Origin of the sequence: Erysipelothrix tonsillarum DSM 14972 (assembly GCF_000373785.1) — a bacterium.
GTDB classification, from domain to species: Bacteria; Bacillota_I; Bacilli_A; order Erysipelotrichales; family Erysipelotrichaceae; genus Erysipelothrix; species Erysipelothrix tonsillarum.
Genome location: NZ_KB892377.1, coordinates 1 through 461,373, shown reverse-complemented (window position 1 = coordinate 461,373; position 461,373 = coordinate 1). Strand labels below are relative to the sequence as shown.

Below are 461,373 nucleotides of genomic sequence, written 5' to 3'. Positions count from 1 at the left end.
CGCCATCTTGACCTTTTGTAATTTCAAATACTTGTAAAGGTCCTAGGATACCTGGATGAATTGTAAATTTATCGTGGTCTACTTGGGTAAACACTGTATCTAAGTGCATGAATGCACGGCTATTAGGAATATCAATTGCAAGAATTGTTTCGATTTCTGTTCCTTCAACATTGAAGATATTGCGTGCAATGTCTTCAATTGCTTGAGCTTGTGTACGTTGTGAGATTCCTATTGCTAATGTTTTAGCATTGATGTTAAGGATATCTCCACCTTCAATATGGAAGTCTGCTGTACGATCATAGTAGTAAGGAACATTTCCTTTATATTCTGGATGATATTTGAAGATGTAATCGGCATAAATTGTTTCGCGATTACGTGTAACAGAATACATACGGTTCAAACTTATACCCTTTCCAATTGATGCAAAAGGATCTCGTGTAAAGTAAAGGTTTGGTAGTGGGTCCAAAATTAAGTCTTGAACTTCACCAGCCATTTCTACTAATGATTTTTTACCTGAATGATCTAGTTCGTGTGTACGAACACCTTCCATGGTTTTTAAGACAAGTTCTTTTTCATCTTTGATTGAATCTAAGAAGTTAAACACCATGTCGTGTTCACGTTGTGTTTTGATTCCGCCTTCTTCAATAAATTGATTTAAGAATTGTTTACGAAGATCAGCATCTTTAATAACTTCTGCCATCAAATCTTCTAGGTAAACAACTTCTATATCGTTATCACGAAGTGCTTGAGCAAATTTATCATGCTCGTCTTGTGCATCCTTAAGGTAAGGAATGTCATCGAATAGAAGACGTTCTAGTGTGTCGGGAGTAAGGTTTAAGAGCTCCCTACCAGGTCTATGTAATAAAACTTTTCTAAGCGTTCCAATTTCGCTTGTAACTCTAATTCCGCTCATTACGTTTCCTCTTTTCTTTTTTTTCTAGGTTTTGAAAGTGAACTGATCAGGAACACTTTCGTAACCGAACATAGAGAGCCAATCCCATGGGTTGTGCGACCTTCTATGTTTACATCTATATTGTAAGCGCTTCAATTACACTATGTAGGACAATTAACCGCTTTCAAATTGTATTCTTAGCATTTGGGGGATTATAGGGTGTTTTTTACGGTAATTATCTAATTTAAGATTAAAACCCACTATTTAGTGGGTTTTAATCGCATATATTTCCAGTATTATGAAAGATTCAAAAGACTCAATTATCGCTATATCCATTTTTTTATAAATCAATGCGAATGGAACTCCCTGCTTGTACCTGATACAAGTGATAATGGCCCCCACATGAAGCGACAATCATTTTGGAAATCGTTTCTAAGCATTTTTTGCGGGAAACAACATCCGTATCTGCATGTCCTTGAATGATAAGTAAAAATTGAGTTGTCCCGGGTTGAATCTTATAAGCTTCCGCATCACGAGCATCAAGCAGCGCTAAAATATTTTGAGTATCTTGTAAAACGTAATCCACTTCAAGAACACGTTTCGTACCACCACCAATGGGATAAAAAACAGCACCTTCTTGAGCAAAACCAAATTCAAGCGGTCCATGAATGCGATCTAAGTCATGGGCTCCAATGGAATAATGTGAGGTCAATGCAAACGTATTATAAATATTCACAACGGTATTCACATCAGGTAATGCACGACGACGTTGAACATTTCTCATGAGTGCAAGTGCTGTCGGTGGAAATTTTTGTAAACTTCGCCCTACCGATTGAACACATGTTCGATAACCCTCTAAAATGCCTGATGAATACACCTTGAGATCGACATCCATAATCGATTGGACCGCATTATTTTGTATCACTACCATCTCAGGAGTCATTGGCTTTGTAACATCCACATCCTTTAAAACAGCAAACACAATCGTTTGAATACCTAAATTCTGATAACGTTCATCAACGATGATTTCCATAATGGGCTCCTTGTTCTAAGTTAAGCAACTTTGTTTTTAAAGCAAGACCACTTCGATACCCTGTTAATTTTCCATTTTTCCCAATAATTCGATGACAGGGAACACAGATCATAATAGGATTTTGACCAACAGCGCGTGCTACAGCTCGGGTTTTTCGGGTTTCAAACAGAGCATCAGATAAGCCTTCATAACTTAAGGTTTGTCCGTAAGGAATATCTAATAGGCCTTGCCATACTGTAACCTGAAACGGTGTTCCATGAAGTCGATATGGAAAGTTAAAACTTCGACGTTTTCCATAAAAATACGCTTTCAACTGTGCTACGACTTCTCCGCAGGCTTGGTTATCAATAATAAGATGATCTACTTTAAATTTATGTTTAAAAAATTCTAAATCATCTGCAGTACTTAGAAAGATAACCACTCCATCATCTTCAACGATTAAATATGTTTCATTTTCAAATTCAAAGTATCTTCCTATCATGAGCTTCTCCTTTTAAGGTTGTTATCAATTCATCCTTTACAATAGTTTTGCATCCCTACTTCACAATAAGTGTACATGGAATTAAATATTATTTCAAAAAAAAAACAGACCTAGATCTGTTTTTCGATATGTGTAAGGGTCCCATTTTCAAGTTCCCAAACTTCATCCGCAATTTGAATCGTTGATTTACGATGAGAAACAATTAAAATTGTTTTATCTTTTTTATGTTCAACCAAGGATTTTAGAATGATTGCTTCATTGAGACTATCCAAGTTACTGGTCGGTTCATCAAGCAGTATAAAATCACCATCATGAAGAAACACACGTGCGAGACCAATACGCTGACGTTCACCCGATGAGAGGTTATCGCCAAGCTCATCCATCATCGTGTCGTAGCCATTTGGCAAAGACATAATAAAATCATGAATTGATGCTTGCTTTGAAGCTGCTACAATGGCTGCATCTGTTGCATTTGGCTTCACCAGCGCAATGTTATTACGAATGGTATCTTTAAAAATATCTGTATCTTGACTCATAAGACTTTCCATATTTCTTAAACATGAGGTCTTGATAGTTTCAATCTTCGTATCACTGATTAGGACATTGCCTTCATTGACATCCCAAAAGCGCATTAAAAGTTTTAATAGCGTTGATTTTCCAGCACCGCTCTCACCTGTAATCGCAATAATTTTATGTTTCGGTATCGTCAACGATAAGTGCTCCAACACCGGTTCTTCCTGATATTTAAACGATACATCTTCAAATGAAGCACCTTCAAACGATACGGTTTCGCCTTCGATTACTTCCTGTACTTGTGGTGCTTCGTCTAATAAATCGAGGATTCTTTGTCCGCTAGCAAGCGTATGATATAAATCACCACTAAGATTTGACAGTGCAATAACCGGACCGAAAGAACTCATCTGTAAGGTAAAAATCAACAGTAACGTATTCAAATCAAGATTTCTTCCGAAGTACAAAATGGCAACTCCAGAAACAATAACGATAAGATCTACAATCACACGTGTTATGCCTTGGTATGAGCTGAGTTTTTTCTGTTTATCATTAATATCATGAGTACGCTGTTTGAGTAAGTCCATCGTTCGTTGCGCATTTTGATACTGTTCAAGTTCTTCAATCCCACGAATGGAATCTAAAACCCGACTGTTTAAGTCACCCAAATCATTTCGCATTTCAAGCCCTTTATGATTTCCTAAGCGGCTTGCAATCAATGGTATTACGAATCCGACAAGAAGCAATGCAATCAGCGGTATCAAGGCTATTACGCCTCCTTTTACAGCAATTGTAGATACTACAATTATCGATACAATCACGGCTATTAGAATTGGTGAGATGGTATGAGCATAAAATACCTCTAACAACTCGACATCGTTGGTTATCATTGCAACCAAGTTACCACGGTCCTTAGTTTCTAACTTCGCGGGTGCTAAAGTTCTAAGTTTCGCAAAAACTTGATGACGTATATGTGCAAGCAACTTAAAAGCGATAAAGTGATTGAGCGCCTGTTCGCCATAACGAAAGACTCCTCGAAGCAAACCACACAGTACAAGTAGAACTAAAAAGATGATAAAACTGTGTTCTTGAATCATCGCAACTACGATGCGAGCACTTAAATAAGGAATTCCAATCGCTGCGAAATGACCAGCCACGCCAAGTATGACCGCAAAAACCATAGGAATTAACAGAGGTTTAATAAAGCCAATTAAATTAATCATAATACTGATTCCACTACGTTTTTTCATGACTTTACCTCCTCTAAAAACGAAAGATTCTCGAGCGACTCTTGCGATTTCACTAAACTTTGGTAGACACCATCCGATTTTAGTAGTGACTTATGGTTTCCGGTTTGAACGATGTGTCCCGCATCGAGCACATAAATTCGATCACATTCGAAGCAATTTGCCAATCGATGAGAAATCATGATGATACCTTTCCCACATTCGCGCAAGCCTTGAATGGTTTCAAGAATTATCGATTCACTTTCAACATCAATGTTTGAAGTCACTTCATCAAAAATATAGAATGGGGTGTCATGTACCAATGCGCGCGCAAGCGCAAGGCGTTGTTTTTGGCCACCAGATAAATTAGAACCGCGTTCTTTAATATCATGGTCTAAATCAAGTGAGAGATTAACCTTCTTTAAAGCATCATAAAGGACTGTATCATGATACGGTGAGCCCATCATGAGGTTTTCGCGTACAGACCCTTTAAAAATCATACTGTCATGACTCACATAAGTCACTTGCTTATACAGTTGACTGCAATTAATTTCTTGACCACCAAAATATAGGGTTCCATCTTGTGGGATAAGACGTCCCATCAATAATGATACCAAAGTACTTTTCCCAGATCCGCTTTCTCCTACAATACCAATAAATTCACCGCGTTCTGCCCTGAAATCTACATTGATTAAGACAGGTTCTTTATCATACGCAAAAGTAACATTCTCAGCATTATATCCTTGATCAGTGAAAGAATCCGATAAGATTTTCTTACACTTGGCTTCGACATCTAATAATTTAAACATTTTTTCACTAGCTGCCATTCCGTTCATAGCAATATGAAAGTAAGAACCCAATTGCCGCATTGGAATAAAGAAATCAGAGGAAAGTAAAATGAACAACAGTACCCCTGTTAGCGTAAGAGCACCAGAATTAAAACTATACAGAGATACCACTAATGCAATCATCGCCCCGCCATAAGCTACTAAATCCATAACAGATATTGAATTGAGTTGCATAATAAGCACGCGCATCGTTACCTTACGAAAAGATTCTGCATCTGCATCCATCATATCTTGACGCGTCCCATCTGCATCAAATACTTTAAGCGTCGTAAGCCCTTGAAGGTTCTCAAGAAAATGGTCACCGAGACTCGTATATTGCGACCAATATTTACTTAAAAGTTTCTTTGCGAATTTTTGGACCACAATGATTGAAATTGGAATCAGTGGCACACATATAAATAGGATTAATGCAACTTTAAAAGAATAAGGAACTAAAAAAACAAAAAGAGTTAAGGGCGCTAACATACTATAAATAAACTGGGGTGTGTACAAAGCAAAATAATTTTCGAGTTGTTCCACACCTTCTGTCGAAACTTGAGTTATTTCACTGCTCGATAAAACATGTTGATAATCTGACCCCAACTCAAACAGTTTTCCAAAGATAAGAGAGCGCATTTTTAACTTCACGCAAGCACTGGTTTTTTGAGTGGCTAGATTCGCTTGATACTGCGCTCCCGCTTTAATAGCTAGGCAGATCCAAAAATAAAAAGGTATGTTGAAGGTTGCGTGGGTTGTGATTTCAACGAAAGCATCCACAAGAAGCTTGATCAAAAACATATTCGCAATAAGTGTTACCCACTTATAAAATACAGTTTCAAGAATCGGTTTGTGCGCTTCCTCAACAGTTTTTATTAATTGTACATTAATCATGTTCTAAAACCTCCGCATATTCAAATTCCGGTTCATTGGCGATTTTAAAAATAAAATAATAATATTTAAAAAGCACTAATGCGCCAATCACCATTCGTGCATATACATTTTTTGAAAAGTAAAACGCAAATGCCATCATGATAGATGCCACCGTTAAAATCTTACGTTTGCTACTACGCTTCATCGTATGTTTCGTTACAAAGTCATTCAGATGCTTTTGATATAAAGCCGTGTGTGTCAACCAATGGTGGAAACGTTTTGAACTTTTCGCTGCACATACCGAAGCACACAATAAAAAGGGGGTTGTTGGGAGTAGCGGTAAAAATACACCTAATGCACCCAATCCTAAAAAGAGTATTGCCAAAATCATGATTATCCATCGTTTCATATGCCACCTCGTCTTGAAATTATAAGCGATAAACAGCACTTTAATCGTGTGAAATTTAACTTATAATATTTTTTTTCACTCTTAACAGATATTTTGGTATTTTCATTTGTCCGCTTGTGCAAAACCCCTTCAATTTAATAAGTGTTTTGTTGCGTCATAAATTTCATAAATCACCACTTTTATCTCGAGAATACCCGTGATATAATGGCCAAGTAAAAAATTGAGGAGTCATTATGGAATCATGGATTATTAATCAAAAAACACAAGGTAAACGAATCGATCATTTTTTAAATGATCACCTTGATCTATCACGCAGTAAAATTACCATCATGATTAAAGATGGCTTAGTTTTGTGTAACAACAAAGCCATTAAACCGCATTACAAAGTTAAATTAAACGATTGCATTACCGCATCACCTTATCAAATTAAACCGCTTGATATCCCCCCCATTCCGATGGATTTAGATATCATATATGAAGATCAGTGGCTCATCGTCATTAATAAACCACGTGGACTTGTGGTACATCCTGCTAAAGGTGTCAAATCCTACACCTTATTGCATGGTTTGGTTGATTACTTAAACAAAAATTCGAACCACTATGTTCGTCCAGGCCTCGTACATCGAATTGATCGCAATACTTCAGGTTTGCTCGTCATTGCAAAAGAGGATAAAACCCACCAGTTTTTAGCAGACCAGCTCCTTGATAAAACCATGAATCGCACCTACTACGCACTCGTTCATAATACCTTGAATACCTCACCGCTTACCGTAGATGCTCCAATTGGCCCCGATAAAAAGGATTCAAAACGTATGACTGTCGGACAAGATAAAAGTAAACCGGCTCGCACCCATTTTGAAGTTCTCGAAATTTATGATAAAGGAAGTTTGGTTCAATGTTCTCTAGAAACCGGAAGAACACATCAAATTCGTGTTCACGCACAACACATAGGAATTCCCTTACATGGTGATCCGCAATACGGTCATCCAGATGATACAGATCAAAGTGGTCAGTACTTATGTGCAACAAAACTTGAGTTTATTCATCCGCAATCACTGAAATTGATGCAATTTGAAATTCCCTTACCTGATTATTTCGTACAAAAAATTAAAGTTCTAAAGAAAAAATGATAAGTATGGTGATCTGGCAAACCAAAGCAGACGTTAAATAAAAAATAAAAACCTTATCCGAACCAAAATGGATGAGGTTTTATTTTTTAAAAACTATGAGCAGATCATTTATAAATCTCTGTATCGAGTACTTTGCCACGTTTATGCACGTTGCTTAATATTGAGATAAGTATAACGTTATGTTTCTATTTATCTTGTCTCTATATTTTCTTTTGCCTTCATTCACTCCAAATAAAATTCCTGTAAATAAGAAAATGAAGATAGGATGATATTTATCTGTTCTACCCTTGAAAGACCACTATTTTCGGGGTAATTTGATGAATACATAAAAAAAGCAAACATGTTTGTCACGTTTGCTTTTAATTTACGATATCTATTGATTTAAGATTCTAGTCGACTCATTAATTTAAAGATAACACTCGATACCAGAACACCCACTCCCGTCCATAAATACCATTTAAACGGATTATTTTTAATAGGAATATCGACGCCAACTTTATTTTGAATCGCCGTCATTATAAACGGTGAAGCCAAAAATCCCAAGAGCATGATAAGGGAACAAAATACCGCAATATGACCATAAACCCTTGTCCAATGCCACCCTGGATTTAAGACAAGCACCAAGATCAATGCAATCCCTAACAAGACGGACATACCGATAATAATTTTTTGACTGTTTTGGGTAAACCAATCTACAGCACCTAGTATCTTCGTTTGGCGGGGGGACAATTCTTCCTGAACCCGCGTTATGATTGTTTCATAGGTGCTTTGAATATCGGTATTATTCAATGTTTCCTCAACAACAGCACTGACGGTTTCCGATGTTACTTGTCCATCGCTGAGCGTTTCAATTTCAGACCCATAAGATTCGATATATGTTTGAACATCGGCTTTTAAAGCAGCTTCATCAATACTGCTACCGCCTGTAACAATATCGTTAAGCGCGCTTGTAGCTAATGATTCGGTAATATCTTGAAATTGGGGATCCTGAACAACTTTTTCTTGTAAAGCATCAAACTGAGCTTGTTTTTCTACTGGAACAACCTCCCTAATGGGATCCAGGTAATGTTCGATTTGTGTTTCCACCTCAACAAACGTCGGTGGAAAGAGCGTTCCAATATTACGGACTTGTGATTGTGTCATAAGTCCACCCACAAGTACAACGGACGTACAGACGATGAATAAACCTAATAGGACATTGATAAATTTTTTCATAAGCCACCTCTTAATTCATTATACATCAATTCTACAGTTTCGAAAGCAATCTTTGATTATGCAACACGGTACGACGTTTAGCTTCGATAAACCCTTGTTCATCCAAATCCTGTTTATGAACTTCCTCAATCGCGTCACATCGGTTCCTAAGTTCATGAATGAGTAAATCACCAATATAGCGTGGCGAAAGTTCATAGCCCGTCAAAATATCTAAAGACTCCATTTTGGTCGGATCAACATGCACAACATTGCCACGACATTGCGCATAAAAGTCTCGAACAAGTTCCCCACGGATTTGTTGATTACCGCAAACGCTAAGATAGCAGACCATCGAAACCCGCTTCCCAGAACGTCGTTGCGCCGTACCACAAAACTTCTTACCGTCAATACTCATATCCGTGTCCCCTGGACAGTATGCGCCATCAATTTTAAAGATGTCGATATGGGATGCGATTGGGCGTAACGCCGCTCGAATAAAATCACCATAATACTCATAGTTATCATCCATTGTTGCATCAGAATTAAAAATCAAGGACATATTGAGAACTCCTTCATCCGCTACAATTGATCGACCGCCCGAATTGCGAATCGTAACGTCATGTCCTTGATTTTGATAAAATTGTACCCCTTTTTCAAAATCATCCATCCGAACATCATCCACTCCCATATTAATGCCATGGTGTTGAAAAAGATGCAGAATCATTTCCTCATCTCCAACATTTTGAAGTGAATAAGCGTCAATGGCCGTTGACTCCAATGCATCCTCTATTTGCCCAATTTCATCAATAATAATCCCTCTCATAGTAGCCCTTCTTTCTTCTTCAATTTTAGATTCACCACCTCCACAAGTCAACAGTCATGACCTATCTCCTTAACATGTTATAATATGTAAAAGGAGTGATTACATGGAACAACATCATCTTAATGTTTTACAACAACTTTATCAGTTATATCAAACACGATGTGATCGAAATGATTGTTCACGTACCGTATCTAATTTCAACAGTTCCATTATTGATGACATCGCCGAAATCCTCTCAGTATCTCCAAAAGAAGTTTTAGAAAGCCTTCAATACCTTGAATCATTAGGCTATACAAAAATTTGGATGATAGGTGGGTTTGAGCTCACGAAACAGGGTATTCGTGCAGGTGAACGTTTCTTCCAATAATAAAAACCTCATTCTTAGAATGAGGTTTTTTTATACTTAAGTTTCTTATTTACGGTTGTGTTTCCGCTGTTTTATTATGTCTATGATAACCGCCCCCATACCAATAAGGAGCACACCATATCGTTGTGCATGGGGTGTCATTCCTGTAACTGGTAATAATCCTTTTTGATCCGTTTCAGTAGTTTTAGATTCCGTGTTAGGAGTCTCTTTGATCCCGGATTCCGGCTTTGGTTTTATTTCAGGTTCCGGTGTTGGTTGGATTTCTGGTCCAGGTTCCGGCTTTGGTTCGATTTCTGGTCCCGGTTCGGGTGTTGGTTCAATTTCTGGTCCCGGTTCGGGCGTTGGTTCAGGTTCAGGTAACAACGGAGTTAGTTTATTTTTCATATTAAGATGAATCCATTCCGGTTCACCTGCCACCGCGTCCACGATTTCAAACGGCACCGGTGTTGCATCAAGTTCATATCCGTCTGGAGCTTCTAATTCTTTAAGATAATACTTGCCTGGTTGTAGTTGATCGTAACAGGCGATTCCAGAGGCATCTGTTACAAGATTATCAATGACGAGTGTATCATCAGACTGGTAAACGCCAAATTTTGCACCCGCCAAAGGCTTCGCGTCAGCATCCGTTTTAAGAATTTCGACACGTCCTTTATAGTTCACAAGTTCGTAATAAAAGGTACCCGTTTGATTTTGATTTGCATCTTCTTCAATTGTGACAACGTGTTCTGTAGTATCCAGAATGAGTCCTTCTAAAGTTTGAGTCTCTTTTAAAGTATAAGTACCCAATGGCAAGGACTCGTAAATAATTACGCCACTTTCGTTCGTTTGAGCACTTAAGATGTTTCCATCATGATCGATGAGCTCAAACGTGACTCCAGCAAGCGGTTTATTGTTTTGATCAAGCTTTAGAATTTCCAGATGGCGACCGCGATTGATCGCATGGACATCATAAACACCTTGGTTCTCATTGCTTACTTGAATGGTAATGCCTGTTTTTAGTTCATTGGCAATGGAAAATCCTTTTGGTGCCTTGGTTTCAATCAGTTTGAATTCTAAATAAGGTAATCGAGCAAACTCAAGATGACCTTGTGCGTCCGTAGTTCCTTTACGCCATTCCACGTTATTCTTGTCAACAAGGATAAATTCGGCACCTTCTAAAAGGTTACCGTCCGGATCTGTTTTCTTTATCTGTATTGAGCCGGTTTCGCCAGTACCGCTTCCCCACAATCCGCCCAATTCGATACTATGATTTTCCTCGTTATCATGCTCTGACTCAATGATATTATCACCTATCAATTGGATTGTATTCGTTGCATCTTCACTACCTTGCGTACTTGGACTCGCTATACTTTCATAATCCAGGTAGATTGCTTCTGTTAGTGGTGCCTTGAATTTAATTTCAAAGGTTTCTTGAGCCCCTTCATGACTGAACGTGAGCTCATAGGCATCATCCTCAAACACAGGACCCTTCTCAAACGTAACTTTCCCTTTAGGATCTTCGGTTATTCTCGCTTTATAAAGTTTGAAACTATCACGATCGAGAACTTGATTTGTTGAGGGCTTATCAATGATTTTCGCATTGTATATTGTTGATTGTGATTGATTCAGAAGAACATCCCATTTCAAGACAATACCTTCGCGCACCCCATTTTTACTTACCAAATGCCCTCCATGAGGTATTTTAACAGTATCTTCTAAAATAAAACTATCATCTTCATTTCTAAAAACTGCACGATTGATGTATGATTCTAAAATAATATCTCCATCAATACTGGTTTTATATTCCACAATATAACGAACATTTTCAGTGCTGTTTTTAAACTTAATGTTGAGATAGTCCTTATCCAAATCCGGACGCCAACTAATAAACGCATCATCTTTTTGTTTATCGGTCATCGGTTCACCGGGAACTGGATCTCCCTTATTGTCTAAAGTATAACTAGAAATGATCATTGATTCCGGTACATACTTTTGACCTTCTAAGATGACATCATAAAAGGATGCATCACGAAGTTCATGTTTCGCATAGTTTAAAACGACACGCCATGTGATTTCTTTCGTTAAGGGGTCATAAGTCCCTTTTTTACTTCCACTGTTATTCACTTCGGGGCGCACCACTTGGATTGCCTCCCCTTCAGTGTGGAAATCTTTACCATTTTCCTTCCAATCAATGGTAGCTTTATTTTTATAAAAATCTTGTCCCTTAGATTGTCCGCCAAACTTTGCATCCTTGCTTGTGGGATGGAATTCGGTCTGATAGATAATCTTCACGTTTTTATTCTGGCTATCCGATAATCGAATCGTAAACGTATCATCTCCTTCTGTATAGTCTAAGAAATAGTCTTTATCTAGTGTGAGCAATTGCCCCGCATTATTAATCAGTTTTAAAGATTCTTTCAAAAACCGCATTTGGTCTGGAATCTTATCATGAATTACGACATCGGTAATATCATGTGATTCTTTATTGACTTGGATGGTCCAGCCAATGCGCTTATTTTCATAGTCAACACCAATCGAGAATTTATCAAGATACTCTTGACGAATTGAAAAATAGCTTTGCGCAGTATCGTCACCATACTTTACTGTATTATTTAAAATTAAATCGTGGTCAATAATAATCCCTTCTTTTATCTTGGTTTTATACGTTAAAGTTAACTCTTGATCGACAGTGCCTACAATGGTTATATCCAATTTCTCACCCATGGGATCTTTATTCGATGTTACCGTAACATTTTGACCTGTAGAAGTCAGCATGGATCCTTCAACGTATTCATGCTCTGGAGACAACACATCCAGCAGCTTAGGATCCGTTAATGTTACCTTTGCTCGATTAAAGGTGACGCGCCATTCAATAATGTGATCACTAGGATTATATCCACCCACTGCTTTATCAACCATCTTTGGATAAAACGTCGTCAATTTGGACTCACTATCGTCCTTATCGCCATCAAAATCGACTTCAACTTTATTATGTACCGGTATATTACTACCAGATTGAGGTTTATAATTTCCTTCAAATTGTGTAACGAGAACAATGCGAAGTGCTTGATCCAAATTTTTCATTGTTATTTCAACAGCGCCGGAAGGATTCGTAATAACAAGTTCGAGATCATTCCATTCCTGTGACATGGGTTCAATTTCAGAACCCACTTTGGTAACCTTACCAAGATAATCCGTTTCCAATTTGAATATTTTCGCACCCACGTATTCCATGTGATCAGGAAGTGTATCCTTAACACTGACAACGTTACGTAATTTTTGTTGTTTATTCAAATCAAGATTCCACGTTGCCTGTTTTCCAAACACCGCATTGATTTCACCCGACTTGTCAATCAATTTTTCATACTCGGAATCTAAGATTACAGTTAACTCCGTATCCTCTGAATCCGGAAACGTTAGAATATTGGAACCCAATCCATTTAAAGCATCCTTATTAATTTGAGCTGAGAATCCAAATTCTCCTTTAACTTCCGAAGCAGTAAAACTTTTTGTAAAGACAATGCGACCGATATAATTACCCTTGGCCCCTTTTAGTGTTTCGTAATAGCCAACCGTCTCGGTTACAATTTGACCGTCATCCATTTTAATATCCATTTGAAAGTCAACAACACCGAGACTCGCACTGGGCACTATCACCTCAATGGGTAATTTAAATTCAAAATAATCACCCACCTTAAGTTGTGCTGCAGTTTCATTGGAAATACTCCAATCTATTTGCGCTTGAAAACCTTCTAACTCTACGCCTTGAACAGTGTTTTCTGGAATTAAAGGCATATCGCGGTCTTTTTTGAAACTATATTTGCTTTTAATTTTTTCAGCATCCAATTTTGAATTGTGTTGGCCTTGCAACAGTGATGGCGGTTCATCCGTATCCTTTTCCGAAGTTGTCAAGACTTCCTCGTGTTTGCCATCTTCCATAATGGATTCGTTTGAATCTTGATGCGAACTCGCATCTTCCGTTTCATTACTCCTCTCATTAAGAAAAACCGCTTTTGAAGTATCATGTTCATCGGGCTTCGATGTTTGATCTTCTTGAATGATAGATGGTTCGGAATGTACTGCATTTTCAGCTTCCTGTGCATCTATTTTGATAGAACCTATAAATAAAGAACATACTAACGCTAAAACCATTAGCACTCTATTTTTCTTCATTCATCAACCCTCCTAAGCCCATTATTGTATGCACAGTGTTTTATGTCAAATTTTTCACATATTTGTCATTGTATAAAAAAAAGAAGCCTAAGCTTCTTAATTAAATGTATCTTCGAAAATTTTATGAAGTAATTCATCATTATTAAACTCAAACTGATCGACCAATCCTGCATCTAAATGTGTTAAGAAACGACTGTTTCCACTCGTATCGATGGCTACAATGGCTTCACCATCCTCTGAACCAGCATAAGCCCGTTCAACATTGCGGAATCCGCGTGATGTTGCTTCCTGCATAATAGCATTCGCCAGGTATTCTCGTTTTTGAATATAATCTTCCACTTCATGATTTGCGACAATGTATGCATCTACTTGTGTGGCATCGTCAACCAATCCCTGCGTATCATCATCCATAAATATAATCGGAATTATAAATACAGAGATACGCTCTTGTGGTACAAACATATGTTTGGTTAATGGAACACGCTTTCCTTTATAAAGGACTTCGGTATAATCTGCCAAAGCTTCGCGATCAAGCGAATAGTCAATAAACGGTTCTTCAACACCATCAATATGATAGCGCTCAATTGTAATTTCGGGAATTGACTCTACAAAAGCGATGGCATTTGCTTCCTGTTCAAACACCCCAATTGTATGTTGACGTTCGTATTGCATAATTTTAACTAAAAACATATTTATGACTCCTTTGCACGTTCCAGTGCTTCAAATGATGTTGTCAAAGCCTTGACATCGATATTGCGACCGATGATGACAAAATGACTTTCTAAAGAAATCGGTTGAGGACCGTAATCAATCATAAAGGTACTTGCTACCCCTTGAACAATAATTGTCTCATCAAGCCCTTCAACCCGTAAAATCCCTTTATACCGTAATAGATCATGACCCATTGTATCCACTAGAGCCACCAACCATTCTTTAAATTCTGAGAATGCCAGAGGTTGCTTCGCATGCAGCGTCAAGGTGTCCATATGGGAGTGACGATGATGATGCGTCGTTTGGTTTTCTTGATGCGTTACAGAATCCGTTAAAGATTCATACCCTGTATGCGTTGCATCAAACCGATCCTCATTTAAAAGATAAATATATGAAGTCTCTGGCTTTAAGATTGAGACAGGTGCCAGTGGATTGATTGCTTTAAGTTTTCCCAATAAGCCATAGGGAACCTGATCTGTTTTTGTAATAAAAATACGATCTGCAAAAGCAACTTGCTCAAGCGTTTCCCGATAATGTTCAAGTGCATGATCCGCATTCACTGCATCCACCAAAGTAATGATACTGTTTAGATAAAAATATTTTTGAACCGCCTCTGATTTAAGAATGGTTTGAATCAAAGGATTTACCTCAGCAAGTCCACTCGTCTCAATAATGATAGACTTGAGTGTCATATTTTGATCGATAAACTGACGTCGTAAATTCATAATTGCAAGTTCCAATTCCCGATCATCAACACAACAAAGACATGCGCTATTGATTTCAAAAATATTATTTTGATTATATTGGATAAATGCTTTATCAAGATTAACCGAACCAACCTCGTTAATAATCAGACCGAGTGTATCTTCTTGCGTTTCTTTAAGAATTCGATTGATAAATGTTGTTTTCCCAGCACCTAAAAAACCAGAAATAATTGTAATAGGTATCATAAACAACCTCCTTATTCTATAATTATGAGCGAGCCGTGCGGTCCTTGCAAGCAAAAGCACTAAAAAAAAATCATTTCTTAAGCGAAAAGATTTACAAAAACGTGTCAAATCATAGAAGAAACCGCTACCAAAGACGAAGTCATTCATTCTTGGTACCTTTGTTTGACAAAACCGGTTTACTTAATTAGAATGGTTAGTGTTATCATCCTTATTTTATGGATGAATTACTGGAGGAAAGAATAAATATATGAAAAATAAAACAATCTTAAGAACCTACTTTAGTTTCTTCTTAAGCGGTATCTTTATTTTAAGCATTGGTGCGATTATGCCGGATTTGATAACAAATTTGAATTTATCGTATAGTGATGCTGGAACACTGTTATCGATGTTTGCTTTAGGAAATTTGCTTGCAAACTTTATCAGTCCCTTTGTTTCAGAGCGTTTTGGAAATAAGATTGCAATTGGAATCTTAGCGGCATTAGTGCCTTTAAGTTTCTTATCCATCGTAATCTTTGCCGACTCGATACGCAAAATCTTATGGCTTGGATTTATCCTTATGGGAATTGGTCGAGGATCGGTAAGTATTTTGAGTAACGCTATCGTTAATGATCTCAGCGATAATAAATCACGTGATATGAATATGCTTCATACTGTATTTGCAATTGGTGCTGGGCTTGCTTCCTTTATTATTGTTGGTTTAAAAAATATCGGTTTTGATTTTAATCAGCTAATCTTATTTTTAACCGCTGTTACTACAATATCTTGGTTAAATTATATGACAATGGATCTTGATTTACACGGTCAACAAGATACACCGATTGAAGCTTCAACCAAAAAACTGGATTTTGCTTTCTTTGCAGTAGCATTTGTATTATTCTTCTATTTAGGACTTGAGAGTACCATCAATGGTTGGTTTATGACCTACTTGAAGAGTATGAATATACTATCCGATACGTTTGCAGCAAGTCTTGTTTCTCTTACTTGGATTATGATTATGATTGGTCGTTTAATTACTGCGGTCATTTCACAAAAAGTTAAAGGTACTAAACTTGTACTGATTTATACAATTGGTGCTGCCTTATCCTTCTTTGGTCTGGTATCAACAATGAATCCTACAATTATTACCATATCCATTCTTGCACTTGGATTGTGTCTTGCAGGTATCTATCCAACAAGTATTGCGAATACATCGCAATATGTTATTGGAAATCAAAAACGCCTTGCACTACTTCTTACATGTGCTGCAATTGGTGGTATTATAACCCCTCAAATCATTGGAACCATTGCTGATCGTACAAGTATGGTCTTCGCAATCAATGTTTTAGGTATAAATGCAATCGCAATGGTCGTGCTTGCCTTTATTTCAGATCGTAAGCTATAGTAATTTAATTAAATATGATAAACAAAAAAAGTAGACACAATAATCATGTCTACTTTTTTCTACGCAAATAGCCTCTAAAATATTTTATTTCTTTGTTAAGCCTCGAACCATCGTCTCGATATTATAACGGTAAGTTTCGATAAAACTATTATGAGGTTTAAGCGTGTCTGAATAGAGTTGCCCACCTACATCAGTCTGAAATCCCAACTGTTCAACACCCTCACGCAACGCAGTCATTGTCTTCTCTGGAATTGACGCTTCCATAAAAACAGCAGGAATTTGATATTCCGCAATAAATTCCGCCAAAGATTTAATATCTGAAATCCCCGCTTCAGTTTGCGTAGAGATTCCTTGGATGGCTTTAACTTCAATATCAAAAGTGCGACCCAAATACGCGAATGCATCATGAGCCGTAACCAAGACACGTTGTTCTTTTGGAATCGTTTCAATTTGTGTGTGAAGATCCTCCTCAAGTTTTTCCAGTGCTAATGCATAAGCCTGTTGATTTTTCTCATATAACGATGCAAAATCAGGATCTTTGTAACTCAACTGGTTTGCTATATGTTCGGATACATCACGCCAAATGTCCAAGTCAAACCATATATGAGGATCAATCCCGCCTTGTTGTTCATCCATAATCAATTGATTCGGCTCAATTCCGTCCTCTGCCTTAATGACCGTTTTATCTCGCATTTTTACCAATACGTCTTCAAGTTTTGCTTCTAAATGAACTCCATTATACACAATAATATCAGCATTCGCCAAACTTCGAATATCACTCGGCTTTGGTATGTAAAGATGCGGATCAACCCCCTCCTGAATCATCCCGGTAACATGGAGCCGTTCACCGCCAATCAATTGAACCATGTCCCGTAACATCGTCGTGGTGACGACTACTTCAAGCTCTCCCTCTTGTTTATAAATATCCGGGGATCCACAACCATTTAAAAACATTAAAAACACAAGCCCTACTAATAATTTCCGCATAAATACTCCATTCGTAATTTTCTCTTATTTTACGATGTTTTTTTAATGAAATCTTCTCTAAATTTATCTTCTTTCTTGTCGCATTGTACTCAGCAGTAAAAATCACCTCCTAGTCGTGCTCTTTTGTGAATGATTTCATTTTCTGCACAAAAAAAGAACATCAGCGATGTTCTACTCAATATTAAGGACGGGTTCTTCTAAGTGTTGATGCGTTGCGATTTTACTACCCATTAATACAATTCCAACATAAATCATGAAATACCCACACGTATAGATGATACTTGGAACACCTGATAAGAAACCCAGTGCAAGCGGTGGTGCAGATACATATCCATAATTAGTATGAATTAAATGATTAACAAAACTCACAACTATAAAATAAACGCCTACCATCTTAATTACATCCGTAGTACCATTTTCTTGAATCGTAAAATGATAACGAAATTTCATATAAAGCGGTACTAGAATCATCAAACAATGTCCGGTAAAGAACTGGATGAACATTGCATTCGGAAATCCGAATCCACTTGTATCTGCCATAATAAGAGCCGTCACTGCAGCTGGAATTCCTAGCAAAGCGAGAACTTCGTAAATACGTTCTTGCTTCGTTATAAGCAACAGCATTGTAGCCAACTGTAATAAGCGACAAGGATATAGTGGCAATGCATCATTAACATTAAATTGGTGATTCATTCCATACCAACTGTAAAGTAAAATTTGTTGGATTCCATACAGCCCAAGAAATACCCAACGCAGGTATGCGTATTCCCCAGCTGCAATTTCATCACGTTTTTTTACTAAAATTCCAATACATCCCCCCACAAGAACGAGCATTAAAATATGCACGCGAGAATACAGGACAAAAGGGGTTTGCGTAAAATAAATTGCCTCAATTAGTCTATTCATAAAAACTCCATTTTTCTATTAAATTTTTCAACGTAGCACTTATTATACCTTATTTTACAACAAAAACACACGTTATTTACCTTTAAAAGGAAAAGAACTCATATTTATGAGTTCTTTGTCATTATTTTCGTTTCTTATCGCTCTTTTTAAGACCCACTAAGCACATCATAGCACCCAAGATGATAAGTGCCGTAACATTACGTGTACTTACCCCGGCCGCAGGTAATGGTGTCTCTGCGGTTGGAGTGGTTGTAGGTTCTTCATGAGTAATCGTTTCATTTGGTACATTATTTGTTGGTTCTAAATCCGTGGGAACATCAGGTTTCCCTGGCGTTCCTGGTTCTACAGTTGGATTGACAACAACTACATCTACTTTAAACTCTTTAATATAGGGATTTGAACGCATCATCGATCGAGCCCGACTCAATTGCGTTAAACGAACCGTTACCCCATAGGTTCCCGTCGTATTCGGGTCCACAATATCCATGAAATTTGTTTGAATTTCATACGGAATATTATCTGGATTTTGAATATTGAGTGCTTGAATAAAGTCTGCCTCTGTAACAACTTCCGATAAATCTACTTGTAGTGATGAATTCATAACAATAGTATCGAGAGGTCCTTTAACCGATTGATCGCGGTATTCCAAACTGAAAATCGCTTCACGTAAGTTCTTAATCACATGATTGATGACAGCAATTGATGAAGTTTCATCGTTATAGGTAGCTGTTGCAAATGCAAGCTGTTTATCAAAATGATCTAAACTTTCTTCTGTATAAAGGATACGATCAATGCTGTGCGCAATTTCAATGAGTGCCTGTAAGTCTTTTCGACCTTGCCCGACATTTACTTCAAGTGCAACAAGATCATTTATTTTTGAAGTCAAAGATTCAACGAAATTCATCAAAGCATCAGCATCATGATTTAAGTCAGCAACTGCTTTTTGTGCTTTAATAATCTCCGATTGCATTGCTTTCACACCCTTACCTTCATAACGTTCGATTTCAATATTTTTGGCCTGGTCTATCGCTTTTATGAGAGTATTTCGAGCATCCTTGATTTTGGCATCAAAACTCACAGTGTAAGTCTTCGTCTTAATACCATCCTCCGCTTTTACTATAAAATTAATTCCATTCTCGGTAGGCACTTGTGTGACACTTGCATTATTCGATACTTCAAGTTTAATTTGTGGAATATCATTAGACTTGAGTTCATGGATGTAATCCGTTGTGGATTCAAAGGCAGTAACTGCCTTTCCAGCAATTTGGAGTGAAACGTCAAAATCATCATTTGCTTTCGCAATGCGATCATAGATTTCGAGTTCCGTAATACCAAGTCCTTTTTTATGTTTTTGTTTTGTCATATTAATACGAATCGCATACGTTTCAACACCATCAAAGGTTAGCTCATTCATGGTTTCATACGCTAACGAACTCGCTTTTAGATTTGTAACTTCAACCCAATTGTTTGGCTCATTAAGAACAGAATCCTCACGACTAATATGACCAAATTTCGTTGGCAGTTCCGGTTTAATGCCAGCTTTTAATACTTCTACCTTATAAGATTCCGGATATCCAGTGCCATCATCTTCAAAGAATCCGAGGACAAGATTATCTACGAATCGCGTCGACATGGTTCCGGCATCGGCGAAGATAATACCGACCCAATCGGATTCACGGCTTTGAGTTTGCCAATTGGTCCAACGATTTGCCGGCGTATTCGTATAAGAGATGACGGCGTCATTAATAGCGTTTATGCGGTCATTCGATCCAGAGCCATCATTCGTAAACGATGCAATCGCTGCAGGCAACTCCGAACCTGTCCACATTTTCGCGATATTATCGCCTTTTTGATATTCTCCACTTACACGTACGGTTAAGGTTGTTACTGCATTCGCTGTTTCAACCATACCTTTTAGCGTATACGTTCCCGGTGTTTTTAAATGTTCAGCATCAAAGGATTCCCATTCGATATTAAATTCGTCAATACGTCCCGTATTATGATAGGCTTTAGCTTTTAAAGGGAGTGTAAAGGACTTATCTTGAGGTGTTACAAGACTAAATTGTTCGACCCCCAGATAACCTTCAACAATAACCTTCGCAATGGCTTCTATTTCTGTACCTTGAACTTTTCCTTTGACTTCGAATGTACCATATTGATCAAGGAGTGCTTGATCAAATGCTTTCCACGTTACAGGAACTTCGCGATCAAACAATGTCTCATATTGAGCAGTAACCGTCTTTGGTAATTCAATTTCATGACTTCGATTGGTACGTATCACAATCGGTTTGAATGCTTTAATGGGTTCGACTTTTTCATTTTCTTTAACAATAAGTGTTACCGTATTGCTTTCATAAATAGCACCTCCATAGGATGCTTTCGCTTTGATTGTATACGTTCCTGCTTCATGTAAGTAAATATTCCCTGATTGAATCTTGATTCCATCTTTTACAGACCCTTGGATATCATAGGTTACATCGACCAATGAAGGCGCAATTAATGTACCATCCTCTAAAAAGCTTTGTGTTGTCACCTTGATTGTCTCTTGGGTACTTCCCTCTAAGCGATCCAACGTTAAACGCGTCTCATCAAAAACGGGTTCAGCAACAACATAAGTAACATGGTAGTCGATGCTATCGAGCCCATCTTCTGACGTTACCCGTACACGTCCTTGATAATTGTTGTCAAGGGAAGGTTGCACGACGTTCACGAAAGAACGTGCACCGGGAACACCTTTTAATATTGGTAAAGTTTTACCAAAAAGGTACCGTCACGACATAAGCTTTTTGATCACCTTTAAATTGTTCTAAGTCAACATCATCTAATTTAATGGCATCTAAAGTTGCCGTTTGGTTTGCCTCTGTCTTAAAGGTATCTCCGATTACTTTTAATTCCGATAGTCCCATTGGTCTTGGCGTATTACCATTCATCTGTGCCTCCATTGTCAAACGAATGAATTTCGCTTCATGGGCATCAAAGGTAATCGGTACTTCCGTTTTCACATCACTTTGAGCCACTTTAAATTGATGCGTCTTACTTTGGTTTGATACTGGCGTAAAGTTAATACCATCCATACTGGTCTCAATCATCAATGATTCTGGTAACTTGGTCGCATTATCAGTAAAGAAGTGGACTCCAATTCGATGCATGCGCTCTACTTTCTCAAATTCAAGCATTACCCATTCCTGTTTTTTATCACCATTATTATTAACCCAGTTTGTCCAACGATTTCCAAAATCAATCACACCATCATTAATCCGTTCAATGCGATCTCCGCCAGTCATGTAAGAACTGGTTGCTTTTGGATACGTGTCTTGCGGACGACGGATTGCAATATTCTCTTGAACCGCAACTCTGTCCAAGACGGTGATGTGTGCATAGATTTCATAATCTTGACCACTCGCATGTACTCGTCCATGGAGATCGATCACGCCCGCTTTGGCAACCATCGCCTCAGTAATCGGTTCCCAAGTCACCGGTAGGTTCACTTCAGCTCCATTTGAATAGAAAGCACTTATCGTTGCTGGTAATTCAGGAATGATATTTATTGGAGTTGCGAGAATCGGCTCAATCAAATCTGTAATCATTCGAACCATAATCATGGCTTGAACGGTTTTTTCGGATCCTTGAACATGCCCTTTCACAGCAAACTTCCCGGGCTGCGCTAAAAGTGCCGCATCAATCGCTTCCCATTGAACTTCCGTCGGTCTCATGGAACCATCAGAATAAATTGCATTGACCGTAACGGGTAATTGCGGTTGAACATGAGTTTCTGTAAAGACCGAAACATCATCAAAACCTAAAATCGTCGGGTCATCAGGTGCTGTATCAATTGCGTACACCTCTGTTCGACCCTCTGATAAGTTTTCAGCTTTAGCATGCAATTTAAAAGATCCTGGTAGACCATCAGATTTCACAATAACTAAGGCTTTACCATTAAATGCCTTTCGTTGCCATGATCCATCATGTTGGGCTTTATACCGTTCATTACTTGCTGGATCACCATTATCAACACCCACGATTTCACCATTACCTTCTAGGGTGAAGGTGATATTATTTTGAGCATCTGGGTTCATCACTCCATTTTCATCCACAATATTTGCATGAATGTAAGCGAGATGATCTCGTCCATTACGAATAACACGTTGTTCTGGCACTAATGCAACTGCTGCAGACCCATTTGAGGTCTGTACTACATCTTCTGCAATCACATTACCGGCATCGTCCTTTGCCACCGCTTTCAAAGTTCCTGGTTTAAAAGCGAGACGCCATTCTAAATAAAGCTCTTTAGCGTTGGCTCCTTCTTGATAAGGACGTCCATAAGCAGTTGTTTTCTTCACAAACGCTTTTTCGCCTAAGGATTGATCATCCAAAAATAATTCGACTTTGGAGGCATTGGAGAAAATTCGAACAGGAATTTTTCCATCACGTGTTCTCATATTATAATCTAACAATGCTTCTTTTTCCCAATTCCAATGCGGTAGAATATGAACCATTGGATCTGTTTCGACATCCTTCCATTGACTCTGGTAAAGATAGAAATCATTTTTAGGGAATCCAGCCGTATCGATAATCCCAAAATACGAAGATTTGGGTGGTGTTTGATTTTGATTGTGCCATGGTGTTGGCTCTCCAATATAATCAAATCCAGTCCATATAAATTGTCCTGCATAACCTTTTTCATCTCGATCTGGAATCCATGAATTGGTTGCAGTCTTACCCCAACTTACATGATCGTTCCCATAATCAGACTGTTGGTATTTCCGCTGTGAACTATTGTCATGGGGTCTTAGTTCATCGGGAAAGGCATAGACACCACGACTTCGCGTAGCCGATGAGGTTTCCGATCCATAAATTAACCAGTCAGGATGATTAGCGCGGATTTTTTTATATGAATCTTCAGCATAGTTGATTCCTACTGCATCAACTTCCGCACTCACACGTTCATGCCCACCTGTTGGCGCCCAACGATACACATCTTGTCCCATCGTCGTATACCGTGTCTTATCGACTTCTTTTGTCCAACGATTGAGATTACGAATCGTTTGGACTGCTTTCGCATCGCCACTGTTTGATTCACCAATTTCATTACCAAGAGACCACATAATCACAGCTGGTGAGTTTTTTCCACGAGCAACCATACGTTTTAAATCGTACTCTGCCCATGTTTGTCCTTTAAGGGCTTCAGGATGTGTAGCCTCTTTTTCAAAAAAACGACCGTAATCAAAAGGTTTTTTACCACCATACCAAGTATCGAAAGCCTCATCAATAATCATCAATCCTAAATCTTCAGCAATTGCCAATAATTTATCATCCGCAGGATTATGAGTTATACGGACCGAATTTACACCCATATCCTTTAAGATTTCCATTTGACGGCGCATCGCATCATAGTTTGCGACGGAACCCAACGCCCCTTGATCATGGTGCATTGAAACACCGTAGAACTTAACATCCTTACCATTTAATGAAAAGCCACCATTCGGTGTCCAATTCATAAAGCGATATCCAAATCGTTCTAGGGTTTCATCAACGATTTGATTATTTTTATAAACTTGTGTTTTTAAACGGTAAGTTACGGGCGTATCCAAATCCCATAACGTAGGATTTGATACCATAACGTGAGTTTCAAATGTTTCTTCTAAACCTGGTTGTACCGTAACCACATCCGAAACGCTACTTCCCATGGAAGTACCATCTACAGTTAAGACTTCTGTTTTAACTTTAAGTGTTTCGGCTACATTTGATTTATTCAAAACCGTTGTTTTAACCTGAGTTGTAACTTCACCACCAACTTCTTTATCGACCGTTGGCGTCAAGATCGTGGTCCCATATTCTTTCACCGATACATTATCCGTAAAGGTTAAAGAAACATCACGATAAATTCCACTCCCTGAATACCAACGACTGCTGGGTTGTTTGTTTACTACTTTAACTGCAATCGTATTGATTCCTTCTTGATTTAAGAAAGGAGTAATATCATATGAAAATGGAGTATACCCATTTGGATAATTTCCTACCACTTTACCATTAACATAGACTGTTGAGTCCATATAGACACCTGCAAAATTAATTCTTACATTTTTGTCTAAACGCTTATCAAATCTAAATGATTTACGATACCACCCAACACCACCGTTTAATAAACCACCCTCATTTTGTGCCGGTGAATTATGATCAAAATCAAAAAAGATTGACCAATCATGAGGTAACGAAAGAGCTTGCCAGTCGGCATCATCATAATCTACTTCTGATGGCGCACCTTGTCCTGAAACATTTAACTTAAACTTCCAATCATCATTAAAATCGATATTACGAGCATCTGTTTTAGTCACAACAGGTTCCACTACAGCAGCATGGATTGGCGTCTTTTCAACAAATATACTTGAACAAGTCACAGCTACCACCACCCCCATAATTTTAACTGCTTTTCTAAATGACGAATTCATACACTTCCTCCTATTTAGTAAAAACAAGTAAATATTGAATATCTTTGTTCGATATCTCTACCAAAGATATTTCTTGTGCATTTCATATTGTTAGCGCTTACGTGACCATTATTGCGTTTGCTCGCACGGTTGTCAAGTGTAAACGTTAACATTTTTTGAGTAAAATATTGGTAAAGTTTACTTAATATAGTTTCGATTATCCTACACCAACCGGGTCTCTACGTTATTTTTAGAATGTTATACCTCATTATGAGTGGTGTAGTCGTACATTTACGGCCAAACCTTTTCTCTTAAAAACATGGTATAATTAAGAAAAATTGGAGGCTATATGAAAAAAACACATTCACTTATTGTACTCATGCTCGTAGGACTTGCCTTACTTGTGGGTTGTTCACAAAAAAAAGAGGATCCTAAGCCTGATCCCTCATCCCAAACACCCGCAGATACGCAGTCCTTTTCAAAAGAATCAAATCCGATTGTTTCCATCGAAATGGAAAACGGAGATCTGATTCAAATCGAACTTTACCCCGATATTGCGCCAAACACGGTAAATAATTTTATTAAACTGATTAATGAATCATTTTATGATGGGCTTATTTTTCATCGCGTAATCCCTGGATTCATGATTCAAGGTGGTGATCCAAATGGCACCGGAACGGGTGGACCCGGTTATAGTATTAAAGGTGAATTTTCACAGAACAAGTTTGATAATCCTTTAAAACATACGCGTGGTGTGATTTCGATGGCCCGCAGTAAAGGACCGGATACCGCAGGTTCCCAATTCTTTATTGTGACTGAAGATGCACCACACCTCGACGGCAGTTATGCCGGCTTTGGTAAAGTTGTTGAAGGAATGGATGCCGTCGATCGTATTGTAAATGTTGAGCGTAATCAAGATGATCGCCCTATCGATGGACAAGAACAAGTAATCAAACATATTACAGTTGATACAAAAGGGCAAACTTATACCAATCCAACCCAAAACTAAAAAAAAGAATCTAAAGATTCTTTTTTTTATAACGCCAACTCAATTCGGTTTATCACTCAAATCTGTTCTCATGCGGGATATCGCTTCATTATCCGTTATAAATTAATCACATTCAGATAGAAAAGGTCAGCTAATAAAAACCGATGATCTTACCTGTTTTTGCCATTTTCAATTTAAAATTCGAGTTAAAAAAAAGAGGTATTTACCTCTTTTTAATTTTCTTTTTTATAGGATTTCGCAACAATCACGATACCAACTACAGCTACCACAAAGGCACCATAGAGCATCACATTTGATGATGAGACACCAGTCTTCGGCAAGGTTTCACTACCTTGTTTTTTATCAACCGTTACGGAGTTATTATCACCGTTAACGTTGGGTTCATCAACCTTTGGTTCATCGACTTTAGGTTCATCAACCTTTGGTTCATCGACTTTAGGTTCATCAACCTTTGGTTCATCGACTTTAGGTTCATCAACCTTTGGTTCGTCAACTTTAGGTTCATTCCCTTTAAGTTTTTGATCAACAGCTTTTAATTGTTTAAATGCCGCATCCGCAACGTTAATCGTATGCGTTTGGTAGTCAACACCACCCGAACGTGTGAGCAGTTGCAATTCTAATGCAAGTTGATCTTTAATTAATTGATCTTCCAATTCAATCCATTGATTTTGAATTTCTTGGCGTTTTACATCATCCCCAAACACTTGGTGCGCAATTGAATTTGCAGTCCAATACCACGAGTTCTCATCAAATTCAGTACTATTTACTTTATAAGATTCATGAGTATCCGTAATATTGCCCATGTATGGAATATATGGAGAAACCAGTGGCGATCCTACTGCCAACCACATCACAGCGCCTGCATCTGCAGGTAAATTATCTTTAATTTGAAAGATATGAGCTTCCATGGTATTAATATTACCAATTGGATACTTGCTGCGACCTAAATCTGATTCACTTATAATATTTCCTTTACCATCAAGTTCAATTTCATCCGATGGAAGATATTCTGTTCCCTCGAGACGATTTCGTTGGAAACGCATAACATCTTTAAGTCCTACTTTACCATCCATGGATTGTAAGAGTTCAAATGTATCATCGTCATAAGCTACCGAACTGTTAGGATTAATTGCTTTAATACCGGACCATGCGCGTGAACGATTGCTTTCACGCATTTGGATTGGATTATACGAATTCGCAATATGAAATTTTCCGTCTTGCTCTTGATAACGTCCAGCATCGATCGCAGTCTTTTTAAGATTCGTTGACTGAATCACATCACCAGGATCCATATCTTCAATAACCCCAAGATAAAATGCATTTGGGAACACTCCAAATTTATCATCCGGGAATTTGATTGCTGCATACTGGTGTCCCGAAAGAATTTCCATATACCATACTTCATCTTGATCTGCCAAGACAATAATATTTCCTTCGCCCGAACCCTTTTCATCCACGACTTTCGCAATCATCTCAACACCTTCACGTGCAGTTTTGATACGCGGTAAAATTAAACTGGTAATCGCAGCTTCCGTAATACCATCTGCTACGTAAGGATCGACCGTTTTATATGCCGAATCATAGTTCGCTGAAACGGTAGCCGTCATGACAACCCCATTTTCATTAATTCCAGCGGCATCAAACATCCCTTCATCCGGTGTAACATCCGGAATCGCAGTGTATTTGTAATTGAATTCGCTTTGAGGGTATGTAAATCCATTGGATGGATCTACAAATGGAATGGTATTATCAATCATTCGATCCCCTATATTCTTAACAACAAATGTCTTATTATGGTTTAATTCAAGGTCCTCAGTACGACCGATAATCACTGAACCATCTTCAGTCAAATCTTTCCCTACAATAATTCCAGTACATGCAAAGGTACTCGTAATGGTTAAGCTTATACCAACAACAGTCATCAAACCTGTTAATGCCATTTTTTTAATTTTATTCATCAAATATTCCTCCATTCTGAAAAAATGTACACTAAATCGATTTCTAAACGTGCTCTAAGCCTCCTCCTTTATCTCTATAAAAATATTATCACAAAAGATCAGTTTAAAAAGGAACTCGCGAAAACTGGGCAATCATGTAACATATTTTATTCATTTTTAATTAATTAAAAAAAACGATATACCTTGAAGTATATCGTTTTTTCGATTAAGATTCTACAAAAATATTATCTTCTGATTGGACTTCTGGCGTAAGTGTATGGTACATTACTGTATCGAATTGATTCAGTTCATGCGCAACACATACAGCACTCACTCCATCATCAACAACATTTATTGCGGTGACCAGCATTTCTACGGGACGATTAATAGCAAGAATAAAGCTATAAGCTGCGAGCGCATACTGATTTGTGTAACCCATTCCCGTTAAGATTGTAAAGAGAAGAATCGCGCCAGATCCCGGTGCCGCCGGCGTACTAATGGAACCAATGATTGTGAGAAGAATAATTGAAACTAATTCAACGATGCCAACATGATACCCCGCTACGGAAGCGACAAAGAGTGTTGCGATAATTTGCATAACGGCGGTTCCCGTCATATTGATTGTAGATGCGAGGGGCACAATAAAGGACGCGACCCCTTCGTCCACGCCCAGTTCATTCATAACCGTTTCCTGCGTTAAGGGAAGTGTTGCAGCTGAAGATGAGGTTGAAAAGCCAAATACAGCAACTTTATACATCTTCTTAATAAACGGTAGCGGTGATAAACCTGTCTTGACAGTGATAAAAATGGGGAAGACCACAAACCCAAGAATCAATAAGGTGATCGAAGTCAAAACCATGTAAACTAATGCGGGTTGCAAATAATCTGTGCCATAGGAAGCCAACGTTCTTACTAGAAGACAGAAAATTGCGACCGGTCCAAACTTCATGATGACAACATCTAATAATTTCATTGACAGCAAATAGACTTCATCAATCAACTTGGGTAGAGCTTGAAGTTGCTGACCCAATTGCTGGGACATAACGCCTACAATCAGTGCAAGAACCACCACTGCGATGATATTTGAATTACTGCTTAATGTTCCGAGTGCATTATTATTAAAAGCATTTAAAATCATGGCCAGCGGATTAGTTTGATTAACAACGCCTTCCGTAATATCAATAGCACCTAAATTTGCAATTTGGAAGACACCCATTTTATAGGCCGTGAACCCCGCTACACTGGCTAATACTATCGCTAAACCCAATAACTGCATAAAACTCACAAAGCCTTTTCGAGCAAGTTTGTTCAAAACGCGTGTTTCCTGAATTTGTTGGATTGAGCGTACAATTGATGTAAAGATCAGTGGTACCAGTACAAGTTGCAACAAGCGCATAAAAATTTGCCCAATAATAAAGAAAATTCCAATAGCTGAACTGTTTGTCTCCTGCAAGATATCCGCAAACAGTAAATCATTTATCTGTTTCCACACCGTGGTATATCCATTCCCTACTAGCGTTTCTCTCAGAAAGATAAAACCAAGCCCAACGCTTAAACCTAAAATCAACGTCCAAATAATTCTCCGTGTGAAGTTATTCTTCTTCATATTTCCCTCCTATATTTGGTTCTATACGATAAGTTTTCGCAAAAAAAAACTTATTCTGAATCAAATAAGTCCGAAAAGAATATAAATATATACTAAAAAAATATATTTCTACTCCTTATAAACATCTCGTGCTTACTTAAAGGATTCGTATGTAGTTTATCAAAGATTATTCAAAAATTCAATCTCTATATTGTATAAGATTGTGTAATATAAGCGTTAACGCCCAATTTTATATGATTTTGTTTAAAAATCCAGACATATTATCAAGAAAGAAAATGTTCTACGTATCTACTTAATCAATTAATTTTACAAACTACCTCAAGCAATTTCTCCTTTGAAAAATACATTCCAAAAGGACTAGCAACCCATTTGTTCTCAACATCATTTTCAAGATGAATAACTGCGATGATTGTTGCTGTAAAAGGTTCTACTGGTTCAAAAACACCCAGAAGGTTTACATCTTATTCCATTCCATCTCCAGCGAAAACACCATCCGCATATCCATAATTTTACGAGTAAATGATGTCATTAAACTTTGGATGATGACTCACCTAAGGTCTATCAATACGTATTTCAACGGTCTTCTCAATTATATTCCCAAACACAAAGAATTATCTTTCTTCAAAATAAGAACGCGTACTCTCATTAATAATGGTTCATCAAAAATTCTTTTAGATGAGGATCGCGAACACATATAAAATAAGGTTTCATAAGCGTTTGTATACGACGTGCTTGTTTTGCCTCTAATTGACTTTCAGGATGGTATATTCTGAAACCCATTTTTCCGGGTTTTGACTCTGTTTTTAAAATTCCAAGTTGTTCGCACACACTTTGATTAAGCACAAAAAAACCTGGAGCTTTATCATGGGGCACGAAAATCAGGAGCCCATGTTCTAAATCGGTTGCACTGTAGGGTATGTTTACAGCCTCTGAACTATCTTTATGCCATAACGTCACAAAAAAGCCCTGTTTTTTAGGCGTGATTTTGGCTTGCCGATATGTTAGTTGTAATTGCTTATCCAACACAAGATCCATCCCAGAATATGCACGATTAAAACTATCGTTTTTGACAATTTGAACCGTACATCCTTGTGCTGTCAAATATTTGATTCCTTGTTCCATTATAAATCCCCTTCAAATCAAAAGAAGCCCGAAGACTTCTTAATTTTGCATTTCGTATTCAACAATATCTTTTGCGATATCAGTTTTAGTAACGGGCTCATCATTATTAATAATCATGATTTTTTTACCATTCAATGCTTCTTCGCCGTATTTATCTTTAAGATAATTCATTGCTTCGCGTTCTTTCACTTTATCTTGAATAACGTCTTTTTCGATAATTTTTTTAACAACTAAACCAACACCCATAACGGCTGCAGCTCCGACTGCTACTTTGAATAATTTTTTCATAATATAACCCTCCTTATTAATAACATTATAACATGCACCCACTTTAATAGCATTAATTATCATAATACTCTCACAAAGCTAGTCGAGTAAATGTTGAGCAATATATTCCGCTACTCCATTCTCATCATTTGTTAAAGTAATGACATCGGCAACAATTTTTAATGAATTTCGTGCATTTTCCATCGCAACTCCAATTCCGGCCGATTGAATCATAGTTAGATCATTATCACTGTCTCCAAAACATAGCACTTCACTCGGTGCAATACCACGTCGACTTGCATATTCCAAAATCGCTGCACCCTTATTAATCCGCTTCGGCATAATTTCAGCCCAACCCGGTGCAACCATCAGTAAATCATGATCGCCGTCCATTTCTTGTGCGATGCGTTCTTTAATCAACTCGGTGTAATCAGCATTTTGAATATAAACAATTTTAAGAATTGAATCATTTCGATCAAACCGATCGCAAATATCCGTCAAACGGTCAATTCGTGAAATCTTCGCCCCATCACTAAAGAAACGCAAACGATCCTCATCTTCTCCAAACACGAAATCTTTTTCTGATTTTTCATCCATTTGAAAATAAATTGTATCTTCATAACAGTAAAGAATCCCCATAAAGTATTTCATTCCTAGCTCTTCCATGCGTTCACAGGCTTCATAACTCATTGGTGCTTGCAGCGCATGATACTTCCGGCTCGGATGCTCTACACGCATTCCATTTAAGGATACGATTGGAATTGCCTGTGGATCTAAATGTAATTCTTCCGCAATTGCAACAGCACTCTCGTAATTTCTACCTGTTGCGAGCATAAATTCATATCCTTGTGCTCGAGCCTGATGAATTACTTCGCGTGTACGGTCGGAAATTACGTGTTCCGAATTCAGTAAGGTACCATCAATATCACTTGCAATTAATTTAATCATATGTTCTCCTTTATGTTTTTATTGTTCAAGTCTTTTCATAATATCTGCCAATATTGAAAACATGGGTTCATCAAAGGGACTGTGTCCACTTTCTTCAGCAATACAGAATTGAACATTCCCAAGATTTTCAGCCAATTCAAATGCAGCACTTGGTCGGCAATCAACATCATAACGACCATGCACAATTTGTGTAGGAATGTTTTGAATGCGTTCAATATGATTAAGAATATAATTATCATCTTCCCAAAACATATTATTCGCAAAAAAATGACACTCAAGCGTCGCAAGACTAATATCAAAATCCGTTACAAAAGCATCCTTAAGATGCTTATTCGGAATAATATGAACCAATGAACCTTCCCAATCTGCCCAAGCTTTAGCGGCTTCTCGTTTTAAACCTTCATCTGCTCCGGTGAATATTCGATAATAAGCTTTAACCAGATCATCTCTTTCTTCGTTGGGAATCACAGCCTTAAAAGACTCGTGCTCTTCGGGGTAAAAATAGGATGCTCCTTCTTGGTAGAGCCAATCAATATCGCATTGTCTTCCTAAGAAAATCCCTCGCAAAACCAATTGGGATACACGTTGTGGATGCTTGATCGCATAAAGCAATGCTAAGGTCGACCCATAGCTTCCGCCGAACACCGTCCATGTATCAATTTGATAATGCTTACGGATAAGTTCTATGTCTGAAACTCCATCAGCGGGGGTATTGTTTACAAGCGTTGCGAAGGGCTGTGACTGCCCACAGCCTCTTTGGTCAAATGCAATCACAAACCATTTTGATAAATCAAAAAACGCAAAAGATTTCTCAGAGATACAACCTCCTGGTCCTCCATGAAGAAAGATAACAGCAGGATTATTCGCATCACCACGTGTGTAAACTGCCAAAGACTGTCCGTCCTCGGTCATTAATCGATGTGTAATTTCCATTTCAAACCTCATTTTCTTTTTTACTATTATATCATGATTTTAGAATTGTCCATAAAACTTAATTCAAACGCATAAATCGCTATTATTAGTATGATATAAAATTGAAAAGGGGTCTACGTATGAATGAATTACAACGTGACGATTATAATATATTAGTTTGGGTTAAAGAATTTTGCGATCGAGAGAATATTAATTATTTTCTCTATGCCGGAACATTGCTCGGTGCAATTCGCCATCAAGGGTTTATTCCTTGGGATGATGATGTAGATATCGCTATGGAACGAGAAGCATTTGAGCGTTTTGATTCATTAATGGCTCAAGAATTAAAAGACCAAAAGCCTTACCGTTATCAAAGCCGGATTCTTGACAAATATTTAGCCTTCGAATTTTCAAAGGTTCGATCTAACGCTTTAAAGATAAAAGAAACTGTATCCAAAACTCAAAAAGGATACGAAGGATCATGGGTTGACATTTTTCCTCTAGACCGCGTTCCAAATGATGAAACATTACGACGTGCTCAGTTTGAAAAAGTAAATCGCTACACGCGCCTACTTCGAGTCTTTTTGCTTGTACAAGAGACCGATTCAGATAAAGGACTAAAACTCGTATTGAAAAAAAACAATGAAATTTCTTAATGAAAAGTTATACCGTATCAATATTTTTAACACATACTCTTTAAAAAACGTTATAAAGCAATGACACAATATAATCATACGGATACAAAGTTTATTGGTGATTTGTGTTACTTATATTTTGAAAATTATGATCAATTCAATACATCACTTGTTGAGCGAGACTTAATTCGAAATCCTATTGAAGCAAAGTTTCAAGACCATAGTTTTAAAATACCAACAGATTCTGATGCCGTTTTGACGCGTTCATTTGGAGATTATATGCAACTTCCAAGTGAAGAAGATCGTAAAAAACACCGCATTGAACACTGCGATTAATAAATTACACTAAAAAGAGTACCCATCATTTCAATCATTTGAAATTGAGGGTACTCTTTTTTCTATTTAATAATTAATCTGCAAAGTTATCGAAATACCCTTGAACAAATACAATCGGTGTTCCTTTATCGCCAGAACCACTTGTTAGATCACAGAGTGAACCAATGAGATCGACCAAGCGGCGTGGTGTAGTACCTTGCGCTGCCATATTACCAACAAGATTATCGTCCTTGTCTTTAATATGTGTTTCAATTGCTTTTTTCAGTGCTTCCCCTTGCAAATCTTTAAAGTCATTATCTGCAAGATATTTAAGTTTTAATTCATTGGGTGTACCAACAAGACCTTTAGTATAAGCGGGAGAAACTGTAGGATCCGCTAATTCCCAAATTTTACCAATGGGATCTTTAAACGCACCATCACCGTAGACCATCACTTCAACATGTTTTGATGTTGCTTCTAGAATTCGATTTTGAATATCTTCAACAAGATCAGTGCATTCACGTGGGAATAGTTTTACAGAATCTTCGGTCGATTTATTAGAACCAAGTAAACCATAACGCTCATTATAACCACTGCCATCCACACTTTCGGTTAGAATATCATCAAGACCACAAACAATGTTAGCACCACTTTCACGCAATATACGCTTTGTGCGAGGGTTGGTGTGAATATCACAAGCCAAAACCTTATCGGTATAATCTAAGATTGTGCGTGGATTGTTTGAGAACACAATTTCTACCTCTGCACCTGCTTCTTGGATAATACTTGCATAATAAGCGACATAATCGATTCCTGTAAATGGATGCTTATTTTCACCAAACAAACTGCGATATTGCTCAAGGTTTAGAACATCACTATACGGATTAATACCTGATGCATCGAGTTGATCCAAACTAACAAGTTCATTTCCCACCTCATCTGACGGGTAACTTAACATAAGGACAACCTTGTCAACACCTTTAGCGATACCACGTAAACAAATTGAAAAGCGGTTTCTTGACAGAATCGGGAAAATAACACCTACCGTTCCGCCACCCATTTTTTTATTCACATCTTTCGCAATAGCGTCCACGGAAACATAGTTTCCTTGTGCACGAGCTACAATAGACTCCGTTAGCGCAATAATATCACGATCTCGAATATCAAAATTTTCACTCTTTCCAGCTTCCAATATACTTTCTGTAACGATTTGAGCTAAATCATCACCTTCACGAATGATCGGACAACGAACACCTCTTGAAACAGTACCAATTTTTCTTTCCATATATAACATCCTTTTTTTTATAAAACACTGAAAGCCTCGTATAGAAGCAATCCATAAATGATTCTACCACATTTCATTGAAAATTTAAATAAAAAACTTAAAAAATGAGTATCCCTTTAACATCTGTTTATGCTATGATAACACTAAAACAATTTAAGAGGTGAAATGATGAAGTCGCTCCGCTATATACATTATCGAAAAAAAACACGACAGAAAAAATCCCGAAATGCAGGTGAACAATTCGAACTCAAAGTTTTTGAAAACTTATCTAAGCAAGCGAAATCTTATGTCTATCATAGTACCTATATACCGATTCACCGCAATAATGGTATTACGGAAATCGACATTATTGTCGTCAATCAGTACAGAATTCTATGTTTTGAGGTCAAATATTCAAAGGAACCCCTTATTGGTTTAGAACATGATAAACTGTGGTTCAAACAAGGTACACAGAAATCCATACGAAATCCGTTTATTCAAAATAGTCATCACGTTCGTGCCTTAAGTGATTATTTAAAAGTTTCGGATAAGCATATTATAAATTGTGTCGTTGTAAATAACACTCAACAGTCCTTACCTAATCTTTACACACTCGACACTGTATCTCTGGCTACATCGAACTCACGCACAAAAATATTTACACGTAAAGAACTCAGAAAAATTAACCGTGCCTTGCTTCGTTGTCACCGTTTTAAAATGATTAAAGCATATCGACACAAACGGTATCGTACTCAAATGAAAAAAAAGCATAAAGCTGTGTCTTAAGACACAGCTTTATGCTTTGAGTGAACCATCATGATTCAACTCATACCATGTATTATTTATCTTTTGCCATCCTGTTGCCATCACACCGTTAGATTTTAAATAATACCATTTATGATTGATAAATTTCCAACCGGTTACCATGGCTCCAGAGGATTCCATATAATACCATTTATTGTCAATCTTTTGCCATCCTACAACCATCGATCCCGATGATTTAAAATAGTACCATTGGTTCTTAATCTGCTTCCAACCCGTTGTCATCGCACCCGATGAGTCCAAATAATACCATTTAGCTTGATCTTTAAGCCACCCAGTCAACATCTTTCCGTCAGAATTATGGAAATACCATTTCCCTTTAACTTGATGCCATCCGGTCACCATTTCACAATTGTCGTTAAAGTAATACCATATGTTATTAATTTTTGACCATCGCCCTTGAATGGCACCTTCTTGTGTAAAATAGAACCACTTATTTTGATGTTTAAACCATCCTGTAATCATTCCTTTTGAACTATCAAAGTAATAAGTGCTTTGCCCAATTTTCGAGAGACCTCTTTGGGGTAATCCTTCCTCATTAAAGAATAAACGCTTTCCATCTAGTTGCACCCATTTATTCTTCATGAGTTGACCATCTCTACCGCGATACTGTGATTGCCCTTCTTGACCTTGCCAGCCTATACGGATCATTTCACGTTTTAATACAGGTTTCGCAGGATTCTTAATTTTCTTTTTGGTTTCCTTAATCTGCTCAGGTTTTTTCTCGTTTCGTGGCTGTTTTTGTCCTTCCATTTTTTTGAAATCATTCACAATACGAGTTATCATCAGTTCATTCCGATCTGCCATTGCATCAGTTAATGATTGAATAAACTGCACTTTGTCATTTTGGTGAATCCCTTTACTCTTTTGAATTTGTTCAATACTTGTTTGAAAGATTCTATTGAGCGACTCATTTCGTTGATTAAGTGCTATTGCTCTTTTTTTAATTTCATCAAGATCATTAAATGAAGCAATTTCACGTATCCTGTTTGCATACTCTTTTTTCTCTTGTTCATTTAAATGTTTGAGTGTTTCATTGATTTCATGAATTAGAACTTCTTGTTTTTGTCTAACCTTTATCGCATAATCTTCTGCTTCAATAGTATTCATAAGCATTTTAATCTGTTTTATTTTTGCTTCACCTTCTAGTGACTTGATTTGCTTTAAATAAGCATTCCGCTTACTTTTTGATAACGTTTCGATTCCATTTAAAAACACTTCAAATTGTTGATCTTGCTGTTGATCAGCTGAAACTTCTACAGGTTTCGATGGTTTTTCCTCAACCGCTGAATCAATTGGACTCTCTAAATTTTCTTGCCAGGGTTTTCCCCCTTTTTTTACCTGCTGCGCTTGAATTGTATTAAAATACGGTGTTACTTCTCCCGAAAGATCTTTTCCTTCAAGCCAGATTCGCATAAGTTCGTCTTCATAATACATTCTTGAGTCTCTATCAATGCGATCAAATGCTCGAATCGCATCAATATATGCGCTTACTTTTTCTGCATCTTGATACAGTTTGCGATCTAATTCGTCTGCTTCTTTTTTTATTTGATTCAAATCTTCATCATGTACTGTAATTCTGAATTCTTCAACGAAGCTTCTTTTTTGCTCTTCCGTCAACATATTTTTAGTATCAATAAACTCTTCAAAATCTTCTATTTTTCGTGCTCTTTTCTTTCGTGCAACACTTTCTTCTACAATCTTCTTAATCTGTTGAATCTTTGCTTTGCGTTGATGCTCAGGTGTGCGTTCAATTTGCTTGATATATTTTTCAACAGTTTTTAGATGTCGATGCATATCTACCCTTGGATCTTCGATATCTTCCAATGAAATCAAGTAAGCTTTCAATTGAATCAAAGTTCGATCTTTTAAGAGGTTTCCCTCCGCTTCATCAGCATAAATTGACCGAGATGAATTCCAAATACCAAGAAATAAAATTGTCGTAAAGACTAATATCTTTGCGAGTTTTGTATTCATGATAACTCTCCTTTTCACTAAATCGAACCTAGAATAATTCAGTTTCATTAAAATGTAAAGTAAATATCGTAAATACACCTAACAGTAGTTGGGTCTCTTCATTATGACTATTAAATAGAAGATTTAAAAACATTTTGTATGTTTTCTTAGTTTAAGAAGAGCGCTTACTGGGAGAGAAAATAAAAAGAATACGGTGGTATAAATCGAATTTTTTAATAAGAACAATCATCTTACATAATCAAAAAAAATCAAAATTGGAAAATCACCTTTTCTTATGTGCTATGGTTTCATAATTAACTGAAGTACATAATAAACACCGAGGTAAAGAGAGCATGATAGTTCATGTTTCATTCAACAAACCTTTGGTATAATGATTATAAAAGAAGGAGGGTCTTATGAAACTAAATATCGACTGTGTTCGCGATTTACTTTTAAATTTATCTCAAACTGAAACATCATCCACCTGCGAGGATTTACTGCTCGTAAGCGCAATTCAAAAATATCACAACTCTGAATGTCTGTATCATCTTCAAAAAATGCACCAAGCACATATCGTTACCTTGTCTCAGCCTTTTGATTCCAAAGCCGTAATTGCCTTAACCAATCAAGGTATTGCACTTGCAGAAGCTGTGCGAAATAGAGCACTCTTTGATGAATTTAAAAATGAAATTGAAAAAAAGTATCCCATTTATACTGTTGAAATTTTCGCATATGGCCTTTACGCTTATCGCTCAACACGATATGGATTTTAAAAAGACATGTATCAAATGATACATGTCTTTTTAATGATTTAGATAGGTATATATGTTGAGTAAGATCATTGTTAAAAGCGCTGGGAATACCCAGGCTAACCCCTGCGCATTCAACGGCAACACACTCAACAAGGATATTTTCGTCAAAACATACGTATCCAAAACTGTCAGCAAAGAAATAATAGCGGTAACCGCAATCGTAATTTGATATACATATCGTTTAAGATTGCAAAAAAGTTCTAAAAAACTTAAAACAATTAATACAATCGCGACGGGATAAATAGCTTCCAACAGCGGTACGGAGATTTGTAAAATTTTACTGAGACCGAGATTTGAAGTTACAAAACTCCATAATGATATCACTAAAACCCATGTTTTATATGAGTAAGAACCCTGCATAGCAAAATACTGACTACATGATGTAATCAAACCTACTGAGGTCGTCAAACATGCCAAGCTGAAAATCACCGCTAAAAGAATTAAACCCGTCGGACCAAAAATATGTGTGATAATTTTTGCTAACGTTTGCGCACCATTTTCTGAAACACCGTATAGATTACCACTTAAAGCACCGAGATAAGCAAGACAACCATACACGATCATCAATAGAATCCCGGCGATTAAACCCGTCCAAATCGTATTTTTAACAATCGCAGCATCCTCTTTTATGCCGAGTTCTTTAATAATTAATGAAATAACAAGTCCAAAGTTTAAAGCTGCAATGGTATCCATTGTAAGGTAACCATCGAGAAAACCTTGTGTTAATGGCATCGACTGATAAACATCGACTGCGTTACCAAAACCCTCAAAAGGCTTCAAAAAGCTTCCTACAAAAACAATGAAGATTAGAAGCAATAAGAGCGGTGTCAGTATTTTTCCCATTCGATCTACTAATTTGGTTGGGTTTTTTGAGAGCGTATAAGCTGCCAGAAAAAACAAACTCGTAAAGAGGAGCAAACCAATCTTATGATAAGCCTGAAATGACCTTAAGAAAGGTGCAACGGCCATTTCAAAGGGCAAACTCCCCGCCCTTGGTATTCCAAGTAATGGACCAATTGACAGATAGATTAAAAATGTAAAGATTAAAGCAAACTTGGGATGAGCTTTCGAAGCTAAGGGGTATAATCCCTTAGCTTGAGAAATGGAAATTACCGCAAGAATTGGAAAACAAACTGCCGTAATGTAAAAACCTAATAAGGAAGTTACAAAGCGAGTACCTGAAGCTTCACCTAAAAATGGTGGAAAAATTAAATTACCTGCTCCAAAAAAGAGCGAAAAAAGGGTCAATGAGACTAATAGTATGTGTTTTTTTGATAAATGATTCATTATTACCTCCTGTTAAATACTAATATCACCTTCAATATCTGATTCCATACTGCCTCCTTCACTTCGACAAAAAAACCTCATCCACAAGGGACGAGGTTATCGCGTTACCACCCAAAATTCCATACAATGTATGGCTCTCAAACGTACATTATAATACGTGTTTCTTTTAACGGTGAAAACCCGGTACCACTTACTTTATTCAGTGATACATCTAAGTGATGATTTTCAGCTACACTTTAACGATTGACTCTCAGCATATATATCAATTCTCTGTGCGTTAAATGATGTAACTTACTCGTTCACTATTGTCGATTTATTTTTACTATAATAATCAATCTGTCACTTAATGTCAATATAAACAGGATTCAAAATTTAATTATTACCTTTTTTTCGTGATTCAAACAGAAAGATTAGGCTTAAACCAATCATGACGGTAATAAACCCTCGTATTTCTTCTGCTCTACCGGTAGTTGGTAAAGTATCTGATGTTTCCGATAAAGGCTTGTTAGTACTCTGTTGCTCGTTTGACCCATCAGGCTTGGGTTTAACAGTTCCATGAGTGTTTTGATCCTCTGGTTTTTCTGTTGGTTTTTCTGTTGGCTTCTCTGTTGGTTTTTCCGTTGGTTTTTCCGTTGGTTTTTCGCCCGTTCCCTGTTGGTCAGGATTGGCAATTTTGAGGCTCTGAGTTTGTGATTGACCATCATGAGCTTGTACATCGAAGACTAACGTTTTTGAAGTCATTGCTAAGGTTTGACGCAATGAAGATTTCACATCTACATTCATCTCAATTGAATCGAGCGTTTGCGTTGGATCGCTGGCACTCACTTTCATAACGCCTGTTTTTTGATTATATTCTATAATATATGAACCGGGTTGGAAATCAATACCCTCAATAGGCATTGTTGGCAAGTTCATATCGAGTCGACCTTCTTTAAATACGTTGACGGCAACTACCGCTTGATCACGATCATAAGCCGCATGCATAGTTTCATCATTTTGTAATAGAGTAATGGGATTATCCTGACTCAATTTTTCGGTGTCTTTCTCATTATATTGAGGTAAAATCATCACAGCATAGGTTTCACCCATAACACTTGCACCATGATTTTGACGGATTGAAATATACTCATTTTCATAAGCAATATCATTTCCGAATAGTGTATTAATATCTTGATAAGTTCCATTTCTGTTTTCATACTCAAATGTAATTGGAGCATTCTCTAAAAATACATATCCAATGTTATCTTTATATTGTTTCGATTCATAATGAGCCCAATCATTCAAACTCATATCATTGTGTTCCATCTTTTCCGTCATGAGTCTGCCATTTATTTTGAATTGATCACCTTTACTTGAATCAATGATGCGATTTTCAAAAATTGTTTCGATTGAATCAGGTGAAGTTCCATTTATGTTGCTACCCATTAGTACAATTTTATCATTTAGAATCAAGTAAGATTTCTGAGCCGTTAAATCTTGTTGGTTAAAGTTTGATTTATCTAATTTCATAACCGCGGTACCGTTGGCACCTTGTTCCACACCACCCACAAAATTTTGTGGAGATAGTAAACGTTCACCACTGCTTAAAGCAAGTTCTCGCGTATCTAAAGTAACCCCTGGGAGTCGATACGGATTCACAGTTGGCCAATAACTTACACCAAACTGACGATCATCATGGGTGTACAAGTAATACATGCCATCCCCGGTATACCATCCTTTACCATTTTCACCACTAAAGGACTCAAAGTTTGCTATACGATTTGAATACATACTTAAACCCATCGTATAGTTTTCATGATGCACCGCAACGCGATCCATCGCGGAGAAAATGGAAACTTTTCGGTCAAGTTCAACGGGGTCTTTTTGTGCATCCAATGCACGAGTAATTTGTTCTATATGCTTCATATCACGAATATAGTCTAGTGGGTTTATGGCATTCTTTATTTGTGGATACCAAAGTGCAGTTACACTCTCAACTTTATCTTTAAACAATGAAGGAGCAACTTCACTTACAAACAATAGATTTCCAAGCATACTGAAGCCACCACCATAAGCACTGGACGTTTTCATTAGTTCTGGTGCTCGAGACATACCACGTCCTTGAACCATTGCCATTAATTGCCCTTCATGAAGCATACTGATAAAACCACGCTCTAGAACAGGAAATAAGGTTTCATAAGCAGAGGGATCCAATCGCCATGGGCTCGGTTGTAGAAGTGTTAAAAGACTTGAAACACCTTCAAGATAAACAGAACCATAACCACCGGTATAAGGGATTGTTTTATGCTGAACCATTGATCCATCCGCATAAATTCCATCTTCAGATGATGCAAGTTCAAATAGAGGCAACAAATCCACTTGTAAGCGTTCAAGCTTAGCAACGTCTTCACTTAATAGGGCTGTTCCCAACAAACTCATGGCTAAGTCTGTACGGTTAGCACCGGTCGCGATATCCCCTTTTTTACTCATTTGGTCGACTGCATTGGGAACATAATGTTCCACCACCGTCACAAATTCGAGAAGACGTTCATTCGGTAAAAAGTCCGCGAGTAAGATAAGACTATCCGTAATTGCTTTGGCACTCCCAATTTGATAATCCCACCAGTTCCCCTCGAATACCATTTGATCGCCATTGTAACTGAAAACCTTATAGAGTTGATCCATTCCATCAACGATTTCATCATATACATCTTTGCGTTGATATAGGGATGATTCAGGCATTTGATAAGCAAGAATCACGGCTTTAAGATTACGGAATTGCTTTGTCATATTTGAGGATTTCGTAGCACTGGTATTCTCCCAAAGTGCTTCACGATATTCGTTAGATTTTTTCATGTTTTGATATAAAGATTCTCCCTCACGAATGAGCTTAGCTTTATATTCATCTTTTAAAGGACTTGAAATAGCATCGTCCCCAAGATATCGCTTTTGCCATGCTTGAATCATCGCTTGCATATCCGCATTCTTTCGCGTTGCTTCAACATCAACACGCATGGTTTTGAGTGTCGTGTTTCCAAATAGGATTGTTATTGTCGCACTCCCCATGTTATGAGGTACAAGCAATCCTTCGTCATTGATTGTAAGTACGGTATCATCAGATGAAACAAATGTTAAATCTTTATAATTTGCATGACGTGGTGTCATTTCAAAATCGAGATATTGCATTTGATTTTCATCTAATTTCAGATGATCTGTCTTGGTAGTAATCGCTTGAATCGGTAATGACGTTTCAGGAATTACCGTAACGGTCATCTCATCGTAGATACTTGGATCAAACGCAGATGCAACGCGAATTTTTGCCAATCCCGGTTTTAATCCTACAATTGACCCTTGTTCCACCTGAACCACATCTTCATCACTCGATGACCAATCTAATGTTTTTGCATTAACACTCGTCGGTTCGGTAACCACTGGCAAGAGAATGCGTTGTTGATGGGCAAGGTCGATTGTAGATGTCTGTAGATGAATTGCCGTCGCACTGATTGGTTTTTCATAAATCATCACATCATCGAGGAAGTATGACCCTTTTGTATTTGTCATTCTCATGACGGGTAAGATTTGGGTTGTTTGATCATCAGTTGTGAATGTCGTTTTAAAACGAACCCACTCATCTGATGCTTCAAGCATGTCGGTATGGATGGCACGTGTGAATTTATTGGCAGTATATCCATCAATTTGCACATTAATCCGTGCGTTTTTTTGATTTAAAGTCTCAAGATTTTCTGACTTAAACCATCCCTCAAATACATAATCAGTGTTTGGTTTTACGTCATATCGTTTTTGGGGTTTAAAAAAACTTAACGCGCTTTGCGCATTGCTGGTTAGATTAATTTTTACTGCATAAGAGCCCTCTTTAACATCCGACTTTACCATCTCTGCACTGTAGTGTGAAGCTTCGACATTCGAATTTTTATACCGTTCAAAAACCCAAGCTTCAGGTTTTAAATCGGAATCCCAAAAACCGACATCCTGATGCCAATTTGCGGAATTCGTGTTGCCTTTATTCGGAGCTTTTACCAGTTTCTCAAAACTGCTATTTTCTAAAATGTTCTCTGCGAAAAGATTGGTATCTTTGGGTTTTTGAACATTTACATTCACATTTTTAGTCAATCCACTTTGGGGATCTTGAATCGTAATAATACTTTTTCCTTCTTGAAGTGCGATTACCTTTCCCATTTGATCTACTTTTGCAACGGCCTCATTTTCAGAGGACCATACGAGTCGATCAAGAGGATAATCCCATGGTTCAACAACAGGGTTGATAATCTGTTCATTTCCAGGAGCAAGAGTCATTTCATCTTGGACAACATCCAACTGCGTCAGTTGAAGATCGGCAGCAATAACTTTTTCTTTCAACGAAAGATTTTTAATTGCATACGATCCTTTTATGTATGAAAATTTAAATACTGGAAGTAATTCCGTCGCCGCATCCAATTGGAATTCATACTCGAAATCAGTCCAAGTCGCAGCTTCTTGTAATTCATACTCAATCGCAGGTTTAATTACCTTTCCTTGATCATATTGATCAAGACTTAAACTGATGGAAGCAGGCTTACCATTAGCCACAATCTTGAAATCTGTTTGATAAGTTCCTTTTAATACATACGTCGTCTTAGGTTTCACCTTAATCCGTGTCTCTGGTTTTAAAAACGACATTGGCGTCTTGTATTGACTGTCTGAAGATAACGTAACCGTACCTTGATTTAACACGGCATGATATTGATCACGAGGTAATTGGGATTTTTGGTAACGTTCAAAAATCCATCCTTTCGGTTTGATATCGTTTTCCCAAAATCCGATATCTTGGTGTGCATCAAGATTTGTAGCATCTAAAGGCACAACATTTTCTGTCGCCGTAAAATCAGCATTAACAAAGTACTCATCTGCTGCAGTAGTTTGCGCAGCATCTAAAGCTTCTATACGTTGTTGTGTGGGAAACAACGTAACGGTTAAAAGCAAAGTGAGTAAAAACATAACTAGTTTTCTCATACATGTAACCTCTTTCTTTTCCAACGTGATTATAAGGTAAACCGGTTTTGTTGTCAATTAATATTTAACAGAAACACACTAAAAAAGCAGATCATTTACGATCTGCTTGAACTTATTTTCAGAAATGTTCGAAAGCCACGCGCTGCATAGTAAGAATCTGCACCATTATGATAAATGAATACCGTTCCATATCGGTAATCACCAAACAGTGCACCCCCTTGATTCCGTATCGATAATGGGGTCTTCAGCCATGACGATGTTTTTTGGTCAACGGCATCGTTAGATTGTAAAATACGGTAAAGGTCTTCATCCAACAAAGCCACACCTGCTTCGTGCGCTGTTTTAACCGCGCTACCGCTCGGTTTGTTCTTCTTACGTTGTTCTAACGCTTCTTGGTCATAACACAGGCTGCGGCGTCCTGTAGGGCTTTCTGGAGCTGCATCCATAAACAGCCACGTCTTATCGTCAAGTGTAAATAAATCGGGTTCACCACCGGTTTCTTCCATCCATAACAATGAATCGTAGAAACTCTTATTTTGATCTAAGATATTCTGAACGGTGTTCCATGACACATTAGGGTGACGGTGTTCATTCATTTCAAAACGTTCTTGTAATTGTATAATTAATTCCTCATATTTCATGATTTCACATCCTTTTAAAACATCACTCGTTAAAACTTAACGGCGTGCATCTTGATAGTACATAAGTACTGACTTACGCGTAATAATTCCCATAAACTTATTACGATCATCAACTACGGGGACAAAGTTTTGATCTAAAATACGTTCTAACACATAATTTAAATCAACATCAATAGTAACTGGAGGATTCCATGAAAGACGCATGATGTCTTTGAGAAGTACATCTTCACCATCCTTCATATCTGTAATGTGTTCATCCAACAGATACCATAGAAAGTCACCTTCATTAATCGTGCCATAAAATTGACCATCTTCGGTAATTACCGGCATGGCGGTATAACCGTGAAAACGCATTTTTTCGAGTGCTTGACGCACTGTCGCGGTATTTGTTATATAACCAATCATCCCTTTTGGTTTTAATAAAAACGCAATACTTGTAAAAGGGGCTTCTTTTAAATTTTTTATATTATTTTGAGTTGTCATAGTCCCATCCTTTAACACCCCTATTTTACCATACCCCATTCAAACGCTCTTCAAATCACATAACATTACACATTCCGTTTTAAAACAGCATCCATCCAAAGTGGTGCATACGCCGATGTACACCCCTTCGCAACGGTCATCTCTTTGTATACACCATGCTTCGTGCCGATCGCATAAGCTTGTTTGGTAAAGACCTCATATCCAAATCCAATCTCACATAAAGCGCGATTCATCATCCATTGTGTTAAGGGTTGCGCACTTGATAAATTCGCATCGATAACCTCTAAGATTGCTTGAAGTTCATCATTTGTCCCTTGTTTATGTTTGATTTGGTCAACATAAAACGTCCAAAGTGCACGGCCAAAATGATCCTCTGGTTTTGAAGCTAAGCACTGCATCAATTTATCCTTTTCTGGCATTAAAACAAGACACTTGAAAATGAGGTCTTCTTGTAGTGTCATCACTACGATACCATCGAGCATACTCATGGTCATATTGACATCCATTTTTTGTGGATCAAAAAGCATTACCGCAAGCAATTGGTAATCGACGATCTGAGTTGCCCACAGTTCAAGTGCAAGAGCATGATTGCGCCCAATTTCACGCGCAAGTTTACGTAAAATTCCTAACGGTACTCCTACCGCATCAGAATCAGAACCTTGTTTCATCAGCGTTTTTCGCCGAGACGCATTATGATGCGCTGCTAGGTTTGTTACAACGTTATCACGAGTCCATTCCATCATCTATCACCCCAAACACCATTATAACGATTAACCTCTCAAAAATCGCGGATAACGACCCCATCATTAAGGCGTTCCCACGAACACACTTTACTAAAAAAATATATTTAATACCAAAAGAGGCTCTGTACATTAAATATTATAAAATCACGGGTATTAGAGATAAAAAAAAGAAAACCGTAAGCAAATCACAATATGTGATCCCTTACGGTTTTTCATCAATTATAAATAGCGTGATAGGATACGTTATCCAAAGAATGTGAGTAATAATCCTGCCGCAACAGCAGAACCAATCACACCGGCAACGTTTGGACCCATTGCATGCATTAGAAGGAAGTTTGAAGGATCCGCTTTTTGACCTTCAACTTGCACAACGCGTGCAGCCATTGGAACAGCAGATACACCTGCTGCACCAATCATTGGGTTAATTTTATTTTTAATAAAGAGATTCATGATCTTGGCAACAATAACTCCGGATGCTGTACCTACAGCAAACGCAACAAGTCCAAGTGCAATAATCCCTAAGGTTTGTGTATTAAGGAAGGTTTCAGCATTCGCTGTAGCACCAACGGTCATCCCTAAGAAAATCGTGATTGTATACATCAGAGGATTTTTCGCAGTTTCGACTAAGTTCGGTACTACACCGACTTCTTTGATTAAGTTTCCAAACATAAGCATCCCTACAAGTGGAGCAGCGCTTGGAACAATTAATGACACTAAAATTGTAACAACGATGGGGAAAAGAATTTTCTCTTTTTTAGAAACTTCTCGAAGTTGAACCATTTTAATTTCACGTTCTTCTTTCGTTGTTAACGCGCGGATAATTGGCGGTTGTATGACGGGTACAAGCGCCATGTAAGAATAAGCAGCAACAGCAATTGGACCTAATAAATGAGGAGCAAGTTGGCTCGTAAGGTAAAGTGCTGTTGGTCCATCAGCACCTCCAATAATCCCAATACTTGATGCTTCCATAACGTTAAATCCAAGTGCAATCGCACCCAAAAACGCAAAGAAGATACCAAATTGAGCCGCAGCTCCTAATATAAGACTTTTAGGATTTGAGAGCAAAGGACCGAAATCCGTTGCCGCACCAACCCCCATAAAAATAAGTGGTGGAAACAAACCAAGGTGAACCCCTTGATAAAGTAAATTTAAAACTCCACCTTCTTCCATTACACCCGATAATGGCAAGTTCGCAAGCAACATACCAAATGCAATTGGAATTAATAAATAAGGCTCATACCCTTTTTTTATTGCAAGATACAAAAGTGTACAAGCAATTAAAATCATAATGAATTGCCCCAAGGTCATGGCAGCAAATCCCGTTTGATTTAAGAAGTCAAATAATATGTTTAACATATCTTAACCTCGAAAGGTCAACAAGTCTTGACCATTATCAACTACTTGTTTTTCTGTAACAAGTACTTGATCAATCACACCATCTTGGTCTGCAACAATTTCATTTTCCAGTTTCATTGCTTCAATAACCATCACTGCTTGACCTTTTGAAACTGTCTGACCTGGTTTTACAAGAACACTTAATACGGATCCTTGAATCGGCGCTTTTAAAGCAGCACCAGAACCATTGTTTGATACGGGTTTTGCTTGTGATGGTGTGGGTTCAAAATCGCCTACTTTTTCAATTTCAACCTCATATACTTTACCATCCACAGATACTTTATATTTTTCCATTCATATCTCCCTTCTATCTAACTCTCTTAATTGATTTAATACGAATATTTTGACCTTCATTGCTTTGTGCTAAACAACTTACTACAAGTTTCGCTACCAGTCTTTCTTCTTCATCATTGTCAACGATGCTTTCTGACGGTTCAACACGTGCTTCAGGTGTTTCAAATTTATTTAATACTTTTGTAAAAATTTGAAGAACACATGCTAAGAGAAGCAGAATGACAAATACAACAAGCATTGAAAATAAACTAACGGTCAACCCATCAAAAAATGTAAATGTTGTGTTCATTATTGTACTCCTGCATCAAACATCTTGAATTCAATATATTCAGGACGTTCTGATTCTTTTTCTTCTTCTAAAATAGCGTGTTGTGGGAAGAGAATGTAAGACAACACCTCTTCTTCAAGTGCCTCACGACCTATTTTTTCTTCAAGTTCGCGTTTTTGATCTTCATAAACACTTGGCATTGCCTCTACAGGCTGTTTTTCAATACGTTTTTCATCTTTTAAGATTAAATCAATAACCTCTTGATTTACTGCTCCAGGGAAGGTGCCATAAAGACCCATTGCATAATCTTTAATTTCCTTTGGAACCATTTTATATCGTGACCCGGTTAAAACATTTAATACGGCCTGTGTGCCGACCATTTGTGATAGTGGTGTCACTAAAGGAGGATATCCTAAATCTTTTCGAACATTTGGAATTTCTCTTAGAACTTCTTCATAACGATCTGAAGCCCCTTGGTCCTTTAATTGACTCATTAAATTACTGAGCATACCACCCGGTACTTGATAGGTTAATATATTCGGGTTAATAATCAACGCTTTGGTTGGATACTGTCCACTTGCAATATATTTCGTAGCAAGTTGATTCGCTTCTTCGTATGCGCCTTGTAAGGCTTGATGTGTAATGGTTGTTTCGCGATCGCAAACATGTGCTGTTTCCAACAATGTTTCAAGCGCGATATGGGATGTTCCATTTGAAAATGGAGAAATACAGCCATCGACAATATCGACACCTGCACGCATTGCTTGTTCAAAGACAAGGTTTGAAAGACCTGTAGTCGCATGTGAATGAAGGTTAATAGGAACATCGAGTTCATCTTTTAGACGTTTTACGAGTTCATAAGCAACATCCGGTAATAAAATACCTGCCATGTCCTTAATGCAAATTGAATCCGCACCTGCATCAACAAGTTGTTTCGAGTACGTTACATAATAATCAATATTATGAACAGGACTAACAGTATACGAAATTGCCCCCTGGCAATGACCGCCATGTTTTTTAATAAAATGAATTGCATTTTTAACATTTTCGATATCGTTTAAGGCATCAAAAACACGAATAATATCGATACCATTTTCGATACTAAGACGAATAAAACGTTCTAACGTATCATTATCATAGTGACGATAGCCAACAATATTTTGACCTCTTAATAACATTGAAAATGGTGTGTTCGGTGCAACCTTCTTCATATCTCTTAAATTCTGCCATGGGCTTCGCTTAAAAAAACGTAGCGCTCCATCAAAGGTAGCACCGCCCCATACTTCAATCGCATTAAGACCAACTTGATCCATTTCAGCAAGAATTTTAAGAATATCTTCATGTTCCATTCGGGTTGCCAGTAACGACTGATTTCCATCACGCACCGTTACATCATTAATTTTAATTGTTTGCATAGATCTCCTTTCTGAACTATAGCATTACGGAATGAAAGAGAGACTTTGAAGCCTCTCTCATTCCTTCATACATTACATAAATATTGAGAATAATATGGATCCAATTATTAGAACAATTGCACCACCAAGTCGTGATGATAATTGCGCATAGGCCATAAGCCCCATACGGTCTCCAGCACCCAGCACTGCAAGGTCACCAGAACCACCACGGTTTGCCATACATAGTCCAGCTGTAATCGCTGCATCAATTGGGTAGAACCCTACAAACCAACCAACGATTGCGGAACCAAGTGTAGCTCCTACAACAATTGCAAGTGCAAGAATTACGTTGCTGAATGATAATGCAGCAGCAAGTTCACCAAGGTCTAAATCAACTCCAACTCCAACCATGATAATAAGAACAAGGTATTTAGAGAAGAATGTTTGTAATCGTTTCGCACCTTCACGAATATTTTTAGGTACAACACCTGTAGCAGCTAAGATAACTACAAAGATGATCATGTATGCAAGGTTATGAATTTTAACACCAAAGATACTTGGTAAGATTAATTTACTCATTAAGAATCCAAATCCAAAACATGCAAGTCCAAGAACAAGTCCAGCAGCAACATCTTGAAGTGTTGGATCATATTTTTCATCTTCTTTAACGAGTTCTTCAGATTCATTACGTAAGATTGTGCTCTTATTTCCAGTTAAGTTTGGACGTAATTCACCAAGACGGTCAAGTAATGATGCCATCATGATTGCAAAGATATTTGCAACTGTAAGAATGATGATTGCGAATTGGTAGTAGTTTTCACTAGGAAGACCTGTAACATCCGCATACATTTGTGATAGTGGAACCGCTCCACCACCATTACCGCCACCCATAACAGGTAGTACATAGTTTAAGATAATATCTTGAGGTGCTTTTCCGAAGAAGAGACCCACAAGTGAAGCAAGCAAGAATGCTCCTAATAATCCACCTAGAATTGCAGGAATGTATCCTACAAAACTTTTTAGTAGAACCTTACGATCAAGGGATAAAACACTCCCTGTAATCAATACAATAATAAAGAGATTAAGGAAGTTTACTTTTTCAGTAAAGTTTCCAATTGACTCAACATAAATTTCAGGAAGAATGTTGAAATATACAAGTGCTGATGTTCCTAAGAACGCAAGCACAATTCCTCCCCCAACATATTTATTCCAAATTGGAATACGATTTCCAATTTCATAAAGTGGAATACCGATTGTAAACATAATTAATAGTGTTGCAGGCATATCGGTTCCAAAGGTTTCTGTAAAGATTCCAAGTATTCCGACTGCAAGGATTGCTAGCATGATTGGCCATTGAATCCCGTAAAACTTAAGTTGTTTTTTCTCTGACATAATGTCCCCCTAGATATTTTTAACTTGACGTATCACGTCAATAAGTGTTCCATCACGATACTCAACAAGTGCTACGACCTTATCTTCAAACTGAATGTCAGCTGGTTCCCCTACAATGTCGTAAGCCATATCGCGTAATTCTTCAATCGTTACTAATGGTAAATCTGTCTTCTTCAATGCTTCAAGAATATCCGTACGTGCTGGGTTAACCGCAACACCATAATCTGTAACAAGAATATCAACACTTTCTCCAGGTGTTGTTACGGATGTAACTGAGGTTCTAACTGTTGCTAATCGACCACGTACTAGTGGTGAAACAATAATACAGCACTTAGCGCCTGCAGAAGTATCAACATGTCCACCAGGTGCACCTTGAATGGTTCCATCGGAACCAACTACAACGTTAACATTAAAATCAACGTCAATTTCGAGTGCTCCAAGGATTACATAGTCTAATTTATTTACATATGCCCCTTTATTTAATGGATTTGCATACTCGGAAGTTGATATTTCAAAATGATTTGGTGTTTCATGTACCGATTCAACACTTGCAAGATCAAAGTCTTGTGTATCTGCGATTGCATGAATGTAACCTTCTTTAAGCATATCAACCATCGGTTTAACAATACCACCTAAGGCAAAACTCATTTTGATGTCTTGATCGGCCATTGGTTTTTTCAAGAATTGTGTTACTGCTAAACTCGCACCACCAGCTCCAGTTTGGAAGGAGAAGCCATCTTTAAACCAAGGGGTATTCACAACACATTTTGCAGCATATTCCGCGATCATGAGTTCTCGTGGATCTTTGGTCATACGAACTGCATTTCCTGCAATTTTCGATGAATCTCCAACTTTATCTACTTCAACAACATAATCGACATCAATGCCCTTAATTGAATAAGGATTGTTTGGATAAGGTACAAGGGTATCTGTAATAACTACAACTTTATCTGCATAACGTGCATCAACATCTGAATAACTTAATACACCACAGTCAGCCTTACCACCTTTACCCGAGGCATTTCCATACACATCACTTGTTGGTGCACCAATAAAGGCAACATCAACTTTAACTTGTCCTGTTTCAATTGCACGAACACGTCCACCGTGTGAACGGATCATTGCAGGGTTTTTAAGTTTTCCATTTGAAATAGCATCACCAATTTCATCACGAACACCTGAAGATGAAATTGTTGTAATTGTACCATCTTCAATTAAAGGTACAATTGAAGCTTGTGCTTTACCTAATGATGAAGCACATAGGTATAAATCTTTGATACCCATTTCTTTAATAACTTCAAAAACCATTGAAGCAATGTAATCACCATTTCTAAAGTGGTGATGGAATGAAATACACATACCATCTTTAAGACCCACTTTTTCTACTGCTTCGCGAATCGAATTGAGTACTTTTGAATCGTGTGGGTTTACTTGAGCTTTAATTGTTGGTGCAGCCTTTGTATACTCATAATTATCACGATAGTATTGTCCTTGGAACGCTTCAACACCGTTTACAAGAAATTCATCAGGAATTATACGATTTACTTTGTTTTTCATACTAAATCCCCCTTATATACGCCTGCTGCTTGTGCGAGTTCAAGGGTGCGTTTAGCACCTTCAACATGGGCAACGTCAACCATTTGTCCATCAACAATAAGAACTCCAATACCTTTTGCAGCACTTTCCTTAACACCTTCAACAATATGTAAAGCGTGTTCGATTTCTTTTTGTGTTGGTGTAAAGACTTTATGAATTGTTTCAATTTGTCTTGGTGAGATAATTGACTTCCCATCAAATCCCATATCTTTAACCAATCGTGTTTCTTTTTCAAGACTTTCGAAATCATTAAGGTCCGTATGTACGGTATCAAATGCCATAATTCCTGCAGCACGTGCTGCAATCACAAGCATTGAACGAGCCATGAATAACTCTTCTCCCGTTTTTGTACGTGTTGCACGCATGGTTCGTGTAAAGTCTCCAGCACTTAAAGCAACACCCATCATACGTGGACTTGCCGTACAGATATCGTATGCATTGATTACGCCAAGTGGTGATTCAATGGCTGCCATTAACATTGTTGAGCCCACTTCACGACCAAATTCTTTTTCAGCTTCAGCCATAAGGCGTTCAACGTCATAAATTTCTTCTTTTGTTTCTGTCATCGGTAAACGAATACCTTCACATCCACCTGCAATTGCGGCGCGAATGTCTTCATGGTAGTACGTTGTCGTTGCCGGGTTAATTCTTACCCAACGCTCTACTCCATGATAATCTACGGATTTCAACGTGTGATACAGTTGAACTCGTGCTGAATCTTTTTCACTTTCCGAAACTGCATCTTCTAAGTCAAGGATGACACAGTCAGGCTTGTAAACATATACATCTTTCACAAGCGATGCACGTTGTGCATTCAGAAACATCATTGTACGTCTAATTCTGTTTTTCATAATTTAGACCCCCAAGGTAGGTTTGTTACTGTATCGCTTGCACGAAGAACAGCAGTTTGTACACGGGCTTTGATTGTACAATCTAATGCCCCTTGATCTTGAACAACGATTTTCGCATCTTTGACTTCCAATGTATCTAAGACTTCATGAACCGTTTCAAGAATTTGAGCGCCATATTGTTTTATGACACTACTGTTTAATTCTACAGAGACTCCATCTGTAGAAGGTTCCACCATAACCTGTACATCACTTGATTCTAATGTACCTGCTATTGCGCTGTGTTTGATTTCCATTTCTTCTCCTTCCCCCTATATCACAAACATCACATTCGTAATATAAGTTCCTGTACTTAATTAATACCATATGGCAAACGCTTACATCAAGGGTTGGGGTCCTTAAAGAACATCCAAAAAACACTTATGAAACAAATCTTTGGTATGCTATTATTGAAATAACAAGAAAAGGAGATCTTTATGATTAAAAAACTGTACATCAAATCAAACGCTTCCGTCAAAGAAAAATGGCTCAACTTACTCATGAAAGAAGGCATTCGTGAAGAAACAACACTTGACGAAACTTATGGTTACTATAATGAAGACGATGAACTGATTGCGACTGCATCACGATACCAAAATGTGATTAAATGTGTCGCCGTTGATTCAACGTACCAAGGGGGATCACTCTTCAATGAAATCATATCTCATGTGATGAACCAGAATGTCCAGTCTGGATTCTTCAAACACTATGTCTATACAAAGCCTGGATGTAAAAAAGGCTTTGAATACTTAGGCTTTCATGAAATTGAATCCGTCGACAACGCCCTTGTATTTATGGAAAAAGCGATTACCGGTTTTGATGCTTTCATTCAAAAATTGGCAGAATATAAACACGACGACAATAATATAGGTGCTATCGTAATGAACGCGAATCCGTTTACCCTCGGTCACCAATTTTTAGTTGAGAAAGCATCCAAAGAGAGCCAATACGTCTATGTGTTTGTTCTTAGCGAAGAAATGAGTGCTTTTAAAGCAGACCAACGCCTCAAACTTGTCCAACAAGGTACAGCACATTTAAACAATGTGATCGTCTTACCAACAGAAAATTATATGGTTTCTAATGCAACCTTCCCTTCTTACTTTTTAAAGGAAGATGATGATGTAACGCGAATCCAAGCCCGCCTGGATGCACGTGTCTTTGCAAACCACATAGCACCTGCTCTCGGTATTACAAAGCGCTACGTAGGCTCAGAACCCTTCTCCAATGCTACAAACATTTATAACGAATCCTTACTTGAAGAATTCAAGGGTAAACTAACACTAGAAATCGTAGATCGTATCGGTAATGAAGAAAGCATCATTTCCGCAACCAAAGTGCGCTCATTAATTTGCGATAATCAACTTGAAGCCGTTAAAGCATTCGTTCCTCAAACAACCTATGCATTTCTAGTCTCTGAAGAAGGCGCGCAAGTCATTGCAGCGCTGAAGGAAGCTTAATATGACAAATGAAGTAAGTTTGGAAGCCATGTTGAATGCTCGAGAACAGCGTGCATCCGTCATCAATCAACTCCAACAGGACTTCCCACACCAAACAATCATCAGTTTTAAATTAAATATTCCTGGTCCCATTAAAAACACACCGGATTATCAGTGGGCATTCCGGCAAGGAATGAATTGTCTCACCGGAATTGCTGAATGTTACCTCGAAGAAATAACAAACTTAACCGGACCAGAAGCCTATTTAATCTCAAACCAGGATGCTGAAACCGTAAAAAAACAGATGGTCCTCATCGAAGATGAGCATCCGCTTGGAAGGCTTTTTGATTTGGATGTCGTATCCGTAAACCGACAGGATTTAGGACTTTCGCCGCGAAAATGTTTACTTTGCGATCAAGATGCCCATGCTTGCAGTCGTAGTCGCAACCATACGCTTGAGACCGTTCTTGAAACCATTAATCAAATCATAACCGCAGCATATCAATCGGAATAAACATTAAAAGAACACCCTATTGTAAACTCTTTCTAAAATAAAGTTTACAATAGGGTGTTTTTATGATAATCTTCATTCGCAAAGGAGAATCCTATGAAAGACAATTCTGTTCTTGAATTATTAATTGAACACAGCGAAAGTTTTTTAAGCGGCGAAGTTATTGGTGCGTCCTTACATATGACACGTGCCAACGTCTGGAAAGAAGTTGATAAACTGAGAAAGCAAGGCTACCACATTGAATCAGTTCGTAATCGTGGCTATCGTTTAGTCAGTCTTCACAACAATCTTTCCGCTGCTGCCATTACGCAATATCTCAATCCAGACTTACTGCAATCTGTAACGGTTCTTGATGCAGTTAACTCCACCAACACTTATGCGAAAGAGGCCCTTGATGATTCATTTAACGATGCATTCCTTATCGTAAGTGACCACCAAACCCAAGGGCGTGGTCGGCGCGGTCGAACCTTTTATTCACCTGCCAGAAACGGAATCTACATGAGCCTTGCTTTTGTTCCAAATCTCTCCGTAGAAGATACACAAATGGTTACGATTATTGCTGCAATTGCCGTAAAAAGAGCACTATTCGATTTATATCATATCGATGTTGATATAAAGTGGCTTAATGACATTTATATCAATGGAAAAAAACTCGCTGGAATCTTGACTGAAGGCGAAATCATTCTTGAATCAAATTCATATCGCTATTTAATTTTAGGTATCGGCCTTAATGTCTACCAAGATTATAATCTTCCTGAGTCGCTTGCATCGATTTATACATCACTCGATCAACATCTCCAAACGGACATTGATCGCAATAAACTCGTTGCATACATTACCGAATCATTCTTCGACCTTTACCATCATTTTCCATCAAATCGCACGCAAATCATCAACGAATATCGTAAATCATGTTTTGTAATTCATCAATTTATTCATATAAATCAAGATTTCTCCAAACGTTATTATGTTACCGACATTGACGAACGCGGACAATTAATTGTAATCGACGATGAACAAAAACAACATACCCTTAACTCAGGAGAAATAAGTATTCAAGGAGCTCAAAAATAATGAACGTTAAAGATTTAGCCCTATCATCCATGTTTTCAGTTTTTATTATTATCGGTTCGATGATTAAAATTCCAATACCAATAGTACCATTCACCCTACAAGTTCTAGCCATTTGTTTAAGTGCACTTTTATTAACACGGAAACAAGCTGTCATGGCAGTGCTCATCTATATTCTAATGGGACTGATTGGTCTTCCCGTCTTTGCAGGCGGCATGTCCGGACCCCAAATTTTCATGTCACCTACATTTGGGTTTATTCTTGGTTTTATCCCTATGGTCTATATCATCAATACCTTATTTCATGTGTTACCATCGAATAAACGTTTCTTAGCATTTATTGCCGGAGAACTAATACTCTATACCTTTGCGTTACCCATTCTTTATTTTAATTTAAAAACCTATCACCAAATCACACTTCCCATTTCCAAACTCTTCATTTCTTATTGTTTTATGTTCGTCCCTACCGATGCGCTATCAATGTTTTTAAGCAATCTCATTGCATCGCGTATGCCGCAACAAAGATCATAGAAAAAGGATGCTTAATCAGCATCCTTTAAACATTCATCACGATACATTTTCATAAATAAACTCAATGCAAGCAAATCCGCAGAGCCTCCAGGACTTAGATTACGTTCTATAAATGCTTCATTCATGAGTTTAAGGTGATCATCCAAATTCTGAATCGGAGCCGATGCAAGTTTTTTTCCAAACGCCAGCCCCTCAATCCCACCACGTTTTACCATGTTGGTATCATTATTTGACTGAATTAATGCTAACAAAGCATGCTTACTCGCAAGATCTTGGTTATCATAAGCATCTAACACCGGTAATGAGACTTCAAATACATGGGGAATTCCTTGTTCAACTTCGCCACGAATACCTGTAAAACCATAATCACGGTACATACGTTCTCCATGGGTATGAAATGAAGTGAGAGATGTTAATTCACGGTCAACAAGACCTTTAGTCATTCTTTGAATTCCTTGACGTAAAGTGTCAAGATTTGGATATTCCATATACGCAATAGCTGCAATCACTACACCGTAGAGAAAATTCGCACCCTTGTGCGTATTCACATTCCCGGTTGCAGCAAACATTTTATGTTCATTTTCAACTCCGACTGATCGAATTACATCAAAGAGTTCCTCATAGGAACCGCAATGGTTTTTACCAGCTTCAAAGTAGGCATCAAACCCCGGCATCAGTGCAAAGCTACTGTCTATAAACATATTATAATTCATATCACGGTGGGAACCGGAATCAATCGGGTCAACCAATCCAGGCTTTGGGTAAAGACTCACTTCCAATATCAGTGATTTGAGGGCGAGCAAGAGGACATCATTTTTTCTCATATGCTAACTGACGATCCATTTCTAAGAGAATAAAATCTCTCGATTCTAATAGGTGTTCCGTGATTACCATCTGCACCTGCTCAACATCATTGTTTTTCAAACATCTAAAAATTAAACGGTGTTCGTGCAATGCTTTAGAGCGACGACTGTCTGCTTTTAAAGAAATATCTCGGAACCGAATAATATAATCGCGCAATCGATTTTGAATCGTTTCTAGGCGTGGCATTTCCGCAAAACGATAGATCATCGTATTGAATTCTTTCGACATTTCAATAACTTTCTCAACATCGCCAACTGCTTGAGCCGCTTCCGTTTCCGTTAAAAGTGCTTCCATCTTTGCTTCACGTTCCGGAGTCATAAGACGCATTGCATTGGTCGTTGCCAATATATCCAAGGCTGTGCGAATTTGGTAAATCTCGTAGACATCTTCGTGTGTAAATGTCGTCACAACAATACCGTAATTGGGTACATATTGGACAATTTCTTCATTTTGAATACGATGTAAAGCTTCTCGAATCGGCGTGCGACTGACATTAAGCGCTTGTGCATAATGTTTTTCATTAATGCGCTCCCCCATTGGAATTACACCATGGATAATCGCAGATCGTAACCCTTCGTAAATTATTTGGTTTAGGGGTAGATTTTGATTTAAATCAATCATACTAATTACATCATCCATATAATCTCTCATGTATTACCTCCTTATATTAATTAAGCCTATTTAAGTCCATTATATGAAGAAAGCATGCAAATGTATACATCCTAAACACTTAAAAAACACTATGATATTTTTGTGATATTTGTTGTGCTTATGACCCTAACTTCGCATCTGCTTTTATTATATCGTATTTTCGCTTCCAAGATGGGAAAATAAACACACACATCAATACTGGTCCCTGTCGAGTTGACAGTAAATAAAAAAATAGATTTATAATCATTAGAACTTAAGTATCCGAGATTTTTTTGAATACGTTCGGTGTTTTACTGCTGAACGTATTTTAAAATTTTCTTTATATGTACGTTGATTATCTTTAGACATAAAAAATACCTCCAAAGTTTTTGACTAAATTTTAACACGTAGGTGTTTTTTATTTAGTGTCAGCTTTAAAGGTACTCTAATCTCAGTGTGTTTTTTATTGAATACGCATTCTTTAAATCTTAAACCTTACGTTTAATGAATAATCCCGAGAATACTAACAGAGCACCGAGCATTGTTGAATAATTTCCAATTCCCGTTGCTGGCAGGATTGATGCATCGAATTCTAATTGTTCTGGTTCTTTGGCTTCCTTTTTAAGCAACTTTTCTTCATGATTCGGTGTATTAACATAATCTAAATTCACAATCATTCCTTCTGAAAGTGCTTTGTGTAAACTACCCTCACTCATAAATGAGTACGTTGCTGATTTACCCTCGTTATTTGCAATCGTTAGATCATAACTGAACATTTCATCTAATAGAGCACGATATTCCGGTGAGTCATAAGCATACTCCTTACTTTCATAGAATTTTACAAGAAACTCAGCTTGTTCATCGCTCATGTGTTTTAAATATTTTTCTTTAATTACAAATGACCCTTCGGCGTATTCTTTCTCTTCAAAAACCATAAACTCTAAATTAACATTCGTAGTTGGACGTCCCATATACGTTCTTTCATCGTTCACGAATTTAGTATCTTCAACTTCAATACCGTTAATATACGTTTTTAGTGATGTGATATATACATCTGTTGTAGTATAAAGATGAATCATTGATACATAGTTTTCGGATCCGATCCAGCCATATCCACCGATGCGTTTTAAAAAGTATTCACCTTCTTTTAAGACCAAATCAGGATAGGGATTTGAATCCATCATTTCTATTTGATGATCAGATTCTAGGAATTCTTTTGCAGTATCAACTTTTAAGTAACCGTAGAAAAACGCACTATCGTGAAAATAAAAATCGTACGAAACTTTACTCATCACAAATGCTTCAATCTTATCCGAAATTTTCTGGAGTTTTTGACGTTCTATACTACAAAGATCTGTATCCTCGACTGCCGGTTTATCAAAATCACAGGATTCATCAATGGCTTCGATTTCGGGTTCGAGTTCTAATATGAGTGCTTCAAACGCTTCTCGATCTTCATCTGTGAAATTTTCAAGTATATCCTTTTCACTTTCAATCTTAAATTGGTATGTCTTTGTTGATTCATCATAGGTTACAGGAACATCAACACCATGATCACCAACATATAATGTAAGAAAGACCTCCATTTCCGGATCTGATGGTTCTAGCGTAAAGTCGGCTTGCCATTCCCCTTCAATCTCGGACCCTTCCCCACTCGGTTTTAAAGTAAGAATATTTTCAGTTGCAGAGATACTTTGTACGGGTGCTAGACCGAGGAATAAAACAGATAATAAAAAAGCATATCTAACTTTTTTCATAGACGCCTCCTTGTATCTATACAAATAGCGTATCATTAAACTGTTTTCTTTCAATATAGTTCATCACTTCTTCATCATCGACTTTGCGCTATCATTAATTCAGTAATGAAAAAGGTTAAAAACACACAAATTGTACTTACAACTTTGTCGTCAAAAAAATAAAAAAGACCAATCCTATTTATGAAACAGCATAAATAGGATTGGTTTCAATTATATAATTCTATCTCCATCTTTAAAATTGCTTTCGTTTTAAAATAATTCCCGATAGGATTAAGAAAACTCCCTCCACAAATACAGAATTCGCATGCCCTGTTTTCGGCAGAATTGAAGCGTCATAATCAAGTTGTTCTGGTTCCTTAGGTACAAGTATTTTTTCATTATGTTTTGGATTATTTACATGATCAAAGTTAACAACAAGTCCTGCAGTCATCGCATCGGTAATTGCACTCGGATCCATAAAAGTATAGACTACTTTTTTACCTTCTTGATTTACAAGAGTCATATCAAAACTGAACATCGAATTTAAAATGCGTAATCGCTCATCAAAATCACGGACAGTATAGTTTGCACTGTTATAAGATTCAAGACCATTAATTTGTTCCTCACTCATTAATTTTCGGTATTGATCTTTAATGATATAGGTTTCTTCACTTAGTGATTCGGGAGTATATATAGAGAATGATGAATGTAATTCTGTTATCGGATGAGCATAGGAATATGATTCAACCTTCTCAAATTCTTGTGTTACTACAGGAATACCATTAAGGTATGTAACTAACGATTGGATGTAAACATCGTGTGTAGGATAAACCATAAGGCGCATTGCATAATTATCGGACCCGATGAGGTCATGGTAACCCACTGTATGAATTAGATACTCATCTTCTTTTAATTTGAAATTAGAGAACTGATTATCTTCAATAACCTCGAAAAAATGCTCTGATTGATTATAAAACTCTTGAGGATTACCAAAATCTAAGTAACCGTATTCAAAATCTGCATTTCGATACGTTAATGTATAACCTATATTTTCTCTAATATAGTTATTCTTAGCTTTTTTTTGAGTTTCAAAATCACTGCGCAATTTACGACAGGTCTCATTATCATTCTCTGAAGTCCCATTCACATCACAGGATGATTCGAAACGACTAAGAGCGAGCTCATAGGCTTTTTGAAGTTCATCATTTTCTTCTTTGAATTCTGGTCCAAATAAAGGAACAACATCCTTTTCTAAATCAATTTCAATAGTATGCGTGTGGTCTGACTCTGAATATGTACTTCCTACCTCTGTCGGAAGTAAGCCGTAATCAATACTAAATGTTAAAACTAGATCCGGATCATACGGTTCAATTTTAAAACGTGCTCTCCAAAAACCGTCGACCTCCGTACCGCTCCCATCTATAAGTACAACCTTCCGAGAATCTATAGCATTAATCCTTTGTACAGGAACACTGCTTAGAAATAGAACTGTCATCAAGAGGCTTGTCATTATTTTTTTCATGGTCTCTCTCCTTGTATATTGATATCATACCATATTACTCGGGCAAAACATGAACATTTCGAAATTTTTTGTAATCGTTTACATCGATTTGACCCTAAAACAAAAATGAATATTAATTTTCTTAGAATTTTGTCTCCCCTATACTTTTTAATGTCTCACATTACCTTATTTGTTTAATTCCTATTCTTCATATAAAATGAGTTAAACCCCAAAAAAGACACATGATCAGGATCATGTGTCTTTTTTTTAATAAATTCTATTATTTAAACTAATTAACTCGGTTTACAGAAGTACCAGTTTCAAGAATTTCTAAAACGGATGTAAGCGCAAATTCCATAATATTACGCACCGATACATTGGTATAATGAGCAATATGAGGCGTAAATAAAATCTTGTCATGATTTACCACTTCCACAAAGAGTGCGTCATCAATTTCTTGCCCTGTAAAGTCTTTAGGGATAAATAAACTTTCGTTTTCATAAGTATCCAAGGCAGCTCCAGCAAGTTGTCCTTTATCGAGTGCTTCAATAAGTGCTCTCGTATCCACTATGGAACCACGGGCCGCATTAATGAGATAAGCAGTTGATTTAAATTTACGGAACATTTCCGCATCAAATTGATGGTAATTATCTTTGGTTGCTGGTACATGAAGACTCACAACATCAGACATCGAAACAAGTTCCTCTATAGAATCAACATAGGTTACATACTGTTTCGCTTCATCATTTTGGAAAACATCAAATGCAACCACATTTGCACCAAATGCATGGAATAAAGCTGCCGATTTACGACCGATATGACCCGTTCCGACAATACCTACGGTCATTTCTTTTAGAAGACCGGCACGAATTTGGGGTTGCCAACGAAAGTCCTGTTGTCGTGTTTTTTCTTCAATAACCCGGAACTTACGAATCATACTTAATGCTGCGGTAACAGCATACTCAGCAATTGATTCAGGTGAGTAACTGGGTACATTGGTCACGATGAGATCATTTTCGGTAGCAAGTTCCAAATCATAATAATCAAAGCCAGCACTACGCTGTGCAATTTGTTTGATGCCATAACCTTTAAGAATTGAATACATTTCCGGTTCAAGTTTTGTATTTTGACTTGTAGATAAGCCATCAAATCCTTCAACCTTATGGATATTATCCATAGTAATTTGACCTTCAGCTATAGTAATTTCAACATTATGGCGTTTTGCCCAATCAAATGTTAGTTCGCGTTCTTCTTCACGCACGTTAAAGACGATAAATTTATACATAGACATGCTCCTTTTCGATTTAAACGCTATTTTTCCGAATTAAACGATTTGTAGATCCCAAATGGAACTATTACGTATTGTACCACTAAAATCACGATGCACACAATTGATGTTGTTGTTATAGAATGATAAACATTCATCAGTGCTTTACGCCACTTCGGTCACAATCGTAATCAGTGAGAATGCAAGTGGTCTTATAAAGGCGTTTGGTCTCAACATTTTCAAGTACTCAAAGACCCAAGCGGATGTTGTCTCTTTATTATCAACTATTTGTAATCGTAAAGATTAAAAAAGACCCCTAATAAGGGTCTTTAAATGAATTCATTGATAATTGAGAGGAAAATATCACCATAGAGTTCCAGTTTCTTATTTCCTACGCCTTTAACATCGAGAAATTGGGTTGGATTTCGCGGCATTAAACTACACATATCGATAAGCGTAACATCCGAAAAAATAACGAAAGGTGGTACCCCTCGTTTATCCGCCAAGTCCTTCCGAACTTTCTTCAAGGCTAATAATAACTCAGAGTCAACATTATGAACTTTTTGATGTTTTTTGATGTTTGAATCTTCTTCGGGTAATTTAACACTGATTTTACTGCGGTTGATTAAAAAAGCTTTCCCCTTTTGTGTAATTCTAAGTATATTGTATGCGTCAACCACGCGTTCCACATACTCGATCTCAATCAATGCTTGAATCAACATCTCAATATTCGCTTTGGAATGATCTTTCATAATACCATAGGTACTCAGGTTATCCAGACCAAGTTCTAGAACACGTTTATTTTGTGCGCCACGAAGCACATCGGTCACCAAACCAGAACCATAACGTTCATGCATTCTTAAGATACATGACATTATTTTTTGGGCCTCCACGGTAATATCAACGGTTTTATAATGATGCTGGCAATTATAACATTGAGTACATTGAACCGAGGTCGTTTCACCAAAATACTTCATCAGCGTGTAGCGAAGGCACTGTGTAGTCTTACAATACGAAACCATATGCGACAAGCGATAATGAGCTTGCTTCTTAATCAAAGCATATCGCTCGGGATCTTCAACTTGTTGTTCATCCATCTGTTCGATAAAGAATTGATTAGTTCGAATATCTTTACCATTGTACAGTAAAATACATTCTGCCAAACTCCCATCACGTCCTGCACGCCCCGCTTCTTGGTAATATGCTTCCAGTTCTTTGGGCATATTATGATGAATAACAAACCTTACATTTGATTTATCAATACCCATTCCGAAAGCATTCGTTGCCACCATAACTTGAATGTCTTCTTGAATAAATGCATCCTGATTTTGAATTCGTTCAGCGGTGTTCATGCCACCGTGGTATGCTGCTGCTTTAATTCCTTGATCCATTAGTAGACGTGTAACCTGTTCTACTTCATTACGCGTTTGACAATAAATAATACCCGAAGCATCTGTTTTACGGCAATAGTCTAAAATAAAAGACTTCTTTTCACTGTCTTTCGCATCAAGGGTTTGGAAAAAAAGATTGGGTCGATCAAAAGATTTAATCGATACTTCTGGATCTTTTAATTCGAGATTTTTAATGATTGCTTCACGTACACGACCCGTAGCTGTCGCCGTGAACGCCGTCACAACAGGACGCGGATTTAGGGTACGGATAAATTTGGGTATATCCAAATATTGGGGTCTGAAATCATTCCCCCATTGCGATACACAATGGGCTTCATCTACAGATACTTGCGCAATGCTTACATTTTGAGTGAGTTGTAGAAATCGTTGTGTTAATAATTGCTCGGGAGCAACATAAATCAATTTATAGGTTTCATTCAAAGCGCGATCATAAACTTTGCTTTTCTGTCCATCATTTAAAGAACTGTTAATATATGCCGCCGGGATGCCCATCATATTAAGGGAATTCACTTGGTCTTTCATCAGCGAAATCAAAGGCGACACCACAATTGTAATACCTTCCATAATCACAGCGGGAACCTGATAACAAAGCGACTTGCCACCACCAGTTGGCATTAAAGCCATAACATCTTTTTGGGCAAGGATTGCATCAACAACTGCTTCTTGGCCATCACGAAAAACATCAAAGCCAAAATATTCTCGAAGTACTTGATATTTATCCATGCAATCCTCCTCTTTATGTCAATCTATTGACGGATCAAACTAAAACATCACCATGGACTGCTTCAAATGCATCCAGTACACTACGCGCATCATCCGTGCTCTTTGTTTCCATCAATGCTGCCCGTAAATCATTTGCCCCTTTAAACTCGCGAATATAAATTTTAAAGAAACGATGCAGTGGCTTTGATAATCCAGGCTCTTGAGCAGAATATAGATCGTATTGATCTAAATGATAGCGAAATAAATCTAACAATGCTTTCGGTGTATGCTCCTGTGGTTCTTTTTCAAACGCAAAGGGATTATGAAAAATACCACGTCCAATCATTACGCCGTCCACACCGTAGGTATCCGCAAGGTGTTTCCCCATCTGATAATCCATAATGTCACCATTAATCGTAATTAGAGTTTCTGGTGCAATTTCATCACGCATTTTCATTATTTCTGGAATCAATTCCCAGTGCGCATCCACTTTACTCATTTCTGTTTTTGTTCGTAAGTGAATGGATAAATTGGCGATATCTTGGCGTAAAACATGTGCCAACCAGGTTTTATATTCTTGCACATCACGATGTCCAAGACGCGTCTTTACACTCACTGGAAGCCCCCCAGCTTTGGCGGATTGGATGATTTCGGCGGCCACATCGGGACGTAAAATCAAGCCTGATCCTCTACCATGCTTAAATACATTGGGAGCCGGACATCCCATATTAATGTCAATACCACTAAATCCCATCTCCGCTAAGCCAATACTCATGTCACGGAAGTAGTCAGGGTTATCACCCCAAATATGGGCAACCACGGGTTGTTCATCTTCGGTAAAAAGAAGACGACCACGTAGACTCTCACGTCCTTGTGCATGGAAGTAGCTTTCACTATTTGTAAATTCCGTAAAATATACATCAGGACGTGCCGCTTTCGCGACAACATGACGGAATACGACATCCGTCACATCTTCCATTGGTGCTAAAACAAAAAAGGGTTTGGGTAATTGTTGCCAGAAATTTTCACTCATAAAACATCCTCACTTTAAGATTTTTTCAGGTCTTGTTGGAGACCTTAACCGAGAGATATTGTCCCATTATTTCATCTTTTTTTCAACCTTAATCATCCAGTTCATGATGAACTAAAAAAAGAGGCAGGTATCTGCCTCAAATCATCGTATTACAGATCACGATACGTGATACAGTCAATATTTGGGTTTTGTTTCAATTCTTGTGTAAAATTGCTATGAATCATAAAAAATGCAAGATGAGCCCGATTCTCTGTTAATTTCGAACCTGAATACACTTCATGATCCAGATAACCCGGATGACACATCACTTCAACCGTTTCCCAAGCTTGAATATCATCTAACAGATTATTGAGATAAACCTCAAGATGTTCTTCGCTATCGATACCGACACTGTCAAAGAAGGGTTCAAAACGTTTAACTCCGCTAACATCTTCCGGTAATTTAAAATTATTGCGTACAGGTAGGTGATACTCCCGCGCAAGTTTGACGATAATCGCTTGTAGCGGCTCCAGTGTATGCACATGATGATGTGAATCCAAATGAGTTGGCTTAATGCCTGCACGCATAACCTTTTCTATTTGTGCCTTCCACTCACGATAGATTTCATTTGTATCATAAGGTTTTTCCTTTTCAAAATAACAAAGTGGTTTGAAGTAGCCCTGTTCATCTACAAGGGTTTGGTGTCCTTTGAGAAGTGCTGGACCGCACGTAAGTGTTAAATGCACCCCAATTCCAAGTCTGGGTAACACTTTTGCTAATGAGACGGCATGGTCAAATCCAGGCATATTCGCCATGATGGTTGTAGAGGTTAAGATCCCTAATTCATGGCAATCCGCAATTGCGTAATTGATACCACGGCTATAACCAAAATCATCGGCATTAAAAATAACTTTTCCCATTTTATTGTTCTCCTTTTTGATAATGTTTTCGTACAAATGGATAATAAAGCATCACCACAACCATATAGATCGTAATCTCCCAAAAGACACTCATAAAATCGCCTCCGGTTGCGAGATAGCTCTTTAATCCGGGCGGTACAAACCAAGGTACAGCGAGTAAAAAAGGTTTGATGTATCCGGCTTTTGTCAAGAAGAAAGCAAGTGTAGATGCTACCAGGGGTGCAAAAAGAAAAGGTATTTTCAATTCCGAATTTGAAACGATTGGTATACCAAACATCAAAGGTTCGTTGATGTTAAAGATTGCAGGTACAACTGCTGATTTTAAAACATCATCTTCTTTAATGCGACCCATAGCCCATGCATTGAGTATGATTGCTCCTGTTAAACCGGACCCACTTGCGCCCATAAATGTCGTGTAAAAAGATGTATTAATAATGCTTTCAAATGAAATCATATTTAAACTCTGTCCAATATTAAATGATGTCAGAATTATAAGGATTGGTTCAAAAAACGGTGCAAGCATAGCATCACCATGCAAGCCTTCATACCAAATTCGTTGCATGAGTAACATGATAACAAGGTAAAGCCAAATCGAATGTGAAAACACCTTCATACTCGCAAGAAATCCATTTGACACGGTTATAGTGAATGATCTCATATAGGGTTGTAGCAATGTGACTAAAGCAAATGTCACCACAAGACTGAATAAAGATAAAAGTAATTTCCCATATGCTACGGTGATTGCTTTAGGTATCTTTTTAACGATACCCAACTTGCCTTTATTCAATAAAACAGAACACCCCTTAATAATCACAAGACTTAACAACGGAATACCTAAAGCAATAACAAAAAAATTTATTTCGAAGATGTTTTGGAGGCTATCTGCAAAAACGCCTCCAAATAACACCAGCGAAACACCACACATCGCTTCAACCGCAATTTCATATTGTCGTGACAATTCATAAGATAACAACAATACAATTGCGCAGTTAGCCAGACGATAGATTCCCACAAGCATTCGCATTAATAAAATTGAAGCATTCCCATTAGGTAAGATGCTACTCATCAAGATTGCAAAACTGATGAGTATGAGACCCATCAAGAATTTACTTAAACTTTGATGGATACTCTTAATGATTTTATGTTCATGAATCCTACTTAGGGCTTCCAAAGGCATCACTTCAGTTCAGGCCAATATTCTTTATTGGCTTCTATCAGTGCATCAAGCACTTCTTTAGCCACTAGCATCGACGGAACTGTTTGATTAAGTGTGAATGCTTGTAATGCTTTGAGATAAGACTTTTCAAAAAACGCATCAACCCATAATTTTTCGGATGCGACTTGCGCTTCCATTAATCCTTTATGAAAATCAGAAATTGGTTCTCGCAATGCAATTGGTTCTACACCTCGTGCACTCACATAAGCCGGCACTTCCACAACAGCATCTTCACGTAAATTTGAAATCGCACCGCGGTTGGGAACGATAAGATTAAAACGTTTATTTAAATCCTGATGTAAAGAAATCGCAATGTCGATAATATATTGTCCATGAATTTCATTTTCCATTGTATAAGTCTTCAAGTCTTCTTGGGCATTAGAAACAATCGCTTCATAAAATTGTTGCATATATTGATCCCGATGGTCCATGACATGATTGGCACGTGTATAGTTTTTATTTGCCTTTGCAACTTTTTCATCCCCCATTAAGTAGTACTCTAAATAATTATTGGGAATGCTATCAGGGAAATATTGAATCATGCGACCTAAATTAACATATGTTTCTTTCCAACTATCATCCCCTTCATTGAGCCAAACACCTTCTTGTTGGGCACGTTCAATGATTTCAGGCAGAACATCACGATCTAAGTTTTTATCGTAAATTTTTGTAAACCAGCCAAAATGATTCAAACCGTAGTAATCCGGAATCCATCCATCATGATCATATTCATAAATATCTGCAAGCGTCTTACTGATGCTGATGGCCATATCACAAGCATTAATAATCTTAGCTTGCGGAAATTGGCGTCGTACAGCTTCTGAAATAATTGTTTCGGGGTTTGTATAGTTTAAAATCCAAGCATTGGGTGCATATTTTACGCATAATGATACAAGTTCAAGAAACTGGCTCATGGAGCGCATGCCATAGGCAAAGCCACCTACCCCACACGTTTCTTGTCCCACAAGATTAAACTCAAGCGGTATTTTTTCATCCAACTCACGCATTTTTAGTCCACCAGCACGAATTTGAGCAAAGATATAGTCGACTCCCGTAAATGCAATAGCAGGATCGACCGTTTCTATAATTTTGATTGGACGTTTTAAATTACGAAGTAAATACTCTACAATCACGAAGGTCCGATGATTCTTTTCTTCTGATATATCATAAAGGCGTATTTCTTCAACTGGGAACATTTCATACTGAGCTAGCAAACTTTGAATGATTCCAGGCGTGTAGGTGCTTCCAGCACCTGCAATACAAATTTTAATGGGTTCTGTTTTCATATTAACCTCTTTCTATATGTAAGCGTTTCCTTGACCTTTTTCAGCTTCCTAATTATACTTAGAGAAGACAAAGGTTCTAAGGGGGATTTTATGAAACAATTGCATTATGAGCTACACTATTTTGATAACCCAAATTATCCGATAATATTTCATTTTAACTCATTGATTCGTAACGAATCGGAAATATTACCCCATTGGCATGCGAATATTGAACTCCTCTACATTGTTTCAGGAAAAGCAATTGTTTATATCGACGATCAAACCATCATTGCGAAACGTGGTGAGATTGTCATTATTAATTCAAATTCAATTCATAGCATCGAAAGTCAGACGGATGAAGTGATTTATTTTTGTTTAATTATGGATTCTAATTTTTGTCGAAGTTTAAATTTTGATACAATTAATTGTCGTTTTCATAACTTGACCAGTGATCCAGAGATGCGAAATATTTTTCAAATTATCGCTAATGAATGTGACCAAGCAAAACCTTATTACCAAAAAGCCGTTCGTGCCTTATGCAACACAATGCTTATACTTCTTTACCGAAATCAATTGATTGAAGCAACTCCAGGAGCTTCATTAAAAACAGAACGTATGGCAATTATTAAACAGTCAATTGAGTACATCCACCATCATTTCAATCGTGATTTAAGCCTTGATGAAATCAGTCAGGAAGTCGGAATCAGTAAATATTATTTTTGTCGAATCTTTAAGGACATTACCGGCATTACAGTTAATAATTATATTTTCCAAGTGCGCTGTAATCATGCCCATCAATTGTTGTCCGAAAGTGACCTAAGTATCGCAGAATGCAGCGAGGTATGTGGTTTTAACTCAACGGCATACTTCACGAAATGTTTTAAGTCTGTTTTTGGCTTTCCGCCATCTCAGATTCGAAAAAAACATCAAGATACCGAGAAAAAATCACGCGCTAGTGAGAGCAACCAACGTAGTGTCTTTATTGCTACAAACGGTCAGAAAGAGCCAACTGCGCTTTAAATTCTGACTGAACAGCTGCCATTTCATCTGGATTAAGGAGCGTACGAAGCCCGGCGAGTGCTAACACACTTCCAGCTTTGACGATGCCTTGATGTGCATATGATGACCGGCCTTGATCATGCCATTCTCGTGCATGCATTGGAAATCCGATTGGTTCACATGCAATAAAAATTTGGGCTGTTGGAACCGTCCAACTTACATCACCCACATCTGTTGAGACAAACCCTGTTTGATTGAAAACTGGGTTTTTTATAGTTTGGTCATAATGCTTATTTGTAGATAAAATTGGGCCCAAATCCAATATTGCCTGATGAAGTTGTTTCGATAAAATATGGTTTGCATTATACGATTTGCATCGACCATCGGATTTTATCAAAACATTTGTTTCCGTCATTTGTGCTGCTCCATAAGCAATTTTTTTTACACGTTCAACCACGGCATCAACATCATGCAACGATTTCGCTCGAATAAAATAATATAGGGATGCCTTATCTGGAACTACATTCGCAGAGGGTCCACCTGCATTTAAATACGCATAATGAATGCGCACATCATCTGAAACATGTTCGCGCAAGTAGTTCACACCAATATTCATAAGTTCTGCTGCATCCAATGCCGATCGCCCTTGCTCTGGTGCGCCAGCTGCATGGCTGGCAATCCCTTGAAAATCAAATTGCACTTGTTGTACCGCAAGGGTTTTATCAGCCCAGACTTGGGTGAATGTATTGGGATGCCAGGTTAAGCAAATTGCAAGGTCATCAAACACACCTTGTTCATTCATAATTCCCTTACCATATCCACTCTCCTCGGCAGGACAACCGTAAACGCGCACTTGATACTTTAATTCAAGCTCTTCCATCATTGCCTTACAAATTAAAGCTGCCAAACATGAACCACTTCCAAGAAGGTTATGACCACATCCATGATTTGCTTCACCTAATGCATCATACTCTGCAAGAAAACCGATAATAGGGCCTTCACTGCCAAAATGAGCCATAAACGCATGGTCCAACGTTGCTAGCGGGCGCGTAATGTTAAATCCTTCATCGTTAAGCAATGCTGTCATTGCATCAGCAGAATGTGGTGTTTCAAAACGCACTTCTGAAAACTGCCATATGGCATCACTCAAAGCTAAAATGCTTTTTGAATAATGGGCGGCTAAAGATTCAATACGTTTCTCCATTATAACGGTTCCTCCTTAAAAATTTGTTTCAGTATGGATTGGGTTTTGATGCGTTGGATATTTTGATTTTTAATATCATACGTTCCCGTATATAACGCATCCATCATATTTTGATAAGCTCCTTGCTTGGGGTCAATGTCGATGGACTCAAGCAACATACTCTTAGCAAAATTTTGTCGAAAAATCATATTATCATGACGTTTTATTTCGAACTCAGATCCCATTATATTCACTGTACCTAAATCAAACTCAATCCAAATTTCAATTGGCATTTGACGATAGCAGTATACTGAACCATACATACTTATTTGAATACGATTTTTGTATTCAAACCAACACTCCACCATGTCCACTTCCGATGCTCGTCGCTGTTTAAATGTTCCATCATATTTGGTGATCTCATCCTCTACAAGAGATAGCAGCAGATCTAAAACCTGACTGCCTTCTCTATATAATTGTTCAGTTGTTTCCGATCCGACCACCACTCGAATATGCTTTACGCTCCCCAGTGTTTTTTCACAAACCAATTGATACATCTTTTGATACGTGTTTCGGTAAAAATCCGGATTTACAAATGCAATAGGATTATTGTATTTCTGACTTAATTTGAGTGCTTCTTCATAAAGATAGGATTGGTTGTAGGTTGGTGCTTCAATTACGATATGTATACCAAATGAACTAAAGTACTCAATCATTACAAATTGTTCTTGTTCTGGAACACAGAGATGAATGCAGTCGATGCGCTGTTTAGCAATCATCGCTTGATAATTTGTATAGGTTTTGCCACCATAGAGTGTTTGAGCCCGTAATAACCGCTTAGGATTGTGGTCACATAAAGCAACAATATCGACATGATCAATTCGTTCCAAGGCTTGAATGTGGTGCAAAAACTGACGACCACATCCAACAATACCAACCTTATAACGTTTCATCCTTTACTCCTACGATTGCGGTTGATTACATCAAGGTTTCTAAGGGTTTGTTCCATATCATCCCAGCTAAGTGGAGCTTTACCAGTGCTGATAAACGCTGTAACAGCTTCAAGTAAACCCTCATAAAGAGATTGATCTAAAACACAGTCATTAATTTTAAACGGCGGATTCCCTACCTTAATCCCTTCCAACAAAACTTTATGATTCCCCACAGAACCCTGTATCGTTTCTTTAGTTTCACTATCGAGCATCGTATCGATCATTAAGTCCCCTGTAAAAAGCGATCCTAATATCTCAACAAGGTGAATGCCATACCAGTGATAATCCGGGATTCCGCTTTGAAATGTTAAGGGTCCTGAAATAATAAGTTGTTGCGCTTTCGGTAGGTCATGCTTTTTGATGTCATGAATATACCGTAATGCTGATGCCGAAAAAACGGGAACATTGTGAGCTTGAGCACATTTTTTTAGGGCAATAAAATCATCGAAGGAATAAGTAATGGGTTTATCGATAAATACCGGTATACCCAAGCAACAGTGATTTTCAAAAAGCGTACGGTGCGTCGCAGCATCTCCAGTTAGAAGTAAAATTGCATCCACCGCTTCTAAAAAAGCAGGATTCGTGTAAATAGGAATACCAAGTTTGTGAATCGCATCCAAAGTCCCGTCGCGTCTGTTATTGAAAAAATCGAGCTGACCTAGTTGATCGTCATATACACCTACGACCTCAAAATCACGATTTTTTTGAAAACTTGAAGCAAAGGCCGATACGTGTGTCGTATCGGCACCGATGATACCTATCTTAATCATTTTTTGCATCATGACGCCATTGAGCCAAATGCTCTTGAACAAATGCATCATCATTTAACTCTGGATATCTACGATATACTGTATCAATATATGCACCTTGATCTGCGCTCATACATTCATGATCCATCAAACACCAATTCCCTTTCATGAGACCTTGTCGTGTTAAGACCTCGTTTATCCCTGCAATACATCCCTTAAAATTATTGCGGACATCAAAGAAAGCACCATTTGTATCTGTTATATGGGTTCCACGCTCTAATAATTCTTGAGCACTTCCTTCCCCACGACGGTATCGACAAATATCTTCGAATAGCAGGACTGCTTTGTGGGTCCAAACAGACCAATGACCCAGTAAGCCTCCCACAATCGCTTTTTGACGGTTCTCGCCATTAACATTCATTGAAAACGTGGTAAGTAAATCTGCCACAATGTTATCATCATTCCCTGTGTAAATTGCGATATCCTGCCAGCGTGATGACATCATTACCGCTTGTGCCACATCCAAGCTCTGGTAACGATTGAAAGGTGCGATTTTAACCGCAACGACATTTTCGATTTCCATAAATGCCTTCCAAAATTCAAACGAAAGAATGCGACCACCGGCTGATGGTTGGAGATAAAATCCAAACACCGGCATTATTTCCGCAACTTCACGCGTGCGCTCAAGCAGTTCAGCTTCGCTGTATTCTGGGAGATGCCCCATACTGAGTAATGCCAGATCATATCCATATTGTTTCGCTAAGCGTGCTTCCGAACATGCTTGTTTTGTTGGTCCCGCTAATCCTGCTATTTTTAGGAAAGGACGACTTAACTGAGCGCGCGCTACTTCTTCTGCTGCCATTTTTAAAACCGTCTCATAAAGATTAAACTGAGGTTCTCGAATTTCAAATTGAGTCGTATGAACCCCTACCGCAATGCCACCCACACCTGCTTCTAAATAATAGCGCGTTAAAGCGCGTTGACTGACCTCGTCCAATGATTTATCTTCATTAAGAGCGAGCGGATGCGCAGGGATTACCGTCCCTTGATTTAACAGTTTGCGTTGTTCTGCATTCATCAGTATTTACCTTCTCTTTCTTGGAAATGGGTTGGTTTATCAATTAGTGTTCCGTCTTCCATAACCCACGTTGCCACGATATCAATCATTTCACGTGCAGTTGTATTTGGATAACCAAAAAGTTCGTGAGATTTTGAAGCATTATTTAACAGGGCTGTTGGTGCCTCTTCACCGATAAATTCAACCTCTTTTTTCATAATAGAGGCGAAACGCTCTGCAATCCAACGAATCGATAGCGTTTCTGGACCTGTAATATTTAAAATATTGGCAGGTACCGTTGTATGAAGTAATGAACGAATGGCCATTTCACTGGCATCAGGTTGCCAAATAACATTTACAGAACCCATCGTGACATCAATAGGCCGCTCTTCATAAACCGCTTTGGCAAGTTCTACAAGTACTCCGTAACGAACATCAATCGCATAGTTTAGACGATAAATGACTGTAGGGGTCTTATGTGTTTCTGCAAAATATTCAAAGATACGTTCTCGGCCTAAACATGACTGTGCATATTCCCCTACTGCATCAGGCGCCATTTCTTCTGATGGTGCAGCATGACGTACATCCACTAAGGGATATACACATCCGGTTGAGAATGCTACGATTTTTGAATTTTTATAAATTTCTGCAATACGGCCGGGTAGATAACTGTTGAGTGCCCAAGTATACGCTTCATTCCCTGTGCTACCAAACTTATAGCCAACCATATAAATGACATTTTCCACTTGGGGTAAATTCTTAAGTGCTGCTTCATCCATAAAGTCGGCAACCAAAGTTGTGATTCCCAGATCTTCAAGTGCTTGACGTGACTTTTGACCTCCAGAGAACCGTGCAACACCATACACTCGCTTCTTAATCCCTGCTTTCGTGAGTGCATCCATAAGCAAAGCGGACAAGTTGTATCCGATTTTACCGCTGACACCTAAAATGATAATATCTCCTTCAATGCGTTTAACATCTTGGATTAAGGCATCCGATGCGGTATTCATTTTCTTTTCAATTTTCTGTAATGTTTTATTCATATAATCCCCCTCATAATGCTTTGGGTGCGTAAGTAAAGCAATGTGTTAAATACTTCGCACCGCGCTTTGATAATGTTTCATATACTTTTGGAAACATCTGAATATCCGTTGGTTCATCATAATATTGATTCACAACAATGCGCTTATTTTCCAATAAACGAATAAACTCTGCTACGTTTCTGCCTTCAGTCCATCGTACAAAACCATACGGATAATCAACAGCATCCCGTTCATAAGATGTTTGGTATCGTCCAGGTCCGCCTGCTCGAGAGATGCGCACATCAATTTCTTTAATAAACATCTTTTCTCGTGAATAATTCGGTTGAATATCGCCTACAATAACGGACTTGCCCTTATCTTTTAACCAATCAAGACTTTTGTCGGTAAGATAACTTGCTCCTGAACCGGCACACAAGAACACGGCATCAGCGCCTTTTCCACCACTTAAAAGATCCAAGTCTTTTTCCAATTCCGTCTCATCGGAATACGTCTTAAGTCCCGAAACGCTTGCAAGTAAGTCTGCGCGCGCTGACGAACGGTTTAAGGCAAGTACAACCATTCCTGCTTGATGCGCAATTTGCGCAATTAATTGGCCGTAAATCCCCAGTCCAACTACAATACAAATTTCTCCAAACTGCAGTTCTCCTTGACGTAACCCATGGATGGCAATCGCGCCCAATCCGGCTAATGAAGCATCCGTCATCTCTACAGAATCCGGCACTTTTGAAACTAATGTTTTCGGGACACTTAAGTAACTGCGATGCCCTACATAAGGGGCACCGTAAACAGCAACACGATCCCCAATACTGAAAGATTCAACTCCAGCCCCCACTGCCTCAACCACACCGGAAGCAGAGTAGCCCAAACGAACCACATCTGCTTGAGATGATGCACTCATCGACATTTCAGTTCCTGGACTCACCGCTGAATAACTTACTTTAATTAACACATCATGATCTGATACTTCAGGTATTGCAGCTTCATAAATATCTACAATCCCGTGTTTTGCTCCTAAAAATTTCATTTTCATCATTTGATACCTGTAAAGGCAATTCCTTTCGTAAAGTATTTTTGGAAGAACAAGAATATAATAAATGTTGGAATAAAGGACAAGAACGCACCTGCCATCTCAATTCCAAAATGACCTTCTTTTGTAAGCAAGGATGCCAGTCCAACTGTAATTGGATACATGTCACTGCTTGTGGTAAAGATTAGCGGTGTAAGAAAATCATTCCAAGATGAGATAAATGCGAACGTTCCCACCGTTGCAATGACGGGTTTAGAAAGAGGCAACATAATCGTGAAGAAGATTTTTAAATCACTTGCTCCATCAATTTGTGCGGATTCTTCTAAAGATTTTGGAACTTGTGCCATAAATTGTTTAACTAAGAACACACCCATAATCGACCAAATTGCCGGTACAATCAGAGCTGTTCGCTTATTTACCCAACCAAAATTACTAAACATAATATAACGCGGGATAATTAAGACTTGTGTCGGTACCATCACAACTGCCATCATTGCCCAAAATAGTATATCTTTACCAAAGAAATCTTTACGGGCGAAGATATAACCGAGAATAGCTGCGAAAAACATTTGCAGTACGGTAGGAATTACCGAAACAATAATGGAATTCAGCATCCATCTTAAAATTGGTGAATATTTAAAAATATGTTGGAAATTCTTAAGCGTCAAGTCATGTGTTTTGAGCCAAGTAAAAGGATTTCCTACAGGTATTTTTGCATCTATAAACGCACCCGTCATCATAATTAGGAATGGAATGATGAACGCCAAACCAAATAATGCGAGGATAACGTTACGAATTATTTTTATTTTACGATCTTTCATAAGTGCCTCCTAATTATAATCAACTTGTTTACCAAGATAACGTTTTTGAATCATTGATACCACAAAGATAAAGAAGAATAAGACGTATGCAAGTACACTTGCATAACCGAAGTCATATGCCGTAAATCCTTGTTGGTACATATAGTATACGATTGTGTTTGTAGCATAGTTTGGTCCACCCTTGGTCAACAAGAATGCTGAGTCAAAGATTTGAAAAGAGCCAATTGTTGTGGTAATAGCGACATACAAATGAATCGGTAATAAAAGCGGTATCGTAATTTTAAAGAAGGTTCTAAAACGACCGGAACCATCAATTTTCGCTGCTTCATAGACATCATCTGGAATCCCTTGTAACCCTGCATAATAATAAATCATCGTATTTCCAACTACTTTAAAAACTGATAACCCTGCTAATACGATAAGTGCTTGTTTTGAACTTGATAGAAACAATTGTTCTTTAATACCAAAAAGTGCTAGGAACTGGTTGATAAAACCTTCACTGTTCCCTCTGAACATCCATGCCCAAATTCCGGAGATAACCACAAACGAGGTAACAACAGGAAGAAAGAAAACCCCCTTAAAAAATGTTGCCCAGCGACGTTTTAACGAATGGATTAAAACGGCAAAGAAGAGGCCTAATGCCATGGTGGGTAAAATATAGTACAACGAGAATTTTAAAGTATTCCAAATAGACTTCCATGCATTTGGATCTTTAAAAAATCGTTTCCAATTTGCGAGTGCGATAAACTCTGGTTTTCCAATAATTGGATAATCCATAAATGTAATTGCAAAACTAAAAAGTATTGGCCACACGTAGAACACCGTAAAGTGTAATAAAACCGGTACGAGAAATAGATAAACGAGCGAGTGCTTCTTAAAATGATGAAGCACTCGTTCCGTTCGTGTCGGTTTGTGTGGTTTAACTTGGGATGGTTGGTGTTTTTCTTCCATCTTAAACCCTCACATTCTAAATTATTTTAAGTATGTTTGAATAACATCTGCTGCCTCTTGTGCAGCTTCTTCAGGCGTTAATGAACCTTCAAGCATCGCTTGTACTTTTGCTTGAACATCTGGCATGAAGACACGTGCTTGAGCGTTAATGACGCCAGGACGCGCAATCTTCGTAAATTCAGCCATTTTTTTCATTGCTTCATTGTCATCAAAGATTCCCAACGCAGATTCACGTGGAGGAATAAATCCTGTAACTTCATTGAAAGGCTTCATATTGTCTACATTTGTCATTACTTGTAAGAATTCAACCGCTTTTTCTTTATTTTTTGAACCTGATGAGACTATAAACGCCCCCGTAGTTCCAAAAGTTGTCTCAACTTCTTCTTTAAGTGGTGATCCAATGACGAAATCAAGTTTGTTCTCTTCAGCAGCACCAATCATATTATTAGCAGCCCATGCAGCCATCACTTTGCCTTCTAGGAAGAGACCCGCAGAGTCTTCAATGGTAACCGAGTCTTTTGAAATAAACCCATTTTGATACCATTCATTAATTTGAGTAAATGCTTTAATAGATTTTTCATTATTGATGAAGATTTCATTTTGATCATTAACAATATCCCCACCCGCTTGCCAAATTAAAGGATAAAGCGATGAATTAAGCGTATTTCCACCATCATAAGTTCGTGCATAGTAACCTTTATCTACAGCCTTTTGTCCGAGTTCATTAAATTCTTCCCATGTTTTCGGTAGATTATTGATGTCGCCACCAATCTCTTCTAAAATTGCTTTGTTATAGAAAAGTGATTGCGATTCGCGAAGAATTGGTAATCCAAAGAGTTTCTCCTTATAGGTTACTGCATCAATTGATGTTTCACTGAAATCTTTCAGTTCTTCTGTTTTTACAAAATCGTTTATATCAGCAATTAAACCCTTATCTGCAAATTGTGTTAATTGATCCGGAATGAGATAAAAAATATCAGGACCTTCATTTGCTGCGAGAGTCGTCGTCAGTTTTTGTTCGCGGTTCGCCCATGGAATCTCTTCAAATATGATTTCAGCTTCTGGATTTGTTTTTTTGAATTCTTCCGTCATTCCAGCATAAACTGCTTCAATCTCATCTTTTTTCTCAGGACCTACAAAAGGGTGTACCCAAACCGTAATTTTTGCAGCTTCAGCAGGTGTTTCTTTTTTACTACCACATCCCGCTAATACCAATAATGACATTAATACCACTATCGAACGTTTTACATTCTTATTCATCGTTTTTCCTCCTACGATATTTTTTGTGATTTTAAAACATCAACATTTTAAGTTGCCCGTAACAATGTCACCTCCCCATAGACTCATCAATACAGAGCATCTTCCAAGACAATGATCTTGCATTATCCATTTTTCTTTCAAGACCTGCTTTCATCAATATCTTGCGCAATAAAACATAATTTCAGTTTAAACGCTCATAACGTGATTAACTTTCATCATAATTTATATGGTATCTTCTGTATTTTTAATAGGTTTTTAAATAATATACAGAGAACTTGGCATTATATTGTGATTTCCATCTTGAATACGCTTTCATTATAGCCTTGTTTCCTTCTTTACAAAATTACCGAACTTGCCAATAATCATAAAAATATTGCGATAACTCATTAAACTCATCTAAAAAAGGAGGTTTCCCTCCTAGAATTAATCTCTTTTTTTGAATAATATGGATCCTGCAAACAAGAGCATTACGCTTAAAGGAACCACAGAGTATTTTTGAACCCCTGTTGATGGAAGATTTTGATTCAATACTTTGTGCTTATCAAATACAGTTTCCTCACTTTCCATTGGTTTCTGAACACCACCTTGGACGGGTACTTCCTGACTTGGTTCAGTAACTGGTGGTTTTGTTGGGCTTTCAGTTGGATACTCTATAGGTTTTTCAGTTGGTTGTTCCGTCGGATTATCAACCGGAGTTTCAATTGGTTTTTCACCCTCATCGGGTTCAACAGGCTTTAATGTATCCACTGCCATTTTTATAGAAGCTACGGCTGCATCCACATCTTCTTGTGAAATTCGTTCCTGAAACGCTTCTTGTGAAATTCCAATTTTCATAGCATCCTGCTCGCTTTGGATTTGTTCGATCATGAGTTTTACGCTCTCGATTTCATCAACTAAAGCCTTGAGGTCAAGATTTGTCCGTGTTTTACTTTGATTTGCTACAAATCTTTCCGCTTTATCAAGATAGTGCATTAATGCTTTGGTTTTCAAGATAACCACTTCCTGCTCTTCAAAACCTTCAATTGCATCATAGAAGGCACCCTCTGTTTGAAAATAATTCGATGAACCAAAATGCAGTTGTGCATAAGCTGCTTCCTTTGGTGCTCGATAACCGACACTTACTTCTTGCCACAAACCATATCCATTGCGAATATGCTTTAAACTTACTCCCTCTACATCATTCATAACACTGTTTCCATCTTGATCAAAGAAACGAATGAAAACTGTATTTTGACCATCCAGTAAAAATAATTGCGTATTAAAACGATAGTTAAGATCTGGTTGAACGGGTATAGGATTTGATTTAACAAATACCGTTTCTTTATCGCTTCGATCAAATAATTTTAAGCTCTTATTGCCTTCAAATGCTTTTTCATCCGTAATCTCAAAACCAACATTCTCGGTAATTGCATCGAACAAAGATGACCAGCCCGAAATGCTTTTTAAATCAACTTCTTTATCTGTCAGCCCTTCCACAGCTTTCTGTTTCACAGCTTCTTCCTCAAAATTATGATTTTCTATTGGAAGTATCACTTGTGCCACCATCGTTTCATCAACCACATCAAACGGGTCCACATCAATAATTTTTACAGTTTCAATCGCGGTTGGGCTATTTTGGAGAAAATAGATGGCTTCATTCCCGTCTCCATCATGACTTAGTGTCATAAAATCAACTTCTTTCGGTGTTAGGATCCGCGTGTGTTCCCATGTGCTAGGATCAACTACCGTAAGACGACCACCAAGGTCGGTATACACAAACCCATCTTCACCAAACTCAATGTGCACAGGACGCCACATGCCGCGATTACTGATATCAGGATAAATATTTAGATATTTTGTAAACATCAGTGTTTCCGGGTCCATAGTAAACAGAATCCCATCTACAGCCCCCCATAGTTGTCCATCTTGATCAAAGGTCAAACCACTAATCATCGGAGTTTTTGAAATCTCACTAAAAGGTAGTGTTATTTCTTGAATCTTTTCTTGTTTTTCGATATCCCATACAAAAATAACAGGTTTTTCAGCTTGTTGAGTTGGATCTGCATCCAGCCCACCCTTTGTCGTGGTTGACCCAAAAATAAGATTCCCATACTTAGCGAGGCCGACGATACTTTGATTGTTCACCACATTTGGATAAACATTTTTCTCTTGTGTTTTTTGGTTGTAAAGAGCCAAGACACCACCTAAAACTTTGTAATCTGGAATCGTTCCAATCATTAGTAAATCATACTCGTACTTCATGATATAAGGCCGGTCTTGTTGATATTCATCTTTTAAATTAAACAATGTTTCCTGTTTCAAAGACTGAGTATCCATTGCTTGAATGACTGCGCCACCATACAGACCAAAATACATCGTGTGTTCCTCACCAGCAGCCATGCCTTCTGCTTGCATTTGGCGGTACTCACGTTTGGTTCCCTCTTTTAAGTTTACTTGTAATCCTTTAGGTCCACCTGGGTATGATGATACATAAAGATTTCCTTCCGAATCTTTGCCAAGATTATGCAATAAAAGTGGTGTTCCTTTTAAAACATTTTCAGTACGATGTGAGTTTCCTGTTTCAAGATTAAAATGAGCCATGGTACCAATACGTTCTAAGGATACAAACTCATTGCCCTTACCAAAATCCCAAACCGCACCACCACGATGACCTAAAAATGAATTACCAACTTGGCGATGTTCCAAGGTTTCAATATCAATCTCATGTAATTTACGCTCATAGGTAATGTACGTTTTTGTACCGTTAAAAGCTAATTGGTCCCAACTAAATACCCCATAATCATCCGAACCACCGTCATGGTTTTTCGCTAATTTTTTATCTGACCATTTTTGCTCCTTAAGATTATAAAATAATAAAGCATTTTCACCATCATTATCAAAACGTGCAAACAGATAGTCACCCGCAACATCTAAATTATATATATGCTTAATGTCATTTTTATCGCTTTTTTTATCAATAATATCATATGCATTAGCAGTGATATCTATAGTATCACCTGTATCTGGATCCATTTTAATGAGTCGTGCATCAATTCCTGTCCCTAGATACAAACTTCCATCATGGTATGCAATTGAACGCACATATCCCATATTTTTACCCGGTGCAGCTAAGCCTAAGTGAATGAATTCTTCTTTAGACACATCATATTTAACAACAGCCGCTTCATGTTCTTTATGGGTCCCAATATAAACATTACCGTGTTCATCTGTAGTAATAGACCAAAATTGATGACCTGGTAAAGGTGTTCCTAAATATTCTAAATTTTCTGATTCTGGAACATAACGGTAAAGTTGACCATCATTTTTAGGTCCTAAAGCCCCTAAATAGATAATTCCATTCGAATCAACTGTGTGAGCCCAAACTTGACTCACCCCTTCTACGTGTTTACTGAATATGACTTCATCCTGCTCAACATCTAAGGCATTAAAATAGCCACCATTCGTCATAGTATACGCCATTAAACGTCCCTTGTGCTCCGAAAATACCGCACTAATAACTACGGCTGTTGTGTCGATTTGTGAATCAACACTGGTTGGTTCAAGATAACCACGACCATTTAAAACAGCTTGTGGTTTTTCCTCTGCTTGAATTGAACGCACACCCAGTGCTGACGATCCAAGAACCAATGTTAAGATTACCAATAATGTTCTATTTATTTTTTGTTTCATATTAGCTCCTTTTTGCTTCCTTCCCGATATCGTTATTAAATTTTATTGCCTTCTCCTTTCTTTCATATTATCCAAAGTATATGTTGTAAGCACTTACAATAAAAGACATAATCTTGTAACTTAATATAATTTTATTGCGATTATGATAATATTTTTCACATAAAACGATATATAATGTCGAGTTTCAAGAATACCTCTCATCAGTTAGGCTTGTCCCATTTACGAACACAACCCACACAAAAAATCATTCAATCACGCAAGAAGGATTTTGATTATTCATTCATTCTTAAGTTTTAAATACAAAAAAACACTTCATATTGAAGTGTTAAATATTATTTAAAGCATCGCGCCACTTTGATCAAATTGATACCATATCCCCTTAATTTTCCGCCACCCGCGAATCATCATACCTGAGTCATCCATATAGTACCATTTCTGATTGTGCTTCTTCCATCCCGTAATCATTGTGCCCGAACCATCGAGATAGTACCATTTTTGTTGGATATTTTTCCAACCTGTGGCCATCACTCCGGATTTATCGAGGTAATACCATTTATTACTAATTTTCTTCCACCCGGTAGCCATCGCTCCCGAACCATCAAGATAATACCATTTATGATTTATTTTTTTCCAACCTGTGGCCATAACGCCTGTTTCTTCAAGGTAATACCACTTGGTGTTGACTCGCTTCCAACCTGTTACCATTGCACCTGAACCGTCAAGATAATACCATTTATGGTTTATTTTCTTCCATCCGGTTGCCATCGCACCGGATTCATCGAGATAATACCATTTTCCGGATATTTTTTTCCAACCTGTAACAAGGCGGCCAGCCTGGTCCGTATAGTACCACGTCTTTCCATACCGATGCCATTGTTGAGAGACACCTTTTTCAGTACTGTAATACTTTTGATTACCGACTGTAAACAAACCCACATTTGGAATCCCGCTTTGATTAAAATAATACGTATTGCCTTGTACTTGTTTCCACTGACTACGAACAAAGTTTCCTGTCTCATCAACATATTTAGATTTTCCTACAGCACCAAGCCAAGCATTCCGTTTAGTACTTTTTTCCGGACTTTGAACATTCGGTTGCTTAGGTTTTATTTTTACTGATGCAACCGCATTTTCAATCCGATTCAAACGATTCATCGCTACAAAAGATAACCCACTTACATCCCCTTGCGGCCATGTTTTAAAAATATCTTCCGCTAGGTATCTTTGAATTTCTTTATGATCCGGATATTGTTTGCCTATTTTCAAGGCAACACGTGCGGAGTATTCTAAAACTATAAAATCATGAGCAGGAATCAGGTACCGTTTCGTATAGTCATTAACCGCTTCAAGTGATTTTAATGCTTTTATTTCTTCTACCACAGCTGCTTTCGATTTCCGTATTTTACCAAATTCTGACCAATATATACTATATTTATTATAGAAAGCTGTTTTTGGTAAAGGTTCTAATGTGTGGTCGATGCTATCGAGCATTTCATACAACTTATCTACCTTAGTCATTGCAACACCTTTTGCACTTTCTAAAAGTGTACTCGGTGCTTTCAGTCGTGCAGCTTCGTTTGCTTTTACAGCATCGTTGAATGCCTGCCTTAACATTAATTCGTTTTTTTCGTAAAATGCATTTTCCATTCGATCATCATAATAATTTTTATCTGAAATCGTTAAAAATTCAAAGGCAAACAATTGATCATGAAAATCTCGATAAATATCCACCATTTTCGCATTCTCTTGATCCAGAGCTATCAATTCTTCCCGGATCAAGGGAAGTTCATCAAGACTTGCCGACTTAATGCGTTCTGCATAGCTTGCCTTCACGTCTGTAGGCACATGGAAAAATTTTAAATCTACTTCCTCTAATAATATCTCGACGGCTTGATCCCGCTTTTCTTTTTGTCTACGAGCCTCAAAATGCTTTTTATACTCAGTAATTTTTGCTGCTTGTTCTTCAACAGGTAACCGTTTAATAAGTTCGATATATCTATTGGCACGTTCATCTGTCATATTATCAAAACTGAATAAATATGCCTTAAACAATATTAATGCACGCTCTGCATCATATCCCAATGTATTATCATGATTAGATACCTCTACATTATCGGCTTCCGCAGCAATTTGCATCGGTTTTGTCATCACCACTCCAAATCCGATGCACAATGTGAGCACCCATTTCAATCGTTTTACTGATCTTGATCTGTTTATTTCCATCAAATCCATCCCCTTCGACTTTCGTCTATTTATGATACAAAATGAACTCTAATGATAGATTCATGTTGCTTAATTAAAATAAAAGATTTTGATAAAATTGTAAAGATTTTTTTTCTTATCGTCGCCGCAATTAAGAAACCTTAAGATTTAAAGACTCTAAATGAATTAATTACCAGACATTTTACCACCACTCAACGATTTCAACCTTTATCATAAAGTTTTTAATGTAAACGTTATCAATATTGTCAGTATTCGCTTGACAGAAGAACTATTCTATTGTATTTTTGTAATGTAAATGAATGTTCACATGTTACTATTCAATTAGGCAGGGTGATTACAAAAAGACTCTTTTTGTGATTATCCTGTTTTTTTGTAAGACGATTGCGCTAACATCGGAACATACACATTAAGGAGGAAATAATGAAACACTTAAAGACATTCTGTTTAATCTTAGTTTTGAGTTTTGGTTTACTCTTATCATGTGGTCGAAATATGGTCTATGCTGACGAGGCAGCATCAACACCACTGAGCATCGTTTCCATTGATGCAGGTCGAAAATATTTCTCAGAAACACAACTCATTGAAATCATTGAGCGCGCATACCAAAATGGATATACTGGTGTTCAAGTGCTCTTAGGTAATGACGGTCTACGCTTTGTTCTTGATGATATGACGATGACCGTCGAGGGTACACGCTATGAAAGTGATGATGTAAAAAATGCAATTACAGAAGGTAATAAACATTATTATGATGATCCAAACGGTAATGTTTTAACCGAAAGTGCTATGAACCGTATTCTTACTTACGCACAAAAACGTAATATTGATATCATTCCAGTCATCAATAGTCCCGGTCATATGGATGCGATTCTCGTTGCGATGGAACATCTTGGTCTGTCAGATGTACGCTATCAAAACAATGGCAAAATTTCAGAACGAACGGTTAACATCGAAAATAAACAGGCAATTGCCTTTGTCCAAGAGCTAACCAAGAAGTATGCGCAATACTTTGGTAATTATGGGGCTTCTTCAATGTTTAACTTTGGTGCTGATGAGTATGCAAACGATGTATTCACAACACCTGGTTGGGGTGAATTACAAAACAAGGGTCTCTATGGAGACTTCATCAATTATACAAATACGCTTGCACAAATCATTAAAGATGCAGGTATGAAACCCATGAGCTTTAATGATGGAATTTATTATAATCATAAGGATGCTTTTGGTACCTTTGATAAAGACATCGTTATTTCCTATTGGACATCAGGCTGGTGGGGTTTCAATGTCGCTAAGCCTGATTATTTCGCTAATAAAGGACATGATTTACTTAACACAAATGACGCATGGTATTGGGTTTTAGGTCATATCGATAAAGATGCTTATAACTACCACAATGCATTGAAGAATATCAAAAATAATCCATTTGATCAACTTGCTGGTGGAAGCTTCATTCCCTCAATCGGTAGCATGCAAGCTATTTGGGCTGATGATCCCCAACAAGACCATGGTATGGATAAAATCTTAAACCTTATGGATACATTCTCCAAGACACATCCCAATATCCTCATCAAACCGGCTAATTATGAAGCCTTAGAGCAAACATTACAAGCAATTCCATCTGACCTTGGCATCTATAATGATGAATCAGTGAAGCGTTTAGAAAAAGCAAAATCAAACATCCAAAGGGGTCTTCGTATCGTTGATCAAGACCAAGTCGATACGATGACGCAAGAGCTTCAAACTTCGATCAAATTGCTTACATATAAAAAAGCAGACTATTCAAAATTGAATAGTTTAAAAGCAAAGATCAAGCTTTTAGATTCAAATGCTTACCAGAATTTTGATGACATTGAAAAAATATTGGGTCTTATCCATGAAGATTTAAACATCACACAACAAGCAGAACTTGATCACAGTGTAAATGAACTCGAGAAAGCGATTGAAGCACTTCTTCTTAAAGACATTGCGCCATCACCACGTATTCTCTCGCCTTTAAAACCGACCGCTAAATCTGAATCATCAACCCTACCTAACACTAAAACGGTTGATCGTACTTCACCAACTTTAGTGCAATCTCCATCAACTCCGGCGTTAGGACAGGAAGTCAACAAAGAATTCAAGGCAGAGGTATTACCTCAAACAGGCGTTGCGCATTCGTGGTCTACTCTATCAATAAGTTGTCTTTTGACTTTTGGTGGAATGCTCCTATTAAAAAAAGTAAAATAAACAAAGAATCCAAAAAAAAAACACTGATGAGCACATCAGTGTTTTTTTTTACTTCTTTGTCAATAAAGACATCGAATATTGCTTCTTATTTATTTTTATAAACCATTTTAAAATAGAACAATCCATCACATCAATTCCGATTGATGTATATGTATGTTAATTATAAACGCGAAATTATAGCTTTTCGCCATTTGAAGCAACAACGTTTTTATACCACGCGTAGCTATCTTTAAGCGAACGTTTTCCAGTTCCTTTACCATAATTGTCTAAATCAACATGAATGAATCCGTAACGTTTACTCATCTCTGAAGACGAGCAGCTAACAATATCAATTGGACCCCATGGATAATAACCACGAACATCTACACCATCTTTAAGTGCTTCTTTAATGGCATTGACATGTTCACGTAAATAGTCGATACGATAATCATCATGAATTGAACCATCCGCTTCAACGGTATCAAAAGCTCCAAATCCGTTTTCTGTAATATAGATTGGTTTTTGATAACGATCCCAGTATTGATTTAAAGCAGTGCGTAATCCAAGAGGATCAATTGCCCATCCCCAATCACTGGCTTTTAAATTTGGATTAGGCATGGTTCCTTTACCACTCACCCATCCTTCTGAATCGATAATTTGAGTATAGTAATAGGAGAATGACATAAAGTCAGAAGTGTGTTTTAAATCTTCAATATCACTTTCAGGAATATCAATATTGAGTCCATTATCGGCATAGAATCGATACACATATCCAGGAATTTTCCCACGTAAGAGAACATCAGAGTAATAATATTCCATTTGATTGTGTTTCATCGCTGCAAACACGTCTTCAGGTTTGCAAGATGCTGGTGCAGCAATCCAATCACAAAGCATCATACCAATTTGGAAATCAGGATTAATATCATGACCTACCTTAGTAGCACGAGCACTCGCAACAAGTTCGTTATGTACACCTTGATACTTAGCTTCCAGTAAATTTTCTACTTTATCTTCAGCAATTCCTAAGTGATTAAACGATTCGTGACCGATCAAGTTAATTTGATTTACAACAATCCAGTATTTAACTTTACCGTTAAAGCGTTTAAAACAGGTTTCGCAATACTTAACGAAGAAATCAATCACTTCTCGATCGTACCACCCTTTATAATTTAGGGTTAAATTAATCGGCATTTCATAATGAGATAAGGTAACCATTGGCTCCATCCCATGACGCAACATTTCATCAAATAGATCATCATAGAATTGGAGACCTTCTTCATTTGGTTCTGCATCATCTCCGTTTGGGAAAATACGGGACCAGTTAATAGAAGTACGGAATGTGTTAATACCAAGTCCGGCAAGAAGCTCGAGGTCTTCTTTGTATGTATGATAGAAATTAATGGCATTACGTTTTGGATAAATACCTACTTCATCAACCATGGCCTGTTTGACATAATCCGTAGTGACCTCTTTATTACTCTTTTTTGCAAGCGCTACATCATCACGGAATTCATTAATATCTGCGATGCACCAGCCTTTTCCGCCTTCATTCCATGCACCTTCAGCTTGGTTGGCAGCAATGGCGCCGCCCCACATAAAGTCTTTTGGAAATCCTTGTTGATTCATCTTATCGTTCCTCCAATTTTGAGATACGTCCATCCATGGCACGCATAATTGCAATCAAACGCTTCGTAATATTTAATTCGCTGTATATGGTCATTAAAGTATCTTGAGCGTGTGTAAACAACAGCGAATGCTCTTGTTTAATGCCTCGGGTTTCATCTTGAATGGCATTTGTTTGTGCTGTATGAGCAATCCTGATCTTATCAAATGCTTCTTTCATTTTTGCATCCGCATCATCAAAGTCAAAATGTTCAAGTGCTTTTAATGCTTCTGTGGATTTCATACGAGCATCACCCGCATTGAGAATGATTTCCATCGAAACAGCAACTAATTTATCGTCTTCCATCATAACCTCCTCTTAAGCTTCTTCAGCTTCAATTGCTACTTGTTGTTTTTCATATACTTTAAAGAATGGTAACCAGATTAATGTTGCGACAACTACGACACCAACAAGTAGAATTAGTGCAGGAATTGATCGTGTAATTAACCAAGTTGAAATTGGGAATGGGCAGTACCACATTTCAAACATAACATTAGGAATTGGTGCGAATGGAATTACTTTTGTGAAAATCCATACAATAATTGGTAAAATAATTCCTTGTAACCACATTGGAATCATTAAGATTGGGTTCCATGCAATCGCTCCAAACACAATCGGTTCATTGATGTTGAAGATGGCAGGTGCCATACATGCTTTTCCAAGTGCACTTAATTTTTTCGATTTTGAACGCATACACATAATTACAAGTGGTAAGGTACATCCAATACCCCCTACCCATAGGTATGTTGAGTAAACTGTAGAATTTGTTACAAGATTTGTTGCAGTTCCAGCAATATTAGCGTTGATTGCATCTAAGAATACTGGTGTTAATACTGGGGTAAGTACCCAAGATGAGATACCCAATGAGTATAAGAAACAGAAGATAAACATTGTTAATGGGAATCCAATTGGTGATTCTACAAGTCCAGCAAGTGGTTTAAAGATTGCAAGAACCAAGTTATAGAGATCAAAACCAATGATATCTACGAGAACCCAACCCAAGACAACAATAATCGCGATTGGTAACATTGAATCAAACCAAGAACGTACAAAGTCTGGAATTACAGAATCTTCTTTAAAGAATGAGAATTTTCCAAAGAGTGAAAAGACAAATGCTGAGAACATTCCTGCGACAATCGCAATAAACATTCCACCTGCACCCAATGACTCATGACCGAATCCTGGTGCACCAGCTTCAACAACTTGTGGTGTAATAATAATTAAGAAGAGTACTAATCCAGCAAGTCCCGCATTAATACGGTGCTTACGAAGACGTTTCTTTTCCATGATGTTAAAAGGAACCAAGAATGCTACAAATAAGGAGACCATCCCCATTGTCCATCCAAAAGGAACCCAGAAGTTAGGCCAATTCGGTACAACATCGCCTAAAATTGTAAGCATACAGAATACAGATCCTAAGAAAATAAATGGTAATGTTTGCATAATTCCGTCTTTAATTCCAACTATCCAAACATTGTGATTAATTTTATTCATCTTAGGGGCAAAAGATTCTTCTAACCATTTAATTAATTTTTCCATAACCTTCTCCTTTTTTGATAATTATTTATTAAGTTCTTCCATGAGGTGATCAATTGCTTTACCACCATCTAAGGTCGAGTAGTAATCTGGTTTCATTAAGATTACCTTTACGGGTGCATCACCAATATAGTCATCTACTTCATCCAGAATATATGCAAGATGGGGACCGACCATCAGCACATCGATCTCATCAATATAATTCTCAATTTCTGACTCGCTACGAGCGGTAACACTTGCATTAAGTCCTTTACTATCTGCAGCTTTACGAATGTTTGCTGCCATAAATCCACTGCTTGCGCCTGATCCGCAAACAAGTAATATTCTAAGTTTGTCCATATCCAAACTCCTTTCCTGTGACTCTATTATCTCGTTTTTTTGTATCATCATCGTTATGTTTTAGCACAAGGGCGGTGCAATTCATTAAATAGGCGGTATATTCTAGTTGGTATAATTAATATAGAAAAGAGGCGATTGTATGCTTGATTCAAAACATCTTGAACTTTTAAGTTTTATGAGTAATCATCTTACCCCCTTGACATCCAAACAACTTTCAAATCAACTTAACAAATCCGTTCGAACCATAAAAAGTTATGTAAAAGTGATTAATGATGCTTATCCACATTTAATTACAGCATCAACTGAGGGCTATTTACTCGACCGTACCTGTTATACCGAGATGTTGAAGGAAATGGATGATTTTTTGCCTACAACACCGGAAGAACGTATCGTTTATATGATTCAACTTCTTGTTAAAGAAGATCGTGGATTAAACATTTTAGATATTGCCTACGACCTTCATGTCAGCGAGTCTACCATTCGGGCTGACCTCGTACAGTTAAAGAAACGTTTAGGAAAATTCGACCTCGAAATGCAGATTGAAAATCAAAGAGTGTTTATTCATGGTCTTGAAAAGAATAAACGCCGTTTGTTAACCTCAATTTTGTATCATGAATCCAATCGAAATTTCTTAAATATTGAATCGATGCAACATAGTTTTAAGGACTATGATTTGATAAAAATTAAAGAAATCGTGGAAGAAACCTTAAATCAAAATCATTATTTCATAAATGATTATGCCTTGATGAATTTAATTCTACATATTGTAGTGTCCATTAATCGAATCCAACACAATAATATTTATGCTCATGACACTGACAATTATCCTGAAATTAATGCAACAGAACTTACCATCGCTACCGCGATAGCATCACGAATTAATAAACTTTATCAGATTCATTACAGTGACAGTGAAATTTACGAACTTGCCTTACTTATCCTTAGTTCCGGCACGAATATCAATTATGATACCGTCAACGAGCTCAATATTTCAAATTATATTACAACAGAAGTCTTAAGCTTGGTCGATGATTTAATCCGCAGTATTAATCGTTATTACTACGTAGATATCAGCGAAAATCAGTTTTTTGTTCGCTTTGCATTACACATCAATAACCTCTTAAAACGACTTGCAGTTGGGCGTGCGAATAAAAACCCCGTTACAATTAATATCAAACATAATTGTCCCTTGATTTATGACTGTGCAGTAAGCGTTTCTCATGAAATCAGTCGTCGTTACGGTGTCGCAATCAATGATGATGAAATTGCCTATATCGCCTTTCACATTGGGGGCGCATTGGAGACCCAAAAAAGTCTAGGTAATAAGATAAATTGTGTTTTGGTTCTACCACAGTATTACGATATGGATCAAAATCTTTACAATCACATCATTACCACGTTTAATGATTCTTTAATTGTGAAAAACGTCGTTACAGATGAAGCTCGCATCGATGTAAGTGATATTGATTTAATTATTTCAACACAAAACATACATAAACAGATGCCAATCCCTGTGCTTGTCATCAGCCCTTTCAAAAATGAGCGGGATACAAATCGAATTTACGATACCATTCATGATCTTAAAGATTCTAAAAACAAAAATAAATTTAGAGAAACCATTCAAACAATGCTCAGTCCGGAACTATTCTTAGTTGAAGATCGAAATATGACTCAAATTGAAGCTTTGGATCAACTCATCCAAACCGGTGTTGATCACAACTGTTTTAAACCATCATTCAAAGACGAAATTCTTGCACGTGAACACATGTCTTCGACGGGTTATGGTCGTATAGCCATTCCGCATTCAATGCAAATGAATGCCGACAAGACCGCAATGACTGTGTTAATAAACAAGAAACCAATTTCTTGGGTTAATACAGATGTTGACCTTGTTATTATGCTTTCGATTGCTAAAGATGATCGAAAAATCTTTGCAGATATTTTTGACCCGTTGTCCATGATGCTTACAGAAAACGCAGTCATCGACCAGCTTGTTCAAGCGAATGATGTCGAAACATTTATCAATATCCTTACCGCAAATTTTTTATAACAAATATGAATTCATCGCGCATGTCTTATAGCTTAAGCTTATTACTTCAAGCACGATTACGCTTTTGATTGTGATATATAAAAAAAGAAGTCTGTAAAATACAAACTTCTTTTTCATTTAGGTAAATCTTTTCGTATTAATGAGTCATCATAATGATGTATGTTTTTTACGAATTTGAGTAATCATTCTTAGAACAACACCCATGATTATGAGTGGAATGCCGACTCGAACTACTGGCGTATCAAATATTCCGGTATTCGGTAATTGTGTTTCTTTTACCTTCGACGTAGACCCTTTCGTTTTGGTATCATCACCTTTAGAATCTGATTGTTTAGGGGTATCGCTCTTAGGTTCATCCGGTTTCGGTTCTCCCGGTTTCGGTTCTCCTGGTTTTGGTTCTCCCGGTTTCGGTTCAATATTCTTTGTTGAATAAACAATATTTATGTCATGATTTTTTAAAACGATTAATTCCTCTGCCTTTTGATATGGGCCGTCAATAATATAATTTATCGCAGGCTCATTTAACATTTCATCAGTCAAATATTTCTCGGGATCGATCACAAGCTTTGTTCCAGCTTTTTGATTAAATACATCCGTCTTTAATAATTTCTCCCCTTCAAAGTAGGAAATTTTTGTTTCATACGAATTCAACCGATAAAAAACATTGAAGATCATCTCATCATCACTGACAATAAAGGGTTCGTGCTTTACGGTTTGAAAATGATTGAATAATGTACCGAAGTATTGGTGATTTAAGTACATTGATTCCTTCGCATCGATGAGCGCATTGTGATATGCAATACCTTCGTTTGAGACCAATGACTCATTTGTTTCTTCATTGATATAATAGATATGATATTTAAGTAAATCTTTTGTATAAACTACTACTATTTTTTGATTATCTTCTGTAATTTTAATAATATCCGAATCCGAATCATTAATGTGAGCATCGTATTGAAGTGCTTTATTATCAAAACGTGCATCATCTTTAAATGCTGTCTGATCCACTTTCAAATCTGAATTCATGAGCGCAACTTCATTTAAAGTACCGAGGTAATTTTTGTCTGATAAAGAATCGATATAGTAATCAATCGAAATATCACTCGTTTTATCAGTAAATAATACAGTTATAAGTGTTTCTGGCTTTTCAAGTAAAACCGTATTTTCAACGGTTTCAATATTATCAATGTATACGATATATAGACAATCATTTTCGCACTCTTGTTGAATAATATTTTGATGTGATTCAATAGAATCTTTTATATTGTAAGTATCACCATAAACAAATGCATTTTTTTCATTATAGAATGTATCGTCATTGAGACTGTCTTTAACCATTCTGAGTGAAACTGAAGCGGTATTAGGTATAAATACAACTTGAATCGTATGATTGTTTTTAACAAGTTGAATATTTGTGACATCATCAACTTCAATGCCATCACAATATACCTTCATATGATGCCATGTTCTATAATTTGTGATGGTGCTTTCAATCATATCTCCTGTGCTGGAAATAATATCATCAATATTGATTGTATCGCCTTGGCTGGCACCAAATGCTCCCTCTGAATAAAATGATGGTTCATTAATGTCATTTTGATGATATGACACACTGTATTGGATGGATCTTTTTTTATAAATGACATCAACGTGGCTTTGATTTTCTTTTAAATCGAAACGAACATCTTCTTCAAAAGCAATTCCGTCAATGGTTGCATAGTAGAAATTTGCATCATCATTTAAATCGTGATCCGTTTTTAAGAGGTTTGGTTCGAGCGCTAATTGATTATCAGTCACCTCATACATTTTACTACCAATTAAATCATTTAAATCGTCTTTAAAGTAACGCACTTCAACCTTACGTGACAAGGGTGGTACCGTTTCATAGAATAGTTTTACAACATTCGCATGCGGATTTGCATCCAGTTTTAAAATTGTATTATCCCGATTTAAATCACCACCGTAGTCCACACCTGTTAGTACGTAATCACGATCTTGTTCAGTAATGGTTTCCAAATGTGGAATGGTTATTTCATTTTCTCCATCGATTTCAAATCCAACGACCCCCACTTCGGAATCAGAAGTTTTTACACCATCGAAATAGAGCTCTACTTGATATGAAACAACACTAATTGATGGTTGTTTAAAAGCAATCGTAGCTTTATGATCATCTGAATTTGTATAGTTCATCGTTGTACTTTGAGCATGAGAACTTGTTTCAAAAATAAAGTCTAACTCATCTATCAGAGAGTTCAAATCAACATTTGTTTGATACACAAGTTTATATTCAATTTCTGGTTTGAGGTTTCCTTTGATACTCCAATGTACTGTTTTCGTTATCTCATCATAGTGAGCATCAATTATATCGTCTTTGGTAATTTCTTCACCATCAATATATTTTTTAATTGATTCCGGTTTGACTTCCAGAGCATTATCCTTACCACCTAAAATATTTCGATGCATTACATCTTCAACCTTTGCATCTACAACACGCGCTTTATCTACGATAGCACCGGCGATATCATTAAATATTTCATTTAAGTTATCTACAGCACTATGATAACTATTGGGTTCGTTTGAAGCGATAGCTTTCAATATTTCTTGACCATCACTACTTGAGGCCAAATCATACGCTATTGAAAAGATATGAATGTTCTCATCTTTTTTGGCAGTATAAGCTGCAGAAATCGCAGGTCGAGCATTATCGATTATTTTTTTAAAAGAATTAGAGACAAGTACATTATAACGTGCAAAAATTTTCAACATTACATCGGAACCACTACCAACAACCTTAGTTGATTTACTTGTTAAGAAGTAATTTTGTTCAAACTTTGTTGGTTTATCATAAGAGTAATCATAGAAATCGGTAACGATTTTTCCGCCGTCAACTTGATTGTGATAAGTTGGTAAGCCATCAGACAAAACAACCATATATTTATCATCAGCTGTAGACTGTGATAACATATCGGTCGCAGATAAGATTCCCGCATGTATATTGGTTCCTCCACTTGCTTTCATTTTATCGATTCCATTTTTAAGTTTAGTCTCATTATTAGTGAGAGGAACATATCCCCCCAAAGCATCTTTGTCATAACGATCAAAAGGAATAATTCCCACATTAACTGTTAAATTATTATCAAAACCATTTTGGCTTAATAATGAATCAACGAGTTCTTTCGAACCCTCTTTCATCATATCAATTTTACTTTGACCATTATGTAGTTTTTCTTTCATACTGTTTGATACATCCAAAACTAATACAACATCTACGGATTTAGGTGTTGGCAACATAATATTCTTGGGTGACTTGATTAATAGTGTTACTTCAAGCTCTCCTGTGTTCTTATTGAGCCACTTTGTGGACTTTTTAACCGTTATATCTTGATCTGATATTTGGTGTTCTTCACCTTGATCAGCACTTAGATTTATAGGAACTAAAAATAATCCACATGCTATAATTAAAAATATCTTAAAAAGTTTTTTTTTCATATATGGTCTCCTTTTATACCGCTCTAGATGTATTATACAAGTGGCTTAGAAGGCTATATTTAACTTCGTAAGAACTGGTTTAATTAATGTAATAATATGCAAATCTATTTATACTATCATCATTTATAATTAACATAGATGCATCAAAGGAGGCTTTTATGAATCGAATCGCAATCTNTGATGATGAAATACACTTTGCATCATCATTAAAACTCATGATTTTGAACTATTGTACCGAAAATTATATTGATACTGTCATTGATACATTTGAAAACCCTCAAGATTTAATCAACTTAATTTCAAAAGATCCAAACATGTATACACTCATATTTATGGATATTTTAATGGATCCCGTTGATGGCCTTGAGGCAACACGTCAGTTAAGAAATTTTAATTGCAATACTGACTTAGTTTTTATCACCGCATCGCCGGACTTTGCGATTGATGGTTACAGTGTTAATGCTTGTGCCTATATTTTAAAACCACTCGTTAATAAACAAGTGGTTCAAATTCTCAAGAAACATTTTCTTACAAATGAACATTTTCTTGTGATGGGATCAAGTCATAAATCATTTTATCGAATCGATATCAACACTATTGAATATGTAGAGAGTGCATTGCGCATCGTGCATATTCACTGCGATCATAATTTAGTTAAATCTTTTTACAGTAAATTATCAGGACTCCATTCCAAATTACCTCAAGATATTTTTGTACATTGCCATAAAAGTTTCCTCGTAAATCTTAATAAAATTATGAGTATCGAAGAAACAACGATTATCTTAAAAAGTGGTGCGCAAATTCCTTGTAGCAGACGCAATAAAAAAGAAGTGATACGACGATTTTTGGATATTAATGCGTAGCGTGTTTTAAAGCAATACGAACTCTAAACTCTGTGTCAGTATGCTCAACCAACATGAGACCATCATAGTGCTCTACAATTTCTTTGACTACCTTCAATCCATGACCGTGGGCTTTAAGGTCTTCTTTAGTTGTATGATATTTTTGATTCAAATACACAATCGGTTGTTGGTAATTATTTTTAAAATTGATATACAAGTAGGTTAAATCCGAATGAATGTGTAGCGTTATCAGACGATTATCAATACATGAGATGCTCGCTTCAAGTGCATTATTAAGTAAGTTTAAAAATAAGATGCCAATATCATGATCACGAATATTAAAATACATAATTGGACCAATATCTAAGTCAAGTTCGGTGTTTTGTTTCATACATGCTTCTTTCGAAAATTGAATCAAAGAATTCAGCAGTGGAACATCACAATAACGTTCCTTACTTATTGTAGATTCGATGTGTATTGTATCTTGGATCGTTGTTTTAATAGTTTCGTACTCACCTGCATCCGCAAGGTGCTTTAAATCATTTATAAATGAAAGATAAGATGACTGTGTATCTGTACAATCCTTAAATTGATTCCGAGAAGTTGAATAGATTTCGCTTAGATATTGGTTTTGAATTTTATCAATTTGTCGTTCCAAATCCGGTTGATGTATGCTTCGTTCGACGCCTTTTTTAGAAACCGAACTAAAGTAAATACAAAGCACAGTATGAAGCAAAATATCAATACGAAAATGTTTGGCCGGACTCATCCAACCTACCATTGCAAATCCAGCCGCAATGCCAAGTAATATATATACGCCGGTAAAAAGATAACGAGGCAATACGGATTTATGGATCGGTTTTTTTATACTAACAAGCACAACGAGGAATAATAAGAGCAGTGTGAGGATATTTTCATAAACTAATAGAAATCTACTCTTAGTAAATGTTTTTAATCCAAACAAAATTAACCCTATAAGTAAAATCTGCTTTTGATTCGAAAGTTTTTTCGATCCAAGTTGGATCATAATTATAAACGAAAACAAAGGAAGCATTGAAAAAGATAAGTCATTCACCGTAGACATTTGATTAGGTGTCATTACAAATTCGAAAAACGGCTTTGACGATAACAACGCAATGCTGATTAAAAGCCGGTAAATACCTACAATCAAGATTTTTGGATAAATACGATCTTGGCCAAAATGAATCATGTCATAGATTAGTACCAAGATACTAAAAACAAAGAAAAATAATGCAGGTAGTATCTGAATAAAAGCCTGCGATACAGCTTCCTTCAATGGACTAATCCCTATTGATGGTATCTCATCTACATTTAATTGTGTACTTGAGTGAATCGTAATAACTTCATTTTGATTAACAGTTCCACCAATAAAAACATGATCAGTCAGATGATTAAAGCGGTGATTAATCGTGTATGAACGATCTCCGATTTCGATTATGTAATCTGCCTGAGTATTTTTAATCTTTAGATTTAAAACTGAGTTTTCAAAATTTTTATTGATATAGGTCGTTGTCGTGTAAGGGTCGTGTGTTACCGACGCTACGTTTGAAAGTTCTAATGCATAAGGGTTGGAAATATTTCCAACCAAATAGAGGATAAAAACAAGAATAGTAAGCAGTTTTTCGATTTTAAATGTAGAATGCTTCATGTTTTTTCTCCTTAAACAATAATTATGTTTATTTTATAGATAATCCGGGGGTGGTTAAAATTAAAAGCGGTAAAAAAACAGCTCTATTTGGTTTGTTTCTAATTATAAATATCTTTTGTGTTGGAAGTTTCCTTTTAAGCGCGTCGTTAATTTCAAAGATTCCTTCAGGTACTTATACTTCGTTGAATGTTACCCCTATTGAGAACTCAAATTTTATCACTACGCTTCCACAATCTAAGCGTATTTCATATCTATCCCTTTTGTCAAGAAACCAAACATTAAAAATCTATCTCGATGATGCGTTAATTTTTACAAATGAAAATACAGATGATCCAAATGGAATTGCTCTTTATACAATAAAAGTTCCGAATCATGATGATGGGGCCCGTTTAACGCTCAATATTGATTCATCCGATCCTCATTTTAAAAATCGTATCGAACCCCTCTATTATGGTGAGAGTGCATCACTTGCCGCACTTCGTATCATTCAATCCATTCCCGATATTATGCTTACACTTTTCGTTTTGACGCTTGGATTAAGCATGTTCTATCATTCCACAAAAGAAGATTTGGAATTAAATGAAAGGAATTCACTTCAGTTTGCCAGTCTTTACGGGTTATCGTGGTCTATTTATTTTCTAAGTGCAACCCCAATTATTGTGGGCTTTTTTGCACCAAAAATACTCTCCTTTATGAATTATGGTTTGTATATTTTTCTCACTTATCCCTTGCTTCAGGTACTTAAAAATCAGTTATCCCATCTACAAAGGTATGCGTGTCTACTAATAAAAATGTACATACCTTTCATGTTAATTGCCTTTGGATTCATTATATTTATTCCGAAATCACTTTATGTATTTTATTACATTGCCTTATGTTATCAATACATATCCTTGATTATCGCGGTCATACTATTTTTGATTGAAAGTATCCAGGGGGTCCGAAAATCAAGAACTTGGCTTATGGTTTCATTAACACTCACCCTTGCAATTTTTATCAGCGATGCACTATTCATTTCAAATGACCTTACTACAAATTATTTTATTATCAGTTTTGTCATCGCATATCTGATTGCGATATATTTCATCCACACAGTTTATACGTCTAAACAGATTTCACTGGCATATTCCGAAATTAAAACACTGCAATCATTTAATATTAGTTTTACCAACGATATCTACCAGTACTTAAACGAACACATGCATACACTCTACAAATCAAATCACGAAATTAAAAATCATCTGATTACTATGAATCTTCTGTTAGAGAATAACGATACGAACGGTTTTATTCATTACCTTCAAACTTTTTCGATTCCTGAAGTCGAGTTAGGCACTCAATACACAAACATACTTACCGATATTATTTATAATCTTCTCGAACAACATAAAATGCACATTGATTTAACCTACAATCTTACAACAAATCAGACCTACGATTTTAGTATCTTACAAATCGTCCACTTTTATTTAAGTTTTTTTAGAGATATCCATAAATCTTACAAACGATCATCCTTCCACTACCATTTTTTAATCACTAGCAACACAGTAACCATTTTGATAACGTACACAAAACGCGGTGAGGTTAAAAAAATCAATAGCGGAATTGAACATATGCGTTTTAAATTTAATAAAATTTTCTCAAATACTTTTGCACTCAACATTCAAACAGAACCTTACCAAATATCATTTAAGGTTCACCGTTTAAACACTCTTAAATGAGAGCAGCGAATTACATTAACTTCGTTTTAATCTTTCTCCATCAATCATCTGCGTTTACCTGACTTTTTCTTTTTAGAAATAGTTAAAGCAATAATACTCATAAGGATTGCAATCATTAGAAAAATATAAAAAAAGCCAACGAGATAAAACGGTTCTTGTAAGAATCCTTCCGCATCTACATAGGATCCTATTTTCTGATATGCATAGAGGGATGTGAGCGATGCGATAAATGCTACGATTGCTGCACCACGTAACATTGAAACAATTCGTTCTTGTTTCCATCGGCGTCCGATTTTTTCAATTCGATCGATATCCTCGTGTTCTTTCTGCTTAGTTTCTGCTTCAAATTTTTCTAAACTCATCGAAATTTGATGACATGTTTCACACGTCATCATATGTTCCTCGACATACTTGCGACTCGCACTACTACACTGTTTCGTTGCATAGAGGGGGAGCAAGTCTTTAACAATTTCGCACTCTTTTTTCATTCTAAATCCTCCTTTACTTTTTTCTTTCCGCGATGATATGTTACACGAACCCAACCTTCGCTACGTTGGAAGTGAGCTGCAATTTCTTTAAACGTACGCTCATTAAGTATCCTCAGGGTTAAAACGGTACGATAAGGCTCGCGTAAATTTAAAATTGCTGTTTTCACTTGGTCGACTTCTTCATTTCGATTTACGGTTTCGGGAATATTATCCGAAGCGGGAACTAAATTAAAATCAATGGAATCAACCTTATGCTTACCTGCACGAATTGTATTGTAATACGTATTTTTTGCGATCTGGCACATCCATGTATAGAGTGAAGAACGTCCATCAAACGTGTTTATCTTCTGAATCACCTTGAAAAACGTCTCCTGTGTAAGTTCTTCGGCAAGGTCCCAATTACCGTGGGTCAAAACAAGAAGATAACGCAAGATATCATTAAAATATTCTCGATAAATGCTTTCAATATCGTGTTGCATCGCGAAATCCCTACTTCCTATCAGTTTCCTTTAATTCGATTATCCCTTCACCTATTAGACACCCCAATCGCGGTTTTGTTACATTTATTATACCTTATTTCAAAAATATGCATTTTGTCTATGTCTAAACAAAAAGTCAGCATTAAACATCATGCTGACTTTTGCCAATAATAACACTTTTTTTAATAAATACCTTTAATAGGAGGCATTGCTGCTCCTTTACGATATACAATGCGCAACATACGAGGAATATTGAGTTGTTCAATCCGTCCTAGTACGTTCATGTTAATTGTATTTTCTTGACCGGCTTTAATTTTATTTGCAAATTGTGGGTCGGCTATTGCGGCAACACCCATACTGAGCAAGTCACCGTAGTTGGAAGCATCTAACGCAGCTTCTGCACTGTTAATGTTTCCTGATACCATGAAAGCCGTACGCTTACGAATCACTTCATAGATTAGTTGGTTAATCGGTTTTGTTTGATTTCCTGCACGTGCTTTTAACTTGTATGCTCCATCAACAAAGTCTGCACCGCCAAATGTGGATGTATGAAGATAATCTAGATTCATATCTGCAAGAACATCAACTAGTTTTAGTGTGTCGTCAATGGTGTATCCAATGTTATCACCGTGAACTTCTTCAGGTGATAAACGATAACCTATAATAAAATCGGGACGATTTGAAGCTGCACGTACACGTTGCACTTCTTTAACAACTTCGATAGCAAAATTCATTCGTTTTTCCAAACTTCCACCCCAATAATCGGTGCGAACATTGGAGTAAGCAGAAAAGAATTGTTGAATGAGATAATGGTTAGCGCCATGAATTTCGACACCATCAAAGCCGGCGTCAATGAGACGTTCTGTTGCGTGTCCAAAATCTTTAACTACTTCCCATACTTCTGCTTCAGTTAATTCTGTAACCGGGTAAGCAAGAAATGGAAAATCGATTTTGCTTGGTGCATAAGCTTTACCTGTTGCAGCAAATCCAACACTACCTTCACGACCTGGATGTTGAATTTGAACAATCGCTTTATTTCCATTTGATTTCATCACCTTAGCAAGTGCTTTAAAATCTTCGATTTGTGCATCCGATTCAATCGACATTTGACCCGGACCACATTTAATATTTGGTGAAATTGTGGCTGCACCAGTAATAAGCAAACTACCGACTTCACTTCGTGTTTGCCAGTAACGCAACTCTTCTGCGGAAGGTGTACCATCTTTATAAGATGCAAACACCAACATCGGTGCCATTGCAAATCGATTATTAACTACAACACCATTATTTAAGGTTAGTGGTGTAAATAAATTACGGTATTTTTCGTTCATCATATTCTCCTTACTCTGTAAAGTAGTCGCCTGAAGCGCGAATTGTCATATCAGAAATTGAAATTCCCCATGGTTGATTAATCACATAGACAATATTGTCAGCGATGTAGGATGGGTCTAAGAGGTTGTATAAAATATTATCTGGATCAGCATAGCGTGGATCCGTTTCTTTTAATTTTCCTACTTCAGAATTCGCATCAAATTTATTGGCGAGAAGACCTTGTGTAGCAGTAAAATTAACAACAGAATTCATGAGGGCTGTTTGACAGAATGTCGGACGAATTGTGGTCATCTTAATTTTACCTTTAGTTTCATTACGTAACGCATCCGTCATAAAACCAACAGCATTCTTAGTCATACCATAAGGTGTGCCCCCTTCGACTGGAGCATTTCCGTAGATTGATGATAAATTAATGATTTGACCACGACCTTGGGCAATCATTTGATCATATACTGCCGTAATTCCGTATAGGATTCCTTTAATGTTTAAGTCAATACACTTTTCCCAATCTGGCATCGCTTTTTTATGATCTTCAAGCCAAGCTAGTGGCATAATCCCCGCATTGTTTACAAGGACATCAATACTACCAAACGTTTCAACGGCATAGGCAACCATTGCTTTCATAGCATCGTTGCTTGATGCATCCACAACCATCGTTTTTAAATTATCCGATTGGATGTTTTCTGCCATGTCGTTTAATCCTTTTTCATTAATATCGGTTGCAAGTACACGACCACCGAGTTCAATCAATTTTTCAACTGTTAATCGACCAAATCCACCAGCAGCACCCGTAATTACAACTACTTTATTATCGACATAATTTGTCATATTTATCCTCCAATTATATCTTATTCGTATCAGAAACATTGAGCAAATTAACAAAACCGAACTAGTTCTGTTTTTATCTTAACACACGCACTTTGTGAATACAATAGCAAAGTTTGAGTTTTTTTAAGATAGAAAAAACACTGACTTTGCGCTATAATATAGAAAATGGAAGAGGTATTTATGGATAAATTCAGTCAAAAATCTCGGCTCGCAAAAGCAACAATTCGTCATGAAGCATTAAAATTATTTAAAGCAAAGGGATACAATGCGACGACAATTAAAGATATCTGTAAAGCTTCCGGTTATTCTGTCGGAGCTTTTTATCATCATTATGAATCCAAAGCCAGTATCATTGACTCTACATATCGAGATTTTGATGCCCGGCTTGAAGAAGCTTTTGATGATTTCGCCTTCGAATCGATGCGTGATGGCATTAATGCTTTGATGGAACATCAAACTCAAGCCATCTTAGAAGCGGGACTTGAAATAACCTCCATTCAATTTCGAGAACAAGTATCACATGGTGAAAAATTCATTGTTGATGAACAACGTTATCAAATTCAAAAGTTAAAACGTTTTATCGAGGCTGGCATGGAATCAAAGGAATTCCGAAGTGATCTCGATCCTTTAGCATATGCATATACCTTGATGCGTATCTCAATTGGTGATGTTTATGTATGGTGTTTATCCAATGGAAGCTTTGATTTACTTAAAACTGTGGAAATGGATATTAAACATATTATTGATGACATGACCTATTAAAAAACGTCTTATCAAGTCAATATGACTTTCAGAAGACGTTTTTTTTATCGTTATTTATACCAAACAGGTGGTGAATCAAAAAATAAAATCAAACTTTTATAAAGGAACTCACTTTAGTACATCCCTGCTCTAATACGTTGCTGATATTTTCGTTGAAATTGCTCAAAAACATCATAACGTTCCGTAACAAGGATGATGTCATTACCATACTGAATATTTTCTGCATAACACATTTGATGATCAAAAATAAGAGCATCACGATCAATCGCATCATATTGGCGATGCTCAATACAGTTTTCGTATTTTAAAACGGTCTCAAAATGATTGACAATATATCCTTCACTTAAAACAATGCTCGTATAAACAATCGATTCTAACGCACTGGGTGAAAAAGATAAGTTCCAATCAGACGGGATATAACACCCTTCCACGATAAGGTTTTGCTTGTTTTCAAGTGCTGTCATTATTATAGAGCGAACTATCGGCCATAAATAGGCAGTCAAGGCTGCATCATCTTCCGGCGTTAAGTCCGTATTCCCACTTCTAATCAATCCCATCTTAAGATGATCAATCGACAGGTATGGAATATGATAAATTTCTAAAAGCTTTTGCGCTAAGCGTGTTTTCCCCGAATGAGTCGAACCTCCTATAAGAATAATCATCGTACTGGCTCGATTCTTGTAATTGTTTTAATCATAATCAAACATGGATTGGCTTTATCCCAAAGTTCAGGAAAGACTTCCATTTTTTGAAATCCAATTCGTTTGTAAAAGGCGATTGTTTGATCATACTCACTATAATGACCTTCATCTACGGTCTTTACTTGCATAAAATCATAATAATTTTGTGCATATTTTTCAAACTCTTTAAACAATTTCAAACCAACCCCCTTGCGATGCCATGCCTTTTTTACGCCCATACAGTGTATTTCACAGACGTGCTCACCAGTTTGTTGTAAAGTTATGAACCCGATAGGTGATCGCCCTAACTCTGCTACAAAAAGCACCTGATTACGTGCAGCATCAATATAGTTTTTTGTGCTTTCAGGAAGTCCAAACCATTCCGGTAAATCCAAAAGAACTTCTGCAGCAATTTCCGAGCGCTCATCCGCATTATCAACTCTACGGATCAAGATTGAATCCATTCGCGTACCCATCCTCTCTTCTAAAAAATTAACAGTGAAAGTAACAGTGCTAAAAAAATGAGAAAATTCAAAGCCATTATAGCTAATGGCAATTTGTAATGGTGAATATCAACTTTGTTTTGAGTAACTTGAGTATAGAAATTCATACTCCACGTTATCGTTGAGATAATACCGGGTAAGACAAAGAACCCCCCGATTACCGCAATTGCCGTCACATTTTCATTTTTTGATGATGTCATGATAAATAAAATAAGTGCATAGATGGGGATGATGAGTCCCGCTAACACACCCGTCCAATATCGTGATGTTTTTTTCATTCGTTCAACTCCTTCATGGTCTTTAAATCTTCTCATTCATGCTTTTAAATTCAAAGTGAATACCGCTTTGATACATACCACACTGTGTATCTTTACAACACTGCATCACGATGCGTTCAAGTTATTTACATACTAAGAATATTTTTACTATAACATAATGCGATGACCGGGTGCGTGATAAACGTGTATAAATTTTGCCAGTGTTTTTGCCTCTTGCACTAAGTCCCCTTAAATCCTAATCTAAAATTGCGATGTGTCTGATAACATCCCAAGCTATAGCCGTATGATTAATATAGAGATATTGGTCATCCGCATAGCCTTCAAACTTTCCGACCACTGGATCCATAAGGTTCTGATTTTCATCACGAAGATTGACTTGAACCAGGATGGAGCGTGACTTAACAAAAGCCAATTGAAGCACATCGTCCATCGCTTCACGTGTCATGAGAGGTAATTCAATATTTTCTTTGGTCGCATTTAAATGACCTTCCGTAATCGTTTTCGTGAGCTCAGATAAAGCAAAAGCAGTACCCCACTTTAATCCAAAAGGTCGGTCATAATAGTCATTGTAGTTTTCGAATGTTTTCTTTGTTCTTTTTCGTGTCATCTTCGACTCCTTCATTACCAATGCCTTCCATTCCTCCGGCATGGCCTCCTACTAATTCACTTCGGGCAATAGCTCGTCCACCTTCTGTTAAACTGCTTGCATATACAAGTTTCGTAAATCCGTATTTGCTTCGCACAACATCAACAGCTTCATCCAATTTACGTTCTTTATCTTTAACCTGGATAGGTTCAAAAAGGTTTAATTGGTCTTGGATGGGATACTCCAACTTTGTGCAATTAACCCCAATATTACGTACACTCTGAGATTTATAATGCGTTTCAAAAATAGACAACAGAACTTCCGCAATTCGCGAGCTGTTGTTTGTCGCTTCTATTTTTATGTATTGGCTAAATCCAGTCTTTCCATTCTCATCAACATAACTGAGTGAGTACCCGACCCACAATCCAATACACTTCGTAAACTTGTTTTCTTTTCTTAAACGTGTGGCAACTTGGTCCGCCATTTCTCGAATAACAACCTTTATTTCCTGTTTATTGGTATAGTCACGATTTAAGACTTGAGAATTACCCAACGACTTTGATTTCGGGGTATATGCTTCCCCTAAAAAGGTCCGATCAATCCCCCATGCGTGGGCATAAAGTTGTGTACCGATAACACCTAATTCTTTTTTTAACTTGTCATAGTCTGCATGAGCCAAATCCCGAATGGTTGTGATTTTTAACCGTTGAAGACGCAGCGCAGTTCGTTGACCAATTCCCCAAAAATCGGTGATTTCGGGAATTGCCCATAATTTGGTCGTAACATCTTCATAGCGCCATTCCGCTTTCATATCACGGGTGTGTTTCGCCTCATTATCAAGAGCTAATTTCGCAAGTAAGGGATTATCGCCAATACCTACGGTTGTATAAATACCCGTTTCTTGATAAACATGGATTTGAATCTTTTTCGCGAGTTCATAAGGCGTGTCACATTGGAAGTATGATAAAGAATCTGTGACATCTAAAAAAGTTTCATCAACGGAATAGGTCGCCACATTTTTATCATCAACATAGCAACGGAAAATATCATTAATTTGTCGATGCACCTGCATATATAAATGCATTCGCGGTGGTGCTATGACCAAATCAGACGGATATGGAAACGGCAGGTCCCGAGCGCGACTGACGTTGCTGATGCCAAATGCTTTTTTAGCCGCGGGACTGGATGCAAGAATCAGACCACTCCCACGTTCACGCACACTGTCACTGGGATAACTCATCACGACAAGTTTTGTTTTTAGGGGGTTTAATCCGCGAGAAACAGCTTCACAAGATGCATAGAAACTTTTACAGTCGATGCACAAAATATCCCGAGAAGGTTCTTTATCGTAGTCGAAAATTACATTTGTTGGCATATCATCACCTCTTAAAGAGATTATATCGTAAATAGACGACACTTTACGTCCACTACTTTATTTAATGTCCTCTCGCTAGTGTTCCTTTCTATAATCAAACTCCAATTAAAACTGCGTACAAAAAAAACCACGATACATTCATCGTGGTTTTCTACAACAATCTGTTTCTATTCTGAAACAAAATCTTCACGTGCAGGATTAAAGAAATCAATCAACAACCCTTCTTCAAGACATACGCAACCATGAATGATGCCATCTTCCTTTAAAAGCGTATCACCAGGATGAACAATACGTGTCTCTTCACCAATCGTAAATTCAAATTTACCAGAAGCAATATAAGTTATTTGTGTATGAGGGTGTGAATGAAGGGCTCCTACTGCACCTTTTTCAAAATAATTTTCGACACACATGAGATCATCCGAATATGCAAGAACTTTACGTTCAACCCTTGCTGATGCTTTTGTTTTTTCAATTTCTTGATTGATTACCCACTTTTGATGACGTTTACTTTGACTCATCTTTTGCTCCTTTATGTAGCACTTTTCACTACTTCTACTATCTTTAATGCTAACAAGACGACTCCATTATGTCAACAATACTTTACTTATAACATCATCAAATCTGATTGGAAAATGGTTTGATGATGTTAAATTATCACAGACTTTGATGAAAGACATTACATGATGACAATGGAACCTTTACAAACAAATACAAAATCTAAGGATAGCCAACTTATTGACACTAAAGTTCACTGAAAGTAAGAAAGCCCTTCACTAATAAGTTGGATATTTTGATACTTCCATCATAAAACAAAAAGCATGAAAATCACACTCTGATTTTCATGCTCGGATTTGTTCCCTTTCGAGACAATTACATTTCCAATAACGACTTTCTCAAACAAAGTTGGATGAAGTCGCTATCATCAAACAATCGTTATATACCCTTTGACATCCGTTCGATTTATGGTTTCTGAATCACCATTAAATAGCGATGTTCATTAGATAATACATACCCCTTAACATCCAATTCCTTTTGTAATTCAAGCAAACCCTCAAACGATCTTTCAACATTGAAATTTTCAAACTCCCACTCAATAATATGAGCATAATAAGCAACCGCACCAACGTCATAAAATTTAATCCATGCATCTTTCTCATCGGCTTCAAGAACATTAAAGCCCAACGATTGTGCCATCTCACATTGGTACGCTAAGGCATAGGTCAGGTTCACCGATTCATATGCACAGCCTAGACGTTTGGCTAATACACGACTGTTACGGTATCCTACTTGTTGAGTAATAAATATACCTCCAGATTTGAGAACCCGCTTCACTTCGTCCAAGCGAAAACTTTCTTGACGGTTGATAATAATATCAAAACTTTCATCATCAAATGGCAAAACATCATCCGCCGCCACAAATTCAACGCGGATTCCGAGCGGTTTAAGTTTTCGTTTACACAATTCATAATTAACAGGGTAGCCTTCCGTAACAGCCGTAAGCTTTGGTGCATGCATAAACTGTAAGAGCACATTGCCATCACCTGTCCCCATATCAAGTAATCGATCAGTTTGCTTTAAATGTGCGTTAACAATTGCCTCATAATTCCATGGTAAGGGTTCCATTTCCCAACGACCGTCAAGATAAGAAAAATCCCATCCCTCAATCGTCTTTGACGCTTCTTGTTTCCAAATATGTTTTAATGTTTCTTCTTTCATATGCTTATCCTTTCGTAATATTATCTTTGTTACGATACGATACATACGACCTTTTCTCGATACGTTGTCGCGCTTTATCGTATCGAGTTTTTAATTCGTTTCACAGGATATCCTCCATTACATTAAATTATATCACACCTTGTTAGAAATCTAATAAACGTTTAATGTACTCCGGATCTTCCATAATACGTCGATACAGTTGGATAAATGGGACATCCTCGTATTCAACAAGGGATGCTGTGTTTTCCGTTAACTGTACAATTTGTGCATCTGGGAATGCCAGCAAAATAGGACTGTGTGTCGCGATAATGAATTGTGAATTATGGCATTTAACTAATTCATTTATTTTAACCATTAGTGACATTTGTGATTCAGGACTCAACCCCGATTCGGGTTCATCAAGAATATAAAAACCGTTATCATTAATCCGTTCCATAAAAATAGTGAGAAACGATTCTCCATGGGAATACTCATTTAAAGATACTCCTCCGTAATTGGCCAAGGTTTCTTTTCCCATCTCTGATAATTTCGACGTTAAATTATACATACTTTCTGAACGTAAAAAATATCCATCTTTTGGTTTGGAAACTCCATTTCTTACCAATGTAATGTATTCATACAACTGTGAATGTGTGGATGTCGTTTCAAAACGTACGTGAAGGGAACCTCCTTCCGGATTGAACCCATATGCCACAGCAAGCGCTTCAATCAGTGTTGATTTGCCCACACCATTTCCACCGACAATAAACGTAATCGGAGCTGTCAGTTCAATATTTTGAAAATCCAGAACGCCCTTGAGATTGAACGGATACTCATGATGGGGCATATCATTAAAACGAATTCTGCGCAAATAGTTCATCTTAAACACCTCTTTGCGTTAATTATAACAAAATCATGAAAGATAATAAATCGTTACTCACGTTATGTCCCCTCACACCACCCTACGTATTGTTTGAGATACAACTTGTCATACCCATTGCATAAAAAAAGGATTTCTTTGCGAAATCCTTTCAGTCCTCAATAATTTCTTGCACACGCCCCACTTGCCCATCAACAAGCATTACTTTAATACCATGGGGATGATTCTGAGAGTTGGTGAGAATCCGATCCACATAGCCTTCTGTTAGTGTTCCTGTTCGTTGGTCTTTTTTCAAAACAACGTTAACATGGGCACCAATTGTTATATCTTTACGATTTTTTCCGTTCATTTGTATCTCGCTTTCAATAATGTTATCGTAATTATAACACATAGCTTATACGTAAAGAAAAAAGATCATTCACTTTGTTTATTCCACTCATGTTTTTAAGGACTCAGTAATTACAGTGAATGAAATTATTAAGATCGTTTCACTAATACTTGGTACACGGAAGGTTGGGAGCAGAATTACTTGAAAATGCTTAAACCTTTAACGGCTTTTAAGGTCACACACACGTCTTCATCTGTTTTTCATCTCTTAACGATGTATATAACCGCTATGCAAGACTTAAAACTGATATACTTTATTTACGGAGGAACCTATGAAAAAAACATATACTTTGAATAATGATTTAGAAATTCCTGTTATTGGTTTTGGCACATGGCAAACACCCGATGGTGATATTGCTGAACAATCCGTGCTCGATGCACTCGAAGCTGGATACCGCCATATTGACACCGCTGCCATATATGGTAACGAAGAAAGCGTTGGTCGTGCAATTATTAAAAGTGGCATTCCACGTGAAGAGCTCTTTATCACCACAAAACTTTGGAATGACGCTCACTCTTATGAGGGAGCTCTAGAAGCTTTGGATACGTCCTTGAAAAAACTTCAATTAGATTATGTTGATCTATACCTTATTCACTGGCCAAATCCACTGCCTCTACGTGACAAATGGGAACAAGCAAATGCGGCTGCGTGGTCCGCAATGGAAGAGGCCTATCGTGCTGGTAAAGTAAAAAGTATTGGTGTATCCAATTTCCACCCACATCACCTTGACGCGCTTTTAAAAACCGCTGTGATTAAGCCAAGTGTGAATCAAATTTACTTAAGCCCAAGCGACATGCAGGAAGAGCTTGTGGCATATAACAAACAACACGGTATTTTAACTGAGGCATACAGCCCGCTTGGTACTGGTAGTATCTTTGAAGTTAAAGAACTGCAAGAAATCGCTCAAAAATACAACCGTACTGTTGCGCAGGTAGTTCTACGCTGGTCGATTCAACACGGCTTCTTACCGCTTCCAAAATCAGTAACTACAAGCAGAATTATTGAAAACCTTCAAGTATTTGATTTTGAGTTGGATCAAGAAACAATGACTTTTATCGATTCGTTGAAAGGAACGGCGAAAGTTGCACTGGATCCGGATACAATTGATTTCTAAAGAAAAAAACTGAGTCTAAAAACTCAGTTTTTCTATGGTTTACTCACTTATAGATTTAACAACAATGTGTAAAAAATCTTTTACTATTGAAGTGCCACACCGGGCTTAGTGCCTACTCCAACCAATGAATATGCCTTTATTATCTTTGATTATGTTTATATTGAACTTCATGTTTCAATCAAATCAACAGATATTTATAATTGGGTGGGTTGCAAATTTTTGAGTCAGAATCATTTTGCCTTAACATTGTACTTTAATAATCAAATTCTTGGCTTCAATTAATTCCATAAGTGTTACTGAACACGAGTGAGCACATTTAAATCGACAACATGGTCAGCAAGCGCAATCAAATCGGGATCATGAGTGACTACAACTAATGTTTTTCCTAATGTTTGGAGCTCTTTGAGGAGTGAAAAAATTATATGTTTATTATAGTCGTCTAAACTTCCGGTGGGTTCATCGGCTAATATGATTTCACACGGTTTAAGTAAGAGCCGTGCGATGGCGATACGCTGTTGTTCACCACCAGAACATTGATAAACCATTTTATTTTCAAAACCTTCAAGACCTACTTTTTGTAGAGCATCACGTACCCTTTCCTTTTTGTTTTTTACCTTAACAGAATCTAAGGCAATATTAAGATTATACAAAACTGATTTTTCTGGAACCAGTGCAAAATTTTGAAATAGGTACCCAATATGGTTACGCAATATTTGAGTCGCCTGTAAGGAAAATGGCTTTACGTTTTGATAATCTAAAATCTTTATATTGCCACAATCTGGAATATCCAAGAGCCCTATCATATTCAATAATGTACTTTTCCCTGATCCCGAAGCGCCTGAAATAACCGTAAAACTATTTTGAGGAATAACAAGTGAATAATCTTTAAAAATGACACGGTCTCCAAATGATTTGGTGATGTTATTGAGTTGTATCATCATTACGAATCTCCTTTCAGCATGGCTAACATGCGATTTCGTTCAAAGCGCTTTAGATAGTATAAAGTATAAAGGCATTCCGCAATAAGCAGCACACTAAAGCATAACGCTAACAAAGACACATTGATCATCGGAATAAACTCAGTGACCGCTTGGGCACGCTTAATGACAATCAAACTAAACGGGAGCAGTAACGTTAATAGGTTTATTGCTATAATGAGTCCATAACGTTTAAACCACCGTGTACCGTGGATATATGTGATTGCAAGCCACGATCCCTTGTGACTGATAAACACTTCCAAAAGCAATGTCATAAAAATAGTTGAGAGTAAAAGCGTTGCAGCAAGTATTGCGACAAAACGATTACGATACTGCTTTAAAAATACTGTATCAGTTTCAAAAACATCTTCAAGATTAACTGTTTCAGGCTTAATCATATTCTCCGCAATGGCATCAACAAACCCATCAAATTGAGTTTTTTCATCCTTAGATGCGAAGATTGAACCGGTTGTAATAGACTCAATGTCCATTGTATCCGGCTTAACGATTACGAGAATTGGTTCGTTAATGCGAACATTCTTACTGGTACCATTAAAAGATGGAAGAACAATCGTGGGGGTTTGTTTGACGCTGATTATTTCTGCATCAACCATCGGAACATCATGGCGTGATTCCGGTACGAGGAGTGTATTTTCCTTCAAGTTGGCAATATCAAGAACATGTTCATCTACAACAACTGTTTCATGTTTAAGTGCATGTCGATTGGTAACAATATAATCATAACTGTCATGTCGATTCATGATATGATCACTGCTTATATAACTGAGCCCGTATTTTTCAACTAATTCAAATACCGCTGCATCATTTTTAGTTCGTTCGACTGAACTTGTGTTATATCCATAGTTAATTGAACTTACCATGCTGCCGGTTTTTAAGATTTCATTCTGTACGAGCGCATGATGATAGTTGCTAATATTTTTATAATCCACAAAAGCATCCATTAAAGGAACCATAAGGACCATTATTGCAATTACTTTAAAACATGGAACGAGAATTCCAATAAAAATGTTTTTTGTGTTTTTTTTCAATCTTGTCACATTAAGTGTTTGCATCTGAAAAATAAAAATTATTACAGATAATAACATCATCAAGCCTAAAAAACATCCGGAAATCTTGGTAAGATTACCTAAAAAGCGAAGTGTCACCTTATTATAAAAGCCAATTGAAATGACGCATAGAATCACAAATACCCCAACAAAGAGTGCTGCGTTGATAAAAATGGTTTTGAGATAGAGACGCTTAAATATTATAAATGGGTTGTTGCCATGAAGGCTTCGAATCAAAACTTCCCGTTCTCGAGCAACATTGATTCCCAATAAGATGGTAAACAAGGAAAAAAAAGAAATGATTAATAAGGGGTTTGGAAACTCCAAGGGATTTGTAAACAACGTCAAATTCATATATTGATCCAGCACACTTGTCGAACCATCTTCACCGATTATCATGCCACAGAAATACTGTGGTTCGGCTACATCACAACTGTAATGTTCCTTTAAATAATCGTTTACTAACGTCTCTTTAAAAGACTCAACCCTTTCGGGTGGAATAAAGAAAATGAGTCCCACAATTTGATCTGATGGGAATGATTCTCCCTTTAACAACGCGATTGGATAATAATTCACTTCTGAATTGAAAGAATCACTTTTCGGAATACCTTCATGCCGGTCAAACTGTACCACATAAGCGTATGCGTCTTTATTTTTAATACTATTGGAAATATAACGTACTTCATTTTCCGCTTTAAAATTTAGATCACTAAGATCTCGTGTTATAGCCAGGTGTGCAAGTGCTTCTGGTTTTTCGGTCGATACGTAATAGTTTACGGATTGATTTGAATCGGTTACTGCAACACCATCATACGGAATGCCTTGGAATAAAGAAAATATAAAGTCTACAAATTCAGCTTGAGTTCCATTAAACGATTCCGAACTCAGACTCATTTTCACCACATGCATCGTATTTTCTAGTTGTTCCTGCTTAAACAAGGTCCATTGACTACTTTTGTATCCCTGATTAAATTGTGTAAAAGATATTGTAAAGAATAGAAATGCTGTAATTACAGTGAAAACAGCCCCCATTTTTTTCATTCAAATCCCCCCTTTTAAGCTTTGATAAACTTTATTATACTGATGATACTATTTGATAAATCATACGCGATTACACCTATTGAAACAATTGTAATTTCGCAATGTGACAATATAGTACTACTTTTTAATCTTTCAAAGAAACTGAACGCGATTAAAGCAAGATTTTGAAACTCTTATGTGTTCAATCTTTGAGTATATAAAAAGACACGCTGATGCGACTGATATTAGTTCAGTTCCATAAGTGTGTCTTTTTATGGTTGCTTTGAGTTCTTTCTTTTCTTTTATGCAATATCCATGATTACATTTTTTTCATATATTGTTAAGATTGTATCTGTGATACTTTCGATGTGATGATATTCATGACTCGTAAAAATAATATTTCGATGTTCATTAATATACATGTTTATTAAATTTATTAGAACCTTTGTTGATTCTTTATCGAGCGCATTAAAAGGCTCATCTAATATTATCAAGTCTGGTTGTTCCATAAACGCCTGAATGATGCGTAACTTTTGTTTCATCCCTAACGAATATGTTCTATATAACTTATGAATATTGCTATCCATCTCAAAGGCGTGGATTAATTCATTGAGATAATTTTTATCAGTAATTTTACGAATATTCATCAAGTACTCAAGATTCTCCATACCTGTGTAATTCTTGATGAAATGTGAATCATTGATTAAAACTCCAACACTACTTGGGAAATCACGATGAACACCTAAGGTTTCACCGTACACTTCAATTGTTCCTGAGTTAGGTTTCGTATAGCCACAAATCATCTTCATGAGAACACTTTTCCCTGATCCATTCTCGCCGACCAAACCAACTTTTTTTCCGGTTGGTATTTCCAATGATATATTTTCAAAGACTTGTACGTTCTTAAATCGTTTCGATACATTTGTTATCTTAATCATAATACTCTCCAATCTTTTTCGAATAACTCCAGTATAAAATTAGGGTCATAACAATTAAACATACATAGATTGAGATATACCGTAAATTTATGTCATATGTGTCAGGCATCACAATCCAATGATACCTGCCGATGAATATATCCGTTATTAACAAAATAAATAAAGTAAATAATTTATAAATGGATTTGGATCCATTTTTTGTCGTTATGTTTATAAAATTATAGAACAGTTTTAATAATACCATCAATAGCGATATCTTAATGCCCTGTAACAAAAGCTCAAATAGAACATTAGGGGACAAATTGAAACGAACTTGTTGAGTATTTGAAATAATTACTAAAATTGCTCCGTAACCCATACTAATGATGAGGGAGTTTTTTAAATATTTCGAAAACAGATAGAGCCAATAATGGCTCACATTTTTAAAACGAGACATCATGAACATATGAATTGAGGTATCCTGTTCACTGGTGATATCCGTATATAGAAACACGTAATATACAATCAAGTAAAATAATCCAATGATCATTAAATCTTTAAAGTAAATTTCCATCTTACTAAAAGCGGCTGAGTTCATAAGGTAAACCTTATACTCATAATATATTTGTGTTTCCAAGGTTTTAACAATCTGCTGGTTAATCAATTGTATAAAAGCAAAGATCAGTAATGGGGGGAACACAATGCTTGGTAAAATTTGTTTTAGTTTACTAAACTTCATAATGACGACAACTTACACAATATAGTACTACCGATATGATAATCGGAACAAGCAGTGCAGATAAGTACATAATTGTATTCGGAAAACTATATGCTCCCGAGACAATCAATGCCGATGGATCTAACAAATATCTGAAAACAGAATCATAAGGAACAAATAATGCGCTTGAAATTGAAAATGCGATAAAATAAATCGTAAATGACATTGAAACCATTGGCAAATTGCGGAGATAAGGTGTTATAAATCCATATGCAACGCCGTAGATAAATGGGACGATAAAGAATACAAAGATTCCCCATAATAGGTGATATAACCTACAGTGATTTAAAAAGAAATCTTTCGGAAGCCACTCAATAAATAGTTTAACTGGAACCCCAAATTGTATGTCATCTGCAGTCACTTTGCTACCCACGAGTGAGGCAAATATATAGAAGATTAAATATCCCGCAAAAATTGATATTGATACTTTAACTGATTCTTCAAAAATTTTTCGACGCATGAACTTAGAATATCGGTCAAATCGATAACACTCAAAAGAGAACTCATTATTTTTCTTTAAATAAATGTTAATCCCAACGACACTGATAAAAAGCGGAAGCAATATTTGAAATAAATTCGTGCCCCAAATCATCATACCTATGTAGGACCCTACACTATTATGGAAAAATCGCCACCAATTATTCTCACCTCCAAAGTCCACCGCATCATTCCCTGTAAACTTAAAGCCGTTTTGGTACCCTTCCCAAAGTGTTGAAAAAGTGCCATATTCGCTTTCAAGTGAGATAAAAAATACAGATGAAGAGATCAACGCGATAAGAAAGTAATCACTATTTTTTCTTAAGAATTTCGGTAACATTATTTTCATTCTATCTAAAAACACCACTTCTAAGGTCTCCAGGAACCTGATACACGAGTTGCTTTAAAATCCCAAATATGTTGGCGTCGTGCACGCAAATCGTATTGAACCCCTTTAAGAGTATCTGTTCCTGTGATAGTAAAACATCCATAATCAGAATTCGCAAAAAACACCTCTCTTTTAAGAGCATCCGTTTTCGCTTCATGTATTGAGAAGTACATGTTAATTCCTTTAATAGAAGAAGCATCCCATTCAATACCACTTTGGCTATTTGTTTCTTTATCAACGACACTAGATACTTTCGCTCTATTTTTGTTCACTTTCCCATTAAAACCATAATAATAACAATTATAGTCTGTTGGTTCAGCGGGTTCATTTGCCTGAACCGATAAATCTACAATGTTTCCTAACAACATCGTAAAAATCAAAAAAACCGATACACAAAATGTTTTTCTCATAATCACCCTCCATTCTTTTGTGTACACAAAAAATATATCACAAAATAATCTAATTTTTTACTCCGCTATTTCGTATCAACTACACGTTTTTTTTTAGGAAATAATAGATTTATTGCATAATTTGAATTCGGATAGCAGTATCTTATGATAGGAATGGAAATAAAATATTAATATGATTAAAGCTTGATAATCCTTAGATTATATAAATCATCCCCTGACATTTTAGAAAACTGACATAAAAAAAGTGTGAAAACATCACACTAAGTATACGTTATACATTACTTATCATTTATTTTGCTGAAGATGATTTGGGAAAATCCATATTTGAATCCAGCACCTGATGCGACATTGATGGACTGCATATGCGTGAACTGCGTTCCATATGTAATCATAAAATTGGGAAACCGATTCATCGCTTCCGTTGTAATCGCTTTGACCAACCGTTGAGCATAACCTTGATGTTGGTACTCCGGTAAAATGTTGATGCCGATTTCTAATGCATTCTGACCATTGTGATTGATTCCTGCCATCCCTGCGATAATACCGTCAATCTTAAGAGCTGCGCCCAGAATATCAGGATCTTGTTCTTCAAAACAGAAACATTCAGAAAATGATGGATTGTCCTTGAATTGAAGTATTTCATCGCGATCATAAAACTGAATGGCATCATCGTAATAGGACATAAAAGGATCAATTGGAACATAAAAAGGAGCATAATTTGTAATCGTATAACCAAATTGGTGAAGTAACTGTTCGAGGGCTTTCATATTACTCACTTCACCAAACCACTGAGCATTACATCCGTGGTATTTAGTTTCAAGCATTTTTGTAAGTTCTGGATTTTCAGTACGACATAGCAGATAACCATCTTTCACAATAATGGTGCCATTACCTCTTGACCAATACCGCATAGCATCTGTGGAATCAGAAGTCACAAAATAGTGTTTATTCAAAGATTCTAATCTCTGATTCATGTCGATTTCTAACTGTTTAATTAATAGACTTTTTCGCATAGAAACTTCTCCTTTTTAGGCTATAGAGACTTGTAATATTTCTTAAATTTTTGAAATAGGAAATACAAGTATTAAGATAACATGATTATATCACAGCCATTTAAATTCACAAAAAAGGCCTAAATAAACTTTAATTTTTTGAATTACTACAGTGTTTTTGAATATAAAAACACTACGTTTTTGAATATAAAAACACTACGCAGAATAATAGAATCACTTTCAGCCATATCTTAATTACGCAACCCTTCCAACTTCTATATATAAAAACATCCCTTATAAAGCTAAATAACAGTCACTAGGTATAACTCACGATTCCTTTTTTCAATCTTGCCCTCACAAATTAATGCATTAATTGCCCTACTCATGGTTTCAGGTGTGATTCCTAACGAACTTGCGAGATCTTTCTTAGATAGCGGAAGTCTAATGCTTCCTTCTTGATTTGCATAGTGTTGAAGCGCTTTTAAAACACGATCTTTTGCTGGCACTAAGCTCTCAGCAATCACAAGATCATCTCGGCTAGCAATACGCTGTATCAAAGAGTCCATCATGGACAACATCATCGTTTCATCACGTGTCATAAGTACTCGAAATGCATCCAAATCAATTGTGCAAATCGCACTTTCTTCTAATGCAACGATATCATACTGACTTTCCTTGGATCGTAATAACGATGCTTCCCCAAAATAATCACCGGGATAAAGGATACTCAAGATGCGCTCTTTGCCATCTTCATTGAGCTTACGCAGCTTTATCGAACCACGGTGAATAACACCCAATGTTTTGATGACATCACCTTCAAGATAAATTGCTTCATCCACGTGATAATGTTTGGGTTCAATGAGATCGGATATCGCCTTTAAACGCGATTCACTGAGATCTTTGAATACTTGTACTTTTAATAAACAACGGTTGTATGAATCCATTTTATCCTCGCAATCTCATTGCATTCGCAATGACAACTAAAACCGATAATTCATGAATCATCATGCCAAGCGACATGGTGACATGTGCAGAGAGTACACCTGAAAATAAGAAAGCAACAGTTAAAAGGGCAACTAAAATATTTTGATACATAATCTGTCGAACTTTCCGCGCCAAACGAAACATCTTAGGGAGTTGATTTAAATCACGTTGTGCTAAGATCATATCAGCACATTCCATAGCGACACGATTTTCAGATCCGCCCATTGATACGCCTAAATCGGCTGCAATTAAAGAGGGCGAATCGTTCATTCCGTCCCCCACCATCATAATATTTGGGTGCTCCTTAATGATTGCGAGTTTTTCTTTCGGTAACAATCGGCTATGTACGTGTTCAATATGTACCTTCTCTGCAATACGCTGAGCACTTTGAGCATGATCGCCCGTTAACATCATAATTTTATAGTCGTTTAATTGACTGAGGGCTTCAGGGGCTTCAGGTCGCAGTGTATCTTCTAAAACAACAATACCATAGAGTTCCTTTTCTGTCCCAACATATACTGCACTTGATGGAACAGAAGGAACCGAATAAGGAAATAAACGCTCTTGACCAACTAAATAATGGACTCCCTCGATATTGCCTGTAACACCCATTCCATCAATGACTTTAAAGCAAGATACATCTTTTATAGGTTGCGTGTTCACATCTAAAATAGCTGCAGCCATAACATGTTCCGAATAATACTCTAAGGAAGCCGCAATCTGTAAAACGGTTTGCGGCGAGCGCGTAACCGATTCAACGTGAACAACCGTTAATGCATTCAATGTCAACGTTCCAGTCTTATCGAATGCAATGGTATCAATACGATTAAGCTTATCAAAGACATCGATACCCTTGATAAGTACATGATTTTTTAATGCATTACTTAAAGCGACCGATGATGCAATAGGAATTGCAATCACCAATGCACCTGGACATGAAACAACTAACAGCGAGAGTGCCATGCGCATATTATGCGTTAGGACATAAGTAACACATGCGATCCCAATGACCATGGGGGTATAGTATTGGGAAAAACGATCAATAAAATTCTGTACCGCTGATTTTTGATTTTGAGCATTCTCAACTAAGTCAAGAATTTGCCCATAAACCGTATCTTCACTGACACGCTCGACTATTATCAGTAAATACCCTTCTTTGAGTATTGAGCCCATATATACCTGGCTGTCAATCATTTTTTGTTGCGGAATCGATTCACCCGTAATGGAAGCCTCATCAACACTCGCAATACCTTCATAAACACGACCGTCGACTGGAATTACATTCCCAGCAACAACTTTGATGCGCATGCCTTGAGTGACATCACCCATTTCATATGCATAACCATCTGCACCGATAACCGTAGTCGGCATCGAATCAATAAGTGTATTCACTTGTAATTGTGTTTTATAGAGTGCGCGCGATTCAAGGTGCTTTCCAAAAACATATAAAAATGTGACCGATGCGGCTTCCCACGGTTCTCCAATCAACAACGACCCGAACGCTGCAAGAGTAACCAGTAAATCAATGCCAACAATACGGTAACGCAAATTTAAAATACTTTGAAGCGAAAAGTAGGAAGCATAAAAGATTCCTACTAAACCAAAAATAATTTGTGATACGACAGTGTCTTGATTTATAATCCGTAATACAAGTGCAAGACCAAATGGGATCCACTTTTTATCGAAGCGCAAACCCTAACTCCTCTATACGCTTTTTAATACTATTTGCATCTACTTTCGCTTCGTCATATGAAACACGCACTGTCGATGTGTTAAACCCAACATCAACTCGATTAACACCCTTCAACTGACTAACACCCTTCTCAATTTTTGTGACACATGACGGACACGTGAGTGTCTCTAGTCGTATTTTCTTTTCCATAGTCTTTCAACCTCCATAATGAAAGTATAACGGTTTGAAAAAGTGCATTCCTTGACCTAGATCAAGTGTGAAGATAATGGAGTTTATTTGAAACAAATTATTGTTTCGAAAAATAATATAGAGCGTTTCTTAATGTATTCCATTCTTCATTACTTCCCAAAACGTTTATGGTATAATTGTTTTAAAGAACAAGCCTACTTTTTCTTAAAAATCTGACTCAATATAATAATTCAAGTCCTTCATATAAAGGCTTTCTTACGGGTTACGTAAAAAGTATCGCAAACACTGTTAACTAGCGAATGAATGAAACATGAATAGACACGTCAAAGCACGTTTCAGTAATATCAACGTTCTAAGTCGATTTAATTGTGCTTAGAATCTGATATTCATACTATCCAAGAGCCTTGTAAACGCCTCATAATGCAATATTAACTTTTCCTTAAAAATCAAGTTTTTATAATAAATCGTAATGACCGCATAGGATTTCGTTTTTAGTAATTTTCTTATGAATGAAGCTGCATCGCATCTTCATTTTGTATTTGTTCCAGTCATTTATATAATTGCGAAACTTGTTAATCATTAAAAGTTCGAGTTGTGCTATGTGTGTTTAATATAATAGGTGAAAAACTTAAATAAGTGATCAAAAGCAATTTATAAGAGTGTACTATTTCTATTAAAAGGAGGACAGTATGAAAATAATAAATAAAATATTAGTACTATTTCTTTGTCTTTTTGTTACAAGTACTCCAATCTTCGCAGAAAGTTTAAAAGAAACAATTCCAGATGACGTATCAATGACTGAAGATGACATACAAAAAGCAGAAGAAGGTATTGATAGTTTCTCATCATTCTTTTTGAAAGATAATCCATCTGATCAAACTAACAGCGGTGCAATGCAGGTAAAACAATTATCTGGAGAAATTATTAAACTTCATCATACAAAAACTGATGTGATTTATGACCTAGTTATGGGTGAAAATTTGTATGAAAACATTGTCTCTGAATACTACGAGGCATTAACTGAAAGCAATCAACTCGTCATACTTGAAATGATTGAAGGTGAAATGCAAGTCGGTTCTATTTCGGAGTTATCAAACTCTGAGAGGGGTTTTATTTTGTCAGTTGATGTTGAATCCGTTAAAACTTATGCTGAAACGAAAAATATTGATTTTTCTAATATAACATACTATAAATCAGGCCTATTCCAAATTTCTATTGTTGAATTTATGGGAAGAGATGAATATATGGTTTTCTACGATGAAGAAATTATTGGTGAGATCCCTGTTAATGTGGGTGTTATTTATTCGAAAGAAACATTGCAGGAAATTTTTAAACCTTTGATTGAAGAAAATATTAGTTATTTTACAGAAGCTCCAGAAAATGCTGAAATCGAATATGGAGGCATTAGTTATTTCAAGGGAAGTAGTAATAATCAAATAGAGAATTCCAATGCAAGAAAGCTCTCTACTTTTACAATTATTTTAATTTCTTTTGCTGCTACATCAATGATATATGGTATTTATTTAAGTTTTAAAAAACACTATAGAAAATAAAAATATTGTAAGACACATACCAATGATCAGAGTAAGCTGTAACGTGTTATTTCAACTATTTTCTAATTGCCACCTTTGGTGGCTTTTTTATAGTAGTATTCTTCTAAAACATCTGTTAACTTATGAATGATGCAAAACAAAGCATTAGAAACCAACCGGAAGAACAATTAGCGGACAAGTCATCTATTTAATCACCACGACCAAACGAAATCACCTGAATAAGTAATAAAGTGGTTTATTAAGTACAACGCATAATTCTATACGTTGGTTGCGAGATAGTAAAATTAGGTAGCATAGAGCCCACCTAGCTTCATATTGTAAATTCCCAATTTTAAAATCCATCGGCAGTAATATGTTTATCCGTTCATTGCTTTTATTTATTGATAAATTCAACACATTGATTAAGTTCATTATCTTCCTTGTGAACAACGCAGTGTTCTTGAAAACACAAATGGTATTCTTTGATGTAAATCACTATGTCTAAATCGTGTATTTCAATCATTTTGGTATTATTTTTTTTCCTTAGGTTCACTCGAATTTAGTACAATTTTTTCTTGATGTCAGGAACTAAATCAATATTCGTAGGAATAAAAAAATCAAAAAAGAGACTCATATAAATGAGTCTCTTTAAATATCACTGTGTATTAAACCTTTTCCCTTTTTTGTCTTATAATGATCATAGCATAGACCAATATCGCAAAAACAATAATATATAGAGATTTTTCTAAACATATTGCAACGATTTCTTTTAATGTATATTGCATAATTCTATCATCAACCGTGAAGTAGTAATCATTAAGTTGAAGATAGCTAGCAACACAAGTTATTACTATCGTTGTTAAAACACCTCCAAAAAAACCAAGTGTCCACTTTCTGTTATTTTTTATTGTTTTCAAATCCGACACCTCCATAAAAATAATAGTCCTTGTTATAACTGCTTAACAACTTACCTCTTAGGTATCCAGTATACTGGTGATTCATCTAAAATTTTTGTGACACAATAATGATTTTAAAAATGCTTGATTAATACTTTCTTTTGTAATGGAACCAAAACTTCTGAACCTTTATCAATTACTACGTAAATTTCATCATCTTATTCTATATTAATTTTTCTATGACTTTTTATGTACTATTTTTTCCATCACTATAACAATCATCCAGAGCCTAAAATCTCTAACTTATGAGATCCTCTTTACTCATCTTCTCTTAATCAAATTATAATCTAAATCAATATATTTGTAACCCCTTACTCATCGATAGAGTGTTCTAACATAAACGATATTCAAAAAAACACGCCTCAATTAAGACAGCGGTAATTTTTTGTGTATTTCTTTATTGCTAATATACTAATTTCTACAGGAAAAGAACTCCCGGTTCAGATAGAATGAAGGATCTCAATTTATGCATATTGGTGGATAATCCATCCCACACAACCATCAGAATTGATTATTCTACTAAAATAGACCTCAAATTGATTCATAATAATATGTTTTCAATCGTTTTATCTTTATTGATTCTGCGGTTCTAAACGCACTACATGATCTGCTATATCAATTAAATCCGGATCGTGCGTAACAACGACAACCGTCTTACCCAAATCTTGAAGTTTCTTTAAAAGATAAAAAATAATATGTTTATTCTCTTCATCAAGACTCCCTGTTGGCTCATCAGCAAGAATAATATCGCAAGGTTTTAGTAAAAGTCTTGCAACCGCAATCCGTTGCTGTTCACCTCCAGAACATTGATAAACTTTTTGTTTTCGTATTTCAGACAAACCAACCATTTTCAAAGCATCGGTAATCGCTGTATCCTTATTTTTGCTTCGAACTGAATCCAATGCGATATTTAGATTATATTCTACGGACTTTTCGGGGATAAGGGCAAAGTTTTGAAAGAGATAGCCGATATTATTGCGCAGAAGTTTTGTTGCTTTCGAAGAAAATGGTTTTATATTTTTGTGGCCTAAGATCGTAACCTCACCATAATCAGGTGTATCCAATAATCCGATGATATTTAAGAGTGTACTCTTACCCGATCCTGACGTTCCTGCAATCACAGTGAAACTGTTTTTCGGTATTATTAATGAATAGTTATTAAGTATTATCCGGTCGCCATACTTTTTTGTAATGTTATTTATTTGAATAGCCATTATATGTCCCCCTTTAATGTTGCTAACAAATGCTTTTGTTCAAATCTTCGTATTGAGAAATAGGTGATGATTATATCTACCACAAGCAGTATTGCGAAGAATCCTGTTAGAAGACCTATATTAATCATGGGTACAAATTCCGTAACTTTGCTTGCACTGCTTAGAAGGATAAAAACAAAAGGAATAAAGAGCGCAATTATTAATGTACCAATTATTTCTTTATATCGACTAAACCAAGATTGTCCGTGGATATATCGTATTGCGAGCAGACTCCCTTTTCTACTAAATGCTGATTCTAATACCAATGTTGTAAAACTAATCGATAATAAGAGAATATTTCCAAATAAGGCAATAAATCCGTTACGGTACCCATCCAAGTCATTCTCGATTTGGGAAAGTAAATCTGCCCGTAATATGGTGATCGGTTCAATAATTTCTTGAGCGACATCTGCAGAGAACTGCTCTAAGTTAAGATTTGTAGCTTCCGTAGAAATGATCGACATATAATTAATCGATGATAAAACTTGTTCTGAAGGATCTACGACTACATAAATAGGTGCATTTATTATTACATTTTGTTGATTCTCCATATTGTAAGGAGCAAAAATTGTTGGTGTGGATACTACATGGATAATATTAACATCATCATCAAAATCGGGTATAAAACTTGAGGATTCCGGTATTAAAATGCTGTTTACAGATATGTTTTTAACATTGAGTTTTTCACCATTAGTCGTATATATTGGCTCTCGACTCAGTGCATTACGATTTGTAATTAAATAAGAATACGTTTCCCCATACGCCATAATATGTTCTGAGCTTATGAAGTCTAAATCATACTCCTCTACTTTTTTAAACAGGAAATCATTATTCGCATCTTGTTGTTCAATTGAAGCCTGAAAACCATAATGGATATTATTCACGACAGTACCTTTAACCAGATCATCTTGTTGGTTTAATTCTTTTACATAGTCCTTAGTATTACTGTATGAGTAGTAAGTGGACACCAATGGCACGAGGACAATAATTATCGAGGTTATTTTGAAAATGGGAATAAGAACATCAATAAAACGATTTTCTGATACACTTTTTAACTTATGAACACTCATATTCAACTTTTGAAAAATATAGAATAAAAATGTCGTTAAAGAAATAATTGCGATGAAATATAGCAGCATTTTAAATAGATTATATAAATATTGATATGATATCCGATTGAAAAAACCAATCCTGAATACACTTAATATTGCAAGGGTTAGTGCAAAGACACCAATCATCGATAAGACCATATTTAAAAATATCCGTTTGAAAATAATATAATTATAATTCCCATGCATTTGCCGAATGTTTATCTCACGTTCACGAGCAACACTGATACTAATGAGTACTGTAAATAGTGAGAAGAAAGTTAAGATAAGAATTGAATTAGGATATTCAAAAGGATTTTGATTGATCGGGTAACGCATCATCCCATCAATCTTGAATGTCGTTTTACTATCTAATTGCAACAACGCGCCACAGATTCTCTGAGTTTCTTTAGAATACGGTGGACACGAAAATTCCGCTCCGAAATAATCATTCAAGAGTGAGTCTTTAAAATGATCCACCTCATTTACAGGAACAAAAAAAGATAAAATTAAAATTTTATTCGCTTGGTTCTTTGAATGATTTGAATCTGATAACTGTGCGATGGGATAATAATTGACTTGCATATTAAAATCATTACTATTGGGAATGCTTTCTGTTCGGTCAAATTGAAGCACATAAGCAGAAGCATCCGCTTGGTTGATGCTATTCGAAATAAAACGAGATTCTGTTGGTGCTCTAAAATCAAAATTTGTTACATCCTTGGAAAGGGCTAGATGTTTCAAAGCATCTGGATTTGATGTTGATAAATACATATTATATGATTTATTGCTATCATTTCTAACATAGCCGTCATAAGGTGTATTTTGAAATAGTTCGACAACTGACTTTTCAAATCCCTCGATACTTCCATTAAAGGATTCTGCGCTTAAGTTAAAGGTTATAACCTGTAGGTCACCATCGAGTACTGCTTCTTTAAACAATGTTGATTGACTTACTTTATAGCCAAGATTAAATTGCTCAAAGGACACTACAAAAAGAAGAAATGCGGTCAAAGCGGTAAAAACAAGCGCCATTTTTTTCATGGACTTCCCCCATAAGATATATGTGAATAAGAAACACACTGTCTGTTTATCTATATAATATCGTGTAATGATATGTTTTTCAATTATGCATTCATATTGAGTTACTATAAATTGTTATTTGATAGATAGGTTGTATATTTTTTTAAAATTTTAGATTGCGATTTTTCATCTTAAATCATATATCCCCGTTAAAAATTCTCAATTGGATTACATACTCTAATTCGTTTTTTTTCGAATTAATCGAAATAATTCTAGATTAGAAAGATAATTACACAATTATCCTAAGTTAAAGGACGTTTATCTATATTGTTTAAATTATCAGTATTTCCATAAAATCGCGCATTTTTAACTATTAGGATTTTTTTACTTGAAACCTAAATATATCTGTGATAGGATATGTCCACATAAAAGACTGCCGGGTCTAAATCTATTCTCGCATGCAAGGCCAAAGTAAATGCTTACTTTGGCCTTTTTTTGTCTTTTTAAGGAGGTTTTATGGAATATTTAGAGTTATCAAACAAAAAGATTATTACGCGATATGCAATACCTCAGATGATAGGATTAATATTTAATTCTATATATTTTATAATCGATGGGATTTTTATTGGAAAAAAATTAGGACCAGATTCACTAGCTGCAGCTGGTATTGCGATACCCGTCGTTGAAATTATGATTGCGTTAGCAATGATGATTTCAGTTGGAGCGGGAGTGATGGTCTCAGCTGCTATCGGTTACAAAGATTATAAAAAAGCAAATACATTATTTAACCAAGCCAATTTAATCACCGCTATCTTATCAATTGCGATTGTTATTCTTGGAAATATATTCATAAATCAACTGGCACAAATATTAGGTGCGACAAACTTAATTTTTGAAGATACAAAATTATACTTGAGATATTTCATAACCGCATCCCCTTTTCTTTTGTTTAGTTTTACGTTGAGCACATTTGCAAGAAATGATAATGCTCCTAAATTAGCAATGTGGGCTTTGATTATTGGATCAATTTCCAATATCATTTTAGATTGGTTTTTTATGTATCCTTTAAATATGGGATTATCTGGAGCGGCGCTGGCTACTGCTCTAGGTCCTATCTTTAGTGTTTTAATTTTACTGCCGCATTTCATTTTTAAAAAAGGATTACTAAGTTTCAAATTAACTAAGGTTTACTTCAAGGATATGTTTGCTATTTTTTCAAAAGGGTTATCTGCTTTTATTACAAATTTTTCAATTGGTTTCGTTACCCTACTATACAATATGACAATTAATCACCACCATTTAGGTGAAATAACTTTATCTTCATATGTCATTATTGGTTATATTTCCCTGATTGCGCTCACATCTTTTCTAGGAATATCCCAGGGAATTCAACCAGCTATTAGCTTCTATTCAGGATGCAATGAACACAATCGCCTAAAATCTTTGAGTAGATCAGGAATTATATTTAACCTAACTTTAGGCTTTATTTACACTGTATTTATATTTTTATTTGCACCATTTATCATAAACATATTCACCAACGAAAGTAGTTTAGTCTTTTTAACATCTAGTCTATCAACGAAATATTTTTTAAACCTTCCATTTGCTGCGGTGAATATCGCTATTACCACACTGCTTCAAGCATTGGACTACCAAAAAGAATCTACAATTATTTCGCTAATGCGTTCTACCTTACCTTTAATTCTTTTTTAAATTATACTGCCCAATATATTCGGTACAGATGCCATCTGGTTTGCACTTACTTGTGCAGAAATAATTACCACACTCTATGGATTCTATAAGTGGAAATCAATTGAATTATATTCATAAATTATATTCAGACAAGAAAGGAACTTAATATGAAAAAAAACATAAAAAAAATATTTTCAGTATCTACACTAATTATTGTTATGATTGGAACCAGTAATATCGTATTTGCTGATGAAATTATACATACTTCTCTTAACTCAGAGGATATAATTGAGCCTGTAATTGATATTAGTACTTCTAAAATTAAGGAACAAGATTCAATCCCTTTTCCCAATGCGACGATTACTGCATCAAAGAATAGTCTTAAAAGTAATGACACAGTCGAATATTCGTTAAAAAATTTCGAAATTAATTCCAATACTTATGGAGAGAATGTAAGTATCGAAGTTTTGACTGAAAGATACGATTCGTCAACAGAAATACAAAGTCTCCAGATTCCGAAAATAGTATTTACAATTGATGGAAAAAAATTTGGAGCTCATTATCAAATTTGGTCAAAATATGGACGTTATCAAGACATTGAGGAACAGATTCCATTAGATAGCGAATTTGATTCGTTTACTGTGTCTAGAAAAGATTTATTAATGATGTTAAACGGTGATTGTAATTTAAACCAATGGCCTTGGACCTATAATATTCTTGTGCGGCCAGTTGATGAAAATGGTAATATTTTATATTCTGAAAATTTTGATATGGTCGAGTCATTCGGAGACTTTAGATTTAATTACAAAACTAATGTTATTGGAAAAAATTTTAATGATCGTGGTTATCCTTTATTTCAACTTCAACTTCTTGCAACTAAAATGGAAGGACAAACTCCTATTTTTCCATCAATATCAACATCTTTAGTTCCTAACTACACACCTAGGTTCATGTCTTCCAAACTAGAAGTTTCTTCATCTACCATGGCCGAACTTACAGATGGGGACTTAGTTGATCTTAGTTTTTCAGTACACAACAATGGCCCTTTTTCTAATACCTCAATGATTGTTTTTTATGATAACGATAATTTTGAACCCTTAGAATCAGATTGGATTAAAAAAAATGATGGTTACTATTTATCACTTACTGAAATTGATAATCCTAAAAAATATAAGATATTAACAAGCGATGAAACACTTACTTTTACAAAATCTTTCAGATTTCACAATAACAATGATTCAAATTTCTTGCAATTTAGTATCTTTACAAAGAATGGATTAGAAAATTTAGAATTATCAAATCCAGTTCAATTTAGTATTAAGAAAAAAACAAAAAAACTTAATTTACATTCGAACCTAGAAGATATTGAAAATATTAGTTTGGATATTGAAGAAAACACTATTTATACTCTGCCAATTTTAAAACACAAAAATTATTATTTCGAAGGTTGGTATAGTGATGAACAACTAAAAAATAAAGTCAGTCTCGACTTATTAATCGATAAGGATATAAATTTATACGCTCGTTGGTCAATTATAGAAGATTCCATAGACGATACTGGAACTATTATCAATCCTAATAGTCCACAAAATGAACAATCAAATAAGCCAACTGAGCCAGAATACACAGGTGACTCAGTAAACCTTGGCAACTCTACCAACCTTCTAGACGCAGAAAAGGACAAAAAAGAAGCAAGTGTACTATCATTAACCACCAAAAATAATAAAAGTAGAGAAATACTACCTAAAACAGGAATAGGGAAAAAAAATATGAAATTCTATCTTTTGTTTATATTCTATGGGCACTTGGCACTATATTAATTTTAATTGCAAACAAAAAAATTAAATGCCTACTAACTAGATTTAGAGAAGAGAATATAAACGAGTAAATAAGTTGTTAATAGTCCAAAAAAACACATACTATATTGGAGTAGTAAAATAAAAGTAGAAAAGTCTTTTTCCTAAATTCAAATCTCAACCGCACCACCCAAGGGGCGGTTGTTTTTTTATAATAAAAGGAGCCCTCCCGACTATGAACCGCACCCCGAATCTTGGAGAAAGATGAGGAGGAGCGGTTTTTTTTATGGCTAAGCTAACATGAAAACAAAAAATTGAAATATATGAAAAACGAAAGTTAGGACAACCAGTATGTTCATGAGTAAATGAGTATGGTATTAATAAATCGAGTATTAAATATTTGGTAAGACTTATTGATCAACATGGACTCAATGTTCTAAGACGAAACAAAAGTCGCGTTTATTCTCATGAGTTTAAGTTAGAAGTAATAAATCGCATTTTAATGGATAGAGAAAGTACCATAGCTGTCGCCATCGAACTTGGATTAAGTTCTGATGGAATGATTTACAATTGGATTAAAAATTATAAAGAAAACGGATATAATGTCATAGAACGGAAACAAGGGAAACCATCTATGACAAAACCAAATAAACCATTAACAGTTGATGATGAACTAAAAGCATTGAAGAAAAAAAACAAGTATTTGGAAGCAGAGAATGAATATTTAAAAAAATTGAATGCCGTAGTGAAACAAAGGGTGGAGCGCGAAAAGAAGAAAAAACCAGAGTAGTCTCCTTACTACGACAAAAATATCCCTTAGAGATCCTTTAAAAAATATCTGGACTCGCTCGATCAACTTAGTACTTCTACGTTTCAAAAATTGATTTTGATACTAAAAACGACGAACTTATGCGAGAGATTATAGAAATCTATTATGATCACAAAGGTCGATATGGTTATCGTAGAATTACTTTAGAACTAAATAATCGAGGAATTCGTGTAAATCATAAGAAAGTCTTGAGACTTATGAATAAAATGGGATTACATTCAATCATACGGAAGAAACGTAAGTACTCTTCATATAAAGGGACAGTGGGAACCATTATTGAGAATCGAGTTCAAAGGAACTTTGAAGCCGATAAACCCAATCAAAAATGGTTTACGGATATCACTGAGTTTAATGTGCAAGGGAAGAAAATCTATCTTTCACCAATACTTGATGCATATGGTAGATACATTGTATCTTACAACATATCTACAAGTCCTAATTTGGATCAAACTAGAGACATGCTTCACAAACCATTTTCTTATAACGATACGTAAGGAACAATTATTCATTCAGATAGGGGCTGGCAATACCAGCATCAATTTTATGTGAAAGAATTAGAAGCACATTCGATGATTAGAAGTATGTCACGCAAGGGAAATAGTATTGATAACGGACTCATGGAGGGCTTTTTTGGGCTACTAAAATCATAAATGTATTATGACCAAGAACATAAGTATAAAAAGCTAGAAGAATTAATTGATGCAATTTATGAATATATTGACTATTATAATAATAAGAGAATTAAGACCAAACTAAAAGGACTAACTCCTGTTCAATACAGGAATCAATCCTTAAATTTATAAGATAATTAGATTATCCAAGATTTGGGGTTCAGTTCATTTATTTGGAGCTTTTTTTTACATTTCCAGATGTATCATAATAATATGCACTGACAATTGTTGCTGTCGCAATATTTGAATTCTTACCTGTTATAGAACCAGTAAATAATGAGTCACCATTTACTTCGTAACCATAACCACTTGCTGATGCACTATCAGCTGCATGAACCGTACTTGTGCCATAAAGCAAAAATTGATAAAAGTAATGCAAAACACGTGATTTTCTTAGCATATATCCCCCCTATTATGCTGTCTATTGTAGCACTATCTTCTGAATCATATCATACACAAAATACGTTGCAAACGCTTTCTTTAGGCGTCCTTAATCACAACAAAAATGTGGTATTTCTTCAACAAAATAATCGAACCGTCTTTGAAAAATAATGTAAAAATTCACGTTGTTAATCATAGATTATAAAGAACGACTATTTTAAAAACGGTATTTACCTTAAGCATAAGAAAAAAATGAAATTGTTGCATGGATTAGCAATAAATGTTTAATTATTTTCAATAGCTAACCGGGGGACGAGATTATTCGGAATAATGAGATGTTCCCTCGATTTCGGACTAATTGTGACGCACTCAAAGTCTATAGATAACTTATTAACTCCTTGTTTAAAGCAGCACTTATATCGAAAAAAAATCTGAAACAATTAAACCTATCGTGGATCGATGTTCAAGAATGATCAGGATTATTAAGGGGAATACCGATATGATATTACACATCAATTTTAATTCGAAAATTTATAGAAGAAAATAAAATCATCATGAAATCAAAAGCAGTCGAGACCAGATTAAAATTTAAAACCTTAAAAATTATTGCAAAGCGATTGGGGTAAGCTCTATAATTGTGACCCCGACTGTTCTTTTTAACGTGGAACCAATGAACGCGCGAATGCAATCGTGCGAAGGTTTATACCGATAGAAAATCGATCTATGATATAGCGAAACAATATCTTGATGATATTTGTTTCATAATTAAGTCAATGCCACGAAAAATATTTGACTTCAAAACGGCGTATGAGATAGACTTTAATAAAAGTAAAAGTGGTGCAGTTGAGATTTGACAAAAGAGAAATTTGCATTTCAATGTAAATTTCATAACGCTCCAATAAACTATGGTACCGTCAAAGAAATAATTTACGGACTAAAATTTTTCGACTCACACGTTGGCATAATTGTAACAAACAATAGTTTTAGAAGACCTGCAAGAGAACTTGCAGATTCAAATAACATTGTACTTTGGAACGCCGATGATTTAGTAAGACTAATTAACTCTATAAATTACTAATAGTTATCGCTAACAAAAAGATAATTAAACAAACTACCTTTTAACGATCTCATGAATAGTGAAAGGATGATTTTAGTATGCCTGTTTATAAAGATCAAACATGAAATACCTGGTATTTTGATATCAGCTACCGAGACCATCTGGCAAAAGTAAAAAGCATATAACGACCCAGATTTGACAGTAAACAAAAAGCAATAAATGCAGAACGAAATTTCTTAAAAGAAATGAAAAAAGACGATTTACCGAAATCGAGAATCTCTCCTAAAGAAATAGTAATAGAAATGATTGAATTATCAAAATACGATGTTAAAGAACAAACATATAAAGCAAATCTTTACAGAGCAAACCAATTTATCCCTGATACTGCTATTACATCCATTACACTAAGAAAAGCATTAGCTTGGAGAAATTCATTGGCAGAGATTAAAACGCCTATTCGCCATAAAAAAGACGGTTCAGCCATAGGTGGTAAACCGTATTCAGTTAAATATAAAAAAATGAAATAATTGCATTTTGTACAGATGCTCGACGAGGTCAGTTAAAAGAACTTACTTCAAAGGATTATGATGCTAAAGGAATTTCAATTATTAAATCTGTCACAGAAAAAATCTGATCATACTAAAATCGAAAAAAACTAAAACTGCAACTTCAGTCCGATATGTTGAATGGGATATCTTTACTGTCACACAAATAAATAATTGCATGTATATTGTTTGTAAACAGTTGTCACAAAGTTACTACAAAAGAACAAATGGCCTAGATTACATTGAGAATTTTGATAATGCTTAAAGGCATTATCAAAAAAAATATGCTCCATATGATTTGGAGTAAAAATGAAATCCATATGTAACTCAAAATACAGCGATCACTACCAAAATTATTAAAGCTCGCAACGATATAATTCGCCCTTGACTCTATATAGATAAGGCTAAAAACATATAAAATGCTTAGTCCCAGATACATATATATAATTGGCTCAGATTTAATTGTCAGCATGATCCTTGAGAGAAGTAATATTGCAATCATAAGCCATCTTGCAATCCTGATGTGAGGCATTATCACAAAAATTGCGCTCGTTATCTTTGTGGATGCATCAATTCCGTGTGCTATCTCGTGTATTCCCTTAATCAAATTGTGTCCAATAAGTTTTCGGTTATTAATACATATCTTGTTTTTAGCAAATGTGTATGAAAATGTTTTACTATTCGTTTTTATAATATAATTTGGAAGAAGATACCTATCATCTAAAATACTAATGATTCTATCAATATCATCCTCTAAATTATTTTTTAAGTCTATTTTTTTTTGAAATAATTTAGAAACTATTTCTAGTATGATTATCATGGTGATAAGCACTATCATCATTCTATACATGGTCATATTAGCCATCCTCTGAAATAAACACTGAAAAGTAGAAAAAAATAATTAATGAGGGTAACGTAATTATAGAGTCAGCATCTATAATACTCCCAATTTTTATGTAATAGTATATTAAAAACATTGCACATGCAAATAATTCAAGTAAATTTTGAAATGAATACTCCATCTCAAACATTTTCAAATACCTCAATGGTTTAAACTTATATCCATACAGGCCTTTTGCAACAACAATTATTGAAATTCCTAAAAATATATAGTATTTCATATCAACCTCACTAAATTGATACAAATAAATATATAAGGTTGTATAAAACACAGTTATCATGTTATAACAACTTAACTGAAAAAAAACTATAGATAATTGCAACAGTGAGAATAAATAAGATCAGTTTTTTCATTTTAAACTTGCTTCCTTTCTATGTTATTAGTTATTACCCGAGATCATACTCTCCCATTGCCCAAACTTTTGCAGTACCTGCTGATAATCCAGCTACTTTCGCCCACAATGGCAATGTCCAAAATGCTTTTCCTGCTGTTACCGAAACTTTTCCAGTTAATCCCCAAAATCCTAATCCTGGGTTTGCTTTAGCTACCGCTAAACCTGCTAATGCTGCAAGTCCAACGCAGTTTTTTACTACTTGATTAATACTCCAACAACCATCTAAATACATCATTTCTTCTTGTTCGAGTTCGATAAAAATAATTCCATATTGTTATCTCCTTTTTTTATGTTGTACTTTTGTGTGTTGCTATTTTTAAAAATTCAATATCTCCAGAATCCACATTAAATATGTTTCTTCTTCGTATACAATCTGTGCCTGAATAGGCATAGATTGTATACCTCTATGGTCTTATCACCATAACCCTCTTTAAGAATGTATGAATCCACAAAAATTTTAATGCGATAGTATGTTTGATTTCCGTGATTAGTTTCTTGTAAAATTGTCCCATTTTCAATTTTCGCAATCTCGCCCTTTAGCATCCCAAACTGCATATTATTGACACCATATCTACACCTAGATTCAAAATTATTTAGATAAACCCTTTCAATATGAGGAATACTTACATGGGAACAACACGTATAAATCCTTCCAATTTTCTTTGCAATTTTAGAATTTTTTTTCTATCTGGTTTCCCTTCAGTTCAAACTATGTTCCTAAATTTCATTTCATCATTTGAACTAAAAAAATCATTTTTAATGTTTAAACAAAGTCTACTTGCCTTATCTTTTTCTTTCAGTCTATAAAACATACACATCCATAAATAAAAATTGTATTATTATCAATTTTCCCAGAATCATCAATGAATATGTATATATCTTCATTCATTGTAGCCCTTTCCTTTTTTCTATCCAACTAATGATAAATTAATAATACATGATTGCACAAAAAAAGACCACCTTCAACTAAGAAATGAACTAATCTAGTTTAGTGGTACTTAATAAAAAAAGAATACTTCTATCAATTCATTGTAAAATAGAAAGATGGAGGTATTTTTTATATGAAAAATAATTTTTATACAAGAGAAGTTAAATTAAAGGCAGTCGAAATGGGGCCGCTGGAGTTCCTGTACAGGAAATTATGAGTGAGTTAAATATCAAGAGTGAATCGCAAGTCTATACTTAGTATTACTGGCATCGAGACGGAGAATTTCATCGTTTTGATCAACCAATAGGAAAGCAATACAGTTATGGACATAGTTCGGATACAATTCAGAATACGAGTGATAAAGAAAGAATAAAGCAGTTGGAAATGCAGAACGATATCTTAAAAAAGTATCCGGAGTTGGAAAGGAAGTGGAACCGGAAGTAATCATTCAGTTAGTAGACTTTTATAGAGGCAAAATAACTCAAAAGAAAGTCTTGGAAACCTTAAACATCTCAAGAACTACTTACAACAGATGGAAAAAAGAGATTTCAATCGATAAAGAAGACTCAAAGCTTGTCAAACTAGTGAAGACTCTTTGTGCAGAAAATAAGTATAGATATGGATATCGTAAAATTACATATCTTGTGAATAAAGAAATGAGAGCAAATAAGTATACCGTTCAAAGGATAATACAAAAGAATAACTTGAACTGTAAAGTAAGGCCAAAACGCAGAAAATCAACTGGACAACCATTTAAGATAGTAGAAAATATCATCAATGTAGATTTTAACGCAGATCGTCCCTTTGAGAAGTTATCGACAGACATAACTTATTTGCCTTTTGGAAAGTCAATGCTTTATTTATCGAGTATTATGGACTTATATAATCGAGAAATTATTGCATATACGATTAGTGATAAGCAGGATCTAGAGTGTGTGCTAGATACCTTAAACCACCTTCCAAATTTAAATGAATCTTGTATCCTTCACAGTGACCAAGGATCAGTATATACAGCACACTCATATCAAATTAAGGTAAAAGAAAAAGGCATTACGATGAGTATGTCCCGACCAGGAAAACCATCTGATAATGCCCCAATAGAAACATTTCATGGATACTTGAAACATGAAACATTCCATTTAGAACCTCAACTAAAGAGTTCTAATGAAATTGTATCACAAACAGTGATACAATATATAAAATATTACAATGAATATAGAATACAAGAAAGGCTGGGGTATAAATCTCCGATCGAATATCGAAAATCACACTCCAGCTCTTAACTTTTTTGGGGGGATACCAAAACTATAGGTCAGTACCGGGCACACTAATTTTTTATTGAGGTTTTAACCTCTTTACAATTGTCAGCATTCGGATCTTCCCCTTGGTCGCTGATAACCTTTAATTAATAATAGCAGATTTAGTGACAATTTTACATTCTATTACATTATCAAATAAGGAAATCTAAAATTAAAACGTTAAATTAAATACTGAATCTACCCAAGTACTGTAAGTATCATAACTATCATTTTTGATAATATAATTCTTATCATTAACAATCAAATAAGTATTACCTATCTCAGTAATCTCATAGTTTGATCCGTTTTTGAGTTTTAATTTTAGTTCAGTCACACTGCCGTAGAGGAGCTCCATTTTATGTTTAGGAATTTTTTCAACTTCAAATTCACTCATTGCTTCTTGGAGTGTTTGTATATCTTCCTCCATGACATTACGTTCCGTGATTGTTCCTCCAATTCTTAGTTGTACGTGTGCACTCTCAATGCCATTATTTTGTATGTCTTCCTGCATTACCTTCATTGCATCTTGTTTGCTGCAACCAGTGATAAACACTAATATTAGTGTTAACATAATCATTATTTTCTTCAAGTGAACCCCTCCTTTATTTATATTATACATGTTTTAATCCGCTTCTATCATTTTTAATAAATCAATTATGTACATATATCATTATCTATCATCTGCATACCAAATATTTATTATAATTCATTTTATAAGAAAAAATAGAACTTTAGTAACTCTAGAGTCTATCTAAAGATGACAACGTAAATTGTATAAAAAGACAAGTATAATTCTTAATCTACACTTCATAAGGTAAGTCATATTTATGCCTAAAACATTATTTAAATTTTTCAATAGTCCCAAGATATTACTGATATGTTGAACCATAACATTCATAGTCAAACAGGAGTTGCGATCCTCAATACTCTTAGAGAAAAGAAAAAATTTCTCATAAATTAAAAAGTTTCTTTATTTTGGTAACTTTAAAAATTCAAACACGAAAAAACCCACTTAATAGTGGGTTTAAATTTTAAATGGTGGGATAAGCCATCCTGCACAAACTGCAGAAGTGTTTTTCCTTCTAAGATATAACTTAAGTCGATTTACTATAATTATTATATCATGTATGAGTTTGTATACAAGTTTTTTTCTCTAAAATTTCTAAATAATAAATTTTAGTGTTTTAGTTTACTAAGTTCACATTAAATACCACTAATAAATATTTGGAGCAATTTAGTCGAACAAAAGACTCATTCATTGAATTGAATGAGTCTTTTATCTTGCCAAAATTATTAACTCAATTCCGCATCAATTTCAAGTATTTGATGATTTAGAAGATCTGACCATGCCTCTTTAATTTTCGTATGATAAATAAAAGGTATTACTTTATCAATACTATGTCTCTTACCATAGTCGGAAGAGTTCATTGAACTCGTTATTCTTCCTATATTAGGAATCTTTTCCATACCAATGCGATATTGAACCGCTGAAATCATCAGTTCATCTTCAGAGACACACCATTCCTGTGCAAACAAGCTGATCGTTGAATCTCTCGCTTCACTGAAATAATATCGCTTAACCGCATGTGTATCATCGTCAGGCTTAATTATTCCTGAGTCAATATCATTTAATATAGCTCTATAGATATTTTTTATGAATTCAGATTTGTTTAGTTTGTCCATTGCTTTTTCAATATCTTCACGCACTGATGAATTATAAGGTGCGTACAAGCCCAGTAATTTCGTAATATAAGCTGAATCAACATCATATATCGTTGATGCAATATCACTATAAAATTCCACATCCCCTAAATCCATAGGTTCTTTTTTCTCAGTTTCTTCGAGCATCAATGAAGCTTTGATAGTATGATAAAGTCCTTCATTATCATGTAATAACGCTACTTTTTCTTGTAATGTCTTTGACGTCGCAATCACTTCATTAAAATCGTCATAAGTGACTAAGGCCTCGTAAGATCGTGTTAGTTCTTGATAGGCTTTCACAAATTCGATGTTGTTCTCAATGGGTGCGTCCTCACTGAACGTTATCGGCCCTTTGACTAGCTTATTGAATTTTAATGATGCTTTATTAAACTTACGTTTTGATTCCTCGTACGACGGATAAATTAGCCCGCTATCATTCGTATTATCATTTGAATAAAGTAAAGTCGCCTCTTCTACATTCTTCGCCATTGTTTCAGGTTTTCTAAATGTTACAATGAGACCTTTTTCTTTGCCAGGATAAGTACGATTGGTTCGAGAAAATGCTTGAATAAGATTTGCATACATCAAATTTCGATCAACGAACAGTGTTTGAATTGTCGGTGCATCAAAACCAGTAAGCAAGCGATCAACCACAATCACGAGATCAACTTGATTCCCCGGAATTTTATACTCCCCTTTTTTTCGTGCGAGGCGATTATTAATATCGCCATTATAACGATCGATGTCTTCAACACGCCATGATGTACCGTAAGCTCGGTTATAATCATTAATAATTTCATTCATTTCATTTTGAATCTCGTAAGCTTGATCATCATTTTCTTGTAACGAGTACGTAATCGCAACACGTGGAAAGTCCGGATCATCAATTGCATACCCTTCACGCAGTTTTGCATCCGCATAGTTTATTTTATGCCACTTTTCTTTTTCAGTAAATGCTTTAATTGACTTATAGTATCGCTTTGCCATATCAATCGAGGACGTTGTTAAGATTGCAGACATAGTCGGTTTACCATTTTTGAACTTAAACTTAATGGATGCACTATCAGGTTTTAATATTTTATAAATAACTGTGTCGATATGCTTTTGATTATCATAATGACTATTTGATAAATATTTCTCTTTATCAATTGGTTCCATTTTATTAATTACTTCATTCAGTTCGTTATCGGAAAGATCATTATTTGCATCTGAATGTCGCATGAATCTAAAAATCGCATTATCAAGTTCCAGAGACCCAACGGTATCTTCATGCTCCACCTGAAATCCTAAAACAGAGTGATCATCAAGAGCATTCTTAATTGTATACGTATGTAAGCAAGGCCCATACTGATCTTCGGTAGTTCGAGCAAGTCGTCCTTGCGCTTGTTTTTTATTCACTTCAAAAATTGGGGTACCGGTAAAACCAAACCAAGTCGAGTTAGGGAATAATTTCTTAATCTCTTCCATCCCTTCTGAACTCACTGCACGATGACACTCATCGACAACAAATACGATATGAGACCCGACTAATTTTTTAAACCGTTGGGTGCCACGTTCTTGTTCAAGTTTTTCTGCATATCGCATCGCTGCGTCAAGCTTTTGTCGCGTTGTTACAATAATGGTATTCGTATTAGATTCTGAAAGCAGTGCTTCACTGAGTTCTCGTGAACTTCCCGTTCCAACAATCAAGCTATTTGATGATGCTGTCCCGGTTGATATCCCAGTGTTAAATTCAGATGCAAACTTGGTAAACTCGCCCGTTGTTTGATTATCCAAATCTTTGCGATCCACAAGCATGATTGTACGATCGACACCTGTTTTTCGGGCTAATAATTTTGTCGATACAAAACTTGTTAATGTTTTCCCCGACCCTGTAGCATGCCAAATATATCCGGATTGATGTTGCATTGCTGCACGATATAATGATTCAATTGCATGAATTTGATAGGGATGCAAGACCATCAGTGTTTTGTTATCTTGATCTTCACTCACAATAGTATAATCCGCAATAAGTCGATGCGCATCCGGTATATTTAGAACTTGTTTTGAGAATTCATAAATATCCTCAATGCGCTCATTATCTTTTGTACGCCAGCTAAATAAAAACTTTTCATTCATCTGCTCGGGCATTGCATTTGCAAAATATCGCGTTGTCTGTTCATTTGAAATGACAAATAATTGCAATGTAGAAAAAATATTATTTCTAAACAATCCTTCCTCTGCGTATTTTTTTATTTGTCTGAAAGCTTGGTAAAACCCGTCTTTGGCGCGTACCTGCTTTAATTCAATTTGAACAATAGGTAAACCGTTAATCAATAATGTGATATCAAAACGACGATCTCTTCCATCCGCATTCGATGGTTTTGTCGCAATTTGATTTACCACTTCATAGGATGATATCCCTCCACCAATATCTCGGTTCGAATACAGCACTAGCGACAACGACCCAAGTGACACATCCTCACGATCAATCGTGATGCGAGCAATGCCATTTTCACCTTTTAACCACTTGGCAGCATTAAAAGGCGTTGTTGTTTTACTTAACAACTCCGTCTTAATCAGCTCAAATTCATAATCCGTAAGCATCACATCATTTAATGCATCCAAATTATTTCGTGTTATTTTTTCTCTTAAATTGCTCCATAAATCCGCTTCGCTTTTTAAGTCAGAACGGTAAGTCCATTGATTATGACCCTCTCCAAGACTCTCAATTAATTTACGCTCTAACTCTAACTCATTATCATATTTTCTAATCATAGTAGCCCCCTATTATTCAAACTAAACGAACATCTTTTGTAGGAATCCTTTTTTCAATTCTTTATAATTATCTAACTCACGCTGATGAAGGGTGATGAGGTGGTCTAGTGATTGGAAGAATGACCCGATTTGAGTTTGTTCGTGCAAACTTGGAATCGGAAACGAAATTTTCATCATAACGTCTGCATTAAGTTTGGATCTACCTCCACCTACTAAAAAGGGTTCAATATTGATGTTTTTAAATGAATTCATAAGAAATAAGTTGTCTGAAGTTCCAATCTTTGACTGTAGAACATGTGCATGATTATTAACCCAAACCTTGCCATTTACATATTGTACAGGGTAATTTTTCAAATCATTAGCTCCGTCCTCTGCAACTAAAACAAACTCTCCATCATGCGTAAACCCTTCAACATAATCTTGAATTCCATTTGCTCCATAATAAGGTGTATTTCCTTTTATTCTCTCTGAAGCTGAAACTGGTATTCGCAAATTATCAAATCTATTTGATATTTCATCGACGCTTCTCAGTTCCCAAGCACCAGTAAATCCATCAAATCTAATTGAAGGATTTATATCACTATTTGAAGGAAAGAGTTTTTGCAAAAAGCCTTTTTTAAATAGTTTATAGTTTTCTAACTCACGCTGATGAAGGATGATGAGGTTGTCTAATCTAGAAAAGAACGAGCCTATTACTTTTTGTTCTTCAATTTTCGGAATAAAAATCGGCATTTTGGCCATCTGTTTTCCAGAAACTTCTACAAAGGTGGATCCTGCTCCAGTCATTTCACCATAGCGTTTCAATTCATTCGTTCTGGAATAGATAAAGTAACTGTCTAATTCATCTTTGTATGGGATGATTGACTGAAAACCTTGATTGGTACAACCTTCTTTTGCCAATATTGCTGTGTTTCCGATACCTGCACGAGAAGTGAAAAGCACAGTGCCAACAGGTAATATTTTCGTTGAACTCTTTTCTATTCCCAATTTTGTTATTTTCTTTTGACTACCAGAAACATAAATTCGCTCGTCAATCTCAACTGGAGAATACCAATCAATATCACCGTTCCAATATTTAGAATTATTTGTACTCGGTGTTCCACCACCAATAATATCTGATACATTCCCCAGTTCACGTTGTTCCCAATCCTCATTAAATCCATCGAATCTAATATCAGGTTTATTCTTCATCGTCTATTACCTCAAATGCTCCACGCATCCAAGCCGCGTCTTCTTCGGAGTATTTCAATTGCTGCATCATTTTAAGCAATTCTTGTTTCAATTCTTGCTTCTCTTTTTTGAGATTTTTCATCTCCTCGCCAACCTTAAAGAGATCTACAGGTTCTTCTTCTTCAAAGGTATCGACGTATCTTGGAATATTAAGGTTAAAGTCATTTTCTTCAATCTCAGTAAACGACGCAACATATGAATACTTGTCAAAAGTCTTGCGTTTTTTATATGTTTCCACAATCTTATCGATATGCTCATCTTCAAGCTTATTTTGATTTTTATTTTTCGCAAATTCTTTACTTGCATCAATGAACAGCACATCACGATTCATTCTGTTTTTCTTTAGGATAATGACAGTTGTTGGAATGGAGGTTCCAAAGAATAGATTTGCTGGCATTCCGATAATTGCATCAATACTACCATCACGCAATAATTTTTCGCGAATAACCCCTTCTGCACCACCTCTAAAGAGAACACCATGAGGCAATACAATCGCCATAGTTCCTGAGTCTTTTAAATGGTAGAATCCATGAAGTAAAAATGCAAAATCCGCTTTAGATTTTGGAGCTAGTTTTCCGTATCGATTAAAACGTGGCTCATCCAGAAATTTATCATCAGCTGACCATTTTGCGGAATACGGAGGATTCATGAGAACTGAGTCGAAAAGATATGGCTCTTCGGTTGGCCAATCTTTATTCAGCGTATCTGCATTGCGAATGTTCATGTCCTCATTTTCAACACCGTGAAGGATTAGATTCATCTTTGCCAGGTTATAAGTTGTTGTATTAAGTTCTTGTCCGTGATACTTAACAGTATCAGGATGGTTTAAATATTTACGAACATTAAGCATTAGAGAGCCTGAACCCATGGTTGGGTCATAGACACTAAAGAGTCTTTTATCTTCTTGGCCTAAAGCGACAATACGGGCCATCATGACCGATACTTCATGTGGAGTATAGAATTCTCCCGCTTTTTTCCCAGCATCCGATGCAAATTGTGAAATCAAGTATTCGTAAGCATCACCGATCACATCACCATTATGTTCTAAGACATCAATATCATTAAGTTGTTTCATAACTTCAGTAATTGTAATATTACGTTGTTGATCGTCAGAACCGAGCTTTCTCGAACTTAGATCTACGTCATCAAACAGCCCATTAAACTGGTCAAAAGAAGATGATAAATTTTGAAATGCTTGCTTTAAGTCATTTAATTGAAATATATTTTGTTTTGCCTTGTCAGCAAGTTCCGAGAACAAGAATTCTTCCTTAATGGTGTATCCTAATTTGTCGATCATCGCATCTTCCAATGCTTCCTTAGCATCTGAATCCGCTGTTAATTCATGATAAAGCGTTACTTGCAGTTCCTTCGTAGGATAGTCTTGGATTTCTGCACCCGAAAGTTCTACAACTTCAACCAGCAACTTATCCGAAAGGTATTTGTAGAAAATTAAACCTAATAAATAATTCTTATACTCTGAAGCATCCATTTTACTTCGTAAATGATCTGCCGCACCAAATAATTTTGTATGTAAGTTCGTTGTCATAGTTACCCCTTTATTTCTTCTATATGTTCTATCATATCACATTATTCATCTTGTTTTAATGATGAATACTAACTTGCGAGTATATAAAAAAACCGCTTTATAGCGGCTGTTTTCTAAAATTTTGGTGCCCGAGGACGGTTTTAATTAAAGAAATCATACATAGAAATTAATTATACATAAATTAATAATAATCCACTTAATAGAGTATATTTTTTCGAATCTTGTCATTTATGAACAAGTTAGTATCACTCTAATTCATTTTTTTGTAGATTTTTGCTAACCTTTTAATCTGTTTGTATGAAGCATATCATTAATACTCCAAATATGATCTAGTAATCATTCTTGCACTTCCATAAATTTTTCTAAGTGTATTAATACGTTCAATTTCTTCTTGCAATTCTTTGTTATGAGAGTAAACAATTACTTCGCGAATATCACACAATTCATCAATACCTTCAAAAAAATCCTTATCAGCCTTAATGCTATGACCTAAGACAATTAAAGTATCAACACTTTTTAGTTTATCTTTTGGGATTCCAAATTTAAAAGGAATAGATTTATAATTATTACTTAAATCTTCAATAAAAGCTTTGATACCATACTCCAATAATTTCGAATTGTTTTTCACAATCAGACCAGCACCGTGGCCATCAACACCTCTATTAATCGATATCTCCTGAACATAGTAATTATGTGCTTCTTCGGTTTGATTACTCGAATAATTATTATATTTAAGCCCTCTTATAAATCTTAGCTCATCTCTTAGATAGTCTTTATTATATCTGTCATAGTGACCACCTACAAAGTTATGAGGAATCGATTCTAGACCATGCCCCAAGATAATAAAATTTTCTTCGAGACTACCGTGAGGATGAATACATTCTATACCATATACATCTTGAACTGTATTAGTATAGTTGAAATTAACAACTAAATTATCGGGTTTGAAAATTTCTTGTAAACAAAGATTCATTTCAATATTTTCAGGTTTATAAATTTCTAACAGATAGTTCCTAAATTGTATTTTAAGATCTTCTATAACTTTTGAAAATTCTAGATAATACCCTGTAAACTCAGTATTGTTACGAATTATTTGGTCGGTTTCCTCAAGAGCACTCTCTTTTCGTGCTATAGCAATAAGTTCTTCTATGTCTAGCCAATTATTCGTCAAATCTAGATCAACATTTTCTGCTAAAATCCTCTGGAATTCAGCAACACTTTGTTTTTCGTAATAACTTCTAAAAAAATCACTGTATTGAGTTTTTAATCCATGATGTAAATCAAAACCATTACCAATAATAATTAGTGTATTATTATGCATATAATTATCTTCTTTCTACAATATTAAAAATCTAATTTCATAAAAATTTGCTAATTAGTTATGGAAATAATTTTTTCAAGAACAACTTCCTTGTATTTCTGATTACCATAGGGAAAGTCTAGTACATCTCCATAAACTAGGTACTGCCCAATCTTTGAGTCAGTTTCTGGTCTAATTCCAAAAGCATCCCAAAGTGCCAAGTATTCACTATTTTTTAGCTTTTCAATTAACTCTTTATTTTCTTCGAACTCGGAAATACTATCTCTATTTAATTGTGTATTCATTAAAACTAGCAATGCCTCCGCATCATAATCTTTTTTTCCGAAATCTTGTGATTCTATTCTTTCATAAGCATTTTTAGAATAGGTAGTTTTTATCAAATCACGATTTATGTGAGGAATACTCCTGAATCGTGTATCAGAATCGTAATAGATTTCGCCATCTAAATTAAAATTGACCCGATAATAATAAATTCTCTCAAAAACAGAAATGATCTCTTCATCGTTGTATCGATCAAACCATTCATCAAATAAACAAAATAATTTTTCAGTCTTTATACTTTGATACTGACCATTGTTAAAGAAAAATTTATCAATTTCTTCTAATTTTTTTCCAAATATTAGCCTGATTAGCTCATTCGGAGAATGGCGCACTTCTGATTTCATAGTAATAATTGAATTTTCTTCTAATATTTTTTTCACAGAATTATATTCCTCTATACTCATTCGATTTATATAATTCAAAAACTCGGAGTATAGTAATGAGTTTTTAGAATCCATAAAAATATTTTTCAACTCTAAGTCATCATTATTCAAAATATCCCTTAGTTCGAAGATAGAATGAATATTCGTAATTTCATTAATGTAGTAGGCATTTCTATTTGATATATAATCAGTAGGGTTATTGCCATTCGGTTGCAACAAATAATTTGTATAGAATTCTGCATCCCATTTTATATCATCATTCATTTCAGAATCACTAGAATATTCTTCCAATCCCCTAAAAAAATATGCATTCAAATATATTTCATTTTCATCCGGCAATAGTTTTTCTAGAAGCCTTTGATAAAGTTCACCATGGAATAAATAGAGATATATTATTAAAATTTGCTGAGAAATTTGAACTTTCCCTAATTTCCCATTACTGATTAATTCCTGTTGAATGTAAGCGAGGAGATGATTTGCATCTCTTGCAGTCCTCATCTCCTTCTCAAACAGTTCACGAATAACATCGAATTGAAAATTATCATTATCAATAATTTTCTTTATTCTTTTTCCTAATTCAACTGCTATATTTGAAGAATGCATCTGATAAGGAAGACTAATTTTTTGATCGATTATTTTGGACATATAATCTAATTTAAAGTTATTAAGATTCTGTAAATCGCCAACAAAAACGACTCTCGTTATTCCGTGGATTGAATTAAAAAGCAAAAACAATTCATTACGAACACTTTCTTCTAATCTATCAAAATCATCAATAATTAAAAGTTTAGGCCTTTTAATATCAACAAGCGATTGTATTGATTTACCCATGTAGTAACGATCCAAATCAACCCATTTTGCACCAATAAACGTATATAACGTTGTTATGATTGTTGAAATTGACAAGATTACCCCAAATAACATTGATTCAGTTTCTGATACTGAAAATTCTTTCGAGGATAAACCTTTAAATGCGATAAACATACTCCCCATAACAGAAAAGAATATAAATAACTTAATAATTCTTTTTATTAATTTGAATTTAAACGGATAAATGCTTTCAAACATCAATTGAGATAAGGTACTTTTATCTTTTGGTTTCCACAACTCCACATTTATAACACGGATATCCTTTCGTAGATATTTCTCAAGCTCTTTTATATATTCAGTTTTTCCACTACCCCATTTTCCATCTAAAAAATATGTTTTAGGTGAATCATTAATCATATTTGCAAATATTTTAGCATTTTCTGAGGTGTCAATCTTATCAATTTTAATCATCTAGTTACAACACTCGCTTTCTTATTAATCTATTTATAATACAAATATAAATACTAAATCATATCTTACTTATGGATCATAAGTACCTTATGTTACCTACTACCAAAAATAAATTATATCAATCCAAAGTGGATGGTACTAAGTCAAGAAAACGGACAACTTAAACTTAGAGTCTGATATGTTGCTGTAGTTCATACTGTCTTGGTTACATATAATTACACGAACCATGAATTCTAGTTGTGTTGTAAAATGACTCTATATACTCAAATACTATTTGCTTTGCTTCTTGTATATCCCTTATTTGATATCTTGTTAATCCACTCACGTTTAATCAGTGAGTGGAAGGACTCTATACAAGCGTTATCCCACGAATTGCCTTTGTGGCTGTAACTAAGTCGTATTTCTTTTAATTCCTCTGTATATTCCGTAGAAGTGTATTGTACCCTTCGATCACTATGTATTATCAGAGCTTTGTCATGTGGTCTTCTTGATTTAGCGATTCGTACACATTTCATCACTGACCAATGTTTAATGAATCGCTGATATCCCAAACTATAATTCTTCTAGAGTATAAATCCATAATACTTGTTAAGTAAACAAATACTTGTTCCGTCCAAATGTATGTAATATCTGTACACCAAGCTTGATTCGGTTGACTAGGAATAAAGTCTCGGTTCAGTACATTCTTTAACTTTGTATGAAAGCCTTTGGAAATTGTCGTAATTGTATATTTCTTTCGATAATGTGCACGAATATCAAGTTGTTTCATATAGTTAGATATTATTTTTTGCGATACATAAATTCCTTTATTCTTCAAAACGTTGGAGATTATCGGAGCTCCATAAATCTGATATGACTCTTTATGAATCTCTTCTATTTTAGTACAGACAAATTCTTTTCTCTTACTTTGATTCGATGGCTTTCGTTGTAACCAGTCATAATATCCCGACTTTGATACATTTAATTCAGATAGCACTCACGAAACCGACAATGAGTTCCTTTCTTCATAAACACATTGATAGATTACTTCGGTTCTTCTTCTCCCAGAATGCCGATCGCCTTTTTTAATATCTTAAGTGCATCGTCTTTCGCTTTTAACTCACGCCTTAAGCGAGCGATTTCCTTTTCTTCATCACTTGCGTAATTACCAGAGCCACGATGGTTGACTACACCACCATTGGTTTTGGCTTCTTGTTGCCATTTGTAAAATGTTGGTTGACTTATCCTAGGTTATCACAAACAGCTCTAACGCTGAGATTCGGGTTATCCTTCTTATACTGCAATGCCTGTTCTTTAAATTCTTTATCATATTGTTTTCGCATAGAGTTTTCCTTCTGTTACTCCTATTTTAACTGATTTTTCTATGTTTAGACTATCCGTTATTTATACTAGCATCATATTACACATTCTACTCTACATATATATAGAGAGAGAGTAGGGTTACTTTTAAAATTAGTATATTAAGTGTTGAACTGAATATCCCATTGTTTCTTCCATTGTACTAGATTATATACACGTGTTACAAATTAACTATAGCATTACAAGACTAACCCTAGTAATTTTTCAAGTTATAAAACGGTGAAATATTAATAAATAATTGATTATAATAATGTATGTGAGGTTGAAAATTATCTATGGACCAGTTATTTGATAGACTTAAATATAATACTGATTACTTTTTTTTCACTTAGATCAATTTCTATTTTGGATACATTCATTATCAAAAACTTACGTTGTTGATTTACATTCATCGAACTCCAATACTCTGTATCATGTGCGATTATATCCAACGAATTTTCTTTAAATTTAATATTTGACAATAATTTGCTTTTTTCTTCCATATAATATTGTTCATTAATAAATCCAATATCAAAATATCTATCTAACTCAGCCAGAGCATAATCTTTTTTTTCAAAGTGTTAATTTTGACTGAAAATGATTTTTTAATTGTATTGTTAATATACTTATTAATATCTGTTCTAATTTGTTTTTCAATATCGTTCTCATTAATGCGTTGTTGTTTTTCGTTTTCATAGTACAAATATATCTTCAAAGGTTTAACAACACTTCTGTGATTTAATATTCTTTTGGTTCCACTATCGAAACACAATGATTTAAACAGGTAAAGATGATTATCTTTTTTATTCTTACTTTGCATCATTTCCTGTACCATATCGAATTGTTCTCGTTCAATTATTTGAGGTGAATGATTATCGATGACGATTCGCTTATTTCTATATGTTCCTGTGTAAATTTCGTTTGTTAATATATTTCTAATTCTATCATAAGTCCAAATAAAACCTAAGTCCCGATGATTGGAACCGTGATAATGCAGAATCTTATTAACATTGTCTTCATTAAATAGATACATATGAAAAATTTGTTTAACAATAGGAGCTTCCAATTCGTTGATTACCAATTTTTTATTGACGGTATTATAACCAAATGGTGTTCTTCCATGAACGTAATTCCCTTCATATGCTGATTGATCTAAGGCCCTGATAGTCCTTTCCGAAATTGCTTCTCGTTCCCATTGTGCAATTAGAATTATCATTGATACAAAGAAGCGCCCAATGGCCGTCTTTGTATCAATTTTTTCTTTTAAACTGAATAATTGGACGTCGTATTCTTCAAACAACTCTATTAAATAAATTAAATCTTTCATACTCCTCGTCAGTCGATCCAAGTTATGAATTACAATTTTTGATATTAGGCCGTCTTTAATATCATCTAGTAATAATATCATTTCCCTTCTCTTTAAGTCTTTTGCTGAATATCCGTCATCAATGTATTTTATAACTTCTTCAGTAAACTCATTATCGTATGCTTTAATGTATTGTTCAATTCGCTTCTCTTGTTCCCGTAGATTGTAGCCGTTTTCTGCTTGATCATCTGTAGAGACTCTACAATAAATAGCAATTTTTCTTTCCATACAGTTCTCCTCTAGTAGTTATTATAACAATTCACATTACTCATTAAAAATTTAATCTATAAAAAATGATACCTCAGGATAGTTAGTAATAATATAATATTATTAAAGTATGGGGATCAATGAAGAAAGAACGAATATTTTTTTTGATATATATATATATATATATATATATATATATATTTAAATCATTGCTTTTCTAATCTGTTTATCACCTTAACAGAATCTTTTTATTGTATAATAAATTTTATTTAAAAGGAGTAGTATTATGAACAATTATATTTTCGAATCAAAAAGACTAGGCTTTAGAGATCTTGTAAAGGATGATATCAAGGATATCTATGAGATGAACAGGGATCCGGATGTTATGAAGTACTTTCCTGCACCTTTGACCGAAGCTGAATCTAAAGAATATGCCTTAAACGCAATAAAACACAGACAAGAATTCGATTATTCTAAATATATCGTAGAATTAAAAGATTCGGGTGAATTTATCGGAATCATTGGTTTAGTAAAAATCAATTTTGGAACTAAATTATTAGGAGAGGTTGAAATTGGGTGGCGAATGTTAAAGAAATACTGGCACAATGGATATGCAGTTGAAGGAGCGGAAGCAACTCTTAAATATGGCCATAAAACACTAAATATACCGGTTATTTATAGTTTCACCGCGGCAATCAATACCCCCTCAGAAAATGTCATGAAAAGAATAGGTATGAATTATATTGGTGTTTTTGATCATCCTAAAGTTGCTGATGATTCCAAATTGAAAAGTCATGTTTTATATAAAAGTGTTAAGACACGAAAATAACAGTTGAATAAATTGCTCCATGAATATAACAAAAAAAACCTAGATTATTTGAATCAGAAAGAGGATTCTTAAGTATGACTTATAATCCTCTTTTTGTATGCTCTCCACACTTATATCGAGCGTCCAAAGTATAGGATTAAAATTAGCGGATATTTTATATTAGTGAGTCGTGCACAACGTGCCGACGAAAGCGTAGCGATCTGATATTAAATATCCTGCGTTAAAATTTTAATCCTATGCTTTGGGTGCGAGCCGGCAAAACTAGGTGGCATAGTAGCCACCTTAATTTATATCGAAAATGGCCATTCTTTAAACCCACCGACTGAAATATATTCATCAGTTCCTTCGATATATTCAGTGGAAAATTCTACACATTCATCAAGTTCAATTTCCCCCTTGCGAACGATATAGTGTTCTTGAAAACACATTCCGTATTCTTTGCTGTAAATTTCAAAGTCTAAATCATACATTTCACACATTATCGGAATTGTGGTTACCCTTGAATTTGAACGGTCTTTTAAATCCTTATAGTAACCTTGTTCAAACATACACGTTGATACACTCCAAGCACAATCCCCATATATTTTGATACTTCCACTTTCAAAATCTAATTCATTTTCAAGGTCAGTACATGGCCACGTTCTACAAACATGAAAATCTGCATTACAACTTTTTAAACCATTTTCATCATATTCATAGTCTGCATTGATAATTTCATTCGCTTTCTTTAAATTATCTGCAGACCCTTTAATTAGCATCTCAAATTCACATATATTAGGCATATTATCTCCTTTTAAAAATGAAGTAGTGCGTGGTTCACACGCACTTACTTCTAGTAATCAGTATTATCATTAATCGGTTCGGTTGTTTCTTTTTTAAACTCATTTAAGAACTCTGCCATTTCAGTATCTCTTGAAGCATATTTTTCAAGTTGTTCCAAGAGTTTAATTTGACTAATTTTACCTTGCATTTTTTCAAGTAAAATCACATTATCAAGTTCTTTTTCTCTACGAAGTTGCCACCCTTTAACATCAATCGTATCAATAATTGCTTGTGGTGTTTCATTAGATGTCAATGCATTATAACGACTAACTGTTTTAACTACAATTGCAGTAACCGGTTCATCACTACAATTAGGAATAACAACATAATCTTTCTTGTTGATTTTTCCACTGTATTCATAAAGTCCTTCATATCCTGTTTCAATTTCTTTTGCAATAAAATAGTTCATATTAGTTTACCTTTTCCTTTTCTCCGCATATCGCGATTTCAGTTACTTTTACTTCTACATTACCATTCACAAGTGCTAGAAATAAACCAAGTGGTATTTCAATCATTGGTTCACTTACTTCATCATTATTCATACAATTAGCGTTGCTCATGATACATACTCCTTTCTACCAAGTTTTTATCTTTGCCCTTGGTGACTAAATGAAAACAGACGTGGAAAGAAAATCAAAACAATGCAAGCGGAAAAGGAAGATTATTTTTAAGGACGGAATTCGCACGAGTGCGGGTGGAGTATGAACGCAGTGAATGAACCTTAAAAATAATCTGACGCGCGCAGCATTGCTCGAGAGTAAAATTTTTATGAGCGCATTACTCATAAAAAATTTGCGAATTTTGATTTTCTTGGAACGTATGTTAGAGTACGGGAACCAAGGGCTCGAGTCATCTTTTACAAAATAAAAAAAGTAAACCAGCCAATCGGCTAGTCCACTTTCTTCGTTCTTTTATATCGCTTGTTGTCACCAATCTCAAACATGCTATCTTTAATCACCTTCATACTTTTTCTAAATTCTTTATCACTGTGGTCTTTAGAACATAGTCGGAATATGAGTTCCTCCAGGTACATTACATAATTTCCAATAAATGCAATTTCTTTATCTTGTTGTCTAATAAAAGGAATCATCGTTTTACTCATTGTCGTTTTTAAAGCTCGTTCAGTAATATTTAAATGTTCATCAAATGATTTCCATAAATAGTCATTCTCGACAACATTTTCTACTACTCTTCTTAACACCTCGATCACAGAGACTCCATCTTCTTCAGCATGACGTTTTAGATATTCATAATGTGCTTTTGGAATCCTAACTTGACCTACATTAATCATTTCCTCAACCTCTTTATATTTACCTGGATAATCAACAAATCCAGAGAGTGTAGCTGAAGTTGATTTAGAAATGTTTGTACTTGTGTATAAAAATCGTTGTAGTGTTTTTCTATTTAATCCAGTAATATTAGATACTTCAGAAACGTTCAATTTTTCTTTTTCCATTCTATTTATTAATTTTTCTCTTAATTCGTTCATATTTCCTCCTGTCGCAAAGTCGCGATTATAATTACAAAATACTGCGACAATAACATATAAAAAGTCGCAAAAGTCCATATGTCGCACTTTTTATTATTGTTTTATGTCAAAATGTCGCACAATGTTACCAAAACTGCCCCTCGAAATCGCCACTGGCGATTTGCTACAAGTAACTTATGGGACACCATAAGTTACGCCCCTTATCCTGCTAATACTAAATTGGACACCCTAAAGGGTGTAAAACTCCAATTTGGTATTTTTCGCTTGCGTTAGCAAGCGCGATTTTAAGAAAGGCTCTACTGCCTTACAACAAATAGATATTTGCCTTAATTGCAGAAGAGTCTTTCCCAAAGAATGCACGCACCCCGCGTGCAAAAAACTAGGTCGCTTTGCGACTTCAAACAAACAATTACAACTCTATATCTAAATCGGGCGCTTTGCCTAACGATACATATTCATACAACTTCTCTACATCCTTAATTTCGTTATAGGTTACTTTAAATACATTGTTTTTATGATTTATCAGAAAGTCATTTCCTTCTCGTTCAACCTCAATTTTTTCAGATTGTAATAGCTCGTTTTTGATGTATTTATTAATTTGATACTCAACGAGTTTTGCCTCTAAATTTAAAAACGGCAAGGTTCGTCTTGACGTGTATGGATCTAATTTTTTATTTTTTATTTCGTAAATTGTCATAGCGGATAAGGCGATGTCTTTTTCTTTTACCCGTTTTTCATATTGTTGAAATCTTGGAAGATGCCTCTTAAAATCAAAACTAGATCCCCAGGACATTTTCTCCTCAATCATCTTATAATCATATTTTTTAATTTGATCTTTAGGTACCGGAAACATCATGTTTAAATGAACAACACCGATATAGTTATTATGACTTCCTGGTATCTTCTTAAAATCTATCGTGTCTTCCATCATCCTTTCTGTTGCTTTATAATGCCCAACGTTTGCTACATAAACAATTCCTGTATTTTTTAATTCAAATACAGGAAAAAAGGGTTTGAATTTATGCTCGCCATAGTCTTGATTCGGAACTCGTGTATCCCCATATTCTCTTAAGTAATTTAAATACTCCTCATTTATTTGTACCCACATTACGGCTCCTTTCCACATGGCAATCATTGCCATGTAATAAAAAAGACACGATTTACGTGTCTAATAAAATAAAAACCCCTCACAGATTAATGAGGGGCACTCTAATTTTTTATTGAGGTTTCAACCTCTTTACAATTGTCAGCATTTGGAACTTCCCCTTGGTCGCTGATAACCATTACTATTATATCATATTAAAAATTAAAAATATCATATTTAGTCTCGAATTCCCAGTTATCTAAAAATTCAAGTAATTTATTTGACACGGTTTTTTCCATATTTTTTTTAACTAATTCTTTCTCTAAACACCCTTCAAATCCGTAGCACTTACAGCCTAATCTATCTTTAAAATAGTCATTGAGTAAGTCATGTCCCTGCATATAAAATTTGCTCTCTAATTTTTCTTTATCATTTTTTATAAGATTTGTATCATCATCATAGAACAGATAGGTATTTATCTCCAATGCAAGGAATATCTCTACAAATATAGGCATATTGAACTTGCCATTTGTCATAAAGATATGATAATCTTCAAACAATTTGTCTGCTTTAGAAAGAACTTTATTAATAAAAACTTTATCTGAATTACCTTCACATAGTATTACATTTTTTGTAAAGAGTGCTTCTAAAAAATCCTTATAGTAGTATTCTTTAATATATTTTCTCAAATGTATTTCTTCATAATAATTTCTATGAACTTCTGGCCAACTTCCTTTAACTTTTTCAAACGTTTTATCTAGTTTCTCAATATTATTAGAAATACTAATTGTTTTAGCTTTATGTGTATGATCATTGATAATCTTAATATCAGAAATTTCTAAGTTTAACATCGACAACAATCTTGGTGAATGACTCGCTATATATACACTTTTACCAGATTCTACTAATGAGTTAATAACTTTCGCAATTTTGTTTAAAAGTGTTGGGTGCGAATATTGTTCTGGTTCATCAATAAATATGTACTTCTTATTACTCTCTTTTAAAAGTTGTAGAAAGAAATAGTATTTTTGACCCGAACCGATTTTTGCTTTAAACTCTTTAGAATTAATTTGGATAGGCTTAGTTACTGATATTTTTTTATTTATCTCAATAATATCACTGGTTATCTCATTACCATTAAGTTTTGCAACTTCGTCAAAAGCTCCATTTACCCGATTACTATTCTTTTCAATTTCTTGTTCATACATTTTTTTTGTTTTCTCAAATTCTGCGTTAATCTTATCAGTATCTAAAATATCAGTTAGTAGAAACTCCATTGTCTTAGACCGTGTAGTGCTGGTATCTGTTTCTTTAATTTCATCATCTAAGTAAATCTCAGCAGGCATATAAAAAATTTCGCGTTCCGATATCCCGTTATTTATTAAATCATCAATCAGTGTATTGAGTTTAGTTGTTTTCCCGAATCCATTTGGACCGATATAGACTTCTATTTTCCCCACTACATTACCTCCCCATGGTTATACCCTTATTATACTTAAACGCATTTTAATATCAACTATACAATATTAAGATAAAAATAATCAAAAACCAAAAACCAATTCTGGATTAAATCTCTTTCCATTTTCTATAAACTCCACATGAACATGTGCTCCAGCACTGTCTCCGGTATTACCCAGTAAACCAATACTTTGTTTGATTTTAACTGATTCTCCAATAACTAGTGAACTTGGTTTTTGCATATGTGCAAATCGAATGCTAAATTCTGGATACTTTTTACTTTGTACTACGATGTAATTTCCCCACCCATTCGCATCATATCCTTTTCCAGATATTGTTCCTTCAATCATACTATATAAAGGATGACCTTCTTGTCCATCATTGGGTGCTAAATCAATTGCGTTGTGCATATGCCAATCTCCAGTTCCCCAAGGATCATACATTCCAAAACGTGCAGTGATTTGGTATGAATTACTGGGCAAAGGTAATGCCATTTCGAGCCCTTTGTAATCACTCATTTTAGATGGAATATCACCAAAGTATATTTGGTCAGAATCTTCAAACAATTGGATGTTTTTCTTCAATTCATCTATAGTGACTTCTTTATCCGACAAATGTGGTTTAACGGCCGTTACAAATTCATCAAGGGAAACAAGTTTACATTCCTTATCACATACATAAGCATATTTAATCATCTCATTTACTTTTCCTTGAGATATTTCGTTAGGGTTGTTATACCACATTGCGCCATAAAGCCATCCAAACGGCACCAGCACATTTTTTTCTTTCTGAGTGTTCATAATGGGTTCTCGGTAATATAAATCGAAGAATGACTGTCTATCGCCTTGTGAATCGGCCATGATTCCAGTTGTTGTTTGAGATAGTGCTGAAGACATCATCATTAAAAATAATACAGGAATGGCCAATGAGAGAATGACTGCACTTAAACTGACTCCAAGTGACTTTTTCATTCGAAGTCACTCTCATTCTTTTTGGCTTTCCATTTACTAATTAATCCTTGTTTTGTTGGGATTTCTGTCATTGTACGTAACGCGTAAAATTTTTCCTGGTTCTTTTTAGCCAGTTTCCGTTTCTTTATGATCCGCCACTTGGGGATTATCGTTGGTTGATAATCTTCAACATACTCATTATTGATTGTAATAACATCAATATCTTTTTTAGTAAGTAACGTCATTAATTTATCGCGGTGTTCAAAATCACTAATCATAACAGCAACTTCCACTTCCGGATTTACTGCAGTAATTAAATCAACGTAGTACCAGGTGTGAGCATCACTCAATGTTGCATCATTATCAAGAATAATAAAATCTACGAATGATGGTGCGTGAATGAGATCGCTAACATGACTAGCTATAAGTCCCATTTGATATCTATCACTGTCATTTAAAAAATTTAATATTTCCATAATTACTCCTTTCGATATTAATTCAAGATACATGGCAATGATTGCCATGTTAATAGTTTTCGTTATCTGGTAGGTCTACATTATTTTCAGACTCGTTATCGTAAAAATCAATAGGCTCAAGGTCGATGTCTGGTTGAGGTTTATATAAATTAGCCATTGGATCAGGTAATAACTTCCAATACTCAGTTATGTCATCCTCAATACGTGGATAGATTTCGTTATTGTTTGTCTTCTCAAAAACATTCACAAGTCCCGTATCCATCCACACGGGTAAAATTGTTTTAAATGCATACATACTTCTTCGTTTAGCGACTGCATCGGGAATCCCTAATGTCGTCAAGTATTCATTTTTAAAAATTGGGACTCTTGAGGAATTATATTGATAGCTATTTTTATTTAAAGAAATATCAAATAAGCCTCTCGAGTTTTCTGTTTGAGTTGAAGATACTACGGCTAAGTGTCCTGTCTTTTCTTGGAAATCTTTAATTTCTGTTTGGTCTGCAAATTCCGTCCAAATACGGATCCCTAAGTTATCAAGAATTGATTGAGTATCTTTTTCGCCATACAAAGACTGAATTTGAGGTGTTCCTTGGTAACCTAGATGATAAAAAATATTACGTCCACGTGACAAGGTTAGACGTTGCACGAAATTCTTGAACTTACCATTATTCGTAAATTCATCCAATAAGAAATGCCATCGCGTTGGAAGTTTACTTTTATCACATCGATTGGATTCATCAACCAATACACGATAACAATATTCAACAAGACCTGGTGCCATACGATTCATACTGTCTTTTTCATCGGGGGAAACAATGAATAAAGCAAAAGGCTTACTGTCGGTTTTGGTGTAATCTCTCAGATTAAAATCACTATATGACGTTTGTTTTTTAACTTTTTCATAACTATATTCTCGAATGGATGACGTTGCCATTGTATTGAATGACATCCGTACTTTTGACGATGACATGCCATAGTTCCCAAAGGCAATCTTTTCAATTTGTGTTCGCTTTGGTGAATTGAAGTAACGATCAAGTATTGACCCGTCTTGTTCAGATTTTCCTAGCTGAATAATGTTATTAAAAACATTGCTTATCGATTTCGTTGTGATTGGAAAATCTTTTCTTAAACAAATTGCTAGAATGACTGAAGCAATTGCACTTTCGGAACCGTCACCCCACATCGGTGTTTCGTTTTCTGAACGTGGGATTAAGGATGCAGCTAAATCGATTGCCTCCATTTGCGCTGAATCCAAATCACCTTCATCAACATGATTAATGACTTCTTGAAGTAAATTGACACGATCACCGTATTCTGGATTACGATAATCTACAATACGCACATCATAGCCTTGCTTTTCAAGATACTTCTTGGTTGTTGAATAGATTTCACGTTTATTATCCGAAATAATCATGTTCTCTTTATGTTGCCCCATTATGTAAACTGCAGGAATAAAGATACGCGTTGTCTTACCAATCCCTGTTGCTCCATCAACACCAGAATGATAATCAAGTCGTTCATATAAGTATTCATCTTTCTTTTCGTTATACCCTACAGGGATCCCTCCTCCATACTCTGGTATAAAATTCTTTTTTCTTTTCATAAACCCTCCTTTTTCCCTTTGCATTTAATACTATTTTATTTTCATTCTTCCAAACGCTTCATCAATTTCTTCATCCGTGGCCATACGTGCAACATCTTCATGTTCTGTAATAAAATCTTTTGAATTATTCCACGACAATAAGAATATGACGGCTATCGCGAGTGCCAAAAGAAGTAAAATTTGTGGTTTATCTTGGTAAAAGGATAACCATGCTATAGGGTTTAAATAATGAATAATTCTTAAAGGAATTTTGTTTATTAAATCCGATATGTATAGAACCAAAAAATTAATTGATATAAACGCAACCACGATCATGACAATCAATTCTTTAGTAGTCGATTTCTTCTTCATATTCGCGCTCTCTTTCTTTCTCTTTCTCTTTACGTGGTTTCATAGCAAATAAGAAGCCTTGTATTCCAAGCATGAATTGTTTGTTGACACTTGACTGAAGTTTATTGAATGAACCCGCAAAGTTAAGGGGAACATCATTAAAATCAAAATCCGGATGCAATAGTTCATTACGATGTTCGGTCACAAATTTAACAATCTCATTATCAAGTCTTCGATTAATTTTATCCATCTGGTTGTTGTAGTATTCTTTGCCTTTTGACTCACTACCATAAACACTCACAAATGCTTCAGTTATTTCATTTAAACTATTTTTATAAATAGACATTGATTTCAACTCTTCAACCATCATTTCTCGTGTGCCTTCTAATTGTTTATATACATCTGGATGCCATTTTTCTAAAGATAGAGCGCTTTTTCTTCCGTCAAGGGGAATTGATAAGGATAAATCCTTAAACGCTCTCAGTAGGGCTTTATCTCCGTCACTTAAGGATATTAACTTATGGTGACCAAGAACTGTTCTACTACCGATTAAATCATCAATTTTCTTATCTGAAAACATCATTTTTGCCTCTTCAATTACGCGTTTATAGTTTTGATCCTTTTCTTTATAAGAATCAACTTGATTAATAATTGTATTCGCTAAGGAACTTCTGACTTTTAAAATTTCGCGTTTCTTAAATAAGGGCTGTTCAATACGTGACTTATCAAAGAAATAAATATGCATGTGTGGATTTTCCGTATTGGAATGAACGTATCCACTCCATACAAGATTTTCACGCTTTATGTCTAACTGTTTCGCGCAACTTAAAATATAACTATTTGCCAAGATCATGAAGTCTTGCTTTGTTACAAGTCCTAATTTTGTGGCATCCTCAGACTTAAATGAAATAACGGATTGATAGATTTCTTTGGGTTGCAACGTCTCAAGTTCATAGAGTGCTTGTTCATTTGTTTTACCACCTTGAAAATCAAACCCAGGGTATCCATCATCCTCCTCAAATCGACCATAGTAATTTATAATCGCTTCTGGGTTCTCCAGGACATCATCAATCGCTATAGCATCTTCTTCTTTAACTTCGACCGCTTCATCACGGCCATAATAATTTACGATGTTTGCATAGTTTTTACTTCCTACATCAACTCTTCGTATATTTAAAAACATCATTCCCATGTCAACACCTCTTTTCTAAATAAAACAACATGGCAATCATTGCCATGTTGTATCAACGTAAATTCTCAAAGTAAATAAATCGTGGATCATCTTGTTCCATTTTCCCATCTACTTTCATAATTGCTTTTCCATATTCCATTAAAAACTCACCCTGTTTAACTTCAAATTCAAGCCAATCCAAGTTCGCTGAATCTAACATATTTTCTTTAGCTAAAATATTTCGAGTTGTATTATCAGCCATAAAGAAGAATTTATATGCGCTGTTAGCAACAAGCGAAATCCCTTCATCACTTGAGTCACCACGTGATACATCCGCGTATTCTTGGGACGCTGCAGTTAAACCACAATCAAATTTACGATTTTCCTTGGATAGTTTTCGCATCCATTGCGATATATAGGGTGTATCTCGATTTAATAATGCATGCACTTCATCCGCATAGATTCGTTTAAAATTAGGATACTTGTGAGTCATAACATATCCCCACGTGAAACTAATAATATTATAGTATTGTGCAGATAGGATGTTACTGTCTTTTCCTTGTAAGCGTGAAATATCAAAATTCATGAGTAAGGAATCATCGAGATCGATGTTTGTTGTTCCCGAGAAGATTGTACTTTCTGCACCACGTCCAAGACTATGAATAAAGACAAGTGTCTTCGCAAGCATCTCTGCAGGAATTAATCCATCAACCGTAAGCGATTTTTTCTTCATGATTTCAACATAGGTATAAAATTCCGAAAAGGTTGGGAAGTCTTCATTTTTCATGGCCAAGATATCACGTGCTGTAGAGTGAATTGTGATCCCTCTTGTTTCATAAAACTCAAGTAGCAAAGTATCAATGACACGTATATATAAACTCTTATCATCCATTTCTTGACCGAGCTGTAGATTAAAGAATGTTCTCAAGAAAAGAAGATGTAATCCTAGTGGATAGATATTATCTAAATCGATATCGTTCTCTTCGTGTTCTTCGCTTTTGATTTCATAATCAATACGTACTTGAAGTGGGTTAATCATACCACTTGTATTACTCGACATATCCAGGACTTCTCCACCAAGATCTTTCGTAAGATTTACAAGTTCTTTTCCTACGACATCGATGATGAATTGTCTTTCGTGTCTTCCAAATCGTGACTTGATTAAGTTCATAATTAAGGTTGTTTTACCCGATCCGGATACCCCCGTTATAAACTCGTTTGAGTTTACACGTGAGACTGTTTTAAGCCGTGTATCTAAAAGAATGGCTTCACCCGAAAAACTCTTACCAATTTCAATCGGCATGTTTTGGTCTACCAGTGTTTCATTAATGAATGGAAAACCCCATCCTAATTCATCGGAACTAATTATTTTTGAATAAGCAGTCTTATTGAAATGATTAACACCAATAGGTGCACACGTTTCAAACAGAACGTTTTGTTCTCCAAATCCTTGTTTGACCATGAAACTGGCTTTACCCACAGTCTTAATAAGTCGTGATTCTTGTTCCTTAAGTAATTCGAGTGAATTTGCTTTAATTCTAAAGGTAATGACAACTGAATACATTTGAAGTCCATACAATAATTGATCTTGTTGATTATCAACAGCACGGTATTGTTGTTCTAGTTTTTTCTTATCATCATCCTTTAATCGTGAATTATCCATATCTTGATTTAAGGCAGATTTTGTTTTGTTAAACATCTTGCGAGACACATCATAATCCACTTTATTTAAATGAATTGAGTAGTCAAGTTCCGTTATCCCCATGAATGTTGCAAGCCATCCTACAGGTGGTTCTTCAGGTGTTGCATGGATGTAAAACATTTTTTGAAACAATCCATCCGAAACGATATATTGATTTAAGATACCATCATCAGCAAGACTAAACGAACCCATATCCAGGTAATTCGTAATTGTATGGTCTTGGTTGATATCTAGTTTTGGTAATGATGTGAATTGTGATGTCATTGGATTTAAGTAGTTGAATAGAACAATGAGTGTCTCAAATTTCCCTACTAAATCGAAATCCATTTTTTCATCCACAAACAAGCGTTTGAGGCTCGCATGAGTAGCCTCAAATTCTTCTTCGTTTTTGGCCGTCACAATGATATAAAAGTGACGTTCTTTAATCTCGCCATTGATGATGCGTTGTTGAAGTAATAATCGTTCCTCCTCCAAGATTTTAAATCGTACAAACTGTTTAGGATCCTTGATATCCAATCGACTTAACTCAATTTCAAACTGTTCCATATAGTCTGCTAAATTTGATTTTTTATCTTCTTTAAATATTTGAAGATCATCAATTGGATACTGTTGCAAAATGTACGAAAATGAATCGACATATTTTTGTTGGTCGTTATCCCGCAAATTATCAAAATTTACGGAATGGACACGAAGTAACTTAACAAGTCTTTTTTGACTATTTATCAAATTAAGATTGTCATCAACTTTAAAATTCATAACTTTATTCGTTGGTTTAAACTTTTTTAACATTCCTATTCCTTTCTACATGGCAATGATTGCCATGTTACTCTTTCGGTTTATTATTGCTTGCTTTAAGGCGGTGATTCGCGCTTGTTTTTTGGCGCTCACTTTCAACGGTCTTTCGCACACCCTGGTCTCGATAACCTTGCCATCCTGTTGATTGTGTTTTATTACTTCCTGTAGCACGTAAAGTTGTCGAACTGCTACCAGGAGATTTTGTTGATTTATTATCGTTTGAAGTTGGTTTTGTGTATTGGTTACTTAATCGTGAACTGTTTCGTTGTGTTCTTTCGTCACGTGTTCCTGTCGAACTCCCTTTAGTAGATTCTTGACCCGAATAATGTTCACGAGGTTTTGGATTCTCTGTATGAGTTGGATTCATATCTTTTGATGTCATACGTTGTACATCAGGGTTTGAACTATCTCTTTTATCCGGATTTAAGTCTTGAGATGTCATACGTTGCGCTTCTTGTTTATCATATGGTGCAGAAGAGTTATTAGTATTTGAAGTATCATTGTTTTTATTATTTCCATCATCACCTACCTCTTCTTTATTACTTGAAGATTTTAGTCCACCATACTGCATTAAATTGGATGCTTGACTTCTCGTCTTAGCGCCCATTTTGTTTGCTTTCGTTCCTTCATTTCCTAGAATTGTTTTCCCTTCACCTTTTATGGCACCTGAAGCAAATCTCAAGGGTGCACTGGCTACATTACCAACATTACCCAAAGTTCCTTTCCCTCTACCGGTAAAAGCACCTTTAAACATATTGCCTAGTCCCGAAGCAGTTGCCATAGCACTACCTACAACACCCGCCATAAGAGCACGTCCCGCATTAGCACCCATTAAAGCACTTTGTGCAGATTGTAAAAGTGAGCCTTGTGACCCTCCGGTTATACCGGATACAATTGTTGGGAATTGAATTACAAATAAGAATCCTACAATCAATACGAGTAATTGTAAAAAGAAGTTTGAACTCTTCATTTCTGCTATAAATACCATCGAGAAAATAAGGATCCACATTTGCATGGCAGTCATAAACAATCCGTTTGCAAATTGCCCTACGACAAATCGCCACCCTTGGTTATTATCAGTAACCAGGGTAATGGTAGCAAACGGTGAAATTGTTAATAAACCACCGATGGATAAACCACGGAATAATATTTGTAATGCAATATAGATTAATAAAAATAAAACGATGAAGCTGATGATCATCGTTGGAAATGGATTTAGTGTAAATTTATAGTCTTTCCCTTCTTTTTGGTTGTAATCAAAATCAGGTTGGTTAAATTCTGAAACAAAAGCCTTTGTTTTCTCTTCACTCATTTTAGGGTTCGCTGCAGCGATTGTAATTCGTACAACTTCATCATCTAACGATGAAATTTGTTCATTAGATGTTACATGAATCGATGCCTCACTCACACCTTCAAAAGCCCAAAGAATAAAGGGCTTTGTTCCCCCAATAAGTAAGACACTACACAAGGCTCCAATAATGATATGTTTGACTTTCTTTTCAAGTTCTCCTTTGATTGTGGCCATGACTAATAAAAATAAAACGACAACAACTAGCAAGTTTACGGCAACAAGTGAGAACATATCATAACCGGATGAAACAATATCGGATTTTAAGAATGTTAATTTTGATGCAGGAATAATAACATCTTTGACAAATGAACTTTGTAGTCCGAGAGAAAATTCCATGATGCCCCACATAATGGTGCGCCACAGTTCGTCCATTGCTTGTCCTACCCAATCAAGCATAATAATGTACCTCCTTTCTTAACTTGATTGTGTTCTATGCAAAGAATGAGTATAACCAAGGAATAATATATCCGATCGCTGCAGATATAATAACAATGACTAATAAGAAAATAAGTGCTCCCTTCCATTTCCCTTTGTTTTGGTCACTCGCGACTCCAAACATCAATGAGAAAAAGAGACCACATACGATAAATACGGGTACAAGTATTGATACAACCCATCCTCGGGATGCTTCAACAAGTGATAATAGTTTTGACATAAATTCTGGCATTTTAATGCTCCTCCTGTGTTAATTTTTGTATTGTTGTAATAAATTCTAAATACGTTGAAATTGCGAGATCAAGTTCACGTGTAACATAGAGTGTTACAAAGTCATTGACGACTGCATAGAGTGTTGTTTCTTTGTCTTTAAACTCAACAATTTCATAGGTGATTTCATCACCTTCTAATTCAAATTTTTCAAATTTGATTGTGCGGGAAAAACATTTAAAATCACTGAAGACATCACGTTTTCCCATGCACCAAAACATATAGTTTTTGATTAACTCATCATTCGACATATCGTTCCTTTCTAGGTCTATATAGATAGTGACGTGTACCAAAATAATATTTAGCAAGTTTTTTTAGGACAGTAAAAGGACTGCCTCCTAACTCGTCCACTTGTGCAAATAGAGCAAAAATAATTGTGACCGCTGTAGATGCAGTTGAAAACTTTACTGAGACTGGGAATGGACATGAAAATATAAGTACAACGAGCAGGATACACCCTACTACAAGTAATATAAATTCATACCAAATCCATGCAAATATCGGTGTTTTTTTAATTCGCGCTTGCGAGATTACGTATCGACGATTATTTTGTAACATCAACGCTCCTTTCTACATGGCAATGATTGCCATGTTAACTTATTTCAAGTTCCGGTTCTTTTTCATTACTTAGGTTTAACGCTTTGTTGTTCATTTCCAGTCCGTTTTTCCGTTCTAGCATTTGGTCTTCAATATTCTTAATAGCATTTTCAATACCATCATTATTTAAGTCCATTGCTTGTTTCTGCAAATCGACGATTAATGACCGGTCAACAAGATAGTGACCTTCGCCATTTAATAGCATGTCAGTGTCTTTAATTATCTGAGTCCGCATAATTTCCTTGTTTTTTTCTATTGCCTCTCTAAACGCTTTTATGTCGTTCTTAGAAAGCCTTACATGCTGTTTTGACTCAGGCTCATAGTCAAGTTGTCGATAAGCACTGAGTAATTCATGTGCATTGATATATTGTTCGTCCAGGACTTTGTACACACCCTCCATTCGTTTTCCTTTAGTAACAGCAATTGGTTCATTTTCATTAAATTGAAGTGTCACTGTATTTCGATTAACATCCATGTTCATAATTTGTTCTGCATTTACAGTAAAGATATATTTGTTATACTGACTCCCTTTTGGGAATGTATATATTTTTTTTGTTTGGTTATCTTCAATAAATGTTTTTAAACAATGTGCATTGTTGATTGTTAACGACATATATTTTGGATTAGGTTCTTGAGGTTCTCTTAATGCAAAGGACTCAAGTGTTGGTTCAAGTGTTTCTATGCGTTTATCATCCATGAGATCTTTATTAAAATCTTTTAATTCAGATGTTAAAACCTCTACCTTGTACAATGGATAACGTACTTCCAGATAATCAGTCATTTGTTCGGTCGCAATTTGTCCTGCTTCATCATTATCAAATGCGATAATAAAGGTATCGATATCTTTCTGTGACTTCGATAACGTTTCAATATAGTGTGTGAACACATCGTGCCATTTACCAACACCATTCACACTAACGTAGTTATAGGTATCCGGATCCTCTAGCATTTCCATCAAACTAAGAGCATCAATGATTCCTTCTGTAAAGATTGTTTGTGTTGCATCATTATCTAAAATAAATCCATTAGAGGCTACACTTCCTTTAACATCCCCTTTAAAGTCTCCATACGTTCCACGTTTCATACCATAAGTAGCCAATCCATTTTCATAACTAACAAATACACAATTAGCTTTTTTATCCTGGTATAAATTTTTGGAATCAATAAGACTCTCAACAAGTGCAAGGCTCAGTCCACGTTCCTCCGTAAGATACTTAATAATTTTGTCATTGTTGTCTGAAGGTTCTGGAAGTTCGAGCTGTGCTTTTTTACGAACTTGTTGTTTACCCTCACCCTGGATAGTTCCATCTTGTAATTCCAGCTTATTATCAAGACAATACTTTTTAACTCGATCGATAGCCGTCTTTAAATCGACTTCTTCAAAATGCATCACAAAATCTAAAATACTTCCACCAACATTGCGTGAGAAACGATAGAACGAATTATCTGGATAAACAATACAACTATCATGTTCTTTAAAAGACTTATGATTCCCTTCTTGAACCAGTGTAAGACCTAAAACATCCACTGCATAATCTTCAATTTGTACGGTGGCCTTTAGCGTATCCGTATTAAGTTCAAGTTTTGGTTTTGGTTGTATTAATTCAATACCGCCTTGTTCAATGATGTAACTTTGTGCCTTTGCAGAATGCGCAAGAGCAGTGATCAATAAATCGGGATTGTCCTTAATCCGTTGATACCAACTCTGGCAATATGCTTTATGGTTTTCATACTGACTGAGTTCTTTTTCAATACCGATGTATGCCGATAAATAGGTAGCTGATAGTTCAGCTACTAATTCTTCAGTTGCATATTCTTTACTCTCCATGTTTCCAACCATGGTACGGTTAAGCCGTTTCTCGTGTCCTGTGGCATGAACAAACTCATGAAGCAATGTTGATGCATATTTTTCATACGATGAATAGTGATCCATTGGTGGCGTTGTGATATCATCTGCCACTAAGTTGTAATATGCATTCGGTACATTCTGATAATTAATGTTCACATCTAAATTTTTTGATAAGTCTTTCAATATTTTTTCGATTGTTTCTTGTTTATAGATGGGTTGTATCTTTTGATGTGCTTCAAGTTTTGGGATCCCCGAAACTTGTTCAGCATTAAAAACATGATACATTCTTGATTTAATATACGTATTCGCTTTAAGTTCTGTAAGTTCTTCTTGAGTCATTTTTTCCGTCATTTCTTTCGTAACAGGTTTTTGAGTGCGTCTGTCAACAATACTTGAAAAAATGATTGGTACTGATTTAGCACCTTTTTTTATATACCAATTTTGTTCTTTTGCTTGTTTAAAGGTAATCCATCTTGGATCGTTATATCCGTTCAAGGTTGCATTCATTGTTAAGAACATTTCATTAACATTGTGGTATTGCTTATTGGTAATAGCATTAATGGGAACCATAAAGTTTTTAGTAACCGGTGATTCCCAAGGGATACGTTCTTCTTCAAGTGCATCAAGGATAGATTGTTGAACACGTTTTGCAAACTCTTGACGGGCATTATATGTCGTCTTATTCTTCTCAGTCATCAGTATCTAACTCTCCTTCCAGGATCCCTAAGCTTTCTAGTAATTCAGTAAAATTCGATTTATTTGTTTGACTCATTTTATCAACTCCTTTTACATGGCAATGATTGCCATGTTCCTTTTTACGAGGTTATTTTAATCAAAGATATTGAGTTCCATTCCAATGGGATCCGCAAATTCATGGTTGTCACCATAGTAAGGCAGACACGAACCACCCCATCCATTACTGTAAGCAGCACTTAAATCACTGGTACAAGCACTGGGTGCAGTTTGAACATTGTAACCATCACTAAATAAATATAAGCGTCTTTCTGATTTTGGAATGGCTTGAGGTCTTTCTTCAGGTTTGGCTTGAGGTGTCTCTTGAACTATGACAGGTTTCTCAGTTGTACTCCCCGCTCCCGATTGATTCCCTTCGTTTTTATCTGCAGGTTCTTCTACTGGTTTAGGTGTCACATTGGCAACGATTTTTTCATATTCTTCTTTACTCTTCACAGCTAAGGTGAAATTAGTACCAATTTTATTTCCGTTTTTCGTTTCGGCTTCTGCAGTCATGACATAAACACCAGGTTTATATTTATCTGCCTTTTCCTTAAGTGTTATTTCTAGTTTCCCATCCACGTCGTGAATTGCTTCAAAATAGTTTTTAATATCAAATGTGCTCCCTTCCATGATTAGTATTTCATCCGTGGTTTTTGTAAAATGTGGTTGATGTGTATCAACGTTATTAATGACTAATGTAAACTCTTTTTCTTTACCATTTCTAATAAGTTTATAGACAATGGATTGTTCCCCTAATTTTAATGGATCATATTCACTTACAAATATTTCATCATACTTAGAACTTTTGATTAAATCTGTAAGAACCAATTCTTTTCCGTATTCTGCAGATACTGGATTGTCTTTGAATTCTAGTTTTGGCTCTTGTTCAAATGGATTCCAACTACATCCGGTAAGGAATAATAATGAAATCGCAATTATGATAATTTTCTTTTTAATATGGGCACCTCTTTTCTAAATAAAACAACATGGCAATGATTGCCATGTTGTCCTACATTTTTAATACTTCCAACAAATAATGAATAAGTTCCTTGTTTGCACACACTAATTTAATGGCACGTCCATAATAATCAAATGCTACAGAATAATCATCTGCAGTTATGTGTTCAATACCTTCTTTAAAATAGCAAACTTCTTGTGTATCAACAATGGTGATAACATCACCCTTTCGCTTAATTGAACTTACTGTCTCGATTAAATGTTCTTCTGTTTCTTTCTTCTTTTTCAATTTTGAGATTAAGAGTGAAATTGCACCCAAGAGTGCACTGACTCCACCAAAGGAAAGTGATCCGCTCATTCCTACTCCGGCTTTAGGTAAAACGACAACTGGTAACATATCGTTGAAGTACTCAACTGAGTAGAGATTGCCGTTAATGTCTTTGGATGCATCAATTTCAATTACTTCATCACTTAAGATATAACCTTCAGGTGCGTTCGTTTCTTTAATTCGAACAACTTCTCCCGCAAAGATTGTAAATTCTGCAATACCGCTATCATCACTTACTTGAACATCGATAACCATATCTTCAGTATCGTACATTGTAAACTCTGCGCCTTTTAATGATTTCTTGGAAACAGAATCTAGTTTTGTAATTCTTACTGTTATTAAGTCAACTGTTTGATCAATATCATTAATGTCATTATGAACTGCAATGAGTTGACCCTCTTCATACATATCTTCAAAGACAACAATTGATTTTGTCGATAGTTTATTTTGGTCGAATGTAAAGAGAACATCAATAGTACCGTCATGTTTTTCTGCAGTAAAGGTTGTAGATCCCTCGATACGTTGGCCATCAATTAAGATTGGTTGATTTGTTTCTTTATCCATGAGATATCCATCTACGCGATATTCTTTACCGATAATCAAGTTTTCATAAGCTACTTTATCTGTAATTGTTATGATATTTGGTTCATCCTTTTCACGTTCCGTGAATGATGCACTTGTTTTTAATTCAACTTCTCTCATTTCAACCACGTTTTGTTTTACATAAATAACGGGTGTTTTTTCATTAACATATTGAATACTTACTGGGTATTCAGTTTCATCGATGAGGTAACCTTTAGGTGAGACCGTTTCTTTGAGAACATAGTCACCTAGTGCAATATCGCTAAATTTAGCAATACCTTTTTCGTTTGTTTTAACTTCTGTGACAACATCTCCGTTTAAATCAAATAATCCATATGTTGCATCCGCTACAGGACTACCGTCTTTGTAATCTACCTTGATGACTTCAATATCACCTGTTGGCTTGTAATTTTCAAAAGTTAATTCATAAACAATACCATCTTCAATAATATCTAAGAACTGTGGTGTTTGGTCAATCAAATATTCACCATCAACTTTAAATTCTGTAAACATATAGCGTCCATATTTAAGTTGAGTAAAGTATGCAATACCATCTACATCAGTAATACCACTGAACTCTTCTTTTGTTGTCATATTAATAGCCTTAAATTCAAAGTTTGGTAAGTATTCTTTTGATACTGCATCAACTTTGGCCACTGCAACATCAGAGCGAATTGGTCGGTTAGCAACATCTTTTTCAAGGACTTTACCAATGATCTCAATCGTTTGATATGTTTGGTTCTCGTCAATTTCAAAATCAATAGGGTCAACTAAGTTATATCCTTCAGGTGCTTTAGTTTCAATTAAACTGTAACGTCCGTAGGATAAATATGCCTCAATTAAGAATTGACCATCTTCATCTGTAATCCAAGTATCTTTTTCAACAACATTTTTACCATCTTGGTATTTAACAGTTACAATCTCATTTTTATCGTAACTGAAGATTTGGAACTCAGCTCCTGCAAGTGGTAATAATGTTTCGCTATCATATTTGTTAACGAGTAGTTTTGCTTGAATTGGTTCGTTTGGTGCTGTGATATATTGCATTGATTGATGTTCCGATACTGTAAATGGAATTTCTGTCTCATCTAAGATATATCCAATAGGTGCTTGGAGTTCTTTAAAGTAGTAATCACCATAACGTAAGTCCGGTGTTACAATCATTCCATTCTTATCTGTTGTTAGTTCAGCAAGTTTTTGGCCATCTTTTGTAAACAATCCAAAAACTGCTCCTTCAAGCAATTTACGGTCTGTATCTTGTTTAATCAAAGTTGCCTTACCATAAATAACTTGGTTATCTACAGTTTTACCGTTTTTAATGATTTCAACACTTGGGTTTGATCCATCATATTTAACTAAAATATCCCACTGACCATTAAATAGTACATAACCATTAGGCGCTGCTTTTTCTTTAGCATAATAGTCACCAAGTGGTAAATTATGGAATGTTACTTGACCATTCGCATTTGTAGTTTCAGTTCCGATTAATGTATCTGCAAGATAAATTAATTTACTGCCTTCATAAATATTAGTTTTAGCATAAAGTTCGATTACTGCATCACTTAATACGATGCCGTTGTTTTGTGGGAATGTTGTATCCCAATTGTTTTCAACTTTCGTTAATGTAATATCAGTACGTTGATATTTATTTTGAATGTTCTTTGTAACAATAACTACAGGGGTTACTTGATCCTTATACTTAATTGAAACATTATAAACCGTTTTATCTAATACGATTCCGCTTGGTACTGATTTTTCTACAATTGTATAGTCGCCTAAAGGTAATTGTTTTAAACTAGCTTTACCATTGGAATCTGTCGTAACAGTACCGACAACACTATTACTTGCATTCTTAATATCAAATACCACATTTACAAGTGCATTCCCGTGATTGTCTTTTTTATGAATAACAATCTCTCCTAAAGGTTTTTTGTCCTGAATCGTAAATGTACTTGTAATACCACCTTGAGCAGTAAATGAACGGATCGTTTTGTCTACTAAATAGCCGTTTGGTGCCTTCACTTCTTGATAGTAGTAAGTCTTGCCAATATCACCAAATTTATCTGCAGTTGTTAATCCATTACTTCCAGTAGAGTAATCCCAATGAATTGGTGCATTCATAAAACCGTTTGCATCTACTGAATTACTACGTGAAACACGAATTGTTGCTCCATTCAATTTAATTGAATTATTAACCGCATCAACTTTTTCAAACACTACAGTATGTTTATTAGCCTTAAGAGTAATATCTGCATAGATAGGGTCTTTTACTCGGGCAACTAATAAATCCTGAGAATTGGGAGATTTGTAGATAATTGGTGTTCCATCTTTAAGATTAGATTTTTTCTTTAAATTAATTCCTCCACTCGTTCCACTTTTTAGTTTAACCTTGAGAGTTGAACCACTGTTTTGAACAATTTCAATATTGCTATCAGCTATAACAGTAAATCCTTTCAGATTAGCATCTGATAAGTCTATTACATCACCGACATTCACATTTTTAGTTGTACCATTCCATGATGGTCGGTCATAGTGGTGAGAAATAGCATTTTCAATATCTGCAATCTCTTGGCTTATATCAATTACGTTTCCACTCATATCTTTCCAAGATTTAGTAGACCATCCTTTTTCTTTCCATACAAGAGTTGTTTCTGCAAGAATATGTTTTTGTGTTCCAAAATACTTGTAACCATAATTTCCAATTAAGATAAGTCGTTTTTGTAATGACTTACTTAGGCTGTCAAAATCAGCAGTTGGGTCATATTTTGATGACGTAACCATAGTGGATGGGTCAAGACAAATAGCATGTTCGCCATCTACAGATAAATTAGCATATTGATAATCATAATATTCATAACTAGGGTCACTGATTTTTACTACATGGTACTTATAAGGAATGTCTGATTTACTAATATTTCCTGCTCGCATCATTCCATTAACTTGGAAAATCGAACGACCTTTTCCATCGAATTCTGTATTAATATTCTTATTCTCTTCAATATCAATTTGTTCTGTTTTCTTTTCAACTTCTGTTGGTTCTACTCTTTGCTCTTCTTTAGGCAGGTGTTGATCTTGTTTAGGTTCAACTGGAGTAGGTTCACTTACTTCGACTACTTCTTTTTGTTCTTCGATATCAATAAGTGGTGGTTCAACAATTACATTGAAATCAAATTTATCTTTACGTTCGATTGTCTTTTGACTATCGTCCGTCTCGATTAATAAAGTCTTTGAATAATTAACTGTAAATTTGAAATTACCGTCAATACCAACGACTGATTTGTATTTGTAAGTGTTAGGTAAATCGCCATCAACTTTTTCGACTTCAAGATCACCTAATTTGATATCTTCAATTTGTACGTTTTCGTCATGCTTCACACTGAATAGTAATTCAGTTTCAGTATTATCGCTTATTTGTTTTCGTTCAACATTAATCATTACGTCTTCATTACGATAGACTTCTTCATTTGCACTAATATCTACTGTGAATGACGTGACACTAACAAGAATGGTTAGTGCAGAGATTAGAATTTTGTTCATTAATTCTGTAATTTTTTTTCTGTTTGTTTTCATATTGTCCTCCTTACAAACATTTTTAATGCATAAAAAAAGACAGCCTCTGCTGTCTTATCTTTAAGGTGGTCTTTCTCGATATTGTTTCATTAGTTTTTCCTCTCTACATGGCAATGATTGCCATGTAATAAAAAAAGAGAGTTTAACCTCTCTTTATGATTTTATAAAATTACATTTCCATTATAGTCATTAAAGTAAACTACATATCCGTAAGAACTGTGGTCGTTTTTCTTAACTTCATAAATTTCGTAACTTCCTATTTTAACTCCATTCCAGATTCGAGCATCAGCAATATCTTCTGCCCAAGAGTCAGCTTCAGCAAAACTGTACCCAACTAACATTTTAGAATATGCAGTATGTTGGTGAATCGGTGCATCGCAAGGCAACTCAGGATTTGAACCATTAGGGCACAGTGCAGTAGATCCGCCCCCATTGTTTGCTGGTGGGGTCTCATTATTACTATTTGATGAACCCCCGGTGTTGGATGGTGAGTCATTACCCGTATTTACAGGTGGCGTTTCGTTACCTGAATTTGTTGTATTACCGTTGTTGTTTGCAGATTCGTCATTACCTGTTTTTGGAAGTTCTTCTTTGACTTGAACGGTATCAACATTAACAACACCTAGTGATTTAATTTCTTTTACTTCCGCTTCGGATAGATTTGCTAAATCTTTAGTATAAAAATAAACACTTGGTTTGGTTAGTTCTAAACCATCTGTTGTCTGGAATTCAAAATTAACTTCAGTATATTCATCTTTTTCATTTAAACTCGCCATGGACTTCATCTGTATTTCTTTTCCAAACCGTATATCTGTTGCTGATAAGTTTAATAAGTTCATGATGTCTTCGTTTATATCTATTACAATTTTATCTCCATCTTTAATTTCAATATCGTTATAAACAATTTTTACAACTAATGGAACAGTATCCGTTGGCTTTATTGTGTAATCAACCATTGATTGTTTTCCACTATCTAACGTTACGGTTAATCTTATATCGACATCTTGAACAAGTGGCATTTTATCTTTTGCCTCAAGTAGTGCCATTATCTCTGTATTGTCTTTCTCAGATGGTTGAGGTTTTTCAAGTTCATTCTTTTCAACATAAGTTGAAATTTGTTCTTTTTTAATTTCATCAAATGATACAATCTCTCCATCTTTAATAAATTCATACTCAAATGATGTGTAATTACTATTATCTTTATCTATTTGGGATTCAATCATCTCTTGATCCAAATAAGTATATTTTTCAAACACAGCATCGTCTTTGAATTTAATCGTTGGTGTTGGTTTTTGTAGAAGTACAACAGCAACTACTATTATCGCAACTACTAGAACTGATACCGTCCCTGCGATCACTTTATTTTTTGTTGGTTCCAACCATTTCTTCAATTTTTCCATTCTATCCTCCTACATGGCAATCATTGCCATGTTGTATTTTTTTTTAATTCAGTCATCATCAATTTCGTCTTTTTAACTCCAAAGTAAATATATGCAATAAGCATTCCTACAATAATAATACATAATACAATCAAGTATATAAAGTAAGATTGTAAACTTTTCAATACATTTGATAGAAATGCACAGATCATTAGATACACGATAAATAGCACAAGCTCATGGAACTTTAACTTAAATGGTGTCATAAAGTTTGTTTTACTTATATATGTTTTGTTTTGATAGAGCGCAAATACTGCAATTAACATACATCCAATTATTAGCATACTACCGATCACGATGATTTCTGTTGAATCCATAATTTCTCCTTTTTTTGCATAAATAAAAGGCGCATAACTTATATGTTATACGCCTTAATTTTTGGCTTTTGGTACAACCACCTACGGTTGGTAGCTAAATTATAACATATTTATTGGGCAGTTATTTTAAGTTTTGGCTATTGTAAGCGATTACATTTAAAATCATTATGTGAAAATGTGTGTTTAAGGCAATTTGCCCGATATTCAATGTATTTCAACGCACTGCCGTATGACAAACACCAGATGTATGAAACGGCTTCATTAATTTCGTCAAGAATTTTATAGTACTTTACAGTATGTAATTCAAAGAAACTGATAATCTTAGTGGTTTTGTTTTTAAGAATATATCTCATCCAAAATATTTCTCGTTGTTCAGGTAATAAGATTCCTTCATTAAATTCTTTAATGAGAATCTGAAGCATTTTATCGTCCTCTTCAATAAGATCCTGGATGTAAGATATTCTTGTTTCTTCTGAATAATTACTACCTTCCGGCATTGAGATAAACCATTTACTGTTTGAGTTCATATAGTCTTCGACACGTTTGCCATGTCTGAATACTATATATTTTTCTTCATCCAGGTATAGTTGTCCTTTAAACTTTGCTTCATACAGATAATTCGCAAATATTGAAAAGCCTTGTTCTGTTGTCATAGATCCATCTTCAACGTTATTGATGATATCCGTTACCTTTCTTTCACTAATTAAATCCATGTACCCTCCCTACATGGCAATGATTGCCATGTTACTTTTATCAGTCATAGTGCAATAGCAGAACCCACCATTCTTTTCATTGTTGTTTGAAGGAGTATGATATGAAGATGGATTGATGGGCTCTATTATTGCACTATATTTTAGCCAGTTATGTAATGTGCAAATTTAGATGTTTAATCATTGTGTGCAGTTCATGTGTAGAAAAATCAAAATCTTTAAGTTTACGATTATATACAACTATTGGTAAATTAAGTAATCCAGCAAGTTCAGCATTGTTATGTTGTAAGAGTGCCCTCAACGCCTTATCAGTCTTGTATTCGGACATATGGACATAGGTATCAACTTCTCTCATAAGTAAACGTAAACTCATATTATGATCTTGTTCGGAAATGATTTTATGGAACTCTCTTTCTATTTTTTGTTTCATAAATAATTCCCCCTACTTTTTTTTCTTTCCTGTTTTCTTTACGAGTTGATTTACCAGGAAAAACAATCCAAACCACACGAAGTACGCGATTACTAATATCCAAAATCCCTTACTAGCTAATACAACACCTACAAACGATAAAATTGCATCAATGATATTCTTAGCAAAAAGAATATTTTTGTAGTACAAGAACCAGATAAGTAATAGAGCAGGAAGTATAGCTAGGATGAAAAGTAGTATTTTAAGTAAAACATGTAGTATTCTTCGTGTATTGTTTTTCATGTTAAATTCCTCCGTTTTTTATTAAATGGCAATGATTGCCATGTTCAAAGATTGTTGCGTTCCTGTTTCAGCAACGCTACGATTTGTAAATCAGTATAGGTCTCAAGTGATTGTGTATTATTATCAAGTATTCTCCTGGTACTATCTTTAACCCAACGTTGTCCACCTTTTTGATACCAACTTGGCTGATCCGCCAAAACTTCATAGCGAATGAATTTAAAACTCTTAATTGTAAGAATTGAGATTCTACAATTGAATTTTGAATTTGCATATATTTTCTTCCAATTGCTTTTGTCTTCTACAAATGAGAGACGTTCATCATCATTTTTAAATTGATACATTTTATCCGATTCTTTAACAAGCGTTAGTTGTTCTTCTTTTGCCATTAATTCTTCAACATTAATCTTACTGCTCATTAGTATTCTCCTAGATCATTCAAATCTTTAAATCGACTTCTCAACTTTGCATTTGTTTCATCTTGAAGTAACTCTCTATTTTCAAAGTACCAATCGTAAATTTTAATAAGTTGTTTGATTTTTTTATTTGCTTCAGCCTCAATATCAAAGTCTTTTTCCTCTTTGATTGTTGTTGGTTCTTCTTGCAATGCTTTTACGTTTCCTGATAGATAGTTTTGTATTTGTCGGGGTGAAAGTTTATCGTGCATTCTTAGAGAAATCCAATCACGTTTTAATGTGCCTGTAGGAATATTTCCATTCTCTTTTTCAAGATCGTATGCTTTGGCCAACAACTGAATCCGAGAGTTTAAAAATTCTTCGGTCTGTGCCCGCGTTTCGTTCGATGCATCAATTTCGATAAGTTCCTGACCCTCCGATTCTGGCTGAGGTACTACAATTACTTCAACTGTTTTAATTCCAATTGACTGACACGCTCTATATCTCCGTTCTCCGGATAATAAGCGATATTTATTATTTGAAATTTGATAGACTCTTAATTTCTCTTTTAATCCATCCTGTTTAATATATTCCGCAAGTTCTTCAATTCCCTCAATGGGTGCATTATTCAATGGATTAGTTTCTATTTGGTTTAACTGCAGTTTCATGGTTTCGGACGCTGCATAAGATTTAGTTTCTTCATTAAGCATATTGTCAAAGATACTCATTATTTTTCACTCCATTCTTTATCTAAGTAATCCACTACTTCCTGGTAATCTCCGCCTACTTTGAATTTCGGATTATTAATAACAACTTTATTATCATATCCGGACTGTGTAATTGCCTTTGCTTGTGTTCGTATTACTGCAGGTATGGGTTTAATTACACTATTATCTAAAGTAGAAATCGCTTTAAGTCGATCTCGGTCTGTGTTGTTTCTATTTACCATTGTGAATAGTGGCCGTACTGGGATTTGTAAACGATAGCTGTTAGCAATGGCCAATAATTCTCTAATCGTCATTAACAAGCCTTTCTCGGCTCCCTTATCGATTTTAATTGGTGCAATGATTTCATCTACGACGTTTATCACATTAATGGTTAAAACGTTGATGATTGGTGGACAATCAATGAAAATGTAATCATATTCTTCTTTAAGTTTTTCGATAATATTAAAGAGTCGTAAGTGCATCGCTTCATTACCGTTACGAATTGATTTTTCCACGTTAGCTAATTCAAGTCGTGATGGAATCACATGTAGATTCTCAAATTTTGTTTGATAAGTAGATGTTAGACTATCATCCATTAGCATCTGATCGATGAATATTTCTTTGTGTTGATATGAAACGATTTGTTCAAGCAATACATCAAGTGTCTTGGTATCTCGATTTTCGATGGCCGTGATAATGTCATTATTTAGAAATGCTTCTTCCTGGGTTATATCTAATAAAATATCAGTCGAGTTTGCTTGTGGATCTAAGTCGATTAATAAGACCTTGTTTCCTTTGTTCGCGAATCCTGTTGCAATGTTGATACTGGATGTTGTTTTACCAACACCGCCTTTCATATTTAGTAACGCAATAACTTTAGTCATTAGTTCTCCTCTTTTCTACTGTTAAATTCAAATTGTTTTTTTAGCGATTTCATCCGCTCTGTGACTAATATTTTAAATCTCGATAACTTATTCCATTCAATGAGTTCTTCTTCTGTACTGGCTCTAAAACAGCCGTCTATCCATGTATATTCCCATAGAACTTCAAGTCTATCATCGATTAAATCCAGGACTTTATGTAAGTCAATATAAGCGAAATTTTCAATAGCCTCATATCGCTTAAAATCAAATGGTGAAAAACACTCAGTGTTTTCTTTTTCTTTCATTTAATAGTCTCTTTTCTAACTGTAAGGATAGTTTATGCAGTACTTTAACTCTTATTCCAAATAACCATCTAATGTCTTCTTCTGAAGAATAGATTCCGTATTTTTCATACGAATCAAACCAATCAAGTTCAAACAGTTCAATCGAACGTGCGAATGCTTTACATTTTAAAGACTTCAAGTGTTCTATATCCATAGCCCCCACCCGCGTCCTTTACATCATTGGCCAATCGTACTGTAATTTAAGTAACGTTGGCTTATCTTTTTTATGCTTTACCACGATTTGATTTACTTGTTTTTTAAACATTGTTCTTAAGTAAGTGAGATGATGCATGACTGAATGATAGTTCTCAAACATGATATTTCGCGTTTGATTCCATTCGTCTTCAAACATCCAGGACTTAAAGATTTTGTCATACTGCAGGAAGAGATTTCTCAATTCAATACTGTAGGGCGTTGGTGGATCCATAAAATCAATAGTGTCTTCACCATAATAGTGATAGTTATCAATATCATTGGTCATGAGTTCATGAATAACGTACTTAACAAAGTACTGTAGTGATGCAATTTCTCGGTACTTAATATTCTTCCAATCCGGTGCAGCGCGACTTACAGTTACAAACTCTTTTCGCTTGTTTGAATATTCGTCACGAACTTTGAACTTCAACATTGGGTTTATTTTTTTAAACACACAATAGAACACGGCCAACATTGCATCCTTAAGTCTTGGAACAAGTGTCTTATACGATTCCGCAAAAATTCGCGTCTTCTTCTGTCTCCATCCTGAAGTCGTTTTTACATTCCCTTCAGCATCCTTCTGGATATCACCTTTTTCATATAAAACTATCGCTCCTGGATAATCTTTTCCACATAACTGGCCATTAGGCTTTTTATATTGAGTTTTCGTATATACTTTCGGTTCGTCTTTAAGATATTCACGATCACCAATCCATAAATGAATCCATACCTCGCCATTAGCTTTAGAAGTTGTAGCATAAAAAGGTAGTCCACGTTCTCCATAACGTACCTGGTCAATAAATTCGTGTAATATTTTTATCTGTGAAGACATGCTGATATTTTTTCCAAGATAAATAATGAAGTATTCTCCATGTCGACGCTTATGCTTTCGTTTATCTTCAGATACTTTTTTATAGTTCTTATATTCTTTGTTATTAGAAAGTATGTAAGCATCGACTAATTCATCAACACTCATACCGTCATGGTTGCTTTTTGTTAAATATGTTTTGTTTGATGCGTTCATTGAACGAATCAATTGTTTTAAATTTCTTACAGGTTGTGGCTTAAACCAGATATCAAAGCCTAATTGATACCAGGATCCTGCATCTTTCTTGTTTGTGCTTTTCATATTAAGTCCTTTCAATAATGATTACCTTTTAATCATTCAAAAATAGAGCCTTATGTCTTTAAATAAGATTTATTGATTACCTTAGAATCATTTAATTATAAGAACCTTATTAGTATTAAGTATTGACTTAAGTAAGGCTTCCTTATAATAACCACAAGTACGTACACCGAACTTGTTTTTTTTGTTGAATTCATAAGTTTTTAAGTTTGATATTTACGTAATTATGTAATATAATGTACGTAAAGCGGTAGTGTAAAACACGCACGCTTAAAACTCGCGTATGGCTAAGATTATTTATTTAATTTTTCATTATTTATTTAATTTTGGTTTGCATCTTACTTCAGGACGGCCATCCTTTTGTAAGAAAGAGATTATATATCGTAGAGCCTCGATTGGCTCTTTTTTTATGTCTCATACTCGCCATACTCTTCTAATAACAAGATCAAGGATTTATCAAAACCAGTTAGTATCTTATCTACAGTGTTCACATTAAACCCTTTTACATCTGTATCCAGGAGTTTCTGTAAAACACCTAATGAAATTCCATGTTTTTTCGCAAACTCCCTCATAGATAATCCTGATTTATTAAATTCATCTGTAACGTATTGAGAAAGTACACTTCTTAGTGGCTTTCTTATCACTGTATCACCTCCTGTAGAATACAAAAAAACTTTGGATTTAGTAAATCCAAAGTTATAATTTGTCTTATGGTGCCCGAGGACGGACTCGAACCGTCATGAGTTTTACCTCGCTGGATTTTGAGTCCAGTGCGTCTACCGATTTCACCACTCGGGCATGTTGTTTGCTTAATAATAATATCTTAAAAGGGGCTTAAATGCAACCTTAAAATTGAAGTATTTCACATAAATCATGATTTTCTCTCATTCAAACCAAAATAAAAGCCCTCACGCTTGTGAGGACCCTTATTTCTTTTCGATTTGGTCTTTAAGAACTTGATATTGTTCTTTGTTTATCGCTAAGGTTTCATGACGCATGGCACGTTCTATTTCCGTTAAAGCGCGTTGATCATGACCATTTTCTTCAAGTATCATCGCTTTTCGGAAATACCATACCCCTTTAAGTTCTTCAGGAGATTGCTCAATCAAGGTATCAATCGCATCAAGTGAATCCATATCATGATTAATAAAAATCGATTCATCCAAGTCTAATTTTTCAAGCAATTGTTGGCGGTTATCCATATCGGATTCACTGATAAATGTACGAAGTGCTTCTAATGCATTTTTTGTAGTGGGTATATCATCACGCATCAAAGCATATTCATAAAGTTTCATGAGGTACTCAAGTTTTTGTTTGCGATTCATATTAAAATCTTGCATACTCTCAGCAATTACTTTCACTTGATCGGCATCGTTGATGCTCATAAAATAATTAAGTTTAAAGAAGTAGCGATTAAACGGTGGAATGGTTAACTTTGCAAGCCATCCATCCATAATTTTAGTGAATGTTGGGGTATCACTTTCCATAAATGCCTTCATAGCTTTATCACTCGCTCTTTTGCCCATAAAACGGATTAAGAGTTGAATGAGGATGAATGCAACAATAAAAATAATAAACAGTTTTAAAAAATCCATGTTTTCCTCCTATTTGGAATATCTTAGTACTATAATAGACTATTTCACTTGATAATGAAATCCCTATCAAACTTATTGCATGGATTCAAATGGGATAATTCCACAAGCAACGCCGAGGAGTTCAGGATGTTTGTAGGCATCTTTTTCAAGACGACTGGATTTTGTCATACGACTGATTTCATACATATCGGTCGTCCCATAGATGCGTTCAAGTGCTTGATATCGATTATGGGATGATGCAATGATTTCAAATCGATTCCCAAATTGCACAATATTGCTGGATGCATCCATCATCGCCATAATACCACGATGAATCAACCATGTTCGTGTAACGAACACTTTGAAATCATGTTCGGGAAAGGTTGTTTCAAAAAAACTGTGGGCCTGTTTTAGTGAGGTTTCGACAGCCTGTGGCGAAAGATCAGCATCTTTCTTGATATGAATGTTTAACATCATCGTCCCTTCCGGAAACCGTTCCTTTTGAACTTGTGGTAAGTGCATGGTGTCATGGCCGCTACGTTCAATTTCTGCGTATGAGAAGGGAAAAATCTGATAACGTAAACTTCCTATCTCAAACATTTCAAATCGGAACATAAAGCGAAGCCAAATGACATCACTGTCGCTTAGACCATAGTGGTCATTAGAATGATGGTATCGTTCGATGCGATAATTTAAATCTTGAATGCTTGCATAAAACACAGACGGATCAATATTCCGTTTCTGATAACGTTGTTTAAGCTCTGGAAGCATATAAAGCGTCCTCATCAGTCGTTCTTGTGGATTAAGCTTCAATATTGGGAGATGGTGTTTATCCCCCTTATATGGCTCTGGAATCTCTCTACGAGATAACGGTAGTTATCCACCTGGGATGTACATACCAAAACGGCATCCTCATTAAACTGAGCTTGTTCTAATATATCTTTAATCATAACGCCACCTCTTTCATTTTGGAAAAAAAAGACATCATAACGATGTCTTTACTTATTGATTGAGAAAATTTCTTCAGACTCAGGTGTAACCTGTTCCCCTTCTTTAAGAAGCGTAATGGATTGACCTGATGTAAGAATAAATGGACTTACCACCGATTTGCCTTGTTCTTTAATATAATCAAGATCAATCGTTGTTAATAAATCACCTTGTGACACTTTATCACCTTGCTTAACAACACTCTTAAAACCCTTGCCATTAAGTTCAACCGTATCAATTCCAAGGTGAATCAACATTTCCACGCCATTCGCATCCGTGATACCGAAGGCATGTCCTGTAGGGAAGACCAAAGTGACATCCCCACTAACGGGTGCATACACATTTCCATCTGTAAGCTCAATGGCAAAGCCATCACCCATCATCTTTGTCGAGAACACTTGATCTGGAACGTCCGTAAGTGATAAAACTTTTCCAGTTCCAAAAGAGCGGTATGATTCTTTATTTTTTTTAAATAAGCCAAACATAATTTCATCCTCCAATAGGTTATTGCTACCTTAATCTTATCATAATTTTATGTCAGCACGTTACTTAATAATCAACAAATTACGCATTATTTTCGTAAATGTTAATCAAATTAGACCATTATAAGATCAATGCGTGATAAATCAGTTGAAATCTTTGAGTGACTCTAACAAGGCCACTAAAAACTCATAGGTACGGTCAAAGGACGCAAGGTCAAGGCGTTCGTCCGGTGTATGAATATCAAACATAATTGGACCAAAACTAACAATATCAATATGAGGCATTTTACCCTTCCAGATACCCAGTTCCATTCCACCGTGTGTTGCTTCTGTTTCCATGTCTTGACCACGGAGTTCTTTATAAACGCTCATGGTACGTTCACGTAATTTGGATTTCGCATCATAATTCCAGCCCGGATAACGGGATGAGAACTCAATCTCAAGATCGTTCATGCTAGCAATCCATTCTACTTGACGCATTACCGTATCAAGAACAAAGGCTTGTGTCGCACGAATCGACATTGTAATTTCTAATTCTTCTTCATTCAAACGCACTGTACCAATATTTGAAGAAGTAATAACCAACCCTTCGATTGCTTTACTCATTTGGATGACTCCATAAGGAAGCATGAAGAGTGCATCCACAACACGACGCGTATCCGCTTCACAAAGTGCACGCGTTGTATGACCTTCAGTAAGCGTGAAATTCAGGCCATTATCACTGAATTCATATTGCTCAATAAAACCTGCTTCAATTTCTTTAAACCATGTTTTAAATCCTGCAACATCCGTCATTGCTAATGTGAAATCATGCTCACGCGTGATCGCATTCATTTTAAGACCACCTTCAGCTGCCACAACACGGAAATCAAATTGATCTAAAGCACGACGCATAATAATACCGGCAATCTTTGAGGCATTACCACGCTCTTGATCAATTTCACCACCTGAGTGTCCACCGAGTAAGCCACGAATTGAAACCGTAACTGTATCCATATCGACATCTTCAAACGTTACAGACTTCGCAAGGCGGGCACGAACACCTCCACATGACGAAACATATGTTTCAACTTCACCTGAGCCATCCAAGCCAATACATAATTCGGATTTAAGCATTGAAGCATCAAGCTCCGTAGCCCCTGTAAGTCCAGTTTCTTCTTGAACGGTAAAAACACATTCTAAAGCAGGATGACCCATTTCTTGATCAGCAAGAACCGCCATCATATAGGCAACCCCGGCACCATCATCAGCACCAAGTGTTGTGTTATTGGCATAAAGCATGCCATCTTTAATGACTAATTCGATCGGATCCACATCAAAATCATGATCACTGTCTTTGTTTTTTTCCGCAACCATATCGGTATGCGATTGTAACATCACTGTGGGTGCTTCTTCATAACCTTCTGTTGCCGGTTTAAAAATAATCACATTCCATAATTCATCTTGAATGTATTTTAAACCTAACCCTTTCGCAAAATCGACTAAGTGATTGCTGATTGCTTCTTCATTAAATGAAGCACGAGGAATCGCACTGATTTCTCTAAAATATTTCATTACAACTGATTCACTCATAAGAGACCTTCTTTCTTTATCATTTATCGTATAAATCATATCACATTCCTTTGAAATATCACATAAATCAATTATATTATTAATAAGGAGGAATTGTATGAAAAAATTTGTTAAGGAATTTAAAGAGTTCGCAATGCAAGGGAACGTAATTGACATGGCAGTTGGGGTTGTTATTGGGGGTGCATTTGGTAAAATCGTTGCATCGCTTGTAGCAGATATTTTTACACCGCTCATTAGTCTACTTACCGGTTCTGCAAACTTTGTTGATCTAAAATGGGTGATTAAACCTGCAGTTGGTGAAACACCTGCTGTTGTCATGAGTTATGGTAACTTCTTACAAGCTACCATCGACTTCATCGTTATTGCGCTTTGCATCTTCATGGTTATCCGCGCTATGAATAAATTCAAAAAAGCACCTGAAGTTGTTGAAGAAGCACCTGCACCAAAATCTGATGAAGTGGTCTTACTTGAAAACATCTTAGAAGAACTAAAAAAAAATAAATAATTGCGAAAAAGCATAAAAAAAAATAACACCTATTATAAGCGGTGTTATTTTTCTTATAGTAGTATATTATCTACCATAATAGATTTTGTCTCCCAAACCAAATCCACCATGTCTAAGATTCATCACGTCTCAGACAAGACTATTATATCAAATTAATTTTACTTTTCAAATGCTTCTTTTAAGCGTTCCACTAAATACGTATTGCGTTTGGCTTCATGATGATTCTTCACAGCCGTTTCAAATGCTTCAAGTTCCCCTACTAAAACTAATGACTTGGATGAACGAGTCGCACCGGTGTAATAAAGACGTCGTGAGAGCATCCGGTAAAAATCGCGAACAGCTACAAGAATGACAATCGGGTATTCCGATCCCTGCGCCTTATGAACACTCATTGCATACGCATGGGTAATATTGATGTAAGATGCAGGTTCATACTCGACATAGTTTCCATCAAAATCAACGACCATACGTTTTGGTTCAACTTCAACCAAGATACCGATATCACCATTAAAGACAAAATCATCCGGTTGGTTTTTAAGTTGTAATATTTTGTCCCCTTCTCGAAAGATCCGTGTTCCGTACATCACTTGCGCTTTTTGGGAACTCTCGGGATTACACATTTTTTGTAAAAAGTGATTTAAATTATCGATACCAGCGGGTCCAGAATACATCGGAGCCAGAACTTGAATTTCACTCAAGTCATAACCCTTACTCATCGCTTCATCCACAACTTTAAGCACGATATCTTTAACACTACCATAACGGCTATCGAAGAAACGGACATCACGATGGTACTCGGAAACATCCAATTTACCGTGATTCATATTAACCGCTAAATCTATAACCTCTGATCCAGCTTCTTGTCGATAGTTGCGTTCCAGCGAAATGGTCTTGAAAACTTTTGATTCAATAAGATCACCCAATACAAATCCACTGCTTACTGAGGGAAGTTGGTCTTTATCACCCACAAAAAGCAGTTTTTTTACGTTCGTTGATGCTTTTAAGATATTAGCGAGAAGCCATGTGTCCACCATTGAAAACTCGTCAATGATTAAAATATCGGTTTCAAGTGGGTTTTCTTCATGCATTCCAAATTTATTCGATTCTAAATCCCATTTTAAAACTGAGTGAATCGTTGCCGCCTGAACATTTGTAAGTTCCTCAAGTCGTTTTGCCGCACGTCCTGTTGGGGCACAAAGCGTGATATGCAACCAAGGACAATTGGCTTGTAAGAGCGATACCACACCGGACAAGAGTGTACTCTTACCGGTACCGGGTCCTCCAGTCAAAATCATCACATCTTCTTTTAGAAATGATTCGATTGCTTCGCGTTGGGTATCATCAAACTCAATACGTAGATTAGATTCAATTGCTGCGATCTTCGCTTCAAGATCGTCTAAATCAAAGTCATAACCTGTATACTCAAAATCACTCAGAGTCTGGGTTACATAAACTTCACTATCGTATTGCGAATGATGGTATAAACGCGATTCATCTTCAACCAGTTCACCACTTCGAATCAAGGCTTGATAGGCTGCTTCGACGCGTTCCGCATCTCCCATACGCACACCATCAAAGAGTTTTTCTTTCGTAATAAAACTATCTCCTGCACCAAAACAAATTGTTTTGAAACGATCAAGAACGAGTGCCTCAACGCGACAGGGATCATCCAATTCATACCCTAGCGACATCGCTACTTTATCTGCGGTTTTAAAGCCAATGCCATCAACGTCGTAAACAAGACGATAAGGGTTTTCGCGTATAACCGCAATCGCATTCTCACCGTATTCTTTGGTAATCTTGATAATTTGTTTATTACCGAGACCATGGGCTAACAAAAATGAAACCGTATCTTCTTGAGCATCTTGTTTACGAATAACCGATAAAATCATCTCCGCTTTGGCGGCTGTGATACCTTTAATATTAAGTTGAAAATCTTCATGATCACGAATTTGGTCGAGTACATCTTCACCGTAAGTATCAACGATGGATGTTGCTGTTTTGTTTCCCACGCCAGGGAAATTGGGACCACTTAAAAAACGAATGATAAAATCACGATGTTGTGGCAGCATTTGCTTAAAGCCAATAACATCGAATTGCATCCCATAGCGTGGATCTTCAACATAATCACCGGTAAACTCATAAAACGAATCCACTTCAAGTGTCGCAAGAGGTCCTTTAATGGTCATCGGTTTTTGATTGCTATTGAAAAGAACAATCCGGAAAATACCATATCCAGATTGCTCATTTTTAAATATACATGTTTCTACAGATCCTTTAATCGTTTGTTCCATATTGACCTCAAATCTAACCTAAAAACATTGGTAATATTACTGTTAATGTCGCAAATGCATTATTCAACATGTGTACAAAGATTGCACCCCATATTGATCCTGTCACTTCAAACGCCAAAATCATAAAAATCGCCATCCCCGAATAGGGAATTAAATAAACGAGTTGTGTTAAATCTCCCGTTGCTGCCATACTTGGTACAATATGAATAAGACCAAATAATAAACACGAAATAAAAACACTTGATTTATATGCTTTTTCTGAACGTAAAGCTTGGTAGAAAGCACCGCGGAAAACAATTTCTTCTACAATGGGTGCAAAAATAATGGTCGCAAACATATTTAAAAACGGAAAATTTCGCAATCCATCATTGACAGCTGCTTGGTTTGCACTCACCGTGCCATCACCCATAATTAATTGGACGATTAAACCAATCGCAATATTAAATAAGAGCAATGCTCCTGCAATCCTAAAAACCGGACCAATATTTGTACGAATGGAGCGTTTAAAATATCGAAAACTCGCCCATAATTCTTTACGAACAATGAACACAGTTGTTAGTAGGGTAAAGAGATAAATAAACATTGCAACACGCGGTGTTACAACCCCCTTTGATCCACTAATCCAAACCCCTATTTTAGGATAAAGGTATTGGTAACCACAAAAATAATTTACAACAACACCTAAAACCTGTAAGGGACTAAATTCAAAACGTCCCTGGTCAATATCATAGTTTCGAATCATACTTCACTTCGTTTCCATCCGTATCAAATACACGATCAATACGACCACCACCAAGGCATTCTTCACCAAGATAGAAAACCGCTTCTTGCCCTAACGTTACAGACTTAACATCATCAATCATTTCAACACGTAAGCGTGAATCATCAATCCATGCAATGCGTACCTTAACATCCTTTTGGCGATATCTAAATTTTGCAGTACATTCGATTGCTTCTTTTTCATCAGCAAACCAATTCATCTCGGCAATCTCTGCAGCACCTGCAAACAACATCGGATGGTCAGCACCCTTGCCTACATAGATTCGATTCTTTGAAAGATCTTTTCCAACAACAAACCAAGGCCCTACAGCTGTACTGATATCCAAGCCATGTCGTTGGCCAATTGTATAAAACATAACCCCTTGATGTTTCCCCAATACCTTATGGGTATCAACATCAATAATATCCCCTTCAACATCTTTTAAATAATTTTTAAGGAAATCTCGATACTGGCGTTCACCGATAAAGCAAATACCTGTTGAATCTTTTTTGGTTGCTACAGGCAAATCCAAATCCATCGCTATACGACGCACTTCCTCTTTTTTTAGAGAACCTAAAGGAAATAGCACACGAGGCAATACTTCCGGACGAACGCGACTTAAAAAGTACGTTTGATCTTTATTTTGATCCACAGCACGATACATCTTACCCTCACGTGTGATGGCATAGTGTCCCGTCGCAAGTGCTTCAAAACCATTCTCATCCATAAAATCGTAGAATGCATCAAACTTCACATAACGATTGCAAAGAATATCAGGATTAGGTGTATTTCCGCGTTCAGTTTCCGCAAGGAAAAATGAAAATACATTATCCCAATACTCCTTTACATAGTCAACGCGAAGCAGTTCCAAACCAAGATGGTCCGCAACGCGTTTCGCATCATCATAGTCCACTTCTTGTGAACACATATCATCTTTAATTGTTGGATTCCCAAGAATATCATTATTCGCAAAAGAATCCCAGTTACGCATAAAAGCGCAAGTAACATCATGTCCTTGCGATTTTAATATATGAGCCGCGACTGCGCTATCGACGCCTCCAGATAAACCTACTAATACTTTCATTTTTCATCATCTTTCATTGCCATACTGCATGAGCCATACTTTGGACAGGTTGGATCACACGAATGTCGATTTGCCGAACGTAATTCCGGCGGTAGAAATGCATCGATTTCTTCTTCATCATAACCTACTAGGAATGATTTATCATTCATAATGATTGGACGTTTCAGAACGGAAGGATGGCGTTGAATAAATGTGATCAACTCACTCATGGATAATTCATCAAGGTCAAGCTGTGATTCTTGCATCACCTTTGACCGCTTCGAGATAATATCCTCAGTACCATTTTCACTTCTCATTAGTAAATGTTTTATTTCTTTTTCACTAAGAACCGATGTAAATATATTTTTTTCAATAAATTTTAAATTCCGATCTTTAAGCCATTGTCGAACTTTACGACATGACGCACAACCAGGAGATGAATAAAGAACTATCATGTGCAAACCTCCCTTTTAATCAATTATACATTTTATATGTTTATTTTGAAAGACCTAGAAAAAATTTCTAGGTCATAATTCATGAATTTATTTGTTATTTGTGATAAGTATGCTAGTCACGTTTCCAATCCAGGCCGAACTTTGCCTGAACATCATGAAGGGTCTGTTGCGCTTGAGGACGCACGCGAGCTGCTCCTTCAGCGAGCACTTGATTCATTTCATTAGAATCAATATAAGCATGATAACGCACTTGAATCTGATCTAATTCCTCGCAAACAACGTCTGCGACAGCCTTTTTAAAGCTTCCATACTGCTGACCTTCAAAAACTTGTACCGCCTCATCAACGCTTATTCCTTTTAATGAAGCATAAATTGTAAGCAAGTTGGCAACACCCGGTTGGTGTTCAGGGTCATACTGAACTACCCCGATACTATCCGTTACGGCCGACATAATTTTCTTACGTGCTTTTTTAGTGTCTTCTTTTAAATAGATGACCCCTTTATCGCCTTCACGGTCTGATTTACTCATTTTTTTACTTGGATCTTGTAACGACATAATCCGTTTTCCAACCTTCGCAATGACCGGTTCTGGAATTTTAAATGTTTCACCAAAACGATTGTTAAAACGTTCTGCTGTATCACGCGCTAACTCAACATGTTGTTTTTGATCTTCTCCAACAGGTACGAGTTCTGCTTTATGAATCAAAATATCAGATGCCATTAATGTTGGATAAGTGTAAAAACCAGCACTTAAAGACATACCACTGTCTTTTTTATCTTTGAACTGTGTTTGACGGTTTAATTCCCCCATCGGTGTAACACAAGAGAGCAAGAAACCAAGTTGCGCGATTTCAGGAACATCACTTTGTAGAAAGATATCTGTTTTTTGAGGATCCAAACCACATGCAAGATAAAAGGCAAGCGCATCACGTAAGTTCGTTTCAAGTTCTTCTGGATCAATCGGCATCGTAACACAGTGTAAATTCGCAATAAATACACTGAGGTCATATTCATCTTGGGACTCAACAAATGGCTTCAATGCACCAATATAGTTTCCTAAGGTTAGTTGTCCAGTTGGCTTAATGCCACTAATCATTCTTTTTTTCATTTCATTGTCCTCCATAAACATCGATTAAATAAATCTCATCTGCGCGCCCTTCACTGATCTCGCCGATATCGACTAAACGGTTGAGTACATGGCGTTGACGTGCTTTGGCAGCTTCAAAATTGCTGCTTAGTGCATAATAAGACGGTGATTGTGGCAATCCCATTAAAAGTGTCGCTTGCCCATCGTTAAGTTCGCTGGGTAATACATCAAAATAGCCAACGCTTGCATGATAAATGCCGTAATTCCCATCGCCGTAATAAATCATATTGAGATACATCTCAAGGATTTCTTCTTTAGTATAGTTTAGCAATAAGTCGCGTGTCACAAAATATTCCGATACCTTTCGGACAAAGGATGCCGAGTGATCGAAATAAAGATTTTTTGAAACTTGCTGGGGAATGGTGGATCCACCTTCTACCAGTTTGCGTTGTTTCAAATTATGGACGATTGCACGCAGAATTGCCCGCGGATCCATAACGGATTTGCGCGTAAATAAACGTGTGTCCTCTGTCGCCACCATTGCTTTAATTGCAATATTGGGTATTTCGTCAATTTTTGTATATGCTTCGTCTTGTTGTAAAACCATTAACACCTCATCCACCGGTTTTTTCGCAATAACCGATTGATACTCTTGATAACCAAAAAAGATAATCACTCCGGATATTACCAAAGCAACCGTCAAGATCATCAAAATGAGTTTGCGGATGAGTTTTTTCATTGATAACACATATTAATAAAAAACACAGTCGCCTGTGTTTTTATTGTCCCATCGACTTCATGATTTGACGAATTTGTGCCTCAGACGGTTTACGTCCCATTTGCATATACATCGCACGAATCATTTTTTCGTTGATTGGTGGATTTTCTTTTAATTGTTTTTCAAACATTTTCTTTGTTACAAAGAAAGAAATCAAGGCACCCACAGCGGCTCCAAAAATAAAGTAACCAATGGATACGCCTGTAATACTTAGTGTTAGCATACTCTCACCATCCTATATCTTCTGTCTATATATATTTTATAACGTTTCCTTGATAAACACAAGGACCGATTAAATACTTCAAAATAAAAACCCAAAGGGTTGATATTATTCCCTGTGTTAACAGGTGGGTATCCTGTCATGTGCTTAGGATTCTAATAAATTAGCTTTCACACCACGCATAAACATCCGGATTCCCTTATATCAAAGTGTCGGAAATATATTTCCCTTTGGGCACCACTATTATAACACACAATTCATGGTTTCGTGATATACTATATGAGAAAATTACGAGGTGAATGTATGAAATTAAGTAAAAGTTTCTTTTATACCATTAGGGAAGATGTTCGTGACGAAGATTCAACCAGTGGTAACCTACTCGTTCGAGCTGGGTACATTAAAAAGAGTTCTTCCGGGGTATATATGTATATGCCACTCGGTTTAAAAGTAAAGAACAAAATTGAAAATATCATCCGCGAAGAGATGAATGCAATTGATGCACAAGAAATGACGATGCCAACATTGATTCCGGAAGATGTGTATATCGCTTCTGGTCGTCGTGATATTATCGGAACAAGTATGTTCCAACTTAAAGATCGTTTCCAAAAACCATTTGTTCTTGGTCCGACGCACGAAGAACTTTTTGCGCAAGCCGCACAAATGAAGATTCGTTCGTATAAAGATATGCCCTTTAGCCTTTATCAATTTCAAACTAAATTTAGAGATGAAGCACGTCCTCGTTTTGGTCTAATTCGTGTTCGCGAGTTTGTGATGAAGGATTCCTATACATTTGACGCTGATCTTGAATCCGCTGATAAGTCCTACAATGCTATGTTTGAAGCTTACAAACGAATCTTTGACCGCGTTGGTCTTGATTACCGTATTGTTCGAGCTGATACTGGAATCATGGGTGGACTTCTCTCAGAGGAATTCCAAGCTGTTACAGACATTGGTGAAGACATCCTCGTTCTTGGCGAAGATACTGGTTATTCAAGTAACCTTGAAGTCGCTGAAAACGTATCTCGTATCGTTTCTGACGAACCTTGCCTCAGTCTTGAAAAAGTCTATACACCCAATGCCCGCACGATAGAAGAAGTAGCAACCTATTTAGATCAACCCGTTCAAAAATTTGTTAAGACACTTATTTATCGACTTGATGATCAATATGTTGCAGTCTGTGTTCTAGGCGATCGTGATGTAAACGAAACAAAACTCGCTAAACTCTATAAAGCAACTGAAGTTGAACTTGCTGACTTTGAACATGTTCAAGAACACACAGGTGCCTCTGTTGGGTTTGCAGGACCTGTTGGTCTTAAAATCGATGTTGTAGTTGATAAGATGATTGAAGGCCTACGTAACTTTACAGTCGGTGCTAATGAAAATGACCATCACTTGATCAATGTAAATCATTCTGATTTTAAAGCAACACACATTGTAGATGTTTCAAACGTTAAAGAAGGTGACCCTAACCCTGATGGGAAAGGTGTTCTAACGTTCTCAAAAGGGATTGAAGTTGGAAACACCTTCAAACTCGGTACGAAATATTCAAAAGCTATGGGTCTTGAATATCTTGACCAAAATAACAAGCTGCAAGATGTTTACATGGGCTCATATGGAATAGGTTTAGGACGTACCTTAGCCGCTGTCGTTGAACAAAATAACGATGAAAATGGAATTGTATGGCCAATGAACCTTGCACCATTCCAAGTAGGTATTGTTGTGATTAATAATAAGAATGAAGAACACATGGCATTCGCCGATGATCTATACCGTGAGCTAACCCAAGCTGGTATCGAAGTCATTCTTGACGATCGTAAACAACGCCCTGGTATTAAGTTCAATGATATGGACCTTATTGGGGTACCCTTACGAATTACAGTTGGTCGTGATGTTGAACAAGGTGAAGTCGAACTCAAAGAACGCAAAACCGGAACAGAACAAAAACTTAAACGTGAAGACATTCTTAATGTCATCAAATCTTATATGTAAATGAAAAATCTGGATTAATCCAGATTTTTTTATTTTCAAGCTGATACTAATCGGGTTTACAGGATTTATTCAAAAATCAATTACTTGCGTTCCCACGCATATATTGACTTCTTTGGATAATTATCGACCCATAATCTCATTTAAAGTACAATTTACAGTTTAGATGACACTAGCCCATCCAATAGAAAATGTAATTATCTAACTGTAAAAAAATGCAGAGAACGAGATCAATGATTCAAAAAACGAAAGCACATTAAATAAAACATAAACGATTTAACGGCTTCAGGTGGTTAGTATTATATGCATTTCTAGATAAGTGTATTACACCATAATAAAATACCTCCAAAGTATTTCCTGAATCATCATGACACTACGATGATTTAAGATTAACTTTAGAGGTACTCTTTTATTCTTTTTCTTCACGATGATGTTTGTAAACAAACATACTAATCCCTGAAATAATCAGCAAACTACCATATAATAAGACATTATTAGCACTCACTCCTGTTTGTGGTAATTTTTCCTTACGCACACCCAATATCTCGGGTTTTTCGTTTTTTTGAGGTTCGACTGGCTTTGTTGGTTCAATTGGCTTTGTCGGTTCAACGGGCTTAACCGGGTCTTTGGGATCATGGGGTTTGACAATCACCGGTTCATCGAAGTAGTTTGTAACGGTTAAACCATCTTCACTGTAAACGGCAACATAGCCATGCGGTACCTTTGTTTCAACAACGGTATAAATATAGTCCTTACCATTTGGATCTGTTTTAGGTAAGTCTTCAAACACTGCGGTTTTCTCACCCTTAACTAAATCAACTGTAATTCCCATTTCAATGCCGTCGCGTACTAAACCAAATGTAATCGTCGGTTTATCCGCTGGACCACCATCCCAAATTTTATGAGCGACAACATCAATCTTTTCAACCGTAAAACGATTCGTGATCGTCAAGGCATCCGTTTGTTCCATTTCATAGCCTTGCGGAATATTAATTTCTTTGGCTGAATAGACAATCGCATTCCCTTGTGTGTCATAAATGGGTAAATTTTTAAAGGTCGCTACTTCCGCTCCCGATGCTAAAGTAATCACTTCATTTTCAAGTGCTACATCATTTGCATAGAGTTGAATTTGAATGGTTGGGTGAACCGTAGGTCCACCAACCCATACTTTGGTTACAGCTACATCACGTAGGTTATAGGTATTGGTTACTTCAAGTCCCTCTTCGTGTTTTAGATATCCATCTAAATTTGTGATTTCTTTTACTGAATACTGATATTCATTACCTTCTTTGTCGTATTTTAATTGTTTTCCAAAATCAACAGTTGTTTGACCATCAACCAATACTTGTGATGGGATAGAAACACGTTCTGTAATACCTTTCGCCGTACGATACAGCTCAAATTCTACGTTAGGACGAGGTGTTGGTCCGCCTATCCATTTTTTAGTCGCTTTAACATCAATCCGTTGGTAGTCGTTATAGATTGTTTTTGATTGAGACGTTTCAGTCATTTCAAAAGGATATTCACGGGTATCTAATTCAAAGCCATCCACCGTCTTAATTTCTTTTAACGTATAGTTTCCAGGAACGAGATTAAAATCGATGATGCCATCTTCATTGGTCGTACCTTCAACCTTTTTACCATTTTGATCTGTAATTTCGAACGTAACACCTTCAAGCACTTCGTCCGTATCTTTAATAAATTTTTGCACGCGGAACACACCCTTATCTTTTAGTTCCCCTCCAATTGTTGCATCATCAAACATATTCACAACAGCGGAGTCTGTGTAATGTTTCGGCGTATCATTTATGAATTTACCATCTTTGTCAGTGTATTCAATGGTAGAGGTGTTAGTGTAATTTTCCATTTTTTTATCAAAAACACGCGTATCATAGATTACTGTGAAATTTGTATTACTTGCTTTCTCCTTAGAAATGGAAACAGTTAGAACTTGACCTGCAATTGTAATTGTTCCATATTCTTTGTTAAATTGATCCTGATCAATACGCTTTGTTTCTCCATTTGCTTCAACGTCGATCCAAAGTGTTCCATCAACCAACTTATGACCTGCACCAATTGTGTCTACTAATTTAACGTCCGAATTCACAACCTCCTTACCACTGTTAACATTCAACCACCAGTGCATATCGCCATGCACTTCTTGTGAGAATGTACCGGTTTTCCAGTAGAAGATAGGATTCGTTTCAACACCAACTGGAGTTCCTGGTTGGGAAATGGTAATCATTTGTTTATCCAATGCCCCTAAACCAAGATTGGTGGGCAACTCTGCAATTTTATCTTCTTCACCTCGATAAGCATTTTCATAAATTGATTTAAGGTTAATCGTTCCGGAAACATTGTCTAATTGGAGTACATCATCCATAAATTCAAAATGAATGCGATCCCCATTAAAGGTTAGTTTTCCAAGTGTGATTTGGTTTCCTTGTTTATCAAGTGCATGAACGGGTAACGTTTCACCCATTGCCCGAAGGGAACGAAGTTTAATTTCATCGTTGCTTGGTAAAGTTAGATTAAAAAAATCGCCAGGCTTAAATTTTACTTTTTGGCCTTGATTCATATCATGGAAAGCAAGGCTAAACTCAATTGGCTTGCTTGGATCACTAATCGTTCCTGTAGGATTAATCTCAAATTTTGTGAAAATCGCTTCGTTTGTATAATCCGTAGGATTGGATGCAGCATTTACTTTTGTAGTAATACCAGAAACGATTAATACTAAGGCAATCAATGACATTAGAATTGTTTTTTGTTTCGTATTTTTCATAGTTACTCCTTCACTTGTGAACATTTGAGTATCACTCACAATTTGTTTGTATAAGTAGTATATGTGATTTGTCACAAAACTTACACATTCTTGCACAATTTATACACAAAGTTTTAACCACCACTTACAAAATGTACGAAATGAACAAACTTTACGCTTTGTTCACTTAAAACTTGACGCTTTTATGCACAAAAAAACCTACACACTCAATATCGTGTGTAGGTATATATATCTTTTATTTTCGTTTCTTACGTCTTAAAACAGTACCGAGAGCAATTAAGCCCAGAGCCAAGATTGATTGGGTATAATTTGCACTCATTCCCGTATTGGGTAATGCAGCCAAACGATCTTTACTCATACCAAGTACGTTTATACCATGCATTGGTGGTGTATTGGGTTTCGTTGGTCGATTGTTTACCGAGCCGACTCCATCATCAATTTTGGTATAGGTGTTAATAGCGGTAAGGCCATCTGCACTATAGGTAATCTTATAATCAGGAACCTCATGCTCAACAATATGATATTTAATCCGTTTACCAAAATCATCAAACACAGGTTGCCCTTTAAAGCTCACAGACTTCACGCCAGACTTCAAGATTTTTTTAATCCCTGCTGGTTGATTGTTGGCATAAAGTTCAAATACAACATCCGGTTTATCGGTTGGTCCACCCACCCAAATTTTATGAGCAGTTATGGTTTGCGTGCCGGGATTAAAGGTGTTGGTCACCGTAAGTCCATCTTCACTGTAGCTGACGTCATAGGCTTCATGTTGGGTTCGCTCTTGAACGGTATACTTAATCACCGAACCATCTTGATTGCGAACCGGCAATTGATTAAAGCGCGCCGTAGTGGTTCCGTCTTTGAGTTCGACTGCATGACTGGTTTTGATGCCATCTGCATAAAGGTCAAATACCACAGTTGGACGCTGTGTTGCGGCTCCACCGACCCAAACTTTATGGGCAATGACATCACGAACACCAACATCATAGGTATTGGTTACAGTTAGGCCATCATCACTGTATGTGGCTTGGTAGTGTTTAGGAAGTGATACTTCTTCTACCCGATACGTAATGACCTCACCGGTTTGAGTATAGATTGGCATATTTTCAAATGTAGTCGTTTTTTCACCTGAAGTTAGAACCTTAGTTATTCCGGTTGGTTGATCATCCGCATAGAGTTCAAATGTAATATCCGGACGATCTGCAGGTCCACCTTGCCACACTTTCGTGGCCGTTATGGTTTGGACACCAGGATCAAATGTATTGGTAATGGTTAATCCATTATTGGAAGCTCGATAATGTTGTGGTACATCACGTTCTTGTGCTGTATAAAGAATGGGTTGTCCTGCGTCATCACGTTCAGGAAGATTTTTGAACGTTGCAGTCGTGTTACCGTTTTGTAAAGTCACAGAATGGTCTGTTTTGACACCATTTGCGTAAAGATCAATCACAATCGTAGGATGTGTTTCAGGTCCATCAACCCAAATCTTCTCAACATCTACATCGATGTTTCCATAATCATACGTATTGGTTACCGTCAAGCCATCATCACTGTACGAGGCAGTGAAGTGATCAGGTCCACTAATTTCTTTTACACGGTAATCATAAACACGACCTTTTGAATCGTAAACCGGCTGCTGCGGAAATTGCACCGAATGCATTGTTGGGGTTAATGTTTGTTGCGTTCCAATAACAGCAACAGGTTCTTCATTCCCAACACTGCGGTACAATTCAAATACAACATCTCCGCGTGCCTCTTTGCCCCCTTCCCACACTTTTGATGCTTGAATTGTTTTAAGTGGCGTACTAAAAACATTAGATACCTTAATCACATTGTCTGAATCAATCAGTGCAGTATATACTTCATAATTAAGCGGTACATTAATTTCCGTCACAGAATACTCATAAGGTCTACCTTGTGGGTCATTCAGCGGTACGCCCACAAAATCAAGTCTATCTTGACCTGAAGGTAAGGTTAAACGTGCACCAAATACATCTTCAAATTTCGGTTCAACGCCTTTAACACGACGCATCAATTGGAAGGTCACATCTGGATGAGTATCTGGACCATCAACCCATATTTTTGAAACATGTACGGTTGTTTTGGGTGAAACATAGTGGTTATAAACCGTTAAATGATCCGGGCTGTATTGTGTTACCGTATCCGGTACAACGGTTAACTCCTTCACAAAATAAATGTATGTCTTACCCTCATCATCACGTTCATCAAGACCTTCGAATACCGTCGTCGTTTCACCATCACGAAGCGTATTCACAAGACCTGTCGACTCACCCACTTTATCCTGAGGATCAGTCGAACGTCTGAGTTCAAACTGAATATCCGGACGCGGACTGACTCCGTTTGTCCAGACTTTCTTTGCCGTAACAGTTCGTTCGCCATAATCATACACATTGGTTATCGTTAGATTCCCTTGACCATCTGCAGCAACGTTGTCAAGAGTGTAGTGATCTATCTCATTAATTTCTTGGACACTATACTGATATTCCATATTATCCTGATCATATTTTGGTAGGTTGGTGAAGACAGTCTCATTATCACCCGGCATAATTTTTTGAATCACACCTGTTGGATCACCATTACGAATTAGTTCTAATTCCAGTGGTACAGAAGGTCCAGGACCCCCTTGCCAGATTTTTTTAACGTTTAAGTGAGTTACCCCTTCTTGGAAGGTGTTGGTAACCGTTAAACGATCAGGGCTGTACGATACCACATAATTTTCAGGTACACCCGCTTCACGTACAAAATATTGAATGGTTTTACCATCTTGAGTACGTTCCGGTAAATTATCGTATGTTGTTACTTGTTCAGCAGTTTCACTAAGAATCCGTTCACCATCAGGAACTGGTGTTTCGACACCATCAACTTCTTGATAGAGACGTAGGGTCACGGCTTCTTTTCGACCACCTACCCAAATTTTTCGTGCAGTAACGGATGTCTTGCCCACATCATACGTGTTAATCAATTCCAAGGGTTTAGACTTTGTATCTTGATGATACGATGTAGGTATGGCAACTTCATCGATTTTATATTCGATGCGACGGCCATCCATAGTAAAGGTAGGCATCGAATCAAAACGCACTGTATCTTGTCCATCTTTTAGACGTTTTGTCGGTACAGTACTGTCACGATAGTCGGATTCCCCTTCGAAACGTTCTTGGAGTTTAATTTCAATCTCAGGTCTAGGACTTGGTCCACCGTGCCATACTTTTTTACCATAAACCGGTGCTGTCTTGACATCAAAACGATTAATAACCGTTAAAGGATCCCCAAACGAGTTTAATCCAAGGTACCCTTCTGGAACCTCGACCTCGTTTGCAAAGTAGGTGATGGTTTTACCATCTAATGTTTTTATCGGTAAGTTCCCAAAATCGGCTTCAGTTTGCCCATCTTTAATTTCAATCGGCTCAAGATCAACTGGTAAAATCTCTTTTGATCCTTCAATCCGTTTTGTGAGCATCAGCGAAACAGTGGGATGAGGACGCGGTCCCCCTTCCCATTCTTTACGGGCGATAATCGATTTCGTTGGAACTTGATAATCATTGATAATCTTAAGATTCGTCCCAGTACCTTCATAACGTGTTGTGTAATCATCAAGCTGTGTTAGCTCTTTAACAGAATAGACGATTTCACCGTCCGGATTTTGTTTTGGTAAATTACGATATACCATTTGCGTTTGACCGTTTTTAAGTGTTCGTTTTCCATTTTCAATCGGTACCCCGTTTGCATATAATTGAATTTCAATTTCGGGATGATCTTTAGGACCATGATTCCATATTTTTTCAACATTTATTGCGGTCATATCCGGTTTAAATGTATTCGTTACCGTCAGTCCATCCGTACTATAGCTGACTTCATACTGCATTGGAATGTTCGCCTCTTTAACAAAATAGCGAATTTCTTTGCCATCTTGAGTTGTTTTGGGTAAATCTTTAAAGGTTACGGAACCTTCGCTAATATCTTGATAAACTCCATTCACTATCGATTCAACACCATCAATGCTTTGGAATAATTGGAATCGAACTGTTGGATGTTCTCCTGGTTTAAGCGTATCCACCCAAATTTTATGCGCCGTTATTTCAGTCTTCTCAATACGGAACGTATTTGTGACGGTTAATCCGTCATCACTATAGGAGACATCATACCCCGCAGGAACATTTTTTTCACGAACTGTATAGATAATTTCTTTTCCGGCATCGTTATATTTAGGTACATTTTTAAATGTATGTGTTGTTGTTTGGTTTAGTGTAACTTCTAAGTCCGTATCCACACCATCCGCAACTAAAACATATTCTGTTTGCGGACGATTTGGATTACCACCAACCCATTTTTTGGTCATCGTCACATCTTTAAGTAAGTATTCATTTTCAATATGATTCGATTTAATTATTGTTTCTTTATAATTTGTGGGAACTTGTACTTCACGAATACTATAGTCAATAGCCTTGCCTTCCTTATAAGCAGGCAAATCTTTGAATGTTACAGAGTTTTGACCTGAAGGAATTTCAAGTACACTTCCATAAACAGGGTCACCATTCGCATAAAGTTGTACCGAAACAGCAGGTCTTGGTGTCGGACCCCCTTTCCACGTTTTAAAAACTTGGAAATCAGTCAGCTCCGTATCTTTAATAAATGTGTTCGTAACAAAAATTTCGTACTTATCATTGATTGGTGTTACATCGACCTTATATTCTTCCGTAGCGATTCCTGCTTCCTCAATGGAGTAGGTGATCGGTAGACCCTTTTCATTTACAATCGGGAGATCTTCAAAAACCACGGATGTTTGCCCACGTTCTAAAGTTAAAATCCTTCCTGCTTCAGAAGTCACGCCTTCCACGGTTTGCATCAGGTTAAAAGCAACCACAGGATGAGGTGAAGGCCCACCAACCCATTTTTTAAATACTTTAATATTAGTTTTTTTGATACTGTTTTCAAAAACGGCAAGCGTTCCTTCCGCCGCATTGTGATCAACATCAATTTCCACAGGTGTTGAATCCACGGAGAGCCAATCCGGTGCATCCACTTCTTGAATGGAATAGTGACCGTCTTTTAACGATAAGTTTATAATGCCCGTCTCATCCGTTGTTACACGCTCAATAACCGTACCCCGATCATTTTTCACGACAAAAGTAACACCAGGTACAGGTGTCTCAGTCCCATCCACAACCTTTACGATGCGTAAAACGCCTGGCTTCGGTTTATTTCCAATAATTGATCCAGAGCTATAGTGGTTTTCAACCGATAGTTCTTTTTCAATTCTTTGAGGGACGCCCTCATTATCAGAAAAACTAGCGACAGCTGTATTATCTAACTGCTCCAGTTTTAAGTCCGTAATCTTCGTTTTATACATCACTTCAATTGAACTGTAATGCAGTTTCCCAGGGTGCGTTGAAACAATCAACGATTGACCGTTGATCCATACACCACCGTATTCATTTCTAAAACGCTGTTCATCAACCGTAAAACGATTGCCTAAATGGTCAGTAATGATAAACTCAAGTGATCCCGGAATATACTCGTGGCCTTGACCAATTGTATCACGTACCGTCATATCAGACATAAAGGGTTCGCGTTCACCATTCATGAGAAGAACCCATCGCACGACTTCTTCTTCATCACGGGACATGCCACCCAGTTTGGTAAACATCTCGTAAGAGCCACTGCCCTGGAATTCACCAATAACCTCGACTGATTTTTCAGCTAAATTCGTATCCAAATTTGTATAAATCATTTCTTTAATATTTTGGGTGTTGTTGTTAAACCCTTCAACTCTAAAAGTGAAAGAGCCTACGATATTATTCAGTTGATCAACTTCATCCGTAAATACAACATGAACATTACCTTCAGTTACATAGACATGCGCCAGTGGATTTTCAACTCCCGGCATTGTAAGTTTAATCGTTTGTGAGATCCCTTTAAGGCCCACGGAATAAGGTGATCCATTTGAATCAACTTTCTGTTCCATTGGTAATCGGAGGTCCATAACATCACCAGAACTCAATTTCTGATTCCCTGATTCAGCAAATTGAACTGTAACGCTGGTTTCGTACCCATGGTTTATGCTAGTATTTGAAAAATTAAAATCAGTTATTAGGCTGTTTTGATTTGCAACACGTGCTGTATCTGCATCCAACTGAATGCCAGTTGATACAAACATGACCACAGCCATGAAAAAAGCAAATATTTTTTTATTCATATACCCTCCCATCAATCTAAACTTAAAATTTAGACTAGTGGTATCAATATACACTATTTCACGATTCATTTCACTACATTCGCACAATTTGTTCTTGTATTTTACATAATCTTAACATTTCTTCCTTATAAGACCGGCTTCTAGACAAATAATGCGTAGTTGCGTTAAAAACAAAAAAAAGAGCTACAATGAGCTCTCTTGTTCTAATTCATCAGGACTTACAAATACATCACGCGGTTTGCTACCTTGTGCAGGACCGATTACTCCATTTTGTTCGAGGGCATCAATCATATTTGCAGCACGGTTATAACCAATACGGAATCGTCTTTGTAAGAGTGAAGTCGATGCTTTTTTCTGTCTTACAACATACTCAAAGGCTTCTTTATAAAGGGGATCGTCCTCAACGCCAAGCACACCGTGATTTCCTTCGACACCATCCAATTTAATGAAGGCATCATCGAAACGTGGTTTCGCTTGTGCACTTGCTTTATCCGCTATTTTTTTAACCTCTTCATCGCTCACATAACATCCTTGAACACGAATGGCATGGGGTTCACCCATAGGGATATAGAGCATATCACCATATCCAAGGAGTTTTTCAGCTCCCGCTTCATCCAGAATAGTTCGTGAATCAATTGCACTCGAAACAGCGAAAGCGATTCGCGATGGAATATTCGCTTTAATAATACCGGTAACAACATCCACTGAAGGGCGTTGTGTTGCGACAATCAAATGAATTCCGGCGGCACGGGCAAGTTGGGTAATCCGTTGAATACTTGTTTCAACCTCTTTTCCCGCAACCGACATTAAATCGGCTAATTCATCAATAATAACAACAATCCAAGGTAATTTTGATAAATTTTCTGCCGGAAAGGCTTTAACTTTTTCATTATAAGAACCAATATTTCTAACCCCGGCTTTGGAAAACAGATCATACCGCTGTTCCATTTCCTCAACCACAACCTTCAACGCAGCCGAAGCACGATGAGGGTCATCAATAACAGGACCGATTAAATGCGGAATTTCTGTATACGGTGTGAATTCCACTTTCTTAGGATCAATGAGAAGTAATTTCAAATCTTCCGGTGATTTCGTTAAAAGAATCGAGGTTATAATTGCATTCATACACACCGATTTACCGCTACCGGTTGCTCCTGCAACAAGTAAATGCGGCATTTTATTTAAAGCTACCGTAATGGGTTTTCCGGTTAAATCTTTTCCTAAGGCAACATTAATATTATCCTCAGACATAAATTGTGAAGACCCCATCACGACGTCTTTCATCTTAACCGGAACCATTTCAACATTAGGGATTTCAATTCCAACCGCACTTTTACCGGGAATCGGTGCTTCAATGCGCAAGGTCTTAACCGCCAACTCCATCATTAAGTTATCTTGAACTGAAGAGATGCGACTGATTTTCACATTACTGTCTGGTTTCAATTCAAACTTAGTAACTGCAGGACCTATATGAATATCCATTAAAGTGGCATCAATACCAAATTGTTTCAATACGGCAATTAATCGCTCGCCTTTTTCTTTAGCACTATTAACATTAGCCTTTGATGTATTCGAACCCTTACCTGTTTCCAAAAGATGGATTGTAGGAATTTTATAGTGTTCAAATGACGTAGATCGACGATCTTCCCCACGCTCAAGAGCTTCTTGCGTATCCGTCTTATCGGAAAGTGAGACAGGATCCAAACCGGCATTTTCAAGTCCAAAAGGGTTTTCAGAAACATCGGCTGTGATAGTATCACCTTGCTCTTGTTTCTCATCCATCGTTAGAAATGGTGTGCCATTGGATACTGGTGCATCCGACTTTGGTGATTCATCAAATGAGATAAATCCCGCTTTTGTTTGCGTAATCGCAGAATCATGATCGACTGTGTAGTCATTCAGCTTGTGATCCAACGCTGCTTGTTTTTCTTTTAGTTCTTTCTCACGACGTTTCGCTTCTTTTTGTTCACGACGTTTTTCAAATGCAGACTTTGTTGCATCTGTACTCTTTTGTGCACTGCGTAGCATCTCTCTTGGTGTGAAAAGCAAAGCTAAACCACTTAGGATTAACACAATCACAAAGAGTAATACGCCTGCACGATCAACTAAGTATGAAAGCAGTCCAAATAAAACCGCACCAATCACACCGCCATAAGCATTTTCTTGGGAATTCATAAAAATGACCGGAATTCGATTAAAGTACTCAGTAATAACGGATAATCCCGAAGCCTGTGGCTGTAGAAAAAAGTTAACGGATAAAATCATTGCGGTAAAAAGCAGTCCTACCGCCGTCCAAAAACGCCATGTTTTATGTTTATGATCAGTATCTACCATTTTATAAAGGGTAATACCCATAATTAGAATATGGTATGGAATTGGATATTGACCCACCATAATCCGCATGCATTGGTTAAGAAAACGTCCAATAACGCCGAGTTCAAACATTGCAATAATGGTAAACGCAATGATGGATAGTTCAACAATAAACTTAATTAACTCCTGTTGCTTAAGTTGTTCTTTTTTAGTTTTCTTTCCCTTAGAACTCACTCAATCACCCCTATCAAATGTGAATTTCAATAATAACGGGTAAAATCATTGGACGTTTACCTGTTTGTTTATAAATATATTTGGCAATAACATCACGGGCTTCATTACGCGCCGTCACATTATCATATTTGTGCTTCTCAACTAATTTTAGAATCGTTTGTTCAAGAATCACACCGACTTCTTTCATAATATTATCGGCATCTTTTAGATAGATAACACCACGAGATTGTACATCCGGTCCGCCCAAAATCTCTTTTGTTTTATTATTAATAACCATCCCTACAATAATTGAACCATCTGTTGCAAGCGTTTGACGATCGCGCAACACCAAGCCAGAAGTATCGAGATGATCTTTACCATCAATAAGCATGTCTTCGAGTTTTAAAATTTCTGAAGTTGTTTTTAAACGACCATCTACAAACTCAGCAACTTGACCGTTATCTAAAACAACGATATTTCCTGCACTGATACCCATATCCACAGCAACACTTGCGTTAGCTACAAGATTTTGATACTCACCTTTTACCGGTACATAATACTTAGGTTTAAGAAGTGCAATCATCATTTTTAAATCTTCAACGGATGCATGCATTGGCATAACGTCTTTATAGTTAAGTGAAGTAACCTTCACACCATCTTTATACAACTCATTAATCATCGCTCCAGCAATCGCTTCTGTACCAGGTACAACAGGTGATGCGACAATCACATTGTCTTTTTCATTAACCTCAACGAGTTGATCTTCGCCCATAGCGATACGTCCCATTTTACTAAAGACGCTTGGACCAATATCCGAAACAATCACAACGACATCTTTTATCTCATTATTAAATTGATCGGGCTTAATTTCTAATCCCTTCGGCATGTGGTAGTAGTTTAAACGTTCCAAATGTTTCATGAGACGACGTTGCTTCTCACCATAGAAAAACACCTTACGTTTGAATTTATGAGCTGTTTCAATAACTTCAATTAAACGATAAATGTTTTGTTCATACAAAGTAACCAGAATGCGATCATCGGTTTCTTCGAATACACGCTCGATGCGTTTAGTAATACGATGGTTTGGTGATGTGAAACCCTGACGTTTGGATGCCACGGATTCAGCCGTTAAAAGAAACACACCCTTTTTCCCAAGTTCAGAAATATTCGCAACATCACACATAAATCCTTGATTACGAACATCAAAATCAATAATGAATTCACTTGAATGTACGATATAACCTTGGTCGGTATCAATCGCAATTCCAAATGTATCCGGAATTGAGTGTGTGAGTCCAAACGCAACAAAACGACGTTCCCCTACTTTAAAACGACTATTCCGTTTAATCTTGTGTATATTTGCATTTTTAACTTTATTTTCTTTAAATAAATCTTCGATCATCAATGCAATCAAAGGTGTCGCATATACTGGAGCATTAACTTCTTTTACCAAGTAAGGCAACGCCCCCATCACGTCATCATGACCGTGTGTTATAAAAATTGCTTTGACACGTTTTTTATTCTTTTTTAAATATGATAAATCAGGAATTACAATTTCAACCCCTAACTGATCGGTTTGTGGATATTTTAAACCTGCATCCACGACATAAATCTCGTCATTAATCTCAATGACTGACATATTCTTGCCATCTTCATCAAGACCTCCTAATGCGAGAAAACGAATTTTATCCATAAAATCTCCTTTTAATTAATTTCTATTATGATGTAAACCATTTATATCTATTATACACTAGATTTCGTTCACATAAAAACGAAGCACCTATGTTTCCACAGAAACTTCAATAAAAAAACCAAGCAAGGCTTGGTTTTACTTACTTTAAATTGCAATTCTTTGAATTGACTTCGACTTCATCGTCCGATCGTCAACTTCAATCACTACAGCATTTAAGAATGCATCACCTTTAGCCACTTTGAAGTGTGTATTTTCATTTAAAATTATACGATCATACAACTCATCGATGTCGCGACCTATGACACTATCATAAGCACCACACATTCCAACATCGGTAATATAGGCAACTTGTCCTATAATACGTTCATCCGCTGTTTGAACATGGGTATGAGTTCCTACAAGTGCATCAATTTCTTCTGCATAAATGTGTGCAAACAACATTTTTTCACTGGTTGATTCACCATGAAAATCGACAAAGTAATAATCATACTCTGTGTTCTCTAATAACCAATCCATATATGGATAAGGGCGATCGCCCACGCGATTCATAAATGCTTCTCCGTAGAGATTTACAACACATACTTGCTTTCCTTTAACGTCGTAAACTTTATAATAGTTTCCAAAATCAATAGGCTCAATATTCGCAGGAATGAGAAGATTAGGACATTCATCGTAATCATCTATAATCTCACGTTTTGCAAATGTATGGTTTCCCATTGTAATGCATTCTACGCCTGCTTCGGTTAATTGATTGTATATTTTTTTTGTAATCCCTTTACCATGTGCACTGTTTTCACCGTTTGCAATCGTAAAGTCAATTTCATATTGCGCTTTCAACATAGGTAAGTGGTCAACAACAACTTGTCGACCACTTGCTCCTACGATATCTCCTATAAATAATATCTTCATTACTTAGCTAACTCCATTGCTCTTAATTCACGAATCACAGTAACTTTAATTTGTCCTGGATAAGTGAGTTCTTCTTCTATTTGTTGACGGATGTCGCGAGCAAGTTTGACAGTTTGTAAATCATCAATCTCATCAGGAACAACCATCACCCGTAATTCACGACCTGCTTGAATTGCAAATGCACGTTGTACACCGTCTCGTGTCAATGCAATTGCTTCAAGTTCTTCAAGACGTTGAATATAATTTTCAAATGATTCAAAGCGTGCACCCGGTCTTGCAGCACTTAATGTGTCTGCAGCAGCAACAAGAACAGCAATTGCGCTCGTTGCTTCAGTATCACCATGATGTGATGCAATCGCATTAATCACGACAGGATGTTCATTATGTTTTTTCGCTAAACGAACTCCAAGGTCCACATGACTTCCCTCAATTTCGAAATCAAGACCTTTACCAATATCATGCAAGAGTCCTGCACGTTTCGCAAGTTTTTGATTTAAGCCAAGTTCAGCCGCCATCATTCCCGCAAGATTGGCTACTTCAATACTGTGAGCTAAGGCATTTTGTCCATAACTATAACGGTATTTAAGTCGTCCTAAAATGGTAACAATTTCTTTATCCATTTTACTGATTCCGAGATCAAACAGTGTGTCTTGACCCGTTTTATTAATTACTTGGTAAAGTTCTTTACGCGCTTTATCAACCACTTCTTCAATGCGTCCTGGTTGAATGCGTCCATCGGACATCAAAGTATCCAAGGCCATTCGTGCTACTTCACGACGGATTGGGTCAAAACATGAAAGTGTAATAATTTCTGGTGTATCATCAATTAAGAGATCAACACCTGTAGCATTTTCAAATGCACGGATATTACGTCCTTCACGACCAATAATACGTCCCTTCATCTCTTCACTTGGTAATGTGATGATTGACGAAGTACGTTGTGTCGTTTCTTCTTGTGCATATCGTGAGATAGCAAGAGAAATTATGTTTCTTGCGATGTCTTCAGCTCGTTGATGAGCCATTTCTTCTTGTTCACGGATATACGTTAGAACTTCTTGTTCCATTTGTTTTTCAACAACTTCGAAAAGTTCTGATTTTGCTTCTGATGCAGGCATGTGTGCAACACGTTCTAATTCTTTTAATTGAACTTCTGTGCGCTCAATTAACTCCTGCTCCATCTTATCTAGTTTGGCAGATTTAGCCTCTAAGTCACGTTGCTTATTCAACATTTCTTTATCTTTAGTCACTAAGTTTGCATCGCGAAAATTTAGATTTTCTTCACGGCGATCCAATTTATTTTCATATTCTTGGAGTTCCTTACGTTGCCCTTTAAGTTCCTTTTCAGCATTTAGTTTAATCTCATATGCATGAGTTTTTGCTTCTAAATGTGCTTCTCTTTTTATTGATTCTGCTTTATCTTCAGCATCTTTAATTAATGAATTTGCACGTTCCTTTGAACGGTTTAAACCTAATTTATTAACGACAATCATCGCAAAAATTGTCAGAATAAAAACAATAATACCAGTTAAGACGGAATATAATAGTTGATTGTCCATTCTATTCCTCTTTCTTTATTTAAAAAATATTTAAAATTAGTTTCCTAATACATATATAATACTTTATTAATGTGAATTCCACAAGGACAAAAAAAAGAATGATATATAATATCATTCTTTATCGTCTTTTTTCTCTAAAACTTCACGTTTCGGTAAAATAATCTCACGAATTTGAGCAGCAATTTCTTCAGTTATTTGAGGATTATCCTCTAAGAAACTTCGAACGGCTTCACGACCTTGCCCAATTTTTTCATCTTTATAAGAATACCACGATCCGCTTTTATTGATAAAGTCATACTGAACACCCAGGTCAATAACTTCCCCAATGTAACTAATTCCTTTACCATAAATAATTTCAACTTGTGTTGCTCTAAAGGGTGGTGCCACTTTGTTTTTAACAACTTTGATATTTGCTTTATTCCCGACGATATCCGTACCTTGTTTAATTTGTTCACTGCGACGAATATCAAGTCGCACAGAAGAATAGAATTTCAACGCACGTCCACCCGGAGTCGTCTCGGGATTACCAAACATAATCCCAACCTTTTCACGTAGTTGGTTAATGAATATCGCAGTACATTCACCGCGGTTCATTCCTCCCGATAGTTTACGCATCGCCTTAGACATCATACGCGCTTGAAGACCAACTTGAGCATCGCCCATTTCGCCATCAAGTTCCGCTTGAGGAACCAACGCCGCAACACTATCGACCACGATAAGGTCAACAGCACCACTTCGTACAAGCACATCTACAATTTCAAGACCTTGCTCTCCACTGTCAGGTTGTGAAAGAATCAAATCATCAATATTTACACCTAAATTTTGAGCATAAATTGGATCAATCGCATTTTCAGCGTCGATAAATGCAGCTTTACCACCCGCTTTTTGTACTTCAGCAATTGCGTGAAGTGCGAGTGTAGTTTTACCACTTGACTCAGGGCCGTAAATTTCAATAATCCGACCTTTAGGGTATCCGCCAATTCCCAGCGCAGCATCTAAACTTAGTGACCCTGAACTGATAGCATCAATATCAACTGCTGCTCGGTCGCCCAAGCGCATAATTGAGCCCTTACCAAATTGTTTTTCGATTTGCTTTATTGCATCATCAAGAACTTTATCTTTTTTTGCGTTTTCCATACGATCCTCCATATATGAATATGAAACTTAAACGAAGACTATACACTTTCTGTAAAGAATGAACGGCTTTGAATTACATAGGATGCCCCACTTAATACAGACATTAATGTAGCAAACCATACTGCAATGGATGAGACTGGAATATGGTATAACTCGAATGGCAGGTTATTAAGGAGCACTAAAATGATCGCGATCATTTGCGCAACAGTCTTCACCTTACCTAAATACCCGGCAGCCATAACCATTCCTTTTTGAGCGAGTAACATTCTTACTGCATCCACAATGGTATCACGCCAAATCATAATCAAGACAGCCACAACAGGAACAATGCCTTGGTAGGCAAAAATAATAAATAATGTATTGACGAGAAGTTTATCCGCAATTGGATCCAAGAACTTACCAAATACAGTAATCATATTGCGACTGCGTGCGAGATAACCATCTAAGAAATCTGTAAACGATGCCACCGCAAAGAGTACAAGCACGGCGATGTTTTTATAAGATAACATGACTGTATCAATATTGACATAAGGAACCGTAATTCCAAAATGACTGTAAGGAAACAATTCTACCAATACGATGATTGGAATTAAAAGAATACGAAATACGGTTAATTTGTTTGCGATGTTCATGAATTTGTTCCTCCGATAAACTTGAAGGTAATTGTCGCATAATCCGGTAAAGTTGCAATGGACGCATCCAATTCCACTTTCTCACCGTTCAATTTGATTTCATTACCATTCATATAGCCAAAAGTAACTTCTAAAGACTTTCCTTCAGCAACATTGACGATCACACTTGCTTTTTCATCTGCATTAAAAATTTTCGCAGCTGGATTTGCTAGTTGTTGTCCATCTTCTGTAAAAGACGTCCACGATGCATTGTGGAATTCAAAATCAAAGGTCGCTTTTTCATCTTTTGTCCAGTTTTTAACTTCATAAACCACACTGGATCCTTCAATTGATTTTTGCGCCACTTCAAGTTTTACTTTCTCTGGAGCCTTAGGTTTTTCAGTTTCAGGCTTTTTCTCTTCTTCTTTAGGTTCTTCTTTCGGTTCTTCTTTGGGAACCACGATGGTACTTCCCGGATCTTCGATTGGATCTTTAACATTTAAGCTACCACTCAAAAGTTTATAACCCCCAAAGAACAATAATGCAAGAATTGCAATCGCAAATACCAACATCGCAATTGTTTGAAGATCCATCTTCTTGCGACCTTTTGAAGCTGGTTTGCTTTTTACTTTACCTACTTTTGATTTTTTTTGTATATTTGTTGTGATTTCATCTTGTTTTTTGATTTGCGAAATCGTAATGGAATCGGTATACGCATTAATGGTATCATCCAACTCATTGCGCAATTCATTATAATCGATGCCTAATGCATTTGCATAATAACGGACGAAATAACTAAGGTAAGATAAATCGTCTTTAAAAAATTGAATATTCCCTTCTTCAATTGCACTTAACTGCACAGTTGATAATTTCGTTTTAACACTCATTTCTTCTAATGAGTAACCTTGTTCTTTACGGCGTTCTTGTAGTATTAAGCCTATTTTTTCCAAGTTATGCTCACCTTCCTTACACATATAAAATAATTATAACAATCATTGCACTTTATTACAATGTAATACGTATTCATTTATGAAATATAAAAAAGGAGTATTTCTACTCCTAAATGCATTAACACTCATTAAGCCATGTTCTGTTGCGATAATCATTTATCTACGTTTTATCAACGTCTCACGTTACCTTCATTTCAGTAGTGTGAGTTCCCCTACCAATTTTGGGTTTCTCGCTTATGGGGTTTACCTCGTTCCACTTCCTAGGTTTCCCTAGAAACTTCGTCACTGTGGCACTTTTATAGCCTCCATCCATAGTTTCCCTTAGGATTTTGGTCTGCCGTTATAGATGCCTCTATACCTCAGCTTATTGGTTCACTGAGCACAAACACTACCACCATCTCAGGTGGTGCGAGCATGGACTTTCCTCTACATTTTACTGCAGCGATTATCTTTCGTGTTAGTAAGATTTATTTTTTATTATTAAAGACCGCTTCCTCAAGTCGTGATACACGTTTTAGAATATCAACATGACTGAATTGAGTCGGCATATCCTTAGACACACGATCTCTTCCTTCATATTCTAAAAGCATGCGTTTTTGCTGACCTAATGTGGTTTCATATCGATCTAACAACTCTTTTTGCTCTTTGATGATTCCTTCAAAAAACTCATAGTCGTGCATTACTTGATCAAGGAATTGATCAACTTCAACTGCATTATACCCTTTAAAGTCCACATGGAACTCTTTATCCAGGATTGCTTGCGTCGTTAATTTTTGTGCCATAAATTCACCTCTCATCTATTATTACAAATAAAGGTTCTAAGTTCAATAGTAAACACTCGGTTTCAATAGAGATTTTTACTATATGATATTTAAGGTGATTTATAGTATAATATTGTTGGTGATTGTATGATTCAATATCCAACTGGAAAAAAAGTTTATAGAAAACCCAGTGGTACTGGCGTTACAAGTAGACGTGGTATGAGTCTTGAAGAAGATATCAACAAGACGAATGACCACTATCTTATGAAGGATCTGGCGGTAGTGCACAAAAAACCTACCCCTATTCAAATTGTCAATGTTGACTACCCTTCTCGTAACAAAGCAAAAATCACTGAAGCTTATTTTAGACAGGCATCCACAACCGATTATCAAGGTGTATATAAGGGATACGCGCTTGATTTTGAAGCAAAAGAGACAAAGAACAAAACGTTGTTCCCGCTCGCTGCGCTTCACGAACATCAGCTCGAACATCTTGCTGCTGTTTCACGGCATGGTGCCATAGCATTTCTTATCATTCGTTTTTGGACGATTGATGAGACGTATTTGGTCTTTGCAAAAGACTTTGTGCCATACATAAGTGAAAAGCATGTACGCTCATTACCCCTTTCATGGATTCGTGACGTCGGCTTCAAACTGGAGAGCACATATCAAATACCTTGTCATTATCTTGACATTATTAATAGAGTCTATATAAAGGAGTGTCTATGACAAATAGAAAAAAACAAAACGAACCAGAAATACCGCAAATGAAGCCCAAATCTTCAAATAATAAGAATGGTTCAAATAAAAAGGTAAAACCTAAAAAAGATAAAAAACCCTTAACACCCGAACAGAAAAAATTAAAACGTCAACGCATTATTGCTTGGGTCTTAATCGTTTGTGTTTCGATCGGTGTTCTCGGAGTCACCGGCGTCGGTGCACTTACCGTAAAGAATATGAAAAATGCACCGGTACTTAAAAAGGATGACTTTTTAACACAATCGGCATCGACATTGTTTGATAAGAATGGCGAACCAATTTATAATACCGCCGCTAAGAAGTCCGATCCAACAACATTTGATCAAGTTCCTCAATCATTAATTGATGCATTTGTTGCGGTTGAGGATTCACGTTTCTTTGTACACGGTGGTTGGGATGTGCCTCGCTTTACTAAAGCTGCACTTACCAATCTCTTAGATTCCTTAAGACATGGTTCAATTAGCTTTGGTCAAGGGGGATCAACCCTCACCATGCAATTGATTAAAAACCAATATTTTATGGAAAATGAGGATGCAGCGACTGGTGTAAACCGAAAACTGCAAGAAATCTATCTTTCTACTAAATTAGAGCGCGAACAAGTGCTCAGCAAAAAGATGATCTTTGAACTTTATATTAATATGATTAACTACGGTGTCCCTCGTACAATGGGGGCGGATGCCTCAGCGCAAGCCTACTTTGGAAAACGCTTATCGGAAATCAATTTAACGGAAGCTGCTTTCCTTGCTGGTGTTATCAATGCACCAAGTGTAAATAATCCTTATTACAGTATTGAAGCAGCCGATGAACGGACAAAAGAAGTCCTTTATCTGATGAATTATCACGGATATATTACGGATGAAGAATATCAGTTGGCTAAAGCGGTTCGGGTTGAAGATTTACTTGTAGAATCTTCTGCATCTGAAGGTGAAATGTTTGAATATCAAGCTTTCATTGACGTTGCTTATCAAGAAGCCCAAGAACTTACCGGTTTAGATCCTGGTAAAGTCTCGATGAATATTTACACAAGTATGGATCCAAACGTTCAAAAAGGTATTGATGATTTCCAAAATCGGAAGATAGAGGATCTTAATCCGAATTATGTTGATGAAAGTAATACAGAATATCGACCAATTCAGGTTGGATCGGTAATTTTAAATAACCATACCGGTGAGATTGCAGGTATTGTTGGTGGATTCGACTATAATGGTGCATTTCTTCATAACCGTGCCATTGCTCGAAACTCATCACCCGCATCTGTCATGAAACCTCATATCGCCTATGCTCCAGCATTTGAATATCAAGGTCTTGCGACATCTCATGTATTCTTAGATGCACCGATGAATTATCGTGGAACTGATATTCTAATCGGTAACTATGATGGTCGTTACTTAGGTCAAGTTCCGTTGATGATGGCTGTTGCCGATTCACGAAACATTCCTGCACTTGAAGCTACACAAGGAACAATTGACACGATTGGAAATGAAAAGATGGTTGAATACTTAAATAAACTCGGATTTAGTTCCGTTTCAGAAGACAACTTCCGTCTTGGTTTCGCAATTGGTGATGGGCAGTTTACCGTAAGTCCAGTTGAACTGGCGGGTGCTAACGCAGTTATGTTTAATGATGGTAATTATATTAAACCCCACACCATTACCCGAATTGAATTCTTAGATAGTGATCGCGAACCCTATGTGCCATCACATACAGCAACGCCCGTTATTTCCGATGCTTCGGCATGGTTGACAACACGAATTATGAAATATGCGGTTGAAAGTCCCTATAACCCTGTTATCGCTCCAGTACGCCGAAACTATCCAGTATTCGGTAAAACAGGAACCAATAAATATGATAACGAAACGGCTGACGCAACTGGAGTTCCTCGAAATGCAATTAAAGACCGTCTCATGATTACCGCAACTTCTGACTACAGTATTGCGACATGGACTGGATTTGACTCAAAAGATAAAAAGAATCCATACTTTATTGATGAATATGGTGTGGATGAAGCAACGCAAAACTTGACTGGAAAACTGAACAGTTATCTCCTTAATTTGATTGAAGAATCATTTGGAGTAAGTGATGATGTCGCACGTCCAGGTTCTGTAGCGGATATTCAACACATCCTTGGCACCTTCCCATATCAAGCACCTGTCGAAGGTATGGATCAGAGTTTGCTTGCCACGGGATATATCAAACGTGATTTCTTGAAACTTGCTGAAGCCAGTCCAAAAGACTTGGCAGCACTCAGTGACCATAAAGTTATGATGAATCAAAAGGGAAATAAATTTAATTTTGATATCAAAATGGCAACCTATCCAGATGCATCTCAATTAACGGTTGCTCCAGGTACGATTACCATGAATTATCCTGGTGGTGGAACAGTTGATGGTAAACGTCTCTATGACCCTTCTTGGTTGTTTGGTGCCGTACGATATAAATCAGAAATTCGTGTTGATGGTAAACCCATTGCGGAATCCATGACCGAAGGACCAAATCAAGAGATATCCGTAACAATTGAAAACCTCAAGGGTAAAATTGAAGCATGTTCATACTATACCTTTGATAAGAGCACTGGTAAGAAGAGCAATGTCGTATGTACTCCTGTTGATGCGAAGGAAATTAGCGTTTCCGTACCATCTGCTGGCACACTATACAGTGATTTTGTAGATCAAATGGTCGCAGCAGGATTTGATCGAAATCTCATTGATGGCACTTATGTGCTACAAGGTAATAACTACAACACGGTTGTAGCTACAAATCCTAATATTCTTGGTAAGAATGTAAAACCAAGTGACTACGAAGGTAAAACGATTAAGGTTGATGTTACCGACCTTGAAATCACCGCATCCGGTGACTACCTCCGTTCAAACTTAAAACGAGCGGCAGATGCTGGTTATCTAACCGTTGATACACAAGGTAAAGCAACAGGTATCATTGATTCCTTTGCAGTAAATGGTACTGTGATGTCTTCATTCAGATTAAGTGAATATGAAGGTGCCACAGTAGTTGTAAACTTTAAATAGAAGGCTTCGGCCTTCTTTTTTTGTAAATAAGGCGAAAAAAAAAGAGACTTTATGAAGTCCCTTAAATTTTATGAATGTATACACGCGGAATATCATACAAAATATGACTGATTAACTCATTAATAGATTGTCCCGTAACTGCAATATAATCATAAATTGATTGCTTTTCATGGCCAAATAAGATGACACGATCTTCAAGTTCACAGGGAACCCCCGTAACGTCCACCATAAACTGCGACATTGCGATATCGCCGACTATTGGACATAATGTATCATTAATGACAACATGACCGCCATTAAGCGATAAAGACTTCATAACGCCATCACAATAGCCTGCTGATATGGTGGCAAGCATCATATCATGATCAGCTTGGAATGTACGTCCATACCCAACATATTCACCTGCTTTAAGTTCACGCACCATACAAACACGCGACTCAAATGATAGAACAGGCTCATATCCTTCATTTAATGACGATTCTAATTGTGACGGATGATACAGTCCAAACATTATCATACCGCATCGAACGGCATCAAAGCCCAAATCACCAAAGTTTAAGATGGAGGGACTGTTTTGAAGATGAGTCATCTTTGGATCAATGCCATCTTCATGCAAACGTTCTAAAACTTTCTTATAGCGCTCTAATTGAAGCATCGAGAACGCGACCGCATCGCCATCATAGGATTGAGCTTCTACGAAATGACTGTAAATGCCAGATACATCGACACCTGGTAACGCATAACATGCCTTAATTTCCGCATAATCTTCCATCCCAAGTCGATGGAGACCTGTATCCACCTTAACATGCGTTTTAACTTTACATCCATGATCAAGACCAAATTGATTTAATTTCAGCGCATAATCATAATTTATAATCACTTGCATTAAATCATATTTGACTAAATACTCAAAATTCGATTCAAGGGTTGCACCCAATAACAAGATGGGGGTTGTAATACCATTTTCACGAAGATCACGAGCTTGTTCAATATTTAAAACTGCAAGGACATCGATGCCCATTTTTTCGCATGTATGCGCAACTTCTACAAGTCCACATCCATAACCATTAGCTTTAATTACTGCGATAATTTTTGTTTTCGAATCAATAATGTTTCGTAATTTTTCTGTGTTGTGAAGGATTTTTTGTTCATCCACAAAGACGGTACAATTGTTTATCATAAGAGGTCCTCAATCATTTTTGTAATCAATTCAGGATAACTTACACCTGCACGGTCAAGCATCCCTGGATAACGTGATGAACTGGTAAAACCAGGAATCGTATTCACCTCATTCAGGAAAATACGATGATCATCCGTTACAAAGAAATCAAGACGTGAAAATTGAGCACAATCCAGTACATTAAACGCCAATTCCCCAAGACGTTGAACTTCTTTTCGTACAGATTCTGGGAATGTTGACAATGGAAGTGTCTCTGTAGCATGTGGATGATATTTTTCTTGAAAATCAAAGACTTCACCCGAAACATTAACTTGGTCCACATCACTTACAATGAGCTCCTGTTCCGTTTTAAGAATTCCCAATCCGACTTCAGTACCTTTAATATAAGCTTCAATTAAAACACGTGAGTCAAATTCAAATGCAAAAAGACACGCATTTAATAATTCATCATAATTGCGAACATAAGTAACACCAAACGAAGAGCCTTCACGACTTGGCTTCACAATACATGGGTATGTCACGGCATCAACATCGATTTCATTAATATTCGTTATTAATTGATACTGAGCCATTTGAATCCCTGCCGCTTCACAAATAATATGCGTGAACCCTTTATCCATACAGAGCGCTGATGACAAGACATCACATCCTGTAAACGGAATGTTCGCACATTTTAGAAGTCCTTGCACCTGACCGCCTTCTCCCATACGTCCATGAAGCATTAGAAATGCAACATCGATCGGTAACAACGATTGGTCGTCTGCAAAGATAAAACCAGGACGATCATAGTTGAATTGAAGATAAAGCTCACGATGGCCTTCAAGGTCATTGTTCTGCATCATTTCTAACGTGTAATGACCCGTATACCATTTCCCATCTTTCCCAATATAAAGTGGGACACAATCAAATTTTTCATGAGGGAAATGTTCTAACACTGAAGCCGCACTGGCTACAGAGATATCGTGTTCACTGTTAATTGAACCAAATACTAATGCTACTTGTAACTTATTCATCTACTTTACCTCTTCCATTAATCGTTCTAATTGGTAAGAACGTGAACCTTTAATTAGAATCATATCATGCTTATCAAAACATGGGCTGACTCGTGCTACAAATGAGTCAAACGAATCATCATTTGTGAATCGTGATGGATCCAGCTTACTTTGCGCGATGGCCTTTTTAAACTCCGGTCCAAGCGTATGAACCATTTTGATATTGAGTTCGTGCACACAATCCAAGACCTCTAAATGAGCATTAAAACTTTCAGGTCCCAATTCCACCATATCACTTAGAATCGCTACACGATCACCATCATACTCGTAATGTGCAAGTAAATCCAATGCATATTTCGCACTGATTGGATTGGATTTATACGCATCCAATAATACAAGCGCATTTCCTTTTTCGACAAGTTCGGTTCGCAAGGATGTAAGCGCAACATGATTGAGACCTTCTCGAATAACGGCATCTTCAACACCCAATTCTTTTAAAAGCACAATTACGCCCGCACAATTACTTGCTTGATGATTTCCTAAAAGGTTACTTGTATACATTACGCCATCAAGATTAAAGGTGATGCCTTCATTATTTGAAGAGACATCGGATACCACAAATTCATTATCTTCATTAAATCCAAATGTGCGCTCACCATGACTGATATTACGATATTCTTCAAAATCACCTTGAAAAAATGACAATGATTTTCGTGTTACAAAGTCGAAAATTCTCATTTTTTCTGAAGCAATATGCTCAATACTCTCAAAATTCATCATATGTGCTGGTGCTAGACTCATGACCAATCCTGCATCGGGACAGATACACTCTGCCATCTTAGCAACATCACCAACATAATCTAAACCCATTTCAAAAATACCAAATTCAGTATCTTCATCCATACGGAATAGGTTTAAATAAGTTCCAATTTCAGTATTTTGATTTTTATAAGTTGCAACCGTTTTACCAACGCGACTTAAAATACTGTACAAGATATCTTTCGTTGACGTTTTACCATTACTACCGGTTATACCAATAAAACATGCATTCAAGGTATTACGATACGCATGCGCAAACATTTGAAGGGCAACCATGGTATCTTCTACAACAATTTGGCAGACATCAATATCTTGAATTTCATGATCAACAATTAAAGCACTGGCACCTTTAGCAATGACATCTTGAATATAGTCGTGCCCATCAACACGTGCCCCTTTAAGACAAACGAAGAGATCACCGGACTCAACCATCCGAGAATCGACTTTAACCCCTTGAATTACCGCGGATCCAATTACGGTTCCATTAACCCATTTTGCTACTGTTTCCGTTTTTAAATTTTTCATCGTAGATGTTTCTCCTTTAATTCTTCCAATAATTCAAATGCATCTTGCTCATTGCGTGCTGTACTGTGATAACGCCCAAAAAGCAGTAATAAGTGATGTGCTCGCGCCCAATCCTCTCGTGGAATTTTACGCATTAATTTTCGTTCAACATCTTCCACGCTATCATTTGGTTTCGCTAATTTTAAGCGCTTCGCCACCCGTTCAACATGTGTGTCGACTGCGATGGCCGGTATTTTAAAACCTTCTGCCAAAACAACATTAGCGGTCTTGCGCCCCACTCCGGGTAGTTTCATCAATTGTGTACGTGTTCGTGGAACTTCACCACCAAAATCTTCCACTAGCATCTTTGCACAAGCAACAATATATTTTGCTTTATTTCGGTATAAACCAATTGTTTTGATGTACGACTCAACGGTTTTAACCTCCGCCTGCGCAAGCGCTTGAGGTGTCGGATAAGCTTCAAAAAGTGCTGGTGTTACCTTATTAACAGCAACATCCGTCGTTTGTGCAGATAACGTAACTGCAATTAATAATTCAAATGGGTTTCGATAATTCAAATCACTTTTAGCATTTGGAAACTCCGCATCCAAAATGCGAATAATTTCTGTTACATTCATCGCGATCCCATTCTTTCTTTTTGTTTATTCGCAAGAATTGCGTTTATATACTGCATTGATACTTTTTTGTATATCACCGCATTACGCAATGCGTCTAAAATATCAGATTCTGTATATTTTGATAACCACGTATTTAGAGTCATTAATTCATTTTGTGACAACAAGCGGCCAAACTCTGATTCAAATACCTCAAAGATGCCTTCGTTAACGTACTCATATCGAACACCATCTTGAAATAAACCATCTAAATTAAACTCTAAAGCATCTTTTGACACTTTTATAGAGAGTAAATTCTGACGTACTAAATCATGGATAGTCTCATCAACAACTTGTGTTTCAAGTGCTGTACGTTCTGCCAACAATTCTAAGGTAATTGGTGACCCTTGTTGATTCAAAAAATCAACCATCAACAACACAACTGTCTGGACGGGGCTTAACTTAAGCGATCCCAAATTATCCAAAATCCAATCCCTACGATTAATATAAGCTTTATTCCACCACATAGTTAAAAGTCCTCCAATTTAAATACAACTGACAAATCGTCGACATCGACATATACCTCTTGTGTATTATTTTTTAATACATATACGAGTTTTTCTTCATAAACTCCAAAACGAATTTTGCTTTTAGCCACGCCCATGTCTTCTGCCATTTTGTAAACAGGTTCATACGATATATAATCATGCTCACCAAAGGTATCCAATGCTTTATTGAACCACACAATCACAGATCCCTCATCACGTTTAATTTCAGTAATATAATACACTTGGTCAAGTGAAAAACGACTCAGTAAGCGAGCCTCTTCATAACCTTTTAATTTCATCATCGCTTCAACATGTAATTGATCTTCACGTTCGTAAGCCCGGCGAGGTCCACCAATAAAGCCTACATAGCCGATATAGATTGCGAGTACAATAAGGAATATCAAAAACACATTTGTTGAAAAAGCTTTTATTCTTTTTTTCATGTTCACACCTCAGTCATTATTTTACCATAATTATAATCAAAACGTGCGACATTCCAATGGAATTATTTAGAAAACAAGTTTCTTCGAAGGCTTTATCGTGATGCTATCCGACAATAAAATATAACTGAATTAAATCAGTTATTTTTTATTAAATTTAAGAATGCCTTTACGTTCAAGGATGCTTGCGATAAGTCCGCTTGAAACAACGGCTAATGCACCTGATAATCCCCAAGTCGCTGTTACATATGCGTTATCGATATGATCAAAACCGACTACCGACCATTCGATATTCTTGTCATCATCTAAATTATAAAATCCTTGTTTTCCTTTTGCATTGACACCATAGATAAGTTGGGAACCGTCTTCCATATCCCAAGCATTATATGTTTGTTTGTATTCCAGTTCTGGATCAATTTCAACCAATTTTGCATCTACATCTAATGTGTGTTCCGAATATGCTGCTTTATTAACCTTCTCATGATCTTTACCATTGGTTGTGGATTGAATAAAGAATGGTTCCTTTTCAGAACGCATCATCATAATTGCGTCCCCTAAGAGTTCATCCTCTTTACTGAATAAACGCCAGGATGCTTTACCATCTACAACCGCAAGTAATGCTTTTAGATTACCATTACTAAAGCCATTTACTTTTTGTTCACCGATAAGAATTTCTTCTTTTTTAAAACCTATAGAATCCATAAATCGATCCAATAACTCATCTTCGTAGACCGCAGAATCCTTACCATCAATTGGAACATTTATACTTTCCTCAAGATTTCGTTTAATGGTTAGCTTATATTCTTTAACTACATCTTCTTGAACACCACGAATCGAAATGACACGTTCATTTTCGTCGTCTTTAAGCTCATGATCTTTATCGTAAGTCAAGGTCACATCACCACTACTTGCGGCTACATCAATTAAGAACTTATTCACTCGTTTGGGTAAAGTGAATTCATAATCTGTTTTCCCCTCTTCAATCTTTAACGTTTTGAGAGTATCACCATAAAGTTTCGTATCACTTGAAACAATATCAATTGATTCAACCATTAAATCCTTAGCCAAGGCTTCTTTACGTTCTTTCTCAGCTTGTTCTTCTTCCGCTTTGATTTCTTCAGGTGTCTTTGCTGGTGCCTCTTCAGCACTCTGGCTCGAACCACCACCCGTTGATCCGCTTGAAGAACCACCGGTTGATCCACTGGATGACCCTCCACTCGATGGAGCAACAATTTGTACCGATTTCGAACCACCAATTGAGAATTCTGATGGATTCGCTGAAGTAGTTGCCGCTACACCTGATACTGAGATTGAAACTGTACCACTTGACCCGGCAGTTACAGAAATATTTGCACTCTCTGAAGAACTCTCTCCACTTCCAAGCACATCACTCGAACTTGCTCCACCTACACTCCCATTCGTAACGGATGTACTATACGAAAAGAATGCGGTCTCTGAGGCATTAAATGTTAGCGTATAATACCCAGTTTCACCAGGTGCTAGTGTAGAGGGTCCTGATACAGAAATACTTCCACTTGCTGCATAAATTGTTTTTGTATGGATTGGTAGCAGAAGTACTGTCATTAGTACTACGACTATAATTTTAAGCGTTTTTTTCATGATTTACCTCTAATCTAATTTGCTATTGCCTAATAAATGGCTTTTAATCATTGCTAAGTCGAGTAACGAAATCTTCCCGTCACCATTGACATCGCCACGAGTGAATCGGTCACCCGTTAATTTTGAGTTACCGAGAAGATGGCTTTTAACCATAGCAAGATCTAACAACGAAATCTTTCCATCGCCATTGACATCACCACGTTTACCTGTTGCTCCCTTATGATTCTTTCCTGCCACAATTTTGACCTCAGAGCCTTTTACATATCCATAATTGTTGTTATGATCATAGACCGTCTTGAAAGGACGGGTATCTGTGTTCCAAGGCAATAAATCACGATTTTTTGATAAGAGCGGATCTGCCGCAATTTTATACCATACTTCAGAACCTTTTTTTACTTCATCTAAGATTAAAACGTGTTGATCCGTGACATTAAGTTTATAAATTGAACCAGAATTGCTGTTTGCCTCTTTATATACAGAAGGTGTACCACTTGAGGTCACAAGACCAATAGTATATTGATTGTAATCTTTCATTCCAATATACCAATCCAAGATATAAAAATATTCGGCTGCTTTTTCACCCCAAAATGGGTCAGAAGAATACTTAACATTAATTCCACTTTGTTTGTCACCAAGATAACCGCCATAATAGTTAGCTTCTTTCACATCCATGTAATGCCAGTTTAAGAAATGTGTCATATGACTTTGAATCGAAACCCCTACACTTTCATAAACAGTCGCTGATTCTGGTGCGGAGTCATATGCTTCGTGCCCAAAAATATTTTTATCTTTTAAAGCAATATTACTACGTCCCCACCCAGACTCATTGATGGCCGTACCAAAGGTAATTAAAGGGTTAATCCCATACTTGTAACCTTCGTCCACAAAATAGCCCTCTGCACCCACAAGAAGGGACTCATGCGATTTTAGATCCTTAACTTCTATTGTTTTAGGAGAAGGTGCTGCTGTATAACCCTTACGTGCTAAATAACTCTTGAGTTCATTCTTTGTAACGTTTGACTTTGCACGATTCGACAAATACTGATAGTAGTTATACCAAGGCTCTGAAGCATTTAAGGAACCCGAATGGCGATTCAATTTAAGATCCGCAACCATCGTTTTAAGATTTGTATAGAAATAATGGCCGTCCGGAGAATAGTAATTTACACCTTGTCGTAAAGTTACTGGTGCCGGTCCAAGCATAATTGTTGCAGCTTTTGTCTGTGTTGCACCCCGACTAATATAATGCACTAACTCATTTTCCCCATTTACTTTATACATATTCATCGACTTCACTTCATCGAAACTATATTCTCTAAAACTCGAAGCATCAACCCAACCTATTGCTCCCGCAATTTTTATTTGGTAGCGATTATTTTTTTTATTATAAAATGGGAAAACACCACTATATAACACACCATCTGAAATATAGGTGCGTGCTGCAGTCCCTGTTGATTCATTGTAAAGCTTAATTGTCGATTGTCCCGATCCATTGGGTTCAATAATCCCCTCGGTACGTTGCGCACGAGGCCCAGTTGAAAAAGTCCGCATTTGATTTAACACAGTAACCGTTTCATTTTCTTCACCGCCCAAAGATGGTATCTCTGGATCTTGTGTTAAATCCAATTCACCGACGTCTTCCACATCACGTTGTTGCTCAACATCCGGATCAAGAACTTGTGTATATCCTTCTGTCTTCGTGTCATCCGCAAATGTATAAGGCACAGATTGTATTCCAATCATCCCGATGATGAGTGAAAAACATATAATTTTCTTTACTTTTTTTAAGTGTTTATATTTTTTGAAGAAACCCATAATAATCCACCGCCTCATTTAAAAAAATATATCATTGATACGTCATAATCACAATTCGTTTCCCCAATCATGAACATTTCTTCACATTGAGGCACGTTAAAATTGCTGTCAGTTCGAAGCAAGATAGTGTAAAATAAACCTAGGAGGTATTTATGACAAACGAAAACTCAATGAAACACATGGTTAAACTGTCTTTTAAAGAAGAGGTTCTAAACTGTGTTTCACACGGAATAATGGCACTTGCACTGCTTTTTAGTCTTCCTTATGTTGCTATCCGTGCTTATCACGATGGGGGTGCCCTTTTGGCAACGGGTGAGTCTGTCTTCGTGATTTCTTTATTTTTTATGTTTCTTGGTTCGACACTCTATCATTCTATGGAGTATGGCTCAAAGCATAAATATATCTTTAGATTTCTTGATCACAGTTTTATTTTTGTAGCTATTGCCGGTAGCTATACCCCGATTGCTTTGTATGCGATTGGTGGTACTTTTGGAATTATTATTGTACTTGTGCAATGGGCAATGGTGCTACTCGGTATTCTTTATAAGGCACTTGCTAAAAATGCGAAACCATCCATTACAGTTGGAATCTACCTTGTGATGGGCTGGACGGCTGTAGTGCTTATTCCTCGCCTACTACAAAACACTTCAGTCTTATTTCTTGGACTTATTGTTTTAGGCGGTATTCTTTATAGTATTGGTGCATGGTTTTATATGCAAAAAGACAAGCCCTATTATCATTTTATTTGGCATCTCTTTATTAATTTTGCATCCATCGCACACTTTATCGCAATTGTATTTTGTATGGCATAAAAAAAAGAGCAGATTAATCATCTGCTCTTTTATATGGACAATCAAAGACATATTCTTCTTGTGTATCGACGACACGTCTCATATCACCATCAGCAACATAATCGTGTTCATGCATCCATTCTGCAATACCCGTATGAACATCCACAAATGAATCCGCTACAATACGTATTAACTCATCAGGTTTCTCTTGAACAAACTTAATCGGTCCAAGGTCTTCAATCGGTTCTTTCACAGCAATGAAAAGCTTCACATCGACGAGTTCGATTCGGTTTTCAGAATCATATGCCACAGTGTAGTTATATTCCGGGTCGGTTAATTCCACATTAAGACGTATCAATTCATTACGTAATGAATCGATTGCTTTTAAATACAAATCACGTGAATAATCCGGTACTGTGATCTCCATTGTGGCCAGCCACATTTTATCTAATGAAAGTTTTTCAATTTTATACGCCATAAAATACTCCTTTTGAACATTATAACATAAAAAAAGGCAGTTGCCTTTTTTTAACACGATTCGTAGTTGAATTAGCCAATTAACTTACGAATATCATTAAACATTACGAAGACAAAGAGCGCCATAATCATTGCAACTCCAATTGCCATAATACCATTTTCAATTTTCTCAGGAATGGGTCTACGAATAATCATCTCAATGAGCGTTAATAAAGCGCGTCCACCATCCATAACTGGAATCGGTACGAGATTGATCACCGCTAAACTCACTGATAGTTGACCTACGAGGTTTAAGAAAAAGAACCAACCATCGGTAGAAATTTTTGATGTAGCCTGATAGATTCCAATTGGACCACCTACAGAATTAAAGCCAACACCATGAACAAGACGATTTAAAACAAAACCAAGTTGTTGAATCAAGAAGCCAACAAAATTAAAACCAGCTCCAATTGCTTGAAAGAAGTTTAAATCACGATGCTCACCACTTACTGCCTGAACGCCAATTAAATAACGTTCTTGTTCAGCATTATATTCTGGAGTAAGCTTTGTGTCTACCTCTTGACCATTACGCAATACCGTTACGGTAACTTCATGATCTTCATAAACCATGATACTGGTAACCAATTGATTAAAGTCTTTAGGAACAACTACCTTACCATCATCAAATGTAAGCTTTACGATTTCATCATTAACTTGTAAGCCCGCTTTATCAGCTGGAGAATTTACTTGCACGCCAGCAATAACAGGTTCCGGTTGGTCAACGATGCCCGAGTACATAAAGATACCCGAGAATATCACAAGCGCAAGAACAAAATTCATAAAGATTCCAGCTAGCATTACAATCAGACGTTTCCAGGGTTTAATCCCCACAACCGTCCGCTCACGCTCAACGCCAAAATCTCCTTCGCCCGGTTCTCCCGCCATGGATACAAACCCACCGAGCGGAAATGCCCGTATCGAAAAACTTGTTTCCCAACCTTCTTTTTTGTATTGGAAGATCTTAGGTCCCATTCCAATTGCGAATTCATTACAATAAACTCCAAATGCCTTCGCAGCAATAAGATGACCAAGTTCATGAATAAAAACTATAAGTCCCATAACGATAACAAAATAAAAAATATTGATTAAAATTTGCATGGGTACCTCCTATATAAATATCGTAAGAATAATATTAAATGTTAAAAGTGCAAAGACAACACTATCAATGCGGTCTAACACACCGCCATGACCTGGGAAAATATAACCAAAATCCTTCACATCAAAATGACGTTTGATGGAACTAAAGGCTAAGTCACCAATCTGTCCAATAAAAGGAATTAAGAGTGATCCCGCAATAATCGCATTCAACGGAACAAAATCGAGTATAAAGTTATAACCAAAAATAAATGAAAGTATCGCAGACATCAAGTAGCCAATAACTGCACCCTCGATGGTTTTCTTAGGCGATATACGTTCAATTAATTTATGCTTTCCAAATAACATCCCACCGAAATACGCAAACGTATCGGTTAAGTAAGTTGCAAGCAAGACATAAATAAACACAAGCTTATCAAAGGATAAGACAACCGTAACCGCTTGAACCGCAAGAACGAGCATCATAATTAAAATAAACATGTATGACACATTTTCAAAGGTATACCACTCGAAAAAGACGGTAAAGGCAAAAAGCGTCATAATGAGTACAGCTGCAAATGCTGGCACATAGTTAGGTTCAATCAGACCACCCGTTAAGGTAAAAGCAATAATAAAAGGCACAATAATTGGTTTCAATCGGTCTTTATTCAACAAATAAATTTCATATGCCCCTACAAGGATTAAAGCCGTAATTAAAGCAAAAAGAGCCTTATTCCCTGCTAATAAAGCTGCACCAAAAATAGCGACTAATACAATGGCAGTGGTTATACGCTCTTTCATACTAAAGTCCTCCAAATCTACGATTTCGTTGATTGAAATCCTCTACACACGTCTTAAACATTGGACGATCAAACTCTGGCCATTGAACATCTACAAATAGAAGTTCCGCATACGCTAATTGCCACAATAAGTAATTTGAGAGTCGACGGTCGCCTCCTGTACGAATTAATAAGTCAACCGGCGGTAATCCGAAAGTATCTAAATGTGACTCAAAAACAGCTTCAGTCACAGTATTGATACCCTCATTCACAATTTCCTGTGCAGCTCGAACAATTTCATCTCGAGAGCCATAATTTAATGCGAAATTAAGAATAAGTTTATTATTATCTTTTGTACGTTCAACTGCATTTTCCATAACCTTACGTGTACGCTCAGGTATTTTTGTTAAATCACCAATGGTACGAATCTGAATACCTTTTTCCATAAGTTCTTTTAAAAATTTTTCGAAAAATATAGCCGGTAATTTCATGAGATAATCTATTTCTTTTTGTGGACGCTTCCAGTTCTCTGTTGAAAATGCATACAAAGTGATGACTTCAACTCCTAAATCCAAGGCCTCCAAAGCAATATCACGTACATTCTCACTACCATAGTAGTGACCGAATGTACGCTCTTTTTTTTGCTTGGTTGCCCATCTTCCGTTACCATCCATGATGATGGCCACATGTTTTAGGCTGTTCATAATTAGATAGTCATGATTTCCTTAACTTTGTCTTTAGAAATCGCGTCAATTTTCTTCGTAACATCATCCGTTAGTTTTTGAACATCATCAAGAAGTCGTTTTTCTTGATCTTCTGGAAGATCTTCAAGTTTTTTGATTTCATCATTTAAATCACGACGAACATTACGTGCCGCTACTTTAGCATCTTCAGCTAAACTACCGACTTGTTTTGATACTTCTTTACGTGTTTCTTCAGTTAATTGAGGCACATTAATACGAACTACAGTTCCATCATTTTGTGCTAATAATCCTAAAGAACCGTTATTGATTGTATGTTCAATTTCTTTAAGTGCAGAAGGATCGAAAGGTTTAATAACCAATTGACGTCCTTCTACAACTGAAATTTGAGCAATTTGCTCAAGGGGTGTTGCTGAACCATAGTAATCAATTGAAACTCCATATAACATTGATACGTTTGCACGTCCTGAACGTAAACCGCCAAGACGGGTTTCAAAGTTTTCAATGACTTCGTCCATTAAGAGACGACCATCGTTAATGATTGATTGCATCTTTATTTTCCTCCCTTAGATACACGTGTCGCTACCGCTTCACCTTTTACTGCTTTTATTATATTATTTTTTTCATTCATATTAAATACAATTAAGTCGATATCATTATCCATACACATTGATGTTGCGGTAGTATCCATAACTGCAAGTTCTTCTTGGATTACATCCATATAGGATAAACTATCATATTTTAAAGCGTCCGGATTTAAACGTGGATCAGAATTATAAACTCCGTCTACGCCATTTTTAGCCATTAAAATTACATCAGCCTTAATTTCCGAAGCGCGTAACGCTGCAGTGGTATCCGTTGAGAAGTATGCGGATCCAGTACCAGCACCAAACACGACAACCCGTCCCTTCTCTAAGTGACGAATTGCGCGACGTGGAATAAATGGTTCTGCGACCTTAGTCATATCAATTGCAGTTTGAACTCGCGTTTCAACGCCATTGCGTTCTAAAGCGCCTTGGATTGCTAAAGCGTTAATTACAGTGCCCAACATTCCCATGTAGTCAACTTGCATACGATCAATGCCTAAATCTTCAGCCATTCGACCCCTTACAAAGTTCCCTCCTCCGACAACGATAGCGACTTCGACACCATCATTGACGATTGTTTTAATTTGTTCTGATAAATCATCGAGAACGATCGGATCAAAGATTTCTCCATCTGTTGATAGAGCTTCTCCGCTTAATTTTAACAATACGCGTTTGTACATGTTGCACGTCCTTTCAAAAAGGACACAGTAACTGTGTCCTTATAAGTCATTAATTAAACTTGAGCTGCTTTTGCAACTTCAGCTGCGAAGTCTTCTTCGCGTTTTTCAATACCTTCACCAACTGCATAACGTACAAATGATTCTACGCTTGCGTTTGCTGTTTTAAGAACTTGTGAAACCTTAGCTTTTCCATCTTTAAAGAAGATTTGATCAACTAATGAGATGTCTTGCATTGATTTGCTTACGCGTCCTTTAATGATTCCAGCAACAACTTGTTCAGGTTTGCTTGAAAGTGATTCGTCATTTTTAACGATTTCAACTTGAATGTTTGTTTCATGATCAATAATTTCTGAAGGAATTTCAGCTTGTGACACATATTGTGGTGACATTGAAGCAATTTGCATTGCCATGTCTTTTGCTAATTCTTCATCAGCGTTCTTAAGAACAACTAATGCTGAAATCTTTCCACCCATATGCATGTACTCACCGAATACTTCATCATCAGCTTTTTCTACAATTGAGAAACGGCGTAATGTAATTTTTTCTCCAATTGTTGCTGTAGCAGCAACAACTAAGTCAGATACTGTTTGTCCATTTACGTCAAGTGCTAATGCTGCATCTAAATCTGCAGGATTTGAATCAAGAATTACGTCGCTTAATGTATCAACGAGTTCAACAAATTGATCATTCTTAGCAACAAAGTCTGTTTCTGAGTTTACTTCGATAACAATACCGCGGTTTCCCTTAACAGTAACCTTTGTTGTTCCTTCAGCAGCAATACGACCTGATTTCTTTTGAGCATTTGAAATACCTTTTTCTCGTAACCAGTCAACTGAAGCTTGAATATCGCCTTCAGTAGCTTCAAGAGCTTTCTTACAGTCCATCATTCCAGCTCCAGTAAGATCACGAAGTTCTTTAACTAACTTTGCACTAATCATCTTTACGCCTCACTTTTTTCTGTTTTTGTTTCTTGTTTTGCTTCAACTTTTTCGTCACGGTTATTTGACGGACGGTCGTTTGACGGACGGTCATTACGTGTATAACGTTGTTGACGACGACGATCATCGCGTTTACGACGTTCTTCGAAACGTTGACGACGACGACGGTCATTTTCAGCAGCTTGTTGTTCTACGTTAACGATAACGTCTTCCATTGTGATATCTTCAACATCTTGATCTTGATAAGCAACTTGTAATACGCCACCTTTTGGTTCGATCATTGCATCTGCCATTAATCCTACGATTGTACGGATTGCGCGGATTGCATCATCATTACCAGGGATTGCGTAATCAACTGCATCTGGATCACAGTTTGTATCAACGATTCCAAATACTGGGATTCCTAATTTACGTGCTTCAGCAACTGCGTTAGCATCTTCAATTGGGTCTACCACAAATAATGCATCTGGAAGTTTCTTCATTTCTTTAATTCCGCCTAAGAAGTTTTCTAGACGATCTTTTTCTTTAAGTAATAATGACACTTCTTTTTTAGTATAAACATTGATTGATCCGCTGTTTTCCATTTCTTCAATTTCAACTAAACGACGAATTGATTTTTGGATTGTACGGAAGTTTGTTAATGTACCACCTAACCAACGTTGGTTGATAAAGAATGATCCACTACGTAGTGCCTCTTCTAATACGATTGTTTGAGCTTGTTTCTTTGTACCAACAATTAAGAGTTTACCGCCTTTTTCTGCGATATCTTTCATTGCTGCATATGCCTCGTCAAGTTTTTCTTGAGTCTTGTTCAAATCGATAATGTAAATACGATTTTTCGCTGCATAAATATATGGTTTCATTTTTGGATTCCAACGACGTGTTTGGTGTCCATAATGAACTCCGCTTTCTAATAATTTCTTCATTGTCACAACTGACATAACTAAATTCCTACCTTTCCGTTAGTCCTCCATCATTTCTAAAGTAGACAACTCATCGTGAGCACGGGGTCTACGAATCCATGATGTGTGAATTAGGCATTCTTTTGATGCCATTGTATATTCTATCATACTGACCTTACTTAGACAAGGTTAATTCACCGATAAATCGACTAATTATTTGCCCTAAGATCCCGTACAAATTGTTCTAAACGATCCATTCCCTTTTCGAGAACCGTAAGAGGACTTCCATAAGAAATTCGAATATGGCCCTCTGTACCAAAATAAATCCCTGGAATGGTAACAAGACCATATTGGTCCGCTAATTGGGTTGCAAACGCTTCCGAAGCCATGCCAAACTCTTTGATTGATGGAAAAACATAAAATGCACCTTCTGGACGGACATAGGACATCCCCATCTCATCCAAACGTTGAAGGATATAATCACGACGTATTGCATAAGCTTCAACCATATAGCGTGTGTCCACTCCAAGAGCTACAATGCAAGCTGATTGTGAGAAACTTGAAATTCCCGTCACAAGGTTTTGATGAAGACGGTGCATTAATTCAATGCACTTTGTATCCGCAAGGACGTAACCCACACGCCATCCTGTCATGGCATGCGATTTCGAGAAGCTTTGCGTAATGATTATTTGGTCTTGCAAAGATTCATCAAATCTTAAGGTTGGAATTGCTCCCTCATAAAGCATTGATCGATAAACTTCATCAACAATTACATAGATATCAGAGCGTACTGTTAACACTTCACGAATAGCCTGAATACTTGCTTCATTATACACAACTCCAGTAGGATTATTGGGGGTCGCAAAAAGAATTGCACGGGTCCGATCTGTAATCACCGCTTCTAACATCTCACGTGTCACTTGAAAATCGGAGACACTCGTATCAAGCAATACTGGAACTGCCCCTGCCAATGTAACTTGCGTTTGATATAAAGGGAAGCTCGGGGTAAAGATAACTACCTCATCTCCTTCCTGAACCACGGACCAAATCGCAAGCGTTAATCCTTCGGTGGCACCGTTTGTTATGATCACATTCGCTTCTGTGTACGGTTTGAGATTGAATTGTGATTCATACTGAGCAATGGCTTCACGAAGTTCCAAATTTCCAACCGCTGGCGGATAGTGCGTGTCATTACGATTGAGGGAATCCATAGCTGCCTCTTTAATCGCATCCGGCGTATCTAAATCTGGCTCACCAATAGTTAGAAAAACCATATCTTCGTGCCCCTGATAACGCGCAGCGAATTGTCGGATTCCACTTAACGTCAACCGTTCAATCCTACTTTTCATCCACAAGCCCCCAATCACTTGTTTGATAGATTGCATACAATGGCACGGACTTACCATTAATACTTAACACGGTCTTCCCAAATTCATTGTCGCGTTGACCATTCCAAGAATTAAACTGACCAAATAAACGTGTCACAATCGTACCGAGCCAAACATAGCCTTCCAAAGCACCAATGACGACAATTTTATCCGGATTAATTAATTCAATTTCATCACGCACTGTACGACACAATTCCGGTTTTTCATTTTCGTAAACATCCATTAATTGTTCATTTGAAAATCCTCGGCGTAAATCTAAATACTCAAAATCCATCTTTAAATCGGTGATTTCTTGTTTTATCGAATCCCGATCACTGATAACTAATAATTTCATGTTCGACCTCTTTTCTTTTCTACTTCTATTTTATCATAGAACTTATTCATCCAATGTATGAATCACTCGCATTTTTATATTTTTCAGGATTTTTTTACCCTTTCAATGGTATTATGTCGTATGATTGATAAAACACATAATGAGGTATTAACATGAACAAAAAAATCATTCTGACTTTACTTTTCCTTATTTGCACCATAATTCCGATTAATGCTGAAGGAAACCATGATATTATCCCGATTTACGATCTCGGCTTGAATAGTCAAAACTATATTTTAGTAGATCTTAATACAGGTCAAACGCTTGCTGAGAAAAACCACGCTTTACGCGTGCATCCAGCCTCCATTACAAAAGTCCTTACCGTCATCACAGCGATTGAGTCGTTGGGTGATACTTCACTGGATACACTTTATACCTTACCTCCCGAAGTTTTTGATGGATTGGATCCAATTGCATCCGTTGCAGGATTTCAAGAAGGAGACCAAGTAACCTTAAATGATATCCTTCACGGAATTATGATGCCTTCAGGCGCAGACGCAACGCGTGCCATGTCTTACTATTTAACCCAAGATCCTGAAAAGTTGGTTGATAAAATGAATCGTCTTGCTCAGCGTATTGGCATGAAAGACTCCCACTTTGTCAATACAAGTGGCTTGGATGATCCCGAGCATCTAACCACAATGGATGACCTTGCAAAACTCCTTATTTACGCACTCGATAACCCTATCTTTAAATCAATCTACGAAACTGAAACCTATACGACATCCCCTACGCCATCACACCCAAATGGCATTCCATTAACCAATGATTCGCTTGTAGTCGGGCACAAAATGGGATACAACATGATCAAAGGGGCTAAATCCGGAACCACTGACCTCGCTGAGCGCTCACTCTCAAGTTTTGCTCAAGACGGCTCACAAGCCTATCTTTTCATTTCCACCAACGCCCCATTTGAAAATCGTCTTTATACACAAATTATGGATCACGGTACGGTTTATGAACATGTCATAACAAACTATAATCATGTCCCTCTATTGTATAAAAACACAACAATTCAAACTGTCCCAATTAAAAATGGACGAACTGATTTTGATGTATATTTTAATGAAGATATTTCAAGTTTTCTCCCACGAGATTATAGTTCTAGCGATTTAAAAATTGAATTTATACCGACACAATCCACCTTCGAAGCACCCATTCCCAAAGATTTTAAAATGGGAACTGTTCGATTTGCTTATAAAGGAAAACATCTTATTGAAAAAGACATCTTAAATCCCGAAGAAATAAAACTCTCTTACCTTAAAGTTGCCTTCGAAGCGCTCAAGTTAATTGCATTTATCCTAGCAGTTGGATTAGGAATCCTTGCGGTTCTATATCTTATTTATCGTCAATGGAAAGATTATCGCGATCATAAATATTACCTAAAAAAACTAAGTCGCAGATCATCACGAGAACAAAAATAAAACAGGTTACCCCTCATATTAGGGCAACCTGTTTTATTTTGTTTCTTCCTGAATGACTTCATTCAATAATTTGGCTTCTTTATCCGTTAAATTTCGTGTATCCAAAAGATCTGGACGCACTCTATAGGTTTTCCGCAAAGACTCTTTTAAACGATATGTTTCAATATTTGCATGATGTCCACTCATTAAAACCTCAGGTACTTCTTGACCTTTATAGGTGCGTGGACGCGTATAGTGAGGATACTCAAGTAATCCGTCACTGAATGAATCATCCTCGTGGGATTCTTTGGTAATGACACCATCAACAAGACGAATCACCGAATCTGCAATAACCATCGCAGCCGTTTCACCACCCGTTAAGACATAATCCCCAATCGACATCTCAAGATCAACATACGAGCGGATTCGTTCATCAAAACCTTCGTAATGACCACAAACGAGAATAATATGTTTTTCTTTACTTAAATCATACGCCAAAGATTGTTTTAATGTTTTCCCTTGTGGAGTCAACATGATTACCAATGATCCTTCCGTGCGGGTTGCCTCAATCGCATCGATAACAGGCTGACACATGAGCACCAAACCTGCACCACCACCATAGGGATAATCATCCACACGGTTGTGTTTATCTTCTGTAAAATCTCGCATATCAACAACATCTACTTGAATAAGGTCCCGTTCAATCGCTTTACTAATAATCGACGATTCCACAAAACCTGTAAACATTGCTGGAAAGAGCGTTAAAATACTGACGCGCATTACAATCCCTCCATCCAGTTAATATCGATGCGTTTTGCTTTCGTATCAACTGCTTGAATAAATCGTTCAACAAACGGAACGAGAATATCGCGTTCGTCCGCCTTAATGCGCAGAACCGGATGTGCTGGAGTTTCCATAATTTCGGTAACTAAGCCGAGTTCTTCCCCATCTGAATAAACAGTACATCCTTCTAAATCAACAAAGTAATATTCATCTTCTGGAAGTTCATGTTGCGCTTCACGGTCAATTGAAATTTCTCCTTTGTGGAAAAATTCAACATCGTTGAGATTATCCAGTCCTTCAAACTTGATCAAAATCGACCCATGATGACGGCGAAACGATGCGATAACGTAATCAACAGTCTTTCCACCAAGTTTTAGATGAACAAGTTGTCCCGGCGCAAATCGTTCTTGAACAAAGTCTGTTTTGGGCGCAACTTTTACCTCACCTTTAATTCCAAAAGGCTTTTGAATGATGCCAATAATAATATGTTCCATATAACCTCCAAAAAAAGGATGTATTGCTACATCCTTAATATGATTCAAATTTAATTGAAATACGTTGATCAAGGACACGGGACCCAATTGCCATTGTTTGACGAATCGCATGTGCCATCGTTCCTTGACGACCAATTAAACGCGCAATATCTGCACTGTCGGCATATATCGCAAGAATAATTTCATTCTCATCTAAGCTCGGTAACCTTTTGACACTCAAACCCTTCTCTTCTTCCACTAATGGAAGAACTAAATCATAAAGAATATCTTCAACCGGTTTCATGATTATTTAGTTAATTTTGATTCGTGGAAACGAGTCATGATTCCTTGTTTTGAAAGAATGCTACGAACTGTGTCTGATGGTTGAGCTCCTACTGATAACCATTTCATTGCTTTTTCTTCATCAACTTTAACTACTGCTGGTGAAGTTGTAGGATCATAGTAACCTACGATTTCGATGAAGCGACCATCGCGAGGTGCGCGTGAATCTGCTGCAACAATTCTGTATGAAGGTTTTTGTTTTGAACCCATTCTTCTTAAACGTAATTTAACTGCCATGTGTATAGCCTCCTAATAATGTTAACGTAATTGTTAATTTCCTTGTTAAGTATATCATATCAACAAGAGGTGTCAAGTGTTTTTACTTGACACCCTTTGCTTTATAAAAATTTCGATTATCAAGTGCAAACATTCGCGTACTAAACTCACCTTCTTCAAGGTCATCATAGAATTTTTCAAACATATTGGTGCGTGCATCTATATTATCGATAAATGTCAACATCTCAGCTTCCTTCACCATTGGTAGTACCGGTGATCCGAACTCCATCTTACCGTGATGAGATAAAATCATATGACGTAAAATTAAGACCTGTTCTGTATCTTGATACCCAAGACGGGTAGCAACTTCAACAAAATTAGCATGTTCAATTGAAATATGACCTAATAGCTTACCCTTAGCACTATACTCACTTAACATAGCTGCGGTATACTCTTCAATTTTACCCATATCATGTAAAATCACACCTGCTAATAACAAGTCGCGATTGTAGATGGGATAGAGATCGCAAAGACTATTCGCAAGTTGACACATTCCATAAACATGAGTTGCAAGACCACCCACAAAATCGTGATGATTACGCGTTGCTGCAGGATATTGATAAAATTGTTCGCCACAGTCCTCAAGTGAAGCTTCAACTAAAGCTTTAATAATTGGATCTTCAATTTGATTTTTAAAACCATTAATTTGTTCTTTTAAAAATTCAACATCGTATTTTGAAGCATTAACAAAATCACTTAAGGTATATTCTGTCTGCTCTTTAATCTCAATACTGTGAATTCTTAGTTGTAGGCTTTGTCGATACTGAAGTACATCACAATGAACAACTCCGATTAGACCGACTTGGATCATCATTTCTTGTTCGGGTTTGACATCCCAAATCTTACCTTCGATCTCTCCCGTGTCATCTTGTAATGTAATTGACATATATGGGGCTCCATTTTGTGTTACCCCTTTTGTATAACGTGAAATTAACAATGGAACTGTTAATTTTTGACCTGTTTCAAATTCTTTAATTTTCATTTTCATACTCCTCTAGTACACGTGCAATCATGTCATAGTCGTATCCACGCGATAACGCATGACGTACAACGCGATTCCGTGTTTCACGAGCATCGTACTTACGGGCATAACGTGCCGTGCTTTTTTCCATCACCTTTTTAAGGCTCTCAAGTTCATTTGTTTCATCAAAATCATCTTTAATTATGCGTCCAACAATATCATTGATTACTTCAAATCCATAACCTTGACGTTGTAAATGCTGACGCAATTTCGATTCTCTTTGTCGACTGGATCCATCACGCAATGTTTTCATAAATGTTTCGGCACGGCGAACACCACGTTCAGTATAGTCGTCATAGTCCTCATCTTCTAAGGCTGATAAAATGCGATCTGCTTCAAAACCACGTTTACGCAAATCATCAACAATGCGTTGATTCCCGCGCATTTGTTCACGATGGTAATCAATTTTATCTCTAAAATAGCGATCATCATCAATAAAACGACGACGTTTCAACAAATCAATAACGACATCGACTTGTTCTTGAGTTAATTCAAGTTTTTTATGTAGATACTCAGACATTTCATATGAAGTGTAATCTTTAACACCAATACGTGAAAGGGCTAATTGATACGCCTCATAGATTGCTTGATCATCTTCAATTTCATTTAATTCGTTTCGTGACAACTCGCGACCCACCTCGATTCCTCTTCGTTCAAACACATACTGGTCAATGACCATGCGTTCATCACTTTCTTTTGATTCAAAATCAATAAAGACTTCGTCACCTACTTGTTCAATCGCTGTAACAACATAACGGCCAAAATAGGTATCAATGGCACGTTGATAAACCGCTAACACACTATCCGCAAATTTCGAACTATCAAAGGTTGATGCTTTTTCAAGTGCGTTTGCTCTCAAACGATTCCATAATGACACATCCGCTTGAAGTAAATGTTGTGCTTTATCAGCAAATTCATCCGATGATTCGAACAAATAACCAGTCTCATCATCAACAATAATGCCTTCAAGCGGTTTATCAGGACGTGCAAAGACACACAGTCCACAGGCCAAGGCTTCGATGTAAGTTAAACCTTGGGTTTCTGTAAGCGACGCAGAAATGAATGCATCGGCCACATGATAGAAATTCACAACATCCGTAGCATTCACCGCTCCAACAAAGATTACAGAATCTTGAATTCCAAGTTGCTGCGCTTGTTGTAACAATTCTTTATCAGAAGGTCCACCACCCACTATAAGGAGTTGTGCTTCAATGTTGCGAGACAAGAGAGCCGCAAAGGCATCAATGACCACATCAATACTTTTTTCTTTAGCAAGGCGACCAATGTAGACAAACGTAGGTTTCTCACCCAGGTGATATTCATCACGAATAGCTTGAATACGCACTTCATCACGATTGGCAAAGCGGCTAAGATCCAACCCTGTTGGAATAACTGCAATTTCCTTACGGATATCATAACCCAATAACATTTTCTTTGTTTTATCAGAAGGAGAAATAATTACTTGAGCTTGTTTGGTAAACATGCGGCTCATCTTCGCAATCGCCTTCTTCGATAATTGATCGACTGATTTAAGACCGAGTAAGTTTACATAATGCGTGTAATCTTCATAGGTCGTATGGTAAGTTGAAACCAGTGGTAGATGTAGATTTTTTGCTACGAGTCGAGCAAACATCCCCACTCCGAATTCTGAATGGACATGAAGGACATCTAAATCCATTTCCTCAATCGCGCTAAGCGCTTGAATATGAAGTGGACTACTCATAACGTACCCATATAAGAATTTCAATTCCAAACCGGGTAGTCGCAATACACCGTCTTCATATGTCGTATTTAAGATTGAAGGTTGGTTCGTAATCACAAAAACATTGTGTCCTTGTGCTTCCAATGCATTTTTTAACGTGACAATTGACGTCACCACACCATTGATATCTGGTGTGTAGGTATCTGTAAATAAACCAATTCTCATTGAGAATGCCTCCTTTGGCATTGTTTTGACTATGTTAATAATAATCTAATTTAAGAGAAATATCAAAAAAAGACACCCCGAAATGGGGTGTTATTTAATAAAGTACCACACATTCTTCTGAATCATCTTCGCGAAGTTTTACTTTTACTGTTTCATTGAGTGAGGTTGGAATGTTCTTTCCAACAATATCTGCACGAATAGGAAGTTCACGATGGCCACGGTCTACTAATACAGCAAGTTGCACCCGTTCGGGACGGCCATTGTAAATGATACCATCCAATGCCGCACGAACAGTACGACCTTTAAAGAGTACATCATCAACGATCACCACAACACGATCTTGGACACTGATCGGCAATCGAAACGCTTGATCGGACGCCTTAACATCATCGCGCCAATAACTAATGTCGAGTGAAGCTACCGGAACCTTAATATTTTCGAATTGATACATGAGTTTTGCCATACGAAATGCGAGTGTTGCACCTCGGGTCTCAATACCTAAAAGTACAACTTTATCGAGCCCTTTATTTTTCTCAATAATTTCGTGCGTCATCCGAATCAACGAACGGTTAATTGCACTTTCATCCATTATAGTTTTCATAATTTAACACCTCTTGAAATATTATAGCAAATACCTATTGATATTGATATACGACTGTGTTATTATTTGTTGGCAGTCAGTTAAATAACGACTTCCAAAGCCTTTTAGGGGTATAGTTCAATGGTAGAGCTACGGTCTCCAAAACCGTCAATGTGGGTTCGAGTCCTGCTACCCCTGCCAATTATATAATTACAACCACTTTTAAGTGGTTTTTTTTATTTTTATACAAATTCTCCTGCCATACATCTACCATAAATAGCATTTTTTGTGCCCTTAAAATCTAATGGTTTCGAATATAAAATATATATAGGATTATGTGTTTAAGTCAAATAATAATAGGTCCTAAATTGATATCATAATTAAATAGATTGGATCTTCTTTTCTATTTATAGCTACTTAATCCACATACTTATATCGACCCCTTACAAAAAAAACCTCATATACCATAAGGGATTTTTTATTACATACTTTTCACAAAAACAACGTATGCAATTTATAACCTGAAGAGTTTCTTCAGTGGTTCACTTTTCAAATGATATCCCATTGACACGCTTGAAAATTCGCCCATTCTCAGCGAGAATTTTCTTCTTCTCTTCAGACATTCAAAGAATTCAGTTATCCATGAATAAGTCTCCGACTTTCCTAAATCATCATTTGATTTAGTGATAGGATTATAAACACTTTTCCTTACTGGTGGACAATCATAATAAAAAATTCGATAAAGTGAGTGGTTATAAATCTCACCCATTATTCTTTCATTAAAATGTCTTTTACAATACGCCTCTAACTCATCTGCAGCATCTTCAGGCATTATATCTTTAGAAACAGAATTTAATCTTTTTCTAAAAAAAACCACCATCTACTAAAATAGCAGTTATACAATTGTCTTGAATGACTGGTCTTCTATTTTTACATTTTTTTACGAGCCATATTCCTCCCCGCAGAAAATAAATAAAACCATCGGTTCGGACAATCCCTTATCGATGGGAACCTACTTCCAATGGCTTTGATATTGATATTTTATCATTTTTTTCACATAATCAATAACCTTTTATAAATAACATAATTATTTGTCAAGTGAATATGACTGTTATACATCAAATATATCACTTCTCAAAACAAAAGATTAAAAAATTAATAATATAAGATATTTCTCTAGTTCTTTTTTGAATTAATAAACTAAAAAACTTGATGCTCTCAATCTTTTCTAATCGCGCTTCAATGAGCCGATGACAGCAGCACCATTTGGTTTCTTCTCTACTAGTTTCGTCTTCGCTTTAGGAAAATTATTCGTAACCGTACGGATTACTTTAACAGTTTCAGTAAAAGATGTTCATCGCACCATTGGTATTCCAAGGAGGCACAAACACCTTACTCACCCTAAACTTAAGCGACAACTTAGTTTGACGTTTTCGTGTCTTCAAATGCTAAATCCCATGACTATATTTTAATGTCCAATTCCCATTCATTTGAAGTCGCTTTTTCAATACTTAATCCCAAATTAAAAAGAACCCTTCCGAACTCTTAAATTTTTTCTGCTTTGTCTAGTAATACCATCTGTAATACTCGAAGCTTATGCAACCAATATGACACATTTTCTGGATGCTTACATAAGTAGCAACTTGGAAACGCTTCGGTAATTGCAATGGATTTACTGTGCCGTGGTGCCATCTCAATGACAATTCTCTGATTCATTTGATAAATAAGTTTTTCTAACCCCTCACAGATTAGTCGTGTACGCTTAGCATGCCGATAATTCCCTCGATTCGTGTATGATACATAATCTGCAAAGTGTCTTATTGCAAGTTCTTGTCTTTCGCCATCAGCAATCTTTGTTTGCAATCTTTCTCACTCCTCAGTCGTTAAATTCGCGCAAAGGGATTGTTAATCTCTCCACTATGCTCATATGAGTGTTTATCACGTCAATGCTCTGGATCAAAATTCTTGAACCCAAAAATGAGTGACGTTGAATCTGGCGGATAATATATCTCTTCCGTATATCGAACCACATCACAATCTTTAGTTAACTTAGCTCGATTCACTTCTTCAGTAAACCCAAGTGCTCGTTTAACAAATGCATTCTCGATTTCAGATACCAAGACTTCCTTGCCACGTTCAACTGCTTCTCGTATCTCAGGATACTTGTTCATCCAGGCATATAACGTTTTCAGAGCGATACCTATGTTCGCTTCAATTTGTTCGTTTGAAATCTTACGAGCCCATCTTTCAAGAAGCAATAGAATTTTGCGCGCAAGCCATATTGCGTATTTATCTCTTTATTTGACATAAATATCATCTTTTTTGATTATAATACATATATCACATCTTATTGGTCGATCAGAGAGGGGCAGGAAAATGGAAAGATTATATTTAAAAGAAGAATATGCAATACAACATGCTTTAGAGATTACTAAACTAGCTGTTGAAAATTGATTGTTTTCCGAAAAAGAAACATCGGAAGAATTAACAATTGAGATTAGTAATTTCTATCACAAATTATGTATAGAACTTGCAAAGTAAAAAACACCTTAGGGTGTTTTTTCTTACATAAAAAATCCATGGTTAATAAATGATTTTCACCTTTCTAATAATCAAAATTCTTTGCGACACCATTCATAATATGATTTTGAACTCTATTTAATTGTGTTTAATAAACTGCTATACCTAATTCCTGCACTAATTCGATGGTTAAATCTTTATCCATCATTATAACATTAGAAAATTTTTCGATAGATTGCGACGACACCATCATACCACTATCTAGAGCATGATTAAAAAACATATATAAATCTTTATCCTTAATATTTCTAAAATCCTTGTACTTTTTATTATTTGTAGCTCTAACAAAATTATCGTATAGGAACGTTTCCTTACCATTCATACCTCTAAGTTCCATTGACTTACTTGACATATTTCGTGATTTGCGATTAAAGTACGATCCCAAAGCGTTGATTTCAGCGCGCATATCTAGTACAGAACGATATAGCTCAGTAATCATTTCGTCTGATTTAATATTTGTATTCTCATTCTCAATTACAGTAAAAGTCTTTAATGCATCAATTACAGGATTACTGATATTACCTTCATCTAAAAACATTACATGTTCTATCTTTTTATGAAGTTCTTCCTTAAGTGCTTCGGTTCCAGAAATATCATTTATGAAATCTATATATTGATAGTCTTTAATATCAAATGGAACACTTGAATTTTCTTTTAGTATGTGAATTGTTGGCTTTTTAAATGCATGCGATAACGCCAACTCATACATTACATTTGGATTTTGACCAGTGATATTAGCAATTACCAAGTCTGCTTCATAAATGGCTTTAATAATATTAGGTGTAATTTGACCTACATGAAAATCTACCGCGCTCTTGACCTGTTCGAATCCGCAATTTTCTGCAACTGGTTTAATTACAACATCTACAATTCCAAGAGCTTCTCGTTGAACCTCTGTCCCTTTTCCACCTATTGGTGTAATGATAAAACACTTTTTTTCTGTTTTATTCTTTTCTGTTTTATTTGGCATCTTCTACCCCCCCATTTTTAATATCCTAATCATAACAAAACCCCACCAGATATTCTAGTAGGGTTTATAAGGGGTTGGCTCAGAATGGAAAAGTCAATGAATGAATAAGTGTGTTAGTCACAACTGACACACTACCATAATAACACCGAAAACATGGGACCGAGGGTCAAATTAAATATCTGTTTGTAATTGTTCAACGGAATTATTCATAACATCTTAACATATTGAACAATATACTCTGATCATTTACCACTAATAGGTATACCAGTTCTATCCACATGGCACCCTATTTCGAGATCAACATCTAATACAGTTCCTTTGGCGAAAGAAAAACTATATATATTTTTTCTAAATTCTTCATCATTTATTTTAACATGAACTAGTTCGCTACCTACATGGACTAACCATTTTGACTCACCATAAAAATCAATTTTAGATACTTTTATATTTCGCCTTACTACTTGTCAGTCAACTCTGGTACATCAATAGATTTAGACATAGGTTCAGATAATATATTTCTTTTCTTTTTTCTCCTTCAATCACGATCTCCATTTCAAAACCTGAGACAGACTAATTCTTCGAGAGTATTCTCATCATCCTAGTTATCTTATCATCTATATCTTGATTATCTGTGTATGCATCAAAAGCTAATTAATCAACTACAATAACTGTGTTACTATCACCAGTTATTGTAGTTGATTTGATTTTCAATAATTTCTTTCGGTTTGCTTCCCGAGAGATGTTGTTTGATATCAAGAAAAGTCTTGAACATAGATATAGCTGTCCCTGCATTTTGTAAGAGTGTTGGATTATTAACTGCCACTGCTCCTAAATATACTATAAAACTTACTTTCTAACATCTTTATAATAAATTTTTGATAATCACTTTCTGGAAAATATTGTGTTGATTTTTTTTGTAAATTTGCTGTGCAAGATAATATAGTTGCTAATATATCAATATTCACTTCATTTTTCCTCGCTAATATAATCTCATTTCCTCATGAATTTGATCCATTTGGCACCCTATTTTTAACATACTGTTATAATCTTCATAACAAACCCTACTAAATTTGAGTAGGGTTAATATTTTAACATGATTTTATCAATATGTCTGTTCACAGTTTTCTCTGAACAATAAAACCGTGTAGCAACTTTATCAATGTTAATGTTTTTGAAGTAGATATTAGTCACAATCAAGCGATCAGAATATTCAAGACTATCTAAAAAGCTCTTTATTTCATCAGTTCGATAACGTACAAGCGCTAACTTCTTTTAATAAATCTGAAGTTTATCCCTAAGCTCATTTTTACGCTCTTCAGGGGTTAAACCGCTGTTTCCGAGTACCAAAGGAGCATACAATAAATTTTTCGGATTCTAATTGAGCTTCTAGCTTAATAATTTTACTCTCGTATTTATGACACACGTTCAGAAGATACATGTAGTTTCGAAGTTCAGACTAAGCGTGATTTATCTTGGCACCTTTATCTTGCTTGGCAATCACGCAGATAGTTATTATTTTGTCGCATTATCTATCAACTCCTTTTAAGGTCTTACTTTCGTTACCTGCTATTAGGATCATCATGATTTTGAATTATCATTTCTCTTATTACAGAAAATATAACCTCACAAACAATTGCAATTCCCAGCATGAGAAGTGATACCTTCAAAAACAACCACAAGTTGTCTATCATATCTCCACCTCCAACTCGTCGATTTTGATATAGATTCCTGGAACTTTATCGTACAATTTCTCGAAAAGCATCGATGTATCTGTTCATCATTATTCCACAACCCTAAATAAGTCATGCAATCTAGAAGCAATTTTTGGATATTATCAAAGTTAGACTTTACAGGTTTACAAGAGCCTCTTTTATGCTCGAGACGTTCTTTGTAAAACCACACAACTTTCAAACAAATTGGCAGATTTATTGAAGTCTTAGAACAAATTTGTAAAGATATCCTATTAGATCAGCGCAAGCTGCTTTCAATTTGTCAGGTTCAAAGAACACTGGTTTGCCACTTACCACACGAACCTTCTTTTGTTGATGAGTCGTCATAGGGTAATCATCGGTACGAAGAACTCAATCACTGACTTCACCATTCACAAATTTAATAATCGTAGATATAAACGACCGTAAACACAACATCACTTCCTCTACCACACATCTAATCAAATCGAATAATTCATAAACAAAGTTTCTATAAAAAACTACAATCTGACGTTAGTGATAATTTAATCTAAGCTTGAACTTACACCTCGAACACTCGAAAGATATTGTAAGTTTTTTTAGTTTTTAAATTCAATCAGTTCATTAGACTTGTCCATATGCATTTGAAAAACACTCATAAAAGGCACGATATCTTTTGATATCCTACTTTGATGCTCTAAAGTAGTTCGTCTAATTATCTATAATCACAAATCTCAAGCTAAACGCTCTCCTAGATCTATCCACCCCTTTCCTTCAAGATATACGTCATAGTTTGATACATTGTCATCGTCATGAATCAAAATTCAGTAGCAACAATAATTCGAGGTAAATTGCATGCATCTAACATGATGTTGTTTTCAATTGTTCTTTGATAAAAATTCTCCATTTGTTGACATAATCATAATAAAATAATCCACTTCTGCTCAATCTCCATTCATCCGAATTTTATGCAGGGTAGCCTTAGTTATGCAATGCACTACTTACATTTAATCAACTGACGTAATAAAACTTTGATGAAACTGCATTTTTTATTAATTCTAAGATGCTTATTTTTTTATATTAGATTCCTTACTTTATTCTGAACAATTATTCTTTTGATAAACCTGGGACATCATGTTCCTGATTTATTGCACTGTATCCTTTTTTCTTTGGAATATTTCCAAACATTACAAATATAATAGTGCGTAAGTATTTATTTTTATCTTCTTTTCGTTTCACTTAAGGTTTGACTTGTTAGCCTTAAATTTCAAATTCATTTATAAACTGAGGCTAATACAAATTTCAGATTAAGTTTTGGTGTCAAATGATTCAGTTTTCGCTTGTAATTCCACTATCAGTTGATGTAAAACTATTTTAATGGTATTGTTTCGTTAGAAAGCGGTTACTTGTGTGATAATCATAACAATTGAAGGATATAACTTTATTTGACTCCAAGAAGTAATTTTATATTAAACCCAAGTTTTAGATTTACTAAAGAACATTCTTTCAAATGTTAAAAGTAATTTAATATGTGATTTCATAATAGTGCTGTTCTTAGAAAGGAGGATTTATGATACTAAATAATTTGAAAACTCTAGAGCAAAAAATGACGCAAGAAGATATAAATAGAGTTACCTTTAGCTCCTTTGTTAAGGGTAAAAAATTTAAGTGTATTTACTTAAGGGACTTTGAACCTAAAAGACTTTTCTTTACATCTTTGGGCTCAGACGCTTTTGTATTAGAAAGAGATGTTGGAGATGACTTCACCATTTCAGCATCAATCGAAAATGAAGTATACAAACAACTTGCGTCTTATATTTCTCCTACTTATACAGAAGAACGATTTATTCCAAGTGCTTTTTTTTCTGAATTCAATGATCAACTAAAGGATGTTGAAATAATTAAAACTACTGCCGCAGAAGATCTTTCATTGATTTCAAAAGTAACTTCCATAGAAGAGTCTGATAAGATTTATTTTAAAACATTCTATCGTAATTCTCTTCCAAATAAACCTTCACAACTAAATATACAGAAAACTGCATTCGCTTTTGGAAATGCTTTTTCAAAAGTCTTACAATTAGCGGGTATAAGTACGGTTTGGTCGGTTACACCTACTGATAAATCAGTACGGACTGATGAAATCGCATTACTTTTTAGAGAATACCACGAGAATAATCAATGATTTTATGATTAATAAACAATTATAACCCACCTGTATCAAATACAGACATAGGTGGGTTCTTTTTTTATAAAATAAATTGTCAAATTAAAGCCTATATTTTACCATTATTAAAACTACCTCTAGTTTCATACCCTCTTTTGATTTCCACTTTACGGTGGAGTTTTTTCATATCTACTTTGACGATTAGCCACAGAGAAATCCATATATATATTGTGAGAAGGGTAGGATATCTAATTCAGGATTCTCTATCTTTGATCTGAAATAAATCTGCTCTGGTGACCAACTGTCGTCAATCTCGGCATTAATATATTCTCGCACAACAGATGTAATAGCTATCTTTCTACCACAATAATCTTTACGTTCAAAATAGAGTCTCTGAGCGTTTACGGGATAATAAATACCCTTCTTACCTTAATAACGATTAACTTCTCTCGATATCGTAGATGGACTTCTTTCTAGCTAGAGGGCAAATTCTGGTATGGGTAAAGCTTCAAATTTTGGAGATTATCGACAGTTTTTAAGACTCCAATCAATGTTATTGCTCTCCCCCTTAAAAGTTACAAACTGTGACAATAATCACGCACAAGTGCACTACATAGCTTTCTTCCTAGATATAATTTGACGCTCTTCGTTTTGATTCCATGAATATATTTTCTTCTCGATTACTTTTAATACAAACATACTCTTTCTGTAATCTTATACAAACTGATTATTCTATTATATTGTAGCAATACAATAGTCGATAAAGTGATAATCATATTTACTCTATGTGATGTAATTTTCAAACATTAAAAACATTGAGGTGAAGATACGACTTTCATCTAGAATTCAGCTACAACTTAAGATATTATATAAATAAGAATCAGTTTTGATTCTAGAATGCTTCATATAGGTATACGAACAAGTCATCATTAGAGTTATTGTGCAGTTTAGCAAGTTTCACTTAGAGTTTCTAAATTTATAACTTTTGAATGTATCAAATAATATGGATACTAATAAAGATTATGACCGTATGTTTACCTTGGGAATCATAAGAAATATAGTGATTTTAGAATCAAGCGAGGTAACTATAGGGATATAAATTAATTTGCCCTCAGAGGGGGTTTGTGATGGAAGTCATATTATTAATCTTTAACAGCTAAATTATTAATATCATGAAACCTACTTAAATGATTAATCAATATCCTGAGTCTCATATTTTGAGATTCAAGTAATACAAAATTCTAGGAGGGGAAACAATGAATTTATTACTATCTTTACATCACCTTACTATCTATGCATGTGAAATACCTTTTATCGATGATGCCGAATTAATGACACGATCTAAAGTAATTAAAGTTTATGATGGATTTACGGATTTTATTGCCGGTGTTATAAAATCGATAACTGGATTAATCCTTAGAAGTCACGACGCCATAGCACACCATTTCGGAAATAATATTGCGCAAAATTGGAATGACTATAATTATAGGGGGACGGTTAAATAATCATGAAAAAATATACCCTATCTTTTTATTTAAATATTTTGTCTGTTGCACTAGCAGCTTTTCTTTTTAATACGCAAGTCTATTTTGAAAATAATAAGACTCTGTATGCTATTCTTGCTTCAATCGTGTATATCACCTATGCATTTTCTTTATTACTCCCTTTAACGTCGGGAGTTATTGAAAGAATGACTCCCGTCATTAAGAATGCAAATTCAATTTTGATTCTATTATCTTCATTGTTTATGTTTGGTGGAATCACTTATATATCGAAAGTTTTGAATTTATATTATGTTGTTGCTTTATATTCAATACTTGCGATTATCATCATGGCAACTACCATAGATTTAGTGAAAAATAACAAAACTGTTTTAATAAAACCTAGCGTCGATGAATCAGAAAACTCAAAAAAAATATCGTTCGTTATTGTACCCTTAATGATAGTGATTTTCGGTAATGCTAAAAAAATTTACCCTTACAATTATCTGATTTTAATCATTTTTTTTATCATACAAGCCTATCTCATCATTAATTTGAATAATGCTGATGTTAGAGATCGAAAAATAGACAAACTTTGGCTGAGTAAATTTATTTTACTCGGAAGCCTAATTATTCTTATTATAATGGTCATCTATGATCTTAAAGGAATTATTCCTTATGCACTAGCAACTATTTCTATCTATACATTTAGTGGCGCATCAACTTAAAATAAAAATGGTATGTCAACAGTTAAGTGGACATACCATTTTTATTTTAAATTATTTAATCTATATCGAATTCTTATTTGGTTAAAAATATAAATAACTATTAAACGATAGAGTGTCCGTTCAATCCAAAATTTCTATCCCTGCTTCTTCATAAACTTTTCTCCACCCGTCTGGTCGTGATCTATCGTAACGAACGCCATCATAACGCTTCATTTTATTTAAAATTTCATTTTCATTTTTAAGTATCCAAATTATTTGATGTTGCTTCACAATATTAGCGATATCTTCTCTCGTCAAGTTTGATTCAGAATCTAATAGTAGTGTGACGAAATCATTTCGTGTAAAAGCATGCTCCCAGTGAAACACTTTTCGTCCTACGTCTCCCAAACCTCCATTATCAATGCTTCTCACTTGATCAGACCAAGACATATCTCTTATATCTTTTCCTAGTGTTTTAAGTTTTTTAAACTCATCGTATGCGGCTTTCGAAACCAGTTTTTTATTAATATCCAAATCTCCCAACATGTTCCAAGAATAGCTAATCGTTCTTCTAATGTGTTTTTTTATTTCTTTATGATTAATTTTTTTATATTCTAGAACTTGAACATAATACCAGTCTGCAAGATGGGTAATAGCATGGTCATACAATTACAACACCCTCTTTCTATATTTATATCATAACAAAATCCACACCTATTCCGGAGATACAATTTTACACATACCAGTTCGAGTTAAAAACGCGAACCATTTCTTGAATTGATATACACTGATGCCTCTATAAGTGATTACAAATCATCTTCCACCCTAATTATTTGTATCTATGCTACAATATAATTAGAAAGCGAGGTATAATTATGACTGATAAAGGAACTGGCGATAAAATTGTTGGGAAAGCAAAAGAAGTAGTTGGTGAAGTAACCGGTGATGATAAAACTAAAGCTGAAGGATTATTAGATCAAGCAGTTGGGAAATCAAAGGAAATTGCTTCAGATGCTAAAGAGAAAACAGAAGATATCGCTGAAGAACTGAAAGAAAAATCTGAAGATGTGCTGGATGATCTTAAAGAAAAATCAGAACACATCGCAGAGGATGTTAAAAAGACATCCAAAAATGTAGTTGATAGCATTAAGGAAAAATTCAAGAAATAAGTCTAAAAGAGCACCCATAACCGCATGGGTGTTTTTTTATCTTAAAATTGTTTTAAATTACATTAAGAATCTCTCAAGTTTGTCGTATTATAAACTTTCATTTGGTATCGTTATATCTGTAAAGATACGCCTCTTTCTCCATACTATGTCAAACATTATTTACTCATGGTTTTTGGATCTTTACAATTAGCCCGGTACAAACTAGTGTATCGGGCTTTTCTATGATAATATAAATTCATATTAGGGGGATGTCACAATGAATTCATCATTTTTCAATCGTCATAAATTGGGTTTGTTCCTTTTGGGGCTCATTATCGGTAAGCTATTAAACATGCTACCACCTTCACTTAATTTTATTAATGCGCTGCTTTTTTGGGGAGTAATCTTATATGGGATTTATTGGGTTTACAGCGCAATACGTTTTAATAAAGCCATGAAAGACTATCGCAGTAAAAATTAGCGTGTTATACACGTTTTTTTATTGCCTGAAGGCATTATGTTATCTTACGTGATTTTCATATAGTAATAATTCAAAATGGTATAATACTTTTAGGTGATACTATGGAAAGTACAAGACAAGCATTACAACGCCGTGGTTATTTGGATCTTACAACGGTTACATATTATGCCAACTTAAGTGATGATGCCTTGCTCGAACAACTTCAAGCTGAGAATGCGCATGATCGCACCGCAGCAGTCCATGTAGGTGCACGACGCTGGAATTATGAACCTTGGTTCGTGGATTTGCTTTTAAAACAACTGGTACACGAAGAGGCACTCTATACGCGACTTGAAATTTGTCGTGTTTTAGAAGATGGCAATAATGATGTCGCTGCTGCCATGATTCCTTACTTGGGAACCATTGGACGTAATCAACATCAAAGTGTCCCAGCAACTATTAGTCGCAAGACGTCTTACCCCCTGCCTCGAGATCTCATCGCACGCACGTTAGGTAATATGAATGCTTCCATCCTCTACACGATGATTGACCATTTGGATTCCTTAAATCGGCAACAGTTAAGTGAAATGATAGATGCTTATGGATATTTGATATCAAAGCATCCGCATCTCGCCACTGAGGCCCATTTAAAAATCATTTCATACATCTTATCTGAACATGATGGTGATGAATTGATTATTTGGAAGTGCATGCAATGCCTCTCCGCTTTCCCTCTAGACAATGCATTAAAATTGCTACAAACTTATGCTTCAAAAGTGAAGCACCCAACGACTTTATTAGAAATAAACCGCAGTATAGCACTTATATCAAAACAAAGAGAAGTTATTTAACTTCTCTTTGTTTTGTATATGGTTCAAGTTGAAAAAATAAATTATGTATTGCAGTATACTGTTCCATTCGCTGAATTCCAAAATAGATACCCGCTTCACTTGTATCTTCCATAACATCTTGAAAAATTGAAACATCAGGGTGCTGTTTTCGTTCATGTGCCATTGCCTTAAGAAACCACCCCTTAATACGCGAAGGACTTGAGGGCTGATAAACAATTTTAACCATCTCATCCCGTAATACTTCAAAATCATCGTCCTCTTGTTGCGCTAAGCGTCGCCCTAAAGACCGCGCTTGATGGTCATGAATCTCCTGACACAAAAATTTTACCGCATACCAGAGATTGTAAACCTCTTCCCAAGTATTTAATGGTGCTGCTGCGATGAAATCAAGCGTACGGGCACGTCGAACAACATCCCACGATGCTAATGGTGATAAGACCATTTCGGGAGATACTGTAATGGAATCATCTGGAAGGTGCGTGACCCATTCAAATCGTTCTCGTTCTTGATTCAAAATATCATTGGGTACAACATCTTTAGTTAAGAGCATTTTTACTTTCATATGCATCCTTTCAAAAGAAAAGAAACCCTTCGGTTTCTATCCTGCAAATATCGCAAGCACTCCCATGGTGTTCCATAGCATGTGTAAATACATAGCAGCTTTGATATTATTCGTCTTTTCGTAGATATAAGCGAAGAATAAACCCATTCCTGCATAGATAATGAGATTAAGCATCATAATCCACTCTCCCGTTACCATTTCAGTTGTTAAGTGCATTAAACCAAAAAGCAATGAACTAACTGCATACGCGGCAAAACGGTTCTTATTAATCAGTTTTCTAAAAATTAAGCCACGAAAAAGCAGTTCTTCTTTAATTGGTCCCGCAATCACGGCAAAGACAAAATACATGGGAAAACCAATCCCCTTCATCGCAATCAATGACTCTTGATTAATGGGTTGACTGGATCCGCCGAGTGATTCAATCAGCATCGCCACAAGAGGACTCACGATGAAGTTTGCGAGAATCATTATTAAAAACAAAAAACCAACCTTACGCGCTGTTTGCAACTTCGTGAAACGTTTAGGGAATACCATCACCTCTTTAATTAACGGTAAATTCGCCCAAATTAAAATCACAGTCGTAATAAGCATGATCATAATAGGGGTAAATGCTGTCATATTAAAATCTTGCGTCATTTGCATTTCCATATAAACACCCACAAAAGCATCCGAAATGTTAGCAATAATTAAGAGTGCAAACAAACTAAAGAAGAGTCGCTTCCCCTTCATCGGCGATTCAACATCACGAATTCCTTCCGCCCGCGGTATATCCTCATACTTCATTTCATAATTTTCATAATCTACAGTCATACTTCCTCCTCGAATTCTTTTCTCAATTATACATTAATTTTAAACTTGTATTTGATACTTCATGAAATTATCATACATGAAGTATCTAAAAAAATGCACCTTAGGTGCATTTAAAATACCTGAAAGGAACATTCGGATGATAATTCAACATCATCAAAATCTCCCAATAATGTTTTACACGTCGCAATCATTTCTGTAGCATATCCATTCCCTCGAAACGCCTCTTCAACATAAATTGTTTGAAGCCGTCCGTGGTGACCATTATAGGGATCTTTTTGAATATGTGCAAACCCCGCCGGAAATCCACAATCGTATTTGATAACAAATAGATCCTGCTCTGAATTAAGCTGGGATTTGATGATTGCATGACGATGCTCGTAAGAACAATCTGTTTCGCACATAATGCTTAAATAGACCAGTTCTTCAATCTGCTCTTGGGTACCAAGACATATCATTACGACATCCTCCATAAATCTATCTTATCGCATTCATGGACTCATGTCATGAAAATTTTATGAGCGTTCAGTACATACGCGCTCAAGACTGTTAACACCATAACGCGGAGCATTCATAATGTCAATTATTTCAGCCATATTATTAAAAAAATAATCATTTTGATTGACTGGATGCTATACTTATAACAGTTAAACGAGGTATAATCATGAATTCTTTAAATCTTAAGCAAGAAAATAGTCGTCTTGCCTTTCTTTTTTCTTTTATTTCCGGCTATATTGATGTGCTAGGAATTTTAGCCATTGGAGGTGTATTTCTCTCATTTATGAGCGGGAACTCGACACGGCTGGGCATACATATCGTCTATCACGAATGGGGTGAAGTCTTAAAATACGTTTTAGTTCTCTCTACCTTTGTCTTAGGATCATTTATCGGCAACATGGTTTGTGTTGGTTCTCACCTACAAACCATCAAACGTATTTTAATTTTAGATATTTTAGGCTTATCTCTTGCTCTCATTTTGCAATACACGCCACTTGAACCATGGAGTTTTCCTGTCTTAAGTTTTGCGATGGGCATTCAAAATAAAGCGCAAGTTGAGGTGAACAATGCAACAATCGGGAAAGGCTTTATGACTGGTGTTCTTTATGGTATCGGTGAAGCATTGGCACGTCGGGTTCGAAACGAAACAACATGGCACGAAGTGTCCGCACTGCTTATGACGTGGTTGCTGTTCTTTTTAGGTTCTGTAGTCTCTACAATGATCTTGTGTGTCACCAATGCCAGCATTGCCCTATTGATCATAATCATCATCCTATTTATAATCTATTTTGGTTTTAAATTTTACCATACTAACTAAAACAAAGAGCCATTAGGCTCTTTGTTTTAGTTTAATACTTTGTGCGGGTCAAGAACATGTATTACAAATCCTTGATCAGTAGCATCTATTTCCAAGATACTATCATCAACAACATCTTTTTCAATCAATAGATATGCAATTTGGGTTTCAATTTCTCGTTGAATAAAACGTTTCATTGGACGAGCACCATACGTTACATCGCTACCTTCAGCTACAATTCGATCAATTGCACCATCAGTAACTTTTAATTTAAGGTTTCGTCGCCCTATACGGACTGCCAGTTCATCAATAAACTTACGCGCAACATCATGAAGTACTGCGTCGGTAAGAGCGTTGAATACAATGATTTCATCAATACGATTAATGAACTCAGGTTTAAAGTGCGCTTGAACTGCCTGCATATAGTGATTATCACGCGTTGTTTGATCCGGTTCAAATGCAAATTGGCTACCAAGATTGGATGTCATAATAATAATTGTATTTTTAAAATCGACTGTAACACCTTTGCTATCCGTTATACGTCCATCATCAAGAATTTGGAGCAATACATTAAATACATCTGGGTGTGCTTTTTCAATCTCATCTAAAAGGACAATTGAATAAGGATGACGACGCACTTGTTCTGTTAGTTGTCCACCTTGTTCATATCCAACATATCCTGGAGGCGCTCCAATGAGGCGCGATACGCTGTGTTTTTCCATATATTCACTCATATCGATACGAATGATTCGATTCTTATCATCAAATAATTGTTGAGCAAGAACACGAGCGACTTCAGTTTTACCAACACCGGTAGGCCCTAGGAACATAAATGATCCCAGCGGTCTGTTCTCATCTTGAATTTGTGCTTTTGAACGTAATATAGCATCAGTTACAGTCTGTAGGGCTTTATCTTGACCCTTTACATAAATTTCCAGTTCTTGTTTAAGGTTTAGAAGTTTTTCACGTTCAGAGGCCACCAATTTGGTGACATCAATCTGGGTCCAACGCGATACAATTTCAGCTATTAGTTCTTCGTCAACCACTTCCTGAATCATCCCACCGGATTTTTCAGTTTCATTTGCTTCTTGAATTTCACGCTCAAGGGCTGGGATGGTTTCATATTGAAGGCGCGCAGCTTCCTCATAACGTGCTTCATTTTGTGCTTTTTCAAAGTCTAATCGTGCACGTTCTAGGGCTTCTTTAGCACCCTTTACACCATCGACTTGAGCTTTTTCTTTTTCCCATCGAGCATAGAGATCTTGATAAGTTTCTTTGAGATTGCTGAGTTCTTCAACAATTTCATCACGGCGTTCAAGCGTTTTCGTATCCGTTTCTTTTTTCAATGCTGCTTCTTCAATTTCAAGTTGACGGATTTTACGTGTCAATTCATCCAATTCTTCCGGCATGGATTCCATTTCAACCCGAATCGATGCACAAGCTTCGTCAATAAGGTCAATGGCCTTATCAGGCAAGAAACGATCTGTAATATAACGATCTGATAATTTTGCTGAAGCAACAATGGACTCATCAAGAATCTTAACCCCGTGATGGGACTCAAAACGATCCTTTAATCCACGAAGAATAGAAATGGTATCTTCGACCGTAGGCTCATTCACTGTAACACGTTGGAAGCGACGTTCTAAGGCTGCATCCTTTTCGATGTGTTGTCGATACTCATTGTAAGTTGTTGCACCAATGAGATGTAATTCCCCACGAGCAAGCATCGGTTTTAGTAAGTTTGCGGCATCCATCGAACCCTCAGTTTTACCAGCACCTACGAGGTTGTGGATTTCGTCAATAAAGAGAATGATATTGCCATCTGCTTGTTCAACTTCTTCTAAAACAGCTTTGAGTCGTTCTTCGAATTCCCCGCGATATTTCGCACCGGCAATTAAGGATCCCATATCTAATTCGATGAGTTGTTTGTTTTTTAGACTAAAAGGTACATCACCGCGCATAATACGCCAAGCTAGCCCTTCAGCAATTGCGGTTTTCCCAACGCCCGGTTCACCAATGAGAATTGGATTATTCTTCGTCTTTCGCGATAAGATTTGAATAACACGTCGGATTTCTTCATCACGACCGATAATGGGATCAACTTTACCATCACGGACATCTTTAACAAGGTCCCGACCATATTTAAGCAACGCATCAATTTGGTTTTCTGCCTGTGGTGAATCCATCGTTCGACCCGAACGATGACTTAAAATTGACGCTTCGATTTTCTTGAAATCTGCGAGCGTTTTATAAGACGCGTCACTTTCTAAAATTCCTAAAAAGAGCGCAAACAATGAGATATAGGTATCGCCTTGTTTCGAAGACCATGCTTGTGCTTTTGCAAATACATTGGTAATATCTTGGCTCATGGTTAATTGAGCACCTTGTACCTTAGGAAGTTTGTTTAGCGCTTGGTCCGCCGCGGACAAAAGAGCTTCTTTGTTTGTACCGGTTTCATCCAAGATAAGATCTAAATCCCCCGAATTTAGTACTGCCTTCATTAAATGAGATGCAGATACTGCATTGTTTTGCATTTGGGTTGCATAATTTACAGCTTCCATTAAAGCTGCCTGTGCTTTTTCAGTTAAATTTTCGTAGTTCATGCAATTCACCTCCGTTTTAGCAATTGACTACCGAGAGTGCTAATATATCGTTTAAAGAAAAGTGACGTGTGTCACTTGAACGCTTTTTTAAAGCGGTCAAAGACACTATCACCTTTTACTTCTGTTTCTTTTAATGCTTCTAAATGTTCACGTTGTTGACGTGATAATTTAGTTGGAACTTCCAGTTTAACTTCAACATATTGGTCACCCATACGTCCTGAACGTAGGTCTTTAACACCCTTGTCACGAAGTCTAAACTTGGTATTTGGTTGCGTTCCTGCAGGTATGGTCAACGTTACATCACCATGAACTGTCGGAACTTCAATTTCTGTACCTAATGTAGCATCAATTACTGATAATGGAATATTGATGTGAATATCATTGCCTTCACGTCTAAAGTGTTTATGTGTGCCAACAACAATCTCAATAAAGAGATCTCCGTTTGGACCACCATTTGCACCACGTTCTCCCTTACCAGATACGCGTAATTGTTGACCTGTAACAATTCCTGCTGGAATTTTAATATCAACTTCAACACGTTTAGTGTTGTAACCTTTACCGTGGCATTCCCCACAGCGTTTTTTAATCGTCTTACCGGTACCACCACAGTCTGGACATGCTGCTTGTGATTGAAATACACCAAAAGGTGTGCGTTGTTGTGTCACCGTTTGACCGGTACCACCACAACGCGAACATGTCTTGATATCATCTTTACTATGTGCTCCAGATCCATGACACGATGTACACTCTTCATCTACATTCAATGTCACCGATTTATTTGCCCCGAACACAGCTTCCATAAAGTCAATTCGCATACTCATGAAGCGATCTTGACCCTTCATCGGACCATTTGGATTACGACGTTGACCGCCGCCTCCACCGCCGAAGAACGAACTAAAGATATCTCCGAAATCATCAAATCCACCGCTGAAGCCGCCTCCAAATCCGCCTGCGCCTTGATCAAATGCGGCATGGCCAAATTGATCATAGTTCGCGCGTTTTTGAGAATCACTTAGGACTTCATAGGCTTCTTGCACTTCTTTAAACTTAGCCTCAGCACCATCCTCTTTATTAATATCAGGATGGTACTTTTTAGCTAGTTGGCGATAGGCTTTCTTAATTTCTGCATCTGTGGCAGATTTACTTACTCCAAGTATTTCATAAAAATCTCTTTTATCTGCCATATCTACCTCCGAAAGTTATTAAACTAGTTTTTTTCTTCAAATTCAGCATCAACTACTGTTTCATCATTTGATGAAGCTTCAGCTTCAGGTTGAGCTGCTTGTTGTTCATACATTGCTTGAGACATTGCTTGAGCTGCTTGTTCTAATTGATCAAGTTTTTCTTTTAATGTGTCAAAGTCGTTGTTATCCATTGCAGCTTGTAATTCATCACGCAATTTTGTAACTTCTTCTTTTTGTGCATCATCCACAGGTGAATCTTCACTTGCCAATGACTCATCAATTTGATGAATAAATTGTTCTGCACGGTTCTTAAGTTCTGCTTCTTCTTTGAGACGTAAATCTTCTGAAGCATTTTCTTCTGCTTCACGAACCATACGTTCGATTTCATCATCACTTAATCCTGAACTATTTGAAATTGTAATTGATTGTTTTTTATTTGTGCCTTTATCCATTGCAGATACGTTTACAATACCGTTAACGTCAATGTCGAAAGTAACTTCGATTTGAGGAATGCCTCGTTTAGCAGGTGCAATACCATCAAGTTTAAATAATCCTAATGATTTATTGTCCTTAGCCATTGGACGTTCTCCTTGTAAAACATTAATATCTACAGCGGGTTGGTTATCTGCTGCTGTTGAGAACACTTGTGATTTTGAAGTAGGAATGGTCGTGTTACGTTCGATAAGAACCGTCATCACGCCACCCATTGTTTCAATACCGAGTGATAATGGTGTAACGTCTAGAAGTAGTACGTCTTTAACATCTCCAGAAATAACACCACCTTGAATTGCTGCACCCATTGCAACAACTTCGTCAGGGTTTACAGATTTATTTGGTTCTTTACCAAGTTCGCTCTTAACAGCTTCAACAACTGCAGGAATACGTGTTGATCCACCTACAAGTAACACTTGGTGAATATCATTTTTGGTAAGACCAGCATCTTTAAGTGCTTGACGAACAGGAATCATTGTACGTTCAACAAGACTCTTTGTCATTTCTTCAAACTTAGCACGTGATAATGTTGTTTCCAAGTGTAATGGTCCATTTGCACCTGCTGAGATAAATGGTAATGAAATTGAAGCGTTAACAGTTGAAGATAAATCTTTCTTCGCTTTTTCTGCTGCTTCTTTCAAACGTTGCATTGCCATTTTGTCTGATGATAAATCGATGCCGTTTTCTTTCTTGAAGATATCTACAAGATAATCTACAACGATGTGGTCAAAGTCATCCCCACCAAGTTTATTATCCCCAGCTGTTGATAATACTTCGAAAGTACAATCTGCTAATTCAAGAATGGAAACGTCAAAGGTACCACCACCAAGGTCAAATACTAAGACTTTTTCTTCTTTATCTGTCTTGTCAATTCCAAATGCAAGTGCTGCTGCAGTTGGTTCGTTAATAATACGTTCTACTTCTAATCCTGCAATTTTACCTGCGTCTTTTGTAGCTTGACGTTGTGCATCATTGAAATATGCAGGTACCGTAATAACCGCTTTGGTTACTTTTTCACCTAAGTAGTCTTCAGCATAACTCTTCATATAACCCAAAATCATTGCGGAAATTTCTTCTGGTGTGTAATCTTTTCCTTCAAGATTTACTTTTTCACCTGTACCGATTAAACGTTTCACAGAAACTGCTGAGTTAGGGTTTGTCACAACTTGACGTTTAGCCGCATCCCCCACGATACGTTCACCATTTTTAAAACTTACTACAGAAGGTGTTGTACGATTTCCTTCTGGGTTTGTAATTACTTTTGCTTCTCCACCGTCCATTACAGAAACAGCTGAGTTTGTTGTTCCTAAGTCGATACCAATAACTTTACTCATAATATATATCCTCCTATTGACTTACTTTTACTAAACTCGCACGTAGAATGCGATCTTTTAACATATAACCTTTTTGGAATTCTTCAATAACAATATTTGGTTGGACACCCTCTTTTTCCTCTGTCATCATCGCTTGATGAATATTTGGATCAAAAGGTTGGTCCAAGGCGATAATCGGTTCTACCCCTTCAGCTTTTAAAGACGCCATCAATTGATCATAAATCATTTGAACACCATCTCGTAATGCTTCATCGGTTGTTTCCTGCTTTAACGCACGTTCCAAATTATCTAACACTGGCAATACATCTGCTGCAAACCCTTGAATCCGGTATTTGCGCAATTGATCATGTTCGCGTTGCAGACGTTTTTTTAAGTTTTCTGTGTCTGCTAACATTTTAAAATAATCGTTTTTTAATGTTTCAATTTCTTTTCGTAAGGCTTCATTTTCCAGTGCGGCTTCATCTGTAACAGATGCTTCCTCCACTGAATCTAAAGTTTCTGTTTTATCACCGTCTGTCGGTTCAACGATTGTTTCAACCTCTTCAGATTGATTCATTTCATTTACTTCTTCAGCGGTCTTATTCGTTTTGCTCATCATTGCCACCTTTCCCATACACTGTTTCGATCATCTCCGAAACGTAATCCATCAATGATACTACTCTGCTGTACTCCATTCGGCTCGGTCCTACAATCATCAACTTATGTTCATGATTATCCAGGAGATTAAACGAACTGGATACAACGGCCATATCATCGACCCAAACAATTTCACTTTGATCCCCTTTTTTCAGGGTTAAGTGTTCTTGTCCCGCGGATAAGTCACGCCACATTTGGCTGTTTTCAAGCATATCCATCATTTCACGAAGTTTCTCTATGTTTGAGAATTCGGGCTGGTACAACATATTCCGTTCACCGCTTAAATATACTTCGTCTTGGGCAAACTTGATAAATGCTCCCACAAATGCCTCAAATAATACTTCATATTTTTCAATACGTTTTGATAAAATCGGTCGTAAACTTTCCATTTTATCAACAACTTCTGATAACGCCGTACCTTTTAAACGTTCATTTAAAATTGAGGTACAGGCTTCAAGGTCGTTAACATCGACTTTACTATCAAAGTTAAAGATACGATGCTCTGCATGCCCTGACTCTGTTACAAATACGGCCATTGCATTTAAATCACTCAGCGGAATTAATTGAACACTCTTAAGTGTTTCATTCATAGCACTAGGTCCTAATACAACGGTTGTAAGATTCGTCATTTGTGATAATATGTCACAACTTTGTCGAATTGCTTCATCAATACCGAGTCGTCGATCTGAGAAGATTTGAGCAATTGCGGTTTCAATCCCGTAGTTCTCTTCTTCATCCATTAGGTGCTCAACATAGAATCGATATCCTTTTGTTGAAGGGATACGTCCACTTGATGTGTGTGTCTTTTCTAAGAGCCCTATTTTTTCTAAATCTGACATCTCATTTCGTATTGTCGCAGACGAGTATGATAAGTTATATTTATCTATCAACGTCTTCGAACCAACCGGTTCAGCAGTGTTAATAAACTCTTTAACAATCGCCTTAAATATCTCTATTTTCCTTGGCGTTAACATGTTTATCTCGCCTCCTAAACACTCTATTCCTTGTGTCTAGTATTATTCTACACTACGTTTTTAGCACTGTCAACCTTTAAGTGCTAAAAAATAAAAAAGGACATTAAATGTCCTTCGAATAATAACGTACCTTGCTGATTCCATAATCCTTGACCGCATCAAGACGAAATCCACCGATGATTTCAGGTAACGGATAATTCTTATCCGTTTCACAAATAATCAAGCTCGTCTCCGTAACAAGGCCTCGTTCAATCACACGTTGAATAATTGCTTCAGTATGTTCATACCGATAAGGTGGGTCTAAAAATACAAAATCAAAGGAACCTTCCACCGTATCCAGTAACTTCATCGAGTCCCCTTTTTTTAGAGTGACACAGGATTCTATATTAAATGTTTTAATGTTTTCACGAATTACATTAAAGGCACGCGAATCTTTTTCAAATACAACCGCAGTTTCAATCCCACGACTTATTGATTCGATCGCCATCGCCCCTGAGCCTCCGAAGACATCAAGCATACGACCTTCATTAAAGAAAGGTCCAATACGATTAAAAATTGCTGCCCGCACTTTATCCGTGGTTGGGCGTGTCGTATCACCTTTTAATGTTTTAATGGGACGTGACCCATAAGTACCAGCTACAACTCTCATTATACTACCTCAGTTAATCGCTTTAAATTTTCTTTCCGTTTCATTTCTTCACGCTTAATGCGTAATTGTGCTTTTCTTTTTTCATTAATAATCCCCATCTCATAACGAGAAATTATATTTTGTGTTAAACCGATTGCTATCATAATTGCCATACGACTGGATCCACCTTTAGAAATAAAGAGTAATGGAACACCCGTCAAAGGAATTAAGGCAGTAATTCCACCAATATTAAAGATAAAGTGAATCATAATATAAGCAACGGTTCCCATAAGTATGACCTTATCAGATTCTTTCTTTGCTTTAAAAGCATATTTCACCAATTGGTAGAGTGTGGTTCCATAACCGATCAAAATTACCGAGAACCCAATCATCCCTAATTCTTCAATCGTAACGGCTAAAATAAAGTCAGTATGAGCTTCTGGGAGATAACCGTATTTAATCAAACTATTCCCGTACCCTTTTCCAAAAAGACCGCCTTTAAACATAGCAACCATCCCATTAAAGATTTGGTATCCACTTCCATATCGATCTAGGAAAGGATTCGATGAGGTTTTAAAACGACTGATCATATAAGGTGGAATGTTTAATTTTTCAATAAGACTAATTCCGAATGACGAATCCAAAAATACGAGTCCTGCGATTCCAATTACCGCTAGACCAAACATCCATTTTTGAAGACGCGTTAATTTATCATGAGACGGTATCAGCACACAGATGTAAGCAATACCTATGATTACAACGGCCGATCCCAAGTCGTGTTGTGCCTTCACTACAAATAAAAAGATTGCAATAATGATGATAAACGGTTTTTTGATTAAATCAAAGGTGCTTGCGTTTGTTCGCTTATTTCGATCTGCAAGAAACGTTGCAATGGTCAGAATACCGAATATTTTCGCAAACTCACTTGGTTGAATTGTCATAACCTTTAGGTTAATCCAGGCTTTCGCACCGTTAACAGATGGGAATATTAAGGTAATTCCCAACATCGCAACCATAACCAGTAAAAACTTTCCATAATTCTTTTTAAAATAATTTAAAGAGAAACGTCGTGCGACCATAACCATCATAATATAGGATACAATCACAAAAATGAGCTCCTTAACCCCGACAGAAATTAATGACTTCGGCGTACTCCCCGACGTCATGCTTCCCGAGATAACCATAAGGACCCCAAAGATATTCAAAATTAATGCTGCTGCATGGATTGGGCGACTATAGCCCATTGGCATTTTCAGTGATATTTTTCTTTTCTTCATGGCTTTATTCTATCATAGATAAAATGAAAAATAAGCGAAAGCCTTTCAAAAAGAGTAAAAATACGATAAACTATGCTTAAAGAGTTTGAATAGACCCACATATAATTCATACTTAAATATTATAATATAATAGAACTATATTATTTATTTTTATCATGGAATAGAGGAATTTAAATGCACGATATAAATATGGACACGATTGTCCTAGACCCAAACCCAGTTCTGCGTACAAAATGCGAACCGGTGTCTTTTCCTTTGGAGGAAGAAGACCGTACTACACTTGAAAATATGTTGCAATACGTTCGGGATTCACGTGATCCTGATCTAGCTGAAAAGTATAATTTGCAACCTGCAAACGGTATTGCTGCACCACAAATTGGTGTCGCAAAACAAATGACGGCACTTGTTGTTGATATTGAAGATAAACACGGTAATGTAAAAACTGTCGAGTATGCTTTGATAAATCCCAAGATTGTTTCCAATTCTGTGAAGCAATGTGCACTGAGTTACGGTGAAGGATGTCTCTCGATACGCGAAGAATATCCTGGACTGGTTCGAAGAAGTCAACGCATCAAAGTTTTGGCTTATGATCTTATTTCAGATCAACGTGTCGAAATTGTCGCTAAAGACATTCTTGCAATCGTTTTACAACATGAAATTGACCACTTAAATGGTGTGCTTTTTTACGATCATATCGATAAAAACAATCCATGGGTGGCAGAAAAAGGACTTAAAATCATAGAATAGGAGATTATATGGACGAAAAAAATATGAAATTAAGAAAAACCGATACCCTAGTCTATGCTTTAGGTGGCTTGGGCGAAGTCGGTAAAAATATGTACTGTATTGAACATGATGATGAAATTATCATCATTGACTGCGGGGTTATGTTCCCTGAAGAAAACTTATTAGGTGTTGATTATGTTATTCAAGACTACGCACACTTAATTCGTAATCAAAAAAAGGTTAAAGCACTTGTAATTACTCATGGTCACGAAGACCATATTGGTGGGATTCCTTTCTTATTACAAAAGGTAAATGTTCCCCAAATTTATGCACCGCAATTTGCGAAAGCACAAATCGAACGTAAATTAGAAGAACGTAAAATTAGAACAAAACATAAAATTCAGGAAATCGATTCAAAATCAACAATCAAAACAAAACATTTTGTTATTGGATTCTTTAATGTTGTTCACTCGATTCCAGATGCATTAGGTGTCCTTGTAAATACACCAAATGGTCGTATCGTATCAACAGGAGACTTTAAATTCGATTTAACCCCTGTTGGTACAAACCCGGATTATCAAATCATGTCTTATATGGGCGAAATTGGTGTAACACTTCTTATGAGTGATTCTACCAATGCTGAAGTAAGCGGATTTTCTATTAGTGAAAAAGAAGTAGGACGTGAAATTCGTCGTATCTTTAATAAAACCGAAGGGCGAATTATTATCGCAACCTTTGCATCGAATGTGTATCGTGTTCAACAAATTATTGAAGCTGCAATTGCTGACGGTCGCAAGATCGCAATCTTTGGTCGCTCAATGGATAATGTTGTTGGCATCGCACGAAAACTGGGCCATATCGATGCAGCAGATAAACATTTTGTTAATGCCCATCAACTGAATAAGTTACCTGCAGATCAATCTTGCATTATCTGTACGGGAAGCCAAGGTGAACCCTTAGCGGCTCTTAGCCGTATTGCAAACGGTACGCACCGTCAAATTAGCATTATGCCCGGTGACACGGTGGTATTCTCATCCAGTCCAATCCCTGGAAATGCTACCAGTGTTTCGCATGTTGTCAACCAATTAACACGTGCAGGTGCTAACGTTCTTACAAACTCCCCACTGAATTCAATTCATACTACGGGACATGCTTCAAAAGAAGAACAAACCTTAATGCTTCAATTAATTAAACCAAAATTCTTCATGCCAATGCATGGGGAATACAAAATGCTTAAAGCGCATCGACAAACTGCAATTGAGACTGGTGTTGATCCAGAAAAAATTTATATTTGCTCAAATGGAGATGTGGTTGCCTTACGTGACGGCGTTGCCTTCATGAGTGATACACGAATTCAAGCCGACGATATCTACGTAGATGGAAATGATTCCAGCGGTCTATCAACTGCTGTTCTTAAAGATCGTAAAATCCTCTCTGATAGCGGACTTGTTTCCGTAGTTGTAACCATTGATTCACGTCAAAATAAAATTCTTTGTAAACCGACCATTGTAACACGTGGTTTCGTATTTATTAAAGAAAACCAAACATTGCTTAAAGAAGCAGAACTTGTTGTTTATGAAGCACTTAAAAAACGAATGACCAAAAAGGTAACTTTTGGTGAAATTAAAAATACAATTCGTGGTTCTTTAGAACCCTTCTTATATAAACATACTCAACGTAACCCACTTGTAATTCCGGTTATTTTGAATCAAAAAGCAGCAATGGCACCGGCAAAAGTTGAAAATAAAAAAGACAACACTGTCGACAAAGATGTGAAACCAGCAAAAAAAGCTAAAAATAACAAAAACAATTCAAACAAGCCAAAACAGGCACCCAAACAACCAAAGGATGCAAATAAACCCAAAACACCAAAAGTGCCAAAAGCACCTAAAGCGTCAAAAAAACCTCAGCCTACTAAAGCATGAGTAAAAAACGTTTAGCGGTTTTACTGGGCATGATCGCAATTGTGTCAACTTTAATTTATTTTGAAATGACACGATTTGCACCCCAGCGGGTTAAATTGCGTATTGAAACGGTGGAATCAACACGCATTCCGGCATCCTTTAATAACTTATCAATCGGTTATCTTTCAGACGTATACAGTCATGAGGAAAACCTTGACAAGGCATTAGTTGAACTGGAAACATTTAAACCAGATATGATTGTTTTTGGTGGAAATCTGTTTAAAGCAGCTCCGTCTGAGAAAGAACAAGCTGCAATGGTAGAGAAATTAAGCAAACTGGATGCAAAACTGGGCAAATATGCAGTTCTTGGTGAAAACGATATTCGTAAAGCCAATGAAGTGACACAAACCGTTTTAACTCAAAGTGGCTTTAAACTCATTTCTAACACAACTATTGATGTTCATAATTTTAGTGAAGAGTCCATTCAACTTGTTGGTATCGATGCTAATAATGACATCAATAAGGAAACCGAGTTTCCTTATCCAACGACATCCGAGGAAATCTACAACATTACCGTTGCCAACAACCCCGATAACGTTAAGGAATTCGGAAATACGCAAGTTGATTTAATGCTCTCGGGAAAAACGATGGGTGGATACATTCGCTTACCCCTTATTGGTTCGATTACAGAATCATCCGATTATATCAATAAACGTCAAACGATTGATGAAACAACCTTACTCATCTCATCCGGTGTTGGTCTAAAAGAACCAGAAATGCGTCTTTTATCCAATCCTGATGTCATGATTGTTATTTTAAAAAGCCCTAATGCATAGGGCTTTTTTTGGAGGTCTTATGAATCATAAAGAACAATCTCATTTGTGGATGAAACAATTTTTAAATCCTGAAGCGACGGTCGTAGACATGACCTGTGGCAACGGTTATGATACGAAGTTTCTTGCTGAACATGCAGGTCATGTCTATGCGATCGACATTCAAGAAGCCGCTATCCTTAATACTAAAACACTTACTCAATCGGCCACAAATATTACATATATTCACGCTGACCACAGTACAGTTGATTTCAAAACAAAAGCACCGTTAACCGGTGCCATTTATAATCTTGGATATTTGCCTCGCAGTGATAAAAGCGTTATTACAGAAGCACATAGTACCGTTAAATCGTTACAGAACATTATCCCCTATTTAACTGACTTTCTAGTTATCGCATGTTACTTAAAGCATGAAGGTGGATATGATGAGTATTTAGCGGTACAAGCTTATATCAAATCATTAGGTGTTCCCTTTGAAATCTTAGAATATGAAACGCCACTTAGTCCGGTAACTTACCTTGTTGATCTACGAGCAAACGCATCATCATGCGCTCACGTGCATAAATCAATTCGTTAACACCTTCCTGTGGTAACATTAGGCATTCCAACCATTGCTCTGGAAACTTCCATGTAATGCCATTAAATAATTCTGTTTCAAGACGTGTTCGTGCAAAATGCGTCTTTTTTGTTGCATAACAAATAAAATAATTTTGCACTGTTGTGCGATGGAGGAGATGGTATTCATCAACAACACTTCCTAAATAATTTCCGACGACAACTTCAAGGCCCAATTCTTCTTGAATTTCACGATGAATAGCTTGTTCCATCGATTCTCCTGGTTCAATTCCACCACCCGGAGATTCATAATGATTACGTTCACCAAAAATATCATGACCCTTAATATGAATCATGGCACATTGCCCTTGTGGATTCATCACAAAACAACGAACTGCATTTCGAACGTGCTGAATCGGTGCATACGGATATTGATTATCTTTAAAATAATTTAAAATCATAAGAAGCCTCCTAAAATAATTATAACACGAAAAAAAAGACGCACGCTGCGCCTTTCAATGAAGTTGTTGAATCACACAAATATCTTGGGTGGGGGGGTAAAGAATATTTGGTGTTCAACCGGTCATCACTGACCATGTACAATAATACGCTTTTGGTCATTTATTGTCAAGGATAAAACAAAAAAATAAAATTTTATTTAAATTAACTTTGGTAACAAAATAACAAGTGTCTATATAATGCATTAAAAGAGGGTTTCCCCTCTTTTTCACTTATTATTATGACGGCTCAATATGAGTCCTAATAGAAGCATCATCACACCTATAAATGGGAGTCTTGTGGAAAGACCGGTTACAGGTAAAGATGTCTCCAATTCCGCAACGTTTTTCGTTGTGGAATAAACGGTTTCTGACTTTGACGCTTCGATTTTTTTTGCATTCAATTCGTCTTCAGCGATGAGGCGATCTCGGTACTTACCCGCCACTTCATCTTTCGAAGCGTTTTCCACGGACTGTGGAAGTGTAACCCCTACTTGGGTATCTTCAATTGGATCTTCGCTTATTTTGACTACTAATTGGGTCCATGCCTGTTCTAGCTTTTCCAATGCTACATCTACTTCATCTTGTGAGACGGGTTTAGGAAGTAAAAGACTGCGGAATTGTTGCCCGTTTATGCGCATCAAAATCGCCTCTGCTTGTACGATAGCACACTCAAGGTCATTAATGCTTGATTCTGTATAATGTGTTGTATCAAGTGCATGTGCTTGTTCGACAAGCTCTGACAATTTATCGACTTGATCGTGATTCAAAGGAATTGGTTTTAAGGTCATCAATGTATTCACCATCAAATCAGTCATGGCATCAATAGTATTTTGCGATGCAGTATAATCACTACGCAAAAGCTTCGCTGCCTCGACATGGGCTTGAAGGGTTTTAATGGAATCTTGATGATATCGTTTTGTTTCCACAGTATCATATGTTGCCATCAATGCATCAAAGGCTTCCCAATCTTGAGGCGTATGAATGAACTCAAGAAGTGTTAATGCATGTCTTAAGTTATCAGTTGCATCATCTATGTCTTGTTGGTTTGCTTCGTCAAGAGCTGCGATTGTCTTCGCATGTTTATGTGCATCGTGTAGTCGGATTAGACTTGACTCCGTATACAAGTCAAATTCAACTGCATCCGCCTGTTGAATAAGTTCCTCTAGAGCGCCCGTATTACGACTATATTTTAAATTTTCGATAGCTATCTGCAATGCTTGAACCAAGCCATCCACTCGCTCTTGGTCAATGATTGTGTTGTGCGAAGTTTCAATATTTTCTAGTACATCCTTCAAATCCATCATGCTCGCTTCCGTATATAAGTCCGAATCCAGTGCCTTTGCTTTCGAAATCAAGGCTTCAAGTTTCGCAAAATTAAGTTTCATTTGAAGCATACTGTGGGCTTTCTCTAGCTTATCATGCATCACATTCAAATCAGACTCATCTGCGTTCTCTGTTTGAAGCAATGCTTTCGCATCATGTAGTATTGCTTCAAAATAAGCAATTGTTGACTCCGTATACAACGCTCTATCAAGTGTTTCCATCTGCTCTATTAATCCTTGAAGTTTTAAATAACCAGCATTCATTTTATATTCAAGCCCATCGATGCCATGGATAAATTCATCAAGAATTGTTTTATAATCATGATCTAAAGCAGTATCCGAATCTAGTACCGCTTGGACTTTGGTAACCACTTGATCTACTTCCTCTAGCGTTTCATTTGTATAGATATTACGATCCAAACGCTTAAAAGATGACAGCTTTTCGGTAAGGTTAATATAATGAATGGATTGGTTAAGCACTACCTGAACGTTATTATTCTCAGAATCTTGGTCCACTTCAAATGTATAATCAAACTTATTATCACGATAGCCATGGGGTAATGTTGTAATGATAAAGTGATATGAACCTATAGGTAAATCCAGTTTAAACCCTTTAAGCGGTGTTTCTCCCGTCTCAATTACCGTACCCATTGCATCTTTAATTACGAATGGAACAACCATTTTTTGATCACTATCATCCTTTACAAAAATGGTTGTGGACCCTATGGACTCCTTCGGAATTTGATATTGAAAACTGTTCTTAAAGCTTTCTTCTGAAAACTCCGGTTGGATTGTGTAATAAATGGTAGCGTCATACGCTTTAAAATCAAAGTCTTCTACTACGACGTGTCCGATTTTTTCATTTTTAATTGATTTAAAGGGTTTTGAATCACCCAAGTTATGATAGAGATGGATGGTTGTTTTTCCCGGTACATGTTTGAAGGTAAGGGTTCCAATGCCACTGCTCTGTGGCTTGGCTTGAACTTGACTTAGGAGTAAGTTATTGGGTCTTGGGAATGCATCCGTTTCAAACATTTGCCATTCGTAAATACGCACAGCTTGCCAAGGCGATGCCCCTGCATGATCAATTTTTAATTTCCACTTTTGAGCGGTGATTGGTTGATCCAATAAGACATCCGTCACAGCGTCCTGATTATTTCGAATTTCTTTTGCCAATACCCACTCACCGTCATCATTTTGGTAATGTAGTGAAAAGTTAATCGTATTCATATCCTTCGCTTCACCACCATATTCAGCATGTTCAACACGCCAACGTTTGATGGTTTTAGGTTCACTCAGTTTTATATCCATATAACCGTTACCGCGAGGTGAGGAGGCCCATTTACTGTTCCCTTGGGCTGTACCATCCAACGCTTTCGAGGCCGGTTCAGCATCATTTTGATGACTGACTGCAGTAACTTCAGCATTCAACGCAACATTTATAGGCGTATCAATTTCAACGACTTCACTTCGATTTAAAGAAACACCCCAGCTAAAACGTGCATCCGCAGGAGTCCCACGTTTCCCGTCTTTATTTACGGCTTTAACTCGAATAATACTTGTGTTATCTTCAAAAGCATTCGCGTCATCGCGCGTTATACGGTCTGCATAAAACTCAGTATGCACGCTCGTGCCTAATAAGACCTCTTGGTCGTCTTGATTCACTTGATAGACCTCATAGTAGATAGCGCCCTCACGTGCGTCCCATGAAGCTCTAAACTGCCCTTTGCGTGCATCTGATAAGAGTTGTTCGTTGATTATAATGTTTTCTGGGCCTTGTATCAACGGAGCAACAACCGTACGCACATTTAGATGGCCTAAATTCACTTTAAAGGGTCCATCCGTCTTACTTTCAACTTGAAGACTGAATGCATAAATCATTTTTCCTGCATACTCACCCAAATCAACTGTTGAACAAACCCACCCGTCTTGATCAGAGGTTATTGTGAAAGGTGTTAGGGGGTTATCTTTATAGTTCTCTTCAAAAGATACACCCAGACTCAAAGTAGTATTTGGTGTTGTCTTCGTCACAACATCAATCTTAGTTGAATCAAGCACATTCAATCGCGTACTGAAGAGCATGAGTTCGTTTTTATCTCCTGCTTTAAAATCACCTTCTAATTTTAGAGCGTTACCACCATTGTAAGCATCATCAAAGTCATATGCCACATCAATACGAGACTGATTTCGGTTGAGATCTTTAATCCAATAACGCCAGGTCGGCATGATATCTTGAATGGCGCGATTGTGCCATTCACCATCGCGGGTTACAACACCCTCACTAAACCATTTTCGACCATGGCCCGAATTAAAACTTGTTTGAAACTCAGTCCCCGTTATCACTGATTTATCGACCACGTAGCGAGACATTCCTTTCCAACTTGCGGAATCATCCGCTAAAGTTGGATCCCCTTGTGGTCCGGTATAGAGAATGTTTTCATGTTTATGAAAATCTTCAGGGTTACGAGCAAGCCCCATCGTTGAATTTGATGCATATAAGGCAATAGATGACAAGATCCGTTTATCTTCACCAACCAATGTACGTGTATCAATATTGGTCATATGGGAACGTTGTTGGATTTCAAATCCGGTATAAGCCGAAAAAGGATCACGTCCTATCATTTTTAAATAATCTGCAGTTCCTTGGACACGATTTTGCCAATTATAATTGATGAAAAACTCATCAACCCCATAGTCATCATCATGATCAAATGGTTTCATCCAAAGATCGTTATATTGATTGATTGCATTTTGATGGCTTACATTTCCACTGTTTGCCATCGCATCATACCATGAAATATTGAGCGGATAACCTAACTCTCGCGATTTTTTTCGCATGTACCGCAACATCGCGTTTAGTTGATTGGCCACATGGGAATTTGACCCATAGGTTTCTTGATTGAAAAAGTAACCATCAAAACCAAAGTACTGTGCGACTTCAATCATCTTGTCGGCAGCCGGGAAAGAACCATCATCATTCTGTTGTATCATCGCTTCAAGCTCTTTTAATGAGTCAGGCTGCCCACTCCCCCAAGGAAATCCAAGGGTCGCATAAACGGGAACACCGTTTTTATGGGCTGCATCCACGATATCTGGAGAAGGTAATGCGAAAATTCCTTCATCCGTTCCTGCCCAATATATTAAGGAATCAATGTATTGCCAGTTATCAAAAGCATAGATATTGAAATCACTGCCCCCTGTAGATGGCGAGCTATCATGATTTGCATTGATAATAGCTGCATTCGTAATGCGTGCATCTGGATGCGCAAGTTCATTAATTTGGTATCCTTTAAAGCGATTTTGATTCAAAGGAATGGTAGAACGATTAATGCTAGCATATGGATCCCTGTCAGGTGTCCATTTCATCAACGTTTCTAAACGAAACGCTGGAGAAATTGGTTGCAGTGATAAACCCTCGTGATAGGCTTCGTTCACCTCATCCGTTCCATCACCCGTTACCAATGCATGGGATGGTATTACAAAAAAAGGTAATAATAACGAAAAACTCGTGACAACCGATACCGTTACCTTACAAAACGCTTTAAAACTATGATTTATTTTCATAAATATCCCTTTTCATAGGATGCATGCGTCTATCAAGTAAACGCTTACACTTCTATGTTATTTTGAAATGTGTTTTCGAACAAGTCACAAATCATATGATTTTGGGTAAAAACATTAAGATACAAAAAAAAGACCCAAATGGGTCTCATTAATTTTTTGTTGATTGTCGTGGTGTATAAAGATAACTTAACTCAATTTCTTTATCTTCTACTTCATCCTCATTTAACATTTTTGTGAGGACACGCATCGCAACAGCACCTAAATCATAAGATGGAATTGCGAAACTGGATAATCGTGGACGAACCATTGAATTATATTTCGTGTCAATCAGACATACAATTTCGAGGTCTTCCGGAATATTCATATTTCGTTCATGCGCAGCATTCATCGCAGAAATCGCTTGTGAATCACGGTTAGCAATCAAGAAATTATAATCCATATTTTCAATGTGATCTAAGAAATAGTCATAAGAACGACGGTATTCTAAAGGAATTTCAATATAACCATCATCGTCGATTCCTAATTCTTGATATGCACGTTGTACTCCTGATACCATTTGATTTGTAGTGAAATCATTTTTACGGTCTTGGATTACAGCCACACGATTGGTTGGATCAGTTTGGATTTTTTGCATTGTTAGTTCATATACGGCTTTCTCAATGTCCACATAAACCGATGAAATCTGTTTGTCTGACATTTTATTTCCGATAATAACAATTGGGAATTGATACTTATTCAATTCTGCCAATTCATTTTCCATTAATTTATCATTATAAATAATTACACCATCAACACGTGATTTAATAATATCATCAATCACATCTTTAATGTCCACGATACCTTCAGTCATCGTATGGAGCATAATGTTGTATTTATAAATTTTCGCAACATCGATCAAACCATTAATGATTTGACCGGTATAACCAAAGCTTGCTTCTGGTACGAGTAACGCAATAGTCGTAGTTTTTTGTAAAGCAAGGCCTTGAGCAATGGCATTGGGTTTATACCCTAATTTGTCGATTGCTGTTTCTACCTTCACACGTGTTTCTTCACGAACAATTTCAAGTCCATTAATAACACGTGATACAGTAGCGAGTGATACCCCAGCTTCTTTCGCTACATCATAAATTGTTACACGTTTCATAGTTCTTCATCCTCTTTTACATCATCTAATTTTTTATCAAGTTCGCGAACTTGTTTTTCTGCTTCCGCTACAATGTTTGAGGATGTTTCCATATCTTTCGATACTTGGTCTGATTCTTCTTCCAGAGTATCTAAGAAATTGACTGCATCAGCTTCAAATTCTTTTGCTTTATCCTCAACTGTATCAGCCGCTTGATCCACATAATCTTCGACCTTTTCAGCGCCATCATGAACTTTCACCTTAACAGTTTCAGCACCTTCATGGACTTCTTTTGATACTTTTTCTGCTTTTGCTTTTAATTCTTGTTCAGATACCCAGTCATTGACACTCTTTGATGTCTCTTTTACGATCTGGCTTCCAGCATCCACAGCTTCTTTTGTTTTTTCTTTTACAATTTCAGTTCCTTTTACAACATTTGGATGTTTCGCAAAATCATCCAATCCTTTTTGTACTTTTTTAAGACCTTGCATTGCACTTTCTTTAAAGCGATCAAACGTTTCAGACTCTTTTACTTTTTGAAATGTTGTTTTCGCAGATTCATAAATACCGGTTGCAAGATTTCCTAAATCATCTAAAAATTCATTGCGTTCAGGTGCTGCACGCAACACGTCCAAACTCGAATTTACAATGTCTTTATTCTTTTGAAGTAAGTGCTCTGCACGTTCCTGAATTAATTCACTGTTTTTAAAATCCGCAATAATTTCTAACGAGCGTACATTCATATCATTAATCGTGTTGAGAGTCTTATCTCTAAATGTTAAGAGACGCTCTTGTCCATTTTTAGTTGCGATGATTTCGTTGCTTTGGCTATAAAAGTTATACACAACATCGTCAATTTGATATACAAGCTCGTTTAATAATTCATCATATTTACTCATAGATACCAAAATCCTCCTCTTTTTCACTGTTATCTACAGTTTCATTACCGTCTTTTTCTTCAGGATTGCGTCCATTGCGTCGCTTATCCATGAAATCTTTAGTCCAACTTACGATGGCATCGGAATGTTTAGCGCCATAACTCGCTACGGAACTGACCGCATTCACGGCCGATTGGTTAACTAAATCCACTGTATTTGTGACATTGTTCAAAGTATTCAAAGGTGCTTGAAGCTGATCTACTGAACTTTGTGTCGAATCAATAACACCGTTGACACGGTCAATTGTTTTCGGCAAATCCCTCACAACTACATAGATTCGATATAAAATCATTGCCAATATTATTAAACAAATCACACCTACAATTGGTGCAATTAAAATTGATACTTCACGTAAATTCTGAATTAATGCATCCATCATATCACCTCTCTAATGTCATTATAACTTTAAATGAAAAAGTTTTCAATCATTGAAACGTACTTTCAATGCATCTTTAAGATCATAAATATCTTTTGAACTCATAAACACATATACCGCAGGTCCAAATGACTCTAGTATGTCTAAGTCATTATCATTTAACTCCACAATATGACTGCCTTTAATGCGGTCTTGCAAGTAAGTAATATCGATATCAATGCCTTCTTCAGCATCATCGATACTTGTAAACGGACAAAGACAAACCTCATCCGCAAGATTCAATGCATCCGCAAACTCATCGGCAAAATAGTATACACGACCTACACGGTGCGGTTTAAAAATACCCACAATCTTTCGATCGGGATAGCGTGTCCGTGCAGCTTCTAATGTTACACGCACCTCTGTTGGATGATGGGCATAATCATCGATATAAATATTGTCTTTGCCTTCATCGATGACAAAGCGACGCTTCGCCCCTGTAAACGTTTGAAGCCCTGCTTCAATATCTCCTGGCTCAATGCCTTCATACAATCCCACTGCAATAACAGCTAAAGCATCCAAGATCATATGATCACCGACGATGGGTAATTCAAAACGGTGTATCATTTTGCCATCCATCAAAACGTTAAAGATGCTGTGTGTTGTCGTTTTTTCAATTTCAGTTGCACGAATTTTGTTGGTTTCCCCAAATCCATACGTCCACGTTTCAACAGCAAATGACAATTCTGGATAATGAGGATCATCACCCCACACGACAATTAACGATTCAACATTTTCGGCAAATTCTTTAAAAGCGGCTAAATAATCTTCGACCGATTTAAAATAATCGACATGGTCAATTTCAAAATTGGTCATGATTGCAATTTTCGGTTTATATGCTAAGAAATGACGACGGAATTCACATGCCTCAACAGCAAAATATTCATCGTCACGTTGTAGGTCACCCCGACCGTCACCAATCAAATAACCGGTTTCCTTTGAATAACTGAGCATATCGCGAAGCAATGTCGTCGTCGTGGTTTTCCCATGCGATCCACTAACGGCGATTGTACGATAAGAATCCATAATGATTCCAAGGTACTCATGGTAACGATATGTTTCAACCGTTGGGTTATTCTTCGCTGCTTGAACTTCCTCATGGTCATCTAAAAATGCATTTCCAATAATAACGATCATATTATCTTTAATATTATCTTTATTAAATGGGAGAATAGGAATATTTAATTCACGGAGCGCATCTTCAGTAAAAAAATGACGCTCAATATCAGATCCCATTACATCATGACCCATGTTATAACAAATACGGGCTAAAGCAGCCATACCTGTTCCTTTAATACCAATAAAATAAATTGGTTTATTCTTCATGCTCATCAATTCCTTCTAAATAATCATATAGAGAAACCTGTACAGATTCTCCTTTTTCTTCATTTGAGATAATGTCATCCACACGTAAATCCATGAGCGACTCATCGATTTTACGTCCTTCAGCTTTTGATTCTTCCTGTACCTTACCATACATCGGACTGATAACTTCAGCTACCGGCACATGCTTGGCACTTTTTTTCTTATTTGGAACATCCAATGGTTCTGATGGTTGTGAAGGACCGCCATACATCGGACTAATAATATCTTTTCTTTGGTACTCGAACTTTTTAACTTCTCTTTCAGGAGTCCGTGCTGTTTTAGCACGCTCCATTTTACGTTTTGCTAAATCATCATCAGCCGTAATCATGCGTGATTTACGGTTTGACTCATTGGCTGCATTCACAGCATCATCGGGAGTCATATCAGTAATAGGTTTTTCGCTAATAACAGGATCCGTTTCTTCAACGTTCACTGTTACGGTTTTTGCTTTTTCGACAATTTTCTTTTCTTTGGGAAGAATTGGTTTCAACTCGGGAATTTCCACTTCACCTACATGATCAGAAATTTCTTCTTCAATGACAATTTCTTCTTCTTTAAATAAAACTGATGCTAAACGACGAAACATGTTACTACCTCTACCTTTCTATCCTACTCCTCTTTCGGAGCTGTCTTATCAATTATATCCGAGATTGCTCCTGACTCGGGTATCGCATGCTCAAAGAATTCTTCATAACGCTCATGATACGTAATAATATCTTTCTTTGAAAAATCTTGAACGACTAAATCCTCATTTACGGTGATGCTACGCATCGTCGTAAACATGGATTGAACAATCATTTCGATATTGGCATCATTCACAATCGCCATCATATCCACTTTTCCATTTTCTAAGACGACTGCCTTATTTTTTTCTAAATCCACAACACTAAAAATAAAATGCTGTTCTACATCTTGACCGTCGATATAGGTCCCCATCGTACGATACGATGTAGCTTCCTCTTTAATGAGCGACGAAAATTGAATTTTATCCGCATCTTTTTGATCGCGTTCATTTTCCGCTTGTGCATTTCCCGAAATTTCTGAATAACGCTTTGCAACGATATTCGCAACATCAAGATCCAACATAATTGGTTTTCGATCAATCTCATATAATGTTGATATCTGAGTGGACTGTTTGATCCCTACATCGGGTAAAAGATAATAGCGATAATACTTTTTATTATGATTCGTTGCTTGAGGCATTGGACGACTGAGTGCACCCTTAACAAGTTCATCATAATCTACAGCTGCCGGTGTACATCCACTTACGAGAAGCAAAAGCACGAGTGCAGTCATTAACTTACGCAATGACATCACCCCATGTCTTCATATCGATAAAGTGAATCAATGCTTCTTTTGCCGCAAGATAATCATCGGTATCCAAAATTGAGCTGGATGTATGGATGTTACGGGCACATAGACAGCACGTTAGGGTTTTTACACCTGAATTTGACTTATGCACTGCTCCAGCATCCGTACCTCCGGGCGAGAAATAGAATTGATGTTTAATATCGTGTGCTTCACAAATATCAACAAATTTATAAATTAAATCCTTCGTTGCAATCATATTCCCGTCCATAACACGAACAAGAACTCCTGCTCCAAGTTTACCAATTGCTTTAGAATCTAATGCATCATTGGCTGGAGAGCAATCCAAGATTATTGCGAGATCCGGTTTAACTAAGTTTGCAACCGTTTGCGCCCCACGTAAACCCACTTCTTCTTGCACACTACAACCAACATACAAATCGTAATCAAGTTCTTGATCTTTGAGTGAATCTAAAAGGTCAAGTCCCATTACGCAACCGTATCGGTTATCAAATGCCTTTGCAAGAATCCGTTTCCCATTGTTAAGAACATTAAAACCTCCATCAACAACAACCATATCGCCAATTTGAATACCCATAGCGGTAACTTCTTCAGGTGTTGTCGCACCCACGTCAACCGTCATCTGTGGAATCTGAATTGGTTTAAGACGATCTTCTGCTGAAAGCATATGAGGTGGGGTCGCTCCAATGGCACCATCGTAAACTTCGCCATGACGCGTAGTTACGCGAACACGATGACCAAGAAGGACTTGACTAAACCATCCCCCAACAGGATGGATTTTTAGAACCCCGGTATCCGTAATCTCACGGACCAAGAATCCAACCTCATCCATGTGCCCTAATACCAACACTTTGGGCGCGTTTTCTTTTTTACTACGGCGTACCGCAATAATACTACCGAGATTATCACGCAAAATTTCATCGGTGTATTTTGAATATTCATCATGTAAATATTGAGCAACTTGATGTTCATGTCCACTCACACCATCGAGTTGCGTCAAGGTTTCAAACCAGTTTAATTGTTTCTCATTCAACATTATTTTTTCCTCCAAATCGCTCTGAAAATCGGTTGTCCCATTTCGTGAAACTTACGTTCATATTCTGTAAATGGGTCCTCATGTTCATGACTTCTGAAATCAACATCAACTTCCACAAGTTCAAACTTGTGTTGGCCAACACTCACAAGGGAGTAATTAAAGAGTCCGACATTATCTGTTTTCATCCAAATTTCGCCTTTATCGGATAAGACACTGTAATATTCATCAAGTTTATCTTTATACGTTAAACGACGTTTCGTATGCCGTTTTTTAGGCCATGGATCACTAAAGTTTAAGTGAACCACATCCACTTCTCCGGGCGCAAACATTTCATTTAAATTTTCGGCATCACCGTAAATGAATTTCTTATGTTCCCCTGGATTATTCTCAAGTTTTTTTAAAGCAATCGAAGAAGCCGTGAAATCACGCTCCATCGCTACAATACCGCGTTCAGGATACAATGCTGACAACTGGTGCCAGTAGTCTCCTTTACCCGATCCAATTTCTAAATGAAGCAGGTCACTACCAAGTGCTTGCTTCCAATTTCCTTTAATTGTTTCAAATTCTGTGACAGTGTAGTCTGCAAAAGTTTCAAAGACTTCTGAACTCCACTCTTTTTTACGTAATCTCATGCAATCATCCTCATTTTAATATTTATATTGTACCATGCTTCATGACTTCTTACCTTGTTTTTTACATTTTTTTCATGAATATGTGATAAAATACAAATATGAAAAAGAAACTTACAGCTACCGGGATTATCGTAGAGTATAATCCACTCCATAATGGTCATTGTTACCACATCCAAAAGAGCCTTGAAATCACACATGGTGATGTTTTAATTGCGGTTATGTCACCCCATTTTGTACAGCGCGGTGAGCCTGCATATATTGATAAATGGGTGCGTACTGAAGCTGCACTGAATGCGGGCATCGATTTGGTCTTGGAACTTCCCACCCTTTATACCTTACAAAGCGCTGATGTCTTTGCCTCAAAAGCTGTGGAAATGCTTAATCACGTGCGCGTTGACACCCTTGTTTTTGGATCTGAAACCAATACACTCCCTTCTTTACCCGAATTTGATAAAACAGCATTAAAAGCAGGGCATTCTTTTGCACATGCGTCAAACACATCACAGCATGGAGCTAATGATATTTTAGGGATGCATTACGTGGCGGCCTGTAAGCGTTATGGCATCACCCCCCTAACAATCCAACGAACCAACCATTATCATGATGAACGGATCGACGGCTCCATCGCAAGCGCAAGTGCCATCCGAAAAGCCCATCAAAAAGGCATTTCGGTATCCCATACAACCCCTTTAAACCTTGATGCACTAACAACCTATACCCTCAACGAATACGAACCTTTGATCCAGTATTTACTTTCCGTTCAAACGTCCGAAACACTGAGTCAAAAATCCCTCGTTTCAGAAGGTATCCAAAATTTATTGATGAAACATCGACATCTCCCATTAGATGCAATGATTGAAGCGTGCATTTCAAAACGTTATACGCGATCCCGCATTCAACGAACCTTAATGAATTTGCTTTTAAATTTTACCAAAGACCTTGAACAACCCTTAGAACAAGTGCGCGTCTTAGGTATGAGCGCAAAAGGTCAAACCTATTTGCGGCAACTATCGGATCAGAAGATTTCTTACACAACCCAGTTCAAGAATTATCAATTTAAAGACCTAGAGTTGCGGGCAACAGAAGTCTACGTATTACCTAAAGACCCCGAGACAAAAAAAAGACTTCTTAAACAAGAAGTCTCTGAATTCATCATTAAAACTTAAGGGGTTTAATCACTTCCCATGGGAAGCCATCGCGGCCAAAATGGCCGAAATTTGCAGTTGCACGATAAATTGGTCGTAACAAATCAAGTTCCGAAATAATATTGCCGACTTTGAAATCAAAGTTGGCTTTTATTATGTCTAAAATTTCAGCTTCGGGACGTTTATGTGTTCCGAACGTATCGATATGAATTGAAAGCGGATCCGACAAACCAATCGCATAACTGAGTTGAAGTTCAATTTTGTCACACAAACCAGCTGCAACAACACTCTTCGCAACATAGCGGGAAAAATAGGCAGCCGAACGGTCAACTTTGGATGGATCTTTCGAGCTAAAGCAACCTCCACCAATACGACCAAATCCACCATAACTATCAACGACGATTTTACGCCCTGTTGTACCACTATCACTAAATGGTCCTGCAATACTAAATTCTCCACTTGGATTCACAATAAAACGTGTTTCGTCAGTAATCCATTTTGCATCAATAACAGGTTTGATGACGGACTCCATCACTGTCTTTTCAATCGTTTCATGATCAATACCAGCGTGATGTGATGCACTCACAAGTACTGTATGAACATATTTAGGCTCATTGCCTTCGTAAGCAACTGTCACCTGTGTTTTTCCATCAGGGTACAACCAATCGATTTCTGCTTTGGCTTCACTTAAACGTTTCGATAATGCATGTGCTAAGTGAATTGGAAGGGGCATATAGCTTTCTGTTTCATTGCATGCATACCCAAACATAATTCCTTGGTCGCCTGCGCCAACATCTTCTTGCGATACGACAGCGTGATTAATTTGAGATGATTGCTTGTTTACTCTCACCATCACTTCATAAGTTTCTGGGTATCCAATATCTGCAATCACATCTTTCGCTACTTGAGCGTAATCAATAATTGCCTTGGTATTTGCCTCCCCATAAATTAAAACAAAATCATCCTTAATGGTCGCTTCAACCGCCATTTTTGAATAAGGATCTTGTTCCAACGCTTTATCTAAAATTGCATCCGCAATTTGATCACATATTTTATCCGGATGACCATCCGTAACACTTTCTGAAGTAAAATATACTAATTTCATACTAGCCTCTTTTCTAACGACATAAAAAAAAGTCCTAGCAACAACACTAAGGCTCAGAAATAAATCTATAGCTTCTTATCGTTGTTAGCTGTACCACCTTGCTCTAGCAGGTTGGTATGAGGTTAATGAGCTAACTCTCTACCTCAACTCTTGATAATCGTGCCTATATCTTAAACTAATTGTACTCTAATTGCAACTACGATAATCGAAAAGAATTTTGATTGGCTTATTACGCTTTTACACGCCATGCCATGGGATGATCATCATTAAATTGAACTAAGTCCCAAAGATTACCATAAAGGTCTTGAAATACAGCAACTTTGCCATAATCTGCAACCTTAGGTTGGCGTACAAAATCGATACCGACCGATTGCATCGCTTGATAATCACGATCAAAATCATCCGTACCCAAAAACAAAAATACTCGATTACCCGATTGATTACCGATATAAGGCACTTGCTCCGGTTTAGATGCTTGTGCTAACAAAATCGTTGTCCCTTGAGCATGGGGCGGTGCAATCACAACCCAACGTTTATTTTGTTCTGGTTGATGCGTATCCTCAATCAATTCAAAATTCAGTTTATTCATGTAAAAATCCAATGCTTCATCATAATCTGCAACAACTAAGGCAATATGTATAATTTCTTGTTTCATCGATGCACCTTCCTTTTGGTGAAAATATAAATAATTAAAAAAGAAAAAGAATAAGTAAACATACTTATTCTAATGGTTTTTGACGATAATTCCCTTCGATTCGTTCAACTGAAGAAATTTCAATAAATGCTTTCGGATCTGTATCCGTAATCGCATCAACGATGCAAGCGAGTTCAAATTGATTTACAACAATATAAAGAACGCCCTTATATTTTTGTTTAAACATACCAACGCCATCAATTTTAGTAATACCATGACGCGTAACAGCCATCACAGCATCCGACACCTCAGATGGGTGATCTGTAATAATATGCAAGCTTGAAAGTTTGTAACGATCGTGATAGTGATCAATGACTTGTGTCGAAACAAATTGGTAAATAATTGAATATAAGGCAAGCATCCAACCATAAACAAATCCAGAATAAATCAACAAGGCGATATTAAAATACATAATCTTATCCCACATTGGTTTATTCTTAACCATTGAGTAATAAATAGCCACAAAATCCGTTCCTCCGGCTGAACCCCCAACTTTGAGTGCACAGGATGATCCAATTCCATTCATGACCCCACCAAAAATTGCAAGCAGAATCAATTGGTCATTCGGATCAACGTTCGGTAAAACGGTAAGCGTTGGTAGAATTTCCACAAACAATGAAACCAAACCAACATGTAGAAATGATAATGCAAGGAAACGACGACCGAGTTTTTTCCAAACAAATATCAAAACGATTGCGTTAATGATGAAGAATACAATCCCATAAGACAATTCAATACCGAAAAGTCGACTGCTTTCTTTCATTAATAATATTGTTAATCCACCAGCCCCGGCAGGAATTAAATTTCCAGGGCGAACAAAGGTCTTAATAGCAAGTGCTGAAAACAACGCACCAATAACAATCCCAATTATATGTTTTGGTTTAATTAACCTTAAATTTTCCATATCTATCATAACTGTACTTTAAAAGTACTTCCCTTCTTAACTCTATTTTGATAATACCATAGTTTTGATAAAACCCAATGGTTCAGCAGCATTTTTTTGAAATCTCTACTGAAAATCATGTGAACTACAACACAACCACCCGTTTGACAAAAAAAAGATGGGGTATGGATGGGTCAATCGCAACAACAACCCTCACATTCCTCATCTTCATCATTTTCAAAATTACTCTCACCACGATAGACTGCAACACAATCAATAGAAATCATCGCATTCTTGGGAAGACGCGATACCTCTACACAACTACGAGCAGGATATGGGTACGAAAAATAGATTGCATACATCTGATTCATCTTATCAAAATCATTAAAATCCGTGAGATATACCGTGGTTTGCACCACATCACCTAGACTCAATCCACTTGCTTCAAGAACACGTTCAATGTTCTCAATCGTCTGAATCGTCTGTTTCACAATATCGTTAGTAACGACGCTGGATGTGCCATCAAGGGGTAACTGTCCCGAAACATAAACCGTATTATCAATTTGTAAGCCCATTGAATAAGGTCCAACAGATTTGGGACCCGTTTCCGGACGGATTTGTTTCCGAATCATCTTGCATGCCTCCTACAATAAATCGCGATAGTACTCGTCGATTTCTTCATCTTTCTTAAAGCGTTTATTCAGTTTGAAGTAACCAATAATCGTTCCGACCACAATCACAAGAAGGCTTCCTAAACTTAAGAATCCATTCATATCTTCAATCATCTTTGTCACCTCATTTCCTATATTATAGTTTAAAGTTTTTTTGAATTCAACGAATCCGCACCAGTGTACATTTAAGGTCGCATGACACTATTGATCTTTTAAAAAGTCCTTGCCTTTTAATACTTCATGCGTTGCAAGCTTCGGATAGCCAATTTGTCGAAGCACCTCAAAAACACAAATTGCAACGGTATTTGAAAGATTCATACTACGTGCATTGGGAGCCATAGGAATCCGGAAGCAATGATCATAATTTGCCTTCAAGATTGGTTTGGGAATCCCGGTACTCTCTTTTCCAAAAACAAGATAAATATCTTCTTCTTCAATTGCACTGTAATTAAAATCACTGTGGGTATATTCACCATAGCGTGTGAGATAGAAAACAGGACCCTGAACCGTTTCTAAGAATTGTTCCCAATCTATGTGACGTATGAGTACCAAGTCCTCTGAATAATCCATTACACTGCGTTTAACACGCTTTTCATCCAAAATAAATCCAAGCGGTTCAATTAAATGCAAGGTAGCTCCGCTCGCTACACAAGTTCTCATAATATTACCGGTATTCTGCGGAATCTCCGGTTCGTATAGTACGACGTGAATCATATTTAACCTTCCAATCTAAGCCTAAATAGGCTGCGCCCATTAGGGCAAATATTGCGACGACAGCAGCAATAATTCGATATACTAGTCCCATAAAAAACGACGCTGGTACCATCAAAATTAATCGATCAACGCGCGGATTAAGCAGCCATAAATCATTGGTAAATACAATGTTATGGAATGTAAACCAGAACGTATCAAAATCTAAAATCGCAATCACACCAATTGTGCCAAACACCATAAGGAGGACCAGCATTGAAGCACCCAAAATATCACGATTTAAAACAAGGTCAAGATAGTCACCCGACCCTAAACTAATTACAACCATGATAGCAACAAAGATCATTCCCAAATTTCGTGTAAGCATCGCTTTTTGGTACAAATCTTTGACATCCTTCATATGTTCACGTTCCCGTTGGTTAAACATGGGAACTGTTGTGCCATCAATAATAACCGTTTCCGAAAGCTCCGGTTCTCGATCTTTAAGATAATTCAAGAGGTTTTCCGTTACTTTCTCCAATTCAAGTTCGGTAATGCCGATTTTCTCAGCTGTATGATCTCGTTCGTAAGACACTTTATAGTAATGCTTATTAAACGATAAGATATCGATGGCCGTAATCATCATACAAACCATAAAGACGATTACTGCAAATCCATAGAGTTTTCGTTTCATCGTTACCCCCTTAGGTAATTCAACAGCAGCTGTACCGCTTGACCTCGGTGTGATATTTTATTTTTCGCTTCACGTGTCATCTGCGCAAACGATTGATTATAACCGTCAGGATAAAAGATGGGGTCATAACCAAACCCGGTCCCACTATCGCTTATCGGACCAATTTCACCCATAACAACACCTTCAAAAACCTCATCACAATCCGGGCCGTAAAGGGAAATCGCGCAATGAAAATGAGCTGTTCGCACGGACTCACACTCAAGTCTTTGTAAAATCGCTTTATTTTTAATTTCATACGGAGTATCTTCACCCATAAAGCGTGCTGATTTAACACCCAAGATATCTGGTAAAGCATCAATCACTAAACCCGAATCATCTGAAATTACCGTAAGACCCGTCTTCTCAGATACGTATTTCGACTTAATGCGTGCGTTTTCTCGAAATGTTAATTTATCTTCCACAACATCATCCATTGAGATGTCGTAATCATGAGCACTGAGCACTGAATAGCCCAAAGGTTCTAAAAGTTCTTTAAACTCTTTTATTTTTCCTTTGTTATGGCTTGCAATCAATAGTTCCATAGAATACCTCCAAGTCTTATGAAATTATAACACTTATGCTATAATTACACTATGAAAATTCAAAAAACGATTGAACAGATACTTGGAGAAAACCCTCTTGAAATTGAACGCATCGATACCGGTCTAACGAACGATAATTATCATGTTCGTACACTTAGTCATGATGTGGTTTTAAGAATGCCTAAGCAGGAAAATGAAGGATTATTTGACTATAAACATGAAGGCTTCGTTCTTAATCTCATTGAACCCTACCATCTTGAGCCCCACCTTGTTTATTATAATCACCATTCCGGTATCAAATGTGCCCATTACGTTGAACACGCACAAACTTTTACACTTGAGTACATCGAACGTGCCGCGGAACTTATGCGTAAGTTGCATCATTTAAAATTAAAATCAGGAAAAGTATTCAGTATTAAAGAACATTTCCAAATATACCAAAGCCGTATTCGAGAACCATTTTTTGACTTAAGCTTTGTTGTTGATATCATGGATCAAGCCGATGCTTTCTCCCATCAACAGCCGAGTTTATGTCACAATGATTTAGTTCCCGGTAATTTCTTATTTACCAAAGACCATGATTATCTTATTGACTTTGAATACGCCATGGATAACGACCCATGCTCCGATGTCATGTCTTTTTTGACAGAGAATGATATTACGGATCCTGTATTGCGCAATCGCTTCTACTGTGCTTATTTTGGTGCTTTACCTACACCTGACCTTCAAAGAAAACTCGATGTCTTTGAAATCGCACATCATGCCCTTTGGTGTTCATGGGCCATGATGATGTTTGAGTCACACAAGGATCCTATTTACCGTGATATTGCGGATTTAAAATACAAACGCTTACAAGAAGTGTTTGCAAAAGAAAGCTCAATCATAAATCATGATTGAGCTTTTTTATGCTTAAAATCTTTAGTTTTCGTGCTTACGTTGATTCTTCACCATAATGAAGAGACCACCACTGATGACGAGAATTCCCATAATCAAGGCAGAATAATCGACATGAACACCTGAATCTGGCAAGGTTGCTTCCGCATTATTTTGATTTTGTGCAGAACCATTACCCGTACCGGATGCATTCCCCGTTGTCGGAGGATTCACTCCGGGCTTGATTTCACCAGGCTTGTGATCACCTGGGGTATTGCCACCACCGGGTTTATTGCCACCAGGCGTGTTTCCACCACCAGGTTTTTCACCGGCTTTATTTTTAATCGTAATTGCTACTGAGTACTTGACACCTTCTGCTGACTCATACGTTACGACGGTATCTCCGGCTTTAAGAGCCGTAAACATCATGCGTGACGATGGTCCGCGTGTTAATGAAGCACTGACTGCAGTGCCATCAAGATACGATGTATCAAAATCCCATGCTCCGCCAACCGGTTTAGGATCCAATGTGAATTGATCACCAACTTGTACGGTTACCGTTTCTGGAAGATTGGTTACTGCTACTTTTAATCCGAGCACCGCTTGATTGATTGCATCCATTAATGCCACATAATCATCATGGGTTTGATTTCCAGCAGCGAGCGCATCGTTTGCTTCTTTAAGAGCATTCGCTAAAGTTTCCCAAGATGCTGGTGTATAGACAGAAGCATCTAAGACATTCGTATCTGTAATTAGACTGTTTAATGAATCACGTGCTGGGTCAACAACATGTACAATCGTCGTTGCCTTAGCCCCGTTGATTGCTTTCGCCGTTACTTGGACTTTGCCTTCATTCATCGCTACAAATTTATCTGCTTGAATATCGATAACATTCTCTTTATTTGCTTTAATCGAAACGATATCCTCAACATCTCCAAAGCCATCAAAAATATAGTTAAATGGCATTTCATCGCCTACTTCACCTTCATAGAGTGTTTCATTGAAGTTGAATGAAATCGGTGCTTTAAAGTTTGATACGACCGTAACATCGAAATCCAAAGTACCATTAGCTGATGTTGCTGTCACAACCGTTTTTCCAACTTTAAGTCCTATGATTTCAGCACCGTACGCATCCGAGTCTATTGACACGATATCCGAATCAGCAACAGACCAAGTAATTGGGCTGCTCGTAGAATCTTTAGCACCAAGCTCAAATGGATACCCTACTGGGATAACTACGTTTGTTCCTGTATACGTTGGCGTAATTGTGCCTACTGGTGATACAGCTACCACAGCTGAAGCTGATACCCCACGATACGTTGCTGTCACGGTTGCTGTACGGTCAGTGATATTTTTGGCGGTAACGGTTGCTGAATAATCAGGGTTTACATCAACTGTCGCAACCGATTCATCATCGATAGACCAAATGACCTCATCAAATTCAACTTTTGTTCCTGCAGGTTCAACTGAAGCGATATCAATCATTCCTGTTTTACCAGCAACCAAATGCATCTCATCTGTTGTGAGGGTCATTGAACTTACCACTTCACCTTCCGATACGTTTACGACAACTTGTGCCGATTCGCCTTTTGCATTTTTGGCGGTAATGGTTGCTTGACCTGCGCTGTGTCCGGTAATCACACCATCAACAACAGAAGCAATCACATTATCATCTGAAGTCCAAACCATTCCTTCACTTGAACCTTGTACAACATGAATTTTAACGCTTTGTTCTATGTCTAAATCCACAGACTCTGAACTTAGTGAAAGTGCTTTAAATCCTGGTAATTCAATAACATAATCGGATTCATTGTAGCCACTATCGATCAGGCTTACCATCACTTTGCTGTTTTCAAAATCCGTTACATCTACTTTAATAGTGTGTTTCGAAACAGGTTCACTAGAGGTACTCTTTTCAAAGAGTTTTGCTGACCAAATTGGGGCATTGTTATACATTTGTACCACGGATGATTGAATGAGATAGTTATCATCAACAGCATCCATTTCGAGGAAGTATCGTCCACCTTCTTCTGTAATTTTATAAGCGCCACCTTTATCAATTACAGGTTCGACAGTATCAACAAGTAAGTCGATTGCATAGGTATCATCAACACCATCGCGATAACCAATGTCCCCTTGAATTAATAATTCATACTTACCATCCGCAAGATTTTCACCAATAGGTTCTAAATCCTGGAACAAAATGCCGGGAACTTGTTGATTTGCTTCTTTAATATATCGTGTTTTCACAACTTGATCGTAAGTCATTCGATAAACTTCTTGACCACTTACTTTATCTTTAACCACAAAGTTCATAGTATCTGCATTACGAACTTGACCAATTTGAATAATGTCGATTGAATCAAAGATATAGTCCCCATTTGGAGAAATTGTAAACATTTCTTTGTTGATCGAATGATCACTACCATCTAAAAGGTTTTGTCCTAAGAGGGCGCCACCACCTTGTGTCCCAATACTAGAACCAATAATATGCGTAAAATTGCTTGATTCATCTTCTTCATCAAACCATGATGATTTGTCGAAGATAGGAGCTTTTTCCCAATCGCCATAGAAGCCAAGGAAAGGAATGCTTAAATCTACTTCACCTGCTGCACGAAGGTATGTAAATCCTTCCACATACGCACCATTTTTGAAATTCGAATTGAGGTACGTCTTCGTTGCTTCATCAAGTTTAATTTCAATATGAATGCTAGTTTCTGAGTGTGGTTGTACCGTGACGGAAGCATCACTGCCCGCATCGATAAAACTTGGATTAATATTTGTATCTTTCATAAAAATACGCGTAGTACCATCAATTACATGTTCTTCCACATCAGGAACTGAAATGAACGATTCAACGTTATAGGTAATCGCATGATCACTCACATTAACAACATTAAAATCAAAACTGTATGCACCGGTTTGATTTACATCATCGCCCAACTCAACCTTTGGTCGATCGCTTCCATCAATGGTCTTGGATGGATCCATTGTTAAGTAAGCATTGGTGAGAACAGCTGCATTCACATCCATCATACCTGAACCTTGTTTTCGAACTGGGTAATGAGCTCCATTGTCTGGACTCACAACTGGAATAGCTGTACTCATTAATAGATTATTCGTAAGTTTCATGGCATCAACTTTATTCATCGATGGATTTCTATCCATGACAGCTTGCTTAACAAGAGCAGAACCCCCCGCCACATTAGGAGAAGCCATGGACGTTCCTGACATGGAATCATAAGGCTTGCCACTTTGTGTTGGATAAGCAGAATAAATATGACCACCTGGTGCTGAAATTTCAGGCTTAATGCTTAAACTATTCGTTGTTCCCATACTTGAAAAGTCTGAAGGTAAGGATGCAGTATTTACTGCGCTTTCATCCATAGTTTCATTGACTTTTACTTTCTTATCGGGATGATTTTTAATAAATTCCCCATCTTCATGACTGATGAAAATAGCAGGAATGGCGTTATCATCCGATACCATATTTAAAAGCGGACCATCAATATTATCATAGATAATAACGCCTTTAGCGTTAGCTTTTTCCGCATTTTGAACTTTTGTATTGAAACCAATTGTACCACGTTCAATCAACGCAATATTTCCGTTAAGCTCATCTTTAACCGATGCGATATCCTCAGGCGTTCCAATTCCTGGTACGACAACTACATCCATCTCACCTTGGTTTAAGAAATGCATGAAACTAATGGGTGTATCCGTAAATGGAATGCGACGACCGTTAGATTCGATAATATAACTTGTCATGACTGTATTATCAACACTCGCAACTGATAGTGACCCATTTAAGGTCGAAGGGGAACCGACAATACCATTGTCCATATTTTCGGACAAGGTAAGATTTAAACCCCAGAGATTCTCTTGTGCGGCTGTCGTCGAATTACCCGCAGAAACATCCACAATAATACCGGCATCTGTAATACGTTTATAAACATCATTGACAGCATGATCGGGATCTTGGATGAATCCTGATGGCGTTCCCAAACTCATATTAATAACATCAACATCTAACATTAATGCATCTTCAAGAGCGGCAAAAAGAACTGAATCACCTGCCCCTTTTTCAAAATTTGAAAACACCTTGAAAATCATCAATTGTGCTTCTGGAGCAATCCCTTTAAAATCACTACCATTATTTCCAGCGACCGTTCCCGCAACATGAGTTCCATGCGCTAGATCACCGACCTTCTCAACCGAAGGATTTACATTATTATCTTCATCTGCATAATCAAATTGATACACGACTTTATCATTAATGTATGTATCCGTTGCATCAAGATTGGAAACAGATGACTCGGCATGCAATTCGTGCGTATCCATAATCGTTTGAATATCGTCTTTAGAATAGCGTGGATTTACCGGATCAACACTGAAAGCTGGATGACTGGTATCTAACCCCGTATCCAATACTGCAACCGTCAGTCCTTCGCCTCTATAGTTTGAATTATTCCAAACTTGCGTTGCATTGACCGTTTCATTACTATATTTCATTTGTGGAATATAGTAACGACGTTCACGAAATGCGCGTTTGACACTCTTTAAAGAATCAATCTGCTTAATATCTTTTATGGCACCTTTGAATGAGAATCCATTCATCGCTACCGTATAGTGATATTCAACATCCAATTCTTCTTGTGTCACTTGTTGTTTAATTTCTTCAATGACCGCTTCTTGAGTCTCAATTAGATTTTCTTGTTCATTAATAACTGCGCGTGAGTTATCCAAATCCATCGTTTCAATAATTGGAGCATCATGCAGCTCGACAATTATCGAAACGACTTCATTTTCATCAACAACATCACTAAGATCATCAATTGAGTTTTCATTTTCATTAATAGGTCGTTTAATATTTTCATCATTTACACGTTTTGCTTTTAATGTATCATCGGCATATACCGGGTTCATCGACACACTTGTAAATACCAAAGCGGTACTAAGAACACTTAACGCAATACTACTATAGGTCTTCTTCATATTTTGCTCCTCTCCTTAAGTAGACTATTAAATCACATCACCCCTTTCATTTTCTTTACATCTATTTTACATGCATTTACTGAAAACAGATGTAAAGATACGATGTATTTATGAAAGCGATATCTTATATCTCTGTTTTAACGTGAACTAACGGTGAACATTGTGAAAATTGCGAAATATTGTGCAAATGAAACAAAAAAAAGACCCCTTTCAGGATCTAGTTAATTTCATATAGTTCTTTGAAGAATTCATTAATCTCTGCAATCGAGTCAATTAATTCTTCTTTATCTTGTAGATGCAGTAACAGTCGATCAGCCATGGCTTCATGAAATTGATTGTGTATTTCCATCACGGACTCACCCTTCTCCGTTAGACGAAGGCGGTAAATACGGCGGTCAGACTCATCTTGTTCACGAAGAACATAACCTTTTTGACTTAATCTATTGATGGTGGTTGTGAGTGTCCCCTGCGTAATTCGCAACGACTCCGCAACATCACGCATCATTTTAGATTTACTTTTTTGAATGCTTTCAAGTGCATGAATTTCCGTCATAGATAATCGAACACCATGAACTCGATGATATCGTTCTTCTAATATTAATATTTGATTAAAAATATCAACCAATAATTCATTAATTACTTTACCAGCATCATCTCTCATGATTTATTATTTTTCTAAAGCTTTTTGAGCTTTACCAACTAAAGTTGTAAATCCTTTTGGATCGTGGATAGCAATTTCTGATAACATTTTACGGTTAATTTCGATATTTGCTAAACGAAGACCATGCATTAATTGGCTGTAACTCATGTCATTTAGACGAGCAGCAGCATTAATACGTGTGATCCATAATTTACGCATCTCACGTTTTAATTGTTTACGGTCACGGTAAGCATAACGTTGTGAACGCATAACTTGTTCATTAGCTGTACGGTAAAGTACATGTTTTGAACCATAGTAACCTTTCGCTAATTTTAATGTTCTTTTACGGCGTGCACGTGACGCTACTGAATTTGTTGATCTTGGCATACTAATTCATCCTTCCTTAATCTTGTAACAAATGCTTGATGCGTTTGTAATCGCTCTTAGAAACTAATGTAGCTTTACGTAGTTGGCGATTTTGTTTATTTGTCTTATGTCTAGCAAAGTGAGAAACATAAGCATGTTGTCTTTTTAATTTTCCTGTTCCTGTACGTTTAACACGTTTTGCTAAAGTACGTTTTGTTTTCATTTTAGGCATAACTGGCCCTCCTCTTATAAACTATTTCTTTTTATTTGGAGATATTACTACAGACATTGTATTTCCTTCGAGTTTTGGACGTTTTTCAACTGACCCTAGGTCCGCACATTGCTCGATGAAGCTATCCATTGTCTTTCGTCCAACCTCTAAACGAGTGATAAGACGTCCTCTAAATCTCATGTCAACTTTAACTTTAATGCCTTCTTCTAACCATTTACGAGCATGACGTAACTTTGTATCAAAGTCATGTTGATCAATAACTGGTGATAAACGAAGGGGTTTAATTTGGGTAACATGTTGATGTTTCTTCGCTTCTTTCGCTTTCTTTTGTTGTTCAAAACGATAGCGACCGTAATCCACGATTTTACATACTGGTGGATTTCCATTAGGCGCAACACAAAGCAAATCAAGATTGTGCTCATTTGCTTTTTCTAAAGCTTCGCGACGCGTAAGGATTCCCAGTTGTTCACCTTTAGGTCCAATAACAAGAACTTCTTTAAATCGAATTGCTTCGTTAATTAAATCCTCTGGTCCTTTTGGTTTTTCATTTCCATATCTTCTACTAATAAAATTCACCTCCTTGTGGTGTAAACAATAAAAAATGTGTCTCATTATAGGAAACACACTCAAAGGTATAAATTAATATAGACCTAAGCTTATTACCTATGAATGAATCATCAGGTGAGAAGTGTGCTTCTGCTTTCTTATTGCTTGGTAAGTATATCACGGTCATCTCAACATGTCAATGAAATACTCAATAACAGCTCCGGAAACAAAGTCCACAAAGCGTGAATTATTAGCCCACCTATTATACATTTATTTTCACAGTATGCCTATACTTATTCTGAATATAAGTGTTTTTAGGTCATCGCCCTAACACAATTGTATAAATCCAAGAAAAAAGCACCCCCTAGGGTGCTTAAAAACTATTCAGAATCTTTTTTCTTATGTACAATTTCTAAATGTAATTCTTCAAGTTGCTTATCCACTGCTGGAGATGGCGCATTCGTTAATGGGCATCGTGCGGATGCATTTTTAGGGAATGCGATGACATCACGAATTGTATCAGAATGTGTTAAGGCCATTGCGAAGCGATCTAAACCGAAAGCAATACCACCGTGTGGCGGTGTTCCGTATTTAAAGGCATCAACAAAGAAGCCAAAGCGTTTTTTGATTTGTTCCGGTGTAAACCCAATAATCTCAAACATTTGTTCTTGCAATTCTTGACGATAAATACGCATTGATCCTCCGGCAATTTCAAAACCATTCAAGACAAGGTCATAAGCTTGGGCAATGACTTTAAGGGGTTCTGTATCCAAGAGTGCTTCATCTTCTTCACGTGGAGCTGTAAAGGGATGGTGACGCGCAATAATAACATCTTCATCCATCTCAAACATTGGGAAGTCCACAACCCAACAGTATGCGAATTTATTTTCAGGTATTAACTTATAATCTTTCGCAAGTTGTAAGCGTAGTGCCCCAATGGCTGTACAGGTTTTTTCCCATGCGCCACTACCGATAAACACCACATCGCCAACTTCTAAATCATACTCTTGAATCATTTGTTGGCGTTCTTGTTCATCAATGAATTTCGCAGCACTACCACTGAAACCTTCAGCTTCAACTTTTAAGACAACAAGTCCTTTGAGACCGTTCTTCTTAACAAGTTCGGTGTATTTATCCATGACTTTACGTGACATTGAATCTGCATGTCCTTTTAGAACTAATCCTTTTAATACACCGCCTTCTTTGATGGTATCACTGAAGACTTTAAACTCACTAAGCATAAAGATTCGGTTAAAATCTTGTAAATACATTTCAAAGCGCATATCTGGTTTATCGGAACCATAAACATTTAGTGCATCTTCAAAACGAATCTGCGGAATACGGGGTTTTTCAAGATCTAAAACATTCACCATAACGTTGTTTACAACTTCTTCAATTAAAGTCATAAATTGTTGTTGATCTAAGAAGGAAGCTTCAATATCAACTTGAGTAAAGTCTAATTGACGGTCCGCACGAAGGTCTTCGTCACGGAAACAACGTGCGACTTGATAATAGCGTTCTAGCCCACCAATCATAAGTAATTGTTTAAAGATTTGTGGTGATTGCGCAAGTGCGTAAAACTCCCCTTCATGAACGCGTGATGGAACTAAATACTCGCGTGCTCCTTCAGGTGTCGATTTGGTAAGCATGGGTGTCTCAACATCAATAAATCCCATCTCATCAAGCGTACGACGCATTTCAGTAACAATACGTGCACGAGTAATGAGTTTGTTTTGCATAACTGGACGTCGCAAATCAAGGTAACGATATTTTAACCGTGTCTCTTCCAATGCATCCGTTTCATCCGCAATAATCATAGGTGTTTGAGCAGCTTTATTAATAATCTTAACTTCACTGACTTCAATCTCAATGTCGCCTGTAGGCATCTTTGGATTTTTATCTTGACGCTCACGAACCGTACCACTTACAGCAATTACAAATTCATTTTTTAATTCTTGTACAATGGGGTATTCATCGTGATTCACAACTAATTGTACCAATCCACTTCGATCACGTAAGTCAATAAAGTTAATTGATCCAAAATTACGACGTTTCGCAACCCAACCAACTAGCTCTACATGTTCCCCAACATTCTCAATTCTTAAATCTCCATTATGATGTGTTCTTTCCATTATTTCGCTCCAATCCATTTTTTAACTTGTTCAACAACATCCTCGTGTGCAACACGACATTGTTCTTGTGTTTCAATATTTTTTAACGTTACAACCTTGGCTTCAACTTCATCGCTTCCGCAAATCATAGCGATTTTAGCGTTATAGCGATCCACTTGTTTAAACTGTGCTTTCATAGATTTGTTGTAATAATCCATATCTGCGTCAAAGCCTGCTTCGCGCAATGCCTCAATCATTTTAAATACGGATGCATTCGCTTCACTTCCAAGCGGCATTCCAAAGACATCGATGCGATCTTCCGTATCAAATTCAACCCCTGCTAGATCAGCATAAAGCAAGAGTCGTTCAAGCCCCATTGCAAAGCCGATGGCATCAACAGAAGGTCCACCAAAATATTCAACCAACTTACTATAACGTCCCCCCGCAAAGATCGTAGATTGTGATGCAGCTTTGGGATCCGTTGAAATCAACTCATAAACCGTGTGGTGATAATAGTCAAGCCCGCGTACTAAACGTGCATCGATTTCATATTCAATACCTTGTTCATCAAGCGTCCGTTTGAGTGCTTCAAAATAGTCGCGTGATGATTCATTGAGATAATCATGATTCACAGGTGCTGTTTTCATTGCAGGATGATCTTGATCCACTTTACAATCAAGCATGCGCAATGGATTTTGCTCGTATCGTCGTTGACAGTCGCCGCACATGGTATCAACATGTTCTGCAAAATGATCGCGTAATGCTTTTTTATAAGCGTCTTGTGATTCTTGGTCGCCTAAGGTATTAATCACTAACTTGAACTGAGTAATACCCACTTCTTTAAGAATGTTAATTCCTACAAGCATCGATTCAATATCAATGTAAGGGCTGGCTTCACCCAAAAACTCAACACCAAATTGGTGAAAAATTCGCAAACGGCCTGCTTGCGGTCTTTCATAACGGAAGTTTGGTGCTATATAGAAATATCGTTGCAAGGCACCACCTGTGGCATAAAGCTTATGTTCAACAAAACTTCGTACAAGTCCCGCAGTCCCCTCCGGTTTTAGCGTCAGTGAGCGTTGACCTCGATCTTCAAAGGTGTACATCTCTTTATTAACAACATCACTTCCATCATTACCACGTGCAAACACATTCGTATGTTCAAAAACAGGTGTTCTCATTTCGGTAATGTGATAACGATCACACATCTCGCGTGCAATGCGTTCAATATATTGCCATTTTTTGGCTTCCTCACCGTACACATCTTGTGTTCCACGAGGAGCGCGATAATTCTCTGACATAATTCTACCTCCTATATATATAAAAAGGTGCTACCAAGGACGCAAAACGCGTGGTACCACCTTTGTTTTTTACTTAATCTCTTAACGCGAGTCACGACAATTCCTACTGATTCAAAATTGTATCTCCCATGTGTCCCATCTCTTTTTTGATATGCTTTTCACCAACCAGCATTTCTCTACCATCAAACCGAGATTTAATCATGATCTTCGAATATGATATTACTTTAACACAATGCCTGCGTTATTGCAATTACAAAGTAATACGATCAACACGAATCACACTGTCAACCTTACGAAGATTGGCAATCAAGGCTTTGAGATGTTCCGCGTCTCGTACAACCGCTCTCATCGTTGTAGTTGCGTGAATTCGGTCCTCATTTATTTCTGAGTTTACTGCATTCAGTCTGACTTTTAATTGCGATGCAATGGTTATAATATCTGTGAGTAAAAAATTGCGGTCCGTTGATAAAATTTGAAGCACCGCTTCATATTCACCTTGTTCATGATTTTCTTCCCACTGAACATCAATAAGTCGTGCTGTTTCGTTTGCGATGTTTGGACAATCTTTCCGGTGAACTTTAACGCCATTCCCCTTAGTTACATATCCAACAATTTCATCACCATAAACGGGATTACAGCAGTTACTCAAGCCAATCATCATCGAATCAATACCTGAAACACTGACCCCCGATTTACTTGTGGATTTGCTTTGCTGCGTTGCACTTCGTGCGACCACTTTTTCAACTTTACTGTTTTCATCGTTAAAGCTCTTATTGAGATCAAGCTTTTCAAAAAGTGCTGCAAAGGATAACGACTTCGAAGCAATGGCATACATCAAATCATCAAAAGAATTAACTGAAAACTGATTGTAGACACCTTCAAAACGTTTTGATGCTTTTAATTCCTTTTCATCAATGCCTCGACGTTTGCACTCTTCCTTAAACATCGCCTCCCCTTTATCCACAACTTCTTTACGATTATCCATCTGTTGTTTTAAAAGGAAACTACGAATTTTATTACGAGCATGTGTTGTCTGTACCACCTTAAGCCAATCTTCACTTGGAGTAGACTGTTTAGATGTTTTAATCTGCACGACATCCCCTGTTTTAAGCGGTGTATTCAGTGGTACCAATGTACCATTCACAATCGCACCTACGGTTTGATGTCCTACTTCCGTATGAACACGATAGGCAAAATCAATCGGAGTAGCCCCATTAGGTAGTCCAATGACGCGCCCTTTAGGAGTCATTACATAAACATTGGCTTCAAAGATATCTTTTTGCAGTACATTCATATAATCCTGAGCATTTTCATCCACACCCTCAGTGAGGATATTAATGTCTCTAAACCAAGAAAGGCGATCTTCAATTTCCTTTTGATTCGCTTCTTGATTGGTATTGCCTTCTTTATAACGCCAATGCGCCGCAACCCCGCGCTCGGCAATTTCATCCATTTGTTTCGTTCGAATTTGAACTTCAAAAATGGCACCCTCTTCTCCAACAATAGTAGTATGGAGCGATTGATACATATTCATTTTCGGCATTGCGATATAATCTTTGAGGCGACCGGGTATTGGTCGATAATTTGCATGAATGTGACCAAGAATTTCATAGCAATTTAATTCGGACTCCGTAATAATACGAATTGCTAACAAGTCCAAAATTTCATCAAAGCGCTTATGTTTGGTGGTCATTTTTTTATAAATTGAGTAGAGGTGTTTTGAACGACCAAAAATATTGAAACGAATATTGTTTTCAAGAAGCAATTCCGCAATATCTTCAATCATGCGAGTCACTTGCGCATCGCGTTCCGCTTTACGATCATCGACGAGGCGCGCGATTTCATAATACTTATCGCGATGAAGATAACTAAAACTTAGATCTTCCAATTCATTTTTAATTTCTCCAAGTCCCAATCGGTGGGCAATCGGTGCATAGACATCAAGTGTTTCAGCCGCAATTTTTTTCTGCTTTTCGGGTTTGTGGTATTGGAGCGTACGCATATTGTGTAATCGGTCCACGAGTTTAATAAAAATAACGCGAACATCTTTCGCCATCGCAATAAAAATTTTACGGTGATTTGCTGCAAGATATTCTTTCTCATCTTTAAATTCAATATTTCCGATTTTAGTAACACTTTCCACAAGTGTTGCAATTTCATCGTTAAATTCTTCAGCAAGTTCTTCTTTACTTACGTCACAATCCTCAATAACATCATGCAACAATCCTGCCGCAATTGTTGTTGGAGACATACCCAGATTCGAGAGAATATAACCTACATGCAAAATATGAACAATATACGGTTCACCACTTTTACGATATTGACCTGAATGTTTTTCTTCCGCAAATTTATACGCATGTGTAATTAATTCAATATTTTCAGGTGATGTAATGTATTTTGACGTTTCTTCGAGAATCATGTCAAAACTTATATCTTGAAATTGTCTCATAGGCTACCTCCAAATTTGTAAAAGAACGAAGGGATCTTCGTTCTTAGTATTGCATAATTGTAAAGACTTCATAGCCCTCAAGTTTATCGCGGCCATGTAAATCTTCAAGTTCGATGAGGAAACCACATCCCACAACTTCTGCGCCCAATTCTTCAATAAGTGCTACAGAAGCTTCTACGGTACCACCTGTTGCAAGCAAGTCATCGATGATGAGAACTTTCTGGCCTGGTTTTACACCGTCTTTATGGATATGGAGTTCGTTGGATCCATATTCTAAATCATATTTGTAACTTACTGTCTCACGTGGTAATTTACCCGGTTTACGAACAGGTACAAATCCAATATTCATTGCATAGGCTACTGGACATCCGAAGATAAATCCTCGTGACTCAGGTCCAACAATCACATCTGCACCCACTTTACGTGCAAAGCTTTCAAATAAACGCGTTGCTTCAGCAAAGGCATCGCCGTTTGCCATTAAAGGGGTAATATCTCGAAACTTGATGCCCTCTTTCGGGAAATCATCAATTGTTGCAATATAGTTTTTTAAGTCCATAACATCCTCCAAAGTACATTACTTATTATATCATAGTTTTTTCTTTTTCTTGTATTTATTGAAGTAGAAAAAACCGCTACCACCGACGATGGTCAATACAATGATTAGAAGCGATATAATGATGAAATGATCATCCGTTTTCGCAAGTTTATTAAAAGTAATCACGTAATCACTGTTTGTTACCGAAAACTTCAGACGGTCCTCATTAGAAACCGCTACCTCTTGGTTGGTAAACTCAAGATCATTTTTGTTTGTGCGTTCGTAAATAAAATGCATTTGAGAAAATGTTGAATCAATGAGTTTTGCCGAAAGTTCAACCGATGTACCTTCTCCAAACTGTGCCTGATTCGCAAACTGCAATTCAAAAGCACGGCCTGATAGTTGCTCATACAATGGTGACTGCTCCGTTATTTGAGTAATTTTAAATCGCAAATCAACATCATGAGGGTACGCCCCCTTAAAATTATAAATTATAAGAGGTACATTACGCTTATCAACTAAGTGCACGGCCAATTCTTTACCCTTTAGTGTGCTCATCACCCCTTCGGGAATGATAAACGATTCGAGATGTTCCATGTCTTTCTCTAGAAGGACATCATCTAGAACCAGAATAATTTCTGATTGATCATTCTTAGCAATAAATTCGTTTAATATTTCTTCAGGAAGGGTTAATGCATAACGTTGGTTCTCAACCTTACTCATATTATCCGTGACAAGCACCAGACGGTTTCCCTCTTCCTTATCTACTTTAAGTTTTAAGATATCAGCGCCGGTATCCGTCTGTTTTGACTTTACCGTCACTTCGAGTACCGCCGTCTGTTCACCTACCGTTGCCGTCACTTTCGTTTTCCCAATTTTTTTACCAACTAAACGACCTGATTCAACCGTCACAATAGCATTGTCCTCAGAAACGTATGTTGCATTGCGTGATGTGGTAGTATCATAGGGCACAAATATTAAATCCGGAATATCCACTTCATCTTCCAAGACAAGGGTCAAAGCAGATGGGTTAAACTCAATTTCCCGGAGAGGAATCGTTACAGTGACTTTTACACTAGCGGTAATATCACCAATCCGCGCAGTAATTGTTGTAGTTCCTGCCGCTTTCGCAGTAACTTTCCCATTCACAACATCAGCTACCGCAGTATTTTCAGATGTCCAAATAATACTTTTTTCTTTCATAGCGTCATTGCTCAATGTATATTCAAGTTGATATTCAAAGCCGCGATTAATATACACATCATTATTTTTGAAATTAATCGTCCCATCAAGGGTAATGACTTTGACACTTAATTCTTTTGTGTACTCTTCTTGACCATCCACAGCAATAATTGTAATAATGGATGATCCCTTTGTATGCGTAGAGATTAAACCCGTTTCCGAAACACTGACAATGTCTGGATTTTCACTTTTAAACGAAACGGTTGCTTGCTTACTTAAACCCTCTAAAGTGTAATCAATCTGCATGCTTGAGTTTTCATATAACTCATACTTCCCTTGTTTCACTTTAATGGGATCCTTAACCGGTTCAATTTCATCTTGCGTTGCAGCAACACGATGTGCGGTAGGAGGAATTTTTTGGGTAATGGGTTGTTTATTTAATTGAGGATTTTGCCCAACACCACTAATGAGTAATACTGAAGCTAATAAGGTTTTAATCATAAGACGCCTCCCATTCAATAGTCATATCATATCACAAGTTATTCAAAATCTTCTACGAACAATGCATTTTTTGAGCGACTGTCTAAATCTAAGGTTCCAATTAAACGATGTGCTGCTTGAAGTTCATATTTTTGAAATTGTTTCGAGAAAAAAACCGCTTCATCCAATTGAAAATTTTTAAAAGCATACTTATAACCATAACCATTCAGGTTATATAATTGAAAGTCACGCGGAATTGGTAAACTAATCAGAGGCATTTTGAAACCCTCACCAAACGGTTCCAGTTGACGCAATTCATCAAGGGCCGTCTTTGTAATTAAGGAAGGATCAATAGCCAATACCGTCTCGCGACGGCCTTCATACGGACCAAAATCACGTACGACTTGATTCAAGTCGCTTTTAAAGGATTCAAATGTTGCTTTATTTAAAGTCATCCCGTATGCGAAATCATGACCTCCCATTGCAACAAAATAGTCCGGATCAACACTTGTAAATATATCTTGCAATGAAAATGTCATACTGCGAGCACTACCTTTTAAAACATTATCATACTCCGTAAGCACCAAAGTTGGTTTCATGGTTTCTTGTGCAACCTGATTCGCAACAATTCCCAAGAGTCCTTCGTGGAATCGCTTATCCACAATAATTTGAATTGGATCATCATTAACATGGTTCATCGCTACTTCTTTTAGCGCTTTTCCCTGTTCTTTACGGTATTGATTCAATTCAAATAGTTGCTTCGCATATGATGTGATGACAGCTTCATCCGAGGTCGTAAAATATTGAACCAAAGTATTTACGTTCGCTAAATCGCCCAAGCGCCCAACGGTATTAATCTTAGGAATGGCTTGGAATGATAATAATTTGGCAGAATAATTGGTGAAACGGTTACGTTTTACCAAGGCATCAAATTGTAAAAATTGATTTTGATTCAACGCCACTAAGCCATTGCGAACCAATTCCCGGTTCTTGCCCCATAACGGCATCACATCAGCAATGGTTGCTGTACATGCAAGTGACAACATGTATTGATCAGCAAGCCCCATCGTTTCCGCGACACAAAAAATCAAACCGCTCGCACACATAGATGCTTCATATGGACTGCATACATCCGGATGCAAAAATGCCTCCGTATTTATAGGTTCATCAATAATATGATGATCCACAACTGCAACTTTCATGCCCAACGATTGTGCATAGGCAATTTCTTCGTGAGCCTTGACACCATTATCAATAATTAAGACATCGCGATAACCGCGTTCATGAGCCATTGTAATTGTTTCTTTGGAAACACCATACCCCTCTTTAAGTCGATTGGGAATATAGTAACCTACCTCAATATTACATTTCTTTGCGAGCAACACCGCAATACTTGTTGAAGAAACACCATCACAATCATAATCACCACAAACAATAAGTTTCGTAGCATTTTTATAAAATTGAATGATTGAGTCAATCGCATCATTTGTGACAATGTGATCCGATGGATTGAATAACTCTTGCATTTGAGAATCTGATAAATGCATGGATTCAAGTGTTTGTTGTACAAGGGGTGATAAAGAATTAAGCATATCGTTCACGTTTTAGGACCCACCTTCTAAGTAACCAAGCAATACAATAGAGAATAATTAACGCTAAATAAATTGAGAAAATCATCATCATCAAAATCGCAATCATCTCAACCGTAATTGGCACCGGAATAATAATTAAAATCGGTGTCGATATAATCGCAAAGAGAATCACATTTAAGACTAACGAGTCAATAAATTCAGCTTCGAACAGATCTAAATCAAAGAATCGATTTAGTGAATACTGCGAACTGTAATAACAACCGATAATCATTGGAATAGTCCAGACGATATAAACCGTCTCTCGACTCCATTTTATATGATAAATCATTGTTAAGAAAACAAATAGCGCTGCCGAGAGCACACTCAGAATCGGTATGAGCACACTCCGCTTAAAGCCAAAAATACAACTTACCATAATCCATGATGCCAGAATAAATACGCCCAACGTCAAATAAAAATTAACATCTTCAAGCGGGAATAAATTCTCATGGGTATCATAATAAGTCCCTTTAACATCAAACTTTGTTTTAACACCACGGGCCGCAGCACCGAGTTGTTTCGATGTTACATTTTCATCAAAGTGAATCCATGTATCACCTTGCTCAGTTACCTCATAACTCAATTGATTATCAAAAATCCCAACTTCATATAAGGTAGCTTGCAATTCAAGATACGCCGTAGAACGTGCATCGTTCATAATAAGAACATTTTGATTGGCAAAATCCCACCCCTTATGTAAGTCAATGCCTTTTGGGATTGCAAACAACGTGCTCAGCAACAAAATTGCTAACATCACAGAAACGGTATTTTTAAACAACGAATGTGTTGGCTGCGTCATTTTTAAGACATTGATGTTTTGAAAATGCACAAAGTTTGACGATTCAGGAATTTTAAGTAAAAATCGTTCAAATACAAAATTAAACAAAAGAAACTGGATTAGGACAATATAGCCTAAAAAGATCATATACCATCCGGTTCGTATAAGACCGTAACGATTTAAGACCACCGCTACAAATCCAAAAATGAGATAAAATGCCGAATGGAGGAGCGACACACGTATGTGACGCTTACGGATATCCTGACGTGACGACACGACTTCATGCAATGTCAGCCCTTCAGAATCCAAGAGATACATTTGTTTTTGGTATACAAGCATCATAAATGATATTAAAACCGAATACCAAAGTGATTTTGTAAATGGATAACCAAACAGAGAAACAAGAAGCAGCGATAACATCACGCTAATGACAATCTCCATCCCTGCAATCCAGCCAAAAAACCTAAACCTAAAACAAAAATAGCCTGCGGTTAAAGCCATAAATAAAATCAAATATAAGCTGATAAAACTTTGGGTACTAATTAACTTTGTCACGGAACCAAATGTACCCGTATTCCAAACAACTAAGTCCGAAACATGAGCTTCAATACTATTGACTAAGTCAGAAATATTTTCAACACCCGAAAAAGATAACGCATAGTGATTGGTATCAATCACTCGTTTACGCCATTCCCGATTATTACGTGTTTGGTTTGAAAGAAAATTATTCAACCCAGTCCGATCTTTCGTCTCAACAATAAGACGGACATCATGACCAAATCCCAATCCCGTATTTAATCTACCAACGGTTGTAATGGTTAAAAAACCCACCAGAACCGAAACAATGATGACGATAAACGAAACCCTTAACTCAGCTTTTGTTTTCATTGAATCTCCTCATCCTCAAATAAATTTGTATAGTCTTCAAGAGATGATTTCAAGCCATTAATTTTCGACTCTGTTGCGAGCCATCTTACAACGTCTTCATCCGTTGTTTTAAAAATATCATCGGCCAATTCACTTAACCGTGTTGGCTCTTTATGACGCCATACATAGGTTGTAAACATGCGGTACAAATCATCATATGAAACGCCTTCTAATCCATTATTATGTATTTGACGAAGTCTTAATGTTAGTAACAATTTAAATTGTTGTGTATTATCATCTTTCATACATTCACCTCGTCTCATCACGTATATGATACACGAAAAACACAAAAGAAAAAACTCTAACTAGAGAGTTTTAACGTATTCTTTAAATATGTTACCACGATTCTCAAAATTTTCAAATTGATCGTAGCTCGCACAAGCCGGAGATAAGACAATAACATCCCCTTTTACGGCATTTGCTTTTGCCTCAATAAATGCGGTTTTCATCGTATCCACTTTAATTGCGAATGGAAATACTGTTTGAATCTGATCTGCACTTTCACCGAATACATAGAGTGCTTTAAGCCGATCTTGATAAGGTTTAAGTAGATCAAATGATATATGCTTATCAAAGCCACCTGCCAGTAAAATAATTGGCTTGTCGAAGGCTTTGAGGCATACTTCAGTAGACTCCGGATTGGTCGCTTTTGAATCATTATAATAGCGCACACCCTCTATTTCATCAACAAATTCAATACGGTGTTCCACACCGCTAAAACTACGGATTACTGCTTGAATCGATGCAACTTCAACCCCAGCCAAAAACGCTAAGGTCGCTGCAAACGCTGCATTCATTAAGTTGTGTTCCCCTACAAGTTTTAACGTCGAAACTTCAAACAAAGGCGTATCTAAGAAATACACCCACCCTGATTTGACACAAACATCTGCTTCGTGCGTGATGGATACATTATATACAAGCCCCTCATAATCTTGAGTCAAACGCATAATATTGGCATCATCACAATTACGAACAAATGTTTTCACCTTAGGAAGAATGTTAAGTTTCGCTTGGTAATAATCATCGACCGCCTTATAACGATCCATATGATCTGGACTTAAATTTAATAAAGCATAAACCTCCGGCGCAAAAGAAGGGGTTCCCTCCATTTGAAATGCCGAAATTTCTAAAGCAACATCACGTGCATAATTTCCGTCATGATAAACAGCTTCACTTAATGCATAGCCAACATTACCCGCAAGCAAAGCATGCGAATCTTTTTTTAATAACATCTCATGCAGACACGTTGTCGTGGTCGTTTTACCATTAGTACCTGATACAGCATAAAATTTAGCATCTGGTGCATATTGAAATGCACATTCAATTTCATTATATACAGTTTGAAATTGAGATACCAAGGGATGATCATTTGGAATCCCTGGGTTTTTAATGACGTAATCATAGTCATCGACGAGATTCAAATCACGATCATTGAGCGAAACATGAATCCCCATTGCTTCAAGTTCTTGTCGTTCTGGAAAGTCTTGATTGGTCGTCAGCGTAACATCAAAACCTTCTTTATTAAGGAGTCGTGCACAACCGATTCCCGATCGTGCACCACCAATAATTAATGCCTTCATTTTAGGCGATAGCGTTAAGTGCGAGGCCGATTACAGCAAAAGCAACCCCGAGGGCATAAAAGAAATTGACGACATTTTCTTCTTTCCAGCCATTCAAAGTAAAACTGTAGTGAATTGGTGTATATTTAAAGACTTTTTTATGTCTTAGTTTCCACGACGTACGTTGGATGATTACACACAGTGTTTCGAAAACAAAAACACCACCAACAATTGCTAATAAGATTTCTTTGTTAAGAAGTACTGCAACACCTGCAAATAAAGCTCCAAGTGCAAGTGACCCAACATCACCCATAAATATTTTTGCGGGTTTATGATTGAAAACTAAAAAGCCACATAATGACCCAATAACCGCTAAAATAACCATAAAGATATCCATACGATTCATTGAGTATGCTACAATCGCAAAAGCCACAAATGCAATAACACTGGTTCCGGCGGCTAAGCCATCCATTCCATCGGTTAAGTTTACGGCATTAGATGATCCTGCAAAAATAAACATTAAAAGAGGTAAATAAACCCATCCTAAGTCAAGCGGTTCTTTCATAAATGGAATTGCAAGTTTATTATCGCCACCCATTTTGATATATACAATATAGAATGCAACCGCAAGTACCAACTGTCCAAACATTTTTAGACGCGGTGATAATCCATCATTTTTACCCTCTTTAACGATTTTGTAATCATCAATCAGTCCTATAAGTGCATAAGCTGCATATACCCCAATAAGGAGTATTACAGAACCGTTAAAATTGAATCCATTAAATATCAAGGCCACAATTACCGGAACAATCACAAAGATAAATCCGCCAAATGTAGGTGTTTTTTGTTTATTTTTAAATTCATCCAATGCATATTCACTTACTTTTTGTTCCATCTTACTTTCTTGAAGGTAATTGATAAACCTTGGGTAAGCAACTACGCTCAATGCAAATGCTGTCAGCATCGCTAAAATTCCTACAATCATAATCTTTCTCCCTTACATCTTACTCATTATACCAAATTCTTAGTTCAGTTTTAATGAAATCGTATCTTCTTTCGTGAAAACGGTGCCGGGTTGGATGGACTGTTCAACCACATAACCGGAGCCCGATAATTCAACATTTAACCCCGAAATGCTCATAAAACTCAACACTTCTTTTCGTGTCCACCCTTTAAAATCAGGCATCGTCATATTATGATCCCCTGTATAAAGGTACACACGCTCATTATTAATGACTTGACGGTTCACCTCAGGTTGTTGATTAATAACCGTTTCACCATCACCGATTAGAATCGGTTTATAGCCTAAAGCTTCCAATGATTCTTTCGCCTTATTGACTGGAGTGTTGATATAGTTTTCTAATTCCTGAACGGTAATTTCAGTAATTGATTCCTTACCACCCTTATTAGTCATGCCATAAGTAGCTGCAATTTTGTGCAACACATCGCGGATATATACCGCAGAATAATCGACATCATGGCCATAGTTCGCTTTATAAGCTGTATAAACCAAGACTTCCGGGTCTTCGTATGGTAAAGCTACAGCACTGGAGAAGTTATAGATTGTTGGCGAATATCCTGGAACCCCCTCCACAACAGTCTGTGCGGTTCCTGTTTTCGCGATTACATTTGTCTCTGCGATATTAAAACGATACCCTGAACCCGTAATATCTACAACATATCGCATTAAATCTTGCACTTTTTTTGAAGTTTCTTCTGAAAAAACACGACCAAGGTTCTGTGTTTGTCCTTTATAAGTAACTTCACCTGTCTCAGAATTTTTAATCTCATCGATATAATAAGGTTTAACCATGACTCCTTTATTCAATACCGCAGTATAGGCTTGAGCTAACTGAAGGACTGAAGCACTTGACCCTTGTCCAAAACCATTACTGATTTTTTCAAGCGGTTCTTGCCATAAATCATAACCTTGTTCTTCAGGTATTTTATCTGTATTTACATTTTTGAAAAAGCCGAGTTTATAGAGGTAATCATGATGCACCTCTGGATCTAATTTATTTGTGAGCAGTTCTGCAATCATAACGTTAGAACTTAAAGCATAACCATAATCATATCGCATTTGGCCGTAGGTATATCCACCGGCATTGGTTATAGTATGAACGCTTCCGTCCTCACTTGGAAGGCGGAATGCTTTATTATTCTCAACACCAACATGGAACGGATTCGAATCAAAGGTTTCCTCATTATTCCAAACCCCTTCTTCGATCGCTGCTGCCACCGTAAATGTTTTCATTGTTGATCCAGGTTCGAAAGTACTTTGTGAAACACGGTTCGTAAATCCGTTTGTAAAATCGGGCGCGTTCGGATCAAAACTTGGTGCATCACCCCATGCAAGAATTTTTCCTGTTTTGACTTCCATCACAAGACCCCATGCTTCAGAAGCCTTAACCCCAGGATCTTGTGTAATTCCTACAAGCGCACGTTCAAGAGAATCTTGAATACCACGATCAAGGGTCAACTTAATATCATTACCATTAACTGGGTCTTTACGTTGACCATCATCAAAGCGAAGTCGGAAATTATCACGATCATGCGTATATTGTTCAAATCCATTTGTTCCTTCTAGCTCATCATTAAAGGCACTTTCAAGACCCATTTGACCAATCTGAGCTTCCTCTAATTCATCATATTGAGAGTAGCCAATCAATTTTGAAGCAAATACTTTGAGTGGATAATTGCGGGTAATAATTTTCTCAAACATCAAACCAGGAACACCCGATGCTTCAAGCGCCGTTTTTTGATCTAAAGTTAGGTACTTCCCAGCATAACCAAATTCAACCTGCAACGCATCTTGGCTAATAATATCCATAATTTGGTCATAAGGGGTTCCCAACACCTCACTGATTACCTTAGCGGCTTTCTCTTTATCATCAATATGTGCCGGAGTTTTATCAGAATTCATTCGTGACTCGTCCAGACTTGCTTGCAGCGTGTAGGCTACAAGGTCTTGAGCAATTACAGTATCATTTCGGTCGACAATTTTCCCGCGATTTGCTGGAATTTTACGTTCTACAGTATGAATGCCATTGATATCATCACGAAAATCCGTGCCCGAGTTCAAATGATACCCAAGTACGGATACAACAAAAACATTGGCACCCACTACAACAAAGAGGAGCGCCATTGTGATTGAAACAATTAAGACTTTATAGTTTGCACTTTTTCGTAACTTCTTCTTTTCCAAATCTAATCACCATGCTTTACGGTCACAACATTATGTGTGTTATCAAGACCCGCCTCTGTTGCAATTGATACAACACGGTTTGAGTCACTTAAATCTTGAATCTCAGCAGTAAGTTTTTCATTATTAACATTAATATCTGCCTGTTGTTGCTTCACAACTTGAATTTCGCGTGCTAAGCGTGCATTTTCCGAACGAACAAAAATCTGCGTAACAAATGAAAATAATAATGCCATCGTGAATACAAATCCAACTAATCCACTCCAACGAATCGTTTTCTTTTTTCTTTTAATTACGTGTTTTGCCACAATTATTTCACCCTTTCAATTCCTCTTAAGATTGCACTATGTGCGCGATTATTAAATTCTAATTCTTCTGCAGAGGCTTTGAGTGCCTTTGAAACCAATTTGTAATTAAGTATTTCTTCTTCAATAATAGGTAATCGTGGATCCACCTTTTTCGGTTTACCATAATTACTGAAAATTCGTTTAACAATTCTATCCTCAATTGAATGGAAGGTAATCACAACAACGCGTCCACCCGGTTTAATAGCTAGAACAGCCTGCTCGACAGCATCCTTAACCTCTTCGAACTCATTATTGACTTCAATCCGCAAGGCTTGAAATGTTTTCTTTGCTGGATGTCCTTTTTTTAACTCTTTTCCTGGATAAGCACGTTTTATAAGATCAACGAGTTCAAACGTTGTTTCAACGGGGCGGTTTTCCATGATTTGCTTTACAATCCTTCGAGCATAACGCTCATCGGAATTATCCTTAAGAATTTGAACTAAATCTTCTTCTGCATATTCATTAACGACTTCATAAGCACTCAATGCTTGTGTTTGATCCATACGCATATCTAAACGACTATCAAAACGATAACTAAAGCCTCGGTCACCGTCATCAAATTGTGGCGACGATACCCCTAAATCAAATAGAACCCCATCCACCGCTTCAATTCCAAGTTCCTGAAGTTTTTCGGTAAGTTGCGTATAGCTACCATGAACCATGGTTACTTTATCCCCGAATTCTGCTAAGCGCTTCGATGTACGTTCAATGGCATCCAGATCTTTATCGAATCCAATAAGCCTACCGGTAGTCAAATGTTTACAAATTTCGTAACTATGACCTCCAGCTCCTAATGTTGCATCAACATATATCCCTTCTGGATTAATATTTAATAATTCAATTGTTTCATTAAGCATGACTGATATATGTTTCATTAGAAAAACTCCGTTAGCGATTCTGCTATTTCTTCAAAATTCTCGCTCGCAGCTTCACAGTAATCTGTCCATCGTGCTTGATCCCATATTTCTACGTGATCACTTACACCAACAACAACACAATTCTTTACGAGTTGTGCTTCTTGTGTTAAATGCGCAGGGATTCGAATGCGTCCTTGTGAATCTAAGTCACATTCTGCTGCTTTAGACATGATCATATGTGTATACATACGAACTTCTCGTTTTGTTGATGGCAATTTTTTAAGGTTTTCGTAAACCTGTTGCCACTGTTCAAGTGTGTAAATGGCGAGGCATCCATCGAGCCAACGCGTAACAATCATTGTCTCGCCGAGTTCCTCACGGAATTTAGCTGGAACAATGATTCGTCCTTTGGTATCGATATTGTGTTGATATTCTCCAATAAACATTGAATTGTCCCCACTTTCCTCCACTTCTTACCACTTTGTACCACTATTGTATCATAACACCTGTTATATGGGAAGAAATCAACACATAGAAAAAGGAGTGGCTTAAGCCACTCCTAGAGCGTTTATATGAACATTTCACGATTATTTCAGAAAACTTAAGATTAGATTTCGTACAAATTGCACTTTAAATGCGAGAATTGCAATTAAGTAAGCCAATCCAGCAATCAAAATGATTACGATGGTGGATAACTTACCTGGAATGAGGTATTGAATAGGATTTTTCACCAAGATCACAACCACACCCATGATCAATGCTGCAAGAGCAATTTTAATAAAATCTAATGCAATAAAACGTAAACGCGAACGCGGTATATGTTTTTTCATACTCTTGTAAAGTGGAAAACATGATACCAGTGCCGCTAATGAGTAGGCAAAGGACAATCCCGCCAGTGGCATACCAAACTTGCCAAAGATATAACTAAAGATTACCATACCCACTACAAAGAGTACCGATACAAGCACCGTATTGCGTACGGGCCCTTTCATATCCTGATAAGCATAATGAATCCGGAACATTAATTCCCGCATAGCATATGCAAAGAGAACAATCGTATCGCAAATAAAGATTGGAACAATCACCGAAATATCGGCCGGTGTTACAGCACCACGTAAGAATACAAATTCAACAATACCACGTGCTAGTGTAATAAAACCAACCATCGCCGGCAGTACAAACAGTGCAATCATCAAGACTGCATCGTTAATAGAATCATTCACTTTGCGTGGGTCCTTTTCCACAACGCTCTTAGCAATTGTCGGATAGGTAACTTGAAGTATTGCGATAATAAAGATTCCTTGTACAAAACCGATTAGCTTTGTAGCGTAAGTCATGTAACTATAGCCACCTTCACCCTGTAAAACTGTCGCATAGTTTTTCATGACGATATCATTGAATTGACCCAAGAACGACGAGAGAACCAATGGTAATGCGAGTGCCACCATCGAGCGCAAATCATCATCTTTTAAATCGATTACTGCATGATATACAAAACCACTGCGCCACATAAAGAATAGAATAATGATTGCTTGAACAATCAATGCCACCAATTGTGCATAACCCAAGATATAGGGATTTCCTGCTTTACTACTGATAGCAATCCCGGCAATAACAATGATATTCATTGGAATTGTCACCATTGCTGGAACAATAAAATTTCCCTTTACATTGAGGTAACCAGTACCCAATTGCATCACTGCAACTGAGAATACGCCCAAGGCGAGTGTTCGTACAAATACCACTGCATACGCGAGTGTTTCCCCTTTGAAACCCCCAGCTACAATTTTAAGAACCACTTCTGGAACCAAGAACATAAACAAGGACAAGGCTAAGGAAAAGACAATCATAATATTGAGAACATTACTTGCGAATCGATCGCCACGTTTTTTATCTTCATGAGAAATCTTGGTAAGCATGGGTATGACACCCGTAATGAGGGCCGATCCAATAACGGATAAAACGACCGTAGGGATTGCCACCGAAGCATTAAATGCATCTGTAATCGCACCCATTCCAAACATTGAAGATAAAGTAATGTCACGGATAAAGCCTAATACCTTAGACAGAACCCCAATAAACATTACAATAATCGTCGTCTTTTTCATGTTAGATTACACGCCATTCTAGTTCTAAATCAACATCATATTCATCTTTAACACGTTTTTTACACTCGTGAATAACAGCATGAACATCATCAACCGATGCATGACCCACATTCACTATAAATCCAGGATGTTTTTCAGATACCATTGCATCGCCAACCCGGAAACCGCGTAAATCAACACCATCAAAGAGCTTCCATACAAATAATGATTCCCCATCTTTATCTTTAGGGCGTTTAAAAACACTCCCTGCGTTCGCATAATTACGGGGTTGCTTCACATAACGTTCATGACGATAATAAAGCATTTTTTCTAGGGCTTGATTGTAATCCCCTTCAATTGTTTTTAATCCACTTCGCAATACATAAACAGGAAGATCATTCAGTCGTGAATAACGATATCCAAAGAATGATTCATCCGGAATCAGACGTTCGACTTCTTGCGTTTCATAGTTGAATACATCAATCCAACTCACAAATTGTCCTATAGCATATTGCCATTGTCCCGCATTCATAATTAAAGCACCACCGACAGTACCTGGAATATCTTCACAGAATTCCATATCACCTAAGGATTGCTCGCACGCAAACCATGCAAGACGGTTTAGACGTACCCCTGCTTCCGCAACAATTTCGTTATCAATAATCTCTAAATCATTTAATAGAATCGTAATAATAAACACAGTATTATCATCATAGTGTTCTTGAGAAAAAATCATATTTGATCCATTCCCAACTAATACAATGCGTTTCCCTTGATGGTCGCGTAATGCTTCCACTAATCCGTCAACAGTATGAGGTATAATCACCGTCTCTGCGGTTACATCTAACCTCATTGTATTATAGCGTTTTAACGACGCATTTTTCATCACAAAATAATCTGCCATAAGAACTCCTTTTATATAGTGTTACCAATGATAAATATACACGTTAATGCATCATTATTCAAGTTCACGTATAAGAATTGGTAAATCCGCAACGGTAAAAATACCCAGCGGTTTTTCATTTTGCTTTCCAGACTTTGTTACGATAATCGCTATCACGCTCTTTCCACGGTTATGGTTGGACTGATAGACCTCTAACAATTTCGGAACAGACATTGATTCAGGAACAAAAACAACCCGATCATCGGGTTGATAATACTGCAGCAGTTCATCAACACGCATCGGTGTTAAATCATAAGTCGTACGTGTTGAATCTTCCATGAGCCTTTGATATAAGCGTGGATGAATAACACCTACATAAACATCATCATTATACACCGGTATCGCAGAATAATGTTTATTATCCTGACGTTTCACCATATCCACAAGATAGGTATCGACAGAAACCACAAAAGGATGACCATCAACGAGATCCCTCACTGTCTTTCGATGATAAATCCGTGAGACAATCTTTTGAATTTGAGAAACAACTACATCGTGCGGTTCAGCGATTGCTTCTTCATTTCCACCGCGATTATGAACAATCGCATTACGCAATTGAGCATATTCGATTAAATCAGTTTGAAAATGACGGATTGTATCATCCTTTTGAGCTGCCATATGCACCATTTGTACAAATCCAACATTAGGATTATTCAACAAGTCTCGTAAAAACATTTCGATTTGAACAAATGCATTTAAAAATAAAATTGAATTCGCTGTGGTATCCGCCACTACGATCCCTCCTTATTTGCGATCATTAAATCGTTAATTTGTTTCTTTATTGCCGCTACACTGTCTTCATGAGGCCAATAGACATAATATTTATAACGTCCATCTTGGCTGTAAGTGGGTTGCATGTCCCCTTCACCGCGTAAATAATCTTCCTCAAAATGCCAATGATCACTAGTTTCTATTTGTTTTGAAATTAATTTTGAAATACTTCCATCATCAAGATTTGTATCAACCACTTGACTGATTAGGCTTGTAATTTGCGGTGCTTTAATAATATTTTCGGTTTGTGTTGCTTTTTCAAAAATTGCTTTCACAAGTTCTTGGTGGTGTAAACCACGGGCAACATCACCATATTCAACATGATCACGCTCGCGTGCAAACGCTAAGGCCTTTTGTCCATCGACATGATTCATCCCTTTAATAAAGACATCACCATTCTCCGTTACAAAATCATAATGTGATAAAACATCGATACCATCCAGCGTGTCAACAATCTGTACGAGTCCCGTAAAATTAACACGGATGTAGTAATTGATATCGATATTTAATAACTTTTCCAACGTTTTAACTGAACATGTTACACCATAAAGACCAGCATGCGTTAGTTTGTCCAATTCACCATTCTCACAGCCTAAAGGTGCATAGGTATCGCGTGGAATTGAAACAGTCAACACATCATTGGTTATGGGATTTACAGACAACAGTAAATTCATATCACTTCGTGAGCGCGTAACAACATCCCCATATACATCAATACCACTCAGATAAATCGTAAAAGGTTCTTTAAGTACATCCACTTCTTTAACGATTGAATCTCGCCCGAGTCGGTATTCATAACTATTCACCAAAATCGTATCTTTAATAAAGTCAGGGTAGAGAAATGACAAATTCGCAAGCATGGCTTTATTAATAAAGAGACCATCAATCTCTTGATCGTAAAATGCCGCAACCACCTCATCAATATCCGAAAACTTTTTAAAGCGATCACTATTCATTTCGTTCTTTAAATCATCTGAAATTGCCTCAAGATGATTCTCTTTAACACCATAAAGACCAATAAGTGGGTCTTTCGGTAATTCATGGTCTTTCATGCGAAGTAAATCATATTTAATTAATTCATATTCTTTAGTATCCGCCATTTGATCTACAAACTTTTGAGAGCTAAACACAAATATACTTGCAATCACAATACATATTGCAATCAAATACCGCCAAAACGGACGCTTGGTCACAATCATAATGACCATAGCAACGATAACCGCGACAACCAAAATAATCAAACGGTTCCGAACCGGCATATACTTCGTAAATACTAAAACACATGACAAGCATGCAAATGAAATAATCACTGCCAACGGACCGAGAATGGCTGATTTACGATTCATATTAAACACTCACTTTCCCAAATTTTCCCATATTATCACATAAAAAAATCTTGGATACCCAAGACTTAATTATATTATTTAACCTCGTCGCGATTTGCACGGTGTGGTAATTTCCACTCCCCAGTTTGAGGATCTTTAGCTAATGTCACATTAGGTAATTTATAATGTGTACGACGTTTGTTTTTTCTTGCTTTAGATGTGCGTCTTTTTGGAACTGCCATCGTCTCACCTCCATTTAATCAAACTTAAAGTCTTTTAGTTTTGCAAGTCTAGGATCAATCTCTTGACTCTTCTCTTTTGTATAATCTTCTTCAGTCATAACCTGCCAGCCATCTCCTTCTGGATATTCCTTAAGATCCGGATGGATTGCCTTTAGGGGAACTGCAGCTAAGATAGAATCCACAATATATGGATCAAGATCAAGCTCTTCACCTTCAATTTCAATACCCACTTCGTCATCTTCGAGTTTCTCGAAGCTAAACACATCACCAACTGGTATTGAAAATTCAATATCAAAGGGTTCTAATGTAATGGCGCATGGTACTGTCATAATACCTTCTATTGTCAGATCGGTAATTAGTTTTGAAGTATGTTCGTCATAATAACCATGACCTACTGCGAAGATCTCACGTAAAGCAGTACATAGAGAAAAACCTTTCAAGAGATCTTGATCGATGATAATTTCCTCGTCTATTTCTAAACGTGGTGATTTTAACCGATCTAAATCAGCTCTATAAAATTTCATACTCTCACCCTACTCTTTAACGCTACTTAATTATATAGATTACAAACTGGAATGTCAAACGAAACTGCTCATGTTTTCCATGTTTGGATTTTTCGCAAATTCATCATGATTTTTGTATAACCTATATAATTGTAAAACTAAAATAACATACTCTTTATATCGTTAATACAACCACAAGTCAAGCAATATTTATTTTATCCATCTTGTAATCATTCGTAAAAAAAAGAAAAAGCATCATTATTTGCTTTTTCTTTTTTTCTATTTATTTATAAGGGGAAAGAATTTGTATGATTTTGTGTTATTCATAAGGGGATATGAATAAAGGAGAAGAGGAATCATACGATGTAAGAGTTTCTTCTTACATATGAATCATACACAAACAATGTGTAAGAATTACACGGATAGTATGTTAGATTATGTGACCGGTATTTTTTTTATGGCTTCATCGTATACTTCCTTTACACGTTGCATGCTTACATGGGTGTAAATTTGGGTTGTGCTCAGTGATTCATGTCCCAACAATGTCTGAACAACTCGAAGGCTGGCTCCATTGTCCAGTAAATGCGTTGCAAAGCTATGTCGGAGCATATGCGGGTGCAACTTCATGCGAAGACCTGCGACCTTACCTTGGCCCTCTAAAATGTGTTGTATCCCTCGTGGAGTTAATGGGTCCCCTCGTTGATTCAAGAAAACGGTTTGCGTTTCTGAAGCGTTTTTCAATTGAACACGATATTGATTTAGGTACGACCATAGTTTCGGTACCAACGATTCGTAAAAAAATAATTGACGTTCTTTATTCCCTTTCCCAATAACCCGTATCGTGCGCTCAGTCAGATCAAGGTCAGTAATTTGTAAATCGACTGCTTCACTGACCCGTAAACCACATGCATACATCAGTTCTATCATCACTTGATTGCGTACACCCAAAACAGTATCGTCGCAACTCAACAAAAGCGTTTCAATTTCATCGTACATTAAGAAATTAGGAAGATGACGTCCCTGATGCTGAATCTTTATTTGGTTAAATGGGTTATCGATAGCACCGTAATTAATTTGTAAAAACTTAAAAAACGATCGCAAGGTGGAAATCTTACGTGCAACACTTGCACTAGAAAGACCTGAATCATACAGCATATTAAGATAGTCATATGCAATCGTACGATTAATTTCCAATAAAGATGATTCCCCTACAAAATCAACAAACTGTTGGACATCACGCAAATAAGCATCATTCGTGTGCTCCGAGGATGTATTTGTAATTGCGATGTGTCGCATAAAATCCAAAATAATGGCATCAGTATCCATAGTCTCACCTCTTTCCCTTATTATACGCCAATCAAATAAAAAAAAGACACCGAAGTGTCTTATCCAAATTTCGCAACAAATTCGTCAATATGCGCAAGGCTACGCTTCGACATTGCTTCGCGATCTTTCATACGATTGGCTACAATTCCAAAATTAGCATTCATCGGTTGAAATTGAGCAGGGTTCGCATGTGATACATAATGGGCCATTGATCCCATTACAGTTTCTTGTGGTAGGTCAATCAACGGTTCTTCTTTTAAATATTGCGCCATGTTTAATGCGGCAACAAGTCCACTCGCTGCAGATTCCACATATCCTTCAACGCCACTTACCTGTCCAGCAAAGAATAATGATGGACGGTTTTTAGATTGATAATGATGATTTAACAAAAGCGGCGATTTAATAAAAGTATTACGGTGCATGACACCATAACGAACAATTTCGGCATTTTCCAAACCGGGAATCATTTGAATAATACGCTTTTGATCTCCCCATTTGAGGCGCGTTTGAAATCCAACAAGATTGTAAAGCGATCCCGCAGCATTATCTTGTCGCAGTTGAACAACTGCATAAGGCCGGGTGCCATCGGGTTTCTCCAAACCAACAGGTTTTAAGGGTCCGAAAAGCATTGTTTTAATCCCACGTCGCGCCATAACCTCTACCGGCATGCACCCTTCGAAGACTTTAACATCTTCAAAGTCACGCATTGGTGCTTCTTCAGATTCTAAAATCGCACGATGAAAGGCTTCAAATTGATCACGATCCATCGGACAATTAATATAATCTTGTCCATCCCCTTTGTCATAGCGTGATTTACGATATGCAATATCAAAATTAATTCCATCAACGGATACGATGGGTGCAATTGCATCGTAGAAATACATTTCTGATTGCCCTAAATAATCCATCAGATATTTTGAAAAATGATCAGAGGTCAATGGACCGGTTGCTACAATCGTAGGGACATCATCCAATGCCGTCATTTCACGATTTGAAATAATAATATTTTCCATATTTGATAATTTCTCTGATACTTTTTGGCTGAATCCAACACGATCTACCGCCAATGCACTTCCTGCTGGCAAACGATGTTCATCCGCCGACTTCATAATGACGCTGTCAAAGCGACGCATTTCTTCTTTAAGCAGGCCGACTGCGTTGTTTAAATCATCCGAACGAAATGAATTTGAACATACGAGTTCTGCAAAGTGTTCTGTAACATGGGCCGGCGTCATCTTAACAGGACGCATCTCCACAAGTTCTACTACAAAACCACGTTTCGCTAATTGATAGGCTGCTTCACTTCCTGCCAATCCTGCTCCGATAACTCTAACTTGAGGTTGTTTCATAAATACCTTCCTTATCTTACTCTTGATGCCAAAGAAAGCTGGCACTTTAAATAAATTATAAGCGATGCACCGCATTCTAACGACTTAGATGCACTCTAATTTAATTAACTGTCAGCTTTCGTTTATTATTTTACTTCTTCACCTAAAGGTTCGTGCTCCGTTTCCGGTGCTTCTTTAGGCTTTTTCGTTTTTGGCTTTTTCGCATTTTCATTCGGTTGAATGTAACGACATTTTGGAAAACCAGAACATCCTACAAAAAAGGTACCATAACGGCTCTTGCGTTTTACAAGCGGTTCACCACAGTCTGGACAAATTTCTCCAGTCTTTTCTGGCTCAGGACGTTTGTCTTGATCTAAAGCACGGTTGTATCGACATTCTGGGAAATTACCACAAGCAATGAATTTTCCATAACGTCCAAAGCGGTAAACCAATTCTCCGCCACAGTCTGGACATACTTCGCCAACTTTTTCGACTTCGATTTTCTCCATTTTTTCATCAGCTTCTTCAAGCAATGGATAAAATTTATCTACAAAACGTTGCAATGCTTCAACGTTATTTTCTTCACCATCCGCAATGCGGTCCAATTCATCTTCCATATTCGCGGTATAATGAACATTAATAATTTCAGAGAAATGTTCTTGCAACTTCTCATTCGTTAAAATTCCTTGGTCTGTTGGCTTGAATACTTTCGTTTTCGAAGTTTCTGAAACAGCTCCAAATGTTGCGTATGCGCGATAAACAATCGTTTCCAAGATCATTGAATAGGTACTTGGTCGTCCAATACCCAGTTCTTCAAGTTCTTTAATTAAACGTGCTTCGGTATAACGAGCAGGTGGTTGGGTAAAGTGTTGATTTTTCTCAACCTTTTGAGCTGTATATGCTTTCGCTTCATCAAGCTCTCCCATAACTTTATCGGTTGTTTTCTCATATTCATACACTCTCAAATAACCATCAAAGGTCATAATGGATCCACTGCCATTAAAATCATAATCATTTTGACTGAATACAACACTTACCGAATCAGAAATGGATGGCGCCATCAAGGAAGCCAATGTACGGTAATAGATAAAGCGATATAATTTATACTCATCCGGTGTAAGGTAAGACTTAACATCCTCTGGACGACGTGAAATACTTGTCGGACGAATGGCCTCATGGGCATCTTGTGTATTTTCAGTTTTTTTACCTTGACGGTATTTTCCCAAATATTCCTTGCCATAATTTTCCAGAATAAAGGCTTTGGTATCCTCTACAAAGATATTACTGAGTCGGGTTGAGTCGGTACGCATATAGGTAATTAACCCTTCTGTATCTGCACCCATTTGAATTCCCTCATACAATTTTTGTGCAACGCGCATTGTTTTCTTTGCAGGGAAACCAAGACGTGTTGATGCTTCTTGTTGAAGGGTTGATGTAATAAACGGAAGTTTTGATTCTTTCTTACGTTTTTTCTTCTCGAGTTTTGTAATGGTAAACGGCCCTTGAGCAGCATCCAATACAGCTTGAGCTTCAGCTTCATTGGTAAGTTTTAATTTCTTACCTTTATAACGCTCTGCACTTGTTTCAATAAGATTCCCTTCATTTTCAAAAAATGCAAGAACTGACCAGTATTCTTCTGGAGTAAATGCGTCGATTTCTTTTTCGCGATCTACAATTAATTTTAACGCAACAGATTGAACACGCCCTGCACTTTTACTCTTAATTTTTGCTTGGAGCAGTTTTGATAATTTAAACCCAATAATACGGTCCAAAATACGACGTGTTTCTTGTGACTTAACCAAGTTCATATCAATATGACGTGGTGACTCAAACGCGCTTAAAACAGCATCTTTAGTGATTTCATTAAATACAACACGATTATCTTGATCCAAATCGACGCCAAGTTCATTGGCAAGGTGCCATGAAATGGCTTCTCCTTCGCGGTCCGGGTCAGTTGCGAGATAAACAGCATCTGCTTTTTTTGCTTTTGCTTTAAGTTCTTTCACAACGTCTTTCTTATCTTTACTTATTTTATAAGTTGCTTCAAAGTCATTATCAAAATCAACACCAAGACCGCCTTTACCAGTCGTTGCTAAATCACGTATATGACCTTTTGAAGAAACAACTTCAAAATCTTCACCTAAATACTTCTCAATTGTTTTAGATTTTGAAGGTGACTCAACAATTACTAAATTTTTCATAGCCAACACTCCTTAGTTTATATATTGGATAAATCTTCGAGGTTTGTCAACACCTCGGCTCCTTCTTGAATTAAAAGGTTACACCCCAATCCCGTAATATCATTTATATTATGAGGAAGACACACAATCCTTCGATTCAATTTTAAGGCTTCATTTACGGTATGCATCGTTCCGCTTCGCGGGGATGCACTCATGACATAAATCGTTTTGGCAAGAGCAGCAATGAGCCGATTACGAAATGGGAAATAATGCTTTTGCGGTTTTACGCCTAAGGGATATTCCGTAATCACGAGATGCTGTTTCTTCATATAAGCCAATTCGGCGTAATGTCTTGAGGGATAACAGATATCTAATCCACACCCTAACACAGCTACGCTTTGAAAATCAAGTGCCTCACGGTGCGCAGCAATATCAATACCATACGCAAGGCCAGAAATAATCGTATGCGTATGTTTCACGCTACGCACAAATGCACGCGTCATTTCGAGTGCATATTCACTGGGGTTACGTGATCCGATGACAGCAATACTTGACGATTTAAGAAGCGATAAGTTCCCTTCATAAAATATCACAAATGGCGGGAATTCTAAATCATAGAGCGACTTTGGATAATCCGAATCGCCATAACAGGTATAATTCCCTTTATACGCATATGAAGGGACCTTTTTCCCTTCATTAATGAAACGACATATACTAGGATAGTCCCCTCGCAAATGTATTGCAACATTTTTTAAATAATTTCTCACATTATCACCAATTATAGTTAAACAATAAAAAAAACAAGACCTAAATATCAAACGATATTTGAGTCTCGTCTTTAAAACGAAAGGATTGACGATGTATCGGGCAGCGCCCAAATTTTAGAATTGCTTCTTTATGCATCTTGGTTCCATACCCTTTGTGCTTGGCAAAGCCATACTCTGGATATTCAAGGTCATACATCCTCATTAAACCATCTCGTACTGTTTTCGCAAGAATACTTGCGGCAGCAATTGAAAGGGAACGTGCATCCCCCTTAACAATCGCTTCAAAAGGAATATCAACGCCTTCAAGTGGCATTGCATCCGTAAGTGCGATTGCTGCTTTACTTTCAATCGCGATTTTCTCCATTGCACGTTGTGTTGCTCGGTATATATTATCCCGATCAATAACCGCTACCGGAATGATTTCCGTTGCAGTCCATAATGCATTGGATTCGATAAAAGCAACTAATTCTTCACGTTTTTTTTCAGTGAGTTGTTTGGAATCATTAATCCGAGGATCATAGAACCCTTTTGGGAAAATAACTCCACTGACAACACATGGTCCTGCCATGGGTCCGCGACCTGCTTCATCAATACCGACAACAAGCTTCCCTTGTTCCCAATATTTAACTTCAAATTCATCTATAAGCGATCCCATGTAACGCGTCCAATCCGACCATTTTGAATATCGCTCAAGAAAGCAACACGCGTTTTATCATCATTAACGGTGCCACCTTCACCCAAAAGACCACGATAACGTCCCACTTGATCATAGAAATCATCAAATGACTCCAGTTCATAGCGACGTTTTAGTTCTTCCGGTTTGTATTGAATATAGTAGTCACGAGCATAATCAGTAACCAACGCCATCGGATAACCGGTATCTTTTACCGACCCAATCACAGCACAAATAATACCCATTTCTTCGCTTTCAAATTTCGGCCATAAAACACCGGGTGTATCTACCAACTCGAGATCCTGTGTCACCTTAATAAGTTTAAGAGACTGCGTCACACCCGGTCGATTCTCAACACCTGCTGCCTTACGTGCAGATATTTTATTAATAACACTGGATTTCCCAACATTAGGAACCCCCACAATTAATGCCCGTGCAGTACGAGGTCGAATGCCCCGTCGCTTATCACGTTCACGTTTTTCTTTTAAGACGATATCCGTCTTTTCAATAATCATTTTACGTACTGGATCGTTAATTACATCCACCAAAAGTACGACATTTCCTTCAGATTCAAGCTTTTCGACCCATTTTTCACTTTGTTTCGGATCAGCTAAATCTTTCTTTGTCAAAACAATAAGACGTTTTTTCTGTCCAATTGAACGTGACAAAACAGGATTTCGAGTCGACATCGGCGCACGAGCATCACGACATTCTATAACAAAATCAACAACCTTGATTTGTTCTTCAATCAAGCGAATTGCCTTTGCCATATGACCAGGAAACCAATGTACCTGAGACATCAAATCACACTCCTATTTTCCTACTGTTCTCATTTTATTAAAAGGAATAAAAACGAATACGTCTTTACTCTTAATGGCTTCACGTTTAAACGTACCGTAATCACGCGAATCACTTGATCGAATACGATTATCCCCAAGCATAAAATACTCGCCTTCCGGCACCTTAATTGGGCCAAAATCACGCGAAAACTCTTTTCCGGTTGATGTCATTTCGCGAACATAGTCTGTATCAAGAAATGGTTGTTCTACTTCTACACCATCAATATACAGTTTTTCATCACGAAGTTCGACAACTTCGCCCGGCAAACCAATTACGCGCTTCACAATATGTTTTTTTTGCGCATCAAGATAGAGGACAAGAACATCAAATCGCTCTGGATCTTTCATCTTCATGCTTAATATATTTGAAAAGCCAAGCTCTTTATCGTTAAGACTCGGGTACATGGATAATCCTTCTACCCGAACAGGACGTGCAATAAACTGCGTTACTATAATAACCAACACGAGGCTGATTACCATGCTCTTAATAAAATCTTTCACTGCAATTAAGAACTTATCATCGTCTTTATTCATCTCTTACCCTCCCATACAATAAAGAAAAAGCCGTATAAATACGGCTATTACTAACGAATTTCTTTAATACGTGCTGATTTACCTGAACGGTCACGTAAGTAGTATAGTTTTGAACGACGTACTTTACCTTTACGTAATACAGTTACGCTGTCAATAATAGGTGAGTTGATTGGGAATGTACGTTCCACACCAATTCCTGATGACATTTTACGAACTGTAAATGATTCTGAGATACCTGTTCCTTGAGTTTTGATAACAACACCTTCAAATGCTTGAATACGTGTCTTTCCACCTTCTTGGATCTTTACGTCTACGCGTACTGTACATCCAGGACGGAATTCAGGAATGTCGTTACGTAATTGTGACTTTGTAATTTCTTGTACTAATGCTAATGACATAGTAATTCTCCTTTTTCTGTCTATATGTTAAAACTGGTTCATAATGATTCCAACAGCGGAACCAGAGTGCTTTAAGCCTATATAATTTATCACAAATGACTTCATTAATCAAGTTATAATGATGGACTTAACTGGATCATTATAGCACAAGAATAGATTAAGTATCACCTTACTCACTTCTTAAGGCTTCTACAGGGTCTTTTTTAGATGCCATTCGGGCTGGAATTAAACCTGAAAGCATCGTTAAGAATACATTTAGAACAATGAGGAAGATTCCTGCAAATACTGGTAGTGAGGCAATATTCTTTACACCGGTAAGGTTGAAGATGATCGCATTAACAGGGAAGTTAAGGAGTAGCGTGATGCCAATCCCTAAAACACCAGCAATCAATCCGATGATGACCGTTTCAGCGTTAAAGACTTGTCCTACGTCCCTTTTGGATGCTCCGATACTACGAAGGATTCCAATTTCTTTCGTACGCTCAAGCACCGAGATATAGGTAATAATACCAATCATAATTGACGATACGATTAAGGAAATCGAAACAAATCCTACTAATAAATACGTAATCATGTCTATAATTGATTTTACAGAGGATGTCATGAGACCAACCATATCCGTGTATTCAATAACCCATTCATCATGATCGCTAGTCCGTTGCGTTTCATTATAGTTATCGATGGAATCAATGATTTTTTCGCGCGAATCAAAATTTTGTAGAAAGAGATTAATCGCCTTCGGCTCATCCATATTCACAACACCCAATACTTCAAGATTCTTATCATACGTTGCATTTAACTGTTCCGTTTGAGCATCAATAAACACTTTACGCTCGGCATCATTAAGTGTAAGCAAATATTGTCTTTGTTCTATTGATAACAAATCAATTAAATCTGTTTCACTGAGATCATCTACATCCACAAACGCTTTGCCTGTAATCACATTAACATCTTTGTTATCTAATTGTGACTGTACAATTTCACTTTGATTGGTCTGATCAATATAATAATCCGTCAAACTTTTTAAATACCCAATTGTACCATTGATTGGTTTTGAAACTGCATCTTCAGAAGGTTTAACAATTCCGACAACTTTTATTGGCGTTCCTTTATCGATAACTGTTTTCATAAATGTATCATCGTTTGATTTATCAATCCATAAACCTTCTGATTGTTCAAAGGTATCCGGAGATAGTACGAGTCGGTATTCAAGATTTAATAAATCTTGGAATGAATAACTCACGGGTTCATCGTTAATTATTTCATTACCTTCTTCAATTTCTGTTTTCATTTTATCGATATCGCCAATATCTTTAAGACCTAAAGAATAAAGCGCCATATCGTTAATTTCGTTGTTTTCATTAGCAACGAGAACTACCTCATCAAAATGTTCTGGCCATTTTCCTTCTAAAACATCATATTGAGATTCTAACATTTCTTGATTATCCAGTAATTCTGTCCAAATATCATCTTTAATTCCAATTGATGATTTAATTGAAGATGCCGGACTTTTATCCCGTTGATTATCAGCATAAATTGGATTTGGATTAACTTGAACAATCCCCTCTTCCGTCTGAGCTTTATACACATTCATCTTCAAATCATATTCATATTGAATGGCATTCGTATTATCTAGAATATCTGAGCCTTCAGCACTTTGTAAATATTCCTTAAAAGTACCTAAATCGTTATTAAAGGTCTGAATGGTGGTTCTTTTCAGAGCATCTGATGCATAACCTTTTTGGTATATTCTTGCATCATCATTATTTGAGATATCCGTAACAGTCGAATGATTACCGTCATCTCCCATTAAATCAATTGCCTGGCTTTGAATCGTTATGGGGTAAGAAGATAATGTGTCCTCTTGAATCTTATCAATATATGTTTGCATTCCCGAAGAGAGCGAAAGGACGAGGGCAATCCCAATAATACCAATACTTCCTGCAAAGGCGGTGAGTAATGTGCGCCCTTTTTTAGTTTTAAGGTTATTAAAACTTAAGGAAAGTGCAGTAAAGAAGGACATGGATATATTGTTTTTCTTCCCAACCGCTGATGTATTTTCTTTATTGGCAACAAACGGATTCGTGTCATCAACAACAGCCCCATCAAGCAACTTAATGATCCGTGTTGAGTATATTTCAGCAAGTTCAGGATTATGAGTCACCATTACCACTAATTTGTCTTTTGCAATTTCTCTAAGCAGATTCATAATTTGGATACTTGTTTCCGAATCAAGAGCTCCCGTTGGTTCATCTGCCAAGAGAATATCCGGATTATTGACGAGCGCACGAGCAATTGCAACTCGTTGCATTTGTCCACCGGACATTTGGTTTGGGCGCTTATGAATGTGTTCCCCAAGTCCAACTTTATTTAAAACGTCAATAGAGCGCTCACGACGCTCTTTTTTTGATACCCCCGCAAGTGTTAAAGCAAGTTCAACATTTGATAATACAGTTTGGTGAGGAATTAAATTGTAACTTTGAAAAACAAACCCCACCGAATGGTTACGGTAAGCATTCCATTCTTTCTCACCATATTTTGTCGTTGATATCCCATTTATGATTAAATCACCAGAGGTATATCGGTCTAACCCTCCAACAATATTTAAAAGCGTTGTCTTTCCTGAACCACTTTGTCCCAAAATCGAGACAAACTCATTTTCTCGAAATGAAATATTTATTTTGTTGAGCGCAGTTTGTTTTTGATCTGCGACTTCATATATTTTTGTAATATCTCTTAGTTCTAACATCACGATACCTCCTTATAAGACCATTATAACCGGTCAAAATAAACTAAAAGACAACTAACCATAAACTGAATGTAAACTTTCGTGACATTTAAACGTGTTTATTCAGAGTTTATGTTAATATGGTTTAATTCTTAGAGGAGGTTCTTATATGGTTAAAATTCTCGTTGTTGAAGATAATAAAGATTTACTAGAATTGTTTTGTACTGTATTGGAAAAGCAATCTTTTACGTGTTATCCCGCCCTCTCCGGAGTTGAAGCATTAGAAATAATTGAAAAGGAACATATTGAGCTCATGATTTCGGATATTATGATGCCAAATATGGACGGGTACGAATTAGTTAAGTCTCTAAGACACGCCAATTATAATTTTCCTATTTTATTGGTAACAGCAAAAAATCAATTTGAAGATATTGAACAGGGTTTTATAACAGGTGCAGATGACTATATGACTAAGCCCATAAACGTCAATGAACTGGTACTACGCGTAAATGCCCTTTTAAGACGTGCGAAAATCGCAAGCGAAAATTCGATTACAGTTGGGGATACGACCTTAAATCGAGAATCTTTTACAGTCACTGTTAAAAACAATGAAATCCTACTGCCTCAAAAAGAATTTCTTTTGTTGTTTACAATGCTCTCCTACCCAAATAAAATCTTCACGCGCCAACAATTAATGGATGAAATTTGGGGAATCTTTTCAGAAACGGATGAACGTACGATTAATACTCATATTAACCGCGTTCATGATCGGTTTAGCGATTCAAAAGACTTTAAGATTATAACCATTAGAGGTCTTGGTTATAAGGTGGTGAAATGTCATGAATCGTAAAAAAAGATCGAATCTTTGGTTATATTTCGCGCTTATTGTTTTTATTACAATCGCTGCAGTCTTGCTAATAATTATGGGAACTTGGTTCTTATTATACGCCCATGATTTTGTATCAATTAATCCAATCGAACGGCATTTCCCTATTCGATCACTCCTTGTAGCGAGTATTATCATCGGTTTAAGTATCGCACTTTTCGTGGGCAAAAAGATTATTAAACCCATCGAAGAATTAAATCAAGCCTTTGATTCGCTTGCCAAAGGAGATTTTGCGGTAACACTTGATAGTTCCAATAAAATTCATGAACTAAGGGATATTTTCGATAATTTTAATACCATGGTTAAAGAACTCTCTCAAATTGAGACTTTACGAAATGACTTTATTGAAAATGTCTCCCATGAATTTAAAACTCCAATCGCAAATATCGAAGGATACGCTACGCTTTTGCAACATGCTGAAATCAATCCAAGCGAAAAAACTTATTATGTTACTAAAGTACTCGAAAACACACAACAACTTTCAACGCTTACGGGAAATATATTAAGTTTATCAAAATTAGATAACCAAGAAGTTTCAGTAAAAAAAATTAACTATCGCTTAGATGAACAAATTCGTAAATGCATACTATTATTAGAACCGAAATGGACACTTAAGAATATCAACTGGGATTTAAATCTTGATTCTATTGTATTTTCCGGAAATGAAGGCTTAATGAACCAAGTATGGTTGAATTTATTGGATAATGCGATTAAATTTTCAAAAAATAACGGATTAATTTCAATTCAAATTTATCGTAAGAATCACGAAATTATGATTAATTTGACCGACCACGGTCAGGGTATGACACCTGAAACACTAAGTCGGTTATTTGAGAAGTTTTATCAAGCAGATCAAACACGTTCTTCAAGTGGAAATGGATTAGGCTTGGCGTTAGTAAAGCGTGTTATTGAACTTCATAACGGTACCATTTCCGTCAATAGTTGTATTAATGAGGGCACAGAATATATCATTTGTTTACAAACAGAAAAAAGCAACTGACGCATCAGTTGCTTTTTACTTACCCATAAATCTAGATAACATTTTCATTTGTTTTTGCATCTTCTCATATTGACTTAAGAGGCGGTTCACATCTGTCGTGGATGTGCCTGACCCTTCAGCAATACGACGTTTACGTGTAGAACGAATAATTTTTGGATTATTGCGCTCTTCTGCCGTCATACTTAAGATCATTGCTTCTGTTTTCTTCATCGTACTGGATGCATCATCATCATCAATTTGACCTGCTAATTGGTTAGCACCCGGCATCATTTTCATTAAACCGGATAGAGGTCCCATTTTCGAGACTTGTTGTAGTTGAATTAACATATCATCAAGCGTAAATTGACCTTTCATCATGCGTTCCGCTGAACGTTCAGATGCTTCGATATCCATTTTTTCTTGTGCTTTTTCTACAAGGCTTACGATATCACCCATGCCAAGAATACGTGACGCAGTACGATCTGGATGAAATTCATCCAATTCATCAATGCCTTCACCAACCCCAACATATTTAACGGGTACTTGCGTCATATAACGAACAGAAAGAATTGATCCACCGCGTGAATCTCCATCAAATTTCGTTGCGACTAAACCTGTTAAATTGAGTTTTTCTTTAAAACCATTTGCGACATGAATTACATCTTGTCCACTCATTGCATCGACACTTAGCAGAATTTCATCTGGGTGTGTAAGAGCTTGAATATCAACAAGTTGTTGCATCAGTGCTTCATCAATTTGTAAACGCCCTGCAGTATCAATTAAGATTAAATCAAAATCTTTACCGTAAGCTAGAGCTGCTTTTACAACTTCAACTGGCGTGCTGTTTTCTTGCGCAAACACCTCAACATTAATTTGAGTTCCAAGAATTTTCAACTGTTCAATGGCAGCAGGTCGTGCCAAGTCCGCAGCGACGAGCAATACTTTCTTGCCTTCTTTGTTTAATTTATTAGCAATTTTCGCAATACTTGTTGTTTTCCCAGACCCTTGTAAACCAACCATCATTAAAATTCCAGGTTTTTGATTAAACTCAAGTTCTGAACGTTCCTCACCTAAAATTTCAATTAATTTATCATTTACAATTTTTACAAACATTTGTGATGGTTCAACATCACGTGTAACCTTCATACCCATAGCTTCTTTACGGGTATGCTCTAAAAGTTCATTAATCACTTCAAGACTAACATCCGCTTCTAAAAGCGAAATGCGAATTTCACTTAATGCATCACTGATGTTTTTTTCGGAAAGTTTTCCTTTACCGGTCATATTTCTAAATGTATCTTGTAATCGGTTTGTTAAATTATCGAATGCCATAACTTCCTCCTATAAGAACGATGCTGAATCATCTTGTTTTTTCTTCGTTACTTCTACGACTTCAATATTCTTGATTGCCTCATCCACCAATGCGTCGATATCAAGACCCTCTTCATAACGTAAAATTTTGTCGCCATGAGGTTTGGTTGTTGGATTTTTTGGTGTAAAGATTGTGCAACAATCCTCAAAAGGTAAAATTGATGTTTCATAAGTATTAATCTTACGTGCCAAATCAATAATCTCAACTTTATCATAGGTAATTAATGGACGTAGAATCGGCAACGTTCCAATATTTGTAATTTCTTTCATACTATGGAGCGTTTGAGATGCAACTTGTCCTAAGCTTTCACCGTTTGCGATTGCTAAGCAATTACGACGGAATGCAAGACGTTCCGCAATGCGTAACATAAAACGACGCATCATCGTTATTGCATAACTTTCAGGCACCTTCTTATAAATTTCGAGTTGCACATCCGTGAAAGGTACCACATTAATACGAATATGATCTTGATAATTTGTTAATTGTTGGGCAAGATCCATGACTTTCTTTTGTGCTTCATCGGAAGTGTAAGGTGGTGAAGCAAAATGAATCGCTTCAATGCGTACACCACGTTTCATCATAAGATATGCTGCGACAGGTGAATCAATCCCTCCCGAAAGCATAACCATAACCTTACCTTGAATTCCTACTGGATACCCTCCAGCACCTTCGACGCGGCCCATCATGATATAAGCAGAATCACTGCGAACTTCGATAAGAATACCGACATCTGGTTTTCGCACATCCACTTTAAAATCTGTCGTTTGTAAGATTTTAGTTGCAACATGACGGTTAATGACATCTGAGATGTGCTCGTAGGATTTATCATGACGTCGAGCAATAACCTTGAAGGTTGCCTTACCTTCTTCTTTTTGAATCATTTCAGCAGCTACATTTGCCATAGTATCTAAATCGCGTTCCACTTTCACAGCAAGTGAAAATGAACTCAATCCGAAGACATGACGAAGTTGCTCACTCACTGCAAGACCATCTTCTCCGTTGAGCGTGATATATAAGCGATCATACGTTTCGCGGTACGTTAAGTTAGGAAAACCTACAAGTTGCGAACGAACGTTACGCACTAGTTGTGCGGTAAAGTTGCGGCGGTTTTTCCCTTTTGTTGATAGTTCACCATAACGGCAAACAATAAATTCGTAATTAGTGTTGTACATAATTTTTAATCTCCAATATTGTTTCACAAACTTTTTCGAGTTCTTCCATCGTAGTAAGGTGTGACAAACTAATCCGTACACTAGTAAGCGCACAGGTTTCATCACATCCCATTGCTTTTAAAACATGAGAGGGTTCTAATGATTTGGAATTACACGTGCTTTGAGCGGAAACGTATATTCCTTTTGCATTTAAACCATTCATCATAATTTCAGAACCAACATTTAATACAGACATGTTAAATATATACGGTGATCCCTGAATATCTGAATTAATATGGATGTTTTCCATACCTTCGAAAGTATCGTATAAAAATTTATTCATGCGTATTATATCATTAATTGAGCGTTTATGGTCCTCAACCGCTAAACGAAGCGTTTTCGCCCATAAAATAGCCGAAACGTTGTCTAAGGTTCCGCCGCGTAAGCCCCCTTCTTGCTGTCCACCATTGACCAGTGCCAAGCACTTTACATTAGCTTTCTTCAAAAGAAGACCGCTTCCTTTTAAGCCATAAATCTTATGTGCTGAATAAGAAACACTATCAATTTGTTTCATCGGAAAGTCATGACGTGCAAGGGCTTGGACGCCATCAACATGGACAAATGCGTTGGAGTACTTCTTAGTAATCCGCGCTACTTCACTTACATCAGTTATGCTTCCTACTTCGTTATTAACAGCCATTACTGCTACAAGAACAGTATCTGAGCGTAATTTACTCTTTAATGCATCCATTGAGATACATCCTGATGCATCAACACCCAAGTAGTCGACCTCAAATCCAAATTCGTCTTTTAGCTGTTGAACCGCCCCCATTACCGAACTGTGTTCGACAGCAGTTGTAATAATGTGCTTTCCAATATGTCGATTTGCGAGTGCAATACCTTTAATTGCAGTACTATTAGACTCACTTGCACCTGACGTGAAAAAAATCTCATGAGGGAGCACACCAAGCATTTTTGCTAATGCATCACGAGATTGCACTACAAGATCAGAAACACGCTGACCGCCATAGTGAAGCGAATCAGCGTTTTCATAATATTTTTCCATAATCACCATTGCATCTTTAAGTATTTCCGGACGCGTAGGTGTTGTACTTGAATAATCTAAATAAATTGGTTTATCGTGCGCTTTTTGCATTGTCACGAATCATCTCCTCATATGCCGTATTTGGTCTATAACGGTCAATAGAATTTATGATTGTAGTCAAACTTTGTGTATAATCACCACTATTGAAAGACAACTCTGCACGGGTTAATTCGGCATCGATATCCGGAACAAAAGCTCTAAATTTATTTGCATAAACAATCGCATTTTCACACATGTCGACTACACCCACTAAATTATTGACATTGTTGTGTAGTTTGTAAATATAGTCAATGGCTTCATCGACTGTAGCGTTTAATAACTTCACATCGATAACATCCTGACCGAGCATTTCCTTAACTTGATCGGTATATTTATATGCACGTTCTAAATCGGATGCATATTTATCTGAAATGGAAGGTAAGGAACGTTTTTGAATTCTTACTTGAACATCATTAATGATTAAATGAAGTTTTAATAATTGTTTGGTAGCACGCACTTCATCAGCGTTGGCGCGTTCCACTTTTTCATTCATTGCAAGATACTCATCCTTAAGCATCGAAACATCCTGTCCAAGCTCTTGGAGTGAAATTAAAATCGTTGATGCTGGGATTTTTTCTTCTTCAATCATCCGCGATATTTTAACACCTGATTCGCTAAATTCTTGAATCCGTTGGGAGAATACTCCAACATTTTCAGTGTAACCGTCGAAATTGAATCGCATTTCAACTTTTTGTGCATCCTTACACATTTTCGCAATACTATCTACGAGGAATTCAAGATTCTCGAAAACTTCCTCGCTCAACGCATCAACTTCACGTTGTGCCTTATCTTCTTTTTGGATCGATAAAGCAAGTTGTTCTAAGCGTTTTTGACTTTCTTTAAGACTGACACGCGATTTTTCGATTTCGCCCTGTCCTATGTTGATTAAATCATCTTTGAGGATTTCACTCAATACACCAATATTTTTAGGAACTTCTAAATGTTCTACAAAAACACCATTTTGACGTACGCCTTGGTAAAGTTTCGAGACTTCATCAAGTAATTGGGGAATCAAACCCTTTGCATGTTCATAAAGTTTTGGGATTTCAGTGATTTTCGTTTCCAAATCATCAATGGATTCTCGCGTTTCTTCGCTGATTTCCTGAGCTTTCATAAAATCTGAGGCATACATCCATTCCTCAAAAATCGAGAAATTTTGTTCGATTTCTTTAATTTGATCCTCAATTGTTGCTAGGGCATCACCCAAACTTGCAGAGTTTTCAACAGCATTTTTCTTAAGTTCTCTAAATCGGTCTTTTAATGCTGTAATTTCCATACGTTGACGGGTCTCTTGCTCGAGTAACGTTTCGAGATTGTCATTGAGTGTCACTGTTTGATCCATAGAAAGTGTAATCAGTTCATCAAGCAACGATAAGTGCTTCGATGCTTCTTTTAGCTTGCCAAATGCCAAAGCATCTTCAGAATCTGCAAGTGCGTCTGATATTTCTTCTTGACGCTTGTTGATTTCACTAAATTCAGCTTTACATTCTGAAACTTTTTTCTCAACTTCAGGATTTAATTTTGCTAACCCGTTGGCTTTATTGATTTTAAAGAGCACCGGAATACTCATCAATTCGTTGTAACGAACTTCTAAGGTCTCAAAGGCTTTGTTGAGTCGACGCTTTTTAGCCATACGTATGTAAACAAAAACCCCAATGATCAACAGCACTAAGACAACAGCAATTATATATTTGTAGTCATTCATAAACTTTAATATCATTTGAAAATTCATACGTTCACCTCGTTGAATTAATTGTACCATATCTAACATAGTTCTGTAATGTGTTTCGTTGACTTTTCACCTCAATTTAGGTATATTATATAAGCGTCATAAATTTAGTGCAGCACGCAAAGTTATTAGCCACGTGTTTATCCCGCGGCAGGAATCAAAGTACCTACGCTGTACAGGGAAACGATTATAGATAAACTCAACTAGTAATAATTTGTGGAACTCGCTAATGACAAATTAGGAGGTCAATACTATGGCAAGAATTAAAGGTCCAGTTTGGAAAAAATCACGTCGTTTAAGTTTCTCAATCCTTGAAACAGGTGAAGAGCTACAACGTCGCGACTATGCACCAGGACAACACGGTAAAGCACGTCGTCCAAAATTATCAAACTACGGTTTACAATTACGAGAAAAACAACGTATTCGTTATACATATGGAGTTACAGAAAAACAATTCTACAACACATTTAAAAAAGCTTCAAAACTTGAAGGTGTTGCAGGTCATAACTTCTTATTCATGTTAGAATCACGTTTAGATAACGTAGTATACCGCATGAACTTATCACGTACTCGTCGTGGAGCACGTCAGTTAGTTAACCACGGTCATATCTTAGTTGATGGAAAAAAAGTTGATATTCCTTCATACATTGTAAAACCTGGTCAAACAATTGAAGTAAAAGAATCTTCACGTTCAATGGCAGCAATCAAAGATGCATTAGAAGCTAACGTATCAATGGTTGACTATGTAACATTCGACAAAGATAAATTCAAAGGTGAATACAAACGTTTACCAGAACGTAGTGAATTAAACCAAGAAATTAATGAAGCATTAGTAGTTGAATTCTACAACCGTTAATCTTCAAACCCTAAAAGAACCTCTTTACTTAAAGAGGTTCTTTTTTTGTGGTTCTTCGTTTAAAACAAATACAATCTCTTGTGTAGAAGACAAAAAAACATCATCATATGATTATGATGATGTTTCTTTTTTATTCTTCATCGTCGGTTTCAGGTTCTTCTACTACTTCTTCTTTTTTAGGTTCCTCTTTTTTGGATTCTTCTTTAGTTGCTTCATCCTTTTTCGGTTCCTCTGTTTTTGGCTCTTCATATTTGAGCTTAAATTGTATAAATTCACGTTGCGTCTCAAGTTTGGTATTGTTTCGCCATGATACAAGGATATTTAATGTTACTTCTGGAACATCAACTTCTCCCGCCAGGCTAATTCCGCCCATATAGTTCCGATCCTTACGAACTTGACCTGGAACCAAGTTATACTCTGAATCAAAAATACCTGCTGTTGGCATCATCTTATCAGCATGATAATCTTCATTATTTTCTAGAACAACAATTTCAACACCATACATAGCGATTTTAGGTTTATCGACAACAACACCATAAACATAAAGATCTTCATGTTTCTCGATGGTTGCTGATATATCAAAATAACGTGATGATTCCGTAAATCGGTCATTATCATTAATTGCATTCCAATAAGACTCATAACGCTTCAACTTTTCAGTGTAAAGTTTTTTTTCATTCACTGAACATCCCGTTAGTAGGAACATGCTCAACAGTGCCAAAAATAGTTTTTTCATATTATACCTCGTACGATTTAGTTTGTGTGATTAAAGATATGGTAAGTTTTCTTACCGCGACGAATTACGGTTACTTCATTTCCAATTGAATTATCTTTTGAAATTACAAAGTTTGTATCACTTACAACCTCGCCATTAACGCGAATTGCACCACCTTCAATGAGTTGACGTGCTTCACGTTTACTTGGGCATACCTTCGTATTTACCAATAATTCAACAATATTTTCATCTGCAGTAACTTCAATTGAAGCACTATCAGCAAAAGCTTGACGAATTTGATCAACAGTTAATTCTTGAACGTTTCCCGAGAAGAGTGCATTTGTAACGCGTTCTGCCATCTCCAATCCTTGTTTCCCAAAGACAACTTCAGTTAATTCTTTAGCAAGTTCTTTTTGAGCTAATCTTAAATGGGGTTCTTTAATAAAAGATGCTTCAATTGCTTGAATCTCTTCAACACTCTTAAACGATAAGCGTTTAAGGAAGTCGATAACATCATCATCACTCGTATTGATAAAGAACTGATAGAAGCTGTATGCATCTGTACGGTTTTCATCCAACCAGATGTTTTGCCCTTCACTCTTACCAAATTTTGTTCCATCAGACTTCATGATTAAATGAGATGTAATACCAAATACTTCAGCTTCCGGACCTTCAACCTTACGGATCAAGTCTGCACCGCTCACGAGGTTACCCCATTGATCGGATCCACCAATTTGTAGTTCAATACCATGATTTTTATATAAATGTAAGAAATCAATTGATTGTAAAATAGTGTATGAGAATTCTGTAAAAGAAATCCCTGTACTTAAACGTTTCGCAATCGTATCTTTCGCAAGCATATTGCTGACGCTAAAGAATTTCCCGTAATCACGTAAGAAATCCAATACAGTAAGATCGCCGAGCCATTCGCGGTTGTTAAGAATGGTAACTGGATTGTTATCATTTGATAAAATACGTTGGATTTGTGCACTAATGCCATCTACGTTTTTTTGTAAATCCGCATCATCAAGCATTGAACGTTCCGTTGTAGGACGTGGATCCCCAATCATCCCTGTTGCACCACCAACTAACGCAATGGGTTTATGACCTTGCATTTGGTAGCGTTTTAATAAAATTAATTGTTGAAGATGACCAACATGGAGTGAATCCGCAGTTGGATCAAACCCACAATAAAGCGTTATGGGTTGTTCGAGTCGTTTTTCCAATGCTTCATAGTTTGTAACGTCCTTAACAAGACCACGCCAGTTTAATTCTTCTAAAAAATTCATTTTCTTTTCCACCTTTATTTTTCTTGTGTATCAAATAACATTTTAATCTTTAAATAATATCGTTGCATAATATCTAACATGCAAGTCACCGCCAATAGTGTTGTGGCATCATGAGGATAAATATAGCCCGACGAACAGAACTTATCCAATTCAGGCCATTTTTCTTCTTTAAAGATTAAGTTTTTAGCTAAAAATTGTGTTTTTAATAATGCCTGTTCTCCATTATGCATCAAAATTGCTTGATCATCATGACGACTCATTATATAAAGGAGTGTCGATGTAATGGATTTGTTTTTTTGTAGAAATGGTACGTATTGATTAAATACTTCACGCATTCCATTATTTAATATCTCATATCGCTTCGGTTCTTCTGTAAACATATTGTTTTGAGTGAAACCCTCACCGATTTTTTTAATTTGTTTGGTAATATCCGCATAGCCACGCGAGTTAATAAACGCAAACATTACTGTGCTGGTAATGAATACGGTATAGTGGTAGGATTGTTGATTCAAAACAGCACGTTGAATCTTAGCTTCAACTTCAGTTTGGAATCGAGCAATATCAACCGTACTTGTGCTATTAACAGAGAAAATGCGTTGCATTTCATCTTTATATGCGCGTACAAGATGGATAAACTTTTCAAAATTCATTTGTTCATTGCTGCCACGATAATTGGGTCCATACATCCCAAATCCCATCGTTTTCGTAAATGAACTTACATATCCGTAAACTAAGATGTTAGACAAAATTGTCTGTTTATCACCTTTAACAATATAACCTTCAACTCGTTTTGTATAATTATCAATGTATTTAGGATCTTCCACAATATCGTTCATCAGTTCTTCGAGCGAGGATTTGTAGTAGTCGTCGAGTCTATTCTTATATCCTAGCGCTTCACGCGTCCATTTTTGATTGCAATCAAAGACATCACTGTCAATGGCAAAGCCTAATGGATGATGATCTTCATAGTGAACAAGAATATCCTTCACGCTCTTAGCGTTATCTTCAAGTTTAATGTAGAACATTAATCCTTCTTCATCAAACGTGTAAGACCACGACTCCATATTGAATCGTTCCCAAAGCTCAAAAAAGATGGTGAATACTGCATAAGACACAATGTTTCGTTGACGCTCTTCCCCCGCAAACGACCCACCTAAAACAAGGAGGGACCCATCCTGCCCTTCAATCATACTTTTCATGATACCGTTACGTTTTTCACGTAACTCACGAATTGATTCAGATGTTAATTGAACAATATTCATAATAATACCTCTTTCAACATATAATATTCTACCATGAAATCGCCGTTTAAGGTAATGTAAAACTCAAAGAGCCATAAAAAAAAGGCATAACGCCTTTTTTTCGGAAAAATATTATTTAACAAGGAAAATCTGTAACCATATTTATTTTTAAGGAGAAGAAAATATAGTCGTTGTAAACAACTTGTTTACGTATATAGAATACAGAAACATTGTGTTAGTAATTCGCAGAAACTGTGTTACTTTGTGTGAGCGGGTTGAAAAATAAAAATCATAATCGTTGGAATGATCATAATTGCACCAAAGATAAAGATTACAGTCTGAATCGGCATCCATTCAACGAGGTATCCGGATACAAGCGGAGTAATAATCGCCGAAAATCCAATACTCATTGAAATTGAGAACATCTGGGCTGTCGAACGTAAATGGCTGGGTGATTCTCTAAAGATTAAGTCCTTTTGAGCAACCAAAATTAAGGGAAAGGTAATGGCTTGAAGTGTCGATAAAATAATAATCTGTGGAACCGATGTTGCCATCCCATAGGTTACCATCCGCACAATCATTATAAGACTGGAAAAAACCATTAGTTTTTTCCCGCCATATCTTTTTAAAAGAATACCTCCAACAAGCATTAACGGAATTTCACTCAACGCCTCTACAAACCACTTTATCCCCACGTCTTGAGCATTTCCACCGAGATGAAACATATAATCGGTAATCGTGATTGAATCCACATTAATAACAAAATACGTCAATGTAAATACAATGACGAGATACATATAGCGTTTATTGGTAAAGAGAACTTTTAAATCTTTAAAACTTAAAGTTGCCGTTGAACCTTCTATTGTTTGTTTGGATGCATCTTCAAGTTTAAATGAATAAAATATAACCACCAGACTCATCAATCCTGATATATATCCTAATGAAGGATATCCGTATCGATGGATTAAAAAACCAGATACTAGTGAAGCAAGAGCCCAACCCAGTGAACCAAAGCTCCGAATGAAACTAAATTGATGGTAGATGCCATCTACCTCCAACACCCATGTCTCAAAGAGGTTTGATAAAATTCGTACGGTTCCAGCCATAATCCCTACCAAGAAAAAATGATAGTAGAAATTATTAATATTAACACAATATGAAAGCATTCCCGTCGCAGCTAAGATAAATGTACCATAGATAAAAAAACGTTTAATCGTACCATAACGATCACATAAGTACCCGGATAGTATTTGTCCGACCATCGCTATAATAGCCAAAAACGATAAAATCAATCCCCGCTGAGATGCGGAATAGCCAAGGTGCGTTAAAAAAGGAACAACTTGGGGAAAAAGCAATCCGTGTGAAGCATACATTAAGAACATTACTGCACTAAAATTAAAAATTTTGCTTTTATTTGACATGTCTTTACCTCATATATTATATTTCTCATTATATCATTTAATTTCTTAAATAACCCATACAAATAAGGGTAAAAAAAACCCTAAATCAAATTAGGGTTAATAACGTGCTGGTCCGTAATGATTACGTCACAAGGAATATCATGCGTTTCTTGAAAATCAACATGCGTTTCTTGAAAGGAATAGGCAATGCCCATTTTCAATGGATTCGCATTGGCAAGATAACGGTCATAGTAGCCACCACCATAACCAACCCGATATCCTTTTTGATTAAAGGCAAGCATTGGAATGATCATCACATCAATCAAATGTGGATCAATACGTTCTTCAGTGATGGGTTCCAAAATTCCCATTTTACTCGGTTCAAGTTGGTTAAAATTCGATATTTTATAAAAATGCATATCATGATCTTCAACTTTCGGTAAACACAAGGTATACTTCGCATCCCAAAACAACGTTTCCATAATACCATAGGTATCTACTTCATGATTAAAGGCAGCATAGAGTGCGATAACATGATGGCCTTCGAGTCGATCTAATACCGCATCATGAATCGCTTTATCCCAAGGAGCACGCGTCAGTACATCATACTGTTTGCGCTTCTCTAAGGCACCCTGAGCGAGTGTTTTTTTATCCAACGGAGCCTTCCATTTCCATTTTCATGAGTTGATTTAACTCTACCGCATACTCCATCGGAAGTTCACGTGTAAAGGGTTCAAGGAACCCCATTATGATTGTTTCAGACGCCTGTTCTTCGCTTAGACCACGACTCATAAGGTAAAACAGTTCTTCTTCCGATATTTTCGATACACGTGCTTCATGTTCAATAATGGATGCATTGGTATCTACAATATTTACAGGCATGGTATCACTCATTGATAATTGATCAAGAATTAATGTATCACACTCGATTTTGGTTTTAGCATTCCGTGCATTTTTATCATGGTGAACAACGCCCCGATAATTGACGGTACCACCATTTCGGGAAACTGATTTAGAAATAATTGTGCTTTGAGTATTCGGTGCTTTATGTATCATCTTCGCGCCTGCATCTTGCCATTGATTTTTTCCAGCTACCGCAATGGAAATTGTCATGCCTTTTGCATATTCACCAATTAATACACACGATGGATATTTCATCGTAATATAGGCTCCAATGTTTCCATCTATCCATTCCATCATCCCATGTGCTCCAACTTGCGCCCGTTTGGTTACAAGGTTGTAAACATTTGATGACCAGTTTTGAATGGTTGTATATCGACATTTTGCATTCTCATGAACAAAAATCTCTACAACCGCAGCATGCATGGCATCTTTTTTGTATATAGGTGCCGTACACCCCTCAACATAATGCACATCCGCACCTTCATCAACAATTATTAAAGTGCGCTCAAATTGTCCCATTTGTTCCGCATTAATTCTAAAGTAAGATTGTAAGGGTTTATCCAACGTGACGCCTTTAGGAATATAGATAAACGACCCACCTGACCAAACGGCAGTATTTAACGCGGCAAATTTGTTATCGTCGTAGGGCACAAGCGTTCCGAAATATTTTTGCACAATTTCCGGATAATCTCGTAGTCCTGTATCCATGTCAAAAAAGAGGACCCCTTTCGAGGATACTTCTTGTAGCATGCTTGCATAAACAACCTCTGAGTCATACTGGGTCGCAACCCCTGAAAGATACTTTGCTTCTGCTTCTGGAATACCAAGTCGATCAAAAGTATTACGGATGTCCTCAGGAACATCATCCCAACTTCGTTCCACTTGATCACTAGCGCGAAGAAAGTAGATATACTCTTCAAAATTGATGTTTGAAAGATCTGCGCCCCATGTCGGCATCGCTTGCTCGACAAAGGATTGATAAGCTTTTAAACGAATTTCCAGCATCCATTCGGGTTCGTTTTTAAGGCGTGATATTTCTCTTACAACAGCTTCATTCAAGCCTTTATCAAATGCAACAACACTCGCTACATCATCATGAAATCCGTACTGATACTCTTCATTCGGTAATCGGTCACGATCATCAATTTTTTCTTCACTCATCGTTTTCCCTACTTTCTTCAATTATATCCGTAAGCCCACGCCATCCAAGGGTTGCGCAGGTTATACGATTGGCTTGACGCCCAACATTTTTAAAAGCAACGGCTTCTTGCAAAAGTGTCTCATCAAACGATTCTAAATGAATCATACGATTATACTCCGCTATGATTGCTTCAGCTTCCGCTACTGTTTTCCCTTTTACAAGTTCTGTCATAATTGAGGCTGCTGAGGTAGCGATTGTACACGCTTGGCCATCAAAACAGACATCCTCAATAACGCCGTTTTTTACACAAGCCTGGATTGTTAAATCGTCAATACACGAATCGGTGCTTACCCGTTTTTTCGCATAGGTCTCTTCGGTACGTTTATTGCGTGGATTTTCATAATGATCCATAATCAACTGACGAAGAAATCGGGGGTCTTCAAAATAATTCATCTTATCACTCCAAATCTATAAATAAAGGTCAATACACTTTTCAAGTGTAATCGTTTCTAAAGCATTAATCAGTTTGGTAACATCTGCATCGGTATTATAGAAGTAAAACGAGATGCGGACACTTTTTTCCATATTTAAAGCCCCATTTATGAGCTTGGCACAATGTTCGCCTGAACGTACACTAATACCTTCGCGATTTAAATATGCCGCGACGTCTTGGGCAAAAATATTTTTAACGCTGAAGGTTATTAAGCCCATATCAGCCTGTTGATTATAAACTACAATGTGGTCCATGTTCTGCATTGCTTCCAGGGCACGCTGATGAAGTGGCTTGATAAGGCTGTGAATTCGATCCATACCAAAATCATTTAAGTAATCAAGGGCAGCACCGAAGCCCAGCACACCCTCTATATTAGGGGTTCCCGCTTCAAATTTTGCAGGGCCTGACTTGAGTTCAACCATACCACATGCATCAAAACGAATGTTGCTACCGCCACCATGAGCAATAGGATTCATTTTATTCAGTATCTCTGGTTTTGCATAGAGGACACCCACTCCTGTTGGACCGAGCATTTTATGAGCCGAAAACGCCATAAAATCAACATCAAGATCATTCACATCAATTCGCATATGACCAATTGACTGGGCCGCATCTAGACAAAACAAGGCTCCATGATCGTGCGCAAATCGTGCAAAGGTCTTTATATCGTTAACATAACCTAAAACATTGGACACATGTGCCATCGAAACCAGTTTAACATCTTTATGAAATGCTTGTTCTAACATCTCCAACGTAATGTATCCTTCTTCATTTAAGGAGACAAACTCCACTTTAAACCCAATTTCCTGCGCAAGTGCGTACCATGGAAGAATATTTGAAGCATGCTCTGCTTGATTGAGTAGTACAACATCACCTTTTTTTAAATAATACTTAGCATATCCACTTGCAACAAGATTTAACGATTCACTTGCACCAGAAGTAAAGATAATTGATTCTTTCGTTGCTTGAATAAATGCAGCAGTTTTGCTTCGAACTGCTTCATAAGCTTCACTTGTTTCCAAGGACGTATCGTAATCTCCGCGATGAATATTTGAGCTTAATCGCTCATAATAATCGACAACTGCATCAATGACGCATTGTGGTTTCAATGCCGTCGCTGCGTTATCAAGATAACTTACATCCGGATGGTGCTTGAAAAAAGGAAAATCTTTTTTTATTGAATCCATTGTGTATTCACCTTCTCCGTAATTTCTTCCGTTAATTGTTTTTGAATCGCTTCATCATCGATTGCATCGACGATCGGCATGAGGTATCCCATAATAATAAGACGCAAGGCATCATCGCGGGTTAGTCCCCTTGACTGGAGATAATATACATGTTCTTCATTAGGTTGTCCGACAGATGCCGCGTGGGACGCTGCCACATCATTTTCATCAATAAGAAGCATTGGATAAACAACACCATGAACTTCTTCCCCAAGGTTCATAATGCGGCTCATTTGATGAGTTTCCGAACCGGAATTTCCTTTTGAAATGCTTCCAATCACCTCAAGATTCAAAGTTCCCTGATTGAGCACAATGGCATTGCATTCAACCATCGCATAACTTTTACGAGCTTGATGGTCAGCTTTAATGGTCCATTTTAGGTGGTTAAAGGCGATGATTGCTCCTTTAAATTCACAATGGCTCCCGATTCCTCGATATTCAAGATGCGTATACTTACGATGATTCCCGCGACTCATCTCACCATAATTGGCAATAAGATGTGCGTTTTCATTGAGTATAATGTGTTCATGAACAACAAGTTCTTTGTCACTTTGGTTAATCCAAAGATACTTATAGTTCGCATTAGCTTCAACCTCTATTGTTAAGTTTAGGGTTCCCTGACCTTGCGCAACAATATAAAGGGTTCCAACAGAATGTTTGGGAATGGTGATTTCTACGGAAGCTTCACCTTCAACATTAAGCGTGATAGGATTCATCACTTCTGTCAGTGTATAGCGTGTTATCGTCATTATTTTTCACCCACTGCATCACGAATTGCGCATGTTCCCAATACTGTCGGACGCTTAGCATCCTTTTTAACGTTTGCATCAATCCAGTCATAACCTTCACGATCAATTTTGGTGACAAGCGTCTCATCTGAACTTAACACAATGCGCCCATCCATCATGATGTGGGTATGTGTAGGTTGGATTAATTCAAAGAAGCGCTCATAATGACTTACAATTATCAAACCCATTTTTTGTTTTTCTTGTTCTTCTTTTAAAACACGTGCAACCAAACCCAATGCATCAATATCTAATCCTGAGTCAATTTCATCAAGCATTGCAAAACGCGGTTCAAGCATAATCATTTGTAAGATTTCATTCCGTTTTTTCTCACCACCACTGAATCCTTCATTTAAAAAACGGTGCGCTAAATCTTCTTTCATTTTTAATCGTTCGATGCTCCCTTCCATGGATTTCACAAATTCAAAAAGTCCAATGGGAGTCTCACGGCGAGCATTTAACGCCGATTTTAAGAAATCTGAATTTGTAACTCCAGATACTTCTTGAGGGTATTGCATTCCTAAAAACAAGCCAAGTTTGCTGCGCTCATCTACTTCTAGTTCTAATACATTTATATCATCGATAAAAACGGATCCTTCAGTCACCTCATAACGCGGGTGACCCATAATTGCAGATAAAAGCGTAGATTTTCCGTTTCCGTTGGGCCCCATAATCGCATGAATTTCATTTTCATTAACGATTAAATCAACCCCTTTGAGTATTTCTTTCCCTTCAATTGATACATGTAAGTTTTCAATTCTTAATTGTGCCATAATATCACTTTCCTCTACTTCTATCTTAATTAATATATTATAGCACAAGATTAATCTCAATAAGGGGACCTTCGCTCACGAAACGTATTCACTACGTGTTGCATTGACCCCTCAAATAACCTATAATTAATGAGACAAAAGGAGGATTGTAATGATTGACAATTTAAAAAAATATTGGTTTGTCGTCGTTATAGGTTTGGTACTGATTGTCGGTATCGGGTATTTTACTAAAGAACAGATGAACGCTGTTTTGAGCGGTAAAAAAGTAGACGGTAAAGATGTAATATATGAGGTTGCCGGGAGCGATTATACTGCAGATGCATACTATGATGAACTCTTCGAATCAAAAGGCACAGCTGAAATTTATAAATTATTTGAACGTGCTGTATTAGATTCAATGGAAACCACAGAAGACATTGTAAAGAAATCTAAAGAAGAAGCTGAAACAGTTAAAACTAATGTATCTGCTCAAAATGGAGCAGCTGGACTAGAACAATTGAATAAAGCTCTTGTTTCTTTAGGCTATACAGGTGTTGATGAAATGAACAAGTTTTATGAAAACTCAAATAAACTTGATGTCATTTTAGGAGATTACCTTGAAGCAAACTACGATCAATATGCGAAAGCATTTGTCGAAGAAAAACAACCTCGTGTTGTAAGTCACATCCTTGTCAAGATGGACGATTCAAAAAATCCTACTGCTGAAGAATCAGCTAAGATGGAAAAAATTGATGCAGCGTTAAAAGAGGGTAAAGCTTTTAGTGATGTTGCTATGGAATTTTCCGATGATGGAACTGCCCAAAATGGTGGTTTACTCGGATACATGGATAAAACATCAAGTTTAGTTCCTGAATTCATTGAAGGAGCAACAAGTATCAAGAAGGGTGAAACAACTGGGTGGGTTACTTCACAATACGGTCGTCATCGCATTACAGTTCAACAAGACTCTTTCGAAGAAATCAAATATGATAAAGATTTCTTAAAAGCAATTTCAACAAATAATCCTAAAATCCAATATCAAGCAATCTGGGAAAAAGCAGAAGGCTTAGATATCAAATTTGCAGACGAAAACGTTAAAGCAGATTTAATGGCATTTATGGGTCTAGGAGGTAATCAATAATGAAAAAACTTCTAGTTTCACTACTCGCATTACTCGTTCTTGCAGGATGTAGTGATGCACGTGCAACCATTTCTACTGATGATGAAGTATTCTCAGTTGGAAGTGAAAAAGTAACTTCTAAACGTCTCTTCGACGTGATGAAACTCAGCGATGGCGGTATGACAGTCATTAAGTCAGCGCAAAATAAAATCACAGAAAATGTATCTGATGAAGATGTGAAAGAAGAAGCAGACAAACGTCTTGCGGAAATCAAAGAAGTCTTCGGAGATCAACTCGAAGAACGATTGAAACAAAGTGGATATGACAGTGTTGATACCTTTATGGCTCAAACTGTATACCCTGAATTAAAAATGACACATTTATTAAAAGAAAAAATGGTGACAGATTTCGAAGCATTAACAACCGAAAACGCACCACGTAAAGCTCGTATTCTTCAAGTAGAAAATCAAGAAAAAGCAGATGAAGCACTTGAAAAAATTAAAGCGGGTGAAAATTTTGATGATATCGCTAAAGATTACAAAGTAACGGGCTCTCCATATGATGGAAGTGCTAAAGTTCACTTATTAAAATCTGTGCAATATCCTCAAGAAATTTCAGAAGTACTAAAGAATGCTACTGAACCAACATTATCAGGTGTCCTCAGCGACGCAAGTGATGACAGTAAGTACATTGTTCAAGTTATTGAAATCGATGCAAATCGATACCAAGATGAAACAATTGAAGCATTTATCGGATCCAAAGATATTGTGAACAAATACCTTGCTCAACTCTTTGTTGACAATGGATTTACAATTTACGACAAAGACGTTTATGACGCAGTCGCAGAAAAATTCCCACAATATTTAAATATCCAAAAGGAAAAAGACGCTAAGTAAGCGTCTTTTTCTATGCTATAATTGCTCTAAAGGAGGTCGATTATGACATTATTTGAAAAAATTATCAACCGGGAGATCCCTGCAAAAATTATTTGGGAAGATGAGGATGTGATAGCCTTTTTAGACATCTCACAAGCCACGAAGGTCACACTCTAGTAGTACCTAAGATTGCGACAGAATCGGTCTTAACAGCTACGCCTGAGGTTGTGGCTAAGGTTAACTGTGTTGCACAAACACTTTCGCACCAACTTATGCAAACATTCGGTGCATCAGGCGTTAACATTCTAACCAATGCAAATGAAGTGAGTGGTCAAACCGTTCCTCATTACCATGTGCATGTGCTTCCCCGCTACAATGAACACGAGTTGAAATTTGCACCATTAGAAAACAACCTTGATATCGAATTGGTCTACCAAGAATTTCTTAAGTCAAACTAAATATCCTCAAAAAAGGCATCGATAATTATTATCGACGCCTTTTTGTTTAGTATTTATTGTTCTACTTTTGGTTCTTCTTTTACTTCTTCTTTTTTAACTTCAGGTTTCGGTAATAATGCTTTACGAGAAACATTTACACGACCCTTTTCATCAATTTCCATAACTTTAACTTTAACGATGTCACCCAGTTTAACAATATCTTCAGGTTTTTCAACACGTTTGTGATCCATTTTTGAAACATGGAGTAATGCATCTGTACCTTGGAATAAGTTTACAAATGCTCCAAATTTCTCGATACGGACAACTTTCGCATCATAAACTTCACCAACTTCAGCAACACGAACAATATTTTCAATCATTGCTTTTGCTTTGTTGATTGCAGCTTGGTCTGTATGATAAATTACAACACGACCATCATCTTCAATGTCGATTTTAACATCATTACATTCTTCGATAATTTGGTTGATAATTTTTCCACCAGCACCAATAACATCGCGGATTTTATCCGGTTTAATATTCATTTGCGCAATCTTAGGTGCATATTCACCAACGAATGTACGTGGTTCTGAAATCACTTCATCCATTGCGGCCATCATTTCAGCACGACCTTTTTTAGCTTGTGCTAAAGCTTCACGTAAGATTTGTTCTGAAAGTCCTTTGATTTTAATATCCATTTGAAGTGCAGTAATACCATTCTTAGTTCCTGCAACTTTAAAGTCCATATCGCCAAAATGATCTTCCATACCTTGAATATCCGTTAGAATCGTATAGTCATCACCATATTGAACAAGACCCATTGCGATACCACTCACTGCAGCTTTAACAGGAACCCCTGCTGCCATCAGCGCTAGGGACCCAGCACAAATACTTGCTTGTGATGAAGATCCATTAGATTCAAGAACTTCAGCCACTAAACGAATTGTATATGGGAATTCCTCTTCTGAAGGAATAACATAGGATAATGCACGTTCACCAAGAGCACCATGTCCGATTTCACGACGACCAGGAGCACCCATACGTCCGGTTTCACCAACACTGTATGGTGGGAAATTATAGTGATGTAAGAAACGTTTTGAATCTACATCGGATAAATCATCAATAATTTGTGTATCTGCCATGGCACCTAATGTACATACCGATAGCACTTGAGTTTCACCACGTGTGAATAATCCACTTCCATGAACGCGATTGAGCAAGTCAATTTGAACATTCAATGGGCGAACTTCATCAACAGCACGACCGTCAGGACGAATTTTTTCGATTGAAATCAAACGACGTACTTCGTCAGCAACCATACCGTGAGTTACTTCTTTAACGTATTTCACTGTTTTTGCTTTTGCAGATTCTGATTCATATTCTTTAGCTTCAAAATGCAAGACTGCTTTTTCTTCTAATTCATCAATCATGCCATAACGTTTTAGCTTCTCGTGAATCGCTACAGCTGCGCGTAAATCTTTACCTACAAGCGCTTCAACTTCTTCAAGGATTTCCGTTGGAACTTCATACAACGCTACTTCCATTTTTTCTTTTGCTACTTCGCGAGCAATTTCAATTTGGAATTCGCAAAGACGTTGAATCCATTCATGACCGAATAACATTGCTTCAAGCATAAGTTCTTCAGATACTTCTTCAGCACCTGCTTCAACCATGTTGATGGCATCTTTTGTTCCAGCAACAATTAAGTGCATCTTCGATTTTGCTTGTTCTTCAAGTGTTGGGTTAATAACAAACGTCTCATCAATATAACCCACTGTAACGCCCGCAATTGGACCTTCAAAAGGAATGTCAGAAACCATTAAGGACAATGATGCCCCAAACATTGCAGCCATATCTGGTGCACTGTCTTGATCTACAGATAATACCGTATTCACAACTTGCACTTCATTACGGAATCCTTCCGCAAAAAGTGGACGAATTGTACGGTCAATTAAGCGTGATGTTAATGTAGCATGCTCACTTGGACGACCTTCACGACGTAAAAACCCACCTGGAATCTTTCCAACTGAATACAATTTTTCCTCATATGTAACTGTAAGAGGGAAGAAGTCGATGTCCTTCGCTTTCTTACTTGCTGTTGCAGCTGAAAGCACTGCTGTGTCTTCATAACGCACTAAAACAGACCCACCAGCCTGTTTCGCTAATTCACCCGTTTCAACTTTTAGATTTTTTCCACAAAAATCTAATTCAAATACTCTCTTGTTCATAGATTCACCTCAATATCTTATTCAATTTTAACACATTCTATACGTATTTGATATAACAAAAAAGGAGCATTCGCTCCTTTTAATGTTTTTTATTATTTTCTTAATCCTAAACTTGTGATTAATTCACGGTAACGGTTAATATCTTCGTTACGTAGGTAAGTCAATAAGTTACGACGACGTCCAACTTTTTTAAGAAGTCCACGGTTTGAATGGAAATCTTTTTTGTGTACTTTCATGTGTTCTGTAAGCAAGTTAATTTCTGCTGTAAGAACAGCTACTTGAACTTCTGCTGAACCTGTATCGCCTTCATGACGTGCATATTGAGTCATGATTGCTTGTTTTTCTGATTTTGATAACATAATGTATCCTCCTAAATTTCAGACCTTCATCACCGAGAGTATCGTCGAGGAAACGGATATCCCAGTCATAAAGCCTATAAATAATAACATATTGATTTTAAATAGGCAAGGTGGTTTTGATTTTTTCACCTTTGTTTTGAAGTCGGAAAATCTGTAGTTTGAAGATTATCGATTTTCCATCTAAATCGATGACATTGTAACTCAGAGATAGAACATCAACCAGAAAGACAAATTAAATAAATTGTAACGTAAGAACTACAAACTCATCAACATTAGACCCCTCTTGAATTTGGGTATAGAGGTCCGTTAAGGTTGAATTATAAGCATAGATTGAATTTGAAGCATACCCTAATATATAACTTTGACCAAACTCAAGATTTTGAATTGATTCAGAACACATATACCGATTAGTTAGCGCTTCAAGTTCCACAGATTCCGTGAATGTGATAATCTTTTGGTCTTTCGTCACTAACTCAACGATAATTTCTCGCTCCAAAAAACGGAACTTAATTGTGTCCAATTTATAATCTTCACCGCTTTCCACTTTGAGACGGCTTTGATCTACGATTACTTTATTTTCGATGATTCTTCCATCTCGAATTGTCACACGATTGATTTGAAAATCTTGACTCTGAAGGCGTTTCGATAGCACGAACGTGTTAGGCTCTCGGACTGAAATATCATGTCCGGGATTCAACATTTGAATCCCAACACCTAAGATAACTACTGCAATGAGCCCTAAAAACATCGTTTTAAATTTCATACTGACTCCCTTTTTTAAAATTATATCACAGTACGAACCATTCACACTCTCTCATGATATAATAGTTTTTAAACTAGGAGGTTTTTACGATGAAAAATATTGCTTGGATTGGAACCGGTGTTATGGGTAAACCCATGGCCTTACATATTGCAGATGCGGGTTATAGCGTCTCGGTGTTTAATCGTACGTTTACGAAAGCAAAAGCCTTGGAACCACACGTTACGGCTTATGAAACGATTGCAGAAACAGTGAAGAATGCTGATGTTGTTTTTGCAATCGTGGGTTACCCCAAAGATGTTCAAAATGTCTTTGATGAAGTAATGAAGCATGCCAAACCGGGAGCGATTCTCGTTGATATGACGACATCATCCCCTTCATTGGCAAAATCATTATCTGATCTTGCTTCTGACCGCGGTTTTAGAATGTTAGATGCACCGGTTACGGGAGGTGACCTTGGCGCCATCAATGCAACCCTTTCAATTATGGTCGGAGGCGACCAAGAAGTTTTCCAAGAAATTTTACCCTTACTTGAAATTATGGGAAAAACAATTAATTATATGGGTACAAATGGATTAGGACAACATGCTAAATTAGCCAACCAAACAGCGATTGCAGGTGCTATTGCTGGCGCTGCTGAGGCCCTACGATACGCAGATCACCATAATATCGATATGAGTACTATGTTAAACGTTATTACCGGGGGTTCTGCCTCCTCTTGGCAAGCAGCGAATAACGGTCCTAAAATGATTCAAAATGATTTTGCTCCAGGATTTTATATCAAACATTTCCTTAAAGACCTAAATCTTGTGATGGATGAAAAAGATGATCTTTATTTACCGGTTCTCGAAAATGTTTGCCGAATTTATCAAATCTTAAGTGACAACGGCTATGATGAAATGGGAACACAAGCAATTATCGATTACTATATGAAACAGTTCTAATGAAGCTGAAGTTTAATCGAAAAATGCTCTTACCCGTAATGGTTTCGTTGTTCTCTCTAAGTGCTTTTATTTATATTTATACACACAAACATAGTTTTAGTGTCAGCGACGTAATTGTTCTGGTAATCATGCTGGTAATTGCCTTAAACGCGCTTCTTTTTATGTTATATAAATATTTAGCAACACGTGTTGAAGGTCTTGAAATGCGGTTTTTAACGATTATATCACTGTTTCTTGCCGTATTTTTAATACTAATTGCAGTTGCTATCGTTTTTGTTTTAATATCAATTTAATAGCAAAGAAAAAACCTGTATTTGGCTCAATTCCAAATACAGGTTTTCTTATGTATCTTCAGGTAAAATACTCATAAACGGAAGTAAGGCATCATCCAACATGACAAACCCTTCAAAGGTCGTTTTTAACATCCCTTCGGATTCATAAAGCAACTTTCGGGAGACTCCTTCAGCAATTGCCTCCGCAAAGATTTCATGCATGGATACACCAAAGCGTTCCTCAAATCTAGAAAAAGCTACCCCATCACGTAAACGAAGCCCCATCATCATAAATTCAAACATTTCATCTTCACGAGTAAGATTAATGGTTTCATGATATGCATCTTCTTTCAAATATAAGCCCAGCTTTGTGGTCCATGTTTTACGTTGATGATCCAGCTTCAAACTTGAACCAGGTCCAAGGGCATAAAAATCTTCATACCGCCAATAGACTTGATTGTGTTGGCTTCGTGCTCCTGGTAACGCAAAGTTTGATATCTCATATTGCTCATATCCCGCTGTTTCCATAAGGTTGATGCAAGATAAAAACATCTCAGTTTCTAGTTCTATTGGTACCGGTTGGATACCACGTCGCCCAAATAAAGAATTTGGTTCAACAGTTAAAGCATAAATAGACACATGGTCTGGTTTTAAAGCGATAACATCACGCATGGACGATTCAAAACTTTCAAGCGTTTGCCCAGGAAGTCCATACATCAAATCCAAGGATACGTTTTCTATTCCGATTTTTCGTAAGAGGTCAACCCCTTTTTTAACATCATAAAATTTATGATGACGACCAATTTTCTCAAGAAGGTCATCATGCGTTGTCTGAACGCCTAAACTCATTCGGTTCACGCCATAATCGTACAACATTTGAACGTTTGACTCAGTAAGATTTTCAGGATTGCCTTCGAATGTCCACTCGTAATCCAAAGCTAATTTCGGTTTCAATGCTTTTAATAATGCTTCTAATTGGTCATCTTCCAACGATGTTGGGGTACCACCACCAACATAGATTGTTTTTAAATTACCCGGTAGAACATTAATCTGTTGTATCAAACGAATCATAAACTGATCAGAGATCTGACGCGCATAATGAAAGCGCGTAAAATCGCAGTATCCACAAATATGGTCACAGAATGGAATGTGTACATATAGAGCATCAGTAGTCACGTTGCATCACCTCATCGATTTTATCAAGAATTAATGTTTCGATGTCGTAACCTCGATCCATACAAATAGAAATTGTGTACATCAAAACATCCGCAATTTCCTTTTTAAAATTGGCTTCATCATTCAAACTTTCCTTGAGCTCATTTGCTTCTTCAACAACACAAGAGGTCATAAAAGCAACAGTATCCGTTTCATCCCAGCCAAAATGTTCACGCATTGCTTGAATGCGCTCATAAACGTGTTTATTCATCATCCATCGAGAGAACCGACATAAATGCTTCTTGTGGAATCTCAACCGATCCAACTTGTTTCATCCGTTTCTTACCTTCTTTTTGTTTCTCTAAAAGTTTTTTCTTACGGGAAATATCACCACCATAGCACTTCGCAATAACGTTTTTACGTAGGGCTTTAATGGTTGATCGTGCAATAACTTTTTGGTTAATTGCTGCTTGAATCGGCACTTCAAATTGTTGTCTTGGAATTAACGTTCTTAATTTTTCGGTAATGGCTTTCCCTCGGTTAAAGGCAAAGTCACGATGAACAATAGTTGATAAAGCATCCACAATTTCGCCATTGAGAAGAATATCCATCTTCACCAAGTTTGACTGTTGATAGCCAATAAATTCGTAATCGAACGAAGCATATCCACGCGTTGTTGATTTAAGACGGTCAAAGAAATCAAACACAATTTCCACGAGTGGTAAATGGTAAATGATATTCATACGAGTACCATCAATGGTTTGCATATCGACATAGATTCCACGTTTATGTTGACACAATTCCATTACAGAACCAACATATTCCGATGGCACCATGATTTGCGCTTCTACAAACGGCTCTTCAACATGATCAATCACATTCGAGATTGGCATCTTCGATGGGTTATCGAGTTTAAGCATTTCACCATTAGTGAGAAATACATGGAACTCAACTGAAGGAGCCGTTGCAATTAAATCAAATTGATACTCTCGTTCTAAGCGTTCTTGAATTACATCCATGTGGAGTAAGCCAAGGAAACCACAGCGGAAACCGAAACCGAGGGCTTGAGATGTTTCAGGTTCAAATACAAGTGAAGAATCATTCAATTGCATTTTTTCTAACGCTTCACGTAGATCTGTATAACGTTTGCTATCGATGGGATAAAGACCACAATACACCATCGGGTTAAGCTTGCGATATCCAGGTAAAGCTTGCTCTGCAGGATTATTTGCGAGTGTGATGGTATCACCCACCCCAATTTCTTTAATGGATTTAATGCTTGCACTGATCCAGCCTACTTCACCAGTTACCAGTTTATCTTTTTTCACTTCACTTGGTGTCCGAATTCCTAATTCAGTGACTTCAAAGACTGCTCCAGAAGCCATAAATTTAATTTCATCACCAATTTTAACTTGACCTTCTTTAATATTTACAAACGCAATAACACCACGATAGGCATCATAAATCGAGTCAAAAACCAACGCTTTTAAAGGCGCATTAATATCTCCTTTAGGAGCAGGGATTTGTCTAACTATGCCTTCAAGGACTTGATCGACATTTAAACCAGTCTTTGCACTGATTAGTGGTGCGTTACTTGCATCAATCCCCAGGACATCTTCAATTTCACGTTTAACGCGTTCAGGATCTGCTGATGGTAAGTCGACTTTATTAATTACAACCATAATCTCCAAATCATTTTCAATTGCAAGATAGGCATTTGCCAACGTTTGCGCTTGAATCCCTTGTGTTGCATCCACAATTAAAATTGCACCTTCACATGCCGCTAAAGAGCGCGATACTTCATAGGTGAAGTCAACATGACCTGGCGTATCAATAAGATGGAAGATGTAATCTTGACCATCATCTGCTTTATAAGCTAATTGCACTGCATTCAATTTAATCGTAATACCACGCTCACGCTCAAGATCTAATTGATCAAGCAATTGAGCCTGCATATCACGATGTGCTACAGTATGGGTTTGTTCTAAAATACGGTCCGCTAATGTTGATTTTCCATGGTCAATATGAGCGATAATTGAAAAATTTCGAATATTCTTTTGATTCATTTAGTTACCTCTTAAATATTTCATCAATTTTTGAAATCTTGGATAGAAAATTGTCGCTAGTATGACTGCGAAAATTCCTTGAAACACATCGCCTCTTAAAGCAACAAAAAACGATGGCCAACTTTTGGTTAGAAACACTGCGACAAAACCATACATCACCATCATCCAAAGTGCCGCAAGGGAGAATGGAATCCAGCGTTGACGTGTATCGAGATAGCGTTCTAAAAGTTTTATAATTATTACTTCACCTGCTTTGATGAAGAGTGAAAAAATAGCATAAACAGCATAGCCACCTGCAAGGTCTGCTAATGCACAACCAACACCAGCTGCGAAAATTGCGCCACCAAGTGGCAACATGATCGGGGAAAGCATAATCACGAAATCACTGAGATTAAGATAACCACCCGTTGCAGATGGGATTTTCAAGACTAAAGTTACCGTTGCAATTAGGGCCGTCACAATACCAATCAAAACAAGCGTTTGGGTACGCTTTATTTCATAGTTTTCTCTCATTCAAATCGTTTCCCCTTCCAGTTTCGTCCGAGTCCGTTCGCAAAATCATTCGCTGATGTCACCGGTTTTCCTGCAGGTTGAATCTTAGTTATGGTTACCGTCCCATCAATACATGCAATCGTCAATCCTGCTTCATCAACACTTACGACTACACCTGGCTCGTAAGCATGTTTTGTATCACTCATGGTTACACCATGAAACTTAACATTCATACCCTCAATGGTTCCGTACCCCACAGGCCATGGGATCAAACCACGTATATGATTATAGACTTCTACAACATCTCGGTTAAACGTGATAAATTCGTCATCACGTTGAATCGTATAAGCCAATGTTACTTTTTCTTTATCTTGAGGAACAAAGGACAAAGTCCCTTCAAGGTAAGCTTTTAAATCCTCATGGATGAGTGTTTTAGAAACATCCATCAGTTTTGCTTCTACATCACCCATCATATCCGTATCTTCAATAGCAACTGATCGTGATGCCAACATGTCACCACTATCCATTCCTACATCCATACGCATCAATGTGACACCCGTTTCTTTCTCGCCACGAATAATTGACCAGTGAATCGGTGCACCTCCGCGATACTTCGGTAAAAGCGAAGCATGAACATTCAAACAAAGAAATTTTGGATAATCAAGAATTGCTTTTGGAACAATTTGTCCATAAGCACATGTCACCACTAAATCGGGTTCAAAACTTAAAACCTCGTCAACCGATTCCTTAATCCGTTTTGGTTGAATTACCGGAATTTGATACTCCTGAGCGAGTACTTTCACTGGCGGAGCTTTTAATACTTTTTTTCGTCCAAATGGTCGATCGGGTTGTGTCACCACAGCAACCACATCGTAGCCATCATCTAATAATTGTTTTAATACAACACACGAAAAAGGTGTTGTTCCCATAAACATAACGCGCATATTATCACATCCTAGCACATATTATAACACGTGCTCGAAACAAGTGTATAGTTCATTCATGTTTTGCGGAAAACACCTACTGTCCAAATGTGAAATTTATATCACCGAACTTACACATGGCGTGAACTTGAAACGTGTTACAATAAATACACATTGGGAGGTGGCAATTTATGGCAATAATTGCAAGTAATGCAAAAAGAACAAAAACGAATAGAAAATCGGAAGCTGCAAACAAGAGCCAACGTTCAAGTTTAAAAACAGCTTTACGCAGTTTCAATACAGCAATTGAAGCTGGCGACAAAGAAAAAGCCGAATTACTATTCAGCCAAGTTAATTCATTATTAGACAAATCGATGACAAGCAACATTCACCACAAAAATTATGTAGCTCGTAAAAAATCGAATGTAGCTTTAAAACTTAACTCAGTAAAATAACCTTCTAAGAAGGTTATTTTTTTATATCATGGCTTGAATCATAAACAGTTCAAAAGCTACAAATCGGTCAATTTTTCCTTGCTTAACATCTTGATCGATACGAGCCAATTGATCCAACAACGTTAGAAGCCCAAACGATGGACGCATTTGATGTTTCACCAGAAAATATACCTGTTTTTCTGAGAGCGATAACCGCTCTGCAATCCCCTTATTTGACATCCCCACTTCGTAAAGAGCACTGACCTGATAAATTTTACGAAGACTACTTCCAACAAGACCGAGTAATGCAAGTGGGTCCACTTTTTGCGCCAGTAGGTTTTGATAAACTTCAAATGCTTTTCCAATATTTTTTTCTAAAAGTGCATTTGAAATAGCAAAAATATCCTCATCGATATTTTTAGAGACAAGAACACAAACATGCTCTCGTTCGATCCGTTCACCCACTAAACTAAGTTTATTAAGTTCTTCATACAAACGTGCGACATCATGGCCGATTCGCGCCAATAATTCCACCATCGCTGGCTGCGAGATATCGATATTTAATCTTTCGACTTCGTTTTTCATCAACAAACTGAGCTGACCAATATCCGGATCTTTAATTTGATGAACGCGTGCATGCTTGGCGATTGCCTTTCCAATTACGGATTTGACGAGTGGTTTTTTTTCAAATGTAATAATCAGACTAACGTCAAACATAACTTGCGCCATAAGTTCCCCTAAAGATGCTTCAAAATCTTTAACCATATCATCATGTGTCGATAGTACGATTGCTTTTTTATCACCAAACATCGAAACGGTCATTACTCGTTCGAGTAATTGATCAAACGTAAATCCTTTATCACGCGTATCAAAAAAAGATACATCAAATGCACCATATTGATTTTCATATTCTTTAACGATATTATCCACCTTTGCCTTAACAAGCGAAGGTTCTTTTCCTACGATTACGTCTAACATACTATCACCTACTCTATTATACCAAAGACCCCACGCTTTGACACAATGTAATCAAAGAATGGTGTAAATACAAAATGAATACTGCCTGCCTTTGATGTTTCAAGAATCTGAATGCGGTGTTGTTTTAAGCGATGAATCACTTCATCGTGGGGATGACCGTATGTTCGAGGATTTGAACTAATAATCGCATAGTCCGGCTTAAGCACCTCAAGCAAACGGGGATCTGTAGATGTTTTTGAACCATGATGGCCCAATTTTAGAATACGTATGGGTGTTTTAAAGTCGTATAAAGCTACCAAATCACGTTCTTGTTCTCTTGACGCATCGCCCATAAACATTAAGGTATGATCTTTAATCTGTAAACTCAAAAGGATACTGTTATCATTTTTAGATGGATACACCTTTCCCTCGAGAAATTCAGTCAGTAATTCGGGCTCCATTCCTTTTTTATCAATCACCTTTATCACATTGTAATCCTTTAGAATCCGATTGCGATTACCATCATGGTCTGCATCTTCGTGGGTAATAATTAGCTGATCTAGCTTTCGAATACCATAAAGGGCCAGTACACGTTTAACTTCGGGATAACCCGATGGTTTGCCAGTATCAATTAAGGTAACATGAGCCGAAAAAGGCGCACGCACTAAAATGCTATCCCCTTGCCCAACATCGATAAAAGTTACCGTGAATAATGGATTATATACAGTAATAAACCCTGTCAATGCACACCACAGGATTGCATGTTTCTTGGATTTTACCAAGATAATCATCACAAAACAGATTAGAGGTGGCATACCGTATATAACCCATCGTGCTTCAATCGCCTGAGTTAATAAGAACCAATGTGCAAGTAATTCTTCCATCGCATCTAATGCAACTCCACTTAAAACTGAAAAATGAAGCACCACTAAGAATCCCCCCAAGATGGGAGAAAACAGTTTCGCTAAGTTTAAGCTTATTAAATCCAAACGTTTACAAGTATAAAAAATAATAGCCGTTCGCAACAGCCATTTTGGTATGGTACAGAAAATATAGCCTAAATGCATCACCAACATCGGTCCATATGAAATCAAGATTGCCGGTTGCTTTAACGGATTCTGTATAAACACCGTGAGCAAAAGGAGTGCATGGGCTGGTGTCACAAATTGCCTTAATAAAAAATTAAGATTGGAAGGATTGACACCAAATAAGTATTGATACCAAAGCGTCACGATACAATTCAAAATTTTGGAATGGATGGGAATGTTGAAGCGTTGTTTGATTAATACTAAACATTTCGAAATAGCTCGAATTTGAAAGGACACAAAGGAAAAGTAACTTGTTTTGTTTTCAAAAAAATATGCATGAATATGCGGATACTTTTGTATCGTTTCGTAAGTGTGCTGTATGAATGGTAGCGACCCCATTCGCACAATCCGATTCAATGAAACGTACTCCCGATTTACAAATTCGTTAAACCAAACAAAATCACCGAGATTCCCTTGATAACGTCCCTCTAAACGAATTTTGAAATAAAGACCCTGAATCAAACTATAATGATCATTGATTTCAAAAACATATCCAAGCGGTAATAAAGTCGTTAGATATTGATGAAACACCACCATTATCAGAAAGATGGCCGGAAAGCAGAGACGCCAGGGATCACGAAGATAAAGAAGCAGCAGAAACCATAAAATACAAATAAGTGCTTTGAGAACCATTGGTTCAACCCATGACCCAAGCAACAATCCATAGATTAGATACATACATCATCACGGATGCGCGCTAACATTTTAGGTCCAATGCCTTTAATATTTTGAAGTTCATCAACCTTAGTAAAACCGTTATAACGCAAACGATATTGAATAATTGCATCTGCTTTTCGTTGCCCAATCCCTTTAATTTGCATTAATTCTTCGCGGGTAGCGTAATTAAGCGAAATACATGGGGTATCTTGTTCCAACTTAACCACTTGACCTTCATAGAATTCGAAATCAGTCGGGATATTTTTAAAATTTTCACGTTTAAAACCCAACCGGAGCAAAATATCATCGAGTGTTTCCTCAGGCATCACCGTGACAGGATATTGTTGAGAACCTAGATCAAGAATTATTTCCAGTTTTTTAGGTGTATTTGGACGAATCATCTGAACGCTAAAGCCCCAAATGAGAATTCCAAGCATCCCTAAAACAATACCAAGAATCCGCATCACTCACCCCTATACTAATTATGCGTTGACGCATTGACGACATAAAAAAAAGAAGCGCATGCTTCTTAGTTTATTTTAAGGACTTTAACTTCGTAAGGTTCATCAACTTGAACTTCTACAACATCGCCTTCTTTGGCTTCGTTCATAGCTTGAGCTAGTGGTGAAACATTGGATAGTTTACCATTTTCAGGATCTGCTTCAACAGAACCTACAATCGAGAATGTTTCTTCAATTTCCATTTCCATATCATAGATTGTTACCGTTGCCCCAAGGCCAACAGTTTTATGTTTTTTAGCTTTTTCACCGTCAATGATTTCAACTTTAGTTAATGTTGCTTCAATTTCGCGGATGCGTGCTTCAACACGAGCTTGACGATCGCGTGCTGCATCGTAATCAGCATTTTCAGACAAGTCACCTTGTGCGCGCGCTGCTTTTAAATCTTCAATAACTTCTGGACGTTCAACTTCGATTAATTGACGAAGCTCACGATTTAATTCATCTAAACCAGCCTGTGTTACAGGAATTCTTTCTGTCATGTTCATCACTCCTTGAATAAAAATTATACCACACTCGTACCAATGATACTACTTATTTTAGTTGTAAGCAGATCAATGGCAACTGTGTTATGAGCCCCTTCGGGAATTATAATATCGGCATAGCGCTTTGATGGTTCTACGAACTGTTCATGCATTATACGAACGGTGGACATATATTGTTCAATAACATGATCTAAAGTTCGTCCTCGTTTATTAACATCACGAACAAGTCGTCGAATAAAACGAATGTCTGCCGGTGCATCCACGAAAACCTTAATGTCGAGTAAATCCCGTAAACGTGCATCATCTAATGTCATTAACCCTTCAAGTACAATAACGTCATTACACTGAATTTCTTCTGAATACTGACTGCGTGTATGATTCATAAAATCGTACACAGGTTTATTGATCGAAACACCATTCTTTAAAGCTTTCACATCCGCAACTAGAAGATCCATATCAAAAGCAAAAGGATGATCATAATTGGTTTCCAATCGTTCTTCCATGGGTAAATGACTTTGATCTTTATAGTAATCATCCATTTTGATGATTACCACTTTTTGAGTTTCATCAAAATGTTTCTTTAATTTTTTTGCAATACTCGATTTTCCGGATGCACTTCCTCCGGCAATCCCAATAACAATTGGATTCATTATAGCCTCCTCATACTTAATGAAGTATTTCTTTTACACGCTCATCGTGTTCTTCAAATGTTTTTGAATAATATATTTTCCCATAGTCTGGATCGTTTTTATCTGCCTTTACATTCGCCACAAAGAATAAATAATCATGATGCGAATAATTTAACACTGCTTCAATGGCCGATTCAGATGGATTTAAGATCGGTCCTGGTGTAATCCCCTCATATCGATAGGTATTATACGGAGAATCAATTTGATTGTTGGTCATTGACTCACAATCATCCCAGTCATCAAATTCATACAGGGCATAACAAATTGTCACGCTTGATTCGAGTTTCATACCTTGGTTCAGACGATTGATAAAGACCCCTGCAACATCGCGCATATTTTCATAACCTGGAGCTTCATACTCAACAATCGACGCTAAACTGAAAAGTTCATAAGGCGTTAGATTCAATGTTGAAATTTTATCCTTGTAATTTTGATATTTATCATTACCGTTTGCGATGAGTCGCTCTGTAATTTCTTCTTCAGAATTATTGACATTAAACTCATAGGTGTCTGGGTAAAGGTATCCCTCGAGCAGAACCTTTGCGTCTTTATTTTTAAGTAAATCTTTTGATAAGACTTCATATTGAGACATTAATGATTCAATATATTTTGGATCATTCCAAAGTTCAAGGAATCGTTCCGCTTTCGTGTTCGTTACAGCTGAAATCTTTTTGGCCATATCTTTTGCCCAACTTCCCTCAACAAGCGTAATCGTAACCGATCCGGTTTTATCATCTACATAAGAGGGACGTTCAAGATAATTAAGAATGTGTTCAACATCCCAACTTTTATCTAATACAAACTGACCTTCAAACAATTCACTGTGGTGACCGAGTTTTGCCTTTATTTTTGTAAAGAAAGACGATCGTACGATTCCCTCATCTGCTAACCGATCAATCACCGAAGACATGGTGTCCCCTTCATTTACATTAAAAAGAACAGTTTGACTGTCCTTTGTAACGCTCTGTGTGTTGATATTGAAAAGAAGCATAAAGCCTACTACCGCAATCACACAAAGAAGCAAAAGGCCACCAAGAATTTTCTTAGTGTGAGTGGTCATGACCACATCCGCAATTGCATTCATGATCATCTGAAGCTTCTTTTTCTTCATGATTATGACCGCAAGCACAAGTGCCTTCTTCATTTGATTCATCGTGTTGAATTACAAATGCATTAAAAACTTCTTCAATCATTGCCCATTCTTTTGGATCTGTAACGGCATTTAATGCGCCATCCTCTTCATAACTTGAGACAAATACTTCGCCTGTTGTATCTTCAGGACTTACATACAATACATATTTTTTATTGAATGTATCATCATCAAATGTAAATAAGATTTCCATTTCTTGTTCAGTTCCGTCATCATTGATGACAATTAGTGATTTTTCTTCCATTTTAATTTCCCTCCATAAAACGGCGTTTATCCAAATAGGTTTGAAGTATATGGACTGCCGCAAGTTGATCGACAACTTTCTTTCTTTTTTTTCGTGATACATCTTGATCAATAAGTTGGCGATTTGCAACGACACTTGTAAGACGTTCGTCTATTAAAACAACCTCACAATTAAACCAAGACTCCAATGTCTTTTTAAATTCTTCAGAAATTTGGGCACGTTCCCCAACATCATTATTCATCATCTTAGGAAAACCCAAAGCAATTACTTTTACGCGCTCTTTAGTGACTAATGCTTCTAAAGGTTCTTTTAACTCATCAATTGACGCTTTATAATAGAGTGTCTCTACCGGATGAGCATACATACCCAGCCCATCCGATAAAGCAACACCACATGTTTTAGAGCCTAAATCGAGACCTATTATCTTACCGATCATTTATTTTTCACTAAGATAAAAACGCACTAACTCTTCAATAATTTCGTAACGTTCTACTTCCTGAATCTTCACACGCGCGTTATTGTGTGATGAGATGTAAGCTGGGTCATTTGAGATTAAATACCCAGAGATTTGACTGACTGCTTGATAGCCACGTTCCTCGAGTGCTGATTCAACTTCAGCAAGGATTTCTTTAATTCGATCACGACGCACTTCATCTGAATTGAAAGCCATTGTTTCTGTCACATTGTGTTTCGACATTTATATCACATCCTTTGTCTTTATTTTATCGTATAAACTCTAAAAGATAAAGTTATTAAGCAATTTTGTTAGAAATCACTAATTTAGCTGCTTCAATTTTCGAAACATCTTTACCACCAGCTTGAGCAAAGTTGGGTTTACCACCACCATTACCCCCTGTTGTTAGTGCTGCCTCTTTCGCTAAGTCTCCTGCTTTGATTCCTGCTTTAATTGCTTTATCACTACATCCAACTACGAAAGTCACTGCAGACACTTTATGATTTGCAACGAAGACGATATCAACGTGATCACGAACTTTTTCAACAAGTTCTTTGACAACATTCATTTCTTGATCTTCCATGTCAATCCATACATATCGAAGGTCATTACCGACAACATGCGCTTTTTCGATGTACTCTTGTGTTTTCGCTTTAAGAACATCGGCCATCATTAGTTTGTACTTACCTTCTAATAATTTCATGTCTGCTTCCATCTCTTCAATTTTTGACGAAATAGATTTTTGAGGAGATAACTTTAACTGAGTGCGAATTGCATCCATTTTCGTTTCTGTTTCTTTGTAATCTTCGTACGCACCAAAGCTTGTCTTACCTAAGATACGACGTACGCCAGAGCCTACACTTTCTTCAGATACAAGCTTGAAGACTCCAATTTCTCCCGTACCATGAGCATGTGTTCCACCACATAATTCCATAGAAACATCACCCATCGTTACGACCCGTACAACAGAACCATAATTCTCTGAGAACAGAGCCATAGCTCCCATTGCTTTAGCTTCTTCAAGTGGCTTTTCAACAACCGTGATTGGTAATGAAGCCGCGATCCACTCATTGATCATTCGCTCAACTGTTTCGAGTTGCTCGTCGGTAACTTTTTCAAAGTGGGAAAAGTCAAAGCGGAAATAGTTTTCATCAACAAACGACCCTGCTTGGGAAACATGATCTCCTACAACAGTTTTTAACGCAGCATGAAGTAAATGAACACAGGAGTGATTTTTACGGATTAATACGCGACGTTTCGCATCAATTCGAAGATCGAATTCTTGTCCCATTGTAATCGTGCCATCCACTTCAACAAAATGAAGTGGTTGACCTCCGTTCGCTTTTTTCACATCAAGTACGTGACCTTTAGCACTATCGGATTCAATAGTTCCTGTATCCGCAACTTGTCCACCACTTTCAGCATAGAAGCATGTCTTATCAAAAACAACATGTCCTTTACCCGTAAAGGAATCAACAAGTTTACCCTCAACAAAGAGCCCTACAACGCGCCCCTTCGTTTCAAAGGTATCATAAAGAAATTCACTTTCTGCTTTGAAATTCAGTAAATCTTCTTGTTGCGAACCCATGGATTCAACTTTTTGTCGACTGTTTCTTGCACGCTCTTTTTGCTCTTGCAAGGAAGCTTTAAAACCTTCTAAATCGACGGTGACACGATGTTCATCAGCAATTTCTTGAGTTAATTCGATTGGGAAACCATACGTATCGTAGAGTTTAAAGGCAACCTCACCTGTAATTATTCCATCTTTATTCGATTCAATCGTATCAAGAAGTAATTTTTCACCACCAGCAAGTGTTTTCGCAAAACGTTCCTCCTCACTTAATATGAGTTTCATAATCATATCACGATGATCAGAAAGATTGGGATAAGCCTCACCCATAACCGCAATCACATCATCCACAAGCGTATGTAGGAATGTTCCTTCAATCTCGAGAACCTTCCCAAAACGTACCGCACGTCGAAGAATTCTGCGCAATACGTAGCCACGTCCTTCATTTGAGAACACAGCCCCATCTGCAAGTGTAAAGACAAGCGAACGAATATGGTCGGAAATAACACGATAAGCCATCACATTATCTTGGTATTTATGGGGAGTCAGTGCTTCAATTGCTTGAATAATCGGAATGAATAAGTCTGTATCAAAGTTTGTATCACCATCTTGAACAATACTTACAAGTCGTTCGAATCCCATTCCTGTATCAATGTTCTTTTGTGGTAATTCTTTAAAAGTATGAATATCTCCGCCTTCAACACCATCAAATTGTGAGAAAACAATATTCCATACTTCCACATAGCGATCATTCTCGAGATCTTCGAAGAATAAGCGTTCTCCAATATTTTCGGGGTCATACTTTGGACCGCGGTCATAGAATATTTCTGAGTTTGGTCCACAAGGACCATCCCCAATTTGCCAAAAGTTATCATCCGTACGCAAAATTCGTGACGGATCAACATGATATTTATTGACCCAAATATCGTAAGCTTCGTGATCATCCGTGTGTACACTAAAGTAAGCATTGTTAATATCTAAATCAAGCCACTCTTTTGAAAATAAGAATTCATACGCAAATCCGATAGCTTCCTCTTTAAAATAATCACCAATTGAAAAGTTTCCGAGCATTTCAAAGAATGTATGGTGACGTGCTGTCTTTCCTACATTATCAATGTCATTCGTTCGTAAAGACTTTTGAACATTAGCAATACGAGGTTTTTTAGGTTTAACACGGCCGTCAAAATATTTCTTTAAAGCTGCTACCCCAGAATTAATCCATAATAGCGTATCATCATCAATTGGCACAAGGGGTGCACCCGGTTCAATCATGTGATCTTGTGCTTTAAAATAATCCAAGAACATATTTCTAATTTCACTGCTTGTAAGTTGCTTCATAACTTCCTCCTAAACATAAAAAAAACATTCCCTCCAGGAACGTTTTCACGCGGTACCATCCTGATTTATACAAGTGTATACATCTCACATGTTTTTAACGCAAACAATACGGAGTTTCCTCATCTTCTAAAGGAGCACCGATCCAATGTTGTTCAAGTTTTTCACCAACCAACTTGTCTCTAAAAACAACGTTTGAACCAATATATCTTTAGTACGATTTTTCAACACCATTTTACCACATCAACACTTATTTGACTAGCCTTGGACCAACATTTCTACCTTTGCGACATCTGCGACATGTCCCACCACCACTAAGACATCATTTTCCTCAAATACAGCATCTGGGCCCGGTGATAAAATCATCGCCCCCTTGCGGTTTAAAGCAATAATTGTCATTTTCGTAGTTTGATAAAACGCAGAACTCCCGATCGTCTGCCCAATTAATTTTGAGTTCGCCCGTAAAGAAAACTCAAAGCGTTTTAAAGGATCTGAAAATGTAAAGCGACTTGATAAATCTACAATTTGACTCACAATTGTGTTAATTTCTTCATCAATTTCATGTCGTTTATCCATTAAAAATGTTAAACGATGTTTGAGTTCCGTCACATCCGTTACTGAAGAAAAGGAATCAAGATAACTAATGGCAGCTTCTTTACTACCAATAATAACCCCATAATTGTTGGCAACATGCACAACATCGACCTCTTCAAGCAAGCTCATCGCTCTCCGAATTGTTTCAGGAGAAACGCCGTATTCGCTTGATAATATGGAGCGGCCCGAAATCCGTTCGCCTTCTATTAGATCATTACGTGCAATACGAGCTGCAATATCAAGAGCAATTTGTTGATATCGTGCCTGTTTTTTCTTCGTCATGATTCTCATCCTCACAATCTCTCTATAGTTTAAATCTTATCATAAAACGATTGAAATTAGAAAAAAAACAACATCGATATGATGTTGTTTTCCTAAATTTTATTTTATTCGTTAAACATTGGTGTCGACAAGTAACGTTCGCCCGTATCCGGCAATACAACAACAATTGTTTTGCCTTCATTTTCTGGACGTTGTGCTACTTTTAACGCTGCCGCAACTGCTGCACCGGAAGAAACACCAACAAGCAATCCTTCATTTTGAGCCAATTTACGGCCAATTTCAAATGCTTCTGCATCCGTAATTCGAATCACTTCATCATACAAATCTGTTTGAAGAATCGATGGAACAAAACCAGCTCCAAGACCTTGAAGTTTGTGAGGTCCTGGTTTTTCACCTGATAAAACTGCTGAGTTTTCCGGTTCCACTGCAATAATTTGAACTGATTCATTCTTTTCTTTTAAAAATGAACCTGTACCTGTAATTGTACCACCAGTTCCAATTCCGGCAATGAATATATCAACTTCGCCTTCCGTATCGGCATAGATTTCTGGTCCTGTAGTTGTATAATGCGCTTGAACATTTGCGGTGTTGTCAAACTGCGCTGGGATAAAGGAATTTCCAAAATCTTTTGCGAGTTCTTCAGCTTTTGCGATAGCACCTTTCATGCCACTTGCGCCGTCAGTAAGAATTAACTCTGCACCATAAGCTTTTAGTAAATTACGGCGCTCTACGCTCATTGTTTCGGGCATTGTTAAGATTACGCGAAGTCCCATCGATGCGCCAATGGATGCAAGCCCAATTCCTGTGTTACCACTGGTTGGCTCAATAATAACCGTTTCATCATTTACCAAACCCTGTTTGCGTGCTTCCGTTAGCATTGCAAATGCAATACGATCTTTCACACTACCACCGGGGTTAAAAAATTCAACCTTTGCAAGAATAGGATTCTTTAATCCTGCTTCTTTTGAAATGTTATTCAGTTCTACGAGGGGTGTTCGTCCAATAAGTTCTGTTATATTTTTATATGTTTTCATATTATCACCTTTACCTATATGTTATATATGTATTATACAACAGATTGTATTTGTGTCAATCCAAACACTCTGTCCCTTTTATTGACATTACATAGTAAAAGACATAACATTGTAGGTAATAAGGAGTGATGACATGAAATTATCCGCACGAACACGCTACGGAATTGCAGCGATGACGTATATGCATATTAATGATCAAGAACTCACAACATTGGTTAATATCGCTGAACACCTCAATATTTCTAAAATTTATCTTGAACAAGTTTTTTCAAGTTTAAAACAAGCGAATCTTGTTGATGCAGTCAAAGGACCGGCGGGTGGATATTATTTAAAATCAAAAGAATGCAATATGTTTAATATCCTCAATGCTTTAGAACCTTCTCTCTTTGAGAAAACCCCTGCTTCGACAGATGACAATATTATTAATGCGGCATTATGCACCCATTTATATACCCCAATTGATGAAGCTTTACGTGAAACACTAAAAGGCATCAAACTAAAAGAAATCGCCGAACTCATTAAAGATGAATCCGGCGACGGTAATATGTATTATATTTAATCTTCAAGGGAGTCGAGATCGACTTCCTTTTCTTTTGTTACACGAACTCGTGCAATTACTTTTTCATCAAGTTCCATAATCGAGAAACGGTATCCATGATAAAGGACATCGGATAAATCTTCGCGAACGTCTTCCTCAGTTGGTAGACGACCAATTTGTCCAACTACAAAACCACTAACAGTATCATAATCTTCAATTGGTAAATTAATTTCAAGGACATCCTCTAAATCTTCAATATCACAAGCACCATCTACTAAGTATTCGTCCAGATCAACAGCAACAATCTCTTGCTCTTCTTCCTCATCATACTCATCCATAATATTCCCCATGATTTCTTCAATGAGGTCTTCCATGGTTACAATTCCAGCAGTTCCGCCGTACTCATCAATAACAACTGCGAAATGCATCTTGCTATTTTGCAACTCTCTAAAGAGTTCATCCGTACGTTTTGAATCGGGAACATAATAGGGTTCACGAATAATTTTCTTAATTTCAAAAATTTCATCATCGCGATGATCTTTAACATAACGCAACAAATCACGAAGATGAATCAAACCAATTATATTATCAATACTGTCTTCATAAACTGGATAACGCGTAAAACGTTCTTCATCTACAAGTTCCATAATTTCTTCAAAAGTACTTGATACATCAATACCAACAACTTCAGTACGGTGCGTCATAATATCCGCAACATCCAAATTATCAAATTCAAAGATATTGTTAATCATTTCTTTTTCCGTGACATCAATTTCTCCCGCATCAACCATGATACGAATTTCTTCCTCAGTCACTTCATCTTCTGCCTTATTTGGATCGATACCAATAATTCTCAATACTAAATTCGTGGATAGCGATAAAACTTTGACCAGTGGCTTAGTAAGGACCGCCAACACGGTAATTGGATACGCTACAAAAAACGCGAATTTTTCTGGACTTGTCATCGCAATTCGCTTTGGCACCAATTCACCAAAAACCAACATCAAATATGATGTTAATAGTGTAATCAAAATCATTGAAATTGGTTTCATTACCGTAGCAGCAAGCCATCCATTACTTACAACCCAATCCGTTAAAACCTGAGCAAATGCCTCTGAAGCAAAAGCCCCTGACAAGATACTTGCGAGCGATACACCAATTTGTATCGTTGATAAAAAACGGTTTGGTACTTGCTTCAATTCCAATACGCGTTGCGCTTTTTTATGACCCTCATCGGCCATGCTTTTGAGTTTATTATTATTAACTGAAACGAAAGCAAGCTCACTTCCAGCAAAAAATGCGTTTAAAAACACTAAAAACAATAGGGTTAAGATTTGTACAAACATGATTGACCTCCCCCTACAATTAAATGATTTATCTGATTCCTTTTAGGATAACTATCCTGGTCACTGTTTTCCACAAACAATCCTCCAAATTTTCTATAACAGTAATTCTACAAACTACACCCTCACTTGTCAATACTGAGGCATTGTGTCGTTGTCTTTAATATAAATAATTATATCATATTTTCATGGTATTGATGCATTGAAGCGAAAAGAGGCAAATGCCTCTTTTTAGATTTTAATCATCAAATGTTTTCAATGCTTCGCTCATATTAACATGATTTGCCTTACGCGCCATTAATACATTAATCGTAAGCGATAAGACGAAAGTCATCACAATTGCCACGAGCACACTTGCAGGTAGCAGTTCGCGATTAAACATGATCGCATCCAGCTCCGCTTGGAGAATCACGAATTGGTGTAGGAAGTATCCAAAACCGACACCAAATATTAGACTAATGACCGTAAGAATGACATTCTCACGCAGAATGTATGTCGCTAATTCTTTTGGATAGAACCCCAGCACTTTAAGCGTTGCCAGTTCTTTATAACGTTCACTGATATTCATCGTGATCAAATTGAGTAGCACTATAACCTCTAATGCAAAAGCTGCCCCAACAATAACGTAAATAACAATATCAAAATTTCCCATCATATCTTGGTAAGATTCACGCATATCACCTAAAAAGCTTACATTAAAGACTGAATCTTGACTGAGTAATTGTTCTGAAACCTTATCGTGATCATCTTGCGTGTTAAACAAATACATGTTTTCATCAAGTTTTTTTCCTGTAAGCGTCTCATATTGCGCTTCACTCATAAAAATGTAATGCGACACATAGTTTTCCGAAATACCGCCCACAGTAAGTTCATAGTCGTGTTCATTCACTCTAAAAACCAATGTATCACCGATGTCAACATTCTTCAAAATCGCTAATTTTTCAGTAATTACAACTGTCTCGTCTGAAACGGAAATTGCCGCTTTTGTATGGCGATCACGCAATTGTATAAAATGGGGTAGTGATTTAAAATCTTGTGCCGCATACAACGTCGCATCCAAGTCATCAACCTTAACGGCTTCTGTAGCAATATGGATTGCATCGTCGACAGCAATCCCATCTGTCGCGAGTTCTTTATCATAAAGAACCATCGCATCATATTGAATTACTTCATCAAATTGTTTATCGACGATGGAATAAATGGAATGTTTGAGCCCGAAACCGGTAATGAGTAAACCACAGCATCCACCAATACCAAGGATGGTCATGGCAAAGCGGGTTTTATTTCGAAACAGATTTCGTAAACTGACTTTGTAAAGGAAACTGAGGCGATTCCAAATAAACGGAATGCGCTCAAGTAAAATGCGTTGACCGCTTTTGGGAAGAGGTGGTCGTAATAGGTTCGCAGCCTTTTCACGACTTACGGACATAGATTTAAGCATCGCAACCCCAACACTGGAGATAAAACTGATAAGTAGTGGCATCGCAGCATAACTCCACACAAAACCACTCTCAAGTTCGGGGGTCAAATACATAATTCGGTAAGCATTATAAATTAGAGTTGGAATGAGATAAAAGCCCATTAAAAGACCTAAAATCGAACCCAACGCCCACGCAATCCCGGTGAACCCCACAAATTTCATTGCCGAAGCAAGCCAAGAGTACCCTAATGCTTTGTATACCCCAATTTGCATGCGCGATTCATCAACCATTCGGGTAACCGTACTTAGGGTTACAAGGATGGCTACACCGAAAAATATTAGAGGGAATACTTGTCCGATTGCTTCAATTCGATCACTGTCTTGATAGAATTCCCGATAACCGATGAGAACATCTTCTCGATCCAACAGATATAATTTTCCTTGATCTGCATCCTCAAGTTCTTGGTAACCTTGATCAATTTCCTGCTGTCCTGCATCCAAGAGTTTGTAACTCTCTTCTTTCTTATTTTCAAATGAAGTTTCCGCTGCCGCTAAAGATTGTAATCCTTTATTATATTCTAGAATTCCTTTTTGGATGCGTTCTTGACCCGCTTTAAACTTTTCTTGACCCGCTTGAAGCTGCTCTTTACCACTTGCAATCTCTGCAGCATTTTTATCGAGTTCTGTTTTTGTGGCTATAAGTGTTGTCTCCGCTTTATCAAATTCAGCAATATTCGCCAAGGCTTCGGTTTTTTGCGGTTCAGGTAAGTCTTCAACCACAGTTTTAAGTGCTTCAATATCGGCACGTTTCGCTTCCAAAGCTACGAGAGCTTGGTTATATTGTTTTTTACCAATTTCAAGTTCGGTCTCATAACCTTTTAAAATATTCTCACGTTCACCGACTGTCTGCGCAAAACGACGAACAGCACTGTTAAGCTTCGTTTGCAAATCACCCGGACCCGGTTCAGATGATAATTCGAGGATCCCATTTTCAAGTTCTTCGTGAGCATCTTTAAGCTGTGTCTTTGTTTGATTTAATGTTCGTTGTGCTTGTCCAAACTGTAGGTCTGCTTCTTCTCGCTTTTGGTCAAGTTCAGCTTGTGCTGTCTCCAGTTTTTCTACTACAGGTTCCGAAGCACGCTCAAAACGTTCTTTAGATAGTGTCGCTTCTTGATCTTCAATGAGACGTTTTTGCGTATCTAAATCAACATTCTCTGGAAATACGAAACGTGCACTCGTAAATACATCAATTTCTTTATCGAGTTCAAAGCCGTAAACAAATCCAAGGACATTTCCCGAACCGATTTTACTTTGACCACGTTCTAAGTTCATATATAAACTAGACTCTGCAAAGCCTACAATGGTTAGCGTTGCCGGTTTAAATACATCATTTTTTTTAAGTTTAACGACATCTCCCAATTCAAAACCACGATGCTCATTGAGAACTTTATCCACCACAATTTCATTTTTTTTAGTTGGCATGCGTCCTTCAACAATCGTCAAATCTTTTTCTGTTTGTTTATTAATTTCGATAATCTTAACAACACCATCTACATCTCGAAGTCCTATAAAGGCATCGCCATCGTAGACACCTACCGCATCACCGTCAACAATTTCACTGAGAGACTGCAGCATCGGTTGGTCAATACCAAGACTGTGACGGTATTCTAAATCCATCACTTCACTTTCCTTCATGTATCGGTCTCCGGTTGCTCGCATATCGTAACCTGTAACGCGAATTCCCACAAAAAAACCAACCCCGAGGGCCGTGATAATGAGAATGGCTACAAATTGAAACCATTTAGCCTTTATCTCACGAAGAATATCCTTTACCATGAGATATCATCCACCGACTTCACGTCTTTATTTGTCCAATTACGCTCTACCTTACCGTTTTTAATTTCAATAACGCGATCTGCAATTTCCGTAATCGTCTGGTTATGCGTAATAATGACAACGGTCATATTATAGATATCTGAACAGTCGCGAAGCACACGTAAAACTTGTTGTCCCGTTTCAGTATCTAACGCTCCCGTCGGCTCATCACACAAAAGCAGTTTGGGATTTTTAGCAATTGCCCGGGCAATTGCGACACGTTGTTGCTCCCCTCCGGACATTTGAGCAGGGAAATTCCCCATGCGATTTTCAAGACCAACCTGTTCTAGGATCATCTTTGGATCCTTCGCATCTTTACAGATTTGGGTTGCTAGTTCAACATTTTCTAAAGCCGTAAGATTAGGAATGAGATTATAAGATTGGAACACAAAGCCAACATCATCACGACGGTACGTTGTCATTTCGCGATCACTCATCCCTGTTATCGCTTTACCATCGACTAAAATACTCCCTGTAGTCGGTGTATCCATGCCACCAATAATATTCATAACGGTCGTTTTCCCTGCTCCAGAAGGCCCAACAATAACAACAAATTCTCCTTCATTAACTGAAAAATCAACCCCGTCACAGGCTGATATGGATACTTTCCCAACTTTATAGATTTTTGTAATATCTTTAACTTCAATGTAACTCATAACGCATTAACCTCCCGAATACATTTCATAAGCTGTTCATGTGTATTAATTAAGGTGCCTTCAATAACACCATCCAAACACATATTTAAAGTTTCTTCAATTGCCTTCCCTTCAAAACCCATCATTTTTAAATCAGAGGGTTTGATTGATAAATCACGAATGGATGTAGGCAAATTCATTTCAATTATTTCATCAATGATTGCGTTTATATGAGAACAACGTTGTAATTGATATTGAGCGCGTTCTCCTTTCTCTAAATTATCTGCACGTTTTACAACCATCAAATCCTGAACCCAGTCAAGGCCATGAACACGAATTAATTGTTGCAACTCCGAAGTGACGGGTTGAACCTTTAAATCATGTTCCAGGATAAGTTTTTCTAAATACTTAATTTTTTTATTTGAAAACTGGAAGCCTTTTAAAAACGGATGTGCAACAACACAACTTGCTTGAGCGTGTCCAGGATAATGTGCTACGCCCTGTGCATCAAATGTTTGGACATAGAGTTTCCCTAAATCATGAAACAAAGCCACCCATTTTAAATCGACACGATTGGAAATACCATTCATCGTTCGAATGGTATGTTCGTAAAGCGAGTATTGATGAAATGGATTGCTCTGTTCAAACGTTTGGGCTTCTTGTAGGGGTGGAAACACATTCATTAAAAATTCCGGACATTGAAGACTCGTTTCTAAAAAATAAGGTCCTTCCAAATAGCGACATAATTCCCCATAGATTTGAATCAACTTCAAACGATGAATGGACGGTAACAAATCCAGGACCGCTGTTAATGACTGCGATTCAATATCAAACCCCAGTTCAGACTTAAAACGGAAAAGCCGTGCAATGCGTAAAGCATCTTCTTCAAGGCGTTTCTTTGGATTGCCAATAATGCGCAAAGTTTCTGATTTTAAATCATCAAGGCCATTATAATAATCAAGTATGCCATGACGTGGGTGATAGTACAGAGCATTCACAGTAAAATCGCGTCGTTTCGAATCTTCAAAAAGACTGTTAATAAATTCCACCTTCGAAGGACGTCTTCCATCTTCATAATCTCCCTCGATACGCATCGTAGACAGTTCAAAATGTTCTTGGTCTAACGTAAATTTGATACCAAATTCTTGCCCGTTACGTTCGATTGGATAGTTTTTGTAAATTTGTAAGAGTTGTTCTGGTAATGCATTGGTACAAAGATCAATGTCAAAGGAGCGATGACCCCTAAGGGCATCACGAACATACCCACCGACGATAAAAATTTCAAAACCACGTTCGGTGAGTTCCATCATAACTTTTTGTATATTTGTTGATAATTGAATCATTTGTATCAACTCCCATTAAATTATAACATTCTTATTTCAAAGGTGAGCATTGTTCACCAAAAATTAACATAATAAGTATAAAAAAAGAGGGCTATGCCCTCATAATTATTTAATGTTGATTTTATTGGTAGTTTCTTCTTCAACTTTACTTGGTAAGACAATTTGCAAAATCCCTTGTTCGTAACTCGCATCAATGGCACTGGCATCAACATCCGCAAATCGGATTTGGCGACTTACAACTTTTTTATTGCGTGATCGGTAGTAGTATTCCTTTTCATCCGTTTCATTGGTTTCTTGATGTTCAGCCTTAATCGAAAGTACATCACCGCTAAATTGAATATCAATATCTTCTTTATCAAAACCTGGCATCTCGACATCTACGCGATAATTGCCACCTTCACGATAAATATCAATACCTGTACCGTATCCTGGATTGTTTAATAGATCATCACCAAATAAACTTTCTAGAAGTGTTGTTGGTCTTTTTGTTACTGAGTTATTCATAATTTTTGCCTCCTTTTAGCACTCTTGTGTATCGACTGCTATTACACCCTTAGTATAACACATGATTTAGCACTGTCAACAGTCAAGTGCTAAAAGATAGTTTAATTAACTAATTATTAGGTATGCCATTCTTGACACCCTTATTTAATCGGAGTATAATTCTTGTTAAATTAGGGATACCTAATTATGCTAGGAGGTCATTTTATGGCTATTTCACAATCATTATTATCTGATTTTAAATCAGAATATCAAAAGAATCAGGCTGCACGAACATTGGAAAATGCGGTAACACACAGTGGCATCCACGATATCGCTGTTGATCATACATTAGCAACACGCTACCCAGATGCATTTTCAGTTCAGGCTAAGGGCGGCCAAATCACAAACCAAAAGGCAAGCGGTCGCTGCTGGATGTTTGCATCTCTCAATACCATGCGTGCTGATGTGCTTGGATGTTTAAATGTTGATACCTTCGAGTTCTCTGAAAGTTATCCATTTTTCTGGGATAAACTTGAAAAGGCAAACTATTTCTTGGAAAGCATCATCGAAACAAAAGATGAACCAACTGATGGTCGTCTCATCCAACATTTACTCTCAGGTCCAATCCAAGATGGTGGACAATGGGATATGTTTAAAGGGATTCTAGAAAAATATGGTGTCGTTCCAAAAGAAGCAATGCCTGAAACATACCACAGTTCAAATTCCGCATTTATGAATAAAATCATCACTTCTAAACTTCGTGAATTCGCATATGAACTTCGTGAATCAGAACATCCACGCAACAAAGATGAAATGTTATATGAAATTTATCATATTCTTTGCCTCTGCCTTGGTACCCCACCTGAATCTTTCAGTTACGAGTATCATGACAAAGACGGAAATTATAAAAAGATTGATACCATTACCCCTGTTGATTTTATGAACAAATACGTGGGTTGGAATCTAAAAGATAAAGTAAGTATCATTAATGCCCCTACCAAAGACAAGCCTTATGGTAAAGCATTTACAGTCAAGTATTTAGGAACCGTAAAAGAAGCAGATCCAATTAAATATGTTAATGCTCCAAGCCACATCCTTAAAGAAGCTGCCATTGCTCAACTTCAAGATGGCAAACCGGTATGGTTTGGATGTGATGTTGGACAAATGCACGATCGCGTAAATGGAATTATGGCCAAAGATGCATTTGATTTTAAAGGTGTTCTGAATACCGAGCTCAACCTTGATAAAGCAGGTCGTCTTGATTATGGCGATAGCCTTATGACTCATGCCATGGTATTTGTAGGTGTAAACCTTGATGAAAATGGAAAACCAACGCGTTGGAAAGTTGAAAACAGTTGGGGTACAGATCGAAATGCTCGTAAAGGTTATTACACGATGACTGATGAATGGTTCGATGAATACAATTATCAAGTTATGGTTGATAAAAAATATGTACCTAAGGACTATCTTGAAGCCCTTGAAGGAGACGATGTGATCGAACTTGAACCATGGGATCCAATGGGAGCTCTTGCCCTCGTAAAATAAACCAGTAAAAAAAGAGATGCGAGCATCTCTTTTTTTTGTCAATCAGGATCACAATTTTTCAATTATGGTGTGGTAATCACAATTACATTATCTTCTTTACATAATTTCGCATCACCGCGAGCCATCGTCGAACATCCTTGGGTTTGGTTGAAACCACGAGATAAGTTATAATCTTTCTCAATAACTCTTTGAATCAGACCATCTAAAGGAGAAGACTTCACTTCAAGATATTCTATATTATCCCCTTGATAATGACAATATCCCGTCGTAATAAATACACTTTCATAAAAATTATTTGACGAACAAGCAGGATTAAAATAAATACTTTCCGTTAGATGTGACTTTGTATAATCCACCGTTTCATCAACAGATATCGTTGGTCTAACATACGAAAACACGGCTGATGAAATTAAGTAGAAAACCATAACATAGCGCAAAGTATAGCCGACTCGATTAAAACGAGTGTCGGACTTAATGATGACATTAGACAAGCGCCATACATAAGTCGCAAGAAGCATCATCGTAACAACAATAACCGGTTTTATCGATGGCTGTAAGAATAGCAGTGAGATGATTAGTAGAACTAAAGCCATGGATAAAAGCTTAATGCTCGATCGTTCACGGATTGGAGTTTGAACAATCGTTTCAGTATTCTTTAGATAATAGGTACCCACAATCCACTTATGACCAGTATGTAAAAACCAAAATAATGTGATTATAAACAACATAAAATATCCATTTTTTCCAAATGCCGATACATACCCTAGTCCATAGCTCGAACTCTCAAATGCCTTGGGCGCCAACATATAAAGCTGACACAAATACATAATACCCAGTACCAAATCACATTTTATATTTCCTCGAAAAAAACGTTTAAATTCCCGCTGTTGTGTTGTATCATCGGTATATAATTCATATCCACGATCGCCAATATAAACACTTAAAAAACCAAATGATGTCACATAATCCAAATCGAATGATTCAAAAAAATTACGAACACTACTATTTTCATTTTTAGATGTATTATGATTAAACAAACCGCGATTTGTATCCAAAACAACATAACACTGCTTGTCGCGATAGTATTCTGGATCTACACGTTTAAATATCATCATAAATCCGCAAGCAAACATAATTCGATAACCGGTTTGAAGCATTTCATTACAGTAATCTTCTAATGGAATTTGATCCATCCAACGCAATGGTTTAAATTTTATTTTCATAAAGTTCCCCTCTTACTTTATTGAGTATTCATTCATAATCTTCACAACACTTTGAAGTCGTTCGTGTTCAAGATGGTACATTTGCATTCCCTTTGCGGTAATTTCATACTTTCGCATGCGCCCTGTTCTTGAAATCTCTACGATCCAACCTTCCGCTTCAAATCGGGCCAAAATCGTATATAACGTTCCAGGTCCCATTTTGATACGTTGTTGCGTTACGTGTTGCGCGAAATCGACAATTTCCGTACCACATTTCGCGCCCTCTTTAAGTGCCAACAGTACGAAGAGCATCGGTTCTGTTAATGGTTTCATACGCCTCCTGTATCGATGTTTCTTGCAATATCGTATATCGATATCGTACCTCAATATTACCCGGAGTACAAGAAGAAAAAAATAAAATAAAAACGTATCTTATGATACGTTTTTATTCAACAGTCACTGATTTTGCGAGATTACGCGGACAATCAATGTCACAGCCACGCTGTTTAGCACTGTAGTATGCAAACAGTTGATGGACAATAATCGATACAAGTGGCATTAAATCTTCCGATACACTCGGAATAAGCACAACATGTTCAACTAATGACTGCAATTCTTTATCATTTGTTATTAATAAAATCTGACCCGAACGCGCTTGAATTTCTTGGAGATTGCTGATGGTCTTGTCTTTTGTTTTAGACTGCGTTAGCGTGATTACCGACAGCACCTTAGGATCAATTAACGCCAGCGTTCCATGTTTCAATTCTCCCGCAGGATAGGCATCACTTATGATATAGGCAACTTCTTTCAATTTAAGTGACGCTTCAATTGAAGTTGTGTAATCCAAACCACGACCCAAAAAGAACACGGATGAAATATCATCATAATTCTTCGCCAATGCTTCAATTACATCTTGAGATTGCAGCACTTCATGTTGGGCCTCCACACACTCCATGAGCGACACCAACGCTTGATGCGGATGCGTCCCTTCTTGAAGCATTAATGACACCAAATATAGAAGCGTTATTTGTCCCATATAAGCCTTCGTACTTGCAACCGCTTTTTCAAAGACGGCACAAGTATATAGACAGACATCCACTTCACGGGCAATCGAAGACCCTTGCGTATTCACAATACCCATGGTTTTAACGCTTTCCGCCGCCAACATACGTAAACAAGCGAGGCTATCAGCTGTTTCCCCACTCTGTGAGATAAACAGCACACAATCTTCGTCTGTTAGCGTTAGTGGGTGATATCGAAATTCACTTGCGATATGGGTCGTCACGCGATAACGCGTATGCGTTTCTATCCATTGTTTAGCACACATGCCAGCATAGAGGGCAGTCCCACATCCAATTATATGAATGGTTCGAATACCTTTGAAAAAATCACAAGGAATGGGCAATGTTATATTCTTTGTGCCAAACTCATCCGTCTGCGTATATGTACGAAGTGTTCGTTTGACCACGTCGGGTTGCTCATAAATTTCTTTCAACATAAAATGGTCAAATGCTTCCAAATCACTTTGTTCTTGATGCCAGTTTGCAAAATGAATTGTTTTATTCACTAACTCATTACTTTGTGGTCCGAAAACCTCAAAATTATTCGCTTCAATGCGCACGATTTCTTTATTTTCTAACAATACATATTCATTCGTATAACTTAAAATGGGGGACATATCAGAAGCCAAAAACATTTCATGTTTTCCAATACCAATACACAACGGACTCCCGTGCCGCACACCATAAATAACATTCGGTTCATCTGCGAACAAGATGGCAAATGCGTAACTTCCTACAATTCGATCACACAACATTTGGATGGCTAATCGATTTGACGATGCCTGCGTTTTAAGATAATCCAAATATTTTGCTGCAACTTCGGAATCCGTCTCTGAAGTAAACCGATATCCTTCCCTCAACAGTTCGTCTTTTAGTTCTACATAATTCTCGATAATACCATTATGAACCAGTACCACTTGCTCCGTTCCATGAGGATGTGCATTTTTTCGAGAAGCACTCCCGTGGGTAGCCCAACGCGTATGCCCAATCCCACATCCTGGATTTCGTTCTTGTACTGTTTTCAACAAAGGTTTAAGATTTTTAATTTTTCCTTGCTCTTTAAAAACCTTCAACTGATGTTTCTCGTGGACTGCTAATCCAACCGAATCATAACCACGATATTCTAAGTGGGATAATCCCACAGTTAAAACGTCGACAGCGTTGCGCATGCCAACATAACCTACGATTCCACACATATTATATTGTCTCCTATTAATTAGATTATGGCCGATAAGGGATTTGTATTATTTGTCCTTATCTTACGATTCCATATAACCGAAGAGGCATCCGCCGAAATCTCGATTCTCCTCTTTCCTCGTCGCTCAATTGAGCCAGGCGCTTTTTAAATTTCTACTCCATTACCTCCTTTCTCACTCAATTTTAACACAATCTTTTTTATCCTAATGATTTTTTTTCTTAAACAACTTATCTGCGTATTTCTGCATAAATGAAAACTTAATCGTTCTTTGTGTTTTATCGGTAAGAGTTTGCTATAATGAGTCTATTGTAATTTTGGAGGTTGCGGTATGTCTTATTTTAATTTTATGGGGCATGATATTTTTTATGAAGAAATCGGAATGGGAGATCCTCTTATTTTCCTTCATGGTAATGCATCATCATCTGATGTGTTCAAGCCCATCATTGATTTTTATAAAGATGATTTTAAAGTTGTTCTTATTGATTATTTAGGTTATGGAAAATCTGAGCAAATCGATGCCTTCCCCCTCGATATTTGGGCTTATGAGGCAGCACAAGTTCTAGAACTCATTCACTTAAAAGATTATCGCGATGTAAAATTGGTTGGTATGAGTGGTGGTGCAATTGTTGCGGTTAATATCGCCTTAAAAGAACCTGAACGTATCCACAAAATCATTGCAGACAGTTTCCAAGGTGAAGCGTCCACACCACAATTTTTAGAGTCATTAGAAAAAGAGCGGAAGAAATTGCTTTCAAGCATTCCCGGAAAGCTTAATCTCCGCAGAATCCACGGTAAAAAATGGTATTCGATGGTAGTCAATGAAACTGATTCAATTTTAAAATTTGGGAATAAACCTTATTTTAATGATGATTTGAGTAAGTTGCGAACACCCCTACTTTTGACCGGTTGCAAAGATGATCAGCGACTACGCAAAAGTCATTATATTCAAATTTATAACTGTTTATTAAAAAAAGTTCGGCACACATCCATCTACCTCTTTAAAAACGGTAAATATCCTGCCGTCATCGCACATCCCGAATCATTTTCTGATCTTGCTTATCATTTCTTCGATGATGACGATACCATTCAAATCTATAAAGTAGAATAATAAAAATCAGCGCATGCGCTGATTTTTATTTAAAAACTTTAACTTTTCCTTTAACATCTTGTAATGTTTTTGGTTGAACTTCATCAATAGCTTTACCAAATGGCATTTGTGCTACAAGTTTCCAATTAGCTGGAATCTCGAAGGTTTCTGCAGCAACAGCATCGACAAGTGGATTATAGTGTTGAACTGATGCGCCTAGACCTGCTCCAGCTAGTGCAGTCCATGTCACCAGTTGTAACATTCCGTTTTCTTGTTCTGCCCAAATTGGAAAATTATCGGCATAAAGTGAAAACTGCTCTTGAAGTCCCTTAACAACATCAGTATCAATATAATAAAGAATGGTCCCTTGACCTTGTTTGAAACTTTCTAATTTAGCAACCGTATTTTCAAATCCTGCTTCAGGAGCAACTTTGCGTAATTCCTCACGTGTTAAATCCCAAAATGTATCACTGTTTTTTCCAAACAAAACAACTGCTCTCTGTGTTTGAGCATTAAATGCCGATGGCGTATGTTGTACGGATGCTTCGACAAGTTCCACCACTTCTGCTTCCGTTAAGACTTCTTCTTTCGACAATCCATAACGTGAACGTCTTAATTCTAAATCTTCAAATATTTTAGTCATGACTTTTACCTCCTGGGTCACTATGTTTTACGCTTTCTATTATATAGTCATCGACTATGTTACTTCAAACCTTTTGCCCTAAAGTTGTTTGTGTAATTTACCAATATATGAACTAGTCTGGTAAATGTAGATTTTAGAAATGGAATGGTGTAAAATGAGTAAAGAACTAGGAGGAATTGATTATGATGAAATTAGTTGTAGTTCGTCACGGTGAAAGTGAATGGAACAAAAAGAACCTCTTTACTGGATGGGCTGACGTAGAACTTTCAGAAAAAGGTGTAGAAGAAGCTAAACTTGGTGGACGTATGCTTAAAGAAGAAGGTTACGATTTTGATATCGTTTATACTTCATATTTAAAACGTGCAATCCACACTATGGATAATATCTTGAACGAAATGGAACGTACATGGTTACCAATCGTTAAAGATTGGAGACTCAACGAACGTCACTACGGTGCGTTACAAGGTCTTGATAAAGCTGAAACAGCTGCTAAATACGGTGAAGAGCAAGTATTGATTTGGAGACGTTCATTTGATGTGAAACCTCCAGAATTGGAAGCAACAGACGAACGTGCACCCCGTAATATGGAAGCATACCGTACCGTTGAAGATAAAGATGTATTACCACTTCACGAATCATTAAAAGAAACAATCGAACGTGCTGTTCCTTACTTTGAAGAAACCATTAAACCTCAAATGTTAGATGGAAAACGTGTTCTTATTGTTGCGCATGGTAACTCATTACGTTCACTTGTTAAATATTTTGACAATATGAGTGATGAAGAAATCATGAAGGTAAACATTCCTACAGGTGTTCCTTTGGTTTATGAATTTGATAATGACTTCAATGTCTTAGACAAATACTACCTCGGCGACCAAGAAGCTTTAAAAGCTAAAATGGAAGCTGTAGCTAACCAAGGTAAAGCTAAATAATCTAAAAAACGAGTTAAACTCGTTTTTTTTTATGCTTCGCTTCAGTTATAAGGCTAGTTTATTAGTTCAGATTTTTGTACAATAGTTATAGACTTTGGAGGTAATTATGAAAAAAAATGATATAGGTGTTATTGGATTAGCTGTTATGGGGTCAAACCTAGCCCTAAACATGGCTGATCATGGATATAATGTTTCGATTTATAATCGTACATATGCGGTAGGTCAGAAAGTAATCCAAGAAAACCCACATGAAAATTTAAGCCTATTTGAAACCTTAGAAGATTTTGTAAGTTCTCTTGAAGCACCACGTAAAATTATTCTCATGGTTAAAGCCGGTGCAGCCGTTGATAAAGTTATCGAAAACTTAATTCCTTTACTCAACAAAGGCGATATTATCATGGATGGTGGAAACTCAAATTTCAAAGATACGATTCGTCGCACACAAGAAATTGAAGCACTCGGGTTCCGCTACTTAGGTGTTGGTATCTCTGGTGGTGAAGAAGGTGCACGTTTCGGCCCAGCAATCATGCCAGGCGGAAGTAAGGATGCTTATCAATACGTATCCGCAATCTTAGAAGATATTTCGGCTAAAGCACAAGGTGAACCTTGTTGTACTTACATCGGTGAAAATGGTGCCGGACATTACGTTAAAATGGTTCATAACGGTATTGAATATGCAGACATGCAGTTGATTGCCGAAAGTTATGCCATTTTAAAACACGTTGGCGGCTTTACCAATGAAGAACTTGAACAAATCTTTAGCGATTGGAATCAAGGCGAATTAGATAGCTTCTTGATTGAGATTACGGCACAGATTTTTGGGGAGATTGATCCAAGTACAGGCAAGCACATGGTTGATGTCATTTTAGATACTGCTGCTCAAAAAGGGACCGGTAAATGGACCGCTGAGGAAGCCTTAAACACTGGCACGGATGCATCCCTACTTGCTTCTGCTGTTTTTGCTCGTTTTATATCCGCCAAAAAACAAGAGCGTGTTCAAGCACAAGAAATTCTAAACTATGAAGCACCTCATATACAATTAAACGATCGGGAAGAATTTATCGAACAAGTTCGACAAGCCCTCTATGCAAGTAAAATTATTGCCTATGCTCAAGGCTTTGACTTAATGAAAAATGCCTCCATTGAATATGGATGGGATTTAGACTTCGGTGCAATCGCGAAAGTATTCCGAGAAGGATGCATCATCCGAGCTAAGTTCTTAAATCGAATCACCGATGCATACACCGTAAATCCTGCACTCCAAAACTTAATGTTAGACGCTTCCTTTAAAGAAAGCTTACTTGATTATCAAGGCAGCTTGCGCGATGTTTGTGGTCTCGCAATCCAAGCTGGAATCAGTGCCCCAGCATTTACCAATGCCATCAGCTATTTTGATGCTTATCGTAATGGTCGCTCAAATGCAAACTTGATTCAAGCGCAACGTGATCTCTTTGGCGCTCACACTTTCGAACGTGTTGATAAAGAAGGTAGTTTCCACCACGAATGGAATCCAACAAATGAAGCAAAATAATCATATTGTTGCCATTTTTGGTGGAACGGGTGACTTAACCTACCGAAAACTTCTTCCTGCATTCTATAACTTACTTGAAACAAACAGCCTGCCAAACGGCTTTAATCTTGTTATCATTGGGCGCCAATCACTTACCACGCAAGCGTACCACGAGCTCATCAAACCTTGGCTTCGTGAGCAAGCGCGGTTTGCCGTCAAAGATGAAACCCTCGATCACTTTTTAAGTTTTGTTTCTTACTTTGAGATGACTTTTACTGAAGATGAAGGCTACCCCCGATTAAAACGTTTTTTTGAATCCTTGGACCCTAAGGCACAAATTCTTTATTATTTTGCTGTAGCACCTTCATTCTTTGAGACCATTGCATGCAAGCTCAATCAACATCATCTTGTTGCTCAAAGCAAAGTCATTATTGAAAAACCATTTGGAAATGATTTAAAATCTGCGGTACACATTAATGACACCTTAACTCAAATTTTCGATGAAGATCGCATTTTCCGAATCGATCACTACGTCGCTAAAGAAATGGTTCAAAATATTTTCACCATCCGCTTCTCCAATATGATTTTTGCGGACAGCTGGAATGGTGCATCCATCAATAACATTCAAATCAGTGCGGCGGAGACCGTAGGAGTTGAAAATCGTGGTAATTATTATGACCACACGGGTGCTTTAAAAGATATGTTTCAAAACCACTTGTTACAACTTTTATCTATCGTATTAATGGACGAACCGAATCATTTTACCGCAACCGAAATTCATCGTGAACAAGAGACGGTACTTGAAAGTCTCTATATTAATGACTTCACGAAAGACATCGTCTACGGACAATATCAAGCGCAAGATGATTCGAAATCCTATACAGATGAAGATAAAGTGGACAACCATTCCACGACCGAAACGTATGTAGCTTTAAAACTCGCATCATCGTTACCAAAATGGAATGATACACCCATTTATATTCGGACTGGAAAACGGATGCATAAACGAGCAACTGAAATTATCATAGAGTTCAAACCAAAAGAAAACGAACAACCTAATGTTTTGATTATCAAGGTGCAACCGGACGAAGGCGTCTACCTTCGCTTCAATATTAAAAAACCTGGCCAAACTCATGAGAATCAAACTGTATTCATGGATTTCTGTCAAAGCTGTAATTACGAGAATCGGGAAAATACACCTGAAGCTTATGAACGTTTACTTAAAGCCGCGATGGATGCCGATCAATCGCTCTTTGCAAGTTTTAAACAAGTTCAATTAAGTTGGAGTTTAGTGGAAGATATCCTTGCACATAAAGGAAATCAAAAACCAATGGGTTATCACGCCTATTCATCAGGGCCACTAGCAGCTCAAGATCTTTTAAGGCGAGATGGCAATCAGTGGATTGAAGAACAAGTTATGGGAGAAGTCTTCAATAATAAATTGAATCAAGTTAATTAAGACGAATTCTTCAAAATTAAGTTTCCGAACAAAACCTCTTTACTGAGGCTTTGTTCGGATTTTTTTTTGCTTTCATATAAATCGATGATAATTAGCAAGATTGTATTTATTATTATTGTTTTCACAAACAAATAATATCATTGTAGATATAACTCTAAAATGTTAAGATTTTCACATGAATTATTCTTTGATATAGATTTTATCTATTACAAAGCGATAATATAGAAATTTAGCATTAGTCATTTATCATAATTGGTTTTAGTGTGTAACTGTAAAAGAGAAAGGTTACACACGATACCAACAAAGGAGCGGTATCATGAATTATAATCACATTGAGTATTTTTTAGTTTTAGCACGCACTCAGCATTTCACTAAAGCGGCTGAACTTTTACATATAACACAGCCTACCCTAAGTCACGCGATTTCTAATCTCGAAACTGAATTAAATGTCAGTCTCTTTCAAAGACGGGGAAGAAATGTAGTGTTAACACAATATGGCAAAGAGTTGGTTGGCTATTTTGAACGTTCAATGTTCATGATTAATGAAGGGGTTGAACATATAGAATCAATGAAGCTGCATCAATCAAGTGTGATTAAAATAGGATTTTTATATACCCTTACTTCAGATTATATCCCTGCATTAATAAATGCCTTTAAATCTGATTATGGTGATAAAAATATTGAATTAACTTTGTTTGAAAGTGATACAAAGACCGGTGAAAGCACACAAGAACTCATTAATGGGCTTAAAAGCGGACGTTTTGATATTATCTTTATAAATAAGATTGATGTTTATGACCAAACACTGGAATACACAAAATTATTTGACCAAGATTATGTTGTGATTGCTAATAAAGAGTCAAAAATTGCGCAATTTGAAACAATTGATCTCAAAGACTTAGCCTCATTTCCGCTTATTCAGTATGCAAACCGTTATGGTACACGAAATGAAATTGTCTCACTATTTGCTACAATTGGAGTTCAACCCAATATTATTGCCGATATTGATGATGAGTTATCGATTGCATCGCTAGTCAAACTAAATTACGGTTATTCAATTACCCCTATTAAAAAATTCTATGATACTGACGATTTAATCATTCGCCCTATTTGCAATCCTAAGAACAAGCGCTCAATTTATTTAGGCGTCCATAAAACGCGTAATGATAATAAGATGCTCAATTTATTTATTGATTACATTAAGAATGATTTTCCTTTTAATTATTAGTAGCCTTCTCTAGAAGGAGAAGCAATGAAAAAGAATAAATACAATTTGACAGCTTTCTGTCTTTATATGAACTATTTTGTTCATGGTATTCAAGCAATTATTATTTCCCAAAATGCCGCTTCATTTGCCATTATGTGGTCAACAGATAAAGCAGGCGTTATGGGTGTTATTTCCGCTGTAGGTATTGGGAAATTTATCGTCCTGTTCTTTGCTGGACAATTATCCGACAAATTTGGCCGTAAGCCATTGGTATGTATTGGTATGGCCGGTTATGTATTATTTTTTGGTCTATTACTTGTCAACACCAATATTGCTGTTGCGTCCATCGTTGCATTTATTGCAGGTGCTGCAACCTCATTCCTCGATGCCGCTTCTTATCCTGCTCTAATGGAAATTTATCCGGATAATCCTAGCACTGCATCCGTTATCGTTAAAGGATTTATTGCTGCATCCGGTATGTTATTACCTATTTTTATTGGTTTCCTAACAAACCGTAATTTATGGTTTGGATGGTCAATTATTCTTCCACTAGTTGTGGTAATAATCAATGGAATTATTATGCTTAAAGCGGAATTTCCTGATCATAAAGCAATTGAAAAATCAGCCAAAGAAGATACTACTTCAACACAATTTGTAAATAAACCAAATTACTATGTTGAAGGAATTATTATCATAATTTACGCATTCTTTTGCATGTCTACTTTCTACCTATTCCAACAAGTCGTTACACTTTATGGTACTGATGTCGTAGGAATGTCAGATATGTCAAGTCGTCTATTGACCACCACTTATACATTTGGTGCTTTCGCAGCTGTCTTTGTTACCTCTTTCTTTATGTCTAAAGGCGTACGAGATATGGCATTGCTTGTTGTTTATACAGCCATTTCATCCATTACGTTAATTACAATTTATCTATTCCCAAGTTCGCTTACTTTATCGATTGGGGCTCCCATCATTGGTTTCACGGCTGCAGGTGGTGTTTTACAAATGGGAAATGCAATGCTCTCTCGCTTTTTCCCTGCTGGAAAAGGCAAGAACACGGGAATCTATAATATATTCATGAGCCTTGCTACGTTTGTAATGCCTAAAATCGCGCAAGGTTTGATTTCAACTGACTTTACAAAAGTTATGCTTTTAGACGCAGGTGTGGCTGTTGTTGGTTTTATTTTAATGCTTATTCTTGCTGCGCGTTATAAAAAAGTATTCGGTATCACGAATATCTTTACCCTTGAAGAAAAATAGGAGACTTATATGACGAATATTATAAATGCTAAAACACGTTTACTTGGGTTGCTTGCCGACCCCAGTGAGCACTCAAAATCACCGGATATGTATAATTCTATTTTTCCGGTACATGATTTAAATTATGTATACATGTCGTTCCAAGTCAACCCGGAAACGTTAGCCAATGCGGTAATGGGTATACGTGCTTTAAATTTTGTGGGCGCAAATGTTTCAATGCCCAACAAAGTTGAAGTACTTCAGTATCTTGATGAAGTTGATCCGGTTGCTTCAGTTATTGGCGCGGTAAACTGTATTACAAATAAGAATGGCATGCTTAAAGGTTACAACACGGATGGATTAGGATTTGTTTCAAACTTAAAAGAACATGGCGTTGATGTCACAAATAAAACGATTACTTTAGTTGGTGTTGGCGGTGCAGGAACTGCAGTGGCAGCTCAATCTGCGTTCTCGGGTGCGAAAGCGATTAATATTTTCAACATCAAAGATTCTTCCTTTGAACGTGCCCAAAAATTTGTTCAAAATGTAACTCATGAAACTGGTATTCCGGTTCAACTATTTGATTTAGCGGATGAACAAGCTTTAGCCAATTCCATAGAACAATCTGAAATTCTTATTAATGCAACAGCTGTCGGTATGGGTCGCTTTGAAGGTCAATCGGTTGTAAAAGATGTTAAGCTTTTACGCAGTGATTTGATTGTAGCCGATACAATCTATGACCCCGAAAAGACACAATTGCTTGTGGATGCTGAAAATGCTGGATGTCAAATTATTAACGGTCAAGGCATGCTTAAAAACCAAGGTATCGAAAACTTTAAATTGTGGACCGGTCTACCGATGTATAAAGAATCTAAATAAGGAGTTCTATTATGAATTATAGTTATGTATTATCACCGATTACTATCCGTAATATGCGGCTAAAAAACAGGGTTGTCATGCCACCAATCGGAACAAATTTTGCTAATCTCGATGGTTCAATGTCACCTGAACATTTAAGTTATTATGAACAACGAGCAAAAGGGGGTACTGGCTTAATCATTCTTGAAAATGTCTGTATTGATTATCCTATGGGTACCAATGGAACAACTCAGTTGCGCATGGACAACGATCAATTTTTGCCTGGCTTATTTAAGTTTACTGAGACGATGCATAAATATGGTGCATGTTGTTCTGTTCAAATTAATCATGCTGGTGCATCGGCTTACCCATTACGTTTAGAAGGGCAACAGCAAGTTTCTGCTTCTAACATCCCCTCTAAGACCGGTGGAAACATCCCTCGCCCCCTCACACAAAGCGAAATAAAGGCAATTGTCGGTAAGTATGCAGAAGCCGCAAATAGAGCTCAGCGAGCCGGATTTGATGCGGTAGAGATTCACGCAGGTCACTCCTACCTACTCAGTCAGTTTCTCTCCCCTTTGACCAATGATCGAACCGATCAATATGGTGGAAGTAAAGAGAATCGTGCTCGTTTCGCTCGTGAAGTTGTTGAGGCAATTCGAGTAGCGGTGGGACCCCGTTTTCCAATTATGTTACGTTTTAGTGCTGATGAATTTCTAGATGGTGGAAACACCCTTGCCGACACACTTGAGTTATTGGACTATTTTGTAGAAGAAATTGATATTCTTGATGTATCGTGTGCACTAAACGATAGTCTTTTTTATCAGATTGACGCCATGAATATGGAAGACGGTTGGCGCGCTTATTTAAGCCAACACGTAAAAAATAAGTTTCCCAATAAAATCACAATTGTTTCCGGTAACATTCGCAGTCCTGAAAGAGCCGATGAAATCATTGCAAATGGAGATTCGGATCTTGTTGCCATGGGTCGTGGTTTGATCGCAGAACCCAATTGGGTTGCTAAGGTCAAGAATAACCAAGTGAGTCAGTTACGTAAGTGTATCTCCTGTAACATTGGTTGTGCCGACCATCGTATTGGAAAAAGCAAACCCATTCGTTGTACCGTAAATCCGGATATCTTTTATGAAGATGAATACACACACAATCCAGTTAAAAACTCAATCAATGTTGCCGTCATTGGTGGCGGTACCGCAGGACTTGAAGCCGCTTGTACCGCAGCGGAAATTGGTTGTAATGTAACACTGTTTGAACGCAACGATAAACTCGGGGGACTCGCTCAGGAAATATGTCAACTTCCCGATAAAAGAAGAATCAAAGACTTCCCCGAGTACCTTATTAATCGTGCAAATGCCTTACAAAATCTTGAAATTAAACTTAATACAGAGGTAACTTCTCCAATGTTTGATGATTTAAATCTCGATATTATTGTGAATGCAACCGGATCAGTTCCCTTACTACCACCCATTAAAGGTTTAATTGAAACATTAGCTGATTCCGAAAAACCTGTTTATTCAATTTTCGATTTAATACATCATATTGATTCATTTAAAGAAACCGAAGGTAAAGATATTGTTGTTGTCGGGGGTGGTGCAGTTGGCTTGGATGTTGCTGAATACTACGCAACGCGTGGTGCTGCACGTGTTACTGTTATTGAAATGCAAAATGAACTCGGTAAAGATTTGGATGTCATCACAAAACTTCACACCATGCACATCTTAAATAAACACTCTGTAATACAAATGGTTGAGACCAAATTAAAAGAAGTTCGCGCGCATGAGTTTATTGTAGAATCAAAAAACAAGGAGATATCCGTTCCATTCGATCTTGGATTTATTTGCTTAGGCATGAAGCCCTATACCCCTGTGCTTGATGATTTATTTGACTATGGGGTCAATCATAATATTGAAATTATGAATATTGGTGACAGCAAACAAGCGCGTCGAATTATTGATGGGACACGAGAAGGTCATAATATTCTTACCATTGCCCATAGAATTGATGAAATGAAATCCCTATGAGAGCAAAAGAGAAACATATAACGGTCCTTGCATTATTTGTAAACTATATTCTTCAGGGAATGGCCGCAATTATTCTATCGCAACATCTTGATAAACTTACAATACAATTAAATACTACCGCTAAGAATATTTCTCTTGTTATATCCGCAATCGGATTAGGTCGCGTATTAGTTCTTTATTTAAGTGGATATTTATCTGATAAATATGGTCGTAAAATGATTATCCTATTGGGTATGATTTCCTATATCCTCTTCTTTCTCGGTATTTTACTCAGTACCCATATCTTATCTGCTGCATTTTTCGCGCTTTTCGCAGGATTTGCAAATGCTTTTCTTGATACGGGAACCTACCCGGCAATTGCTGAGATATATCCAGAACATGCAGGTAGCATCAGTGTATTTAATAAAGCATTTATTTCCATCGGTCAATTTATACTGCCCTTCTTAGTAAGTTATTTTATCTCTAATGATATTTACTATGGCTACTCATTTATACTTTGTATCGTGATTGCAGTCGTCAATTTAATCGTGGTATGGTTTTGTAAATTTCCAAAAGATCGTCAATGTAACAATACACAATCGATATCTGCCCCAACATTTACAAAATCTCAACCAAGTCTAAAAAAAGAAGGCATCGCATTATTTATCCTTGGATTTACGATTGTAACGCTGTTTAATATTATCGTATGGTGGCTTCCCGAATATGCGATTCAATTAGCCGGCATGGAACGTGAAGCGGCATTAACACTCGTTTCATCCTACAGCCTTGGGTCCTTTATTTCAGTATTTATTACTGCTTATATTTCGAAAAAAACGAAGGCAAACGATAAAATACTCTTGATTTGTTCCACAATCACCCTCTTTATTCTAATCCTCATTGTATGCATACCTACTCCACTTATTTGCAAGTTAGGGGCATTCGGTATTGGTATCTTTGCAGCAGGAGGTATTTGGCAGTTAGCTCTTGCGATTATGTTAGCATTTTTTCCTAGTCGCAAAGGAAAAGCCACAAGTATTTATACGATGGCCACAAGCATTTCAGTTATGATCTGTCCTTACCTTACAGGTCTTATCGCGGATATTAACATTCGCTACGTCATGATTTTTAATGTCTCGGTCGCAATCATAAATTTAGTTTGTGTTGCATATGTATATAAACGTTATAATGAAGTCTTCTAAATATTAAGACACGGTTTACACCGTGTTTTTTTTATTTACTCGTGTTATCATTCTTGATATTTGTCGAAAATGCGTCTAATAATGTCCCATTTCAGCTTTTTTTTACGATTTAATGCACTCTTTAACCTTAATCTGTTGGATTAAATAACATTTTGTGAATTATAGATTCATAATCACAAAATTGTAGCGCGTCATATTATGAACTAATATACGAGTATACATCGAAAGGAGCTTTATATGAGAAAATATAAAGTAATTATTTGGGGTCTAGGCAGCGTTGGTCGTTACGCTGTAAAGATGATCCAAGAAAAACAATCATTAGAACTTGTTGCCGCAATCGACACAGATCCATCAAAAGTTGGGAAAGATGCGGGTTCCATTTTTGGCTTTAAAGAATCCGGCATCATCGTTACCGATGATATTGATGCTGCTCTCGCATTAGATGCAGACGTTGTGCTTACATATTTACCGAATATGCGAACACCGGGTGATCTACGCCCAACGGGTTTTGTACCCAATGCAGAAAATATCTGTAAAGCGCTCAACGCCGGAAAAAATGTAATTTCACCTTTACCTGTTTATCATATGCATGAAACAGCACCAGAAATCTATAAAATGGTTCACGAATGCGCGTTAAAAAATGGAGTTACCTACACTCAACAAGGAATTTTCCCAGGTTTATTCACACCTTACCTACCCATTGTTGCATCTTCCATGTGCGGACGTGTCGACAAGATTATTGTTCATGGGGGTCAAGATGATCAACTTAACACATCCCCTTGGGTTCAAGTATTTGGGTATGGTAAAACGATTGAATCCTTTAATGGTGATGTGTTGAAAGACATCATTACATCATACTACGGTCCAACAGCGATGGTTCTCGCTGAACAAGCAAACATCGATTACGATACTTATGAAGAAGAACATGTGATTCATACAGCAACAATGCCGCTAGATCCACCTTGTGGTCATGTTGATGTTGGAACGATTAGTGGTCATGAATTCATTATGAAATGTATGAAAGATGGCGTCGAAGTAACTGGCTTCCATTTTGTACATAAGGTTTGTGATGATTTACAAAAAGAACCGATTATGTATGATGGTTATCATATTGAAGGTGAACCTACTCTTGATATTCGTATCGAAGGTATGATCCCTAATGACGAACCTTTTTCTTCAAGTACGGCACCCAGCGTAAATTTAATTCCAATGGTGGTTAATGCTGAACCTGGATTCTTAAAAGCACTCGATCTTCCTGCAACAAAACCAATTAAATAAAACAAAACCCCTTTTCTTCAAGGGGTTTTTAATACCTACAAACTCAGTTATACTATCTATAGAGGTGATCATATGTATAGACTCTTCACAGCTTCAGACCAGCGTAAACGCGAAATATTATTGGATGTCGCAAACAAGACCGATAACTGTAAAGTTTCGCCACGGCATTATCATCGTTTGGTTCATGAATTAAATCAGGATCTGCAAGCTATTGGTTTTCACTATGAAATTGATCCCTATACTAAAAATTGGAAAGATATCCCCCTTCCCCACTATCAATTACGTATTATCCAAAGTCAGTTAGCAGATTTTTATGGTAAAAATAGTGAATCATTTATGGTCTTCAAACTAATCTTTGAAAGTTATCTCAAAAATGAGCCAATCACTGTTCAAGATTGTGCGAAAACGTTATATATTTCAAGTAAAGCTGTATATAGAGCAATTCAAAAATTTAATGATATTCACCACGAAGTTCATTTTTCCCTCATCTTGGAACACAAACGCATTGTCGTACAAGGAAATTTATTTAATGTTTATTATCATTTTACCGCTTATTATAATTATTACTATAAATTTACAGGGAATTCCCTCGAATTAAATGCTACAACAATCCAATTTATTCCTTTTGGTGAACATTGTCAAACTGTAATCAGCGATTCATTAAGAGATTGTTTGGATCCAATTTTCTCGCCTTTAAAACCGAAAACATATTTACCCACTATTGTTTGTTTATTCTTCGAACAAAAATCAAAAGATACACGGTTCCTTATGAAAAAAATTGATCAAGAAGTCCATGCACATGATCTCTTCCTTCACGATTTTTTAGGTAAATTTTACGATGCACTCATTGATACAATTGAATTACGACCCAAAGCAGAACAGATGGCTATTATGTTCATCACATACGAACTACGACATGAAATATATTTTAAACCAACTTTAATAAGTGAAGACTCAAATAAAGTAACTCGAATCCAGCGTATTAAATTTTTTACCGAAAACTTTATCAAAGACAACAATGGAAAATATCGTAATTTAATCGATGACGATTTCATTGAACTCATCTATTATTTAGAACCTTACTACAGCAGAAAAACAAAACCTCTACGTATCTGCATAAAATTTTCAGAATCTTTAAGTGCTGGACCATACTTTCAAAAAGAACTCAGACATATTTATAACAATACCATTATTATATTTGTCTACAATCCATTATATTGCGATGTTCTTATTACAGATATCCCAGATTTAAAACATCCAAACAAGATTTTTATCAGTCCCGTTAACGTATTTACTCAAGACGATCGCATTAGTATCCACCACCAAATCGTCGAATCCATCTTGAAGGTGAATTCAGACCAGTAATCATTAAAAATCATTTTGGTAATTTTTCTTTAAAATGTCCCGGTGACATTCCCATATATTTCTTAAAAACAATACTAAAGTATCGCTGGTCTTTATATCCTACGCTTTGAGCAACTTCATAAATGCGAACGGATGTATCCATTAACATTTCACATGCTTTGCGTATTCGATATACTGTTAAATATTCATGGAAACTATAGTCGGTTTCTTCTCGAAATAAACGACTTAAATAGCTCTCTGAAACGTTAAAGTAGTCTGCCGTATCGCTAATACTAATATCTTTTTGATAATTGCTCCGAATAAATTCCATTACACCTATCAGCTTTTCATGTTTGCTATTATTACTCGTTGATAAGTATTTATCAATTGATTCAATCATCTCATTTTGATGAGTAGATTGATGCCCTGCTACAATCTGTAGATTCTTAACGGTCTGTTTGGCTCTTCTTATTGCAGTTTCAAATTGCTCATCAGAGAAAGGTTTGAGAAGATAATCTATTGCTCCTAATTTAATGGCATGTTGCGCGTACTCAAATTCATTAAATGCAGTTAGCACTATAAAAACTGCATCTTGTTTTTCAAGAACACATTCCATCATTTCGATTCCGGACATCTTGGGCATTTTAATATCCGTAATGATAATATCCGGTTTGAGTCTTAGAATTAAATCTAATCCATCTTTACCATTTTCTGCTTCTCCGATGACTTTACAGTCATAATCTTTCCACGGAGTGGTCATTACAAGACCTCTACGAACTGTTGCTTCATCTTCTACAATCACAATTCTAAACATCGCTTTCACCTCTCACTTTCAGGGGTATTCTAATGAAAATTACGGTTCCTTTACCGACTTCACTACTCCAACGTAAACCATAGGAAGGACCATAATAAAGTTTTATGCGTCGATCAACATTTTTTAATCCAATACTCTTGCTGTCCTCTTTAAGATAACGGCTGAGTCTAGCATCATTTCCCACACCATTATCAGCTACTGACAAGTATAGATGTTGGGTTCCCGTCCATACGTTTATTTCAATAATTCCATCCTTGTCTAATGGTTCGATTCCATGAATAATTGCATTTTCTACAAGTGGTTGGAGAATTAATTTTGGAATAATGTATTGCTCAATCCCTTCTTGGATACCTGAAACATACTGAAGTCTTTCACCATATCTTATTTTTTGAATATTTATGTAACTTTCAACAAATCGTATCTCTTCTGAAACCGGGACAAGTGTTGTTTTGGTATCCATGCTTCCCTGTAACAAAACACCGAGTTCCGCGACCATAAACGCTACATCATCAACTTCATTGAGCTTCGCCTTCCACTTTATTGAATCTAACGTATTGTATAAAAAATGAGGATTAATCTGTGACATTAAGGATTTAATTTCTGCTTGTCTCAATAAATCTTGTTTTTCTAAATCCTGTTCATGATAATCACTTAAACGTTTGATGAGCTGACGAAATTGATAATTGATCTCTCCAATCTCATCTTCTCGATTTTTATCTAAACTTGACACTATTTTATTATCTGGGTACCCCTTCATTTCTTGTGCTAATTGGACGATAGGTTGAGATATTTTACCTCCAGATATTTTACCTACAACAACAGCACTTATTGCAGCAAAGATCGCCATTATTCCCACAATGATTGAAAGAGTCTTACTTTGATCAATCATCATTTTATTTGGAATCATACCGTAATAAGTTAATCCATAATTACTATTTGATCGTGACAACATCATGTTTGAATCTAACTCTTCTTTCAAACCTCCAGCATTTTCCGGAGAAAATCGATCATAACGAAAGATATTTGTTAGAAAGCTAATAGGACTATTAAAACTCGAATCGTTATAAATAATATCATCATTTGAAGATGCTATTATAAATTGAATATAACCAAATGATGTTCCTTTAACTGTATTAATCATACTTTGTACTAATTCAGTCGATATATCCATAATGATATAGCCTACCACTTCATTTTTATACAATACTGGACGAATCATTGACGTTGATGTAGTGAAGTCACTATTTGTTCTTGTGTAATTAGGATAAAATACAACATCTTTCTCCCCTTCTACAGCTCGATAAATGCCCCATGTTTTGTAATCTGGTAACTTATAGATATCAGGAAGTTCGGCACTTCCATAGCTTTCACCATTTGGTGCAATCACAAACATATTCATCATAGTGCTTCTATTTGCCATAATGCTGTAAATTTTATTATTTATATACGACTTATCTACATCATCAATATGTCCATCCTTCAGCATTTCAATTAATTGAGTATTACGTCCAAGCATATCCAATTCACTACTAAATGAATCAAATGTTGTCCCAATTATTTGATCTACAGAGAGTAACGTCTCCGATAAACGATCTTCAACACTCGCTTTTGTTGTTTTATTGATAAAATAAATTGAAAAAAAACCAAGAATGAGAATTGGAATAGTCGATACCAAAGTGATAATGATGGTTATCTTCTTTTTAAAACTCTTTCTTGGTTTTTGGTTCATTATAATCTCCTTTTAAACTACAGATACTTTTCCTTTACTTACGATATTAAAGATAATAAATGAGATTATGGTTGCGACAGTTAAAATACTTGCAAGTGCGGCAGCAGTTCCAAAACTAGCGCGGATAACTTCTGTATAAATTGCAACAGAAATTGTTTGAGTCTTACCAGTATATAACATAATACTGGAACTGAGCTCATTAATCGTACTAATCCAACTTAATATTGCTCCTGAAACAATTCCAGGTAACATAAGTCGAGCAGTTATTTTGAAAAAAGATCGCATTGGGGATACGCCTAAATTAATTGAGGCTTCCTCTACACTTTGATCAACTTGTTGAAGCATCGCTCCAGACGATCGCACTGTATACGGCATTTTTCGAATAACATACGCCAAAATCATAATTGCTGGGGTCCCTGTTAAAGCCAATGGTCCATTTTTAAATGCTAATGAAAGACCAATACCTAAAACCGCTCCTGGAATAACATAAGGCATCATAACAAGAATATCTAATACTTCTGAAGACTTGCTACGTCGTTTCGTAATTAAATAAGCAATAATAATCCCTACTACAATTATTATAACAATTGCAACAAAGGAGAATGTGAATGTATTTCGAATACTTGATCCCATTTTATAAAAAATTGTACGATAACTTTCTAGACTGAAACCTTTAACAAACACAGGTCCCTGCGTTTTAATAAAGGAGGTCACAACCACGACAATTTGTGGTAAGAAGGTTATTGTCGCAATTAAGAATGAAATGAAAGTCCAAAATATTCTTGGTATTTTCTTTAGTTTAACTTCAACGGGTGGTCTTAGTGTACTCATAGAATATACTTTTTTATCAACAACACGCTTTTGGTAGAGCAACACAGTCATTGAACAAAGTACCACAATAATACTTAATGCTGATGCTAATCCTGGGTTTCCACCCATCTCACTCATAAACTCTTCATAGACAAGCACAGGTAAAACCTTAAATCCTTCACCAATTAACATCGGTGTACCAAAATCTGCTAAACTAGACATAAATACCATAATCGCAGCTGCACCAATCGTTGGTAAAATAACAGGGAACGTTACAGTAAGCATACGTCTCCACTTACTCATACCAAGGTTTTCTGCTGCTTCTTCTAAGGAACTATCGATACTATTAAGTGCACCCGAAACATATAAATACACATATGGATATAATTTAAGTGTAAAAACAAGGATAATCCCTGTAAACCCATAAATTGATGGTAAACTTACACCAAGTGTAGCAAAGAATTTAGTAATAACACCATTACGTCCTAAAAGCATAATCCAAGAGTATGCTCCAATAAACGGTGGTGACATTAAAGACATAATAATCATAACATTTATAATTCGTTTACCCCAAACATTGTAACGAGTTGTAAGGTAAGCAAATGGAACCCCTATGATAACAGCCATGACTGTCGTTACAATCGCTACAAGGAGTGAACGAAATAGAGTTTGATAATAGTATTTATAAGTAAAGAATGTTTTGAAATTTTCTAACGTTATATTTCCGTTTACATCAAAGAAACTTCGTAAAAAAAGCGATAAAAATGGGTAGATTAGAAATAATGCAAAACCAATAAATACACCTATTTTTGCGAATGTCCAAAAGTCCCATTTAATATTTTTAAACTTCTGCTTCATTCAAATTCACCTTACCTTCGATATCATAAACATTAATATCTTTTTCTGATAGAACCAGGCTCACTGGACCCTCTGGACGGATATTTTTTATATTTTGTGTATATTCATTCACCTCGACGATAAGTGATTGATTTTCGAGTTCAATTTCATAGCTAATAAAATCGCCTAAAAATGTGGCCAGTGTTATCGATCCATGGATACTGTCCTGATGGTCCGTAAATATGAATTGCTCTGGACGAACCGATATCAAAACATCTGTACCGACCGCTGCTTTGACTTTTTTAGTGAATCGATAGTTTTCAATCTTGATTTGATTGTTTTCCTCAACAATACCTTTTAAGAAATTAGAAGTACCAATAAAGTTTGACACAAATTGGTTCGCAGGTTTTTGATAGATTACACTCGGTGCATCCACTTGCATCACTTTGCCCTTGTTCATAACCGCAATTCGATCAGAAATTGCCAGTGCTTCTTCTTGATCATGGGTCACGTAAATCGTTGTAATATTGAGTTTTCTTTGTAATTTTTTAATGATTGTTCTCATTTGTACTCGGAGCTTAGCATCTAAGTTACTTAATGGCTCATCCATCAAAAGAATTTTAGGCTCGATTACAATGGCGCGAGCTAAGGCAACTCGCTGTTGTTGTCCTCCGGATAGTGCTGATGGCATGCGATCTTTTAGTTCTTCTATTTGAACAATTTTTAAAGCATCCATGATTCTTTCATGTGCTTCTTCTTTAGGAATCTTGCGTGCTTTGAGTCCATAACCTACATTGTCATAGATACTCAAATGTGGAAAAACAGCATAGTTTTGGAAAACCATTCCAATATCCCTTTTATGAGCACTTACATCGTTAATGCGTTGATCACCGAAGTTAATATCTCCTGCTTCAATAGAATTAAAGCCTGCAATCATTCTTAGTAATGTCGTTTTACCACAACCCGATGGCCCAAGCAAAGTAAAGAATTCACCTTCTTGGATAGATAAACTTACATCATTGATGGCTACAAAATCACCGTATTTTTTTACTACATTTTTTATGTCTACATTTACACTCATACTGATCTCCTTAAACTAGTATTAAGCAAAAAGAGGTTTCCCTCTTGTTTGCTTTTTAATTTTTATTCACCAATGATAATATCTTTCCATTGTTTTAAAATTACATCCTTATCGGATGCAGCCCAATTAAAGTCATAATCTACAAGTTTAATTGTTGAAAGTGCTTCAAGACCTTCTGGTGCTTCAGCATCTTTACGTATTGAACGACGGCTTAATTTATTTGACATGATTTCTTGAGTATCTTTGCTTAATACAAAATCAACAAACTTTTTAGCATTATCCATGTTATTCGCATCTTTAATAATGGCTACGCCATCTGGAATTGCTGAAGTTCCCTCATTTGGATACACAATCTTTACTGGTGCATCATTGAGCACATATTTAATCGCTTCTTTTTCCAATGTTAGTCCCACTGAGTACTCTCCATCAGCAACACCTTTATAGACCGCTGATGAACTCGTTAGAACTTTACCGTCCAAGTTTGCATAAAACTCACGTACAAAATCCCATCCTTTTCCGTCGTCTTTACCATAAGCTTGAACCATCGTCGCTAAGATTGTATACGCAGAACCACTTTTTGCTGGATCTGCCATCGCAATTTTTCCTTTGAACTCAGGATTTGTTAGATCTTGCCAGCTTGTGGGCGCATTGCCTTCTTCAACCAAGTTAGTGTTGTACATTAATACCATTGGAAGGGGGCTCTCACCAATCCATTTAAAGTCTTTATCATAATATTGAGCATCAATATTAGCTAATTCTGGGGATTCATAAGCTTCAAAATAATCTGTATACGAAGCAAGGGATTCAGCACCACCACCCCATAATACATCTCCTAATGGTTTTCCATCTTCTGACTCAACACGTTTTAAGAGTTCACCGGTTCCTGCTGCAACGACATCAACGTTTATACCCGTTTTCTCTTTAAATTCTTTAACAACTAAATTAATTGTCTCAGCTGGATGAGGTGAATATACCGTTAGAGTTTCACTTCCAGCAGTGTCTTCCTGTTTATCCGAAGAACATGCAACTAATGATAAAGCTACAATACTAAGTAATAGTATCTTTACAAATTTTTTCATTCTTTCCTCCTTGGAAACGCTTTCATATTGTAATCTAAGAATATCACAGCCAATAAAACTCAACAATGGTATAAAACAGGCAATTTGTTGAATATTCCGTAATCACTTGTAAGCCGCTTCGGATATCTATAAATTTAATAATAAGGAGGTATATGAATTATGATTAAATTTGGAACTGGTGGTTGGCGAGCAATTATCGCAGATGAATTCACAAAAAATAATATTCAAAAATTAGCACAAGCGATATCAATGGAGTGCAAGGAAACACCTATTGTTATTAGTTATGATCGTCGCTTTCTATCCGACGTTGCGGCACATTGGCTTGCTGAAGTGTTTGCAGGTAATGGTATCAAAGTATTATTTATTGATAAAGCAGTACCGACTCCCATGACTATGTTTACAGTCAAACAATTAAATCTAGAATTTGGCTTAACTGTTACCGCAAGTCATAATCCTGCAATCTATAATGGTATCAAGGTATTTACACGTGGTGGTAGAGATGCCACAGAATCAGTAACTGATTTATTTGAAAAGAACTTGATTGGTTTAAAGAAAATTAATTCAATTAACTTTGAAGAAGGACTTGTAAAAAATATGATTTCATATTATGACCCAAGTAACGACTATATTGACTCAATTCTTTCCATGATTGATACTCAATCCATTCGAAATGCAAATTTGAAAGTTTTAGTGGATACGATGCACGGAGTATCAAAAACTTCATTATCAATTATCTTAAACACGACACGATGTGATGTGGATATAATTAATGATCGACATGATACTTTATTTGGAGGTAAACTTCCGTCTCCTGCATCAGCCACACTTCATAAGTTACAAGATTTAGTAAAAGAAGGGAGATATAACATCGGTATTGCTACCGATGGCGATGCGGACCGAATCGGTATTGTCGATGAACTTGGCAATTTTGTACATCCTAATATTTTAATTTCTTTAATTTATTATTATTTGTTAGAATACAAAGGTTGGTCTGGAGCTGCGGTAAGAAATCTTTCTACGACACACTTAATTGATCGAATCGCTCAAGACCATCAAGAAGACTGTATTGAAACTCCCGTAGGATTTAAACACATCACGAACGGTATGGAAAAAAGTAATGCTCTTATTGGCGGTGAATCCAGTGGAGGACTAACAATAAGAGGCCATATATCTGGAAAAGATGGAATCTTTGCAGCAAGTCTACTTGTAGAAATGATAAGTGTTACTCATAAAGGAATCCATGAACTTGTAGAAGAACTCTATGAACGATACGGAGAATTATTTAATATAGAGCGTGACTACCGTTTCTCCTCAGACGATAAAATACAAATTCACAAAACACTCATGGTCAACAAAAATCTTCCCACCTTCAATAAAAAAATTGAAAATATTAGCTATATGGATGGCCTGAAAATTTATTTTGAGGATGGTTCCTGGATAAGTTCAAGATTCTCCGGGACCGAGCCACTCTTACGAATATTTGCAGAAGCAAATACTGAAAACGATGTATTAGAACTCGTTACCATATTTGAAAACTACTTATCACTTAAGTCTATATAAGATAAAAGCACCTTCTAGAGGTGCTTTTATTTTATAGTATGTTTATATTTTGAAGGAATAATTTGAACAGCTCTGCATTTCCATTGTAATGGTAGCCAGAAATACCACACATTCTTGCAGCTTTTATATTAATATTAAGGTCGTCAATAAATAGACAGGTTTTTGCATCAAGGCGGTTTTTTTCCAACAAATACTCATAAATCCGAATATCAGGTTTTGATATATGTAAATCACCCGATATTACTAAGTCATCGAAGTAAGAAAACACTTCATAATGATCAACATATGAATGGAAACGTGACGCAGCATTTGAACAAAGATAAATTCCATATCCTTTACGCTTCAAGGTTTTTATTATGTCTAGCATGTCATTACGAGGAACTTTATATTCTTGCCAATGATTAAATATTTCACGACATATTTTGTGTTTTGATTGGGGTACATCATCTAGTATTTTTAAGAGAGCATTCTCAAAATTAATATCTCCATTATCGAGACTTCGCCACAATTCACTCTCGAAAATTTGTATTTTTAAATACTCTATCTCTTCAACATTATTCGTAAATTCCGAAAGAATATAATCCGGACTGAAATCCATTAATACATTTCCCATGTCAAATATAAAATTTGTATACATAATTACCTCCTAATCTAATAGTAGAGGCATTTAAATAAAATCTCAATTATTACTCAATTATTAAACAAAAAGACTGTTAATCCAACATTAATTTAATCAATATACGCATAACCTTTTTTTTAAACTATTGATAATTTTTTTTAACCAAACAATATATTTTCAATTACATGTTTAATTTATTCAACAAAACATATTAAAATAATAAACTAAAACAAGAATAAATTGCAAATGAATTTATAAATTAGAGCAATACTAATCGCTAGACTTACGCTTACAAGTGTTCCTAAAATGAATCTTTCTGTGAATTTTTTCTGATTCAATTGCTTAAAACGAGAGAAAGTTTTTAATGTCAACAAGAAAATTATTCCCTCATAATAATTTTTTATTATGAGAAAAAATATTAATATCCTTTCAAAATAACCAATCATTTTGCCATATCTATCAACTTCTTCACTCATGTGTTCTACGGTAAATGTCGTCTGAGTAATCATTAATTTATCATTTACTTGAACCTCCATCTTGAAATCATCGATATTCGAATTTTCTTGATGATCTTCTAAATCTTTAAATAATAAACTAATTAGTATACCACTGAATGAAGTAAGGAGTACCACACAAATTCCAAGTATAATAGCGCGAGTCGCAAACGGAAGTATATCAAAGTTTTTAAACGGGAATATTATAATACTTTGGCTTACTAAAGCATATAAGCTTTCTTCTTGTATTTTAACACCTATGAAACAGACCACTAAAACAGATAGGAAATGCATCCCTTGGTCAATCAAAAATATACTTAATTGCGGATATTTATAAAAGCATTTCTGAGTTTCATCTATTAAGGTAAGCTTTTTGGTTATTATATCCTTTAAACACAAATCTATATAATAATGAAAAACACAATTTAACACCACCAAAATTTCAAGGATTAGGATACTTGAAAAAAAACTCTTATGACAGTATATAGCGAGATAAGATACTATGAAAAGAGTTGCTAAACATAAATGATGAATTACATGACGTTTAATCGTTTTTTTTCGTATATTTAGAGTGTTGTCAGCGCCTTTTAATAATGCCATCTGATCTGTTTGTAACCAGAAATCTGCAATTAAATGAGATGAAATTAAAATTAGAAATATCATTTATTTACCTCACTTAAACTTTGATCATTACAAATCCCTATCATACACCCCAATATTTCATTGAATCTTGATAATTCTGAACGTGTTATAAATCGCGAAAAGTTAACACGGTAATTATCTAATTTTTTTTCACTAGATTCTGATAGATTATTATGTTCATCAATACCTTTCAGTGCAAGATATAATTCGGCAGGCGATTTATCAGGATTATTTCTCTTTAGGTCAATAGCCTTTTGTTGCTCTTGAGTTCGATTTTCGATGTTTTCAACTGCAATATTTAATAATAGATTTAAGGTATCCGTGTATGCTTTCTTAAAATTTGTATAAACACAACAAGTATTGCCACTTGCCGTATTTCCTTTTGTCTTCGCTGAATCAAGTGCCTCTGTAGCATTCCATATTGATGAACCATTAACAGTATGAGCACTTTCATCTATACCATAATCAATATTACCAATCCCCAACCCTAAATAAATATTTATCTTATTCATTTTCGCTTCAACTAATATTGCTTCAACAACTTTCATTGCATTATTAATATCTTCATAAATTCCAAATAACTCATCTCCATTTCTTATTTCTAATTCTTGATAGCTTTCAATTTTATTATTAATCCTTTTTTTTATTGAGTTATGGAGATTCGACATTTTTTTATAATTTGAGTTTAATCTTGACTCTTTTATATCTAATCGTATCGTAATGTACATCATAAATTCCTTTCTTATTAAAAGTTTGTCTAATCAGGTAAATTTAAATTTATTGCATAATCGTTCACGGTATTCGTGTACATGACTCATTGTACACGATATTCGTGTACAATCGTGTTATTCCGTTTTTTCGACTGTTAGTACACGTTATTTGTGAACTATTTCAATTGTACACGAATAACGTGTACTATTCAATATCTCGTATATCAGAATTCCTAACTATCGCTTTTATATGATATTATGCGTATAATAGAGTTAGAATTCGAGGTGGTATTAATGACAATCAATGATGTTGCGAAAGCTGCAGGTGTATCCAAAAGCACTGTATCTAGATATTTAAACGACGGTTATGTAAGCGATGCAAATCGCGAAAAAATTCGTATTGCAATTGATGAAACCGGTTATCAAACCAATGTTTTTGCACGTGGTTTAAAAACAAAGAGAAGTAAGCTTATTGCAATTATATTACCTCGTTTAGATTCTTTCACGTCCATTCAATCCTTAAATGGCATGAATAATGTCTTATCACAACATGGTTATCAGATGGTGGTTGTACCTAAAAATACAATTGAAGAAGATGAGCTCACTTACCTAAGACGTATATCGACACAAGGTTTCGATGGAATTATCGTTATGGCACATGCCATCACCGATGAGCATGTATCGATTGCAAACGCCTCACATCCACCAATTTTATTTACAGGGCAAGAACATCCTAAAACACGAAGTATTACCTTAGAAGACTATAAAATTGGTCATCTTGTCGCTGAATATGTGAATACACTTGATATTGAGAATGTTCTCTATCTATCAGTATCTGAAAGTGATCATGCTGTCGGAGTGAATCGTAAACAAGGTTTCTTGGACACCATAAAAAAACCAGTACGTACACTCATCACAGGTTTCCAACAATCTGACGCTTATGATATTATGAGCAAAGAATCTTCTACTTTGAAATATGATATTGTTGTTGGTGCAACGGATAATATCGCCATTGGTGCAATGCGATACCTACATGACCACCATGTAAAAGTACCTAATGATGTTAAAGTGGTTGGGATTGGGAATTATGACTTAAGCCACTTTATTAACCCGACATTAACAACACTTCACATCGATTACCAGGCAATGGGTCAAAATGCTGCAAACACAATGCTTTCTTTACTCGAAGAAGCCTTTGAATATGAACCCCAAGAAATTTCTTTGAAAATTATCGAACGTGAATCCACCAAATAAAATAATAGAATACAAAAAGCAACACTCTAAGAATGTTGCTTTTTTACTTTTTATTGAATCAATCCCTACTACTGTTCTATCTTAACAAACAGACGTGTTAAGATAAACGCTGTTGCAAAAGCACTTACAATTACAAGTAAATAACCCAGTATTGCTGTAAATGACTCTGTGTAAAGAAGTAATCCTGGAATAAACGTGATCCCCATTCCAGCTGGTGCTACCTTAAAGAGATATGTAACAAGTCCCCCTACAGCACCACCAATCATTCCCATCGCAAATGCTTTTGGTTGGGGTAATGTCACCCCAAAGAGCAAGGGTTCCGTAATCCCAAAAAGCGTTGATGCTGAAGCTGAGAGTGCATTTGATTTTTGTTTCTTATTTTTTAGCAATGTTGCGATTGCAATAGCCGCTCCAAATTGTCCTGCCATTGAAGCAGTACCAAGTGGTTGAAGGATATTAACACCGGTTTCATTAATTAATTGAATTTCAATCACACTCAAGGCATGATGCATACCAGTAATAACAATAACTTGTTGTATTGCTGCATAGATGATTTGCCCGATACCAAACGGTATTTGTGTTAATACAAGAACACCTTGTGTCGCAAATTGTTCAACACTGTGTAGTATTGGTCCTACTAAAACAAGAACAACAGATATAGAAACAAGAATGGATACGAACGGTGTCACAATTAAATCCATCATCGCTGGAACAACCTTACGTACATTGCGTTCTACCCATGCTACAAGCCACCCTGCAAAAATACCCGGTAAAACAGATCCTTGATATCCTACAATGCTCACTGTAAAGCCGAAAATATTAAGCATCATCGGTTCTGCGCCACCAGTGGCAACAGCCCATGCATTGGGAAGTTGTGGCGCTACCATCATTAATCCAACAACAATCCCTAATATTGGATTACCACCAAATCGTTTGGTTGCAGAATAAGTAATAAGGACTGGTAAAAACGCAAATGCGATATCCGTTAACATTTCAAATAAAGACGCAAACTCAGGTGACATTACGACCCCTAAATTATTTAACATACCACGAATACCCATTAATAGACCTGTTGTCACTAATGCAGGAATCAATGGGATGAGAACATCCGCAAAGATTCTCATTAATTTCTGTACGGGTTTCATATTTGCATAAGCATCTTGTTTAAATTCATCACTACTTTGTATTTCTTGACCTAATTCTTTTTGAAATGCCTCAAAAACATTATTTACTTTTCCCGTTCCAATAATGAATTGATGTTGACCTGATTGAAAGAAATAACCGCCAATATTTTCTTTGAGTAGTTCTATTTTTCCAGCATCAACAGCATCATTATTTTTAACAATAATACGAAGTCTTGTCGCACAATGCTCAAAGTTTTGAACATTGGTCTTCCCTCCGACAGCTTCAAGAATGCGTGATGCGATATCTTGATAATTCATACTTCCTCCTTAATGTGGTATCGTTACCATGTTTATACTCTAAGATTATCACTGTTTATCCTATAATGCAGCCCCTTTCAAGTATTTTTATCTCGATATTGCACTGTCCAACACTCTGTGGTACGATAAAACTACGGTATCGTTCCCACTAAACGATATATAAAGTGAGGTACTTAACTTGATTCATATAAACAATAAAATAAAAAACACCGTCAATTCCGATAAATGGCGAAATTGTTTCCATATTCAACCGCCTACAGGATTATTAAATGACCCTAACGGACTAATCTACCATAATGGTACATATCATATCTTTTATCAGTGGCACCCTGATGCACCTTGTCACGGTCTAAAATACTGGAATCATGTCACATCCATTGACTTAGTTCACTGGAAGCAAGACGATCGCATTTTAAAACCCGATTCTATTTATGATAGTCATGGTGCTTATTCTGGATCTGCATTCGTAGTAAATAATGAAATTCAACTCTTTTATACCGGCAACACAAGAGACGAAGCTGACAAACGGATCCCTTTTCAACTTCAGGCAACCCTTAATCAAGAACGTATTGATCATAAACGTGTTCTTATCGACTCCATACCAGAAGGCTATACGGACCATTTTAGAGACCCGAAGGTATTTTCAATTCATGGTGGATATGCAATGATTATTGGAGCACAACGCTTAGACCATACTGGTACGGCAGTTATATATACTTCCCCGGATTTAGAGAATTGGACCTTTGAATCCGAACTTTTCACTAACTTGATTGATCATTCTTATATGTGGGAATGTCCCGATGTATTTGCATTAGATGGAAAAGATTTTCTTCTTTTTTGTCCGCAAGGTTCCCTAAATAAACCTGAGAAGGAAACAAACGTTTACCCAAATACTTATCTCAGCGGAGATCTTGATATTCAAAAGTGGGAGTTAAAGAATCATGCCTCAATGCGCCTTCTCGATTATGGATTTGATTTTTATGCGGCCCAAACCTTCCTCGATGAACATAATCGCCGTGTTATGATTGCTTGGATCGGAGCAGCTGATGGAGACTATCCTACAGAAAGATATCAGTGGGCTCATGTTCTAACAATACCCCGTGTGCTTACACAAAAACATGGGTATTTATATCAAACACCTCACCCACAACTAAAAACGCTTCGCAAAAGCTGCGTGGATATTTCAACCATGTTGTCCCGTTACGAACTCATCGTTACTAATATCACTGATGATTTCGATATTGAACTTTATACCAACAATAATGAAACATTAAAGCTAACGTTTGACTCGAAGACGCATATCTTAAAACTCGACCGAAGTTCATTTACACATAAAGTCTCTCTTGATCGTGGTGAAGTCCGATCCATAAAGATGGAAGATGCTTTAAATAACCTGCAGGTATTTAGAGATACTTCTACAGTCGAAATATTTATAAATAATGGAAAATATACAATGACTGCTCGCTTTTTCCCGAAAGATATCAGTGGAAAGGTTAGAATAAATACACTCGATGATAATCTACACGTAGACTACTATGAATTGGAGGACGTAAATCATGATATATAGTATGGGTGAAATGTTAATTGATTTTATGCAAGAAGAAAATGGTTCATACATTCCGTATCCCGGTGGTGCACCAGCAAATGTTGCGGCTCATGCGAAACGAAGCGGTGCGAATGCGGTATTTGTTGGAAAAATAAGCACCGATAATTTTGGAGAACTCCTTACGAACACTTTAGAAAAATACAATATTCTTTTCCCTTTAGAAAGAAGTGAAAAGAACACTGCATTAGCCATCATTTCCCACGTAAACGGAGAACGATCATTCCAATTTTATCGTAATAATACAGCCGATCTAGATTTGAATAAAGATGATATTGATCAAATAAACTTTAACCCTAAAGATATCCTACATTTTTGTTCTCTCGGTCTTGTCCCGGATGGATCTACATATGATAGTCATCAATACGCATTGGAAACATGCAGAGCAAATGGTGGGATTATTAGTTTTGATGTTAATTTACGAGAAAAATTATGGTCTCATTTAGATGTCGCCTTATCATCAGTCATGTCGATGATCCCACAAGTAGATATAATAAAAGTAAATGAATCGGAATTGACTTGGTTGACAGGTACTGAAGATATCGAAGCTGGGCTAAAAAAATTACAAACACATCATCAACTTGTAATTTGTACACTGGGCTCAGCCGGATCGATCTTACTCAATTCAAAAGGTGTCTTTCTAAAATATCAACCACCAATTTGTGAGCAGGTTGATACAACTGGAGCAGGTGATAGTTATATTGCAATGATTCTTGCTTCCTTGGAAAAGTCAGCACTCTCTTTTATAGACTGGCAAGCAGAAGAACTTGAGCAAGCGGTGGTTTATGCAAGTAAGATTAGTGCACAAGTAGTGATGCTTCCGGGCGCAATACCCGCGATTCAATATTAAGCATTTTTTGTAAGACAAACTTCGTTTTTATGAAGTAGATAAACGACCTAAGATTTTATTGTTTGATTTCATTAATCATTCTACAAACCTTCATTTTTTTGCAATGTTTAAGTACAAAAAAAACCTCTTGTTTTATCATTTTTTAATGATTTATATTCAAGAGGTTTTTAGTTGTTTCAATTTTCCTATTTAGAAATCTTTACAGTGATTAGATTCCTGTTCCTAAATACTGAGAAATTGCAGCTGAGAGGCGCGGAATGATTTGGTTCTTGCGGGAAACAACATCTTGCAAGAAGGTTCGTTCTTCACCATCTTTATTTGGAAATGCATCAAGGACTGCTTCTTTTAGGCTTCCTGAAGCAACAATGATGGATCCATTGTCCTCAACACTCGTAAAGACAACTACCAATAAATCTAAATGGTGCTGTGCCACAAATTGTTCCATCGATTCCTCAAAGGAATCCAAAATATCATCGAGTTCATCAAAATGATAAATAACGAGTTGAGATACCATAACTTCCTTCTGCGAAATATAAAATTTCTTAATATCTTGATTGATAATATCTTCATAAGGTTTATTCTTCAATCCGGATGTTACTTCATACATATCCCGTGCAAAATCATTGCGATCCAGTCCTGAGCGTTCTTGAAGAATCTTCGCAATTTCAAAATCTTTTGGCGTGGTTGTCGGAGATTTTAAGTTAAGCGTATCCGATACAAGTGCCGCCAATAAGAGTGATGCAATTTTTTCGGGAATTTCAATATCATGCTCCAGATACATTTTTGTGATAATTGAAGCTGTTGAACCAATAATCTCATTTCTAAAGTAAATGGGTTTAACCGTACGTAAATCACCAATTCGATGGTGATCAATAATTTCGAGAATTTCCGCTTGTTGGATCCCATCGACACTTTGAGAAGCTTCATTATGATCCACCAAAATCATCTTTTTACTTGATGAATTCAAAATGTGGTATCGCGAAACAAACCCATATATTTTATTTTGATCGTCTAACACTGGGTAAGCACGATAACGTGTTTTAAGCATCCGCTTTCCAACATCATCTACAAACTCATTCCAGTTAAAGGTCACAAGGTCCGTCGACATCACTTCCCGAACACTTGGTGCAAAGAGTAAATATCGAGAGGTATTCATTGTTCCATGCGTTGAGCGAATGATTCCACAGTCCAGGAGCTTTGCAAGTGAAAGTACTGACTCCTCAATCTCATCGGTCCACACTGTCACAATACACGAAGCACCCTTGCGGATTGCGGTCAATTGGGACTCAGTGTCGTTACCAATAATCACTAAACGATCGGTCAGTTCATAGTTATCCAACTTTGTCTTAGAAATCGCGATAATGCTCGTCTTCCCATTAAAATGAAAATGTTTTGGTTCGTATACCAACTCACCATCGATCGCTTGTGCAATATTACAAATCGGTGTTTTCTTTAAGAGTTCAATCGAATGCTTTGTATCACCCATAGCAATATGAGCGAGGTTTGAACTCGTTACCAAACCGATAAGCTGATCCCGATCATCAACTACAGCGAGGGTTTGACGTTTATCCGAAATAATCTCCATGGCTTCCTTTATGGAGGTATCGAGGTGAATCTTTACAGCATCATCCATTTCAATTTCATCAAGTGTTGCGCGTGCATCTTTAAGAAGAGTAGGCGTTTCAAAACCAAAGCGTTCAAGTAAATAGCTGGTTTCATCACTGAGTTCACCCAAACGGCATGGTACCGCTGGTGCTCCCAAAATATTCTTCAAATGAGCATAGGCAATTGACGATACAATTGAATCCGTATCTGGATGACGATGTCCACAAATATAGATCAAATCTTTTTCGTTTTTCATATTAATTCCCTTTCAGTCATTAATTATAGTTTATCATATCTTACCAATATATAAAGATAGGCTCGTAAAAAAGAACCCTGATAAAACACTATTTATGGGTATGATTATCTTATTTTCATAAAATATTGCGCAGGTTCACTAAGTATGGCTAAAAAGTTGGAGGAATTGATATCATATTGCTTATTGAGCACTTCGTTGCTATTCTCAATAAGGTAAAAAAAAACACTGATACTTCAGTGTTTAATCTTCATAAATCATATCATAACGATATGATGAATGTTTAATCATATTTGGGTTTGGTTTACGTGTGCGGTGAAGTTCTTTGTGAAGATCACTGCGCTTGAAGTTTGTATAAGCTTCTTCATCTTGCCATACAAATGAAACATCCACACAGTCATAACTGTGGCATGATTCATTCAAACCAACACGTAAACTTACAAAACCTGGTACTTCTTTTACAACAGTACGATTATAAAAATTTTCGGCAAAATCGCGTCCTGTTCCTTTTTTCATTTCATAATGTTTTACTTCTACGTATTTCATTGATATCCCATCCTTCTTAAAATCGTAAGCTCTCTATGTATATTCTATTCAATACGACAAACCGAATCAAGAGATACATAAGTTAAATACGTTCTATTTTTCACAAAGTCAAAAGATGTTGGAAGATTTGTTATAAAAAATGGGAATGGTGTCACAAAATAAAAAACCCGGAAACCACTTGTGATTTTCAGGCTTCAATACACAAAGTTATTTTGCGAGTTTTGGTAATTGCAAGACTTCTTCAATGGAATCGATAATGTATTCTGCACCATTGGCTTTTAGTTCTTCAACACTTCGAAATCCCCAAGACACCCCAACCGGAATCATTCCAGCATTTTTAGCGGTTTTCATATCTACATCGCTATCTCCAACGAAATAGATCGTCTTTGGATCTTGAGCCATCATTGAAGCGATTTGTAAGGGATAAAAGGGATTGGGTTTATGTTTTCCATCAAACTTATCGCCGATGGTCGCCACAAATTTAATGTCATCATAATAATGCCGTACAATTCCATCCGTATATTCTTGTTTTTTATTTGTACAAATTGCAATTGGAATTTGACGATGATTCAATTCAAGCAGCGTTTCACAGACCTTCTCATAAGGTGCAGAAGCTACCGTGTAGTGTCGACTATACTCGTCAAGGTATTCGTCCAAGATAACATCAAAACCCTCGTAATCGGCCGGTAACGCACGTTCTACGAGTTTTTTCATCCCATTTCCAACAAATTTCTTATATTGAGCACGATTATAGGTTTGAAGCCCGTGTCGTGCTAGGACCGTATTCAGATTATTGCCTAAGTCATCAATTGAATCCAATAACGTTCCATCTAAATCAAAAATAAATGCCATGGTAATCCTACTTTCTAAATTATATTGCGAAATACTTGGTTATCATGTTTTGGTTGATAACATGTGGTGATTGGACGTGATGTTGCCCAATCAAAAAATCTTGAATCGTCATGATGGGCCATCACGGGAAAGAAACAAAGTGGATGCAATGTATCGACAACATCACGTGCTCCGCGATCATATGCTTCTCCCATCGAAGGTTCTAACGGAAATATAACAATATCAAGCGGTGCATGTATCGCAATCTCTTGAAGTATTTGATTAAACTTGTGTATTTCATAACGTGATTCGGTTGGTGTGAACCGCTCACTCCAATGCCAATTGTTTAAAGAACCTGCATGAAGCATTTTTAATTCATCTTCTTGAATTAAATAACAGATGCCACCTCCCGTGCTGTCATAAGCCCGAATTTTCGCAAACCCTAAATGAATCTCATCACCTGCACTCATCATAAATACATTTCGATAAGGTGAAACCAAGATGTCCGATGAAAGAATTACAGTTTTTCCATAACTGTAAATCGATTCATTATAGTGATTACGATGGCGACTGGTCACCAAAAAGAATGTTTCTTTATCACTGTATAAATACCGTGAGGGTAAAAGTCCCTCAACATAATCAAAAATATACACGGCCTTATCCGTTTCTACTACATAACCAGCATTATTAATATATTCAACATTAATCATCATAACGCCCCCCTTACAACGATTATAACATGAAAAAAAGGTAGCGAAACGCTACCCTAAGATAATTGTGATTGACCTGAATAAAGTGAAGCATAGCGTCCACCCATTTCAATCAAGTCATCGTGACTTCCTCGTTCAATAATTTCACCATGTTCTAAGACAATGATGGCATCTGCATTTCGAACGGTCGAAAGGCGGTGCGCAATCACAAACGTAGTACGTCCTTCCATAATAGAATCCATACCCTTTTCAACCATGCGTTCGGTACGCGTGTCAATTGAAGATGTGGCTTCATCAAGAATTAAGATTTCAGGATTTGCTACTGCAGCGCGTGCAATGTTTAATAATTGCATTTGCCCTTGTGAAAGATCATCCCCGTCACCACCGATGATAGTTTGATAACCATGTTTTAACTGACGAATAAAGTGATCGGCATTTGCCAACTTCGCAGCGGCAATACATTCCGCATCCGTAGCATCCAAGTTACCATAACGGATGTTATCCATAACAGTACCACTAAAGAGATGCGTATCCTGCAAGACCATTGCGATATGTTTACGTAAACTATAACGGTTGATGGTCGTTAAATCGTGTCCATCAATTAAGATTGTTCCAGAATCAATGTCATAAAAACGGGAAATAAGATTCGTAATCGTGGTTTTCCCTGCTCCCGTTGAACCAACAAAAGCAATCTTTTGGCCAGGTTTCGCCCAAAATGATACAGATTTAAGAACTGGAACACCTGGATTATAGCCAAATGTTACATCTTCAAAACGTACCGACCCTTCAACATCTTCTAAAAGAAGATCGTCTTCATTTTCTGATTCTAACGACCAATCAAGCAATTCAAAAATCCGTTCTGCCGAAGCAATTGCTGATTGTAGCGTGGTGAATTGGCTGGATATTTCATTAATTGGTTTCCCTTGAGTCCGTGTCATATTCACATAAGCACCCAGATCCCCAATACTTAGACCATGATTAATCGCAAGATAACCCCCGACAATTCCAATCACCGCATAACTGATGGTATTCACATTTTGCATCAACGGATACATCATTATGGATGTAATCTGAGCACGTTGCGAGTTTTTACGATAATCTTTATTCAAGACCTGAAAGTCCTTTTCGGCCTCACTCTCATGATTAAAAAGTTGCATCACCATTTGGCCTTCCATTGATTCTTCAATATAGCCATTCAAAGTTCCAAGGGAACGTTGTTGACGTTTGGAATAAATGCGACTGCGTTTCACGATAGCATTTGCCATAACGGAAAGTAACGGTAATATGATTATCGTTACCAATGACAAGGTTGGACTTAAAATAAACATAACCACAATCGTTCCAATTAATGTAAAGATATTAATGATAATTGAAGCAGCTGCGGAGTTAAGTCCTTCACCAACCAAATCAATATCATTCGTAAATCGACTCATTAAATCCCCATGAGCATTTTGATCATGATGCTTTACGTCCATTTTTAAGACGTGATCAAACATATCCTTACGGATTGTTTCTACGGTGCGTTGAGATATTTTTACCATCATTCGGTTTGAAAATAACATTGCAAGTACTTCTACCGCAAAAATAATGGCAAGGAAGATAAGTTTACTGAGCAGTTGTTGGAACATAACATCACGTGCTATTGAACCATTTAAACCATTTTCAATAATTTTAATAAGAGGGGATATCGCATACGATCCATAGAGTCCACCAAGGGTTGAGACGATGGATGCAATGATAACCATGATTAATAAAATTTTATTTTGTCCTAAGTAACCCAACAAGCGTTTCAAGGTTTTTTGTTGATGTCGTGGTTTATGACCAATGACAACTTTACGTTCACTCATCTTATTCGTCCCCCTTTCTTAATTGACTCTCATAGATTTCTTGATAAACGGTGCAGGTTTCAAGAAGGTCTTGATGCTTCCCTTGCCCCACAATTTGTCCTTCATCCATAACCAGGATCATATCGCTATCTGCAACCGAACTGATTTTTTGCGCAATACTGATAACTGTAACATCACTGTAAAGGTTTTGAACTGCTTCCTTAACCTTTTGTTCCGTTGCCGCATCCAAAGCACTGGTACTGTCATCCAAGACGAGAATCTTGGGTTCAACCACTAATGCCCGTGCAATACACATGCGTTGACGTTGGCCCCCAGAGAGGTTTGTTCCACCCTGTTGGATGGGTGCTTGAAATCCTGCTTCTTGTTCCATTATAAAATCATAAATTGAAGCTGCTTGTGTAGCACGAATTAAATCTTCTTGTGTAGCATTGGGATTACCGAGTTTTAAGTTTGATTCAATCGTTCCGGTAAACAGGACATTTTTTTGAGGCACAAAACCAAATTGGCTTCGTAACGCTTTTAAATCCAATGTGCGGATGTCTTTGCCATCGAGATAGATTGTTCCCTCACTGACATCAATTAGACGCACCATCAGGTTAATAAGCGTTGATTTACCGCTTCCGGTAGATCCAATAATCCCAACATGCTCACCCGGATTAATTGAAAAATTAATATTAGTAAGAATATCACTTGCATCTTCATAATAGCGGAATGATACATTATCGAAGTGAATATCACCACGTGGATTGACCGGTAAGGTATCCAAACATTCTGCATTTGTAATATCCGGTTCAGTTTCTAAAACTTCCTTCAAACGAATTACAGAAGCCTTTGAACGAGAAATCATCATGAGCACATTGGTAATCATCATCATCGAAAACATTGTAAATCGTAAATAGTTGATGAATACAAGCAAATCCCCAATATGGATTAAGTGTTGATCCACAATCAAGAAACTTGAAATCCAGACGATAAATAGTGTTGCGAAATGAATGGCTCCCATAAGTGCTGGATTCATAACGACCATTAAGTTCATGGCGTTAACCGAAGCATCAAACAATTCACCATTCTCATCTTCAAATTTATGGGATTCCTCATCCTCACGAACAAACGACTTAATAACACGAATATTCATTAAGGATTCTTGTACCTTACGGTTCATCTTATCCACTTTATCTTGCAACTTAACAAATCGTGGAAATCCTTCTTTGATTACATAGAGAAGCACCAACGATAATACAACCACTGCCACCAACATCACGACAGATAAATCAGGGCTAATCATATACGTCATCACAACTGTACTAATTAAGAATACCGGTGCACGAACCAATAGTCGTAAGCACATCATAATGGTTCGTTGTAAAAAGTTAATATCATTAGTTAGACGTGTAACCAATGATGCTGTTTGAAACTGCGACATATTTTTTAATGAGAATGTTTGAATTCGTTTAAAAATATCACGACGCAAATTCAATGCGAAATTATTTGAAGCTTGTGATGGAAAAATAAGCCCTAACATGGCAATTACTGCCCCTAAAAGCGCTAATCCCACCATTTTCAAACCAACATTTAAAATGACCGTAAAATCTTGATTTGCAATACCAACATCGATAATTTGGGCCATCAATTGAATTTGATATAATTCGATGAAGGCCACACTACCGACAAACAGAATCCCGAGTAACGCTGTGGGGATTTCCGGTTTAAAATATTTAAAGAATGTTTTCATTTGTCTCTCTTGCCTCCAATCCTTTAATCATTTCTGTAAGTAGTTCTTCTAACTGAAGTTGTTGTTCCCGATCAAGGTTTAAAAACATTGAATTATTGATGGAATCAAAATTTTTTTTCAATTCCACAATGGTTTCTTCACCTTTTGGGGTCAGATACAACTGACGACACCGCTTGTCATCTTCCGGGATCTCACGACGAATAAAATCACCTTGTTCAAGGCGTTTTAGTGCTACAGAAACCGTTTCCTTAGTAACCACTAACGTTTCTGCAAGTTCACGCTGTGTAAGTCCGGGATTACGATTCAATTCGAACAAAAAACGGGGCTGTCCAATGTACAGTCCTAATGTATCAAGATACGCTTGAACGACCGTTCGGTGTTTTCGCTCTAATTCGCGGTATAAACGTGACAGTATCGACTCCATAATCTTCTCCTTTAGTTAAACGACTAACTAATTATATCAAAAAAGAAAAACACACCGTGAAAAATAAATGAAAGCCGTCTTTAGACGGCTTCCTAAGTGTATCTAGCTGATGAAAATGAGCCATAAAAGTCCATAGATTAATCCTAATACAAGAATTAATGCCGGCAAGAGTGTGACCAATGCAGCAATGATCATTGCTGTTGTGTCATTTTTTTCAAACTCAACACCTTTAAACTTTTCTTCAATCTCTTCTTCAGTTAAGAGTTTTCTTTTTTTGCGTTTATTAAACATCATTATTTCTTTAAATTACATGCAACATAGTGGTTTTCACCAACACAGTGCCAATCAGTATCTGCAATCGCATTCGTTTTAAAGTTATAGAAATCGTAAACTTCATTTTCTGAAGAATAAAGATCCGCTTCAACTTCTTCACGATCTTTTCGACCACTGATATCTGTTTTAAGGAATGCATTCAACAAGCGTTTCGTATACGGATGTTTAGCATCATTAAAGATTGTTTTAATTGGTGCAGCTTCAACAATTTTACCACCATACATAACGATAACATCATCAGCCATTTGACTGATAACACCTAAGTCATGGGTAATAAATAGAATGGATGTATTATAATCATTCTTTAAGTCATTCATAAGCTTAAGAATTTCTGCTTGAATGATAACATCAAGAGCCGTAGTAGGCTCATCTGCAATTAAAAGTTTAGGATTACATGCAAGAGCCATCGCGATCATAACGCGTTGACTCATCCCACCAGATAATTGGTGTGGATAGTTTTGTAATACTTTCTCTGGGCGAGGAATTTTAACAGATGCAAGCATTTCTAATGCACGTTGACTTGCTTCTTGTTTCGTCATCCCTTGGTGAAGCATTAATACTTCACTAATCTGACGCTCCACAGTGAATACCGGATTTAAACTTGTCATTGGTTCTTGGAAAATCATTGAAATATCATTTCCACGAATCTTTCGCAATTGTTCTTCATTGTAATCTGATAGAACTTCACCATTAAAGATGATTTCACCTTCATAAATACGTTGGTTTGATTCAAAGAGTTGTAAGATAGACATCGCTGTTTGGCTCTTACCACTTCCTGATTCTCCAACAATACCCAATGTGCGTCCTTCTTCAACTGAGAACGATACACCATTCACGGCTTTAACTAAACCACGTTTTGTATCAAAGTAAGTATGTAAATTTTTAATTTCTAACAAAGCCATAATTACATACCTCCTTTCGTATTTTTAGCTTCCGCATTCAATAAACGACATGCTACAAAGTGATCTGGAGATACTTCATACCAATCTTTGTCCGCTTCACCTGTTTCTTCAAAGGTAAAGTCAAAAATACCATTTGGAACAACTTTTAGAAGTTCCGCAATTTCTGCTTCATCTTTTTCCATACGAGGAATTGCTGCTAGCAATTGCTTTGTATATGGATGTTGCGGGTTGCTAAAGATTTCTTCAGCAGGCGCAAGTTCTACTAAATTACCGAAGTACATAACACCAATACGGTCACTGATATAACGCACAACACCAAGGTCATGTGTAATAAAGAGATATGTTAGGTTATGTTCATCCTTAAGATCTTGAAGTAAGTTAATAACTTGTGATTGAATTGAAACATCCAAGGCACTAACCGCTTCATCACAAACGATGAACTTAGGACGCAATGCTAATGCACGTGCAATCCCAATACGTTGACGTTGTCCACCTGAAAATTGGTGAGGATAACGATGAATGTATTCTTTTTCAAGACCACATTTCTCCATAATGTCAATGATGTAGTCATTGTACTCTTCACTATTTGCATCTTTAAAGAGTTTATGAGCAATGAGCCCTTCTCCGATAATGTTTCCAACAGTGAAGCGTGGATCTAGTGATGAATATGGATCTTGGAAAATAATTTGTAAGTCTTTACGTAAGAAACGCATCTCTTGTTTGTTAAGTGATGATAAATCAATACCATCATCAAGTAATGATTCATATTCTTCAAATTTATCATGTGATGATAATTTAGCCTTCATTTCGTTAATAACCACATTAACGTCATCGAGTTCTTTTTGTGCTGCATCTAATTTTGCATTCAAGCTTGATATATTACCATTAGCTTTTTTATCTTGCATGGTATTACGCAAGGTTTCAAGTTCAAGTTCTTTGTGCAGTTTTGCGACAGCACTACCCTTTTGATATTTTGAAAGTAATAATTTACTTACTTCATTTAAATTTTCATGAACCAAGAGTCCACCTGCAAGACGGAAAATATTACCATATGTCGATTCGTATGCAATCTTTAAAAGACGCAATGATTCGTTTAGTTCGATAAATTCTTCACCTGATGTTCCTTCGATTTTTGCTTCGAGATCTTTAATCGCCTTGTATTCGTCATCATGTTTACCAAAAACCTTTGGTATTGATTTATATACTCCGCGTACGTACTCAGGCATCATTTCTTCAATTGTTTCACCATAATAAAGGGATACGCCACCTGTTTGATCGTACAACTGAATGAGTGTACGACCAAAAGTGGATTTACCACAACCTGATTCTCCAACAAGTCCAAGTGTTTCACCTTCAAAGATTTCGATTGAGATATCTTTATTCGCTTTAACATACTCTTGTTTACGTTGGAAAACACTTGATTTTTTTATTGGGAAATATTTTTGTAAGTGTTCAACCTTAATGAGAACGCGATTATCTTTGTTTTCCATTATATAATCCCATCCTTACTTTTTAAATTAACTGTATTTGTCATTTTATCTACCATCCCCTATTTCTGGTTCGACTTCGGATCCATTGCATCACGAAGTGCATCACCCATTAAGTTTACAGATAAAGCCGTAAACATAACGCATAGTGCTGGTAGAAGCCATTGCCACCAGTAGTTTTCAATAACTGTTGTATTCGCAACACCATTTAACATATTACCCCATGATGGTGAAGGTGGCTTAACACCAAATCCTAAATACGAAAGACCTGCTTCTGTAAGTAAGCTTGATGCATATCCAAGTGTCATATTAACGATAATGAAGTTAAATACACTTGGAAGAATATGACGAATGATAATTGTCTTTTCTTTAAGACCTAAAGCACGTGCCGCCAAGACGAAGTCTTTCTCACGTTCCGCAAGAATTTGACCACGCACGAGACGCGCAACTCCCGGCCACGAAATTACCCCGAGGATAACCATGATCATCGCAAGTCGTTGTGACTGTGTCGTTGAAGATGGGAGTAATGCTGAAAGGGTAATTGCTAACGGAAGGAATGGGAATGCACTGATAACCTCTGCAACACGCATGAGTAAATTATCAACCCAACCACCGTAGAAACCAGCGATGAGTCCCACAAGAACCCCAATTACTGTTGAGATAATCATTGAGATTGCACCAACAGTGAGTGAGATACGTCCACCATAAAGTAAACGTTCACCAATAGAACGACCCATATCATCAGTTCCTAGGACAAATCCTTTATTTCCCCAACCATTGATTTGATTGTCTTCGCTAACAGCGAAAGATTGGAAATGATCTGAGAAGATTTGTTTATTTTTAACATTTGTAATAGATGAAGGTATGTTTGTTAAATTGAACTTACCATCACCCCAAGCATAAACTTGGCCTGATTCAGTAAGGGCATTAAATGATGATAATGTTGATGAAATTTGAACCACTTTACCATCAAGTTCAGGAACACTTTGGTATTTACCCTGTGCACCCCAAGTATGAACATTTCCTTCAGAGTCTAATGCCATTGCAGACGTTTTAGTCAATTCGACTTGTGTTACTTTAACAGAACCATCTGTTAATTCAGTAGGAATGGCACCAACTTCTGTACCACTTTGTCCGAAGGCAACAAGTGAACCATCATCAAGTAACGCAATAATATTAAATTGTCCAATTGCAAAGTCTTTTACGCGACCTTGAATATTTTTAGGTATGTTATCGAGATTGTTTTCAAGAACACTACCCCATGTATAGATTTTTCCACTATCTGTAATAATTGCGGTAAAACGTTTACCAGCAGCTACTTTAACAATGTTATCACTACCAAGATCTTCCATGACATCAAATGGTAGCTCTGTTTGAGAGAACGTATTTTCTCCTACACCAATAAATTGATTGTTTTCGGTGACGGCAACAACAAATTTATCTCCTGATGCAAGTGATTTAATTTTACTGTTTTTTGTTTTTTCGACGATATCATCAACTTTAAATTTCTTATCAGGTCTTTGTCCCCAAAAGTGAACTTTCCCCGAATCATCTAAAGCAACAGAGTATGATGTACCACTACTTATTGTTTCAATGTTTTTTCCTTGTATTTCCTTGGGAATATTTAAGTATTTCATACCCGGAGCCAAGTTGTTTAGTACAGTTTCATGATCATATGAGTTGTACGGTCTGAATGATGTTGTTCCAAATACAACTACAAAGATTAATACAAAAGCAACAAGTCCTGTAACACCCAATTTATTTTCGAAAAAGTTTTTAGCAATTTGTTTAGATGGGCTAATAACCACATCATCTGCTATAAGATCTTCAAGCTCTTCATGTCTTTGTCCACCACTCTTAAATAGATTAGCAAACATCGATTTGATACTTGACCAAAGTGAATTCTTCTTATTATTGTCCATATCAAAACTCCTAATCTAATTTAACACGAGGGTCAACCATCGCGTATCCAATATCCATAATAATATTTGAAACAAGTGATAAGACTGCGTAGAACATGTTCATTGCTAGTACAAGCATGAAGTCACGGCTACCAACACCTTGAATCAAGACGTTACCAATCCCATTCCATGAGAAGATTTGCTCAGTGATGGCTGCACCACCAAAGATTCCTGCAATTGAACCAGCTAAAACAGTTACAACAGGAATTAACGCATTTCTAAAGGCATGTGAATAGATGATAACTTTACCGGAAAGTCCTTTAGCACGTGCAGTTCGAATATAATCGCTGTTTAAAACTTCGATCATTGCATTTCGGACATATCGAATTGTAGATGCAAATGAACCAATGGTTAACGTGATAATCGGTAATGCTGCGTATCTAAACCAATCTGCTACGTAAGCAATCCCTGTAGTACCCGCAAGCGGCATACCCCCTGTAGGGAAAATACTTAATTTAATCGCGAAGAAATAAATTAGTAGAATTGAGATTAACAATGTTGGCATTGACATACCGACAAGTGAAAAGACCTGCCAGAACTTATCAAATTTACCACCCCTATTAACGGCTGATTTAATACCCACAATAATCGAAATCACAAAGGCAATTGTTGTCGATATTACATTGAGGAAGACTGTATTTTTTAAAGGTGTTGCAATAACATCTTTAACGGGTTTGTTTTTAGAAGTTGAAATTCCTAAATCTCCCGAAAGTGTATTTTTTACCCAACGAACATATTGTTCTGGGAGTGGCTTATTATTACCGATGCGCTCTGCAGCTTCATCATAAGCCCTTTGGTATTGTACTGGATCTTTAATCGCTGGATTTATCATTCCTATAACGGGATCACCAGGCATCATTTTCACTAATGAAAATAGCATAATTGAGATGATGATCACGACAGGAATCAACGACATAATCCGTTTTATTATATACTTAAACATCGTTTTTCTCCTTTTAACACGACTATAAGAAGTGCCGCTTGACACTTCTTATAGTACTTACATTCAGTTATAACTCAAATTAATCTTCGATTGAGATATATTCCATTGTTTTTGACCAGTCCATCTCAGGTGTTACTTTTTCTAACCCTTTAACGCGGTTTGATGCGATATCGTGGTATAGATTTGAGTAGAGAGGGATTTGGAATAATAGATCATTCCAAATTTCGAAGTATTCAACAACTGCTGCTGAGTAAGCTTCACGATTTCCTGGTTCAATGCGGCGTACTTTTTCAATTGCTGCATCAAGTTCTGGATCTGCAACATCACTCCAGTTTAAACCTGTCCCAACATATTTTGAATGGTTTTGCCATGGATCGTATAGTGAAGTAAATGATGTCGCAAGGTTAAATGCGTTGAAATCATTTTCTTCAATTCCTTGCATGTAAGCGCCTAATGTAGCAAACTCACCTTGTTCAATGTAGTATTCCATACCAGCTTTTTCAGCTGCAGGTACTAATTGTGAAACAATTAAGTCAGTTACTGAGTTCTTTTCAGAACCAAAGTGTTTAACAATAAGTTTGTTTCCATCTGCATCGTAACGAGCATAGTCTTTACTTGCTTTACTTGCATCAAATGGTGTTACACCATCTTTTTCGAATTTATAGATTGATTGATCCAATAATTCGTTTGCTTTAGTAATGTTGTAAGTATAGTCTGTCAACTTGCTTTCGATTTCATCTTTATTGTCTTTGTAGAACCATTGTGATAGACCAAACGGACCATTAACAACGGAACCGTAACCACCAGCAATTTTTTGTACGAATTCGTTACGGTTTAACATATAACCGATTGATTGACGTACTTCTTTGTACTGAGTAGGACCTTTATTAGCTTTTAATGTAATGTTACCAAATCCATTACGTGGATAGTTAACAGTTTGTAATTCAAGTTCTTTTGCTTTATTGATGTATTCACCTTCGATATTTCCTGGTGATAAATCAACTTCACCTTTTTCAATAGCTTGTACTGTAACGTTTGAATCAACTTGACGAATAACAACTTTATCTACTGATGGTTTTTCACCTTCGTAGTTACCTACATATTGATCATTTTTAACCAAGATTGTAGTTCCGTTTTCATAGCTATCCATCTTATATGGTCCAACTACTACGGATGGTTTGTATCGTTCTGTTGTAGAAACATATTCAACAGCTGCTTGAATTTCTTCAGGTGTATTGTCAAATGCATTACCTTCAGCATTTAATTTTGCATCTTTAAACCAAACATGCATTGGTTCTGGTGAGATATCAGCTTTACTTGCTTCAAAGTAGTAAGGCAAGTTTGCTTTATCAATTGTTAATGAGAAAGTATTATCATCGATAAGTTTAACACCCTCGAATACTTTTGATTCACCTGTGCTATATGCTTCATAGCCTACAAGTTCGTCTCCTGTACTTTCCATTGATGCAACTTTCATCCAAGCTGGATTAGCACGTAATAACATTGCCATTACGTAATCTTTAGCTGTAACTTCAGTTCCATCTGAATATTTGTTACCTGACTTGATTTTGAAAGTATATGTTTTATTACCTTCTTTATCAGCAGTAACCTCGTGGCTTTCAACGAAGTTAGGGTTTGGCTTAATATCTGAAGTATCGCGATCAATATAGAATACGCTAGCTCCCAAGTGCATTAAGTTTGTTGCCCAACGGTCGTAAGCATTAGAACCGAACCCTTCCACAAAGTCACCATTTTGTGAAGCAGGGGCTGCTACCGTTAATGTACTAGCTGAACCTTTAGATCCACAACCAGTTAATACCATTAACGCTGCAACTAATGCAATCATTAATTTTTTCATGGTAATTCTCCTCCTTTTGTTGTCAAACATTGATACAGATAAGTGATACTGTATGAATGTATTATATAGGATACAGAAAATTTGTCAATTGGTTTTTCAGTATATTATCAATTTTATGAAAATAAATCATAAAAGTTATGAAACAATTTTCATAACTAAAATATATACTCTAACTGCACTTAAATGTGGGAAATTCAATGATTTCAAAATAGAGATTGTATATTATTTGTGTAAAAAACGCCCTTATTATCACAAAAAATCCATAGAATGATGCACCAACACTCAAATTCATGAAAGAATTTTCAGAAATAATTGCAAGATAGTACAATAATACAACATAAATTCTTTTATATTGATGGATATAAAAAAAGGACGCCTAAGCATCCTTTTTTATTTACTAAATATGAATTGGCAATCCGAGTGAAATTTCAGATGCATCCATAACTGTTTCAGATAGTGTTGGGTGAGCATGAATTGTTAATGATAGGTCTTCAACATTCATACGAGCTTCAACAGCTAATCCAATTTCAGCAATGATATCACTTGCTCCAACACCAGCTACTTGTCCCCCAAGTAATAATCCTGTGTCTTTTTCTGATACAAGTCTTACGAAACCTTCACCAGCGTTAAGTGAAAGTGCACGTCCGTTTGCACCGAATGGGAATTTTGATACTTTTACTGTTAATCCTTGATCCTTAGCTTCTTTTTCTGTTAAACCAACAGTTGCGAGCTCAGGGTCTGTGAAACATACAGCTGGGATTGCAACATAGTCAATTTCAGCTGAATGGCCAGAAATTACTTCAGCAGCAACTTTAGCTTCATAAGAAGCTTTATGTGCTAATGCTAATCCTGGTGTAACATCACCAATTGCAAAGATGTGTTTTTGACTTGTACGGCCTTGCTTATCAACTGTGATAAGACCACGGTCATTTGTTTCAACACCTGCTACTTGAAGACCAAGATCATCTGTGTTTGGACGACGTCCAACAGTTACCATTACGTAATCAGCTTCAATTGTTTCAGTTTTACCGTTTACTTCATATGTAACTTCAACACCATCTTTGGTTTCTTTGGCTTCTTTGGCCATAGCATTGTTTACAATTGTAACATCTTTCTTCTTGAACTCATTTTCCACAAGTTTAATCATATCTTTATCGAATTGAGGCAAGATTGAAGATGCACCTTCAAGAATTGTGATTTCGGATCCTAAGTTAGCATAAACACCTGCTAATTCACTACCGATGTAACCACCACCGATAACAACAAGTTTCTTAGGAATTTCTTTTAAGTTAAGTCCACCTGTTGAATCGATAATACGTTTTCCAAATTTAAATCCTTTGATTTCAATTGGACGGCTACCTGTTGCAATAATACAGTGTTTAAAAGTATATGATTGAGCGGACTCATCATTTACAACACGTAACTGATGTGTGTCATTGAAGAATGCTGTACCACGAATGATTTCAACTTTGTTTTTCTTCAATAACATTGCAATTCCTGATGTAAGTTTGTTTACAACTTGATCATCTTTCCATGCTTGTGTTTTTGTGAAGTCAATTTGCACATTTTCAGCTGTTACACCAAATGTTTGTGAGTTCATTGCTTCTTGATAACGATGACCTGCGTTAATGAGCGCTTTTGAAGGAATACATCCAACGTTAAGGCAAACGCCACCGATATTGTCTTTTTCAATAATTGCTACTTTTTGTCCTAATTGAGCTGCACGAATTGCTGCAACGTATCCACCAGGACCTGAACCAATAACAATTGTATCTAATTCTAATGCTAAATCTCCTACTACCATTTAATATTCCACCTTCCAATTAAGATTCCATTAATAGAAGCTCAGGATTGTTTAACAATCTCTTGAGTTCGTTCATGGCATTTTGTGCTAGGGCACCATCGATGATACGGTGGTCGAAGCTTAATGATAATGCTAACATATTGCCAACACCGATTGTACCGTCTGAAAGTACAACTGGTTTCTTATCAATACGTCCAACACCTAAGATAGCTACTTCTGGGTAGTTAATAATTGGTGTAAACCATAATCCACGTGCTGACCCAATATTACTAATTGTAATCGATCCATCACGCATATCTGCTCCAGCTAATGTATTATCATTTGCAGCTGCAGCCAATGTTGAGATTTCTTTAGCAATTGTAAAGATACCTTTTGAATCTGCATTTTTAATGTTTGGAACATATAAACCATGAGGCGTATCTGCTGCAAACCCGATATTAATGAAGTTTTTGTAAACAATTTCTTGTGTTGAATCATCAACACTTGAGTTTAAGATTGGGTACTTACGTACAACTGCAGTCAACGCCTTAACAATATAAGGTAAGAATGTTAGTTTAACATCTTGTGATGCTGCAATTTCTTTAAATTTCTTACGGTGGTTAACAAGTTCAGTTACATCAACTTCGTCGAATAACGTAACGTGTGGAGCTGTTGCTTTGCTTGTAACCATAGCTTTAGAAATCGCTTTACGTGTAGGTGTCATTTTTTCACGAGTTGTTGATCCTGAAACGACAACTGGTGCTGGCTTAGCTGCTGGTTTAGCTGCTGGTGCTGCTTGTGCTGTTTCAACTGGTGCTGCTTCAACTACAGGTGCCGTTGCGCCTCCAGCGATGAAGGATTCAACATCTGATTTACGAATATGACCGTGTTTACCTGTTGCATTAACAAGTGATAAATCAATATTGTTTTCACGTGCAAATTGACGAACAGATGGCATTGCAAGAACACGTCCAGCAATTTTATTTTGTGCGAATGTTTCGCCATTACCAGCTACAGGTTGTGTACCTGTTGTGGCAACTGGTGCTGCCGGTGTTGATGCTGCAGGAGCATGACCCTCTGCTGCAAATTCAACAAGGGGTTGACCCACTGTTGCCACAGTTCCAGCTTCAATCATAATATTCATGATTTTACCTGATACTGGGGATGGAATTTCTTGAACGAGTTTATCGTTTTGAACTTCTAATAGTGGAGCGTCTTCTTGAATCTCGTCTCCAACTTTTACGAACCATTGTACAATTTCTCCTTCAGCGATACCTTCACCGACATCAGGCATATTGAATACGAATGATCCTGTAGCTGCTGCAGGTGTTGCAGGTGCTGCTACTGTTTCTTCTTTTGCAGGTGTTGAAGCCACGGCTCCCTCAGCTGCGATTTCTACAAGGTCATCACCGACTGTTGCTACAGTTCCTGGTTCGACCATAATTTTTGTGATTGTTCCTGATACTGGGGATGGAATTTCTTGAACGAGTTTATCGTTTTGAACTTCTAATAGAGGTTCATCTTCTTTAATTGTGTCGCCTTCTTTAACGAACCAACTAACGATTTCTCCTTCAGCAATTCCTTCACCTACGTCAGGCATTTTAAATATAAATGACATTATGCACTTCGCCTCCTAAATTAATCAAAGTTAACAATTTCACGTACTTTATTAGTGATGTCTTCTTCGTTTGGTAACCAATCGTTTTCAGCTAAACCAAATGGGAAAATTGTATCTGGTGCTGCAACACGACCTACAGGTGCTTTTAATGTTAGAATTGCGCGTTCTGCGATTTCTGACATAACATGAGCGCCTACTCCGGCTTGACGTTGTGCTTCTTGTACAACAACTAAACGTCCTGTTTTCGTTACAGATTCAATAATTGTATCTAAGTCAATTGGTGAAACTGTACGTAAGTCGATTACTTCTGCAGAAATTCCTTCTGCTGCAAGTGTTTCAACAGCTTTCATTGATTCACGAACCATTGCTCCATAAGTAACGATTGTTACATCAGTTCCTTCTTTAACAACATTCGCTTTTCCTAAAGGTACTGTATAGTAACCTTCTGGAACTTCCTCACGGAATGAACGGTATAATTTCATATGTTCTAAGAACACAACTGGATCGTTGTCTTCGATAGAAGCTAAAAGTAGTCCTTTAGCGTCATATGGATTTGATGGAATAACCACTTTAATTCCTGGTGATTGAGCCATTAAACCTTCAAGGTTATCTGAGTGAAGCTCAGGTGTATGAACACCGCCACCAAATGGTGAACGGATTGTGATTGGCATGTTACGTGTATTACCTAAACGGTAACGTGTACGTGCCATTTGAGCAACTACTGAGTCCATAACTTCAAATACGAAACCAAAGAATTGGATTTCAGGAATTGGACGATATTTTTCTAATGCTAATCCGATTGCTAATCCACCAATACCGGATTCAGCTAATGGTGTATCAAATACTCGGTCTTCACCGTGTTTTTCTTGAAGTCCGTCAGTTGCACGGAATACACCACCGTTTTTCCCAACATCTTCTCCGAAAATCAATGTATTTTCGTCGCGTTCAAGGGCAATATCAAGCGCTTCTGTAATGGCTTGAATCATTGTTAGTTGTGCCATTATTTGTTACCCTCCTTGTTTTCAAAATATTCAATTTGTTCTGCAATTGTGTTTGTTGGTTCTTCAAACATGTTTTTCAAGAAGTCAGAAACTTTTTGTTTTGGTGCTGAATCAGCAAGTTTAACAGCTTCTTTGATTTCTTCATCAATCTTAGCGATTAATTCAACTTCTTTTTCTTCATCCCAAAGACCTTTTTCGGTCAAGAAATTACGCATTCTGATCAATGGATCTTTTTTATCCCATTCATCAAAACTTGCTTGTGTTCTGTATCGTTTTGGATCATCACCGGATAATGAGTGAGGACCGAAACGTGATGTTAATGTTTCAATTAATACAGGACCATTTCCTTCGATTGCCCAGTCACGAGCTGCTTTTGTTGCTACATAAACTGCGAGTGGATCCATACCGTCTACTTGAACACCAGGGATACCTGCGGCTGCTGCTTTTTGAGCGAGTGTAGGTGCTGCTGTTTGGACGTGACGTGGTGTGGAGATTGCATACCCATTATTTTGGATAAAGAATACAACAGGTGCTTTAAATGCTCCAGCATAGTTGAGTCCTTCATATGTATCACCTTGTGATGATCCACCGTCTCCTGTATATGTAAAGGCAACTTGTTGTTTACCGCGTTTTTTAAGTGCGATACCAGCTCCAGCTGCTTGGATAATTTGCGCACCAATAATGATTTGTGGTGGCATTGCATTGAAGTCTTCAGGGTAGTTATTTCCTTCAACGTGTCCACGGCTCCATAAGAATGCCTTATGTAGTGGTAATCCGTGTTGTACTAATTGAGGAATATCACGATATCCTGGGAATAAAATATCCCCTCTATTAAATGCAAAGTGACTTGCCATTTGACTTGCTTCTTGTCCTGCTGTAGGAGCGAAGAACCCAAGACGACCTTGTCGTGCTAATGTTGTTGAACGGTCATTTAATGCTCGTGACCATAACATACGTTCGAAGAGTTCTACTAGCTCCTCATCTTTTAAGTCTGGTAACATTTCTTTGTTAACAACTTTTCCAGTTTCATCAAGAATCTGGAATGTTGGGTATAGCTTTTCAACATTTTTAAGTTGAGCAGCAAAATCCAACGCTTTATCTTTCTTAACTTGTGCCATTGAAATTTCCATTTCCCTTCTATATCTTGCTTAGGTCATTAAGTGGTAATGCCTAATTACAGTTTAAATGTAACACGTAAGTGGTTATCATTCAACGATATTGCTACTTTCGAGCAAAATTCATTTATTGTGATAATTTAATCAAACATTAGCTCTAATAATTCCTCTTTTGAGATATTACCAAAGTACTTTCTTAAATTAATTTCTGATAGGATTGCATCTACGTCACTTTGTTTAAATCGCGCGCCTTGGAGTCGTGCTTCAACATCCGCAACATCTTCCAATCCTAAATAATCTCCAATAAAACGAACATTGGCTATGTGGCCTTCGCTTACATCCATCAAGACCTCAACACGTCCGCCAGCAAATCGTTTACTGTTCTTTAGATTGAATTCTGGTGAAGCACCATAAATCCAATCCCATGTGCCAAATCGATTAATTGCCTCGTATTCAATCTTAGCAATCTCTTCAGGCGATAGGATAATTTCCTCATCTTGCCCCTTGTTTGATAAAAAGTATTGTAACTCATCCCAGAAGGTTTTAAGATCAGTACCTTCAGGTAAATGTTCTTTAATATTGGTTACGCGTGATCGCACCGATTTTACCCCTTTAGAAGTAATCTTATCGGGATCAACGTTTAACGCTTGAACCATATCTTCAATATTAACGTCAAACAACAGTGTCCCATGATGCATAAGCTTTCCATTGGCCATTCGTTGTGCATTTCCTGAAATCTTGAGTCCATCAATTAAAATATCATTACGTCCTGAAGCCTCAGCATTGATACCCATACTTGCTAAGGCATCAATAATTGGTTGGACATACTTCTTATAATTGACTTTTCCTGGGTCATCCACATTAATTACAAAAGTAAAGTTTAGATTACCAAAATCATGATATACAGCACCACCGCCAGATACGCGACGGGCAACCTTGATTCCTTGATCATCAATAAACTTTTGATTAATTTCTTCGACTGTATTTTGGTTTTTACCAATAATGACAGCTGGCTCATTTTGCCATAGAAAGAAAAAATCCTCATCACAATCGATGTGCTTCATAGCATATTCATCAAGTGCCAAATTAAAATAAGGATTTGTTGATGGATTTTTTAAGTATCTCATACTCGTTACCTCACTCTCTATCTCCCACATCCACTTTCATTTTAAAGAGCATTACGATATAATTCAACTAAAGTGAATTTATATTTCACATTCACTTCGTTATCGTTTTGACAATTAAAAAGGAGATTAAATTATGGAATTCACATTACAAACGCCAGCAATGATTTTCCCTGCGATTTCATTACTCATGTTAGCCTATACGAACCGGTTTGTAGTACTCGCGGGTTTAATACGAGATTTATATGAAAAACACCAAGATTCACCTAATGAACAAATTCTAGCGCAAATCATAAATCTACAAAAACGAATGAAGTATATCAAATCGATGCAAGTGCTTGGAGCTATGAGTTTCATTGGAGCGGTGCTCAGTATGTTACTAACAATGTTCACCCATTACAATGCAGTCATGTTTACGCTCTCGCGTGTTATCTTCGCCCTAAGTTTAGTATTGCTTGTCATCTCGTTGGTATATCTTCTCAAAGAATTATCCATTTCAATCGAAGCACTCACCATTCAATTACAAGATATTAAAAATAAAAATAAAAAAAATTAAAAGGCACGTGTGTGCTTTTTAATTTGAAAGAAAAGAGGATTTATCGTGACAACAACATATTATTTAATGCGCCACGGCAAAACGGTTTGGAACCAGGAACATCGCATGCAAGGGTCTAAGAATTCGCCCCTAACGTCCGAAGGCATCGCACAGGCAGAAGCACTTTGTGATCGGTTAAATACGATTCATTTTGATGAAGTTATTGTAAGTACTAGCCCACGCGCACAAGAAACCGCGGCTATTGTCTTTCCACAACATCAACCTCAATTAGAAGCTGGTTTACGGGAAATAGAAATGGGTGTTTGGGAAGGTGAACTTCATGAAAATGTTGCCCGAAAATATCCCCAAGCATGGCATCATTTTCATCACGACCCCCTAAAATTCATTCCTGTTGGCTCAGGAGAACAATTCAAAGATGTCCACAATCGTATTGTCCCTGTTTTGGATTCCTTGGCTGAAACCTATTCGGGGAAAACGATTGCCATTGTTTCACATGGTATTACTCTGAAGATAATTACGAATTATTTACTAGGATATTCTTTTGATCACATTCATCTTCAAGATGCCTTTGATTCTACAAGTTTAACAAAAATTGAAATCACGAATGGACAAGCTACTTTATGTTTTAGAAACGATATCAGCCACTATCAGCGAAAATAAAAAATCTCCTCATATAGGAGATTTTTTTAGTGCATCAATCGATTTTCATCATTGACGAGATTAATAAATTCTTTCACAGCATCAAATATCATTTTTAATTCATCGGGATCCATACTCTCAATATCACTTGAAATGAAGTACTCAACAATTGGTAGTACATCGCCTTCCTCCATTGATTCTTTGAAAGCAGAGACGAAAAGTACGATGCGATCAGCGACTTCCTCATTAATTATTTTCGTTTCAATTTCTTTTTTTACTTCCTCAAAATTATCTTCAATTTCAAAAAGATTTATCGGACGAAACGGCGGTATGACAATTTGAATACTTGAGTCGTAAGGATTGCGGTTTACAATAATGACTTGTGATTCTTGTCCATGTTTCATAGTGTATCATCCTTTCATTTCTATTCTACCATACTTATATCTACATTGCATTTGAGATAACAACGCGCGTATAATATCGGTAAGGAGTGATAAAATGGAAAGAATAGAAAAACTAACAGCACTTATGCACGAAAATCAACTGATTATCACAGATGAAATGATGATTTTTTACTACACTGGACATCGCTATGATGTGGGTGAACGCATGATTGCTTTACTCGTAAGTAAGCAACAGGAACCAGTTCTCTTTTTAAACAAATTATTTGAAGCATCCCAAGATATCAAAACAATCTGTTATGAAGATGGTGACGATACGACAGCGCTTATTGAAAACCACTTATTGCAAAAGGAACTTGCGATTGATGGAAACTGGGCTTCCCGATTTTTAATACCTTTTATCGACAAAGGGTATCACATTGTTAATGGGTCTACGTACCTCGAACAAATTCGTACAATTAAGGATTCCGAAGAAGTCGCGATACTCACTGAAGCATCACATCACAATGATCGTATCATGCTTGAAATGGAAGCACTGCTTCAAGTCGGAATGACTGAAATAGAACTCGCAGAAATCGTTCGTCAAAAACAAACCACACCGCCGCTAACGGGTGTTAGTTTCGAACCGATTGTACTCTTCACAGAAAATATCGCTGACCCTCATGGGGTACCATCCGATCGGATCCTTCGTGAAGATGATGTTGTATTAATTGATATGGGCGGCATCTATAAAAATTACTGTTCTGATATGACACGCTGTTTCTTCATGGGCGATAATCCCAAAATGGAAGCGATTTATAAAATCGTCTTAGAAGCAAATAAAGCGGGTATCAACGCAGTAAAACCGGGTGCAACTTTATCCGATGTTGATCGTGCAACCCGTTCCGTAATTGAAAAAGCAGGATACGGACCTTATTTTGTACACCGAACCGGACACGGAATAGGAATGGAATGTCACGAAAATCTTGATGTCTCATCTAAAAACAATCGTACCATTGAGCCTGGAATGTGTTTCTCAATTGAACCCGGAATTTATATCCCTAATGTGGGTGGAATTCGAGTTGAAGACCTTGTTCATGTAACAAATGAAGGTGTCTTTGTCATGAACCAATGTAAAAAAGAATTAAAAGATATTAAAAAGTGAAACACTCGTGAAAAACACGCTATTTAATTTACATATTTATGTTTAAAGGTTATGATGTATATGCAGTCATAAGATTGTAATGCTTTACATCCCCTCAAAGCATTTGGCAGCCAATGGCTGCCTTTTTTTATGCCCAAAAACAAAAGAACTGACCGTTATCGATCAGTTCTTTTCTCCAAATACCACTTTAACAATTTGTTCTGTTGCGTTACCACCATAGGTAACATGGCTAGCTTTCATTATCTTTGTTTTTTCAACTTGTTCTTGATAATCCATCGTCTTGATGTAATTCAATAAGGTCGCTTCATCACGAATAATACCACTTGGTATGACTGACTCTAGTTCAATATAAAATTCTCGCTTTGCTGCATATGCTTCATAATCATATCCAATACAAATAACAGGACGCTCCAGAATACAATAATCAAAGATAATACTTGAATAATCTGAAATAAGAATATCTGAAATCATCATTAAGTCATTCACACGTGGATAGGCTGTACCATCAAAGAAAAAATCATCGAAAGCAACACCCATCAATTCATTTGTGTACGGATGTGTCCTAAGGATTACAACATATTCATCACCCAACGTTTTTTTCCAAACATCACAATCGATGGGTGGTTTAATCTGATAGCTCTTACCAAAGTCTTCACTATCACGCCATGTTGGTGCATAAAGAATTACTTTTTTATCGCTAGGAATGTTTAAATCTGATTTGATTGCTTCGACGGCTATCGGATCAACATGATATAAAGCATCGTTACGAGGGAGCCCAGTTGGAATCATCGATTCTGGCTTCGCATTAAAGTCTCGGTAATAAATCGGTCTTTCATACTCTGCACTATAACAAATATAATTCGTATGAGACCAATCAAAATCCGTTCTTCCTGCGACGGCATTCCCCATTTCATTGATTGCAACACCATGCCATGTATTGAGGAACACAGTCTTTTTTTTCTTAAAATGCAAACCGCGTTCAATATTAACACTTGTAATCCAATATTGTGCTTTTAAAGCAGTCTTAAAATATTGCCATGTATCAGCTTTCACCACATCGGCGCCTTCAATAACTTGCGATACTGTTTATAATTTCCATCTGATTTCATATATTCATAAATTGCACGCGGGCTGTCATTATAACCACGTGAATTTGCTGAAATTAAAATTAAATTTTCTTCTGTGCGCACGAATAATCCAATTAAACGCATGATTAATGACATTGTTTTAGTAAATACGATGAGTAGTATTTTATTGTGTTTTAAGATATAATCAAGTTTTTTCTTCATTCATAACCTCCTCGAAAGGCTTATCATACATTGGCTATTTTACTATAAAAGGTTCCCGATTAATACTTACTTTTAAACAAAGAAAAGGTGTAAACGACACCTTTTCTTATAATAATTCGATTGTTTTAATAATTTGAGCTTCCAATGGCTTGTCTGAACGATCCCGTTTAACATGAACAATTTCATCTACAACGTCGAGCCCTTCGATTACTTTTCCAAAGCTTGCATATTGACCATCTAAATGCGGTGCATCTTCGGCCATAATAAAGAATTGGCTTCCAGCACTGTTTGGATCCATAGCACGTGCCATGGATAGAACACCTTTGCTGTGTTTGAATTCATTCTTGAAACCATTTGAAGTGAATTCCCCTTCGATTTCATAACCAGGTCCACCCATCCCTGTTCCATCAGGACATCCACCCTGAATCATAAAACCGGGAATCACGCGGTGAAAAATCAATCCGTCGTAAAATTTCGCTTCGATAAGTTTTACAAAGTTTGCAACGGTTTTAGGTGCAATATCTTCGTAGAGTTCCGCGATCATTGTCTTCCCATTATCCATTGTAATTTTAATTGTTTGTGTCATAAAAATACCTCCGTGACAATCATAGCAAAAGTGCTATACTTTTACTAGGAGGAATTTGCACGACAAATTCCGTTATTGTGTTTCCGTTACTCACTTCATTGAGTCTAATTTAAATATCCAAACGAATATTGCTCAATCGATAAGATGTGAGAATGGTTTCATGGTGTATCAGTAAGTGATGCATCATCTGTAGTTTCATTTGCTTTTCTTGACAGTGTTACAAACGAGATAAAGGAGCTCATTATGTCACATAAGTATCGAATGATTAGTACAATAATTGAAGATCGAATTACTGAAGGGATTTATCCCTCAAATACAAAAATACCAACAGAAGAAGTTTTAATGCAAGAATTTGCTGTCAGTAGAAATACAATTCGTAAAGCCATTGCGTTATTATCCCGCCAGGGTTACATCATATCTGTTCAGGGAAGCGGCATGTTTGTACGCGATGTGGATCATATAAACACCATCAATCTGGAGAATTTTCATGGATTATCCTCCAATCATAAAAAAAATCGGATTCAAACTGAAATTTTAGATTTTCAAGAAATATTAGCAACACGTGACATCGCCATTGAAATGAATTGTGAAATTGGAACCAAGCTTTATTTCGTTAATCGTCTTCGTATCGTTGATGGCAATCGATGGGTAGTTGAATATTCCTACTTCAACCGTAATCTAATTCCATATTTAAATCGGGAAATTATTGAAAGTTCTATCTATTCTTATATTCAAGAAGGACTCCGACAAGAGGTAGGATATATTGACCGCTTAATTGAAGCCTGTTCACTGGATAGTAAGAATGCCAAACTCTTAGGTTTGGCTGCAGGTGACCCTGCCCTGAAAACTACCAGTAAAGCTATGCTTAAAAATGGGGAAATCTTTGATTATTCGATTGATTATCACCATTACAAGTACGCACGTTTCTTAAAACTATCAAGTCCAATTTAAAAGGGAGCTATGCTCCCTTTTCTGCTTCTACCATAGATTTAATTTGTTGTAGCCGACCTTTTAACTGTCGTTTTACCTTTTGTCTCACAAAAGGCATCTTATACATAAAACCACCTTTTTCTTTTTCGTCATATGATGTAATATAGGTCCCATCCTTATCTTCGAAAAACTCATAATGTGTTGTGACATGTTCTTTCGGGTTCTCCGATACAAAGGCAAAATGTTTATATCGATCATGGATAATAACACGTTGCTTTATTTCGAGTTCACGTCCACTTATTGATTTAATTTTTGTTTTCATTTCACGATGAAGCATTTTTTTAGGGCTGCACTTAAATATTTTTGCAAATTCCAGTTCAACACGCTCCCAGGTTTTATCCAAAGGGGCTTCAATAAAAACCGTTTCTTTAAGCATAATGTACCTCTCTTTATTCTATTATAACCGAAAAAAAAGATAAGTCTTAGACTTATCTTTTATAATTTTGTAATGATTCAAGTAATTCAGCATCACATCGTTTACAGAATTCAGTAATTAGTGAAACCGTATCTGCATAATCTTTACGATGAATAATTCCAAGATGCGAATGGATGTAGCGTGCAGGAATGGAAAGCGTTAACGTAATAACACCATCATGAACTTTATGAATTTCTCCTGAATCCGTTCCACCCGCTGCTAGAATTTCGAATTGAGTATCAATGTTCATTTCTTCTGCGAGGTCTTGTAGATAGTAGAGAAGTCCTTTATGGCCAATTACTGACCCATCCATAACTTCAAGTGTGGCTCCAACACCCATTTTAATGCGGTTGTCTTCACCTGGTGTGTCAGTAGCAATCGTTACGTCCACCGCAAATGCAATATCAGGGTTAATTGTTTGTGCTGCGGTACGTGCACCACGTAAACCAACTTCTTCTTGAACAGTCCCAACTGAATAAATATGAGATTGTGTCTCGACGCCTTTAAGTTGGCGCATTACGTCAACAACAATAGCAGCACCAATACGATCATCCCATGCTTTAGACATTAAAAAGTTTGGATTCGCAAGAACATGGAAATCAGACTTAGGTGTTACTGTATCTCCAACTTGGATGCCGAGTAATTCAACTTCATCTCTTGATGCAACACCAAGATCTACAAATACTTCCGTAATATCCATAACTTTATTACGAACTGCGGGAGTCATGCCATGAGGTGCTTTAGAACCCGTTACCCCAACATACATTTTTCCATCGCGTGTTTGAATTGTAACCGGTTGGGAAAGTAATACATGTGGCCACCATCCGCCTACGGGATGAATGCGTAAAAATCCGTTGTCATCAATACTTCGCACAAGAAATCCTACTTCATCAATATGGCCTGCAAGCATAATTTTAGGTCCATTTTCGACTCCTTTTTTATGAGCAATAATTGACCCGAGATTATCAAAGCAAATATCATCTGCACTCTCTTCAACCCAAGTTTTGAATACATTCGCAACATCTTTCTCATGACCTGAGATTCCATTAGTAAGCGTAAAATCAGCGAGCATTTCGAGATTTACATCACCGTATGCTTCTTCAAGCGTAATATTTTTCTTCATATCTTTCTCCTATATCTCGACTCCTATTGAAAATCCAATGATGTAACAGTGTTAAGACGGCAATTATTATGCATTTCTACACCTTGACTGAAGATGTAACGTGATTCATCTAAATAAAATAGTCACTTAAGCACCTGTAACGATAATTGGTGGGAATTCATGAGCCTCTTTTTTCTAAACTATCATATCATAAAGATATCTTGAGAACACGAATTATGATAGAGAATATTTATTATGACAAGAATTGAGAGAAAAACACCTATTCGGAAATAGGTGTTAGTTTGTTCATCATTTTTGTTTCATTTCTCTCGTTAAACTGGTTCATATAGAGCTTATAATAATGTCCTTTTTGGTTCATTAGCGTCTTATGATTTCCATCTTCAATGATTTCACCTTTATCGATCACAAGAATCCGATCTGCATTAACTATCGTTGATAATCGATGAGCAATGATAAAACTTGTTTTTTCTTTTAAGACTGTTTCAACAGCATTTTGAATAATGGCTTCTGTTTCCGTATCAATGGATGCCGTGGCTTCATCAAGAATGAATATCGATGGATTTACCAAAATAGCACGGGCAAATGATATTAATTGTTTTTGCCCAGTTGAGAGGCGGTTTCCACCTTCACCAACATCCGTTTGGTAGCCATTTTCAAGTTCTATAATAAAACGATGCGCATCAACGAGTTTCGCAGCCGCAATCACTGCATCATCTGTTGCATCAGGATTTCCATAAGCAATGTTTTCTCGGACAGAACCCGAGAAAAGATGAGGTGCTTGCAAAACATAACCAAGATGTGAATGTAGCCATCCAATCGAACGCTCCCGATAATCCACACCGTCAATCATTATGGAACCGTTTATGGGCTCGTAAAATCTACAAATAAGGTTAACGATCGTTGACTTGCCACTTCCCGTTTCACCAACTAAAGCAATACGTTGTTTTGGTTTGACCGTAAGATTGAACTGTTTCAAAATTGGTTCAGACTCTTGATAGTAAAAGTCAACATTTTGAAACTCAATATCACCAATAATCGGTTCATATACCGACTCATTTGGATTTAAAATCGTTCCGTATTTTTTTATAACGTCTGGACGGTCTACCAAGGTTGACTCTTGTTCTAAAAGTGAGAGCACCCGCTCAGCCGATGCTTGCGCCATTTGAAGTTGCGCAAAAACATTCGTAATATTTCGTAACGGTTCAAAAAACCGCTCTGCATATTGCGTAAAGAGAATCAGTGTTCCAATTTGAATAACACCTTGAAGTGCCATATTTCCACCCGCATAAATAATACCTGCATTCCCTAATGATGAAATAATGGTAATAATCGGCATATAGAGAGCACTTAAAATTACGGCATGAATTGACTTTGAACGCATTGCCATTGTATTGCTTTTGAACTCACTGTAATGAATGCCTTCAAGTCCCATTGTTTTTGTTGTTTTCGCACCTGTAATACCTTCGCTGAAACCATGTGTAATCTTCGAGTTTTCAGCACGAACCTTTCGGTAATTTTGTAAAATTCGTTTTTGAAACCACGAACTCACAAAATACACAATTGGCACAATCGCAAGAATAATCAATGCTAGTTTCCAATTAACGGTGAACATCACAATCAAAAGCATGATCATAACAAGAAATCCCCATACAAGGTCATTAAAACTCCAGGATAATATTTCGGATAAACGTGAGACATCACTGGTCATTCGTGCCATAATCCATCCCGTAGGCGTTTTGTCATAATACGCAAACGGAAGAGTTTGTAGTTTTTCCATAACACTTTGCCGAATTTGATAACTGATATCCATTTCAATAAGGCCACTTCGATAAATAAATTCATAGATTAAAAAGGCTTGAAATGTGACTAAGCTTCCATATAAGATTGCGAATTTTATAATATCTTGATTTGTGCCGTGTCCTTGATAAAATACATCGATTGCATAGCGATTTAAAATAGGGAGCACGACGCCAATGACGGCTTCACCCAAAACAAAAACGAGTGCCAAAATTAAATTTTTCTTATTTTCAAGAAGCATTTTCCCAATTTTTTTCCAGAGATTTAAATCCAGTTTATCTGACGTAAATGATTCTTCTTCTCTAAAACTCATTCGTTCCACCTCCCTTTTGATTCGTTTGAATTTCATAGATATTTCGATATAATCCCTCTGATGCTAATAGCTCTTCATGGGTACCAATTTGTTTAATTTTTCCACCAAATATTACGATAATCTTGTCGGCATTTTGAGCACTGTTGATTCGATGCGTAATAATGATTGAGGTTGCGCTCTTTGTATTATTAAGCGCTTCTCGAATCGAAGCATCTGTTTGAGAATCTAAAGCTGACAAGGAATCATCAAATACTAAAATCGGTGTATTGGCAATCAGCGTACGTGCGATGGCGACGCGTTGTTTTTGCCCACCTGATAGCGTTACCCCTTTTTCTCCAACAGGTGTTTCATAACCTTGATCAAATGCAGTGATAACATCGTGAATTGAAGCAATGCGTGAAGCATCGTGAACTTCTTCATTTGATGCAGTTGGCATTGCAATACGGATGTTTTCAAAGATCGTCTTCGAATATAAATAAGGTTCTTGCAATACAAGTCCTACTTTTTTTCGTAAATGGCTCTTCGAAATGTCATTTATGTTGATACCATCAATTTTTATACTGCCTTCCGTAACATCATAGATTCGCGTTAAGAGGTGAACTAAACTTGATTTACCACTTCCTGTTGGTCCCATAATCGCGACAGTTTCTCCTTGAGCAATTTCAAAATTAAGATTTTCCAGCACTGGCATTGCTGCATCTTCATATTTAAAAGAAACATTATTAAATGAGATGTTCCCCTTAATCTCTGGCTTCAGCCCTGACTCCAAATCTTCAATTGGTAAGTCTAAAATTTCATTAAGACGATCGATACTCACGCTAACTTTTCCCATATCCGACAGCGTACGCCCAACATTTCTTATTGGCCATAGAACCATGTTGACATACGAAATAAATACTACGGCATTTCCAATAGTTAGATTTCCTGAACGAACTTCAAAAATACTTGCTATGAGCACAATTAGAGTTTGGATAAAACACATCAAATCTGATGCGCCCCAATAGACACCCAAAAGGCGCATCATATCCTTCGTAATGGAAGCATAAGCACGGTTTTTTGTTTCGAATTTTTGTACTTCGTAGCGTTCTTGATTAAATGCTTTTACAACACGCACGGCATCCATACTTTCTTGAAATGTATTAGACAATGCCGCCTCAGCTTCGTCACTTTTTCTAAAAACTACTTGCATTTTTTTAAAAAACAGAAATGCAAAACCGAAAATCAGTGGAAAAGAAATCATTGTTAGCCATGTCATTTTCGCATTGATTCGAAATAAAATCGTTATAGCAACCACAACCATTGTGAGTGCATAAACGAGTTCTTGGATTTTAGATTTCAAAAACCGACCGATCTGATCAACATCACTTGTGCAACGTTGTATCAAGTCCCCCGTTTTTGCACGGACGTGATAAGCGTATGGAAGTTTTTGCAAATGGTCAAACAAATCATTACGTAAGTTTTCCGCAAAATATTCTGAGTAAGAACCAATCGATAAACTTCCACAAAAATGTGCAACGCCACTTAATAAATTCAATAAAATAATGATCAATCCAACATACCATAAATGGTTGCGAACTGCATCCAGACCACCAAAAAAATTCGTAACACTTTGCATAATCGTCGAATTCATGGGTAGATCATTAAGTACATGGTCAATGGTATATTGAAGTAAAAGTGGATTAACCAAAAGTACTGCACAGTATATAAATATCGCAAAAATCATGATAAATATTTTTCGCCGATGACCATGGGTATACTTAGAAATAAAACTAATATTTTTCATATTCACCTCTATATTATAATTTTCTCCTTAAAATGCTTAAAAAACACACTTCCATGTGTTTTGTTTATGAATTGCGATGATGATAAATTAAGTAAGTTTAAGAGCAACTTAATGAATCACACAGCATCTCATAGATATTAATTTTCGCAAGACCGGTCTTGCCGCTCGATGATGTTACATTTTCGGTTTTATTCATGTGGGTTAAAAGGTGCTTACTATTTGTTACAAAAGCGCCTTGTTCATCTTCTTTTGGATTCATACCATGCATTATGACGGTAACAAATAAAACAACACACATTAAACATTTCTCTGAGCGATTCATAAGTTCCTCCTTTCATTTGATAATATTTTAGCATAAAACACTTTAAAAGTAATCAATTCGTAATATCATCAGTTAGATTTGTTATAATAAGGTTGGTGATAAAAATGAAACTTAAAATCGTCGTTACAACAGACGTCCATGGAAATATCTTTCCAACGAATTATACAAGTCGTGATAATATCGAAAACTACGGTCTTTCACGAATCAGTTCTGCCGTAAAAACTTACCGTGAACAAGGGGAAGTTTTGCTTTTAGATAATGGAGATGCCTTCCAAGGAACGCCACTTCTAACGTATGCACATCAACATGCTGATCTGTATACCAATCCAACTGCGAGTTGCTTTAATGCGATGAACTATGATTATATTAATCTTGGTAATCATGACTTTAACTATGGTCCTGAGATTCTTAAAAAATATATTTCAGAAAACAAAGCACCACTGCTCACTTCAAATTTAGAAATCGATGGTAACGTTCCAGGGCAAACACAAATTTTAAACTATGGTGGGAAAACCATTGCTTTAATTGGAGTACTTACCCAATATATTCCGCATTGGGAGCGACCAAACCATATCAACAATATGCAATTTTTCAGTGCCTACGACCACCTTCAAAATGAAGTCCAACGAGTCCGCAATGATGTTGATTATGTCATTGCAATGTATCATGGTGGACTTGAACGCGATCCTCTTACCGGCGTCCCAACTGAACGCCTAACAGGTGAAAATGAAGGATATGCCATGACACAAATTGAAGGTCTTGATATCCTCATCACAGGTCATCAACATCGTTCTTTTGTTGAAACGGTAAACGGTGTACTTGTTACACAAAATACTTTTAAAGCTAAGGAATTTATTACAATTGATTTGGACTTGGAAACGGGCGCAACTTCAGCTGAGCTGATGAGTGCTGCAGACTTTGCTGTCGATATGTCTTTGTTGAAACCACTCCAAGATTTACAAGATGCGACTCAGACATGGTTGGATTTACCTGTTGGTTCTCTTGAAAATATGGATGTTATGATTAAAGATGAACTTGATGCACGTCTTCATAAACATCCCCTCGTATCGCTCTTAAATCAGATTCAACTGGAACGTTCTGGAGCCCAAATTTCATCTGTGGCATTATTTAATGGAGCTCAAGGCTTCAAGCGTTCAATTACCATGCGTGAATTGGTAAGTACCTATCTCTATCCAAACACCCTTGTGGTAAAACGCATGAGTGGTAAAGCTTTACGTGAAATGATTGAATTTAGCGCATATTACTTTAGTCTTGATGATGCTGGTAATATTGTACCTTCTCCTGAATTTATAGCACCGAAACCGCAACATTATAATTACGATATGCTCGATGGTGTGGATTATACGATTGATGTTTCACAAAAACGCGGTTCACGAGTAATTGAATTGACCTATCAAGGAAAACCGGTCCTTGATGATGATACCTTCTCAGTTGTTGTTAATAATTATCGGGCTATGGGTGGTGGAAACTTCACGATGGTTGCAGATAGCGAAACAATCGAAGATATTCAAGAAGAAATGGTCGATATTATTATGGACTATTTTGTGAAGCATTCCCCGGTCACTGTAAATCATCACAATAACATCAAGGTTATTGCATCCTAAATTTTCCCTAAAATACAGCGGTTCTCTCAATTTGAGTCCTCTGTATTTTTTTGTGCATAGCAAAAAAAATCTTGACACATAAAAAAAATAAAAGTATTCTAGTTCGTGTACAGTGAGACACAAGAGTGTCTCATTTTGTATTTTTAGGAGGTAATTATGATTAAAGCTATAGTAGGTGCGAATTGGGGCGATGAAGGTAAGGGAAAACTAACGGATGTATTCGCGAGTGAATCGGACATTATTGTCCGATTCCAAGGTGGAAACAATGCAGGCCACACCATAATCAATGACAAAGGAAAGTTTGCACTTAAAATGCTTCCATCTGGAGTTTTTTATGATCATACAATCAATGTTATCGGAAATGGTGTTGCACTTAACATTCCAGCATTTATAAAAGAACTGGAAGAGCTTGCGACACGTGGGGTACAACCTCATGTAATCGTTAGTGATCGTGCGCAAATTGTCATGAGTTATCATAAAGCGTTTGATGTTTACGAGGAAGCACGTTTAGGCGAAAAACAATTTGGCTCAACAAAATCGGGAATTGCCCCTTTTTATTCCGATAAGTATGCGAAGATCGGCTTTCAAGTTTGCGAATTGTATAATGAAACTTGGCTCAAGCAAAAAATTGAGCGCGTTCTCGACATCAAAAATACACTCTTAGTGAATCTATATCATCAAGATCCGATTGACCCTGAGGATGTCTTCAATGAGCTCATGGCTTACCGCAAAATGATCCATCCATATGTTCGTGATGTCTTTACGTTTTTAAACAAAGCGCATGCGGAAGGAAAGCATATTTTATTTGAAGGTCAATTGGGTGCACTTCGTGATCCTGACTTTGGTATCTATCCTTATTCGACTTCTTCTTCTACACTTGCTTACTATGCGACAGTAGGTTCAGGACTACCACATCCCATCGATGAAGTTTGGGCGGTAACAAAAGCCTATTCAAGTTGTGTTGGTGCTGGTGCTTTTGTATCCGAGATTTTTGGTGATGAAGCAGAAACACTCAGACGACGCGGAGGGGACGCAGGCGAATATGGTGTCAATACAAAACGACCACGTCGTGTTGGTTACTTTGATGCCGTCGCTACACGTTTCGGGTGTAAAACTCAAGGAGCCACCCATGTTGCGCTCACAAATATTGACGTGCTCTCATATCTTGATGAAATTAAAGTCGTTACAGCTTATGAATATGAAGGTACAATATCAACGCGTTTCGGTAATATTAGTGAACTTGAAAATACAAAACCGATTATTGAATCATTACCTGGATGGAAAGAAGATATAACTCAAATTACCTGTTATAATGATCTTCCTGAAAATTGTAAAAACTATATTAATAAACTAGAATCACTTATTGATACGGATATTGCACTGGTATCAAACGGTCCAAATCGTAATCAAATTATGAAAAGAAAACCGCTACGAAAATAAAAAACGAACGATCATCGTTCGTTTTTCTTTATAGTCTTCCTTCATCAGTACATTTGTTTCGAATAGTACGAGCAGGAATCCCTGCTACAATGTCACAACGCGCTACATCTTTCGTAACGACACTACCGGCACCAACGACAGCTTCATCATGAATTGTAATATTCCCTAATATTTGTGCGGCAGCACCAATATGCACTTTATTACCCAATGTAGGATGTCGTTTCCCGATTTCTCGAGACTTACCACCAAGAGTTACCCCATGATGTATCAAACAGTCATCCCCTACGATTGCTGTTTCACCGATTACAACACCACTACCATGGTCGATAATAAATCGTCGACCAATTTGTGCTCCTGGATGAATTTCAACTTGTGTTAGCATTCTACCCAGTTGTGAAATAAAACGTGCAATAAAATAAAACTTTATTTTATAGAAACAATGTGCGATTCGATAAAATCCCATTGCATGGTATCCTGGATACAGTAAGATGACTTCCAAGACTGTTTTGACAGAAGGATCTTGTTTTTTATAGGCACGTGCTGTCTCTAAAAATCTCATATAATACTCCTTATTTTAATTCGAGTAACTTTTCATTAATGAGGTTGAGTACATAAATTCGATCATCAGCGTTATTTTCAAAATCAAGATGATCAACATTAATTTTCAACATTGGCGATAAATCATAATCATCAAAATAATTACTGTATTCACGATTTAGTTTTTCCCAATACTCACGTTCCACAATCAACTCATAATCTCTTCCACGCTTATTAATTCGATTCATCGCTTCATCAACACTTATTTCCAGATAAACCATTAATTTAGGCGTATGTACATGTTCAAGCATGTTTTGTAAAAGTTCTGAATATATTTGAAACTCTTCGTCACTCATTTCTCCACTCAAGTTTAACATACGAGCGAATATCGCGTCCCCATATATGCTTCGGTCCATTACTGCCATACTTACATCTTTTGCTTTTTTGATGTGCTCGAAACGTTTATTTAAGAAAAATACTTGTAATGGAAATGAGTAACGGCAACGGTCATGGTAAAACTTATCCAATACCGGATTATCCACTACGGGTTCTTCAAATTCTTCGTATCCTTCTTGACCGAGAATACGCATTAGGGAGCTTTTTCCAACTCCAACTACACCTTCAATAACAATCATGTCATAAACCTCTTTCCGTGATACATAATTTAACATATCTCTATAATTAAATCCCATAAGTCACCACCATCTCATGTCTCTAGGAGACACTCTATTAATTAGTTTAGCTTTGTACTGACAAAAAAGCAAGCGTCTTAACGATAGAGTTTAGTAATTTTATGACATTCATCGACAATCCACGCTTTAAGCCAATCCGGTTTCAAAACGGTAACATGTGAACCCCCTTGTAAAACAAAGTCTTTGACCGCAAGTTCATTGGAAAACTCTACTTTGAGAATAAAACGGTGATCATCCAACCATATTATTTCTTGATGTTCACCCCAAATATATTCGCTAATATAATCTTGTTCAAATACTTCTAATTCCGCAAAAACTGGCTTTATTTTGTAACCAAATTTTGAAAAAACATGTTTGCTGGATGTATCCTCGTCATAGCGAAATACTTCATCACGAATTGTTAGAGCATGAATTCGGTTAACCTTCAAGCTCAAATAACGTCCCTTCTCGTCATAGCCTAATAAATACCAAAATTTATTGACAATCACCAGTTCGTAGGGTTCAAATACGTATGAACGTTTTTCGCGATGATTCTTATTATAGATTATATCTAATCGAAGATGCTTCTCAATCGCTTTTTCAAGTAAATCTAAATGCTTTTGATATAGAATCGGATCTACATTTAGCTTTACAGATTGAAAAGCAGACACTGACACTGTCCCGCTATAATCAAGCTGATGTGATAATTTAGAAATAACGGTAACGAAATCATGACCATAGGTGGGATTATCCTGAGATAAAAGAATCGAGAAGGCTTGCTTGAGCAACTTTCGTTCATGACTGGCGAATGCAAGTGGTTGAATTTGTGTTTTAGTCTCCAACATATATCCACCACCGGGTCCCATAATCGTATTAATCACATATCCGACTGATTCCAGTTCAACTTTGAGACGTTGAACACCACGTTCACTAATTTCTAAAAGGTCAGCAAGCTCTGCAAGTGGAACCACAGAACGCGCTGACAATACATCTAGCATAACTAAAGCATTACTTAATTTACTCATAAATTGTTTGTCCTTCTACAAGGTAGCATCGTGTCAGAAGATCATTAAACTCAGCTTCGTCACGGGCAATTTGGTGTAATCCCCCTAATGTTAATTCAGGAATAATGTTGCTTACCTCGACAATACATTGGCGGCTTAACAACTCGCCACGATGCACTGCACCAGTAAATTCAGTTCCTGTATAAGTTTGCGTAAAGAAAATTTCAAAGTTCAACCCTAAATCTCTACTTACAGTGAGTAGATTCGGTTCGGTAGATCCAAAATAATCGTACAAAGTTTCCGCTCCAGTAACTGTTAGATAGTAACTACCTCGATTAGAAGTTGTCACTGTATAATCTTTAGCATAGTGACTGTTGAATTTTAATTCATTGTAGAAATCATTTGCATCTTGGCTGGATTCAAATTTTAGGGTAACGGATACACATTCTTCAAATGCCAAACCAAAACGCTCTGTGAAACGTAAAGCTTGATCATTGATAAACGATGCAACGTTGTTTCCTTTCATACTAATCATTAAGTCCTTCAAGTTATATCCTTTTTTCATCTTGTATCACCTCTTGATTAGAGTATATCAATAGTATACGACAATAATGGTCGTATATTCAATAATTCCATAAAAAAAGGTAGATTTTAAATCTACCTCTTGTAATTATTGCCAGATTGTTTGTAATGATGTCTTATATGATTCCATTACTGATTCTGGTGTTTTTGAAGTATCGGATAGTAATTCTTCCATCTTCACAGTTGCTTCTGTGTATGCAGCATCTGAGTTTGCAGATACTGGAATTGTAAATACATCTTTCGTAATTTCTTGAATTAATGGAGCAATCATTGATCCACTTTCCAAGTATTCTTTACTTTCGATTACACTTGTACGTACTGGAATATAACCAGTTGCTTTAGCCCAGTGTAGTTGTGAATCTGCAGATACTAAGAATTTCATGTATTCAAATGAAGCAGTTTTTTGTTCTGGTGTTGCTGATGAGAACATGTAAAGATCTGTACCTTGTTGTAAGCTGATTTTTTCAGGACGTTTTACAACGCCAATTTCGAATCGTCCATCGACACCTTTAAGTACGTGTGATTCTCCAGCTGTACTACCAACATTCATTGCTAATTGACCATTACCGAATGGTCCGGATAGATATTTATCTGTTCCAGCGATTCGTAAGTAACCATCTTTAACACCTTCTTGGTAGAATGATGCAACTTCAATACTTTCTTTACTTGTTGGATCCATATCCTTATTGAATTCGACGCCTTTATTGATTAATCCTGTAGCATAATAGTTGTTGAGTGAGTCAAAACCAGCACCAACAATATTTTTCTTTTCATAAACAGTTTTACTTACTTCTTTCAATTCTTCTAATGTAGTAGGAGCTTTAAGTCCTAGTTCATCAAGAAGTGTTTTGTTGTAGTATAGTACTTCTGTTGATTTGTTAAATGGCATACCATATGTAACACCTTCGATTTTTCCACCTTCACGGAAGCCTTCAACAATATCGTTGTAGTCTTTCATTCCGATTGTATCGTTTTCAATATATGGTGTTAAATCTGTCACTAAATTATCCACTGTAGCATTAAACATCCATGCAGGATATGCTTGCGTCATTGTAGGTAAGTCTTTAGGACTTACTAATGTTGCAGATAACTTTTGACGTAAATCAGGATAACTTGATTGGTTTTGTAAAACAACCTTAACCTTTGGATTTGCTGCCATAAAATCTTCAGTAAGTTTTGTTAATGCTTCTTCTTGCTTACCGTTCATTGCATGCCAGAAACGAATTTCTGTTTCTTCTGTCAATTCAGTAACGATATCTGTTGATACGGTATCGCCACCTTTGCTTGAACATCCTACAAGAACAAGTAATGCGAGTAATGCTACTAAAATCTTTTTAATATTTCCCATATTTGTTTTATGTGTCTCCTTTAGATAGTTTCCCCACGGGTTGGTAAATGACGCATTCCATATTTATTCTCGAGTAAATCCGGTCTCAAAGAATGAATCGGAACTAATAACTTCGGTTGAATTAGGCTTATAATACGGTCTAAATCTTCAGGGTAAGCATGTCCAGAACACGCTACACGGTTAAACTCGATATCACAATCCTTCAACAACTGAATAAATGGTAAATATGCTGGATCAAATTCTCCTAGCGGCGAAGCGTCGCTATGGATATAGACACCACCTCCTTTAAGGTTTTCGTGATGATCAACCACTTGCCATAAATAAACTCCCTCATCTTGGAGCAGAAGGTCATATTCAACTTCAAGATTTTTATCAAGGTCATAAGTGTGATCACTTGTATTGTAATACTTACACTCCATATTTAAACATTCTTTCAATATATTTGCAAAGGATGCTTCAAGAACGACTTCACGAGGACTTTGTTTTACAATCTCCGCCAAACGTTTCACGTTTGCTGGATAGCAATTAAAAGTTACCTGTTTATCTGGATTACTGTTTACAATATTCACGATTTTCTTAAGTAAATCTGCTTCAGTCTCAATGCGACCCGTTGCACGGTCTTCATTAGGGAAGCTAATTGATACCCCTTCGATGATAAGCATATCGGTATTTTTTGCTTGTTCACAGTAATGAAGTGAATCATTCACATCAAAGCCATGAAGGCGTAAATCACCTGTATAAGCAATATTCATATCCGGAGTTGTAATGATAAGTCCACAAGCACCATAAGCATCGTGGTCGACACGGCTTAGCTCAACTTTAATGGCACCCACTTCAATGCAATCATGATTCTCACATCCAATAATATCACGAGTAAAGGAATCTTGTGGGTTCAATAATGGAAGAATAAAATCATTTTGAGCGTTTAAACTGTTTAAGAGCACTTTAGTTTCTTTTAAAGCATACATCGGAATTTTGGGATCAAGATAATTAACCATACGCGTATGATCTAAATGACAATGACTTAAAAATACTGCAGTATGATTGAATTTTGGTCCCTTCTCATAAGGGTATACATACCCCAATTTGGGATCGTAAATATTCTCGAGGTGAGGAACAAGTCTATGATTGATTAATTCTTGTATCGATTCATTTTTCAAGTTTAACTCTGGTTTAAACTCAGTTCCAAAGTCAAAGAATATATGTGAATCTTCATACGCAATTTCAATGACTGTACCACCGATAGTAAGAACACCACTGTGAAATGTAATTTTTGTTTTTTTATCCTTTAAGTCCACTCTTCGACACTCCTTTAATTATTTGATTTCTAAAAATAAAGTAAATGATTAATACTGGAATGATTGTTAATGTTGCTGCTGCCATTTGTAAGTGAACATCTGTTCCACTTTCTGTTGCAAAGGCACTTAAACCATTATTAAGCAAACGCATACTTGAATCATTCGTTACCAATAGTGGCCATAAGAATGAATTCCAATGAGAAATAAAACTCAAAATCCCAATCGTTACCAATGCAGGTTTCGAGAGTGGAATCATAATCTTACGTATAAATTCTAAATCTGTACACCCGTCAATCTTAGCAGCTTTATAATACGAAATTGGAATACTGGTTAAATATCCTTTTAGGTAGAAAATATAAAACACACTTGCTAATGAAGGCACAATCAATGCGGTGTATGTATTAAGGAGTCCTAAACGAGCAATCGTTTGATAATTCGTGAAAACTGTAGATTCATAAGGAACCATCAATAAAGACACCATAATTAAGATTACAACATTTTTATATTTAAACTCTAATTTTACAAGCGCGAACGCTGCTAAAGTTGAGGTAATTAAAATCCCCAACGTACTGATTCCAGCGACTACTACAGTATTAAAGAAGTAGCGTACAAACGGAGCCGTTTGGAAAACTTCTACAAAGTTATGGAATTGTGGTGCCGCTGGGATTAAGGTAGGCGGAATACTTGTTGCTTCCTGATAGGTCATAAGACTCGCAAGAATCATATAGACAAATGGGAATAACGTAATAATTGCCATAATAACAATAAATATAGTCGCAAGTACTCTAAATACTTTTGATAAAATAAATTTTAATTTTGTTGAAAATTCAGATTTTTCGTTCACGGCTATCTCTCCTCTATCTTTTTCAACACTTTATTCTGAATGAGTGTAAGGATTAAGATAAACACAAACAGAAGAATTGTTGCGGCCATCGCCGGACCATATCGATTATCAACATGGAAGGTAGTGAATATGTAGAATACAGCTGTGGTTGCACTATTAGCAATACCCGCTTTACCATTGAAGATTGCAAAGACTTGTGTATAAACTTTAAACGCATTAATTAAGTTAACCGTTAACAAGAATGTTAATGTTGGAATTAACTGTGGTAAAGTAATACGGAATAATTTTTGCATTCCTGTTGCACCAAACATATCTGCAACTTTATAGTATTCACGATCAATATTTCGCAACCCTGACAGGAGAATGATAATATTGAAGGCTAATCCATTCCAAATACCAAATATGACCAGAGTCGGTAAACTCATCATGATGTCATCCAAGAAGTTAATCGGACCAACATTTATAAAGCTTAGAAGGAAGTTGATGAAACCATAGGATCCATTAAATAGATAGCGGAACACAACCCCAATAGCAATAACACTGGTTAAATATGGAATAAAAAATATTGTTTCAAAGAAACTCTTATGTTTAATTTTTTCAAAAATTAGCAGTGCGATAAACATCGAAAGCACTAAACATATAGGAACTACGAGAAATGCATAGACAGCTGTATTACGCATCGCTATATGAAACTTTGGATCTTGTAAAACATATTGATAATTACTAATCCCTGCTGGCTTTAAATTTGTTAATGTTCCTGTTTGGAAAGACATTATTAAAGCTCGAATCAGAGGATAAATATTAAATAAAGCAATAATTACCAAAGCAGGCAAAAGAAATAACCATGCTTGCCTTTGATTTTCAGCGCTATACTTAAACTTTTTCATTAGTAGACCCTCTCGCCAGATTCTTTAAACATAAAGATTCGTGGGTAGTTAAAGTCACAATGAACCACTGTTTCAGGCTCAATTAATTCATCAATGCTTACAATTCCTTTAGAGTTTTTTGAACCAATTTTAAAGTTTAAAATACCTTCTCGACCAATTAATTCAACTGTTTCAATGGTAGTATCGAAAATTCCTTGATTTCCAAAAACAATATCCTCAGGTCGCACACCTAGCAGATAAGTACCATCTGTTAGTTCGTTTTTCAAACGAGATGCAACTAAAGAGCTTTGATCAAATTCAAAAGATTCACCTTTAATTATGCCATTATTTACTTCCACTGGGAGAATATTTATCACCGGGTTTCCAATAAATTGAGCAACAAATAAATTATTAGGTTCTAGATAAAGATTTTGTGGGTCATCATATTGTTGAATTACCCCTTCATTCATAAGAACAATTTTATCACTAATGGAAAGCGCTTCTTCTTGATCATGAGTCACGAAAATTGTTGTAATATTAATTTCCTTAACTAAGCGACGAATTTCTTCACGTATTTTTAAACGTAATCGTGCGTCAAGATTACTTAGTGGCTCATCAAGTAATAAAATTGAAGGATTTTGAACGAGAGCACGTGTAATTGCAACACGTTGCTGTTGTCCACCTGACATCGTGCCTGGTTTCTTATTTGCTAATTCTTCAATATCTGTTAATGCCATATATTTGCGTGCGATTTTCTCAGCATCTTCTTTTGGCATTTTTTTATCTCCAACACGCAGCGGGAACATAACATTTTCCAACACTGTCATATGTGGATAAAGTGCATAGTTTTGAAATACAAATCCAATGTCACGATCTTTAGGGTGTTTATCCACCATTGAGATCCCTCCATTTAGAATTGCACCATCCGTTGGATCGAGTAATCCCGCAATTAAGTTTAGAATTGTGGTCTTACCGCAACCGCTTGGTCCAAGCAAACAGACAAGGTCACCTTTCTCAATAGAGAATGTAACTTGTTTTAATGCCTCAAAACCATTATCAAACACTTTTCGTAAGTCCTTGACTTCAATCATTCATCTTCCTCCTATAAACACTATATTACGTAATTTTTTAATATATTGGATATTATAACTTTCCGTGAACGACCACAGATTTTTACGTACAGTTGTTACATCATTATTATAACAGTCAATAGTCCTATTTGTGTTAAAAACCATTAACAATATTAAATAAACATGTGAAAAAAATATAAACTGTCACATAATTAACAATCCATTCCTTTGCATAAAAAAAAGACACTCTAAGTAGAGTGTCGAATTACCTGGCAATGAACTATCTTCACTAGCGCGTGGCTAGATATTGTCGCCGCTAAAGTGCTTAACTTCTGTGTTCGAGATGGGAACAGGTGTGACCACTTCGCTCAAATCACCAGATCATATTACATTAGAGAGATGAACTCTCAAAACTGAATAACAGAAACTTGATCTTTTTCGAATCGTTGTATCTTTTGTGATTAAAACCTCGACCTATTAGTATCAGTCAGCTCCACATATCACTAT

At 36.7% G+C, this 461,373-nt stretch carries 408 protein-coding genes, 2 tRNA genes, 1 rRNA gene, 2 other RNA genes, 4 pseudogenes and 1 other annotated feature (1 of these 418 only partly in view); of the genes and pseudogenes, 80 read left to right on the top strand and 337 right to left on the bottom strand.

Going from position 1 to position 461,373, the window contains the following annotated elements; translation table 11 throughout:
- The 6 genes from arcA to B096_RS0102080 all read right to left on the bottom strand — a co-directional run.
- A protein-coding gene (gene arcA / locus B096_RS0102105; protein WP_018579134.1) for an arginine deiminase crosses the window boundary here: on the bottom strand, nt 1-913 show its 5' portion. Its footprint begins 308 nt before the window's first position; the window shows 913 of its 1,221 coding nt (coding positions 1-913); the start codon lies at nt 911-913; its stop codon lies beyond the left edge, outside the window.
- Nucleotides 914-1,232: 319 nt separating this feature from the next.
- Nucleotides 1,233-1,925, bottom strand: a complete 693-nt coding sequence (locus tag B096_RS09505) for a B3/B4 domain-containing protein (protein ID WP_018579133.1) — start codon at nt 1,923-1,925, stop codon at nt 1,233-1,235.
- A complete protein-coding gene (locus B096_RS0102095; protein WP_018579132.1) occupies nt 1,909-2,406 on the bottom strand; it encodes a methylated-DNA--[protein]-cysteine S-methyltransferase in 498 nt (165 codons plus the stop codon). Before B096_RS0102095 ends, B096_RS09505 begins: the two co-directional genes overlap by 17 nt.
- A gap of 110 nt (nt 2,407-2,516) precedes the next feature.
- Nucleotides 2,517-4,166 (bottom strand): amino acid ABC transporter ATP-binding/permease protein, encoded by a 1,650-nt coding sequence (locus B096_RS0102090; protein ID WP_018579131.1) that lies wholly within the window; start codon nt 4,164-4,166, stop codon nt 2,517-2,519.
- Nucleotides 4,163-5,860 (bottom strand): ABC transporter ATP-binding protein/permease, encoded by a 1,698-nt coding sequence (locus tag B096_RS0102085; RefSeq protein ID WP_018579130.1) that lies wholly within the window; start codon nt 5,858-5,860, stop codon nt 4,163-4,165. The genes B096_RS0102090 and B096_RS0102085 overlap by 4 nt, the downstream gene beginning before the upstream one ends.
- Nucleotides 5,853-6,248, bottom strand: a complete 396-nt coding sequence (locus B096_RS0102080) for a YbaN family protein (protein WP_018579129.1) — start codon at nt 6,246-6,248, stop codon at nt 5,853-5,855. The genes B096_RS0102085 and B096_RS0102080 overlap by 8 nt, the downstream gene beginning before the upstream one ends.
- A 233-nt stretch (nt 6,249-6,481) precedes the next feature.
- On the opposite strand from B096_RS0102080, the gene B096_RS0102075 reads away from it, so the two are divergent.
- Nucleotides 6,482-7,378, top strand: coding sequence for an RluA family pseudouridine synthase (locus B096_RS0102075; protein ID WP_018579128.1), 897 nt, complete (start codon nt 6,482-6,484; stop codon nt 7,376-7,378).
- Nucleotides 7,379-7,759: 381 nt separating this feature from the next.
- Here B096_RS0102075 and B096_RS0102070 read toward each other — a convergent pair whose 3' ends face one another.
- Entirely contained in the window at nt 7,760-8,593 is an 834-nt protein-coding gene (locus tag B096_RS0102070; protein ID WP_018579127.1) for a hypothetical protein, read from the bottom strand.
- 31 nt (nt 8,594-8,624) lie between these two features.
- The gene (locus B096_RS0102065; protein WP_018579126.1) at nt 8,625-9,395 is read right to left on the bottom strand and encodes a lipoyl protein ligase domain-containing protein; all 771 of its coding nucleotides are present in this window, start codon (nt 9,393-9,395) and stop codon (nt 8,625-8,627) included.
- Nucleotides 9,396-9,498: 103 nt separating this feature from the next.
- Here B096_RS0102065 and B096_RS0102060 point away from each other — a divergent pair, with 103 nt between their 5' ends.
- Nucleotides 9,499-9,762 (top strand): helix-turn-helix domain-containing protein, encoded by a 264-nt coding sequence (locus B096_RS0102060; protein WP_018579125.1) that lies wholly within the window; start codon nt 9,499-9,501, stop codon nt 9,760-9,762.
- Nucleotides 9,763-9,807: 45 nt separating this feature from the next.
- On the opposite strand, the gene B096_RS0102055 is transcribed toward B096_RS0102060, so the two are convergent.
- From B096_RS0102055 to B096_RS0102045, 3 genes are all read right to left on the bottom strand, one after another.
- Complete coding sequence (locus B096_RS0102055; RefSeq protein WP_018579124.1) at nt 9,808-13,914, bottom strand: SpaA isopeptide-forming pilin-related protein; 4,107 nt, start codon at nt 13,912-13,914, stop codon at nt 9,808-9,810.
- Between the two features lie 96 nt (nt 13,915-14,010).
- Complete coding sequence (locus B096_RS0102050; RefSeq protein ID WP_018579123.1) at nt 14,011-14,604, bottom strand: hypothetical protein; 594 nt, start codon at nt 14,602-14,604, stop codon at nt 14,011-14,013.
- Nucleotides 14,605-14,606: 2 nt separating this feature from the next.
- Complete coding sequence (locus tag B096_RS0102045; RefSeq protein ID WP_018579122.1) at nt 14,607-15,575, bottom strand: CobW family GTP-binding protein; 969 nt, start codon at nt 15,573-15,575, stop codon at nt 14,607-14,609.
- 247 nt (nt 15,576-15,822) lie between these two features.
- On the opposite strand from B096_RS0102045, the gene B096_RS0102040 reads away from it, so the two are divergent.
- A complete protein-coding gene (locus B096_RS0102040) occupies nt 15,823-16,956 on the top strand; it encodes an MFS transporter (protein WP_018579121.1) in 1,134 nt (377 codons plus the stop codon).
- 84 nt (nt 16,957-17,040) lie between these two features.
- Here B096_RS0102040 and B096_RS0102035 read toward each other — a convergent pair whose 3' ends face one another.
- The 4 genes from B096_RS0102035 to B096_RS10140 form a co-directional block, all read right to left on the bottom strand.
- A complete protein-coding gene (locus tag B096_RS0102035) occupies nt 17,041-17,943 on the bottom strand; it encodes a metal ABC transporter solute-binding protein, Zn/Mn family (protein ID WP_018579120.1) in 903 nt (300 codons plus the stop codon).
- Nucleotides 17,944-18,114: 171 nt separating this feature from the next.
- Nucleotides 18,115-18,849, bottom strand: coding sequence for a YwaF family protein (locus B096_RS0102030; RefSeq protein ID WP_018579119.1), 735 nt, complete (start codon nt 18,847-18,849; stop codon nt 18,115-18,117).
- Nucleotides 18,850-18,970: 121 nt separating this feature from the next.
- Nucleotides 18,971-21,559, bottom strand: coding sequence for an Ig-like domain-containing protein (locus B096_RS10145; RefSeq protein ID WP_018579118.1), 2,589 nt, complete (start codon nt 21,557-21,559; stop codon nt 18,971-18,973).
- Between the two features lie 43 nt (nt 21,560-21,602).
- Nucleotides 21,603-25,298, bottom strand: coding sequence for a glycoside hydrolase family 2 (locus tag B096_RS10140; RefSeq protein WP_018579117.1), 3,696 nt, complete (start codon nt 25,296-25,298; stop codon nt 21,603-21,605).
- Between the two features lie 328 nt (nt 25,299-25,626).
- Between B096_RS10140 and B096_RS0102020 the strand changes: the two genes are divergently transcribed.
- The gene (locus B096_RS0102020) at nt 25,627-26,286 is read left to right on the top strand and encodes a peptidylprolyl isomerase (protein WP_018579116.1); all 660 of its coding nucleotides are present in this window, start codon (nt 25,627-25,629) and stop codon (nt 26,284-26,286) included.
- Between the two features lie 212 nt (nt 26,287-26,498).
- Here B096_RS0102020 and B096_RS09495 read toward each other — a convergent pair whose 3' ends face one another.
- The 6 genes from B096_RS09495 to pip form a co-directional block, all read right to left on the bottom strand.
- Nucleotides 26,499-28,244, bottom strand: a complete 1,746-nt coding sequence (locus B096_RS09495) for a C69 family dipeptidase (RefSeq protein WP_018579115.1) — start codon at nt 28,242-28,244, stop codon at nt 26,499-26,501.
- Nucleotides 28,245-28,449: 205 nt separating this feature from the next.
- A complete protein-coding gene (locus B096_RS0102010; RefSeq protein WP_018579114.1) occupies nt 28,450-29,829 on the bottom strand; it encodes a dicarboxylate/amino acid:cation symporter in 1,380 nt (459 codons plus the stop codon).
- 645 nt (nt 29,830-30,474) lie between these two features.
- Entirely contained in the window at nt 30,475-30,951 is a 477-nt protein-coding gene (locus B096_RS0102005; RefSeq protein ID WP_018579113.1) for a MepB family protein, read from the bottom strand.
- 39 nt (nt 30,952-30,990) lie between these two features.
- A complete protein-coding gene (locus tag B096_RS0102000; RefSeq protein WP_018579112.1) occupies nt 30,991-31,239 on the bottom strand; it encodes a hypothetical protein in 249 nt (82 codons plus the stop codon).
- Between the two features lie 78 nt (nt 31,240-31,317).
- A complete protein-coding gene (locus B096_RS0101995) occupies nt 31,318-32,166 on the bottom strand; it encodes a Cof-type HAD-IIB family hydrolase (RefSeq protein ID WP_018579111.1) in 849 nt (282 codons plus the stop codon).
- Nucleotides 32,167-32,184: 18 nt separating this feature from the next.
- Nucleotides 32,185-33,099, bottom strand: coding sequence for a prolyl aminopeptidase (pip, locus tag B096_RS0101990; protein WP_018579110.1), 915 nt, complete (start codon nt 33,097-33,099; stop codon nt 32,185-32,187).
- Between the two features lie 119 nt (nt 33,100-33,218).
- On the opposite strand from pip, the gene B096_RS10135 reads away from it, so the two are divergent.
- Both B096_RS10135 and B096_RS10130 read left to right on the top strand, forming a co-directional pair.
- Nucleotides 33,219-33,734, top strand: a complete 516-nt coding sequence (locus tag B096_RS10135) for a LicD family protein (protein ID WP_018579109.1) — start codon at nt 33,219-33,221, stop codon at nt 33,732-33,734.
- Nucleotides 33,735-33,794: 60 nt separating this feature from the next.
- Complete coding sequence (locus tag B096_RS10130; protein ID WP_018579108.1) at nt 33,795-34,049, top strand: hypothetical protein; 255 nt, start codon at nt 33,795-33,797, stop codon at nt 34,047-34,049.
- Nucleotides 34,050-34,122: 73 nt separating this feature from the next.
- Here B096_RS10130 and B096_RS0101980 read toward each other — a convergent pair whose 3' ends face one another.
- Nucleotides 34,123-35,313, bottom strand: a complete 1,191-nt coding sequence (locus B096_RS0101980; protein WP_018579107.1) for a coenzyme F420-0:L-glutamate ligase — start codon at nt 35,311-35,313, stop codon at nt 34,123-34,125.
- Nucleotides 35,314-35,478: 165 nt separating this feature from the next.
- Between B096_RS0101980 and B096_RS0101975 the strand changes: the two genes are divergently transcribed.
- Nucleotides 35,479-36,078: a nuclease-related domain-containing protein gene (locus tag B096_RS0101975; protein ID WP_244264558.1), complete on the top strand. Its 600-nt coding sequence runs from the start codon at nt 35,479-35,481 to the stop codon at nt 36,076-36,078.
- A gap of 9 nt (nt 36,079-36,087) precedes the next feature.
- On the opposite strand, the gene B096_RS10210 is transcribed toward B096_RS0101975, so the two are convergent.
- Nucleotides 36,088-38,091 carry a hypothetical protein gene (locus B096_RS10210; RefSeq protein WP_018579105.1) on the bottom strand — a complete coding sequence of 668 codons (2,004 nt, stop codon included), beginning with the start codon at nt 38,089-38,091 and terminating at the stop codon, nt 36,088-36,090.
- 395 nt (nt 38,092-38,486) lie between these two features.
- Here B096_RS10210 and B096_RS0101965 point away from each other — a divergent pair, with 395 nt between their 5' ends.
- Complete coding sequence (locus B096_RS0101965) at nt 38,487-38,843, top strand: DUF2513 domain-containing protein (protein ID WP_018579104.1); 357 nt, start codon at nt 38,487-38,489, stop codon at nt 38,841-38,843.
- Between the two features lie 30 nt (nt 38,844-38,873).
- Here B096_RS0101965 and brnQ read toward each other — a convergent pair whose 3' ends face one another.
- From brnQ to citD, 13 genes are all read right to left on the bottom strand, one after another.
- On the bottom strand, nt 38,874-40,169 hold the full coding sequence (gene brnQ, locus B096_RS0101960; RefSeq protein WP_018579103.1) for a branched-chain amino acid transport system II carrier protein: 1,296 nt from the start codon (nt 40,167-40,169) through the stop codon (nt 38,874-38,876).
- An 83-nt stretch (nt 40,170-40,252) separates the two neighbouring features.
- Nucleotides 40,253-40,487: a binding site (T-box leader), on the bottom strand.
- Nucleotides 40,488-40,541: 54 nt separating this feature from the next.
- Nucleotides 40,542-45,158, bottom strand: coding sequence for a polysaccharide lyase family 8 super-sandwich domain-containing protein (locus tag B096_RS0101955; RefSeq protein WP_018579102.1), 4,617 nt, complete (start codon nt 45,156-45,158; stop codon nt 40,542-40,544).
- Between the two features lie 95 nt (nt 45,159-45,253).
- A complete protein-coding gene (locus tag B096_RS0101950; protein ID WP_018579101.1) occupies nt 45,254-45,799 on the bottom strand; it encodes a DUF4256 domain-containing protein in 546 nt (181 codons plus the stop codon).
- A 36-nt stretch (nt 45,800-45,835) separates the two neighbouring features.
- Nucleotides 45,836-46,282, bottom strand: coding sequence for a CBS domain-containing protein (locus B096_RS0101945; RefSeq protein ID WP_039736844.1), 447 nt, complete (start codon nt 46,280-46,282; stop codon nt 45,836-45,838).
- Between the two features lie 65 nt (nt 46,283-46,347).
- Complete coding sequence (locus B096_RS0101940; protein WP_026254089.1) at nt 46,348-47,025, bottom strand: DNA alkylation repair protein; 678 nt, start codon at nt 47,023-47,025, stop codon at nt 46,348-46,350.
- 243 nt (nt 47,026-47,268) lie between these two features.
- The gene (locus B096_RS0101935) at nt 47,269-48,381 is read right to left on the bottom strand and encodes a sodium ion-translocating decarboxylase subunit beta (protein ID WP_018579098.1); all 1,113 of its coding nucleotides are present in this window, start codon (nt 48,379-48,381) and stop codon (nt 47,269-47,271) included.
- A 3-nt stretch (nt 48,382-48,384) separates the two neighbouring features.
- Nucleotides 48,385-48,714 (bottom strand): biotin/lipoyl-containing protein, encoded by a 330-nt coding sequence (locus tag B096_RS0101930; protein ID WP_018579097.1) that lies wholly within the window; start codon nt 48,712-48,714, stop codon nt 48,385-48,387.
- A gap of 13 nt (nt 48,715-48,727) precedes the next feature.
- Nucleotides 48,728-49,003 (bottom strand): OadG family transporter subunit, encoded by a 276-nt coding sequence (locus tag B096_RS0101925; RefSeq protein ID WP_018579096.1) that lies wholly within the window; start codon nt 49,001-49,003, stop codon nt 48,728-48,730.
- Nucleotides 49,003-50,397, bottom strand: coding sequence for a pyruvate carboxylase subunit B (locus tag B096_RS0101920; protein ID WP_018579095.1), 1,395 nt, complete (start codon nt 50,395-50,397; stop codon nt 49,003-49,005). The genes B096_RS0101925 and B096_RS0101920 overlap by 1 nt, the downstream gene beginning before the upstream one ends.
- A gap of 72 nt (nt 50,398-50,469) precedes the next feature.
- Nucleotides 50,470-51,768, bottom strand: a complete 1,299-nt coding sequence (locus B096_RS0101915; protein WP_018579094.1) for a 2-hydroxycarboxylate transporter family protein — start codon at nt 51,766-51,768, stop codon at nt 50,470-50,472.
- A gap of 9 nt (nt 51,769-51,777) precedes the next feature.
- Nucleotides 51,778-53,325 carry a citrate lyase subunit alpha gene (gene citF / locus B096_RS0101910; RefSeq protein WP_018579093.1) on the bottom strand — a complete coding sequence of 516 codons (1,548 nt, stop codon included), beginning with the start codon at nt 53,323-53,325 and terminating at the stop codon, nt 51,778-51,780.
- Nucleotides 53,322-54,215, bottom strand: coding sequence for an aldolase/citrate lyase family protein (locus B096_RS0101905; RefSeq protein ID WP_018579092.1), 894 nt, complete (start codon nt 54,213-54,215; stop codon nt 53,322-53,324). Before B096_RS0101905 ends, citF begins: the two co-directional genes overlap by 4 nt.
- Nucleotides 54,212-54,508, bottom strand: a complete 297-nt coding sequence (gene citD, locus B096_RS0101900) for a citrate lyase acyl carrier protein (RefSeq protein ID WP_018579091.1) — start codon at nt 54,506-54,508, stop codon at nt 54,212-54,214. Before citD ends, B096_RS0101905 begins: the two co-directional genes overlap by 4 nt.
- 180 nt (nt 54,509-54,688) lie before the next feature.
- Between citD and citC the strand changes: the two genes are divergently transcribed.
- The 4 genes from citC to B096_RS0101880 all read left to right on the top strand — a co-directional run bounded on the left by citC (nt 54,689) and on the right by B096_RS0101880 (nt 57,799).
- Nucleotides 54,689-55,708 (top strand): [citrate (pro-3S)-lyase] ligase, encoded by a 1,020-nt coding sequence (gene citC, locus B096_RS0101895; protein ID WP_018579090.1) that lies wholly within the window; start codon nt 54,689-54,691, stop codon nt 55,706-55,708.
- Nucleotide 55,709: 1 nt separating this feature from the next.
- The gene (gene citX, locus B096_RS0101890; protein ID WP_018579089.1) at nt 55,710-56,201 is read left to right on the top strand and encodes a citrate lyase holo-[acyl-carrier protein] synthase; all 492 of its coding nucleotides are present in this window, start codon (nt 55,710-55,712) and stop codon (nt 56,199-56,201) included.
- A 93-nt stretch (nt 56,202-56,294) separates the two neighbouring features.
- On the top strand, nt 56,295-57,272 hold the full coding sequence (locus tag B096_RS0101885) for a biotin--[acetyl-CoA-carboxylase] ligase (protein ID WP_018579088.1): 978 nt from the start codon (nt 56,295-56,297) through the stop codon (nt 57,270-57,272).
- Nucleotides 57,272-57,799, top strand: coding sequence for a biotin transporter BioY (locus tag B096_RS0101880; protein WP_018579087.1), 528 nt, complete (start codon nt 57,272-57,274; stop codon nt 57,797-57,799). Before B096_RS0101885 ends, B096_RS0101880 begins: the two co-directional genes overlap by 1 nt.
- A gap of 11 nt (nt 57,800-57,810) precedes the next feature.
- Here the strand turns inward: B096_RS0101880 and B096_RS0101875 are convergent, their stop codons facing one another.
- From B096_RS0101875 to B096_RS0101825, 10 genes are all read right to left on the bottom strand, one after another.
- On the bottom strand, nt 57,811-58,623 hold the full coding sequence (locus B096_RS0101875; protein WP_018579086.1) for a triphosphoribosyl-dephospho-CoA synthase: 813 nt from the start codon (nt 58,621-58,623) through the stop codon (nt 57,811-57,813).
- Nucleotides 58,610-59,314: a GntR family transcriptional regulator gene (locus tag B096_RS0101870; protein ID WP_018579085.1), complete on the bottom strand. Its 705-nt coding sequence runs from the start codon at nt 59,312-59,314 to the stop codon at nt 58,610-58,612. Before B096_RS0101870 ends, B096_RS0101875 begins: the two co-directional genes overlap by 14 nt.
- A 467-nt stretch (nt 59,315-59,781) precedes the next feature.
- Nucleotides 59,782-61,050, bottom strand: coding sequence for a hypothetical protein (locus B096_RS0101860; RefSeq protein ID WP_018579084.1), 1,269 nt, complete (start codon nt 61,048-61,050; stop codon nt 59,782-59,784).
- Between the two features lie 232 nt (nt 61,051-61,282).
- Nucleotides 61,283-62,551 carry a hypothetical protein gene (locus B096_RS0101855; protein ID WP_018579083.1) on the bottom strand — a complete coding sequence of 423 codons (1,269 nt, stop codon included), beginning with the start codon at nt 62,549-62,551 and terminating at the stop codon, nt 61,283-61,285.
- A 268-nt stretch (nt 62,552-62,819) separates the two neighbouring features.
- Entirely contained in the window at nt 62,820-63,815 is a 996-nt protein-coding gene (locus tag B096_RS0101850; protein WP_018579082.1) for a D-2-hydroxyacid dehydrogenase, read from the bottom strand.
- Between the two features lie 311 nt (nt 63,816-64,126).
- Nucleotides 64,127-65,932: a DNA helicase RecQ gene (gene recQ / locus B096_RS0101845; RefSeq protein ID WP_018579081.1), complete on the bottom strand. Its 1,806-nt coding sequence runs from the start codon at nt 65,930-65,932 to the stop codon at nt 64,127-64,129.
- Nucleotides 65,933-65,966: 34 nt separating this feature from the next.
- A complete protein-coding gene (locus B096_RS0101840) occupies nt 65,967-66,944 on the bottom strand; it encodes a tRNA dihydrouridine synthase (protein ID WP_018579080.1) in 978 nt (325 codons plus the stop codon).
- Nucleotides 66,945-67,093: 149 nt separating this feature from the next.
- Entirely contained in the window at nt 67,094-67,843 is a 750-nt protein-coding gene (locus tag B096_RS0101835) for a carbohydrate deacetylase (protein WP_018579079.1), read from the bottom strand.
- 1 nt (nt 67,844) lies between these two features.
- Nucleotides 67,845-69,020, bottom strand: a complete 1,176-nt coding sequence (locus B096_RS0101830) for a PTS transporter subunit EIIC (protein WP_026254088.1) — start codon at nt 69,018-69,020, stop codon at nt 67,845-67,847.
- Nucleotides 69,020-70,345, bottom strand: coding sequence for a family 4 glycosyl hydrolase (locus tag B096_RS0101825; RefSeq protein WP_018579077.1), 1,326 nt, complete (start codon nt 70,343-70,345; stop codon nt 69,020-69,022). Before B096_RS0101825 ends, B096_RS0101830 begins: the two co-directional genes overlap by 1 nt.
- Before the next feature lie 90 nt (nt 70,346-70,435).
- Between B096_RS0101825 and B096_RS0101820 the strand changes: the two genes are divergently transcribed.
- Complete coding sequence (locus B096_RS0101820) at nt 70,436-71,344, top strand: AraC family transcriptional regulator (protein ID WP_018579076.1); 909 nt, start codon at nt 70,436-70,438, stop codon at nt 71,342-71,344.
- On the opposite strand, the gene B096_RS09485 is transcribed toward B096_RS0101820, so the two are convergent.
- The 11 genes from B096_RS09485 to B096_RS09745 form a co-directional block, all read right to left on the bottom strand.
- Entirely contained in the window at nt 71,310-72,527 is a 1,218-nt protein-coding gene (locus B096_RS09485) for an amidohydrolase (protein WP_018579075.1), read from the bottom strand. The two genes, B096_RS0101820 and B096_RS09485, sit on opposite strands and share 35 nt — an antisense overlap.
- Nucleotides 72,527-73,459 carry a Gfo/Idh/MocA family protein gene (locus tag B096_RS0101810; RefSeq protein ID WP_018579074.1) on the bottom strand — a complete coding sequence of 311 codons (933 nt, stop codon included), beginning with the start codon at nt 73,457-73,459 and terminating at the stop codon, nt 72,527-72,529. The genes B096_RS09485 and B096_RS0101810 overlap by 1 nt, the downstream gene beginning before the upstream one ends.
- Nucleotides 73,456-74,268 (bottom strand): Gfo/Idh/MocA family oxidoreductase, encoded by an 813-nt coding sequence (locus tag B096_RS0101805; RefSeq protein WP_167317839.1) that lies wholly within the window; start codon nt 74,266-74,268, stop codon nt 73,456-73,458. The genes B096_RS0101810 and B096_RS0101805 overlap by 4 nt, the downstream gene beginning before the upstream one ends.
- Nucleotides 74,261-75,325, bottom strand: a complete 1,065-nt coding sequence (locus B096_RS0101800; RefSeq protein WP_018579072.1) for a dihydrodipicolinate synthase family protein — start codon at nt 75,323-75,325, stop codon at nt 74,261-74,263. Before B096_RS0101800 ends, B096_RS0101805 begins: the two co-directional genes overlap by 8 nt.
- Nucleotides 75,325-76,347: an NAD-dependent epimerase/dehydratase family protein gene (locus tag B096_RS0101795; RefSeq protein WP_018579071.1), complete on the bottom strand. Its 1,023-nt coding sequence runs from the start codon at nt 76,345-76,347 to the stop codon at nt 75,325-75,327. Before B096_RS0101795 ends, B096_RS0101800 begins: the two co-directional genes overlap by 1 nt.
- A gap of 10 nt (nt 76,348-76,357) precedes the next feature.
- Nucleotides 76,358-77,380: a zinc-dependent alcohol dehydrogenase gene (locus B096_RS0101790; protein WP_156813092.1), complete on the bottom strand. Its 1,023-nt coding sequence runs from the start codon at nt 77,378-77,380 to the stop codon at nt 76,358-76,360.
- Nucleotides 77,377-78,195 (bottom strand): carbohydrate ABC transporter permease, encoded by an 819-nt coding sequence (locus B096_RS0101785; RefSeq protein WP_018579069.1) that lies wholly within the window; start codon nt 78,193-78,195, stop codon nt 77,377-77,379. Before B096_RS0101785 ends, B096_RS0101790 begins: the two co-directional genes overlap by 4 nt.
- Before the next feature lie 9 nt (nt 78,196-78,204).
- Nucleotides 78,205-79,146, bottom strand: a complete 942-nt coding sequence (locus B096_RS0101780) for a carbohydrate ABC transporter permease (RefSeq protein ID WP_018579068.1) — start codon at nt 79,144-79,146, stop codon at nt 78,205-78,207.
- A 21-nt stretch (nt 79,147-79,167) separates the two neighbouring features.
- Complete coding sequence (locus B096_RS0101775; protein WP_018579067.1) at nt 79,168-80,406, bottom strand: sugar ABC transporter substrate-binding protein; 1,239 nt, start codon at nt 80,404-80,406, stop codon at nt 79,168-79,170.
- A gap of 423 nt (nt 80,407-80,829) precedes the next feature.
- Nucleotides 80,830-84,075, bottom strand: a complete 3,246-nt coding sequence (locus tag B096_RS09750; RefSeq protein ID WP_018579066.1) for a PT domain-containing protein — start codon at nt 84,073-84,075, stop codon at nt 80,830-80,832.
- Between the two features lie 336 nt (nt 84,076-84,411).
- Nucleotides 84,412-86,298 carry an N-acetylmuramoyl-L-alanine amidase family protein gene (locus B096_RS09745; RefSeq protein ID WP_156813091.1) on the bottom strand — a complete coding sequence of 629 codons (1,887 nt, stop codon included), beginning with the start codon at nt 86,296-86,298 and terminating at the stop codon, nt 84,412-84,414.
- Nucleotides 86,299-86,718: 420 nt separating this feature from the next.
- On the opposite strand from B096_RS09745, the gene B096_RS0101760 reads away from it, so the two are divergent.
- The gene (locus tag B096_RS0101760; protein WP_018579064.1) at nt 86,719-88,524 is read left to right on the top strand and encodes a family 20 glycosylhydrolase; all 1,806 of its coding nucleotides are present in this window, start codon (nt 86,719-86,721) and stop codon (nt 88,522-88,524) included.
- 174 nt (nt 88,525-88,698) lie between these two features.
- Here the strand turns inward: B096_RS0101760 and B096_RS0101755 are convergent, their stop codons facing one another.
- From B096_RS0101755 to B096_RS0101740, 4 genes are read right to left on the bottom strand one after another with little or no spacing between them, the layout of a single operon-like run.
- Nucleotides 88,699-90,129: a glycoside hydrolase family 1 protein gene (locus B096_RS0101755; RefSeq protein WP_018579063.1), complete on the bottom strand. Its 1,431-nt coding sequence runs from the start codon at nt 90,127-90,129 to the stop codon at nt 88,699-88,701.
- A gap of 1 nt (nt 90,130) precedes the next feature.
- Nucleotides 90,131-90,472 (bottom strand): PTS lactose/cellobiose transporter subunit IIA, encoded by a 342-nt coding sequence (locus tag B096_RS0101750; protein WP_018579062.1) that lies wholly within the window; start codon nt 90,470-90,472, stop codon nt 90,131-90,133.
- 12 nt (nt 90,473-90,484) lie between these two features.
- A complete protein-coding gene (locus tag B096_RS0101745) occupies nt 90,485-91,705 on the bottom strand; it encodes a PTS sugar transporter subunit IIC (protein ID WP_018579061.1) in 1,221 nt (406 codons plus the stop codon).
- Nucleotides 91,706-91,726: 21 nt separating this feature from the next.
- Nucleotides 91,727-92,041, bottom strand: a complete 315-nt coding sequence (locus B096_RS0101740; RefSeq protein WP_018579060.1) for a PTS sugar transporter subunit IIB — start codon at nt 92,039-92,041, stop codon at nt 91,727-91,729.
- Nucleotides 92,042-92,180: 139 nt separating this feature from the next.
- Here B096_RS0101740 and B096_RS0101735 point away from each other — a divergent pair, with 139 nt between their 5' ends.
- Nucleotides 92,181-94,091 (top strand): BglG family transcription antiterminator, encoded by a 1,911-nt coding sequence (locus B096_RS0101735; RefSeq protein ID WP_018579059.1) that lies wholly within the window; start codon nt 92,181-92,183, stop codon nt 94,089-94,091.
- Between the two features lie 147 nt (nt 94,092-94,238).
- Here the strand turns inward: B096_RS0101735 and B096_RS0101730 are convergent, their stop codons facing one another.
- Nucleotides 94,239-97,580, bottom strand: coding sequence for a vWA domain-containing protein (locus B096_RS0101730; protein ID WP_018579058.1), 3,342 nt, complete (start codon nt 97,578-97,580; stop codon nt 94,239-94,241).
- A 158-nt stretch (nt 97,581-97,738) separates the two neighbouring features.
- Between B096_RS0101730 and B096_RS0101725 the strand changes: the two genes are divergently transcribed.
- Nucleotides 97,739-98,443, top strand: a complete 705-nt coding sequence (locus B096_RS0101725) for a LytR/AlgR family response regulator transcription factor (RefSeq protein WP_018579057.1) — start codon at nt 97,739-97,741, stop codon at nt 98,441-98,443.
- On the opposite strand, the gene B096_RS0101720 is transcribed toward B096_RS0101725, so the two are convergent.
- Nucleotides 98,433-100,091, bottom strand: coding sequence for a GHKL domain-containing protein (locus B096_RS0101720; protein WP_018579056.1), 1,659 nt, complete (start codon nt 100,089-100,091; stop codon nt 98,433-98,435). The two genes, B096_RS0101725 and B096_RS0101720, sit on opposite strands and share 11 nt — an antisense overlap.
- 92 nt (nt 100,092-100,183) lie before the next feature.
- On the opposite strand from B096_RS0101720, the gene B096_RS09470 reads away from it, so the two are divergent.
- The gene (locus B096_RS09470) at nt 100,184-101,812 is read left to right on the top strand and encodes a hypothetical protein (protein WP_208853729.1); all 1,629 of its coding nucleotides are present in this window, start codon (nt 100,184-100,186) and stop codon (nt 101,810-101,812) included.
- 44 nt (nt 101,813-101,856) lie between these two features.
- Here B096_RS09470 and B096_RS0101710 read toward each other — a convergent pair whose 3' ends face one another.
- The 4 genes from B096_RS0101710 to B096_RS0101695 form a co-directional block, all read right to left on the bottom strand.
- Nucleotides 101,857-102,300 (bottom strand): DUF3955 domain-containing protein, encoded by a 444-nt coding sequence (locus B096_RS0101710; protein ID WP_018579054.1) that lies wholly within the window; start codon nt 102,298-102,300, stop codon nt 101,857-101,859.
- Nucleotides 102,297-102,779 (bottom strand): RNA polymerase sigma factor, encoded by a 483-nt coding sequence (locus tag B096_RS0101705; protein ID WP_018579053.1) that lies wholly within the window; start codon nt 102,777-102,779, stop codon nt 102,297-102,299. The genes B096_RS0101710 and B096_RS0101705 overlap by 4 nt, the downstream gene beginning before the upstream one ends.
- A 182-nt stretch (nt 102,780-102,961) precedes the next feature.
- Nucleotides 102,962-104,113 carry an oxidoreductase gene (locus B096_RS0101700; RefSeq protein ID WP_208853728.1) on the bottom strand — a complete coding sequence of 384 codons (1,152 nt, stop codon included), beginning with the start codon at nt 104,111-104,113 and terminating at the stop codon, nt 102,962-102,964.
- 7 nt (nt 104,114-104,120) lie between these two features.
- Nucleotides 104,121-104,939: an SDR family oxidoreductase gene (locus tag B096_RS0101695; RefSeq protein WP_018579051.1), complete on the bottom strand. Its 819-nt coding sequence runs from the start codon at nt 104,937-104,939 to the stop codon at nt 104,121-104,123.
- A 180-nt stretch (nt 104,940-105,119) separates the two neighbouring features.
- On the opposite strand from B096_RS0101695, the gene B096_RS09740 reads away from it, so the two are divergent.
- Nucleotides 105,120-105,701: a TetR/AcrR family transcriptional regulator gene (locus tag B096_RS09740; RefSeq protein WP_018579050.1), complete on the top strand. Its 582-nt coding sequence runs from the start codon at nt 105,120-105,122 to the stop codon at nt 105,699-105,701.
- A gap of 113 nt (nt 105,702-105,814) precedes the next feature.
- Here the strand turns inward: B096_RS09740 and B096_RS09460 are convergent, their stop codons facing one another.
- The 9 genes from B096_RS09460 to B096_RS0101645 all read right to left on the bottom strand — a co-directional run bounded on the left by B096_RS09460 (nt 105,815) and on the right by B096_RS0101645 (nt 112,047).
- Nucleotides 105,815-106,363: a hypothetical protein gene (locus B096_RS09460; RefSeq protein WP_018579049.1), complete on the bottom strand. Its 549-nt coding sequence runs from the start codon at nt 106,361-106,363 to the stop codon at nt 105,815-105,817.
- Nucleotides 106,360-106,845, bottom strand: coding sequence for a GNAT family N-acetyltransferase (locus B096_RS0101680; RefSeq protein ID WP_039736832.1), 486 nt, complete (start codon nt 106,843-106,845; stop codon nt 106,360-106,362). Before B096_RS0101680 ends, B096_RS09460 begins: the two co-directional genes overlap by 4 nt.
- Nucleotides 106,846-106,865: 20 nt before the next feature.
- Nucleotides 106,866-107,162, bottom strand: a complete 297-nt coding sequence (locus B096_RS0101675; protein ID WP_018579047.1) for a hypothetical protein — start codon at nt 107,160-107,162, stop codon at nt 106,866-106,868.
- A gap of 235 nt (nt 107,163-107,397) precedes the next feature.
- Nucleotides 107,398-107,769: a hypothetical protein gene (locus B096_RS0101670; protein ID WP_018579046.1), complete on the bottom strand. Its 372-nt coding sequence runs from the start codon at nt 107,767-107,769 to the stop codon at nt 107,398-107,400.
- Nucleotides 107,726-109,123 carry a Y-family DNA polymerase gene (locus tag B096_RS0101665; protein WP_018579045.1) on the bottom strand — a complete coding sequence of 466 codons (1,398 nt, stop codon included), beginning with the start codon at nt 109,121-109,123 and terminating at the stop codon, nt 107,726-107,728. Before B096_RS0101665 ends, B096_RS0101670 begins: the two co-directional genes overlap by 44 nt.
- Nucleotides 109,124-109,290: 167 nt before the next feature.
- Nucleotides 109,291-109,641, bottom strand: coding sequence for a cupin domain-containing protein (locus B096_RS0101660; protein WP_018579044.1), 351 nt, complete (start codon nt 109,639-109,641; stop codon nt 109,291-109,293).
- A gap of 442 nt (nt 109,642-110,083) precedes the next feature.
- Entirely contained in the window at nt 110,084-110,839 is a 756-nt protein-coding gene (locus B096_RS0101655; protein ID WP_018579043.1) for a class I SAM-dependent methyltransferase, read from the bottom strand.
- Nucleotides 110,840-110,981: 142 nt separating this feature from the next.
- Entirely contained in the window at nt 110,982-111,698 is a 717-nt protein-coding gene (locus tag B096_RS0101650; RefSeq protein ID WP_018579042.1) for an AAA family ATPase, read from the bottom strand.
- 151 nt (nt 111,699-111,849) lie between these two features.
- Nucleotides 111,850-112,047 (bottom strand): YwbE family protein, encoded by a 198-nt coding sequence (locus tag B096_RS0101645; RefSeq protein WP_018579041.1) that lies wholly within the window; start codon nt 112,045-112,047, stop codon nt 111,850-111,852.
- A gap of 310 nt (nt 112,048-112,357) precedes the next feature.
- Between B096_RS0101645 and B096_RS0101640 the strand changes: the two genes are divergently transcribed.
- A complete protein-coding gene (locus B096_RS0101640; protein ID WP_018579040.1) occupies nt 112,358-113,200 on the top strand; it encodes an aldo/keto reductase in 843 nt (280 codons plus the stop codon).
- A gap of 293 nt (nt 113,201-113,493) precedes the next feature.
- On the opposite strand, the gene B096_RS0101635 is transcribed toward B096_RS0101640, so the two are convergent.
- The 9 genes from B096_RS0101635 to B096_RS0101590 form a co-directional block, all read right to left on the bottom strand.
- Nucleotides 113,494-114,141, bottom strand: a complete 648-nt coding sequence (locus tag B096_RS0101635) for an ATP-binding cassette domain-containing protein (protein WP_018579039.1) — start codon at nt 114,139-114,141, stop codon at nt 113,494-113,496.
- On the bottom strand, nt 114,141-116,285 hold the full coding sequence (locus tag B096_RS0101630) for a hypothetical protein (RefSeq protein ID WP_018579038.1): 2,145 nt from the start codon (nt 116,283-116,285) through the stop codon (nt 114,141-114,143). Before B096_RS0101630 ends, B096_RS0101635 begins: the two co-directional genes overlap by 1 nt.
- Nucleotides 116,286-116,566: 281 nt before the next feature.
- Nucleotides 116,567-117,202, bottom strand: a complete 636-nt coding sequence (locus tag B096_RS0101625) for an ABC transporter ATP-binding protein (RefSeq protein WP_018579037.1) — start codon at nt 117,200-117,202, stop codon at nt 116,567-116,569.
- Between the two features lie 707 nt (nt 117,203-117,909).
- Entirely contained in the window at nt 117,910-118,785 is an 876-nt protein-coding gene (locus tag B096_RS0101615; RefSeq protein ID WP_018579035.1) for a hypothetical protein, read from the bottom strand.
- 20 nt (nt 118,786-118,805) lie between these two features.
- Entirely contained in the window at nt 118,806-119,234 is a 429-nt protein-coding gene (locus tag B096_RS0101610; protein ID WP_018579034.1) for a hypothetical protein, read from the bottom strand.
- A 278-nt stretch (nt 119,235-119,512) separates the two neighbouring features.
- Nucleotides 119,513-120,247, bottom strand: coding sequence for a GNAT family N-acetyltransferase (locus tag B096_RS09735; RefSeq protein ID WP_018579033.1), 735 nt, complete (start codon nt 120,245-120,247; stop codon nt 119,513-119,515).
- A gap of 281 nt (nt 120,248-120,528) precedes the next feature.
- On the bottom strand, nt 120,529-121,170 hold the full coding sequence (locus B096_RS0101600) for a Crp/Fnr family transcriptional regulator (protein ID WP_018579032.1): 642 nt from the start codon (nt 121,168-121,170) through the stop codon (nt 120,529-120,531).
- Between the two features lies 1 nt (nt 121,171).
- Nucleotides 121,172-122,902: a heavy metal translocating P-type ATPase gene (locus tag B096_RS0101595; RefSeq protein WP_018579031.1), complete on the bottom strand. Its 1,731-nt coding sequence runs from the start codon at nt 122,900-122,902 to the stop codon at nt 121,172-121,174.
- Nucleotides 122,889-123,092, bottom strand: a complete 204-nt coding sequence (locus B096_RS0101590) for a heavy-metal-associated domain-containing protein (protein ID WP_018579030.1) — start codon at nt 123,090-123,092, stop codon at nt 122,889-122,891. Before B096_RS0101590 ends, B096_RS0101595 begins: the two co-directional genes overlap by 14 nt.
- A 689-nt stretch (nt 123,093-123,781) precedes the next feature.
- Between B096_RS0101590 and B096_RS0101585 the strand changes: the two genes are divergently transcribed.
- Entirely contained in the window at nt 123,782-124,645 is an 864-nt protein-coding gene (locus tag B096_RS0101585; protein ID WP_018579029.1) for a hypothetical protein, read from the top strand.
- Nucleotides 124,646-125,289: 644 nt separating this feature from the next.
- On the opposite strand, the gene B096_RS0101580 is transcribed toward B096_RS0101585, so the two are convergent.
- The 3 genes from B096_RS0101580 to B096_RS0101570 form a co-directional block, all read right to left on the bottom strand.
- Nucleotides 125,290-125,541, bottom strand: a complete 252-nt coding sequence (locus tag B096_RS0101580; protein WP_018579028.1) for a hypothetical protein — start codon at nt 125,539-125,541, stop codon at nt 125,290-125,292.
- Nucleotides 125,542-126,152: 611 nt separating this feature from the next.
- Entirely contained in the window at nt 126,153-126,794 is a 642-nt protein-coding gene (locus tag B096_RS0101575) for an ATP-binding cassette domain-containing protein (RefSeq protein WP_018579027.1), read from the bottom strand.
- On the bottom strand, nt 126,794-128,965 hold the full coding sequence (locus tag B096_RS0101570; RefSeq protein WP_018579026.1) for a hypothetical protein: 2,172 nt from the start codon (nt 128,963-128,965) through the stop codon (nt 126,794-126,796). The genes B096_RS0101575 and B096_RS0101570 overlap by 1 nt, the downstream gene beginning before the upstream one ends.
- 495 nt (nt 128,966-129,460) lie before the next feature.
- On the opposite strand from B096_RS0101570, the gene B096_RS0101565 reads away from it, so the two are divergent.
- The 3 genes and pseudogenes from B096_RS0101565 to B096_RS09900 all read left to right on the top strand — a co-directional run bounded on the left by B096_RS0101565 (nt 129,461) and on the right by B096_RS09900 (nt 134,064).
- Nucleotides 129,461-130,657 carry an MATE family efflux transporter gene (locus tag B096_RS0101565; protein ID WP_018579025.1) on the top strand — a complete coding sequence of 399 codons (1,197 nt, stop codon included), beginning with the start codon at nt 129,461-129,463 and terminating at the stop codon, nt 130,655-130,657.
- A 146-nt stretch (nt 130,658-130,803) separates the two neighbouring features.
- Entirely contained in the window at nt 130,804-132,456 is a 1,653-nt protein-coding gene (locus B096_RS0101560; RefSeq protein ID WP_018579024.1) for an InlB B-repeat-containing protein, read from the top strand.
- A 289-nt stretch (nt 132,457-132,745) separates the two neighbouring features.
- Nucleotides 132,746-134,064 (top strand): annotated as a pseudogene (locus tag B096_RS09900) (IS3 family transposase).
- A 37-nt stretch (nt 134,065-134,101) separates the two neighbouring features.
- On the opposite strand, the gene B096_RS0101540 reads toward B096_RS09900, so the two are convergent.
- A complete protein-coding gene (locus B096_RS0101540; protein ID WP_018579020.1) occupies nt 134,102-134,332 on the bottom strand; it encodes a hypothetical protein in 231 nt (76 codons plus the stop codon).
- 399 nt (nt 134,333-134,731) lie between these two features.
- Between B096_RS0101540 and B096_RS09810 the strand changes: the two are divergent.
- The 3 genes and pseudogenes from B096_RS09810 to B096_RS09445 all read left to right on the top strand — a co-directional run.
- Nucleotides 134,732-135,167, top strand: a pseudogene (locus B096_RS09810) (IS30 family transposase); the annotation flags it as partial.
- Nucleotides 135,164-135,391 carry a restriction endonuclease gene (locus B096_RS10250; protein WP_083912983.1) on the top strand — a complete coding sequence of 76 codons (228 nt, stop codon included), beginning with the start codon at nt 135,164-135,166 and terminating at the stop codon, nt 135,389-135,391. The pseudogene B096_RS09810 and the gene B096_RS10250, both read left to right, overlap by 4 nt.
- A 224-nt stretch (nt 135,392-135,615) precedes the next feature.
- Nucleotides 135,616-135,897, top strand: coding sequence for a hypothetical protein (locus B096_RS09445; protein WP_018579019.1), 282 nt, complete (start codon nt 135,616-135,618; stop codon nt 135,895-135,897).
- An 875-nt stretch (nt 135,898-136,772) separates the two neighbouring features.
- On the opposite strand, the gene B096_RS0101525 is transcribed toward B096_RS09445, so the two are convergent.
- A complete protein-coding gene (locus B096_RS0101525) occupies nt 136,773-137,036 on the bottom strand; it encodes a hypothetical protein (protein WP_018579017.1) in 264 nt (87 codons plus the stop codon).
- 166 nt (nt 137,037-137,202) lie between these two features.
- Complete coding sequence (locus tag B096_RS0101520) at nt 137,203-137,445, bottom strand: hypothetical protein (protein ID WP_156813088.1); 243 nt, start codon at nt 137,443-137,445, stop codon at nt 137,203-137,205.
- Nucleotides 137,446-138,271: 826 nt separating this feature from the next.
- Between B096_RS0101520 and B096_RS0101505 the strand changes: the two are divergent.
- Nucleotides 138,272-139,421: pseudogene (locus B096_RS0101505) on the top strand (IS3 family transposase).
- Between the two features lie 187 nt (nt 139,422-139,608).
- On the opposite strand, the gene B096_RS0101500 reads toward B096_RS0101505, so the two are convergent.
- From B096_RS0101500 to B096_RS09435, 10 genes are all read right to left on the bottom strand, one after another.
- Nucleotides 139,609-140,007, bottom strand: a complete 399-nt coding sequence (locus B096_RS0101500) for a hypothetical protein (RefSeq protein WP_244264557.1) — start codon at nt 140,005-140,007, stop codon at nt 139,609-139,611.
- A 722-nt stretch (nt 140,008-140,729) separates the two neighbouring features.
- Entirely contained in the window at nt 140,730-143,894 is a 3,165-nt protein-coding gene (locus B096_RS0101495; RefSeq protein ID WP_018579012.1) for a type I restriction endonuclease subunit R, read from the bottom strand.
- A 21-nt stretch (nt 143,895-143,915) separates the two neighbouring features.
- On the bottom strand, nt 143,916-145,085 hold the full coding sequence (locus B096_RS0101490; protein ID WP_018579011.1) for a restriction endonuclease subunit S: 1,170 nt from the start codon (nt 145,083-145,085) through the stop codon (nt 143,916-143,918).
- The gene (locus B096_RS0101485; protein WP_018579010.1) at nt 145,075-146,670 is read right to left on the bottom strand and encodes a type I restriction-modification system subunit M; all 1,596 of its coding nucleotides are present in this window, start codon (nt 146,668-146,670) and stop codon (nt 145,075-145,077) included. Before B096_RS0101485 ends, B096_RS0101490 begins: the two co-directional genes overlap by 11 nt.
- Nucleotides 146,671-146,980: 310 nt before the next feature.
- Entirely contained in the window at nt 146,981-147,991 is a 1,011-nt protein-coding gene (locus tag B096_RS0101480) for an AbiH family protein (protein ID WP_018579009.1), read from the bottom strand.
- Between the two features lie 50 nt (nt 147,992-148,041).
- A complete protein-coding gene (locus tag B096_RS0101475) occupies nt 148,042-149,976 on the bottom strand; it encodes a P-loop NTPase fold protein (protein WP_018579008.1) in 1,935 nt (644 codons plus the stop codon).
- Nucleotides 149,977-150,181: 205 nt separating this feature from the next.
- Complete coding sequence (locus B096_RS10270) at nt 150,182-150,277, bottom strand: IS3 family transposase (protein ID WP_482788915.1); 96 nt, start codon at nt 150,275-150,277, stop codon at nt 150,182-150,184.
- A complete protein-coding gene (locus tag B096_RS10245; RefSeq protein WP_156813086.1) occupies nt 150,240-150,491 on the bottom strand; it encodes an integrase core domain-containing protein in 252 nt (83 codons plus the stop codon). Before B096_RS10245 ends, B096_RS10270 begins: the two co-directional genes overlap by 38 nt.
- The gene (locus B096_RS10240; RefSeq protein ID WP_156813085.1) at nt 150,491-150,952 is read right to left on the bottom strand and encodes an IS3 family transposase; all 462 of its coding nucleotides are present in this window, start codon (nt 150,950-150,952) and stop codon (nt 150,491-150,493) included. Before B096_RS10240 ends, B096_RS10245 begins: the two co-directional genes overlap by 1 nt.
- A 906-nt stretch (nt 150,953-151,858) precedes the next feature.
- The gene (locus B096_RS09435; RefSeq protein WP_018579005.1) at nt 151,859-152,908 is read right to left on the bottom strand and encodes a recombinase family protein; all 1,050 of its coding nucleotides are present in this window, start codon (nt 152,906-152,908) and stop codon (nt 151,859-151,861) included.
- Nucleotides 152,909-153,173: 265 nt separating this feature from the next.
- Between B096_RS09435 and B096_RS0101450 the strand changes: the two genes are divergently transcribed.
- Nucleotides 153,174-153,716: a GNAT family N-acetyltransferase gene (locus B096_RS0101450; protein ID WP_018579004.1), complete on the top strand. Its 543-nt coding sequence runs from the start codon at nt 153,174-153,176 to the stop codon at nt 153,714-153,716.
- A 287-nt stretch (nt 153,717-154,003) separates the two neighbouring features.
- Here B096_RS0101450 and B096_RS0101445 read toward each other — a convergent pair whose 3' ends face one another.
- From B096_RS0101445 to pepD, 35 genes are all read right to left on the bottom strand, one after another.
- Nucleotides 154,004-154,498, bottom strand: coding sequence for a hypothetical protein (locus B096_RS0101445; protein ID WP_018579003.1), 495 nt, complete (start codon nt 154,496-154,498; stop codon nt 154,004-154,006).
- Between the two features lie 50 nt (nt 154,499-154,548).
- On the bottom strand, nt 154,549-154,947 hold the full coding sequence (locus B096_RS0101440; RefSeq protein WP_018579002.1) for a hypothetical protein: 399 nt from the start codon (nt 154,945-154,947) through the stop codon (nt 154,549-154,551).
- Between the two features lies 1 nt (nt 154,948).
- Nucleotides 154,949-155,098: a hypothetical protein gene (locus B096_RS09880; RefSeq protein WP_018579001.1), complete on the bottom strand. Its 150-nt coding sequence runs from the start codon at nt 155,096-155,098 to the stop codon at nt 154,949-154,951.
- 329 nt (nt 155,099-155,427) lie between these two features.
- On the bottom strand, nt 155,428-156,027 hold the full coding sequence (locus B096_RS0101430; protein WP_018579000.1) for a hypothetical protein: 600 nt from the start codon (nt 156,025-156,027) through the stop codon (nt 155,428-155,430).
- 409 nt (nt 156,028-156,436) lie between these two features.
- Nucleotides 156,437-157,135, bottom strand: coding sequence for a type III toxin-antitoxin system ToxN/AbiQ family toxin (locus B096_RS09730; RefSeq protein WP_018578999.1), 699 nt, complete (start codon nt 157,133-157,135; stop codon nt 156,437-156,439).
- 191 nt (nt 157,136-157,326) lie between these two features.
- A complete protein-coding gene (locus B096_RS0101420; protein ID WP_018578998.1) occupies nt 157,327-158,571 on the bottom strand; it encodes an ATP-dependent nuclease in 1,245 nt (414 codons plus the stop codon).
- An 81-nt stretch (nt 158,572-158,652) separates the two neighbouring features.
- Nucleotides 158,653-159,540, bottom strand: a complete 888-nt coding sequence (locus tag B096_RS0101415) for a M23 family metallopeptidase (RefSeq protein ID WP_018578997.1) — start codon at nt 159,538-159,540, stop codon at nt 158,653-158,655.
- Nucleotides 159,537-159,995 (bottom strand): hypothetical protein, encoded by a 459-nt coding sequence (locus tag B096_RS0101410; protein WP_018578996.1) that lies wholly within the window; start codon nt 159,993-159,995, stop codon nt 159,537-159,539. The genes B096_RS0101415 and B096_RS0101410 overlap by 4 nt, the downstream gene beginning before the upstream one ends.
- Before the next feature lie 49 nt (nt 159,996-160,044).
- The gene (locus B096_RS0101405; protein WP_018578995.1) at nt 160,045-161,598 is read right to left on the bottom strand and encodes a type IV secretory system conjugative DNA transfer family protein; all 1,554 of its coding nucleotides are present in this window, start codon (nt 161,596-161,598) and stop codon (nt 160,045-160,047) included.
- Between the two features lie 30 nt (nt 161,599-161,628).
- Nucleotides 161,629-161,949, bottom strand: coding sequence for a hypothetical protein (locus tag B096_RS0101400; RefSeq protein WP_018578994.1), 321 nt, complete (start codon nt 161,947-161,949; stop codon nt 161,629-161,631).
- Entirely contained in the window at nt 161,927-163,120 is a 1,194-nt protein-coding gene (mobL, locus tag B096_RS0101395; RefSeq protein WP_018578993.1) for a relaxase MobL, read from the bottom strand. The genes B096_RS0101400 and mobL overlap by 23 nt, the downstream gene beginning before the upstream one ends.
- 52 nt (nt 163,121-163,172) lie before the next feature.
- Nucleotides 163,173-165,590, bottom strand: coding sequence for a VirB4 family type IV secretion system protein (locus B096_RS0101390; RefSeq protein ID WP_018578992.1), 2,418 nt, complete (start codon nt 165,588-165,590; stop codon nt 163,173-163,175).
- 34 nt (nt 165,591-165,624) lie between these two features.
- Nucleotides 165,625-167,343, bottom strand: a complete 1,719-nt coding sequence (locus B096_RS0101385) for an SLC5/6 family protein (protein WP_018578991.1) — start codon at nt 167,341-167,343, stop codon at nt 165,625-165,627.
- A gap of 34 nt (nt 167,344-167,377) precedes the next feature.
- The gene (locus tag B096_RS0101380) at nt 167,378-167,614 is read right to left on the bottom strand and encodes a hypothetical protein (protein ID WP_018578990.1); all 237 of its coding nucleotides are present in this window, start codon (nt 167,612-167,614) and stop codon (nt 167,378-167,380) included.
- Nucleotide 167,615: 1 nt separating this feature from the next.
- Nucleotides 167,616-167,903: a hypothetical protein gene (locus B096_RS0101375; protein ID WP_018578989.1), complete on the bottom strand. Its 288-nt coding sequence runs from the start codon at nt 167,901-167,903 to the stop codon at nt 167,616-167,618.
- Nucleotides 167,893-168,210 (bottom strand): hypothetical protein, encoded by a 318-nt coding sequence (locus tag B096_RS0101370; protein ID WP_018578988.1) that lies wholly within the window; start codon nt 168,208-168,210, stop codon nt 167,893-167,895. Before B096_RS0101370 ends, B096_RS0101375 begins: the two co-directional genes overlap by 11 nt.
- A gap of 34 nt (nt 168,211-168,244) precedes the next feature.
- Nucleotides 168,245-170,794: a zincin-like metallopeptidase domain-containing protein gene (locus B096_RS0101365; protein ID WP_018578987.1), complete on the bottom strand. Its 2,550-nt coding sequence runs from the start codon at nt 170,792-170,794 to the stop codon at nt 168,245-168,247.
- Nucleotides 170,795-170,926: 132 nt separating this feature from the next.
- Entirely contained in the window at nt 170,927-171,661 is a 735-nt protein-coding gene (locus B096_RS0101355; RefSeq protein ID WP_018578986.1) for a hypothetical protein, read from the bottom strand.
- Nucleotides 171,662-171,842: 181 nt separating this feature from the next.
- Nucleotides 171,843-176,270 (bottom strand): SpaA isopeptide-forming pilin-related protein, encoded by a 4,428-nt coding sequence (locus tag B096_RS0101350; protein ID WP_018578985.1) that lies wholly within the window; start codon nt 176,268-176,270, stop codon nt 171,843-171,845.
- Between the two features lie 161 nt (nt 176,271-176,431).
- Nucleotides 176,432-177,670 carry a hypothetical protein gene (locus tag B096_RS0101345; RefSeq protein WP_018578984.1) on the bottom strand — a complete coding sequence of 413 codons (1,239 nt, stop codon included), beginning with the start codon at nt 177,668-177,670 and terminating at the stop codon, nt 176,432-176,434.
- A gap of 20 nt (nt 177,671-177,690) precedes the next feature.
- A complete protein-coding gene (locus B096_RS0101340; RefSeq protein WP_018578983.1) occupies nt 177,691-178,026 on the bottom strand; it encodes a hypothetical protein in 336 nt (111 codons plus the stop codon).
- Between the two features lie 137 nt (nt 178,027-178,163).
- Nucleotides 178,164-178,739 carry a hypothetical protein gene (locus tag B096_RS0101335; protein ID WP_018578982.1) on the bottom strand — a complete coding sequence of 192 codons (576 nt, stop codon included), beginning with the start codon at nt 178,737-178,739 and terminating at the stop codon, nt 178,164-178,166.
- 148 nt (nt 178,740-178,887) lie between these two features.
- Entirely contained in the window at nt 178,888-179,166 is a 279-nt protein-coding gene (locus B096_RS0101330) for a hypothetical protein (protein ID WP_018578981.1), read from the bottom strand.
- 326 nt (nt 179,167-179,492) lie between these two features.
- Nucleotides 179,493-179,864 (bottom strand): hypothetical protein, encoded by a 372-nt coding sequence (locus B096_RS0101320; protein ID WP_018578979.1) that lies wholly within the window; start codon nt 179,862-179,864, stop codon nt 179,493-179,495.
- Nucleotides 179,864-180,568, bottom strand: coding sequence for a ParB N-terminal domain-containing protein (locus B096_RS0101315; RefSeq protein ID WP_018578978.1), 705 nt, complete (start codon nt 180,566-180,568; stop codon nt 179,864-179,866). Before B096_RS0101315 ends, B096_RS0101320 begins: the two co-directional genes overlap by 1 nt.
- Nucleotides 180,568-181,431, bottom strand: coding sequence for a ParA family protein (locus tag B096_RS0101310; RefSeq protein ID WP_018578977.1), 864 nt, complete (start codon nt 181,429-181,431; stop codon nt 180,568-180,570). Before B096_RS0101310 ends, B096_RS0101315 begins: the two co-directional genes overlap by 1 nt.
- Nucleotides 181,431-181,715 (bottom strand): hypothetical protein, encoded by a 285-nt coding sequence (locus B096_RS0101305; protein ID WP_018578976.1) that lies wholly within the window; start codon nt 181,713-181,715, stop codon nt 181,431-181,433. Before B096_RS0101305 ends, B096_RS0101310 begins: the two co-directional genes overlap by 1 nt.
- The gene (locus tag B096_RS0101300) at nt 181,693-181,908 is read right to left on the bottom strand and encodes a hypothetical protein (RefSeq protein WP_018578975.1); all 216 of its coding nucleotides are present in this window, start codon (nt 181,906-181,908) and stop codon (nt 181,693-181,695) included. Before B096_RS0101300 ends, B096_RS0101305 begins: the two co-directional genes overlap by 23 nt.
- 18 nt (nt 181,909-181,926) lie before the next feature.
- Entirely contained in the window at nt 181,927-183,078 is a 1,152-nt protein-coding gene (locus B096_RS0101295) for a hypothetical protein (protein WP_018578974.1), read from the bottom strand.
- 404 nt (nt 183,079-183,482) lie between these two features.
- Nucleotides 183,483-183,719, bottom strand: a complete 237-nt coding sequence (locus B096_RS09425) for a hypothetical protein (RefSeq protein ID WP_018578973.1) — start codon at nt 183,717-183,719, stop codon at nt 183,483-183,485.
- A 67-nt stretch (nt 183,720-183,786) separates the two neighbouring features.
- A tRNA-Leu gene (locus B096_RS0101285) sits at nt 183,787-183,873 on the bottom strand.
- Between the two features lie 128 nt (nt 183,874-184,001).
- Nucleotides 184,002-184,670 carry a hypothetical protein gene (locus B096_RS0101280; protein ID WP_018578972.1) on the bottom strand — a complete coding sequence of 223 codons (669 nt, stop codon included), beginning with the start codon at nt 184,668-184,670 and terminating at the stop codon, nt 184,002-184,004.
- A gap of 72 nt (nt 184,671-184,742) precedes the next feature.
- Entirely contained in the window at nt 184,743-185,462 is a 720-nt protein-coding gene (locus tag B096_RS09420; RefSeq protein WP_244264556.1) for an acyltransferase domain-containing protein, read from the bottom strand.
- 185 nt (nt 185,463-185,647) lie between these two features.
- Entirely contained in the window at nt 185,648-186,121 is a 474-nt protein-coding gene (locus B096_RS0101270) for a PTS sugar transporter subunit IIA (RefSeq protein ID WP_018578969.1), read from the bottom strand.
- 141 nt (nt 186,122-186,262) lie between these two features.
- The gene (pepD, locus tag B096_RS0101265) at nt 186,263-187,690 is read right to left on the bottom strand and encodes a beta-Ala-His dipeptidase (protein WP_018578968.1); all 1,428 of its coding nucleotides are present in this window, start codon (nt 187,688-187,690) and stop codon (nt 186,263-186,265) included.
- Nucleotides 187,691-187,787: 97 nt separating this feature from the next.
- On the opposite strand from pepD, the gene mscL reads away from it, so the two are divergent.
- Nucleotides 187,788-188,195, top strand: coding sequence for a large-conductance mechanosensitive channel protein MscL (gene mscL, locus B096_RS0101260; RefSeq protein WP_018578967.1), 408 nt, complete (start codon nt 187,788-187,790; stop codon nt 188,193-188,195).
- A gap of 158 nt (nt 188,196-188,353) precedes the next feature.
- Here mscL and recD2 read toward each other — a convergent pair whose 3' ends face one another.
- The 8 genes from recD2 to ssrS all read right to left on the bottom strand — a co-directional run bounded on the left by recD2 (nt 188,354) and on the right by ssrS (nt 195,092).
- A complete protein-coding gene (gene recD2, locus B096_RS0101255; protein WP_018578966.1) occupies nt 188,354-190,489 on the bottom strand; it encodes an SF1B family DNA helicase RecD2 in 2,136 nt (711 codons plus the stop codon).
- A 13-nt stretch (nt 190,490-190,502) separates the two neighbouring features.
- Entirely contained in the window at nt 190,503-191,231 is a 729-nt protein-coding gene (locus B096_RS0101250) for a CPBP family intramembrane glutamic endopeptidase (protein WP_018578965.1), read from the bottom strand.
- Complete coding sequence (gene mnmA, locus B096_RS0101245; protein ID WP_018578964.1) at nt 191,215-192,333, bottom strand: tRNA 2-thiouridine(34) synthase MnmA; 1,119 nt, start codon at nt 192,331-192,333, stop codon at nt 191,215-191,217. Before mnmA ends, B096_RS0101250 begins: the two co-directional genes overlap by 17 nt.
- Nucleotides 192,330-192,767 carry a transcriptional regulator Spx gene (spx, locus tag B096_RS0101240; RefSeq protein ID WP_018578963.1) on the bottom strand — a complete coding sequence of 146 codons (438 nt, stop codon included), beginning with the start codon at nt 192,765-192,767 and terminating at the stop codon, nt 192,330-192,332. Before spx ends, mnmA begins: the two co-directional genes overlap by 4 nt.
- Nucleotides 192,768-192,879: 112 nt before the next feature.
- The gene (gene trpS / locus B096_RS0101235; protein ID WP_018578962.1) at nt 192,880-193,875 is read right to left on the bottom strand and encodes a tryptophan--tRNA ligase; all 996 of its coding nucleotides are present in this window, start codon (nt 193,873-193,875) and stop codon (nt 192,880-192,882) included.
- A 1-nt stretch (nt 193,876) separates the two neighbouring features.
- Nucleotides 193,877-194,593: a biosynthetic peptidoglycan transglycosylase gene (locus tag B096_RS09415; protein WP_018578961.1), complete on the bottom strand. Its 717-nt coding sequence runs from the start codon at nt 194,591-194,593 to the stop codon at nt 193,877-193,879.
- Nucleotides 194,594-194,633: 40 nt separating this feature from the next.
- Nucleotides 194,634-194,855 carry a YneF family protein gene (locus B096_RS0101225; RefSeq protein WP_018578960.1) on the bottom strand — a complete coding sequence of 74 codons (222 nt, stop codon included), beginning with the start codon at nt 194,853-194,855 and terminating at the stop codon, nt 194,634-194,636.
- Nucleotides 194,856-194,939: 84 nt separating this feature from the next.
- A non-coding RNA gene (gene ssrS, locus B096_RS09800) (6S RNA) lies at nt 194,940-195,092 on the bottom strand.
- Nucleotides 195,093-195,155: 63 nt separating this feature from the next.
- Here ssrS and B096_RS0101220 point away from each other — a divergent pair.
- Nucleotides 195,156-196,841: a proline--tRNA ligase gene (locus B096_RS0101220; protein ID WP_018578959.1), complete on the top strand. Its 1,686-nt coding sequence runs from the start codon at nt 195,156-195,158 to the stop codon at nt 196,839-196,841.
- Between the two features lie 406 nt (nt 196,842-197,247).
- Here the strand turns inward: B096_RS0101220 and B096_RS0101215 are convergent, their stop codons facing one another.
- The 11 genes from B096_RS0101215 to B096_RS0101165 form a co-directional block, all read right to left on the bottom strand.
- Nucleotides 197,248-199,620, bottom strand: coding sequence for a Cna B-type domain-containing protein (locus B096_RS0101215; protein ID WP_018578958.1), 2,373 nt, complete (start codon nt 199,618-199,620; stop codon nt 197,248-197,250).
- A gap of 235 nt (nt 199,621-199,855) precedes the next feature.
- Nucleotides 199,856-205,834: a Cna B-type domain-containing protein gene (locus B096_RS0101210; protein WP_018578957.1), complete on the bottom strand. Its 5,979-nt coding sequence runs from the start codon at nt 205,832-205,834 to the stop codon at nt 199,856-199,858.
- Nucleotides 205,835-206,017: 183 nt separating this feature from the next.
- Nucleotides 206,018-208,381 (bottom strand): DNA translocase FtsK, encoded by a 2,364-nt coding sequence (locus tag B096_RS0101205; protein ID WP_018578956.1) that lies wholly within the window; start codon nt 208,379-208,381, stop codon nt 206,018-206,020.
- A gap of 13 nt (nt 208,382-208,394) precedes the next feature.
- On the bottom strand, nt 208,395-210,053 hold the full coding sequence (locus tag B096_RS0101200; protein ID WP_018578955.1) for a ribonuclease J: 1,659 nt from the start codon (nt 210,051-210,053) through the stop codon (nt 208,395-208,397).
- A gap of 144 nt (nt 210,054-210,197) precedes the next feature.
- A complete protein-coding gene (locus B096_RS0101195) occupies nt 210,198-210,962 on the bottom strand; it encodes a TIGR00282 family metallophosphoesterase (protein ID WP_018578954.1) in 765 nt (254 codons plus the stop codon).
- Nucleotides 210,962-212,518 carry a ribonuclease Y gene (gene rny, locus B096_RS0101190; RefSeq protein ID WP_018578953.1) on the bottom strand — a complete coding sequence of 519 codons (1,557 nt, stop codon included), beginning with the start codon at nt 212,516-212,518 and terminating at the stop codon, nt 210,962-210,964. Before rny ends, B096_RS0101195 begins: the two co-directional genes overlap by 1 nt.
- 111 nt (nt 212,519-212,629) lie before the next feature.
- Nucleotides 212,630-213,655: a recombinase RecA gene (gene recA / locus B096_RS0101185; protein WP_018578952.1), complete on the bottom strand. Its 1,026-nt coding sequence runs from the start codon at nt 213,653-213,655 to the stop codon at nt 212,630-212,632.
- A 38-nt stretch (nt 213,656-213,693) separates the two neighbouring features.
- A complete protein-coding gene (pgsA, locus tag B096_RS0101180) occupies nt 213,694-214,287 on the bottom strand; it encodes a CDP-diacylglycerol--glycerol-3-phosphate 3-phosphatidyltransferase (RefSeq protein WP_018578951.1) in 594 nt (197 codons plus the stop codon).
- Nucleotides 214,284-215,216, bottom strand: a complete 933-nt coding sequence (locus tag B096_RS0101175; RefSeq protein WP_018578950.1) for a helix-turn-helix domain-containing protein — start codon at nt 215,214-215,216, stop codon at nt 214,284-214,286. The genes pgsA and B096_RS0101175 overlap by 4 nt, the downstream gene beginning before the upstream one ends.
- 129 nt (nt 215,217-215,345) lie before the next feature.
- Nucleotides 215,346-215,668, bottom strand: an RNA gene (gene rnpB, locus B096_RS09795) — RNase P RNA component class B.
- Nucleotides 215,669-215,683: 15 nt separating this feature from the next.
- On the bottom strand, nt 215,684-215,998 hold the full coding sequence (locus tag B096_RS0101165; RefSeq protein ID WP_013852834.1) for a DivIVA domain-containing protein: 315 nt from the start codon (nt 215,996-215,998) through the stop codon (nt 215,684-215,686).
- Between the two features lie 126 nt (nt 215,999-216,124).
- Between B096_RS0101165 and recU the strand changes: the two genes are divergently transcribed.
- Together recU and B096_RS0101155 are read left to right on the top strand one after the other, a co-directional pair.
- Entirely contained in the window at nt 216,125-216,706 is a 582-nt protein-coding gene (recU, locus tag B096_RS0101160) for a Holliday junction resolvase RecU (protein ID WP_018578948.1), read from the top strand.
- Entirely contained in the window at nt 216,703-219,759 is a 3,057-nt protein-coding gene (locus tag B096_RS0101155) for a transglycosylase domain-containing protein (protein WP_018578947.1), read from the top strand. Before recU ends, B096_RS0101155 begins: the two co-directional genes overlap by 4 nt.
- A gap of 61 nt (nt 219,760-219,820) precedes the next feature.
- On the opposite strand, the gene alr is transcribed toward B096_RS0101155, so the two are convergent.
- From alr to B096_RS0101115, 8 genes are all read right to left on the bottom strand, one after another.
- The gene (alr, locus tag B096_RS0101150) at nt 219,821-220,939 is read right to left on the bottom strand and encodes an alanine racemase (protein WP_018578946.1); all 1,119 of its coding nucleotides are present in this window, start codon (nt 220,937-220,939) and stop codon (nt 219,821-219,823) included.
- Nucleotides 220,936-221,952 (bottom strand): D-alanine--D-alanine ligase family protein, encoded by a 1,017-nt coding sequence (locus tag B096_RS0101145; protein ID WP_018578945.1) that lies wholly within the window; start codon nt 221,950-221,952, stop codon nt 220,936-220,938. The genes alr and B096_RS0101145 overlap by 4 nt, the downstream gene beginning before the upstream one ends.
- Entirely contained in the window at nt 221,953-223,275 is a 1,323-nt protein-coding gene (locus B096_RS0101140; protein ID WP_018578944.1) for a UDP-N-acetylmuramoyl-tripeptide--D-alanyl-D-alanine ligase, read from the bottom strand.
- Nucleotides 223,272-223,892, bottom strand: coding sequence for an endonuclease III (nth, locus tag B096_RS0101135; RefSeq protein ID WP_018578943.1), 621 nt, complete (start codon nt 223,890-223,892; stop codon nt 223,272-223,274). Before nth ends, B096_RS0101140 begins: the two co-directional genes overlap by 4 nt.
- Complete coding sequence (locus B096_RS0101130; protein ID WP_018578942.1) at nt 223,889-224,395, bottom strand: DnaD domain-containing protein; 507 nt, start codon at nt 224,393-224,395, stop codon at nt 223,889-223,891. The genes nth and B096_RS0101130 overlap by 4 nt, the downstream gene beginning before the upstream one ends.
- Nucleotides 224,396-224,397: 2 nt before the next feature.
- Entirely contained in the window at nt 224,398-224,859 is a 462-nt protein-coding gene (locus B096_RS0101125) for a hypothetical protein (protein WP_018578941.1), read from the bottom strand.
- 138 nt (nt 224,860-224,997) lie between these two features.
- Complete coding sequence (locus B096_RS0101120) at nt 224,998-226,476, bottom strand: hypothetical protein (RefSeq protein ID WP_018578940.1); 1,479 nt, start codon at nt 226,474-226,476, stop codon at nt 224,998-225,000.
- Between the two features lie 9 nt (nt 226,477-226,485).
- Nucleotides 226,486-228,219: a dockerin type I domain-containing protein gene (locus tag B096_RS0101115; RefSeq protein WP_244264555.1), complete on the bottom strand. Its 1,734-nt coding sequence runs from the start codon at nt 228,217-228,219 to the stop codon at nt 226,486-226,488.
- Nucleotides 228,220-228,443: 224 nt separating this feature from the next.
- Here B096_RS0101115 and trhA point away from each other — a divergent pair, with 224 nt between their 5' ends.
- Nucleotides 228,444-229,103 (top strand): PAQR family membrane homeostasis protein TrhA, encoded by a 660-nt coding sequence (gene trhA / locus B096_RS0101110; RefSeq protein WP_018578938.1) that lies wholly within the window; start codon nt 228,444-228,446, stop codon nt 229,101-229,103.
- Between the two features lie 13 nt (nt 229,104-229,116).
- On the opposite strand, the gene B096_RS0101105 is transcribed toward trhA, so the two are convergent.
- The 10 genes from B096_RS0101105 to B096_RS0101060 form a co-directional block, all read right to left on the bottom strand.
- The gene (locus B096_RS0101105) at nt 229,117-229,560 is read right to left on the bottom strand and encodes a hypothetical protein (protein ID WP_018578937.1); all 444 of its coding nucleotides are present in this window, start codon (nt 229,558-229,560) and stop codon (nt 229,117-229,119) included.
- 71 nt (nt 229,561-229,631) lie between these two features.
- Complete coding sequence (locus B096_RS0101100; RefSeq protein ID WP_018578936.1) at nt 229,632-230,696, bottom strand: M50 family metallopeptidase; 1,065 nt, start codon at nt 230,694-230,696, stop codon at nt 229,632-229,634.
- A 9-nt stretch (nt 230,697-230,705) separates the two neighbouring features.
- A complete protein-coding gene (locus tag B096_RS0101095) occupies nt 230,706-231,473 on the bottom strand; it encodes a phosphatidate cytidylyltransferase (RefSeq protein ID WP_018578935.1) in 768 nt (255 codons plus the stop codon).
- Nucleotide 231,474: 1 nt separating this feature from the next.
- The gene (locus B096_RS0101090; RefSeq protein WP_083912977.1) at nt 231,475-232,155 is read right to left on the bottom strand and encodes an isoprenyl transferase; all 681 of its coding nucleotides are present in this window, start codon (nt 232,153-232,155) and stop codon (nt 231,475-231,477) included.
- A 2-nt stretch (nt 232,156-232,157) separates the two neighbouring features.
- Complete coding sequence (gene frr / locus B096_RS0101085) at nt 232,158-232,703, bottom strand: ribosome recycling factor (protein WP_018578933.1); 546 nt, start codon at nt 232,701-232,703, stop codon at nt 232,158-232,160.
- A gap of 2 nt (nt 232,704-232,705) precedes the next feature.
- On the bottom strand, nt 232,706-233,419 hold the full coding sequence (gene pyrH / locus B096_RS0101080) for a UMP kinase (protein WP_018578932.1): 714 nt from the start codon (nt 233,417-233,419) through the stop codon (nt 232,706-232,708).
- A 53-nt stretch (nt 233,420-233,472) separates the two neighbouring features.
- Entirely contained in the window at nt 233,473-234,357 is an 885-nt protein-coding gene (gene tsf / locus B096_RS0101075; RefSeq protein WP_018578931.1) for a translation elongation factor Ts, read from the bottom strand.
- Between the two features lie 2 nt (nt 234,358-234,359).
- Entirely contained in the window at nt 234,360-235,298 is a 939-nt protein-coding gene (rpsB, locus tag B096_RS0101070; RefSeq protein ID WP_018578930.1) for a 30S ribosomal protein S2, read from the bottom strand.
- Between the two features lie 170 nt (nt 235,299-235,468).
- Complete coding sequence (locus tag B096_RS0101065; protein WP_018578929.1) at nt 235,469-236,608, bottom strand: pyridoxal phosphate-dependent aminotransferase; 1,140 nt, start codon at nt 236,606-236,608, stop codon at nt 235,469-235,471.
- A complete protein-coding gene (locus tag B096_RS0101060) occupies nt 236,598-236,981 on the bottom strand; it encodes a hypothetical protein (RefSeq protein ID WP_018578928.1) in 384 nt (127 codons plus the stop codon). Before B096_RS0101060 ends, B096_RS0101065 begins: the two co-directional genes overlap by 11 nt.
- Nucleotides 236,982-237,133: 152 nt before the next feature.
- Here B096_RS0101060 and B096_RS0101055 point away from each other — a divergent pair, with 152 nt between their 5' ends.
- Nucleotides 237,134-238,444 carry a serine hydrolase gene (locus tag B096_RS0101055; protein WP_018578927.1) on the top strand — a complete coding sequence of 437 codons (1,311 nt, stop codon included), beginning with the start codon at nt 237,134-237,136 and terminating at the stop codon, nt 238,442-238,444.
- Nucleotides 238,445-238,477: 33 nt separating this feature from the next.
- Here the strand turns inward: B096_RS0101055 and trmD are convergent, their stop codons facing one another.
- From trmD to pyrR, 7 genes are all read right to left on the bottom strand, one after another.
- On the bottom strand, nt 238,478-239,203 hold the full coding sequence (gene trmD, locus B096_RS0101050; protein WP_018578926.1) for a tRNA (guanosine(37)-N1)-methyltransferase TrmD: 726 nt from the start codon (nt 239,201-239,203) through the stop codon (nt 238,478-238,480).
- Complete coding sequence (rimM, locus tag B096_RS0101045) at nt 239,203-239,700, bottom strand: ribosome maturation factor RimM (RefSeq protein WP_018578925.1); 498 nt, start codon at nt 239,698-239,700, stop codon at nt 239,203-239,205. The genes trmD and rimM overlap by 1 nt, the downstream gene beginning before the upstream one ends.
- Nucleotides 239,701-239,734: 34 nt before the next feature.
- Nucleotides 239,735-239,983, bottom strand: coding sequence for a KH domain-containing protein (locus B096_RS0101040; protein ID WP_018578924.1), 249 nt, complete (start codon nt 239,981-239,983; stop codon nt 239,735-239,737).
- 2 nt (nt 239,984-239,985) lie between these two features.
- Nucleotides 239,986-240,258: a 30S ribosomal protein S16 gene (rpsP, locus tag B096_RS0101035; RefSeq protein ID WP_018578923.1), complete on the bottom strand. Its 273-nt coding sequence runs from the start codon at nt 240,256-240,258 to the stop codon at nt 239,986-239,988.
- An 82-nt stretch (nt 240,259-240,340) separates the two neighbouring features.
- Nucleotides 240,341-241,279 (bottom strand): 3'-5' exoribonuclease YhaM family protein, encoded by a 939-nt coding sequence (locus B096_RS0101030; RefSeq protein ID WP_018578922.1) that lies wholly within the window; start codon nt 241,277-241,279, stop codon nt 240,341-240,343.
- Entirely contained in the window at nt 241,269-243,245 is a 1,977-nt protein-coding gene (locus B096_RS0101025; protein ID WP_018578921.1) for a glycosyltransferase, read from the bottom strand. The genes B096_RS0101030 and B096_RS0101025 overlap by 11 nt, the downstream gene beginning before the upstream one ends.
- A 94-nt stretch (nt 243,246-243,339) precedes the next feature.
- Nucleotides 243,340-243,846: a bifunctional pyr operon transcriptional regulator/uracil phosphoribosyltransferase PyrR gene (pyrR, locus tag B096_RS0101020; protein WP_003773247.1), complete on the bottom strand. Its 507-nt coding sequence runs from the start codon at nt 243,844-243,846 to the stop codon at nt 243,340-243,342.
- Nucleotides 243,847-243,952: 106 nt separating this feature from the next.
- Between pyrR and B096_RS0101015 the strand changes: the two genes are divergently transcribed.
- A tRNA-Trp gene (locus B096_RS0101015) sits at nt 243,953-244,026 on the top strand.
- Between the two features lie 313 nt (nt 244,027-244,339).
- Here B096_RS0101015 and B096_RS10045 read toward each other — a convergent pair.
- From B096_RS10045 to B096_RS10235, 5 genes are all read right to left on the bottom strand, one after another.
- Complete coding sequence (locus B096_RS10045) at nt 244,340-244,657, bottom strand: PIN domain-containing protein (protein ID WP_018578920.1); 318 nt, start codon at nt 244,655-244,657, stop codon at nt 244,340-244,342.
- A gap of 713 nt (nt 244,658-245,370) precedes the next feature.
- Nucleotides 245,371-245,688 carry a hypothetical protein gene (locus tag B096_RS0101005; RefSeq protein ID WP_026254079.1) on the bottom strand — a complete coding sequence of 106 codons (318 nt, stop codon included), beginning with the start codon at nt 245,686-245,688 and terminating at the stop codon, nt 245,371-245,373.
- Nucleotides 245,689-245,768: 80 nt separating this feature from the next.
- Nucleotides 245,769-246,083 carry a hypothetical protein gene (locus B096_RS09405; protein ID WP_018578919.1) on the bottom strand — a complete coding sequence of 105 codons (315 nt, stop codon included), beginning with the start codon at nt 246,081-246,083 and terminating at the stop codon, nt 245,769-245,771.
- A gap of 410 nt (nt 246,084-246,493) precedes the next feature.
- A complete protein-coding gene (locus B096_RS09720) occupies nt 246,494-247,375 on the bottom strand; it encodes a hypothetical protein (protein WP_018578918.1) in 882 nt (293 codons plus the stop codon).
- 1,623 nt (nt 247,376-248,998) lie between these two features.
- A complete protein-coding gene (locus tag B096_RS10235) occupies nt 248,999-249,277 on the bottom strand; it encodes a RusA family crossover junction endodeoxyribonuclease (protein ID WP_414843262.1) in 279 nt (92 codons plus the stop codon).
- Nucleotides 249,278-250,633: 1,356 nt separating this feature from the next.
- Here B096_RS10235 and B096_RS0100985 point away from each other — a divergent pair.
- The 3 genes from B096_RS0100985 (at nt 250,634) to B096_RS0100975 (ending at nt 253,436) form a co-directional block, all read left to right on the top strand.
- The gene (locus B096_RS0100985) at nt 250,634-251,245 is read left to right on the top strand and encodes a DUF6037 family protein (protein ID WP_018578916.1); all 612 of its coding nucleotides are present in this window, start codon (nt 250,634-250,636) and stop codon (nt 251,243-251,245) included.
- A 1,238-nt stretch (nt 251,246-252,483) separates the two neighbouring features.
- A complete protein-coding gene (locus B096_RS0100980; RefSeq protein ID WP_018578915.1) occupies nt 252,484-252,732 on the top strand; it encodes a hypothetical protein in 249 nt (82 codons plus the stop codon).
- Nucleotides 252,733-252,734: 2 nt separating this feature from the next.
- Complete coding sequence (locus B096_RS0100975) at nt 252,735-253,436, top strand: hypothetical protein (protein ID WP_018578914.1); 702 nt, start codon at nt 252,735-252,737, stop codon at nt 253,434-253,436.
- Between the two features lie 120 nt (nt 253,437-253,556).
- Here the strand turns inward: B096_RS0100975 and B096_RS0100970 are convergent, their stop codons facing one another.
- Nucleotides 253,557-254,084 (bottom strand): hypothetical protein, encoded by a 528-nt coding sequence (locus tag B096_RS0100970; RefSeq protein ID WP_018578913.1) that lies wholly within the window; start codon nt 254,082-254,084, stop codon nt 253,557-253,559.
- Between the two features lie 206 nt (nt 254,085-254,290).
- Here B096_RS0100970 and B096_RS09785 point away from each other — a divergent pair, with 206 nt between their 5' ends.
- From B096_RS09785 to B096_RS0100955, 3 genes are all read left to right on the top strand, one after another.
- Nucleotides 254,291-254,584: a CsbD family protein gene (locus tag B096_RS09785; RefSeq protein ID WP_018578912.1), complete on the top strand. Its 294-nt coding sequence runs from the start codon at nt 254,291-254,293 to the stop codon at nt 254,582-254,584.
- 256 nt (nt 254,585-254,840) lie between these two features.
- The gene (locus tag B096_RS0100960) at nt 254,841-255,044 is read left to right on the top strand and encodes a hypothetical protein (protein WP_018578911.1); all 204 of its coding nucleotides are present in this window, start codon (nt 254,841-254,843) and stop codon (nt 255,042-255,044) included.
- A 101-nt stretch (nt 255,045-255,145) separates the two neighbouring features.
- On the top strand, nt 255,146-255,874 hold the full coding sequence (locus tag B096_RS0100955; protein WP_018578910.1) for a hypothetical protein: 729 nt from the start codon (nt 255,146-255,148) through the stop codon (nt 255,872-255,874).
- Here B096_RS0100955 and B096_RS0100950 read toward each other — a convergent pair.
- The 3 genes from B096_RS0100950 to B096_RS0100940 form a co-directional block, all read right to left on the bottom strand.
- Nucleotides 255,867-256,436 carry a hypothetical protein gene (locus tag B096_RS0100950; RefSeq protein WP_018578909.1) on the bottom strand — a complete coding sequence of 190 codons (570 nt, stop codon included), beginning with the start codon at nt 256,434-256,436 and terminating at the stop codon, nt 255,867-255,869. The genes B096_RS0100955 and B096_RS0100950 overlap by 8 nt on opposite strands.
- A gap of 36 nt (nt 256,437-256,472) precedes the next feature.
- The gene (locus B096_RS0100945) at nt 256,473-257,246 is read right to left on the bottom strand and encodes a CPBP family intramembrane glutamic endopeptidase (RefSeq protein WP_018578908.1); all 774 of its coding nucleotides are present in this window, start codon (nt 257,244-257,246) and stop codon (nt 256,473-256,475) included.
- 110 nt (nt 257,247-257,356) lie between these two features.
- A complete protein-coding gene (locus B096_RS0100940; protein WP_156813083.1) occupies nt 257,357-257,716 on the bottom strand; it encodes a GNAT family N-acetyltransferase in 360 nt (119 codons plus the stop codon).
- A gap of 191 nt (nt 257,717-257,907) precedes the next feature.
- On the opposite strand from B096_RS0100940, the gene B096_RS0100935 reads away from it, so the two are divergent.
- Nucleotides 257,908-258,558 (top strand): YoaK family protein, encoded by a 651-nt coding sequence (locus B096_RS0100935; protein WP_018578906.1) that lies wholly within the window; start codon nt 257,908-257,910, stop codon nt 258,556-258,558.
- Between the two features lie 26 nt (nt 258,559-258,584).
- On the opposite strand, the gene B096_RS0100930 is transcribed toward B096_RS0100935, so the two are convergent.
- The 7 genes from B096_RS0100930 to B096_RS0100900 form a co-directional block, all read right to left on the bottom strand.
- Entirely contained in the window at nt 258,585-261,140 is a 2,556-nt protein-coding gene (locus B096_RS0100930; protein WP_018578905.1) for an ATP-dependent Clp protease ATP-binding subunit, read from the bottom strand.
- A 71-nt stretch (nt 261,141-261,211) separates the two neighbouring features.
- On the bottom strand, nt 261,212-262,324 hold the full coding sequence (gene dnaJ / locus B096_RS0100925; RefSeq protein ID WP_018578904.1) for a molecular chaperone DnaJ: 1,113 nt from the start codon (nt 262,322-262,324) through the stop codon (nt 261,212-261,214).
- A gap of 23 nt (nt 262,325-262,347) precedes the next feature.
- A complete protein-coding gene (dnaK, locus tag B096_RS0100920; RefSeq protein WP_018578903.1) occupies nt 262,348-264,150 on the bottom strand; it encodes a molecular chaperone DnaK in 1,803 nt (600 codons plus the stop codon).
- Nucleotides 264,151-264,163: 13 nt separating this feature from the next.
- A complete protein-coding gene (gene grpE / locus B096_RS0100915) occupies nt 264,164-264,745 on the bottom strand; it encodes a nucleotide exchange factor GrpE (RefSeq protein ID WP_018578902.1) in 582 nt (193 codons plus the stop codon).
- Nucleotides 264,729-265,760 (bottom strand): heat-inducible transcriptional repressor HrcA, encoded by a 1,032-nt coding sequence (hrcA, locus tag B096_RS0100910; RefSeq protein ID WP_018578901.1) that lies wholly within the window; start codon nt 265,758-265,760, stop codon nt 264,729-264,731. Before hrcA ends, grpE begins: the two co-directional genes overlap by 17 nt.
- 103 nt (nt 265,761-265,863) lie before the next feature.
- Nucleotides 265,864-266,409 (bottom strand): 16S rRNA (guanine(966)-N(2))-methyltransferase RsmD, encoded by a 546-nt coding sequence (rsmD, locus tag B096_RS0100905; protein ID WP_018578900.1) that lies wholly within the window; start codon nt 266,407-266,409, stop codon nt 265,864-265,866.
- Nucleotides 266,409-267,665 carry an FtsW/RodA/SpoVE family cell cycle protein gene (locus B096_RS0100900; protein WP_026254078.1) on the bottom strand — a complete coding sequence of 419 codons (1,257 nt, stop codon included), beginning with the start codon at nt 267,663-267,665 and terminating at the stop codon, nt 266,409-266,411. The genes rsmD and B096_RS0100900 overlap by 1 nt, the downstream gene beginning before the upstream one ends.
- A 174-nt stretch (nt 267,666-267,839) precedes the next feature.
- On the opposite strand from B096_RS0100900, the gene def reads away from it, so the two are divergent.
- From def to mnmM, 4 genes are read left to right on the top strand one after another with little or no spacing between them, the layout of a single operon-like run.
- Complete coding sequence (def, locus tag B096_RS0100895; RefSeq protein WP_018578898.1) at nt 267,840-268,412, top strand: peptide deformylase; 573 nt, start codon at nt 267,840-267,842, stop codon at nt 268,410-268,412.
- Nucleotides 268,413-268,420: 8 nt separating this feature from the next.
- Nucleotides 268,421-270,316 (top strand): ribonuclease J1, encoded by a 1,896-nt coding sequence (gene rnjA, locus B096_RS0100890; protein ID WP_018578897.1) that lies wholly within the window; start codon nt 268,421-268,423, stop codon nt 270,314-270,316.
- Nucleotides 270,313-271,131, top strand: coding sequence for a metallophosphoesterase (locus B096_RS0100885; protein ID WP_018578896.1), 819 nt, complete (start codon nt 270,313-270,315; stop codon nt 271,129-271,131). The genes rnjA and B096_RS0100885 overlap by 4 nt, the downstream gene beginning before the upstream one ends.
- 19 nt (nt 271,132-271,150) lie before the next feature.
- Nucleotides 271,151-271,705 (top strand): tRNA 5-(aminomethyl)-2-thiouridylate-methyltransferase MnmM, encoded by a 555-nt coding sequence (mnmM, locus tag B096_RS0100880; RefSeq protein ID WP_018578895.1) that lies wholly within the window; start codon nt 271,151-271,153, stop codon nt 271,703-271,705.
- Here the strand turns inward: mnmM and B096_RS0100875 are convergent.
- The 10 genes from B096_RS0100875 to trmB form a co-directional block, all read right to left on the bottom strand.
- Complete coding sequence (locus B096_RS0100875) at nt 271,629-272,144, bottom strand: NUDIX hydrolase (RefSeq protein WP_018578894.1); 516 nt, start codon at nt 272,142-272,144, stop codon at nt 271,629-271,631. The genes mnmM and B096_RS0100875 overlap by 77 nt on opposite strands.
- 266 nt (nt 272,145-272,410) lie before the next feature.
- Complete coding sequence (locus B096_RS0100870; protein ID WP_018578893.1) at nt 272,411-277,069, bottom strand: endo-beta-N-acetylglucosaminidase; 4,659 nt, start codon at nt 277,067-277,069, stop codon at nt 272,411-272,413.
- A 148-nt stretch (nt 277,070-277,217) separates the two neighbouring features.
- Complete coding sequence (locus B096_RS0100865; protein WP_018578892.1) at nt 277,218-278,213, bottom strand: LacI family DNA-binding transcriptional regulator; 996 nt, start codon at nt 278,211-278,213, stop codon at nt 277,218-277,220.
- A complete protein-coding gene (locus B096_RS0100860) occupies nt 278,210-279,091 on the bottom strand; it encodes a hypothetical protein (RefSeq protein WP_018578891.1) in 882 nt (293 codons plus the stop codon). The genes B096_RS0100865 and B096_RS0100860 overlap by 4 nt, the downstream gene beginning before the upstream one ends.
- Nucleotides 279,084-279,509: a hypothetical protein gene (locus B096_RS0100855; protein WP_244264554.1), complete on the bottom strand. Its 426-nt coding sequence runs from the start codon at nt 279,507-279,509 to the stop codon at nt 279,084-279,086. The genes B096_RS0100860 and B096_RS0100855 overlap by 8 nt, the downstream gene beginning before the upstream one ends.
- Nucleotides 279,510-279,551: 42 nt before the next feature.
- On the bottom strand, nt 279,552-280,871 hold the full coding sequence (gene murC, locus B096_RS0100850) for a UDP-N-acetylmuramate--L-alanine ligase (RefSeq protein ID WP_244264553.1): 1,320 nt from the start codon (nt 280,869-280,871) through the stop codon (nt 279,552-279,554).
- Nucleotides 280,861-281,496 carry a hypothetical protein gene (locus B096_RS0100845; RefSeq protein ID WP_018578888.1) on the bottom strand — a complete coding sequence of 212 codons (636 nt, stop codon included), beginning with the start codon at nt 281,494-281,496 and terminating at the stop codon, nt 280,861-280,863. The genes murC and B096_RS0100845 overlap by 11 nt, the downstream gene beginning before the upstream one ends.
- Nucleotides 281,497-281,519: 23 nt before the next feature.
- On the bottom strand, nt 281,520-282,224 hold the full coding sequence (locus tag B096_RS0100840; RefSeq protein ID WP_018578887.1) for a hypothetical protein: 705 nt from the start codon (nt 282,222-282,224) through the stop codon (nt 281,520-281,522).
- Nucleotides 282,211-283,275: a M42 family metallopeptidase gene (locus B096_RS0100835; RefSeq protein ID WP_018578886.1), complete on the bottom strand. Its 1,065-nt coding sequence runs from the start codon at nt 283,273-283,275 to the stop codon at nt 282,211-282,213. Before B096_RS0100835 ends, B096_RS0100840 begins: the two co-directional genes overlap by 14 nt.
- The gene (gene trmB / locus B096_RS0100830) at nt 283,275-283,907 is read right to left on the bottom strand and encodes a tRNA (guanosine(46)-N7)-methyltransferase TrmB (protein ID WP_018578885.1); all 633 of its coding nucleotides are present in this window, start codon (nt 283,905-283,907) and stop codon (nt 283,275-283,277) included. Before trmB ends, B096_RS0100835 begins: the two co-directional genes overlap by 1 nt.
- A 98-nt stretch (nt 283,908-284,005) precedes the next feature.
- Between trmB and B096_RS0100825 the strand changes: the two genes are divergently transcribed.
- A complete protein-coding gene (locus B096_RS0100825; protein WP_018578884.1) occupies nt 284,006-285,073 on the top strand; it encodes a tRNA(Met) cytidine acetate ligase in 1,068 nt (355 codons plus the stop codon).
- Here the strand turns inward: B096_RS0100825 and metK are convergent.
- The 8 genes from metK to rdgB form a co-directional block, all read right to left on the bottom strand.
- On the bottom strand, nt 285,063-286,157 hold the full coding sequence (metK, locus tag B096_RS0100820) for a methionine adenosyltransferase (protein ID WP_018578883.1): 1,095 nt from the start codon (nt 286,155-286,157) through the stop codon (nt 285,063-285,065). The genes B096_RS0100825 and metK overlap by 11 nt on opposite strands.
- A 229-nt stretch (nt 286,158-286,386) precedes the next feature.
- Complete coding sequence (locus tag B096_RS0100815; RefSeq protein ID WP_018578882.1) at nt 286,387-286,812, bottom strand: VOC family protein; 426 nt, start codon at nt 286,810-286,812, stop codon at nt 286,387-286,389.
- 64 nt (nt 286,813-286,876) lie between these two features.
- On the bottom strand, nt 286,877-287,755 hold the full coding sequence (locus tag B096_RS0100810) for a YitT family protein (protein ID WP_244264552.1): 879 nt from the start codon (nt 287,753-287,755) through the stop codon (nt 286,877-286,879).
- 173 nt (nt 287,756-287,928) lie between these two features.
- A complete protein-coding gene (locus B096_RS0100805) occupies nt 287,929-288,366 on the bottom strand; it encodes a Rid family detoxifying hydrolase (RefSeq protein WP_018578880.1) in 438 nt (145 codons plus the stop codon).
- 12 nt (nt 288,367-288,378) lie between these two features.
- A complete protein-coding gene (locus B096_RS0100800) occupies nt 288,379-288,519 on the bottom strand; it encodes a hypothetical protein (RefSeq protein ID WP_018578879.1) in 141 nt (46 codons plus the stop codon).
- A gap of 87 nt (nt 288,520-288,606) precedes the next feature.
- The gene (locus tag B096_RS0100795) at nt 288,607-289,119 is read right to left on the bottom strand and encodes a tRNA (cytidine(34)-2'-O)-methyltransferase (protein WP_026254077.1); all 513 of its coding nucleotides are present in this window, start codon (nt 289,117-289,119) and stop codon (nt 288,607-288,609) included.
- Nucleotides 289,070-289,789 carry a TIGR01906 family membrane protein gene (locus B096_RS0100790; RefSeq protein ID WP_018578877.1) on the bottom strand — a complete coding sequence of 240 codons (720 nt, stop codon included), beginning with the start codon at nt 289,787-289,789 and terminating at the stop codon, nt 289,070-289,072. The genes B096_RS0100795 and B096_RS0100790 overlap by 50 nt, the downstream gene beginning before the upstream one ends.
- 2 nt (nt 289,790-289,791) lie before the next feature.
- Complete coding sequence (gene rdgB, locus B096_RS0100785) at nt 289,792-290,370, bottom strand: RdgB/HAM1 family non-canonical purine NTP pyrophosphatase (protein ID WP_018578876.1); 579 nt, start codon at nt 290,368-290,370, stop codon at nt 289,792-289,794.
- 51 nt (nt 290,371-290,421) lie between these two features.
- Here rdgB and B096_RS0100780 point away from each other — a divergent pair, with 51 nt between their 5' ends.
- On the top strand, nt 290,422-291,267 hold the full coding sequence (locus B096_RS0100780; RefSeq protein WP_018578875.1) for a phosphotransferase: 846 nt from the start codon (nt 290,422-290,424) through the stop codon (nt 291,265-291,267).
- A gap of 21 nt (nt 291,268-291,288) precedes the next feature.
- Here B096_RS0100780 and B096_RS09390 read toward each other — a convergent pair whose 3' ends face one another.
- The 34 genes from B096_RS09390 to B096_RS0100610 all read right to left on the bottom strand — a co-directional run bounded on the left by B096_RS09390 (nt 291,289) and on the right by B096_RS0100610 (nt 332,046).
- On the bottom strand, nt 291,289-296,238 hold the full coding sequence (locus B096_RS09390) for a S8 family serine peptidase (protein ID WP_018578874.1): 4,950 nt from the start codon (nt 296,236-296,238) through the stop codon (nt 291,289-291,291).
- A 217-nt stretch (nt 296,239-296,455) separates the two neighbouring features.
- The gene (locus B096_RS0100770) at nt 296,456-296,899 is read right to left on the bottom strand and encodes a MarR family winged helix-turn-helix transcriptional regulator (RefSeq protein ID WP_018578873.1); all 444 of its coding nucleotides are present in this window, start codon (nt 296,897-296,899) and stop codon (nt 296,456-296,458) included.
- Nucleotides 296,900-296,905: 6 nt separating this feature from the next.
- Nucleotides 296,906-297,265, bottom strand: coding sequence for a 50S ribosomal protein L20 (gene rplT / locus B096_RS0100765; protein ID WP_003773184.1), 360 nt, complete (start codon nt 297,263-297,265; stop codon nt 296,906-296,908).
- Nucleotides 297,266-297,281: 16 nt separating this feature from the next.
- Nucleotides 297,282-297,476, bottom strand: a complete 195-nt coding sequence (gene rpmI, locus B096_RS0100760) for a 50S ribosomal protein L35 (protein ID WP_018578872.1) — start codon at nt 297,474-297,476, stop codon at nt 297,282-297,284.
- Nucleotides 297,477-297,497: 21 nt separating this feature from the next.
- Nucleotides 297,498-298,052: a translation initiation factor IF-3 gene (gene infC, locus B096_RS0100755; RefSeq protein WP_018578871.1), complete on the bottom strand. Its 555-nt coding sequence runs from the start codon at nt 298,050-298,052 to the stop codon at nt 297,498-297,500.
- 350 nt (nt 298,053-298,402) lie between these two features.
- Nucleotides 298,403-300,154 (bottom strand): aspartate--tRNA ligase, encoded by a 1,752-nt coding sequence (aspS, locus tag B096_RS0100750; RefSeq protein ID WP_018578870.1) that lies wholly within the window; start codon nt 300,152-300,154, stop codon nt 298,403-298,405.
- A complete protein-coding gene (hisS, locus tag B096_RS0100745; protein ID WP_018578869.1) occupies nt 300,154-301,434 on the bottom strand; it encodes a histidine--tRNA ligase in 1,281 nt (426 codons plus the stop codon). The genes aspS and hisS overlap by 1 nt, the downstream gene beginning before the upstream one ends.
- Nucleotides 301,435-301,684: 250 nt before the next feature.
- Entirely contained in the window at nt 301,685-303,883 is a 2,199-nt protein-coding gene (locus B096_RS0100740; RefSeq protein WP_018578868.1) for a RelA/SpoT family protein, read from the bottom strand.
- A 43-nt stretch (nt 303,884-303,926) separates the two neighbouring features.
- Nucleotides 303,927-304,439 (bottom strand): adenine phosphoribosyltransferase, encoded by a 513-nt coding sequence (locus B096_RS0100735; protein WP_018578867.1) that lies wholly within the window; start codon nt 304,437-304,439, stop codon nt 303,927-303,929.
- A 30-nt stretch (nt 304,440-304,469) separates the two neighbouring features.
- On the bottom strand, nt 304,470-306,101 hold the full coding sequence (locus B096_RS0100730; RefSeq protein WP_018578866.1) for an Ig-like domain-containing protein: 1,632 nt from the start codon (nt 306,099-306,101) through the stop codon (nt 304,470-304,472).
- Nucleotides 306,102-306,139: 38 nt separating this feature from the next.
- The gene (locus tag B096_RS0100725) at nt 306,140-307,672 is read right to left on the bottom strand and encodes a single-stranded-DNA-specific exonuclease RecJ (protein WP_018578865.1); all 1,533 of its coding nucleotides are present in this window, start codon (nt 307,670-307,672) and stop codon (nt 306,140-306,142) included.
- Nucleotides 307,665-309,377, bottom strand: a complete 1,713-nt coding sequence (locus B096_RS0100720) for a hypothetical protein (RefSeq protein ID WP_018578864.1) — start codon at nt 309,375-309,377, stop codon at nt 307,665-307,667. Before B096_RS0100720 ends, B096_RS0100725 begins: the two co-directional genes overlap by 8 nt.
- Complete coding sequence (locus B096_RS0100715) at nt 309,374-309,661, bottom strand: post-transcriptional regulator (protein WP_018578863.1); 288 nt, start codon at nt 309,659-309,661, stop codon at nt 309,374-309,376. The genes B096_RS0100720 and B096_RS0100715 overlap by 4 nt, the downstream gene beginning before the upstream one ends.
- Nucleotides 309,662-309,721: 60 nt before the next feature.
- Nucleotides 309,722-310,996, bottom strand: coding sequence for a UDP-N-acetylmuramoyl-L-alanine--D-glutamate ligase (murD, locus tag B096_RS0100710; RefSeq protein WP_018578862.1), 1,275 nt, complete (start codon nt 310,994-310,996; stop codon nt 309,722-309,724).
- Between the two features lies 1 nt (nt 310,997).
- Nucleotides 310,998-311,960, bottom strand: a complete 963-nt coding sequence (gene mraY / locus B096_RS0100705) for a phospho-N-acetylmuramoyl-pentapeptide-transferase (protein WP_018578861.1) — start codon at nt 311,958-311,960, stop codon at nt 310,998-311,000.
- Between the two features lie 39 nt (nt 311,961-311,999).
- Nucleotides 312,000-314,180, bottom strand: coding sequence for a penicillin-binding protein (locus B096_RS0100700; protein ID WP_018578860.1), 2,181 nt, complete (start codon nt 314,178-314,180; stop codon nt 312,000-312,002).
- Nucleotides 314,181-314,182: 2 nt separating this feature from the next.
- On the bottom strand, nt 314,183-314,485 hold the full coding sequence (locus B096_RS0100695) for an FtsB/FtsL family cell division protein (protein ID WP_003773162.1): 303 nt from the start codon (nt 314,483-314,485) through the stop codon (nt 314,183-314,185).
- 2 nt (nt 314,486-314,487) lie between these two features.
- Nucleotides 314,488-315,399 (bottom strand): 16S rRNA (cytosine(1402)-N(4))-methyltransferase RsmH, encoded by a 912-nt coding sequence (gene rsmH / locus B096_RS0100690; protein ID WP_018578859.1) that lies wholly within the window; start codon nt 315,397-315,399, stop codon nt 314,488-314,490.
- The gene (gene mraZ / locus B096_RS0100685; protein ID WP_026254076.1) at nt 315,399-315,827 is read right to left on the bottom strand and encodes a division/cell wall cluster transcriptional repressor MraZ; all 429 of its coding nucleotides are present in this window, start codon (nt 315,825-315,827) and stop codon (nt 315,399-315,401) included. The genes rsmH and mraZ overlap by 1 nt, the downstream gene beginning before the upstream one ends.
- A 141-nt stretch (nt 315,828-315,968) precedes the next feature.
- Nucleotides 315,969-317,489 (bottom strand): murein biosynthesis integral membrane protein MurJ, encoded by a 1,521-nt coding sequence (murJ, locus tag B096_RS0100680; protein ID WP_018578857.1) that lies wholly within the window; start codon nt 317,487-317,489, stop codon nt 315,969-315,971.
- 1 nt (nt 317,490) lies between these two features.
- The gene (murB, locus tag B096_RS0100675) at nt 317,491-318,372 is read right to left on the bottom strand and encodes a UDP-N-acetylmuramate dehydrogenase (RefSeq protein WP_018578856.1); all 882 of its coding nucleotides are present in this window, start codon (nt 318,370-318,372) and stop codon (nt 317,491-317,493) included.
- A gap of 54 nt (nt 318,373-318,426) precedes the next feature.
- Complete coding sequence (locus tag B096_RS0100670) at nt 318,427-319,143, bottom strand: CBS domain-containing protein (protein WP_018578855.1); 717 nt, start codon at nt 319,141-319,143, stop codon at nt 318,427-318,429.
- On the bottom strand, nt 319,143-320,528 hold the full coding sequence (locus B096_RS0100665; protein WP_018578854.1) for an LCP family protein: 1,386 nt from the start codon (nt 320,526-320,528) through the stop codon (nt 319,143-319,145). Before B096_RS0100665 ends, B096_RS0100670 begins: the two co-directional genes overlap by 1 nt.
- A 74-nt stretch (nt 320,529-320,602) precedes the next feature.
- The gene (gene rpmF, locus B096_RS0100660) at nt 320,603-320,749 is read right to left on the bottom strand and encodes a 50S ribosomal protein L32 (protein WP_003773155.1); all 147 of its coding nucleotides are present in this window, start codon (nt 320,747-320,749) and stop codon (nt 320,603-320,605) included.
- A 14-nt stretch (nt 320,750-320,763) separates the two neighbouring features.
- The gene (locus tag B096_RS0100655; protein ID WP_018578853.1) at nt 320,764-321,273 is read right to left on the bottom strand and encodes a YceD family protein; all 510 of its coding nucleotides are present in this window, start codon (nt 321,271-321,273) and stop codon (nt 320,764-320,766) included.
- Between the two features lie 414 nt (nt 321,274-321,687).
- Nucleotides 321,688-322,578, bottom strand: a complete 891-nt coding sequence (xerA, locus tag B096_RS0100650) for a site-specific tyrosine recombinase/integron integrase (protein ID WP_018578852.1) — start codon at nt 322,576-322,578, stop codon at nt 321,688-321,690.
- Nucleotides 322,579-322,637: 59 nt separating this feature from the next.
- Nucleotides 322,638-323,927 (bottom strand): methylenetetrahydrofolate--tRNA-(uracil(54)-C(5))-methyltransferase (FADH(2)-oxidizing) TrmFO, encoded by a 1,290-nt coding sequence (trmFO, locus tag B096_RS0100645; RefSeq protein ID WP_018578851.1) that lies wholly within the window; start codon nt 323,925-323,927, stop codon nt 322,638-322,640.
- A 125-nt stretch (nt 323,928-324,052) separates the two neighbouring features.
- The gene (topA, locus tag B096_RS0100640) at nt 324,053-326,107 is read right to left on the bottom strand and encodes a type I DNA topoisomerase (protein WP_018578850.1); all 2,055 of its coding nucleotides are present in this window, start codon (nt 326,105-326,107) and stop codon (nt 324,053-324,055) included.
- A gap of 17 nt (nt 326,108-326,124) precedes the next feature.
- Nucleotides 326,125-326,853, bottom strand: a complete 729-nt coding sequence (dprA, locus tag B096_RS0100635; protein ID WP_018578849.1) for a DNA-processing protein DprA — start codon at nt 326,851-326,853, stop codon at nt 326,125-326,127.
- A gap of 40 nt (nt 326,854-326,893) precedes the next feature.
- Entirely contained in the window at nt 326,894-327,508 is a 615-nt protein-coding gene (locus B096_RS09385; RefSeq protein ID WP_018578848.1) for a ribonuclease HII, read from the bottom strand.
- A complete protein-coding gene (ylqF, locus tag B096_RS0100625) occupies nt 327,493-328,296 on the bottom strand; it encodes a ribosome biogenesis GTPase YlqF (RefSeq protein WP_244264551.1) in 804 nt (267 codons plus the stop codon). Before ylqF ends, B096_RS09385 begins: the two co-directional genes overlap by 16 nt.
- 42 nt (nt 328,297-328,338) lie before the next feature.
- Nucleotides 328,339-328,899, bottom strand: a complete 561-nt coding sequence (lepB, locus tag B096_RS0100620; protein WP_018578846.1) for a signal peptidase I — start codon at nt 328,897-328,899, stop codon at nt 328,339-328,341.
- A gap of 50 nt (nt 328,900-328,949) precedes the next feature.
- Nucleotides 328,950-329,297 (bottom strand): 50S ribosomal protein L19, encoded by a 348-nt coding sequence (gene rplS, locus B096_RS0100615; protein WP_003773145.1) that lies wholly within the window; start codon nt 329,295-329,297, stop codon nt 328,950-328,952.
- A gap of 169 nt (nt 329,298-329,466) precedes the next feature.
- The gene (locus B096_RS0100610) at nt 329,467-332,046 is read right to left on the bottom strand and encodes an ABC transporter ATP-binding protein/permease (RefSeq protein ID WP_018578845.1); all 2,580 of its coding nucleotides are present in this window, start codon (nt 332,044-332,046) and stop codon (nt 329,467-329,469) included.
- 148 nt (nt 332,047-332,194) lie between these two features.
- On the opposite strand from B096_RS0100610, the gene B096_RS0100605 reads away from it, so the two are divergent.
- Complete coding sequence (locus B096_RS0100605; protein ID WP_018578844.1) at nt 332,195-332,875, top strand: response regulator transcription factor; 681 nt, start codon at nt 332,195-332,197, stop codon at nt 332,873-332,875.
- Nucleotides 332,865-333,911: a sensor histidine kinase gene (locus B096_RS0100600; protein WP_018578843.1), complete on the top strand. Its 1,047-nt coding sequence runs from the start codon at nt 332,865-332,867 to the stop codon at nt 333,909-333,911. The genes B096_RS0100605 and B096_RS0100600 overlap by 11 nt, the downstream gene beginning before the upstream one ends.
- A gap of 15 nt (nt 333,912-333,926) precedes the next feature.
- On the opposite strand, the gene ffh is transcribed toward B096_RS0100600, so the two are convergent.
- The 4 genes from ffh to B096_RS0100580 are packed head-to-tail and all read right to left on the bottom strand — an operon-like array spanning nt 333,927 to nt 339,319.
- Entirely contained in the window at nt 333,927-335,222 is a 1,296-nt protein-coding gene (gene ffh / locus B096_RS0100595) for a signal recognition particle protein (RefSeq protein ID WP_018578842.1), read from the bottom strand.
- A gap of 9 nt (nt 335,223-335,231) precedes the next feature.
- Entirely contained in the window at nt 335,232-336,434 is a 1,203-nt protein-coding gene (thiI, locus tag B096_RS0100590; protein WP_018578841.1) for a tRNA uracil 4-sulfurtransferase ThiI, read from the bottom strand.
- Nucleotides 336,421-337,569, bottom strand: a complete 1,149-nt coding sequence (locus tag B096_RS0100585; RefSeq protein ID WP_018578840.1) for a cysteine desulfurase family protein — start codon at nt 337,567-337,569, stop codon at nt 336,421-336,423. The genes thiI and B096_RS0100585 overlap by 14 nt, the downstream gene beginning before the upstream one ends.
- Nucleotides 337,550-339,319, bottom strand: a complete 1,770-nt coding sequence (locus tag B096_RS0100580; protein ID WP_244264550.1) for a septation ring formation regulator EzrA — start codon at nt 339,317-339,319, stop codon at nt 337,550-337,552. The genes B096_RS0100585 and B096_RS0100580 overlap by 20 nt, the downstream gene beginning before the upstream one ends.
- A gap of 220 nt (nt 339,320-339,539) precedes the next feature.
- On the opposite strand from B096_RS0100580, the gene rpsD reads away from it, so the two are divergent.
- A complete protein-coding gene (gene rpsD / locus B096_RS0100575; protein WP_018578838.1) occupies nt 339,540-340,142 on the top strand; it encodes a 30S ribosomal protein S4 in 603 nt (200 codons plus the stop codon).
- 130 nt (nt 340,143-340,272) lie between these two features.
- On the opposite strand, the gene B096_RS0100570 is transcribed toward rpsD, so the two are convergent.
- From B096_RS0100570 to sufC, 10 genes are all read right to left on the bottom strand, one after another.
- On the bottom strand, nt 340,273-340,878 hold the full coding sequence (locus B096_RS0100570; protein ID WP_018578837.1) for a membrane lipoprotein lipid attachment site-containing protein: 606 nt from the start codon (nt 340,876-340,878) through the stop codon (nt 340,273-340,275).
- 17 nt (nt 340,879-340,895) lie between these two features.
- Nucleotides 340,896-342,146 carry a tyrosine--tRNA ligase gene (gene tyrS, locus B096_RS0100565; RefSeq protein WP_018578836.1) on the bottom strand — a complete coding sequence of 417 codons (1,251 nt, stop codon included), beginning with the start codon at nt 342,144-342,146 and terminating at the stop codon, nt 340,896-340,898.
- A 14-nt stretch (nt 342,147-342,160) separates the two neighbouring features.
- On the bottom strand, nt 342,161-343,408 hold the full coding sequence (locus B096_RS0100560; protein ID WP_018578835.1) for a citrate lyase holo-[acyl-carrier protein] synthase: 1,248 nt from the start codon (nt 343,406-343,408) through the stop codon (nt 342,161-342,163).
- A 236-nt stretch (nt 343,409-343,644) separates the two neighbouring features.
- Complete coding sequence (locus B096_RS0100555) at nt 343,645-344,808, bottom strand: MFS transporter (protein ID WP_018578834.1); 1,164 nt, start codon at nt 344,806-344,808, stop codon at nt 343,645-343,647.
- A gap of 80 nt (nt 344,809-344,888) precedes the next feature.
- Nucleotides 344,889-345,443, bottom strand: a complete 555-nt coding sequence (locus B096_RS0100550) for a 5-formyltetrahydrofolate cyclo-ligase (protein ID WP_018578833.1) — start codon at nt 345,441-345,443, stop codon at nt 344,889-344,891.
- Nucleotides 345,436-346,851, bottom strand: a complete 1,416-nt coding sequence (gene sufB / locus B096_RS0100545; RefSeq protein ID WP_018578832.1) for a Fe-S cluster assembly protein SufB — start codon at nt 346,849-346,851, stop codon at nt 345,436-345,438. Before sufB ends, B096_RS0100550 begins: the two co-directional genes overlap by 8 nt.
- A complete protein-coding gene (gene sufU / locus B096_RS0100540) occupies nt 346,844-347,284 on the bottom strand; it encodes a Fe-S cluster assembly sulfur transfer protein SufU (protein ID WP_018578831.1) in 441 nt (146 codons plus the stop codon). Before sufU ends, sufB begins: the two co-directional genes overlap by 8 nt.
- A 15-nt stretch (nt 347,285-347,299) precedes the next feature.
- On the bottom strand, nt 347,300-348,511 hold the full coding sequence (locus B096_RS0100535) for an aminotransferase class V-fold PLP-dependent enzyme (RefSeq protein WP_018578830.1): 1,212 nt from the start codon (nt 348,509-348,511) through the stop codon (nt 347,300-347,302).
- Complete coding sequence (locus tag B096_RS0100530) at nt 348,499-349,299, bottom strand: SufB/SufD family protein (RefSeq protein WP_018578829.1); 801 nt, start codon at nt 349,297-349,299, stop codon at nt 348,499-348,501. The genes B096_RS0100535 and B096_RS0100530 overlap by 13 nt, the downstream gene beginning before the upstream one ends.
- Nucleotides 349,299-350,108 carry a Fe-S cluster assembly ATPase SufC gene (sufC, locus tag B096_RS0100525; protein WP_018578828.1) on the bottom strand — a complete coding sequence of 270 codons (810 nt, stop codon included), beginning with the start codon at nt 350,106-350,108 and terminating at the stop codon, nt 349,299-349,301. The genes B096_RS0100530 and sufC overlap by 1 nt, the downstream gene beginning before the upstream one ends.
- Nucleotides 350,109-350,259: 151 nt before the next feature.
- On the opposite strand from sufC, the gene B096_RS0100520 reads away from it, so the two are divergent.
- The 3 genes and pseudogenes from B096_RS0100520 (at nt 350,260) to B096_RS09380 (ending at nt 352,540) form a co-directional block, all read left to right on the top strand.
- Entirely contained in the window at nt 350,260-351,228 is a 969-nt protein-coding gene (locus B096_RS0100520; RefSeq protein ID WP_018578827.1) for a peptidylprolyl isomerase, read from the top strand.
- Nucleotides 351,228-352,103, top strand: a complete 876-nt coding sequence (locus tag B096_RS0100515) for a foldase protein PrsA (protein ID WP_018578826.1) — start codon at nt 351,228-351,230, stop codon at nt 352,101-352,103. Before B096_RS0100520 ends, B096_RS0100515 begins: the two co-directional genes overlap by 1 nt.
- A gap of 42 nt (nt 352,104-352,145) precedes the next feature.
- Nucleotides 352,146-352,540 (top strand): annotated as a pseudogene (locus B096_RS09380) (HIT family protein).
- A 53-nt stretch (nt 352,541-352,593) separates the two neighbouring features.
- On the opposite strand, the gene pnp reads toward B096_RS09380, so the two are convergent.
- The 3 genes from pnp to B096_RS0100495 all read right to left on the bottom strand — a co-directional run bounded on the left by pnp (nt 352,594) and on the right by B096_RS0100495 (nt 355,866).
- Complete coding sequence (pnp, locus tag B096_RS0100505) at nt 352,594-354,744, bottom strand: polyribonucleotide nucleotidyltransferase (protein ID WP_018578823.1); 2,151 nt, start codon at nt 354,742-354,744, stop codon at nt 352,594-352,596.
- A gap of 92 nt (nt 354,745-354,836) precedes the next feature.
- The gene (rpsO, locus tag B096_RS0100500) at nt 354,837-355,103 is read right to left on the bottom strand and encodes a 30S ribosomal protein S15 (protein WP_018578822.1); all 267 of its coding nucleotides are present in this window, start codon (nt 355,101-355,103) and stop codon (nt 354,837-354,839) included.
- A 232-nt stretch (nt 355,104-355,335) separates the two neighbouring features.
- Nucleotides 355,336-355,866 carry a hypothetical protein gene (locus B096_RS0100495; protein WP_018578821.1) on the bottom strand — a complete coding sequence of 177 codons (531 nt, stop codon included), beginning with the start codon at nt 355,864-355,866 and terminating at the stop codon, nt 355,336-355,338.
- Between the two features lie 89 nt (nt 355,867-355,955).
- Between B096_RS0100495 and B096_RS0100490 the strand changes: the two genes are divergently transcribed.
- Nucleotides 355,956-356,807 carry an NAD(P)-dependent oxidoreductase gene (locus B096_RS0100490; protein WP_018578820.1) on the top strand — a complete coding sequence of 284 codons (852 nt, stop codon included), beginning with the start codon at nt 355,956-355,958 and terminating at the stop codon, nt 356,805-356,807.
- Nucleotides 356,807-357,100 (top strand): hypothetical protein, encoded by a 294-nt coding sequence (locus B096_RS0100485; RefSeq protein ID WP_018578819.1) that lies wholly within the window; start codon nt 356,807-356,809, stop codon nt 357,098-357,100. Before B096_RS0100490 ends, B096_RS0100485 begins: the two co-directional genes overlap by 1 nt.
- A gap of 48 nt (nt 357,101-357,148) precedes the next feature.
- Here B096_RS0100485 and hemW read toward each other — a convergent pair whose 3' ends face one another.
- Genes hemW through fmt form a run of 5 tightly spaced genes read right to left on the bottom strand, consistent with a single transcriptional unit; the run spans nt 357,149 to nt 361,736 of the window.
- Entirely contained in the window at nt 357,149-358,255 is a 1,107-nt protein-coding gene (hemW, locus tag B096_RS0100480; RefSeq protein ID WP_018578818.1) for a radical SAM family heme chaperone HemW, read from the bottom strand.
- A complete protein-coding gene (locus B096_RS0100475; RefSeq protein ID WP_026254073.1) occupies nt 358,245-358,508 on the bottom strand; it encodes a MazG nucleotide pyrophosphohydrolase domain-containing protein in 264 nt (87 codons plus the stop codon). The genes hemW and B096_RS0100475 overlap by 11 nt, the downstream gene beginning before the upstream one ends.
- Complete coding sequence (lepA, locus tag B096_RS0100470) at nt 358,498-360,300, bottom strand: translation elongation factor 4 (RefSeq protein WP_018578816.1); 1,803 nt, start codon at nt 360,298-360,300, stop codon at nt 358,498-358,500. The genes B096_RS0100475 and lepA overlap by 11 nt, the downstream gene beginning before the upstream one ends.
- Nucleotides 360,301-360,813 (bottom strand): ECF transporter S component, encoded by a 513-nt coding sequence (locus B096_RS0100465; RefSeq protein ID WP_018578815.1) that lies wholly within the window; start codon nt 360,811-360,813, stop codon nt 360,301-360,303.
- Nucleotides 360,810-361,736 carry a methionyl-tRNA formyltransferase gene (fmt, locus tag B096_RS0100460; RefSeq protein ID WP_018578814.1) on the bottom strand — a complete coding sequence of 309 codons (927 nt, stop codon included), beginning with the start codon at nt 361,734-361,736 and terminating at the stop codon, nt 360,810-360,812. The genes B096_RS0100465 and fmt overlap by 4 nt, the downstream gene beginning before the upstream one ends.
- Before the next feature lie 170 nt (nt 361,737-361,906).
- On the opposite strand from fmt, the gene rpsT reads away from it, so the two are divergent.
- Nucleotides 361,907-362,170 carry a 30S ribosomal protein S20 gene (rpsT, locus tag B096_RS0100455; RefSeq protein ID WP_018578813.1) on the top strand — a complete coding sequence of 88 codons (264 nt, stop codon included), beginning with the start codon at nt 361,907-361,909 and terminating at the stop codon, nt 362,168-362,170.
- A gap of 21 nt (nt 362,171-362,191) precedes the next feature.
- Here the strand turns inward: rpsT and holA are convergent, their stop codons facing one another.
- The 12 genes from holA to cysK all read right to left on the bottom strand — a co-directional run bounded on the left by holA (nt 362,192) and on the right by cysK (nt 373,206).
- Nucleotides 362,192-363,127, bottom strand: coding sequence for a DNA polymerase III subunit delta (gene holA / locus B096_RS0100450; protein WP_018578812.1), 936 nt, complete (start codon nt 363,125-363,127; stop codon nt 362,192-362,194).
- A gap of 8 nt (nt 363,128-363,135) precedes the next feature.
- Entirely contained in the window at nt 363,136-364,872 is a 1,737-nt protein-coding gene (locus B096_RS0100445; protein WP_018578811.1) for a ComEC/Rec2 family competence protein, read from the bottom strand.
- Complete coding sequence (locus B096_RS0100440) at nt 364,863-365,315, bottom strand: ComEA family DNA-binding protein (RefSeq protein ID WP_018578810.1); 453 nt, start codon at nt 365,313-365,315, stop codon at nt 364,863-364,865. Before B096_RS0100440 ends, B096_RS0100445 begins: the two co-directional genes overlap by 10 nt.
- Nucleotides 365,316-365,380: 65 nt before the next feature.
- Nucleotides 365,381-365,851: a transcription elongation factor GreA gene (greA, locus tag B096_RS0100435; protein ID WP_018578809.1), complete on the bottom strand. Its 471-nt coding sequence runs from the start codon at nt 365,849-365,851 to the stop codon at nt 365,381-365,383.
- A gap of 23 nt (nt 365,852-365,874) precedes the next feature.
- A complete protein-coding gene (udk, locus tag B096_RS0100430; protein WP_018578808.1) occupies nt 365,875-366,504 on the bottom strand; it encodes a uridine kinase in 630 nt (209 codons plus the stop codon).
- Nucleotides 366,505-366,520: 16 nt separating this feature from the next.
- On the bottom strand, nt 366,521-367,654 hold the full coding sequence (gene mltG, locus B096_RS0100425; RefSeq protein ID WP_244264549.1) for an endolytic transglycosylase MltG: 1,134 nt from the start codon (nt 367,652-367,654) through the stop codon (nt 366,521-366,523).
- The gene (locus tag B096_RS0100420; protein WP_018578806.1) at nt 367,587-367,937 is read right to left on the bottom strand and encodes a DUF1292 domain-containing protein; all 351 of its coding nucleotides are present in this window, start codon (nt 367,935-367,937) and stop codon (nt 367,587-367,589) included. Before B096_RS0100420 ends, mltG begins: the two co-directional genes overlap by 68 nt.
- Nucleotide 367,938: 1 nt before the next feature.
- Complete coding sequence (gene ruvX, locus B096_RS0100415; protein WP_018578805.1) at nt 367,939-368,373, bottom strand: Holliday junction resolvase RuvX; 435 nt, start codon at nt 368,371-368,373, stop codon at nt 367,939-367,941.
- Nucleotides 368,374-368,634 (bottom strand): IreB family regulatory phosphoprotein, encoded by a 261-nt coding sequence (locus B096_RS0100410; RefSeq protein ID WP_018578804.1) that lies wholly within the window; start codon nt 368,632-368,634, stop codon nt 368,374-368,376.
- 55 nt (nt 368,635-368,689) lie between these two features.
- Nucleotides 368,690-371,299, bottom strand: coding sequence for an alanine--tRNA ligase (alaS, locus tag B096_RS0100405; protein ID WP_018578803.1), 2,610 nt, complete (start codon nt 371,297-371,299; stop codon nt 368,690-368,692).
- Between the two features lie 255 nt (nt 371,300-371,554).
- Nucleotides 371,555-372,172 carry a GntR family transcriptional regulator gene (locus tag B096_RS0100400; RefSeq protein ID WP_018578802.1) on the bottom strand — a complete coding sequence of 206 codons (618 nt, stop codon included), beginning with the start codon at nt 372,170-372,172 and terminating at the stop codon, nt 371,555-371,557.
- A 104-nt stretch (nt 372,173-372,276) separates the two neighbouring features.
- Nucleotides 372,277-373,206 carry a cysteine synthase A gene (gene cysK / locus B096_RS0100395; RefSeq protein WP_018578801.1) on the bottom strand — a complete coding sequence of 310 codons (930 nt, stop codon included), beginning with the start codon at nt 373,204-373,206 and terminating at the stop codon, nt 372,277-372,279.
- Nucleotides 373,207-373,339: 133 nt separating this feature from the next.
- Between cysK and B096_RS0100390 the strand changes: the two genes are divergently transcribed.
- Entirely contained in the window at nt 373,340-373,765 is a 426-nt protein-coding gene (locus B096_RS0100390; RefSeq protein WP_018578800.1) for an RrF2 family transcriptional regulator, read from the top strand.
- Here the strand turns inward: B096_RS0100390 and B096_RS0100385 are convergent.
- The 5 genes from B096_RS0100385 to B096_RS0100365 all read right to left on the bottom strand — a co-directional run bounded on the left by B096_RS0100385 (nt 373,762) and on the right by B096_RS0100365 (nt 380,864).
- Nucleotides 373,762-375,090: a hemolysin family protein gene (locus B096_RS0100385; RefSeq protein ID WP_018578799.1), complete on the bottom strand. Its 1,329-nt coding sequence runs from the start codon at nt 375,088-375,090 to the stop codon at nt 373,762-373,764. The genes B096_RS0100390 and B096_RS0100385 overlap by 4 nt on opposite strands.
- A 235-nt stretch (nt 375,091-375,325) precedes the next feature.
- On the bottom strand, nt 375,326-378,343 hold the full coding sequence (locus B096_RS0100380) for an ABC transporter permease (protein ID WP_018578798.1): 3,018 nt from the start codon (nt 378,341-378,343) through the stop codon (nt 375,326-375,328).
- Nucleotides 378,337-379,038, bottom strand: coding sequence for an ABC transporter ATP-binding protein (locus B096_RS0100375; RefSeq protein WP_018578797.1), 702 nt, complete (start codon nt 379,036-379,038; stop codon nt 378,337-378,339). Before B096_RS0100375 ends, B096_RS0100380 begins: the two co-directional genes overlap by 7 nt.
- Nucleotides 379,035-380,360, bottom strand: coding sequence for a CCA tRNA nucleotidyltransferase (locus B096_RS0100370; RefSeq protein WP_018578796.1), 1,326 nt, complete (start codon nt 380,358-380,360; stop codon nt 379,035-379,037). Before B096_RS0100370 ends, B096_RS0100375 begins: the two co-directional genes overlap by 4 nt.
- A gap of 105 nt (nt 380,361-380,465) precedes the next feature.
- Nucleotides 380,466-380,864 (bottom strand): Hsp20/alpha crystallin family protein, encoded by a 399-nt coding sequence (locus tag B096_RS0100365; RefSeq protein ID WP_018578795.1) that lies wholly within the window; start codon nt 380,862-380,864, stop codon nt 380,466-380,468.
- Nucleotides 380,865-381,068: 204 nt separating this feature from the next.
- Here B096_RS0100365 and B096_RS0100360 point away from each other — a divergent pair, with 204 nt between their 5' ends.
- The gene (locus B096_RS0100360) at nt 381,069-382,388 is read left to right on the top strand and encodes a C1 family peptidase (protein WP_018578794.1); all 1,320 of its coding nucleotides are present in this window, start codon (nt 381,069-381,071) and stop codon (nt 382,386-382,388) included.
- A 62-nt stretch (nt 382,389-382,450) separates the two neighbouring features.
- Here B096_RS0100360 and B096_RS0100355 read toward each other — a convergent pair whose 3' ends face one another.
- The 3 genes from B096_RS0100355 to glmS all read right to left on the bottom strand — a co-directional run bounded on the left by B096_RS0100355 (nt 382,451) and on the right by glmS (nt 385,847).
- Complete coding sequence (locus tag B096_RS0100355) at nt 382,451-383,611, bottom strand: hypothetical protein (RefSeq protein WP_018578793.1); 1,161 nt, start codon at nt 383,609-383,611, stop codon at nt 382,451-382,453.
- 12 nt (nt 383,612-383,623) lie between these two features.
- A complete protein-coding gene (locus tag B096_RS0100350; RefSeq protein ID WP_018578792.1) occupies nt 383,624-383,923 on the bottom strand; it encodes a PadR family transcriptional regulator in 300 nt (99 codons plus the stop codon).
- 112 nt (nt 383,924-384,035) lie between these two features.
- The gene (glmS, locus tag B096_RS0100345; RefSeq protein WP_018578791.1) at nt 384,036-385,847 is read right to left on the bottom strand and encodes a glutamine--fructose-6-phosphate transaminase (isomerizing); all 1,812 of its coding nucleotides are present in this window, start codon (nt 385,845-385,847) and stop codon (nt 384,036-384,038) included.
- Between the two features lie 330 nt (nt 385,848-386,177).
- Between glmS and B096_RS0100340 the strand changes: the two genes are divergently transcribed.
- Nucleotides 386,178-386,957, top strand: coding sequence for an alpha/beta hydrolase (locus B096_RS0100340; protein ID WP_018578790.1), 780 nt, complete (start codon nt 386,178-386,180; stop codon nt 386,955-386,957).
- A 25-nt stretch (nt 386,958-386,982) separates the two neighbouring features.
- Here the strand turns inward: B096_RS0100340 and B096_RS0100335 are convergent, their stop codons facing one another.
- A complete protein-coding gene (locus B096_RS0100335) occupies nt 386,983-387,579 on the bottom strand; it encodes a nitroreductase family protein (RefSeq protein WP_018578789.1) in 597 nt (198 codons plus the stop codon).
- A gap of 182 nt (nt 387,580-387,761) precedes the next feature.
- Between B096_RS0100335 and gpmA the strand changes: the two genes are divergently transcribed.
- The 10 genes from gpmA (at nt 387,762) to B096_RS0100285 (ending at nt 400,647) form a co-directional block, all read left to right on the top strand.
- Nucleotides 387,762-388,511 (top strand): 2,3-diphosphoglycerate-dependent phosphoglycerate mutase, encoded by a 750-nt coding sequence (gpmA, locus tag B096_RS0100330; RefSeq protein ID WP_018578788.1) that lies wholly within the window; start codon nt 387,762-387,764, stop codon nt 388,509-388,511.
- A 106-nt stretch (nt 388,512-388,617) separates the two neighbouring features.
- Entirely contained in the window at nt 388,618-390,042 is a 1,425-nt protein-coding gene (gndA, locus tag B096_RS0100325; RefSeq protein WP_018578787.1) for an NADP-dependent phosphogluconate dehydrogenase, read from the top strand.
- Nucleotides 390,029-391,480: a glucose-6-phosphate dehydrogenase gene (gene zwf / locus B096_RS0100320; protein ID WP_018578786.1), complete on the top strand. Its 1,452-nt coding sequence runs from the start codon at nt 390,029-390,031 to the stop codon at nt 391,478-391,480. Before gndA ends, zwf begins: the two co-directional genes overlap by 14 nt.
- 316 nt (nt 391,481-391,796) lie before the next feature.
- Nucleotides 391,797-392,708 (top strand): LysR family transcriptional regulator, encoded by a 912-nt coding sequence (locus B096_RS0100315; protein WP_018578785.1) that lies wholly within the window; start codon nt 391,797-391,799, stop codon nt 392,706-392,708.
- 24 nt (nt 392,709-392,732) lie between these two features.
- Nucleotides 392,733-393,950, top strand: a complete 1,218-nt coding sequence (locus B096_RS0100310) for an MFS transporter (RefSeq protein ID WP_018578784.1) — start codon at nt 392,733-392,735, stop codon at nt 393,948-393,950.
- A gap of 9 nt (nt 393,951-393,959) precedes the next feature.
- Nucleotides 393,960-394,808, top strand: a complete 849-nt coding sequence (locus B096_RS0100305; RefSeq protein ID WP_018578783.1) for a hypothetical protein — start codon at nt 393,960-393,962, stop codon at nt 394,806-394,808.
- 11 nt (nt 394,809-394,819) lie between these two features.
- Nucleotides 394,820-396,826 (top strand): oxidoreductase, encoded by a 2,007-nt coding sequence (locus B096_RS0100300; RefSeq protein ID WP_018578782.1) that lies wholly within the window; start codon nt 394,820-394,822, stop codon nt 396,824-396,826.
- Nucleotides 396,823-398,004 (top strand): MFS transporter, encoded by a 1,182-nt coding sequence (locus B096_RS0100295; RefSeq protein WP_018578781.1) that lies wholly within the window; start codon nt 396,823-396,825, stop codon nt 398,002-398,004. Before B096_RS0100300 ends, B096_RS0100295 begins: the two co-directional genes overlap by 4 nt.
- A 237-nt stretch (nt 398,005-398,241) precedes the next feature.
- Nucleotides 398,242-399,282: a hypothetical protein gene (locus B096_RS0100290; protein WP_018578780.1), complete on the top strand. Its 1,041-nt coding sequence runs from the start codon at nt 398,242-398,244 to the stop codon at nt 399,280-399,282.
- Nucleotides 399,283-399,354: 72 nt separating this feature from the next.
- Nucleotides 399,355-400,647: a helix-turn-helix domain-containing protein gene (locus B096_RS0100285; RefSeq protein ID WP_018578779.1), complete on the top strand. Its 1,293-nt coding sequence runs from the start codon at nt 399,355-399,357 to the stop codon at nt 400,645-400,647.
- Nucleotides 400,648-400,657: 10 nt separating this feature from the next.
- Here B096_RS0100285 and B096_RS0100280 read toward each other — a convergent pair whose 3' ends face one another.
- The 5 genes from B096_RS0100280 to B096_RS0100260 all read right to left on the bottom strand — a co-directional run bounded on the left by B096_RS0100280 (nt 400,658) and on the right by B096_RS0100260 (nt 406,976).
- Nucleotides 400,658-401,440, bottom strand: a complete 783-nt coding sequence (locus B096_RS0100280; protein WP_018578778.1) for a response regulator transcription factor — start codon at nt 401,438-401,440, stop codon at nt 400,658-400,660.
- Complete coding sequence (locus B096_RS0100275) at nt 401,433-403,169, bottom strand: cache domain-containing sensor histidine kinase (protein WP_018578777.1); 1,737 nt, start codon at nt 403,167-403,169, stop codon at nt 401,433-401,435. Before B096_RS0100275 ends, B096_RS0100280 begins: the two co-directional genes overlap by 8 nt.
- 12 nt (nt 403,170-403,181) lie before the next feature.
- Entirely contained in the window at nt 403,182-404,837 is a 1,656-nt protein-coding gene (locus B096_RS0100270; protein WP_018578776.1) for an ABC transporter permease, read from the bottom strand.
- Complete coding sequence (locus tag B096_RS0100265) at nt 404,821-405,897, bottom strand: ABC transporter ATP-binding protein (RefSeq protein ID WP_018578775.1); 1,077 nt, start codon at nt 405,895-405,897, stop codon at nt 404,821-404,823. Before B096_RS0100265 ends, B096_RS0100270 begins: the two co-directional genes overlap by 17 nt.
- Nucleotides 405,898-405,959: 62 nt before the next feature.
- Nucleotides 405,960-406,976 (bottom strand): ABC transporter substrate-binding protein, encoded by a 1,017-nt coding sequence (locus B096_RS0100260; protein WP_018578774.1) that lies wholly within the window; start codon nt 406,974-406,976, stop codon nt 405,960-405,962.
- Nucleotides 406,977-407,135: 159 nt separating this feature from the next.
- On the opposite strand from B096_RS0100260, the gene B096_RS0100255 reads away from it, so the two are divergent.
- On the top strand, nt 407,136-408,536 hold the full coding sequence (locus B096_RS0100255; protein WP_018578773.1) for a phosphoglucomutase/phosphomannomutase family protein: 1,401 nt from the start codon (nt 407,136-407,138) through the stop codon (nt 408,534-408,536).
- A gap of 31 nt (nt 408,537-408,567) precedes the next feature.
- Here B096_RS0100255 and B096_RS0100250 read toward each other — a convergent pair whose 3' ends face one another.
- From B096_RS0100250 to B096_RS0100240, 3 genes are all read right to left on the bottom strand, one after another.
- The gene (locus tag B096_RS0100250; protein WP_018578772.1) at nt 408,568-409,173 is read right to left on the bottom strand and encodes an HAD family hydrolase; all 606 of its coding nucleotides are present in this window, start codon (nt 409,171-409,173) and stop codon (nt 408,568-408,570) included.
- Between the two features lie 206 nt (nt 409,174-409,379).
- Nucleotides 409,380-410,312 (bottom strand): DUF3307 domain-containing protein, encoded by a 933-nt coding sequence (locus tag B096_RS09715; RefSeq protein ID WP_018578771.1) that lies wholly within the window; start codon nt 410,310-410,312, stop codon nt 409,380-409,382.
- Complete coding sequence (locus B096_RS0100240) at nt 410,309-411,022, bottom strand: hypothetical protein (protein WP_083912975.1); 714 nt, start codon at nt 411,020-411,022, stop codon at nt 410,309-410,311. The genes B096_RS09715 and B096_RS0100240 overlap by 4 nt, the downstream gene beginning before the upstream one ends.
- 273 nt (nt 411,023-411,295) lie before the next feature.
- On the opposite strand from B096_RS0100240, the gene B096_RS0100235 reads away from it, so the two are divergent.
- Nucleotides 411,296-412,255, top strand: a complete 960-nt coding sequence (locus tag B096_RS0100235; RefSeq protein WP_018578769.1) for a LacI family DNA-binding transcriptional regulator — start codon at nt 411,296-411,298, stop codon at nt 412,253-412,255.
- Nucleotides 412,256-412,323: 68 nt separating this feature from the next.
- Here the strand turns inward: B096_RS0100235 and B096_RS0100230 are convergent, their stop codons facing one another.
- Nucleotides 412,324-413,697 carry a PTS transporter subunit EIIC gene (locus tag B096_RS0100230; protein ID WP_018578768.1) on the bottom strand — a complete coding sequence of 458 codons (1,374 nt, stop codon included), beginning with the start codon at nt 413,695-413,697 and terminating at the stop codon, nt 412,324-412,326.
- A gap of 178 nt (nt 413,698-413,875) precedes the next feature.
- On the opposite strand from B096_RS0100230, the gene B096_RS09370 reads away from it, so the two are divergent.
- The gene (locus tag B096_RS09370) at nt 413,876-415,264 is read left to right on the top strand and encodes a glycoside hydrolase family 32 protein (protein WP_018578767.1); all 1,389 of its coding nucleotides are present in this window, start codon (nt 413,876-413,878) and stop codon (nt 415,262-415,264) included.
- A complete protein-coding gene (locus tag B096_RS0100220) occupies nt 415,254-416,150 on the top strand; it encodes a carbohydrate kinase family protein (RefSeq protein WP_018578766.1) in 897 nt (298 codons plus the stop codon). The genes B096_RS09370 and B096_RS0100220 overlap by 11 nt, the downstream gene beginning before the upstream one ends.
- Before the next feature lie 208 nt (nt 416,151-416,358).
- On the opposite strand, the gene B096_RS0100215 is transcribed toward B096_RS0100220, so the two are convergent.
- The 18 genes from B096_RS0100215 to lplA all read right to left on the bottom strand — a co-directional run bounded on the left by B096_RS0100215 (nt 416,359) and on the right by lplA (nt 438,226).
- On the bottom strand, nt 416,359-418,011 hold the full coding sequence (locus B096_RS0100215) for a putative manganese-dependent inorganic diphosphatase (RefSeq protein ID WP_018578765.1): 1,653 nt from the start codon (nt 418,009-418,011) through the stop codon (nt 416,359-416,361).
- Nucleotides 418,012-418,251: 240 nt separating this feature from the next.
- Nucleotides 418,252-418,554 carry an antibiotic biosynthesis monooxygenase family protein gene (locus B096_RS0100210; protein ID WP_018578764.1) on the bottom strand — a complete coding sequence of 101 codons (303 nt, stop codon included), beginning with the start codon at nt 418,552-418,554 and terminating at the stop codon, nt 418,252-418,254.
- Nucleotides 418,555-418,761: 207 nt separating this feature from the next.
- The gene (locus B096_RS0100205; protein WP_018578763.1) at nt 418,762-419,406 is read right to left on the bottom strand and encodes an HAD family hydrolase; all 645 of its coding nucleotides are present in this window, start codon (nt 419,404-419,406) and stop codon (nt 418,762-418,764) included.
- A gap of 14 nt (nt 419,407-419,420) precedes the next feature.
- Entirely contained in the window at nt 419,421-420,098 is a 678-nt protein-coding gene (locus B096_RS0100200; protein ID WP_018578762.1) for a hypothetical protein, read from the bottom strand.
- Nucleotides 420,099-420,151: 53 nt separating this feature from the next.
- Complete coding sequence (locus B096_RS0100195; protein WP_018578761.1) at nt 420,152-421,942, bottom strand: ABC transporter ATP-binding protein; 1,791 nt, start codon at nt 421,940-421,942, stop codon at nt 420,152-420,154.
- 1 nt (nt 421,943) lies between these two features.
- On the bottom strand, nt 421,944-423,674 hold the full coding sequence (locus B096_RS0100190; RefSeq protein ID WP_018578760.1) for an ABC transporter ATP-binding protein: 1,731 nt from the start codon (nt 423,672-423,674) through the stop codon (nt 421,944-421,946).
- Nucleotides 423,658-424,098, bottom strand: a complete 441-nt coding sequence (locus tag B096_RS0100185; RefSeq protein WP_018578759.1) for a MarR family winged helix-turn-helix transcriptional regulator — start codon at nt 424,096-424,098, stop codon at nt 423,658-423,660. The genes B096_RS0100190 and B096_RS0100185 overlap by 17 nt, the downstream gene beginning before the upstream one ends.
- A 102-nt stretch (nt 424,099-424,200) precedes the next feature.
- Complete coding sequence (locus B096_RS0100180; protein WP_039736752.1) at nt 424,201-424,389, bottom strand: hypothetical protein; 189 nt, start codon at nt 424,387-424,389, stop codon at nt 424,201-424,203.
- A gap of 2 nt (nt 424,390-424,391) precedes the next feature.
- A complete protein-coding gene (locus B096_RS0100175) occupies nt 424,392-425,333 on the bottom strand; it encodes an ABC transporter ATP-binding protein (RefSeq protein WP_018578757.1) in 942 nt (313 codons plus the stop codon).
- A 2-nt stretch (nt 425,334-425,335) separates the two neighbouring features.
- Nucleotides 425,336-426,823 carry an oligopeptide/dipeptide ABC transporter ATP-binding protein gene (locus B096_RS10205; protein WP_018578756.1) on the bottom strand — a complete coding sequence of 496 codons (1,488 nt, stop codon included), beginning with the start codon at nt 426,821-426,823 and terminating at the stop codon, nt 425,336-425,338.
- A gap of 59 nt (nt 426,824-426,882) precedes the next feature.
- Complete coding sequence (locus B096_RS0100165) at nt 426,883-428,742, bottom strand: ABC transporter permease subunit (protein ID WP_018578755.1); 1,860 nt, start codon at nt 428,740-428,742, stop codon at nt 426,883-426,885.
- A gap of 10 nt (nt 428,743-428,752) precedes the next feature.
- Nucleotides 428,753-429,724, bottom strand: coding sequence for an ABC transporter permease (locus tag B096_RS0100160; RefSeq protein ID WP_018578754.1), 972 nt, complete (start codon nt 429,722-429,724; stop codon nt 428,753-428,755).
- Between the two features lie 79 nt (nt 429,725-429,803).
- The gene (locus B096_RS0100155; RefSeq protein ID WP_018578753.1) at nt 429,804-431,582 is read right to left on the bottom strand and encodes an ABC transporter substrate-binding protein; all 1,779 of its coding nucleotides are present in this window, start codon (nt 431,580-431,582) and stop codon (nt 429,804-429,806) included.
- A gap of 397 nt (nt 431,583-431,979) precedes the next feature.
- Nucleotides 431,980-433,386, bottom strand: a complete 1,407-nt coding sequence (gene lpdA, locus B096_RS0100150; protein WP_018578751.1) for a dihydrolipoyl dehydrogenase — start codon at nt 433,384-433,386, stop codon at nt 431,980-431,982.
- 19 nt (nt 433,387-433,405) lie between these two features.
- Nucleotides 433,406-434,983: a dihydrolipoyllysine-residue acetyltransferase gene (locus B096_RS0100145; RefSeq protein WP_018578750.1), complete on the bottom strand. Its 1,578-nt coding sequence runs from the start codon at nt 434,981-434,983 to the stop codon at nt 433,406-433,408.
- Nucleotides 434,984-435,003: 20 nt separating this feature from the next.
- On the bottom strand, nt 435,004-435,984 hold the full coding sequence (locus tag B096_RS0100140) for an alpha-ketoacid dehydrogenase subunit beta (protein ID WP_018578749.1): 981 nt from the start codon (nt 435,982-435,984) through the stop codon (nt 435,004-435,006).
- Nucleotides 435,984-437,102, bottom strand: coding sequence for a pyruvate dehydrogenase (acetyl-transferring) E1 component subunit alpha (gene pdhA / locus B096_RS0100135; RefSeq protein ID WP_026254066.1), 1,119 nt, complete (start codon nt 437,100-437,102; stop codon nt 435,984-435,986). The genes B096_RS0100140 and pdhA overlap by 1 nt, the downstream gene beginning before the upstream one ends.
- Nucleotides 437,103-437,239: 137 nt before the next feature.
- Entirely contained in the window at nt 437,240-438,226 is a 987-nt protein-coding gene (lplA, locus tag B096_RS0100130; RefSeq protein WP_018578747.1) for a lipoate--protein ligase, read from the bottom strand.
- Nucleotides 438,227-438,359: 133 nt separating this feature from the next.
- On the opposite strand from lplA, the gene B096_RS0100125 reads away from it, so the two are divergent.
- Nucleotides 438,360-438,779 carry a DUF2721 domain-containing protein gene (locus B096_RS0100125; RefSeq protein ID WP_018578746.1) on the top strand — a complete coding sequence of 140 codons (420 nt, stop codon included), beginning with the start codon at nt 438,360-438,362 and terminating at the stop codon, nt 438,777-438,779.
- Nucleotides 438,780-438,824: 45 nt separating this feature from the next.
- Nucleotides 438,825-439,439, top strand: a complete 615-nt coding sequence (locus B096_RS0100120; RefSeq protein ID WP_018578745.1) for a histidine phosphatase family protein — start codon at nt 438,825-438,827, stop codon at nt 439,437-439,439.
- A 26-nt stretch (nt 439,440-439,465) separates the two neighbouring features.
- Here the strand turns inward: B096_RS0100120 and B096_RS0100115 are convergent, their stop codons facing one another.
- Nucleotides 439,466-439,822, bottom strand: a complete 357-nt coding sequence (locus tag B096_RS0100115) for a hypothetical protein (RefSeq protein WP_018578744.1) — start codon at nt 439,820-439,822, stop codon at nt 439,466-439,468.
- A 94-nt stretch (nt 439,823-439,916) separates the two neighbouring features.
- Between B096_RS0100115 and B096_RS0100110 the strand changes: the two genes are divergently transcribed.
- Nucleotides 439,917-440,963 carry a M24 family metallopeptidase gene (locus B096_RS0100110; RefSeq protein ID WP_018578743.1) on the top strand — a complete coding sequence of 349 codons (1,047 nt, stop codon included), beginning with the start codon at nt 439,917-439,919 and terminating at the stop codon, nt 440,961-440,963.
- Between the two features lie 162 nt (nt 440,964-441,125).
- Here the strand turns inward: B096_RS0100110 and B096_RS09360 are convergent, their stop codons facing one another.
- The 3 genes from B096_RS09360 to B096_RS0100100 all read right to left on the bottom strand — a co-directional run bounded on the left by B096_RS09360 (nt 441,126) and on the right by B096_RS0100100 (nt 442,838).
- Nucleotides 441,126-442,019, bottom strand: coding sequence for a CDP-glycerol glycerophosphotransferase family protein (locus B096_RS09360; RefSeq protein ID WP_244264548.1), 894 nt, complete (start codon nt 442,017-442,019; stop codon nt 441,126-441,128).
- The gene (locus B096_RS10100) at nt 442,013-442,252 is read right to left on the bottom strand and encodes a CDP-glycerol glycerophosphotransferase family protein (protein WP_244264547.1); all 240 of its coding nucleotides are present in this window, start codon (nt 442,250-442,252) and stop codon (nt 442,013-442,015) included. Before B096_RS10100 ends, B096_RS09360 begins: the two co-directional genes overlap by 7 nt.
- Before the next feature lie 106 nt (nt 442,253-442,358).
- Nucleotides 442,359-442,838, bottom strand: coding sequence for a peptidylprolyl isomerase (locus B096_RS0100100; RefSeq protein ID WP_018578742.1), 480 nt, complete (start codon nt 442,836-442,838; stop codon nt 442,359-442,361).
- A gap of 243 nt (nt 442,839-443,081) precedes the next feature.
- Between B096_RS0100100 and B096_RS0100095 the strand changes: the two genes are divergently transcribed.
- On the top strand, nt 443,082-443,789 hold the full coding sequence (locus B096_RS0100095) for a GntR family transcriptional regulator (protein WP_018578741.1): 708 nt from the start codon (nt 443,082-443,084) through the stop codon (nt 443,787-443,789).
- Between the two features lie 7 nt (nt 443,790-443,796).
- Here the strand turns inward: B096_RS0100095 and B096_RS0100090 are convergent, their stop codons facing one another.
- The 5 genes from B096_RS0100090 to B096_RS0100070 form a co-directional block, all read right to left on the bottom strand.
- On the bottom strand, nt 443,797-444,204 hold the full coding sequence (locus B096_RS0100090) for an SRPBCC family protein (protein ID WP_018578740.1): 408 nt from the start codon (nt 444,202-444,204) through the stop codon (nt 443,797-443,799).
- 52 nt (nt 444,205-444,256) lie between these two features.
- A complete protein-coding gene (locus tag B096_RS0100085) occupies nt 444,257-445,366 on the bottom strand; it encodes a M42 family metallopeptidase (RefSeq protein ID WP_018578739.1) in 1,110 nt (369 codons plus the stop codon).
- Nucleotides 445,367-445,625: 259 nt separating this feature from the next.
- Nucleotides 445,626-447,476 carry an ABC transporter ATP-binding protein gene (locus B096_RS0100080; RefSeq protein ID WP_018578738.1) on the bottom strand — a complete coding sequence of 617 codons (1,851 nt, stop codon included), beginning with the start codon at nt 447,474-447,476 and terminating at the stop codon, nt 445,626-445,628.
- Complete coding sequence (locus B096_RS0100075) at nt 447,466-449,259, bottom strand: ABC transporter ATP-binding protein (protein ID WP_018578737.1); 1,794 nt, start codon at nt 449,257-449,259, stop codon at nt 447,466-447,468. Before B096_RS0100075 ends, B096_RS0100080 begins: the two co-directional genes overlap by 11 nt.
- Nucleotides 449,260-449,356: 97 nt before the next feature.
- Complete coding sequence (locus tag B096_RS0100070; protein WP_018578736.1) at nt 449,357-449,581, bottom strand: hypothetical protein; 225 nt, start codon at nt 449,579-449,581, stop codon at nt 449,357-449,359.
- A 104-nt stretch (nt 449,582-449,685) separates the two neighbouring features.
- On the opposite strand from B096_RS0100070, the gene B096_RS0100065 reads away from it, so the two are divergent.
- Both B096_RS0100065 and B096_RS0100060 read left to right on the top strand, forming a co-directional pair.
- Nucleotides 449,686-451,206: a bifunctional metallophosphatase/5'-nucleotidase gene (locus B096_RS0100065; protein WP_018578735.1), complete on the top strand. Its 1,521-nt coding sequence runs from the start codon at nt 449,686-449,688 to the stop codon at nt 451,204-451,206.
- A gap of 156 nt (nt 451,207-451,362) precedes the next feature.
- The gene (locus B096_RS0100060) at nt 451,363-452,646 is read left to right on the top strand and encodes an adenylosuccinate synthase (RefSeq protein ID WP_018578734.1); all 1,284 of its coding nucleotides are present in this window, start codon (nt 451,363-451,365) and stop codon (nt 452,644-452,646) included.
- Between the two features lie 28 nt (nt 452,647-452,674).
- Here the strand turns inward: B096_RS0100060 and cysE are convergent, their stop codons facing one another.
- The 10 genes from cysE to rrf all read right to left on the bottom strand — a co-directional run bounded on the left by cysE (nt 452,675) and on the right by rrf (nt 461,247).
- The gene (cysE, locus tag B096_RS0100055; protein WP_018578733.1) at nt 452,675-453,205 is read right to left on the bottom strand and encodes a serine O-acetyltransferase; all 531 of its coding nucleotides are present in this window, start codon (nt 453,203-453,205) and stop codon (nt 452,675-452,677) included.
- A gap of 10 nt (nt 453,206-453,215) precedes the next feature.
- Nucleotides 453,216-453,875 (bottom strand): deoxynucleoside kinase, encoded by a 660-nt coding sequence (locus B096_RS0100050; protein WP_018578732.1) that lies wholly within the window; start codon nt 453,873-453,875, stop codon nt 453,216-453,218.
- 77 nt (nt 453,876-453,952) lie between these two features.
- Nucleotides 453,953-454,879, bottom strand: a complete 927-nt coding sequence (locus B096_RS0100045) for a helix-turn-helix transcriptional regulator (RefSeq protein ID WP_018578731.1) — start codon at nt 454,877-454,879, stop codon at nt 453,953-453,955.
- Complete coding sequence (locus B096_RS0100040) at nt 454,872-455,423, bottom strand: hypothetical protein (protein WP_018578730.1); 552 nt, start codon at nt 455,421-455,423, stop codon at nt 454,872-454,874. Before B096_RS0100040 ends, B096_RS0100045 begins: the two co-directional genes overlap by 8 nt.
- Nucleotides 455,424-455,528: 105 nt before the next feature.
- Complete coding sequence (locus B096_RS0100035) at nt 455,529-456,788, bottom strand: ABC transporter substrate-binding protein (protein WP_018578729.1); 1,260 nt, start codon at nt 456,786-456,788, stop codon at nt 455,529-455,531.
- A 20-nt stretch (nt 456,789-456,808) separates the two neighbouring features.
- Nucleotides 456,809-458,086, bottom strand: coding sequence for an MBL fold metallo-hydrolase (locus tag B096_RS0100030; protein WP_018578728.1), 1,278 nt, complete (start codon nt 458,084-458,086; stop codon nt 456,809-456,811).
- Nucleotides 458,070-458,930 (bottom strand): carbohydrate ABC transporter permease, encoded by an 861-nt coding sequence (locus B096_RS0100025; protein WP_018578727.1) that lies wholly within the window; start codon nt 458,928-458,930, stop codon nt 458,070-458,072. The genes B096_RS0100030 and B096_RS0100025 overlap by 17 nt, the downstream gene beginning before the upstream one ends.
- 2 nt (nt 458,931-458,932) lie before the next feature.
- Nucleotides 458,933-459,817: a carbohydrate ABC transporter permease gene (locus B096_RS0100020; protein WP_018578726.1), complete on the bottom strand. Its 885-nt coding sequence runs from the start codon at nt 459,815-459,817 to the stop codon at nt 458,933-458,935.
- On the bottom strand, nt 459,817-460,887 hold the full coding sequence (locus B096_RS0100015; RefSeq protein ID WP_018578725.1) for an ABC transporter ATP-binding protein: 1,071 nt from the start codon (nt 460,885-460,887) through the stop codon (nt 459,817-459,819). The genes B096_RS0100020 and B096_RS0100015 overlap by 1 nt, the downstream gene beginning before the upstream one ends.
- A gap of 246 nt (nt 460,888-461,133) precedes the next feature.
- Nucleotides 461,134-461,247: ribosomal RNA gene (rrf, locus tag B096_RS0100010) — 5S ribosomal RNA — on the bottom strand.
- Nucleotides 461,248-461,373: the final 126 nt, after the last annotated feature.

Coding starts and splice junctions, on each gene's coding strand:
- B096_RS09505 (WP_018579133.1), bottom strand. CDS start 1,925: ATGGAAATCATCGTTGATGAACGTTATCAGAATTTAGGTATTCAAACG.
- B096_RS0102095 (WP_018579132.1), bottom strand. CDS start 2,406: ATGATAGGAAGATACTTTGAATTTGAAAATGAAACATATTTAATCGTT.
- B096_RS0102090 (WP_018579131.1), bottom strand. CDS start 4,166: ATGAAAAAACGTAGTGGAATCAGTATTATGATTAATTTAATTGGCTTT.
- B096_RS0102085 (WP_018579130.1), bottom strand. CDS start 5,860: ATGATTAATGTACAATTAATAAAAACTGTTGAGGAAGCGCACAAACCG.
- B096_RS0102080 (WP_018579129.1), bottom strand. CDS start 6,248: ATGAAACGATGGATAATCATGATTTTGGCAATACTCTTTTTAGGATTG.
- B096_RS0102075 (WP_018579128.1), top strand. CDS start 6,482: ATGGAATCATGGATTATTAATCAAAAAACACAAGGTAAACGAATCGAT.
- B096_RS0102070 (WP_018579127.1), bottom strand. CDS start 8,593: ATGAAAAAATTTATCAATGTCCTATTAGGTTTATTCATCGTCTGTACG.
- B096_RS0102065 (WP_018579126.1), bottom strand. CDS start 9,395: ATGAGAGGGATTATTATTGATGAAATTGGGCAAATAGAGGATGCATTG.
- B096_RS0102060 (WP_018579125.1), top strand. CDS start 9,499: ATGGAACAACATCATCTTAATGTTTTACAACAACTTTATCAGTTATAT.
- B096_RS0102055 (WP_018579124.1), bottom strand. CDS start 13,914: ATGAAGAAAAATAGAGTGCTAATGGTTTTAGCGTTAGTATGTTCTTTA.
- B096_RS0102050 (WP_018579123.1), bottom strand. CDS start 14,604: ATGTTTTTAGTTAAAATTATGCAATACGAACGTCAACATACAATTGGG.
- B096_RS0102045 (WP_018579122.1), bottom strand. CDS start 15,575: ATGATACCTATTACAATTATTTCTGGTTTTTTAGGTGCTGGGAAAACA.
- B096_RS0102040 (WP_018579121.1), top strand. CDS start 15,823: ATGAAAAATAAAACAATCTTAAGAACCTACTTTAGTTTCTTCTTAAGC.
- B096_RS0102035 (WP_018579120.1), bottom strand. CDS start 17,943: ATGCGGAAATTATTAGTAGGGCTTGTGTTTTTAATGTTTTTAAATGGT.
- B096_RS0102030 (WP_018579119.1), bottom strand. CDS start 18,849: ATGAATAGACTAATTGAGGCAATTTATTTTACGCAAACCCCTTTTGTC.
- B096_RS10140 (WP_018579117.1), bottom strand. CDS start 25,298: ATGAATTCGTCATTTAGAAAAGCAGTTAAAATTATGGGGGTGGTGGTA.
- B096_RS0102020 (WP_018579116.1), top strand. CDS start 25,627: ATGAAAAAAACACATTCACTTATTGTACTCATGCTCGTAGGACTTGCC.
- B096_RS09495 (WP_018579115.1), bottom strand. CDS start 28,244: ATGAATAAAATTAAAAAAATGGCATTAACAGGTTTGATGACTGTTGTT.
- B096_RS0102010 (WP_018579114.1), bottom strand. CDS start 29,829: ATGAAGAAGAATAACTTCACACGGAGAATTATTTGGACGTTGATTTTA.
- B096_RS0102005 (WP_018579113.1), bottom strand. CDS start 30,951: ATGGAACAAGGAATCAAATATTTGACAGCACAAGGATGTACGGTTCAA.
- B096_RS0102000 (WP_018579112.1), bottom strand. CDS start 31,239: ATGAAAAAATTATTCAAAGTAGCAGTCGGAGCTGCAGCCGTTATGGGT.
- B096_RS0101995 (WP_018579111.1), bottom strand. CDS start 32,166: ATGATTAAATTAATTGCAAGTGATATTGATGGTACCTTACTGAATTCG.
- pip (WP_018579110.1), bottom strand. CDS start 33,099: ATGGAAATTACACATCGATTAATGACCGAGGACGGACAGTCTTTGGCA.
- B096_RS10135 (WP_018579109.1), top strand. CDS start 33,219: ATGAATGAATTACAACGTGACGATTATAATATATTAGTTTGGGTTAAA.
- B096_RS10130 (WP_018579108.1), top strand. CDS start 33,795: ATGACACAATATAATCATACGGATACAAAGTTTATTGGTGATTTGTGT.
- B096_RS0101980 (WP_018579107.1), bottom strand. CDS start 35,313: ATGGAAAGAAAAATTGGTACTGTTTCAAGAGGTGTTCGTTGTCCGATC.
- B096_RS0101975 (WP_244264558.1), top strand. CDS start 35,479: ATGATGAAGTCGCTCCGCTATATACATTATCGAAAAAAAACACGACAG.
- B096_RS10210 (WP_018579105.1), bottom strand. CDS start 38,091: ATGAATACAAAACTCGCAAAGATATTAGTCTTTACGACAATTTTATTT.
- B096_RS0101965 (WP_018579104.1), top strand. CDS start 38,487: ATGAAACTAAATATCGACTGTGTTCGCGATTTACTTTTAAATTTATCT.
- brnQ (WP_018579103.1), bottom strand. CDS start 40,169: ATGAATCATTTATCAAAAAAACACATACTATTAGTCTCATTGACCCTT.
- B096_RS0101955 (WP_018579102.1), bottom strand. CDS start 45,158: ATGAGAAAACTAGTTATGTTTTTACTCACTTTGCTTTTAACCGTTACG.
- B096_RS0101950 (WP_018579101.1), bottom strand. CDS start 45,799: ATGAAATATGAGGAATTAATTATACAATTACAAGAACGTTTTGAAATG.
- B096_RS0101945 (WP_039736844.1), bottom strand. CDS start 46,282: ATGACAACTCAAAATAATATAAAAAATTTAAAAGAAGCCCCTTTTACA.
- B096_RS0101940 (WP_026254089.1), bottom strand. CDS start 47,025: ATGATGGAATGGACTCGTGATAACGTTGTAACAAACCTAGCAGCGCAT.
- B096_RS0101935 (WP_018579098.1), bottom strand. CDS start 48,381: ATGTTAAACATATTATTTGACTTCTTAAATCAAACGGGATTTGCTGCC.
- B096_RS0101930 (WP_018579097.1), bottom strand. CDS start 48,714: ATGGAAAAATATAAAGTATCTGTGGATGGTAAAGTATATGAGGTTGAA.
- B096_RS0101925 (WP_018579096.1), bottom strand. CDS start 49,003: ATGAACACAACATTTACATTTTTTGATGGGTTGACCGTTAGTTTATTT.
- B096_RS0101920 (WP_018579095.1), bottom strand. CDS start 50,397: ATGCAAACAATTAAAATTAATGATGTAACGGTGCGTGATGGAAATCAG.
- B096_RS0101915 (WP_018579094.1), bottom strand. CDS start 51,768: ATGTCAGAGAAAAAACAACTTAAGTTTTACGGGATTCAATGGCCAATC.
- citF (WP_018579093.1), bottom strand. CDS start 53,325: ATGAAAAACAAAGTAAATCGTATAATTCCTGATGAATTTCTTGTAAAC.
- B096_RS0101905 (WP_018579092.1), bottom strand. CDS start 54,215: ATGAAAAACAGAATTAGACGTACAATGATGTTTCTGAATGCACAACGT.
- citD (WP_018579091.1), bottom strand. CDS start 54,508: ATGGAAATCAAACACAGCGCAATAGCAGGTACATTAGAATCAAGTGAT.
- citC (WP_018579090.1), top strand. CDS start 54,689: ATGATTAAAAAACTGTACATCAAATCAAACGCTTCCGTCAAAGAAAAA.
- citX (WP_018579089.1), top strand. CDS start 55,710: ATGACAAATGAAGTAAGTTTGGAAGCCATGTTGAATGCTCGAGAACAG.
- B096_RS0101885 (WP_018579088.1), top strand. CDS start 56,295: ATGAAAGACAATTCTGTTCTTGAATTATTAATTGAACACAGCGAAAGT.
- B096_RS0101880 (WP_018579087.1), top strand. CDS start 57,272: ATGAACGTTAAAGATTTAGCCCTATCATCCATGTTTTCAGTTTTTATT.
- B096_RS0101875 (WP_018579086.1), bottom strand. CDS start 58,623: ATGAGAAAAAATGATGTCCTCTTGCTCGCCCTCAAATCACTGATATTG.
- B096_RS0101870 (WP_018579085.1), bottom strand. CDS start 59,314: ATGAGAGATTATATGGATGATGTAATTAGTATGATTGATTTAAATCAA.
- B096_RS0101860 (WP_018579084.1), bottom strand. CDS start 61,050: ATGAAAAAAGTTAGATATGCTTTTTTATTATCTGTTTTATTCCTCGGT.
- B096_RS0101855 (WP_018579083.1), bottom strand. CDS start 62,551: ATGAAAAAAATAATGACAAGCCTCTTGATGACAGTTCTATTTCTAAGC.
- B096_RS0101850 (WP_018579082.1), bottom strand. CDS start 63,815: ATGTATAAATTTATCGTCTTTAACGTGCGTGAAGAAGAACGCGAACTA.
- recQ (WP_018579081.1), bottom strand. CDS start 65,932: ATGGATAAATATCAAGTACTTCGAGAATATTTTGGCTTTGATGTTTTT.
- B096_RS0101840 (WP_018579080.1), bottom strand. CDS start 66,944: ATGAGTGAAAATTTCTGGCAACAATTACCCAAACCCTTTTTTGTTTTA.
- B096_RS0101835 (WP_018579079.1), bottom strand. CDS start 67,843: ATGGGAAAAGTTATTTTTAATGCCGATGATTTTGGTTATAGCCGTGGT.
- B096_RS0101830 (WP_026254088.1), bottom strand. CDS start 69,020: ATGCCTTTGGAAGCCCTAAGTAGGATTCATGAACATAAAATCATTAAG.
- B096_RS0101825 (WP_018579077.1), bottom strand. CDS start 70,345: ATGAAAACAGAACCCATTAAAATTTGTATTGCAGGTGCTGGAAGCACC.
- B096_RS0101820 (WP_018579076.1), top strand. CDS start 70,436: ATGAAACAATTGCATTATGAGCTACACTATTTTGATAACCCAAATTAT.
- B096_RS09485 (WP_018579075.1), bottom strand. CDS start 72,527: ATGGAGAAACGTATTGAATCTTTAGCCGCCCATTATTCAAAAAGCATT.
- B096_RS0101810 (WP_018579074.1), bottom strand. CDS start 73,459: ATGAAACGTTATAAGGTTGGTATTGTTGGATGTGGTCGTCAGTTTTTG.
- B096_RS0101805 (WP_167317839.1), bottom strand. CDS start 74,268: ATGATTAAGATAGGTATCATCGGTGCCGATACGACACACGTATCGGCC.
- B096_RS0101800 (WP_018579072.1), bottom strand. CDS start 75,325: ATGAATGCAGAACAACGCAAACTGTTAAATCAAGGGACGGTAATCCCT.
- B096_RS0101795 (WP_018579071.1), bottom strand. CDS start 76,347: ATGAATAAAACATTACAGAAAATTGAAAAGAAAATGAATACCGCATCG.
- B096_RS0101790 (WP_156813092.1), bottom strand. CDS start 77,380: ATGATGAAAATGAAATTTTTAGGAGCAAAACACGGGATTGTAGATATT.
- B096_RS0101785 (WP_018579069.1), bottom strand. CDS start 78,195: ATGAAAGATCGTAAAATAAAAATAATTCGTAACGTTATCCTCGCATTA.
- B096_RS0101780 (WP_018579068.1), bottom strand. CDS start 79,146: ATGGAAGAAAAACACCAACCATCCCAAGTTAAACCACACAAACCGACA.
- B096_RS0101775 (WP_018579067.1), bottom strand. CDS start 80,406: ATGAATAAGAATGTAAAACGTTCGATAGTGGTATTAATGTCATTATTG.
- B096_RS09750 (WP_018579066.1), bottom strand. CDS start 84,075: ATGAAACAAAAAATAAATAGAACATTATTGGTAATCTTAACATTGGTT.
- B096_RS09745 (WP_156813091.1), bottom strand. CDS start 86,298: ATGGAAATAAACAGATCAAGATCAGTAAAACGATTGAAATGGGTGCTC.
- B096_RS0101760 (WP_018579064.1), top strand. CDS start 86,719: ATGAAACACTTAAAGACATTCTGTTTAATCTTAGTTTTGAGTTTTGGT.
- B096_RS0101755 (WP_018579063.1), bottom strand. CDS start 90,129: ATGAATCAACAAGGATTTCCAAAAGACTTTATGTGGGGCGGCGCCATT.
- B096_RS0101750 (WP_018579062.1), bottom strand. CDS start 90,472: ATGGAAGACGATAAATTAGTTGCTGTTTCGATGGAAATCATTCTCAAT.
- B096_RS0101745 (WP_018579061.1), bottom strand. CDS start 91,705: ATGGAAAAATTAATTAAATGGTTAGAAGAATCTTTTGCCCCTAAGATG.
- B096_RS0101740 (WP_018579060.1), bottom strand. CDS start 92,041: ATGGACAAACTTAGAATATTACTTGTTTGCGGATCAGGCGCAAGCAGT.
- B096_RS0101735 (WP_018579059.1), top strand. CDS start 92,181: ATGCTTGATTCAAAACATCTTGAACTTTTAAGTTTTATGAGTAATCAT.
- B096_RS0101730 (WP_018579058.1), bottom strand. CDS start 97,580: ATGAAAAAAAAACTTTTTAAGATATTTTTAATTATAGCATGTGGATTA.
- B096_RS0101720 (WP_018579056.1), bottom strand. CDS start 100,091: ATGAAGCATTCTACATTTAAAATCGAAAAACTGCTTACTATTCTTGTT.
- B096_RS0101710 (WP_018579054.1), bottom strand. CDS start 102,300: ATGAAAAAAGAGTGCGAAATTGTTAAAGACTTGCTCCCCCTCTATGCA.
- B096_RS0101705 (WP_018579053.1), bottom strand. CDS start 102,779: ATGCAACACGATATTGAAAGCATTTATCGAGAATATTTTAATGATATC.
- B096_RS0101700 (WP_208853728.1), bottom strand. CDS start 104,113: ATGATGAACGAAAAATACCGTAATTTATTTACACCACTAACCTTAAAT.
- B096_RS0101695 (WP_018579051.1), bottom strand. CDS start 104,939: ATGACAAATTATGTCGATAATAAAGTAGTTGTAATTACGGGTGCTGCT.
- B096_RS09740 (WP_018579050.1), top strand. CDS start 105,120: ATGGATAAATTCAGTCAAAAATCTCGGCTCGCAAAAGCAACAATTCGT.
- B096_RS09460 (WP_018579049.1), bottom strand. CDS start 106,363: ATGATTATTCTTATAGGAGGTTCGACTCATTCGGGGAAAACACGCTTA.
- B096_RS0101680 (WP_039736832.1), bottom strand. CDS start 106,845: ATGGATTCAATCTTGATCCGTAGAGTTGATAATGCGGATGAGCGCTCG.
- B096_RS0101675 (WP_018579047.1), bottom strand. CDS start 107,162: ATGAAAAAAACATCACGATATTGGACGGGTGTGTTAGCGGGACTCATC.
- B096_RS0101670 (WP_018579046.1), bottom strand. CDS start 107,769: ATGACACGAAAAAGAACAAAGAAAACATTCGAAAACTACAATGACTAT.
- B096_RS0101665 (WP_018579045.1), bottom strand. CDS start 109,123: ATGCCAACAAATGTAATTTTCGACTACGATAAAGAACCTTCTCGGGAT.
- B096_RS0101660 (WP_018579044.1), bottom strand. CDS start 109,641: ATGAGTCAAAGTAAACGTCATCAAAAGTGGGTAATCAATCAAGAAATT.
- B096_RS0101655 (WP_018579043.1), bottom strand. CDS start 110,839: ATGAAAGAAGAAACATTAAAACATATTTGGAAACAAGAAGCGTCAAAG.
- B096_RS0101650 (WP_018579042.1), bottom strand. CDS start 111,698: ATGAACTATTTGCGCAGAATTCGTTTTAATGATATGCCCCATCATGAG.
- B096_RS0101645 (WP_018579041.1), bottom strand. CDS start 112,047: ATGAACGGAAAAAATCGTAAAGATATAACAATTGGTGCCCATGTTAAC.
- B096_RS0101640 (WP_018579040.1), top strand. CDS start 112,358: ATGAAAAAAACATATACTTTGAATAATGATTTAGAAATTCCTGTTATT.
- B096_RS0101635 (WP_018579039.1), bottom strand. CDS start 114,141: ATGATGATACAACTCAATAACATCACCAAATCATTTGGAGACCGTGTC.
- B096_RS0101630 (WP_018579038.1), bottom strand. CDS start 116,285: ATGAAAAAAATGGGGGCTGTTTTCACTGTAATTACAGCATTTCTATTC.
- B096_RS0101625 (WP_018579037.1), bottom strand. CDS start 117,202: ATGATTAAGATAACAAATGTATCGAAACGATTTAAGAACGTACAAGTC.
- B096_RS0101615 (WP_018579035.1), bottom strand. CDS start 118,785: ATGAAAATAATGTTACCGAAATTCTTAAGAAAAAATAGTGATTACTTT.
- B096_RS0101610 (WP_018579034.1), bottom strand. CDS start 119,234: ATGAGAAAAACATTTTGTGTATCGGTTTTTTTGATTTTTACGATGTTG.
- B096_RS09735 (WP_018579033.1), bottom strand. CDS start 120,247: ATGCGAAAAAGTCTATTAATTAAACAGTTAGAAATCGACATGAATCAG.
- B096_RS0101600 (WP_018579032.1), bottom strand. CDS start 121,170: ATGGATTCATACAACCGTTGTTTATTAAAAGTACAAGTATTCAAAGAT.
- B096_RS0101590 (WP_018579030.1), bottom strand. CDS start 123,092: ATGGAAAAGAAAATACGACTAGAGACACTCACGTGTCCGTCATGTGTC.
- B096_RS0101585 (WP_018579029.1), top strand. CDS start 123,782: ATGAAAATAATAAATAAAATATTAGTACTATTTCTTTGTCTTTTTGTT.
- B096_RS0101575 (WP_018579027.1), bottom strand. CDS start 126,794: ATGGCTATTCAAATAAATAACATTACAAAAAAGTATGGCGACCGGATA.
- B096_RS0101570 (WP_018579026.1), bottom strand. CDS start 128,965: ATGAAAAAAATGGCGCTTGTTTTTACCGCTTTGACCGCATTTCTTCTT.
- B096_RS0101565 (WP_018579025.1), top strand. CDS start 129,461: ATGGAATATTTAGAGTTATCAAACAAAAAGATTATTACGCGATATGCA.
- B096_RS0101560 (WP_018579024.1), top strand. CDS start 130,804: ATGAAAAAAAACATAAAAAAAATATTTTCAGTATCTACACTAATTATT.
- B096_RS0101540 (WP_018579020.1), bottom strand. CDS start 134,332: ATGCTAAGAAAATCACGTGTTTTGCATTACTTTTATCAATTTTTGCTT.
- B096_RS09445 (WP_018579019.1), top strand. CDS start 135,616: ATGAAAAAAGACGATTTACCGAAATCGAGAATCTCTCCTAAAGAAATA.
- B096_RS0101525 (WP_018579017.1), bottom strand. CDS start 137,036: ATGAAATACTATATATTTTTAGGAATTTCAATAATTGTTGTTGCAAAA.
- B096_RS0101520 (WP_156813088.1), bottom strand. CDS start 137,445: ATGATGTATTTAGATGGTTGTTGGAGTATTAATCAAGTAGTAAAAAAC.
- B096_RS0101500 (WP_244264557.1), bottom strand. CDS start 140,007: ATGTTAACACTAATATTAGTGTTTATCACTGGTTGCAGCAAACAAGAT.
- B096_RS0101495 (WP_018579012.1), bottom strand. CDS start 143,894: ATGATTAGAAAATATGATAATGAGTTAGAGTTAGAGCGTAAATTAATT.
- B096_RS0101490 (WP_018579011.1), bottom strand. CDS start 145,085: ATGAAGAATAAACCTGATATTAGATTCGATGGATTTAATGAGGATTGG.
- B096_RS0101485 (WP_018579010.1), bottom strand. CDS start 146,670: ATGACAACGAACTTACATACAAAATTATTTGGTGCGGCAGATCATTTA.
- B096_RS0101480 (WP_018579009.1), bottom strand. CDS start 147,991: ATGCATAATAATACACTAATTATTATTGGTAATGGTTTTGATTTACAT.
- B096_RS0101475 (WP_018579008.1), bottom strand. CDS start 149,976: ATGATTAAAATTGATAAGATTGACACCTCAGAAAATGCTAAAATATTT.
- B096_RS10245 (WP_156813086.1), bottom strand. CDS start 150,491: ATGAAATGTGTACGAATCGCTAAATCAAGAAGACCACATGACAAAGCT.
- B096_RS09435 (WP_018579005.1), bottom strand. CDS start 152,908: ATGGAAAGAAAAATTGCTATTTATTGTAGAGTCTCTACAGATGATCAA.
- B096_RS0101450 (WP_018579004.1), top strand. CDS start 153,174: ATGAACAATTATATTTTCGAATCAAAAAGACTAGGCTTTAGAGATCTT.
- B096_RS0101445 (WP_018579003.1), bottom strand. CDS start 154,498: ATGCCTAATATATGTGAATTTGAGATGCTAATTAAAGGGTCTGCAGAT.
- B096_RS0101440 (WP_018579002.1), bottom strand. CDS start 154,947: ATGAACTATTTTATTGCAAAAGAAATTGAAACAGGATATGAAGGACTT.
- B096_RS09880 (WP_018579001.1), bottom strand. CDS start 155,098: ATGAGCAACGCTAATTGTATGAATAATGATGAAGTAAGTGAACCAATG.
- B096_RS0101430 (WP_018579000.1), bottom strand. CDS start 156,027: ATGAACGAATTAAGAGAAAAATTAATAAATAGAATGGAAAAAGAAAAA.
- B096_RS09730 (WP_018578999.1), bottom strand. CDS start 157,135: ATGTGGGTACAAATAAATGAGGAGTATTTAAATTACTTAAGAGAATAT.
- B096_RS0101415 (WP_018578997.1), bottom strand. CDS start 159,540: ATGAAAAAGTCACTTGGAGTCAGTTTAAGTGCAGTCATTCTCTCATTG.
- B096_RS0101410 (WP_018578996.1), bottom strand. CDS start 159,995: ATGGAAATATTAAATTTTTTAAATGACAGTGATAGATATCAAATGGGA.
- B096_RS0101405 (WP_018578995.1), bottom strand. CDS start 161,598: ATGAAAAGAAAAAAGAATTTTATACCAGAGTATGGAGGAGGGATCCCT.
- B096_RS0101400 (WP_018578994.1), bottom strand. CDS start 161,949: ATGAAGAAGAAATCGACTACTAAAGAATTGATTGTCATGATCGTGGTT.
- mobL (WP_018578993.1), bottom strand. CDS start 163,120: ATGGGAATGATGTTTTTAAATATACGAAGAGTTGATGTAGGAAGTAAA.
- B096_RS0101390 (WP_018578992.1), bottom strand. CDS start 165,590: ATGTTAAAAAAGTTTAAACCAACGAATAAAGTTATGAATTTTAAAGTT.
- B096_RS0101385 (WP_018578991.1), bottom strand. CDS start 167,343: ATGCTTGATTGGGTAGGACAAGCAATGGACGAACTGTGGCGCACCATT.
- B096_RS0101380 (WP_018578990.1), bottom strand. CDS start 167,614: ATGCCAGAATTTATGTCAAAACTATTATCACTTGTTGAAGCATCCCGA.
- B096_RS0101375 (WP_018578989.1), bottom strand. CDS start 167,903: ATGTCGAATGATGAGTTAATCAAAAACTATATGTTTTGGTGCATGGGA.
- B096_RS0101370 (WP_018578988.1), bottom strand. CDS start 168,210: ATGTTACAAAATAATCGTCGATACGTAATCTCGCAAGCGCGAATTAAA.
- B096_RS0101365 (WP_018578987.1), bottom strand. CDS start 170,794: ATGACTGAGAAGAATAAGACGACATATAATGCCCGTCAAGAGTTTGCA.
- B096_RS0101350 (WP_018578985.1), bottom strand. CDS start 176,270: ATGAAAACAAACAGAAAAAAAATTACAGAATTAATGAACAAAATTCTA.
- B096_RS0101345 (WP_018578984.1), bottom strand. CDS start 177,670: ATGGAAAAATTGAAGAAATGGTTGGAACCAACAAAAAATAAAGTGATC.
- B096_RS0101340 (WP_018578983.1), bottom strand. CDS start 178,026: ATGGATTCAACAGAAATCATCGTGATCGGTAGTATGCTAATAATTGGA.
- B096_RS0101335 (WP_018578982.1), bottom strand. CDS start 178,739: ATGGATTTAATTAGTGAAAGAAAGGTAACGGATATCATCAATAACGTT.
- B096_RS0101330 (WP_018578981.1), bottom strand. CDS start 179,166: ATGAAACAAAAAATAGAAAGAGAGTTCCATAAAATCATTTCCGAACAA.
- B096_RS0101320 (WP_018578979.1), bottom strand. CDS start 179,864: ATGAGCAGTAAGATTAATGTTGAAGAATTAATGGCAAAAGAAGAACAA.
- B096_RS0101315 (WP_018578978.1), bottom strand. CDS start 180,568: ATGAGTATCTTTGACAATATGCTTAATGAAGAAACTAAATCTTATGCA.
- B096_RS0101310 (WP_018578977.1), bottom strand. CDS start 181,431: ATGACTAAAGTTATTGCGTTACTAAATATGAAAGGCGGTGTTGGTAAA.
- B096_RS0101305 (WP_018578976.1), bottom strand. CDS start 181,715: ATGAAAGAAAAAGAAAACACTGAGTGTTTTTCACCATTTGATTTTAAG.
- B096_RS0101300 (WP_018578975.1), bottom strand. CDS start 181,908: ATGGATATAGAACACTTGAAGTCTTTAAAATGTAAAGCATTCGCACGT.
- B096_RS0101295 (WP_018578974.1), bottom strand. CDS start 183,078: ATGAAAAGCACAAACAAGAAAGATGCAGGATCCTGGTATCAATTAGGC.
- B096_RS0101280 (WP_018578972.1), bottom strand. CDS start 184,670: ATGGATTTTTTAAAACTGTTTATTATTTTTATTGTTGCATTCATCCTC.
- B096_RS0101270 (WP_018578969.1), bottom strand. CDS start 186,121: ATGTTTGGCTTATTTAAAAAAAATAAAGAATCATACCGCTCTTTTGGA.
- pepD (WP_018578968.1), bottom strand. CDS start 187,690: ATGAGTGAATCAGTTGTAATGAAATATTTTAGAGAAATCAGTGCGATT.
- mscL (WP_018578967.1), top strand. CDS start 187,788: ATGAAAAAATTTGTTAAGGAATTTAAAGAGTTCGCAATGCAAGGGAAC.
- recD2 (WP_018578966.1), bottom strand. CDS start 190,489: ATGGAACAAACGATTAAAGGATCTGTAGAAACATGTATATTTAAAAAT.
- B096_RS0101250 (WP_018578965.1), bottom strand. CDS start 191,231: ATGATTCGAAACTATGATATTGACCAGGGACGTTTTGAATTTAGTCCC.
- mnmA (WP_018578964.1), bottom strand. CDS start 192,333: ATGAAAGTATTAGTAGGTTTATCTGGAGGCGTCGATAGCGCAGTCGCG.
- spx (WP_018578963.1), bottom strand. CDS start 192,767: ATGATAGTTCTTTATTCATCTCCTGGTTGTGCGTCATGTCGTAAAGTT.
- trpS (WP_018578962.1), bottom strand. CDS start 193,875: ATGAAAAAAAGAATGATTAGTGGCATTAAGCCAACTGGACAACTAACC.
- B096_RS09415 (WP_018578961.1), bottom strand. CDS start 194,593: ATGAAAAAACTCATCCGCAAACTCATTTTGATGATCTTGACGGTTGCT.
- B096_RS0101225 (WP_018578960.1), bottom strand. CDS start 194,855: ATGCTAACACTAAGTATTACAGGCGTATCCATTGGTTACTTTATTTTT.
- B096_RS0101220 (WP_018578959.1), top strand. CDS start 195,156: ATGAAATTAAGTAAAAGTTTCTTTTATACCATTAGGGAAGATGTTCGT.
- B096_RS0101215 (WP_018578958.1), bottom strand. CDS start 199,620: ATGAAAAATACGAAACAAAAAACAATTCTAATGTCATTGATTGCCTTA.
- B096_RS0101210 (WP_018578957.1), bottom strand. CDS start 205,834: ATGAATAAAAAAATATTTGCTTTTTTCATGGCTGTGGTCATGTTTGTA.
- B096_RS0101200 (WP_018578955.1), bottom strand. CDS start 210,053: ATGGATAAAATTCGTTTTCTCGCATTAGGAGGTCTTGATGAAGATGGC.
- B096_RS0101195 (WP_018578954.1), bottom strand. CDS start 210,962: ATGAAGATATTATTTATAGGAGATATCGTAGGAGCAAGTGGTCGACAA.
- rny (WP_018578953.1), bottom strand. CDS start 212,518: ATGGACAATCAACTATTATATTCCGTCTTAACTGGTATTATTGTTTTT.
- recA (WP_018578952.1), bottom strand. CDS start 213,655: ATGGAAAACGCAAAAAAAGATAAAGTTCTTGATGATGCAATAAAGCAA.
- pgsA (WP_018578951.1), bottom strand. CDS start 214,287: ATGAACATCGCAAACAAATTAACCGTATTTCGTATTCTTTTAATTCCA.
- B096_RS0101165 (WP_013852834.1), bottom strand. CDS start 215,998: ATGGCACAAAAATTAACGACGCAAGCAATCCTGGATAAAGAGTTCCAT.
- recU (WP_018578948.1), top strand. CDS start 216,125: ATGATTCAATATCCAACTGGAAAAAAAGTTTATAGAAAACCCAGTGGT.
- B096_RS0101155 (WP_018578947.1), top strand. CDS start 216,703: ATGACAAATAGAAAAAAACAAAACGAACCAGAAATACCGCAAATGAAG.
- alr (WP_018578946.1), bottom strand. CDS start 220,939: ATGATAAACAATTGTACCGTCTTTGTGGATGAACAAAAAATCCTTCAC.
- B096_RS0101145 (WP_018578945.1), bottom strand. CDS start 221,952: ATGAATAAGTTACAAGTAGCATTAGTATTTGGTTCAATTAACAGTGAA.
- B096_RS0101140 (WP_018578944.1), bottom strand. CDS start 223,275: ATGAAAAATTTAAAAACGGAAACAGTAGCAAAATGGGTTAATGGAACC.
- nth (WP_018578943.1), bottom strand. CDS start 223,892: ATGAATGTAACAGAAATTATTCGCATTTTGGATGCGGAGTTTCCAAAT.
- B096_RS0101130 (WP_018578942.1), bottom strand. CDS start 224,395: ATGTGGTGGAATAAAGCTTATATTAATCGTAGGGATTGGATTTTGGAT.
- B096_RS0101125 (WP_018578941.1), bottom strand. CDS start 224,859: ATGAAAAAAAGAATAAAAGCTTTTTCAACAAATGTGTTTTTGATATTC.
- B096_RS0101120 (WP_018578940.1), bottom strand. CDS start 226,476: ATGAAAAAAACGCTTAAAATTATAGTCGTAGTACTAATGACAGTACTT.
- B096_RS0101115 (WP_244264555.1), bottom strand. CDS start 228,219: ATGATTGGAATACAATCTGTGCCTTATACATTTGCGGATGACACGAAG.
- trhA (WP_018578938.1), top strand. CDS start 228,444: ATGACAAACGAAAACTCAATGAAACACATGGTTAAACTGTCTTTTAAA.
- B096_RS0101105 (WP_018578937.1), bottom strand. CDS start 229,560: ATGGCGTATAAAATTGAAAAACTTTCATTAGATAAAATGTGGCTGGCC.
- B096_RS0101100 (WP_018578936.1), bottom strand. CDS start 230,696: ATGCAAATTTTAATCAATATTTTTTATTTTGTTATCGTTATGGGACTT.
- B096_RS0101095 (WP_018578935.1), bottom strand. CDS start 231,473: ATGAAAGAGCGTATAACCACTGCCATTGTATTAGTCGCTATTTTTGGT.
- B096_RS0101090 (WP_083912977.1), bottom strand. CDS start 232,155: ATGAACAGCCTAAAACATGTGGCCATCATCATGGATGGTAACGGAAGA.
- frr (WP_018578933.1), bottom strand. CDS start 232,703: ATGCAATCAATCATTAACGATGGTCGTCTCTTAATGGACGAAGTCATT.
- pyrH (WP_018578932.1), bottom strand. CDS start 233,419: ATGTACAAACGCGTATTGTTAAAATTAAGCGGAGAAGCTCTATCAACA.
- tsf (WP_018578931.1), bottom strand. CDS start 234,357: ATGATTAGTGCAAAGTTAGTTAAAGAACTTCGTGATCTTACTGGAGCT.
- rpsB (WP_018578930.1), bottom strand. CDS start 235,298: ATGTCAGTTGTGACAATGAAGAAATTATTAGAAAGCGGAGTTCATTAT.
- B096_RS0101065 (WP_018578929.1), bottom strand. CDS start 236,608: ATGAAAAGTAGGATTGAACGGTTGACGTTAAGTGGAATCCGACAATTC.
- B096_RS0101060 (WP_018578928.1), bottom strand. CDS start 236,981: ATGAAATTATTAGTTATCAGTGATCGGGATTCGATAAAACAAGAAATC.
- B096_RS0101055 (WP_018578927.1), top strand. CDS start 237,134: ATGAACAAAAAAATCATTCTGACTTTACTTTTCCTTATTTGCACCATA.
- trmD (WP_018578926.1), bottom strand. CDS start 239,203: ATGCGCGTCAGTATTTTAACGCTCTTTCCAGCAATGTTTACAGGTTTT.
- rimM (WP_018578925.1), bottom strand. CDS start 239,700: ATGGAACATATTATTATTGGCATCATTCAAAAGCCTTTTGGAATTAAA.
- B096_RS0101040 (WP_018578924.1), bottom strand. CDS start 239,983: ATGAAACCGGTTGAAGATATTCTTTATGATTTAGTTCTTCCATTAGTG.
- rpsP (WP_018578923.1), bottom strand. CDS start 240,258: ATGGCAGTTAAATTACGTTTAAGAAGAATGGGTTCAAAACAAAAACCT.
- B096_RS0101030 (WP_018578922.1), bottom strand. CDS start 241,279: ATGAAAATTAAAGAATTTGAAACAGGTCAAAAATTAACAGTTCCATTG.
- B096_RS0101025 (WP_018578921.1), bottom strand. CDS start 243,245: ATGAGAATTGGTTTATTTACAGATACCTACACACCAGATATCAATGGT.
- pyrR (WP_003773247.1), bottom strand. CDS start 243,846: ATGAAAACTATAATGGATGAAAGTGCAATTAACCGTTCGTTGATTCGG.
- B096_RS10045 (WP_018578920.1), bottom strand. CDS start 244,657: ATGCCTGAAGATGCTGCAGATGAGTTAGAGGCGTATTGTAAAAGACAT.
- B096_RS09720 (WP_018578918.1), bottom strand. CDS start 247,375: ATGCCAAATAAAACAGAAAAGAATAAAACAGAAAAAAAGTGTTTTATC.
- B096_RS0100985 (WP_018578916.1), top strand. CDS start 250,634: ATGATACTAAATAATTTGAAAACTCTAGAGCAAAAAATGACGCAAGAA.
- B096_RS0100980 (WP_018578915.1), top strand. CDS start 252,484: ATGAATTTATTACTATCTTTACATCACCTTACTATCTATGCATGTGAA.
- B096_RS0100975 (WP_018578914.1), top strand. CDS start 252,735: ATGAAAAAATATACCCTATCTTTTTATTTAAATATTTTGTCTGTTGCA.
- B096_RS09785 (WP_018578912.1), top strand. CDS start 254,291: ATGACTGATAAAGGAACTGGCGATAAAATTGTTGGGAAAGCAAAAGAA.
- B096_RS0100960 (WP_018578911.1), top strand. CDS start 254,841: ATGAATTCATCATTTTTCAATCGTCATAAATTGGGTTTGTTCCTTTTG.
- B096_RS0100955 (WP_018578910.1), top strand. CDS start 255,146: ATGGAAAGTACAAGACAAGCATTACAACGCCGTGGTTATTTGGATCTT.
- B096_RS0100950 (WP_018578909.1), bottom strand. CDS start 256,436: ATGAAAGTAAAAATGCTCTTAACTAAAGATGTTGTACCCAATGATATT.
- B096_RS0100945 (WP_018578908.1), bottom strand. CDS start 257,246: ATGACTGTAGATTATGAAAATTATGAAATGAAGTATGAGGATATACCG.
- B096_RS0100940 (WP_156813083.1), bottom strand. CDS start 257,716: ATGGAGGATGTCGTAATGATATGTCTTGGTACCCAAGAGCAGATTGAA.
- B096_RS0100935 (WP_018578906.1), top strand. CDS start 257,908: ATGAATTCTTTAAATCTTAAGCAAGAAAATAGTCGTCTTGCCTTTCTT.
- B096_RS0100930 (WP_018578905.1), bottom strand. CDS start 261,140: ATGAACTACGAAAATTTAACTGAAAAAGCACAGGCAGCTTTAATGGAA.
- dnaJ (WP_018578904.1), bottom strand. CDS start 262,324: ATGGCAGATAAAAGAGATTTTTATGAAATACTTGGAGTAAGTAAATCT.
- dnaK (WP_018578903.1), bottom strand. CDS start 264,150: ATGAGTAAAGTTATTGGTATCGACTTAGGAACAACAAACTCAGCTGTT.
- grpE (WP_018578902.1), bottom strand. CDS start 264,745: ATGAGCAAAACGAATAAGACCGCTGAAGAAGTAAATGAAATGAATCAA.
- hrcA (WP_018578901.1), bottom strand. CDS start 265,760: ATGTTAACGCCAAGGAAAATAGAGATATTTAAGGCGATTGTTAAAGAG.
- rsmD (WP_018578900.1), bottom strand. CDS start 266,409: ATGAGAGTTGTAGCTGGTACTTATGGGTCACGTCCCATTAAAACATTA.
- B096_RS0100900 (WP_026254078.1), bottom strand. CDS start 267,665: ATGAAGAAAAGAAAAATATCACTGAAAATGCCAATGGGCTATAGTCGC.
- def (WP_018578898.1), top strand. CDS start 267,840: ATGCACGATATAAATATGGACACGATTGTCCTAGACCCAAACCCAGTT.
- rnjA (WP_018578897.1), top strand. CDS start 268,421: ATGGACGAAAAAAATATGAAATTAAGAAAAACCGATACCCTAGTCTAT.
- B096_RS0100885 (WP_018578896.1), top strand. CDS start 270,313: ATGAGTAAAAAACGTTTAGCGGTTTTACTGGGCATGATCGCAATTGTG.
- mnmM (WP_018578895.1), top strand. CDS start 271,151: ATGAATCATAAAGAACAATCTCATTTGTGGATGAAACAATTTTTAAAT.
- B096_RS0100875 (WP_018578894.1), bottom strand. CDS start 272,144: ATGATTTTAAATTATTTTAAAGATAATCAATATCCGTATGCACCGATT.
- B096_RS0100870 (WP_018578893.1), bottom strand. CDS start 277,069: ATGAAAATAAATCATAGTTTTAAAGCGTTTTGTAAGGTAACGGTATCG.
- B096_RS0100865 (WP_018578892.1), bottom strand. CDS start 278,213: ATGAAACGTGTAACAATTTATGATGTAGCGAAAGAAGCTGGGGTATCA.
- B096_RS0100860 (WP_018578891.1), bottom strand. CDS start 279,091: ATGAGTAAATATGATGAATTATTAAACGAGCTTGTATATCAAATTGAC.
- B096_RS0100855 (WP_244264554.1), bottom strand. CDS start 279,509: ATGATGGATGCATTAATTCAGAATTTACGTGAAGTATCAATTTTAATT.
- murC (WP_244264553.1), bottom strand. CDS start 280,871: ATGAAGAATAAACCAATTTATTTTATTGGTATTAAAGGAACAGGTATG.
- B096_RS0100845 (WP_018578888.1), bottom strand. CDS start 281,496: ATGTTTCGTCGTTTAGCATCAGTTTTATTTAAAGAAGAAGAAATTGTC.
- B096_RS0100840 (WP_018578887.1), bottom strand. CDS start 282,224: ATGTCATTGCGTAAGTTAATGACTGCACTCGTGCTTTTGCTTCTCGTA.
- B096_RS0100835 (WP_018578886.1), bottom strand. CDS start 283,275: ATGTTGAATGAGAAACAATTAAACTGGTTTGAAACCTTGACGCAACTC.
- trmB (WP_018578885.1), bottom strand. CDS start 283,907: ATGAGATTACGTAAAAAAGAGTGGAGTTCAGAAGTCTTTGAAACTTTT.
- B096_RS0100825 (WP_018578884.1), top strand. CDS start 284,006: ATGAAAAAGAAACTTACAGCTACCGGGATTATCGTAGAGTATAATCCA.
- metK (WP_018578883.1), bottom strand. CDS start 286,157: ATGAAATTAGTATATTTTACTTCAGAAAGTGTTACGGATGGTCATCCG.
- B096_RS0100815 (WP_018578882.1), bottom strand. CDS start 286,812: ATGAAACAAGAAATTATACATATTGCCTTAGTTGTTGCAGATTATGAT.
- B096_RS0100810 (WP_244264552.1), bottom strand. CDS start 287,755: ATGGAAAATTTAAGGTTAATTAAACCAAAACATATAATTGGGATTGTT.
- B096_RS0100805 (WP_018578880.1), bottom strand. CDS start 288,366: ATGATTCGGAAACAAATCCGTCCGGAAACGGGTCCCAAATCTGTTGGA.
- B096_RS0100800 (WP_018578879.1), bottom strand. CDS start 288,519: ATGATTGAAGATATGAATGGATTCTTAAGTTTAGGAAGCCTTCTTGTG.
- B096_RS0100795 (WP_026254077.1), bottom strand. CDS start 289,119: ATGATTCACGTCGTACTATACGAACCGGAGATTCCGCAGAATACCGGT.
- B096_RS0100790 (WP_018578877.1), bottom strand. CDS start 289,789: ATGAAACGAAAACTCTATGGATTTGCAGTAATCGTCTTTATGGTTTGT.
- rdgB (WP_018578876.1), bottom strand. CDS start 290,370: ATGGAACTATTGATTGCAAGCCATAACAAAGGAAAAATAAAAGAGTTT.
- B096_RS0100780 (WP_018578875.1), top strand. CDS start 290,422: ATGAAAATTCAAAAAACGATTGAACAGATACTTGGAGAAAACCCTCTT.
- B096_RS09390 (WP_018578874.1), bottom strand. CDS start 296,238: ATGAAGAAGACCTATAGTAGTATTGCGTTAAGTGTTCTTAGTACCGCT.
- B096_RS0100770 (WP_018578873.1), bottom strand. CDS start 296,899: ATGAGAGATGATGCTGGTAAAGTAATTAATGAATTATTGGTTGATATT.
- rplT (WP_003773184.1), bottom strand. CDS start 297,265: ATGCCAAGATCAACAAATTCAGTAGCGTCACGTGCACGCCGTAAAAGA.
- rpmI (WP_018578872.1), bottom strand. CDS start 297,476: ATGCCTAAAATGAAAACAAAACGTACTTTAGCAAAACGTGTTAAACGT.
- aspS (WP_018578870.1), bottom strand. CDS start 300,154: ATGGAAAGAACACATCATAATGGAGATTTAAGAATTGAGAATGTTGGG.
- hisS (WP_018578869.1), bottom strand. CDS start 301,434: ATGTCAGAGAATTATCGCGCTCCTCGTGGAACACAAGATGTGTACGGT.
- B096_RS0100740 (WP_018578868.1), bottom strand. CDS start 303,883: ATGAGACAATTTCAAGATATAAGTTTTGACATGATTCTCGAAGAAACG.
- B096_RS0100735 (WP_018578867.1), bottom strand. CDS start 304,439: ATGGACTTAAAAAACTATATTGCAACAATTGATGATTTCCCGAAAGAG.
- B096_RS0100730 (WP_018578866.1), bottom strand. CDS start 306,101: ATGATTAAAACCTTATTAGCTTCAGTATTACTCATTAGTGGTGTTGGG.
- B096_RS0100725 (WP_018578865.1), bottom strand. CDS start 307,672: ATGCTTAATTCTTTATCACCCCTTGTACAACAAACACTTGAATCCATG.
- B096_RS0100720 (WP_018578864.1), bottom strand. CDS start 309,377: ATGAAAACAAAAGCTGAGTTAAGGGTTTCGTTTATCGTCATCATTGTT.
- B096_RS0100715 (WP_018578863.1), bottom strand. CDS start 309,661: ATGAAAGATGATAATACACAACAATTTAAATTGTTACTAACATTAAGA.
- murD (WP_018578862.1), bottom strand. CDS start 310,996: ATGAAGGCATTAATTATTGGTGGTGCACGATCGGGAATCGGTTGTGCA.
- mraY (WP_018578861.1), bottom strand. CDS start 311,960: ATGATTGTAGGAATTTTAGCGATGCTGACAGCATTTGCATTGAGCGTA.
- rsmH (WP_018578859.1), bottom strand. CDS start 315,399: ATGAAACATATATCAGTCATGCTTAATGAAACAATTGAATTATTAAAT.
- mraZ (WP_026254076.1), bottom strand. CDS start 315,827: ATGTTTATTGGAGAATATCAACACAATATCGATACCAAAGGACGAATC.
- murJ (WP_018578857.1), bottom strand. CDS start 317,489: ATGAAAAAGACGACGATTATTGTAATGTTTATTGGGGTTCTGTCTAAG.
- murB (WP_018578856.1), bottom strand. CDS start 318,372: ATGGCAGATTATTTTGTGATGAAAAATGCGTCGTTAAAACGCTATAAT.
- B096_RS0100665 (WP_018578854.1), bottom strand. CDS start 320,528: ATGAATCGTAAATCAGCCATTCTCGGTCCGTTGGCAGTGATTATTTCA.
- rpmF (WP_003773155.1), bottom strand. CDS start 320,749: ATGGCAGTTCCAAAAAGACGCACATCTAAAGCAAGAAAAAACAAACGT.
- B096_RS0100655 (WP_018578853.1), bottom strand. CDS start 321,273: ATGAAATTTTATAGAGCTGATTTAGATCGGTTAAAATCACCACGTTTA.
- xerA (WP_018578852.1), bottom strand. CDS start 322,578: ATGGATACTGATGCCATTATTTTGGATTTTATGCGACACATCGCAATT.
- trmFO (WP_018578851.1), bottom strand. CDS start 323,927: ATGAAACAACCTCAAGTTAGAGTTATCGGAGCAGGATTGGCAGGAAGT.
- topA (WP_018578850.1), bottom strand. CDS start 326,107: ATGAAAAATTTAGTAATTGTTGAGTCACCTTCAAAATCTAAAACAATT.
- B096_RS09385 (WP_018578848.1), bottom strand. CDS start 327,508: ATGGGATCGCTTATAGATGAATTTGAAGTTAAATATTGGGAACAAGGG.
- ylqF (WP_244264551.1), bottom strand. CDS start 328,296: ATGGCAAAGGCAATTCGCTTGATTGAAGAACAAATCAAGGTTGTTGAT.
- lepB (WP_018578846.1), bottom strand. CDS start 328,899: ATGAATAAAGACGATGATAAGTTCTTAATTGCAGTGAAAGATTTTATT.
- rplS (WP_003773145.1), bottom strand. CDS start 329,297: ATGTCATTAGCATTAGTACAAGAAATTACAAAGTCACAATTACGTAAC.
- B096_RS0100610 (WP_018578845.1), bottom strand. CDS start 332,046: ATGTTAGAACTAAGAGATATTACAAAAATATATGAAGTCGCAGATCAA.
- B096_RS0100605 (WP_018578844.1), top strand. CDS start 332,195: ATGGTTAAAATTCTCGTTGTTGAAGATAATAAAGATTTACTAGAATTG.
- B096_RS0100600 (WP_018578843.1), top strand. CDS start 332,865: ATGAATCGTAAAAAAAGATCGAATCTTTGGTTATATTTCGCGCTTATT.
- ffh (WP_018578842.1), bottom strand. CDS start 335,222: ATGGCATTCGATAATTTAACAAACCGATTACAAGATACATTTAGAAAT.
- thiI (WP_018578841.1), bottom strand. CDS start 336,434: ATGTACAACACTAATTACGAATTTATTGTTTGCCGTTATGGTGAACTA.
- B096_RS0100585 (WP_018578840.1), bottom strand. CDS start 337,569: ATGCAAAAAGCGCACGATAAACCAATTTATTTAGATTATTCAAGTACA.
- B096_RS0100580 (WP_244264550.1), bottom strand. CDS start 339,319: ATGGTACAATTAATTCAACGAGGTGAACGTATGAATTTTCAAATGATA.
- rpsD (WP_018578838.1), top strand. CDS start 339,540: ATGGCAAGAATTAAAGGTCCAGTTTGGAAAAAATCACGTCGTTTAAGT.
- B096_RS0100570 (WP_018578837.1), bottom strand. CDS start 340,878: ATGAAAAAACTATTTTTGGCACTGTTGAGCATGTTCCTACTAACGGGA.
- tyrS (WP_018578836.1), bottom strand. CDS start 342,146: ATGAATTTTTTAGAAGAATTAAACTGGCGTGGTCTTGTTAAGGACGTT.
- B096_RS0100560 (WP_018578835.1), bottom strand. CDS start 343,408: ATGAATATTGTTCAATTAACATCTGAATCAATTCGTGAGTTACGTGAA.
- B096_RS0100555 (WP_018578834.1), bottom strand. CDS start 344,808: ATGTCAAATAAAAGCAAAATTTTTAATTTTAGTGCAGTAATGTTCTTA.
- sufB (WP_018578832.1), bottom strand. CDS start 346,851: ATGAGTGAAGAAAAAATTGATGATCGTGACCGATTACCGAATGAAGAG.
- sufU (WP_018578831.1), bottom strand. CDS start 347,284: ATGAATTATTTTGAAGACCCCCGATTTCTTCGTCAGTTGATTATGGAT.
- B096_RS0100535 (WP_018578830.1), bottom strand. CDS start 348,511: ATGGATTCAATAAAAAAAGATTTTCCTTTTTTCAAGCACCATCCGGAT.
- B096_RS0100530 (WP_018578829.1), bottom strand. CDS start 349,299: ATGACGATAACACGCTATACACTGACAGAAGTGATGAATCCTATCACG.
- sufC (WP_018578828.1), bottom strand. CDS start 350,108: ATGGCACAATTAAGAATTGAAAACTTACATGTATCAATTGAAGGGAAA.
- B096_RS0100520 (WP_018578827.1), top strand. CDS start 350,260: ATGATTGACAATTTAAAAAAATATTGGTTTGTCGTCGTTATAGGTTTG.
- B096_RS0100515 (WP_018578826.1), top strand. CDS start 351,228: ATGAAAAAACTTCTAGTTTCACTACTCGCATTACTCGTTCTTGCAGGA.
- pnp (WP_018578823.1), bottom strand. CDS start 354,744: ATGAACAAGAGAGTATTTGAATTAGATTTTTGTGGAAAAAATCTAAAA.
- rpsO (WP_018578822.1), bottom strand. CDS start 355,103: ATGTTATCAAAATCAGAAAAACAAGCAATCATGACTCAATATGCACGT.
- B096_RS0100495 (WP_018578821.1), bottom strand. CDS start 355,866: ATGAAATTTAAAACGATGTTTTTAGGGCTCATTGCAGTAGTTATCTTA.
- B096_RS0100490 (WP_018578820.1), top strand. CDS start 355,956: ATGAAAAATATTGCTTGGATTGGAACCGGTGTTATGGGTAAACCCATG.
- B096_RS0100485 (WP_018578819.1), top strand. CDS start 356,807: ATGAAGCTGAAGTTTAATCGAAAAATGCTCTTACCCGTAATGGTTTCG.
- B096_RS0100475 (WP_026254073.1), bottom strand. CDS start 358,508: ATGATGAATAAACACGTTTATGAGCGCATTCAAGCAATGCGTGAACAT.
- lepA (WP_018578816.1), bottom strand. CDS start 360,300: ATGAATCAAAAGAATATTCGAAATTTTTCAATTATCGCTCATATTGAC.
- B096_RS0100465 (WP_018578815.1), bottom strand. CDS start 360,813: ATGAGAGAAAACTATGAAATAAAGCGTACCCAAACGCTTGTTTTGATT.
- fmt (WP_018578814.1), bottom strand. CDS start 361,736: ATGCGCGTTATGTTTATGGGAACAACACCTTTTTCGTGTGTTGTATTA.
- rpsT (WP_018578813.1), top strand. CDS start 361,907: ATGGCAATAATTGCAAGTAATGCAAAAAGAACAAAAACGAATAGAAAA.
- holA (WP_018578812.1), bottom strand. CDS start 363,127: ATGTTAGACGTAATCGTAGGAAAAGAACCTTCGCTTGTTAAGGCAAAG.
- B096_RS0100445 (WP_018578811.1), bottom strand. CDS start 364,872: ATGTATCTAATCTATGGATTGTTGCTTGGGTCATGGGTTGAACCAATG.
- B096_RS0100440 (WP_018578810.1), bottom strand. CDS start 365,315: ATGCGGATTCTTGGTATTGTTTTAGGGATGCTTGGAATTCTCATTTGG.
- greA (WP_018578809.1), bottom strand. CDS start 365,851: ATGACAGAAAGAATTCCTGTAACACAGGCTGGTTTAGATGAATTAAAT.
- udk (WP_018578808.1), bottom strand. CDS start 366,504: ATGAATCCAATTGTTATTGGGATTGCCGGAGGAAGTGCATCCGGAAAA.
- mltG (WP_244264549.1), bottom strand. CDS start 367,654: ATGAAGAAAAAGAAGCTTCAGATGATCATGAATGCAATTGCGGATGTG.
- B096_RS0100420 (WP_018578806.1), bottom strand. CDS start 367,937: ATGGAAGAAAAATCACTAATTGTCATCAATGATGACGGAACTGAACAA.
- ruvX (WP_018578805.1), bottom strand. CDS start 368,373: ATGATCGGTAAGATAATAGGTCTCGATTTAGGCTCTAAAACATGTGGT.
- B096_RS0100410 (WP_018578804.1), bottom strand. CDS start 368,634: ATGTCGAAACACAATGTGACAGAAACAATGGCTTTCAATTCAGATGAA.
- alaS (WP_018578803.1), bottom strand. CDS start 371,299: ATGAAGCAACTTACAAGCAGTGAAATTAGAAATATGTTCTTGGATTAT.
- B096_RS0100400 (WP_018578802.1), bottom strand. CDS start 372,172: ATGACGAAGAAAAAACAGGCACGATATCAACAAATTGCTCTTGATATT.
- cysK (WP_018578801.1), bottom strand. CDS start 373,206: ATGAAAACATATAAAAATATAACAGAACTTATTGGACGAACACCCCTC.
- B096_RS0100390 (WP_018578800.1), top strand. CDS start 373,340: ATGAAATTATCCGCACGAACACGCTACGGAATTGCAGCGATGACGTAT.
- B096_RS0100385 (WP_018578799.1), bottom strand. CDS start 375,090: ATGTTTGTACAAATCTTAACCCTATTGTTTTTAGTGTTTTTAAACGCA.
- B096_RS0100380 (WP_018578798.1), bottom strand. CDS start 378,343: ATGGTAAAGGATATTCTTCGTGAGATAAAGGCTAAATGGTTTCAATTT.
- B096_RS0100375 (WP_018578797.1), bottom strand. CDS start 379,038: ATGAGTTACATTGAAGTTAAAGATATTACAAAAATCTATAAAGTTGGG.
- B096_RS0100370 (WP_018578796.1), bottom strand. CDS start 380,360: ATGATTCAATTATCAACAAATATACAAAAAGTTATGATGGAACTCACC.
- B096_RS0100365 (WP_018578795.1), bottom strand. CDS start 380,864: ATGAATAACTCAGTAACAAAAAGACCAACAACACTTCTAGAAAGTTTA.
- B096_RS0100360 (WP_018578794.1), top strand. CDS start 381,069: ATGGCTATTTCACAATCATTATTATCTGATTTTAAATCAGAATATCAA.
- B096_RS0100355 (WP_018578793.1), bottom strand. CDS start 383,611: ATGAAAATAAAATTTAAACCATTGCGTTGGATGGATCAAATTCCATTA.
- B096_RS0100350 (WP_018578792.1), bottom strand. CDS start 383,923: ATGAAACCATTAACAGAACCGATGCTCTTCGTACTGTTGGCACTTAAA.
- glmS (WP_018578791.1), bottom strand. CDS start 385,847: ATGTGTGGAATCGTAGGTTATGTTGGCATGCGCAACGCTGTCGACGTT.
- B096_RS0100340 (WP_018578790.1), top strand. CDS start 386,178: ATGTCTTATTTTAATTTTATGGGGCATGATATTTTTTATGAAGAAATC.
- B096_RS0100335 (WP_018578789.1), bottom strand. CDS start 387,579: ATGACTAAAATATTTGAAGATTTAGAATTAAGACGTTCACGTTATGGA.
- gpmA (WP_018578788.1), top strand. CDS start 387,762: ATGATGAAATTAGTTGTAGTTCGTCACGGTGAAAGTGAATGGAACAAA.
- gndA (WP_018578787.1), top strand. CDS start 388,618: ATGAAAAAAAATGATATAGGTGTTATTGGATTAGCTGTTATGGGGTCA.
- zwf (WP_018578786.1), top strand. CDS start 390,029: ATGAAGCAAAATAATCATATTGTTGCCATTTTTGGTGGAACGGGTGAC.
- B096_RS0100315 (WP_018578785.1), top strand. CDS start 391,797: ATGAATTATAATCACATTGAGTATTTTTTAGTTTTAGCACGCACTCAG.
- B096_RS0100310 (WP_018578784.1), top strand. CDS start 392,733: ATGAAAAAGAATAAATACAATTTGACAGCTTTCTGTCTTTATATGAAC.
- B096_RS0100305 (WP_018578783.1), top strand. CDS start 393,960: ATGACGAATATTATAAATGCTAAAACACGTTTACTTGGGTTGCTTGCC.
- B096_RS0100300 (WP_018578782.1), top strand. CDS start 394,820: ATGAATTATAGTTATGTATTATCACCGATTACTATCCGTAATATGCGG.
- B096_RS0100295 (WP_018578781.1), top strand. CDS start 396,823: ATGAGAGCAAAAGAGAAACATATAACGGTCCTTGCATTATTTGTAAAC.
- B096_RS0100290 (WP_018578780.1), top strand. CDS start 398,242: ATGAGAAAATATAAAGTAATTATTTGGGGTCTAGGCAGCGTTGGTCGT.
- B096_RS0100285 (WP_018578779.1), top strand. CDS start 399,355: ATGTATAGACTCTTCACAGCTTCAGACCAGCGTAAACGCGAAATATTA.
- B096_RS0100280 (WP_018578778.1), bottom strand. CDS start 401,440: ATGTTTAGAATTGTGATTGTAGAAGATGAAGCAACAGTTCGTAGAGGT.
- B096_RS0100275 (WP_018578777.1), bottom strand. CDS start 403,169: ATGAACCAAAAACCAAGAAAGAGTTTTAAAAAGAAGATAACCATCATT.
- B096_RS0100270 (WP_018578776.1), bottom strand. CDS start 404,837: ATGAAGCAGAAGTTTAAAAATATTAAATGGGACTTTTGGACATTCGCA.
- B096_RS0100265 (WP_018578775.1), bottom strand. CDS start 405,897: ATGAGTGTAAATGTAGACATAAAAAATGTAGTAAAAAAATACGGTGAT.
- B096_RS0100260 (WP_018578774.1), bottom strand. CDS start 406,976: ATGAAAAAATTTGTAAAGATACTATTACTTAGTATTGTAGCTTTATCA.
- B096_RS0100255 (WP_018578773.1), top strand. CDS start 407,136: ATGATTAAATTTGGAACTGGTGGTTGGCGAGCAATTATCGCAGATGAA.
- B096_RS0100250 (WP_018578772.1), bottom strand. CDS start 409,173: ATGTATACAAATTTTATATTTGACATGGGAAATGTATTAATGGATTTC.
- B096_RS09715 (WP_018578771.1), bottom strand. CDS start 410,312: ATGATATTTCTAATTTTAATTTCATCTCATTTAATTGCAGATTTCTGG.
- B096_RS0100240 (WP_083912975.1), bottom strand. CDS start 411,022: ATGATGTACATTACGATACGATTAGATATAAAAGAGTCAAGATTAAAC.
- B096_RS0100235 (WP_018578769.1), top strand. CDS start 411,296: ATGACAATCAATGATGTTGCGAAAGCTGCAGGTGTATCCAAAAGCACT.
- B096_RS0100230 (WP_018578768.1), bottom strand. CDS start 413,697: ATGAATTATCAAGATATCGCATCACGCATTCTTGAAGCTGTCGGAGGG.
- B096_RS0100220 (WP_018578766.1), top strand. CDS start 415,254: ATGATATATAGTATGGGTGAAATGTTAATTGATTTTATGCAAGAAGAA.
- B096_RS0100215 (WP_018578765.1), bottom strand. CDS start 418,011: ATGAAAAACGAAAAAGATTTGATCTATATTTGTGGACATCGTCATCCA.
- B096_RS0100210 (WP_018578764.1), bottom strand. CDS start 418,554: ATGAAATACGTAGAAGTAAAACATTATGAAATGAAAAAAGGAACAGGA.
- B096_RS0100205 (WP_018578763.1), bottom strand. CDS start 419,406: ATGGCATTTATTTTTGATTTAGATGGAACGTTATTGGATTCAATTGAT.
- B096_RS0100200 (WP_018578762.1), bottom strand. CDS start 420,098: ATGATGATTAATGTTGAATATATTAATAATGCTGGTTATGTAGTAGAA.
- B096_RS0100195 (WP_018578761.1), bottom strand. CDS start 421,942: ATGAGTGAACGTAAAGTTGTCATTGGTCATAAACCACGACATCAACAA.
- B096_RS0100190 (WP_018578760.1), bottom strand. CDS start 423,674: ATGAAAACATTCTTTAAATATTTTAAACCGGAAATCCCCACAGCGTTA.
- B096_RS0100185 (WP_018578759.1), bottom strand. CDS start 424,098: ATGGAGTCGATACTGTCACGTTTATACCGCGAATTAGAGCGAAAACAC.
- B096_RS0100180 (WP_039736752.1), bottom strand. CDS start 424,389: ATGTTTAATAAACGCAAAAAAAGAAAACTCTTAACTGAAGAAGAGATT.
- B096_RS0100175 (WP_018578757.1), bottom strand. CDS start 425,333: ATGGCTTTGTTAGAAATTAAAAATTTACATACTTACTTTGATACAAAA.
- B096_RS10205 (WP_018578756.1), bottom strand. CDS start 426,823: ATGGAAAACAAAGATAATCGCGTTCTCATTAAGGTTGAACACTTACAA.
- B096_RS0100165 (WP_018578755.1), bottom strand. CDS start 428,742: ATGGACAATAATAAGAAGAATTCACTTTGGTCAAGTATCAAATCGATG.
- B096_RS0100160 (WP_018578754.1), bottom strand. CDS start 429,724: ATGTTTAAGTATATAATAAAACGGATTATGTCGTTGATTCCTGTCGTG.
- B096_RS0100155 (WP_018578753.1), bottom strand. CDS start 431,582: ATGAAAAAATTAATGATTGCATTAGTTGCAGCGTTAATGGTATTAACT.
- lpdA (WP_018578751.1), bottom strand. CDS start 433,386: ATGGTAGTAGGAGATTTAGCATTAGAATTAGATACAATTGTTATTGGT.
- B096_RS0100145 (WP_018578750.1), bottom strand. CDS start 434,983: ATGTCATTTATATTTAAAATGCCTGACGTAGGTGAAGGAATTGCTGAA.
- B096_RS0100140 (WP_018578749.1), bottom strand. CDS start 435,984: ATGGCACAACTAACAATGATTCAAGCCATTACAGAAGCGCTTGATATT.
- pdhA (WP_026254066.1), bottom strand. CDS start 437,102: ATGGCACAAGTTAAGAAAGATAAAGCGTTGGATTTTGCTGCTCAACTT.
- lplA (WP_018578747.1), bottom strand. CDS start 438,226: ATGAGATACTTAAAAAATCCATCAACAAATCCTTATTTTAATTTGGCA.
- B096_RS0100125 (WP_018578746.1), top strand. CDS start 438,360: ATGGAATTCACATTACAAACGCCAGCAATGATTTTCCCTGCGATTTCA.
- B096_RS0100115 (WP_018578744.1), bottom strand. CDS start 439,822: ATGAAACATGGACAAGAATCACAAGTCATTATTGTAAACCGCAATCCT.
- B096_RS0100110 (WP_018578743.1), top strand. CDS start 439,917: ATGGAAAGAATAGAAAAACTAACAGCACTTATGCACGAAAATCAACTG.
- B096_RS10100 (WP_244264547.1), bottom strand. CDS start 442,252: ATGAAGAAAAAACTTGATTATATCTTAAAACACAATAAAATACTACTC.
- B096_RS0100100 (WP_018578742.1), bottom strand. CDS start 442,838: ATGACACAAACAATTAAAATTACAATGGATAATGGGAAGACAATGATC.
- B096_RS0100095 (WP_018578741.1), top strand. CDS start 443,082: ATGTCACATAAGTATCGAATGATTAGTACAATAATTGAAGATCGAATT.
- B096_RS0100090 (WP_018578740.1), bottom strand. CDS start 444,204: ATGCTTAAAGAAACGGTTTTTATTGAAGCCCCTTTGGATAAAACCTGG.
- B096_RS0100085 (WP_018578739.1), bottom strand. CDS start 445,366: ATGAAGAAAAATATTACGCTTGAAGAAGCATACGGTGATGTAAATCTC.
- B096_RS0100080 (WP_018578738.1), bottom strand. CDS start 447,476: ATGAGTTTTAGAGAAGAAGAATCATTTACGTCAGATAAACTGGATTTA.
- B096_RS0100075 (WP_018578737.1), bottom strand. CDS start 449,259: ATGAAAAATATTAGTTTTATTTCTAAGTATACCCATGGTCATCGGCGA.
- B096_RS0100070 (WP_018578736.1), bottom strand. CDS start 449,581: ATGAATCGCTCAGAGAAATGTTTAATGTGTGTTGTTTTATTTGTTACC.
- B096_RS0100065 (WP_018578735.1), top strand. CDS start 449,686: ATGAAACTTAAAATCGTCGTTACAACAGACGTCCATGGAAATATCTTT.
- B096_RS0100060 (WP_018578734.1), top strand. CDS start 451,363: ATGATTAAAGCTATAGTAGGTGCGAATTGGGGCGATGAAGGTAAGGGA.
- cysE (WP_018578733.1), bottom strand. CDS start 453,205: ATGAGATTTTTAGAGACAGCACGTGCCTATAAAAAACAAGATCCTTCT.
- B096_RS0100050 (WP_018578732.1), bottom strand. CDS start 453,875: ATGGGATTTAATTATAGAGATATGTTAAATTATGTATCACGGAAAGAG.
- B096_RS0100045 (WP_018578731.1), bottom strand. CDS start 454,879: ATGAGTAAATTAAGTAATGCTTTAGTTATGCTAGATGTATTGTCAGCG.
- B096_RS0100040 (WP_018578730.1), bottom strand. CDS start 455,423: ATGAAAAAAGGATATAACTTGAAGGACTTAATGATTAGTATGAAAGGA.
- B096_RS0100035 (WP_018578729.1), bottom strand. CDS start 456,788: ATGGGAAATATTAAAAAGATTTTAGTAGCATTACTCGCATTACTTGTT.
- B096_RS0100020 (WP_018578726.1), bottom strand. CDS start 459,817: ATGAAAAAGTTTAAGTATAGCGCTGAAAATCAAAGGCAAGCATGGTTA.
- B096_RS0100015 (WP_018578725.1), bottom strand. CDS start 460,887: ATGATTGAAGTCAAGGACTTACGAAAAGTGTTTGATAATGGTTTTGAG.